The organism is Kribbella antiqua (assembly GCF_004345665.1).
Lineage (GTDB): Bacteria > Actinomycetota > Actinomycetes > Propionibacteriales > Kribbellaceae > Kribbella > Kribbella antiqua.
In genome coordinates, this window is record NZ_SLWR01000002.1 from 56,745 (window position 1) to 518,117 (window position 461,373).

The 461,373-nt window shown below is 67.9% G+C and carries 405 protein-coding genes, 2 tRNA genes, 4 pseudogenes and 1 riboswitch (2 of these 412 running past the window's edge); of the genes and pseudogenes, 166 read left to right on the forward strand and 245 right to left on the reverse strand.

The genetic code is table 11. The features are described from left to right. The 3 genes in view from EV646_RS06345 to cobT are tightly spaced (each overlapping or abutting the next) and all read right to left on the reverse strand, a layout consistent with a single transcriptional unit that may run on beyond the window. On the reverse strand, window positions 1-206 hold the start of the coding sequence (locus tag EV646_RS06345; protein WP_132144975.1) for a TrmH family RNA methyltransferase. Its footprint begins 601 nt before the window's first position; the window shows 206 of its 807 coding nt (coding positions 1-206); its start codon is at window positions 204-206; its stop codon lies beyond the left edge, outside the window. Beyond that, a complete protein-coding gene (gene cobA / locus EV646_RS06350) occupies window positions 203-1,414 on the reverse strand; it encodes a uroporphyrinogen-III C-methyltransferase (RefSeq protein WP_132144977.1) in 1,212 nt (403 codons plus the stop codon). Before cobA ends, EV646_RS06345 begins: the two co-directional genes overlap by 4 nt. Beyond that, complete coding sequence (gene cobT / locus EV646_RS06355; protein ID WP_199236845.1) at window positions 1,411-2,445, reverse strand: nicotinate-nucleotide--dimethylbenzimidazole phosphoribosyltransferase; 1,035 nt, start codon at window positions 2,443-2,445, stop codon at window positions 1,411-1,413. The genes cobA and cobT overlap by 4 nt, the downstream gene beginning before the upstream one ends. Before the next feature lie 145 nt (window positions 2,446-2,590). Between cobT and EV646_RS06360 the strand changes: the two genes are divergently transcribed. Both EV646_RS06360 and EV646_RS39210 read left to right on the forward strand, forming a co-directional pair. Beyond that, window positions 2,591-3,121 (forward strand): YbhB/YbcL family Raf kinase inhibitor-like protein, encoded by a 531-nt coding sequence (locus tag EV646_RS06360; RefSeq protein ID WP_132144981.1) that lies wholly within the window; start codon window positions 2,591-2,593, stop codon window positions 3,119-3,121. 161 nt (window positions 3,122-3,282) lie between these two features. Beyond that, entirely contained in the window at window positions 3,283-3,531 is a 249-nt protein-coding gene (locus EV646_RS39210) for a hypothetical protein (protein WP_199236846.1), read from the forward strand. Window positions 3,532-3,548: 17 nt separating this feature from the next. On the opposite strand, the gene EV646_RS06370 is transcribed toward EV646_RS39210, so the two are convergent. The 3 genes from EV646_RS06370 to zapE form a co-directional block, all read right to left on the reverse strand. Further along, window positions 3,549-4,403 (reverse strand): PPK2 family polyphosphate kinase, encoded by an 855-nt coding sequence (locus tag EV646_RS06370; RefSeq protein ID WP_132144983.1) that lies wholly within the window; start codon window positions 4,401-4,403, stop codon window positions 3,549-3,551. A gap of 30 nt (window positions 4,404-4,433) precedes the next feature. Next, window positions 4,434-4,673 (reverse strand): hypothetical protein, encoded by a 240-nt coding sequence (locus EV646_RS06375; RefSeq protein ID WP_132144985.1) that lies wholly within the window; start codon window positions 4,671-4,673, stop codon window positions 4,434-4,436. A gap of 79 nt (window positions 4,674-4,752) precedes the next feature. Next, a complete protein-coding gene (gene zapE, locus EV646_RS06380) occupies window positions 4,753-5,772 on the reverse strand; it encodes a cell division protein ZapE (RefSeq protein ID WP_132144987.1) in 1,020 nt (339 codons plus the stop codon). 328 nt (window positions 5,773-6,100) lie between these two features. Here zapE and EV646_RS06385 point away from each other — a divergent pair, with 328 nt between their 5' ends. Together EV646_RS06385 and EV646_RS06390 are read left to right on the forward strand one after the other, a co-directional pair. Further along, on the forward strand, window positions 6,101-7,033 hold the full coding sequence (locus tag EV646_RS06385) for an aldo/keto reductase (protein ID WP_132144989.1): 933 nt from the start codon (window positions 6,101-6,103) through the stop codon (window positions 7,031-7,033). 22 nt (window positions 7,034-7,055) lie between these two features. Then, the gene (locus EV646_RS06390) at window positions 7,056-8,405 is read left to right on the forward strand and encodes a GH1 family beta-glucosidase (RefSeq protein WP_132144991.1); all 1,350 of its coding nucleotides are present in this window, start codon (window positions 7,056-7,058) and stop codon (window positions 8,403-8,405) included. A gap of 42 nt (window positions 8,406-8,447) precedes the next feature. Here EV646_RS06390 and EV646_RS06395 read toward each other — a convergent pair whose 3' ends face one another. Continuing rightward, window positions 8,448-9,680, reverse strand: a complete 1,233-nt coding sequence (locus EV646_RS06395; protein ID WP_132144993.1) for an ROK family transcriptional regulator — start codon at window positions 9,678-9,680, stop codon at window positions 8,448-8,450. A gap of 105 nt (window positions 9,681-9,785) precedes the next feature. Here EV646_RS06395 and EV646_RS06400 point away from each other — a divergent pair. Continuing rightward, window positions 9,786-10,652, forward strand: a pseudogene (locus EV646_RS06400) (zinc-binding dehydrogenase); the annotation flags it as partial. 117 nt (window positions 10,653-10,769) lie between these two features. Here EV646_RS06400 and EV646_RS06405 read toward each other — a convergent pair. The 4 genes from EV646_RS06405 to EV646_RS06420 are packed head-to-tail and all read right to left on the reverse strand — an operon-like array spanning window position 10,770 to window position 12,450. Continuing rightward, window positions 10,770-11,105 carry a YnfA family protein gene (locus EV646_RS06405; RefSeq protein WP_132144995.1) on the reverse strand — a complete coding sequence of 112 codons (336 nt, stop codon included), beginning with the start codon at window positions 11,103-11,105 and terminating at the stop codon, window positions 10,770-10,772. Next, window positions 11,102-11,539 (reverse strand): MerR family transcriptional regulator, encoded by a 438-nt coding sequence (locus EV646_RS06410; protein WP_132144997.1) that lies wholly within the window; start codon window positions 11,537-11,539, stop codon window positions 11,102-11,104. The genes EV646_RS06405 and EV646_RS06410 overlap by 4 nt, the downstream gene beginning before the upstream one ends. Next, window positions 11,532-11,864, reverse strand: coding sequence for a hypothetical protein (locus tag EV646_RS06415; RefSeq protein WP_132144999.1), 333 nt, complete (start codon window positions 11,862-11,864; stop codon window positions 11,532-11,534). Before EV646_RS06415 ends, EV646_RS06410 begins: the two co-directional genes overlap by 8 nt. A 40-nt stretch (window positions 11,865-11,904) precedes the next feature. Next, entirely contained in the window at window positions 11,905-12,450 is a 546-nt protein-coding gene (locus EV646_RS06420; protein ID WP_132145001.1) for a DUF1707 and FHA domain-containing protein, read from the reverse strand. 210 nt (window positions 12,451-12,660) lie between these two features. Here EV646_RS06420 and EV646_RS06425 point away from each other — a divergent pair, with 210 nt between their 5' ends. The 3 genes from EV646_RS06425 (at window position 12,661) to EV646_RS06435 (ending at window position 14,983) form a co-directional block, all read left to right on the forward strand. Continuing rightward, a complete protein-coding gene (locus EV646_RS06425) occupies window positions 12,661-13,737 on the forward strand; it encodes an ATP-dependent DNA ligase (protein WP_132145003.1) in 1,077 nt (358 codons plus the stop codon). 3 nt (window positions 13,738-13,740) lie between these two features. Continuing rightward, window positions 13,741-14,352, forward strand: a complete 612-nt coding sequence (gene uppS, locus EV646_RS06430) for a polyprenyl diphosphate synthase (RefSeq protein WP_132145005.1) — start codon at window positions 13,741-13,743, stop codon at window positions 14,350-14,352. A gap of 88 nt (window positions 14,353-14,440) precedes the next feature. Continuing rightward, a complete protein-coding gene (locus tag EV646_RS06435) occupies window positions 14,441-14,983 on the forward strand; it encodes a hypothetical protein (protein ID WP_241995458.1) in 543 nt (180 codons plus the stop codon). Window positions 14,984-15,057: 74 nt separating this feature from the next. Here EV646_RS06435 and EV646_RS38770 read toward each other — a convergent pair whose 3' ends face one another. Both EV646_RS38770 and EV646_RS06440 read right to left on the reverse strand, forming a co-directional pair. After that, on the reverse strand, window positions 15,058-15,234 hold the full coding sequence (locus tag EV646_RS38770; RefSeq protein ID WP_158290908.1) for a hypothetical protein: 177 nt from the start codon (window positions 15,232-15,234) through the stop codon (window positions 15,058-15,060). A gap of 22 nt (window positions 15,235-15,256) precedes the next feature. Then, complete coding sequence (locus EV646_RS06440) at window positions 15,257-17,146, reverse strand: ABC transporter ATP-binding protein (RefSeq protein WP_132145007.1); 1,890 nt, start codon at window positions 17,144-17,146, stop codon at window positions 15,257-15,259. 161 nt (window positions 17,147-17,307) lie between these two features. Between EV646_RS06440 and EV646_RS06445 the strand changes: the two genes are divergently transcribed. From EV646_RS06445 to EV646_RS06455, 3 genes are read left to right on the forward strand one after another with little or no spacing between them, the layout of a single operon-like run. Then, window positions 17,308-17,748 (forward strand): SRPBCC family protein, encoded by a 441-nt coding sequence (locus tag EV646_RS06445; protein WP_241995461.1) that lies wholly within the window; start codon window positions 17,308-17,310, stop codon window positions 17,746-17,748. After that, a complete protein-coding gene (locus EV646_RS06450) occupies window positions 17,745-18,083 on the forward strand; it encodes an ArsR/SmtB family transcription factor (protein WP_241995471.1) in 339 nt (112 codons plus the stop codon). Before EV646_RS06445 ends, EV646_RS06450 begins: the two co-directional genes overlap by 4 nt. Before the next feature lie 17 nt (window positions 18,084-18,100). Further along, a complete protein-coding gene (locus EV646_RS06455; RefSeq protein ID WP_132145009.1) occupies window positions 18,101-18,547 on the forward strand; it encodes an SRPBCC family protein in 447 nt (148 codons plus the stop codon). On the opposite strand, the gene EV646_RS06460 is transcribed toward EV646_RS06455, so the two are convergent. Both EV646_RS06460 and abc-f read right to left on the reverse strand, forming a co-directional pair. Further along, window positions 18,544-19,314 carry an enoyl-CoA hydratase/isomerase family protein gene (locus EV646_RS06460; protein WP_241995473.1) on the reverse strand — a complete coding sequence of 257 codons (771 nt, stop codon included), beginning with the start codon at window positions 19,312-19,314 and terminating at the stop codon, window positions 18,544-18,546. The genes EV646_RS06455 and EV646_RS06460 overlap by 4 nt on opposite strands. Window positions 19,315-19,340: 26 nt before the next feature. After that, the gene (gene abc-f / locus EV646_RS06465) at window positions 19,341-20,939 is read right to left on the reverse strand and encodes a ribosomal protection-like ABC-F family protein (RefSeq protein WP_132145013.1); all 1,599 of its coding nucleotides are present in this window, start codon (window positions 20,937-20,939) and stop codon (window positions 19,341-19,343) included. Window positions 20,940-21,057: 118 nt separating this feature from the next. Between abc-f and ypfJ the strand changes: the two genes are divergently transcribed. Continuing rightward, on the forward strand, window positions 21,058-21,954 hold the full coding sequence (ypfJ, locus tag EV646_RS06470) for a KPN_02809 family neutral zinc metallopeptidase (protein ID WP_132145015.1): 897 nt from the start codon (window positions 21,058-21,060) through the stop codon (window positions 21,952-21,954). 162 nt (window positions 21,955-22,116) lie between these two features. On the opposite strand, the gene EV646_RS06475 is transcribed toward ypfJ, so the two are convergent. The 13 genes from EV646_RS06475 to EV646_RS06535 all read right to left on the reverse strand — a co-directional run bounded on the left by EV646_RS06475 (window position 22,117) and on the right by EV646_RS06535 (window position 33,926). Then, a complete protein-coding gene (locus EV646_RS06475; protein WP_241995484.1) occupies window positions 22,117-25,107 on the reverse strand; it encodes a LysM peptidoglycan-binding domain-containing protein in 2,991 nt (996 codons plus the stop codon). Between the two features lie 15 nt (window positions 25,108-25,122). Next, complete coding sequence (locus tag EV646_RS06480; protein WP_132145017.1) at window positions 25,123-26,067, reverse strand: hypothetical protein; 945 nt, start codon at window positions 26,065-26,067, stop codon at window positions 25,123-25,125. 107 nt (window positions 26,068-26,174) lie between these two features. Continuing rightward, window positions 26,175-26,807: a hypothetical protein gene (locus EV646_RS06485; protein ID WP_241995486.1), complete on the reverse strand. Its 633-nt coding sequence runs from the start codon at window positions 26,805-26,807 to the stop codon at window positions 26,175-26,177. An 11-nt stretch (window positions 26,808-26,818) separates the two neighbouring features. After that, window positions 26,819-27,565 (reverse strand): TadE/TadG family type IV pilus assembly protein, encoded by a 747-nt coding sequence (locus EV646_RS06490; protein ID WP_199236847.1) that lies wholly within the window; start codon window positions 27,563-27,565, stop codon window positions 26,819-26,821. Further along, on the reverse strand, window positions 27,555-27,977 hold the full coding sequence (locus EV646_RS06495) for a TadE/TadG family type IV pilus assembly protein (protein ID WP_132145019.1): 423 nt from the start codon (window positions 27,975-27,977) through the stop codon (window positions 27,555-27,557). The genes EV646_RS06490 and EV646_RS06495 overlap by 11 nt, the downstream gene beginning before the upstream one ends. Further along, window positions 27,974-28,423: a TadE family protein gene (locus EV646_RS06500; protein ID WP_132145021.1), complete on the reverse strand. Its 450-nt coding sequence runs from the start codon at window positions 28,421-28,423 to the stop codon at window positions 27,974-27,976. Before EV646_RS06500 ends, EV646_RS06495 begins: the two co-directional genes overlap by 4 nt. A 6-nt stretch (window positions 28,424-28,429) precedes the next feature. Continuing rightward, window positions 28,430-28,648, reverse strand: coding sequence for a hypothetical protein (locus EV646_RS06505; protein WP_132145023.1), 219 nt, complete (start codon window positions 28,646-28,648; stop codon window positions 28,430-28,432). An 83-nt stretch (window positions 28,649-28,731) separates the two neighbouring features. Further along, window positions 28,732-29,652, reverse strand: coding sequence for a type II secretion system F family protein (locus tag EV646_RS06510; RefSeq protein ID WP_132145025.1), 921 nt, complete (start codon window positions 29,650-29,652; stop codon window positions 28,732-28,734). Then, a complete protein-coding gene (locus EV646_RS06515) occupies window positions 29,649-30,548 on the reverse strand; it encodes a type II secretion system F family protein (RefSeq protein ID WP_132145027.1) in 900 nt (299 codons plus the stop codon). Before EV646_RS06515 ends, EV646_RS06510 begins: the two co-directional genes overlap by 4 nt. A 12-nt stretch (window positions 30,549-30,560) precedes the next feature. After that, window positions 30,561-31,871, reverse strand: coding sequence for a TadA family conjugal transfer-associated ATPase (locus tag EV646_RS06520; protein WP_132145029.1), 1,311 nt, complete (start codon window positions 31,869-31,871; stop codon window positions 30,561-30,563). Further along, window positions 31,868-32,674 (reverse strand): CpaE/TadZ family protein, encoded by an 807-nt coding sequence (locus EV646_RS06525; RefSeq protein WP_132145031.1) that lies wholly within the window; start codon window positions 32,672-32,674, stop codon window positions 31,868-31,870. Before EV646_RS06525 ends, EV646_RS06520 begins: the two co-directional genes overlap by 4 nt. Then, window positions 32,674-33,411 carry a CpaB family protein gene (locus EV646_RS06530; protein WP_132145033.1) on the reverse strand — a complete coding sequence of 246 codons (738 nt, stop codon included), beginning with the start codon at window positions 33,409-33,411 and terminating at the stop codon, window positions 32,674-32,676. Before EV646_RS06530 ends, EV646_RS06525 begins: the two co-directional genes overlap by 1 nt. Window positions 33,412-33,464: 53 nt before the next feature. Continuing rightward, window positions 33,465-33,926, reverse strand: a complete 462-nt coding sequence (locus EV646_RS06535; RefSeq protein WP_132145035.1) for a hypothetical protein — start codon at window positions 33,924-33,926, stop codon at window positions 33,465-33,467. 153 nt (window positions 33,927-34,079) lie between these two features. Between EV646_RS06535 and EV646_RS06540 the strand changes: the two genes are divergently transcribed. The 4 genes from EV646_RS06540 (at window position 34,080) to EV646_RS06555 (ending at window position 48,895) form a co-directional block, all read left to right on the forward strand. After that, the gene (locus EV646_RS06540) at window positions 34,080-41,099 is read left to right on the forward strand and encodes a hypothetical protein (protein ID WP_132145037.1); all 7,020 of its coding nucleotides are present in this window, start codon (window positions 34,080-34,082) and stop codon (window positions 41,097-41,099) included. Between the two features lie 157 nt (window positions 41,100-41,256). Further along, the gene (locus tag EV646_RS06545) at window positions 41,257-47,802 is read left to right on the forward strand and encodes a hypothetical protein (protein WP_132145039.1); all 6,546 of its coding nucleotides are present in this window, start codon (window positions 41,257-41,259) and stop codon (window positions 47,800-47,802) included. Further along, window positions 47,799-48,341 carry a hypothetical protein gene (locus EV646_RS38775; protein WP_158290909.1) on the forward strand — a complete coding sequence of 181 codons (543 nt, stop codon included), beginning with the start codon at window positions 47,799-47,801 and terminating at the stop codon, window positions 48,339-48,341. The genes EV646_RS06545 and EV646_RS38775 overlap by 4 nt, the downstream gene beginning before the upstream one ends. Then, complete coding sequence (locus EV646_RS06555; RefSeq protein WP_132145041.1) at window positions 48,341-48,895, forward strand: hypothetical protein; 555 nt, start codon at window positions 48,341-48,343, stop codon at window positions 48,893-48,895. The genes EV646_RS38775 and EV646_RS06555 overlap by 1 nt, the downstream gene beginning before the upstream one ends. Here EV646_RS06555 and EV646_RS06560 read toward each other — a convergent pair. The 9 genes from EV646_RS06560 to EV646_RS06600 are packed head-to-tail and all read right to left on the reverse strand — an operon-like array spanning window position 48,877 to window position 56,043. Next, window positions 48,877-49,500, reverse strand: coding sequence for an acVLRF1 family peptidyl-tRNA hydrolase (locus EV646_RS06560; RefSeq protein ID WP_158290910.1), 624 nt, complete (start codon window positions 49,498-49,500; stop codon window positions 48,877-48,879). The genes EV646_RS06555 and EV646_RS06560 overlap by 19 nt on opposite strands. Further along, a complete protein-coding gene (locus tag EV646_RS06565) occupies window positions 49,497-49,868 on the reverse strand; it encodes a metal-sulfur cluster assembly factor (protein ID WP_132145043.1) in 372 nt (123 codons plus the stop codon). Before EV646_RS06565 ends, EV646_RS06560 begins: the two co-directional genes overlap by 4 nt. Then, window positions 49,861-50,319 carry a Fe-S cluster assembly sulfur transfer protein SufU gene (gene sufU / locus EV646_RS06570; RefSeq protein ID WP_132145045.1) on the reverse strand — a complete coding sequence of 153 codons (459 nt, stop codon included), beginning with the start codon at window positions 50,317-50,319 and terminating at the stop codon, window positions 49,861-49,863. Before sufU ends, EV646_RS06565 begins: the two co-directional genes overlap by 8 nt. Before the next feature lie 6 nt (window positions 50,320-50,325). Next, on the reverse strand, window positions 50,326-51,585 hold the full coding sequence (locus EV646_RS06575) for a cysteine desulfurase (RefSeq protein ID WP_132145047.1): 1,260 nt from the start codon (window positions 51,583-51,585) through the stop codon (window positions 50,326-50,328). After that, window positions 51,582-52,343, reverse strand: coding sequence for a Fe-S cluster assembly ATPase SufC (gene sufC / locus EV646_RS06580; RefSeq protein WP_132145049.1), 762 nt, complete (start codon window positions 52,341-52,343; stop codon window positions 51,582-51,584). The genes EV646_RS06575 and sufC overlap by 4 nt, the downstream gene beginning before the upstream one ends. Before the next feature lie 25 nt (window positions 52,344-52,368). Beyond that, on the reverse strand, window positions 52,369-52,707 hold the full coding sequence (locus EV646_RS06585; protein ID WP_132145051.1) for a non-heme iron oxygenase ferredoxin subunit: 339 nt from the start codon (window positions 52,705-52,707) through the stop codon (window positions 52,369-52,371). Continuing rightward, the gene (sufD, locus tag EV646_RS06590; RefSeq protein WP_132145053.1) at window positions 52,704-53,906 is read right to left on the reverse strand and encodes a Fe-S cluster assembly protein SufD; all 1,203 of its coding nucleotides are present in this window, start codon (window positions 53,904-53,906) and stop codon (window positions 52,704-52,706) included. Before sufD ends, EV646_RS06585 begins: the two co-directional genes overlap by 4 nt. Next, on the reverse strand, window positions 53,906-55,318 hold the full coding sequence (gene sufB / locus EV646_RS06595) for a Fe-S cluster assembly protein SufB (protein WP_132145055.1): 1,413 nt from the start codon (window positions 55,316-55,318) through the stop codon (window positions 53,906-53,908). Before sufB ends, sufD begins: the two co-directional genes overlap by 1 nt. Further along, on the reverse strand, window positions 55,315-56,043 hold the full coding sequence (locus EV646_RS06600) for a helix-turn-helix transcriptional regulator (RefSeq protein ID WP_241995487.1): 729 nt from the start codon (window positions 56,041-56,043) through the stop codon (window positions 55,315-55,317). Before EV646_RS06600 ends, sufB begins: the two co-directional genes overlap by 4 nt. 163 nt (window positions 56,044-56,206) lie before the next feature. Here EV646_RS06600 and EV646_RS06605 point away from each other — a divergent pair, with 163 nt between their 5' ends. The 3 genes from EV646_RS06605 to EV646_RS06615 are packed head-to-tail and all read left to right on the forward strand — an operon-like array spanning window position 56,207 to window position 58,636. Beyond that, window positions 56,207-56,917, forward strand: a complete 711-nt coding sequence (locus EV646_RS06605; RefSeq protein WP_132146070.1) for an ABC transporter ATP-binding protein — start codon at window positions 56,207-56,209, stop codon at window positions 56,915-56,917. Then, window positions 56,914-57,690, forward strand: coding sequence for an ABC transporter permease (locus EV646_RS06610; RefSeq protein ID WP_132145057.1), 777 nt, complete (start codon window positions 56,914-56,916; stop codon window positions 57,688-57,690). The genes EV646_RS06605 and EV646_RS06610 overlap by 4 nt, the downstream gene beginning before the upstream one ends. Before the next feature lie 19 nt (window positions 57,691-57,709). Beyond that, window positions 57,710-58,636: a COX15/CtaA family protein gene (locus tag EV646_RS06615; RefSeq protein ID WP_132145059.1), complete on the forward strand. Its 927-nt coding sequence runs from the start codon at window positions 57,710-57,712 to the stop codon at window positions 58,634-58,636. A gap of 57 nt (window positions 58,637-58,693) precedes the next feature. On the opposite strand, the gene EV646_RS06620 is transcribed toward EV646_RS06615, so the two are convergent. Then, entirely contained in the window at window positions 58,694-59,803 is a 1,110-nt protein-coding gene (locus EV646_RS06620) for a ScyD/ScyE family protein (RefSeq protein WP_132145061.1), read from the reverse strand. 196 nt (window positions 59,804-59,999) lie between these two features. Beyond that, window positions 60,000-60,977 (reverse strand): heme o synthase, encoded by a 978-nt coding sequence (locus EV646_RS06625; RefSeq protein ID WP_132145063.1) that lies wholly within the window; start codon window positions 60,975-60,977, stop codon window positions 60,000-60,002. A gap of 297 nt (window positions 60,978-61,274) precedes the next feature. On the opposite strand from EV646_RS06625, the gene tkt reads away from it, so the two are divergent. The 8 genes from tkt to EV646_RS06665 all read left to right on the forward strand — a co-directional run bounded on the left by tkt (window position 61,275) and on the right by EV646_RS06665 (window position 71,217). After that, window positions 61,275-63,437, forward strand: a complete 2,163-nt coding sequence (gene tkt / locus EV646_RS06630; RefSeq protein ID WP_132145065.1) for a transketolase — start codon at window positions 61,275-61,277, stop codon at window positions 63,435-63,437. A 35-nt stretch (window positions 63,438-63,472) separates the two neighbouring features. After that, window positions 63,473-64,582, forward strand: a complete 1,110-nt coding sequence (gene tal / locus EV646_RS06635) for a transaldolase (protein ID WP_132145067.1) — start codon at window positions 63,473-63,475, stop codon at window positions 64,580-64,582. Further along, on the forward strand, window positions 64,579-66,168 hold the full coding sequence (locus EV646_RS06640) for a glucose-6-phosphate isomerase (RefSeq protein ID WP_132145069.1): 1,590 nt from the start codon (window positions 64,579-64,581) through the stop codon (window positions 66,166-66,168). Before tal ends, EV646_RS06640 begins: the two co-directional genes overlap by 4 nt. A 37-nt stretch (window positions 66,169-66,205) precedes the next feature. Beyond that, complete coding sequence (gene zwf / locus EV646_RS06645; RefSeq protein WP_132145071.1) at window positions 66,206-67,756, forward strand: glucose-6-phosphate dehydrogenase; 1,551 nt, start codon at window positions 66,206-66,208, stop codon at window positions 67,754-67,756. Further along, window positions 67,753-68,931: a glucose-6-phosphate dehydrogenase assembly protein OpcA gene (locus EV646_RS06650; RefSeq protein ID WP_132145073.1), complete on the forward strand. Its 1,179-nt coding sequence runs from the start codon at window positions 67,753-67,755 to the stop codon at window positions 68,929-68,931. Before zwf ends, EV646_RS06650 begins: the two co-directional genes overlap by 4 nt. After that, the gene (pgl, locus tag EV646_RS06655; RefSeq protein ID WP_132145075.1) at window positions 68,928-69,698 is read left to right on the forward strand and encodes a 6-phosphogluconolactonase; all 771 of its coding nucleotides are present in this window, start codon (window positions 68,928-68,930) and stop codon (window positions 69,696-69,698) included. Before EV646_RS06650 ends, pgl begins: the two co-directional genes overlap by 4 nt. A gap of 124 nt (window positions 69,699-69,822) precedes the next feature. Beyond that, window positions 69,823-70,632: an isocitrate lyase/PEP mutase family protein gene (locus EV646_RS06660; protein WP_132145077.1), complete on the forward strand. Its 810-nt coding sequence runs from the start codon at window positions 69,823-69,825 to the stop codon at window positions 70,630-70,632. A 9-nt stretch (window positions 70,633-70,641) separates the two neighbouring features. Further along, on the forward strand, window positions 70,642-71,217 hold the full coding sequence (locus tag EV646_RS06665; RefSeq protein ID WP_132145079.1) for a hypothetical protein: 576 nt from the start codon (window positions 70,642-70,644) through the stop codon (window positions 71,215-71,217). On the opposite strand, the gene EV646_RS06670 is transcribed toward EV646_RS06665, so the two are convergent. The 14 genes from EV646_RS06670 to uvrC form a co-directional block, all read right to left on the reverse strand. Beyond that, window positions 71,197-72,357 carry a hypothetical protein gene (locus EV646_RS06670; protein ID WP_132145081.1) on the reverse strand — a complete coding sequence of 387 codons (1,161 nt, stop codon included), beginning with the start codon at window positions 72,355-72,357 and terminating at the stop codon, window positions 71,197-71,199. The two genes, EV646_RS06665 and EV646_RS06670, sit on opposite strands and share 21 nt — an antisense overlap. A gap of 116 nt (window positions 72,358-72,473) precedes the next feature. Further along, a complete protein-coding gene (locus EV646_RS06675) occupies window positions 72,474-72,833 on the reverse strand; it encodes an RNA polymerase-binding protein RbpA (protein WP_132145083.1) in 360 nt (119 codons plus the stop codon). Between the two features lie 16 nt (window positions 72,834-72,849). Then, entirely contained in the window at window positions 72,850-73,083 is a 234-nt protein-coding gene (gene secG, locus EV646_RS06680) for a preprotein translocase subunit SecG (protein WP_132145086.1), read from the reverse strand. Further along, the gene (tpiA, locus tag EV646_RS06685; protein ID WP_132145088.1) at window positions 73,080-73,886 is read right to left on the reverse strand and encodes a triose-phosphate isomerase; all 807 of its coding nucleotides are present in this window, start codon (window positions 73,884-73,886) and stop codon (window positions 73,080-73,082) included. The genes secG and tpiA overlap by 4 nt, the downstream gene beginning before the upstream one ends. Before the next feature lie 5 nt (window positions 73,887-73,891). Then, window positions 73,892-75,094 (reverse strand): phosphoglycerate kinase, encoded by a 1,203-nt coding sequence (locus EV646_RS06690; protein ID WP_132145090.1) that lies wholly within the window; start codon window positions 75,092-75,094, stop codon window positions 73,892-73,894. A gap of 89 nt (window positions 75,095-75,183) precedes the next feature. After that, window positions 75,184-76,188 (reverse strand): type I glyceraldehyde-3-phosphate dehydrogenase, encoded by a 1,005-nt coding sequence (gene gap, locus EV646_RS06695; RefSeq protein ID WP_132145092.1) that lies wholly within the window; start codon window positions 76,186-76,188, stop codon window positions 75,184-75,186. A gap of 196 nt (window positions 76,189-76,384) precedes the next feature. Further along, a complete protein-coding gene (locus EV646_RS06700) occupies window positions 76,385-77,905 on the reverse strand; it encodes a M4 family metallopeptidase (protein WP_199236848.1) in 1,521 nt (506 codons plus the stop codon). 1,083 nt (window positions 77,906-78,988) lie between these two features. Then, complete coding sequence (locus tag EV646_RS06705) at window positions 78,989-79,276, reverse strand: hypothetical protein (protein WP_132145096.1); 288 nt, start codon at window positions 79,274-79,276, stop codon at window positions 78,989-78,991. A 29-nt stretch (window positions 79,277-79,305) separates the two neighbouring features. Next, on the reverse strand, window positions 79,306-79,722 hold the full coding sequence (locus EV646_RS06710; protein ID WP_132145098.1) for a hypothetical protein: 417 nt from the start codon (window positions 79,720-79,722) through the stop codon (window positions 79,306-79,308). A gap of 93 nt (window positions 79,723-79,815) precedes the next feature. Continuing rightward, a complete protein-coding gene (gene whiA, locus EV646_RS06715; protein ID WP_132145100.1) occupies window positions 79,816-80,799 on the reverse strand; it encodes a DNA-binding protein WhiA in 984 nt (327 codons plus the stop codon). A 241-nt stretch (window positions 80,800-81,040) separates the two neighbouring features. Continuing rightward, window positions 81,041-81,385 (reverse strand): hypothetical protein, encoded by a 345-nt coding sequence (locus tag EV646_RS06720; RefSeq protein WP_132145102.1) that lies wholly within the window; start codon window positions 81,383-81,385, stop codon window positions 81,041-81,043. Window positions 81,386-81,448: 63 nt separating this feature from the next. Then, complete coding sequence (locus EV646_RS06725; protein WP_241995489.1) at window positions 81,449-82,345, reverse strand: gluconeogenesis factor YvcK family protein; 897 nt, start codon at window positions 82,343-82,345, stop codon at window positions 81,449-81,451. A 125-nt stretch (window positions 82,346-82,470) separates the two neighbouring features. Then, complete coding sequence (gene rapZ, locus EV646_RS06730; protein ID WP_132145104.1) at window positions 82,471-83,337, reverse strand: RNase adapter RapZ; 867 nt, start codon at window positions 83,335-83,337, stop codon at window positions 82,471-82,473. Beyond that, on the reverse strand, window positions 83,337-85,367 hold the full coding sequence (uvrC, locus tag EV646_RS06735; RefSeq protein WP_132145106.1) for an excinuclease ABC subunit UvrC: 2,031 nt from the start codon (window positions 85,365-85,367) through the stop codon (window positions 83,337-83,339). The genes rapZ and uvrC overlap by 1 nt, the downstream gene beginning before the upstream one ends. Window positions 85,368-85,450: 83 nt before the next feature. Between uvrC and EV646_RS06740 the strand changes: the two genes are divergently transcribed. Both EV646_RS06740 and EV646_RS06745 read left to right on the forward strand, forming a co-directional pair. After that, a complete protein-coding gene (locus EV646_RS06740; protein ID WP_132145108.1) occupies window positions 85,451-85,909 on the forward strand; it encodes a DUF6194 family protein in 459 nt (152 codons plus the stop codon). Window positions 85,910-86,071: 162 nt separating this feature from the next. Next, window positions 86,072-87,292, forward strand: coding sequence for a S8 family peptidase (locus EV646_RS06745; protein ID WP_132145110.1), 1,221 nt, complete (start codon window positions 86,072-86,074; stop codon window positions 87,290-87,292). 60 nt (window positions 87,293-87,352) lie between these two features. Here the strand turns inward: EV646_RS06745 and EV646_RS06750 are convergent, their stop codons facing one another. The 6 genes from EV646_RS06750 to eccCa form a co-directional block, all read right to left on the reverse strand. Continuing rightward, window positions 87,353-87,889 (reverse strand): Rieske (2Fe-2S) protein, encoded by a 537-nt coding sequence (locus EV646_RS06750; RefSeq protein WP_132145112.1) that lies wholly within the window; start codon window positions 87,887-87,889, stop codon window positions 87,353-87,355. Between the two features lie 161 nt (window positions 87,890-88,050). Beyond that, window positions 88,051-89,589 carry a MinD/ParA family ATP-binding protein gene (locus EV646_RS06755; protein WP_132145114.1) on the reverse strand — a complete coding sequence of 513 codons (1,539 nt, stop codon included), beginning with the start codon at window positions 89,587-89,589 and terminating at the stop codon, window positions 88,051-88,053. A 9-nt stretch (window positions 89,590-89,598) separates the two neighbouring features. Further along, window positions 89,599-90,921, reverse strand: coding sequence for an EsaB/YukD family protein (locus EV646_RS06760; RefSeq protein WP_132145116.1), 1,323 nt, complete (start codon window positions 90,919-90,921; stop codon window positions 89,599-89,601). A 109-nt stretch (window positions 90,922-91,030) separates the two neighbouring features. After that, complete coding sequence (locus EV646_RS06765) at window positions 91,031-92,083, reverse strand: DUF6177 family protein (RefSeq protein WP_132145118.1); 1,053 nt, start codon at window positions 92,081-92,083, stop codon at window positions 91,031-91,033. Window position 92,084: 1 nt separating this feature from the next. After that, window positions 92,085-92,480 (reverse strand): hypothetical protein, encoded by a 396-nt coding sequence (locus EV646_RS06770; protein ID WP_132145120.1) that lies wholly within the window; start codon window positions 92,478-92,480, stop codon window positions 92,085-92,087. After that, window positions 92,477-96,532, reverse strand: a complete 4,056-nt coding sequence (gene eccCa, locus EV646_RS06775; RefSeq protein WP_132145122.1) for a type VII secretion protein EccCa — start codon at window positions 96,530-96,532, stop codon at window positions 92,477-92,479. Before eccCa ends, EV646_RS06770 begins: the two co-directional genes overlap by 4 nt. Window positions 96,533-96,631: 99 nt before the next feature. Between eccCa and EV646_RS06780 the strand changes: the two genes are divergently transcribed. After that, window positions 96,632-97,513 (forward strand): hypothetical protein, encoded by an 882-nt coding sequence (locus EV646_RS06780; RefSeq protein ID WP_132145124.1) that lies wholly within the window; start codon window positions 96,632-96,634, stop codon window positions 97,511-97,513. Here EV646_RS06780 and EV646_RS06785 read toward each other — a convergent pair whose 3' ends face one another. The 8 genes from EV646_RS06785 to uvrA form a co-directional block, all read right to left on the reverse strand. Next, the gene (locus EV646_RS06785) at window positions 97,514-97,789 is read right to left on the reverse strand and encodes a hypothetical protein (RefSeq protein ID WP_132145126.1); all 276 of its coding nucleotides are present in this window, start codon (window positions 97,787-97,789) and stop codon (window positions 97,514-97,516) included. After that, window positions 97,779-98,261 (reverse strand): hypothetical protein, encoded by a 483-nt coding sequence (locus EV646_RS06790; protein ID WP_132145128.1) that lies wholly within the window; start codon window positions 98,259-98,261, stop codon window positions 97,779-97,781. Before EV646_RS06790 ends, EV646_RS06785 begins: the two co-directional genes overlap by 11 nt. Next, the gene (locus tag EV646_RS38780) at window positions 98,261-104,575 is read right to left on the reverse strand and encodes a toxin glutamine deamidase domain-containing protein (protein WP_158290911.1); all 6,315 of its coding nucleotides are present in this window, start codon (window positions 104,573-104,575) and stop codon (window positions 98,261-98,263) included. The genes EV646_RS06790 and EV646_RS38780 overlap by 1 nt, the downstream gene beginning before the upstream one ends. A gap of 64 nt (window positions 104,576-104,639) precedes the next feature. Then, window positions 104,640-104,924, reverse strand: a complete 285-nt coding sequence (locus EV646_RS06800) for a hypothetical protein (protein ID WP_132145130.1) — start codon at window positions 104,922-104,924, stop codon at window positions 104,640-104,642. After that, window positions 104,921-105,289, reverse strand: coding sequence for a DUF6507 family protein (locus tag EV646_RS06805; RefSeq protein ID WP_132145132.1), 369 nt, complete (start codon window positions 105,287-105,289; stop codon window positions 104,921-104,923). The genes EV646_RS06800 and EV646_RS06805 overlap by 4 nt, the downstream gene beginning before the upstream one ends. A 31-nt stretch (window positions 105,290-105,320) precedes the next feature. Further along, window positions 105,321-105,623 carry a hypothetical protein gene (locus tag EV646_RS06810; protein WP_132145134.1) on the reverse strand — a complete coding sequence of 101 codons (303 nt, stop codon included), beginning with the start codon at window positions 105,621-105,623 and terminating at the stop codon, window positions 105,321-105,323. Window positions 105,624-105,637: 14 nt separating this feature from the next. Then, window positions 105,638-105,976, reverse strand: coding sequence for a hypothetical protein (locus EV646_RS06815; protein WP_241995491.1), 339 nt, complete (start codon window positions 105,974-105,976; stop codon window positions 105,638-105,640). Between the two features lie 245 nt (window positions 105,977-106,221). Next, window positions 106,222-109,266, reverse strand: coding sequence for an excinuclease ABC subunit UvrA (uvrA, locus tag EV646_RS06820; protein WP_132145136.1), 3,045 nt, complete (start codon window positions 109,264-109,266; stop codon window positions 106,222-106,224). A 193-nt stretch (window positions 109,267-109,459) separates the two neighbouring features. Between uvrA and EV646_RS06825 the strand changes: the two genes are divergently transcribed. Continuing rightward, window positions 109,460-110,119 carry an MBL fold metallo-hydrolase gene (locus EV646_RS06825; protein WP_132145138.1) on the forward strand — a complete coding sequence of 220 codons (660 nt, stop codon included), beginning with the start codon at window positions 109,460-109,462 and terminating at the stop codon, window positions 110,117-110,119. A gap of 65 nt (window positions 110,120-110,184) precedes the next feature. Here the strand turns inward: EV646_RS06825 and EV646_RS06830 are convergent, their stop codons facing one another. Both EV646_RS06830 and EV646_RS06835 read right to left on the reverse strand, forming a co-directional pair. Beyond that, window positions 110,185-110,379 (reverse strand): hypothetical protein, encoded by a 195-nt coding sequence (locus EV646_RS06830; protein ID WP_132145140.1) that lies wholly within the window; start codon window positions 110,377-110,379, stop codon window positions 110,185-110,187. Window positions 110,380-110,504: 125 nt separating this feature from the next. After that, the gene (locus tag EV646_RS06835; protein ID WP_132145142.1) at window positions 110,505-111,449 is read right to left on the reverse strand and encodes a S1C family serine protease; all 945 of its coding nucleotides are present in this window, start codon (window positions 111,447-111,449) and stop codon (window positions 110,505-110,507) included. A 109-nt stretch (window positions 111,450-111,558) separates the two neighbouring features. On the opposite strand from EV646_RS06835, the gene EV646_RS06840 reads away from it, so the two are divergent. After that, window positions 111,559-112,107, forward strand: a complete 549-nt coding sequence (locus tag EV646_RS06840; protein ID WP_132145144.1) for a TetR/AcrR family transcriptional regulator — start codon at window positions 111,559-111,561, stop codon at window positions 112,105-112,107. Between the two features lie 79 nt (window positions 112,108-112,186). Then, window positions 112,187-114,355, forward strand: coding sequence for an MMPL family transporter (locus EV646_RS06845; RefSeq protein WP_132145146.1), 2,169 nt, complete (start codon window positions 112,187-112,189; stop codon window positions 114,353-114,355). Window positions 114,356-114,391: 36 nt separating this feature from the next. Here the strand turns inward: EV646_RS06845 and EV646_RS06850 are convergent, their stop codons facing one another. The 13 genes from EV646_RS06850 to dop form a co-directional block, all read right to left on the reverse strand. Continuing rightward, the gene (locus EV646_RS06850) at window positions 114,392-114,961 is read right to left on the reverse strand and encodes a hypothetical protein (protein WP_132145148.1); all 570 of its coding nucleotides are present in this window, start codon (window positions 114,959-114,961) and stop codon (window positions 114,392-114,394) included. Window positions 114,962-115,011: 50 nt separating this feature from the next. After that, a tRNA-Pro gene (locus EV646_RS06855) sits at window positions 115,012-115,085 on the reverse strand. A gap of 71 nt (window positions 115,086-115,156) precedes the next feature. Further along, on the reverse strand, window positions 115,157-116,536 hold the full coding sequence (der, locus tag EV646_RS06860; RefSeq protein WP_132145150.1) for a ribosome biogenesis GTPase Der: 1,380 nt from the start codon (window positions 116,534-116,536) through the stop codon (window positions 115,157-115,159). Next, window positions 116,529-117,257: a lysophospholipid acyltransferase family protein gene (locus EV646_RS06865; protein ID WP_132145152.1), complete on the reverse strand. Its 729-nt coding sequence runs from the start codon at window positions 117,255-117,257 to the stop codon at window positions 116,529-116,531. Before EV646_RS06865 ends, der begins: the two co-directional genes overlap by 8 nt. Further along, on the reverse strand, window positions 117,254-117,943 hold the full coding sequence (cmk, locus tag EV646_RS06870; protein ID WP_132145154.1) for a (d)CMP kinase: 690 nt from the start codon (window positions 117,941-117,943) through the stop codon (window positions 117,254-117,256). The genes EV646_RS06865 and cmk overlap by 4 nt, the downstream gene beginning before the upstream one ends. A gap of 95 nt (window positions 117,944-118,038) precedes the next feature. After that, window positions 118,039-119,103, reverse strand: coding sequence for a prephenate dehydrogenase (locus EV646_RS06875; RefSeq protein WP_132145156.1), 1,065 nt, complete (start codon window positions 119,101-119,103; stop codon window positions 118,039-118,041). Continuing rightward, window positions 119,100-119,468 (reverse strand): chorismate mutase, encoded by a 369-nt coding sequence (gene aroH, locus EV646_RS06880; protein WP_132145158.1) that lies wholly within the window; start codon window positions 119,466-119,468, stop codon window positions 119,100-119,102. The genes EV646_RS06875 and aroH overlap by 4 nt, the downstream gene beginning before the upstream one ends. Window positions 119,469-119,499: 31 nt before the next feature. Next, the gene (locus EV646_RS06885) at window positions 119,500-120,369 is read right to left on the reverse strand and encodes a bifunctional 5,10-methylenetetrahydrofolate dehydrogenase/5,10-methenyltetrahydrofolate cyclohydrolase (protein ID WP_132145160.1); all 870 of its coding nucleotides are present in this window, start codon (window positions 120,367-120,369) and stop codon (window positions 119,500-119,502) included. 21 nt (window positions 120,370-120,390) lie between these two features. Beyond that, window positions 120,391-120,475: riboswitch (ZMP/ZTP riboswitch) on the reverse strand. A gap of 5 nt (window positions 120,476-120,480) precedes the next feature. Beyond that, entirely contained in the window at window positions 120,481-121,095 is a 615-nt protein-coding gene (locus EV646_RS06890) for an NUDIX hydrolase (RefSeq protein WP_132145162.1), read from the reverse strand. Next, complete coding sequence (prcA, locus tag EV646_RS06895; protein WP_132145164.1) at window positions 121,092-121,925, reverse strand: proteasome subunit alpha; 834 nt, start codon at window positions 121,923-121,925, stop codon at window positions 121,092-121,094. Before prcA ends, EV646_RS06890 begins: the two co-directional genes overlap by 4 nt. 31 nt (window positions 121,926-121,956) lie before the next feature. Continuing rightward, the gene (prcB, locus tag EV646_RS06900) at window positions 121,957-122,796 is read right to left on the reverse strand and encodes a proteasome subunit beta (RefSeq protein WP_132145166.1); all 840 of its coding nucleotides are present in this window, start codon (window positions 122,794-122,796) and stop codon (window positions 121,957-121,959) included. A gap of 8 nt (window positions 122,797-122,804) precedes the next feature. Then, a complete protein-coding gene (locus EV646_RS06905; RefSeq protein WP_132145168.1) occupies window positions 122,805-123,014 on the reverse strand; it encodes a ubiquitin-like protein Pup in 210 nt (69 codons plus the stop codon). Window positions 123,015-123,071: 57 nt separating this feature from the next. After that, window positions 123,072-124,592 (reverse strand): depupylase/deamidase Dop, encoded by a 1,521-nt coding sequence (gene dop, locus EV646_RS06910; RefSeq protein WP_132145170.1) that lies wholly within the window; start codon window positions 124,590-124,592, stop codon window positions 123,072-123,074. A 73-nt stretch (window positions 124,593-124,665) separates the two neighbouring features. Here dop and EV646_RS06915 point away from each other — a divergent pair, with 73 nt between their 5' ends. Then, a complete protein-coding gene (locus tag EV646_RS06915) occupies window positions 124,666-125,160 on the forward strand; it encodes an NUDIX hydrolase (protein ID WP_132145172.1) in 495 nt (164 codons plus the stop codon). 59 nt (window positions 125,161-125,219) lie between these two features. Here EV646_RS06915 and arc read toward each other — a convergent pair whose 3' ends face one another. The 4 genes from arc to EV646_RS06935 form a co-directional block, all read right to left on the reverse strand. Continuing rightward, entirely contained in the window at window positions 125,220-126,965 is a 1,746-nt protein-coding gene (arc, locus tag EV646_RS06920; RefSeq protein WP_132145174.1) for a proteasome ATPase, read from the reverse strand. A gap of 87 nt (window positions 126,966-127,052) precedes the next feature. Continuing rightward, window positions 127,053-127,991 (reverse strand): tRNA (adenine-N1)-methyltransferase, encoded by a 939-nt coding sequence (locus EV646_RS06925; protein WP_132145176.1) that lies wholly within the window; start codon window positions 127,989-127,991, stop codon window positions 127,053-127,055. 67 nt (window positions 127,992-128,058) lie between these two features. Next, window positions 128,059-129,213 (reverse strand): M50 family metallopeptidase, encoded by a 1,155-nt coding sequence (locus tag EV646_RS06930; protein ID WP_241995493.1) that lies wholly within the window; start codon window positions 129,211-129,213, stop codon window positions 128,059-128,061. Window positions 129,214-129,248: 35 nt separating this feature from the next. Next, window positions 129,249-130,085 (reverse strand): intradiol ring-cleavage dioxygenase, encoded by an 837-nt coding sequence (locus tag EV646_RS06935; protein ID WP_132145178.1) that lies wholly within the window; start codon window positions 130,083-130,085, stop codon window positions 129,249-129,251. Window positions 130,086-130,245: 160 nt separating this feature from the next. Between EV646_RS06935 and EV646_RS06940 the strand changes: the two genes are divergently transcribed. The 5 genes from EV646_RS06940 to glpK (EV646_RS06960) are packed head-to-tail and all read left to right on the forward strand — an operon-like array spanning window position 130,246 to window position 136,678. Then, window positions 130,246-131,133 (forward strand): RecB family exonuclease, encoded by an 888-nt coding sequence (locus EV646_RS06940; RefSeq protein ID WP_132145180.1) that lies wholly within the window; start codon window positions 130,246-130,248, stop codon window positions 131,131-131,133. 18 nt (window positions 131,134-131,151) lie between these two features. Continuing rightward, window positions 131,152-131,892, forward strand: coding sequence for an ABC transporter ATP-binding protein (locus EV646_RS06945; protein WP_132145182.1), 741 nt, complete (start codon window positions 131,152-131,154; stop codon window positions 131,890-131,892). Beyond that, window positions 131,892-134,390 (forward strand): ABC transporter permease, encoded by a 2,499-nt coding sequence (locus tag EV646_RS06950; RefSeq protein WP_132145184.1) that lies wholly within the window; start codon window positions 131,892-131,894, stop codon window positions 134,388-134,390. The genes EV646_RS06945 and EV646_RS06950 overlap by 1 nt, the downstream gene beginning before the upstream one ends. Window positions 134,391-134,411: 21 nt before the next feature. After that, window positions 134,412-135,170 carry an IclR family transcriptional regulator gene (locus EV646_RS06955; RefSeq protein WP_132145186.1) on the forward strand — a complete coding sequence of 253 codons (759 nt, stop codon included), beginning with the start codon at window positions 134,412-134,414 and terminating at the stop codon, window positions 135,168-135,170. Continuing rightward, the gene (glpK, locus tag EV646_RS06960) at window positions 135,170-136,678 is read left to right on the forward strand and encodes a glycerol kinase GlpK (RefSeq protein WP_132145188.1); all 1,509 of its coding nucleotides are present in this window, start codon (window positions 135,170-135,172) and stop codon (window positions 136,676-136,678) included. The genes EV646_RS06955 and glpK (EV646_RS06960) overlap by 1 nt, the downstream gene beginning before the upstream one ends. Here the strand turns inward: glpK (EV646_RS06960) and EV646_RS06965 are convergent, their stop codons facing one another. Continuing rightward, the gene (locus EV646_RS06965) at window positions 136,679-137,755 is read right to left on the reverse strand and encodes a hypothetical protein (protein WP_132145190.1); all 1,077 of its coding nucleotides are present in this window, start codon (window positions 137,753-137,755) and stop codon (window positions 136,679-136,681) included. 115 nt (window positions 137,756-137,870) lie between these two features. On the opposite strand from EV646_RS06965, the gene EV646_RS06970 reads away from it, so the two are divergent. The 3 genes from EV646_RS06970 to EV646_RS06980 all read left to right on the forward strand — a co-directional run bounded on the left by EV646_RS06970 (window position 137,871) and on the right by EV646_RS06980 (window position 143,287). Further along, window positions 137,871-138,884 carry a LacI family DNA-binding transcriptional regulator gene (locus EV646_RS06970; RefSeq protein WP_132145192.1) on the forward strand — a complete coding sequence of 338 codons (1,014 nt, stop codon included), beginning with the start codon at window positions 137,871-137,873 and terminating at the stop codon, window positions 138,882-138,884. Between the two features lie 41 nt (window positions 138,885-138,925). After that, window positions 138,926-140,311 (forward strand): glycoside hydrolase family 43 protein, encoded by a 1,386-nt coding sequence (locus tag EV646_RS06975; RefSeq protein WP_132145194.1) that lies wholly within the window; start codon window positions 138,926-138,928, stop codon window positions 140,309-140,311. Window positions 140,312-140,902: 591 nt separating this feature from the next. After that, entirely contained in the window at window positions 140,903-143,287 is a 2,385-nt protein-coding gene (locus EV646_RS06980) for a hypothetical protein (protein WP_132145196.1), read from the forward strand. Between the two features lie 5 nt (window positions 143,288-143,292). Here the strand turns inward: EV646_RS06980 and EV646_RS06985 are convergent, their stop codons facing one another. Further along, the gene (locus EV646_RS06985) at window positions 143,293-143,772 is read right to left on the reverse strand and encodes a nuclear transport factor 2 family protein (protein ID WP_241995495.1); all 480 of its coding nucleotides are present in this window, start codon (window positions 143,770-143,772) and stop codon (window positions 143,293-143,295) included. A 51-nt stretch (window positions 143,773-143,823) separates the two neighbouring features. Between EV646_RS06985 and EV646_RS06990 the strand changes: the two genes are divergently transcribed. Then, the gene (locus tag EV646_RS06990; protein WP_132145200.1) at window positions 143,824-144,312 is read left to right on the forward strand and encodes a winged helix-turn-helix transcriptional regulator; all 489 of its coding nucleotides are present in this window, start codon (window positions 143,824-143,826) and stop codon (window positions 144,310-144,312) included. Here EV646_RS06990 and EV646_RS06995 read toward each other — a convergent pair. The 6 genes from EV646_RS06995 to EV646_RS07020 all read right to left on the reverse strand — a co-directional run bounded on the left by EV646_RS06995 (window position 144,301) and on the right by EV646_RS07020 (window position 150,666). Further along, window positions 144,301-145,071, reverse strand: coding sequence for an LLM class F420-dependent oxidoreductase (locus EV646_RS06995; RefSeq protein ID WP_132145202.1), 771 nt, complete (start codon window positions 145,069-145,071; stop codon window positions 144,301-144,303). The two genes, EV646_RS06990 and EV646_RS06995, sit on opposite strands and share 12 nt — an antisense overlap. After that, window positions 145,068-145,727 carry a hypothetical protein gene (locus EV646_RS07000; RefSeq protein WP_132145204.1) on the reverse strand — a complete coding sequence of 220 codons (660 nt, stop codon included), beginning with the start codon at window positions 145,725-145,727 and terminating at the stop codon, window positions 145,068-145,070. Before EV646_RS07000 ends, EV646_RS06995 begins: the two co-directional genes overlap by 4 nt. A gap of 60 nt (window positions 145,728-145,787) precedes the next feature. Next, window positions 145,788-147,500: a glycerol-3-phosphate dehydrogenase/oxidase gene (locus tag EV646_RS07005; protein WP_241995496.1), complete on the reverse strand. Its 1,713-nt coding sequence runs from the start codon at window positions 147,498-147,500 to the stop codon at window positions 145,788-145,790. Window positions 147,501-147,530: 30 nt separating this feature from the next. Continuing rightward, on the reverse strand, window positions 147,531-149,048 hold the full coding sequence (gene glpK, locus EV646_RS07010) for a glycerol kinase GlpK (RefSeq protein WP_132145206.1): 1,518 nt from the start codon (window positions 149,046-149,048) through the stop codon (window positions 147,531-147,533). Window positions 149,049-149,075: 27 nt separating this feature from the next. Further along, on the reverse strand, window positions 149,076-149,906 hold the full coding sequence (locus tag EV646_RS07015) for an MIP/aquaporin family protein (protein WP_132145208.1): 831 nt from the start codon (window positions 149,904-149,906) through the stop codon (window positions 149,076-149,078). A 148-nt stretch (window positions 149,907-150,054) separates the two neighbouring features. After that, window positions 150,055-150,666: a VOC family protein gene (locus EV646_RS07020; protein WP_199236850.1), complete on the reverse strand. Its 612-nt coding sequence runs from the start codon at window positions 150,664-150,666 to the stop codon at window positions 150,055-150,057. An 82-nt stretch (window positions 150,667-150,748) separates the two neighbouring features. Between EV646_RS07020 and EV646_RS07025 the strand changes: the two genes are divergently transcribed. Next, on the forward strand, window positions 150,749-151,207 hold the full coding sequence (locus EV646_RS07025) for a hypothetical protein (RefSeq protein ID WP_132145212.1): 459 nt from the start codon (window positions 150,749-150,751) through the stop codon (window positions 151,205-151,207). A gap of 485 nt (window positions 151,208-151,692) precedes the next feature. Here EV646_RS07025 and EV646_RS07030 read toward each other — a convergent pair whose 3' ends face one another. From EV646_RS07030 to EV646_RS07065, 8 genes and pseudogenes are all read right to left on the reverse strand, one after another. Continuing rightward, window positions 151,693-152,778: an ABC transporter ATP-binding protein gene (locus EV646_RS07030; RefSeq protein WP_241995498.1), complete on the reverse strand. Its 1,086-nt coding sequence runs from the start codon at window positions 152,776-152,778 to the stop codon at window positions 151,693-151,695. Between the two features lie 13 nt (window positions 152,779-152,791). After that, on the reverse strand, window positions 152,792-153,808 hold the full coding sequence (locus EV646_RS07035; protein ID WP_132145216.1) for an ABC transporter ATP-binding protein: 1,017 nt from the start codon (window positions 153,806-153,808) through the stop codon (window positions 152,792-152,794). Further along, complete coding sequence (locus EV646_RS07040) at window positions 153,805-154,818, reverse strand: ABC transporter permease (RefSeq protein ID WP_132145218.1); 1,014 nt, start codon at window positions 154,816-154,818, stop codon at window positions 153,805-153,807. Before EV646_RS07040 ends, EV646_RS07035 begins: the two co-directional genes overlap by 4 nt. A gap of 87 nt (window positions 154,819-154,905) precedes the next feature. After that, window positions 154,906-156,657, reverse strand: a complete 1,752-nt coding sequence (locus tag EV646_RS07045) for an ABC transporter substrate-binding protein (RefSeq protein ID WP_132145220.1) — start codon at window positions 156,655-156,657, stop codon at window positions 154,906-154,908. Window positions 156,658-156,717: 60 nt separating this feature from the next. After that, complete coding sequence (locus EV646_RS07050) at window positions 156,718-157,710, reverse strand: ABC transporter permease (protein ID WP_241995500.1); 993 nt, start codon at window positions 157,708-157,710, stop codon at window positions 156,718-156,720. A 254-nt stretch (window positions 157,711-157,964) separates the two neighbouring features. Further along, a complete protein-coding gene (locus EV646_RS07055; RefSeq protein ID WP_132145224.1) occupies window positions 157,965-159,521 on the reverse strand; it encodes an ABC transporter substrate-binding protein in 1,557 nt (518 codons plus the stop codon). Between the two features lie 62 nt (window positions 159,522-159,583). Further along, window positions 159,584-160,234, reverse strand: a complete 651-nt coding sequence (locus tag EV646_RS07060; protein ID WP_132145226.1) for an HAD family hydrolase — start codon at window positions 160,232-160,234, stop codon at window positions 159,584-159,586. Beyond that, a pseudogene (locus EV646_RS07065) lies at window positions 160,231-160,419 on the reverse strand (vitamin B12 dependent-methionine synthase activation domain-containing protein); the annotation flags it as partial. The pseudogene EV646_RS07065 and the gene EV646_RS07060, both read right to left, overlap by 4 nt. A 133-nt stretch (window positions 160,420-160,552) precedes the next feature. Here EV646_RS07065 and EV646_RS07070 point away from each other — a divergent pair. From EV646_RS07070 to EV646_RS07080, 3 genes are all read left to right on the forward strand, one after another. Further along, window positions 160,553-161,398 carry a PAC2 family protein gene (locus tag EV646_RS07070; RefSeq protein WP_132145228.1) on the forward strand — a complete coding sequence of 282 codons (846 nt, stop codon included), beginning with the start codon at window positions 160,553-160,555 and terminating at the stop codon, window positions 161,396-161,398. An 82-nt stretch (window positions 161,399-161,480) separates the two neighbouring features. Continuing rightward, window positions 161,481-162,257, forward strand: coding sequence for a L,D-transpeptidase (locus EV646_RS07075; protein ID WP_132145230.1), 777 nt, complete (start codon window positions 161,481-161,483; stop codon window positions 162,255-162,257). An 11-nt stretch (window positions 162,258-162,268) separates the two neighbouring features. Beyond that, window positions 162,269-163,156, forward strand: a complete 888-nt coding sequence (locus tag EV646_RS07080; RefSeq protein ID WP_132145232.1) for a hypothetical protein — start codon at window positions 162,269-162,271, stop codon at window positions 163,154-163,156. A gap of 21 nt (window positions 163,157-163,177) precedes the next feature. Here the strand turns inward: EV646_RS07080 and mshC are convergent, their stop codons facing one another. Continuing rightward, window positions 163,178-164,398 carry a cysteine--1-D-myo-inosityl 2-amino-2-deoxy-alpha-D-glucopyranoside ligase gene (mshC, locus tag EV646_RS07085; RefSeq protein WP_132145234.1) on the reverse strand — a complete coding sequence of 407 codons (1,221 nt, stop codon included), beginning with the start codon at window positions 164,396-164,398 and terminating at the stop codon, window positions 163,178-163,180. A gap of 123 nt (window positions 164,399-164,521) precedes the next feature. Between mshC and EV646_RS07090 the strand changes: the two genes are divergently transcribed. Then, window positions 164,522-165,223, forward strand: a complete 702-nt coding sequence (locus tag EV646_RS07090) for a DUF6882 domain-containing protein (RefSeq protein ID WP_132145236.1) — start codon at window positions 164,522-164,524, stop codon at window positions 165,221-165,223. Here the strand turns inward: EV646_RS07090 and EV646_RS07095 are convergent. Genes EV646_RS07095 through EV646_RS07105 form a run of 3 tightly spaced genes read right to left on the reverse strand, consistent with a single transcriptional unit; the run spans window position 165,220 to window position 167,295 of the window. After that, entirely contained in the window at window positions 165,220-166,011 is a 792-nt protein-coding gene (locus tag EV646_RS07095) for an SCO1664 family protein (protein WP_132145238.1), read from the reverse strand. The genes EV646_RS07090 and EV646_RS07095 overlap by 4 nt on opposite strands. Continuing rightward, window positions 166,008-166,583: a DUF3090 family protein gene (locus EV646_RS07100; RefSeq protein ID WP_132145240.1), complete on the reverse strand. Its 576-nt coding sequence runs from the start codon at window positions 166,581-166,583 to the stop codon at window positions 166,008-166,010. Before EV646_RS07100 ends, EV646_RS07095 begins: the two co-directional genes overlap by 4 nt. Window positions 166,584-166,596: 13 nt before the next feature. After that, window positions 166,597-167,295, reverse strand: a complete 699-nt coding sequence (locus EV646_RS07105; RefSeq protein WP_132145242.1) for a histidine phosphatase family protein — start codon at window positions 167,293-167,295, stop codon at window positions 166,597-166,599. A gap of 47 nt (window positions 167,296-167,342) precedes the next feature. Between EV646_RS07105 and EV646_RS07110 the strand changes: the two genes are divergently transcribed. Further along, window positions 167,343-168,314 carry a magnesium and cobalt transport protein CorA gene (locus EV646_RS07110; protein WP_199236851.1) on the forward strand — a complete coding sequence of 324 codons (972 nt, stop codon included), beginning with the start codon at window positions 167,343-167,345 and terminating at the stop codon, window positions 168,312-168,314. Here EV646_RS07110 and EV646_RS07115 read toward each other — a convergent pair. After that, window positions 168,311-169,138, reverse strand: coding sequence for an undecaprenyl-diphosphate phosphatase (locus EV646_RS07115; protein WP_132145246.1), 828 nt, complete (start codon window positions 169,136-169,138; stop codon window positions 168,311-168,313). The two genes, EV646_RS07110 and EV646_RS07115, sit on opposite strands and share 4 nt — an antisense overlap. Further along, window positions 169,138-170,190, reverse strand: coding sequence for an LLM class F420-dependent oxidoreductase (locus EV646_RS07120; RefSeq protein ID WP_132145248.1), 1,053 nt, complete (start codon window positions 170,188-170,190; stop codon window positions 169,138-169,140). The genes EV646_RS07115 and EV646_RS07120 overlap by 1 nt, the downstream gene beginning before the upstream one ends. A 52-nt stretch (window positions 170,191-170,242) precedes the next feature. Between EV646_RS07120 and EV646_RS07125 the strand changes: the two genes are divergently transcribed. Together EV646_RS07125 and EV646_RS07130 are read left to right on the forward strand one after the other, a co-directional pair. Then, window positions 170,243-171,184 (forward strand): aldo/keto reductase, encoded by a 942-nt coding sequence (locus tag EV646_RS07125; RefSeq protein ID WP_132145250.1) that lies wholly within the window; start codon window positions 170,243-170,245, stop codon window positions 171,182-171,184. 19 nt (window positions 171,185-171,203) lie between these two features. Next, the gene (locus tag EV646_RS07130) at window positions 171,204-171,389 is read left to right on the forward strand and encodes a DUF5703 family protein (protein ID WP_130448421.1); all 186 of its coding nucleotides are present in this window, start codon (window positions 171,204-171,206) and stop codon (window positions 171,387-171,389) included. Here EV646_RS07130 and EV646_RS07135 read toward each other — a convergent pair. Further along, a complete protein-coding gene (locus tag EV646_RS07135; protein ID WP_132145252.1) occupies window positions 171,364-172,395 on the reverse strand; it encodes a LuxR C-terminal-related transcriptional regulator in 1,032 nt (343 codons plus the stop codon). The genes EV646_RS07130 and EV646_RS07135 overlap by 26 nt on opposite strands. 10 nt (window positions 172,396-172,405) lie before the next feature. After that, the gene (locus tag EV646_RS07140) at window positions 172,406-172,831 is read right to left on the reverse strand and encodes an ester cyclase (RefSeq protein ID WP_132145254.1); all 426 of its coding nucleotides are present in this window, start codon (window positions 172,829-172,831) and stop codon (window positions 172,406-172,408) included. Between the two features lie 96 nt (window positions 172,832-172,927). Here EV646_RS07140 and EV646_RS07145 point away from each other — a divergent pair, with 96 nt between their 5' ends. The 3 genes from EV646_RS07145 to EV646_RS07155 are packed head-to-tail and all read left to right on the forward strand — an operon-like array spanning window position 172,928 to window position 174,955. Next, window positions 172,928-173,362 (forward strand): MarR family winged helix-turn-helix transcriptional regulator, encoded by a 435-nt coding sequence (locus EV646_RS07145; RefSeq protein ID WP_132145256.1) that lies wholly within the window; start codon window positions 172,928-172,930, stop codon window positions 173,360-173,362. A 2-nt stretch (window positions 173,363-173,364) separates the two neighbouring features. Then, window positions 173,365-174,192, forward strand: coding sequence for an ABC transporter ATP-binding protein (locus tag EV646_RS07150; protein ID WP_132145258.1), 828 nt, complete (start codon window positions 173,365-173,367; stop codon window positions 174,190-174,192). After that, window positions 174,152-174,955, forward strand: coding sequence for an ABC transporter permease (locus tag EV646_RS07155; RefSeq protein ID WP_132145260.1), 804 nt, complete (start codon window positions 174,152-174,154; stop codon window positions 174,953-174,955). Before EV646_RS07150 ends, EV646_RS07155 begins: the two co-directional genes overlap by 41 nt. Here EV646_RS07155 and EV646_RS07160 read toward each other — a convergent pair. Both EV646_RS07160 and EV646_RS07165 read right to left on the reverse strand, forming a co-directional pair. Continuing rightward, entirely contained in the window at window positions 174,952-175,692 is a 741-nt protein-coding gene (locus tag EV646_RS07160; protein ID WP_132145262.1) for an N-acetyltransferase, read from the reverse strand. The genes EV646_RS07155 and EV646_RS07160 overlap by 4 nt on opposite strands. After that, window positions 175,652-176,866 (reverse strand): MFS transporter, encoded by a 1,215-nt coding sequence (locus EV646_RS07165; protein ID WP_132145264.1) that lies wholly within the window; start codon window positions 176,864-176,866, stop codon window positions 175,652-175,654. The genes EV646_RS07160 and EV646_RS07165 overlap by 41 nt, the downstream gene beginning before the upstream one ends. A 73-nt stretch (window positions 176,867-176,939) precedes the next feature. Between EV646_RS07165 and EV646_RS07170 the strand changes: the two genes are divergently transcribed. Then, window positions 176,940-177,800 carry a LysR family transcriptional regulator gene (locus tag EV646_RS07170; protein WP_132145266.1) on the forward strand — a complete coding sequence of 287 codons (861 nt, stop codon included), beginning with the start codon at window positions 176,940-176,942 and terminating at the stop codon, window positions 177,798-177,800. Window positions 177,801-177,868: 68 nt separating this feature from the next. Further along, the gene (locus EV646_RS07175; RefSeq protein ID WP_241995504.1) at window positions 177,869-178,138 is read left to right on the forward strand and encodes a DUF1876 domain-containing protein; all 270 of its coding nucleotides are present in this window, start codon (window positions 177,869-177,871) and stop codon (window positions 178,136-178,138) included. A 4-nt stretch (window positions 178,139-178,142) separates the two neighbouring features. Here EV646_RS07175 and EV646_RS07180 read toward each other — a convergent pair whose 3' ends face one another. After that, window positions 178,143-179,471 carry a M20/M25/M40 family metallo-hydrolase gene (locus EV646_RS07180; RefSeq protein WP_132145268.1) on the reverse strand — a complete coding sequence of 443 codons (1,329 nt, stop codon included), beginning with the start codon at window positions 179,469-179,471 and terminating at the stop codon, window positions 178,143-178,145. 25 nt (window positions 179,472-179,496) lie between these two features. Between EV646_RS07180 and EV646_RS07185 the strand changes: the two genes are divergently transcribed. Then, window positions 179,497-179,748 carry a hypothetical protein gene (locus tag EV646_RS07185; protein WP_132145270.1) on the forward strand — a complete coding sequence of 84 codons (252 nt, stop codon included), beginning with the start codon at window positions 179,497-179,499 and terminating at the stop codon, window positions 179,746-179,748. After that, complete coding sequence (locus EV646_RS07190; protein WP_132145272.1) at window positions 179,745-180,413, forward strand: endonuclease V; 669 nt, start codon at window positions 179,745-179,747, stop codon at window positions 180,411-180,413. The genes EV646_RS07185 and EV646_RS07190 overlap by 4 nt, the downstream gene beginning before the upstream one ends. Here the strand turns inward: EV646_RS07190 and EV646_RS07195 are convergent. Then, window positions 180,400-180,888 carry a VOC family protein gene (locus EV646_RS07195; RefSeq protein ID WP_132145274.1) on the reverse strand — a complete coding sequence of 163 codons (489 nt, stop codon included), beginning with the start codon at window positions 180,886-180,888 and terminating at the stop codon, window positions 180,400-180,402. The two genes, EV646_RS07190 and EV646_RS07195, sit on opposite strands and share 14 nt — an antisense overlap. A 10-nt stretch (window positions 180,889-180,898) precedes the next feature. Further along, on the reverse strand, window positions 180,899-181,297 hold the full coding sequence (locus EV646_RS07200; protein ID WP_132145276.1) for a maleylpyruvate isomerase mycothiol-dependent enzyme family protein: 399 nt from the start codon (window positions 181,295-181,297) through the stop codon (window positions 180,899-180,901). A 236-nt stretch (window positions 181,298-181,533) separates the two neighbouring features. Here EV646_RS07200 and EV646_RS07205 point away from each other — a divergent pair. After that, window positions 181,534-181,619, forward strand: a tRNA-Leu gene (locus tag EV646_RS07205). Between the two features lie 459 nt (window positions 181,620-182,078). Here the strand turns inward: EV646_RS07205 and EV646_RS39900 are convergent. From EV646_RS39900 to solA, 20 genes are all read right to left on the reverse strand, one after another. Then, complete coding sequence (locus EV646_RS39900; RefSeq protein ID WP_277875092.1) at window positions 182,079-182,495, reverse strand: class F sortase; 417 nt, start codon at window positions 182,493-182,495, stop codon at window positions 182,079-182,081. A 279-nt stretch (window positions 182,496-182,774) separates the two neighbouring features. Beyond that, a complete protein-coding gene (locus EV646_RS38785; protein WP_158290912.1) occupies window positions 182,775-183,500 on the reverse strand; it encodes a hypothetical protein in 726 nt (241 codons plus the stop codon). Between the two features lie 513 nt (window positions 183,501-184,013). Then, window positions 184,014-186,551, reverse strand: a complete 2,538-nt coding sequence (gene hrpB, locus EV646_RS07225) for an ATP-dependent helicase HrpB (protein ID WP_241995508.1) — start codon at window positions 186,549-186,551, stop codon at window positions 184,014-184,016. Window positions 186,552-187,323: 772 nt separating this feature from the next. Further along, window positions 187,324-188,433: a tartrate dehydrogenase gene (locus EV646_RS07230; protein WP_132145283.1), complete on the reverse strand. Its 1,110-nt coding sequence runs from the start codon at window positions 188,431-188,433 to the stop codon at window positions 187,324-187,326. Then, window positions 188,430-189,530: an alanine dehydrogenase gene (gene ald, locus EV646_RS07235; protein WP_132145285.1), complete on the reverse strand. Its 1,101-nt coding sequence runs from the start codon at window positions 189,528-189,530 to the stop codon at window positions 188,430-188,432. The genes EV646_RS07230 and ald overlap by 4 nt, the downstream gene beginning before the upstream one ends. A gap of 33 nt (window positions 189,531-189,563) precedes the next feature. Further along, a complete protein-coding gene (locus EV646_RS07240) occupies window positions 189,564-191,051 on the reverse strand; it encodes an NAD-dependent succinate-semialdehyde dehydrogenase (protein ID WP_132145287.1) in 1,488 nt (495 codons plus the stop codon). Between the two features lie 16 nt (window positions 191,052-191,067). Further along, a complete protein-coding gene (locus tag EV646_RS07245) occupies window positions 191,068-192,333 on the reverse strand; it encodes an aminotransferase family protein (RefSeq protein ID WP_132145289.1) in 1,266 nt (421 codons plus the stop codon). A gap of 91 nt (window positions 192,334-192,424) precedes the next feature. Continuing rightward, complete coding sequence (locus EV646_RS07250) at window positions 192,425-193,708, reverse strand: NAD(P)/FAD-dependent oxidoreductase (protein ID WP_132145291.1); 1,284 nt, start codon at window positions 193,706-193,708, stop codon at window positions 192,425-192,427. 15 nt (window positions 193,709-193,723) lie between these two features. Beyond that, complete coding sequence (locus tag EV646_RS07255; RefSeq protein ID WP_132145293.1) at window positions 193,724-194,389, reverse strand: haloacid dehalogenase type II; 666 nt, start codon at window positions 194,387-194,389, stop codon at window positions 193,724-193,726. A gap of 16 nt (window positions 194,390-194,405) precedes the next feature. After that, window positions 194,406-195,341: an aldo/keto reductase gene (locus EV646_RS07260; protein WP_132145295.1), complete on the reverse strand. Its 936-nt coding sequence runs from the start codon at window positions 195,339-195,341 to the stop codon at window positions 194,406-194,408. Further along, a complete protein-coding gene (locus tag EV646_RS07265; RefSeq protein WP_132145297.1) occupies window positions 195,338-196,792 on the reverse strand; it encodes an aldehyde dehydrogenase family protein in 1,455 nt (484 codons plus the stop codon). The genes EV646_RS07260 and EV646_RS07265 overlap by 4 nt, the downstream gene beginning before the upstream one ends. Continuing rightward, the gene (locus EV646_RS07270) at window positions 196,789-197,742 is read right to left on the reverse strand and encodes a succinylglutamate desuccinylase/aspartoacylase family protein (protein WP_132145299.1); all 954 of its coding nucleotides are present in this window, start codon (window positions 197,740-197,742) and stop codon (window positions 196,789-196,791) included. Before EV646_RS07270 ends, EV646_RS07265 begins: the two co-directional genes overlap by 4 nt. A gap of 24 nt (window positions 197,743-197,766) precedes the next feature. Next, window positions 197,767-199,119 carry an aminotransferase class III-fold pyridoxal phosphate-dependent enzyme gene (locus EV646_RS07275; RefSeq protein WP_132145301.1) on the reverse strand — a complete coding sequence of 451 codons (1,353 nt, stop codon included), beginning with the start codon at window positions 199,117-199,119 and terminating at the stop codon, window positions 197,767-197,769. Then, window positions 199,116-199,982: an ABC transporter permease gene (locus EV646_RS07280; RefSeq protein WP_132145303.1), complete on the reverse strand. Its 867-nt coding sequence runs from the start codon at window positions 199,980-199,982 to the stop codon at window positions 199,116-199,118. The genes EV646_RS07275 and EV646_RS07280 overlap by 4 nt, the downstream gene beginning before the upstream one ends. Further along, window positions 199,979-200,284: an ABC transporter permease subunit gene (locus EV646_RS39215; protein WP_199236852.1), complete on the reverse strand. Its 306-nt coding sequence runs from the start codon at window positions 200,282-200,284 to the stop codon at window positions 199,979-199,981. Before EV646_RS39215 ends, EV646_RS07280 begins: the two co-directional genes overlap by 4 nt. Next, entirely contained in the window at window positions 200,263-200,874 is a 612-nt protein-coding gene (locus EV646_RS07285; protein WP_199236853.1) for an ABC transporter permease, read from the reverse strand. The genes EV646_RS39215 and EV646_RS07285 overlap by 22 nt, the downstream gene beginning before the upstream one ends. 7 nt (window positions 200,875-200,881) lie before the next feature. Continuing rightward, window positions 200,882-202,015, reverse strand: a complete 1,134-nt coding sequence (locus EV646_RS07290; protein WP_199236854.1) for an ABC transporter ATP-binding protein — start codon at window positions 202,013-202,015, stop codon at window positions 200,882-200,884. Next, window positions 202,008-203,105, reverse strand: coding sequence for an ABC transporter substrate-binding protein (locus EV646_RS07295; protein WP_132145305.1), 1,098 nt, complete (start codon window positions 203,103-203,105; stop codon window positions 202,008-202,010). The genes EV646_RS07290 and EV646_RS07295 overlap by 8 nt, the downstream gene beginning before the upstream one ends. Then, on the reverse strand, window positions 203,102-204,148 hold the full coding sequence (locus tag EV646_RS07300; RefSeq protein WP_132145307.1) for a succinylglutamate desuccinylase/aspartoacylase family protein: 1,047 nt from the start codon (window positions 204,146-204,148) through the stop codon (window positions 203,102-203,104). The genes EV646_RS07295 and EV646_RS07300 overlap by 4 nt, the downstream gene beginning before the upstream one ends. Before the next feature lie 16 nt (window positions 204,149-204,164). Further along, window positions 204,165-205,298, reverse strand: a complete 1,134-nt coding sequence (solA, locus tag EV646_RS07305; protein WP_199236855.1) for an N-methyl-L-tryptophan oxidase — start codon at window positions 205,296-205,298, stop codon at window positions 204,165-204,167. 246 nt (window positions 205,299-205,544) lie between these two features. Here solA and EV646_RS07310 point away from each other — a divergent pair, with 246 nt between their 5' ends. Further along, window positions 205,545-206,291: an IclR family transcriptional regulator gene (locus EV646_RS07310; protein ID WP_132145311.1), complete on the forward strand. Its 747-nt coding sequence runs from the start codon at window positions 205,545-205,547 to the stop codon at window positions 206,289-206,291. 386 nt (window positions 206,292-206,677) lie between these two features. Further along, window positions 206,678-206,950: a hypothetical protein gene (locus tag EV646_RS07315; RefSeq protein ID WP_199236856.1), complete on the forward strand. Its 273-nt coding sequence runs from the start codon at window positions 206,678-206,680 to the stop codon at window positions 206,948-206,950. Window positions 206,951-207,023: 73 nt separating this feature from the next. Here EV646_RS07315 and EV646_RS07320 read toward each other — a convergent pair whose 3' ends face one another. The 3 genes from EV646_RS07320 to EV646_RS07330 are packed head-to-tail and all read right to left on the reverse strand — an operon-like array spanning window position 207,024 to window position 210,972. Next, on the reverse strand, window positions 207,024-207,680 hold the full coding sequence (locus EV646_RS07320; RefSeq protein ID WP_132145313.1) for a response regulator: 657 nt from the start codon (window positions 207,678-207,680) through the stop codon (window positions 207,024-207,026). Then, entirely contained in the window at window positions 207,677-208,891 is a 1,215-nt protein-coding gene (locus tag EV646_RS07325; RefSeq protein WP_132145315.1) for a sensor histidine kinase, read from the reverse strand. Before EV646_RS07325 ends, EV646_RS07320 begins: the two co-directional genes overlap by 4 nt. A gap of 5 nt (window positions 208,892-208,896) precedes the next feature. Then, window positions 208,897-210,972: an MMPL family transporter gene (locus EV646_RS07330; protein ID WP_241995510.1), complete on the reverse strand. Its 2,076-nt coding sequence runs from the start codon at window positions 210,970-210,972 to the stop codon at window positions 208,897-208,899. Between the two features lie 323 nt (window positions 210,973-211,295). Here EV646_RS07330 and EV646_RS07335 point away from each other — a divergent pair, with 323 nt between their 5' ends. The 4 genes from EV646_RS07335 (at window position 211,296) to recD (ending at window position 220,970) form a co-directional block, all read left to right on the forward strand. After that, a complete protein-coding gene (locus tag EV646_RS07335; protein WP_132145319.1) occupies window positions 211,296-212,456 on the forward strand; it encodes a TolB-like translocation protein in 1,161 nt (386 codons plus the stop codon). Between the two features lie 71 nt (window positions 212,457-212,527). After that, window positions 212,528-215,842, forward strand: coding sequence for an exodeoxyribonuclease V subunit gamma (recC, locus tag EV646_RS07340; protein WP_132145321.1), 3,315 nt, complete (start codon window positions 212,528-212,530; stop codon window positions 215,840-215,842). Then, window positions 215,842-219,138: a UvrD-helicase domain-containing protein gene (locus EV646_RS07345; RefSeq protein WP_132145324.1), complete on the forward strand. Its 3,297-nt coding sequence runs from the start codon at window positions 215,842-215,844 to the stop codon at window positions 219,136-219,138. The genes recC and EV646_RS07345 overlap by 1 nt, the downstream gene beginning before the upstream one ends. Further along, a complete protein-coding gene (recD, locus tag EV646_RS07350; protein ID WP_132145326.1) occupies window positions 219,135-220,970 on the forward strand; it encodes an exodeoxyribonuclease V subunit alpha in 1,836 nt (611 codons plus the stop codon). Before EV646_RS07345 ends, recD begins: the two co-directional genes overlap by 4 nt. A 25-nt stretch (window positions 220,971-220,995) precedes the next feature. Here recD and EV646_RS07355 read toward each other — a convergent pair whose 3' ends face one another. Genes EV646_RS07355 through EV646_RS07375 form a run of 5 tightly spaced genes read right to left on the reverse strand, consistent with a single transcriptional unit; the run spans window position 220,996 to window position 226,276 of the window. Then, window positions 220,996-222,060 carry a LacI family DNA-binding transcriptional regulator gene (locus EV646_RS07355; RefSeq protein WP_132145328.1) on the reverse strand — a complete coding sequence of 355 codons (1,065 nt, stop codon included), beginning with the start codon at window positions 222,058-222,060 and terminating at the stop codon, window positions 220,996-220,998. Window positions 222,061-222,070: 10 nt separating this feature from the next. Then, window positions 222,071-223,192 carry a glycoside hydrolase family 172 protein gene (locus EV646_RS07360; RefSeq protein ID WP_132145330.1) on the reverse strand — a complete coding sequence of 374 codons (1,122 nt, stop codon included), beginning with the start codon at window positions 223,190-223,192 and terminating at the stop codon, window positions 222,071-222,073. 24 nt (window positions 223,193-223,216) lie between these two features. Further along, window positions 223,217-224,056, reverse strand: coding sequence for a carbohydrate ABC transporter permease (locus EV646_RS07365; RefSeq protein WP_132145332.1), 840 nt, complete (start codon window positions 224,054-224,056; stop codon window positions 223,217-223,219). After that, window positions 224,053-224,943: a carbohydrate ABC transporter permease gene (locus EV646_RS07370; protein WP_132145334.1), complete on the reverse strand. Its 891-nt coding sequence runs from the start codon at window positions 224,941-224,943 to the stop codon at window positions 224,053-224,055. The genes EV646_RS07365 and EV646_RS07370 overlap by 4 nt, the downstream gene beginning before the upstream one ends. A 22-nt stretch (window positions 224,944-224,965) precedes the next feature. After that, a complete protein-coding gene (locus EV646_RS07375) occupies window positions 224,966-226,276 on the reverse strand; it encodes an ABC transporter substrate-binding protein (protein ID WP_132145336.1) in 1,311 nt (436 codons plus the stop codon). A gap of 218 nt (window positions 226,277-226,494) precedes the next feature. Between EV646_RS07375 and EV646_RS38790 the strand changes: the two genes are divergently transcribed. From EV646_RS38790 to EV646_RS07385, 3 genes are read left to right on the forward strand one after another with little or no spacing between them, the layout of a single operon-like run. Further along, entirely contained in the window at window positions 226,495-226,665 is a 171-nt protein-coding gene (locus EV646_RS38790; RefSeq protein ID WP_158290913.1) for a hypothetical protein, read from the forward strand. Window positions 226,666-226,698: 33 nt separating this feature from the next. Further along, window positions 226,699-227,910 (forward strand): NosD domain-containing protein, encoded by a 1,212-nt coding sequence (locus EV646_RS07380; RefSeq protein ID WP_132145338.1) that lies wholly within the window; start codon window positions 226,699-226,701, stop codon window positions 227,908-227,910. Further along, a complete protein-coding gene (locus EV646_RS07385; RefSeq protein ID WP_132145340.1) occupies window positions 227,907-230,156 on the forward strand; it encodes a ricin-type beta-trefoil lectin domain protein in 2,250 nt (749 codons plus the stop codon). The genes EV646_RS07380 and EV646_RS07385 overlap by 4 nt, the downstream gene beginning before the upstream one ends. A 58-nt stretch (window positions 230,157-230,214) precedes the next feature. Here the strand turns inward: EV646_RS07385 and EV646_RS07390 are convergent, their stop codons facing one another. Both EV646_RS07390 and EV646_RS07395 read right to left on the reverse strand, forming a co-directional pair. Next, window positions 230,215-231,267, reverse strand: a complete 1,053-nt coding sequence (locus EV646_RS07390; RefSeq protein ID WP_132145342.1) for a Gfo/Idh/MocA family protein — start codon at window positions 231,265-231,267, stop codon at window positions 230,215-230,217. A gap of 92 nt (window positions 231,268-231,359) precedes the next feature. Further along, the gene (locus EV646_RS07395; protein WP_241995512.1) at window positions 231,360-231,836 is read right to left on the reverse strand and encodes a ribonuclease H family protein; all 477 of its coding nucleotides are present in this window, start codon (window positions 231,834-231,836) and stop codon (window positions 231,360-231,362) included. 43 nt (window positions 231,837-231,879) lie between these two features. Between EV646_RS07395 and EV646_RS07400 the strand changes: the two genes are divergently transcribed. From EV646_RS07400 to EV646_RS07410, 3 genes are all read left to right on the forward strand, one after another. Beyond that, window positions 231,880-234,633, forward strand: a complete 2,754-nt coding sequence (locus tag EV646_RS07400; protein ID WP_132145346.1) for a winged helix-turn-helix domain-containing protein — start codon at window positions 231,880-231,882, stop codon at window positions 234,631-234,633. A 135-nt stretch (window positions 234,634-234,768) separates the two neighbouring features. Beyond that, window positions 234,769-235,446: a hypothetical protein gene (locus EV646_RS07405; RefSeq protein ID WP_132145348.1), complete on the forward strand. Its 678-nt coding sequence runs from the start codon at window positions 234,769-234,771 to the stop codon at window positions 235,444-235,446. Window positions 235,447-235,448: 2 nt separating this feature from the next. Next, on the forward strand, window positions 235,449-235,685 hold the full coding sequence (locus tag EV646_RS07410; RefSeq protein WP_199236857.1) for a hypothetical protein: 237 nt from the start codon (window positions 235,449-235,451) through the stop codon (window positions 235,683-235,685). Between the two features lie 105 nt (window positions 235,686-235,790). On the opposite strand, the gene EV646_RS07415 is transcribed toward EV646_RS07410, so the two are convergent. The 4 genes from EV646_RS07415 to EV646_RS07430 form a co-directional block, all read right to left on the reverse strand. Next, the gene (locus tag EV646_RS07415; RefSeq protein WP_132145350.1) at window positions 235,791-236,204 is read right to left on the reverse strand and encodes a hypothetical protein; all 414 of its coding nucleotides are present in this window, start codon (window positions 236,202-236,204) and stop codon (window positions 235,791-235,793) included. Then, window positions 236,204-238,501, reverse strand: coding sequence for a CehA/McbA family metallohydrolase (locus EV646_RS07420; RefSeq protein ID WP_132145352.1), 2,298 nt, complete (start codon window positions 238,499-238,501; stop codon window positions 236,204-236,206). Before EV646_RS07420 ends, EV646_RS07415 begins: the two co-directional genes overlap by 1 nt. A 77-nt stretch (window positions 238,502-238,578) precedes the next feature. Further along, complete coding sequence (locus tag EV646_RS07425; protein ID WP_132145354.1) at window positions 238,579-239,379, reverse strand: ABC transporter permease; 801 nt, start codon at window positions 239,377-239,379, stop codon at window positions 238,579-238,581. Continuing rightward, on the reverse strand, window positions 239,376-240,275 hold the full coding sequence (locus tag EV646_RS07430; RefSeq protein WP_132145356.1) for an ABC transporter ATP-binding protein: 900 nt from the start codon (window positions 240,273-240,275) through the stop codon (window positions 239,376-239,378). The genes EV646_RS07425 and EV646_RS07430 overlap by 4 nt, the downstream gene beginning before the upstream one ends. Window positions 240,276-240,426: 151 nt before the next feature. On the opposite strand from EV646_RS07430, the gene EV646_RS07435 reads away from it, so the two are divergent. Further along, on the forward strand, window positions 240,427-241,596 hold the full coding sequence (locus EV646_RS07435) for a sensor histidine kinase (protein WP_132145359.1): 1,170 nt from the start codon (window positions 240,427-240,429) through the stop codon (window positions 241,594-241,596). After that, on the forward strand, window positions 241,593-242,267 hold the full coding sequence (locus tag EV646_RS07440; RefSeq protein WP_132145361.1) for a response regulator transcription factor: 675 nt from the start codon (window positions 241,593-241,595) through the stop codon (window positions 242,265-242,267). Before EV646_RS07435 ends, EV646_RS07440 begins: the two co-directional genes overlap by 4 nt. 37 nt (window positions 242,268-242,304) lie before the next feature. Here EV646_RS07440 and EV646_RS07445 read toward each other — a convergent pair whose 3' ends face one another. The 9 genes from EV646_RS07445 to EV646_RS07485 all read right to left on the reverse strand — a co-directional run bounded on the left by EV646_RS07445 (window position 242,305) and on the right by EV646_RS07485 (window position 251,030). Beyond that, the gene (locus EV646_RS07445) at window positions 242,305-242,820 is read right to left on the reverse strand and encodes a hypothetical protein (protein ID WP_132145363.1); all 516 of its coding nucleotides are present in this window, start codon (window positions 242,818-242,820) and stop codon (window positions 242,305-242,307) included. 299 nt (window positions 242,821-243,119) lie between these two features. Next, entirely contained in the window at window positions 243,120-243,914 is a 795-nt protein-coding gene (locus tag EV646_RS07450; RefSeq protein ID WP_132145365.1) for a hypothetical protein, read from the reverse strand. A 13-nt stretch (window positions 243,915-243,927) separates the two neighbouring features. After that, window positions 243,928-244,278: an STAS domain-containing protein gene (locus tag EV646_RS07455; protein WP_132145367.1), complete on the reverse strand. Its 351-nt coding sequence runs from the start codon at window positions 244,276-244,278 to the stop codon at window positions 243,928-243,930. After that, the gene (locus tag EV646_RS07460) at window positions 244,271-244,636 is read right to left on the reverse strand and encodes an STAS domain-containing protein (RefSeq protein ID WP_132145369.1); all 366 of its coding nucleotides are present in this window, start codon (window positions 244,634-244,636) and stop codon (window positions 244,271-244,273) included. Before EV646_RS07460 ends, EV646_RS07455 begins: the two co-directional genes overlap by 8 nt. Beyond that, entirely contained in the window at window positions 244,623-246,257 is a 1,635-nt protein-coding gene (locus tag EV646_RS07465) for an ATP-binding SpoIIE family protein phosphatase (RefSeq protein ID WP_158290914.1), read from the reverse strand. Before EV646_RS07465 ends, EV646_RS07460 begins: the two co-directional genes overlap by 14 nt. Before the next feature lie 12 nt (window positions 246,258-246,269). Further along, window positions 246,270-247,475 (reverse strand): hypothetical protein, encoded by a 1,206-nt coding sequence (locus tag EV646_RS07470; protein WP_132145373.1) that lies wholly within the window; start codon window positions 247,473-247,475, stop codon window positions 246,270-246,272. Further along, the gene (locus EV646_RS07475) at window positions 247,472-248,641 is read right to left on the reverse strand and encodes a hypothetical protein (RefSeq protein WP_132145375.1); all 1,170 of its coding nucleotides are present in this window, start codon (window positions 248,639-248,641) and stop codon (window positions 247,472-247,474) included. Before EV646_RS07475 ends, EV646_RS07470 begins: the two co-directional genes overlap by 4 nt. Continuing rightward, complete coding sequence (locus EV646_RS07480) at window positions 248,638-249,837, reverse strand: hypothetical protein (protein ID WP_132145377.1); 1,200 nt, start codon at window positions 249,835-249,837, stop codon at window positions 248,638-248,640. Before EV646_RS07480 ends, EV646_RS07475 begins: the two co-directional genes overlap by 4 nt. Further along, window positions 249,834-251,030 carry a hypothetical protein gene (locus EV646_RS07485; protein WP_132145379.1) on the reverse strand — a complete coding sequence of 399 codons (1,197 nt, stop codon included), beginning with the start codon at window positions 251,028-251,030 and terminating at the stop codon, window positions 249,834-249,836. The genes EV646_RS07480 and EV646_RS07485 overlap by 4 nt, the downstream gene beginning before the upstream one ends. Before the next feature lie 145 nt (window positions 251,031-251,175). Here EV646_RS07485 and EV646_RS07490 point away from each other — a divergent pair, with 145 nt between their 5' ends. Both EV646_RS07490 and EV646_RS07495 read left to right on the forward strand, forming a co-directional pair. Continuing rightward, on the forward strand, window positions 251,176-253,935 hold the full coding sequence (locus tag EV646_RS07490) for an ATP-binding protein (RefSeq protein WP_132145381.1): 2,760 nt from the start codon (window positions 251,176-251,178) through the stop codon (window positions 253,933-253,935). A gap of 526 nt (window positions 253,936-254,461) precedes the next feature. Then, window positions 254,462-255,424: a GNAT family N-acetyltransferase gene (locus EV646_RS07495; RefSeq protein WP_132145383.1), complete on the forward strand. Its 963-nt coding sequence runs from the start codon at window positions 254,462-254,464 to the stop codon at window positions 255,422-255,424. A gap of 129 nt (window positions 255,425-255,553) precedes the next feature. Here the strand turns inward: EV646_RS07495 and EV646_RS07500 are convergent, their stop codons facing one another. Continuing rightward, window positions 255,554-256,165, reverse strand: a complete 612-nt coding sequence (locus EV646_RS07500; RefSeq protein ID WP_241995515.1) for an AMIN-like domain-containing (lipo)protein — start codon at window positions 256,163-256,165, stop codon at window positions 255,554-255,556. Between the two features lie 323 nt (window positions 256,166-256,488). On the opposite strand from EV646_RS07500, the gene EV646_RS07505 reads away from it, so the two are divergent. The 7 genes from EV646_RS07505 (at window position 256,489) to EV646_RS07535 (ending at window position 262,011) form a co-directional block, all read left to right on the forward strand. After that, entirely contained in the window at window positions 256,489-257,196 is a 708-nt protein-coding gene (locus EV646_RS07505) for a DUF4389 domain-containing protein (protein ID WP_132145385.1), read from the forward strand. Between the two features lie 44 nt (window positions 257,197-257,240). After that, entirely contained in the window at window positions 257,241-258,185 is a 945-nt protein-coding gene (locus EV646_RS07510) for an NAD-dependent epimerase/dehydratase family protein (RefSeq protein ID WP_132145387.1), read from the forward strand. Window positions 258,186-258,279: 94 nt separating this feature from the next. Then, window positions 258,280-259,083 (forward strand): helix-turn-helix domain-containing protein, encoded by an 804-nt coding sequence (locus EV646_RS07515; protein WP_132145389.1) that lies wholly within the window; start codon window positions 258,280-258,282, stop codon window positions 259,081-259,083. A 90-nt stretch (window positions 259,084-259,173) separates the two neighbouring features. Beyond that, on the forward strand, window positions 259,174-259,926 hold the full coding sequence (locus EV646_RS07520) for a maleate cis-trans isomerase family protein (RefSeq protein WP_132145391.1): 753 nt from the start codon (window positions 259,174-259,176) through the stop codon (window positions 259,924-259,926). Beyond that, window positions 259,923-260,549 carry a VOC family protein gene (locus EV646_RS07525; protein WP_132145393.1) on the forward strand — a complete coding sequence of 209 codons (627 nt, stop codon included), beginning with the start codon at window positions 259,923-259,925 and terminating at the stop codon, window positions 260,547-260,549. Before EV646_RS07520 ends, EV646_RS07525 begins: the two co-directional genes overlap by 4 nt. Continuing rightward, window positions 260,546-260,791, forward strand: coding sequence for a hypothetical protein (locus EV646_RS07530; protein WP_132145395.1), 246 nt, complete (start codon window positions 260,546-260,548; stop codon window positions 260,789-260,791). Before EV646_RS07525 ends, EV646_RS07530 begins: the two co-directional genes overlap by 4 nt. After that, the gene (locus EV646_RS07535; protein ID WP_132145397.1) at window positions 260,788-262,011 is read left to right on the forward strand and encodes an alpha/beta hydrolase; all 1,224 of its coding nucleotides are present in this window, start codon (window positions 260,788-260,790) and stop codon (window positions 262,009-262,011) included. Before EV646_RS07530 ends, EV646_RS07535 begins: the two co-directional genes overlap by 4 nt. On the opposite strand, the gene EV646_RS07540 is transcribed toward EV646_RS07535, so the two are convergent. The 6 genes from EV646_RS07540 to EV646_RS07565 all read right to left on the reverse strand — a co-directional run bounded on the left by EV646_RS07540 (window position 262,002) and on the right by EV646_RS07565 (window position 271,325). Next, window positions 262,002-262,730 carry a TetR/AcrR family transcriptional regulator gene (locus EV646_RS07540; RefSeq protein WP_132145399.1) on the reverse strand — a complete coding sequence of 243 codons (729 nt, stop codon included), beginning with the start codon at window positions 262,728-262,730 and terminating at the stop codon, window positions 262,002-262,004. The genes EV646_RS07535 and EV646_RS07540 overlap by 10 nt on opposite strands. 9 nt (window positions 262,731-262,739) lie before the next feature. Next, on the reverse strand, window positions 262,740-264,380 hold the full coding sequence (locus EV646_RS07545; protein ID WP_132145401.1) for an AMP-binding protein: 1,641 nt from the start codon (window positions 264,378-264,380) through the stop codon (window positions 262,740-262,742). Beyond that, window positions 264,377-265,909 (reverse strand): FAD-dependent monooxygenase, encoded by a 1,533-nt coding sequence (locus tag EV646_RS07550; protein WP_132145403.1) that lies wholly within the window; start codon window positions 265,907-265,909, stop codon window positions 264,377-264,379. Before EV646_RS07550 ends, EV646_RS07545 begins: the two co-directional genes overlap by 4 nt. Beyond that, window positions 265,906-268,221 (reverse strand): hydantoinase B/oxoprolinase family protein, encoded by a 2,316-nt coding sequence (locus EV646_RS07555; RefSeq protein WP_132145405.1) that lies wholly within the window; start codon window positions 268,219-268,221, stop codon window positions 265,906-265,908. The genes EV646_RS07550 and EV646_RS07555 overlap by 4 nt, the downstream gene beginning before the upstream one ends. A gap of 2 nt (window positions 268,222-268,223) precedes the next feature. After that, complete coding sequence (locus tag EV646_RS07560) at window positions 268,224-270,335, reverse strand: hydantoinase/oxoprolinase family protein (protein WP_132145407.1); 2,112 nt, start codon at window positions 270,333-270,335, stop codon at window positions 268,224-268,226. 141 nt (window positions 270,336-270,476) lie between these two features. Beyond that, entirely contained in the window at window positions 270,477-271,325 is an 849-nt protein-coding gene (locus tag EV646_RS07565; RefSeq protein ID WP_132145409.1) for a hypothetical protein, read from the reverse strand. A 197-nt stretch (window positions 271,326-271,522) separates the two neighbouring features. Between EV646_RS07565 and EV646_RS07570 the strand changes: the two genes are divergently transcribed. Genes EV646_RS07570 through EV646_RS07580 form a run of 3 tightly spaced genes read left to right on the forward strand, consistent with a single transcriptional unit; the run spans window position 271,523 to window position 275,118 of the window. Then, window positions 271,523-273,109, forward strand: coding sequence for a sugar ABC transporter ATP-binding protein (locus EV646_RS07570; protein ID WP_241995517.1), 1,587 nt, complete (start codon window positions 271,523-271,525; stop codon window positions 273,107-273,109). Between the two features lie 3 nt (window positions 273,110-273,112). Next, window positions 273,113-274,108 carry an ABC transporter permease gene (locus tag EV646_RS07575; RefSeq protein WP_132145411.1) on the forward strand — a complete coding sequence of 332 codons (996 nt, stop codon included), beginning with the start codon at window positions 273,113-273,115 and terminating at the stop codon, window positions 274,106-274,108. Window positions 274,109-274,149: 41 nt separating this feature from the next. Further along, on the forward strand, window positions 274,150-275,118 hold the full coding sequence (locus EV646_RS07580) for an ABC transporter substrate-binding protein (RefSeq protein ID WP_132145413.1): 969 nt from the start codon (window positions 274,150-274,152) through the stop codon (window positions 275,116-275,118). A 7-nt stretch (window positions 275,119-275,125) separates the two neighbouring features. Here EV646_RS07580 and EV646_RS07585 read toward each other — a convergent pair whose 3' ends face one another. The 4 genes from EV646_RS07585 to chvE all read right to left on the reverse strand — a co-directional run bounded on the left by EV646_RS07585 (window position 275,126) and on the right by chvE (window position 280,245). Then, complete coding sequence (locus EV646_RS07585; protein WP_132145415.1) at window positions 275,126-276,184, reverse strand: LacI family DNA-binding transcriptional regulator; 1,059 nt, start codon at window positions 276,182-276,184, stop codon at window positions 275,126-275,128. 12 nt (window positions 276,185-276,196) lie between these two features. After that, on the reverse strand, window positions 276,197-277,492 hold the full coding sequence (gene mmsB / locus EV646_RS07590; protein ID WP_132145417.1) for a multiple monosaccharide ABC transporter permease: 1,296 nt from the start codon (window positions 277,490-277,492) through the stop codon (window positions 276,197-276,199). Beyond that, on the reverse strand, window positions 277,489-279,027 hold the full coding sequence (gene mmsA / locus EV646_RS07595; RefSeq protein ID WP_132145419.1) for a multiple monosaccharide ABC transporter ATP-binding protein: 1,539 nt from the start codon (window positions 279,025-279,027) through the stop codon (window positions 277,489-277,491). Before mmsA ends, mmsB begins: the two co-directional genes overlap by 4 nt. Before the next feature lie 78 nt (window positions 279,028-279,105). After that, the gene (chvE, locus tag EV646_RS07600; RefSeq protein WP_132145421.1) at window positions 279,106-280,245 is read right to left on the reverse strand and encodes a multiple monosaccharide ABC transporter substrate-binding protein; all 1,140 of its coding nucleotides are present in this window, start codon (window positions 280,243-280,245) and stop codon (window positions 279,106-279,108) included. 431 nt (window positions 280,246-280,676) lie between these two features. On the opposite strand from chvE, the gene EV646_RS07605 reads away from it, so the two are divergent. Next, a complete protein-coding gene (locus EV646_RS07605) occupies window positions 280,677-286,796 on the forward strand; it encodes a DNRLRE domain-containing protein (RefSeq protein WP_132145423.1) in 6,120 nt (2,039 codons plus the stop codon). Between the two features lie 82 nt (window positions 286,797-286,878). Here EV646_RS07605 and EV646_RS07610 read toward each other — a convergent pair whose 3' ends face one another. Next, window positions 286,879-289,284 carry a X2-like carbohydrate binding domain-containing protein gene (locus EV646_RS07610; RefSeq protein ID WP_241995525.1) on the reverse strand — a complete coding sequence of 802 codons (2,406 nt, stop codon included), beginning with the start codon at window positions 289,282-289,284 and terminating at the stop codon, window positions 286,879-286,881. A 194-nt stretch (window positions 289,285-289,478) separates the two neighbouring features. Here EV646_RS07610 and EV646_RS07615 point away from each other — a divergent pair, with 194 nt between their 5' ends. Next, the gene (locus EV646_RS07615; RefSeq protein ID WP_132145427.1) at window positions 289,479-289,898 is read left to right on the forward strand and encodes a nitroreductase family deazaflavin-dependent oxidoreductase; all 420 of its coding nucleotides are present in this window, start codon (window positions 289,479-289,481) and stop codon (window positions 289,896-289,898) included. A gap of 1 nt (window position 289,899) precedes the next feature. Here EV646_RS07615 and EV646_RS07620 read toward each other — a convergent pair whose 3' ends face one another. Together EV646_RS07620 and EV646_RS07625 are read right to left on the reverse strand one after the other, a co-directional pair. Continuing rightward, entirely contained in the window at window positions 289,900-292,221 is a 2,322-nt protein-coding gene (locus EV646_RS07620) for a FlgD immunoglobulin-like domain containing protein (protein ID WP_132145429.1), read from the reverse strand. Window positions 292,222-292,292: 71 nt separating this feature from the next. Next, entirely contained in the window at window positions 292,293-292,895 is a 603-nt protein-coding gene (locus EV646_RS07625) for a TetR/AcrR family transcriptional regulator (RefSeq protein WP_132145431.1), read from the reverse strand. Between the two features lie 133 nt (window positions 292,896-293,028). Between EV646_RS07625 and EV646_RS07630 the strand changes: the two genes are divergently transcribed. The 7 genes from EV646_RS07630 to EV646_RS07660 all read left to right on the forward strand — a co-directional run bounded on the left by EV646_RS07630 (window position 293,029) and on the right by EV646_RS07660 (window position 299,627). Further along, entirely contained in the window at window positions 293,029-294,315 is a 1,287-nt protein-coding gene (locus EV646_RS07630; RefSeq protein ID WP_158290915.1) for a sugar ABC transporter substrate-binding protein, read from the forward strand. A gap of 2 nt (window positions 294,316-294,317) precedes the next feature. Then, window positions 294,318-295,262, forward strand: a complete 945-nt coding sequence (locus EV646_RS07635; RefSeq protein WP_132145435.1) for a carbohydrate ABC transporter permease — start codon at window positions 294,318-294,320, stop codon at window positions 295,260-295,262. A 1-nt stretch (window position 295,263) separates the two neighbouring features. Then, a complete protein-coding gene (locus EV646_RS07640; protein ID WP_132145437.1) occupies window positions 295,264-296,079 on the forward strand; it encodes a carbohydrate ABC transporter permease in 816 nt (271 codons plus the stop codon). Window positions 296,080-296,092: 13 nt separating this feature from the next. Further along, window positions 296,093-297,871, forward strand: a complete 1,779-nt coding sequence (gene uidA, locus EV646_RS07645) for a beta-glucuronidase (protein WP_132145439.1) — start codon at window positions 296,093-296,095, stop codon at window positions 297,869-297,871. 120 nt (window positions 297,872-297,991) lie between these two features. Next, window positions 297,992-298,423, forward strand: a complete 432-nt coding sequence (locus tag EV646_RS07650; protein ID WP_132145441.1) for a hypothetical protein — start codon at window positions 297,992-297,994, stop codon at window positions 298,421-298,423. Window positions 298,424-298,579: 156 nt separating this feature from the next. After that, on the forward strand, window positions 298,580-299,194 hold the full coding sequence (locus EV646_RS07655) for an RNA polymerase sigma factor (protein ID WP_132145443.1): 615 nt from the start codon (window positions 298,580-298,582) through the stop codon (window positions 299,192-299,194). Continuing rightward, the gene (locus EV646_RS07660) at window positions 299,172-299,627 is read left to right on the forward strand and encodes a hypothetical protein (RefSeq protein WP_132145445.1); all 456 of its coding nucleotides are present in this window, start codon (window positions 299,172-299,174) and stop codon (window positions 299,625-299,627) included. The genes EV646_RS07655 and EV646_RS07660 overlap by 23 nt, the downstream gene beginning before the upstream one ends. A 25-nt stretch (window positions 299,628-299,652) precedes the next feature. Here EV646_RS07660 and EV646_RS07665 read toward each other — a convergent pair whose 3' ends face one another. Further along, window positions 299,653-302,235, reverse strand: coding sequence for a CHAT domain-containing protein (locus EV646_RS07665; RefSeq protein ID WP_132145447.1), 2,583 nt, complete (start codon window positions 302,233-302,235; stop codon window positions 299,653-299,655). 77 nt (window positions 302,236-302,312) lie between these two features. Here EV646_RS07665 and EV646_RS07670 point away from each other — a divergent pair, with 77 nt between their 5' ends. The 7 genes from EV646_RS07670 (at window position 302,313) to EV646_RS07700 (ending at window position 311,797) form a co-directional block, all read left to right on the forward strand. Next, complete coding sequence (locus EV646_RS07670) at window positions 302,313-303,776, forward strand: S8 family peptidase (RefSeq protein WP_132145449.1); 1,464 nt, start codon at window positions 302,313-302,315, stop codon at window positions 303,774-303,776. Between the two features lie 3 nt (window positions 303,777-303,779). Next, window positions 303,780-303,974 carry a hypothetical protein gene (locus tag EV646_RS07675; protein WP_132145451.1) on the forward strand — a complete coding sequence of 65 codons (195 nt, stop codon included), beginning with the start codon at window positions 303,780-303,782 and terminating at the stop codon, window positions 303,972-303,974. 95 nt (window positions 303,975-304,069) lie between these two features. Next, window positions 304,070-305,668 (forward strand): DHA2 family efflux MFS transporter permease subunit, encoded by a 1,599-nt coding sequence (locus tag EV646_RS07680; protein WP_132145453.1) that lies wholly within the window; start codon window positions 304,070-304,072, stop codon window positions 305,666-305,668. A gap of 42 nt (window positions 305,669-305,710) precedes the next feature. Further along, on the forward strand, window positions 305,711-306,697 hold the full coding sequence (locus tag EV646_RS07685) for an NAD-dependent epimerase/dehydratase family protein (protein ID WP_132145455.1): 987 nt from the start codon (window positions 305,711-305,713) through the stop codon (window positions 306,695-306,697). A gap of 37 nt (window positions 306,698-306,734) precedes the next feature. After that, window positions 306,735-308,732 (forward strand): NAD-dependent DNA ligase LigA, encoded by a 1,998-nt coding sequence (gene ligA, locus EV646_RS07690; RefSeq protein WP_132145457.1) that lies wholly within the window; start codon window positions 306,735-306,737, stop codon window positions 308,730-308,732. Window positions 308,733-308,841: 109 nt separating this feature from the next. Then, window positions 308,842-309,159: a hypothetical protein gene (locus EV646_RS07695; protein ID WP_132145459.1), complete on the forward strand. Its 318-nt coding sequence runs from the start codon at window positions 308,842-308,844 to the stop codon at window positions 309,157-309,159. Further along, window positions 309,140-311,797: a class III lanthionine synthetase LanKC N-terminal domain-containing protein gene (locus EV646_RS07700; RefSeq protein WP_132145460.1), complete on the forward strand. Its 2,658-nt coding sequence runs from the start codon at window positions 309,140-309,142 to the stop codon at window positions 311,795-311,797. The genes EV646_RS07695 and EV646_RS07700 overlap by 20 nt, the downstream gene beginning before the upstream one ends. A 4-nt stretch (window positions 311,798-311,801) precedes the next feature. Here EV646_RS07700 and EV646_RS07705 read toward each other — a convergent pair whose 3' ends face one another. Then, the gene (locus EV646_RS07705) at window positions 311,802-315,233 is read right to left on the reverse strand and encodes a hypothetical protein (protein ID WP_132145462.1); all 3,432 of its coding nucleotides are present in this window, start codon (window positions 315,231-315,233) and stop codon (window positions 311,802-311,804) included. Then, window positions 315,230-315,481 (reverse strand): ABC transporter permease, encoded by a 252-nt coding sequence (locus EV646_RS07710; protein WP_132145464.1) that lies wholly within the window; start codon window positions 315,479-315,481, stop codon window positions 315,230-315,232. Before EV646_RS07710 ends, EV646_RS07705 begins: the two co-directional genes overlap by 4 nt. A 154-nt stretch (window positions 315,482-315,635) precedes the next feature. On the opposite strand from EV646_RS07710, the gene EV646_RS07715 reads away from it, so the two are divergent. Then, on the forward strand, window positions 315,636-316,265 hold the full coding sequence (locus EV646_RS07715) for a nitroreductase family protein (RefSeq protein WP_132145466.1): 630 nt from the start codon (window positions 315,636-315,638) through the stop codon (window positions 316,263-316,265). A gap of 27 nt (window positions 316,266-316,292) precedes the next feature. Here EV646_RS07715 and EV646_RS07720 read toward each other — a convergent pair whose 3' ends face one another. Then, window positions 316,293-316,970, reverse strand: a complete 678-nt coding sequence (locus EV646_RS07720; RefSeq protein ID WP_158290916.1) for a GAP family protein — start codon at window positions 316,968-316,970, stop codon at window positions 316,293-316,295. A gap of 2 nt (window positions 316,971-316,972) precedes the next feature. Then, window positions 316,973-317,194, reverse strand: a complete 222-nt coding sequence (locus EV646_RS38795) for a hypothetical protein (protein WP_158290917.1) — start codon at window positions 317,192-317,194, stop codon at window positions 316,973-316,975. 64 nt (window positions 317,195-317,258) lie between these two features. Between EV646_RS38795 and EV646_RS07725 the strand changes: the two genes are divergently transcribed. From EV646_RS07725 to EV646_RS07735, 3 genes are read left to right on the forward strand one after another with little or no spacing between them, the layout of a single operon-like run. Then, window positions 317,259-318,332 (forward strand): lysylphosphatidylglycerol synthase domain-containing protein, encoded by a 1,074-nt coding sequence (locus tag EV646_RS07725; RefSeq protein WP_158290918.1) that lies wholly within the window; start codon window positions 317,259-317,261, stop codon window positions 318,330-318,332. Next, window positions 318,299-320,305 (forward strand): hypothetical protein, encoded by a 2,007-nt coding sequence (locus EV646_RS07730; RefSeq protein ID WP_132145472.1) that lies wholly within the window; start codon window positions 318,299-318,301, stop codon window positions 320,303-320,305. The genes EV646_RS07725 and EV646_RS07730 overlap by 34 nt, the downstream gene beginning before the upstream one ends. Window positions 320,306-320,320: 15 nt before the next feature. Then, the gene (locus EV646_RS07735; RefSeq protein ID WP_132145474.1) at window positions 320,321-321,394 is read left to right on the forward strand and encodes a S1C family serine protease; all 1,074 of its coding nucleotides are present in this window, start codon (window positions 320,321-320,323) and stop codon (window positions 321,392-321,394) included. Here EV646_RS07735 and glsA read toward each other — a convergent pair. The 10 genes from glsA to lhgO all read right to left on the reverse strand — a co-directional run bounded on the left by glsA (window position 321,375) and on the right by lhgO (window position 334,219). Then, complete coding sequence (gene glsA, locus EV646_RS07740; RefSeq protein ID WP_132145476.1) at window positions 321,375-322,373, reverse strand: glutaminase A; 999 nt, start codon at window positions 322,371-322,373, stop codon at window positions 321,375-321,377. The genes EV646_RS07735 and glsA overlap by 20 nt on opposite strands. Window position 322,374: 1 nt before the next feature. Next, window positions 322,375-324,171 carry an SLC13 family permease gene (locus tag EV646_RS07745; protein WP_132145478.1) on the reverse strand — a complete coding sequence of 599 codons (1,797 nt, stop codon included), beginning with the start codon at window positions 324,169-324,171 and terminating at the stop codon, window positions 322,375-322,377. A gap of 6 nt (window positions 324,172-324,177) precedes the next feature. Then, window positions 324,178-325,845 carry an AbgT family transporter gene (locus tag EV646_RS07750; RefSeq protein ID WP_132145480.1) on the reverse strand — a complete coding sequence of 556 codons (1,668 nt, stop codon included), beginning with the start codon at window positions 325,843-325,845 and terminating at the stop codon, window positions 324,178-324,180. After that, window positions 325,842-327,341 carry a leucyl aminopeptidase family protein gene (locus EV646_RS07755; protein WP_199236859.1) on the reverse strand — a complete coding sequence of 500 codons (1,500 nt, stop codon included), beginning with the start codon at window positions 327,339-327,341 and terminating at the stop codon, window positions 325,842-325,844. Before EV646_RS07755 ends, EV646_RS07750 begins: the two co-directional genes overlap by 4 nt. A 30-nt stretch (window positions 327,342-327,371) precedes the next feature. Then, window positions 327,372-327,854, reverse strand: a complete 483-nt coding sequence (locus EV646_RS07760) for a DUF1269 domain-containing protein (RefSeq protein ID WP_132145482.1) — start codon at window positions 327,852-327,854, stop codon at window positions 327,372-327,374. Between the two features lie 76 nt (window positions 327,855-327,930). After that, window positions 327,931-330,588: a LuxR C-terminal-related transcriptional regulator gene (locus EV646_RS39690; RefSeq protein WP_132145484.1), complete on the reverse strand. Its 2,658-nt coding sequence runs from the start codon at window positions 330,586-330,588 to the stop codon at window positions 327,931-327,933. Between the two features lie 91 nt (window positions 330,589-330,679). After that, window positions 330,680-331,525, reverse strand: a complete 846-nt coding sequence (gene qcrC / locus EV646_RS07770) for a cytochrome bc1 complex diheme cytochrome c subunit (protein ID WP_132145486.1) — start codon at window positions 331,523-331,525, stop codon at window positions 330,680-330,682. Between the two features lie 88 nt (window positions 331,526-331,613). Beyond that, window positions 331,614-332,129 carry a hypothetical protein gene (locus tag EV646_RS07775; RefSeq protein ID WP_132145488.1) on the reverse strand — a complete coding sequence of 172 codons (516 nt, stop codon included), beginning with the start codon at window positions 332,127-332,129 and terminating at the stop codon, window positions 331,614-331,616. A 61-nt stretch (window positions 332,130-332,190) separates the two neighbouring features. Beyond that, the gene (locus tag EV646_RS07780) at window positions 332,191-332,952 is read right to left on the reverse strand and encodes a carbohydrate deacetylase (protein ID WP_132145490.1); all 762 of its coding nucleotides are present in this window, start codon (window positions 332,950-332,952) and stop codon (window positions 332,191-332,193) included. Between the two features lie 73 nt (window positions 332,953-333,025). Further along, a complete protein-coding gene (gene lhgO / locus EV646_RS07785; RefSeq protein WP_132145492.1) occupies window positions 333,026-334,219 on the reverse strand; it encodes an L-2-hydroxyglutarate oxidase in 1,194 nt (397 codons plus the stop codon). Between the two features lie 71 nt (window positions 334,220-334,290). Here lhgO and EV646_RS07790 point away from each other — a divergent pair, with 71 nt between their 5' ends. From EV646_RS07790 to EV646_RS07800, 3 genes are read left to right on the forward strand one after another with little or no spacing between them, the layout of a single operon-like run. Then, complete coding sequence (locus EV646_RS07790) at window positions 334,291-335,862, forward strand: DUF4139 domain-containing protein (RefSeq protein ID WP_132145494.1); 1,572 nt, start codon at window positions 334,291-334,293, stop codon at window positions 335,860-335,862. A 9-nt stretch (window positions 335,863-335,871) separates the two neighbouring features. Continuing rightward, entirely contained in the window at window positions 335,872-336,756 is an 885-nt protein-coding gene (locus EV646_RS07795; RefSeq protein ID WP_199236860.1) for an ABC transporter ATP-binding protein, read from the forward strand. Then, the gene (locus tag EV646_RS07800; protein WP_132145496.1) at window positions 336,753-337,514 is read left to right on the forward strand and encodes an ABC transporter permease; all 762 of its coding nucleotides are present in this window, start codon (window positions 336,753-336,755) and stop codon (window positions 337,512-337,514) included. Before EV646_RS07795 ends, EV646_RS07800 begins: the two co-directional genes overlap by 4 nt. Window positions 337,515-337,560: 46 nt before the next feature. Here EV646_RS07800 and EV646_RS07805 read toward each other — a convergent pair whose 3' ends face one another. Genes EV646_RS07805 through EV646_RS07815 form a run of 3 tightly spaced genes read right to left on the reverse strand, consistent with a single transcriptional unit; the run spans window position 337,561 to window position 340,380 of the window. Further along, entirely contained in the window at window positions 337,561-338,169 is a 609-nt protein-coding gene (locus EV646_RS07805; protein ID WP_199236861.1) for a DUF1684 domain-containing protein, read from the reverse strand. A 4-nt stretch (window positions 338,170-338,173) separates the two neighbouring features. Beyond that, entirely contained in the window at window positions 338,174-339,151 is a 978-nt protein-coding gene (locus tag EV646_RS07810; RefSeq protein WP_199236862.1) for a TolB family protein, read from the reverse strand. Continuing rightward, a complete protein-coding gene (locus EV646_RS07815; protein WP_132146107.1) occupies window positions 339,148-340,380 on the reverse strand; it encodes an MFS transporter in 1,233 nt (410 codons plus the stop codon). Before EV646_RS07815 ends, EV646_RS07810 begins: the two co-directional genes overlap by 4 nt. 202 nt (window positions 340,381-340,582) lie before the next feature. Between EV646_RS07815 and EV646_RS07820 the strand changes: the two genes are divergently transcribed. Next, window positions 340,583-341,974: a CBM96 family carbohydrate-binding protein gene (locus EV646_RS07820; RefSeq protein WP_132145500.1), complete on the forward strand. Its 1,392-nt coding sequence runs from the start codon at window positions 340,583-340,585 to the stop codon at window positions 341,972-341,974. A 118-nt stretch (window positions 341,975-342,092) separates the two neighbouring features. Here EV646_RS07820 and EV646_RS07825 read toward each other — a convergent pair whose 3' ends face one another. Then, window positions 342,093-343,745: a phospholipase D-like domain-containing protein gene (locus EV646_RS07825; RefSeq protein ID WP_132145502.1), complete on the reverse strand. Its 1,653-nt coding sequence runs from the start codon at window positions 343,743-343,745 to the stop codon at window positions 342,093-342,095. 153 nt (window positions 343,746-343,898) lie between these two features. Here EV646_RS07825 and EV646_RS07830 point away from each other — a divergent pair, with 153 nt between their 5' ends. The 4 genes from EV646_RS07830 to EV646_RS07845 all read left to right on the forward strand — a co-directional run bounded on the left by EV646_RS07830 (window position 343,899) and on the right by EV646_RS07845 (window position 347,186). Continuing rightward, complete coding sequence (locus EV646_RS07830; RefSeq protein ID WP_132145504.1) at window positions 343,899-344,474, forward strand: dihydrofolate reductase family protein; 576 nt, start codon at window positions 343,899-343,901, stop codon at window positions 344,472-344,474. Between the two features lie 113 nt (window positions 344,475-344,587). Continuing rightward, the gene (locus EV646_RS07835) at window positions 344,588-345,562 is read left to right on the forward strand and encodes a DUF1444 domain-containing protein (RefSeq protein ID WP_132145506.1); all 975 of its coding nucleotides are present in this window, start codon (window positions 344,588-344,590) and stop codon (window positions 345,560-345,562) included. A 100-nt stretch (window positions 345,563-345,662) separates the two neighbouring features. After that, window positions 345,663-346,088 (forward strand): nuclear transport factor 2 family protein, encoded by a 426-nt coding sequence (locus tag EV646_RS07840; protein ID WP_132145508.1) that lies wholly within the window; start codon window positions 345,663-345,665, stop codon window positions 346,086-346,088. Between the two features lie 180 nt (window positions 346,089-346,268). After that, window positions 346,269-347,186: a pseudouridine-5'-phosphate glycosidase gene (locus tag EV646_RS07845; protein WP_241995527.1), complete on the forward strand. Its 918-nt coding sequence runs from the start codon at window positions 346,269-346,271 to the stop codon at window positions 347,184-347,186. Here EV646_RS07845 and EV646_RS39905 read toward each other — a convergent pair. The 3 genes and pseudogenes from EV646_RS39905 to EV646_RS07855 form a co-directional block, all read right to left on the reverse strand. Continuing rightward, complete coding sequence (locus tag EV646_RS39905; protein ID WP_241995528.1) at window positions 347,179-347,496, reverse strand: alpha/beta hydrolase family protein; 318 nt, start codon at window positions 347,494-347,496, stop codon at window positions 347,179-347,181. The genes EV646_RS07845 and EV646_RS39905 overlap by 8 nt on opposite strands. 65 nt (window positions 347,497-347,561) lie before the next feature. After that, window positions 347,562-347,657: pseudogene (locus EV646_RS40920) on the reverse strand (hypothetical protein); the annotation flags it as partial. A gap of 95 nt (window positions 347,658-347,752) precedes the next feature. After that, on the reverse strand, window positions 347,753-349,153 hold the full coding sequence (locus EV646_RS07855) for a serine/threonine-protein kinase (protein WP_338419246.1): 1,401 nt from the start codon (window positions 349,151-349,153) through the stop codon (window positions 347,753-347,755). 45 nt (window positions 349,154-349,198) lie between these two features. On the opposite strand from EV646_RS07855, the gene EV646_RS07860 reads away from it, so the two are divergent. Beyond that, window positions 349,199-349,651, forward strand: a complete 453-nt coding sequence (locus tag EV646_RS07860) for a hypothetical protein (RefSeq protein ID WP_132145515.1) — start codon at window positions 349,199-349,201, stop codon at window positions 349,649-349,651. 53 nt (window positions 349,652-349,704) lie between these two features. Next, a complete protein-coding gene (locus EV646_RS07865) occupies window positions 349,705-351,186 on the forward strand; it encodes a sensor histidine kinase (protein WP_132145517.1) in 1,482 nt (493 codons plus the stop codon). A gap of 3 nt (window positions 351,187-351,189) precedes the next feature. On the opposite strand, the gene EV646_RS07870 is transcribed toward EV646_RS07865, so the two are convergent. Further along, on the reverse strand, window positions 351,190-351,462 hold the full coding sequence (locus EV646_RS07870; RefSeq protein ID WP_132145519.1) for a Rossmann-fold NAD(P)-binding domain-containing protein: 273 nt from the start codon (window positions 351,460-351,462) through the stop codon (window positions 351,190-351,192). A gap of 384 nt (window positions 351,463-351,846) precedes the next feature. On the opposite strand from EV646_RS07870, the gene EV646_RS07875 reads away from it, so the two are divergent. After that, complete coding sequence (locus tag EV646_RS07875) at window positions 351,847-352,257, forward strand: hypothetical protein (protein WP_132145521.1); 411 nt, start codon at window positions 351,847-351,849, stop codon at window positions 352,255-352,257. 1 nt (window position 352,258) lies between these two features. Beyond that, window positions 352,259-352,930, forward strand: a complete 672-nt coding sequence (locus EV646_RS07880; RefSeq protein WP_132145523.1) for a hypothetical protein — start codon at window positions 352,259-352,261, stop codon at window positions 352,928-352,930. 12 nt (window positions 352,931-352,942) lie between these two features. Here the strand turns inward: EV646_RS07880 and EV646_RS07885 are convergent, their stop codons facing one another. The 8 genes from EV646_RS07885 to pcaH are packed head-to-tail and all read right to left on the reverse strand — an operon-like array spanning window position 352,943 to window position 359,015. Beyond that, complete coding sequence (locus EV646_RS07885; protein ID WP_132145525.1) at window positions 352,943-354,118, reverse strand: 4-hydroxybenzoate 3-monooxygenase; 1,176 nt, start codon at window positions 354,116-354,118, stop codon at window positions 352,943-352,945. Continuing rightward, window positions 354,115-354,750 carry a 3-oxoacid CoA-transferase subunit B gene (locus EV646_RS07890; protein WP_132145527.1) on the reverse strand — a complete coding sequence of 212 codons (636 nt, stop codon included), beginning with the start codon at window positions 354,748-354,750 and terminating at the stop codon, window positions 354,115-354,117. Before EV646_RS07890 ends, EV646_RS07885 begins: the two co-directional genes overlap by 4 nt. Beyond that, the gene (locus EV646_RS07895; RefSeq protein WP_241995543.1) at window positions 354,747-355,409 is read right to left on the reverse strand and encodes a 3-oxoacid CoA-transferase subunit A; all 663 of its coding nucleotides are present in this window, start codon (window positions 355,407-355,409) and stop codon (window positions 354,747-354,749) included. Before EV646_RS07895 ends, EV646_RS07890 begins: the two co-directional genes overlap by 4 nt. Window positions 355,410-355,420: 11 nt before the next feature. After that, the gene (locus EV646_RS07900) at window positions 355,421-356,590 is read right to left on the reverse strand and encodes a thiolase family protein (protein ID WP_132145529.1); all 1,170 of its coding nucleotides are present in this window, start codon (window positions 356,588-356,590) and stop codon (window positions 355,421-355,423) included. After that, window positions 356,587-356,955: a 4-carboxymuconolactone decarboxylase gene (gene pcaC, locus EV646_RS07905; protein ID WP_132145531.1), complete on the reverse strand. Its 369-nt coding sequence runs from the start codon at window positions 356,953-356,955 to the stop codon at window positions 356,587-356,589. The genes EV646_RS07900 and pcaC overlap by 4 nt, the downstream gene beginning before the upstream one ends. Continuing rightward, window positions 356,952-357,707: an alpha/beta fold hydrolase gene (locus EV646_RS07910; RefSeq protein ID WP_132145533.1), complete on the reverse strand. Its 756-nt coding sequence runs from the start codon at window positions 357,705-357,707 to the stop codon at window positions 356,952-356,954. The genes pcaC and EV646_RS07910 overlap by 4 nt, the downstream gene beginning before the upstream one ends. After that, window positions 357,707-358,258, reverse strand: coding sequence for a protocatechuate 3,4-dioxygenase subunit alpha (gene pcaG, locus EV646_RS07915; RefSeq protein ID WP_132145535.1), 552 nt, complete (start codon window positions 358,256-358,258; stop codon window positions 357,707-357,709). Before pcaG ends, EV646_RS07910 begins: the two co-directional genes overlap by 1 nt. Further along, window positions 358,251-359,015 (reverse strand): protocatechuate 3,4-dioxygenase subunit beta, encoded by a 765-nt coding sequence (gene pcaH, locus EV646_RS07920; protein WP_199236865.1) that lies wholly within the window; start codon window positions 359,013-359,015, stop codon window positions 358,251-358,253. Before pcaH ends, pcaG begins: the two co-directional genes overlap by 8 nt. A gap of 66 nt (window positions 359,016-359,081) precedes the next feature. Here pcaH and EV646_RS07925 point away from each other — a divergent pair, with 66 nt between their 5' ends. Then, on the forward strand, window positions 359,082-359,873 hold the full coding sequence (locus tag EV646_RS07925; protein ID WP_132145537.1) for an IclR family transcriptional regulator: 792 nt from the start codon (window positions 359,082-359,084) through the stop codon (window positions 359,871-359,873). Here EV646_RS07925 and EV646_RS07930 read toward each other — a convergent pair. After that, window positions 359,842-360,432: a PadR family transcriptional regulator gene (locus EV646_RS07930; protein WP_132145539.1), complete on the reverse strand. Its 591-nt coding sequence runs from the start codon at window positions 360,430-360,432 to the stop codon at window positions 359,842-359,844. The two genes, EV646_RS07925 and EV646_RS07930, sit on opposite strands and share 32 nt — an antisense overlap. A gap of 77 nt (window positions 360,433-360,509) precedes the next feature. Here EV646_RS07930 and EV646_RS07935 point away from each other — a divergent pair, with 77 nt between their 5' ends. Beyond that, window positions 360,510-361,592: an aromatic ring-hydroxylating dioxygenase subunit alpha gene (locus EV646_RS07935; RefSeq protein WP_132145541.1), complete on the forward strand. Its 1,083-nt coding sequence runs from the start codon at window positions 360,510-360,512 to the stop codon at window positions 361,590-361,592. A 2-nt stretch (window positions 361,593-361,594) separates the two neighbouring features. After that, complete coding sequence (locus tag EV646_RS07940) at window positions 361,595-362,554, forward strand: PDR/VanB family oxidoreductase (protein WP_132145543.1); 960 nt, start codon at window positions 361,595-361,597, stop codon at window positions 362,552-362,554. Between the two features lie 550 nt (window positions 362,555-363,104). Here EV646_RS07940 and EV646_RS07945 read toward each other — a convergent pair. Genes EV646_RS07945 through EV646_RS07975 form a run of 7 tightly spaced genes read right to left on the reverse strand, consistent with a single transcriptional unit; the run spans window position 363,105 to window position 371,691 of the window. Further along, window positions 363,105-363,968 carry an amidohydrolase family protein gene (locus EV646_RS07945; protein ID WP_277875093.1) on the reverse strand — a complete coding sequence of 288 codons (864 nt, stop codon included), beginning with the start codon at window positions 363,966-363,968 and terminating at the stop codon, window positions 363,105-363,107. Window positions 363,969-363,997: 29 nt separating this feature from the next. Then, complete coding sequence (locus tag EV646_RS07950; protein WP_132145547.1) at window positions 363,998-364,918, reverse strand: 3-hydroxyacyl-CoA dehydrogenase NAD-binding domain-containing protein; 921 nt, start codon at window positions 364,916-364,918, stop codon at window positions 363,998-364,000. After that, on the reverse strand, window positions 364,915-366,861 hold the full coding sequence (locus tag EV646_RS07955; RefSeq protein WP_132145549.1) for an acetoacetate--CoA ligase: 1,947 nt from the start codon (window positions 366,859-366,861) through the stop codon (window positions 364,915-364,917). The genes EV646_RS07950 and EV646_RS07955 overlap by 4 nt, the downstream gene beginning before the upstream one ends. Beyond that, entirely contained in the window at window positions 366,858-367,637 is a 780-nt protein-coding gene (locus EV646_RS07960; RefSeq protein WP_132145551.1) for a crotonase/enoyl-CoA hydratase family protein, read from the reverse strand. Before EV646_RS07960 ends, EV646_RS07955 begins: the two co-directional genes overlap by 4 nt. Continuing rightward, window positions 367,634-369,109: an acyl-CoA synthetase gene (locus EV646_RS07965; protein WP_132145553.1), complete on the reverse strand. Its 1,476-nt coding sequence runs from the start codon at window positions 369,107-369,109 to the stop codon at window positions 367,634-367,636. Before EV646_RS07965 ends, EV646_RS07960 begins: the two co-directional genes overlap by 4 nt. Window positions 369,110-369,111: 2 nt before the next feature. Continuing rightward, complete coding sequence (locus EV646_RS07970) at window positions 369,112-370,215, reverse strand: NAD(P)-dependent alcohol dehydrogenase (protein ID WP_132145555.1); 1,104 nt, start codon at window positions 370,213-370,215, stop codon at window positions 369,112-369,114. A 24-nt stretch (window positions 370,216-370,239) separates the two neighbouring features. Then, entirely contained in the window at window positions 370,240-371,691 is a 1,452-nt protein-coding gene (locus EV646_RS07975; protein WP_132145557.1) for an aldehyde dehydrogenase family protein, read from the reverse strand. Window positions 371,692-371,789: 98 nt separating this feature from the next. Here EV646_RS07975 and EV646_RS07980 point away from each other — a divergent pair, with 98 nt between their 5' ends. Next, on the forward strand, window positions 371,790-372,218 hold the full coding sequence (locus tag EV646_RS07980; protein ID WP_132145559.1) for a MarR family winged helix-turn-helix transcriptional regulator: 429 nt from the start codon (window positions 371,790-371,792) through the stop codon (window positions 372,216-372,218). A gap of 1 nt (window position 372,219) precedes the next feature. On the opposite strand, the gene EV646_RS07985 is transcribed toward EV646_RS07980, so the two are convergent. Next, a complete protein-coding gene (locus EV646_RS07985; RefSeq protein ID WP_132145561.1) occupies window positions 372,220-372,924 on the reverse strand; it encodes a hypothetical protein in 705 nt (234 codons plus the stop codon). 191 nt (window positions 372,925-373,115) lie between these two features. Between EV646_RS07985 and EV646_RS07990 the strand changes: the two genes are divergently transcribed. Continuing rightward, window positions 373,116-375,353, forward strand: a complete 2,238-nt coding sequence (locus tag EV646_RS07990; RefSeq protein ID WP_132145563.1) for an arylsulfatase — start codon at window positions 373,116-373,118, stop codon at window positions 375,351-375,353. Here the strand turns inward: EV646_RS07990 and EV646_RS07995 are convergent. Together EV646_RS07995 and EV646_RS08000 are read right to left on the reverse strand one after the other, a co-directional pair. Further along, window positions 375,350-375,703 (reverse strand): VOC family protein, encoded by a 354-nt coding sequence (locus tag EV646_RS07995; protein WP_132145565.1) that lies wholly within the window; start codon window positions 375,701-375,703, stop codon window positions 375,350-375,352. The genes EV646_RS07990 and EV646_RS07995 overlap by 4 nt on opposite strands. Before the next feature lie 163 nt (window positions 375,704-375,866). Continuing rightward, window positions 375,867-377,063, reverse strand: a complete 1,197-nt coding sequence (locus tag EV646_RS08000; RefSeq protein WP_132145567.1) for an ROK family transcriptional regulator — start codon at window positions 377,061-377,063, stop codon at window positions 375,867-375,869. Between the two features lie 119 nt (window positions 377,064-377,182). On the opposite strand from EV646_RS08000, the gene EV646_RS08005 reads away from it, so the two are divergent. From EV646_RS08005 to EV646_RS08040, 8 genes are all read left to right on the forward strand, one after another. After that, window positions 377,183-378,121 carry an ROK family protein gene (locus EV646_RS08005; RefSeq protein ID WP_132145569.1) on the forward strand — a complete coding sequence of 313 codons (939 nt, stop codon included), beginning with the start codon at window positions 377,183-377,185 and terminating at the stop codon, window positions 378,119-378,121. A 47-nt stretch (window positions 378,122-378,168) separates the two neighbouring features. Then, the gene (locus tag EV646_RS08010) at window positions 378,169-379,884 is read left to right on the forward strand and encodes an ABC transporter substrate-binding protein (RefSeq protein ID WP_132145571.1); all 1,716 of its coding nucleotides are present in this window, start codon (window positions 378,169-378,171) and stop codon (window positions 379,882-379,884) included. A gap of 36 nt (window positions 379,885-379,920) precedes the next feature. Continuing rightward, complete coding sequence (locus tag EV646_RS08015) at window positions 379,921-380,919, forward strand: ABC transporter permease (protein ID WP_132145573.1); 999 nt, start codon at window positions 379,921-379,923, stop codon at window positions 380,917-380,919. Window positions 380,920-380,922: 3 nt separating this feature from the next. Continuing rightward, window positions 380,923-381,855, forward strand: coding sequence for an ABC transporter permease (locus EV646_RS08020; RefSeq protein WP_132145575.1), 933 nt, complete (start codon window positions 380,923-380,925; stop codon window positions 381,853-381,855). Further along, window positions 381,836-382,828, forward strand: coding sequence for an ABC transporter ATP-binding protein (locus EV646_RS08025; RefSeq protein ID WP_241995546.1), 993 nt, complete (start codon window positions 381,836-381,838; stop codon window positions 382,826-382,828). Before EV646_RS08020 ends, EV646_RS08025 begins: the two co-directional genes overlap by 20 nt. Further along, window positions 382,825-383,871, forward strand: a complete 1,047-nt coding sequence (locus tag EV646_RS08030) for an ABC transporter ATP-binding protein (protein ID WP_132145579.1) — start codon at window positions 382,825-382,827, stop codon at window positions 383,869-383,871. The genes EV646_RS08025 and EV646_RS08030 overlap by 4 nt, the downstream gene beginning before the upstream one ends. A 129-nt stretch (window positions 383,872-384,000) precedes the next feature. Continuing rightward, window positions 384,001-384,723, forward strand: coding sequence for a GAF and ANTAR domain-containing protein (locus EV646_RS08035; RefSeq protein ID WP_132145581.1), 723 nt, complete (start codon window positions 384,001-384,003; stop codon window positions 384,721-384,723). Between the two features lie 56 nt (window positions 384,724-384,779). After that, complete coding sequence (locus EV646_RS08040; protein WP_132145583.1) at window positions 384,780-385,496, forward strand: GAF and ANTAR domain-containing protein; 717 nt, start codon at window positions 384,780-384,782, stop codon at window positions 385,494-385,496. A gap of 8 nt (window positions 385,497-385,504) precedes the next feature. Here EV646_RS08040 and EV646_RS08045 read toward each other — a convergent pair whose 3' ends face one another. The 4 genes from EV646_RS08045 to EV646_RS08060 form a co-directional block, all read right to left on the reverse strand. After that, entirely contained in the window at window positions 385,505-386,776 is a 1,272-nt protein-coding gene (locus EV646_RS08045; protein ID WP_132145585.1) for a hypothetical protein, read from the reverse strand. A gap of 126 nt (window positions 386,777-386,902) precedes the next feature. Next, a complete protein-coding gene (locus EV646_RS08050; protein ID WP_132145587.1) occupies window positions 386,903-389,650 on the reverse strand; it encodes a bifunctional YncE/alkaline phosphatase family protein in 2,748 nt (915 codons plus the stop codon). 4 nt (window positions 389,651-389,654) lie between these two features. Then, window positions 389,655-391,001, reverse strand: a complete 1,347-nt coding sequence (locus EV646_RS08055) for an ABC transporter permease (RefSeq protein WP_132145589.1) — start codon at window positions 390,999-391,001, stop codon at window positions 389,655-389,657. Next, window positions 390,998-391,921, reverse strand: a complete 924-nt coding sequence (locus EV646_RS08060) for an ABC transporter ATP-binding protein (protein ID WP_132145591.1) — start codon at window positions 391,919-391,921, stop codon at window positions 390,998-391,000. The genes EV646_RS08055 and EV646_RS08060 overlap by 4 nt, the downstream gene beginning before the upstream one ends. A 329-nt stretch (window positions 391,922-392,250) precedes the next feature. On the opposite strand from EV646_RS08060, the gene lanKC reads away from it, so the two are divergent. The 5 genes from lanKC (at window position 392,251) to EV646_RS08085 (ending at window position 400,304) form a co-directional block, all read left to right on the forward strand. After that, window positions 392,251-394,791, forward strand: coding sequence for a class III lanthionine synthetase LanKC (gene lanKC, locus EV646_RS08065; RefSeq protein ID WP_132145592.1), 2,541 nt, complete (start codon window positions 392,251-392,253; stop codon window positions 394,789-394,791). Window positions 394,792-394,794: 3 nt separating this feature from the next. After that, window positions 394,795-394,929 carry a SapB/AmfS family lanthipeptide gene (locus EV646_RS08070; protein WP_132145594.1) on the forward strand — a complete coding sequence of 45 codons (135 nt, stop codon included), beginning with the start codon at window positions 394,795-394,797 and terminating at the stop codon, window positions 394,927-394,929. A 76-nt stretch (window positions 394,930-395,005) separates the two neighbouring features. Then, on the forward strand, window positions 395,006-396,964 hold the full coding sequence (locus tag EV646_RS08075) for a prolyl oligopeptidase family serine peptidase (RefSeq protein ID WP_132145596.1): 1,959 nt from the start codon (window positions 395,006-395,008) through the stop codon (window positions 396,962-396,964). Next, window positions 396,964-398,616 carry an ABC transporter ATP-binding protein gene (locus EV646_RS08080; RefSeq protein ID WP_132145598.1) on the forward strand — a complete coding sequence of 551 codons (1,653 nt, stop codon included), beginning with the start codon at window positions 396,964-396,966 and terminating at the stop codon, window positions 398,614-398,616. Before EV646_RS08075 ends, EV646_RS08080 begins: the two co-directional genes overlap by 1 nt. Continuing rightward, entirely contained in the window at window positions 398,613-400,304 is a 1,692-nt protein-coding gene (locus EV646_RS08085; protein ID WP_132145600.1) for an ATP-binding cassette domain-containing protein, read from the forward strand. Before EV646_RS08080 ends, EV646_RS08085 begins: the two co-directional genes overlap by 4 nt. On the opposite strand, the gene EV646_RS08090 is transcribed toward EV646_RS08085, so the two are convergent. The 3 genes from EV646_RS08090 to EV646_RS08100 all read right to left on the reverse strand — a co-directional run bounded on the left by EV646_RS08090 (window position 400,283) and on the right by EV646_RS08100 (window position 403,336). Continuing rightward, the gene (locus EV646_RS08090) at window positions 400,283-400,885 is read right to left on the reverse strand and encodes a response regulator transcription factor (RefSeq protein ID WP_132145602.1); all 603 of its coding nucleotides are present in this window, start codon (window positions 400,883-400,885) and stop codon (window positions 400,283-400,285) included. The two genes, EV646_RS08085 and EV646_RS08090, sit on opposite strands and share 22 nt — an antisense overlap. Window positions 400,886-401,029: 144 nt before the next feature. After that, window positions 401,030-401,452 (reverse strand): hypothetical protein, encoded by a 423-nt coding sequence (locus tag EV646_RS08095; protein ID WP_132145604.1) that lies wholly within the window; start codon window positions 401,450-401,452, stop codon window positions 401,030-401,032. A gap of 150 nt (window positions 401,453-401,602) precedes the next feature. Further along, window positions 401,603-403,336: an L-aspartate oxidase gene (locus tag EV646_RS08100; protein ID WP_132145606.1), complete on the reverse strand. Its 1,734-nt coding sequence runs from the start codon at window positions 403,334-403,336 to the stop codon at window positions 401,603-401,605. Between the two features lie 165 nt (window positions 403,337-403,501). Here EV646_RS08100 and EV646_RS08105 point away from each other — a divergent pair, with 165 nt between their 5' ends. The 4 genes from EV646_RS08105 to EV646_RS08120 all read left to right on the forward strand — a co-directional run bounded on the left by EV646_RS08105 (window position 403,502) and on the right by EV646_RS08120 (window position 408,707). After that, window positions 403,502-404,101, forward strand: coding sequence for a sigma-70 family RNA polymerase sigma factor (locus EV646_RS08105; protein WP_132145608.1), 600 nt, complete (start codon window positions 403,502-403,504; stop codon window positions 404,099-404,101). Window positions 404,102-404,184: 83 nt separating this feature from the next. Then, entirely contained in the window at window positions 404,185-406,926 is a 2,742-nt protein-coding gene (locus tag EV646_RS08110) for an ATP-binding protein (protein ID WP_132145611.1), read from the forward strand. A 223-nt stretch (window positions 406,927-407,149) separates the two neighbouring features. Continuing rightward, the gene (locus tag EV646_RS08115) at window positions 407,150-408,262 is read left to right on the forward strand and encodes a C1 family peptidase (RefSeq protein ID WP_132145613.1); all 1,113 of its coding nucleotides are present in this window, start codon (window positions 407,150-407,152) and stop codon (window positions 408,260-408,262) included. 10 nt (window positions 408,263-408,272) lie between these two features. Next, window positions 408,273-408,707 carry a hypothetical protein gene (locus tag EV646_RS08120; RefSeq protein WP_132145615.1) on the forward strand — a complete coding sequence of 145 codons (435 nt, stop codon included), beginning with the start codon at window positions 408,273-408,275 and terminating at the stop codon, window positions 408,705-408,707. Between the two features lie 64 nt (window positions 408,708-408,771). On the opposite strand, the gene EV646_RS08125 is transcribed toward EV646_RS08120, so the two are convergent. Both EV646_RS08125 and EV646_RS08130 read right to left on the reverse strand, forming a co-directional pair. After that, window positions 408,772-409,071: a protease inhibitor I42 family protein gene (locus EV646_RS08125; RefSeq protein WP_132145617.1), complete on the reverse strand. Its 300-nt coding sequence runs from the start codon at window positions 409,069-409,071 to the stop codon at window positions 408,772-408,774. Window positions 409,072-409,078: 7 nt separating this feature from the next. Beyond that, window positions 409,079-409,690 carry an Rv1733c family protein gene (locus EV646_RS08130; RefSeq protein WP_132145619.1) on the reverse strand — a complete coding sequence of 204 codons (612 nt, stop codon included), beginning with the start codon at window positions 409,688-409,690 and terminating at the stop codon, window positions 409,079-409,081. A gap of 216 nt (window positions 409,691-409,906) precedes the next feature. On the opposite strand from EV646_RS08130, the gene EV646_RS08135 reads away from it, so the two are divergent. Further along, on the forward strand, window positions 409,907-410,836 hold the full coding sequence (locus EV646_RS08135) for a nucleoside hydrolase (RefSeq protein ID WP_132145621.1): 930 nt from the start codon (window positions 409,907-409,909) through the stop codon (window positions 410,834-410,836). Here the strand turns inward: EV646_RS08135 and EV646_RS08140 are convergent. From EV646_RS08140 to EV646_RS08175, 8 genes are read right to left on the reverse strand one after another with little or no spacing between them, the layout of a single operon-like run. Beyond that, entirely contained in the window at window positions 410,826-413,612 is a 2,787-nt protein-coding gene (locus EV646_RS08140) for an FAD-binding and (Fe-S)-binding domain-containing protein (RefSeq protein ID WP_132145623.1), read from the reverse strand. The two genes, EV646_RS08135 and EV646_RS08140, sit on opposite strands and share 11 nt — an antisense overlap. A gap of 26 nt (window positions 413,613-413,638) precedes the next feature. Continuing rightward, window positions 413,639-414,664 (reverse strand): LacI family DNA-binding transcriptional regulator, encoded by a 1,026-nt coding sequence (locus tag EV646_RS08145; RefSeq protein ID WP_199236866.1) that lies wholly within the window; start codon window positions 414,662-414,664, stop codon window positions 413,639-413,641. A gap of 10 nt (window positions 414,665-414,674) precedes the next feature. Further along, entirely contained in the window at window positions 414,675-415,547 is an 873-nt protein-coding gene (locus EV646_RS08150; RefSeq protein ID WP_132145625.1) for a sugar phosphate isomerase/epimerase family protein, read from the reverse strand. Beyond that, the gene (locus EV646_RS08155; RefSeq protein WP_132145627.1) at window positions 415,544-416,518 is read right to left on the reverse strand and encodes a Gfo/Idh/MocA family protein; all 975 of its coding nucleotides are present in this window, start codon (window positions 416,516-416,518) and stop codon (window positions 415,544-415,546) included. The genes EV646_RS08150 and EV646_RS08155 overlap by 4 nt, the downstream gene beginning before the upstream one ends. 8 nt (window positions 416,519-416,526) lie before the next feature. Then, window positions 416,527-417,450: a TIM barrel protein gene (locus EV646_RS08160; RefSeq protein ID WP_241995548.1), complete on the reverse strand. Its 924-nt coding sequence runs from the start codon at window positions 417,448-417,450 to the stop codon at window positions 416,527-416,529. A 12-nt stretch (window positions 417,451-417,462) separates the two neighbouring features. Continuing rightward, window positions 417,463-418,236 carry an ATP-binding cassette domain-containing protein gene (locus tag EV646_RS08165; RefSeq protein WP_132145629.1) on the reverse strand — a complete coding sequence of 258 codons (774 nt, stop codon included), beginning with the start codon at window positions 418,234-418,236 and terminating at the stop codon, window positions 417,463-417,465. Beyond that, window positions 418,233-419,303, reverse strand: coding sequence for an ABC transporter permease (locus EV646_RS08170; protein WP_132145631.1), 1,071 nt, complete (start codon window positions 419,301-419,303; stop codon window positions 418,233-418,235). The genes EV646_RS08165 and EV646_RS08170 overlap by 4 nt, the downstream gene beginning before the upstream one ends. Before the next feature lie 8 nt (window positions 419,304-419,311). Beyond that, complete coding sequence (locus tag EV646_RS08175; RefSeq protein ID WP_132145633.1) at window positions 419,312-420,337, reverse strand: substrate-binding domain-containing protein; 1,026 nt, start codon at window positions 420,335-420,337, stop codon at window positions 419,312-419,314. Between the two features lie 296 nt (window positions 420,338-420,633). Between EV646_RS08175 and EV646_RS08180 the strand changes: the two genes are divergently transcribed. After that, the gene (locus EV646_RS08180; protein ID WP_132145635.1) at window positions 420,634-422,067 is read left to right on the forward strand and encodes a sugar porter family MFS transporter; all 1,434 of its coding nucleotides are present in this window, start codon (window positions 420,634-420,636) and stop codon (window positions 422,065-422,067) included. A gap of 5 nt (window positions 422,068-422,072) precedes the next feature. Beyond that, window positions 422,073-422,441, forward strand: coding sequence for a universal stress protein (locus EV646_RS08185; RefSeq protein WP_132145637.1), 369 nt, complete (start codon window positions 422,073-422,075; stop codon window positions 422,439-422,441). Here EV646_RS08185 and EV646_RS08190 read toward each other — a convergent pair. After that, window positions 422,435-423,442 (reverse strand): LacI family DNA-binding transcriptional regulator, encoded by a 1,008-nt coding sequence (locus EV646_RS08190; protein ID WP_241995557.1) that lies wholly within the window; start codon window positions 423,440-423,442, stop codon window positions 422,435-422,437. The genes EV646_RS08185 and EV646_RS08190 overlap by 7 nt on opposite strands. A 246-nt stretch (window positions 423,443-423,688) precedes the next feature. Between EV646_RS08190 and EV646_RS08195 the strand changes: the two genes are divergently transcribed. From EV646_RS08195 to EV646_RS08220, 6 genes are read left to right on the forward strand one after another with little or no spacing between them, the layout of a single operon-like run. Then, complete coding sequence (locus tag EV646_RS08195) at window positions 423,689-424,741, forward strand: sugar ABC transporter substrate-binding protein (RefSeq protein ID WP_199236867.1); 1,053 nt, start codon at window positions 423,689-423,691, stop codon at window positions 424,739-424,741. Continuing rightward, window positions 424,738-425,790: an ABC transporter permease gene (locus EV646_RS08200; protein ID WP_132145641.1), complete on the forward strand. Its 1,053-nt coding sequence runs from the start codon at window positions 424,738-424,740 to the stop codon at window positions 425,788-425,790. Before EV646_RS08195 ends, EV646_RS08200 begins: the two co-directional genes overlap by 4 nt. Before the next feature lie 2 nt (window positions 425,791-425,792). Continuing rightward, the gene (locus EV646_RS08205) at window positions 425,793-426,590 is read left to right on the forward strand and encodes an ATP-binding cassette domain-containing protein (RefSeq protein ID WP_132145643.1); all 798 of its coding nucleotides are present in this window, start codon (window positions 425,793-425,795) and stop codon (window positions 426,588-426,590) included. Then, window positions 426,587-427,753, forward strand: coding sequence for a Gfo/Idh/MocA family protein (locus EV646_RS08210; protein ID WP_132145645.1), 1,167 nt, complete (start codon window positions 426,587-426,589; stop codon window positions 427,751-427,753). Before EV646_RS08205 ends, EV646_RS08210 begins: the two co-directional genes overlap by 4 nt. Before the next feature lie 15 nt (window positions 427,754-427,768). Then, window positions 427,769-428,767, forward strand: a complete 999-nt coding sequence (locus EV646_RS08215; protein ID WP_132145646.1) for a sugar phosphate isomerase/epimerase family protein — start codon at window positions 427,769-427,771, stop codon at window positions 428,765-428,767. Further along, the gene (locus EV646_RS08220; protein ID WP_132145648.1) at window positions 428,764-429,627 is read left to right on the forward strand and encodes a sugar phosphate isomerase/epimerase family protein; all 864 of its coding nucleotides are present in this window, start codon (window positions 428,764-428,766) and stop codon (window positions 429,625-429,627) included. The genes EV646_RS08215 and EV646_RS08220 overlap by 4 nt, the downstream gene beginning before the upstream one ends. Here the strand turns inward: EV646_RS08220 and EV646_RS08225 are convergent. From EV646_RS08225 to EV646_RS08235, 3 genes are read right to left on the reverse strand one after another with little or no spacing between them, the layout of a single operon-like run. Beyond that, a complete protein-coding gene (locus EV646_RS08225; protein WP_132145650.1) occupies window positions 429,624-430,325 on the reverse strand; it encodes a CDGSH iron-sulfur domain-containing protein in 702 nt (233 codons plus the stop codon). The genes EV646_RS08220 and EV646_RS08225 overlap by 4 nt on opposite strands. Further along, window positions 430,322-431,317: a ferritin-like domain-containing protein gene (locus tag EV646_RS08230; protein WP_241995567.1), complete on the reverse strand. Its 996-nt coding sequence runs from the start codon at window positions 431,315-431,317 to the stop codon at window positions 430,322-430,324. The genes EV646_RS08225 and EV646_RS08230 overlap by 4 nt, the downstream gene beginning before the upstream one ends. Then, a complete protein-coding gene (locus EV646_RS08235) occupies window positions 431,314-432,060 on the reverse strand; it encodes an SDR family oxidoreductase (RefSeq protein WP_132145652.1) in 747 nt (248 codons plus the stop codon). The genes EV646_RS08230 and EV646_RS08235 overlap by 4 nt, the downstream gene beginning before the upstream one ends. A gap of 390 nt (window positions 432,061-432,450) precedes the next feature. Between EV646_RS08235 and EV646_RS39915 the strand changes: the two genes are divergently transcribed. Together EV646_RS39915 and EV646_RS39920 are read left to right on the forward strand one after the other, a co-directional pair. After that, a complete protein-coding gene (locus EV646_RS39915; RefSeq protein WP_199236868.1) occupies window positions 432,451-432,687 on the forward strand; it encodes a hypothetical protein in 237 nt (78 codons plus the stop codon). Between the two features lie 16 nt (window positions 432,688-432,703). After that, on the forward strand, window positions 432,704-432,985 hold the full coding sequence (locus EV646_RS39920; RefSeq protein WP_199236869.1) for an Rdx family protein: 282 nt from the start codon (window positions 432,704-432,706) through the stop codon (window positions 432,983-432,985). On the opposite strand, the gene EV646_RS08245 is transcribed toward EV646_RS39920, so the two are convergent. Continuing rightward, the gene (locus tag EV646_RS08245) at window positions 432,986-433,978 is read right to left on the reverse strand and encodes an aldo/keto reductase (protein ID WP_132145654.1); all 993 of its coding nucleotides are present in this window, start codon (window positions 433,976-433,978) and stop codon (window positions 432,986-432,988) included. Window positions 433,979-434,137: 159 nt separating this feature from the next. On the opposite strand from EV646_RS08245, the gene EV646_RS08250 reads away from it, so the two are divergent. From EV646_RS08250 to EV646_RS08275, 5 genes are all read left to right on the forward strand, one after another. Then, window positions 434,138-434,734: a hypothetical protein gene (locus tag EV646_RS08250; protein ID WP_132145656.1), complete on the forward strand. Its 597-nt coding sequence runs from the start codon at window positions 434,138-434,140 to the stop codon at window positions 434,732-434,734. Continuing rightward, window positions 434,731-435,882 (forward strand): ComEC/Rec2 family competence protein, encoded by a 1,152-nt coding sequence (locus tag EV646_RS08255; protein ID WP_158290919.1) that lies wholly within the window; start codon window positions 434,731-434,733, stop codon window positions 435,880-435,882. Before EV646_RS08250 ends, EV646_RS08255 begins: the two co-directional genes overlap by 4 nt. Window positions 435,883-435,938: 56 nt before the next feature. Continuing rightward, a complete protein-coding gene (locus EV646_RS08265) occupies window positions 435,939-436,829 on the forward strand; it encodes a hypothetical protein (RefSeq protein ID WP_199236870.1) in 891 nt (296 codons plus the stop codon). A gap of 73 nt (window positions 436,830-436,902) precedes the next feature. Beyond that, window positions 436,903-437,277, forward strand: a complete 375-nt coding sequence (locus EV646_RS08270; RefSeq protein WP_132145661.1) for a hypothetical protein — start codon at window positions 436,903-436,905, stop codon at window positions 437,275-437,277. A 96-nt stretch (window positions 437,278-437,373) separates the two neighbouring features. Beyond that, window positions 437,374-438,114, forward strand: coding sequence for an SGNH/GDSL hydrolase family protein (locus EV646_RS08275; protein WP_241995569.1), 741 nt, complete (start codon window positions 437,374-437,376; stop codon window positions 438,112-438,114). Here EV646_RS08275 and EV646_RS08280 read toward each other — a convergent pair. Both EV646_RS08280 and EV646_RS08285 read right to left on the reverse strand, forming a co-directional pair. Continuing rightward, entirely contained in the window at window positions 438,111-440,735 is a 2,625-nt protein-coding gene (locus EV646_RS08280) for a TIM barrel protein (protein ID WP_132145663.1), read from the reverse strand. The two genes, EV646_RS08275 and EV646_RS08280, sit on opposite strands and share 4 nt — an antisense overlap. Before the next feature lie 67 nt (window positions 440,736-440,802). Further along, window positions 440,803-441,708 (reverse strand): ThuA domain-containing protein, encoded by a 906-nt coding sequence (locus EV646_RS08285; protein ID WP_132145665.1) that lies wholly within the window; start codon window positions 441,706-441,708, stop codon window positions 440,803-440,805. Between the two features lie 156 nt (window positions 441,709-441,864). Between EV646_RS08285 and EV646_RS08290 the strand changes: the two genes are divergently transcribed. After that, window positions 441,865-443,901 (forward strand): outer membrane protein assembly factor BamB family protein, encoded by a 2,037-nt coding sequence (locus tag EV646_RS08290; RefSeq protein ID WP_132145667.1) that lies wholly within the window; start codon window positions 441,865-441,867, stop codon window positions 443,899-443,901. On the opposite strand, the gene EV646_RS08295 is transcribed toward EV646_RS08290, so the two are convergent. After that, the gene (locus tag EV646_RS08295) at window positions 443,898-444,659 is read right to left on the reverse strand and encodes an IclR family transcriptional regulator (RefSeq protein ID WP_132145669.1); all 762 of its coding nucleotides are present in this window, start codon (window positions 444,657-444,659) and stop codon (window positions 443,898-443,900) included. The two genes, EV646_RS08290 and EV646_RS08295, sit on opposite strands and share 4 nt — an antisense overlap. Window positions 444,660-444,784: 125 nt before the next feature. On the opposite strand from EV646_RS08295, the gene EV646_RS08300 reads away from it, so the two are divergent. The 8 genes from EV646_RS08300 to EV646_RS08335 all read left to right on the forward strand — a co-directional run bounded on the left by EV646_RS08300 (window position 444,785) and on the right by EV646_RS08335 (window position 455,369). Further along, window positions 444,785-446,224 (forward strand): aldehyde dehydrogenase family protein, encoded by a 1,440-nt coding sequence (locus EV646_RS08300; protein ID WP_132145671.1) that lies wholly within the window; start codon window positions 444,785-444,787, stop codon window positions 446,222-446,224. Further along, the gene (locus EV646_RS08305) at window positions 446,221-447,903 is read left to right on the forward strand and encodes a thiamine pyrophosphate-binding protein (protein ID WP_199236871.1); all 1,683 of its coding nucleotides are present in this window, start codon (window positions 446,221-446,223) and stop codon (window positions 447,901-447,903) included. Before EV646_RS08300 ends, EV646_RS08305 begins: the two co-directional genes overlap by 4 nt. A gap of 139 nt (window positions 447,904-448,042) precedes the next feature. Next, the gene (locus EV646_RS08310; protein WP_132145675.1) at window positions 448,043-449,176 is read left to right on the forward strand and encodes an ABC transporter substrate-binding protein; all 1,134 of its coding nucleotides are present in this window, start codon (window positions 448,043-448,045) and stop codon (window positions 449,174-449,176) included. Between the two features lies 1 nt (window position 449,177). Beyond that, window positions 449,178-450,047 carry a branched-chain amino acid ABC transporter permease gene (locus EV646_RS08315; protein WP_132145677.1) on the forward strand — a complete coding sequence of 290 codons (870 nt, stop codon included), beginning with the start codon at window positions 449,178-449,180 and terminating at the stop codon, window positions 450,045-450,047. Continuing rightward, entirely contained in the window at window positions 450,044-451,834 is a 1,791-nt protein-coding gene (locus EV646_RS08320; RefSeq protein WP_132145679.1) for a branched-chain amino acid ABC transporter ATP-binding protein/permease, read from the forward strand. Before EV646_RS08315 ends, EV646_RS08320 begins: the two co-directional genes overlap by 4 nt. Next, window positions 451,815-452,516, forward strand: a complete 702-nt coding sequence (locus tag EV646_RS08325; RefSeq protein ID WP_132145681.1) for an ABC transporter ATP-binding protein — start codon at window positions 451,815-451,817, stop codon at window positions 452,514-452,516. The genes EV646_RS08320 and EV646_RS08325 overlap by 20 nt, the downstream gene beginning before the upstream one ends. A gap of 9 nt (window positions 452,517-452,525) precedes the next feature. Further along, window positions 452,526-453,938: an alpha/beta hydrolase domain-containing protein gene (locus EV646_RS08330; RefSeq protein WP_277875090.1), complete on the forward strand. Its 1,413-nt coding sequence runs from the start codon at window positions 452,526-452,528 to the stop codon at window positions 453,936-453,938. A gap of 42 nt (window positions 453,939-453,980) precedes the next feature. Further along, window positions 453,981-455,369: an alpha/beta hydrolase domain-containing protein gene (locus EV646_RS08335; protein ID WP_132145685.1), complete on the forward strand. Its 1,389-nt coding sequence runs from the start codon at window positions 453,981-453,983 to the stop codon at window positions 455,367-455,369. Here the strand turns inward: EV646_RS08335 and EV646_RS08340 are convergent. After that, the gene (locus EV646_RS08340; protein ID WP_241995571.1) at window positions 455,362-456,012 is read right to left on the reverse strand and encodes a TetR/AcrR family transcriptional regulator; all 651 of its coding nucleotides are present in this window, start codon (window positions 456,010-456,012) and stop codon (window positions 455,362-455,364) included. The two genes, EV646_RS08335 and EV646_RS08340, sit on opposite strands and share 8 nt — an antisense overlap. A gap of 8 nt (window positions 456,013-456,020) precedes the next feature. Continuing rightward, a complete protein-coding gene (locus EV646_RS08345; RefSeq protein WP_132145689.1) occupies window positions 456,021-456,842 on the reverse strand; it encodes a shikimate dehydrogenase in 822 nt (273 codons plus the stop codon). Between the two features lie 119 nt (window positions 456,843-456,961). Here EV646_RS08345 and EV646_RS08350 point away from each other — a divergent pair, with 119 nt between their 5' ends. Together EV646_RS08350 and EV646_RS08355 are read left to right on the forward strand one after the other, a co-directional pair. Then, window positions 456,962-458,263, forward strand: coding sequence for an MFS transporter (locus tag EV646_RS08350; RefSeq protein WP_241995573.1), 1,302 nt, complete (start codon window positions 456,962-456,964; stop codon window positions 458,261-458,263). After that, entirely contained in the window at window positions 458,260-459,024 is a 765-nt protein-coding gene (locus EV646_RS08355) for an N-acyl homoserine lactonase family protein (RefSeq protein WP_199236872.1), read from the forward strand. The genes EV646_RS08350 and EV646_RS08355 overlap by 4 nt, the downstream gene beginning before the upstream one ends. Here the strand turns inward: EV646_RS08355 and EV646_RS08360 are convergent. From EV646_RS08360 to EV646_RS08370, 4 genes and pseudogenes are all read right to left on the reverse strand, one after another. After that, a complete protein-coding gene (locus EV646_RS08360; RefSeq protein WP_199236873.1) occupies window positions 458,996-459,511 on the reverse strand; it encodes a hypothetical protein in 516 nt (171 codons plus the stop codon). The two genes, EV646_RS08355 and EV646_RS08360, sit on opposite strands and share 29 nt — an antisense overlap. Window positions 459,512-459,561: 50 nt before the next feature. Further along, window positions 459,562-459,906 (reverse strand): alpha-L-fucosidase C-terminal domain-containing protein, encoded by a 345-nt coding sequence (locus EV646_RS40560; protein ID WP_277875094.1) that lies wholly within the window; start codon window positions 459,904-459,906, stop codon window positions 459,562-459,564. Further along, window positions 459,907-460,992, reverse strand: a pseudogene (locus EV646_RS08365) (alpha-L-fucosidase); the annotation flags it as partial. It lies immediately after the preceding gene. Between the two features lie 63 nt (window positions 460,993-461,055). Beyond that, window positions 461,056-461,373, reverse strand: partial view of a type 2 periplasmic-binding domain-containing protein gene (locus tag EV646_RS08370; RefSeq protein WP_132145695.1) — the 3' end only. 1,374 nt of this gene lie beyond the right edge of the window; the window shows 318 of its 1,692 coding nt (coding positions 1,375-1,692); its start codon lies beyond the right edge, outside the window — the gene reads right to left on this strand; the stop codon is at window positions 461,056-461,058.

Sequence of the window (461,373 nt, forward strand, 5' to 3'; positions counted from 1 at the left end):
TCGGCCAGCGACTCCAGCCACCGCGGCGCGAGCAGGAACGACCGCGGCTCGTATCCGGCGTCCGCCGCCCGGCGGATCACTTTGTCGCCCTCGGCAATGAACAGCCCGTGCTCCTCCTCCAGAAGCCGTCTTAGGTTGACCTCGCGCAGTTGGACGTAGTCGGCGAGCCGCTCGTCGCCGGGATCGTCCAGCGGGACGAGCGTCATCGGGCCTGCGCGGCCACGTCGACGACGTTGCCGATGACAACGATCGCGGGCGCGCCGACGCCGGCTTCCTGCATCGCGGCGGCGATTCCGGCCAGGTCGGAGCTCACCATCCGCTGACCGGGAAGGGTGCCGTCGGCAATCGCCGCGGCCGGCGTTTCAGCCACGCGACCACCCGCGATCAGGCGCTCGGTGATCGCGGGCAGGTTCTCGACCGCCATCAGCAGTACGAGCGTCCCGTTGAGCTGCGCCAGGGCGTCCCAATTGATCAGCGAGTCCGGATGCGACGGCGGGATGTGGCCGGACACGACGGTGAACTCGTGCGTGACACCCCGATGCGTGACCGGGATCCCGTTGACCGCCGGCACCGAGATCGAACTGCTGATGCCGGGCACCACCGTCCACGGAACGCCTGCCTCCGCACAGGCCAGCGCCTCCTCGAAGCCGCGGCCGAACACGTACGGGTCACCGCCCTTCAGCCGGACGACGACCTTCCCCTCCCGGCCGCGCTCGACCAGGATCCGGTTGATCTCCTCCTGCTGAGCCGCCCGGCCGCGCGGCAACTTGGCCGCGTCGATCAGCTCGACGTCCGGGTGCAGCTCATCGAGCAGCGGCTGCGGTGCGAGCCGGTCCGCGACGACCACATCGGCTTCAGCCAGCAGCCGACGGCCGCGAACCGTGATCAGGTCGGGATCACCCGGACCTCCGCCGACCAGGTAGACACCCGGATGCTTGTCGAGCGAGTCCCGCGCGCCGAGCTCGCCGGTGCGCAGACCCTCCAGGATCGCGTCCCGGACCGCTGCCGACCGCCGGTGATCGCCCGCGCCCAGGACGCCGATGGTGACGTGATCGTGCTGACCCGACGCCGGCGTCCACGCAGTGGCGCGGGCGCGATCGTCGGACCGGACGCAGAAGATCCGGCGCTCCTCCGCCTCGGCCGACACCTGTTCGTTGACCTCGGTGTCGTCCGTGGCGACGACGACATACCAGGCGCCGTCGAGGTCGCCGTTCTGATAACCGCGTTCGATCCAGTGCAGGGACGGGTTGGAGAGCAGGCCCTCGATGGTCGGGGTGATGGACGGTGAGATCAGGTCGATCTCGGCGCCGGACTCGATCAGCCGCGGCAGCCGTCGCTGGGCGACACCACCGCCGCCGACGACCACGACGCGGCGTCCGTCGAGCACCAGGCCGGACAGGTACTGACTGGTCACGAGCTGATCCCGGCCGACTCGAAGGTGGCCATCTCGCCGAGGGCGCGGACGGCGCAGGTGAGGATCGGATACGCGAGTACGGCGCCTGTGCCTTCGCCGAGGCGGAGGTCGAGGTCGACGAGCGGCTGGAGGCCGAGCGCCTTCAGGGCGACCGCGTGGCCCGGCTCGGCCGAGCGGTGTCCGGCGACGCAATAGTCGACCACCGCTGGGTGGAACGCCTGGGCCGCGAGCGCGGCGGCTCCTGCGATGACGCCGTCCAGGATCACGGGGACCTTGTTGGCGGCGGCGCCGAGGATGTAGCCGGCGAGGGCGGCGTGTTCCAGGCCGCCGTACGCGCTTAACGCCCCGAGCGGATCTGAAGCCTGGTGTAGCTTGAGCGCTCCTGCGACGACTGCTGTCTTGTGAGCGAGGGTGGCGTCGTCGATGCCGGTGCCGCGGCCGGTGACCGCCTCGGCCGTCGTACCGGTGAAGGTGGCGATGAGGGCCGCGGACGCGGTCGTGTTGGCGATGCCCATGTCGCCGGTGAGGAGGCAGCGGTAGCCGTCCTTGACGAGCTGATCCGCCAGGTCGAAGCCGACCTTGATCGCTTGGAGCACCTCGTCCTCGGTCAGCGCCGCTTCGGTCGAGAGGTCGCGAGTGCCAGGTCGGACCTTGGCGTGGACGATGTCCAGTTGGTCGACCGGGGTGGCGACGCCGACGTCGACGACCCGTACGTCGACGTTGTTGTTCTTGGCGAACGCGTTGACCGCGGCGCCGCCGGCGGCGAAGTTGGCCAGCATCGCGGCGGTGACTTCCTGCGGCCACGGCGACACGCTCTGCGCGTGGACGCCGTGGTCGGCCGCGAAGACGGTCACCACCGCGGGCGCCGGTACGGCAGGCGGGCAACTGCCGGTCATCCCCGCGACACGGACGGACAGCTCCTCCAGGACACCGAGGGAACCGGTCGGTTTCGTCAACGCGAGCTGGCGCTCCGCGGCGGCTCGCATCGCCGTCTCGTCCGCCGGGCCGATCCGGGCCAGGTAGTCCTCCACCGCACGTCCTCCACTCGTCCACGGCCGTCTGAACACGGCCCGCTCCGATCTTCGCATCCCTGCGGCCGTGCCCAGGGACGTGCCCGTGTGATGTGGACAGTAATGTCGGAATCACCACACCTCGCGAGATCCCGGAGGATCACAGATGTCGCTCGATCGCCCCGTCGCCCCGGACCCGTACGAGTTGCTGCCGAAGGCCGGCTCCTTCACCGTCACCAGTACCGACCTCGCTCAGGGTGAACCGCTGTCCGACGACCACGCGTTCGCCGGCGGGAACACCTCGCCGCAGCTGAGCTGGTCCGGATTCCCCGAAGAGACCAAGGGCTTCGTGGTCACCTGCTTCGACCCGGACGCGCCGATCCCCTCGGGCTTCTGGCACTGGGTCCTGGTCAACCTGCCCGCGACCGTCACCTCCCTGCCGACCGGCGCCGGCACCACCGAACGCCTCGACAACGGCGCGTTCCACGTCCGCAACGACTTCGGCACCAAGTCGTACGGCGGCGCCGCCCCACCCCCGGGCGACCAGGTCCACCGCTACTACTTCGTCGTACACGCCATCGACATCGAGGCCCTCGACGTAGACGACGAAGCCAGCCCCGCCGTCGTCGGCTTCAACCTCGCCTTTCACACCCTGGCCCGAGCCATCATCACCCCGACGTACCAAATCCCGGCGTAGTTCCCCACGGGCCGCTACGCCCACCCTTGGTGCGCGTGCTGTTGCCGTCGCCCGCGACGGCATGCCGGGCGCGCTTGCGCCGTTCGCCGCTGTAGCCGGCAGGCAACATTGCGCCACGGAAATGGGTTGCAGCCGAAAATCGTGACGCAGATGCTTCCGCCATGAAGATGCACGCCAACCAGTTGACGGTGTCACCTGAGACGGTGCGCAGGTTGGTCGAGCAGCAGTTTCCTGAGTGGCGGAGCCTGCCAGTCACGAGCGTCGACGACCTTGAATGGGAGCGAGGAAAGGCGTGGGCTTTCGCTCAAGCGATGGGCTTGGTCTGGTACTACGTCAAAAGCAACGCGGCCATGAGCCGGATGGGTCGCCGATCCTTGGAACGTATCCTGGCGGACAATTCGCTCGCGTGACTTGAAGCAACCGCCGCTCAGGTCGAAGCCAAGCGTTTCTTTTCGGTGGTGACGTCGAAGTCGGCGATGGGCCATTGGGGGTCGAGGGACCTGAGGGTCTCGAGGAGGATGGTGGTGACGGCCCAGTTGCGGTACCACTTGCGGTCGCTGGGGATGACGTACCAGGGCGCCTCGGGGCCGTTGCAGCGTTCGAGGGCCGCGTGGTAGGCCTCGACGTACGCCGGCCAGAGTTCACGCTCGTCGACGTCGCCCGGGTTGTACTTCCAGTGTTTCGTCGGGTCGTCGAGGCGCGCCTCGAGTCGGGTCTTCTGCTCCTCGGGTGAGATGTGCAGGAAGTACTTCAGCAGCGTGACGCCGTTCGCGGCGAGTTCGGCCTCGAAGTCGTTGATCTGTTCGTAGCGCCGGTTCCAGACCGGTGGCGCTACCAGGTTGCGGACCCGTGCGATCAGCACGTCCTCGTAGTGCGACCGGTCGAAGATCCCGATCATGCCCGGCCCGGGTAGCGCCTGCCGGATCCGCCACAGGAACCCGCGGCGCTTCTCGGCCGGCGTCGGCGCCTTGAACGACGTGATCCGCAACCCCTGCGGATCCATCAGCCCGGCGCCATGCCGGATCACGCCGCCCTTGCCGGACGTGTCCATCCCCTGCAGGACCAGCAGCACGCTGCGCTGACCGCCCTTGCGCCCCTCGGCGAACAGGCGCTCCTGCCAGTCCGACACCTCGGCGCCCAGCTCTTCCAGCGCGACCTTTCCCTCTTCCTTGGTCCCGCTGAAGCCAGGCGTTGCGCGCGTGTCGTACTTGGTCAGGTCGACCGGACCCGACGGCACCCGCAGCTGCCCGAGCAGCCCCTCGCTTTTCTTCTGCTTCGCCATCCGCCCATCCTGCCGCATGAACGGCCCCGATCAGCGCTTTGCCTCGCGCCGCCGGTGCAGGACGAGTTCGATCACCAGTACGGCGACCAGGCTGACGGGCAGCGCGATCACGCTCCAGACCAGGCCCTCCAACCCAGCGAAACCGCAGTCGCCCTTGCAGTCCGTCGCCTTGTAGTGGGCGGCTCCGAGACGGTTGGCGACGTACAGCAGAACGAGGGTTCCACAAAGGTAGATGACAGCGCGCGTCAGCCATGGGCCGCCTCTGCGCATGCTCGACACCATTCCAGCCAAGCACGCCTGCGCGGTCACGCAATGCCTGTTATCCGACCGGTGGGCTGTTGTAACAGGCCTAGACGTTCATGCCGGTGTTGGCGAGGGCGATCAGGCGGGAGATCGCGCGCAGGTACTTCTTGCGGTAGCCGCCCTTGAGCATGTCCGGGGAGAACATCTTGTCGAGCGGGATGCCGCCGGCCAACAGCGGCAGGTCGCGGTCGTACATGCGGTCGGCGAGTACGACCAGGCGGAGGGCGACGTTCTCGTCGGTGAGTTCGCGGATCTCGGTGATCGCGACCGCCTCGACGCCGTCGAGCAGAGCGCCGTACTTGCTCGGGTGCAGTTCGGCGAGGTGCCGGTGCAGGTCGACGAAGTGGTCGCAGGACGCGCCGGGGCGGTCGGCGGCGACCTTCTCGACCCGCTCCTCCGGCCAGGGCTCGGGCGCGACGGGCAGGCCGCGATGCCGGTAGTCCGGTCCGTCGATACGCCGTACGTCGAAGTGCGCGGCGAGCGCCTGGATCTCGCGGAGGAAGTCGATCGCCTGGAACCTGCCCTCACCGAGCTTGTCCGGCAGCGTGTTCGAGGTCGCGGCGAGCTCGACGCCGGCCGCGACCAGCTGACCGAGCAGGCGGGAGATCAGCATCGTGTCGCCCGGGTCGTCGAGCTCGAACTCGTCGACGCAGATCAGCCGGTACGACGACAGCGCGTCGACCGCGGCGCGGAGGCCCAGGGCGCCGACGAGGTTGGTGAGTTCGACGAAGGTGCAGTACATCTTCGGGCCGGCCGACTCGTGCCACAGGGACGCGAGCAGGTGGGTCTTCCCGACGCCGAAGCCGCCGTCGAGATAGACGCCGGGCTTGCCGGGAGGCGGGGTGCGGCCGCGCAGGCGGGACCAGAGCGTCGGGGCTTGGCGTGGCTTGGCGAGTTGCTGGGCTCTTTCGCTGAGGAAGTCCAGCGCTTGAGCTTGCGACGGCTCGTCGGGATCCGGGCGGTAGGTGGAGAACCGGACGTCGGCGAAGCGTGGCGGAGGTACGCACTCGGAAAGCAGCCGATCCGAACTCACCTCCGGCCACCGCTCACTCAGCCGAATCACCATGCGCCCAACCCTAAGCGCGCGTACCGCCGGCTTCGCCGGGAAACCTCGGGAAACTTGGGCAGCCGCTTGACGTGACCTTGACCACTTTCTTACTTTCAGTTAGGAAGTTGAGTGTGAGGCCGTGAGGTGCAGCGACGAGGAGTCGGTTATGGGCGAACGGCGAGACGCCGGGACTTTTACGCGGCGGACGGTACTGAAGGGCGCAGTGTGGCTTCGCCTACGCCGAGCTGATCGGCGACCCACCAGCTCTGGCGTCTGAAACCGCTCCCGACGGCAAGACTGTCTACGTCGATCCGGACGGATTCGGCTTCGCCGTAGGCTCCGAGGTATGAGAAGCGACTGGCTACGGCCCCTCGGATCCACCGGTCTGACCGTGTCCGCCGTCTGCGCCGGCGGCAGCGGCATCGCAGGCATGCCCGCGGTCTTCGGGTACGACGTCACCCGGCAGGAGGCGGTCGACCTCGTCCTGCGGGTGTTCGACAGCCCGATCAAGTGGATCGACACTTCCAACGGGTACGGCGACGGCGAGAGCGAACTGCGGATCGGCCAGGCTCTGCGCGAGTACGGCGGACTCCCCGACGGCTTCCTGGTCGCGACGAAAGTGGATGCGCGCGGCAAGGACTACTCGAGTGCACGGGTCCGCGCCAGCGTTGCCGAAAGCAAGGAGCGACTGGGGCTCGACGATCTGCCACTCGTCTACCTGCACGACCCGGAGTTCCACGACTTCGACACGATGCGTGATGCCGTCGACACGCTGATGCAACTACGCGCCGACGGTGAGATCGGCCATGTCGGTCTTGCCGGGGGCAACACTTCCGAGCTGGCGCGCTACCTCGACCTCGGCGGTTTCGAGGTCCTGCTGGTGCACAACCGCTGGAGCCTGGTCGACCACTCGGCCGGCGATCTGATCAGCCGCGCGGTCGCCGACGGCATTGCTGTCGTCAACGCCGCCATCTACGGCGGAGGCATCCTGGCCAACCCGCTGGGTTCGACGAAATACGCGTACCGCGAGGCTGAGGCCGCCGTACTCGAGGCTGTCAGCGAGATGGACAAGGCGTGCCGGGACCACGGGATCGACCTGGCCACGGCTGCGCTGCGGCACTCGGTCGACAATCCTGACATCGCCGGCACGGTCGTCGGGATCAGCAAACCGGCCCGCGTCGACGCCCTGGTCGCTGCCGTGGAAGCGGACCTCCCTGACGACCTCCTTAACCGGTTAGGTAGCCTCCTGCCGGAGCGCCAGTACTGGGTCGAGGGCTGACCCACTCGATGAAGGAGACACCTTGACCAACGGCTTCCCACCCGGGTTCACCTGGGGCGCGGCGACGGCGTCGTACCAGGTGGAGGGAGCGGTCTCCGAGGACGGCCGCGGTCCGAGCATCTGGGACACGTTCGCGCACACCCCCGGCCGGATTGTCGACGGCACCACCGGGGATGTCGCCGATGACCATTACCACCTGTTCGCCGAGGACATCCGGCTGCTGGCCGACCTCGGCCTGAAGGCGTACCGGTTCTCGATCGCGTGGCCGCGGATCGTCCCGACCGGTTCGGGTGCTGCGAATCCCGCCGGCCTCGACTTCTACCGGCGGCTGGCCGAGACGTGCCTGGAGTACGGCGTGACGCCGTACGCGACGCTGTATCACTGGGACCTGCCGCAGCCGCTCGAGGACGGCGGCGGCTGGCTGGTGCGGGACACGGCCGAGCGGTTCCGGGATTATGCGGCGATCACGCATTCGGGGTTGTCGGACGTGATCACCCATTGGATCACGCTCAATGAACCGTGGTGTTCGACGTTCCTCGGCTATGGGAACGGCGAGCACGCGCCCGGCCGTCCGTCGGGCGCCGACGCGCTGAAGGCGGCGCATCATCTCCTGCTTGGACACGGTCTGGCCTTGGAGGCAATTCGGTCGCCGGAGGGCTCGTACGGCATCGCTTTGAACCCGGCGCCGATCCATGCCGCTTCCGACTCTGAGGCGGATCGCGATGCCGCCCGCCGGATCGACGGGCTGCGGAACCGGCTGTTCCTGGAGCCGTTGCTGGTCGGGCAGTACCCGGCCGACGTACTCGAGGACACCGGAATGGCGTCGTGGTTCGCCGACTTCGCGGATGACTTGGCGGCGATCTCGGCGCCGCTGGACTTCATGGGTGTGAACTACTACTGCCCGACGACGGTTGCGGCACCTGATGGGCCGATCTCTTCGCCTGGTACGCCGAGCACTCAGCCGGGGAGCGAGAATGTCGTTGCCGTTGACACCGGTCTGCCGAAGACGCAGATGGGCTGGCCGATCGAGGCCAAGGGGCTGCGCGACATCCTGGTGACGATCAACAAGCTCGCGCCCGAGTTGCCGTTGTACGTGACGGAGAACGGGGCGGCGTACCCGGATGAGCTTGTTGACGGCGCAGTCGCGGACGTTGAGCGGCAGGCGTACCTGGAGCAGCACATCTCCGTTTGCCGCGAACTGGTCTCAGAGGGTCTTCCGCTGAAGGGCTACTTCGCCTGGTCGCTGATGGACAACTTCGAATGGGCCTTCGGCTTCAGCCGGCGCTTCGGTCTCGTGTACGTCGACTACGAGACACAGCAGCGCACGGTCAAGGACAGCGGCCGCTGGCTACAGCGCTTCCTGTCTGCATGACGTGACTGGCCTCTCGCTGGGGCGGTGGGAGGCCAGCCACTCTTAGATCGTGAGTGCGCGGCTGGACTTTTGGTGCGGGGTCAGCTGGCTGTGCAGGACCAGCGATGCAGCGCCGAGGGCGGCGGCGCTGGGGCCCAGCTTCGACAGCTCGACACGGGTCGGGTGCATCGCGCGTACGAACGACAACCGGTTGAGCTCGCTCGACGCGATCCGGACATAGATATCGCCGGCCTCGCTGAAGCCGGGGCCGGCGAGGATGATCTGATCCAGGTCCAGCAGGTTGGTGATCGACAGCAGCGCCTTCGCCAGGTACGTCGCCGACTCCTCGATCAGCTTGACGCAGCGCGGATCACCGGCCGCCGCCAGCCGGGCGATCTTCGCAAAGTCCGAGCGTACGGCGGTCCGCCGGCCGCGCAGGGCGAGTTCGTTCACCAGCGTCGGGTCTTCCTCGGCGCGTTTCACCACCCGCGCCGGGGCAGCCAGGCTCTCCAGGCAGCCGCGGCCACCGCACCAGCAGCTCGGGCCGTTGACGTCCAGGACCATGTGGCCGATCTCGCCGACGTTCGACGACGAGCCGCGGTACACATCGCCGTTCGTCACCAGGCCGAGGCCGAACCCGGCCGCCATGTAGACAGTCGCGAAGTCGTTCGCGGACGGGATGCGCCCGGCCCAGAACTCGCCGATCGCGGCACAGGTCGAGTCGTTCTCGACCACGATCGGATGGTCGATTGCCGCACGCAGTGTGTCCCGGACGGCGAACGGCTCCCAGGCGTACCGCGACGAGTTGCCCCGCAGCAGCCGCATCCCTCCCCCGCCCTGCCGACCGGCCAGCGCGACTCCGACACCGACCAGCGTCGACGGCTCGATGTTCGCCTTGACGATCAGGCCTTCGAGCTCGTCCGTGATGCGCTTGATCGCGGTCGCCGGCGTATCCCGGCCGATGCCGCGCGACGACAGCTGGTCGATCACGCGCCCACTCATGTCGGTGACGACGTACGTCGTACTGGGCGTGTCGATCGAGATGCCGACGGCATGCCGGGCTCGGGGGTTGAACTGCAGCAGGGTGGCGCGCTTGCCGCCGGTGGGGTCGCCCAGGCCGGTCTCGATGATGAGGCCGTCGGCGAGCAGCTGCTTCACGACGCGCGAGATCGACGCCCCGGTCAGCCCTGACCGGTCGGCCAGGTCGACCCGGGTGACGGTACCGCTGGACCGGATCAGGTCGAGGATCGCACTGTGCGTCTCCTGCGCGGTCGCGCCCTTCAAGATCTTCGCCACGTCACCATCCCTCCCTGACCACCTCTCTTGCGAACTTTAATACACAAGGTAAGGAAGTGGGGATTCTTGACCTCAACCATTGTTGAGCCCCTAGGTTCGCTGGTCATGAGAGCGATCAGGCTGCACGAGTTCGGCCCGGCAGAGAATCTGCGCTACGAGGAGGTACCGGATCCTGTCCCGGCGCCGGGACAGGTACTGATTCGGGTCCAGGCGGCAGGAGTCCATCTGGTCGACACCACGCTGCGCGCCGGCGCCGCCGGTGGACCGTTCGCACTGCCCGAATTGCCCACCATTCCCGGCCGCGAGGTCGCCGGACGCGTGGAGTCCGTCGGACCTTCCGTGGACGCGGCATGGATCGGCAAGCGGGTCGTCGTACACCTCGGGATGGTCCCCGGCGGGTACGCCGAACTCGCCGTCGCAAAGGTGGAGTCGCTGTACGAGCTTCCTTCTCAGGTCGACGCCGCTCAAGCCGTGGCGGCGATCGGCACCGGTCGTACGACGGCCGGGATCCTCTCCCAAGCCGGGCTGACCGCGGACGACGTCGCACTCGTGACTGCTGCGGCCGGCGGGATAGGCAGCTATCTCATCCAGTCAGCACGCAACGTGGGCGCGACTGTGATCGGCTTGGCGGGCGGCGCCGAGAAGGTGCAGCTGGTCCGCGAGCTTGGTGCGCAGTACGCCGTCGACTACAAAGACCCGGACTGGGCGGCCGCGCTGAAGGCAGACCTGGGTGAGCGCGCCATCACCGTTCTCTTCGACGGCGTCGGCGGGGTGGCCGGTCAGCAGGCGTTCGACCTGCTCGGCATCGGCGGCCGAGTCCTGATGTTCGGCTGGTCCGGCGGCGGCCCGATCCAGCTCACCACCGACGACCTGATGAGCCGCGGCCTCACCGCCACCTGGGCCATCGGCCCGAAGATGCTGCCCAAGCTCCGCCAATTCGAAGCCACCGCCCTCGAAGAAACCTTCGCCGGCCGTTGGAACGCCCAAACCACGCCCTTCCCGCTATCAGACGCCGCCCGCGCCCACCACGCCTCGAATCCCGCACCACCACAGGCAAGGTCGTCCTCATCCCCTGACCCAGCCCGGGCGCTACGGGGTGCGAGGGGCGTACATGATGATGGCGACGCCGACGAGGCAGATGGTGGCGCCGAGGAGGTCCCAGCGGTCGGGGCGGAAGTGGTCGACGAGCATCCCCCAAGCGAGGGAGCCGGCGACGAAGACACCGCCGTACGCGGCGAGGATCCGGCCGAAGTTCGGGTCGGGCTGGAAGGTCGCCACGAACCCGTAGGCGCCGAGCGCGATCACTCCGCCGGCGATCCACCACAGCCCGCGCTGCTCGCGCCACCCCTGCCACACCAGCCAAGCGCCCCCGATCTCCGCCACCGCGGCCAGTACGAACAACACCACCGACCGGAGAACTGTCACGAGCGCTCGCCCGACTCGGCGAGGACGGTGAAGGGCAGGGGGCAGTCACGGTCGCCGGCGCAGGTTTCCAGGTCGTCGCAGCCGGCGGCGATGCCTGCGCGCAGGGTTTCGGCGATGACGGTGAGGTCGTCGATCTTGGCTTCCACGGCGACCAGCTTCTCGCGGGCGCGGGCCTGGAGACCTGCTCCCTCGCCGCGACCGTGCCGATGCCGGGCGGTGTCGAGCAGGTCGGAGATCTCGGTGAGCGTGAATCCGAGCCGTTGCGCCGCCTTGATCACCCGGATCGTGGTGACAGCCTCCTCCGGATAGACGCGATGCCCGCCGAGCGTCCGTGTCGGCTCATCCAGCAGTCCGCGCCGTTCGTAGTACCGGAGCGTCTCCAGGTTCACGCCCGCCGCAGCCGCGACCTGCCCCGCTCGCAAGCTCTCAGTCACGGCTGGACTTCTCAAGTGCGCGCGCGGTCAACGCATCCAGTACGGCGGTCTGCGCAGGCGGTACGGAGATCCGCAGCCGGACGCGACCGCTGTCCGCCGGAGCCAGGTCGACGCGGAAGAACGAGCAGCACTTGGTCTCTCGCCTCGTCAGGTCGGCGGCGGTCGACTGCGCGTCGGCGTACAGGATCAGGTCGGCTGTCGTCGGGTCGAGGCGGGTGACGCTCTCCAGTTGCTCGGCGAAGAGCGTGTCGAACTCGGCCACACGTAGGGGTAGCTCCGCGGTGGGCAGTGCGCAGGCCTCGGGGGCCCAGTTCGTCGTACTCATGGTTCGACGGTAAACCCGTACCTAGGTACGGGATGCAAGGTCAGGGCTGGTCGGTCCAGGTGAGGACGTAGGAGACGGCACCGAAGCGGATGTGGTCGCCGGGGCGGACGCGGACCGGCGTGGTGATGCGCTGGCCGTTGAGTTGCGTGCCGTTCATCGAACCCAGGTCGCGGAGCATCCAGCCGTCGCCGACGTGGCGGAGCTCGGCGTGACAGCGCGAGACGGAGATGTCGGCCAGGCGGAGCGTCGCGCCGGGGCCGCGGCCGATCCGCACCGTCGGCGAGCCGGCCTTCGGGAGCGCGAGACCGGGCCGCGGGACCGGGGTCGCACGTGGAGTCAGAGTGAGGCGTGGGATGCGGGCGATGAGGTCGCGCAGCCAGGTGATGGCGCGAGGTTCGTCGCGCGGCAGGTCGCGGGTGGCGGCGGCCAGTTCGGCGCGGCTCTGGGCGCGGAGGACGAAGTTCATCCGGCGAATGAAGGTGTCGTGCGACAGCCGCCCCGAACCGGCCCCGTCCCGCAGAATCGCCAGCGCCCGATCGCGCTCCGCATCCGACGGACGCGCCCCCTCCACCGGCACCGATGTCATCCCCGCATTGTCAGCGCCACCCAGGTCCACTGTCCACCACCCTCAACCCACCCCGCTTTGTTCCCGGCTCACCCTGCTTGTTCTGGGAGGGTTTCTCCCGGATAGCGCCAGAAACCCTCCCTGGTTGTGCTCAAAAGCCTCCAGGAACCGGGCAGGGGGTGCGGGCGTGGGGTTCTGGTGGGGGGCGGGTGGGTGGGTGAGAATGGCGGGATGCGACTGCCGATTGTGCCGCCGGTCAAGCCCATGTTGGCCAAGCCGGTGAAGGAGATACCGCGTGGCGCGTTGAGTTATGAGCCGAAGTGGGACGGGTTCCGGTCGATCATCTTCCGGGATGGGGACGAGGTGGAGATCGGGAGCCGGAACGAGAAGCCGATGACGCGGTACTTTCCGGAGCTGGTCGAGGCGGTGAAGGCGAATCTGCCGGAGCGGTGTGCGATCGACGGCGAGATCATCGTGATCGGCGAGTCGGGCGACCGGCTCGATTTCGAGATGCTGCAGCAGCGGATTCACCCGGCCGCGAGCCGGGTCAACATGCTCTCGGAGAAGACGCCCGCCCGCTTCGTCGCGTTCGACCTGCTGGCGCTCGGCGATGACGACTACACCGAGCGTCGATTCTCGGAACGTCGTACGGCGCTCCTCGCGGCCCTCGAGAACGCGAAGTCGCCGGTGCACGTCACGCCGGCGACGACCGACCACGCCACGGCGCAACAGTGGTTCGAGCAGTTCGAGGGCGCCGGTCTGGACGGGCTGATCGCGAAGCCGCTCGACGGCATCTACCAGCCTGACAAGCGCGTCATGTTCAAGGTGAAGCCGGAGCGCACTGCCGACTGCGTCGTCGCCGGGTACCGCGTGCACAAGAGCGGGCCGGACCGGATCGGCTCGCTGCTCCTCGGGCTCTACAACGAGGACGGGACACTGGCCAGCGTCGGCGTGATCGGCGCCTTCCCGCTCGAGCGGCGCAAGGAACTCTTCGAGGAGATGCAACCGCTGGTCACGACGTTCGACGACCACCCGTGGGCGTGGGCGCGGCAGGAAGAAGGCACGCGTACGCCGCGCAACGCGGAAGGCAGCCGCTGGCAAGCCGGCAAGGACTTGTCGTTCGTGCCGCTGCGGCCGGAGCTCGTGGTCGAGGTCCGCTACGACCACATGGAAGGCGTTCGCTTCCGCCACACGGCGCAGTTCGTCCGCTGGCGCCCCGACCGTACGCCGGAATCCTGCACCTATGAGCAGCTCGAGGAGCCGGTGAAGTTCGACCTGGCCGACGTACTTACGAGCGCCACCAGTTGATGGATTTCCGCGCACCGGTCTACCGGCTCTACCTGCGCTCACTCCGTCGCCAGCTCGCCGACGGCGTGGGTGGCGTCGGCGGACAACATCCGGCGGCGCGACTCGGCCGAGGTCGACTACCTGATGCAGCTCACCGAGACCGTGATCGCCGATCACGTACGGCGTAACGACCGGTGGCGGCTGCACGTCGCGGGACAGCTGGATCTGTTGCCTGATTCAACGGCTCGCGCGCTGAAGGAGGCGGTCGAGGAGACCCGCGACCGAACTGACGCCGGTGACCTGACCATCGCGATCGGGTACAGCGGACGCGGCGAGGTCGTCGACGCGGTGCGCGGACTGCTGGACGAGGCAGCTGTGTCCGGCCGGTCGCTGTCCGATGTCGCGGAAGGGCTGGACGAGGACGCGATCAGGCGGCACCTCTACCTGCCCGATCTTCCCGATCCGGAGCTGGTGATCCGGACCAGCGGAGAACTCCGGATGTCCGACTTCCTGCTCTGGCAGACGACCCGGTCCGACATCGACTTCTGCGACCTCTACTGGCCCGCGTTCCGGCAGATCGACCTGATGCGGGCGCTGCGGACGTACGGGCGCCGCCAACTGAATCGATCCAGTTGAGCGCGGCGGACGGTTGCCTTCCACCGTGGGCAACAAGTCGGAAGGTGTCCGCCGCGGAGGGCGGTCTTTCGGCCCGCGGAGGGGCATCATGGAGGCATACCGACTGGTAGAGCCGGAGGTGTGCGAGATGTACGACGTCGTACTGCTCGTCGAGCAGGAGCTGTCCGAGCCGGACGCGAACCGCGTTGTCGAACTGCACCAGGACATGCCCGAGCCAGTGAAGTACCACGTGCTCGTGCCGTGCCACAACGCCGAGGCCGGCGTGGAGGCGTCTATCAGCGCGCTGGGGACCGCAGATCTGTACGGGCCGGGGCTGGCGACGCAACGGCAGGACCTGGCGGAGGCGCAGAAGGCGATCGACACCGAGGCGAAGGGCTGCACCGGGCGGAGCGTGCAGCGGCTGCGGGATCTCGGCCAGGAGGCCGACGGCGGTATCTCGCACGACCGGCCGATCGACGCGCTGATCGCGACCGTGGACAAGGTGAATGGGCAGGAGGTCATCATCCTGACCCGGCCACACGTGGTGGCCGAGTTCTTCCACCTCGACTGGACCAACTCAGCCCGACGGCATCTCGGTGTGCCGGTCCTGCACCTGCTGGAACACGACACGCAGAAGGCAGCTAGCTCTTAGGGGTGCCACGGCCGTGGTTGAAGCAAGCCGCCCGGATGCGGGCCGGCGGCCGGTGTCGGGCGGGCCGCCCAGGGTCAGTGTGGGAGGAGGGCGGCGTACGTCGTACCGGCGGTTAGGGCTGCGATGAGGAGGGCGAGGGTGGTTCGCAGGGTTCGGTCGCCGGATTGGCCGTAGTGGCGGCCGTCTTCGGAGTGGTAGGCGAATTTGAAGCCTGCGTAGCCGGCGGCCAGGACCATTGCCAGTTTGATCATCGTGCGCGCCTCCTCGCCGAGCTCAGACACCGGCCGCGGTGCCGGATTCGGTGAACTGGGTGTGGTAGAGGTCGGCGTACTCGCCGCCCTGGGCGAGGAGCTGCTCATGGGTGCCGCGTTCCACGATGTTGCCGTGGTCAACGACCAGGATGAGGTCGGCGTTGCGGACCGTCGAGAGCCGGTGCGCGATCACCAGCGACGTACGACCCTCGAGCGCCGTGTCCAGCGCTCGCTGTACGGCGACCTCCGACTCGGAGTCCAGATGCGCGGTGGCTTCGTCCAGTACGACGATCCTCGGTGCCTTCAGCAACAACCGGGCGATGGCCAACCGCTGGCGCTCTCCCCCGGACAGCCGGTGGCCACGATCGCCGACCACGGTGTCGAGTCCGTCTGGCAAACCAGACACCAGCTCCCAGATCTGCGCGGACTTCAGCGCGTCGATCATCTCGTCCTCGGTCGCGTCCGGCTTCGCGTAGACCAGGTTCGCCCGGATGGTGTCGTGGAACATGTGAGCGTCCTGCGTGACATACCCGATTGCATCATGCAACGACCGCAGCGTGACGTCCCGAACGTCCTGCCCACCAACCCGCACCGCTCCCCCAGTCACGTCGTACAGGCGGGCGACGAGGTTGGTGATCGTGGTCTTGCCGGCGCCGGATGGTCCGACCAACGCGACCATCTGCCCAGGCCGTACGACGAAGCTGACGTCCTCGAGCACCTGCGCGGAGACCCGCTTGTCCAGCACTGCAACGGATTCCAGGCTCGCCAGCGACACCTGATCCGCGGTCGGGTAGGAGAACGCGACGTGGTCGAACTCGACACTCGCCGCGTCCGCCGGCACGTCAGGAGCGTCCGGCGCGTCCTTGATCATCGGCTCCAGGTCGAGCACCTCGAAGACGCGCTCGAACGACACCAGCGCGGTCATCACATCGACCCGCACGTTGGAGAGCGCGGTCAGCGGGCCGTAGAGCCGCCCGAGCAGCGCGACCAGAGCGAGCAGCGTCCCGACTGTCAGCGTCTGACGGACCGCGAGATTGCCGCCCACGCCGTACACCAGAGCTGTCGCGAGCGCCGCGACCAGAGTCAGCGCGGTGAAGAACACGCGGCCGAGCATCGCGATCCGGATGCCCAGGTCGCGGACGCGGCCGGCGCGCTCGCCGAAGTCGCGGTTCTCGATCGAGGGTGTACCGAACAGCGTGACCAGCAGCGCTCCGCCGACGCTGAACCGCTCGGTCATCGACGTCGACATCTCGGCGTTGAGGTTCATCTGCTCCCGCGTCATCGCGGCCAGCCGACGGCCCAGAACCCGGGCCGGGATCAGGAAGATCGGCAACATCAGGATCGCCACCACGGTCAGCTGCCAGCTCAGCACCAGCATCGCGCCGACCACGAGGATCAGGCTGATGATGTTCGAGACCACGCCCGACAGCGTGGAGGTGAACGCCTGCTGGGCGCCGATCACGTCGTTGTTCAGCCGGGAGACCAGCGCACCCGTCTGGGTCCGGGTAAAGAACGCGACCGGCATCCGCTGGACGTGCGAGAACACCTTGGTGCGCAGGTCGAAGATCAGTCCCTCACCGATGCGCGCCGAGAACCAGCGCTGCATCAGACCGAGCACGGCCTCGACCACCGCGAGCAGCGCGACGACCAGGGCCAGCGCGGTCACCAGCCCCGCGTTCCCCTTGGTGATGCCGTCGTCGACGATCTTCTTGAACAGCAGCGGCGACGCGATCACCAGGAACGCCGAGACGATCACGAGTAGCAGGAACAGCGTGATGTGCCAACGGTAGGGCTTGGCGAACCGCGCGATCCGCGGCAGCGTCCCCTTTGCGAGCTTCTTCCCGAGGACTGACTCGTCCTGGCGTCGCCAGCCGGCCGCACCCATGCCGGGGCGCATCATCATTCCTGACATCCGGTCACCTCCCCAAGCCTTGTGGACCTTCACAACAGTTCACGTCACCGCAATCTTCCCGCACGGCACGGACAGCTTTCCTGCAACCGGTGGTTGCGCATACCGGCATCGTGCCCTACAGTCATAGCAACCAAAGGTTGCGAAAGGGAACGGTGACTGTGATGACTCGGAGCATCGAGCGGGAGATTCGGGTGGAGGCCTCGCCGGAGGTCGTCTACGGGGTGGTCAGCTCGCCCGAGCACATGCGTGAGTGGTGGCCGGACGACGCCGATCTCGACGCCGCGCCCGGCGCGACCGGGACGGTCACCTTCCGGCGCCAGGACGGGACGAAGGTCGTGCCGCTGACGGTGGTCGAGGCCGACCCGCCGCGACGGTTCTCCTTCCGCTGGGCGTACGACGACGAGCCCGCCACCCCGGAGAACTCGCTGCTGGTCACCTTCGACCTGATCCCGGTCGACGGCGGCACGCTGCTGCGCTTCGCCGAGACCGGGTACGACGAGGCCGCGAAGCCCGACGAGATGCTCGAGGACCACACCACCGGCTGGGACTACTTCCTCCCCCGGCTCACGCCGTACGTCGAGCGGTTGGTGCACAGGCCGTGATCGACGACGAGCTCTGGTCGGCGATCGGTGACCCGACCCGGCGGCGGATGCTCGATCTGCTGCTGGCGGGCGCCGGTGGTACGGCGACCAGCCTGAGCGACCAACTGCCTGTCACCCGGCAGGCGGTCGCGAAACACCTCGGCGTGCTCGACCGGGCCGGGCTGGTGCACTCCGCGCCGGCCGGACGCGAACGCCGATACACCGTGGACGAGGCGCAGCTCGAGCGCGCGATCGCCCAGATGACCGACGTCAGCGAGAGCTGGGACCGGCGACTCCAGCGCATCAAGCGCATCGCCGAAACGATCCAGCGCACCCGAGACAACCGAGACACCTGAGAAGAAAGGCAACTCCCATGGTCGACATCCTGCACCGCATCGGCATCAAGGCGTCCCCCGAGGACGTCACCAGAGCACTCACCACGATCCCCGGCCTGGCGGGCTGGTGGACCGACGACACGCAAGGCGACGAGTCGGTCGGCGGCGTGATCCGGTTCCACTTCCCCGTCGCCGGCGGTGGGTTCGGCATGAAGGTACTGGACCTCGAGCCGGGCAAGCTGGTCCGCTGGGAGGTCGTCGACGGCCCCGAGGAGTGGATCGGCACGCACGTCAGCTTCGAGCTGAGCACGGCCGACGAGTACACGATCGTCCTGTTCAAGCACGAGGGCTGGAAGGAGCCGGTCGAGTTCATGTATCACTGCAGCACCAAGTGGGGCTCGTACCTGCTGAGCCTGAAGAAGTACGTCGAGACCGGTCAGGGCGACCCCGCTCCGCGCGACCTGCAGATCAGCAACTGGCACTAGGGCAGGTTGGCCAGGAGCTCCTTCAACCGGCGCTCCTGGGCTTCCCGCTCAGCCTTGAGCTGGTCGTCGTACGAGCGATCCGCGGCACCGAGGAGCAAGGCCTTGGTCTCGCGGATCGCGCCGGGGAGCGGGCCGAGCAGAGCGTCAGAGAGATCCTTCACAGTTCCGGCCAGCTCCTCGGCCGGTACGACGATGTTCGCCAGACCGAGCTCCTTCGCCTCGGCCGCCTCGACCCAGCGCGAGGTCGCGCAGATCTCGAGGGCGCGGGAGTAGCCGACCAGCTGGACCAGCGGCTGGGTGCCGCCGAGGTCCGGAACGAGGCCGAGAGCGGGCTCGCGCATGCTGAAACGAGCATCCGGAGTGACGACGCGAAGATCGCAGGCCAGGGCCAGCTGGAAGCCGGCGCCGACCGCGTGTCCCTGGACCGCGGCGATGCTCACGATCTCCGGACGCCGCAACCAGGAGAACCCGGCCTGGAACTCGGCGATGAGCTCGTACACCTCGGCGGTCGGCTTCGCCCCGAGGGAGAGCAGCGGCTCCTCGCCGAGCTCGTTCTCGCCCATGATGAGCCGCCGGTCCAGTCCTGCCGAGAACGACGGCCCCTCCCCCGACACCACGACCACGCGGACCTCGGGCGGCAGCGCCGTACCGAACTCCGCCAAGGCCAGCCACATCGCCGGCGTCTGCGCGTTGCGCACCTCAGGCCGGTCCAGCACAACCCGAGCGACCGGCCCATCCACCGTCAACCGCAGTCCCAGATCCGTCATGGCACGGAACATTACTGCGGAGTAGGTCAGGCTAGCGAGACCAGGTCGGCGTAGTCGTTGGTCCAGAGGTCCTCGACGCCGTCGGGGAGGAGGAGAACTCGCTCGGGTTCGAGGGCCTCGACGGCTCCCTCGTCGTGGGTGACCAGCACGATCGCACCGGCGTACGAGCGGATCGCGTTCAGCACCTCGGCCCGGGACGCGGGATCCAGGTTGTTGGTCGGCTCGTCGAGCAGCAGCACGTTCGCCGCCGACACGACCAACGTCGCCAGTGCGAGCCGTGTCTTCTCACCACCGGACAGCACCCGCGCCGGCTTGTCGGCGTCGTCACCGGTGAACAAGAAGGAGCCGAGTACGCTCCGGGCCTGCGTCTCGTTCAGATCCGGTGCGGCGGACTTCATGTTCTCCAGCACGGTCCGGTTCACGTCGAGCGTCTCGTGCTCCTGCGCGTAGTACCCGAGCTTGAGCCCGTGCCCGTCGATCACCTCACCGGTGTCCGACTTCTCGATCCCGGACAGCACCCTCAGCAGCGTCGTCTTCCCAGCGCCATTCAGCCCCAGTACGACGACTCGCGAGCCCCGGTCGATCGCCAGGTCGACGTCCGTGAAGATCTCCAGAGATCCGTACGACTTCGACAGCTCGCGCGCCATCAACGGCGTCTTGCCACACGGCGCCGGGGTCGGGAACGCGATCTTGGCCACGCGGTCCGAAGCGCGCTCGTCCTCGAGCGAGGCCATCAGCTTCTCGGCCCGCTTCAGCATCTGCTGCGCCGCGGTCGCCTTGGTCGCCTTGGCGCGCATCTTGTTCGCCTGGTCGACCAGCTGCGACGCCTTCTTCTCCGCGTTCGCCCGCTCCCGCTTGCGCCGCCGCTCGTCGGTCTCGCGCTGGCTGAGGTAGGCCTTCCAGCCGACGTTGTAGATGTCGATCTCGGCCCGGTTCGCGTCCAGGTGGAAGACCCGGGTGACGGTCTCCTCGAGCAGGTTCACGTCGTGGCTGATCATGATCACGCCACCGCTGTACGCCTTCAGGAAGTCGCGCAACCAGACGATCGAGTCGGCGTCGAGGTGGTTGGTCGGCTCGTCCAGCAGCAGCGTCTCCGCCTGCGCGAACAGGATCCGGGCCAGCTCGACGCGGCGACGCTGACCACCGGACAGCGTGCTCAGCGGCTGCCCGAGAACCCGGTCCGGCAGCCCGAGGTTCGCCGCGATCCGGGCCGCCTCCGACTCGGCCGCGTAGCCCCCGGCCGCGTGCAGGTCTGCCTCGGCCCGCTCGTACCGCCGCATGCCCTTCGCGCGCGTCTTCTCGTCCGCGCTGGCCATCGACTTCTCCGCGCTCCGCAGCCGCCGTACGACTTCATCCAGACCGCGGGCGGACAGGATCCGGTCCCGCGCCAGTACGTCGAGATCGCCGGTGCGCGGGTCCTGCGGCAGATAGCCGATCTCGCCGGACGAACTCACCGAACCGCTGGCCGGGAGTCCTTCACCGGCGAGGATCTTGGTCAGCGTGGTCTTCCCGGCGCCGTTCCGCCCGACCAGGCCGACCTTGTCCCCCGCCCCGACCCGAAACGAAGCAGGCGCCAGCAACTGCCGGGCACCAACGCGGACCTCGAGATTGGAGACAGTGATCATCGCGGTGGCAGGTGTCCTCGAGGTTGTGGGTCAGGTCCGTGGCGGGTGGATCCGTGACGCGCTCGCAGCAGAGCGTCACAACAGGCCTATCCCCACCCAGCGGTCTAGTCTAAGGGCTGTGAAATTCAACCCGGATGCGGACCTGGACACCAGTGGTGTCGAGGATACCCGTGGGAGTGGCGGAGGGGGCGGGCTGCCCGGCGGGATGATCCCGGTTGGGGGTGGGATCGGGGGCATCATTCTGCTGGTCGTGATTGTGCTGCTGACCGGTGGTCTGCCTGGTGGTGGCGGCAGTGAGGAGCCGACGGTGCAGAACACCGGGGCCGGCAACCTGGGGTCGTGCAAGAAGGGGACGGACCTGCAGAGCAACGCGGATTGCCGGTTCGTGTTCTATCAGAACTCGATCGAAGGGTTCTGGGCCGCGGAGTTGCCGCGGCGGGGAAAGAAGTACACGCGGGCGCCGATGCGCGTCTTCGACGGCTCGGTCAGCACCGGGTGTGGACCGGCGACCAGCGCGGTTGGGCCGTTCTACTGTCCGCCGGACAAGCGGGTGTACCTGGACCTCGGGTTCTTCCAGACGCTCCAGACCGAGCTCGGGGCGAAGGGCGGCAACTTCGCCGAGGCGTACGTCGTCGCGCACGAGTACGGGCACCACATCCAGAACCTCTACGGCTACCTCGGCCGGATCAAGAGTCGCAACGGTCCGACCTCCGACGCGGTCCGGTCGGAGCTGCAGGCGGACTGCCTGGCCGGGATCTGGACCAACCACGCCACCACTGTGCCGGACAAGGACGGCGACACCTTCATCAGCGGTCTCACCGAGGACGACATCAGCCGCGGCCTCGACGCCGCAGCGGCTGTCGGCGACGACCGGATCCAGGAGAAGACCCAGGGCCAGGTCACCCCGGAGAGCTTCAGCCACGGCACCGCCGAGCAACGCATGCGCTGGTTCAAGACCGGCATGGACTCCGGCGACATGACCGCCTGCGACACCTGGTCCGCCGACTCCCTCTAGGTTGCCCACTGACGTGGAGGGTTGCCCCCTGAGTTTCTGAGGGGGCAACCCGGGGGCAACCCTCCAACTCGGGGGTTAACCACTGAGTTGGAGGGTTGTGCCCGTACGACGAAAACCGCCCGTGCCCGGTGGATCCGGAGAACGGGCGGTTTGCGAAAGCCGTCAGGCGACGCGGATCGGGCGGTGGTAGCCCGGGAGGAGCTCGTCGACCAGGGCATCGGTCTCGGACTCGGCGCCGCGAGGGCCGCCGTGCTTGGTCAGAGCGGCGTACATCTGGGTCGCCACGTTGGTGACGTCCGCCGTGGTCCCGAAGTGCGAGGCCAGTCGCAGCGTGGCTCGCCACAGCTCCTCAGAGGCCGGCGAGAAGCTCAGGCCGGTCTGAAGAGCGGTCCGGGCAAGGTTGCCGTCGTTGTGCTCGAGCGACGCCTCCGCCAGCTTCAAAGCGGCGTCGACCACGGCTTCGACCATCCGGCGCTCGATGCCGGACGCGGCCAGCCAGGAGTAGCGCCCGGCGGGCAGGTTCGTCCAAGCCGGGCCGTGGACCAGACTCAGCGCCGTCGACAGCGGGCGACGCGGGTCGTCCATCATCGAGGCCTGCTTGGCCAGCGTGCGGAACACGTCCCAGTCGACCCGCACGATGCTGCGGTTCAGCATCCAGCGACCGGACTCGTCGGAGTACATCGCGTCCACCCCGACCCAGCGGCGGGTGTGCTCCAGCGCGGCGTTGCGCAGTTCCTCGCTGATGCCGCGCGGCCAGATCGCGCCGGCCAGTACGTTCGGGTGGACGCCGTAGTCCTGGCTGGCCAGAAACGCGACGATCTCGGTCGCCAGCGTGATCCGGCCGTCCTCGATCGTGCCGCGGGCGTCGACCTCGACCGGCCCGAGCAGGTCGACCTCGACCGGCGCCGGCTGGCTGAGATCCGTGGTGGAGAACTCGTACGCCGGCATGTTCTGCTCCGCCCGGCGCTTGTCCAGTGCGTCGGTCTCGGCCGCTTCGAACAGCGCGACAAGATCCGCGAACTGGGCCGGATTGATGCTGTGGGCATCGACCTCGAGCCCGAGCAGCCGGCAGACCGCCTGGTTCTTCTCGTCCACGACGAACCGCCACGGCGAGCTGATCACGTCGCCGACCACAACCACGGCGATGCTGCGCTTGCTGTCCGCGGCGAGCCGGTTCAGCTGGTCCTGCTCCTCCGGCGACGGCGGCGCGGACACGAAGATGATCTCCGCACCCCACAGCGCCGCGTCTGGCTGAGCCATCCGCGCCTCGGCGACCGAGCCCAGGTTGCGCCGGCCGCAGGCCTGTACCTGAGCCTCGGTACGACGGCTGACCTCGGCGATCGCGTCGTCGAGCCGCACCCAGTAGCTCAGCCGGCTCGGCGCCAGCGACGAGAGGTCGTCACCGAAGCCGACCATGCTCACGTGCGCACCCTCGGACCACAGGTTGGTGGCGAGCTCGACCGCGAGCGAACCGACAACGTCACGCGAGGCGTTGTTGACGCCGCCGAAGCTGACGATGCCGTTCGCCGTGTCCAGGTCGACCAGCACGGTCGCACCGTCGGCGTTCCGCCCGATGGTCACCAGCGTCGGGTACGGCGCCGGTGCGGCGACGTCACCACTTGGCGCGTACGCCCGGCGGAGCGTCCACCGGCTGCCGTCGGCGATCCCCTGCCAAGGAGCAGGCGGCGCGGGCTGTGCGCCGTACGGGTCGAGCACGAGCGTCAGCGCGCGATCCGTCACCAGCGCGGCGACGACCTTCGGCATCGGCCTGCCCGCTTCGGTCATGTCCGCACCGAGCTGCCGCAGTGCATTGTCGACGAACTGGGCCGTCGGGATGTCGGACGCCAGCCGCAGACCGATCTCGGTCTGCCGGTGCCCGGCCGCCTTCGGGCCGGGACCCTGCGCCCATCCGCGACGCCGCTTCAGCGCCAGCGCTAGACCGGCCGCGAGCAGCGTGGCCCCGAAGCCGTAGATCCCTGCCTGAGTCGCATCGAAGCCGCTGTCCTCGGCAACCGGAACCACCTCGGGCACCTGCGTCCCGCCGGCAGCCGGGTCGCCCTTCTCGGACTCCGTCGCGCCTGGACCGTGTGGAGCGACCGAGATCTCCGGGTTGCCCGGCTTCACGTTCTTGGCGTTGGGGTCGTTGATCGCGCTGCCGATCCGGATCGGCGACCCGGCCTCGGTGCCCTGCTTCTCGAACCAGCGGCTCGGAGCGGGCGGAGTCTCGGTGGTCGTGTTGGTGCCGGGCTTCACGACCGTGGTCTTCTTGCCGGCCGGGGTGTTCGTGCTCGGCTTGACCGTCCGCGTCGTCGTGGTGGTGTGGTCGATCTTGACGCGCACCGTGTGCACACCCGGGCCCTTGGCGTCGGCGGGCAGCCGCACCTGCCAGCCCGGCATGATCAGATCAGGGTTGGTGAGGCGGCGACCGTCGGGCTGCAGCTTGTTCTTGTTGAGCTCGTAAATCTCCTTGTAGCGCCGGCCCTCCCCCAGGTACCGCTCGGCGATGTCCCAGAGACAGTCGTAGTTCCGGCCCTGCGGTGGGCGGACTTCGGTGTACTTGACGACCTGGCCCTTGTCGTCGCTGTTTGTCCGTACGCCAGTGTGCGTGTGGTTGCCGCTCAGCACAGTGCTGCGAGCCTCGGTCTGACGGAACGACGTACCAGCGCCCTGGTCGCCGCCCTGGGTCGCGGTGATCGCGGTCGGAACCGCGGCGCTCGTGGTGACCGCGCTGGCGACCGGCAGACTGACACTGGCCGCGCCGGCAATCAGTACGACGCTCGAGATCAGCCGCCGGGCCAGAGTCTGCGAGCCACCGCCCAGCGGGATGCGTGGTGACAAGCCATGGCCGCGGATCTCCGCGGCCGCCTCGGCGATCAGGCAGATGACGAAGTGCAGCCAGGCGACCCAGATGAAGAACGTGATGATGCCGAGCACCGTCTCGATGCCCAGCTGGTCGAACAGTACGTCGCGGCTCGGCAGCTCGTCCGGCCACGGCGTACCGAAGAACCGGAGCAGCACGTACGGCACGCCGCCGACGATCGCCAGGATCGCGAGCAGCGCGACGAAGCCTTTCAGCCGATCCGCTCCCGGGCTCGCGGACCGCTGCTGCGGCAGCCGCGCCGACCGCACGGGCTCATTCGTCCGTACCATCATTTTTCCTCCACCCCATCAGCCACCGATTGCCTGCACTTCCTGCACAGGCAGCCGCTGCACCGCATGTACGTCCGCGTCGCCGATCTTCACCCAGCCGTTCGCCTGGCCGACCCAGTACGCGACCTCCCAGGTGATGGTCAGCTTGACCGTGTACATGCCGTCCGGCTGGTTCGCACTGGACCGTTTGTAGATGTGCTTGCAGTTGCTCATCTGGTTGAACGGGTCTTTGGTCTCGTCGTAGCTGTCGTCGTCATCGACCGGTGTCAGGCCCATCAGGCAGGTGAACTGACCGGTGCCGTCGCCGGGATCGACCTTCAGCTTGGTCACCAGGCCACGCATGGTCAGGTTCTGCGTGCCGTCGTAGGAGCCGGCCAGCAGCTCGTCCGGCCGGTTGATGTCGTTCCGGAGGATGTAGGAGCTCTCCCTGGTCAGCGAGAAGTACGCCGGGATGTTCACCCGCGGCGTGTACGTCGGCTTCACCTGCAGCGCGGGATCCGGGTATGCCGTGTGGAACGGCCACCAGAACACGTCCATGTACCCGCGGTCCGGGCATTGCTCTCTGTCGTTCGGACCGACCGGGACGATCATCCGCTCCAGGTGCACGTGCGGGCCACCGTTGGTGTAGTCGAGGTCGTAGCCCTCGATGGTGATCCGGAGTCTCCACTCCTTGCCGTCCGGCGGTGCCGGCAGCGTGATCCCGTCCGGGATCGGGAAGTCGCGGCACGGAATGAACGGCTTGCCGTCGAGCCGCTGGCGCCACGTCTTCGGCGGCGCATCGCCACGCAGGTAGGACTTGCCGGAACTGCAGTAGGCACCGAAGCCGACCGAGTTCACGTACATGCTGCAGACATGGGCGCCGGCGTGAATCGTGTCCGCGCTCGCCGTCTGCGCAGGAACGGACATCAACAGGGCGAGTACGGTGCCCAGGGCAATCAGCCCACGCCCCACTCGGTTGCGCATCCTCACTCCCCAGACTCGTCCTAGGCGGCACATTAGCTTCGCCCTGGGGCATCATGCCCGTTGGTTTGTGTCTCGTCACCTATTCGGAACCTCGATCCTGTTCCGATCTAGGCCGGATAGTGCACGGCCCCGCAATTGATCCCGCTCGACGGCGCCACCCGGTACGGCAACCAGCCGAGGCCGGTCTGCACCATGTCGATCGCCTGCGGCGTGCCCTTCGGCGCGACCAGGGTCCAGCGCTTCGCCTTGGGGTCCCAGTACTGCGTGGTCTGCGAGCGGCAGGTCTTCACCCGGATGATTCCGTCGGGCTGGTTCGACACGCCCAGCACGACCACACTGCCCGGCGGGCGCATCACCCAGCCGTTGCGGTTGGCATCGACGATGACCTCGCTGACGTCGGCGTAGAAGAACGCCGGGAACTGCTTCTTCAGCACGGTGTCGTCCTTCGTCACCAGTGCCTTGAAGTACAAGGGGTAGCTGCGCACGAGCCCTTGGACGGCGGGATTGCCGCCGAAGTTCCCTGGTACGACGATGACTTGCGCCTTACCGGGAGCAGTCGTCGTGGCCGGCTTCGGCGACCCCGCCGTCGTCGGCTTCGTCGTCGTACCGGTGGTTGGCGTGCTGGACGTCGTACTGGAGTCGCCGCCGACGGGGACCGGGCGGCCGCCGTCGTTGGTGTCACCACCGCAGCCGGCCAGGAACAGGACGCCGGCCAGCGCGGCTGCGGAGAGGATTCGCACGGGTGAGTTCCTTAGCTCGTCGGCGGACTGGTCGGTTTCGTACTCGGACCTGGTGGCTCCGGTGGCTCGGACGACCCGGGTGGCGACGTCGGCGGCGTGACGTTCGGGCGGCAGGACGCCGGTATCGGCCACGGCAATGTCCAGACCGGGCTCGGTACTCCGATGGTCCAGCTCGGGCAGGGGAGGTCGACCGTCGGCGGCACCGCCGTGTCGGTGACCGGCACGCCAGGCCCACCACCGCTGGTCTGTACGGCGATCGGCGGGATGGTCGGGCTGTCGTCGGCCTTCTTCACGCCCTGTTCGGCGTGCGCCTGACCGGTGCCGCTCGCCTTCAGGCTTTGCTTGCCGATCATGGCGAGGAACGTCGTCTTGTTGTCGATGACCACCTGGATGTCGACCAGCTCGTCGGTGAGCTTGGTCGGCCCGCACGACGTGACCGCCTTGTCGTTCGAGGAGACCTGGGCGCAGAAGGCAGCGATCGCCGTCGCCGCCTTGGCCGTGTCGATCTTCGCCGCGGACGTGTTCAGCTGGATACTCGCGGCGCCGACGCGGGCCGCTTCCTGGGCATACCCGACCGCGCGGGACCGGGCGCCGAGCTGGCGGCCGCCGTCGATCACCAGACCGGCCAGGGTGAAGATCATCACCGCCAGGATCGCCACCGCCGGGCTCAGCGCACCGCGGCCCAACGGCAGCCGATGGTTGCCTGGGGCATCGATCCGGAAGAACTCGACGATCCGGGAGCTGCCGTCACGAGCCATCGCGGATCCCCCGGTACGGGTCGAGCGACGAGCTGAAGCGCTTGGTGATCGTGGTGTCGCCACCCAGGCCGAGCAGGCCGAGATCGCGGTAGTCGATGGTGCAGGTGACTTCGACCGACAGCGGCGAACCGGCTTCGAAGGCGGTGGTGATGCTGCCGGACGCGGTGGACTGGCAGGACTTGACCGCCTGGGCCATCGTGCGGCTGACGGCTTCGTCGACGCGCCCCTGGGCTTCGTTGAGCGAGCGGGCCTGGCTGGCGGAGCGCGCACCGTCGCGGGCCGCGCTCTCGAGTAGCGACGACGTCTGGAAGTAGCGGCCGCAGGCGAGCAGGAACATGAACAGCATCAGGAGAATCGGCGCCAGCACCGCCATCTCCAACGCCATCGTTCCGCGCTCTGTGCGTGCCCTCATTTGTCGTCGGCCTCGAACTGCTCGATCGGTCCTGTGGCAGAGCGCTCCACGTGCAGCTTCACGCCTGGTACGAGCGAGACCGTGTCACCGCTGACGGTGAAGGACACCATGCCCTCGGGACTGTTGTACGACGGCGAGTCGACCTTTGCGTTCTGCAACGTCGTACCGCCCAACTGCTCCGCGTACGCCTGGATGTCCGCGCGGACCGTCTCCCCCACTGCTGTCGTGTAGACCGGCGGCTGCACCAGCCGCAGCCGGGAAACCCCCTCCTGGGCAGCGTTCAGCGCCACCGACCGCCCGTACAGCCACAGGGCGGTCTGGATCGACAGGAAGACCAGCGCCAGAATCGATGGCGCGAGGATCGCCAGCTCCAGGGCGGTGGCGCCTCGCTCAGACCAGCGCGGGCGGCGGTGGCGGGCGCGGTAACGGGGGCGGCGGAACGGCACGAGGGCTCAGCCGTTCTCGATTTCGCCGGTGCGCTTGTCGATGACGCGGCGGACGACCAGGCCGATCGCGAGGGCGGCGGCGACCAGGATGGCCGAGATGATGGCCCACTCGAGTGCGGAAGCGCCGAGTTCGGTCTTGCCCTGCCGGGCCCGAGCGCGCTGGGCGTGCGCCCGTGCCACCGCGTAGCCGGCCATCGCCCGCCAGAACTGCAGTTCCGAGTTCATCCGTGTTGCCTTCCCAGTCGTGAGCTCGAGTCGAGCGTCAGTATGCCTTGTACGACGGACCATCCGGCCCGACGGATCCGTTACTAGTTCCCGAGAATCGCCACAGCCGCGGGGAAGGCGAGGAACAGGAAGAACGCGGCGATCATGACGAGCTGCGCGACCAGCATCGACTGGGACCGCTCACCCGCCTTGCCCTCCACGTCCGCGAGCTCCTTGCGCCGCAGCGACGCCGCACGCGCCAGCAGCGAGGCCCGGATCTTCGCGCCCTCGTCACCGGCCAGGGCCAGCGCCGACGCCAGGTCCCGCAGCTCCTCGACCCCGAGTTCCTCGCCCAGCCGGGCCATCGCGTCCCACGGGGTGATGCCGATCAGTCGCGCGTTCGCCAGCGCCTGCCTGATTCGCGCCATCGCCCAGTGCTCGCCGATCGTCGAGGCCGTCATCAGCGCCTCGGGCAGACCGCGGCCGCCGGCCAGGTTCATCGCGACCAGGTCGAGGAAGCTGCCGACCACGTGCCGGAAGTCGCGCCGCCGCGCCTCGGCCTCGGACCGCAACGCCAGGTCGGGCAGGAAGAACGCGAACGCCATCGCGGCCAGCGTCACGATCGCCGGCGCCGCGCCCGGCGCATTCAACCCGAGCATCGCGAACAGGAACAGCACGAACGGGATGAAGATCATTGCCCCGAGCGCGAAGAACACCTTGGTGGCCAGCATCGCCGCGAACGGCTGGTTCATGACCGCGAGGTCGCGGCGCAGCCGCCCGAACGCCCAGCCCCGCGCGTTCGCCTCCATTTCGAGCCGCCGGCCGAGCGACTCGCGCGCGCGATCCATTCCGCCGAGCACCCGCTCGCCGGCCGCACTCGCGGTCGCCGCACTGGTGTACCCGGTCCGGCCGGCGTCGATCCGCGCGATCGTGGACAGCACGTTCGCCCGCGGCTTCACGAACATCCTGACCAGGATGTACACGCCGAGGCCGACCAGGGCGCCGGTGACGAAAGCCCACGTCATCGGTTGACCACCTCCATCCGATCGTCGCCGGCTCGCTTGGCCCGGTGGTCGCCGCCGCCGACCAGGAACCGCTCCGGCACCTCGATCTTGGCCAGCTTCCGCAGCCACATCAGGCCGAGCGCGTAGAGCACGATCACGATGAACAACACGAACTGCCCGATGAAGGTCTTGTACGGCGCCATGTAGACCGGGTTGAACAGCACGAGTCCCGCCGCCATGATCAGCGTCACCGCGACGACCACCTGCACGCTTCGCCGGGTCGACCGTCGCTCCGCCGCCACTTTCCGCCGTACGTCGAGTTCCTCGCGGGCGGAGTCGGCCAGGGCGCTCAGCACTTCGCGCAGACCGGGACCGCGGAGCCGGGCGTTCAGCACCAGGGCGGCGACGATCAGGTCGGCGGACGGGTCGTTGAGGTCGTCGGCGAAGCGCATCAGTGCCGACGGCAACGGTTCACGGATCCGCAGCCGGTCGACCAGCAGGTTCAGCCCGGGCTTGATCGCCGGAGCCGCGTTCACGGCGGTGGCCGGGATCGCCTGCTCGAGGCCGACAGCGCCGGCGATGGTGTCGCGCAGCGCCTCGGTCCAGGTGGCCAGCGCGTCCAGGCGTTCGATCGCCCGGCGTTCCTCGCCCGTACCGCCGAAGAAGCGGTCGGCGAGCGCCGCGAGCAGACCGAGCGCAACCGCCAGCACCAGCCAGCGCGTCACCACCAGTACGACGAGTCCCACGCCGATGCCGGCACCGAGCCGGATCAGGTTCTTGCGGCTGTCGCCACTACGGTGGAACAGCGACGGCGTCGCCTCGCGCGGCTCGGTGCCACGAATCGCGATGATCAGCAGCAGGATCGCGCCACCGACGACCGCTCCGCACAGCAGTGACAGCAGGGTCCGGTCGCTCATCGCTGCCTCACCTCACGCCCAGGTTCCGTGCACGAGTGGCTGGTAACCGTAGTGCTCGAGCTCGTCCATGCAGGAGATCGGTGCGTGCGCGGCGGCGCGGCCGTCCGCTCCGGGTGCGAAGACCTCGCCGGACAGCACGCGGCCGTCCCAGCCGGTCACCTCGCGGATGCTCTCGACGTACCGGCTCAGACCGCCGCCCTGCTGGTACTCGTTGTGCTTGCGGACGAAGACAACGAAGTCGAGCGCGCCTGCGATCAGCATCTGGGTGGCATCCATCGGCAGCCGTTCGGTGGCCTGGATCGCGTAGGTGCTGATCCGGTTGAACACCTCCATCGAGCTGTTCGAGTGGATCGTCGACAGCGAGCCGTCGTTGCCCTGGCTCATCGCGTTCAGCATCGTGACGATCTCGTCGCCGAGCACCTCACCGACGATCACCCGGCTCGGGTTCATGCGCAGCGAACGCCGGACCAGGTCGGCCATGCTGACCTCGCCGACGCCCTCGGAGTTCGGCAGCCGTTCCTCGAACGCGACCACGTTCGGGTGCAGGTCCTTGAACTCGCCGAGGCCGAGCTCGAGCGAGCGCTCGACGGTGATCAGGCGCTCGTGCGGCGGGATCTCGTTGGCCAGCGCGCGCAGCAGCGTGGTCTTCCCGGAGTTCGTCGCGCCCGCGATCATGATGTTCTTCCGGGCTGCGACGGCCGCCCGCAGGAACGAGCCGACGTCGTCCGACATGGTGCCGTTGACAACCAAGTCGCGGAGGAACACCCGGCCGAGCCGGGCTCGCCGGATCGACACCGCCGGCCGCGCGGTGACGCCCATCACGGCGGACAACCGGGACCCGTCCGGCAGCCGGAGGTCCAGCTGCGGGTTGGCCGAGTCGAACGGCCGGCTGGTCAGTCCGGCGTGTGCCGCCAGCACCTGGATCAGCTCGACCAGCTCGTCGTCGGACTCCGCGACCGGACCCGGCGTCTCCTCGCGGCCGTCGCCGTACTGGACGAAGACCTGGTCGTAGCCGTTGATGTCGATGTTCTCGACCTCAGGGTCGTCGATCAGCGGCTGCAGCCGGCCGACACCGAACAGCGCCGAGTGGATCGCGCCGGCGATCTGCGCGTCGTCGTCGGGGGTCGGCGGCGTGCGGCCCTCGGCCAGCTCGTAGCGGGCGTGGTCCTCGAGCACCTGGACGATCAGGGAGCGCGCGTACTCGCGTTCGTCCTCGGCGCTCATCGGCGGTACGCCGTTCACCTGGTCGCGGCGGCGCTGCTCGTTCAGCCGCTCCGCGACCTGCACCCGCAGCTTTCGAACCAGCTCTTGATCAGCACTCACTGGCCCCACTCCTCATGCTGCGGGAACGCGGCCTGGGCCATGTCGAACTCGTGCTGCTCCGGTGTCGCGACGAGGGCGGCCATCTCCCCGACGATGTCGGTCGCGGACCGGATCAGCTGGGTCTTGTCCAGCCGCCCCTGACCGCGTCCGTCGAAGAACGCCGCACCGGCAGGGTCGAACGCGAGATGCCACCGGTGCCGCACCGTCACGGACATCGCGTCCAGGACAGACCACACCTGCTTGACCCCGTCACGACGACGAGGATCCGCCACCACGACCACACCGAGCTGTGCGTCGACGTGGTGCACCAGGGACGACAGCCGCTCCCGCAGATGCGCCACCGACGACCCAGTCGCCGTACAGACGAGCACGATAAGGCGAGCGGACTGTACGACGGGCAGCTGTGGAGAGGAGGCGCCGATGCGGCCGCAGTCAGCCAGTACGTCGCCATGCTGCATCTGGTTGAACGAGATGCCCAGCGGATGCCACAGGCCGCCCATACCGCCGACCTGCTCAGGTGAGCGGACGCCGAGCATCACATCGAGCCCACCGTCGAGCTGCTGGCTGTGCGCGAGGATCACCTCGTCGCCGAGGCCCTTGCGGCTGGCGGCGGCCAGGCTGACCAGACCACGGTCGGAGTTCAGTGGAGCGCCGCCGGGTCCGGTCATCCGGATGGCTACGTCGCTGCCGGCCGGGTCGCACTCGGCCAGCAGCACCTGCCGCGGCCAGAGCGCGCCGAAGACGAGACTGGCGGTCGTCACCCCGGGCGAGCCCTTCGCGCTCGCCAAAGCCACCAGTGCCATCAATTGTCTCCGTTGCGGGAGACCTCGGTGGTGGTCGACGGCGAGAGCTTCACCAGCACCAGCGTCTTGGCCGCGGCGGCCGCGGCGACGGAGGTCAGCTTCTCGGTGGGGACGAGCACGGTTACGTTGAGGGTGCTGTTCGCATTCGTCTTGTCGTCCGTGAGGGCGCCCGAGGTGCTGGTCACCTCGGCGGCCTTGACCAGCGTCTGCGGCGTCGCGGAGTCCTGGTTCGCGGTGGGGACGCGGATCACGGCAACGATGTCGCCGGGCAGGACGCCGTCCGACGGCGCCCGGCCGTTCTCCAGGCTCACGCCGACCAGTGCGCCACCCGACGGGATGAGCGGTTCCGTGCCCTTGGTGAAGTTGTCCGGCGTGACGAACTGGTCCTTGTAGAGCCAGGACGTCGTGTAGTGGTCGATGTACTGCTCCGCTTCCGACCACGGGATCAGACCACCGGTGGCGCCGGCGAGGTCACCACGCGACAGGTCCTTGCGCTCCAGCTTGTGGCCGGGCGGCAAGCTGTCGGCGGAGATCGCGACGTAGTCCTGGCGGTCGCCGCTCTGCAAAGCGATCAGAGCGGACCCGGCAGCGCCGAGCAGGATCAGGATGACCGCGAGCGCGGCCAAGGCGGGGCGGCGCTCCCGGCTGCTGGGGAGGCGGTTGGTACCACCTGCCGCCGATCTGCCCGCTCCGCGGGTGCCTGAGGAGGGGGTACGCGTGGAGGACGAGAGACTCACCCGCATACCGTAATGGCACGCAGGTACCAACTGGGTGCGCAGGTCGGAGGCCGTTACCGGCTCGCTACCCGCTGCCGCTCCGTTGAGGTCAGCAGTTCCGTGAAAGCACCCGGTCCGCCGTACAACTGGTCTAGATAGATATAGAGGCCTTGCAGTGCGTGCCCGAGCTCTCGCTGCCAACCGTCGGCGGACTCCAGCTCAGCCGCGAGCACCCTGCCTTCAGCCAACGTGACCGAAGCATTCACCGGCTGCACCAGCCGCTCGCCCTCCTCGTCCGGCGGGACGGCCTTACCGCGAATCCGTCGTACGGCGTCCGCGAGGGCCGACTGCTCGGTGGTGGGCAGCACCCGGTCGAATCCGTAGCCGCCATGGAGTTGGTCGAGGTAGTCACAAAGCGCCAGGAAGAGTTCGACTCCGTCGTACTCCTGCGTGGTCGTGGCGATGTGCCGTAACTGGGCCACCATGCTTCTTGCCTCGGGGACACTCCAGGACGACGAACCCAGCCGGTCATTCATGCCACGATCGTAGGAGCATCAGTGGGCGTAAATCGTTAACTCTTCGGGTGAGCCGAGTAGCTGGCGAGTAACCGAAAGTTTGCTAACGTCCGGACAGCACGCCTTGGTGACATCTGGTGAGCGCCAAGGCACCGACGGGGAGGCGGTGAGAGTTTGACGACTCCCGCGATCTCGGCCCGAGATCCGGTGCCACGCGCCAGATCGGCGCTCGCGTTGGCGCTCGGTGTGCTTGCCCCCGAAGCGATAGCGCTCAGCGATGGTGGAGTCCGGCTGCGGGACTCCCGGGACCTGGTGGCCCGGGAATCCCTGCAGAGGGTCGAGGAGCGGCTGGCACGGCGTGCTGCTGCCGCTCAGGTCGCCGACGAGCGACTCGTCGCGGAGGCCGTCGCGCTGCTGGGCGCCGAGCTCGACCTTTCCCGCGGCGGCGCGTCCCCGGTTGATGGTGCGACCCGGGCGCTCGACGACCTGCTCGACCTACCGGACCTTTCGGACTCGATGCGGACCGAGGCGCAGGCGATGCTGCGCACCGTCTTGGAAGGCAACCGGCTGACGACCGAGTCGGCCGTAGAGCGCCTCGTGTCGGAGCGGGCGAGAGAGCGCCGCGAGGCCCGGCCTCCGCTGGTCGCCGAGACGGTCGGTGCCGCGTACTCCATTGCCAGGCAGGCGGAGGCCACATTCCGGCCGCAGATGGCTCCGGCGACGCCACGCGGGCGCGGTCGCCATCGCCGTACGGTCGGCACGCGGCATCGCCGGGTCGGCATGCGCGACTTCACCGGTTCCGGTCTCGACCGCCCGGGACGCAGCCCCAGGCTCGGAGACCTCACGCCGGCCGACGCGGAGGTCACCGCTCTCAACGCACTGCTGCAGGTCCAGCCCCCAGGTGTCACGGAGCCGACACGTCTCATCGGCCGGCCACAGCTCGGTGTGGTCACCACGGTCCGAGGTCCGCAGCACTTCCGCGTCGAGATCGGGGAACCGCGGCGCGGTCACGCCGCCCAGGCAGGGATGCGCGCAGGCACTCTGGCCGATCCGCACGTCCTGCGCCTCTCCCCCAACCTCAGCATCGACCAATTGCCTCGCGTGTGGGCGAACCAGTGCAGCCGCGTCCTGCAGGACGTCGAAGCGCAGGCGACGGCACCGACCAGCCTGCTCGGACGTTTCCGGACCGCACTGGGCAGCCGGCAGGCGAACCGTGACCGCGCGGCTCAGGCGCAGTACGACGAGTTCCGCCAGCTCATCCGGGAATGGCGGGAGACCCGGCAGGGACGGGGCACCCGGGAGGTCGGCTTCGTCGAGCTGGACCTGGCGAACCTGGCCGCGTCCATCGGCCGGAGCGGTCAGCCGATGCCGGCCCTCCCCTGGGTCGGCGAGCAGGTCGTCGCGCCCGAACCCACGCCACCACAGCCGCCCACGGCGTTGGCACAGCTGCGCGAACAGGTGCTGCAGCAGATGGCCGGTCTCGAGCGGGCGGCGGCGGACCAGACCGAACGCGCCGAGACCCGGGCCAACAGTGGGGAAGCCGCCACCGAGGCCGCGGAGGCGGCGGTCGAGGACGCGATCAAGCGGGAGGGCCGCAATGACGACGCGGCCTCCGAGCAGGGCCGCAAGATTCGGGACGCCGCGGCCAAAACGGCTGCTCTGGCGCAGCGGCACAAAACGATCGCCACCGAATGCGCCGCGGCAGCACAACGAGCAGTCGAGGCACGCGACGCCTACCAGGCAGTGCTGACCCATCTGGACGCGCTCGAGGCCAACGGGCAGCAGCCAGGCCCTGAACTTGCTGCGCTGGTGCGGACCGCCAGCGACCGGGTCGACTTCTACGAGTCCGCGGTCGTCGCCACGCTGCCGTCCGAGGACATCTACCCCACAGCAACCACGTCAGGCCGGATGCCACACCTGACCAAGCTGTGTAGAGACCTCAACACTGCCCTGAAAGCGGAGCAGAACCCGCACCGCTACACACCTGAGCTGCTCCACCGCGAGCTCCGGGCTGAGACTCGCCGGCTGCTGTCGCCGGACGGCGTCGTACTGACCGTCGGGAACGATCCGACGGCTGATGTGAGCCAGCTGACGCAGTTCGAGCTCAAGCTCCAGCCTGGCGAGCTCCGCGAGGTCCTCGACCACCCGACCGCGTTCGACGAGGGTCAGCTCGGCACGCTGGTGCAGGGCGGTTACAACGTCGCGACCACCGCGACCGACACCATCAACTACAGCGGCGGCTTCAACCTGAAGACCGCGATGTGGCTGGTCCCGGGCGCGGTCCCGCTGCAGGCCGCAGCACAGGTCATAGCTCCTGGTCTCGAGTTCGCGATCGGCCGTAGTCACAACGTCACCAGCGGCGCGACCGAGTTCGGGCAGGCCGGCGCCGTCGAGGTGCTCAACGGCGAGACGCTGCGGTTCCGCTCCGAGACACCGCGCTGGGGCTGGCGGATGCGCACCTCGGCCGTCGGACCCTGGTCGCGCACCCACGTCGTCGCGAGCGGCGACCCGCAGGACGCGGACATCCTCGACCTGGGCATCGGCCACTCGTACACCGTCCCGCCGCCCACCGAGACGGTCAGCCTGGCGGACCTCGGGCTGGGCCACGAACGCCTGACCCAGCTGCCCGATCATGTCGCGTCCCGGGTCGACGGGCTGACCGAGATGGCCGACGAGGCCGTCGCCAAACTGCGGCAGCGACTCGGCTCACTCGACCGGGTCGGTCACGACGACCTGCGCAGCCTGCTGATCGAGGACGGGATGGCCCGCCTCGAGGACACCACCAGACCGGGTGGCGTCGGGCGGATCATCACCAACGGCGGCCGGGCCGTCGCCTACGCCCAGCTGGAGTCGGTCCCGGTCTTCGAGACCTTCGAGCTGCTCAGTGACAGCTCGCCCGAGCACAAGGTCGAGCGGCTGCGGGTCGGTTTCTCCGGCGCGTCCGGTGGCCAGACGTTCGCCGCGTCCGGCTCGTTCGCAGCCGGCCTCGGCACTCCGAATCCGCTGATGCCCGACCTGGGTACGACGAGCTGGGACTTCGGCCCGAGCATCAAGGGCGGCCGCACCACCGGCCGCGAGGACGGGATCAGCACCGCCGACCTGGCGATCCATCCGAGCGTCCAGCGGATGCATCCGACCGTCGGCGTGCGGGTCCGGATAGAGCACAAACTCACCGTCCACCGGCTCGACACCGAGGGCTCGTTCACCGTCGACGGCGCTGGCGACGCCGTCCTGCGGGTGCCGGAGAACGACTTCTTCCAGTACGGCGGCCCGGTGCCGCGGGACGCGCTCGTCCTCGGCGAGGACAACCTGCCCAAGCGCGGCCTGGACGGCCGGATCCTGCTCCGCGGCGACCCGCAGCCGACCGAGGAGAACATCTCGCCTCCGGTCTGGTGGGGCAACGCGCGCGGGCAGTTGCGCGGCGCCGGCCCGGCCCTGGTCGAGAACTTCGTCGGCGCTGACCCGGCCCTGAAGAAGTTCGCCGAGCGCCTCGTGGCACAGGGCTTGATCCCGCCGCTGGACTTCGACGCCGAGGGCCGGCCGGTGATCCGGGAACAGGCCCTCAGGGATCTGGCGGGCCAGGATGATGCGCTGGTCGCGAGCCAGCTGGAGAACTTCCAGCGGGTCTGCCAGCAGATCTCCAAGCACCGGCTCGAGACCGGCTACGACGTCGCCGCGCAGAGCGGCATCGTGTTCGAGCTGACCAAGCATCGAACCGGTCTGCCGCCAGAGGTGCACAGCTACCGCGTCCAGCTCGAACAGGACTACAAGAAGGCGAAGCTGCTCGGCCTGAGCACCGGGAAGAACGTCGTCAACCTCGACATCGGCTCGAACACCAGCGGCCGGTCCGGTGGCCGGTCGAAGAGCCTGCCGTGGTCGGCCAAGTTCGGGTTCGGCAACTCACCGGACCAGGGCCAGGCCGGAAGTACGCCGTCGATCGGCCCGAGCTATGGCCGCGCCTCGCTCGGCCGGCTCATCAGCTGGGCCACCGGCGGCACCGTCAACCGGGTCTCGCTCACCGAGAGCACGGCGAAGGTCGCGGTGTTCGAGGTACCGCACACGATCACGATCTCCGAGATCACCCGCGACGGCGATGTCGAGCTCGTCCGCCAGAGCGGCCAGGCCCGGATCGCCTGGGACAGCGAGCTGTGCAACCGTGGCCGGCAGCCGTCGCTGTCGGTGGGCGGCCGGGTCGATCCGGCCTTGTTGCAGTCGGCAACCTTCCAGCACGTCGACGTCGGCGACCCGGTGAGCCGGCTGGTCGCCGAAGTGCCCGAGCTCGCCCGTGGCGACAGCGCGGCGCTGCATCACGTCAGCGCGTTCCTCGGCGTACGCAATCTGACCGCACGGCCGGAGCTGCTCACCTCCGAGTACCGCACCAGCCTGATTGTCACCCCGGCGCCGTCCGATCCGCTGCAGGCGATCGCGCAGCGCGGTCTCACCCCACGCCAGGCGACGCTGAGCATCACCTCGCGGGTCGAGAACCTCAAGTACGTCGGTAGTGGTCACCCGATCAACGGCGACATCAACCTGACCCTGGGCAGCACCAGCAGCACGGTGGGCGTCTCCACCGGCAACACAGCCGGGATCGGCGGCGGCAGCGGGTCGGTCGCGGCCGACGGAAGCGGGATGACTGGCTCGGTCGGCGTCAACCGCTCCGGTGCCAGGTCAAGCTCCAGCACCCGTACGAACGTCAACGGTGTCGAGCGGCTGGCCATCCGGGACGGCCAGCACTACCAGTTCTGGGGCGACCTGATCCTCGAGGCGGAGATCCGCTCCGCCGGCGTCGAGCCGCGCAAGATCCCGCTGGAGAACGGCGCGGTCATGCTGACCATGCCGGAGCGGGACGCCTTGCAGCTGTACGGCCAGCGCAAGCTCGACCTGCCGCTGGAGAAGGTCTCCGACGCCGTCGAACGCGTCCTGGACGGCAACCTCAGCCTGCCGCGCCGGACCACCACCGCACTGATCCGGCGCTACCAGGGCGAGAAGGCCGGCGTCACCGAAGGTCTCGCCGCGACGCACACCAACGAACGCCTCGCGGACAAGCTCCGCCGCCTGGCGAATCTGCCGGAGGCGCCGGACCAGACGTTCGACGAGCTCGTCGCCGACGCCGAGGACGTCGTACGGCAACGTCGTGAGGTCCAGCTGCCCGAGCACTATGACGTCACGATGGGTGCGGGCCTGATCGACCGCGACTCGCTGCAGGACCTCGACGGCAACGACACCGACCTGCTGCGGGAGGTCTGCGCCGCCATCGAAGGGCACGCGCCGGGCGCCCTCGACGACGCCGTACTCGCGACGGCTCTGCGTGGCGATCTCGCCGGGGATCGCTGGCGTGGGCACATCGACGACATGCTCGACCCGCTGGGCTTCGAGAAGGAGTACCCGGTCGGTACGTCGGACTCGCCGCGCAACCTCAAGGTGCGGATCAAGGTCGTGTTCGACGGCCCGGTCACCGTCGACGAGCCGCTGGACGACAACGAGAACGAGAATGCGTTCAACATCGTCCAGGACTACGACTACTACGAGGAATCCGGCAGCGTCACCGGCACCACGTCGCACGGCGTCGAGGCCGGCGGCACGATGACCGACGGCCAGGTCGGTTCCGCCGGACTGAACACCGACGTCAGTACGTCGACCACCGCGACCACCAGCAAGCAGAACACCCGGATGAGCCGGGGGCTGTGGCTCAAGACCAAGCGGGTGGAGCGTGGCTACCGGGTGGTCGTCGAGGTCGAGGAAGCGCCGTCGGCCGGCGGCGCCACCAAGGGCAGACTGGTCCAGGCCGCAGACCTCCACCGCACGCCGGCACCGCCCACCCGGCGCGAGTCGACCGGCCAGATGACCCTGCTGGTCCCGGCGTCGGTGATCAACTCGACGCCGCCGAAGATCTATCCCGAGGTCACCGACCACCGGGCGTTCACCCTGCCGTCGAACTACTTCGTCGAGGGCACGCTGTCCTACCAGCGAGGCGACGAGCCGGAGAACAAGCTGTTCCAGGCGGTCTACAGCCGGCTCAGTCAGCGCGACATGCTGAACGCGGCCGGCGTCCAGCTGCACGAGACGACGCTGAAGAACATGCTGCGCCCGGCCGTCCGGAAGGCCGCGTTCGAGCAGATCGTCAGCCCAGCCGGGTACGACCTGACCCCGCTGCCCGTGCCGGGGCACGCTTCGCGTGCCGTCGCGGTCAACGTCCGCGCCGAGGTTTCGGGCCTGGAGCTGATCTCCGACCCGGACGACGACAGCACCGTCCAGCTGGGCGAGATCGATCGCGAGCAACGCGTCACGCAGCTCACCGCCAAGAGCAACAAGCTGCTGCCGACCAGCCAGAACCTCGGCGGAACCGATCCGGTCACCGGCATCAAGGCCGGCGTCGCCACCGGTGAGCAGGTGTCCGAGAAGGACACCAGCACGGCCGGCAACCGTAACGAGACCAGCAAGATGGAGTCCGGAAACGTCGTCACGGTCAAGGTGACCGTCGACTACCACCTCGACTTCGAGCGGCTCAAGCTCGATCGGCGCGGCCGGCCGAAGGCGGACCAGCGGGACACCATCCGCAAAGCCGCCACCGGCGAGGCGTACATCACCATGTTCCGGCACGAGTACGACGCGATGCGCGCCCGGATGGAGGCCGGAGTCGCACCGATGCGCGGCTGGGATCCGTCCAAGGGACCCAAACCGCCCAGGCTACGGACCGTGCGGGTCGCCGCCGACGAGGTGGTTGCCGGCGACAACGGCCAACCGGAGCATCACCCGTACCGTCCGATGGTCGAGGCGCTGGCGCAGGCCCGCCGCGAGGGCGTCATCGTCCGGCTCACCCTGCGCGCACAGGACGGCAGCAAGCAGGTGTACGACGCTTCGCCGGACGGAACGATGACAGGCCGGAACCGCGACGACGACGGGTTCGCCGCCGCCTTCGCGACGCTGCACCCCCGGCTCTCACTGCTGGCCGAAGGCCGGGTCGACCTGCGGCAGCTGTACCTGTCGGGAGCTCACAACGGGCGGCTCAGCGGAGCGGTCGTGGAAGCCCTGCAGCAGCAAGGGATCCCGGCCGCGGTGCTGGCCGAGCTCGACCACACCGTGAAGCGGAAGTCGCCGGAGGAAGAGGAAGCGGAGGTCGACGGTGCCGAGCAGCGGCGGCTGGCCCGCACCGCCGCCGGCAAGTCCGGCAGTGGCTTCTCGATCCACGGTTGAACAAGTCACGGTCGTGTGATGATCGCCACCGCAAAAGTTAACTCTTCAGGTGAGAAACGTGGCGAGCCAGTAACCAGTTGTTTGCTACCTTCCCGTACAGGAAAAGCCTGGTCACAGATCGTGACACCAGAGGGCTTGACGGGGAGGAGATACGGGTTTGACGACTCCCGCCATCTCCACCAGCGATCCACGCTTGCGCGCGCGGGCCGCGATCGGCCTCGCGCTCGGCATGATCGCCCCGGACGCGCTCGCGCTCAGTGACGGCCGGATCCTGCTGGCGAACTCCCGCGAGCAGCTCGACCAGGACGTCGTACGCCGGCTGGAGGAGAGGCTGGCGCGGCGGAGGGCCACCGACGAGGAGCTCGTCGTCGAGGCCGTCGCCCTGCTCGGTGCGGAGCTCGATCGAGGTGACTCCCCGGTCGACAGTGCGACGCAGGCGCTCGACACTCTGCTCGACGTGCCGGAGCTGTCCGACTCGATGCGGGCCGAAACCCAGCGGATGCTCCGGACGGTTCTGGAAGGCAACCAGCTCACCACCGAAACGTCCGTACGGCGACTGGCGGCCGAGCGCGCGGAGGAGCGGACCGAGGGCAGGACACCAGCGACCGAGCTGGTCGAGGCCGCGTTGTCCATCGGCCGCCAGGCGGAGACCGTGGCCCGGGCCCAGGCAGTCCCTGCGCCCGCACGTGCTCGGCGTCAGGTCGGGGGCCGGCACCGCAGGGGTAACGGCCAAGCCGGCTTGGCCGGCCGGCTCCAGTACGCGTTCGGCAGCCGCCACGAAGGTCGCAGCCGTCAAGTCGAGGCGCAGTACGACGAGTTCCGTGAGCTGAGCCGTGAATGGCAGCAGACGCGGCAGGGACAGGGCGCCAGGGAGATCGGCTTCGTCGAGCTGGATCTGGCCACTCTCGCTGAGAACATTCGCCGCAGCGGCCAGCCGATGCCGGTCCTGCCCTGGCTCGGCCGGCAGGTCGTCACGCCCGAGCTGCCGCCACAGACGCCGTACTCCGACCTGCGGGAGCAGATCCGCCGTCAGATCGCCGCGCTCGAGCGGGGAGCCGCCGACCAGACCACTCGCGCCGATACCCGGACCAACAGCGCAGCCAACGCCACTCAGGACGCTGCTGATGACCTGCGCGACGCCGACGAGCAGGAGCGCTTCAAGGACTCCGCCGCGCCTGAGCGGGCCCGCACGCTGCGCGTCCACGCCGCCAACAAGCTCGCGATGGCAGGGCGGCACACTGCGATCGCTGCGGCTTGCACTACGGCGGCGCAGCGCGCAGACGACGCTCGCGAGGCTTACCAGTCGCTGTTGACCGAGCTGGACGCGCTGGAGGCCAGTGGCCTCGCGCCTAGCCGGGAGTTCGCCGTACTGACGCAGTCGGCCAGAGAGCGGGTCGATGCGTACAAGACAGCTGTGGACGCAGCGCTGCCGTCGGAGGACGTGCGGCACAACCCGCTGCCGTCGGGACGGCTGCCACACCTGACTGAACTCTGCGAAGACCTCAACATCGCGCTGAAGAAGGAGGAGAACCCCTACGAGTTCACTCCGGACTTCCTGCATCGCACCCTCCGCGCGGAGCTCCGGCGGACGATGTCGCCGGGCGGGTTCGTGCTGACGATCGGGAACGACCCGTCGGCGAACGTCGACGAGCTGACGCAATTCGAGTTCAGTCTCGATGTGGGCGAGCTGCACGAGGTTCTCGACAGCCCGGTCAAGTTCGACGAGGGTCAGCTCGGCCAGGTGGTGCAGGGCGGGTACAACATCGCGACGACGGCGACGGACACGCTCGGCCTCAGCGGCGGCGGCAACCTCAAGACCGCGATGGCGGCGTTTCCCGACTCGAGCAAGCTCAAGGCTCTCTCCCACCTCGTCAACCCCGGCGTCGAGTTCGCGGTCGGGCGCAGTCACAGTGTCAACGGCGGCGCGACGGAGTTCGCCCAGACCGGCGCGGTCGAAGCGCTCCGCGGCGAGATCCTCCGGTACCGGTCGACGCGGCCGCGGTGGCGCTGGCGGATGCGGACGTCCGCGACCGGCCCGTGGTCCGAGACCAAGGTCGTCGCCCTGGGCGCGCCGCACGACGCGAGCACCCTCGACCTCGGCTACAGCCACAGCTACACCGTCGGCCCGCCGGCCGAGACTGTCAGCCTGGCCGACCTCGGCCTGATCGACGAGCGCAGTACCGACCTCCCCGAGCACATGGCCTCCCGGGTCGACGGGCTCGGCGATCTCGCTGATCAAGCGGTCGCGGGCCTGACGCAACGACTCGGCTCACTCGATCGGGTCGGCCACGACCAGCTCCGCGGTCTGATCGTCGAGGACGGGATGATCCGGCTGGACGAGTCGACCCGTCCGGGCGGCATCGGCCGGCTCATCACCAACGGCGGCCGCGCCGTCGCCTACGCCCAGCTGGAGTCGTTCCCGGTCTACGAAACGTTCGAACTGCTCAGCGACAGCTCTCCCGAGCACAAGCTGGAGTTGTGGCGCGTCGGTTACACCACCGCCTCCGGCGGCCAGACGTTCGCCACCTCCAACTCGGTCGCGGGCACCCTCAGCTACCCCGGTACGGCCCTGTCCGACGTCGGTACGTCGAGCTGGGACGTCGGTCCGGGAATCAGAGCCGGACGTAACACCGGCCGCGAGGACGGGATGGCCGCGGCCGACCAGGGCAGCCGCTGGAGCACCATGCGGCTGGCGCCCACGCTCGGCGTCAAGATGCGGATGGTGCACAAGCTCACCGTCCACCAGCTCGACGGTGACGACTCCTTCACGGTCGAGGGCAAAGGCGACGCGTTCCTGCGGATGCTGGAGCGGGACGCCTTCCGCTACGGCTGCCCGGTGCCGGCCGAGGCCCTCGTTCGGAAGGCCGACGGCAAGCCGCACCGCACGTCCGACGGCGAGCTGCTGCTGCGGAGCGACCCGCAGCCGACCCTGGAGAAAATCGGCCTGCCCGTCTGGATGGGCAACGGCACGGGCCAGCTGCGCGGTGCGGGACCGGCGCTGATCCGGGACTTCAAGGGCGCCGACAAAGCGCTGCGCAAGCTGCTCGTCCACCTCGCCGACCACGAGCTGATCCCGCCGATCGACCCCGAGACCGGCCGGCTACTGATGCACGAGTGGATCCGGGAGCGGCCCGGCCAGGATGATGCCCTGGTCGCCAGCCAGCTGGAGAACTACCAACGGGTCTGCCAGCAGGTCACCAAGCACCGGCTCGAGAGCGGGTACGACGCCGCAGCGCAGAGCGGGCTGCTGTTCAAGCTCACCAAGCACCGCACCGTCGAGCTTGCCGGGAACCGCCCCGGGATCGCGTCCGAGGCGCACACCTACCGGATCAAGGTCGACCAGCACCTCGACCAGGTGAAGCCGCCGCGGGTCACCAGCAGCGACATGGTCGTCAACGTCGACATCGGCTCGAACTCGTTCGGCCGGTCCGGCGGGCGGTCCAAGAGCCTGCCGTGGTCGACCAGGTTCGGGTTCAGCAACAGCCCCGGTGCGGGTCAGTCGGGCTCGACGCCGGACCTCGGCGCCAGCTACGGCCGCTCCTCGCTCGGCCGGTTCTTCAACTGGGCCACCGGCAGCTCGCTCTGGCGGATGTCGCTGTCGGAAAGCACCTCAGAGGTCGCCGAGTTCGAGATCCCGCACACGATCACCGTCACCGAGGTCACCGAGGCCGGCGACTCCGCCCCGATCGCGGTCGAGCACGGCAGCGCGAAGGTCGGCATCGAGAAGGAGTTCTGCGACCTGGGCGAGCAGCCGTCGCTGTCGATCGCCGGCCGGGTCGATCCGGAGTTGTTGCAGACGGCAACATTCCAGCACCTCGATCCCGGCGATCCGGTGAGCCGTCTGGTCGCCGAGGTGCCGGAGCTCGCTCGCGGCGACAGCTCGGCGCTGCATCACCTCAGCGCGTTCCTCGGCGTACGGAACCTCGTCACCCGGCCGGAGCTGCTCACCTCGGAGTACCGCACCAACGCGATCGTCAGTCCGGCGCCGTCCGACCCGCTGCAGGCGATCGCGCAGCGCGGTCTGGCCCCGCGACAGTCCGCCCTGAGCGTCTCCACCCGGGTCGAGAACCTCAAATACATCGGCAGCGCTCACCCGATCCTTGCCGACCTCAACATCGCCATCGGCAGCTCGAGCAGCACCTCAGGCGTCTCCACCGGCAACACGGCGGGCATCGACGGCGGCACCGGCGTCGCCGAGGCCGACGGCAGCTCGTTCAGTGGATCGGCCGGCGTGAGCCGCTCCGGCAGCAGGTCCGCCGCGAGTACCGAGACCAACATGGGTGCGGTCGAGCGGACGTTGATGCGGGACGGGCAGCACTACCAGTTCTGGGGCGACCTCGTGTTCGAGGCGGAGCTTCGGGCCAGTGGTGCCGAGCCGCGCAAGATCCCGCTGGAGAACGGCTCGATCGTCCTCACCCTGCCGGAGCGGGATGCATTGCGCTCGTACGGGCAGGAAAAGCTCGACCTGCCGCTGGCGAAGGTGTCCGATGCCGTCGAACGCCTCCTGGACGGGAATCTCAGCCTTCCCCGGCGTACGACGACCGCGCTGATCCGGCGCTATCAGGTCGAGAAGGCACTCGTCACCGAAGGCCTCGCGGCGACGCACACCGACGAGCGGCTCGCTGACTACCTGCGTGGTCTGGCGGATCTGCAGAAGGCCCCGAACGAGTCCTTCGACGAGGTCGTCCGCGCCGCCGAAGAGGTGACCCGGCAGCGCGTCGAGGTCGGGCTGCCGCGGCACTACGACACCACCATGGGTGCGGCCGTCATCGACCGTACGTGGTTGCAGGACCTCGACGGCAACGACACCGACATGCTGCGCGAAGTCCGGACCGCCATCGAGCAGCACTCCCCCGGCGCTCTGGACGACGCCGTACTCGATCAGGCCCTGCGCGGTGATCTCGCCGGGGCGCATTGGCGCGGTCACATGGAGGACATGCTCGACCCCAGTGGCTTCGTCCGGGAGTACCCGGTCGGCACGTCCCGCAATCTCAAGGTGCGGATCCGGGTCGTGTACGACGGCCCGGTCACGACCGAAGGCGGGACTCCGAGCGAGACCGAGAACGCCTACAACTTCGTGCAGATGTGGAAGTTCCGCGAGCAGAGCCGCAGCGCGACCGCCACCAGGTCGTACGGCGTCCAGGCCGGTGCGGCGGCCACGGAAACCGCGGGCGCGTCCGCCGGGCTGAACACGAACGTCAGTACGTCGACCACCGCGACCACCAGCGAGCAGAACACCCGGATCAACGAGGCGTTCTGGCTCAACACCCGACGGGTCGAGCGGGACTACCGGGTGATCGTCGAGATCGAGGAGGCACCGAGCGCGACCCGGGGCAAGGCGGCCCAGACCGTCGGCCGGCTGCGGTCGGCGCCGAAGCCGACGCGGCGCGAGTCGAACGGGCGGATGTCGATGCTCGTCCCGCGGTCGGTGATCAACGCGAGACCGCAGGAACTTCCTGGGGAGACCGACCACCGGGCGATCACGCTGCCCGCCAACTACATCGTGGAGGGCACCCAGCCGTACCTGACCGGCCAGCAGCCGGTCAACAACCTCTTCAACGCCGTCTACAGCCGCCTCAGCCGGCGCGACATGCTGACAGCGGCAGGGGTGCAGCTGCACCGGACCCAGCTGGAGAACATCCTCGGCGGCTCGACCCGTGCGACGGCGTTCGCGGAGATGGCCGGATCGGGTCATGAGCTGGTTCCGCTGGCGGTCCCTGGGCACTCCTCGCGAACCGTCGCGGTCCGCGTCCGCGCCGAGGTCTCCGGCCTCGAACTGATCTCGGACCCGGACGACGAGAGCACCGTCCAGATGGGCGAGAACACCCGCGAACTGCGGGCCACCATGCTGACCAGCAAGAGCAACCGGCTGCTCCCCACCAGCAACAGCGTCGGCGGCACCGACCCGGCGACCGGCATCAAGGCCGGCATGTCCACCGGCGAGCAGGTCACCGAGAAGGACACCGGCACGGTCGGGGCACGGCACGAGACCGGTGGCTACGAATCCGGTCAGGTGGTCACGGTCAAGGTGAACGTCGACTACCACCTCGACGTCGAGCGACGCGCAGTCGACCGGCGCGGCCGGCCCAAAGTCGAGCGCAGCGACACCGTGCACCGCGCCGCCACCGGCGAGGCGTATCTGACCATGTTCCGGCACGAGTACGACGCGATGCTCGCCCGGATGGAGGCCGGAGTGCCCCCGCTGCGCGACTGGGACCACACGAAGGCGCCCAAGCCTGCGAAGGTCCGGACCGTCAAGGTGAACGGCGTCCAGGACGACCAGCACCCGTACCGGCCGCTCGTCGAGGCACTGGCCCAGGCGCGCCACGACGGGGTCGAGGTGCGGCTCACCCTGCGCGGGCAGGACGGCAGCAAGCAGGTGTACATCGCCATCCCCGACGGCACCATGACCTGCCCCGGCAACGAGGGATTCGCCAAGGCCTTCGCAACCCTGCACCCGCGACTCGCCCTGCTGGCGGAGGGCCGGGTTGACCTACAGCAGCTCTACGACTCCGGCGTACGCAACGGCCGCTTCAGCGGCGCCGTCGTCGAAGCCCTCCAGCAACAGGGAATCCCAGCCGCCGTCCTGACCCACGCCGACTCCACCCTGAAGCACGCCACGGCCCAGCCCGAGTCCGACGGCGCCAAAGACCAGCGCGGTACCGCCGCCGGCATGTCCTCGGCTGGGATAGTTATTCAATGAACGAGGAGCCGTACGACCCGCCTTACGCGATTGCGCGGACTCGGGATGAGGTGTTGCTGTATTTGGAGCTCACGCCTTGCCCGGACTGCGGGACCGTCGAGACCTCGTGGGAGGACGGGCTCGCGCACGTTGAGGGATCGCTGGTGATCAGTTACGCCGGCGAGTGCCCGGGGTGTGGGGCTTCGCGGGAGTATCTGTTCGGGTTGCCGGAGCGGGAGACGCCGGGGCCGTTTCCGAACTTCGGGGGGCCTGAGGCGTCCGAATTGCTCGATGCCGGGCAGTGGCTGGCGGTGGCTGATCGGGCGGCCGGATCGGTGGGGGTGGATGACCGGTCCGAGGCGGCGCGGGCGGTGATGTCGGTGGCGCGGGCGGCGGTGGAGGAGGTCGTGAAGTTCATCCCGCCAGGCGCGGACGTCGTACCGGACGATGCCTTCTGGACCGGCGAGGGGCGTGCGACGCTGGACGCCGAACCGGGTAGGTTCCGGTTGGAGCGACTGCTCGTCGTCCGTGACAGCTATCGGGATACAGGAGCGAATTGATGCTGACCGCGAGGACTCTGGCCGAGGCGCAGACCTACCTGAGCCTGCTGGCCGCGGCAGATGACGCCCCGGACGCGGCCCGGCCCGGTCCGCCGGAGACGTCGCTGACCGAGGGCGAGGAAGCCTGGACGGTCCACTCCGAGCTCAGCGACCTCGCCGTACCGTATGCGTCCGAGCACGCGGCCCGGACTCTCGGCGTCATCTTCGGTCTCGGCGTCTCGCAGCTGGTCGACGCCGGGCAATGGATCCTGATCGCCGGCACCTATGCCCGGCGGGCGCTCGACGCGGACCTCGCCTACACCGGCGAGCCCGGCCAGGATCGGAGGACGGTCGAGCTGAACTGGCAGTTCGCGGCGGAGGCGGTCGGCGAGGCGATCAAGTTCCTGCCCGAGGACGCGGACCGGCTGCCGGACGACGCGTTCTGGTCGGATCTCGGCGTCCAGCTCCAGCGCGAGCAGCCGCAGCGCATCACCCGCGCACAACTCACCGACGACCACGAGTACTACACCGGCACCCTGGAGGACTTCCGCCTCCTCTACGGCGAATCTTCCTGAGTCACCGCGATCCGGATCGCGCGAGCATCGGCGCCGGCCTGCTCCAAAACCTTCTGCTTCGGATCCGGTACGCCGAGAAACGGCGGCCGCACAAGCCCGAGCAGATCCTTCAGCCGCGGATCCTCCAGCACCGTGTCGACGGCGCGACGGTCTCCCCCACAGACGAGCGCATCCAGCCGTGCCGGCGCCAGAATCCGTACGGCGACCTCGGTCGCAGCCGCGAAAGCCTCACGCGCCTGGTTGTCACGACGCCGCGCGTACCGCTGCTGCGACCAGCCGCCGGCCTTGGTCGTCCCCTGCACATGGCGAGAGCCGACCTTGGAGTCCGTGAGTTTCGCGCCTACGAACACGCCGGCACCGTAGCCGCCGCGACGTACCAGGAGGACGCCTAGGCGATGCTCAGCCAGGACGTGCTTGATGACGCCTTCCGGGGTCAGGTCAGTCAGCGGCGCGAACGGTATATCGACCACAGCCGTCGACCCGTCTTCGGCTGATGCGGTGAGCGTCGTCGGCGTGACGTCGTACTCGACCGAGCCATGGCGTTCGGCGAAGCCGGTCAGCCATTTGTCCAGCCGTTCCGGCGCTACCGAGACGACGCGTCTCACACGTTGAAGCCGAGAGCCCGCAGCTGGTCGCGGCCGTCGTCGGTGATCTTTTCCGGGCCCCACGGCGGCATCCAGACCCAGTTGATCCGGAAGTCGTTGACCAGGCCGTCCAGGGCCATCCGGGTCTGATCCTCGATCACGTCGGTCAGCGGGCAGGCCGCGGACGTCAGCGTCATGTCGATGATCGCCGTGCTGGTGTCGTCGACGGTGATGCCGTAGATCAGGCCCAGGTCGACCACGTTGATGCCGAGCTCGGGGTCGACGACGTCCTTCAGCGCCTCGGTCACATCCTCGACGTCAGCGGGAGTCGAGCCCGCCGCCAGGTCGACCTCGGGCAGCTCGATCTTCTCGTCGGTCTGGTCAGCCATTGCTCACTCCTCCTGTACGCGCGAGAGCCTGGGCGGTCGCGTCCCGCCAGGCCGACCAGCCCAGCAGCGCACACTTCACCCGGGCCGGGAACTGCGCGACGCCGGCAAACGCGACGCCGTCCTCCAGAACCTCTTCGTCCGGTTCGACATTCCCCCGGCCCTGCATCAGCTCGAGGAACTTCTCGTACGTCGCCATGCCTTCGGCGACCGGCTTGCCGATCACCAGATCCGTCATCACCGAGGTCGCGGCCTGACTGATCGAGCAGCCGACGCTCTCGTGCGTCACACCGGTGACGGTGTCGCCGTCGAGCTCGACCCGGAGCGTGACCTCGTCCCCGCAGGACGGGTTCACGTGGTGCACCTCCACGTCGTACGGCTCCGCGAGACCCGCGTGGTGCGGGCTGCGGTAGTGGTCCAGGATGATCTCCTGGTACAGCGAGTCAAGCTGCATGAGACGTCAGGCCACCTTGAAGAAAGAACGGACGAAGCCGAGACCGTCGACCAGCGCCTCGACCTCCTCCGGCGTCGTGTAGAGGTAGAAGGACGCCCGCGTCGAGGACTGTACGCCGAACCGCTCGTGCACCGGCCGCGCACAGTGATGCCCGGCGCGGACAGCGATCCCGCGGGTGTCCAGCACGGTCGCCACGTCGTGCGGGTGTACGCCATCCAGCTCGAAGCTGATCGCGCCGCCATGGTCAGCCGCCTCGGTCGGGCCGAGAATCGTCAACCCTGGAACGGTTTTCAGGCCCTCGAGCGCGTACTCGACGATCGCGTGCTCGTGCGCGGCGATCTTGTCCATCCCGATCCCGGACAGGTAGTCCACGGCCGCACCGAGCCCGACCGCTTGCGCGATCGGCGGCGTACCGGCTTCGAACCTGGCCGGCGGAGCGGCGTACGTCGAACCGGTCATCCGGACGACCTCGATCATCTCGCCGCCACCGAGGAACGGCGGCAGCTCGGCGAGCAGCTCGTACCGGCCCCAGAGCACACCGATGCCTGTCGGGCCGACCACCTTGTGGCCGGTGAACGCGAGCAGGTCCGCACCCAGCGTTGACACGTCGACCGGGAACTGCGGCACCGCCTGCGACGCGTCGACGACGACAGTCGCGCCGACCGCGTGGGCCTTGGCGGCGATGTCGGTGATCGGGTTGATCGTGCCGAGCGCGTTCGAGACCCAGGTCAGCGAGACGATCTTGGTGTTCTCGGTGATCAGCTCGTCGATGTTGCTCAGGTCGAGCCGGCCCTCTTCGGTCACGCCGAACCACTTCAGCTCCGCGCCGGTCCGCTCACAAGCCAGCTGCCACGGGACGATGTTGCTGTGGTGCTCCATCTCGGAGATCACCACGACATCGCCCGGCTTCAGCGACGCACCGAGCGTGTGCGCGGCGAGGTTGAGCGCCTCGGAGGCGTTCTTGGTGAAGACGATCTCGTCGCGACTCGGAGCACCGATGAAGGCGGCGACCTTGTCCCGGCCGCCCTCGTACGCCGCGGTCGCCTCGGCACCGAGCTGGTGCATGGCCCGGGCGACGTTCGCGTTGTGCTTCAGGTAGTGGTCCTCGAGCGCCTGGACCACGTGGCGCGGCTTCTGCGAGGAGTTGGCCGAGTCCAGGTAGACCAGCGGGAACCCGTTCGCGAGCTCGCGAGACAGGATGGGAAAGTCCGCCCGGACCGATTGCAGGTCCAGCGGACTGCTGAATGTGGTCCGGGCGTTGGTCACTTCGCGCCTGCCTTCAGGAACCGCTCGTAGCCGTTCGCCTCGAGCTCTTCGGCCAGCTCCGGTCCGCCCTCTTCGGCGACCCGGCCGTCCACGAACACGTGCACGAAGTCCGGCTTGATGTAGCGCAGGATCCGCGTGTAGTGGGTGATCAGCAGCACACCCTTGTCGCCCTGCGACGCGAACCGGTTGACGCCGGTCGACACGACCTTCAGCGCGTCGATGTCGAGGCCGGAGTCGGTCTCGTCGAGGATCGCGATCTTCGGCTTCAGCAGCTCCAGCTGGACGATCTCGTGCCGCTTCTTCTCACCACCGGAGAAGCCCTCGTTGACGTTGCGCTGGGCGAACTCGGGGTCCATCTCCAGGTCGGCCAGGGCGGTGTTCACGTCCTTGACCCAGGTGCGCAGCTTCGGCGCCTCGCCGTCGATCGCGGTCTTCGCCGTCCGGAGGAAGTTCGCCACCGACACGCCCGGCACCTCGACCGGGTACTGCATCGCCAGGAACAGGCCGGCCCTGGCGCGCTCGTCGACGGTCATGTCCAGCACGTCCTCGCCGTCGAGCGTGACGGTGCCACTGGTGATGTTGTACTTCGGGTGGCCGGCGATCGAGTACGCCAGCGTGGACTTGCCGGAACCGTTCGGGCCCATGATCGCGTGCGTCTGGCCACCGCTGATGGTCAGGTTGACGCCGCGCAGGATCTGCTTCGGGCCGTTCTCGGTGTCGACCGACACGTGCAGGTCGCGGATCTCGAGTGTCGCCATGAGGTTTCTTCTATCTCCGTCTGGTTTACAGGGATGCCTGGTTGAGAGGGTTCTTCACATCGACGAGTACGTCGTCGCCGTCCAGCCGGACCGGGTAGACCGGCACCGGGTCGTACGCGGGCAAGCTGGTCGGCTCGCCGGTGCGGAGGTCGAAGCGGGACCCGTGCAGCCAGCACTCGATCTCGCACTCGCCGACGTCACCCTCGGACAGCTGGATCTGCGCGTGCGAGCACTCGTCCCGCACCGCGAAGAACTGTCCCTCGCTCTTCACGACCGCGACCTCGACGCCGCCGACCTCGACCGGGACGACTCCTTCGTCCGGTACGTCGGTGACGGCGCAGGCGCGCTCGAACGTGTCGCTCACTGGCCGATGACCGCCTTGGCGGACGCGCTCAACTCCGCGGCCCGCGCGAGCTTCTCTTCGATCACCTCGTGCAGGTGCTCGGCCACCTCGGGCACGCCGATCTTGCCGATGATGTCGTTGAAGAAGCCGGACACCACCAGCCGCCGGGCCGCGTCCTCGGGGATGCCGCGGGCCTGCAGGTAGAACAGCTGCTCGTCGTCGAAGCGGCCGGTCGCGGACGCGTGACCGGCGCCCTCGATCTCGCCGGTCTCGATCTCCAGGTTCGGCACCGAGTCGGCGCGAGCGCCATCGGTCAGGACCAGGTTGCGGTTCAGTTCGAAGGTGTCGGTGCCTTCGGCCGCGGCCCGGATCAGCACATCGCCGATCCACACCGAGCGCGCGTTGTCGCCGGCCAGCGCACCCTTGTAGAGCACGTTGCTCTTGCAGTGCGTCGCCTCGTGGTCGACGAACAGCCGGTTCTCGTGGTGCTGGCCCGACTCGGCGAAGTAGACGCCGAGCAGTTCCGCATCGCCGCCAGGCCCGGCGTACCGGACGTTCGTGGCGATCCGGACGACCTTGCCGCCGAGCGTGACGACGACGTGGTGGAGCTTGGCGTCGCGGCCGACCAGCGCGTCATGCTGCGCGAGGTGGATCGACTCATGGTCGGCCTGCTGGATGCTGACCACCCGCAGCTCAGCGCCGTCGCCGGCGACGATCTCGACGTTGCTGCCGAGCTCACCGGCGCCGGTGTGGTCGATGATCACGGTGGCGCGGCTGTGCCGGCCGGCGTCGACGATCAGGTGGCTGAAGCCGCGGGCACCGAGGCTCGCGACATTCACGTGCACGGGCTCGATCAGCTCGGCCTCGACCGGGATCCGCACCGCCAGCGCCTCGGCCGCGTGGTTCCAGGCGACGGCCGCCGACCGGTCCTGCGGCTTGCCGACCTTCAGCGAGTCGGCCGCGACGGTCTCGAACACGACTCCGTCCGGGCCGGACGCGTCGATCTTCGGGGTCTCGGTGCCGGCCTCGTCGGCGAACAGCGCCTTGAGGGCCTTGACCGGGGTGAAGCGCCACTCCTCCTCGCGCCCGTTCGGCACCGCGAAGTCGGCCACGTCGTACGACGTCGGCCGCTCATTCCGGGCCTGGAGCGGGACCGGCGAACCCGGCCCGTGGGAGTGCGCCCGATTGCCGGTGGCAACCAGGGTTTCGCTCGCGGTCATCAGCCGACGGCCCCTTCCATCTGCAGCTCGATCAGTCGGTTCAGTTCCAGCGCGTACTCCATCGGGAGCTCGCGGGCGATCGGCTCGATGAAGCCGCGGACGATCATCGCCATCGCCTCGTCCTCGGCCATGCCCCGGCTCATCAGGTAGAAGAGCTGGTCGTCGCTGACCTTGGACACGGTCGCCTCGTGTCCCATCGCCACGTCGTCCTCGCGGACGTCGACGTACGGGTAGGTGTCGGAGCGGCTGATGGTGTCGACCAGCAGCGCGTCACAGCGCACCGTGGACTTGCTGTGGTGCGACCCCGGCGCCACCTCGACCAGACCCCGATACGACGTCCGGCCGCCACCGCGGGCGACGGACTTCGACACGATCGAGCTGGAGGTGTACGGCGCGTTGTGCACCATCTTGGAGCCGGCGTCCTGGTGCTGGCCCTCGCCGGCGAACGCGACCGACAGGGTCTCGCCCTTGGCGTGCTCGCCCATCAGGTAGACGGCCGGGTACTTCATCGTCACCTTGGAACCGATGTTGCCGTCGATCCACTCCATCGTCGCGCCGGCCTCGCAGGTGGCGCGCTTGGTGACCAGGTTGTAGACGTTGTTCGACCAGTTCTGGATCGTCGTGTAGCGGCAGCGGGCGCCCTTCTTCACGATGATCTCGACCACCGCTGAGTGCAGCGAGTCGGACTTGTAGATCGGCGCCGTACAACCCTCGACGTAGTGCACGTAGGCGTCCTCGTCGACGATGATCAGGGTCCGCTCGAACTGGCCCATGTTCTCGGTGTTGATCCGGAAGTACGCCTGCAGCGGGATGTCCACCTTGACGCCCTTGGGGACGTAGATGAACGAGCCGCCGGACCAGACCGCGGTGTTCAGCGAGGCGAACTTGTTGTCGCCGACCGGGATGACGGAGCCGAAGTACTCCTTGAAGAGCTCCGGGTGCTCCTTCAGGCCGGTGTCGGTGTCCAGGAAGATGACGCCCTGGGCCTCCAGGTCCTCGCGGATCTGGTGGTAGACGACCTCGGACTCGTACTGCGCCGCGACACCGGCGACCAGGCGCTGCTTCTCCGCCTCCGGGATGCCCAGCTTGTCGTAGGTGTTCTTGATGTCCGGCGGCAGCTCCTCCCAGGAGGTGGCCTGCTTCTCGGTGGACCGGACGAAGTACTTGATGTTGTCGAAGTCGATCCCGGACAGGTCCGCGCCCCACGACGGCATCGGCTTGCGGTCGAAGAGCTTCAGGCCCTTCAGCCGCAGGTCCAGCATCCACTCCGGCTCGTTCTTGAGGGTGGAGATTCCTCGCACCACGTCCTCACTCAGGCCGCGCTGAGCAACCGCGCCGGCGGCGTCGGAGTCGGCCCAGCCGTACTGGTAGTTGCCGAGGCCTTCCAGTTCGGGGTGAGCGGTTTGCGTCATCGTGCAGTCCTCGCAGATTCGCCGTCGGATACAGGGGCAGTAACCGGCTGGGGGCCGGGGATGTGCGTCGTACAGACACCGTCGCCGTGGGCGATGGTGGCCAGCCGCTGAACGTGCTTACCGAGGAGTCGCGCGAACACCTCGGTCTCCGCCTCGCACAGCTGGGGGAACTGCTCGGCCACGTGTGCGACCGGGCAGTGGTGCTGGCACAGCTGGGCGCCGTGCGCTGCCTGGGCCGTGGACGCGGCATAGCCGTCCGCGGTCAGGGCCTGGGCGAGCGCATCGGCCTTGTTGCTCTCGGGAGCGGCGTCGACCAGCTCCCGGTACCGCTGTTCCACCTCGGCGACGCGGCGGCGGGCGAACTCCGCGACCGCCTCCTCACCGCCGGCTTCGGCGATGAACCGCATCGCTGTGGCCGCCAGGTCGTCGTACGCCTGGTGGAACGCGTGCCGGCCGGTGTCGGTCAGCACGAAGACCTTCGCGGGGCGGCCGCGGCCACGTGGGCCGTAGACGCGCTCCTCACGGGCCTCGACCAGGCCCTCGTCGAGCAGGTGGTCGAGGTGCCGGCGGACCGCCGCCGGGGTCAGCTCCAAGCGCTCCGCGAGCACCGCGGCGCTGGACGGACCGTTGGTCAGGATCGAGCGGGCAACCCGGTCCCGAGTGGACTCGTCCCGCGTCACGGCAGCGCCCGCGGGCGCCGGTCCGTTCGTCGCAGGAGTTTTCACAACATCAGTGTCGCGTAATTCACCGGGGCCTTCAAATAAGGGTCCCCTAACCGGTTCGCGCGGTCACGCGGGGCGTGGGAGCCCTTCGTGACCAGCGTCACGCCGCCTGACCCCGGGGAAGAACGGGTAAGCCCGGTCCTAGACTTCTTCCGTGCCAGTCGCGGTGGAGATCGACAACCTCGTCGTGCGGTACGGCGAGAAGGCCGCGGTCGACGGTCTCAGTCTCACCGTAGCCGCCGGCACGGTGACGTCCGTGCTCGGCCCCAACGGTGCCGGCAAGACCACCACCGTGGAGAGCTGTGAGGGCTTCCGGCGACCCGACTCGGGCCGTGTCCGGGTGCTCGGGCTGGACCCGATCGCCGACCACGACGAGCTGATGCCGCGGATCGGCGTGATGCTCCAGGAGGGCGGCGCCTGGTCCGGCGTCCGCGCGATCGAGATGCTCCGGTACGTCGCCACCCTGCACACGCACCCCCTCGACATCCCGGCTCTGGTCGAGCGACTCGACCTCGGCAGCTGCGGCCGGACGCCGTACCGGCGGTTGTCGGGTGGTCAGAAGCAGCGGCTTTCGTTCGCGCTGGCAATCATCGGGCGGCCGGAGATCGCATTCCTGGACGAGCCGACGACCGGGCTCGACCCGCATGGCCGGCGCGAGATCTGGCAGTTGATCCGGGACCTGCGCGACGACGGCGTGACCGTCGTACTGACGACTCATGCGATGGACGAGGCGGAGCAGCTGTCCGATCAGGTCCACGTGGTGTCCGCGGGCAAGGTGATCGCCTCCGGCACCCCGGACTCCCTGACCGAGCATCACACGAAGTCGCTCGAGGACGTCTTCCTCGAGCTCACGGCACCGAAGCGGGAGGCCCGGTGAGCACCTATGCTCCACGGCCCGGGAGCGCGCCGTGGACCCGCAAGGTGCTGGCTCACTCGCGGATGGAGTTCCGGCTCCTCATCCGCAACGGCGAACAACTGCTCCTGGCCCTGGTCATCCCGCTCGGCCTCCTGCTGCTCCTGGGCGGCACCGGCCTGGGCAGCCGGCTTCCGCTCGGCGACGGTCCGGCCATCGATCAGGCCGTACCGCGGGTGCTCGCGCTCGCGATCCTCTCGTCCTCTTTCACGTCACTGGCGATCGCGACCGGTTTCGAGCGCCGCTACGGCGTGATCAAGCGGCTCGGCGCCTCTCCCCTGTCCCGGACCGGGCTGCTGGCCGGGAAGATCGGGGCGGTGCTGGTGGTCCAGGTCATCCAGCTCGCCGTACTGATCGGGACCGGGTTCGCCCTCGGCTGGAACCCGGCCGGTGGCGTCGACGCTGTCGTCGGCGTGGTGCTGGTGGTTCTGTGCGGTACGGCGGCCTTCGCCTCGCTCGGGCTGCTGATGGCCGGAGTACTGCGGGCTGAAGCAACACTCGCCGCAGCGAACCTGCTCTATCTGCTGCTGTTGGTGGGAGGCGCGGTCCTCACACCGGTCGACGAATACCCGGCCGGCATGCAAGGCGTCGTACGCGTGCTGCCGAGTGCCGCGCTGGCCAACGGACTCGCCAACTCGACCATCGAAGGCGTCATCCCCTGGGCCGCAGCGCTGTCACTGGCACTCTGGGCGGCGGTACTGGGCTACCTGGTCTCCCGAACGTTCCGATGGGACTGAGCTTTAGAGTGTCCCGGTGATGAGCACGGAGACCCCGCCCCAAGAGACTGAGCCAGTCACCGGATTCTGGCGACTGGTGCCCGAGCCGAGCCTGGACGTCGTACGGCGCTGGGGCTGGGCTTCGGTGGTGGCGAACATCGGCATCGTGGTGACCGGCGGACTGGTCCGGCTGACCGGCTCCGGCCTCGGCTGCCCGACCTGGCCCTCGTGCACGGACGAGTCGTACGTGCCGCACGCCGCGCTCGGTATCCACGGCGCGATCGAGTTCGGCAACCGGATGCTCGGGTTCGTGGTCGCGGTGATCGCGATCGGCACCTGGCTGATGGTGATGCGGTACCGGCCGGTGCGCAAGGACCTGCGCCGGCTCGCGACAGCGGCCGCACTCGGTGTCCCGCTGCAGGCGGTGATCGGCGGCATCAGCGTGCTGACCGGCCTGAACCCGTGGATCGTGTCGGCCCACTTCCTGGTGTCGCCGGTGATCATCACGCTGACCGTGTCGATGATGCGGCGCTCCCGGACCAGCCCCTACCCGCACACTCCCCCGGTGGTCCGCGCACTCGCGACCGCCTCTGTCGCTGCGGTCTGGCTGGCTGTCTTCCTCGGCACGTTGGTGACCGGAGCCGGGCCGCACTCGGGTGATCCCGACACCGGACGGAACGGGTTCGACGAGGAGCTGATCAGTCAGCTGCACGCGGACGTGGTGTTCGCGCTGCTGGGCATCTCGATCGCGCTGGTGATCGCGACCCGGGTCACGGCGACCTCACGGACCCTGCGGAAGCTGGCCGCGTGGTTGCTGGCGATGGAACTGCTCCAGGGTGCCGTCGGCTTCACGCAGTACTTTACCGGCCTGCCATGGGGCCTGGTGCTGATCCACATGTTCTTCGCCGCAGTGCTGATCGCCTTGGTCACAGCGGTGTACGGCGAACGCGGCACACCAGCGACCTAGATGGAGACCCGAGGCGCCCAGTCCGGTGAGTAGACCAGACGCCCCGGGTCGCTCTCGTCAGTACCTGACTCTGGACACGGAGCCCGGACCGAAGATCGGCCCGGCGACGTACACGACGCCGCTCTTGCTCACGCCGACACCACCCGGCAGGTGGAGTAGGCCCTTCGCGAGCTCACGCCGGTACCCGCCGCGCTGATGGCCGCCGCGGTACTGCACGAAGACGGCTCCCTCGGTCGCACCGTTCAGCTCGAACTGGAGCCAGCTCGCCTTGGCCAGCTCGACCACGTAGATCTTGTTGCCGGGCCCGGCTCCCAAGTCCACGATCGACGTCCAGCCGTCCGAGTACCGCTGGCAGGCGCCCGTGTACGGGTGCGCCGGGTCACATACGGCGTTGACAGAGCCCGGCTTGATGCGCCAGATCTCCGCCGTACCTGGCGTCGCGGGGAAACCGCGGAGCTCACCGACGTAGTAGTAGCCGTCCGACCCCACGGTCACGGAAGTGGCCACAGCCTCGGCCAGGATCGGTGTGCCGGCCGGTGGCAACGGGTTGCCTTCCGGATCTTTCGCCGGCAGTCCGGACGGAACCTTGACCACGCGCGGCTTGAGCCGCGCGACCGTCTTGATCTTCCCGTTCGGCCAGACCCTCAGCAGGTCGTTGCCCGCAGCATCGGACACGAGAACCGTGTGGTCGTTCAGCGCGGCCAGCCCGAACGGGTTGCTCTCCCCAGGCGGACCGTCCGTGTTGTCCGGGTCCGGGTCTGTCGCCTGGTAGGCCGCGATGTCTGCCACCGGCACCGCAGCCTTGCCGGGCCGCAGCCGGAACAGCGTCGCTCCACCCGGCGGAGCGTCCCCTTCCGGTCCGCCACCGCCGGTGAGTGCGTAGGTCACACCCCACTTACTGGTGTCGATCGCCGGTGGGAAGCCGCCCGGAACCTGGCCGAGCTTGGTGATGTTCTTGTTCAGACCGTCGGCTGACGCCGAGTACACCGAGCCGTCGGTCACGCTGTAGATGACTTTGCCGCCGTACGTCGCGACGCCGCGTGGACCGTCCAGACCGGTGACGACCGGCTTGAGGCTGCTGTGCCCCGCGTCGGCCGGCCCAGCGACCAGCGCGGACCCGGCGAGCGCCAGCGCTGCGACCGCGGCGATACGTGTTCGTGCCCCCATGAAACCCCCTGCGTTCTATGTCTCCCCAGGCGTGGAATCCCCCTCCACAGACCGCCTTATCGCAACATCAGATCACGATCAGGTCAACGGCAGGACTCCACGCACTTGATCGAATACGACGCGCGAACGTCGTACTGCAACCCACAGTGCCTAGCTCTGCACCCAGAGTGCACCTAACCGATGCCAAAGGCAACAGTCAGTGCAGCAGCGGGTCGATGGCCGCGGCGATGAAGAGCAGCGCCAGGTAGATGTTGGAGAAGTGGAACAGGCGCATCGGGCGCAGCGCGGCACCTTCGGCGCCGGTGTGGGCCCGGAGCAACAATGCGCGGGCCTCGCGGAGGAAGACGACGCCGAGCGCGATCGCGGCCAGCGGGTAGACGAAGCCGGTGTCAGCGACCGGCCAGAGCGCGATCGAGGTGGCCACCATGACCACGGAGTACGCCATGATCTGGCGCGCGGTGGCGACCGGGGTGGCGACGACCGGCAGCATCGGTACGTCGACCGACGCGTAGTCCTCGCGGTAGCGCATCGCCAGCGTCCAGGTGTGCGGCGGCGTCCAGAAGAAGACGACCAGGAACAGCACGACCGGCGTCCAGGCCAGCTCGTTGGTGACCGCGGTCCAGCCGATCAGGGTCGGGAAACAACCCGCGATTCCGCCCCAGACGATGTTCTGCACGGTACGGCGCTTGAGCACCATCGTGTAGCCGAACACGTAGAAGGCATTCGCGGCCAGTGCGAGCAGCGAGGACAGCCAGTTGACGAAGAAGCCGAGCTCGAGTGTCGCCAGGACCCCGAGCACGACGCCGAAGATGGTCGCCGACCGCGGGCTGACCGCGTGCCGCGGCAGCGGGCGGCGGCGGGTCCGGCGCATCTGCTCGTCGATGTCGCGGTCGAGCACGCAGTTGATCGTGTTCGCGCTGCCGGCGGCGAAGATGCCGCCGACCAGGGTGGCGGCGACCACGCCGAGGCCGGGCACTCCACCGGCGGCCAGGAACATCACCGGCACGGTGGTGATCAGCAGCAGCTCGATGATGCGTGGCTTGGTCAGACCGACGTACGCCTTGACCACATCGCGCACCGTCGGGCTCAGAACAGCTGGGTCGGCCGGCAGCGGCGGCGCTGCCGGGTACGACGTCGTCGCGGCTGGACGCGGGTCGACGGCCGTCACGAACACCTCGAAAACAGTGGGTTGACGCCGGGGACCGGCGCTGACGATTCGACAGTCTACGACGCCCCGTAGGAGGGTCTCGCCACCCCCCTGGGTGAGCCGTCCGTGTGATGTGCGAGACGTCGGGAACAAGAGGTGTGTGGTCCGGGTTTCGAGTCTATGGAAGGCGCCGGACACGCGGGCGAGTAGGCTCGCTCACGGTGATGCGCGGGGCCGCGATCGCGACCGGCCGGTAGGTCCGGAGCGATCCCTCGACGCCTACCAGATGTTGTTTTCGCAGCCATCGAGAGGAGCGCCGCCGGCGTGACGGAGAAGACCAGCCCCAAGCTTGAATGGACCGAGGCCGACCGGCGCGCAGTCGACACGGTGCGGGTCCTCGCGATGGACGCGGTGGAGAAGGTCGGGAACGGCCATCCTGGTACGGCGATGAGCCTGGCGCCGGCGGCGTACCTGCTCTTCCAGAAGGTGATGAAGCACAACCCGGCGGACCCGCACTGGCCGGCCCGCGACCGGTTCGTGCTGTCGGCCGGTCACTCCAGCCTCACTCTGTACATCCAGCTCTACCTGGCCGGCTTCGGCCTCGAGCTGGACGACCTCAAGTCCCTGCGCACCTGGGGCAGCAAGACCCCGGGCCACCCGGAGTACTCGCACACCCCGGGTGTCGAGACCACCACCGGCCCGCTCGGCCAGGGCGTCGGCAACGCCGTCGGCATGGCGATGGCGGCCCGCCGCGAGCGTGGCCTGTTCGAGCCCGAGGCCGCCGCCGGTGAGGGCGTGTTCGACCACCACATCTACGCGATCGCCTCCGACGGCGACCTGGAGGAGGGCGTCTCGTCCGAGGCCTCCTCGCTGGCCGCCCACCAGAAGCTCGGCAACCTCACGCTGATCTACGACGACAACAAGATCTCCATCGAGGACGACACCAACATCGCGTTCTCCGAGGACGTCGCGGCCCGCTACGCGGCGTACGGCTGGCACGTCCAGGACGTCGACTGGACCAACGGCGGCACCGGCTACGAGGAGAACGTCCAGGCCCTGTACGACGCCCTCGAGGCGGCCAACGCGGTCACCGACAAGCCCAGCTTCATCCGGCTGCGCACGATCATCGGCTGGCCGGCGCCGACCAAGCAGAACACCGGCAAGATCCACGGCTCCGCGATCGGCGCCGACGAGGTGGCGGCGACCAAGAAGGTCCTCGGCTTCGACCCGGAGAAGGACTTCGAGGTCGCCGACGAGATCATCGAGCACACCCGCAAGGCGCTGGAGCGCGGCAAGGCGCTGCAGGAGGAGTGGAACGTCAAGTACGGCGCCTGGCGGACGGCCGCACCCGAGCGCGCCGCGCTGTTCGACCGGCTGCAGACGCGTGAGCTGCCGGCCGGCTGGAAGGACGCGCTGCCGAGCTGGGACGCCGACGCCAAGGGTGTCGCCACCCGGGCCGCCTCCGGCGAGGTGCTGACCAAGCTGGCGCCCGAGCTGCCCGAGCTGTGGGGCGGTTCGGCCGACCTCGCGGGCTCGAACAACACCACCCCGAAGGGCGAGCCGTCGTTCATCCCGGCCGAGCACGCCACCAAGGAGTTCCAGGGCAACGAGTACGGCCGCGTCCTGCACTTCGGCATCCGCGAGCACGGCATGGGCTCGGTCCTCAACGGCATCGCCCTGCACGGCGGCACCCGCCCGTACGGCGGCACGTTCCTCGTCTTCAGCGACTACATGCGCCCCTCGGTCCGGCTGGCCGCGCTGATGAAGCTGCCGGTGACCTATGTGTGGACGCACGACTCGATCGGTCTCGGCGAGGACGGCCCGACGCACCAGCCGATCGAGCATCTGGCGGCGCTGCGGGCCATTCCGGGCCTGGACGTCGTACGGCCTGGTGACGCGAACGAGACCGCGGCCGCGTGGGCGGCGATCCTCGAGAACACCGACCGCCCGGCCGGTCTGGCGCTGACCCGGCAGAACGTACCGACCTTCCCGCGCGGCACCGACGGCTTCGCGACCACGGAGAACGTGAAGAAGGGCGGCTACACGCTGCTCGACACCGACGGCACGCCGGACGTGATCCTGATCGGCACCGGCTCCGAGCTGCAGCTGGCCGTCGAGGCCCGTAACACCCTGGCCGGCGAGGGCATCAACGCCCGGGTCGTGTCGATGGTGTCCCGCGAGTGGTTCGACGAGCAGGACGACGCGTACCGCAACTCGGTCATCCCGGCGAACGTCCGGGCCCGGGTCTCGGTCGAGGCCGGTGTCGGCCAGGGCTGGCGCGAGGTGGTCGGTGACGCCGGCCGGATCGTCAGCCTGGAGCACTTCGGCGCCTCGGCCGACTACAAGGTCCTGTACAAGGAGTTCGGCATCACCGCCGAAGCCGTCGTCCAGGCCGCCAAGGACAGCATCGCCGCGGCCGCCGAGCTCGGTGGCGCGGGCGTCCCGGCCGAACGGCACGCGGCCGGACCGATCGGCCCGGCTGACTGAAACACCCACAACAGAACATTCGGAAGGCTTCGGACATGAACGATCGCTTGAAAGCACTCGCCGACGCGGGTGTCTCCATCTGGCTCGACGACCTCTCCCGGGAGCGGCTGACCAGCGGCAGCCTGGCGACGCTGATCCACGACTCGTACGTCAGCGGCGTGACCACCAACCCGACGATCTTCGCCAAGGCCATCGCCGACGCCGACGCGTACGCCGAGCAGGTGGCCCGGCTCGCGGCCGAAGGGGTCTCCACCGACGAGGCCATCCGGGTGATCACCACCGACGACGTCCGTTCCGCCGCGGACCTGTTCAAGCCGGTGTACGACGACTCCGAGTCGGTCGACGGCCGGGTCTCGATCGAGGTCGAGCCCGGCCTGGCCCGGGACACCGAGAAGACGATCGCCCAGGCCAAGGAGCTGTGGGAGACCGTCGGCCGGGAGAACGTGTTCGTGAAGATCCCGGCCACCATGGAAGGCCTGCCGGCAATCACCGCGACCCTTGCCGCGGGCATCAGTGTGAACGTGACGCTGATCTTCTCGCTGGACCGCTACAAGGCCGTCGTGGACGCGTTCCTGACCGGCCTGGAGCAGGCGATCGAGAACGGTCACGACGTCAGCAAGCTGGGCAGCGTCGCCTCGTTCTTCGTCAGCCGGGTGGACACCGAGGTCGACAAGCGACTCGATGCCATCGGCACCGATGAGGCCAAGGCCCTGAAGGGCAAGGCCGCCATCGCCAACGCGCGGCTCGCGTTCCAGGCGTACGAGGAGATCTTCTCCTCCGACCGCTGGCGCGAGATCGAGACGGCCGGCGCGAAGCCGCAGCGCCCGCTCTGGGCCTCCACCGGCGTCAAGGACCCGGCCTACCCGCCGACCCTGTACGTCGACAACCTGGTCACCCGGGGCGTGGTCAACACGATGCCGGAGGCAACCATCAAGGCGGCCGCCGAGCACAGCGAGGTCACCGGCGACACGGTCCGCGGCGACTACGCCGCCGACCGCAAGGTGATCGACGACCTGGAGAAGCTGGGCATCTCGTACGACGAGGTCGTGCAGGTGCTGGAGGACGAGGGCGTGGCCAAGTTCGACGCGTCCTGGTCGGAGCTGCAGGACACCGTCACCGCCGCGCTGAAGGGTGCCGCCAAGTGACTGTCACCGCTTACGGCGAAGGCTGGCGCGAGGTCGTCGACCGGCTCGTCAGCGAGAAGATCGCCTCCCGGATCGCCGCCAAGGACGCCACCACCTGGGGTCCGGAAGCCGAGGCCGAGTCGTCGATCCGGCTCAGCTGGGTCGACCTGTACGAATCGTCGCGGCCGTTGCTGGCCGAGATCGAGGCATTGCAGGCCGACTTGCGGTCCGAGGGCCTGGACCGGATCGTGCTGTCCGGCATGGGCGGTTCCTCACTGGCTCCCGAGGTGATCACCCGGACCGCCGGGGTCGACCTCGTCGTACTGGACTCCACCGACCCGAGCGTGGTTTCCCGGGCGCTGGACGGTGACCTGCAGAAGACGGTCATCGTGGTGTCCAGCAAGTCCGGCGGCACGGTCGAGACCGACAGCCACCGGCGGGCGTTCATCAAGGCGTTCACCGACGCGGGCATCGACCCGGCTGGGCGCATCGTCGTGGTGACGGACCCGGGCTCGCCGTTCGAGAAGCTGGCGGCGGACGAGGGTTACCGGAAGACGTTCCTGGCCGACCCGCACGTCGGCGGCCGCTACAGCGCACTGACAGCCTTCGGTCTCGTCCCGTCGGCGCTTGCCGGCGCGGATGTGGCCGAGCTGCTGGACCAGGCCGCCGAGGTGGCGCCGACACTGCAGGCCGACGACCCGTCGAACCCTGCGCTCATCCTCGGCGCTGTCATCGCAGCCAGCCCGGGCCGCGACAAGGTCGTCATCGCCTCTGGTGGCTCGTCGATCGTCGGCTTCCCAGACTGGGCCGAGCAGCTCATCGCCGAGAGCACCGGCAAGAACGGCACCGGTGTCCTGCCGGTAGCGGTGGAGAGCCTCGAGGCGCCGGAGCTGCACAGCGGTGCGGGCGACCTGGTCCACGCATTGCTCGCGGCAGACACCAGCGCCGCCAGCGTTGCCTCCGGCACCCCGACCGTCGTGACGACCGGCTCTCTCGGTGCGCAGTTCCTGCTGTGGGAGATGGCGACAGCGGTGGCCGGATACCTGCTCGGGATCAACCCGTTCGACCAGCCGGACGTGGAGAGCGCGAAGAAGGCCGCTCGCGGTCTGCTCGACGCGCAGCCCGAGCCGGAGGCGGCAGCGTTCACCGACGGGGCTGTCGAGGTGCGTGGATCGGAAGGTCTGCTGGACGGCGTGGACTCGCTCAAGGGCGCGGTCGACGTACTGCTGGGCAAGCTCGACGAGCTCGGATACCTCTCGGTCCAGGCGTACCTGGACTCCGAGCGGGACGCTTCGCTCGCGGCCATTCGTCCCGCGATCGCGAAGCAGACTGGGCGGCCGGTGACCTTCGGCTGGGGTCCGCGGTTCCTGCACTCCACCGGTCAGTACCACAAGGGTGGTCACCCGGAGGGCGTGTTCCTGCAGATCACCGCGGCGCATCCGACGGACGTGGAGATCCCCGACCGTCCGTTCACGTTCGGCACGCTGATCTCGGCCCAGGCGGCCGGCGACGCGAATGTTCTCGCCGAGCGCGGCCGGCCGGTACTGCGACTCCACCTCACTGACCCGGCGGCCGGCGTACAACAACTCAAGTCCCTGTTCGAATAGTCCTGTTCGACAACCTGATCTCGGAGGAAAGCGGCTGATGACCGCTGAGCTCGACGAATCACCGGCCGGCCCGGTGAACCCGCTGCGGGATCCGCAGGACCGGCGGCTGCCGCGGATCGCCGGGCCGTGCAGCCTGGTGATCTTCGGCGTCACCGGTGACCTGGCCCGCAAGAAGCTGATGCCGGCGGTCTACGACCTGGCGAACCGGGGGCTGCTGCCGCCCGGATTCGCCCTCGTCGGGTTCGCCCGGCGTGACTACACCAACCAGGACTTCGCCCAGATCGTGCACGACTCGGTCAAGGAGCACGCGCGGACGCCGTTCCGCGAGGAGGTCTGGCAGCAGTTGGCCGAGGGCTTCCGGTTCGTGCCGGGCGACCTGACCGACGACGACGCGTTCAAGCGGCTGCGGGAGACCGTGGACGAGCTGGACGTCAACCGCGGTACCGGCGGCAACCACGCGTTCTACCTGTCCATCCCGCCCGGCCTGTTCCCGCAGGTAGTGCAGCAGCTGTCCGAGCACGGGCTCACCGACGAGGTGCCCGGCTCGTGGCGGCGGGTGGTGATCGAGAAGCCGTTCGGCCACGACCTGCAGAGCGCCCGGGAGCTGAACCAGGTGGTCGAGTCGGTCTTCCCGGCTGAGGCGGTGTTCCGGATCGACCACTACCTGGGCAAGGAGACCGTGCAGAACATGCTGGCGCTGCGGTTCGCCAACGCCATGTTCGAGCCGGTCTGGAACAGCCACTACGTCGACCACGTCCAGATCACCATGGCCGAGGACATCGGCATCGGCGGCCGGGCCGGGTACTACGACGGCATCGGCGCGGCCCGCGACGTGATCCAGAACCACCTGCTCCAGCTGCTCGCGCTGGTCGCGATGGAGGAGCCGGTCAGCTTCGACGCCTGGTCGCTGCGGCAGGAGAAGAAGAAAGTCCTGAACGCGGTCAAGCTGCCCGACCGCCTCGACCTGCACACCGCCCGCGGTCAGTACGAGGCCGGCTGGGCCGGTGGCTCGAAGGTCAAGGGCTACCTGCAGGAGGACGGCATTCCTCAGCACTCCGCGACCGAGACCTTCGCGGCGCTGCGCGTCGACGTCGACACGCGCCGCTGGGCGGGTGTGCCGTTCTACCTGCGCACCGGCAAGCGGCTCGGCCGCCGGGTGACCGAGGTCGCGGTGATGTTCAAGCGGGCGCCGCACCTGCCGTTCACCAAGACCGAGACCGAGGAACTCGGCCAGAACGCGCTCGTACTGCGGATCCAGCCGGACGAGGGCATCACCATGCGGTTCGGCGCCAAGGTACCGGGCACCGCGATGGAGATCCGCGACGTCAACATGGACTTCCAGTACGGCGGCTCGTTCACCGAGTCGTCTCCGGAGGCGTACGAGCGGCTGATCCTCGACGTACTGCTGGGTGATCCGCCACTGTTCCCGCAGCACACCGAGGTGGAGCTGGGCTGGAAGATCCTCGACCCGGTGATCGAGTACTGGGCCAAGCACGGCAAGCCGGAGCAGTACGCGTCCGGCGGCTGGGGCCCGGACTCCGCGCACGAGATGCTCGCCCGCGACGGACGCGCCTGGAGGCGGCCATGATCATCGACCTCACCGACACGACGTCGAGCGAGATCGCCTCGGCGCTGCTCCGGGCCCGCCGGAACGCGGGCTCGCCGGCCATGGGCATGGTCGGCACCATCGTGGTGGTCGTCGACGAGGCGTCCCACCACGACGCGATGAAGGCCGCGAACGAGGCCGGTCGCGAGCACCCGTCACGAGTCCTGGTCGCAATTCTGCGGCCGGGCCGGGGTGCGCCGGGCCTGGATGCCGAAGTCCGCGTGGGCGAAGGCATTCCGGGTGAGGCGGTGCTGCTGCGCCTCCACGGCGAGCTGGCCAAGGTGCCGGAATCCGTCATCACTCCCCTGCTGCTGCCCGACTCCCCCGTCATCGTGTGGTGGCCAGGCGGCGGGCCGAAGGTACCCGCGGACGACCCGCTCGGCCGCTTGGGTCGTCGCCGGGTCACGGATGCAGCTGCGACCCGTCGGGCATCGGTGGACTTCACGGCCCGAGCCGAGGGCTACGAGCCTGGCGACACGGACTTCGCTTGGACCAGGCTGACGCCGTGGCGTGCGCTGCTGGCGGCTGCTCTGGATCAGTACCCGACGAAGGTGACCGGCGCCGAAATCACGTCGGCCAAGGGCAATCCGAGTGCCGATCTGCTGGCGGCCTGGTTGCAGCACCGGCTGGGCGTCGCGGTGGAGCAGAAGACCTCGCGTGGCCCTGGCATCACGGCGGCACGCCTGTTCACGCCGTCCGGGCCGATCGCGCTGACGCGTCCCGATGGTGCGGTGGCGACCTTCAGCATTCCGGGTGCGCCGGACCGGCCGGTGGCCTTGAAGCGCCGTACGACGTCGGAGCTGCTGAGTGAGGAATTGCGGCGGCTCGACCCGGACGACGTGTACGCGCAAACGCTCGCGTGCATGGTCGAGCGGGAGAGCATGCCGGCCGACGCGAAGAAGGTCAGCGCGGTGAACCGGCACTCGGTGCAGACCGCGGTTTCCAAGGCCGCCGAGCGTACGGCGAGTGTCGAGGGCAAGGCAGCATCACCCGAGCTGTCGGCCACGGTCACCAAGAAGACGACCGCTGCGAAGTCGACCGCCAAGAAGACGGCTGCTGAGAAGACGACTGCGCGGAAGTCGCCGGCGCGGAAGTCCGCGGTCAAGAAGACCGCTGCGAAGAAGAGTGCGGGTAAGAGGGTGGCGGGGCGGTCATGACCGCCCCGGAGGTCCTGGTCAACCGCGACGCCGAGGGCCTGGCCCACGCCGTCGCGGCCCGCCTCATCACGCGGCTGGTCGACGTCCAGAGCAGCGGCAAGGTCGCTCAGGTCGTGCTGACCGGTGGACGCGTCGCGTCGGTCGTCTACCGGGCGGTGGCAGAGTCGCCTGCCCGGAGTGCGATCGACTGGCAGCGGGTCGAGTTCTGGTGGGGCGACGAGCGGTTCCTGCCTGACGGCGACCCGGACCGCAACGAGACCCAGGCCCGCGAAGCCTTGCTCGACCACGTGGATGTGGACCCCGCCCGAGTGCACCCCATGCCGGCTGACACCGGTCAAGGCGCTGAGGCGGCCGCGACGGCGTACGCGGCGGAGCTTTCAAAGGCGCTGAGTGCGGGCGACCGGGACGGCGTACCGACGTTCGACGTACTGCTGCTTGGTGTCGGGCCGGACGGTCATGTCGCGTCGCTCTTCCCGGAGCACCCGGGGCTGCACTCCGAGGACGTCGCCGCGATCGCGGTCCACGGCTCCCCCAAGCCGCCGCCGACCCGGATCTCGCTGACCTTCCCGGCGCTGAACCGTGCCCACGAGGTCTGGTTCGTCGTCTCCGGCGACGACAAGGCGAAGGCCGTCCGCCTGGCCCTCGCCGACACCGGCCGCCTGCAGATCCCAGCAGCCGGCGTCAAAGGCCTCAACCGAACCCTCTGGCTCCTCGACGAATCCTCCGCCCAGGAAATCCCCAGCTCCATCCGCGCCCCGCGCACCTAGGCCGAGTGCCGTCGGCAAGCGCTTGTCGGCGACACTCTGCTCACACTCGAGCCTCTCCGCCCGCCGCTGCACGCTAGTCGCGGTTCGGCGTACGCCGAACTGTTCAGCTGCGAGGATCACAGGTATGAGTTTTCGCGAGCTGCATAGCGGGTTCTTCGTCATGCCGAATGCGTGGGATGCCGGGAGTGCGGTGGTGCTGGCCGATGCGGGCTTCGAGGCGATTGCGACGACCAGTGCGGGGATCGCGTTCTCGCTGGGCAAGGGTGATCACACGTTGCCGGATGGTGCGCCGGCGTTGTCGCGGGACGACATGTTCGCGCGGGTTCGTGAGATCACGGCGGCGACCGCCGTACCGGTGAACGGGGACCTCGAGGACGGGTACGGCGCCTCACCGGAGGCTGTCGCCGAGACGATCACGTTGTCGCGCGAGGCCGGGCTCGCCGGCGGGAACATCGAGGACTTCAACGGCCGCGAGCTGTACGACGTCGAGCTCGCGGTCGAGCGCATCGTCGCCGCCCGCGAGGCAGCCGGGCCCGACTACGTCCTGACCGCGCGTACGGACGGCCAGTTGCTCAAGGCACCGACCAGCTTGGCCGACTCGATCGCCCGCGCGAACCGCTTCCGCGAAGCCGGTGCCGACTGTCTCTACGTCCCCGGCGTGAACGACCTCGACTCCATCCGCACTCTGGTCCGCGAGATCAACGGCCCGCTCAACGTCGTACTGGGCCTGGGCACGTCAACCCTCACCGTCGGCGACCTGCAGGCAACCGGCGCTACCCGAGTCAGCCTCGGCGGCAGCATCGCCCGAGCCGCTCTAGGCCTGGTACGACGTGCCGCGCAGGAGCTACTCACCAAGGGCACCATCGACTTCGCTGCCCGCCAAATCCCCCAAGCCGAGCTCAATCAGCTCTTCGCACGCCACCCGGCCGGATAGTCTCCAGTCGTGCGTCGAAGCCTGGGTGGGCTGGCGATCGTCCATGGGATCGTCGGTCTCGTCACCTGTTTGAGCCTCATCGTCTTCTACATCGTCGAAGGACCCTTCGGCGCGATCAATGACGTCGGCAACGCCGTGCTGGGAGTACTGAGCGCCGGTCTCGCGTGGATGTCGTGGCGCTCCGGCGCGCGGTGTCCGGCCGCCTTCGTCGGAATCGCTGCTGTCGGAGCCGCGATCACTGTCGTGGGCTCCTACCTCGTCCTGAGCGACGCCACCGGGTTCTTTCTCGCGGGGCTGGTGTCGAGCGTCGGGTTCGCCTTGATCGGAGTCTGGCTGATCGCGGTCAACCACTGGAGCGCCGCCGACTCCCCAGGACCACGGCGCCTGCGCACAGCCGGCCTGGTCGCGGGGGCCGTGATGGCGCTCGGCTTCATCAACGCGCCCGGCATCGCCATGGGCCTCGACGGCATGGACACGGCTCCCGCCTGGACCTTCCTCGGCGGCTTCAGCTGGGCCGGCACCTACCTGCTCTTCCCAATCTGGAGCCTCCGGCTCGCCCGCGCTCTACCACGACGGCAGGGGTAGCAACCCGACGAGCGGGACCACGGCCGCAGTCAGCAGCAGTTTCAGCGGCAGTACGACGAAGCCGGCGCCGACGCTGGTCAGCATGGCCGCGCCCCAGTTGTGCGTCCTGCGGCGCCGACCGATCAGGTGCGACAAGAAGATCGTCAGCGCAACGATCAGCGGCGGTCCGACCGCGACGGCGAAGACCGGGACGGGCCCTAGCGTCACCTCGGAGTTCGGCAGGCCGGTCACCGCGACGACGGCGGCCGCGAAGGCAAGGCTGAGGTCCACGAAGGGGAAGAGTGCCCGCGGAGTATCGGCAACGCTGTCCGCGATGTCGCGAAACTGGAAGCACGCGACGAGCAGGAGAACGGACATCACGATCAGCTCGACCCGGATCGCACCACCGATCGATGGAACTCCCTTCTCGTGGCCTTTGAAATAGCCGATGACGGGTACGGTCACGATGGCGAGGAAGATCCAGGCAGTGACCAAGAAGCCGACGACTTCTCTTGGCCTGCGCGCCCAGCGCGATCTCGTCTCTATGTCGCTGCCGTAAGTGGCGCGGTTCATCCAGGCGATCACGCCCTTTCGCCTCGCTATCCGCGCCTGCTCCGCCCTGAACTCAGGAGTCATCTGAGCGACCGCGAACAGGTACGCCAGGATGAGCGAACCGCCGAGACCTACCAAGGCCCAGCTCACATCGCTGCGCAGGATGCCGAGCAGCATGACGGTGTACAGCAGGATCTGCGCGTAGATCGCCAGGTACGCGAGGAATGGGATTCCTGCTTCGGCCAGCGATCGCCAGGACATGCCGAGGATGCGGCCGAAGACGATCCAGAACAGGCCAAGCAGCAGGAACTGCGTGGTGATCGCCACCGGCAGAACGGAACGGACTTCCTCCATCCCGAGGTCCTTCACGGCTTCCCAGAGGGTGCGGGTCTGCTCGTCGCCGTAGAACGCGTACGCGCACACCAGCAGCACGAAGGTGATCAGCGTGTTGACCTTGCCGGACTCACGCCAGAACTTGTTCTCGACATGCCGTTGGACGAAGTTGATCATCGACGACACCCAGCTGACCACTGGGATGACGGCGAGCAGCCAGACCCACCCGGGCACGTCGGACAGATCGATCGGTAGGTCGATGTCCCCCAGCCCCACACCTCATTTTAGGAAGACGGACCCTGCGCAGTCTTGCCCGATCGCGCAAAGTCGCGTCGGCTTCGGGAACGCCAACAGCCCGGACCACGTGGTGGTCCGGGCTGCTGACGTCGTCGTCAGAAGATGACTTCGCCGCGGGCGCGGCGGGCGCGGAGCTTTTCGAGGGCCTCTTCGAGGATCTCCTGAGCTTCCTGCTCGCTGCGCCGTTCCTTCACGTACGCCAGATGCGTCTTGTACGGCTCGATCTTCGGCGGCGGAGGCGGGTTGTTCACATCGGTGCTGGTCGGCAGACCGCACCGTGGACAGTCCCACGCCTCCGGAATCGCCGCCTCGACCGCGAACACCGTCGCGGTCTCGTGCCCGTTGGCACAGAAGAACACGATGCGCTGCCGGGGCGCGGTGTCGCCGCGCTCCGCCTCGCCCATCGGGCCGGCACCGACCCGGCTGCCACGAATAGCACTGCCACCACCAGCCACGGGATCTGCTCCCCTCTCAGCCGAGCTTGTACAGCAGGCCGAGCGCGACGATGGCGGCGAACCAGATCAGACCGACACCGATCGTGATCCGGTCCAGGTTCCGCTCGGCGACCGACGAGCCGCCCAGGCTGGACGACACACCGCCACCGAACAGGTCCGACAGACCGCCACCGCGGCCTTTGTGCAACAGCACGAGCAGCGTGAGGATGAGGCTGCAGACGATCACGACGATCGAGAAAGCGAGAATCACGAGGAGTAGCCTAACTGAAGGTCCAGGTAACGGCAGATGCCGGCGAACTCGTCCACCTGAAGGCTCGCACCTCCGACCAGGCAGCCGTCGACATCCGGTTGGGCCATGATGCCACCTGCGCTGCTCATCTTCACCGACCCCCCGTAAAGAATCCGTACCGAGTCGGCGACCGAGGGTGAAATCGTTTCCTCCAGCCGGCTCCGGATCGCCGCGCAGACCTCCTGCGCGTCCTCGGGGGTGGCGACCTCGCCGGTGCCGATCGCCCAGACCGGCTCGTACGCGATCACGACCTTGCGGATGTCGTCCTGCTTCAGCCCGGCCAGCGCGCCGTCCACCTGGGCCAGTGTGTACTCCACGTGCTCGCCGGCCTTGCGGATGTCGAGACCCTCGCCGACGCAGACGATCGGGACCAGCCCGGCCGCCAGCGCCTTGGTCGCCTTAGCGTTGACCAGCGCGTCGCCCTCGTCGTGGTACTGCCGGCGCTCGGAGTGACCCGCCAGCACGTAGCTGCAGCCGAGCTTGGTCAGCATCGCGGCCGAGATCTCACCGGTGTAGGCGCCCGAGTCGTGCACCGACACGTCCTGAGCGCCGTACTTGATCTTCATCCGGTCGCCGTCGACGAGCGTCTGCACACTGCGGATGTCGGTGAACGGCGGCAGCACCGCCACCTCGACCCGCTCGAAGTCGTGCTTCTTGTCCTGCAGCGTCCACGACAGCTTCTGCAGCAGGTGCACCGCCTCGACGTGGTTGAGGTTCATCTTCCAGTTGCCCGCCATCAACGGCGTACGGGCGCTGTCAGTCATCGGATTCAGTCCTCTTCGAGTACGGCGAGACCCGGGAGCTCCTTGCCCTCCAGGTATTCGAGCGACGCCCCACCGCCGGTGGAGATGTGACCGAACGCCTCGTCGGCGAAGCCTAGCTGGCGCACCGCCGCGGCCGAGTCACCGCCACCGACCACGCTGAGGCCGTCAACCTCGGTCAACGCCTGCGCGACCGCCTTGGTTCCGCCCGCGAACGCCTCCATCTCGAAGACACCCATCGGACCGTTCCAGAACACCGTCTTGGCACCGGCGACCTCGGCGGCGAACGCCTTGCCGGACTCCGGGCCGATGTCGAGGCCGAGCTGGTCGGCCGGGATCGAGTCCGCGGCGACGACCGTGGCCGGCGAATCGGCCTTGAACTCGGGCGCGACCACGATGTCGGTCGGCAGCACGATCTCGACGCCCTTGGACTTCGCGGTCTCCAGGTAGCCCTTGACCGTGTCCAGCTGGTCTTCCTCGAGCAGGCTCTTGCCGACCTCGTGGCCCTGCGCCTTGAGGAAGGTGAACACCATGCCGCCGCCGATCAGCAGCTTGTCGGCCTTGGCGATCAGGTTGTCGATCACCGCGAGCTTGTCCGACACCTTCGCGCCGCCGAGCACGACGACGTACGGGCGCTCGGGGCTCTCGGTCAGCTTCTTCAGTACGTCGACCTCGGCGAGCACCAGGCCGCCGGCGGCGTGCGGGAGCTTGCGGGCGACGTCGTACACGCTCGCCTGCTTGCGGTGCACCACGCCGAAGCCGTCGCTGACGAAGACGTCCGCGAGCGCAGCCAATTCGTCGGCCAGCGCACCCCGCTCGGCCTCGTCCTTGCTCTCCTCCCGCGCGTCGTACCGCACGTTCTCCAGCAGCAGGACCTCACCCTCGTCCAGCTCCTGTACGGCGGACTGCGCGGAGTCACCGGTGACGTCGCCGGCGAAATGCACCGTGATGCCCTCGGGCTGCAGCAGCTCGCCGAGCCGCTTGGCGACCGGGGCCAGCGTGAACTCCGGGTTCGGCTTGCCCTTGGGGCGGCCGAGGTGCGCGGTCACGATCACCTTCGCACCGGCCTTGGCCAGCTTCACCAGCGTCGGCAGGCTGGCGCGGATGCGGCCGTCGTCGCCGATTGTCTCGTCCTTGATCGGCACGTTCAGGTCGGAGCGGACCAGGACCCGCAGGCCGGCCACGTCCCCGAGGTCTTCGATGGTCTTCACAGTTTCAGCGGTCCTTCAGGCTCAGGGAATGAGCCTGCGTCCGGAGCCGACACCAGGCCGTCCGGACGCAGGCTGCGGATGTGAAGGTGTCAGAGCGAAGCGCCGACGTGGTTGACCAGGTCGACCAGGCGGTTGGAGTAGCCCCACTCGTTGTCGTACCAGCCGACGACCTTGACCTGGTTGCCGAGCACCTTGGTCAGGCCCGCGTCGAAGATGCAGGAGGCCGGGTCGGTGACGATGTCGGTGGAGACGATCTCGTCCTCGGTGTACTTCAGGTAGCCCTTCAGAGCACCCTCGGCGGCGGCCTTGACGGCGGCGTTGACCTCCTCGACCGAGGTCTCGCGGCCGACGTTCACGGTCAGGTCGGTGGCCGAGCCGGTCGGGGTCGGAACGCGCAGGGCGTAGCCGTCCAGCTTGCCCTTCAGCTCCGGCAGCACCAGGCCGATCGCCTTCGCCGCACCGGTCGAGGTCGGCACGATGTTCAGGGCGGCGGCGCGGGCGCGGCGCAGGTCCTTGTGCGGGCCGTCCTGCAGGTTCTGGTCCTGGGTGTACGCGTGGATCGTGGTCATCAGACCCTGCTCGATCGTGAACGCGTCGTGGATCGCCTTCGCCATCGGGGCCAGGCAGTTGGTGGTGCAGGACGCGTTCGAGATCACCGTGTGCTTCTCGGCGTCGTACAGCTCGTGATTCACGCCCATCACGATGGTCAGGTCCTCGTTCTTCGCCGGGGCGGAGATGATGACCTTCTTGGCGCCGTTGTCGGCGTGCGTCTTCGCCTTGGTGGCGTCGGTGAAGAAGCCGGTCGACTCGATCACCACGTCGGCGCCGACATCCGCCCACTTCAGGTTCGCGGGGTCGCGCTCGGCGAACGCCTTGATGCTGTGCCCGGCGACGGTGATGTCGTCCTCGGTGGCGGAGACCTCGCCCGGGAAGCGGCCCAGGATCGAGTCGTACTTCAGCAGGTGAGCGAGGGTCTGATTGTCGGTCAAGTCATTGACGGCGACGACCTCGATGTCGGCACCGGACGCCTGCACGGCGCGGAAGAAGTTACGGCCGATCCGGCCGAAGCCGTTGATACCTACGCGTACGGTCACGGGACTGCGTCTCCTCAAAAATAGCTGTCGAGCACTGCCGCTACAGCCCGAAGACTAGCCCAAGAGCCCACCTGATCAACTGGTAGCGTCCAGATGAGACCAGCGGCTGGCCGGCCACGGATTCAGACCAGACCACTTGCTGGTACGACGACGGCGGATTCCGGAAAGTCTCTCCGGAAACCGCCGTCGCGTTCGATCAGGCGACCACGTTCACCGCCGCCCAGGCCTTGTCGACCGCGGCCCGCTCGGCGCTGCTCGCGCCGTACAGGTCGGTGGCGGCTTGGAGGGTTGCGGTGCGCGCGCCGTGGTAGTCGGTGCGCGACGTCATGTACGTCGTCAGCGCCCGGTACCAGATCTTCTCGGCCTTGCTGATCCCGATGCCGGTGACGGTGATGCCGCCGACGGTCGGGCTGTTGTACGCGACGCCGTTGATGGTCTTGGCGCCGCTGCCCTCGGACAGCAGGTAGAAGAAGTGGTTGCCGACGCCGGACGAGTAGTGCACGTTCAGCCGGCCGACGCTCTTCGACCAAGAGTCCGCGCTGGCCCCGTCCAGCGACGGCTTGTCCAGCCGGCGGATGTAGTTGGTGGCCGGGTCGTAGTCGGCGTAGATCTCCTCGCCGAGCACGTAGTCAGGGGTGTCGGAACCGTTCGCGGCGTACCACTCGACCGCCGTACCGAAGATGTCCGAGGTCGACTCGTTCAGGCCGCCGGACTCGCCGCTGTAGCGCAGGCCGGCCGAGCGGCTGGTGACGCCGTGGCTCATCTCGTGACCGGCGATATCCAGCTCCACCAGCGGGCCGATGCCCTGGCTCGGGTCGCCGTCGCCGTACCGCATGCAGAAGCAGGAGTCGTTCCAGGACGCGTTCACGTAGGCGCCGTCGTGGACATACGACTTCGCGCCGTTGCCGTCGTTGGCGATGCCGTTCCGGCCGTGGACGTTCTTGTAGTAATCCCAGGTCTTGGCAATGCCGTAGTGCGCGTCCACACCGGCGGTCTGCGGGTTGGCGTTGCTGCCGGTCCCCCACACGTTGTCGGCGTCGGAGAACAGCGTGCCGGCGTTGTACGTCGCGTTGCCGCCGCGGACCGGGTCGACCATCGTCCAACTGGTGCCGGACTTGGTGGTGTCGAGGCCGACCGTGCCGACGTACAGACCGCTGCCACTGCCGAGGTCGTCGGCGACCGTGCTCCAGCTGTCGAGCACCTTGCCGGTCTGCGCGTCGACGTACGTCTCGGTGCCGGTCGGCTCACCGTTGGCCTTGCGGCCTTCACTGACGACCTTGTAGGCCAGCTTGGACTGTCCGGCGTTGGTGACGAAGACGACGAGCTGCTGCTTGGCGGTCTTCTGCTTGGCCGCGGCTCGGGCGGCGCCGGCAGTCACTGCGGGCTTGGTCGACAGGCTGAGCTTGCCGACACCACCAGACGACGACCGGGCCTTGCCGGCCTTGTCCTGGTGTACGACGACATCGCCGCCGACAACCGGAAGACCCTGGTACGTGCGGTCGAACCGGACGTGGCTGCTGCCGTCGCCGTCAACGACGATGTCGCGGACGACCAGGTCGCCGCCGTCACCGACACCGAGCTGCGCGGCATTGGCCCGCGCAGCGGCGATCGGCGACACGGCATCTGGCTGGGCGGCTTGCACGTTGACGGTGGTGGAAACGACGGCCACGGCGGCGATCGCCGCTGCGGCCAGACCTGCGCGATGAATGCGCTTCATGCGAACTCCCTTGGGCGGAAGACGCGTACAGGCGGGACATCCCGTACACGTTTGGGCAGGCACACCCTCCGCAAACATCGCCGCCTTGGGAACCGATCGACCCCGGAAACCCCCGAAATACCGGGAAATCCTTCAGCCACCCACCCCACCCCCGCAGCCGCCCTCCCCCGCACCACCGGCTCCACCCAACTCGCCAGACCGGCGCCGCCACACTCTCGTCACCAGCAGCGGCCCAATTTGATGGGCTGCCCGCTGAGCTGGTGGGTCGCCCGCAGAGCTGGTGAGTTGCCCACTGAGCTGATGGGTTGCCCGCAGAGCTAGTGGGTTGCCCGCAGAGCTAGTGGGTTGCCCACTGAGCTGGTTGGTTGCCCCCTCGACTTCTGGCCAGGCAGCCCACCATGTCAGCGGGCAACCCCCGTCCTGGTGTCCGCATCGTGGACTTCCAATGCGGCGGCGCAACGGCGGGCTTCGGGGTGCCCGGGCTGGTTCGGGCTGCCGGGGCGTGGTTTTGGGTGCCCGGGGCTGGCCGATGGCGGGTTATGTGGTGGCTGACGGCTTGTTTGACGCTAGTGGTGAAACAACCCGCTATCGGCCGGGCGAATGGGGTGGGTTGCCCGGGATGTGGCCCGGTTTTGTCCGGATGGCGGGATCCTAGGCCGGGGGCTGGGTGGTCGGCTGGGGCTGGACCAGGAAACTGGGACCTGGGACCTGGGACCTGCAATAACGTGTTTCAGCTCCCGGTTTGGTGTCCCAGGTTCCGGCTGCCGCCGGTGATCTGCCCGGATATCGGACCACCCGTTGCCTGAGGCAACCGAATCGGCGGGGGTCTGGGGTGGGGGCGAGAGTGTTGTCGTGGGGTGCAAGTTTCCGGTGTCGAGGCCGCGCCGGACCCTGCCGGGTGCCGGGACACGGACATCGGCTCGGCAGCGCGGTGAAACACCCGCCTGTCTTGGTGATGAACTTGCGCCGACGGCCGAGCTGCTCCACCGGACCCCGGCCGTCTGGTGGCTCCAACCACCCCACCAAGGCCAAGCGCAAGCGGCCCTGGCATTCATCCAGGGCCGCTGCTCCTGTACTCGACTCTCAGCGCGCGACGGTTCGAGCCGTACCGCGGCCGGTGGTCGCGCCACCGACCCGCTCCTTCGCGCCGTCCACACTGCCTGCCTGTTGCGGTGGACTGCCGGCCGGAGGACGTCCGTCATCGAGGATCCCAGCGAGGAGGGCGGTGTCCACGCTCGCGCCCTTCACGAGCGCGTCCTCGGCCGCCTTCTTCGTAGCCGCCTCATCGGCCTCAACCCGAGCCGCAAAGCCCTTCTGCCTGTCGACGAACTCGACGCGTGACCGGGCCCCGCGGCCTCGCTGTTCATCCAACGTGTCCTTTTCCTCTTTCGCGGTACCCATCAGATCCCGTAGGCCTGAGCTGTACCGCGGGTGTTCAGCGCGGCGCCGCGGTGCTCCTTCGCGCCGTCGATCTGAGTGCCTGCCTCGGCCGAAACAGCGCCGCCAGCCGGCGGCCGGCCATGGTGCAGGAGCCGGTGAGCGAACTCGGCGTCGGCGACTGGGCCGATACCCACCATTCCCTTGGCGGCGTCCCACCGACTGGGCGGCGCAGCCTGGTACCCGTCGTCCGGCCAATTCGGTGTCGCCGGCTCCGCGGCGACCATGTTGACCTCTCTCTTCGACGCTTCTTCGATCTGCTGCTGTTGTTCCCGGAGCTTCGCCAGCGCCTCCTGTTGCCGCCTGGTGTTCTCCTCGTTCTGCAGCCGCACGATCTCCAACTGTCGCTTCGCTAGCTCTTCCTCGTTCGCATCGCCCATTGGTCTCCCAATCGTTGGTGTGATGGAAGCCCCCGTGGGGGCATCCAACCAACGCGGCAAGCCGGGTTTGAGAGGCGTTGGATAACGATCTGGTCAGGCTGGGTCGAGCATGTCTGGGGTGAGGTTGGCTTCGGTGTTGGGGATGCCGAGTTCGGCGGCTCGCTTGTCGGCCATGGCGAGGAGGCGGCGGATGCGGCCGGCGACGGCGTCCTTGGTGAGGGCCGGTTCGTGCAGCTGGCCGAGCTCTTCGAGGCTCGCCTGCTTGTGCTCCAGCCGCAGCTTGCCCGCCACCTGCAGGTGGTCCGGTACGTCGTCTCCGAGGATCTCCAGCGCCCGCTCGACCCTTGCACCGGCGGCGACCGCGGCCCGCGCAGAGCGGCGCAGGTTCGCATCGTCGAAGTTGGCCAGCCGGTTCGCGGTCGCGCGTACTTCGCGGCGCATCCGCCGCTCTTCCCACGCGAGCACCGACTCGTGCGCACCGAGCCGGGTCAGCAACGCACCGATCGCGTCACCATCGCGGATGACCACGCGATCCACGTTGCGCACCTCGCGCGCCTTCGACCCGATCCCGAGCCGCCGGGCAGCACCCACCAGCGCGAGGGCGGCTTCCGGACCCGGGCACGTCACCTCGAGCGACGACGAGCGACCCGGCTCCGTCAGCGACCCGTGCGCGAGGAACGCTCCACGCCACGCCGCCACCGCATCACACGAGGCACCGGACACGACCGCCGGCGGCAGACCCCGGACCGGCCGGCCCCGGTTGTCCACCAGCCCGGTCTGCCGGGCCAGCGCGTCACCATCACGTACGACGCGGACGACGTACTTGGTCTGCTTACGGATACCGGACGGGGAGATCACCACCACGTCCGACGGGTGCCCGAAGATCTCGGCGATGTCCTTGCGCAGCCTGCGCGCCGCGGCGCCGCTGTCCAGCTCGGCCTCGACGACGATCCGGCCGGACACGAGATGCAGACCGCCGGCGAACCGGAGTACGGACGACACCTCGGCCTTGCGGCAACAGGGTTTCGTGACCTGAATGCTGGTCAACTCGGACTTCACCTGTGCTGTCATCGCCATGAAGGCATCCTCCCACCGCTGTCAAAGACCCTCCGCCTCCGGTCCGTTCCGATCAACCGTCCGCGCCAGGGCGCGGACAAGCAGAAGGACGAGGGAGAGCCGCACCCCCTCCAACTGAGACCACCCACCGCGTGTTACGTCCCGTTTGGTGGGTTCACCCATCCGAGTGGGGGTTCACCCACCGGATGCGGTGGGGGAACCCAGCAGCTGGTGGGTGAACCCATCAAATGGGGGCTGCGGATCAGGTGTCGGTCTGCAGGGTGGCGCAGCCCCACATGACGTACCCGCCGGTGCCGCCCGCGGCGTTCGGGAGGTACAGCCAGTAGCTGTTGGTCACGCCGCACGCGGTGTGGCTGCCGCCGGTCTGGCCGGTGCAGTACGCCGTCTGCGACGTGCCCTTCTTGAACGTGCCGAGCTTGGAGGTGTTCACGGTCTTGCCGTAGTAGATCGGCGTGTCCTGCTTGGCGACCGAGTAGCACGAGGCCGTCGTCGCATCCGCGACGGTGGTCGAGGCAAATGCCGTACCGCCCGTGGCCAGCACGGGGACAACGGCGAGCGAAGCCATTGCGGACATGGCTTTGCGCATAAGCGTTCTCTCCTTGAGGGAGTTGGGATTTACCTTGCGACCGCAGTAAATCAAACGCTCGGTTCAGCCGAAGATCTCGCGGAAGACCTTGGCCAGTTTGTCCGGGGCGTGGTGCAGCTGCCGGACGTCGTCGGCGATGTCGGCGATCACCAGGTCGGCGCCGAGAGATTGCGCCGTACGACGTAATGACGCAGGGTCGGGCACATGGCCTTGGTCGGCGAGCACCACGTCGATGCGCAGGTCAGGAGCGTGAGCGCCCAGCACCTCGAGGTGGGTCTCCGGTGAGAACCCGTCCGTCTCGCCCTTCTGCTCCCCCAGGTTCAGCGTCAGCACGCGCTGCGCACTGGTCTGCTCCAGCCCGCGGCACAGCGCCGGGACCAGCAGGTTCGGGATCACCGACGTGAACCATGAACCAGGACCGACGACGACCCAGTCGGCCTCCGCGATGGCCACCAGGGCTTCGGGGCAAGCCGGCGGGTCGGCCGGATCGAGCGCCACGTCGACGACATAGCCTTCGGTCGTCGCGACCTCGGCCTGGCCGCGGATCTCGGTGATCGCCTCCGGATGGTCAGGATCCAGGCCGAGCACGCGAGCCGTGATGTCCAGCGGTACGGCGGACATCGGCAGCACCCGGCCCTGCGCACCGAGCAACCGCGCCACCCAGTCCAGCCCGTCGACGGCCTCGCCCAACAGCTCCCACAACGCCACGATCAGCAGATTGCCGACCGCGTGATCATGCAACGCACCATCACTGCGGAACCGATGCTGCAGTACGTCGGCCCACGTCCGGCCCCACTCGTCGTCGCGGCACAACGCGGCCAGCGCCATCCGCAGATCTCCCGGCGGCAGCACCCCCAGCTCACGCCGAAGCCGACCCGACGAACCACCGTTGTCGGCGACCGTGACGACCGCGGTCAGCTGATCGGTGACGTGACGGAGTGCGGACAGAGAGGCTGCCAATCCATGCCCCCCGCCCAGTGCGACGACCCTGGGCGCTGAGCGGGGGTCGGGTCGCCCCCCAGATGACGCGCCGGAGCCCCCCGGTCCGTGCTCTCCGCGGGCAGGGCTGTCCCAGGGGCTCTGGCTCACTCCCGCCCCAGATCCCGGTGTACGACCAAGGTCGGTGACCCCTTCTCGCGCAGCCTCCGGGCGATCTCCTCGGCCATCGCGACGCTGCGGTGCTTACCCCCGGTGCAGCCGATCGCGACGGTGACGAAGCGCTTGCCCTCGTTCAGGTAGCCGGTCCGGAGTGTGTCCAGCACGTCCACGTAGTTCTGCAGGAACTGCTGGGCCAGCGGATGGCCGAGCACGAAGTCTGACACAGGGCGGTCCTGCCCGGTCATCGGACGCAGGTCGGGCTGCCAGTACGGGTTCGGGATGAACCGCATGTCGGCGACCACATCCGCGTCCACCGGGATGCCGTACTTGAATCCGAACGACACCACGGTCGCCCGCAGCTCCGCGTTCTCCTCGTCGCCGAAGGCGTTCACGATCTTCGCGGCGAGCTGGTGGATGTTCATGTTCGAGGTGTCGATGACCAGATCGGCACCGGCCCGGATGTCGCCGAGCAGCTCACGCTCGCGCTGGATGCCGGTCAGCAGCCGGCCCTCGCCCTGCAGCGGGTGTGGCCGGCGGACACTCTCCTGCCGCCGCACGATCACGTCGTCCGACGCCTCCAGGAACAGCGTCAGCGGCCGGTATCCCTTCAGCCGCAGGTCGTGCACGGCCGAGCTCAGCTCGTCGAAGAACATGCCGGTCCGCACGTCGACGACGACCGCGAGCCGTGGTGCCGCGCCGGTGCCGACGAGCTGCTCGACGATGGTGGTGAGGAACATCGGCGGCAGGTTGTCCACCACGAACCAGCCGAGGTCCTCCAGCACGTCCGCGACCGAGCTCCGCCCCGCGCCGGACATGCCCGACACGATGATGAGGTTGCCGCCCGACTCGTCCATCAGTTCTCAGTTCTCCCTGGATCCCCGTCAGGCGTCCCGGCCGGTGCCGGGACGTCCTCGTCCAGTATCTCGCCGGTGGCCATGTTGACCGCGGGCGCCTTGCCGGTTTCCGCCTTCGTTGCGGCAGCGTTCACCGCGAGTACGACGGACTCCGCCGTACGACGGCCGAATCCGGGCAGGCCGGCCACCTCGTCGATAGTGGCCTGACGCAACTTCTTCAGCGAGCCGAAATGCCTGAGCAGAGTCTTGCGGCGGACCTCACCGAGGCCCGGGACCTCGTCCAGAACGCTTTCCACCATCGACTTGGAGCGGCGGTTGCGGTGGTGGGTGATGGCGAATCGGTGGGCCTCGTCGCGCAACCGCTGCAGCAGGTAGAGGCCTTCCGACGTACGGGAGAAGATGACCGGGTCCTCCTCGTCCGGAAGCCAGACCTCCTCGAGGCGCTTGGCCAGGCCGCACACCGGGATGTCGCCGAGGCCGAGCTCGTCCAGCGCTTGCCGCGCGGCCGCCACTTGCGGCGGACCGCCGTCGACCACGACCAGGCCTGGCGCATACGAGAACTTCTTCGCGCGGCCGGTTTCCGGATCGATCAGACTGGCCGCCGGGTCCTCGTCGTCCTGCATGGTCGCGCGCTCGTCGAGGAGCCTCTTGAACCGCCGGGTCAGCACCTCGGCGATCGAGGCGACGTCGTTCTGCCCGTCGACGCCCTTGATCACGAACCGCCGGTATTCGCTCTTGCGCGGCAGGCCGTCCTCGAACACCACCATCGAGGCGACCACTTCGGTGCCCTGGAGGTTCGAGACGTCGTAGCACTCCAGCCGCAGCGGCGCCTCGGGCAGGTCGAGCGCGGCCTGGATCTCCTCCAGCGCCAGGTTGCGGGTGGTCAGATCGCTGGCCCGCTTGGTCTTGTGCATGGTGAGCGTCTGCAGCGCGTTCCGCTCGACGGTCTCCATCAGCGACTTCTTGTCGCCGCGCTGCGGAACCCGGATGAAGACCTTCGAACCCCGCAGCTCGGACAGCCACTCGGTCAGCGCGTTGGTGTCCTCCGGCTCGGTCGGCACCAGGATCTCGCGCGGGATCGCGTCGCCGGAGTCACCGGCGTACGTCTGCTGGATGAACCGCGAGACCAGGTCGCCGGTGGTCGCCGTACCGTCCGCCTTGTCGGCGATCCAGCCGCGCTCACCGCGGATCCGGCCGCCGCGGACGTAGAAGATCTGGACCGCGACCTCGAGCGGATCCTCGCTCAGCGCGATCACGTCGGTGTCGGTGCCGTCGCCGAGGACGACCGCATTCTTGGCCAGGGCCTTCTCCAGCGCGGCCAGGTCGTCCCGGATCTTCGCGGCCCGCTCGTACTCCAGCTCCGCCGCGGCGGCCCGCATCTCCTTCTCAAGCCGCCGGACGTATGTCGCGGTCTGGCCGGACAGGAACGCCGCGAAATCCTCGACGATCTTGCGGTGCTCCTCCTGGCTCACCTGGCCGGTGCAGGGCGCGGCGCACTTGCCGATGTAGCCGAGCAGGCAGGGCCGGCCGATCTGACGGTGCCGGTTGAAGACGCCTTTGCTGCAGGACCGCATCGGGAAAACGCGCAGCAGCAGGTCGACGGTCTCGCGGATCGCCCAGGCGTGACTGTAGGGGCCGAAGTACCGGATGCCCTTCTTTTTCTGGCCTCTCCCGACCATCACTCGCGGATACTCCTCGTTGAGGGTGATCGCGAGCCAGGGATAGGACTTGTCGTCGCGGTACTTCACGTTGAAGCGAGGGTCGTACTCCTTGATCCAGGAGTACTCCAGCTGCAGCGACTCGACCTCGGTGCGGACCACCGTCCACTCGACCTTGGCCGCCGTCGTCACCATCGCCTGGGTGCGCGGGTGCAGGTTCACCAGATCCTGGAAGTACGACGACAACCGGGCCCGCAGGTTCTTCGCCTTGCCGACGTAAATCACCCGCCCGGCGGCATCGCTGAAGCGATAGACACCAGGCGAGTCCGGGATCGACCCCGGAGCGGGACGGTAGGAGGACGGATCAGCCACGGAAACCACCCTAGTTCGCCGCGCCGACAAACCAGGAATTCCGCAAAAGTTTCTATTGCAGCTTCAATGACAGACTTGAAGGCATGAATCTCGGCGACATTGATCGGACCATCCGGCAGTACGACGGAGTGCGCGTACTCGAAGCACAGGAGGACCTGTTCTACCTCTACGACCCGGACGAGGACCTGCCACCGGAGCGGCAGCAGCCGTTCGCCACCATCGTCACCGGCGACCACTACGAGAAGGTGTCGCGGCTGGACGAGCCGGATGCGTGGCGGCTCAACCTCGGTCTGACGAAAGCGACGTACACCTCCTTGTTCGGCCCGGTGCCGACCGAGCGGGACGCGGACTGGGTGCTGGACTCCGGCCACGACTACGCCGTACGCGACGAACTGATGCCACACCCGTTCTACGCCTCGCAGCACTGGGTCGGCATCGTGTGCCCGTCGGACCTCGGTCGCCTCGAGCCTCTGCTGGCTGAGGCGTACGGCTTCGCCGTCCGCAAATACGTCAAGCACAAAGCACGGCACAGTGTCACTTAGGAGAAGGGGCTGAAGTTTGCGGTCGTGTTGCGGGTTACCTCATAAGGCCCGTTTGACCCCTGATTGGGATGAGTCAGGTCCGTAGCGTGTGACTCAGGGTAGATGTGCAGGACCTTTGCGTGAGGCAACCAGGCCTTGCGCTGACTCGAGGGAGATCCGCCCATGTCCCCAAAGATCACCAGACCGCGGGCCGTGCTGGGAGCGATCGCGGCATCCGCGCTCGCCGTCTCCGGCATCGTCGCCACCGCGGCCGGAAGCAATGCCGCACCGGAGCCGGGTGTCAGCATCCGCGGCGCCGGCAGCTCGACCGCGATCCCCGGTAGCTACATCGTCGTACTGGCCGGCCAGCGTTCGCAGGTCCAGACCCGGGCCACGAACCAGAGCCTGGCCAGCACATACGACGTGAAGGTGCGCGACCAGTACGACGCCTCGATCAAGGGCTTCTCGGCGAACATGAGCGAGGATCAGGCGAAGAAGCTGGCCGGTGACTCGCGGGTCGCATACATCCAGCAGAACCAGAAGATCACGGTCAGCCAGGACGACCCGCCGTGGGGCCTGGACCGCAGCGACCAGCGTGACCTACCGCTGGACAAGAAGTTCGAAGCGTCGACGACCGCCGAGAACGTGAACGTCTATGTGATCGACACCGGCATCTACGCCGCGCACAAGGACTTCGGCGGCCGGGCCTCGGTCGGCACCGACACCGTCGGCGACGGCCAGAACGGCGTCGACTGCATGGGCCACGGCAGCCACGTGGCCGGCACCATCGCCGGTACGACGTACGGGCTGGCCAAGGGCGCGAAGATCTTCGGCGTCCGGGTGCTCGACTGCAAGGGCTCCGGCTCGTCCGAGTCCGTCATCGCCGGCATCGATTGGGTCACCAAGAACGCGAAGAAGCCGGCCGTCGCGAACATGAGTCTCGGCGGTGTCGCCGACGACGCTCTGGACGCCGCGGTGAAGGCGTCGGTCGACTCCGGCGTCACCTACGCCGTTGCCGCTGGCAACGAAAGCTCGGACGCCTGCGCCAGCTCGCCGGCCCGGGAGCCGTCCGCGATCACCGTCGGCGCGACCGACGACCAGGACCAGAAGGCGACATTCTCGAACTGGGGCAAGTGCGTCGACCTGTTCGCTCCCGGCGTGGACGTGCTCTCGGTCGGCATCACCGACCCGGAGTCGACCGCCAAGATGAGCGGTACGTCGATGGCGACGCCGCACGTGGCCGGCGGGATCGCGCTCTACCTGGCCGACCACCCGGACGCCAAGCCGGCCGATGTGACGACCGCGCTGGTCGGCGCGGCCACCGCGGACAAGCTGGGCGACCCGGGCGCCGGCTCACCCAACAAGCTGCTGTACGTCGGCAAGGTCGACCCCACGCAGCGCTGAAGTAACAAGTCGAAGGACCCGGCCGCCCCGATGGCCGGGTCCTTCCCCCTATGGCCGCGGCTACGCTGATTGAACGATGTTGCTGCCCTGTACGGCGACCTTCACGGCCGGCAGAGCCGTCTGGGCCGGACCGCTGACCGGGCTGCCGTCGGTGATGCTGAAGTGGCTGTTGTGGAACGGGCAGACGATCTGACCGCCTTCCACCGAGCCGATCGGGTTGCCCTGGTGGGTGCAGACGGCCGAGAAGCCCTTGTACTGCCCCGCCGTCGGCTGGGTCACCACGACCTTGGCGTCGGTGAACACCTTCCCGCCGCCGACCGGAACGTCCGAGGTCGGGCCGAGCACCGTGCCGCCACCGGAGGTCGCGGAAGGCGTCGTACTGGTGCCGGTCGTCGGCGTGGTGCTTGCCGGGGCCGAGCTGGTTCCGGTGGTGCCGGTCGAACTCGAGCTGCCCGCGTCGTCACTGCCGCCGCAGGCGGCGAGCAGCGGCGCGCTCGCGCCGGCCAGGGCTACCATCGCCGCACAACGCAGAACGGACCGCCGGTCGCGCAGGGCGTCGACCTCCGGAGTGGACTGTGGTGCGGTGGTGTCGCTCATGAATCTGGACCTCCAGGAGCTGCATGAGTGTTGTGTGGTGTCCGCCCGGCGAACCGGGCGCACACCGACTCAAACGACGAGATCGCCCGAACGGTTCAGCGTTGCACCAGATTTCTTGGATTGAACCGCGATTTGAGGCTTTTCTGGGCGTTTGCTGGGTGTCAGCTGGTAGTCCGGGTCACTGTTTCGACCACCCGGGCGGCCAGATCCAGGAGCGCGCGGCGTGTCTCGGCCTGGAGTTCCTCACTGTGCAGCGGCCAGGCCTGGGCGATGTGGGCGTCGTACGGCAGGACGACCGGTTCCAGACCTCGCTGCCGGAAGGCCTGGACCAGCCAGGTGGCCGAACCCGGGTCGACGTTCTCCACCATCGTGATGACGATGACGCCGCGGGTGAGCAGGACGTCCTGCCCTTCCGGTGGTAGCTGGTCGAGCTCCTGCAGGCAGTAGTTCGCCATCTGCTGCGCCGACGGCACCACCAGCACCGCGGCGTGCGCGGACGTGGCCATCTCGCTGCCGACCTCGTCGAACATGCTGCCGGGGCAGTCGACCAAGGCCAGGCCGACGTCACGTGCTCCCTGGGTCTGCGCCTCGGCCAGAGTGGTTCGTACGGCGTCCGCCGTACCCTCGCTGCGGACCAGGGTGACACCCTCCAGCGGCCCGGCGCCGAGGGACATCTCCAGCCGCCTGGACAGCTCGGCGCCACCGGGGTCGCAGTCGACCGCGACGACCCGGTCGGAGCGCTGCGTGGCGAGCATGGTGCTCAGCAGTGCGGTGACTGTCGACGTACCGGCTTCGGTGACCGGGCTCAGCACGCCGACGCGTCGCATGATCGCGATCGGGCGGCGGATGGTCGCGATGTTGTCCACGTCGCGCTGCATCCGGCCGGACGCCCCGACCAGGTACGCCGCCTCGGACGCGAACCGGCGGAACCGGCGGAAGACCGAGTCCCCTTGGTCGTCCGGCATCGGCGTACCGATCTGGTCGGACTGCGGCGTGGGCGCCGGTCCCCAGCCACCGTCGACCGGAGGAGCTTCCTGGTAGGGCGGCGGAGGCTGCTCGTAGACCTGCCCAGGGTGCTGCTGGTGCGGCGGTGGGTAGGACTGGTCCGGGTACTGCGGCTGCGGTGGTTCCGGGTACTGAGGCTGGTACTGGGGTTCCGGGTACGGCGGCGGCTGGTACTGCGGCTGCTGCTCGTACGGCGGGTACGGCTGATACGGCGGCGGGTATTGCTCGTACGGCGCCGGCTGGTACGGCGCTACCTGGCCAGGCGGAGGCGACGGGTAGGCAGGCGGCGGCGGAAACTGCGGCTGCTGCTCATAGGCCGGTGGCGGTGGAGGCGGCACGTACTGCGGGTCATACGGCCCTGGCTGGTACGGCGGCGGTGGCGGCGGAGGCGGGTACCCCTGCTGCGGGTACTGCTCCTGCGCATAAGGCTGGTACTGCGGGTACTGCTGCTGGGGATACTCCGGCTGGTACGGCGGTGGAGGCGGACCCTGCGGCGGATACCCGGGCTGCTGATACTCCGCCGGCTGCTGCTGGTATCCCGGCCCCTGCGGCGGAGCTACCGGCTGCTCAGGAGCAGGCGGCACGGCAGGACCCGCTTCGGTGGGCGAGTCCTCCGGGTCAGCCGGTTGTTGGGCTGGTGCCTGCTCCGCCGCCATCCGGCGCAGCATGTCACCCTGCCAGTCAGATTCAGTCATTCCATCCGGTCAGAATGCGTTCAGCAGGTCGGTGTAGACGCCGAACACTCCCAGCGCCAGGGGAACGGTCACGAGGATCGCCCCGACCTCAAGATAGTCGAGCAGCTGAGTGAGCCGAGCCTTGACATGCTCCGCCGGTGCGAAACTGAGACCGAACACGCAGAACATCGCCACCAGCACCAGCAGGCCGAGTGCGATGAACGCGCCGCCCTGTCCGTTCGCCGCCGCGATCAGCACACACCCCGACACCACCGCGAACGCCGCCGCGAACAGTACGGCGACCTCGCTCACCAGCGGGTACAACCGCGACCGGGACGCGAGCAAGAACGCCAGCACCAACGCGAGCGCGATCGCCCACGCACTCCCCTGCCGCAGCAGCATGATCCCGGCCACCGCGGACGACACCGCGATCGGCACAGTAGCCAGCGCCAGACCCAGGTGCGCCGCGTTCAACGCACTCCGCACATCGCCGCGCATGATCTCCTGACCAGAGGCCCGGCGATCATCCAGACCGGACAGCCCGGACAACGCCAGCGCCATCCGCGGCAGCAAGCCGAGCAACAGCACCGCCAGCAACGCCGCGAGCGCACCGACGCGGTCGGCAGCCAGTCCACTGCCCACACCGATCATCCACACCGCGACGAAGAGGATCGACGTCGCACTCGCGACCACTCCACCACCGGCGACTCCGGCCGCGGCGAAGAACAACGGACCGAACGCCAGGCACAACGCGCCGACCGTGATCACGAGCCCGAGCTCCCAGCCCGCGTCCAGTGCCCAGAATCCGACGGTCAGCGCCAGTACGAGCGTCGCGACCGAGACCAACGGGATCGCGACCACCTTGTTGCCGGTGCGGCCGAGTGCGATGCCGATGAAGGCGCAGATCGCCGCGAGCACCAGCAGGATCACACCGGTCAGCGCGTTCGGCGCGGCCACCAGCAGCGAGATCGCACCCGCGATGAGCGAGAACACCAGCCCGGCGCCGGCCAGGATCCGCCGGTGCGAAGGCTTGAACGTCGTACCGCGGCGTTTGAGGTCCTCGACCGCTTCCTCGGTCACGTCGTACACGGTCGGAGGCGGCGGCAGCTCGCCCTCGGACGCCAGCCGCAGTACGGCGCCGTCGATGATCTGCGCCGACGCGAGCGTCCCCTCCGGCGGCACCAGTTGTCCGGCCGCGGTGGTCAGGAAGCGCCGCTGCGGCGTCTGCTGCAGTGGTTCGTCCAGCATCCGCAGCAGATCCGGGAGCAGTACGCCGAGCGGTTCGTCGGCGGGCAGCACGGCATCCAGCCGCTTCCGCTGCCCGATCACTGTGACCCGGCTGTAGGTGCTCATCCACGTCCTCGCTTCGCTCCGGGCGCGGATGAGACACGACACGCCCTGTCCTTGATGGTGAACTCGCTCCGCTCGTCCACGCCGCGCGTACTCCTGTTCTGGTCGTTCGTCATCGCCGGCCCGCCGGAGCAGCGCCGGCCGGAACGAGCTTCTTCATCAGCGCCGCGTACTTCTGCCAGTCCCGCGGGTTGCGCCCGTCGCCGATCGGGTACCAGATCGCGGGCGCGTGCGCGGGCCCGATCGCCAGGGCCCGGCTGATCCCCTCGACCTTCACCATCTCGTCGACGCTGGACGCCCGGACCGCCTCGTTCCCGGCAGCCATGCCGATCGGGCACGCCATCCCGACGAACCGCGGCTGGTACGTGCCGTCAGCTGCGCCGTACGCGCCCATCACCATCGCCGAGACCAGCTCGAAGTGGTCGGCGATCTCGTCGATCCACTCGCCGATCTTGTTCGCGTCCGGGAAGTCCATCGTCGGCTGGGCCACCGCCAGCGTCACCGTCTCGTCCAGCCCGGACGAAGTACGGCGCGCCTCCAGAGTGCCGACGGCCGGCTTGAACTCCGCACCCGGCTGCCCGGCCAGGACCAGCCAGGTGGGGTCCGGCGCCCGGTCACGGCAGTACTCGGTCATGGCTTCCGGACTCCACGGCTGCGTCACCGGCTCCGACGTCGACCAGCCGGCCGGGCCACTGCCGGTGGCAGCCGTGAACAGCCGCTCCGCGGTCCGCCCGAGCACCAGGCTCTCGACCGGCTTGTGCCGGACCCGCACGGTGAACTGCAGCTGGCCGAACGGCTCCTCCTGTACGACGTAGTCCGGGTGCAGGTCCGAGTTCGGCTCCCCCGGCTTGGCGGTGGACCGGGGCAGGAACTGCTCGCCGTTCCACTTCAGCCGGACGCCGTTCAGGCCGTCGAAGTACTCGCCGTCCTCGCCGGTGACGACCCACCGCGCGTTGAAACCGTTGAACAGCGTCGACCGGACCGGAAAGGTCAGCTTCGAGGTCTTCGGCGTGACCAGCTGCACGTCGAGCCCGGCCACCTTGGCCGAGGTCAACGCGTCGCTGAGCCACGCGGACATGCCGATCACCGGGCGATCCTGCATCACGACGGCGACCTTTTCGGTGATCAGGTCGACGCCAGGGCTGAAGATCAGGTCGTTCGGCATCTCAGTCGGTTCCCTCGCTCTTGGCCGTGGCTTGGGCTGTCTCGACACCGTCCGACGTCCACACCTTCCCGCCGAGCCGGTCGATCAGCGTGTGTGCGTACCGCTCCGCGAGCTCGCGGGCACCGTCCTGCGTGGTGGCGCGGATCTCCACCCACCACGCCGGTGTGTCCACCGAGCCGACCGCTTCGCCGAGCATCCGCTCGACCTCACCCGGCACCTGGATCAGCAGCGGCAGCTCGATCGAAACCAGCGGGTGGTCGTCGTCATCGCACAGTTGTACGACGGCGCCGCCACTCACGGCACGGACACCGAGCTCCTCCCCCGCGGCGGCAAGGCCCGCCAGCAGGTCGTCACTCGATGGGCGCCCGTCCACGAGTGCCACCAGGTCGTAGGTCATGTCGTTCCTCCGCTGCTCTGGGCGACGGTGCCCTCAGTGCTCTGGGTGACGGTGGCGGCCTCAGCCGGGTCGGCCAGTGCCGTCTGGACCAGCTGTGGTCCGTCGCCCCGTCGTACGAACAATCCGCGACCGGGCGGGTAGTCGCCCGGGTACGCGCCGGTGAAGAGCTGCCCCTCGCTGCGGTCACCGGACAGCACCAGACCGGCCGCTCCGGACTCGAGAACCGCGGACATGAACGGCTCGTACATCTGCCGCGACGCACCCGAGGCACGCCGGGTGACGATGAAGTGCAGCTTGATGTCCCGCCCGGCGCCGATGTACGGCAGGAACGGGTCCATCGGCGACTGCCCACCCGACGTCAGCAGGTCGTAGTCATCAGCCAGTACGACGATCCGCGGCCCACCCTGGCCGGCTTCGGGAATCGCGCCGGTGTCGTCGGGCATCCGCTTCGCCAGCTCCTGCGAGACCCCGGCGGCCAGCCCACTGGCGACCCGGCCGGTCGGCGCGTAACCACCGACGTACGACTCGGGTACGAACTCGCGCAGTCCGCGCCGGGGGTCCATCACCGCGAACACGAGCTGGTCGGACTTGTGCCGCTCGATCAGCTGCTGAACGATCAGCCGGACGATGTTGGTCTTGCCGGAGCCGCTGTCGCCGAACACCACCAGGTTGCTGTCCCGGCCGGCCAGGTCCAGGTAGACCGGCGCCAGCGCCCGCTCGTCCACACCGATCGGCAGGACGGCCGGCTGCCGGACCTCGTCGGCCACCTGAGCTCGCGGCAGCTGCAGCGGCAGGATCCGGATCTGCGGCGCGCTCGGTCCTTGCCAGGTCGACCGTACGGACACGGCCTGGCCTTCGAGCACCTCGGACAGGTTCTCGTCGGACAGGACGCCGTCCACCCGCGGCAGCGCGAACTGGGCGAACAGCTTGCTCCCCGGCACTACCATCCGGCCCGGACCTGCCTTGCGCAGGACCTCCTGCAGGCGCCGGTCGATGTTCGAGTCCGTCGGGTCGTTCAGCCGCAGCTCGAGCATCGTGCCGAACATCGCCTGGTTCTGCATCCGGACGTCGTTCCAGCGCATCATCGACGCCACCACATGGACGCCGTAGCTGCTGCCGCGCTGGAGGACGTCGGTGATCGGCTCGTCCAGCTCGTCGAAGGTGGTCTTGATCGCGCCGAAGTTGTCGATCACCAGCACGACGTCGGCCGACGGAAGCTCCGGGATCCGGCCGGCCGCGTGGTCCTGCCGGAGCGCCTCCATGGTGTCGATCGCATGGTTGCGGAACACCCGCTCGCGCTGGTCGATCATCGCCCGGATCTCCTCGACCGTGCGCCGGATCCGCTCCCGGTCGGTGCGCAGCGCGACGCCGCCGACATGAGGCAGTTCCGCCAGCGCCTGCATGCCACCACCAGCGAGGTCGAGCGCGTAGATCGCGACCTCCTGTGGCGTGTGGGTGTGGGCGAGCGAGGTGACCAGCGTCCGCAGTGCCGTCGTCTTGCCGGACTGCGGACCGCCCACGATCGCGGCGTGCCCACCGGCCCGGGTCAGGTCCAGCCGGAAGATGTCCTGGCGCTGGTTGCTCGGGTCGTCGATCACACCGACCGGCGGCCGCATCTGCGGCGTCGGCGCCGACAGCTGCAGACCACGGCCGTCAACGAAGTCGACGCGACCGGCCAGACCGTCCAGCGTGCAGGCGGTCGGCAGCGGCGGCAGCCAGATCTTCAGTACCGGCTTGGCCGCCCGGCGCACCTGGTCGACGAACACGTTCAGCACCGTCGGCCCCGTCGTACGCTCGGTCGCCTTGACTTCGTCCGGCTCCTGCTGAGCCTGCAGCTCCGCCTCGGTCGGCTGGTACGGCGGCAGCTCGTGCGGACGTACCTCCGCCCCTTCGTCCTCGACGACGTCGTCCGTCGGCGGGACGTAAGGCCCGGACACGTACGCCGCCTTGAACCGCTGATAGACGCTGGTGTCGACCTTGAGGTACCCGAAGCCGGGCAACGGCGGCAGGTGAAACGCGTCGGTCGTGTCCAGCACCGTGCGGCTCTCGTCCTCGGAGAACGTCCGCAGACCCAGCCGGTAGGACAGGTAGGTGTCCAGACCGCGCAGCGCACCGGACTCGATCCGCTGGCTGGACAGCAGCAGATGGACACCGATCGACCGGCCGATCCGGCCGATCGACAGGAACAGGTCGATGAAGTCCGGCCGCTCGGTCAGCAGCTCGCCGAACTCGTCGATGATCACGAACAGGTGCGGCAGCGGCGGGAGCTCCGGATTCTGCTCGCGCTGCAACCGGTAGTCGGTGATGTTGGCCTTGTTGCCGGCGTCCTTCAGCGCCTGCTGGCGGCGCTCGACCTCGCCTTCCAGGCTCTTGTACGCGCGCTCGATCAGGCTCGCGTCGTCGCGCAGGTTCGTGATGATGCCGGCCACGTGCGGCACACCCTCGAACGGCGCGAACGACGCACCACCCTTGAAGTCGACCAGCACGAACGCCAGGTCCTCAGGCGTGTGCGTGGCCAGCAGCGCCATCACCATCGTCCGCAGGACCTCGGACTTACCGGAACCGGTCGCGCCGATGCACAGACCGTGCGGGCCCATACCGAGCTGGGCCGATTCCTTCAGGTCGACGAGCACGACGTCGCCGTGGTCGTCGACGCCGAGCGGGACCCGGAGGAACGCACGATCGGGACGCCGCTGCCACAGGTGCCGGAAGTCGAGCTGGGCCGGATCGGTGATACCGATCAGCCCCATGAAGTCGACGTTGTCGCGCTGCGCGTCCTCGTCCAGCGACTCCGCGGACAGCCGCAGCGGCGCGAGCTCCCGGGCGATGCCTTCGGCGACCGCGGCGTCCATCCGGTCGACCTGGCCGCTGGCTGCCATCGGGTACTGGCCGCGGAGATCCTCGACACGGACGTCGTCGCCGTACACGGTGATCCGCATGGTCACCGAGCTCGGCTCCTGCACGCGGTCGGCGACCAGGTGCAGCACGGTGACGCCGAGTTCCCCCGGTACGAGTGAGTCGTCTGCCTGTGGGCGGACCTCGGCGGCGACGTCGCCGTACGTGTCGTGGAGGACGAGCAGGCGCTGGGTCAGCCGACGGCGGTCCTCGAAGTCCACCGAGCCGCGGCGTGACTCGGTCGCCCACTGGACACGCTCGGCCAGATCGTCCGCGAGCAGCTGCGACAGCTCCTCTGGGGTCTCCGCGATCCGGCGGAACGGAGTCGGGCCCTGCTTGCGCTCGGGGTCCTGAACGTGCGGCAGCCAGTTCATCCATTGCCAGTCCGGCATCGCGGCCCGCGGGAAGCACGCTGCCAGCTCGACATCCTCCGGCGCGTGGAACACCGCCGTCTGCACCAGGAGCGACCGAGCCACCCGTACGACGCCCTCGCGGTCGCCGACGATGCTGACGTTGCCGACGTGGTCCAGCGAGACGGTCAGCGGCATGTCCGGGATCAGCGTGAATCGCCGTACCAGGGCATTCGCCTCGGCCATCATGAACTGGTCCGGCGGCTCCATCGCGGAACCGGACTGGCCCACCACGGCCGGGACCACCGGCACCCGGCCGCTACCGCAGCGCGGCTGCAGGAAGTCGCTGTCGGTACGACGGCGCTCCCACAGCCGTGAGACATCGCCCACACAGTCCAGCAGCGCGTCCGGTGGCGGGTTCAGCTCGAGCGCCTCACTGCGGGCCTTGCGTTCCTGGACCGAGAAGTCGTCCCGCATCCGCTCGAGGTAGTCCAGGTAGCGGGTGCGCTGGTTCTTGCGATCCTTGCCACCCTTGCCGCGGGACGCGAGCATGCCGCCGACCGAGCCGACCAGGGTGAGCCCCAGCAGCCCGACGCCGACCATCACCATCGGGCCGGAGCGGCCCATCGTCATCATCGCGACGGAGCCGAGGCTGCCGACCATCGGCAACAGCATCTGCATCGCCCCGCCGCCGCTTGCGCCACCACCACCGCCGCCGAGCGTCGGTGCGGGCTCGATCACGCGCTGCTGCTGCACCCCGGGGGCAGGTGTGCGCCGCGCCGGGCGGTGCACGATCCGGCTTGCCACTAAGGTTTTCCTCCGCTGACCAGCCCGCGGATCCGCGGGGGACTTGTGTTTCGTACAGACGGACGTGCTGCACACTTTAGTGGTGGCGGAGGTCAAGGAATGACAGGCACCAGCGATTCGAACGTGGTCGAAATGATTGCGGATCTCGCTCCGATATGGTTGCCCGGCTGCGTTGTGGACGCCGGGCAGCGAACGGTCGAGGTCGGCTGGGGACGCGGCGCGTTGCAGATGTCGGCCGTGGTCGGCGTCGGCGAGATCGTCGAACGTTGCCTTCAGCTACCAAAGCAACTGTGGCCGGAGCAGATCGAGGCCTGGCTGCGCGCGGTCGTCGCCGAAGGCGAGCTCGCCACCGAGGAACACCGGTTCGGCGACGTCGCCGAACGCCAGCGTGCATTGCTCGTCCAGCGCGGCTGGTCGGCGCGCACGGCCGGTCCGGTCGCCGATGCCCTGCTGCCGTTCGGTGATCACTTCGAGGTGGTCGTGTTCATCAAGACCGGCGACGAGTTGCGCCGGCTGACCGTCGTACGGCGATCGATGCACGGGCTCGGGGATCCGGACGTGCCGTCGCCGGTGCAGCTCACGCTCGACGAGATCGCGGACCTGGTACCGCAGGAGCTGGACGGTTTCTCGGTGCTCAGCCGGGACGGCGATCCGCTGGTGTCGATGGCGATGGTCGACCGGGAGAACTTATTGCCCCAGGCATCTATTGGTGCGGGCGTGCTGATCGGCGTACCGCGGTTGAGCACTGTCGCCTACTGCCCCGCCGACGCCGGGCAGGCGCGCGCCGACGCGCTGGCTCAATGGGTCGCCGAGAGCTACCGCGGCGCATCCGACCAGTGCTCACCCGACCTGTACTGGCTGCAGGGCGACCTTCTGGTGCAGGTCCCTGTGACGCTGGCTACGCCGCCCAGCGCCGTACTGCCCGCTGCCCTCAAGCCGCAGCCTCGGCGGACCTGGCTGCGGCATCTGTTCGGGCGGTGACTATTTGCTGGGTGAAGGACTGACCGGTCCTGAGGTCGTTGCCGTCGGCGTCGGCTGCTGGTTCTGCTTCTCCTTGGCCATCGAGGTCTTGAAGTAGGAGTAGCCGGCGCAGCCCGCGCAGGCGATCGCGCCGATCATCATGCTGGCGAAGACCCTGCCGGTCTGCTCGTTCAGCGTGTTCTTCGCCCGCTCGGCGCCGAACAGCCACGCCTCCCGAAGCCGCCGGCGGCGAACCGCCACCGACTCGATCACCTGCGTCCCGTAGTTACCCGACATCAGGCAGCACCCAATCGCGCCATCGGTCGGCGTGCGGGGCGTCCACCGTCGTGCCGGCAGGGAATTCGTGCACACCCTGGCCCGGACGGTAGGCCGCGACCAGCAGATCCAGATCGTGGCAGAGCAGCATCGGCACATCCGGGCGCGCCTCGACCAGCCGGTCGAAAATCAGCCGCGCCTCCTGCAGTTGCGCAGCCTCGTCGCGGCCGAGCCAGATGTCGATCTCGATCGGATAGGTGTCGAACGCTTGCGCGGTCTCGGGGGTCGGGTCCGGCTCGACGTTGTCGTTCGGCTGGATCACGTAGCCCAGTACGCCGTCCACGGTCCGGGCCGGCCCACGCAGGCCGTGCTCGTCCGGCCCGGCTCCGGTGGTGTCCGGGATCGGCTCCAACTCGAGCAGCTCCCGGAGCAGCTTCGCCTCGTCCGCGGCCGCCGCGCCCGACTGCAGGAAGATGTTCTCCTGCGTGGACATCAGTTCTCCTTCGCGTAGAGCTTGTAGGTCACCATGCGGCCGTCGCCGAGGATCACGTGCGTCGTCGCGGCGACCGTGTCGCCGAACCTCTGCAGGCCGGCGAACGCCTCGGCAACGTTCTCCTCGGTGAGGCCGACCTTCCGGCCGTCGAGGACCACCTCGCCGTCGGGCGGGACCTGCTTGGCCGCCTTCTTGACGTTCCGCTTGACCGCACCCACCTCGCCGCTGTCCAGCGCCTTGAACTCGGTGATCAGACCCTCGTCGGCCGGGTTCTTGCGAACCATACATTCCGGATTCTTCAGGCGTTGCTTGGTGTGATCCTCCGGGCGACCGTCGACGCGCCAGCCCTCTTGCTCGAGGCGATCGGCCATCGCCCGCTCCTTGGCCTGGAAGGAACCGTCCGGGTCGTGCACACCAGGCGCGAACTGATCCTCGAGCGCCTTGTGATGGAACGCCGGATCAAACCCCTGCTTGGTGCTCACACCGAACTTGTCGTCCCCTGGGCGCCAATCCTGCCCGCCGGCAGGACTCGCCGCCGGCTGCTCGCCGTGGTCCGGCTGATGCTCAGCCGACCCGTACGACTGCGACTCATGCGGGGCCGCCCCATAAGCCTCCGGCTGCCCATACGGCCCTTGCCCCGGCTGCTGGTAAGGCTGCTGGTGCGGCGACTGCCCCGGGTGCTGATGCTGCGGCCCATACGGCGGCTGACCGGGCTGCTGGTGTGGCGGCCCATACGGCGGCCGCCCCGGCTGCTGGTACGGCTGCTGATGCGGCGGACCATACGGCGGCTGACCCGGCTGCTGGTACGGCGACTCAGGCCACGGCTGATGCGGCGGCTGCTGACCGGGGTACGGCGGCTGCTCCGACTGCCTGTTCCCCGGTCCATACGGAGGCTGCCCCGGCTGGTGCGGCGGCTGGCCCGGCTGCTGATGCGGCGGACCATACGGCGGTTGACCGGGTTGCTGATGCGGCGGACCGTACGGCGGCTGCCCCGGCTGCTGATGCGGCGGACCATACGGCGGCTGCCCCGGCTGCTGGTGCGGCGGACCGTACGGCGGCTGGCCGGGCTGCTGATGCGGCGGACCGTACGGAGGCTGCCCCGGCTGCTGGTGCGGCGGACCGTATGGCGGCTGGCCGGGCTGCTGGTAGGGCGGCTCCGGCTGGTGATGCGGCTGGCCCGGGCCGAACGGCTGGTTCGGTGCAGGCGGCTGCTGCCCCGGGTGCTGATGCGGCGGACCATACGGAGGCTGCCCCGGCTGGTGCGGCGCGTTCGACTGTCCCGGCCCGTACGGCTGATGCGGCTGACCTGGACCGAACGGCGGGTTGGGTGCAGGCGGCTGCCGACCCGGCCCGAACGGCTGCTGGGGAGGCTCGTGGCGGTAGCCAGGCGGCGGCCCGTAGTCCACCTCCGGCTGACCGGGACCATGCTGCTGCCCCGGGCCGAACGGCTGCTGCTCTGGCCGCTGGTACGCCGGGCGAGGCGCCTGCGGCTGACCCGGACCGAACGACTGCTGCGGCTGCCCTGGCGGCGGCGCCGACGGCTGGTCGGCCTGTCGGTAACCCGGCGGAGGCCCGTAGTCCGGCTGCTGGTGGGGTGCCTGCGCCGGCTGCCCTGGCGCGGTCGGCCGGTGCGAGTCCTCCGGCACCCCCGACGGGGTCGACGTGTCAGGCACATCTGGGGTCTCAGGTACGTGCCCACCTGGCAGCTGGCCGCCGGGCAGCGAGTCGTCGACGACGTGGATGACGACGTACGGCTCCTGTCCTCCCCGGCGTTCGAACGGGACGCCGTCACTGATGCCGACGATCCTGCCACTGAAGTCGCGCGGCAACGCGTACTCGCCCTCGTGTACCTCGTCGGTAATGGCCCGGTCGTGCATGACCTTGCCCATCGGGAGGCCTTGCGGAGAGCGGATCTCCACCACGACACCGAACTTGGCCCCGCCTTGGTGCGCGAAGTCCGCGGCCCGCTCCGGGTTCATCGTCGTCGACGTGTAGCCCGGGTTCTCGAACCGGTCGCCGCCGAAGGCCTCCTGCACCCAGCGCCGGAAGTCGGCTTCGGTCCGGACGTGCTGAGGTGCGGCGAGACCGCGCAGCAGCGTGCGTGGCTCGCTGGCCCTCGGCGCCCGCCGGATCAGATCGTCCACCCGGTCCATCCACTCCATCAGGTGCGGAGTCTGGTTCCGGATCGCCTGGATCCCCTGCCCGGGATTGCGCAGCATCCTGTTGACGAGGTTGGACGTCGACCCGCCGAACTGACTGAGGTCGTCGATGTCCCGACGGCTCCATCCCGCCGCGGCCTCCCGGATCTCGGCCAGGAACCGAGCCTCCGCCTCGGGCGACGCAGCCCGGCGTACCCGGTCCGGCGGGTCGAAGCCGTGATCAGCCGGCGTACGCGGCGCATCAGGCGAACGCGGTGCGTCCGGCTCTCGCAGACTGTCGAGGAACTTATTCCCCGGCGACCTCGCGTCACCAGCGTCCGGCGTGTGGGTCTCCGGCGTCGCTGGCGCGTGCGGGTCCGGGAGGTGGGGTTCCGAAGCGCGGGCCGCGGGTGGGTGCAGCTCTGTCAGGTGATCCCACTTGCTGCGACCGGTTCCATCCGCCCGCGGGGTCTCCGGCTGGCCCTGGTTTTCCGGTGCCCGCGGGTCGTTCTGCGGCGCGTTCGGATCGTTCTCGGGTGCGTTCGGATCGTTCTCGGGTGCGTTCGGATCGTTCTGCGGTGCCCGGGGGTCGTTCTCCGGGCCGTTCGGGTCGCGCAGTCGGGTTGACGGCTCGTCGATGCCGTCGAGTCGGTCGCGGATGCTCTGGCCCGGGTCGTACGGATCGTGCGGGCGCGACGGCGTGTCCGGCGTACCAAGAGCATCGCTGATCGACCGGTCCGGTACGTCGTTTCCGGCGTGCCGAGGCAGCGGCTGCTGAGCCGTCAACTGCGAAGCCGGCGGTGTGTTCGGGGTCCGCGGTACGCCGTCCCACTTGCCGCCGGGCTCACGGGTGGCGAACTTGATGTCCGTGATGTCGCCGGGGTACGGGTTCTTCGGGTACGCCCCTGTGTGACCCTCCGGGAACGCCTCCACGACCTTTCCACCCGGCGGCTGCCCGTCCAGGAACTTCACGTGGCCGAACTCGTCCACAAACGCGTTGAAGACGTGCCCACCGCCCGGGATCCCCGGCATCGGCGACTTCCACCGGACGAAGATGTTGGCGTGCGTACCCGGCGGCCGGCCGGTCAGCGCGTCGTACACCCGGCGATAAGCGGCGTTGGTGAAGTCAGCCGGGTTGTGCGGCCCGTTGGGGGCCGTCATCTTGTGCTCCGGCTTGAAGTCCTTCAGGTCCATCCATTCGAGCGTGCTTTCAGGGCCCTCCCCCGTGCCCATCCGGTTGCCGGCCGCCAGCCGCGGCGTGTCGCCGTTCAGGATGTCCGCGGCCTTGCGCGCGACGTCCGGGCAGTTCATCCGGTATTGCGGACTGAGGTGGTAGTCCGGGTTCAGCTTGCCGGACCACTCCTCCGGGTTCCGGTACGGCGGATCGCCGACCGAATCGTGCAGGTCACCGGCACGCACATCGCGCGGGTCTGCCGGGATGTGCTGGTGCGGGTCGACCAGTTCGCGCGGCTTGCCCGGCTCGGGCCGCAGGTGGCCCGGCTTCATCGCGTCGAGGTCGACCTGCCGTCGCTGCGGGTCGTCCCACTTCGGGTCGTTCGCGGCGTCGAGCGGTGTGTTCGGGTCACGCGGTGGACGCGGATGCGACGGCAGATCGTAGGGCTCATACTTCGTCGCCCGCGGGCCGAACTCCTCCCCGGGCATGTGCCCTGGATTCGGGTCGTGGGCCACCGGCCGGGTCGGGTCGTAGCCCGGCCGGAGCCACGGCGGGGTGTTCGGATCGTTCGAGCGGTCGTGCCACGGCGGGGTGGAGTCCGCCGAGCTCTTCGCGTGCGCGCCGACCCGGTCGGGGTCGCGGTAGTCCGGCGACTCCCAGCCCTCGTGGTCACGCCGGCCGGTCGGGTACAGCGGGTCGCTGCCGCGCGTGCGCGGAGCCTGCGGTTCCGGCGTACGCGGCGCGTTCGGCTGGTTCGGCGCGTCCGGCCGACCCGGGCTGTTCGGAGTATTCGGCGCGTTGGGCGTCCCGGCATGCCCCGGTACGCCGGCATGCATCGGCATCACGGGCGCGACCGCAGGATCAACGTTCCGCGCCGCCGCCGGCTCCGGCGTGCGCGGAGTCCCCTCCGGCACACGCGTCTCCGGCGCAATGGGCGTACGCGCGCTCTCCGGAGTACCCGGCGTCTCAGGCGTCCGCGGCGTCTCCGGCGCATGCGGCGTCTCCGGAGTACGCGCGGTCTCCGGCGTGTGCGGCGTCTCCGGTGTGTGCGGGGTCTCCGGCGTGTGCGGCGACTCCGGTGTGTGCGGGGTCTCGGGAGTGCGCGCGCTCTCCGGTGTGTGCGGCGAGTCTGGCGTGTGCGGCGTCTCCGGGGTGCGCGCGGTCTCCGGTGTACGTGCGGTCTCCGGCGTGTGCGACGTCTCGGGAGTGCGGGTGGTGTTCGGGGTGGTCTGCGCGTCCGGCGTCCGGGTGCCCGGTGTGGTCGGCGAGTCCGGCGTACGCGCGCTCGGAGTCGTCGCTGCATCCGGCGTGCGGGTGCTCGGCGTGCTCGCGTCGGGCGTGCGGGTGCCTGGCGTGGACGGCGCGTCCGGTGTGCGGGTTGCCGATGGTGTCGTCGTGGTGTCGGGAGTGCGCGTGCCCGGCGTCGTCGTGGTCGGGTCCGCGTGTGAGACCGGTGACGTCGTCGCCGGATCCGCATGAGTCACAGGCGACGTCGTCGTACCGGGATCCGCATGTGAGACCGGTGACGTCGTACCTGGATCCGCGTGGGACACGGGCGCAGACGGCGAGTCCACTGTCGGCGTGTGGGTGGCGGCAGGTGCGCTCACGTCCGGCGTGTCCACCGACGGGGTGTCGACGGATGGAGTGTTGACCGACGGGCTGTCGACCGAGACGTGAGGAGCGTCGACCGAGGCGTGCGCGTCGGGGAGGTTCGGCGTGTCCACCGACGGTACGTCGACCTTCGGCAGGCCCTGCATCTTGAAGGTGTCGCCGACGATCGGGATCTTCGACAATCCCTCGACCACACTGCCGACCTTCGGGATCTTCGTCACCGCGCCAAGGGCACCGTCATGCATGGCGACCCGCAGCCCTTGCAGCTTCTCGGCCACCCCGGCGACCCTCGCCACCGTCGCACTCATCGCGCCGAACCGGCCGGCCATCGCGGCGCCCCTGAGCGCACCGGCGGATCCGCCCGAGGCCACGGTCGCGACCACATTGGTGAGCGCGATGCCCAGTGCCTTACCCGGGTTCTTCGCCCACTCGTCCCAGGCGACGAAACCCTTCACCACCTGGGTGCCCATGTTGACACCCGTCTCGCCCCAGTCCTTGACCCACTGCGGCCGGGTGTCCAGGCCGGTGAGCTTGTCGAATCCCCACCAGGCAAGCTGATACGGAGCCGTCACTATCTGCCCGACAAAGGTGCCCAGCCCCACCCAGGCTTGCCCCGCGTCCTGCCACGTGGGCACGTCCCACTTGAAGACATCCTTCATCAGGTCGCGGAAACCGGGGATCTCGCCCAGCAGGGGCAGTACCGGGATCAGCGTCAGAACGCTCTCGAGCGTCTCGCCGACGACGGTGAGGACCCCGCCGACGAAGTTCACCGGGAACTCGAGACAGTCCTGCCACCACGGCTTGTCCCGTTCCTCCTCGGTACCCCACGCGGGCGGCGGCGGATCGCCCTCTTGCTCCTTCTGCGGCGGCGGCTGCTCACCTTCGCGGACACCGGTCTTCGGATCCCAGGGCTTACCGCCGTGCAGCTTGACGATGTCGTTGGCGGTGTTGATGCAGAGCTGCGGGAGCTCCTCCGTCATGATCCGGCTGACGTCTTTCACCATCCGGTTGTTCCAGTCGATCATGTACTGATCGTTCTGCCACTCCGGATTGCCGTTCTTCTTGCGATGCCACTCGTAGGCCTGGTCCCGGATCTTGGTCAGGCTGGAGATCTTGCCGCCCAGCTCGCTGGCCAGGTTGCTGAGGTACCGGGTCATCGCCGGCAGGCTCGGACCGAACTCGGTGAGGTTCGTCTGGACCTTCTTCGTCGAGTTGACCAGCACCTCCCGCTCGGGTGCGTGGTACACCGAGTTCAGCCCCTGGAACGTGTTGTGCACGTTGTTGCCCAGGTCGACGTACCCCTGCCCGAGGCCGCTCAGATCGGGAACGTTCTGGAGACCCTGGTACACCTTGGTCAGTTCCGCGATCGGGATGCCTTCAGGTTGGATCATGTCAGTTCAGTCCTCGGCTCACACGGGGTTCAACGATTGCTGCTGGTACGGCGGATGGACGCCGTCACGACTGCGGTCGCGCCGCCACCATCGCCTGCTCGAGCGTCTGCTCACTCGGCGCAAAGGAACTGATGCCGTGCTCGGCCACCAGGAAGATCAGGTTCGCGTACCCGGGCGGAACGAAGACCAAATACTCCGCCGCCTGGTACGCCGCCCAGTCCGCCAGCTCCTCCGGGGTCGCACCCAGCTCCGGGCTCGGCGCCTCGGCGGTCAGCCACTCGGCGAGCCGCACGCGGCCCGCATGGGCCACATCGTCCGGCACCGCCGCCGGCTCCTGCTGCTCGCTCATACCGCCCTGTTCCTTCCACCCGGCGGAGTGGAGCCCGGCGGCTGCGGTATCTCACCGCGCCCCGCGGCCCGCTGCGCGTTCAGGGCCATCTCTTCCTGCCCGTTCATGTAAGCCATCACCGCGTTCTGAGCGCCGGTCAGCGAAGCCCCGACCTGTTTCGCGGCCGCTTCCAGCGTCGGCGACCAGTGCTGGGCGTACTCACCGACTGCCGCCGCGACGACCGTGAACACGTCGTAGTTCAGGCCGTTCATGATGGCTTCCAGCTTCGCGCCGTACGCCTTCGTCAACGGGTCGAATTGCGCCGCCGCGGTCTGCGTGTCCGTCAAGACCTTGCTGACGCCCTCGACATCGATGTCCCAGTCCACTGTCGCTCCTCGGGTCTGCGGGCCGGCCCAGTCAGCCCATGCCGTCGACGGCGGACTGCGCCTTCTTCAGCGTCGCGGCGGCGGTCGCGTCGTTCTGGGCCAGGGTTTCCTTCAGTGACGCGATCACCGACAGGGTCGAGTCGGCCGCCTTGTTGAAGCGGTCCTCCACGGCGCGGTAGCTCTCGGTCACGCCGCTGGCCGACGCGTCCGACAGCGCCGCCTGCACGTTCTGCCGGTGCGTCGCGATCAGGCTCTGGATCTGCCCGGAGAGGCTGTTGATGGTCGACTGCACCTCGCCGGAGGCGGCGGTGTCGTAGCTGTTGCGGTTTGCCATCGTCTGTTCCTCTCTCAGCGCTTGCCGAACTTGGCGCCGTCGAAGTCGGCCGCGCCCTGGTTCTTCTTCGCGGTGTCGGCCATCTCGCTGTCACCGCTCCGGAAGGCCGAGTCCATCCCGGACTGGCCCTGGTTGATCGCCGCGAGCCCGGCGTTCAGGTCGCCGGCGATGCCGTCCACGTTGGCCTTGAAGGCGTCGAACATCTGCTTGCCGGCACCGTTCATCTTGCCTTCCAGCGGTTGGGCCGCGGCGACCAGCTGCTTCACCAGGCCACCGAGGTCCTGAGTTCCGGAGGTGGTCTTCTTGGCCAATTGGCTCAGGGTGTCCTGGCCCATGTCCCAGCGTCCGGTCACGTTCTCTCCTTCGAAGTTTGGTCACGCCGCACCGGCCACGATAGTCGCGACGACGGGTCATCAATGGCGCCGCCGCAGACCTTTCGACCAGGATCGAAAGGTGCCTGCAACACACCTGGAAAGTTCGTTGCCGAAGACAACTATCGGTGTGTGAGCAGGCAACAACAAACCGCGTCAGTTCGCCGCGCGGCGAGCTGACGCGGTCTCGGGCAGGCAGGCGAGCTGTCGCGGGTTGTCCGCGGCGCCTAGCTCGCCGCGCGCTTTCTGGTGGTCGCCGCCTTCTTGGCGGCTGTCTTCTTCGCGGGCGCCGCCTTCTTCACGGGCGCTGCCTTCACGGGCGCTGCCTTCTTGGCCGCGGTCTTCTTCGCCGGGGCCTTCTTGGCGACACCCTTCACCGCGGCTGCCTGCCCCGCCGCTGCTTGTTTCTTCGCGCTGGGCTTGGCGGCCCGGCCGTGCAGGATCTCGGCGAGGAACTCGCCGGTGTACGACGCCGGGTTCGCCGCCACCTCCTCCGGGGTGCCCTCGGCAACGAGTGTGCCGCCGCGGCGACCGCCGTCGGGGCCGAGGTCGATGATCCAGTCGGCGGTCTTGATCACGTCGAGGTTGTGCTCGATCACCAGCACCGAGTTGCCCTTGTCGACCAGACCGCCGAGCACGCCCAGCAGCTTGCGGATGTCCTCGAAGTGCAGACCTGTGGTCGGCTCGTCCAGCACGTACACCGTCCGGCCGGTCGAGCGCCGCTGCAGCTCGGACGCCAGCTTCACCCGCTGCGCCTCACCGCCGGACAGCGTCGGCGCCGGCTGCCCGAGCCGGACGTATCCGAGGCCGACCTCGACCAGCGTCTTCAGGTGCCGCGAGATCGCCGGGATCGCGGCGAAGAACTCGGACGCCTCCTCGATCGGCATGTCCAGGATGTCCGCGACCGTCTTGCTCTTGTAGTGCACCTCGAGCGTCTCCCGGTTGTACCGGGCGCCGTGGCACACCTCACACGGCACGTACACGTCCGGCAGGAAGTTCATCTCGATCTTCAGCGTGCCGTCACCCGAGCAGGCCTCGCACCGGCCGCCCTTGACGTTGAACGAGAACCGGCCCTGCTGGTACCCGCGGACCTTCGCCTCCGGCGTCTCCGCGAACAGCTTCCGGATGTGGTCCCAGACGCCGGTGTAGGTCGCCGGGTTCGACCGGGGCGTGCGCCCGATCGGCGACTGGTCGACGTGGATGACCTTGTCGACCAGCTCCATCCCGGAGATCTTGGTGTGCCGGCCGGGGACCGCACGGGCCCCGTAGATCTGCCGCGCCAGCGACGTGTAGAGGATGTCGTTGACCAGCGTCGACTTGCCCGAGCCGGACACGCCGGTGACCGCGACGAACACGCCGAGCGGGACCGTCACGTCGATGTCCTGCAGGTTGTGCTCGCGGGCGCCGTACACCTTCAGCTCGCGGCCTTCGGTGAGCGGGCGCCGGACCGCCGGGATCGGGATCTCCTTGCGGCCGGATATGTACGCGCCGGTGATCGAGTCCGGGTGGTTGCGCAAGTCCTCGACAGTGCCGGAGACGACCACCTGGCCGCCGTGCTCACCTGCGCCCGGACCGATGTCGACCACCCAGTCGGCGTGGTCGATGGTGTCCTCGTCGTGCTCGACGACGATCAGCGTGTTGCCCAGCTCCTTGAGCCGGAGCAGAGTCTCGATCAGCCGCCGGTTGTCCCGCTGGTGCAGACCGATCGACGGCTCGTCCAGCACATAAAGTACGCCGACCAGCCCGGACCCGATCTGGGTCGCCAGCCGGATCCGCTGCGCCTCGCCGCCGGACAGCGAACCCGCCGGCCGGCTCAGCGCCAGGTAGTCCAGGCCGACGTCGAGCAGGAACCGCAGCCGCTCGCCGATCTCCTTGATCACCCGCTCGGCGATCTGCTTCTCCCGCGGCGTCAGGTCCATCTGCTGGAGGAACCCGTGCACCTCGTCGATCGACATCGCGCTGATCTCGGCGATGTTCTTGCCGCCGAGGGTGACCGCCAGCGAGATCGGCTTCAGCCGGGCACCGTTGCAGGCCAGGCACGGCACCTCGCGCATGTACTCCTCGAAGCGCTCCCGGCTGGTGTCGCTCGACGCCTCCGCGTGCCGCCGCTCGACGTACGGGATGACGCCTTCGAAGGTGGTGTAGTACGAGCGCTCGCGGCCGTACCGGTTCTGGTAGGAGACGTGCACCTGCCGGTCGTGCCCGGTGAGCAGCGACTTCTTCGCCTTCGCCGGCAGCTCACCGAACGGCGTGCTGGTCTTGATCTTCAGGTCCTTGGCCAGCGCCGCGAGCAGCCGCTCGAAGTACTGCGAGACGTTCTGCCCGGACCACGGCTGGATGGCGCCCTCGTCGAGCGACTTCGACGGGTCCGGCACCAGCAGCTCCGGGTCGACCTCCATCCGGGTGCCGAGACCGCTGCACACCGGGCAGGCGCCGTACGGCGAGTTGAACGAGAACGACCGTGGCTCCAGCTCGTCGATCGCGAGCGGGTGGTCGTTCGGGCAGGCGAGCTTCTCGGAGAACCGGCGCTCGCGATGCGGATCGTTCTCCGGCAGGTCGACGAAGTCGAGCACCACCAGACCGCCGGCCAGGCCGAGCGCGGTCTCGATCGAGTCGGTCAGCCGCTGCTTGGCCGAGCCCTTCACCGCGAGCCGGTCGACGATCACGTCGATGCTGTGCTTCTTCTGCTTGTCCAGCTTCGGCGGCTCGGTCAGCTGGACCGTCTCGCCGTCCACCCGCGCCCGGGAGAAGCCCTGGCCGCTCAACTGGCGGAACAGGTCGACGTACTCACCCTTGCGGCCACGGACGACCGGCGCGAGCACCTGGAACCTGATGCCCTCCTCCAGCTCGAGCACGCGGTCGACGATCTGCTGTGGAGTCTGCCGCGCGATCGGCTCGCCGCACTCCGGGCAGTGCGGACGGCCGGCCCGGGCGAACAGCAGCCGGAGGTAGTCGTACACCTCGGTGATCGTGCCGACGGTGGAGCGCGGGTTCCGCGAGGTGGACTTCTGGTCGATCGAGACGGCCGGTGACAGGCCCTCGATGAAGTCGACGTCCGGCTTGTCCATCTGGCCGAGGAACTGGCGCGCGTACGCCGACAGCGACTCGACGTAGCGCCGCTGGCCTTCGGCGAAGATGGTGTCGAAGGCCAGGCTGGACTTTCCGGACCCGGACAGTCCGGTGAAGACGATCATGGCGTCCCGCGGCAGGTCGACCGAGACGTCCTTCAGGTTGTGCTCACGCGCTCCGCGCACGATCAGACGGTCAGACACAAGCTCACTCTCAGCCGTTCTCGAGGGGTTCCAGGGCCATGCCCGGTCATGCTAACGAGGCCCACCGACAAAAACTTCCAGCGCCGGATCAAGCGGCCGTTTCGAAAGTATATTCGATCCTCGCGGGTGGTTCGCGCAACCCGGCTGAGAGTGAAAGGATCGGCCGGAGGACCGCGACGTCTCGGGAGGACGCATGTCGGAGTACCACGGCAACGTGAAGGTCGGCGGACCCGTGCAGACGCACGAGCTGGCCGAGTTGATGATCACCAAGGTCGCCGTCGGGCCGATGGACAACAACGCGTACCTGCTGCGCTGCCGCCGGACCGACGAGCAGGTGCTGATCGACGCCGCCAACGACGCCCACACCCTGCTGAACCTGATCGGCGACGCCGGCCTCGCCCGCGTCATCACCACCCACCGGCACCAGGACCACTGGCAGGCCCTCGCCGAGGTGGTCGCCCGGACGAACGCGACCACGGTCGCCGGCCGGTACGACGCGGACCACATCCCCGTCCCGACCGACGAGCTCGTCGACGACGACGCCGGCATCCCGGTCGGGCGATCCACCCTCCGCGTCATCCACCTGGTCGGCCACACGCCCGGCTCGATCGCCCTCCTGTACGACGACCCGGCCGGCGCCCCGCACCTCTTCACCGGCGACTCGCTGTTCCCGGGTGGCGTGGGCAACACCCAGGGCGACGCCGAGCGGTTCACCTCGCTCATCAACGATGTCGAGACCAAGCTCTTCGCCAAGCTCCCCGACGAGACCTGGGTCTACCCAGGCCACGGCGCCGACACCACCCTCGGCGACGAACGCCCCAGCCTCCCGGAGTGGCGAGAACGCGGCTGGTAGCGGTCAGAAGATCAGCCCGTGCCGCTCGACGAGTGGCATCGTGCCAATCCCTCCGAGGCGGCCCGCTACAGACCTGACCGCGCTTCGGCGATCTGTTCGCTGATCTTCGCGGCACCGGCCGAGGCGGCCAGCTCGGCCGCCTCGTCAGCAAGGTTGCCGGCCATGTGGGCGGCGATGCCGAGGTGACGGAGGGCATAGGACAGAGTCAGATCGGCGGCGGTCTTCGTCGCCAGCTCGCGGGAGGTCGTGAGCGCCGACAATGCTGGCTCGGTGTCGTCCCGGACGACCTGGTGGAAGCAGCCGTCAGCGCTTCAACGTCACCGTTGAAGATCGCCCGCCCGAACAACTCCCCCGCCAGCCCACCCGCTCGTCCACGCGCCGGCGCCTAGCGGTCGGTTAGTTCGGCGGGGAAGGCTACGACGTCGACCAGGGCGCCGTTGCGGATCGCAGTGACCTCCGTACGGCGGCCGATCGCGTCCTCGAAGAGCTGGCGCTGGAGCGACTGCGCGTCGCGGAGCGGTACGCCGTCCACCGCAAGTACGAGGTCGCCCTCGCGGAGACCAGCCTGGGCGGCAGGGCTGCCGGAGATCACCTCGACGACCCGCAGGGCGTTGCGCTGGTCGAACCGCTCGGCAAGCTGTGGGCGCAGTGGCGCCGGCTTCGTCACCAGGCCGAGGTACGCACGCCGTACCCGGCCGTCGTGCAGCAGCGCGTAGATGATCCGCCGGGTGGTCGAATTCATCGGTACGGCGAGGCCGAGGCCGATGCCGGCCACGGCGGTGTTGATGCCGATCACCCGGCCGTTGCCATCGGCAAGCGCTCCACCGGAGTTGCCCGGATTCAGCGCGGCGTCGGTCTGGATCACGTCCTCGATCACGCGGGTCGCGTTCCCGGTCCGCACCGGCAGCGACCGCCCGAGCGCACTCACCACGCCGGCGGTCACACTCCCGGCCAGCCCGAGCGGGTTGCCGACAGCAACCACCAGATTGCCCACCTTCAGCTGATCGGCATCGCCGTACTCCGGTGGATCCGGGATCTCCCGATCAGTCCGCAGTACGGCGAGGTCGGACAGCCGGTCGACGCCGACCACCTGCGCCTGCGCCGCGGTCCCGTCCGCGAATTCCGCCGTCGCCGACTCACCGCCGCCGACCACGTGTGCGTTCGTGAGCAGGTGCCCGTCCCCGGTCAGCACCACGGCCGACCCCGACGAGTCACCTCGCCGGCTCGCGATCCGCAGGCTGGCGACCCGCGGGATCAAGTGCTCCGCCACTCCCGAGACCACCCGGGAGTAGGCATCCATTACGTCGTCCCCAGCAGTCTCTTCAGCCATCTCCGCCTCCCGATTACAGCATTACACCGCAATCAACCAGCGTGTGATCTGGCCCACAAACTGACCGACCGGTTGAAAACTGGCCGATCGGTCAGGAAGCTGGGGTGACATGGCAGTCACCACCCCCGCCCGGGAGCGGACCAGGCTCGAGATCGTCCGCCAGGCGATGCGCCTGTTCCAGGCCAAGGGCTACAACGCGGTGTCGCTGCAGGACATCGCGTCCGCGGCCGGCTGCTCGAAGGCGACGGTGCTGTACCACTTCAACGGCAAGCCCGCTGTCCTGGCCGCCGTACTCGAACCGGCCGCCGCCGACCTGGCCGAACTGATCAAGACGGCCCGGACGCTGTCGAGAGCCGAGGCGCAGGAGTTCGCGATTCAGCACTTCACCGACCTCGCCGTGGTGCACCGCGGCGTCGTCGACGTGATTCAGGACGTCATCCCGGTGATCGACGAGATGCCCGAGATCGCCGGCCTGGTCGCCGACGGCATGCAGATGACCAGGTACATGGCCGGATCCGACGATCCGCTCGAGCAGGACCTGGCCCAGTTCGCCGTCAACGGCCTGCTCGGCGCCTGCCGGCGCCCGGACGGACGCACCGACGAGGAACTCCGAAGACTCTGCGAGCACGCCCTGCGGCGACTCATCAGACCCGCCTGACCTCAGGCGCACCGGCTCGCCTTGCCCACCAAGGCGACCGCTCTCCCCTGCCCGCAACCCGGAACGGGCGCACTTCCCGATGGCCAATCTGCTGTACCGGCTCGGCCGGTTCTCCTACCAGCGCCGGCGGCTCGTCGCCGCCGTCTGGGCGGCTCTGCTCGTCCTGCTGGGCGTCGGCGCACTGACGCTCGGCGGCAAGACGACGAACACCTTCTCCATCCCCGGCACCGAGTCGCAGCGCGCGCTCGACGCCCTGAAGCAGGAGCTGCCGGCCGCCAGCGGCGCTTCGTCGACCGTGGTCGTGAAGGCACCCGACGGCAAGACGCTCACCGATCCGGCCGTGAAGGCCGCCGTCGGCGCGACCGTCGCCAAGGTCGCGAAGGTGCCCGAGGTGATCGCGGCGGTCGACCCGTTCACCAGCAAGGCGATCAGCCAGGACGGCACCACCGGCCTGATCAGCGTCCAGTTCGACAAGCCCGCCGACCAGCTCTCGAAGGAGAGCACCGAGGCGTACGACGGCCTCAGCAAGCTCAGCTCCGGTGACCTCCGGGTCGTGCCAGGTGGTGACGTCGTCGGCGGCGTACCCGAAGTCGGGGCAACCGAGGTGCTCGGGGTGGCGGTCGCGGCCGTCGTACTGGTCATCACCTTCGGTTCGCTCGTCGCTGCCGGAATGACCTTGCTCACCGCTCTGCTCGGCGTACTGGCTGGAATGGCCGGTCTGTTCCTCGTCACGGCGGTCACGGACGTCTCTTCGACCGCGCCGATCCTGGCCTTGATGCTGGGGCTCGCCGTCGGTATCGACTACTCGTTGTTCATCAGCTCGCGGCACCGCAGTCAGCTTGCCGAGGGCATGGATCCGGAGGAGTCGGTCGCGCGGGCCACGGCGACGGCGGGCTCGGCGGTCCTGTTCGCGGGGGCGACCGTCGTGATCGCCCTGGCTGGGCTGAGTGTGGTCGGCGTACCGTTCCTCACCGCGATGGGCTTCGCCGCCGCGGCTACGGTGCTGACCGCCGTACTGGTTGCGCTGACCTTGCTGCCGGCTCTGCTCGGGTTCGTCGGGAAGCGGGTACTGCCGCGGAAGCTGCGGAAGACCGCGGTAGCTGCGCCGACCGAGGGGTTCGGGTTCCGGTGGGGTCGGCTGGTGACTCGCTTCCGGGTTCCGATTGTTGCTCTCGGCATCATTGGGCTGGGGGTCCTGTCGATTCCGACCAAGGACATGCAGCTCGCGCTTCCGGATGGTGCTTCGGCGGCGGCCGGAACCAACAAGCGGGTCGCCTACGACCTCACCGCGGCCGCATTCGGTCCTGGCGCCAACGGTCCGCTCGTTGTGGTTGTGAAGAGCAACAACGCGGCCACGTCCGGCGCTGTTGCCGAGCAGATACTGGCGAAGACGCAGGGATTGAAGGATGTCGTCGCGGCGCAGCCCGCGGGTGCGAGCTCGGACGGCTCCACGCGGTTGCTGCAGGTGATTCCGTCCAGCGGCCCGGCGAGCGAGGAGACCGCGGACCTGGTCAAGAATCTGCGGGCCGCCATTCACCCGCTGGCGAACGGTGATACGTCGATCTCGGTGACCGGGAACACGGCCGTCGGGGTGGATGTGTCGAACAAGCTGTCCGACGCGTTGCCGATCTACTTGCTGGTCGTGATCGGGTTGTCGTTCCTGCTGTTGCTGCTGGCGTTCCGGTCGTTGCTGGTACCGCTGAAGGCGACGCTCGGGTTCGTGCTCACCATCGGCGCGACGTTCGGGATCACGGTCGCGGTGTTCCAGCTGGGCTGGGGTGCCTCGCTGCTCGGGGTGGACTCACCCGGCCCGCTGGTCAGCTTCCTGCCGATCATCATGATGGGCGTGCTGTTCGGGCTGGCGATGGACTATGAGGTGTTCATCGTCTCCCGGGTGCGCGAGGAGTTCGTGCACGGCAAGCACGCCACCGAGGCGACCATCGAAGGCCTGGGCCACGGCGCCCGGGTCGTCACCGCGGCCGCGCTCATCATGGCGTCGGTGTTCGCCGGCTTCATCATGGTCCACGACCCGATCATCAAGGCGATCGGCTTCGGCCTCACCATCGGCGTCCTGATCGACGCCTTCGTCGTCCGGATGACCCTGGTCCCCGCCGTCCTCAGCCTCCTAGGCGACCGAGCCTGGTGGTTCCCGAAGTGGCTGGACCGCATCACCCCGAAGGTGGACATCGAGGGCGAAACCCTCCGCGTCGAAAAGCCCGCCGAGAAGGAACTCGTCAGCATCGACTGACAACCCGAGGGGCATCGGTGTCAAAGCCGATGCCCCTCACTGCATCAGACTCGACGCATCACCAACTCGGTATGGTGCATAGGTCTCTGCATCGATGGCCACTCGGCCTGCCAGAACCGAACTGGGGATTACGTAGATGCTGCCGGCAGCGCAACCGCGCAAGCTGAACCACGCCATCGCCAACGCCGATGCCGCACATCGGAGCATCTCCGGCCGCATCGGCTGGTTGAACCTATCCTCCGGTGTCTCCGGTCGTTCCCGCTTCTTCAGATGTGTGCAGTCCAGACCGAGCCGGGCGGCATGTCCCTTGACCCGAACCCGGTTCTCGCCGTTGTCGATGACACCGAGACCGTCAAGCACCTCCGCCCAGCAAGTCGAACCGAGCAACACTCGGCGCAGCTGACCGTCCGACCACCGACGTTGGCCAGTGAAGTGCGTCGTGTCCAGCTCGAGACGTGCCGCATGGCGCTTGATCGTCCGGATCACGCCGGCAGACGTACCCTTCAATCCCAACGCGCGAGCGACAGCACTCCACGACGGGTTGTCCGCCACTGCTTGACGGAGTTGGTCATCGTTCCAGGTTCGCCTATCCCCCAGGGTCTTCATGGAGATAAACGTAAAGAGGGGCACCGACAAAATCGGTGCCCCTCTTTCGGTCGGGCTGCCGAGATTTGAACTCGGGATCTCCTGTCCCCCAGACAGGCGCCTTACCTGGCTAGGCCACAGCCCGAAAACCACTGCTACGAGACCAGCCGGAGTAAACCTTACCTCATCCGAACCAGTGCTCTGACCAGGGTCCCGTCAGCGTTTCTGCTTCTTTTGGCGGGCTCTGATTTGGACGTGGACGGGGCTGCCGACGAAGCCGAAGTCCTCTCGCAACCGGCGCTCGATGAAGCGTTGGTACGACGGTTCGATCTGGCCGGAGGTGAAGATCGCGAAGGTGGGGGGCATCGTCGTCGCCTGGGTGCCGAAGAGGATCTTCGGCTGCTTGCCGGAGCGGACCGGGTGCGGGTGGGCCGCGACCAGGCGGCCGAGGAAGGCGTTCAGCTGGCCGGTCGGGACGCGGGTCTGCCAGCCCTCCAGCGCCGCCTCGATGGCCGGGACCATCTTCTCCATGTGCCGGCCGGTCAGCGCGCTGATGTTGACCCGCGGCGCCCAGCGGAACTGGACCAGGTCGCGGTCGATCTCGCGCTCCAGGTAGTAGCGCCGGTCCTCGTCGACCAGGTCCCACTTGTTGTAGGCGATGACCAGCGCCTTGCCGGCTTCCTCGACCGCGTTCATGATCCGGATGTCCTGCTCGGTCATCGGCTCAGACGCGTCCACCACGACCACGACGACCTCGGCCCGCTCAATCGCGGCGTTCGTCCGCAGCGAGGCGTAGTACTCGTGCCCGGAGGCGTTCTTCACCTTCCGCCGGATGCCGGCCGTGTCGATGAACCGCCAGGTCTGGCCGCCGAGGGTGATCAGCTCGTCGACCGGGTCGACCGTCGTACCGGCGACGTCGCTGACGACGACGCGGTCCTCCTTGGCGACCTTGTTCAGCAGGGAGGACTTGCCCACGTTCGGCTTGCCGACGATCGCCACCCGGCGCGGTCCCCCGGACTCCGGGTCGCGCTCCGGCGGAGCCTCGGGCAGCGCCGCCAGTACGGCGTCCAGCATGTCGCCCGTACCGCGGCCGTGCATGGCCGACACCGGGAACGGCTCGCCGATGCCGAGGCTCCACAGGTTCATCGCCTCGGATTCGACCCGCTGGTCGTCGACCTTGTTCGCCGCGAGTACGACGGGCTTGCCGGACTTCCGCAGCACCCGGACGACGGCCTCGTCGGCATCGGTGATCCCGATCGTCGCGTCCACCACGAACAGCACCGCGTCGGCCGCGTTGATGGCGACCTCGGCCTGGGCGGCGACCAGCGCGGCCATGCCGACCGCGTCGGGGTCCCAGCCGCCGGTGTCGACGACGGTGAAGCCCCGGCCGGCCCAGTTGGCGTCGTACGAGACGCGGTCGCGGGTGACGCCAGGGGTGTCCTCGACGACGGCCTCGCGGCGGCCGATGATGCGGTTCACCAGTGTGGACTTGCCCACGTTCGGCCGCCCCACGATCGCGAGCACGGGCAGCGGTCCCGTGTCCTCACGCTCGTGCGTGGGCTCGGCAAAGTCGTAGCCGGTGGGCAGGTCACTCATCAGGATCCTTCTTGTCTGGCACGCCCGGAAGTGGGTGGCCGGTGGCTTCGACGGCCGCCCTGACATGGGCTCGCAGCACGTCGCCGATCTGGTCGGCAACCGCCCGTACGTCGGAATGCCTCCTGGGAAAGGGTACGCGGTCCACCGTGAAGGGCTTGCCATAGACCACATCGATCCGGCTCCCGGCGGGCGGGAACCCCTCGATGTCACCGTCCGGCAGCCGCGTCCCAAGCAGCGCCACCGGCAGGATCGGCGCCCCGGTCACCACGGCGAGATAGGCCACGCCGGTCCGCACGTGCCGGAAATCACCCGGCCCTCGCGTCCCCTCCGGATAGATGTTCAGCACCCGGCCGTCCCGCAGCACCTGGATGGACTGCCGTACGGCGCGGACGTCGTACGTCGACCGGTCGACCGGGATCTGGCCGAACAGCCGGAGCAGCCGGCCCTGCAGACCTCCGAACGCCTCGATCTTGCCGAGCTGGTGCAGCATCCGGGGCGCGATCGCCCCCAGCAACGGACCGTCGAGCAAGCTCAGGTGGTTCGGCGCCATCAGCACCGGACCGGTCCGCGGAAACCGCTCTTCGTGGTGCACGCTCAGCCGGTACTTCCGGTGGAAATACGGCTTGGCGAGCCTGCGGGCCGGTAGCGCAAGCCGATAAGGCAACCGGGGCAGGTCGTCGGTCCGGGGCAGCTCCAGGTGCCCGGTCAGTTCCGCGGTCATGACTCCCGGTCGCGGGGTGGAGCGGCCTCAGCCTCCTTCGCGAGGCGGGAGATCACGTCGATGACCTCCTCCAGGGACAGATGGGTCGAGTCGATCGTGACCGCGCCGTCCGAGGCGACCTGGAACTGGGAGACGGTGGCGTCGTCGGCGTCGCGGCGGACGATCTGGTCGCGGAGCTGCTCGGCGGTCACCGCGCCGGCCGCCAGCTCGGCGCCGCGGCGGGCCAGCCGGGCCTCCTGGTCGGCGGTCAGCAGCACCTTCAGCTCGGCGTCGGTCGCGACCACGGTGGCGATGTCGCGGCCCTCGACCACGATCCCGCCGGTCGGCTGGGCGTCGTCGATGATCGCGCGCTGCCGCTGGATCAGCTCCGCGCGCACGTCCAGGTTGGTGGCGATCTTGCTGACGCTCTCGCTGATCCGCGGCTCACGGATCGCGGCCGTCACGTCGACACCGTCGGCGATCACATACTGCCGCGTCGGGTCGGTGCTGATGTCCAGCGTCAGCTCACGGGCACGGTCGGCCACCGCCGCCGTGTCGTCCAGGTCGAGGCCGCGCTCGAGCGCCGACCAGGTCACGGCGCGGTAGGTCGCGCCGGTGTCCAGAAATCGCAGCCCCAGCCTGGTGGCCACCCCACGGGCCGTGCTCGACTTACCAGAGCCGCTCGGGCCGTCCACAGCGATGATCATGCCCAGAGGTTACCTGTGCGCGGGGACAATTCCGGCACCAGCTCCGAACACCGTACGACGACCAGCGATGAACGACGGGTGACGTCGTACGGCGACTAGCGGTGGACCACCCAGCCACGCTGAGTCAGCACCTCGACCAACTGGTCCACAGAGCCCGGCTTGACCGCCAGCTCGACCTCACCGACCGGACGCCCGGGGCTGTGGTCGATCCGCAGGTCTTCGACGTTCGCACCCGACTCGGCGGCATCCGCGAACAGCCGCGCCAGCTGGCCGGGACGGTCGGGGATGGTGACCAGGACGCTGACCAGGTCGATGTGCGGCGCACCGTGCTTGCCCGGCACCCGGACCGCGCCGGACACACCCTGGCCGAGGATCGAGGTCAGCTCGTCGGCCGCCTCTTCCTTGCCCAGGGCAACGAGTACCCGGTCGAGCTCGCCGCGGATCTGCTCAAGCAACCCGGTCAGTGCGGTCGAGTTCGCCGACACGATCTGGGTCCACAACGCCGGGTCGCCGGCCGCGATCCGGGTGACGTCGCGAACGCCCTGCCCGGACAGCTGCAGGTGCGAATCCGGCGCATCAGCCAGCGTCCCCGCGGCGAGCGCCGACATCAGGTGCGGCAGGTGGGACACCCGCGCGACCGCGAGGTCGTGGTCCTCGACGGACAGCTCGACCGTCCGTGCTCCAGCCGCCTCGGCCAACCGCCGTACGAGCTCGACCGCTACTGGTGAGCTGGTCTCGTGCGGGGTGATCGCCCAGGTCGCGCCGTCGAACAGGTCTGCCCGCCCGGCGAGCGGACCGTTGCGTTCGGAGCCCGCCATCGGGTGACTGCCGACGTACCGGCTGAGGTCGCCAGTGAGCCGGCGCGCATCGGCCAGCGGCTTGGACTTCACGCTCGCGGCGTCGGTGACGATCGCGTCGGTCTGCTCGAGCTGCTCGGCGACCACCGCACCGACGTGATCCGGCGGTACGGCGACTACGACCAACTGCGGCTCGATCTGGACCAGCCGGGAGCCGGCGCCGATCCGTTCCGCCATCAGCGCGTAGTCGGGATTGGCGTCGACCAGCTCGACCACCACACCCAGCCGGGCCAGCGCCAGGCCGATCGACGTACCGATCAGTCCGGTCCCGACGATCCGCACCGGACCACGCAGTTCGCTCACTGGGCGCCTGTCAGGTCCGGACGGAGGGCGACCGCGCCGTGCAGGTAGACGTGCTGGATCTTCTCCCGGGATCGCGCCGACTCCGCGTGCACCATCAGCCGGACCACCCGCGGCAGCGCGTGCGGCACGTCGATCTCCTGCATGCACATCAGCGGTACGTCGGTCAGCCCGATCTGCCGCCCGGCCACGGCGGGAAACTCCGAGTGCAGGTCCGGCGTGACGGTGAACAGGATGCTGATCAGGTCATCCCGGTCCAGATCGTTCGCCTCCAGGACCGCCTTCACCAGCTCGGCGGAGCGAGCGAGCAGGTGCTCGCGCTCGTCCACCTCGAGCTGGGTGGCACCCCGGATCGCCCGTACCGCCACGTGCCTGCCTCCTTAGTTGTCTACTCCAACCCTAGGGCAGGGTAACCACAGGGCGGACAGCCGTCTCGGATTGTGCCTCGGCGGCGTCGACCGCCTGCTCCAGCAGCAGCGCGATCGTCATCGGACCGACACCACCCGGGACCGGGGTGATCAAACTCGCGACCGATGCCGCCTCGTCGAAGTGGACGTCGCCGACGTTGCCTTCGTTGTACCCGGCATCGACCACCACCGCGCCCGGCTTCAGCCAGTCGCCGCGGACGAAGTTCGCCTTGCCGACCGCGGCCACCACGATGTCAGCGGTCCGGACGATCTCGGGCAGGTTCACGGTCCGCGAGTGGGTGTAGGTGACGGTGGCGTTCGATGCCAGCAGCAACATCCCGGCCGGCTTGCCGAGGATCGGGCTGCGGCCGATGACAACCGCGTGCGCCCCCGCGATCGGTACGTCGTACGCCTCCAGCAGCCGGAGGATCCCGCCCGGCGTGCAGGACCGGAAGCCGGGCTCCCCGAACGCCATCGCCGCGAACGCGTGCATGGTCACCCCGTCGACGTCCTTCGCCGGGTCGATCGCCTCGAAGGCCGCCCGCTCGTCGATGTGGCCCGGCACCGGGTGCTGCAGCAGGATCCCGTGCACCTCGGGGTCGTTCGAGAGCTTGTGAAGCTCGGCGACCAGTTCGCCGGTCGTCGTTTCGGCGGGCAGTACGACGCTCCGCGATCCGATTCCGGCCTTCTTCGAACGGTTCTGCTTCATCCGCACGTACGTCGCCGAGGCCGGATCGTCGCCGACCAGTACGGTCGCCAGACACGGCTGGACCCCGGTCTTCTCCTGTAACGCGGCGGCTCGTTCGGCTGCCTTCGCCACCATCTCGGCGGCCAGGTCGGTCCCGATCATCAACTTGGACATACGCACTCCTCTGGGCATCGAACAAAGTGCCCAGGCGCGCGGCGAAGCCGGATGGCAGACCGTTCCCCGGTGGTACCCCACCTCAACGCCAGTCGCGGTCCACCGACCAGTCTAGAGGAGACCCGCGTGGTCGAGGGCGAGGTACGAGGCGTCGATGCCGGTCATCGCGCCGGGAGTGCGCAGCTCGGTCCGGAATTCGTCGACGGTCAGCTCGACCGGTACACAGTCCTCGAACTCGTCCAGCGCCTGCTTCCCGTCCGGCCGGCAGCCGCGCGCGATCGCGACGTACTTGCGGTAGATCGAGGACGCCGACGACCACTGCCAACCGACCACCTCGAGCGACTCGCAGGTGTAGCCGGTCTCCTCCTCGAGCTCCCGGGCGCCCGCCACCGCCGGGTCCTCCCCCGCCTCCACCAACCCGCCTGGCAGGTTCGTGACGACGCGGTCCGGCCCGGCCCGGAACATCCGGATCGTGACGATCCGGCCTTCCGGCGTGATCGGCAGCACCGTGATCCCGGACGTGATCCCGTCCGCGGACTTCGGGCCGAACACGTCCCACTCGACCTCGCGCCCGTCCGGCAGCCGGTACCGGCGCAGGTTCACCGTCAGGAACCGGTTGAACCCCGGCTCCTCGTCGAGCAGGACCCAGGGTTCGGGGTCCCCCGGCCGAGACGACGCAGCCGCCGCAGAGTCTGCGGCGGCTGAGCCCACTACCGAATCGTTCACAGCGGCCGGTCGTCCTCCGGGTTTTCCGGCGGAGCCACCGGTACGTCGTCGTCCGACGACCGCGCGACCGGGGTGTCCTCGACCGCCTTCGGCTCGGCCTCCTCGGCCGGCGTGGACGGCGTCGTGTCCGGGCTGGACTCGGACAGGATCCGCGCGAGCGTCTCCTCCGAGATCCGCTTGAACTTGCGCACCTGGGTCCGGGTCCGGTCCAGTACGGCGACCTCGATCTGGTCCGGGGTGAGTTCGCGGACCTCGTTGCTGTCGTGCCCGAGCGCGTCCACTGCGAGCCGGAGCGCCCCGGCCAGCGAGATGCCCTCCTGGTAGTGCTCGCCGACGTAGTCCGCGACCTGCTCGGCCGGGCCACCCATCACGGCGTAACCGCGGACGTCCGCGATCGAGCCGTCGTAGGTGAGCCGGTAGATCTGGTCCTCGGCCGTGCTGGCGCCGATCTCGGCGACCAGGATCTCCACCTCGAGCGGCTTCTCACCGCCGGAGGAGAAGATCGCGCCGAGGGTCTGTGCGTACGCGTTGGCGAGCGCCCGGCCGGTGACGTCGCGCCGGTCGTAGGAGTACCCGCGCATGTCGGCCAGCCGGACGCCGGCGATCCGCAGGTTCTCGAACTCGTTGTACCGGCCGACCGCGGCGAACGCCATCCGGTCGTAGATCTCGGCCACCTTGTGCAGCGCGGGCGAGCGGTTCTCCGCGACGAACAGGATGCCGTCGGCGTACTGCAGGGCGATCGCGCTGCGGCCCTTGGAGATGCCCTTCCGGGCGAAGTCGGCCCGGTCCCGCATCAGCTGTTCGGGCGAGACGTAGAACGGAACGCTCATCGAAGGTGTCGTCCTCTATCAGTCGATGGGATCAGGTCAGGGTGGAGGCCGGGCCGTCGGGGCGGTTGTGCCGTTCGGCCCACACGCTGTCGACGATCGCGGCGACCTCGTCCTCGGGCAGCCGCTGGTAGCCGTCCGCGGTGACCACGCCGACCACCGGGAAGATCCGCCGCAGCATGTCCGGCCCGCCGGTCGCCGAGTCGTCGTCGGCCGCGTCGATCAGGGACTGGATCACCACCGTGACGCAGTCGGTCGCGGACAGGTCCTCGCGGTAGAGCTTCTTCAGCGCGCCGCGGGCGAACAGCGAACCCGAGCCGACGCTGTGGAAGTGGGTCTCCTCGTACCGCCCGCCGGTCGGATCGTAGGAGAAGATCCGGCCGCCCTTGATCTCCTCGTCGTAGCCCGCGAACAGCGGCACCACGGCCAGGCCCTGCATCGCCATCGCCAGGTTGCCCCGGATCAGCGCACTCAGCCGGTTGGACTTGCCGTCCAGGCTGAGCGTGGTGCCCTCGAGCTTCTCGTAGTGCTCCAGCTCCACCTGGAACAGCCGGACCATCTCGATCCCGAAGCCGGCCGAGCCGGCGAACGCGACCGCCGAATACTCGTCGGCCGGGAACACTTTCTCGATATCACGCTGGGCGATGATGTTGCCCATCGTGGCCCGCCGGTCGCCGGCCATCACGACGCCACCGGGGAAGGTGGCCGCGACGATCGTCGTACCGTGCGGGACGTCGGCGGAAAAGTCGGCCGACCCCAGGCTGCGCCGTCCCGGCAACAGGTCGGGCGCGTGCCCGGCCAGGAAGTCCATGAACGACGAGCCACCTGGGGTCAGGAAGGCTTCCGGCAACCGGCCGGAGGCATCGAATGTCATCGAGCGGTTCACTCCCCACCCTTTTGCACGAACCCGCGGACGAACTCCTCGGCGTTCTCCTCGAGCACCTCGTCGATCTCGTCCAGGATCGAGTCGACGTCCTCGTCGAGCCGCTCCTTGCGCTCCTGGACGTCCTCGGACGTCTCGACCTGCTCGACCTCTTCCTCGGTCGACGAACGCTTCGGCTGCTTGTGCTGCTGACCGCCGTCCTTCGCCATGACACACACCTCCTAGAACCGCTGGGAGGGCCGCCCAACCGACCCTCAATAGCGACCCTACCCGGCGGCGCCCCCAGTAATGGTGCGAACCAGGTCACTCGCGGTGTCGCACTGGTCCAAAAGTGCTCCGACGTGGGCTTTCGTGCCCCGCAGCGGGTCCAAAGTCGGGATCCGCTGGAGCGACTCCTTGCCGGGCAGATCGAAGATCACCGAGTCCCAGGACGCGGCCGCCACCTGCGGCGCGTACTGCTGCATGCAGCGGCCGCGGAAGTACGCGCGGGTGTCGGTCGGCGGATGTGAAACCGCCATCCGGATCTCCTCGTCGCTGACCAGGCGCTGCATCCGGCCGGACTTGACCAATTTGTAGTAAAGACCCTTGTCCGGGCGCAGGTCGGCGTACTGCAGGTCGATCAGGTGCAGCTTGGGGTCGTCCCACTGGAGGCCGTCGCGGTCACGGTAGGACTGCAGCAGCTTGAGCTTGGCCACCCAGTCGAGCTGGTCGGCCAGTTTCATCGGGTCGGTGGCAAGCTGGTCGAGCACCTGCTCCCAGCGGCGCAACACGTCCTTGGTCTGGCGGTCCGCGTCGTCGCCGTACTTGTCCTCGACGTACTTGCGGGCCTGCTCCAGGTACTCCACTTGCAGCTGGATGGCCGTCAGCTTGCGGCCGTCCTTCAGCGTCATCAGATGTGTACAGGTCGGGTCGTGGCTGATCTCGTGCAGCGCCGTGACCGGCCGGTCCACGCTCAGGTCGTCGGTCAGCCAGCCGTCCTCGATCATCGCCAGTACGAGCGACGTCGTACCGACCTTGAGGTACGTCGAGATCTCGGACAGGTTGGCGTCGCCGATGATGACGTGCAGGCGGCGGTAGCGGTCCGGGTTCGCGTGCGGCTCGTCGCGGGTGTTGATGATCGGGCGTTTCAGCGTCGTCTCCAGGCCGACCTCGACCTCGAAGTAGTCGGCCCGCTGGCTGATCTGGAAGCCGTGCGCGGTGCCGTCCTGGCCGATGCCGACCCGGCCGGCGCCGGTGACCACCTGGCGGCTGACGAAGAACGGGGTCAGGTGCCGCACGATCGACGCGAACGGCGTGGACCGGCGCATCAGATAGTTCTCGTGCGAGCCGTAGGAGGCGCCCTTGTTGTCGGTGTTGTTCTTGTAGAGGTTCAGCGGCGGAGCGCCGGGGATCTGCCGGGCCTGGCGGGCGCCCTCCATGATCACCAGCTCGCCGGCCTTGTCCCAGACCACCACGTCGCGTGGGTTGGTCGTCTCGGGCGCGGAGTACTCCGGGTGGGCGTGGTCGACATACAGCCGGGCGCCGTTGGTCAGGATCACGTTCGCCAGCCCGGTCTCCTCGTCGGTGAGCTGGCTCGAGTCGGCCACCTCCCGGCTCAGATCGAAGCCGCGCGCGTCCCGCAGTGGGTGCTCCTCGTCGAAGTCCCACCGGGTTTTGCGCGCGAGCGGCTGCGTCTGGGCATAGCCGTTCACCACCTGGCTCGAGGTCAGCATCGGGTTCGCCCCGGGCTGACCAGGCACCGAGATGCCGAACTCCGTCTCGGTCCCCATGATCCGCCGAACACTCATGCGAACGAGCCTACGCGGTGAAGCCGACTACCGCTGTTGCTGTGTCCACAGGGTTACGTGTGAAACTGCACTGATGGACGAAATCGTGGCGATCCTGGACGAAGACAACCATGTCATCGGCTCGGCGCCACGGTCGGTGATGCGCCGGGACAACCTGCGGCATGCGGCGACCGGCGTACTCGTCCGGAATCCGGCCGGTGACATCTACGTTCATCGCCGGACGGCGACCAAGGACGTCTTCCCGGCGTGTTACGACTTCTCCGCGGGTGGTGTCATAGCCGCCGGCGAGGACCCGTACGACGCCGTCGTACGGGAGCTGGCCGAGGAGCTCGGGATCAGCGGCGCCGACCTCGTCAAACTGCCCGAAGGCGACTACGCCGACGAGTCCACGAACTATCACGCCTACCTCTACACCTGCGTCTGGGACGGCCCGGTGACGCACCAGCCCGAGGAGGTCTCCTGGGGCGCCTGGATGTCCCCTGCAGAGCTCGTACGGCGCCTCGACGACTGGCCGTTCGTCCCCGACACGACCGCCCTGCTGGGCGCGTACGTCCGGAGCCTCGTCTAGCCCCCGAACGACAACCACCCCCGGACGGGAAGGTCCGGGGGTGGTTGGTTGGCCGGGTGTTACAGGTACTGACCCGTGTTGGTTGCCGTGTCGATGGAGCGGCCCGGCTCGGTGCCCTGCTTGCCGGAGATGAGGGTACGGATGTAGACGATCCGTTCGCCCTTCTTTCCGGAGATCCGGGCCCAGTCGTCCGGGTTCGTGGTGTTCGGCAGGTCCTCGTTCTCCTTGAACTCGTCCACGCACGCCTGCAGCAGGTGCTGCACCCGCAGACCCTTCTGGTTGTCGTCCAGGAAGGCCTTGATCGCCATCTTCTTGGCCCGGTCGACGATGTTCTGGATCATCGCGCCCGAGTTGAAGTCCTTGAAGTACAGGACCTCCTTGTCGCCGTTGGCGTAGGTGACCTCGAGGAACCGGTTCTCGTCGGCCTCGGTGTACATCCGCTCGACGGTCCGCTGGATCATCCCGTTCACGCACTCGCCCTTGTCGCCGCCGAACTCGTTCAGGTCGTCGGCGTGCAGCGGCAGGGTGGTGGTCAGGTACTTCGAGAAGATGTCCCGGGCCGCCTCGGCGTCGGGCCGCTCGATCTTGATCTTCACGTCCAGCCGGCCGGGTCGCAGGATTGCCGGGTCGATCATGTCCTCACGGTTCGAGGCACCGATGACCAGGACGTTCTCCAGACCCTCGACACCGTCGATCTCACTCAGCAGCTGCGGGACGATGGTGTTCTCCACGTCCGACGAGACGCCTGATCCGCGCGTACGGAACAGGGAGTCCATCTCGTCGAAGAACACGATCACCGGCATGCCCTCGGAGGCCTTCTCCCGGGCCCGCTGGAAGACCAGCCGGATGTGCCGCTCGGTCTCACCGACGTACTTGTTCAGCAGCTCCGGACCCTTGATGTTGAGGAAGAAGGATTTCTGCCCCTCCACCCCGGTCTTCTCGGCCACCTTCTTGGCCAGCGAGTTCGCCACCGCCTTGGCGATCAGCGTCTTGCCGCAGCCGGGCGGGCCGTAGAGCAACACGCCCTTCGGTGGCTTGAGCTCGTGCTCGAGGAACAGGTCCTTGTGCAGGTACGGCAGCTCGACAGCGTCCCGGATCTGCTCGATCTGGCCGCTCAGGCCGCCGATCTGGGTGTAGTCGATGTCCGGCACCTCTTCGAGGATCAGCTCCTCGACCTCGGACTTCGGGATCTTCTCGTAGACGTATCCGGACCGCGCCTCCAGCAGCAGCGAGTCACCGGCCCGCAGGGGGATGTCGAGCAGCGGCGACGCGAGCCGCACCACCCGTTCCTCGTCCGCCTGCGCGATCACCAGCGCCCGCTCGCCGTCGGCGAGCAGCTCCTTCAGCATCACCACGTCGCCGACGACCTCGAAGTCGCAGGCCTCGACCACGTTCAGCGCCTCGTTCAGCATCAGTTCCTGGCCGAGCTTGAGCGCGTCCAGGTCAACCGAGGGGCTCGCCGCGACCCGGAGCTTACGGCCCCCGGTGAACACGTCCAGCGTGTCGTCGTCGTTGCGGCCCAGGAAGGTACCGAAACCGGACGGCGGTTGGGCCAGCCGGTCGACTTCCTCCTTCAGGGCGATGATCTTCTCTCGCGCTTCCCGCAGCGTTTCGGCCAGCCGCTCGTTCTGAGCGGTGACACTCGCCAGGGAAGCCTGGGTTTCGGACAGTCTGCTCTCGAGCGACCGGCTGTCAGCCGGGTGCTCCAGCAGCCGACGCCGCAACGCTGCGACCTCGGCCTCCAGGTAACGGACCTGGTTGCGCAGCTCTGCCGCGGTAGGGCTCTCGTCTCCAGCCACGATCATCACCTCACCATGTGGGGCTCGACCCTATGGACCTTACCCAGAAAACCTCGCTGGGCAAGCTGAATCCCATCACGTGTCGGTTGCGGATCATTCGGTTGCTTTGGGCATGTCTTCCGAGGTATCAGCCCGTCGAGGTCCGCTGTAGTCGTCGCCGTAGGCACCAGGGGCCGGACGGCGCTTCTTCCGGGGTGCCTGGACGCCGTGCGCCATCCGCCGCGCGGTCACCAGAAATGCCGTATGGCCCTGCATCCGGTGGCCCGGCCGAACCGCGAGACCCTCGACGTGCCAGTCCCGTACGAGCGACTCCCAGGCCCGCGGCTCGGTGAACTCACCATGGGCCCTCAGCGTCTCCACAACACGGCTCAGCTGGGTCGTGGTGGCGACGTACGCGCAGAACACCCCTCCGGGCGACAGGGCCTCCGCAACAGCGTCCACGCACTCCCAGGGCGCCAGCATGTCCAATACGACGCGGTCGACGTCTCGCTCGTTCAACTTCTCGACAAGGTCGCCGACCTCGAGCCGCCAGGCCGGGTGCTCACCGCCGAAGAAGCCGGTCACGTTCTTCCGCGCAACCTCGGCGAAATCCTCGCGACGCTCGAACGAAATGACCTGGCCGTGGATGCCGACCGCCCGCAGCAGCGCAGTGGTCAGCGCACCCGAACCGGCACCTGCCTCGACCACCTTCGCACCGGGGAAGATGTCGGCCATGGTGACGATCTGCGCGGTGTCCTTCGGGTAGATCACGGCAGCGCCACGCGGCATGGAAACCGAGTAGTCGGCCATCAGGGGTCGGAGCGCCAGGTATTCGACGCCGCCCTTCGACTTGATCACCACCGCGTCCGGACCGTCGATCAGGTCGTCGTGCGCGATCCCGCCCTTGGTGGTGTGGAAGATCTTCCCGCGCTCCAGGAACACCGAGTGCCGGCGGCCCTTGGAGTCCTGCAGGGTGATCCACTCCCCTGCCTGCAACGGGCCGTGGTGGACCCCGGAGAACGCCTGGTCAGGAAAGTCACGCAGCTCAGCCATAAGGCGCTCACCTTAACTTTCCGTCACCCCGATTCCCGAATTCACCGTACGCCGTACGGCAGCCGGTTCAGCGGGAGCGGAAGGCGCGTTCGATATCGGCGGTCGCGAGTACGCCGTACACGGAGCCGCCGGCGTCGAGCACCAGGTACTCCGAGGCGGGGTGCTCGCGGAGGGTGGCCAGGATCTCCTCGCCGGTGTCGTTGACGCCGATGATGTGGCCCGCGCCGATCCGGGTGGAGACCTCGCTGACGCTGGTCCACGGCCGCTGGTTCGGCGCCACCGCGGCCACTGCGGACTCCGACACGAGCGCGTGTGGCTTGCCCTCGCCGTCGATCACCACGACCGCCCCGGCCTGGGATTCTCCAGCCAGCCGGACCGCTTCGGAGATCGGCGTACCGGAGTGAACCGCGATCGCCCGGCGCGACAGCGTGCGGACTTGGAGAGCCGGCAACTTGCGCCGCAGCCGGGCCTGCATCAGCGACGACGTCGATCCCATCCAGAGGAAGAACCCGACCGCCAGCGCGATGATGAAGTCGATCATCGTCGGCTGCCGATCGAACACCTCTTCCAGTACGACGGGAGCCGCCAGCACCGCGATCGCCAGCAGCCGGCCTGCCCAGGCGGCCACGATCGTGCCGGTGTGCATGTTGCCGGTGAGCTTCCACACGATTGCCCGCAGCACCCAACCGCCGTCCAGCGGCAGGCCGGGCAGCAGGTTGGTGACGCCGACGATCAGGTTCGCGATGCCGAGCTCCCACAGAGCGACGTACCCGACGCCCTCGTCGAACGCGCGGGAGCCCAGATAGGCGAGCCCGCCGACGATCAGCGAGGCGATCGGGCCGACCACCGAGACCGCGAATTCCTCGAGTGGTGACTTCCGCTCGCCCTCGATATGCGTGCCGGCCGCGAAGAACCCGAGGTTGATTTCGGTCACCCCGATGCCGAACCGCAAGGCCATCAGCGCGTGGGCCAGCTCGTGCAGCAGGATCGAGACCGTGAACGCGATGACGAACGCGAACGCGGCCGCGTAGCGCCAGCCGCCGAGGTCCGGGAACTGCTGCCCGATGATGGTGGCGAACCCGATCGCGAGCAGCATCGCCACCGGCAGCCAGGTGAACCGCATGGTCAGCCGGATCCCGCGGACACGACCGAGGACCCAGGTACCGGGCGGCGGTGGGCCGGCCGGCTGGGCGGGGCTCTGGGAATCACGCGGTTCTGGCATCGACCCAACGCTACTGGTCGGCCGGTAACAGCGTGCTACACACCCACGTCAAGAGTGGCGGCGTACCCACTCTTCACGTCTCCGGAGACGGTGGCCAGCTGATGTACGCCGTCGTCGTCGCCGAACACGTTGTCGTTCTCCAGCGAGGTCTGCTGCATGTTCTGCGCGCTGCCGTCGTACCCATCGGTGGCGTAGACGGTGTCGCAGACATCCTTCGGCAGAGCGAGCTGGGAGGTACGGCTGATCTTCCCGGCCGCGGTTGCCTCGGACAGGCTCGAGTAGACCTCGAAGTGGATGTGCGGCCAGCGGCCCATGTAGGCGGCCGGGAAGATCGTCGTGAACCTGACCTTGCCAGAGGAGTCCGCCGCCTGAACGCCGCGGAGGTAGTTCTCGTTCGTCACTCCGTCGGAGTACAGCGAGTAGCGGCCCTCGGCGTCGCAGTGCCAGAGATAGACGGCGGCGCCCGCGAGCGGGGTGTCCTTGGCGGCATCCAGGATCGTGAGCTCGACCGTCAGCGGTACGCCGGTGGCGACGCCGGACGCGGATCCGAACGACTTGGTGATGTCGCTACGGACGATCCCGGACTCCGTCAGCACGTTCGGGCCGTTGGAGCCGTCACCCGGATACGGCCCGCCCGTCTCCTGCGGGATCTGGTCGACATCGGTAGATCCCCTGGTTGCGCTCGTCGTCGGGGTGCTGGAGGTCGTGGTGGTCGACGTAGTACCGGTGGTGGTCTCGTCGGTAGCGCAGCCGGCCACCGCGGCCAGGCCGACGCCGGCGAAGAGGCCGAGGAACCTGCGCCGTTGCAGCGTGCCGAGGTCGTACTCCAGGCCCAGGTCGTGTTCGCGCGGTGGTTTCTGCGGAGGGGTCATCAGAGGCTCCTTGCCGGTATCTGTTGGCATAAGCCTGACAACGGGACCCGATGGTTTGCCGAAAGCCTGCTGGGAGTTTCCTGGGAAGGGCGATTGGGTTTTCCACAGGTCCGGGGTGGTGTGCACGCGAAGTGTCGGTGGCCTCGCCTAGTGTTCTGGCATGAGTGTTGCAGTCGAGGTCGACGTCCATGGACATCCGCGCGGGGCGTTGTCGCCGTCCCGGGCCGCGGATTTCATGAGCTGCCCACTCAAGTACCGCTTCCGGGTGATCGACCGGCTGCCGGAGAAACCGTCGGCCGCGGCTGTCCGTGGCACTGTCGTGCACGGCGTGCTGGAGCGGCTGTTCGACCTGCCGCGCGGGCAGCGGACGCTGGAGCATGCGGCAGAAATGCTGGAGCCGCAGTGGCAGCAGGTGCTGGCCGCGGAGCCCGAGGTCGCCGAGCTGTTTGCGGAGGACGCCACCGGCGAGGAGCTGGCGAGCTGGCTGGCCGAGGCGCACCAACTGCTGGGGAAGTACTTCACGCTCGAGGACCCGAACGCCCTGGAGCCCGCCGAGCGGGAGCTGTACGTCGAGACCGAACTGGACTCAGGCCTCGTACTACGCGGATACGTCGACCGCCTCGACGTCGCGCCGACCGGCGAGATCCGGGTGGTCGACTACAAGACGGGGAAGTCGCCGTCGGAGTTCTTCGAGGCCAAGGCGCTGTTCCAGATGAAGTTCTACGCGCTCGTGCTCTGGCGCCTGCGCGGCGTGGTCCCGGCGATGCTCCAACTGGTCTATCTCGGCAACGGCGAGATCGTCCGCTACGTCCCCGACGAGGCCGGCCTGCGCGCCTGCGAACGCAAGGTCTCGGCCCTCTGGATGGCGATCACCCGCGCGCTCGAATCCGGCGACTGGCGCCCGAGCCCAGGCCCACTCTGCGAGTGGTGCGACCACAAAGCCCTCTGCCCCGCCTGGGGCGGCACTCCCCCACCCCTGCCATCCCGGACGGTCGAGGAGGTCGTCGCGGAGTCCGCCGGAGTCGACCTCGTAGGCGTGGACGGCTGAGCGGATACGGTTCGTCGCATGAGTGTGGCGGCGGTGCGGGCTGTTGGACTGTGGAAGACGTACGGCGGCGGGCAGACGCAGGTCGACGCGCTGGCCGAGGTGAACGCCGAGTTCGGCAAGGGCCGCTTCACCGCGATCATGGGCCCGTCCGGGTCAGGTAAGTCGACCCTCCTGCACTGCCTGGCCGGGCTCGACAAGCCAACGGCAGGCCATGTGTACGTCGGCGACGTGGACCTCACGCGGCTCCCGGAGAAACAGCTGACGCAGCTCCGCCGGGACCGGATCGGCTTCGTGTTCCAGGCCTTCAACCTCGTGCCGACCCTCACAGCGCTGGAGAACATCACGCTGCCGCTGGACCTCGCCAGCCGGAAGCCCGACCCGGCCTGGCTCGAGACCGTGATCGAAACCATCGGCCTCCAGGACCGGCTCGGTCACAAACCGTCCGAGCTGTCCGGCGGCCAGCAGCAGCGCGTCGCCTGTGCCCGCGCGCTCGTCTCCCGGCCCGAGGTCGTGTTCGCCGACGAACCCACCGGCAACCTCGACTCCCGCTCCTCTGCTGACGTCCTCTCCTTTCTGCACACCTCCGTCCGCGACTTCGGCCAGAGCATCGTCATGGTCACCCACGACCCGACCGCCGCGTCGTACGCGGACCGCGTTCTGTTCCTCGCCGACGGGCGGATCCAGTCCGAGCTGCTCGACCCGACCGCTGAGACCGTGCTCGACGCGATGAAACAACTCGACCCGGCTGTGGCCGGCTGATGTTCAAGCTCGGCCTCCGGTCCGTCCTCGCGCACCGGCTGCGCTTCGTCCTGTGCACGGTCGCCGTACTGCTCGGCATCGCCTTCGTCAGCGGCGCGATGGTGTTCACCGACACCTTGTCGGCAGCCCTGAAGAAGAACTTCGCCGGCAGTACGGCGGACATCACCGTCACCCCGGTCGACCCGGTCAACGCCACCAACGGACAGCCGCCGACGCTCCCCTTCGAGCTGGCCGACCGTGTTGCCGCCGTACCAGGGGTTGCCAGTGCGGACCCGCAGCTGCTCGTCAGCGACGTACAGATCCTCGGTCCGGACGGCACGCCGACCAACACTCACGGGCTCGCCACGTTCGGGGCGTCGTGGCCTTACAGCGCTCGGACTGCGCCGTTCAAGCTGCTCGAGGGCACACCGCCGTGGGGACCGAACGAGCTCTCACTTGACACCGCGACGGCGGCTCGGGAGGGGTACGCCGTCGGCGACCAGGTCAAGGTGGTCACCGCAACCCGGGCCGTCAGCGCCAAGCTCACCGCGATCACCACCCCAGTCAGTGCCGGAAAGGCCGCCGGCGCGCCGCTGGTCACGTTCGACCCCGCGACCGCCCAACGGGTGCTGCTCGGCAAACCCGGCTGGACCTCCGTCGGAGTCGCTCTGACGGCCGGATCCGACCCCGGTGTCGTCAGCAAGGAGATCGCCAAGGTCGCCGGGAACGACGTCAAAGTCCGCACGGCCGCCGAGGTGTCCGCCGACGGCGAGAACGCGCTCGACGACACATTCGGCGGCTTCAGCACCGTACTCATGCTGTTCGCCGGCGTCGCCCTCTTCGTCGGAACGTTCCTGATCGTCAACACCTTCGCGATGCAGGTCGCCCAGCGGTCCCGCGAGCTCGCGATGCTCCGCGCGATCGGAGCCTCCCGCGGCCAGATCACCGGCACTGTTCTCGCCGAGGCGCTCGTGATCGGCGCGCTCGGTAGCACCCTCGGCCTCCTGGTCGGCATCGCTGTGGCAGCCGGCATCCAGCTCTTCTACCGCAGCCTCGACGTCGCCATCCCCAGCACCGCGCTCCAAGTAACCCCAGCCACGGTCATCGCCTCCTACTTCATCGGCATCGGTATCACCGTCGCCGCGGCCTTCCCGGCGGCTCGTCGCGCCGGCAAGCTCCCACCGATGGCTGCTCTTCGCGACGACGCCACACTGCCTGAACGATCCCTCCTCGCCCGTCTCGTCATCGGCACCTTCATGCTGCTGATGGCCGTGCTGTTCTATCTGATCGCCTTGCAGGCTCGCGGGCTGCCCGGCGCGGTCCTGATGGCGTTCGCCGCCGCGATCACCCTGCTCGGCGTGGTCATGACCAGCCCGCTCATCAGCCGGTACGCCGTACGCGCGTTGATGTGGCCGTTCGGTCGCCAGGCGCCGGTGACTCTGGGGCGCCGCAACGCCGAGCGCAATCCTCGCCGTACGTCGGCCACCGCGTCGGCGCTGATGATCTCGGTCGCGCTGATCAGCGGGCTGATCGTGATCGCCGCCTCGGCGAAAGCATCGGTCGACAAGGGCATCGCCGACGCGATCGGCACCTCCGAACTCGTCGTCAGCTCCGACGGGCCGGCGAGCTTCAGCCCGCAGGTCGCCGACCGGATCACGAAGGTCCCCGGCGTCCAGTCGGTCCACCGGGTCCGCCAGGAGCAAGCCAAGGTCGGCACCACGTCGGTCCAGGTCAGGGGTATCAGCGACGGCACCCTCGACGGCCCGATCACCGCCAAGCTCGACAGCGGCTCCCTGAACGGAGTCCTTCTCCCCCGCAACCTGGCGAAGACACTCGAGCTGTCCGTCGGCAAGACGTTCGACCTGACCACGTCCACCGGCAAACATCGCCTCACCGTCGCCGGCATCCTCACCCCGAACCGCCAGCTCAACGCGATCGTCCTTCCCATGGCGACGTACGACGCGATCGGCGGCCAGGCGACCGATTCACTGCTGTACGTCGACGTCAGCCAAGGAACGACGCAGGTCGCCCAGGCGATCCTCGGCGCGGTGAAGGACTATCCGTCGATCCGGGTCCGCGACCAGCAGGCGTACGCCAAGGAGGCCCGTGGGCCGATCAACGTCGTGTCCGGCGTGATCGGCATGCTGCTCGCGCTGGCGATCCTGATCGCGATCCTGGGCATCGTGAACACGCTGGCCCTCGGCGTGGTCGAACGGACCCGCGAGATCGGCCTGCTCCGGGCGATCGGGATGGACCGGCCGCAGCTGCGCCGGATGCTGCGGGTCGAGTCGATCGCGATCTCGCTGCTCGGCGCGTTGCTCGGACTGGCGATCGGTGTCCTCTTTGCCGCATCCGTGCAGTCCGTGATGGTCGACAACGGGCTGAGTGTTATCGACATCCCGGTGCTTCAGCTGCTGGTCGCCGTACTGGCTGCTGCGGTTGTCGGTGTACTGGCTGCAGTGTGGCCGTCACGTCGCGCGACGCGACTCGATGTGCTCCGAGCGATCGCCACAGAGTAGAGCCCCAGGTAGCCTGCCGGTGTGCCGGGCACTGTGCAGTCCATCGAGAGGGCTGCCGCTGTGCTGCGACTACTCGCCGCGGCACCGGACGGTCTGGGCGTCGCCGACCTCGGAAATGCACTCGGGCTGGCGAAAACGACAGTGCACGGGATCTTGCGGACGCTGCATCAAGTGGGGTTCGTCGAGCAGGACCACAGCGGCGCGCACTACCACCTGAGCGATGCGTTCGGCCGGCTCGGCGAGTCGTACCTCGACCCGAACGAGCTGCGCAGCCGCGCGATCAACTGGGCCGACTCGCTCGCCTCCCGCAGCGGCGAAGTCGTCCGCGTCGGCCGCCTGGTCGAAGGCAAGGTCGTCGTCGTACACCACGTTTTCCGGCCGGACGACAGCGACCAAGACCTCGACGTCGGTACGACGCTTCCGCCGCACGCATGCGCGTTGGGTAAAGCCGTCCTGGCGTTCGACACCAGCGGAGCCGCTCGGCCGCGCAAGCTGGAGGCGTTCACGACCAGAACGATCGTCGACCCCACCCGCCTCGCCGAGGAGTTGGCCTCGGTCCGCGCTCGCGAATGGGCGGCGGAGTTCGAGGAGCACACCGTAGAACTCGCCGGCATCGCCGCCCCGATCCGAGGCCTCGGCGGCCTGGTCGTCGGTGCCGTCGGCCTGACCGGAAGGATCGAGCGCATCTGCGACAGCCGCCTCCGCCATCGCCCCGACCTGGTCAGCATGGTTCGGGCCACCGCCGAGGCCATCGGTCGTGACCTCCGGGAGGACAACTGATGGCCGAGCGATATGTCGCGGCGGTGGACCAGGGGACCAACTCCAGCAGGTGCATCCTGTTCGACCGGCGGGGACGGCTGGTGTCGGTGGCGCAGCGCGAGCATCGGCAGCTGTTTCCGCGGCCGGGCTGGGTGGAGCACGACGCGGAAGAGATCTGGCGGAACGTGACCCGGGTGGTGCCGGCCGCGGTTCGGCAGATCGGCGCGGAGCCGTCGCAGATCGTTGCCATCGGCATCACCAATCAGCGGGAGACCAGTTTGCTCTGGGATCGCGCGACCGGCCGGCCGATCGGCAATGCCGTGGTCTGGCAGGACACCCGGACGGACCGGCTGGTGACCGAACTCGCCGGTGACGAGGGACCCGATCGGTTCCAGGACCTGTGCGGCTTGCCGTTGACGACGTACTTCTCGGCACCGCGACTGCGCTGGATGCTCGACCACACGCCGGGGCTGCGTCAGCGGGCCGAACGCGGCGAGGTCCTGTTCGGGACCATGGAGACCTGGCTGATCTGGAACTTCACCGGCGGCGCGAACGGCGGTCTGCACGTCACTGACGTGACGAACGCGAGCCGCACGATGCTGATGAACATCGAGACCCTCGAGTGGGACGACCAGTTGCTGGAGGCGTTCGACGTACCGCGGGCAGTGCTGCCCGAGATCCGGCCGTCTTCCGGGGTGTTCGCGACCGCGACCGAGGTGCTGCCCGGCGTACGCATCGGCGCCGCGCTCGGCGACCAGCAGGCCGCGCTGTTCGGGCAGACCTGCTTCAGCGCCGGTGAGGCGAAGTGCACGTACGGCACCGGATCGTTCCTGCTGCTGCACACCGGCCAGGAGATCGTTCGCTCGAAGCACGGGATGCTCACCACTGTCGCTTACCAGATCGGCGACGAGCCTGCGTCGTACGCGCTGGAAGGCTCGATGGCGGTGACCGGCTCGCTGGTGCAGTGGTTCCGTGACGGGCTCGGGCTGATCCACACCGCCGCCGAGATCGAGACGCTCGCCCGGACCGTCGAGGACAACGGTGGCGCCTACATCGTGCCGGCGTTCTCCGGCCTGTTCGCCCCGCATTGGCGCAGCGAGGCCCGTGGTGTGATCGCCGGCCTGACTGGCTACATCACCAAAGGCCACTTGGCTCGGGCGGTGCTGGAGGCGACCGGGTTCCAGACGCTCGAGGTGGTCGACGCGATGAATGCCGACTCCGGGATTGCGCTGACCGCATTGAAGGTCGACGGCGGAATGACGGCCAACAATTTGCTGATGCAATTCCTGGCCGATCTCCTCGACGTCCGGGTGGTACGCCCGATGGTCACCGAGACCGTCTCACTCGGTGCGGCGTACGCAGCAGGGCTGGCCGTCGGCTACTGGCCCGACCTTGAAGGACTCCGCAGCAACTGGCACCGCGCCGGCCAATGGCTGCCGCACATGGACCCGGCCCGCCGCGAGACGGAGTACGCCAACTGGAAAGCCGCGGTCCAACGCACCTTCAACTGGATCCGCCCGGACCAGTAATCACCCGATGCCCTGCGGCCCGCGGTCCTTCTTGGCAGTCGGGTGAGCACCCGAGGCAGCTCCGTCCCCACTCACGTGTGCCGTGGACGCGCTCCCGGGGCTCGCCATGCCTTGCCGGTAGTCGAAGATCTGAACCAACTGCACCGTCGGATCCGCGGGCGCCATATCCTCCTCGAGCTCTGCCAGCGCCGACAGGACCCTCTCAGTCGCGCGTCCGCTTACAGACGCCGGACTGTAACCCACGTCCTGCTGCCTCCGCCCCGCAGGCCACTGCAGGCTGGGCACCTGCCTGTCGATCGCCGTACTGAGCTTCTCGCGAGCTTCGCGACCCTTGTCCCCCGGAAGTTCCCGAAGGGGCGAGTTCCTCATCAGCGCGCCGGCAATCTGCCACGACTTCTGATTTCTCGGTGCGAGGTGAACCATCTCCACGAAGGCCACCGAGTCCATCCCGGCCTTCTCGCTCATGCGATCGAGGAAACCGTTGACGACCTGCTCGTTCTCCGTCAGCTTGCGCGGAGGCTGGTCCAGATCACTGGCGGTCCTGTCGTCTACGATCCCCGCGGTCTGCAGCCGGTTGACCAGGCGGCCGAAGTTTTCATTTACCCAGATCCGGTTGACCGTCTCGTGGAACTCCCACACAGGCTGCCTGTCGTCCTCCCGGCTGTATCGCAACCGGCTGCGTGGTGCGTTGTCCCGCAAGGGTGTTTCCGCTCCCTCCGCAACCGTGCTGACCAACCTGAACAGCGCATCGCGCTGCGCGTCGACCGCCGCCCGATCCTGCTCGCCCGAGCTCCGGGCGGTCAGCTCGCCCAGCAGCTCCAAATCGCGCCGCGGCATGGCTATGTGGCGGTTCGGCGTGGAGACAACGCGAGAATTCGACCTGATCGCGGTGAAGACGCTCGCCCGGATGTTGTCGTACCCCGGATCCTCGGCTCCGCTCAACTCCACCACTCGCGAGGCGATCTGCCCGGCCACCCCCAGCAGCCGATCGAGGCGCTCCTGCTGCCGCCGAGCCTTGTCGTCGGCCCGCTGCGCGGGTGTCCGGAGCAGTCGTCGCACCGGTCCGAGTTCTGACATCAGGTCTCCCGATCTCTCCGCATCCGGACTTGCGGCAGCATGCCACCGGCCGGGGTCAGGCAAGCTTTTCGAGGAGGACCGGCCATCACCGGTCCTCCCGCCTACACTGCACCCCATGGGACGACGGCCGACCGTGTACGACGTCGCCGCGCGAGCCGGCGTCTCGACGGCGACGGTGTCGTTCGCCTTCAGCCAGCCGGGCCGGGTGAAGCAGTCGACTCGTGAGCTGGTGCTGGCGACGGCTGCTGCGATTGGGTACGTCCCGAGTGCGAGTGCACGCGGGCTGGCCAAGGGGACCGCTGGGGCGATCGGGCTGTACTCGTTCGACTATCAGCTCGACCCCGGCGAGGCCGATCTACGACACTTCCCGCTGTACGTCGACGTAGTTCAGCGGGGCGTCCAGCTCGAGTGCCGCCGCCGCGGGTACGCGTTGATGCTCGGCGCCGGCCACAAGGACGGCGACCTGCCGGCGGTGATCGACATCGCCGGCCGCGTCGACGGGCTGATCGCATTCGCCGGTTCGGCTCCAAGCGAGGCGATCATCCAGGTGTCGAAGCGGATCCCGGTTGTCGAGCTCGGCAGCGGCATCGCCGGCGACGACGTCCACACTGTCGCGGTCGACAACCGCACCGGCATGACCGAGCTGACCGAACATCTCCTGCAGGTCCACGGTTTCCGCCGCTTCGTCTACCTCGGTCAGAGTCGCCTGCCGGAGTTCAGCTCCCGGTACGACGGTTTCGCGGCCGCACTCACCACGGCCGGCCTGCCCGTTCCGGAGCCGGCGCACAGCCAGCCGGGTGAAGACGCCGGTACGGAGAGCGTCGTACGCGGGTATCTCGACGAACTGCCGGACGTGTTCGTGTGCTCGACCGACCAGGAGGCACTGGTCGCGATCGACACATTGGTTGCCGCGGGCATCGACGTACCGGGGCAGGTCGCGGTCACCGGCTTCGACGGAATACTGGCCGGGCAGTTCGCCACGCCACGGCTGACCACGGTCCGGCAGCCGATGGAGGAGATCGGGCGCAGCGCCGTACGAATCCTGGCCGGCCTACTCGACGGCACCGCCCAGCCCGACCCGGCGCAGCTCCACGCGCCCTTCGTCCTGGGCACCAGCTGCGGCTGCTGAATTTCTTGATTGATCCGATGTTATGCGCTTAACTGCATCAGGTGACGACCACCACGCCCGTCATTGCCGGCTTCTATCCTGACCCGAGCATCTGCCGGGTCGGCGACGACTACTACCTCGCCACCTCGTCCTTCGAGTACTTCCCCGGCGTACCGCTGTTCCACAGCCGCGACCTGATCCACTGGGAGCAGCTCGGCAACATCCTCGACCGGCCGAGCCAACTGGAGATCGGCATCGGCGCCAGCCGGGGGATCTACGCCCCGACGCTGCGGTTCCACGACGGACGGTTCTGGCTGGTGACGACTAACGTGTCGCAGGCCAAGGGCCAGCTGATCGTGACCGCCGAGGATCCGCGCGGACCATGGACCGACCCGGTCTTCGTGGAAGATGCCGGCGGCATCGATCCCGATCTCGCCTGGGACCTGGACGGCCGCTGCTACCTCACCTGGACGACGTCCGCAGGCATCATGCAAGCGTCGGTTGACCCGGTCGCCGGGATCCTCCTCGAGGAGCCGAGGCGGATGTGGTCGGGCACGGGTCTCCAGTATCCGGAGGCGCCGCATCTGTATCACCGCGAGGGCTGGTGGTACCTGCTGATCGCGGAAGGCGGCACCGAACGCGGCCACAGCGTCTCCATCGCCCGCTCCCGCTCGATCACCGGCCCCTTCGAAGGGGCACCCGGCAACCCGATCTTCTCCCACCGCAGCACCCGCGAGCCGATCCAGAACGTCGGCCACTCCGACCTGGTCGAACTCCCCGACGGCACCTGGGCCGCTGTCTTCCTCGGCGTCCGCGCCCGCGGCGGTACGCCGCTCTTCCACACCAACGGCCGCGAGACCTTCCTGGCCGGGATCACCTGGTCCGACGGCTGGCCGACGTACGACGAATCTCGGTACGACGTAGCGGCCGTCGACCACTCCTTTACGGATGATCTCGCAGGGCTGCACCCACGGTGGATCTCGCCCGATGCGAACCCGTCGGAGCTCGTCAAAGACGGTCAGCTGTTGCCGGGCGGCCTGCTCGCCGTACGCGCCCGGGACGAGGCGTGGTCGTTCAGCGTGACAGTTGCCCCCAGCAACTTCCGGCAGGTGCTCCGGCTGGACGACCGGCACTGGTGCTCGCTCGACCTCTCCCCCGACCGCGTCGTCGCCCGCCTCCGAATCGGCCCACTCGAACAAGAACTCGCCTCTGCCCCGGTCACCGGTCCGGTGACGCTACGAATCACCGCGAAGGAGCCGACCTTCGGCGGCCCCGACGACATCGAACTCGGCTTCATCACTGGAACGACGTACAAAGAGCTGACCCGCTTCGACGGCCGCTACCTCTCCACCGAAGTAGCCGGCGGCTTCACCGGCCGCACCCTCGGCCTGCAATCCCTCGCCGAAGCTACGACCATCCACGAGGTGACTTACACGAGCCGCACATGATCTGCTGAAGGTGCATGACCCGCCGGGGGAAGAACCGGCGATCGTGAGCCCGACGACGTCTGCGGCGTACCTGCGGGCTGGTGAATCCATTGGGCTCGGCGTCGAGGCGGAGCACGCCACCTCCAAGTCGGCACCGTAGCGACGCGCCAGCTCGGCGCGACGCTGACCGGGCACTCCCCCGAGCGTGACGATCTGGGCGGCTAGTACCTCCAAGACCATGGTCCGCGGGTTGCTCGAGGACGATGGTTTGGCTTCGATCTCTTCCAGCCTTCATCCCGCATGGCAACCGGGGCGAGGGCGGTGGGGACCTGCGTGAGGCGGGAGCGCTGCCTGCAGGACGGCCGGCGCGCCCTGCCACCGCAGCCACAGCAGGCGGAGCGTCTTCTCACCGCCCCGCACCGCCGCTTGAGCCCCTCAACGGGCACCATGCTCACCCCGGGCTGACCGTGGATCCACTGATGGCACAGCAACCACCTCTCGCATATCCGTTTCGGCGGGGTCTTGGAGTGTGATGTTTCCCCTTGTGGATAAGGGATTCTGGGTAGATCGGCGACTTGGCAGGCACGATCCGGGTCGCGTAAGATCGAACACATGTTCGAAGGAGATCTGACCTCGCTGTCGACGGCCGACCTACTCGAGTCCGCCGCCGACCACCGCGCCGCGGCCAACCGGGTCGACGCGCGGCTCCTCGAACACGCCCAGCTCTACGCCGACCGCTTCCACCCCGACAAGTGCCCGACCCGCCCCGGACGCACATCCTCCGGCGGCCGCGAACGCGCGATCGTGCTCGGCGGCGACGGCTGCCCGGAGATCGCCGAGTTCGCCCCCGCCGAGTTCGGTGTGGTGGTCGGGGTGTCCACCGGTGTCGCGGCACGGCTGATCGGCGAGGCCCTCGCACTGCGGCACCGGTTCCCGTTCATCTGGGCCAAGGTCCGCTCGGGTGAGGCGACGCCGTGGAAGGCGCGGCAGATCGCCGCCGCCTGCCTGAAACTGTCCGAAGACGCCGCCCGCTACGTCGACCAACGCGTCGCCGGCATCGTGGACACGATCACGCCGTACCGGCTGGACAAGATCATCACCGCGGCCCGGTTCCACGCCGACGCCGCGGCCGCACGGGCGGAGGCCGAACAGAAGGCTCGTGAACGCGGCGTCTTCGTCGCCCGTGGCAGCGACCACGGCACCACCACCATCTACATCCGCACCTCCACCGGCAACGCGAAGCGCTACGACGCCACCATCGACGGCATCGCCGAGGCCCTAAAGGTCTTCGGCGACACCCGCTCCCTCAACGCACGCCGCGCCGAAGCCGTCGGCATCATCGCCGACCCCCGCTACACCGAACAACTCCTCCTCCAAGCCCAAGCCCACCACGCCCAATCCACCGCCCAGCCCGACGACGCCAGTGCGGAAGACGGCGACGCCCACGCCGAGGACGACACCGAGGCCACCCTCGACGCAGGGGACAACGCCGACGCGCCCACCGACACCGAGGATGACGCCGACGCGCCCACCGACACCGAGGATGACGCCAGCGCCTGCATCGGCACCGGCACCGACGTCGACGACGGCGCGATGCCGCAGCCCGCCACCGCCACCGCTCCTTCGGCTGATGCATCCCGCCCTGGGTCTCCGACGACCAACCCCGCAGAGCACGCCACCATGCTCGACGACACCCCCTGCGCCGGCGCATCCAACCCGGTGCCGCCGGCAACCAATCCCGGCGACTCAGACGCCACACCCGGCGGGTTTGGCGTTGCCCCGATCATCGCCCCGAGCAACTACCTCGGCGGACGACTGCGCCCGGCCGCGGATGCCGCCACCGCCGATGAGGAGCGACTGGATGGGTGGGAGACCCACTGGTGTGAGCCCGGCCCGGACGAGGAAGCCGACCGCGACGCACCCCACCCCAGCCAAACCGACCTGCCCGACCCCCTCGACACCCCCAGCCCCATCCCCGAACCCTGGGACAACCCAGACGGATCACACGCCGACGACGACGCCGGAGAGCCGATGGACTCGGCCGCATGGCGCGCGCTCCAGGCCCGGCTGGCCCAGATCAAGCACGACGCCCACGCCACCCCGCGTGCGGCTCACGCTAACAGCGACCGCCCTGGAGCCACCGGCACCATGCACGGCACTCCCATGCCCCCCGACCGGACACGTCTGCCCTCTGGTGGAGCCGTCGTGCCCTCCGGCGGGACACCCAGACTCTCCGACGGAACCTCCAGGCACGCCGACGGCACACCTGCCGCCTCCGGCGGGACACCCGTGCCCTCCGATGGAACCCGCACGCTCTCTGACGGACGCCTGATACCTGCCGACGGGACACCCAAGCGCTCCGGTCTGTCCGACGGGACACCCATGCCCACCGACGGGACATCTATGCCCTCTCGCGGAACACCCATGTCCGCTGACGGGACCGCGATGTCCTCAGGTACCCGTGGCACCGGCGGTCGCGCGGGTGGTGGTCGGTTGCGGCCGGGAAAGACCGAGATCTATGTGCACCTCACCGACCACACCCTCGCCACCGGCACCGGCGTCCTGCGCGTCGAGGAACTCGGCCCGCACCTCGCCGCCCAACTCACCGAACTCATCGGCCACGGACCCTACGTCGTCAAACCCGTCATCGACCTCAACCACCCCATCGCCGTCGACGCCTACGAAATCCCCGACCGCATCCGCGAACGCGTCAAACTCATCCACCCCGCCGAACAATTCCCCTACGGCACCACCGAGACCACCACCACCACCGACCTCGACCACATCCAGCCCTACAACCCCCAAGGCCCAACCGAGCAGACCAGCACCACCAACCTCGCACCGATCACCCGGTTCCACCACCGGCTCAAAACCCACGGCCGCTGGAAAGTACGCCGCCTCGACCCCACAACCCTCGAATGGACCACACCCCACGGCTTCGTCTTCCACGTCGACCCCACCGGGACGCATCGCGTCCCAGCACCCGACTCGACCTGACGACCTCAGCTGTCCGTGATGGGGGCCGCGTGGGCTTCCTCGAAGCCGGCGGCTGCGAGGCGGTCGAGGGTCTTCTCGAGTACGGCGGTGTCCTCGAGTGTCCGGACCTCGGTGATCTTGCCCCACTTCATCCGCAGGAACTGGTGTACGACGTTCTGGTAGCGGGAGCCGTCGACAACGCCGACGTCGACCGTCACGGCGGTGGCGACGCGGGTGTCCCACGGCCAGCCCGCGACGAGGACGTCCTGCACGTCGAAGCGGGTGTTCGGCAACAACCGGAAGCACCGCTCCCACCACCGCCGCAGCGCGTCGTGCGTGTGCCGCTCCCCCGCCAGCGCATGGTCGCCGTAGAAGCGGTAGGTGAACGACGGCGCCATCCCGGCGACCATCGCCTCCCAGTTGCCCTTGCTGATCTCGGCGAACGCCTTCCGCACCTGCGCCGCCACGAACCGGTGGTACATGAGTCCCCTCTCATCAGCAGTCACCACCACCCTAGGGATGGTGAGTTCAATGACGCAACTGACTACGATGGTGACATGCGGAACACCAGCTTCGCCTCGATGCACTGCTCACTCGCTCAGTCCCTGGAGGTCATCGGCGACTGGTGGACACCCCTTGTCCTGCGCGATCTGTACCTGGGCCTCGACCGGTTCGACCAGCTCGTCACCGACCTCGGAATCTCCCGCAACCTGCTCACCGATCGCCTCGGCACGCTGATGAACGGCGGCCTGGTCGCGCGTACGGCGTACCAGGAGAACCCGGTTCGCTACGCCTACAGCCTCACCGAGGCCGGCCGCGAGCTGATCCCCATCCTGCTGGCCCTCACCGCCTGGGGCGACCGCTGGGCCACACCACCAGCCGGCCAACCCCTCCGCTTCACCCACACCACCTGCGGCAAAACCACCACCCCAACCGTCTCCTGCTCAGAATGCGGCGAAGCCCTCACAGCAGCCGACGTCACCCCCACCCCAGGCCCAGGCGGCCGAACCGCCCCGGGAACCGCCCTGATTGCCTCAGTTTTGTGAGTCGCGCCAGGTGATCCATTGGCGGGCGGTGTCGAGGTTGTAGTCGGGGCCGCTGGTGGAGAGGGTGAAGAGGGTGGCGCCGGCGTCTAGCAACTCTGGTCCGGAGAGGCGTGGGTCGCCGCCTACGTGGACGGAGCGTTCGATTTCTAAGGGGTTCCGGCCGAGCTCGGCGCAGTACTGGTCGAGGAGCGCGGTTTTGCGGGCGAAGTCTTCGCCCTCGGCGAAGGTGTTCCAGATGTCGGCGTGGCGGGCGACCACGCGGAGCATCTTCTGCTCGCCGCCGCCGGCGATCAGGATCGGCAGCTTGCGGACCGGCGACGGGTTCAGTACGGCGAGCCGCGCCGAGATCCGCGGCAGCGCAGCGGCCAACTCGGCCACCCGCCGGCCGGCAGACGGGAACTCGTAGCCGTACTCGAGGAACTCCCGCTCCTTGAAGCCTGCGCCGATCCCGAACACGACCCGGCCGCCGCTGATGTGATCGACGGTCCGCGCCATGTCCGCGAGCAGATCGGGGTTGCGGTAGCTGTTGCAGCTCACCAGAACGCCGAGCTCGATCCGCGAAGTCTGCTCGGCCCAGGCACCGAGAATCGACCACCCCTCGAAGTGCTTGCCGTCAGCAACCTTGCCGAGCGGCAAGAAGTGGTCCCAGGTGAAGAGGATGTCCGCCCCGAGCGCCTCGACCTCGGCGGCGGCGCGCCGGATGTCGGCGTACGACGCCCGTTGTGGCGCCAACTGGACGCCGATCCGTACCGGTCTCACCGGGCGAGGATACGCCCCCGGATCAGCTGGATACTCAGTACGACGACCCAGACCCAGAAGAGCGAATACGGGATCAACCAGATCGGGGTGGTCCAGAACGCGCGGCCGGCGACGAAGCCGACAGCCGCGACAATCGCCAGCCAGCCGAGCCACTGCGGCAGAGACCGCGATTCGAGGGTGATCCAGCCGGCCGCGGTCAGAAACCCGGCCAGCGCGACCCAGCTGTTGGCGAAGCCCAGGTTGCCCATATCGAAGGCATAGCGGGCGATCTGCGGATCCACGCCGTCGTCGATCCGGTAGGCCGCGAGCTCCCAGCCCGGGCTCATCAGCAGCGCCACGAAGACGATCCCGAAGACGAGCGCGACGGCCGAACGCCAGGCCGGCCGGTCCTCGACCTCGCGCAGAACAGTCGATACGCCGGCCACGAAGAAGCCAAGCGCCACCACGGCGAGCAACCCCAGGACGGTGCCGATGGCATATAACGTCTCGTTGCGTGCCTCGAGGAAGCGCTGGATTTCTGCCGCCGGTGCGTCGAACTCCGGCTCGGCACCACCGACCTGAACCAGCGCCTGACTGACCGCCACCAGGACCAGGCCGGCCAGGCCCGCGATCCCCGTGGTGACGAACATCTGCCGACTTGTTGCTTCCAGCCCCATAATCACCCCTCCCGTGGCTCACCTCGAGTAAGCCACGGAAGGGCTGCGACAGTCCAGAGGTCAGGCCGGCGACACGATGTCCGGGGCCTCCAAGCGAACCTTGTCGGCGGACTCGTCGTCGGGCTGGTCCTGGGAGTCGCGTTCGGACTGGACCCGGCGCAGGTAGAACGACACCTCGCGCTCGATCGTCGCCTCGTCCCAGCCGAGGATCGGAGCCACCAACCGTGCCGCGGCTTCGGCGGCGCCCACGCCCCGGTCCCAGGCCTCGATCGAGATCCGGGTCCGGCGGGCCAGGATGTCGTCGAGATGCCGGGCACCCTCCGCCTTGGCGCCGTAGACGATCTCGGCCTTCAGGTAGTCCTGTGTGCCCGGCAGTTGCTCGCCGAGCGACGGGTCCTCCTCGACGAGTTCCAGCACCTCTTCGACCAGAGCGCCGTACCGGTTGAGCAGGTGCTCGATCCGGGCGACGTGCAGGCCGGAGCGCTGCGCGATCAGGTGCCGCTGGTTCCACAGCGCGTGGTAGCCGTCGGCGCCGACGAGTGGGATGTTCTTGGTGACGCACTTCGGCACTCGTCCGTCGAGTGCGTTGGCGACGGCGTCGATCGCGTCCTTGGCCATCACCCGGTACGTCGTGTATTTGCCGCCGGCAACCACTACCAGCCCCGGCGCGGCATGTGCGACGACGTGTTCGCGGGACAGCTTGGATGTGCTCTCCGACTCACCGGCGAGCAGCGGCCGCAGTCCGGCGTACACGCCCTCCACGTCCTCCCGGGTGAGCGGCGTGGTCAGGACGGCGTTGACGTGGTCGAGCAGGTACTCGATGTCTTTGCTGGTCGCCGCCGGGTGCGCCTTGTCGAGGTTCCAGTCGGTGTCGGTGGTGCCGATCAGCCAGTGCCGGCCCCACGGGATGATGAACAGCACCGACTTCTCGGTGCGCAGGATCATCCCGCTGCTGGACTGGATCCGGTCCTTCGGCACGACGAGATGGATCCCCTTCGAGGCACGGACGTGATACTGGCCGCGCTCCCCCACCATCGCCTGCGTGTCGTCGGTCCACACGCCCGTCGCGTTCACCACCTGCTTGGCCCGGACCTCGAACTCGCGACCGCTCTCCAGGTCCTTCGCCTGCACCCCGGTCACCCGCTCGCCCTGGCGCAGGAACCCGGTCACCTTCACCCGGTTCGCCACATGAGCGCCGTACGACGCCGCCGTACGAGCGAGCTCCATCGTGTGCCGGGCGTCGTCGACCTGGGCGTCGTAGTACTGCAAGGCGCCGACGAGCGCGGACTTCTTGAGCGATGGGACCAGCCGCATCGCGCCGCGCCGGGTCAGGTGCCGGTGGATCGGCAGCCCGGCGCCGAGGCCCGAGCTGACGGCCATGCCGTCGTACAGCGCAACACCGGCGCCGGCGTAGAACCGCTCCCACCACCGGTGCTGCAATGGGTAGAGGAACGGCACCGGCTTCACCAGATGTGGTGCCAGGCGTTGCAGGAGCAGGCCGCGCTCCTGCAACGCCTCGTGCACCAGACGGAAGTCGAGCATCTCCAGGTAGCGCAGCCCGCCGTGGATCAACTTGCTGGACCGGCTGGAGGTACCGCTCGCGAAGTCGCGGGCCTCCAGCAGTCCGGTGGTCAGGCCCCGGGTCGCGGCGTCGAGTGCCGAGCCTGTGCCGACCACCCCGCCACCGATCACCAGGACGTCCAGTTCCCGCCCGTCGGCCATCGCGTCGATGGCCGCGGCCCTCGTTTGCGGCGACAGAGCCACTACACCCACAGTGCTCAACCCTTCCTTCTACCTACGTGATCAGTCGACGTCGACCCAGTCGAGCGTGCGCTGGACGGCCTTCTGCCAGCCCGCGTACCCCTTGGCCCGCTGGTCGTCGTCCCACTGCGGCTCCCACCGCTTGTCCTCGTTCCAGTTCTGCACGAGTTCGTCCTTGTTCTTCCAGAACCCGACGGCCAGGCCGGCCGCGTACGCCGCCCCGAGTGCGGTCGTCTCCGCGACGACCGGCTTGCTCACCGAGACGCCGAGGATGTCGGCCTGCATCTGCATGCAGAGCTCGTTCGCGGTGACTCCACCGTCCACCTTGAGCACCTCGAGCTTCACGCCGGAGTCCTTCTCCATCGCGTCTGCCACGTCCTTGCTCTGGTAGCAGATCGCTTCCAGTGTTGCGCGGGCCAGGTGAGCGTTGGTGTTGAACCGCGACAGCCCGACGATCGCGCCGCGGGCGTCCGAACGCCAGTACGGCGCGAACAGGCCGGAGAAGGCGGGCACGAAGTACACGCCACCGTTGTCCGCGACCTGCCGGGCCAGCGTCTCGGTCTCACTCGCACCGGAGATGATGCCGAGCTGGTCGCGCAGCCACTGCACCGCGGACCCAGTCACCGCGATCGATCCCTCGAGGGCGTAGACCGGCGCTTCGTCGCCGAACTTGTAGCACATCGTGCTGAGCAGGCCGGCCTTCGAGCGGACCAGCTCTGTGCCGGTGTTCAGCAGCATGAAGTTGCCGGTGCCGTAGGTGTTCTTGGCCTCGCCCGGGTTGAAGCAGACCTGACCGACAGTCGCCGCCTGCTGGTCGCCGAGGTCGCCGGTCAGCGGCACGACCCCGCCGAGCGGGCCGTTGGCCAGCGTCTCGCCGTACTTGTTCGGATCCGACGACGGCCGGATCTCGGGCAGCATCGACCGCGGGATGTTGAAGAACGAGATCAGCTCGTCGTCCCAGTCGAGCGTCTCCAGGTTCATCAGCATGGTCCGGCTGGCATTCGTCACATCGGTGATGTGTACGCCGCCGTCCGTCCCGCCGGTGAGGTTCCACAGCAGCCAGGTGTCGGTGTTGCCGAAGACGGCGTCACCGGCCTCGGCGGCCTCGCGGACCCCGTCGACGTTCTCCAGGATCCACTGCACCTTGCCGGCCGAGAAGTACGTCGCGGGCGGCAGGCCGGCCTTCTGCCGGATCACGTCGCCCTTGCCCTCGCGTTCGAGCGCGGAGGCGATCCGGTCGGTCCGGGTGTCCTGCCAGACGATCGCGTTGTAGTACGGCCGGCCGGTCTTGCGGTTCCACACCACAGCGGTCTCGCGCTGGTTGGTGATGCCGAGCGCCGCCAGGTCGCTCGCCTGCAGTCCCTGCGCGTTCATCGCGGTCCGGATCACCGAGCTGGTGCGTTCCCAGATCTCCACCGGGTTGTGCTCGACCCAGCCGGCCTGCGGCAGGATCTGCTCGTGCTCCAGCTGGTGGATGCCCACCTCGTTGCCGGAATGGTCGAAGATCATGAAGCGGGTGCTCGTGGTGCCCTGGTCGACGGCACCGACGAAGTCAGCCATGGAAAGTCCTCTCCTCACAAACGATGCTCATGCCGCCCTCTCCTCCTCCGGGATCTGGCCGGGCTCTTCCTCGTCCGAGATCGGCAGGTTGCGGCCGACCAGCAGGTCGTACAGGAACGCGCCGACCAGGGCGCCGATGATCGGTGCCACGATCGGCACCCAGAAATAGAGATCCCCGAATTGATCTTTGAAGGCCCCTCCGTACCCGGTGAAGAAGGAGGCCAGCCGCGGGCCGAAGTCACGCGCGGGGTTGATCGCGTACCCCGCGTTGGTACCCCACGCCATTCCGATGCCGACCACCAGGAGGCCGACGACGAACGGCGCGATGTTCGCCGCGGGAGCCGTGTTGCGCAGGTCGGTGATCGCCAGGATGACGAACATCAGGATCGCCGTACCGATGATCTGGTCCCGGAAACCGCCCCACATGTGGACGCCGATATCCGCGCCGTTACCCGGCAGGGTGGAGAACACCCCCTGGCTCTTGACGGTGAGCCCGGGGTCGAACTTGTTCAGTGCCTCGGTGTAGTTCCAGCGAACCACGAGCGCCGCCAGGAACGCTCCGAGGAACTGTGCCACCGAGTACGGCAGCACCTTCTTCCAGCTGAACCCGCGGAACGCCGCCAGCGCGATCGTCACCGCCGGATTCAGATGCGCACCAGTCATCCGGCCCGCGGTGTAGATACCCAGCATCACACCGAGCCCCCACGCCCACGCGATCGAGTCGTGATCCCCGATCCCGCCCGCCACCACCTGGGCGACGACGCCGCAGCCGAACAGGATCAGGATGAACGTACCGGCCAGCTCGGCAGAACATTCCCTCAGTAGGGTTTTCTCCTTGACCGCTTCGGTCTCTGCCATGTCCCCGCTGCCTCCCTTCCCCTCTAGCGAGCCGTGACGACCACGGCTGGCTGGAATCTAAGAGCGTTAGCGGAGCGGCACAACGCCAGTCGTTCGACATTGTCGAACGACGCCCACCGGAGTGGCTGTTGCGACACTCAGTGAGCTCTCACCGCAACGTGCAGCTCCCTCCCGGCCCGGCCACCACGGCCCGCAACCCAGCCTCCCCAGCAGCCACCGGCAGGCTCACATCGAGCGCATCCAGTACGGCGCCGACGTCGCCAGGCCGCGGATACGTCGCGCTGAACTCGACCAGTTCGGCACTCGGCAGCCCAGACGCAGCCGGGTGCCGGCTCGAGCCCCAATCGATCACAAACGGCACAATCCCGTCGTACGGCGGAGGATCCGCCAACGCAAGCCGCCAGCTCAACAACTCGCCGGTTGGTGTCGCCCGGCTCATCGGCAGGACCGCCCCGAGGTCCACGCCGGCTTCCCTGGCCGCGATCACGGCTGCGTCGATGTCGTCCGGCCGGACCGCCCAGGTGACCAGCTTGTCGGCTGTCAGCTCGTCGATCCCGAACCACGCGGGCTGCGTCCCCGGCCGTTCGAGATCGGGCCCGATGATCTCGAGGTACGACGTAGGCCCGAGCCCGACGAGATAGTTCCGGGTCCCCCGGCCCTCATGCCGTCCCCCTTCGACCGGCTGAACCCCGGTGGCAACGGCGAATCGCTCCACGGCGGCAGAAAGGTCGCGAGTAGCGAACACAAGATGGTCCAGCATCGAAGCCATACGCCCAGAGGTACCACGTGGCAGGAACAGGTCATGCCGGCGGCATTTTCGGTGAGCTTTCGTCCGGGGTGGGTTGAGTTGGCCGGTTCGTACGGGCGCTGCGGCCCACTCGGAGATCGTCACGCCGTTGCGCGTGGACGGCTGGGGCGGAACCACACCGGCTGCGGCCCGGCGGTTCGTGTTCCTCTGGGACCCGTCGATTTCCCTGAACAACAAGGACTTCCCGACCTGCGCGAGCTCCGTCGTACGTGCGCAAGGCCCGGCAGCATGCCCAGCCGAATCGCACGTCGGCGGCGGTACGTCGACCAACCTGCAGGGCGAGACCACGCCGGTCTACCTACTCAACACCCGCTATGCCAACGGCGCCTACGGCCTGATCGTCTCCATCCCCGCGGCCGGCGTCGTACTCGACCAAACCCTCGAGAAGGCGGCCGCGCCGTACCGCCACACCTACAAGCTCGCCATGACGAGATCATCCCGCCGACCTCCACCCCACCCGAGCAGCGCACCGGCACCTCCCGCTTCCAACTAACCTTCGGCGCGACCCGCACCATCAACAACCCCGACGGCACCACCAAGACCGTCAGCCTGGTCGAAAGCAGCGCACCACGTCACAAGCCCCTGAACTTCGCCCTGTGGAGCCACTTCACCACCGGCCAGACCGCCCTGCCCTCCACGACCACGAAGATCTCCGGCTGACACCGGACCGCCAGCCCATCACAATGACCGCTCATTCCCGCCTTCCCGGTGGACGCAGGGCCCCGCCGCCCAATCGTGAGGGCCTGGCGGTCCGCACACGGAGGCGGGACCGAGCGATCGTCAGAAACGGTCGTCTCGATCGACCAACCCAAGGTGGATAGCCAACGCCTGCCGCAGAATCATCTGCTGAGATTGGCCGGTGCGGTCAGCTTCGGCTCGCAGCGCCGAGACGAGCACAAGGTCGCTGCGCAGCGCTGTGACGTCGATCCGTATGACGGTTTCGAGGAGCCGGGGAGCGGACGACATCGGCCGCCGACTTCAGCTGGGCTTGGTGTCTGAGCTGGGGGCCGGGGCTACGGGCTTGTCCTGCGGTTGGTTTTCGGGGAAGTGGCAGGCGGCCTGGTGGCCCGGAGCCAACTGCAGCAGCGGTGGCTCGGTGGTGCGGCAGATTTCCTGGGCTTTCCAGCAGCGGGTGTGGAAGCGGCAGGCTGCGGGTGGGTTGATGGGGCTGGGGACGTCGCCCTGGAGGCGGATGCGTTCCTGCTTGGTCTTGCGCTTGGTGTCCGGGACCGGGACGGCCGAGAGCAGCGCCACCGTGTACGGGTGCATCGGCTGCTCGTACAGGCTCTTCCGGTCCGCGAGCTCGACGATCTTGCCGAGGTACATCACCGCGACCCGGTCCGACACATGCCGTACGACGGACAGGTCGTGCGCGATCATCACGTACGTCAGGTCGAACTCGTCCTGCAGGTCCTCCAGCAGGTTGACCACCTGGGCCTGGATCGACACGTCCAGCGCGGACACCGGCTCGTCGGCGACGATCAGCTTCGGGCGGAGGGCGAGCGTACGGGCGATGCCGATGCGCTGCCGCTGACCGCCGGAGAACTCGTGCGGGTAGCGGTTGTAGTGCTCCGGGCTCAGGCCGACCAGCTCGAGCAGCCCCTGCACGGCCTTCTTCACGCCGTGCTCGGTCTTCACGTGCTGCAGCTTGAACGGCGCCCCGACGATCTTGCCGACCGTGTGCCGCGGGTTCAGCGAACCGTACGGGTCCTGGAAGATCATCTGCACGTCGCGACGCAGCGGACGCATCCGGCCCTCGGACAGATGACTGATGTCGCGGCCCTCGAAGATGATCTGGCCGGACGTGGGCTCCAGCAGCCGGGTCAGCAGCCGGCCGGTGGTGGTCTTGCCACACCCCGACTCCCCCACCAGCGACAGGGTCTCGCCGCGGGTGACGGTGAAGTTCAGGCCGTCGACAGCCTGAACCGCACCACTCTGCCGCTGCAGCACGCCCTTGCGGATCGGGAAGTGTTTCGTCAGGCCGGTGACCTTCAGCAACTCCTCACCGAGCCTGGGCTCGGTGGTGCCTGGGACGGCGGTGGGTTCGGTGTTCGCAGTCGTCACGATCGTCGTCCCGTCACAGCTTCGGCTTGATGTCGGTCTCCCAGGCATGCTGACGCTTGGCCGGGGTGAGGTGGCAGGCGACCATGTGGCCGTCGCCGGTGTCCAGCAGCTCGGGACGCTCGGTCTCGCTCGCGCCCTCGTTCATGCGCGCGTAGTTGCACCGCGGGTGGAACGCGCAGCCCGACGGCACGTTGATCAGACTCGGCGGCGTGCCCTTGATCGGGATCAGCCGCTCGAGGCGCTCCTGGTCGATCCTCGGCATCGAGCCAAGCAGTCCCCAGGTGTAGGGATGCTGCGGCCGGTCGAAGATGTCCTCGGCCGAGCTGTACTCGACTGCGCGACCGGCGTACATCACCTGGATGTCGTCGGCCAGCTCCGCGACCACACCGAGGTCGTGGGTGATGATGATGACAGCGGAGTTGAACTCGCGCTGCAGGTCCCGGATCAAGTCCAGGATCTGCGCCTGCACGGTCACGTCGAGCGCGGTCGTCGGCTCGTCCGCGATCAGCAGGTCCGGGTCGCAGGACAGCGCCATCGCGATCATCGCGCGCTGCCGCATACCGCCGGAGAACTGGTGCGGATAGGCATCCACCCGCTTCTCCGGCTGCGGGATGCCGACCCGGTCGAGCATCTCGATCGCGTGTTTACGCGCAACCTGCTTGCTCACGTGGTTGTGGACCCGGTAGGCCTCGATGATCTGGTTTCCGACCGTGTAGTACGGGTGCATCGCCGACAGCGGGTCCTGGAAGATCATCGCCATCCGCTTGCCCCGCAGGGCGCGCACCTCGGCCGGCGAGGCGGAGACGAGTTCCTCACCGTCCAGGTAGATCTCGCCGGAGATCCGCGCGGTGCCGACCTTGTGCAGGCCCATGATCGACAGGCTGGTCACGCTCTTGCCGGAGCCCGACTCACCCACGATGCCGAGCGTCTTGCCGCGCTCGAGGGAGAACGACAGACCGTCCACCGACTTGACCAGACCGTCGTCGGTCGGAAAGTGGACCCGCAGATCCTTTACCTCGAGAAAAGTCACTGCAGCCTCACTCTCGGGTCGACCGCGGCGTACAGCAGATCGACGACCAGGTTCGAGAGCACGATGAACCCGGCGGCCAGCAGCGTCACGCCCATGATCTTCGGCATGTCCTGGTCGGAGATGCCGATTACGGCGTACTTGCCCAGGCCGTTGAGGCTGAACACGTTCTCGGTCAGTACGGCGCCGCCGATGAGCAGGCCGAAGTCCAGACCGAAGATCGTCAGGATCGGCGTCAGCGCCGCCCGCAGGCCGTGCTTGACGACGACGTCACGCTCCACCAGGCCCTTCGCCCGCGCGGTCCGGATGTAGTCCTCGTTCATCGTCTCGAGCATGCCCGCCCGGGTGAGCCGCGCGTATTGCGCCGAGAAGAGGAAGGCCAGCGTGATCCACGGCAGCAGCAAGGCATACGCCCAGCGGGCCGGATTCTGGGTGAACGGCACGTAGGAGCCACCGCCGGGGAAGATGCCCCATCGGTAGCTGAGGAACGACAGCGCCATCAGGCCGGTCCAGAAGATCGGCATCGACACACCGGCCAGCGCCAGCGTCATCGCGGCCCGGTCGAAGAAGGTTCCACGCCGCAGCGCCGACAGGACGCCCACCGCCAAACCGCCGACCAGCCACAGCACCGCCGCGCCGATCGCCAGTGAGAAAGTCACCGGGAAACGGTCGAGCAGGTCGGGCCACACCGGCGTCCGGCTGATGAAGGAGTACCCCAGGCAGGGTGCCGGGCAATGCTCCACGCCGGTGCCCAGGTTGAAGTCCGAGCCGACGACGATGCCCTTCGCCCAGTGCCAGTACTGCACGGTGACCGGGTCGTAGAAGCCCAGTGCATTCGCCACCGCCTTCACGGTCTCCGGGGTGGCGGAACGGCCGACGTACCGGGTGGCGAGCGTCTCCGGCGTCGCACCCGCCAGCCGCGGGAACAGGTAGAAGATGCCGAAGGTGATCACGCTGACGACGAACAGCGTGCCGACAGCGGCGAACAGGCGCCTGATGATGTATGCGATCACGGAACTCTCGGCGTCGGCGGCCCGCCGGGGAGGTTGATCCCCAGCGGGCCACCAGCTGCCTTTACCTTCCTACTTGGTAGCGAAGCCTCACGGCTTGCCGAGCGAGAGGTAGTCGTACATACCGAACTGGTCGTTGACGAACACGTTGGTCAGGTTCTGGCCACGGACCATCAGGGTCTTCGCCCACAGGCCCGGGTAGATGACCGCCTGCTCCATCACCTTCTTGTCGACGTCGACCCAGATCTTCTCGCGCTTCGTCTTGTCCAGCTCCACCGTGCCCGCGTCGAGCAGCTTGTCGACCTCGGGAATCCGGACGCTGGTGTTCGACGAGCCACCGGTCTCCCGGATGACACGCGAGTCGGTGATCTGCGACAGGAAGCCGAAACCGTCGTTCCAGTCCGCGCCCCAGCTGTTCACGACCAGGCCGAGGTTGTGGCTGCGCACGTACGGCGGGTTGCCGGCGTAGGTACCGAAGTAGTCCTTCCGCGGGAAGTTCTTCGGGGTGATCTTGATGCCGATCTTCGCCAGCGACTGCTGGAACGCCTCGACGGTCGCCTTCTCCTTCGGCCGCTCGGTCCGGTAGGACATGTTGGTCTCGAAGCCGTTCGGGTAACCACACTTGGTCAGGGCTTCCTTGGCCTTGGCCACGTCACCCTTGGAGTCCGGCGTCGCCCACAGGTCGAACTTCTCCTGCCCCGGGATGACCGGCGGCATCAGGTTGCTGGCCAGCTCGCCACCGGCGAACGGACCGCCGTACGCCGTCTGGTACGCCGTCTTGTCCATGCCGTACATGACCGCCTTGCGGCACTCGATGTTGTCGAACGGCTTCACCGTCGGGTTGATCGAGATGTACTGGAACCGGCCGAGCGTCGGGTTGTCCGCGCGCGCCTTGAGGTTCGGGTCGGCGAGCACGCGGGCCTGGGTCGCCGGGGTGACACCCACACCGGTGACCGCGACGTCGAGGTCACCGGAGAGGATCCGGTTGTCGATGTCCTCGGCGTTGACGTTCATCGACATCTCGATCCGGTCCGGCAGCGCCTTACGGTTCGGGTCGGTCGCCTGGTCCCACTTCGGGTTCCGGACCAGGTTGTAGCCCTTGGCGTCCGAGTAGGACTCGAACATGTACGGGCCGGAGGAGACGACGTGTTCCTTGTACTTCGCGCCGGTGTCCTTGGCCTTCGGGACCGGAATGGTCTGCGGCGTCATCGCCAGGTAGTCCATACCGGCGAACGGCGTCTTGAGGTGGAACACGATGGTCTGGTCGTCCGGCGTCTCGATCGCCGAACTGGTGTCCATCCCCTTGGACAGGTAGGCGCCCTTCCAGCCCGCCGGCCAGGCGAGCATCGAGTCGAAGTACGCCGGACCGTCCGGGTGCACCTCCTTCGAGGTGGACCGCTCGACCGCGTACTTGACGTCCTTCGACGTGATCGGGGTGCCGTCCTCGAAGACGAGGCCCTTACGCAGCTTGTAGGTCCACGTCTTAGCGTTGTCACTCGGCTCGCCGAGCCCCTCGGCCAGGTCGCCGACCAGCTCGTTGCTGGCGTCACCCGGCGCGACCTTGAACATGGTCAGCGCGCGGCCCCACAGCCGGATCATGTCCCACTGGCTGCCGTAGTAGGTGTCTCCCGGGTCCACCGAGTCCGGGGCACTCTCGTCGGCGAACTTGACCGTGCCGCCCTTCTTGTCCGACGGGTTGAACACCTTGCCCAGGGCGGCGTTGAACTCCGCCTTGGTGGTGCTGCCACTGCCATTGGTGTTGTCCCCGCCACCGCCACATGCGGTCAGCACGAGGGCGAACGCCGCCATCGCGGCGATCCCCATCTTCCTTCTGGCGTTCATCGTTCTCCGCTCCACCCCTTCGTGTCAGGAGTAAGGTCCAGCCGGCGCGTCCGTCGCGCGCTAGCGGGCTCGTGGGTCCAGGGCGTCGCGCAGACCGTCCCCGAACAGGTTGAAGGCCAGCACCGTGACGAAGATCGCCACGCCCGGCCACAGCATGAAGTGCGGCATCGTGTAGAACGCGACCGCGTCCGACAGCATGCCGCCCCAGGTCGCCGTCGGCGGCCGGACACCGACACCCAGGAACGACAGCGCCGCCTCGAACAGGATGTTGGTCGGGATCAGCAGCGTCGCGTACACCAGGATCGGGCCGAGCAGGTTCGGCAGGATCTCGACGAACAGGATGTACCCACGCCGGGCGCCGAGACTGCGGGCGGCGTCGACGTACTCGCGTTCGCGCAGCGACAGGGTCTGGCCGCGGATGATCCGCCCGATGTACGGCCAGTTGAAGAAGCCGATGATGAAGACCAGCAGCGACACCCGCAGCGTGTTGCCCTGCAGCCCGAAGGCGGTGTCCGGCATCACTCCGGCGAGTGCGATCGCGAAGACCAGCAGCGGGAAGGCCAGGAACATGTCCATCAGCCGGCTGATCACCGCGTCCACCCAGCCGCCGAAGAAGCCGGCGATGATGCCCATCGTGGTGCCGATCGCGACCGACAGCAGGGTGGCGAAGAAGGCGATCAGCAGCGAGATCCGGGAGCCGTAGACGACCCGGCTGAAGATGTCCCGGCCGTTCACCGGCTCCAGCCCCAGCAGGTGGTGCCAGCTCATCCCGCCGAAGGTGCCGATCGGGGCGAGCGTGCCGCCCTGGGTGTCGATCAGGTCCTGGTGGAACTCGTTCGGCGGGTCGCCGAGGGCCTTCACGATCAACGGCGCGAAGAGCGCCATCAGGATCAGCAGCACGACCACCACCCCACCGGCCATCGCGATCTTGTCGCGCTTCAGCCGGGTCCAGGAGATCCGCCACAGCGAGCGGCCTTCGATCCGGGCGACGCCTTGCAGGATCGCTTCCGGTTCACCCGGTACGCCCGGCTCGACCTCGAGTGGTGTGGTCACGCGCCGGCTACCCCCTGTCATGTTTGTCGGTCACGAGCCGCAGGGACGTGCGGCTGCCGCCTTAACCTGCCGCCATTACACGCCGGAGTCAAACGCGGAAAGTGCTGCGTTGCCCGATCGTGATCGTCAGGAAATCGTCCCGTATCGTGGACATTCGGCAGTAAACCACGCAGCCGCACCCACCGTCGCGGATACTTCGCGAACCGTTACTGCCATGACATTTTTGTGTCACGGTGGGCAATCTGCCGATTTGGCTACTTCCGGAGTCCGGACAGGTACAGGAACGACAGCTGATTGAGCGCCGGCGCGACGTTCTCCAGGTCCTTGCCGGCCACGACGGTCAGGCGTCCCTGCCAGGTCGGGATCACCGGCACCTCCCGGGCGACCACACTCTGTAGCTGACCGATCAGCTTGTCGCGCTCGAGCCCGTTCTGCTCGGTCGTCTCCTGCTGCAACAGCGCGGACGCGGCGGCCGAGCGGTAGCCGTTCTGGAACACGGCACCGGTCCGGATGAACGGCGCCAGATAGTCGTCCGCGTCCGGATACAACGGGATCCATCCCGCGTGGTACAGGTCGTACGCCCCGGTCTTGGTCAGTTGCTGGTACTGCGGCCACTCCGCGCTCTTCGTCGTCACCTTGAACAGCCCGGACGCGTCCAGCTGCCGCTTCAGCTCGAGCACCTCCGCCTTCGCGCCAACGCCGTACTGGGATGGCGTCCAGCCGACCGTCAGCGGCACCGGTACGGCGATGCCCGCCTGCTTGAGGATCGCCGCGGCCGCGGCCCTGCTCGGCTCCTTGTACTCAGACCGGAAGGCGTCGACTTGCCCGCCGAACCCAGGCGGTACGACGGAGTACAGCGGCGTGACTGTTCCGTCGTACGCCTTCGTGACGATGGCGGGGCGATCGATCAGCTGCGCCACTGCCCGTCGTACGGCGAGTTTGCGGGAGGTCGGCGACTTCATCTGGAAGGCGAAGAAGCGGATCGAGGCGTAATCGCTCTCGACCACCTGGAGCTGATCGGACGCGCGCAGCTTCTCCAGCAGAGCCGGGCCGAGCCCGTGGTACGCCAGGTCGGCCTTCCCGGTCCTCATCGCCTGGTACAGCGCGTTCGGGTCCTTCTTCAGGAGGATCTCGACACCGTCGTTCTGCGCGCCGCGCGGTCCCTTGTACTTGGCGAACCGGGCCAGCGTGATCTCGCTACCCGGCTTGTACGCCGTCAACTGGTAGGGACCACTGCCGATCGCCTTGGTGTTGAGCAGCTTGTTCGCCGGGTAGACCTGCTCGTCCACGATCGACCCGGCGGTCGTGGTCAGCAGGTACGGCAGCCGCGCGTCGGGGGTCTTCAGGTTGAACACCAAGGTCAGGTCGTCCGGCGCACTCAGCGAGGTCAGTGAGGTGAACAGCGACGCCGCACTGTTCTTCAGCCGGAGCATCCGGTCGAAGCTGAACTTCACGTCCGACGAGGTCAGCTCGTGCCCGTTCGGAAACGTGAGCCCGTCCTTCAAGGTGCACGTGTACGTCGTCGGTGAGTCGAACTGGCAGTCGGCCGCGTCCGGGACCGGCGTCGGCTTGCCCGGCATGATCGTCAGCAGAGTCTGGTAAAGGTTCGCCTGCACGGTCCGCGAACCGATGTCGTACGGCCCGGCCGGGTCGAGCGAGCTGATCGTGTCCGTCGTCACAACCCGCAGCAGCGTCGCCTTCGGCGTAGTCGCCCCTTGATGCGGGGCATTGTCGTCCGGCTCACCACACGCAGCCAACGACAACACCAGCGCCGCCGTCACCGCGACCCGACGCCACGTCACGATCACCATCACCCTTCCCCTGCCCACACACCAAGACAACGGACACTAAGGCACCAGGTGACGTTACTTGGTCAACGGAGCAGGTTGCGCAGTGACTCCGGTGTGAGCGGTTCGAGCGAGTCGACCACGAGCCGGCGGGGCGCTTCCGGGATCGTCACCCACTGCGGTACGGCGACCACGTAGGCGCCGGCCGCCGTACCGGCTTCGACACCGGTGTTGGAGTCCTCGATGACGACACATTGAGTGGGATCCACCCCGAGCTGACGGGCCGCGGTCAGGTACGCCTCGGGATGCGGCTTGCCGTTCGTCACCTCGTCCCCGGCGACGATCACCTCGAACGGATCGGCCGGCAGATGGCCCAGCACCGCGTCGATCATCACCCGGTACGACGCCGACACCAGGGCGCAGGGCACCTCTTCCTTCCGCAGCGCCTGCAGCAGGTCGAGCGCACCAGGCCGGAACTCGACATCCTTCTTCAGCCCGCCGACCACCTCAGTGAACATCCGCCTGGCCAGCTCCTCCGCTGTGATCGCACCGGCCGGGATCCGCGCCATCCACACCTTCAGCGCGTCGCTCAGATGACTGCCGACCAACTGGACGCAGTCCTCCATGGTCCAGATCGCGCCGAGCGAGCCGAGCAGCTCGATCTGCACCTCCGCCCAGACCTTCTCCGAATCGACCAACGTCCCGTCCATGTCCCAAAGCACTGCCTCAAGACTCATGACGCGTTGAAGTACTTTGCCTTGGGGTGGTGGACCACCAGAGCGTCGGTGGACTGTTCGGGGTGCAACTGCAGCTCCTCAGATAGGTGAACGCCGATCCGTTCCGGCTCCAACAGCCGCACCAGTTTCTCGCGGTCCTCCAAGTCAGGACATGCCGGGTACCCAAACGAGTACCGCGAGCCCCGCTCGTAGTCGGCTCGCCGACACGTTCCGCTGGACGTGAAACCGGGCGCACCTGGACGCGGGACGACGTAGGCTGGCAGTCCGGTTTCCGGCGATCCCCGCCGGATGGCACAGAAGACGACAGGGGGCCTGCGAGTGGTTGATCTCGCGAACCTGAGGGACCCGGTCGTGATCGCCGCGTTCGAGGGCTGGAACGACGCGGCCGAGGCGGCCACCGGAGCGGTCGACCACCTGATCGACGAGTGGGACGCCGAACTCGTCACCGCGATCGACCCCGAGGACTACTACGACTTCCAGGTGAACCGCCCGCAGGTCGGCTTCGACGACGACGGCGTACGACGGCTCACCTGGCCGACCACGCGGCTCTTCCTGGCCCGGCCTGAGGACACCGGCCGGGACGTGCTGCTGATCCGCGGCATCGAGCCGAACATGCGCTGGCGCGGCTTCTGCCAGGAGCTGCTCGAGGTCGTCGACGAGTCGAACGCACAGCTCGTCGTCGTACTCGGCGCGTTGCTCGCCGACTCCCCACACACCCGGCCGATCCCGGTGTCGGCGACGTCGGCCGACCCCGAGCTGACCGCGTCCTGGAGCCTGGAGCCGTCGACGTACGAGGGCCCGACCGGGATCACCGGCGTCTTCGCCGACCTCTGCGGCACCCTCGGCGTACCGGCGGTGTCGATCTGGTCGGCGATCCCGCACTACATCGCCGGCACCCCCTGCCCGAAGGCGTCACTCGCCCTGCTGAACAAGATCGAGGCGCTGCTCGACCTGCAGATCCCCGAGGGCGAGCTGCCCGAGCTGGCCCGCGCCTGGCAGCGTGGCGCCGACGAGCTCAGCGAGGAAGACCCCGAGGTCGCCGAGTACGTCGCTTCCCTCGAGGAGCAGCGCGACACCGCCGACCTCCCGGAGGCCTCCGGTGACGCGATCGCAGCCGAGTTCGAGCGCTACCTGAAGCGGCGGAACAAGAGCCAGCCCGACTGATCCGGTCGTTACTCTACTCTGGCGTAACATCGCGGAACGTCCTATTGTCATCGGGCGAAAGGACGGCCGTGAGGGAGCGGGGATGCGCAGGTCTGGGGTGGACGAGCGGGGCGGCAGTTCCGTCCCGGCGCTCGCCGTACTGGCCTTGCTCGGTGTGGTCGCGGCCGTCGCGATCTTCGGTGATCGTGAGCCCCCGGTCGACCTGAGCACGCTGTCGAGTTCGTCGACGCAGACGACCATCAGCAGCGCGCCCCTGGACCCACAGCCGTACGCCGTGACGGACGGCGTGGTGGTCCACCCACGGGCTGAGTCCGCGCTGTACACCGCGCCGGACGCGGATGCCTTCGCCAAGATCGCACCGAAGCAGTTCGGGCCGACGTGGCTGCCCGTGGTCCAGCAGACCGACGGCTGGGTTCGGGTGCTGCTGCCTTCCAAGCCGAACCGCTCGACCGCCTGGATGCGCGACGAGGATCTGGACCGGGCCTCGTCGCCGTACCTGATCCGGGTCCACACGGGCTCGCGGACACTCGAGCTGTTCGAGCAGGGCAAGCGCCTGGGTGTGTGGAAGGCGGGTGTGGGTGCGCGGAAGACGCCGACGCCGCCCGGCCGGACCTTCCTGCTCGGCTCGATCATCGACAACAAGCGGTCGGCCTCGCCGATCGTCCTGCCGCTCGGCGCCCACAGCCCCACCCTCGACACCTTCGGCGGCGGCCCCGGCACGGTCGCGATCCACGGCTGGCCCCGGCCGGACGTCTTCGGCGCGGCCATCAGCGCCGGCTGTGTCCGCGTACCCAAGACCGCGCTGGCCCACCTTCAGAAAGTCCCCCTCGGGACACTCGTCCTGATCGACTCCAAGTGAGGATCCCGGAGATGCGACGACAATTCGCACCGACCATCTTGACCGCCGCGGCCGTGACCGGCGTGGTGGCGTTCAGCCTGGTCGCCAGTTCCCCGGTGGGCAACGCGGCCGCTCGGCCGTCTTCGGCGTACGCCGTGAGTGCGGAAGGGCAGGTCCCGGTCGACAAGACGCCGTACGTCGAGTCGCTCGACGGGAAGCGGCGGAGTTCCTCAGCGCTCGAGCTGCCGAAGAACCCGCTGCTGTCAGTACGGGCCGGGACCGTGACGGCCGGGAACGACGCGGCTTCGGTCGAGCTCTTCGATGTGACGGTCGGGCCGGACGTGCTCAGTCAGGTGAAGGTTCCGGCGGAGCTCAAGCAGACCTGTGCCAACCTGCCGGCGCAAGGCGCCGACGACCTGCCGATCCCCGACCTCCCGCTGCCCGACCTCGGACTTCCGCTGCCGACGCCGAGCACGAAGGACCTTCCGGCGAAGAACCTGCCGGAGCTCTGCAACCTGCTGCTCACACCGCCCAGCTCGCTGCTCGGCATCGACGCCGTGAACGTCTGGTGCTCCGGCGACGACGGCGGCGTCGACATCGGCTCGATCACCTTGCTCGGCCAGAAGATCGCCGTACCGACCACCAAGCAAAGCTTCACCATCCCGGCGGCACCGCTGGCCACGATCACCGTCAACGAACAGACCAAGCGAACGGACGGCTCGTTCACGATCACCGGCCTGACGATCAACCTCGGCGGCGGCGCTCAGGTGATCCGGTTGGCCTCGGCGACGTGCGCCAAGCCGGCGGCAAAGCCCACGCCCAAGCCGACGCAGCCTACGACCCCGCCCACCCACGTCGACCAGCCCCCGATAGCTCCCCCGCCGACCCCAGTCAAGACCCACCACCCCGTGACCGGCTAAAGCTCCTGGGCGACCAGCCAGCTAGAGCTTCACGCCGAGCAGCGCGTTGACGGCCTGAGCGACGAGGGCCGGCGCTTCGAGGTCGTCGCCGTTGGTCGAAGCCCAGGTGTCGATCGCGGACAATGCAGCGACGGTGTCGAGGTCGTTTGTGAGAGCAGCGCGTACGGCGTCGACCGCGGCGGCGCCGTCGGGACCCGAACCGCGGGTGATCGCGCCCCGCCAGACATCCAGCCGCTCCTGCGCGTCGAGCAGATCGGACGACGTCCAGAACCAGTCGGTGCGGTAGTGATGGGCGAGCAGCGCGAGCCGAATCGCCATCGGGTCGGAGCCGGCCTGGCGTTCCTTCGAGACCAGCACGAGGTTGCCCTTGGACTTCGACATCTTCTCGCCGTCCAGGCCGACCATCGCCTGGTGCACGTATGCCCGCGCGAACGGGTACTTCCCGGTCGCCACCTGCGCACCGCTGGCGGACATCTCGTGGTGCGGGAAGATCAGGTCGGAACCACCGCCCTGCACGTCGAACGTCATCCCAAGGTGCTCCAGCGCGATCGCCGAGCACTCGACGTGCCAGCCCGGACGGCCGCGGCCCAGCGGTGAGTCCCAGGCGGGTTCACCGGGACGCTCATGCCGCCACAGCAGACTGTCCAGCGGGTCCTGCTTGCCCTCGCGGTCGGGATCTCCACCCCGCTCGGCGAACAACGAGCGCATCGTCTCGCGGTCGTAGTTGGACACGCTACCGAAGGCCGGATCCGCCTTCACCGCGAAGTACAGGTCGCCGTCCACCGAGTAGACCGCCCCGGCGCGCTGCAGGTCCTCGACCGCGCCGGCGACCAGTTCGATCGACTCGACCACGCCGATGTAGTGCTGCGGCGGGATCACCCGCAGCGCGGTCATGTCCTCGCGGAACAGCTGGATCTCCTCCGCGGCCAGGTCCGTCCACTCCACGCCGGTCGCGGCCGCCCGTTCCAGCAGCGGGTCGTCGACGTCGGTGATGTTCTGCGTGTAGAGCACCTCGTGCCCCGCGTCCCGCCACAGCCGGTTGATCAGGTCGAACGTCACGTACGTCGCCGCGTGGCCCATGTGCGTGGCGTCGTACGGCGTGATCCCGCACACGTACATCCGCGCAGGGCCGTCACTGGCCGGCGGCACCTCGACCGGCCCGCCGGAGGCGGTGTCGTAGAGGCGCAACCGCCGCGCCGGACCCGGCACAACCGGGATGTCTGGTTCAGTCCACGCCTGCATATGCGGGAGCTTATGCCAGGCCGGAAATCGCCGGCACGACCCGGTTCCATTCCCCGGTCCCGGCTGCGGACCGGCCACGATTGCGGTATACGACGACCCCCTTGGCCGGTTAGCCTCGCGGCGATGAACGCATCGCAGGGCTTCAGCCCCGAGTTCCAGGCGTACGGCGCCTGGGTCGCCGCTGTCGCGATCCACCAGCAGGACCTGTTCAATGATGCGCTCGGCGACGGTCACCAGCACGCGAACCTCGACAGCCGCACGCTGACTGGCGACCGCGGCGTCCTCAGCGGTGTCACCCTGCTCGGCAGCTTCTCGCACAGCGACCACACTTGGCTGTGGGCCTGGGCGAACCAGCACTTCGGGCCACACGACCCCGCCTCGGCACCGACGCTCGCGATCCGCGACTTCGGCGAACGGCACGGAATCACCGAGTTCACCACCGACTCCCCGGACCTGAGCGGCTTCCCGGAGCCGGCCCAGGCCGCCGCCACCCTGGCGATCACCGCCGGGACGGTCCTGCGCGGCCGCGGCATCTACTCGACCGCCATCAACGACGGCCAGGGCCACGTCTACCTGCAGGTCGCCGACGAACAGTTGCCGCTGGCCCCCTTCGACCCGATCGTCACGCCGCGCCTCTTGCTCACTGCCATCGGCGTCTTTCCCGCCGACCACCGCCAGGTCGTCCGCGGCTACTTCCAGCACTTCGGGATGCAGTACGCCGAAACCGCCGACGCCCTCCGCGGCACCGCCCCGGACGGCAGCACCGTCGTCATCACCCTCGACGACCACAACCGCCTGAGCAACGTCAGTATCGAACCGGCCTAGAACGCGGGCCAGGGAATCGCCGGCCATTCGTCGCTCGGGAAGGGGTGAACCCCTGTCCGCAGCAGCGAAGCGCACCGCTCACGGGTCGCCGTCAGCTCGACAGCCGTGATCAGTTCACACAGCTGCGTCCCGAGCCCACCGGCCAGTTGATCGGCCAGTTTGCGTACGTCGTCCAGGATGTCGTCCGGGATCGGCTCACCAGCCCAACCCCACAACACGGTGCGCAGCTTGTCGTCGGCGTTGAAGGTGACGCCGTGGTCGACTCCGAAGACGCGTCCGTCGCCCGGGTTCAGTACGTGCCCGCCCTTGCGGTCGGCATTGTTGACCACGGCATCGAATACGGCCATCCGCCGTAACGCCGCGTTGTCCGCATGCACCAGCGTGACCGGGTTGTGCCGACCGTCCAGCGCATCGAGTACGCCGACCCAACCGCGCGGCACCCGACCCTGCGGAACGATGTCGACCAGCTCGGTCTCCCCCGGCTCGAGCTCCACCTCGTCGATCCACAACTGCACCATGCCCTCGCCGAGCGGCCCGTCCCGCAGCAGCGTCGGCGGCACGATCGACCACCCGAGCGCCTCCGATACGACGTACGCCGCGTACTCGCGCTGGGCCAACGTGCCGTCGGGGAAGTCCCACAGCGGCCGCTCACCTTGGACCGGCTTGTAGACCACGGTCGCCGTCTCGCCGTCCAGGCTCACCGAACCCTGGAAGGTGCCGTTCGACGCGGCCACCAGCCGGCCGTGCAGCGACAGCTCCCCCTGGGCCAGCAGGTCCAAGTCGATCATTCGGGCACGTGCCTGCGGTAACCGTTGGCGCGCGGGCAGATGTGGCCGTCGGGATCGATCGGCCGGCCGCAGAACGGGCAGCTCGGCCGGCCGGACGCCACCAGCGCGACCGCTCGGCGGGCGAAGGCGCGAGCCTGCTCCTCGCTGATCCGGACGATGAACACCTCGGCGTCCTCGGACTCCATCGCGGCCGTGACCGGGTCGGTCTCCTCCAGTTCGGCCTGCTCGCCCGTGACGACCGAGAACACCTCGATCACCACCCGCTCGGCGTCGGCCTCCCAGGCCAGCGTCATGGTGCCGGCCCGGAACTCCTCCTCGATCGGCTGCTCCAGCGGGTCGGTGTCGTCCAGCCCCACCGGCGCGACGGGATCCCGGTCGAACCGCCGGGCCACCTCGTCCAGCATCACGTCCAGCCGCTCCGCGAGCGCCATCACCTGTTCCTTCTCACAGGCCACCGAGGTCAGCCGGGCACCAGCCCGGGCCTGCAGGAAGAACGTCCGGGCACCGGGCTCACCAACAGTGCCGGCGACGAACCGGTCCGGGTCGTCGTAGGAATGAACAACTCGCGCCATGTAACAGACCCTATTACCGTCCGCCGACGACTGCGTCGGAAGACTGCTTCTTGGGCCGGCCCTTCTTGGCCGGCGGCTTCGGGACCAGTGAGGCGAGCTCGCTGCCGGAGTCGTTCAGCCGGACCAGGAACGGCCGGGTCGCGGTGTAGGTGATGATCGTGGTCGACGCCGTGTCCACCACGATCCGCTGGAACGTGTCCAGGTGCTGCGCCAGCGCATCCGCGACGATCGCCTTGATCACGTCCCCGTGCGACACCGCTACCCAGATCGCGCCGTCGCCATGGCTCTGCGCCAGTGCCGCGTCATGCGCCCGTACGGCGTCAACCGCCCGCTGCTGCATCGCCCGCATCGACTCGCCGTTCGGGAACGTCACGGCCGACGGGTGCTGCTGGACCACTGCCCACAGCGGGTCCTTCGCCAGTGTCGAGATCTTCTGCCCGGTCCAGTCGCCGTACCCGCACTCGGTCAGTCGCCGATCCGTTGCCGGACGCAACCCGTCGTGGTGCTTTGCGATCAGCGCGGCGGTCTGCTTGCAACGCTCCAGCGGCGACGTGACGATCGCGGCGAGCGGCAGCCCGGCCAGCCGCTGTGCCACCGCCTCCGCCTGCTGTACGCCGGTCTCGTCCAGCTTCACCCCGGGCGTACGGCCGGCCAACGTACCGGACGTGTTCGCAGCGCTACGGCCGTGCCTGACCAGAATCACCGTGGGCATGCAGTGCACGTTATCCGGTCAGGCAAACCCCGGTGCATGATGGTCATGTGATCGTGGACTGCGGCGTGTACGCCGAGGGTGAGCGGCAGGATCTGCCCAGGGATCCGGAAACCGTTGCCCAGGCCATCGACGACGACGGCCGCTGCTTCGGCTGGGTCGGCCTGCACGAGCCGTCGGCCGCCGAGATGCGCCGCGTGCAGAAGCTGTTCGACCTGCACGAGCTCGCCGTCGAGGACGCCCTCAAGGCCCACCAGCGACCGAAGGTGGAGCGCTTCGGCAACGCCTTCGTCGTGGTCCTGCGCACCCTTTGGTACGTCGACGAGGGCGACGCCGTGGAAACCGGGCAGCTGAGCGTGTTCATCGGCGACCGGTACGTCGTCACCGTCCGGCACGGCGAAGGCGGGGAACTGGCCACCGCACGCCAGCAACTGGAGGAACGCGCGTCGGTCCTCGGGCACGGGCCGGCCGCCGTACTGTGGGCGATCTGTGACTCGGTCGTGGACGGGTACGAGGACGTTGCCGAGCAGGTCGAGATCGACGTCGACGAGGTGGAGTCATCGGTGTTCTCGCCCGAACGCACCAGCGACGCGGAGCGGATCTACAAGCTCAAGCGCGAGGTGCTCGAGATGCGGCGCGCGGTCGGGCCACTGCGCGAACCGATGGAGCAGTTCGCGCACGGCATGCCGGGGATCAACCCGAAGGCCGGGCCGTTCTTCCGCGACGTCGCCGACCACGTCAGCCGGGTGTCCGAGCAGACCGAGGCCCTCGACGTCCTGCTGAGCTCCGCCCTCGCCGCCCACCTGGCCCGGGTCTCGGTGCAGCAGAACGACGACATGCGGCGGATCTCGGCCTGGGTCGCCATCGCCGCCGTACCGACGATGCTCGCCGGCATCTACGGCATGAACTTCGACAACATGCCCGAGCTCCGCTGGCACTACGGCTACTATGCCGTCCTGCTGCTGATGGCGACCGTCTGCTTCGTCATGTACCGCTTCTTCCGCAAGGTCGGCTGGCTCTAGGTCGCCGTAATCGTGCTCGTCATCAGCAGAATCACCAGCACAATGCCGAGCAGAACGCGATAGAAGGCGAACACCTCGATGGTGTGCTTGGCCACGAACCTCAGCAGCCACGCCACCGACGCGTAGGCGACGACGAAGCTCACCACCGTCCCAACAATCAACTGGACAGCGCCGACATCACCGTTCAAGGCATCTTTCAGCTCGTAGACGCCTGCTCCAACCAGTGCCGGAATGCCGAGCAGGAAGGCGATCCGGGTCGCTGCCACCCGGTCGAGTCCCATCAGCAAGCCCGCCGAGATCGTCGCACCCGAGCGCGAAACACCGGGAATCAGTGCGAGGCACTGCAGCAGGCCCATCACCAGCGCGTCCATCAGCGTGATCCGGGTCAGCGGCCGCGACTTACTGCTCAGCCGCTCTGCCGCGACCATCACGATCGACCAGCCGATCAGCGCCGCCGCCACCCACCACAGGCTGCGCAACGGACCGGAGATGAGGTCCCGAGCCAGGAACCCGACGATCACGATCGGCGTCGAGCCGACGATCACGTACCAGCCCATCCGGTGATCCAGCTCACCGCGATGCTCGGGCTTGATCAGACCGCGCACCCAGGCGACCGCGATCCGCCGGATGTCCTTCCAGAAATACAGGACCACCGCCGCGATGGCGCCGATCTGGATCACCGCGGTGTAGCCGGTGATGGACGGGTCGTCGATCCGCAGTCCGAGCATCTTCGACACGATCGTCAAGTGGCCGGTGCTCGAGACCGGCAGGAACTCGGTGAGCCCCTCGACGATGCCGAGGATGATGGAATCCCAAATCGTCATCAGTGGCCGACCCCGGAGAGTTCGAGGGCTTCGGCGACCGTGCGCAGATCGGCGATCCGCTGGTCGACCGTCGGCGCGAACGGGGTCAGTGCGACCGTTGTCGCCCCGGCCTCGGCGTACGCGGTGAGCTTCTCGGCCATCCGCTCCTTGCCACCGAGCAGCGAGATCGAGTCGATGAACCCCTGCGGTACGGCGGCCATCGCCTCGCGGTGCTTCTTGTCCAGGTACAGGTCCTGGATCTGCTTGGCCTCGTCGGCGTACCCCATCCGGACCGCGAGCGCGTTGTAGAAGTTCTTCTCCCGGCTGCCCATGCCGCCGATGTAGAGGGCGGCGTACCCGCGGATCGGGTCGGCCGCGGCGTTCAGGTCGGCACCGGTCATCACCGGTACGGACGCGACGACGTCGAAGCCGTCGAGTCCCTCTTGACGGGTTTGGCGGCCCGTCGCGATGTGTTTCAACTGCTCTCCCAGATAGGCGGGGTCGTTGAGGATACCGAGCCAGCCGTCGGCGATCTCACCGGCCAGTTCGAGGTTCTTGGGCCCGACCGCGGCCAGGTAGACCGGCACGTGATCGCGGATCGGCCGGATGGACAGCTTGAGCGCCTTGCCCGGGCCGTCGGGCAGCGGCAGCGTGAAGTGCTCGCCCTCGAACGCGACCGTCTCGCGGCGCATCGCGGCGTTGACGATGGCGACGTACTCGCGGGTGCGCGCCAGCGGCTTGTCGAAGCGCACACCATGCCAGCCCTCGGACACCTGCGGCCCGGAGACGCCGAGGCCGAGGCGGAACCGGCCGTTCGACAGCTTGTCCAGCGTCGCCGCGGTCATCGCCGTCATGGCCGGGGTCCGGGCCGGGATCTGGAACACGGCCGAGCCGACGTCGATGGTGGACGTCTGGGCCGCGATCCAGGACAGCAGGGTGGCCGCGTCGGAGCCGTAGGCCTCCGCGGCCCAGGTGACCGAGAAACCGAGCCGCTCGGCCTCCTTCACCAGCCTCAGATGATCCAGATGGTCGTCGCCACCGAAGACGAAGCCGATGTTGAGTCCGAGTCGCATGAATGGCGAGCCTATCGAGCCGTTGTCGGTGGCTCGCAATAGGCTCGGGTTCATGCAGCAGCGCTATCTCGGTCACAGTGGACTGGCGGTGAGCCGGCTCGGCCTCGGCACCATGTCCTGGGGGCGGGACACCGACGAGCACGAGGCGCGCGAGCAGCTCGCCGCGTTCGTCGCGGCAGGCGGGACCTTGATCGACACCGCGGCCGCGTACGGCGACGGCGACAGTGAGCGGCTGATCGGATCGCTGCTCGGCGACGTGGTGGAGCGGGACGACGTGGTGATCGCGACCAAGGCCGGGTTCAGCGTCCGGCGCGGTGAGCGGATCACCGACACCTCCCGCGGCGCTCTGCTCCGCGATCTCGAGGCCTCCCTGCGCCGGCTGAACGTCGATCACATCGACCTCTGGCAGCTGCACACCTGGTCGGACGACGTACCCCTGGAAGAGACGCTGTCAGCGCTCGATCACGCAGTGAACTCCGGCAAGGTCCGGTACGTCGGGGTGTCCAACTACGCCGGGTGGAAGTCCGCCCGGGCTGTGACTTGGCAGCAGGCGTGGCCGGGCCGCGCCGTACCAGTGTCGAACCAGGTGGAGTACTCGCTGCTCGCCCGGGACGCCGAGGCGGATGCCATCCGTGCGGCCGGCGGGTTGGGGATCGGGATCCTGGCGTGGTCGCCGCTTGGGCGCGGTGTGTTGACTGGAAAGTACCGAACCGGGATCCCGGCGGACTCCCGGGCGGCGTCTCAGCATCTGTCCAGATTCGTCGACCCCTATCTCGACGGCCGCGGTTCGGGCATCGTGGAAGCGGTCGCACGAGCCGCCGACGGGCTCGGCTGGACCCCGCTCGAGGTGGCGCTCACCTGGGTCAGGGACCGGCCGGGGGTGTCGGCGGCGATCGTCGGGGCCCGGACGGCGATGCAGCTGAAGTCGGTGCTGGGTGTGGAGGAACTCACGCTGCCGCCCGCGATCGTGGCGGCGCTGGAGGATGTTTCGTGAGGTAAGCAGGAGGTGCAGGTTGGCCGAATACGAGCTACAGCAGTTCGAGGTGTCCAGGACGGAGTCGCGCGGTGCCGTCCGCCGGTTGCTCACCGAGCACGCCGAGTACGGCGGCTGGGAACTGGCCCGGCTCCGCCGCTACCCCGATGGCACCCGCCGGGTCTGGCTCCGCCGCCGCATCATCCGGGTGATGCGGACCCTGTGAGCAAGGCCGTGACCAGTTCGCGGCGGCTGCCGACGCCCACCTTGTCGAACGCCGCTCGCACGTGTTCCTGCACGGTGTGCGGGGACAGGCACAACCGCTCGACGATCTGCCGCGTCGAGTAGCCCTTCAGCAGCAGCTCGGTGACACGCTGCTGCGCCGGGGTCAGCCCATGGAGATCGAGCAGGAACGACCCAAGCTGCGCGGCCGACGCCGACTCGATCACGACTGCGACCTGCTGTGTGGTGGGAAGCATCGAGGCATGCAGCGCGAGCCAGTGACCTCTTGGCGTCCGCACCTTCAGGTGTGGCGCCTTCGGCAGCTCGTGGACACGCTTCAGCTGAGCCGCCGCGGCCATGACTGCAGCCGGTAGTTCTGTCCGGCGCTCTGGATCGAGCTCCGCCATCCAATGCTCTGCCTCCGCACTCACCGACACCACGGCGAGAGCGGCGTCCAGGATGATCACCCCTGGAGCGCCCTCTGGCTGTGACGATCCACCGAGCAGACTCCGTCGGAGACCTTCGGCGAGATGCGGGCCAATGCGTCGTACCAGCTGAATCTCCTGCTCCGTGAAGCCTGTGGAGGCGTCCTCGCGGTGGAGGCAGATGACGCCCCAGCAGCGGCCGTTCGACATCAGCGCGGCGCGGAGTTCGTCGCCGAGGCCGAGCGGCCGCATCACGTCGACATACCGGGCACTGCTCGGCCAGTCCCCCTTCGTGGCGTGGCCGAGCGAGTTCACCGGGTCGGGCTCGGCGGCGAGGGCGGCGAACTTGTTCACGTCGTCCTGACCGAACTCGTTCGCGAGGAACAGCTCGGTGGACCGGCCGAGCGGCTCGTCCGCGCTCACCGAGGTGAACAGGATCGTGGCCGGATCGACCGTGGCGAAGAAGGCGGCGTCGATCGTCATCAGCTTCCTCAGCCGGACCAGCGTCTCGGACCGCAGCGCATCAGCGTCCAGCCCCGCGTAGCACCGCTGGATCAGCACTTCCAGGCGATCCGCCGCCCCCATGATCGTGATGCTACGGCCGATCCGGTACGACGCCCAGTTGGCGGAAGAAGCCGAGTTCGTCGAGGCGTCCCCAGCGTTCGACGACGCGGCCGTCGCGGAGCCGGAAGATGTTGATGCCGGCCAGGCTGACGGTCGTGCCGGTCGGCGGGACCCCCATCACGTCGCCTCGATGCGTACCGCTCGCGGTGAACCGCTCGACGACGATGTCGCCCTCGGCAACCAACTGGTGCAGCTCGCTGTGCCAGTCCGGGAACCCGGCGCGCAGATGGGCGCCGGCGGCCCGCATCCCATCGCGGTCGGGCGTGACCCCGAACGGCGGGTCGTGATTGATGAAGTCCTCGGCAAGGTAGGTGTCGACCGCGCCGAGGTCCCCTTTCGTGAACAGCCCGTCGATCAGGTCCCTGACCACGGCTTTGTTGCTCTCTGTCGCACTCATGCCACCGATGCTGCGAGCTTTTCGCGCTCTCGGGCACCCCAACTACTTGGGGTCTTTCACCCTGGAATATCTCTGAGACAGAGGTATTCTGAAGGAGTGGACACCACCGAAGGGCTGGCGGAGGAGTTGGTGGCCGCGATCGGGCTGGTGCGGCGGCATCTGCGCCGATCGGTCGGGCGGCCGTTCCAGCTGTCGGACTCGCAGGCAGAGCTGATCCGGACCGTGCGCCGCAATCCCGGCATCTCCGTCGCAGAGGCCGCGGCCGAGCTCGGCCTGGTCGCCAACACCGTGTCGACCCTGGTCGGGCAGCTCACCGAGCGCGGGCTCCTGGAGCGAACGCCAGACGAAGCGGACCGGCGCGTCGCCCGGCTCACCTTGACCGAGCCCGCCCGCGAGCAGGTCGAGGCCTGGCGGGACCGTCGTGGCGCACTCGTCACGCGGGCGCTCAATGACCTCGACCGCCCCGAACGTGACGCTTTGCGGGCGGCTTTGCCAGTTCTCGCGGCACTCGCCGACAACTTGAAGGAGTGAGCATGAGCGCGGATCCCACGCCCGAACCGGTCCCGGCCGTGCAGATCGCTGGACTGAGCCACCGATTCGGGGATCACCTGGCCGTCGACGCGCTGGACCTGACGGTCTCCCCCGGCGAGTGCTTCGGCCTGCTCGGCCCGAACGGCGCGGGCAAGACGACTACGCTGCGAGTGCTCAACACCCTCTATCCGCCGCAGTCCGGCACCGTCCAGGTCTTCGGACTGGACGTGCGTACCCAGGCGATGGTGGTACGACGCATGCTCGGCTACGTACCGCAGCAGCTGTCGATCGAGGGCGCGCTGACCGGGCGAGAGAACGTGTCCTGGTTCGCCCGGCTGTTCGACGTACCGCGTCGCGAACGAGCCGCCCGCGTCGCCGAGGTCCTCGAGATCGTCGATCTGACCGACGCCGCCGATCGGCTCGCGTCGACGTACTCCGGAGGCATGGTGCGCCGCCTCGAACTCGCCCAGGCACTGGTGAATCGGCCGGCCTTGCTCGTGCTGGACGAGCCGACGGTCGGCCTCGATCCGGTCGCGCGGGATTCCGTCTGGGCGCGGGTGCAGGACATGCAGGAGCGGTATGGGATGACCGTGCTGCTGACCACGCACTACATGGAAGAGGCGGACCTGTTGTGCGATCAGGTCGCGCTGATGCACCACGGCCGGCTGCGCGCCGTGGGTACGCCGGCTCATCTCAAGGCCGAGCTCGGCCCTCAGGCAAGTCTTGAAGACGTGTTCCGCCACCACACCGGCGAAAGCCTGGAAGGCGAAGCGAAGGGAGGATTGCGGGATGTCCGTGGCACCCGTCGTACCGCGCAGCGGATGGGCTGAGTCCCTCCGGCTGCTCTCGCGGATCGGCACGTTCTGCCTGGTCGAGCTCCAGAAGCTGAGGCACGACCGGACGGAGCTGATCACGCGGGCGATCCAGCCGATCCTGTGGCTGGTCATCTTCGGCGTGACGTTCAGCCGGATCCGGGCGATCCCGACCGGAAACGTGCCGTATCTGGACTATCTCGCGCCCGGCATCATCGCCCAGTCCGCATTGTTCGTCGCGATCTTCTACGGCATCCAGATCATCTGGGAACGCGACGCGGGCATCCTGACCAAGCTCCTCGTCACGCCGAGCCCGCGCTCCGCCTTGGTCGCCGGGAAGGCTTTCGCGGCCGGCGTACGGACGATCTCGCAGGCGATCGTCGTACTCATCGTGGCCGCGCTGCTGGGCGTCAGCATGACCTGGAACCCGTTGAAGCTGCTCGCCGTACTCGCGGTGGTCGTGCTCGGTGCGGCGTTCTTCTCCTGCCTGTCGATGACGATCGCCGGCCTGGTCCTGCGCCGCGACCGGCTGATGGGCATCGGCCAGGCCATCACCATGCCACTGTTCTTCGCGTCCAACGCCCTCTATCCAGTCAGCCTCATGCCCGACTGGCTACGAGTGCTGAGCCACGTCAATCCCCTCACCTACGAGGTCAGCGCGCTACGCGGCCTACTCATCGGCCAACCCACCAACTACTGGCTCGACTTCACAGTCCTCATCGTCGCCGCCGTAGCCGGCATCTGCGCCGCCGCTTCCCTCCTCAGCCGCCTAGCCCGCTAGAGGTCGTGCCGAACCCAGACGTTGGGTTCGACGTAGACCGCATGGTCGTGAGGTACGTCGACATGCACCGGGACAAGCGCCTTGGGGACGATCACGTCTCCGGATTCGTCGAACGGCAGACCCGTCCAGTCCCGCCACTCGGCGAGCGAACCGGCGATCACCATGGATCTGGGTGCGACCTGGACGATCTTGCCGCCGGCCTTCACATGCACCCGCAGCCAGGGGTCTGTCGGCAGGCCGTCGTCCCTTTGCTGCTTGATGTATTCGGTCATTGGCAGGTACGCGTCGGCCTTGCCGTTCGGGCGGACCGGGGCGAACAAGGTCGTGTGGCCTTTCGCCTTCACAGCTTGGCGCATCGCTCTGAGCATGTCGTGGGAAAGGCCCCGGCCGAGGTGGGAGGGCCTGATCAGGATCTCCAGGGCACTGGAGACGTTTGGTTTGCGGCCGTTGCGTAGGTCGGCGAAACCCCAGTGCAGCACGCGGTCCCAGCCGCCGGAGGGCAGCTCGGTGCGGTTCTCGTCGGGGAACACGAACGGGATGCTTCGGCCGTGCGCGACCAACTCGCCGTCCTCGGTCGCGACGAGGCACTGATCGGGAAAGTTGTCCGGCACCTGGCTCATGAACGCGTTGCCGATCGGGTCGTTGTGCATGAAGTCCGGCCACGCGTCGGCGAACTCGTACATCCGCTCCCGGTACTCAGGCCGCTCGGCCAGGGTGGTGATCACGATCTCCGGCATGGACCGCAGTCTGGCACTGCTTGGGTTTGGGTTTCACCAGGATTAGTACGGCGACCAGGGTGGTGAGGAGGCCGGCACCAACCAGGGTGTTTTCGGCTCCGGCGACCGCGATGATCGGGCCGCCGGCCAGCATCCCGGCCGAGCTGCCCGCGTTGACGACGACGCTCTGGCCGGACAACAGCGCTCGCCGCTCAGCTCCGGCGCTCGACCTGGTGATGAGGACGGAGATCGCCGCGATACCCAGTACGACGGTGACGCCGCTGAGTGCGCCCATCGCGGCAATCACCGGTGGTGTCGTCCAGAGGCCCATCGCCGCCCAGCAGACCCCCATGGTCGCCCAGGCAACCGCTGCGAGTGGTACTGGCCTTGTACGCCGTACGACGGCGAGGGAGATCGTCGTGCCTATGACTGAGCCGATGCCGTAGCCGGTCATGCCGGCTGCCAGGTAGAGGCCTGGCTGGTGTCTTTCGGCGCCGATCACGGAGAGGCCGAGGGTGAACGCGAACCAGGTCACGCAGCCGGTGCCGCGAGCTATCCAGCCGTAGAGCACGTCCGGGCGGCCTTTGAGGCTGGCGCGGATCGACGGGGTCGCAGTGGCTTCGGGAGCGCGCTCTGCCTGCACAGTGCAGGCGAGTAGACCTGCTGCGAGGACTGTGGCCGCTTCGACCCACAGGAGGCCGTTGGTGAAGCCTGTTGACACCGCAAGGGCGCCGATGGCTGGGCCGACCATCATGCCGATCCTGCGGAGCCCGTCCTGCCAGGTGAGCAGTAGGACGGCTTTGCCGTCACCCCAGCGGTCTCCGGTGTCGGCTAGGAGCGCTGAGCGGCCTGGATTCGACAGTGCGTCGCCGCAGCCGAGTAGCAGGCCGCTGACGACGAGCAGGGTTGGCGTGAGCGCGTTAAGGCCTGCTGCTGTGGGCACCACGGCCAGTGCGAGGGCAGAGATCGCGGCGACCACTGCAAGCCGCGGACCAGAGTCAACCCATTGCCGAGCCTTGCGAGCCCACCACGGCGACAGCAACACCGGCACTCCAGCAGCACCACCAACCAGGCCGGTCGCAGCCACCGACCCCGTCTCCTGCAAAATCACCAACGGCAACGCAACCTGAGCAACCCGAAACGCCAAGTCCCCAGCAGCACTCCCGGCCAGCAACGCCATCGCCTGGGCCCTCATACCCTTAGTTTTTTGGATTATGAGCCCGACCGGGTAGCCCGCAATGCCTTGGTGGTTGCCATAGGCTGGGGCTATGCCTTCATTACCAGCGGTTGAGGATCTGCGGCTTGTGCAGGCGATCAGCCGGAGTGGCGCGGTCGGCACCGCGGCCCGCGAGCTCCGCATTTCACAGCCGTCAGCCTCCCAGCGCCTCGCCCGCCTAGAACGCATGTGCGGCACCAAGCTGTTCGAGCGCGACACCCGCGGCGCCCGCCCGACCCCGGCCGGCGCCGAACTCATCCGTCGCGCCGACCACATCCTCGCTCACCTCGAGGAGGTGTACGCCGCCACCCGCGAGGCCGCGGCCGGTCACCGCCTCGTCATCGGCACCTTCGCGAGCCTGGCGCCGATCCTGTTCCCGATCCTCGACGCCGACCTCCCCGACCTCGACATCCAGCAGCAGGTCGACCACGGCCACATCCTGGTCGAACGCATCGCCGAGGGCACCATGGACGCCGCGTTCATCGCTATCGCCGACCAGATGACGCTGCCCCGCGGCACCATCGCCCGCCGCGTCGGCCGCGACGACCTCGTCCTCTTCCAACCACCCGGCGCCGACCCACCCGGCCGTGGAAAGCATCCACTCAAGGATCGCCAGATCCCGTTCTCCACCTACGACCGCGGCTTCGAGGAGATCCACGCCCGCCTGGTCTCCCACGGCGCCGTCCCCCGCCAAGGCGTCACCCTCAGCACGACCGTCGCGATGGCCCGCCGCAGTGGGCACCTGGCCCTCGTCCCCCGCAGCGCCCTCGCCACCGAACTCCGCCCCGGCGAAGCCCTCACCCCCGCCCCCTTCCGCTACCGCCTCACCCTCTCCCTCGTCACCACTCCTACCCCGCCGAAGCCCCTGATCCAGCTACTCCCCCACCTCCGAACGACCCTCAACCTGACGTAGGCACTGGCGCTTCGGAGTCCGTCGTACGACGCTCAGAGGTAGAGGTACTAGTTGGCGAGGTGAGACTGATGACGATGCGGCAATGGACGATCGACATCGAGATCGACGAGATGGAAGACGAGCGCACGACACACGCCGAAGCGCGGTTGCGCACCGACGGGGAACAGCTGACCGGCCGGGGTACGGCGTACCGGCACCCGAACGACGTCGAGGTCCCGCAGATCGGCGACGAACTGGCCACCGCCCGCGCCTTGTCCGAACTCGCCCACCGCCTGGTCCTGGCCGCCGCCGAAGACATCGAAGAGGTGACCCACCGCCCCACGCACCTCCGCGGCTGAGGGATCAGGCCTGGTCGAAGAAGCGGTCTAGGACTCGGGAGCCGAATTCGAGGGATGTGGTGGGGACGCGTTCGTCGATGCCGTGGAACATGCCCATGAAGTCGAGGTCCGGCGGCAGCTGCAGCGGCACGAAGCCGAAACAGCGGATGCCGAGCCGGCTCCACGACTTGGCGTCCGTACCGCCCGACATCAGCAGCGGCGCGGTCCGGCTCTGCGGGTCCTCGGCCGCCAGGCACGCCTTCATCGCCTCGACCAGCCCGCCGCTGAACTCGGTCTCGAGCGCGATGTCCTCGATCACCGTCTCCCGCCGTACCTTGTCACCTAGCAGCTCGTCGATGGTGGCGAAGAACTCGTCCTCGTACCCGGGCAGGAATCGCCCGTCGATATGCGCCTCGGCGTCACCCGGGATCACGTTCACCTTGTAGCCGGCGTTCAGCATCGTCGGGTTGGAGGTGTTGCGGATCGTCGCGCCGAACATCCGGCTGAAGCTGCCCAGCTTCAGCAGCGTCTCGCTCATGTCATCCGGGTCGAGCTCGACCTCGAGCACGTCCTCCAGCGTCTTCAGGAACTCCCGCACCGTCGGCGTCACCCGCAGCGGCCACTCGTGCGAACCGATCCGAGTCACCGCTTCGACCAGGTTGGTGACCGCGTTGTCGTTGTTCACCATCGACCCGTGACCCGCCGTACCGCGGGCTTTGAGCCGCATCCAGTTCATGCCCTTCTCGGCCGTCTCGATCAGGTACAGCCGCAGGTCGTCCTTCACCGTGATCGAGAATCCGCCCACCTCACCGATCCCCTCGGTGCAGTCCGCGACCGTGTCCGGGTGGTTCTGCGTCAGCCACACCGCGCCGTACGTCCCACCGGCTTCCTCGTCCGCGGTAAAGACCAGCCGCACCGGCCGACGCGGCTTGACCCCGGCCCGCTGCCGCGCCCGTACGACGGACAGCACCATCGCATCGAAGTCCTTCATGTCGACCGCGCCGCGCCCCCACACGCACCCGTCGAAGATCTCCCCGGCGAACGGGTCGACCTTCCAGTCCTTCGGATCCGCCGGTACGACGTCCAGGTGCCCGTGCACGAGCAGCGGATCCGCCGACTGGTCCTCACCCTCCCAGTGCGCGACCAGCGTCGCCCGGCCCGGCTCCGACTCGTAGATGGTGGATTCGATCCCCACCTCGTCCAGCTTGGCCGCGACGTACTCCGCCGCCACCCGCTCTCCGTTGCTCTTGCCGTTGCCGTAATTCGTGGTGTCGATCCGGATCAGCTCACTGCAGAGCTCCACGACCTCAGCGTCGGCGGCGTACGAACGTTCACTGGTCCCCGGAGAAGTCATAGGCCCCATCCTCCCCCATCCTCGAATGACATCCGATGGCGCCGGGTATGTGACCTGTGTGAAGGGCGACCGGGTGGAAATCGTCGTCGACACGGGCAACGGCGTCGCGACGTACGAGATCGCCGCGACCAGAGCCGGGCGCCGGGTCGAGATCACCACCAGCCGGAACCTGACCGAGGTCGCCGAGGTGACCCGCTCCGGTACGCCGATCCGCACCGCCCGCTTCCTCTCCGCCCGCGTGATCGCCCTGGTCGAACACCCAGCCGGCCAACCGTGACCTGGCCGTCCGACCCGGACGACCTCGTCGCACTGCAGAACGCACTGGCCGACGAGACTCCACCGCCTTGGGCTCCTCCGGAGCGCTCACTCGTCGCTGGGGTCTGGGTCTGCTTTCCGCGCGGGCTGTCGGGGCCGGGTGCGGCCGGGGACCCGGCCTGGGCCGCTGCAGTCGTGCTGTCCGGCCGCCGCGTGATCGAGCGGCGTGTGATGACCGGAGCAGCCTCGGCGCTGTACTCCCCCGGTCTGCTCGCGCTGCGTATCGGTCCGCTCCTCGAGGACGTCGTACGGCGGCTCGACCGCAAGCCCGACGTACTCCTCCTCGACGGCACCGGCCGCGACCATCCCCGCCGAGCCGGGCTGGCCCTGCACCTGGGCGCCGTACTAGACCTACCCACGGTCGGAGTCACACACCGCCCGCTGACCGCTTCCGGCGACTGGCCGGCCGACGTCGCGGGCGCGACCTCGGCGCTGACCATTAACGGTGAGCAGGTCGCGGCCTGGCTCCGGACCCGCCCCGGCACGCGACCGCTCGTCGTACACCCTGGTTGGCGAACCGACCTGACCACGGCCGTGCAGGTTGTGTCGGCTTGCTCGGCAGGCCGTCGTACGCCGGAGCCGCTGAGAGCTGCCCGGGAAGCTGCGCGCCGGGCTAGAGGACCTTGAGGCCGTACATCTCGCCGAGTGGGTCCGCGATGAGTTCGACCCTGGTGCCGTCGGGGTCGCGGAAGTAGATCGACGTGCCACTCTCCTCCAGGTACTCGACGCCGGCCTCGTCCAGGTTCTTCTTCAGCCGCTCCCACTTCTCCGGCTCCACGGAGATCGCCATGTGATGCAGTCCGCCGAGCACCTCGGCGTACGGACCGAGATCGAGACCGGGGAAGTCGAAGAACGCCAGCAGGTTGCCGTTGCCGATGTCGAAGAAGAAGTGGTTCGAGCCCTCGTAGTCCCGGTTCCCGACGATCTCGGTCAGCGGGAACTCGAGCACCTCCTGGTAGAACTTCACGGTCCGCTCGACGTCCGCGCACAGCACCGCCACATGATGCAGCCCGCGCGCCGACGACGTCGTACCTTGCCGGAGGTACGTCGTCCTGATGCGGTCACGCTCGGCCTCGATCGCGTGCAGGTCGATGTCGGTCATAGAGTCCCCCTCAGATCCGGAAGAACAGATTGAGATACCGGTCGGCCACGGCTCGCTCGCCGCGGAGCGTGCCGGAGTTGCTGCGCCCGAACGCGGTCAGCACAAAGCTGCCCGGGTCGAACTCGATCACAGTCTCGCCTTCGCCCGCCTCGTAGGTCATCCCGTCCGGGCCGACCACGACCCGCGTGTCGCCGGCATTCGGACCGCTGGTGATCCGGATGCCGAGGTCGCACGGCTCGTTGACCCTGGTCGTGTACTGCCAGAGCACGAACATGAACGGGACGAGCAGGTCGGCCGCCTCGCCGGTCAGCCCATGCGCCCGCCCGGTCCCCTGCCGGACGTCCGAGGAGTGAACGCCGTAGTCCATCAACTGGAAGGCCGGAAAGAAGAACGACGGCAGCGGCCCCATGTAGAAGTGCGGGACGTTCAGGCCGGTCCAGTCCCAGGATGGTGTCCTTACCCTCGAAGGTCATCGCGTTCCACGCGTTCATCCCACCCTCCTCCCAGGCGACCCTTGAATTTCAAACTACCCCCGGGAACCCGCGACGTCAGCCCACCACGACCCCCCAACGCCCCGATGTGAATTCCACCCATGGTCTTTGCTACTGTTCTCCGGTCAGCACCGCTCAGGCGGTCAGACCACTCGTCCGGGTGGCGGAATAGGCAGACGCGCTAGCTTGAGGTGCTAGTGCCCTTCGCGGGGCGTGGGGGTTCAAGTCCCCCCTCGGACACTGAAACGAATGTTTCATATGAAGGCGACACGAGAGGATCGTGTCGCCTTTGGCGTTTGCGGTGCTGGGGTGGGTCTGTGCTGCTCAGACGTGTTGCCGACAACAACCATCTGGCAGGGTCCTCTACAGCGGGAGGTGTCGGATCTCCGGAGCGCCGAACCCAGTGCAAAGGCGTTCGCGCCGTGTGGGGCGGAACTTCCGCCGACGAGCCGTTCTGACGGGGTGGGGACTGGTCAGCGGTGGGGTGGTCGCACGGCGATCGAGGACCTCGACGGTAGTCAGGTGCGGATGACCTCCAAGGCCTGGCGTGCGATCTGCCACTCTCGTTGGTGGGGAATTCCGACGTGACGTACGACGTCTATCCGGGCGATGTCGCAGTCAGTGCACCTGAAGTCAGCTTCTAGGTCCAGCCGCCAACGAGTGCGATGGTGCGCCTTGAGCGTGCGAGCCGCCGCGCACCTACCGGACTGGTTCGGCGAGGGCGACGGCGTTGCTGAGGTAGACCTTGCCGTTCCAGTCTTCGCAGGTGACGAGTACGAGGCGACCGCTGGTGGTCTGGTCGAAGAGTTCTGTGGCGTGCTTCGCGAGTGATTGTTTGGGGTAGTTCGTCATCGAGGTGACGACGTAGGTGATTCGGCCGGTGCTGGTGATGACGGTGACGAGAGCGCCTGGCCGGAGTTTGTCGAGGTCGTCGAAGGCGCCGCCGCCGGTGTGCACGGTGTGGGCCGTCATGACGGCCGAACCGATCCGGGCTCCGGGCTGGGCGCCGGCTGACCACCAGCCGACGGCGCGTGGGTTCGACGGCGGCGTGAGGATGCCGCCGTCTGCGGCTATCGGTATCACCTGCGCCGATACTGCGATCTGTGGGAGCAGGATTCGTTTCGGACTGCCCTGGCCTGCATTGTCGGATCGGGTAGGCGTAGGGGCCGCGCTCGGTACAACCGGGCTGGTCGTCGGTGACGTCTGGGGTCTTGTCGTCGGGGCGTTTGTCTTTGACGGTTGGGCGGCTTCATCGCCTGCTGGCTGGGCGAAAATCACCCATGCGGCTAGCAACGCGAGCGCGAAGCCGGCCGCAGCGATCACCTGGCCTCGAACTGAGGAGGTCAGGTGATCGCGGTGTACATGCCGGCTTCTACCCATGCGGGATGTTTCCTGTCAGCGCTGGTGCAGTCCGCGGCGACGGCGTACCAGCAGCGAGGCCAGGCCGATCATGATGGCGACGGCCAGCAGGCCGGTGCCGGCGATCGTCCAGCCGCGGTGGGAATCATCCTGCGCAACAGGGCCAGGAAGGCCGGCCTCCACCGCGGTTGGCACGGCTATCGGCGTCGACGGTAGGGCGGTCGGCGTCTCGGACGGCGGTGCGGTTGGCGTGCCCGATGGCGAAGCGGTCGGCGTACCAGTCGGCGGTGTGACCGTAGGCGGCGTGGTTGGCGTGCCAGTCGGCGGAGCGGTTGGGGTGGGAGTCGGCGGCTTGAAGGCGCACTTCACACGCACCCGGACAAGGGCGACGACGTCCCCGTCGGCATTCTGGGCCTGCAGCTCGTACGTGTCGTTGGTGTGAGCGCCGAACGCGACGTTCTCAGACCCGTGCGGGGCGAGATTCACCACGTAGTCGTCGTAGGCATCGCCCGCGTGGAACCCGACCATGTAAATCTGCTCCGTCGCGTTGGGGTTGCTCAGCTTGGCCAAGACCTCGGCGCCGACGTCGTGGCAGCTGACCCGTACGTTGCTGAAGACCGGCGGCCGGACCTTGCTGGTCTGGCTGGTGAGGTCTGTACTACCGGCGACAAGCTGGGCTGACGCCGACGTACTCCCCAACGGGAGCAGACCTGTCACAAGCGTGGCCATCAACAACCCGCCGACGAACGCCTGACGTTTCATCGCGACACCGCAAACCGCATGCAGAAGCATGGCGGCGAGTTCGAACAAACGGGGCGGATCGGTAGACGGAGGTGAACAGAACGAATGCTGTGAAAAGACTTCACGTTGCCCCCCTTAGGACACCTATTTGATGCACCAAGGGGACTCAAAGTTGTCGACCGGGGCGCTTGATTCTGTTAGGCGATGCCGACTGCTTCGAAGGCTGATTCCACGGCCGCGATCTTGCCGGTGCGTTGGGCTGCGGGTAGGGCCCGGAAGAGGCTTCGGGCGCTGGAGACGGCGAAGCGACGGCTGTCGGTGAACTGGGATGTGCGTGATCAGCCGCACCCGGTTTGCGCTGGAATCTGAGGCGAAACTGGACCAAGCCCGACCCGCTACCACCCACATTCCGCGAGTCGGTGCGCCTTCGGGACTTCGTCGACGTTGATGCCGTGGTCCAAAATTGTCGAGTCCCTCAACCGCGCAGACAGTACATACACACCGCCCAGGGCAGCTCGGTTCACTGGCGAGGTTTTAGTCGCTTGGTAGGGATGGCAGTGAGTGGATCTTCCGGCCACGGATGGCGGGGTAGCGCGCTCGCAGGTCGGCTCGGACCTGGGGATAGCCCTGCGTCCAGAAAGAGGCGAGGTCGCTCGTGATCGCGACCGGGCGCCGTGCGGGCGAAAGTAGGTGCAGAACGACTGGGACACGACCGTCCGCGACGGCTGGAGTGGCAGTCCAGCCGAATACCTCCTGCAGCTTCACGGCGAGGACCGGCGGCTCGGCACCGTTGTACGCGAGTCGCACCTCGGAGCCCGATGGGACCCGGAGCCGTTCCGCTGCGAGTTCGCCGAACCGGGTTGCTGCGGGCCATGGCAGCAGTCGCCGGAGCGCCGAAGCCACGTCGATGTGGGCGAGATCGCGCGAGCCTCGCACCGAGGCGAGTTCGGTACCCAGCCATTCGTCGAGATCGGCCAAGAGTGCTTGGTCATCGACCGCAGGCCATGGGTCTCCGAGGTGGGCGTGGCAGAACGCGAGCCGCTCTCGCAAGGCGAGGGCGGCCTCCGACCAGCTCAGTACGGACAGACCGCTGCGCCGGATACCGTCGCGGACGGCCGCTTGGACGAGCAGCCGGTCGGGCTTTGCCAGCGGGACGTCGTTGAGCACGATCGCGCCGAGTGCCTCGACGCGCCGCGTCACGATCCGGCCGTCGTCCCAGCGGATCTGGTCGGTGGTCGAGACGAGGTCGCCCGCGATGTCTCGCGCGGTCTGCTCATCGATCGGCGCCGCGGAACGGATCCTGGCGTCGGCGCGACCGGGTGCCCGGTCAGCGACCGCGATCGCCAGCCATGTCGTGGTCCGCAACGGCGATTGCGGATCCAGCGCAGCACCCGTACCACCAGACATCTGGTACGTCGCCGAGTCGCCCCCCCGGACCCGCGCAATCCGATCCGGATACGCCAGCCCCACCACAACCCCCACCGCAAGATCATCCGGTACTACGCGCGTCCCCCGACCAGTCGGCCCACCAACCGCCGGCCGCACTCCATCTCCACCCAACGGGTCGCCAGTCATCGTGCCTCGGCCGAGACGCTTTGTTTCTTCTCGCCAGCGGGCCGTGGCACCGCGGTCCTCGCCACGGCGGAGGGCTCGCCAGCGGGCCGGTAGATCATCGCCGAAGTCACGGCCGGAGTCGTCCGAGAGCATCGCGACGATCTCGCGTGCCCGGTCGGCGCCGACCCGCGGCGTCCCGTCCAGCAACGCACGAGCCAACCGAGGATGCGCCCCGATCGCCGCCATCCGCCGTCCCCGCTCGGTGATCCGGCCGCCGTCGTCAAGCGCATCGAGGCGGCGCAGCAATTCGGTGGCAGCGGTCATCGCCACCACCGGCGGCGCCTCGAGCAAGGTCAGACCGTCACCAGCAGGCGCACCCCACGCCGCGAGATCGAGGGCGAAGGCCGCCAGATCGGCGATCGCGATCTCCGGCGCCGCATGATCGTCGAGATGCGAGTGGTCGGTGGCAGACCAGCACCGATAGACCCGGCCAGGCGCCTCCCGCCCGGCACGACCCGCTCGCTGGTCCGCCGACGATCTCGAAACCCGGCAAGTAACCAACGCACCGAGGCCACGGGATTGATCGGTCCGCGGCTCCCGGGCAAGACCCGAGTCGACCACGACCCTGACCCCGGGCACAGTCAGCGAACTCTCCGCGACCGACGTCGTGACCACGATCCGACGAGTGCCGGCCGACGCCAACGCGCGGTCCTGTTCAGCCCTTGACTGGCGACCGAACAACGGCAGGACATTCTGACCGGCCAACCGGCGAGTCACACCGTTGATCTCGGCCTCCCCCGGGACGAACACGAGGATGTCGCCGTCGTGCTCGGTCAGTGCACGCTGGACGACGGCCGCGACGTGATCCAGTAGGCGCGGGTCGACCCGCCCACCGGGAAGCAGCGGCACAGGGACCGGTGGTGGGACCCACTCGATCGCCACGTCGAACAGCGCAGCAGACGCCGTGATCACGGGCGCCGGAACGTCCAAGCCCAATGCCTGACTCAGCCTGATCGTGTCCGCCGTGGCCGAGGTCGCGACGATCGCCAGGTCTTCCCGAAGATTCGCCCGGACGTCGACGCAGAACGCGAGCAGTAGATCGGCATCGAGGTGCCGCTCGTGGCACTCGTCGATCACAATCGCGGCGACACCCGGCAACTCCGGGTTCTGCTGCAGACGCCGTACGAGGAGCCCAGTCGTCACCACCTCGACACGGAGTCCCTGACCGCCGCTGCGTTCACCACGCATCGCGTAGCCGATCCGCTGCCCGAGCGGTTCGCCGACCAGCATCGCCAGCCGGACCGCAGCCGCGCGGGTTGCCATCCTTCGCGGCTCGGCGACGATGATCGTGCCCCCGAGCGCGTCGCCCAGCGCAAGCGGCAACAGCGAGGTCTTCCCCGATCCAGGCGGCGCAACCAACACCGCAGTACCGCGCGAACGCACCGCATCGACCGTGGCAGGCAGAACCGCCCGGACAGGCAGATCCGCCCCCGGCACCGACGACTCAGGCAGCAACACGCCTCGACGCTAGCCGACCACCACTACAGAACCCCTCGACAACCCGGTCCACAGGCCCATCAACAGACATGGACCCTGGTCCTCGCCAAAACCGACGGCCCACTCAAGAACCCGATCCAAGCAGGCGCCGACTCAGCTGCCGGCCGCAACGGCGGAGGCCTACCCGGCGTCGGCCTCGGAGACCACCTGCTGCTCCCATAAGCCGTCGACGGACTGCTCCCCGGTTGCCGCGACCGTCTATGGCGCGAGGTGACGATCACGGCGTCCGACATACCTCATGAGAGTTCAGCTCGAGGCGTGTGGCTAAGGTGCGTGTTCCTCCTCGGACACCAACGCTAACCACGCGCGGGGCAGGCTTGATGGAAACATCAGCCACCCGCGTTTGTAGTTGTTGGAGACTTCAAGCCCAAGGCGCCGTACAGATCGGCCAGATCACCTCGATCCGCCTGATCCAGCACTGCCTTCATCGCGCCCAGTTCCTTCACCATCGCGCGATGCCCGCAGCAATCAGCCGTTCGGCCCCCGGATCGCCTGGTCAGTGCTCGCTCCGGTGCGGTCCTCGATCCGGTAGATGGACCCGGTCCATCTCCACGATCAGGCTAGGACGACCACTGACCGCCGTCGATGGCGCAGGGCCCGGGGCACGGATGCACTCGACGTGGTCGATTGGTGCCACCGGCACGGGCCTCGCCGGTGGGTGGATATCCGCGGTCTGGTGCCATGCCATCCAGCTGATGTGCTGAACAGATCGGGACGGTGTGTTCCCGGTGCATCACCGACCGAGAGAGTGTTGCCGTCGAAGGCCGGCGGAGCACTCTGCCGGCCGGGAGCATACGAGTTGCTTGCGAATAGCTTCGGCGACTTCGCGGGTGCCGTCCTGACCTCCGAGGTCAGGGGTTCTCGGTCCGTCACGCAGTACGTCGTCGACCGCCTGGTTGATGTCCGCGGCTGCCTTGGTCTCGCCGAGGAAGTCGAGCATCAACGCCGCCGTGCTGATCTGCCCGACCGGATTGGCGATCCCCCGGCCCGCGATGTCCGGGGCCGATCCGTGCACCGGTTCGAACATCGACGGGTAGGTCCGTTCGGGGTTGAGGTTGGCGCTCGCCGCGACGCCGATCGAGCCGACGCACGCCGCGGCCAGGTCGGACAGGATGTCACCGAAGAGGTTCGACGCAACAATGACGTCGAACTGCTGCGGCCGCGACACCATTGCGGCGGCGAGCGCGTCGATCAACACGCTGCGCAGTTCCACGCCGGGCTGCTGGGCGACTGCCTCGGCCACGACCTCGTCCCAGAACGGCATCGAGTGGATGATGCCGTTGGACTTCGTTGCCGAGGTCAACTTCCCGGACCGCCGGGCGGCCAGCTCCGCCGCGTACGCCGCGACCCGCGCCGTCCCCTTCCTGGTGAACACCGCCTCCTGTACTGCGAGCTCGGCGTCCGTTCCCCGGCCGAACCGGCCGCCAACCTCGGAGTACTCGCCCTCGACGTTCTCGCGCACGATCATCAGATCGGTGCCATCGGGCTCGGCCAGCGGACTGCGCACACCCTTCACGTGCCGCGCCGGCCGCAGATTGACGTACTGCTGGAAACCGCGGCGAATCGGGATCAACAGGCCCCACAGAGTGATGTGGTCCGGAATGTCCGGGGCACCGACGGCCCCGAAGAACACCGCCTCGTGCTGCGCCAGCCGGTCGAGGCCGTCCGTGGGCATCATCGTCCCGTGCGTGCGGTAGTGCTCGGATCCCCACGGATACGGCGTCCAGTCGATGGAGAATCCGTGCCGGGAGCCCGCCGCGTCGACAATGTCCATCGCGGCCGGCACGACCTCGTGGCCGATGCCGTCGCCTGCGATGACGGCTACCGAATAGTGCGTGCTCACCGGACTCCTCCCGTGACGAGCTCGGGCCAGGCCGCCGCCACCCCGGCGTGGCGGATCTCGCCTGCGTCGACGTTGAGACCGGCGGCCAGGAGCTGATCGGCAGCCAGCGCCTCATGGACGCCGCCGGCCAGTCGCCGGATGTAGGGCAACGTCGCGTTCGTCAGCGCGCGCGTGGAGGTTCGCGGTACGGCGCCCGGCATGTTCGCGACGCAGTAGTGGGCGATCCCGTCGACCCGGTACGTCGGTGCGTCGTAGGTCGTCGGCCGGGACGTCTCGAAGCAACCACCCTGGTCGATCGAGACATCGACCAGTACGGCGTCCTGCTTGAGCTTCGCCAGGTGGTTGCGCCGCACGAGCTTGGGGGCGGCGGCCCCGGGCAGCAGGACGGCACCGATCACCACGTCCGCTCCGGCGAGTTCCTCCTCGAGTGCCAGCGGGTTCGACATGACGACGCGTGCGCGGCCGTCGAACAGCTCACTGAGCTGGCGGATACGGCGAGCCGACGCATCCAGGATGGTCACCTCGGCCTGCATCCCGACTGCCACCAAGGCCGCCTGGGTGCCGACCACTCCCCCGCCGACGACAACGACCCGCGCCGGCGGTACGCCCGGCACTCCGCCCATGAGGATGCCCGGACCGCCACTGGGATGTTGCAGTTGGTTGGCCGCCGCCTGTGCTGCCAGCCGACCGGCGACCTCGCTCATCGGTGCCAGGAGAGGTAGCTGGCCATCGGCGTCGCGGACAGTCTCGTAGGCGATGGCGGTGGTCTTCGCCGCCATCAGGGCCGCTGTCAACTCACGATCGGCCGCGAGGTGCAGGTAGGTGAAGACGGTCAGGTCGGGACGCAGGTACTCGTACTCGCGCGCGATCGGCTCCTTCACTTTGACGAGGAGTTCGGCCTCGCCCCACGCGCGTGCAGTGGACACGATCCGGGCTCCGGCGCGGGTGTAGTCCTCGTCGGCGAACCCTGCGCCGAGACCGGCGCTCTTCTCCACGATGACCTCGTGACCATCCGCCACCAGCGCGGCCGTCCCGGCCGGTGTCAGACCGACCCGCCGCTCGGCCGGCTTGATCTCCTTGACGACACTTACTCGCATGATTGACTCACTGCTCCGGACTTGTGGGGGTGATCAGGACTTGTTGACGGCCAGGTACTTCGTCTCGAGGTACTCCTCGATGCCCTCGTGGCCGCCTTCCCGGCCCAGCCCGGAGTGCTTGACGCCGCCGAACGGCGCGGCGACATTCGAGACGATCCCCTGATTGATGCCGACCATGCCGGTCTCGAGCGCGTCGGAGACCCGCAGCGCGCGGTCGAGATTCTCGGTGAAGACATAGGCAGCCAGTCCGAACGGAGTGGCGTTGGCGAGAGCCACGGCCTCCGCCTCAGGGCCGAAGCGCACGATCGGGGCCACCGGGCCGAAGATCTCCTCGTCGAGGATCCGGGCACCAGCCGGCACGTGGTCCAGGACGGTCGGTGGGTAGAAGTGGCCGGGCATCGGAAGCGGGTCGCCGCCGGCGACCAGCTTCGCTCCGCGGACGACCGCGTCAGTGACCAGCTCCGAGCACTTCTTGACCGCGCGATCGTCGATGAGCGGGCCGACCGCGACGCCGGCCTGAGTGCCCGGGCCGACCTCGACTGCGGCCATCGCCCGCTGGAAACGGGCTACGAACTCGTCCGCGATCCCTTCCTGCACGAGGATTCGGTTGGCGGCCACGCACGACTGGCCACCGTTGCGCAGCTTCGCGATCACGGCACCCCTGACCGCGCGCTCGAGGTCAGCGTCGTCGAAGATGATCAGGGGCGCGTTGCCACCTAGTTCCATCGAGGTGCGCACGAGTTGGCTCGCGCTCTGCTCCACGAGCCGCTGGCCGACCGCGGTCGATCCCGTGAACGACACCTTGCGCAGCCGGGCGTCGGCCATCAGCGGCGCGCTGACCGCGCCGGGGTTGGTGGTCGTGATGACGTTCAACACCCCTTCCGGTACGCCTGCGTCCAGCAGGATCTGCGCCATCAGCAGACTGGTCAGCGGTGTCAGGGCGGCCGGCTTGAGTACGACGGTGCACCCGGCCGCCAGCGCCGGAGCGATCTTGCGGGTCCCCATCGCGAGTGGGAAGTTCCACGGGGTGATCAGCAGGCACGGGCCGACAGGCTGCGGTGACGTGATGATGCGTGAGCCGCCGTCCGGACTCGCGGTGTGCCGTCCATCGAGGCGGACGGCCTCCTCGGCGTACCAGCGGACGAAGTCGGCCGCGTAAGCCACCTCTGTGCGGGACTCGTCCAGCGGCTTGCCCATCTCGAGAGTGATGAGCAGGGCGAGGTCCTCTGTCCGTGCCATCAGTGCTTCGTAGGCACGGCGTAGTACCTCACTGCGTTTCCGGGGAGAGGTGGCAGCCCAGGCCGGGGCCGCATCGACGGCTGCGTCGAGCGCGGCCAGGGCGTCTGCCGTGGTGCCGTCGGCGATCTGCAGGAGCTCCGCTCCGGTGGCCGGGTCGTGGACCGGAAAGGCGTCGCCGTGCTCAGCGGATCGCCAGGAGCCGATCAGGAGACCGGTAGGGACTTGCTCGAGTACGTCGGCACGTCGCTGGGCCGGGATGTCGTGAATATCGAGGATCGTCATCGAAGTCTTCCTTGGGTCAGGCGGTGAACTGGTCGAGCGCGACGCGGACGGTCTTGGCGATGAAGGAGACTTCGTCGTCGGTGACGACGAACGGTGGGCAGATGTGCAGGGTGTTGTTGTGGATCACGCGGGTCAGCAGTCCGGCGTCGAGGCAGGCGTCCACAACGGCTTCACCGGGTACGTCGGCCCGCAGTTGCACCCCGGCAAGGAAACCTGTCCCACTCCGCACCTCCGCGACGAGAGGATGGTCAGCCAGCGGCTGGATCGCGTTGTGCAGCACGCCTTCAAGCTCGGCCGATCGCTCGAGCAGGTGCTCCTGCTCGAGGATGTCGATGTTGGCGTGCGCGACAGCGCACGCGGTCGCGTGGCCGGAGTACGTGATGCCGTGCCGAAGGATTGGAGCGTCATCGGAGCTGAAGAACCGCGCCCAGACACGCGGGCTGATCAGAACGCCGCCCAGTGGTGCGTAGCCGGAGGTGATGCCCTTCGCCATCAGCACCATGTCCGGCTCGAGACCGAACCGCTCACAGGCGAACATCGTGCCGGTCCGGCCGAAGCCGGTGATCACCTCGTCGGCGATGAAGAGAATGTCGTGCTGCCGGGCGAGGCGCTGCAGACCTTCGAGGTAGCCGGGTGCCGGTGCGATGACGCCGCCGGTTCCGATCACCGGCTCGGCGACGACCGCCGCGATCCGCTCGGGACCGAGTTCGGCGATCACCGCCTCGGCCCCGGCCAGGTCGTTGGCTGGGATCCGGGCAGTCTCGGGGATCAGTGAGTCGGAGCCGTAGCCCTCTCGGTTGTACTCGAGGCCGGCGATGCTGGTGCCGAAGCCGTGCAGCCCGTGGTAGGCGTTGTTCCGGCTCAGGATGATCCGCTTGTCCGGTCGCCCCTCCAGTTGCCAGTGACGGCGGGCGAGCTTGCAGGCGAGATCGACCGAGTCGGAGCCGCCGCTGGTCCAGAACACCTTGGCGTCCGGGATCGGCCCCAGCGCGGTGACCCGGTCGGCGAGGGTGAGTGCGACGTCGTTCACGAAGCGACCGAACACGTGGTACGTCTCGAGTTTCAGCATCTGCTCGTAGGCCACCCTGGCAACAGCTTCCCGACCGTGGCCGACGTTCGCGTACCACAGACCAGCCGGCGCATCGAGCAACTCTGCTCCGTCCGCCGTGATCACCGTGGCACCGCGCCCTCCGACGATCGTGACCCTCTTCGCCAGGGCGGTCGGCATGTGAGCCTGTGCGTGCCAGAGCGAAGCTCCGGCCAGTGGCGTCGCGCTGGTCATGATCTCTCCATCCCATGTTGCAGACTTTAGGATTGTTGACAATCTGAGGGTAAGGCTAACCCTCGCAGGCGGAACCCATGGAGGTGCTACCTCAGCGGAAGCGGTCCTTGGCCTTGTAATAGGCGCCGGCGAACGGCAGGAACCAGGCGGTTCCGTTGTAGAACGGCACCGGAACCTTGGGGAAGTCGAGGCCGCGGAGCGGGTTGGCCTCAGGGTGTCCGTCCATCACCTCGGCCATCCGCTGGCCCATGTAGGTGGCCATCTGTACGCCGTGGCCGCAGTACCCCATCGAGTAGTAGAGGCCGTCGGCCTCCCCGGCGTGCGGGATCCGGTCGTAGCTGAAGCCGACGTTCCCGCCCCAGACGTAGTCGATCCGTACGTCGGACACCCGGGGAAAGATCGTGGCCAGTTCGCGCTTGAGCACGTCGCCGGACTTCAGGTCCGAGGCCGGGTTCGAGGGAGCGAAGCGAGCCCGGCCGCCGAAGGCGAGGCGGTTGTCCGGGGTGAGCCGAATGTAGTGGCCGATGTTCTTGGAGTCGACCACCAGGCGGCGGTTGGGGATGAGCTCGCGAGCGACGTCGTCGGCAAGCGGCTCGGTGACGATGATGAAGCTTCCGACGTTGATCAGCCGCTTGCGGAACCAGGGCAACGACTTGTCGGTATAGGCGTCGGTGGCGGCCATCACCTGCCGGGCATGGATGGTGCCGTGCATGGTCTCGACCAGGAAGCTGCCGTCGGCCTGGCGGGTGAGACCGGTCGCGGCATTGCGTTCGTGGATCTGGGCGCCGGCGCGCTCGGCGGCGTCGGCAAGACCGTGGACGTACTTGCCGACGTGCAGTCCGGCGCTGAGCGGGTCGAGCAGGGCCCCGTGGTAGTAGTCCGATCCGAGTTCGGCACGCAACTCGCTCTTGCTGAGCAGCGTCGTGGTGTGGCCGAAGTTTTCGGCCAGGTCGCGCTGCTTGGCACGCATTCCGTCGAAGTGCTGTGGCTTGTATGCGACCCCGAGCCGCCCGACGCGGTCGAAATCGCAGTCGATCCGCTCTTCCAGCGTCAATGCCTCGACCACGTCGACGGCCGTCCGGAAGGCGTCGTACAGCTCGCGGGCACGCTCCTGGCCGTAACGCCGCCGTGCCTCGTCGACGCCGATGGTGATGCCCTGCGTGCACATGCTGCCGTTGCGGCCCGAGGCGCCGGAGCCGATCTTGTCCTTCTCGACCAGGACGACGTGCGCACCTTTGCGGGCGGCGTGGTACGCGGTGGACAGGCCGGTGAGACCGCCGCCGATGACCACCACATCGGCGTGGTCCGGCAGCGGCTTCCCGCTTCGGTCCGGTAGCGGCGGTGCGGTGTCGAGCCAGTAAGGGATCTGCTTCATGACAAAGGCTCCTCGTCAGCAGCCGAGCAGGCCGGGCAAGCCGGACAGGTCGGGCAGCTCGTCGTACGGCTGGTAGTCGGTGCTGCCGGGACGGCCGTACCGGTTGATCCAGACCCGGCGCTTCAGGCCGAGATCGCGGGTTGGGATGAGGTCGTATTCCCAGCCTTGGGCGGTGTGGATGACCTGGGCCGGCTCGACGCCCATGGCCTTGAAGGCGTGCTCGAAGGTCTGGCGGTCCGGCTTGTAGGCGCCGGCCTGCTGGGCGGTGATGACGTAGTCGAACTCGACACCGATGTTCTCGACGTTCCGCGCGATCATCTTGTCGTCGGTGTTCGAGATGATGGCGATCTCGTACTTGGTCTTCAGCGCGCGCAGCGCCTCCGGGACCTCAGGCCACGGGCCGAAGGTGGGGACGGCCTCGACCAGGGCGTCGCCGTCAGACGTGCGGTACTCCAGGCCGTGCAGGCGCATCGCGTTGCGCAGGCTGGAGTGCAGGATCTCGTGGTACGGGCGGTAGGCCTCCAGGACTGCCTGGAACCGCATGACGCGGAAGTCGTCGAGGAACTCGTCGACGTCCAGGTTGTCCAGCTCCAGCCGGTCCCCGATGACCTTCAGGGTCGTGGGGCCGAGCTCGAAGTTGATCAGAGTTGCATAGGCGTCGAAGGTGACGATCTCTCGCATGGTGTCCAACCTCATTTCAGACCACCCGTTCGCCGGGGGGCACGATCGCGTCGAGTGCGGCCAGATCGGCCGCGGTGGGGATCCACTCGGCCGCCGCCGCGTTGGCGGTGACCTGTTCGGGGGTCATGGCGCCGCAGATCACGGAGCCGACGGCAGGGAGGGCGGCGAGTCCGCCGACGGCGACCTCGAGGAGGGTCAGGCCGCGCTCCGCGCCGTACGCGGTCAGCGCCTCGACCCGGTCGAGGGCGTCGTCGGTGAGCCAGCCCTGCCGCCAGGTGAGCCGACTGCCCGGTGGTGGTCGCTCGCCTCGCCGGTACTTGCCGGTGAGCAGGCCGTTGGCGAGTGGGTAGTACGGCAGCAGGCCGATACCCGCACGCCGGCAAGCGGGGACGAGTTCGGTCTCCGCGCTGCGGTCGAGCAGGTGGTAGCAGGCCTGCGTGCTGACGAAGGCGTCGGTCAGCTGATCGGCGGGCACGTTGGAGCAGCCGACGGACCGGATCTTGCCTTCGGCAACTAGCTCCTGCAGTACGGCGACGGTCTCGTCGAGCGGGGTGACACCATCGGGTTCGTGGTATTGGTAGAGGTCGATCCACTCGGTGCCGAGCCTGCGCAGCGACTGCTCCAGAGCGTGCCGGATGTACCGGCTCGAACCACGCGGGCCGTACGCATCGTCGTCGTACATCTCCATGCCGAACTTCGTGGCGAGGAAAACGCGATCGCGATCCGCCTTGAGGGCGGCGCCGAGCAGTCGTTCGCCGTCGCCACGTGAACCGCCCCGATCGCCGTACCCGCCGTAGATGTCGGCGGTGTCGAACAAGGTGATGCCGGCGTCCAAGGCGGCGTACACGACCGCCCGAGTGCCGTCCTCGTCGAGGCGGGAGCCGAAGTTGTTGCCGCCGAGGCCGACCACGGAGACGGCCGGCCCGCCGGCACCTAGACGCCGGTATCTCATGACCGGTTCCCGAAACCGATGCAGACGTTCTTGGTCTGGGTGTAGCTCGCCAGGGCGTCCAGGCCCTTCTCCCGGCCCCAACCGCTGTGTTTGTAGCCACCGAACGGCAGCTCCACGCCCGTACCGACGCCGGTGGCGTTGATGTAGACCTGTCCTGCCTTGATTCCTTCGGCGACACTCAGTGCCTTGTCGATGTCGCGGGTCCAGACGTACGACGACAGGCCGTACGGACTGTCGTTCGCGATGGCGACCGCATCCTCGAGATCGTCGAACTCCAGCACGGTCACGACCGGGCCGAAGATCTCCTCGCGGGCGGTGCGGGCTTCGTTGGTCAGACCCGTCAGCACGGTCGGCTGGATGAAGTAGCCATCGGCAAGCTCTGGATCCGCAGGAGCGCCGCCGCCCGCTCGGACCACCGCGCCCTCCTCGCGCGCCAGCTCGAGATAGCCCCGGACCCGGTCTCGCTGCCGCGCCGACACCAGCGGACCCACATCCGGGTCCGACGAGCCCGGACCGAGTCGCAGCGACCCGGCGTGTGCCGCCAGCTTGTCGAGGAACTCCTCGGCACCGCGCTGCACCAGCACCCGGGTACCGGCCGAGCAGGTCTGCCCGGCGTTGCCGAAGGCCGAGCCGGCGACCGCGGACAGCGCGAGATCGAAGTCGGCATCGGCGAACACCACCACGGGCGACTTGCCGCCGAGCTCGACCACCGAAGGCACCACGTTGGCGGCAGCAGCCTGGGCGACCTTGATGCCGGTGGCCACAGATCCGGTGAAGGTGACCTGGTCGATGCCTGGGTGCCCGGCGAGTGCGGCACCGGTATCGCCGTCGCCCGGTACGACGTTGAGCACTCCCGGCGGCAGCCCGCAGTCCAGCGCGATGGCGGCGATCTCCAGCGGTGTCAGCGGCGCCTCGGGCGACGGCTTGAGCACGACCGTGCAGCCCGCGGCGAGTGCCGGGGCACTCCCCCGGGCGGTGTTCTGCAGGGGGTAGTTGAACGGGATGATCTGACCCGACACGCCGATCGGCTCGCGGACCGTGTAATCGAGCAGGCCGGGTCCGAGTGGAATCGTCGTACCACCGAGCTTGTCGGTGATTCCGGCGTAGAACTCGAAGTAACGCGCCGCGGCCTCGACATCGGCCTTCGCCTGCTGCAGCGGCTTGCCGACGTCCAGGCTCTCCAGCCGGGCCAGCCGGTCGCTCTGTTCGCGGATCGCCATCGCGATCCGGTACAGCAGCCGGCCGCGGTCCGCCGTCCGCATCCGTCCCCACTCCGGCGCGGTGAGCGCAGCCCGAGCGGCCGCGACCGCGTGGTCGACATCCGCCGGCCCGGCCAAGGCGACCTCGGCGATCGGGCTGGCGTGGGCCGGGTCGACAACGGTGAAAGTGCGTCCGTCGGCGGCAGGCACCTGCTTGCCGTCGATGACGAGCAGCCGCGGTTCGCCGGTCATGGCCGGATCTCGCCTTCGACCGCGCCGAAGATCACGACCTCGTCGCCCGGGTGCACGGTCCGCATCCGCCGGACCCACAGCACGATGCCGTCCTGCGGTGCGCTGATCTCCTCCAGGGTGTGCCCGTAGTGGTCGACGACCTTGGCGATCGGGTCGCCGCCCTTGCAGGTCTCCCCCGGTTCGGCGTACGCGACGAAGAAACCACCCGACGCCGAGCGGGCGAAGGTCCCGGTCACAGCCGTGTAGCTGTCGCGCAGCCCAGGCTCGCCGTCGACCATGCCGAGCTGGCGCATGATGTTGCGGACGGCAACGACGTGCAGCTCGACGTTCTCCTCGCGGTAGGTGGCGCCGCCGACCTCGATGGTGACGGCGGGCTTGCCCGCCGCGAGAGTGGGGTGGCGCACGGTCCCACCCCACTTACCGCCCTTCCAGATCAGCTCGTGCCCAGCGGCCAGGCCGATCCCGGAGGCGAGGTCCTCGTATCCGGCCTGGACGATGGTGAGCGGGGCGATCTCGCCGAACGTGCCGCCGGTGTGCAGGTCAACCAACGCGTCGATGACGGGAACCACCTGCTCGACGAACGTCGCCGCCAGACGCAGGGAGTACGAACCTTCCGGGTCGCCCGGGAAGATCCGGTTCAGGTTGAGGTGGTCCAGGCCGCTGCTGCGAGCCGCGGCCTCGAACGCGGGGGTGTTCATGCAGGGAATCCCGACCAGCGTGCCGCGCAGGCTCGCGGGGTCGGTCTCGGCGACGACCCGGCGGACGGCTTCTTGCCCGTCGTACTCGTCGCCGTGCACGCCGGCGTCCACGCAGAGCACAGGGCCGGGCTGGGTGCCGTTGACGACGATCAGCGGAATGCCCAGCTCCACGCCGTAAGTGCTGGTGCCGACCGGGATCAGCCCTTCAGCTCGTTCACCGGGGGCACAGGTCAGCGGACCGATGGAATACATGTGTTCGTCCTTTCGATGGTGTGGTCAACGGGCGATTGCGTGCGAGGCTTCGTCGAGGGTCTCCGCGATGATGTCGGCGATCCGGTCGAGGAGCTCGCGATCGCTGACCAACGGGGGTGCGATCTGCAAGAGTGGTGCGGCTCGGTTGTAGACCCGGGCGAGCAGCCCGGCCTCGCGCAGCCGGCGCGGGATGAGGTCGCCCACCAGTGCGTTGCGGGCGGCGTCGCTGAAACCGCCGTCCTCGGCGTCGCCGACGAGCTCGAGTGCGTAGAAGAAGCCGGCACCACGAACGTCGCCCACGACCGGCAGCGGGCCGAGGTCCGCCATCCGTTTGCCCAGGTGGTCCTGCAGGTCGCGGACGTTGTCCAGGACCCGGTCGCGCTCCACGATATGCAGGCTGCGGAGGGCGAGCGCCGCGCTGAGCGGATGCCCGCTGAACGTGTAGCCGTGGTTGAGCACCGCGCCCGGCTGGTTGATCACCTCGGCAACCTGCGCGCCCACCAGGGTCGCGCCCATCGGGGCGTAGCCCGCGGTCAGGCCCTTGGCAACGGTCACGATATCTGGGCGGGCGTCGTACCGGTCGCCACCGAACCACTCCCCCAGCCGGCCGAAGGCGGTGATCACCTCGTCCGCGACCAGCAGGAAGCCGTACCGATCGGCAAGCACCCGCAGGCCCGGCCAGTAGCCGTCCGGCGGAGTGATGCAGCCGCCGCGATTCTGCACCGGCTCGACAATCAGCATCGCGATGGTTTCCGGGCCCTCGGCAACGATCGCCCCTTCGAGCTCTGCCAGCAGATGCCTGGTGAAGACCGCGTCATCGGCGAACTCGGACGGCTGTCCGGCGCGACTGGTATTCGACACGAACACCGTCTCGATCGCAGGCGGCCCGAACGGCTCCGTCAACGCGGGGTCGTCGGTCAGGGACAGCGCACCGATGGTCAGGCCGTGGTAGGCGCCACGCCGGGAGATCGCCTTGGTACGGCGTGGCTCGCCGCGCAGCGTGTGATACTTCCGGGCGATCTTCCACGCGGACTCGACCGCCTCCGCACCGCCGCTGGAGAAGAAGGTGTGCTCGACGTCCATCGGTGCGATCCCGGCCAGCCGCTCGGCCAGTTCGATCGCCGTCGGGTGCGCTGACGCGGACCACAACGGGCTGAAGCACAGCTCCCGCAACTGCTCGGCGGCTGCGGTTGCGAACTCCTCGGCATACGAGTAGCCGAGCTGGCAGCAGTACAAGCCGGACAGTCCGTCGATGTAGCGGTTGCCGTCCGCGTCCTCGACGTACGGACCCTCCCCGCGCCGTACGACGAACAGGTTCTCGCCATCGCGGCCGAGTGAGCCGTTGGCGGTCATGTTGAGCAGCAGGTTCCGCGTCATGCCGCGTCGCCTTCGGACTTGGCCAGACCGGTGGTCGTCTCGACCGACAACAGACCGCTTTGACGCCCGGACCCGAGCCACCGCATCAGCGCCACCAGCACGAGCGCCAGCACGGCGAAGGCAATGAGTACAGCGCTGATCGCGGTCACGGTCGGATCGATGTCGAACGCGAGCGAGTTGAACATCTGGACGGGCAGGGTCACGGTCGTCCCCGACGACAGGAACTGGGCGATGAAGAACTCGTCGAAGCTGGTGATGAACGCGAAGACCGCCGCGGCGACCATGCCTGGCGCGGCGAGCGGGAAAGTGATCCGCCGCGCGATGGTGAGCCGGCTGGCCCCCATACTCGCCGCCGCGTCCTCGAGGCGTTCGTCGATGCCGCGGAACGTCGCGATCAGGATCATCACGGCGATCGGCGAGGCCAGCACGGTGTGGCCGAGGGCGATCGCGATCGGGCTGCCCAGCATCGCGGCGGGTTCGAACAACAGGAACAGTCCGAGCGCGATGACCACCTGCGGGATCAGCAGGGGCGCGAGCACGAGCGCGTAGACGGCCGAGCGGAGGGGCAGCTCACTGCGGGTCAGCGCAGTCGCCGCCGTGATCGCCAGGATCAGTGAGAACACAGTGGTGATGGACGCGACCATCGCGCTCAGCGACAGCGCGGCGGGCCACCCACTGTCCTTGGCGAACACGGCCTGGTACCAGGTCAGGGTCCAGCCCTCCGGGGGGAACGCCCCGAAAGCATCCTTGCCGAACGACGTGACGATGATGACGACGATCGGCAACACGAGGAAGATCACGATCAGGGCCGCACTGATGCCGAGCGCGATCCTTCCGCTCCAGGTACTGCGCAGGCCGATCACGAGGCGCTCCTCTTCTTGGCATTGGCACCGAGTCGCCCGACGAGCTTCAGCAACAACAGCCCGGCGAAGGTGACGAGCAGCAGGACGACGCCTTGTGCTGCCGCACTGTTCCACTGGTTGTTCTTCATGACTTGCTGGTTGATCATCGCGGCGACCATGGTCTGCTTGGGACCACCCATCAGTGCCGGCGTGATGTAGTAGCCGAGCGCAAGGATGAAGCTCAGCAGCGCCGCGCTGGCCAGGCCGGGGGCGATCAGCGGCAGGTAGACCCGGCGGAAGATCACCAGCCGTCCGGCGCCCATGCTGGCGGCCGCGGCGAGCAGCGCCGGTCGACCCCGCGCATCGCGCCGTACAGGACGAGCACGGTGTAGGGAAGCATCACCGAACTGGTGCCGATGATCACGCCGAGCTCGTTGTAGAGCAGCTGGAACGGTGCCCCCGGCACCCAGAGGTCGGTCATCACCTGGTTCACCACACCGTGCTCACCGAGCAGGATGATCCAGCCGTACGTCCGCACCAGGGCACTGATGAAATGCGGGACGACGACCACCAGCATGATCAGTCCCGCCCACAGCGGGCGTAACCGGCATTCCGCGCTGGCCAGCACGAACCCGACCACGAGGCTGATCACCGCCGTCTCAGCCGAGACTCGCAACGTGGTGAGCAGCACGGCCAGGTTCGAGCCCGTGAGTGCGTCCACGTACCAGTGCAGGGTCAATGAGCCGTTCGCGGCCTTGAGGCTGAGGAGCAGCGTGCTGAGGATCGGGAACACGAACAACGCCAGCAGGTAGACGACGATCGGTGTCGCGTTCAGCAACCCGATGCGGGTCCGGCGGGTGCCCAAGAGGCGACGCTGCGGGGCTCGGGGCGCGGCGGCGATGGACGCAGTCATGGCTGACCTACCGCCCTTCGGTGCCGAAGAGGTTGACGTCCTGGGCGTCCGCCTTCACACCGATCCGCTCACCGGCGATCGGAGCCCATCCGGCCGGTGCCTCGATGCGCAGCAGCTTGTCGAGACCGGCGAGACGCAGGCCGACGCGGACGAGCGTGCCGACATATGTGACCGTCTCGACAGTGCCCGTACAGAAACCCTCGTCGGGCGTGCAGGCGCGGAGCCGGCCGGGCTGGATGGCCGCATCCACCGCGGCGCCCCGGGCAAAGGCGTGTGGCCGCGCCCTCAGCACGCCGCCGTGCTCCAGCCTGACCAGGGTGTGCTCGTCGGCGGTCTCCTCCACCTGACCAGGCAGGAAATTCGCCGCACCGAGGAAGTCGGCGACGAACGGTGTCTTCGGCCGCTCGAACAGCTCGCGTGGCGTGTCGAACTGGTCGATCAGCCCGTCGCGCATCACGGCGATCCGGTCGGACAGTACCAGCGCCTCCTCCTGGTCGTGCGTCACGTAGATCACGGTCAGGCCCAGCTCGCGCTGGATCGCCTTGATCTCGACCTGGAGCTGGTCGCGCAGCTTCTTGTCCAGCGCGCCCAGCGGCTCGTCCATCAGGACTACGGGCGGCCGGTACACCAGCGCGCGGCACAGCGCTACCCGCTGCTGCTGACCGCCGGACAACTCGCGCGGATAGCGGCCGCCGTACCCCGTCAGACCGACGATCTCGAGCGTCTCGCCGACCCGCCGGCGGGTGTCGGCCTTCGACACCCCACGCAACTGCAGCGGGAAGGCGATGTTCTCGCCGACGGTCATGTGGGGGAACAGCAGATACTGCTGGAAGACGAAGCCCAGATTCCGCTTCTGCGGCGCGAGCCGGGTCACATCACGGTCGCCGACCGTGATGGTGCCGGAATCCGGCTCCGCGAAGCCGGCGATCATCATCAACGTCGTCGTCTTGCCCGACCCGGACGCGCCGAGGAAGGTGACGAACTCGCCGGCGGCGATCTCCATCGATGCCTCGTCGACGGCGACCACGTCCCCGTAGGTCTTGCGCAACGAGACGACGGACAGCGGCTTGCCGATCCCGGCCTGCGCCGGTGAGCCGGCGCCGGTGACAGGCGACTCGAGAACAGTGCGGATGTCAGACACGAGCCCACTCCAGCCAGCGCTTGTTCACAGCGCCCTCGTTCTTCAGCCACCACTCGGTGTCCAGGTCGAACCCCTGGTCTCGGTACTCCGGCGCGGACGCCAGGTTGGCGCGCACGTCGTCCGGGAGGCTGTCGAACGCCGCCGCGGAGACCGGGTTCGTGGGGTAGATCTTCGCCAGGCCGGCCTGCGTCTCAGGGCGCAGCGAGAAGTCGATCAACTGGTACGCGGCGTCGAGGTTGGCGGCACCCTTGGGGATGGCATATCCCTGGCCCTGCCGGCGTGCGCCGGCGAACTGGTACGCCAACGGAACGCCCTGCTTGATCAGCGCACTGAGACGGCCGTGCCAGCAGGTGCCCAGCACCACTTCCTTGCGGCTGAGCAGCACGCCGGGAAGGTTGCCCGTGTCCCAGTACTTGCGCACGGACCCCTTGATCCGGTCCAGCGACTTGAACGCCCGTTCCACGTCGATCGGGTACAGCTTGTCCATCGGTACGCCGTCAGCGAGCAACGCGAACTCCAACTCGGGCAGGTCCGCGTCCGGGTGTTGCAGCGACCGGCTGCCGGGGAACGCCTTGGTGTCCCAGAAGTCCGGCCAGGAACTCGGCTTCTTGCCGCCGAACTCGTCGGTGCGGTACGCCATCACGCTGGCGTAGTACGCCTTACCGACGGCGTGCTCGGTGACCATGTTGCTCGGGATGTTCGCGGCCTTGAAGCTCTTCAGCCGGTCGAAGTCGAGCTTCTCGATCCCGTCGTCCCGGACGAACTTCAGGAAGTCCATCATCGAGTTGTCGATCACGTCGAACTGCGGTCGGCCCTGCTTGATCTGCGCGAGCATCTGGGCGTACTGGACGTTCACCACCTGGACCTGGATGCCGGTCTCCTTGGTGAATGGCTCGTAGACCCCCTCCTGCAGCGCTTCGCCGTACGCCCCACCGCTGTTGCGCACGGCCAGCGTCTTCGTCGAGGCGGCGGCGCCGTCGGCGCGGCTGGTGCCGGAGCCACAGGCTGTCAGGGCGGGTACGGCGGCCATCGCCGACAACCCTGCGACGCCCTGCAGGAACGACCGACGCCCGATCACGGAATCTTTCATGACAACACCTCAGGTTCTGATGGGGTTTGGAGGGATTCAGCGGTTCGGCCCGGCACTGCGGCCGACGCGATCGCCGCGAGTTCGGTGCCTGGGACAACGGTGAGCCCGCGCATCCCGTAGAAGACGTTTCCGGACGCCGGAGCGTGGACGACATGTTCTCGACCGTCGGCGGGGTCGACGATGCGACCGATGATCTGGCCAACGGTCACGTCGTCGCCGGCGGTGAACTCCGGGTACCAGAGGCCGGTGACGTCGGAGGCGACCTCTCCGGACCACACCCATTCACGGACGGCCGCAGGCTCAGACCCGTCCGATTCCAGGACGCCGAGACGTCGCAGGACCGCCTTCAGGCCGTCCACCAGCCCGCCGATCACGGCCGGGTCGCGCTCGCCGAGCTGGCTGGTCTCGACCAGGATGGCCGGGACGCCTTGGCGGACGGCGGCCGCGTGGCTGTTCCCACCCTCGGCGTTCTGGCCGAAGATGACGTCCTCGATACCGACAGCTCGTGCCATCGCGACAGTCGTCGCATCGACGTCCGCCTCACCGGTGAGACGGACGCCGACGAAGTGCCGGAGGGTCTGGTCGATTCCGCCGGAGTGCAGGTCGAGGTAGGCGTCCGCGCCAGCGATCAGCTGCGCGAAGATCCAGGCGGCCATCCGTTCGGTGGGACTACCCTGTGGGTCGCCGGGGAACACGCGGTTGATGTTCACTCCGTCGATCGAGGAAACGTTGAGGCGTCCCCGGTAGGCGGCCAGCGGGTTCGCGACGATGCAGATGAGCACCTGTCCGCGGACCTCCTCGGCGTCCAGCAGTGCCGCGAGCCGATGGGCGGCATCCACTCCGGTGAACTCACCGCCGTGCACGCCTCCGGTGATCACCACGCGAGGCCCCGGTCGCGCCCCGGCCACCAAGGCAAGCGGTACGTCTACGGTCAGGGTGCCGAGATCCGCGGGCACGATGCCGCGCACCGTGGTGCCCGGCTCGGCCCGCAGCGGGCCGAGGGCCAGCGGCCCCACCTGGTCGGCGTCTTTGGTCGTCGTCATGTCGTCCTCGTTGGTTTCAGGCCGCGGCGCGGTTGACCGTGGAGATGAAGTCGATCGGTTGTGGGCTCGTGCCGGTCAGGGCGAGGTCGGCGGCGATGTCACCCATGGCTGGGGAGAGCTTGAAGCCGTGACCGGAGAATCCGGCGAGCAGTACGACGTTGTCGTCGCCCTGCAGCGGACCGACAAGTGGACGGCTGCTGTCGGTGTAGCCCTCCATGAAGACCGACAGGCGAATCGGGTCTGGGTGCAGGTCGGGGAGATAGCGCCCGAGGAGGTCGGTGAAGATGTCCAGCTCTGCGGGGTCGACGGTGCGTTTCAGCTGATTGGGATCACCCACCGGCTGGTGCAATGCGCTGGACAGGCCGAGCTTGACCGAGACGCCGTCCGGCGATGGAAGGCCATAGCAGTGCGTGGGTGCGGTCCGGATGAACGCCGGCCGCTCCTTACCGTGCCACGCATCGGTGGTGGGTACGTACCAGGCGCTGATCACCCGGCGGATGTCCACTTCCCATGGCAGATCGGGCAGCAGGTCGTTGATCCACGGGCCAACCGTGACCACAGCCGCGTCGAAGCGCTCGCTACCCTCGTCCGTGTGGATCGCGACGCCGTCTCCGAACGGGACGATCTCGCGAACCGGCGTGTAGCGCTCGATCCGCGCGCCGAGTTGTTCGGCCCGCAGCGCCGCCGACTGGACGGTCAGCTCAGGCCGGATGAATCCAGCGTGACGGTCGAGCACCGCCGCGTCGCCGTCCTCGATCCGGAATTGGGGGAAGCGCCGTGCCAACTGTTCCGCGGCGAGAACCTCATGATCGAGCCCGTGCTCGGCGATGGAGTCCAGGACGGTCCGCATCTGCTGGTGCTCCGTCGGCCCCATCAGCAGGCAGCCGGTCAGCCTGCGGAGCTCACGACCACTCTCCTCCTGGAGCCTGTCCCACAAGGCATCCGCGTGCCGCAGCAGCGGAACATAGCGCGAGTCCTCGAAGTGAGCGCTGCGGAAAATTCTGCTCTCCCCGCCGGCGGCACTGCGGTCATGCCCGGGGGCGAAACGGTCGTACCCGACGACCTCGGCTCCACGGGCCGCGAGCCGCCAGGCGGCCTGGCTACCCATCGTTCCGACGCCGACGACGGCGACGCGCTTCTTCGCAGACACGGTTTTCCTCTCGTCGCGCCGGACGTACGACGGGTCCGGCGGGGGGATGCCTTGTTCGGGACGGGCCGTGTGATGACGACTCGTGGGACTCGCACCGCTGAGGATGTTGGCGGTGAGTCTTGCCGTATCCATGCCACATTGTGGTACGATGTGCTGGAATCTGGCACAACATTCGCAGGGCCTCGAGAGCGAGTCAAGGGTGTCGGCCAAGAAAACATCTGACGTAACAGGGGAAATCTGATGGAAATGAAGAGCGTGACCCGATCGCTGCGGATCCTCGAGGCGGTCGCTCAGCACCAACCGGTGACGGTCGGCGAACTGACCAAGCTCTTCGGGCTGCCCAAATCCACTGTGCAGCGCACCCTGATCACCCTCAGCGAGGCCGGCTGGCTGCGGGCCAACCGCAAAGACACCACCCGCTGGGAGATCGGCGTGCGCGTGCTCGCCGTGCGCCCCGCCGCCCTGCAGGGTTCGAGTCTGTTCGCGGCCGCACGGGAGCCGATGATCCGGCTCCGGGACAAGGTGAACGAGACCATCCACCTGTCAGTGCCTGACGCCCTTCAGTGCATGGTCGTCGTCGACCGGGTCGACTGCGACCACGCCGTACGGACGTATCACGAGATCGGCGACACCTCGCCGCTGCACGCCACTGCAACGGGACGGGCCGTCCTCGCCCACCTGCCCGCAGCCGATGTCGACGAGCTCATCGACCGAGGGCTGGACAGCTACAGCGAGTCGACGCTGACAGATCCGTCCGAGCTGCGCACAGAACTCAAGCGGGTGCGGACCAACGGGTACTCCGTGAACCGCAACCAGTACCGCCCGGACGTGTGCGCCATCGCCGCCCCCATCCTGGACACCGACGGCACCCCCCTGGCCGCTGTGGCCATCTCGATGCCCGACTCCCGCTACGACCCGGCCAAGGAGCCCGAACTCGGCCGACTCGTCACCGATACGGCAGCCGAGGTCACCGCCCGCCGCCTGGGCGCGTAGATCGTCGCTGCCGAGACCACGCTGACTCATCACGATGTTGCTGGAGGCAATAATCCGACCCGGCCGGCGACCCCATCGCCCACCATCCCCGTCCGCATCACTACACGACCGCACCGCGACCGCCCAACCCAGCTCTACCGACTAGCCTGCACCCCTTACTGAAGGCAGCGCCACAGCTAGCACGACGCCAGCCGCAGACGTGTGGTTAAGGTGCGTGTTCCTCCTCGGACACGCATGCTGAACCACACGCGGGGTAGGCCTGATGGAAACATCGGCCACCCGCGTTTTGTAGTTGTGGGGGACTTCAAGGCCCAAGGCGCCGTACAGATCGGCCAGGAGCCTCGGCCGGCTACGCCGTCGTCGCGGCCACCGCCCGCAACGGCGTCGTGTTCGAGTGGGACGCCAACGGCGACGGCTATCTGGACACCGATGCTCGCGCGAGCGTCGACAACTACCGTCCCGTGTGGGTGAAGCTCGCTCGATCCGGTACGTCGTTCAGCGCCTCGTACTCCTACGACGGTCAGAACTACATCCCGATCGGCGCGCCGGTAACCCTGACCTCGGCCGCAGCAACGCAGGACGCAGGAATCTTCTCCACCTCGCACGACGTGACCCGGTCGGCAATCAACCAGTTCGACTCGGTCGTGTTCGCCGGCTAGCAATCCGCAACCACTGGTGACCGCAGGCCTTCCACCCCAGGTGGAAGGCCTGCGGGCTGCCGGGGAGGTCTTGTCAGGGAGTGACGAGCCGGTTCTGGTAGGCGAGGACTACGAGCTGGGCTCGGTCCCGGGCACCGAGTTTGGTCATGGCGCGCTGGATGTGGGTGCGGACGGTGAGGACGCTCAGGTGGAGGGCCGCGGCGATCTCGGCGTTCGAGTGACCTTGGGCGGCCAGTTTCATGACTTCGAGTTCGCGGTTGGTCAGGTCGCGAAGGGCGGCGCTGGTCGGGGTCGGCGGAGAGGTGGCGAGAAACTGGGTGATGAGGGCCTTCGTGGCGCCGGCGGACAGCAGACTTTCGCCGGTGGCGGTCAAGCGGATGGCGTCGAGGAGAGCGTCGGTGGTGACGTACTTGCCCAGGAAGCCGCTGGCGCCGGCGCGGAGGGCGCGGGCGACGTGGTCATCGTTCTCGAACGTGGTGAGGACCAGGACGCGGGTGCCGGCGAGGTCGGTGTCGGCGCAGATCGTTTCGGTGGCGGTGAGCCCGTCGGTTCCCGGCATGCGCAAGTCCATCAGTACGACGTCGGGGCGGTGGAGCCGGGTGAGTTCGACGGCCTCGGCGCCGTCGGCTGCCTCGGCGACGACCTCGAGGTCCTCGCAGGAGTCGATGAGGATCCGGAAGGTCCCACGGAGGAGAGCCTGATCATCGGCGAGGAGCACTCGGATCGTCATGACGAAGTCGGGATGGTCGGGAGGCGGAGCGGAGCCGCGTGGGTCTGAAGAGGGAGGGTGGTGACGACCTCGAAGGTCCCGGGGTTCACGTCGTTGACGGTCAGGTGGCCGCCAACGGCTTGGGCGCGTTCCTGCATGCCGGTGAGGCCGAAGCCCACGGTCTTCGACCGCGGCGGGGCGCTCGGGCTTCTGCTGTTACCGATGGTGATCGTGAGTGCTCCGTTCCCGTAGTAGAGGTTGAGCTGGGCGCCGCCGGTCGAGCTGTGCTTGGTGGCGTTTGTGAGAGCCTCTTGAATGATGCGGTAGGCGCTCAGATCGATGCCCGACGGCAGCTCCTGCGGCTCGCCTTCCACTTCGCAGGCGACCTCTAGCCCTGCAGATCTGCAGGAGGTCAGCAGGTCCGGGAGCTTGGCCAGGCCGGGCGTCGGCTCCAGTGATTCGTCGTCCACGCCGCCTGTGCGCAGGACGCCGACGGTGTCCCGCAGGTCGAGCATGGCTTTGGTGGTGGTGGCTTGCAGGTCGGCGAGCATTGCCTTGGTGAGTTGGGGGTTGGTGTCGAGCAGGTGCGCTGCCGTGCCGGCGTGAGCGTGCGCGACGGCCATGTGGTGGGCCATGATGTCGTGAAGATCTCGAGCGATCCGCAGGCGTTCCTCGCTCACCCGCAATCTGGCCTCCTCCTCGCGGGTCCGTTCGGCGTACTCCGCTCGCGCATGGACGGCATCGACGTACGCGCGCCGCAGTCGCGAGCTGCTGCCGAGGGCCAGCGGCAAGAGCAGCCAGAGCGCAGGCCCCAGCGCCCGCAGTGCCACCATCTCGTCGAAGTTGTCGAGGCCGACCGCAGTCGCGACGACAGCAGCGGTCGCGATGCCGCCGAACGTCCAGCTGGTCCGTGGCGTGGTTGTTGCCGCCAGCCAATACAGCGCCACCATCACCGGGGCCAGCAGGAGCGGGGTGAGCAGGTAGCCGAGGCTGCCGGTGACGACTGCGCACAACGTCGTCACAACCACCGCTGTGCGGGCGTGGCCGCGCCCCCTCAAGATAGTCAGGCAGGCGAGCCCGGTCAGCAGCGCAGCGTCCCACACGTTGTCCGGGCGGCTCTCGCCCGGACCCACCAGGGTCAGGCCGAGTACCGCGCCCCCGGCGAGCGCGGTCACGATCACGGCGTCGGTCAGCCAGGGGTTGCGTTCGGCGTACCGCTCAAGATCGACCACGACCATCACCCCGTTCCGAGTCTGGTGCCCTCCACGTCAACAGTAGGCAGGACTTTGCCGAGCCGATGCGGAAGCCACCAGGCGCGCCGTCCGAGCAGCGCCAGGATGGCCGGAACGATCGCCATCCGTACGACGAACGCGTCGAACAGCACCGCAGCGGCCAGGCTGAAGCCGAGCATCTTGACAAAGGAGTCCTGCTCGGTGATGAACCCGCCGAAGACGGCCATCATGATCAGCGCAGCCGCGACCACGACCCGGGAACTCTGCGCCATCCCGGTCTCGATCGCTTGGTGAGCGGCCTGGCCGTGCAAATATGCCTCTCGCATCCGTGAGACCAGGAACACCTCGTAGTCCATCGCAAGCCCGAAGACGACCCCGATCATGAAAATCGGTACGGCGCTCATGATCGGCCCGGTGACCTCCACCCCCAGCAGATCGGCCGCGAACCCCTTCTGGAAGACGAGCACCACCGCCCCGAGCGCGGCGAGTACCGAGAGCAGGAAGCCCAGGGCTGCCTTGATGGGCACCAGGACCGACCTGAACATCACCAGGAGCAGCAAGGCGGCCAGGCTCACCACGGTTGCGAGGTAGGGAACCAAAGCGCGTTGGAGCTTGCCGGACAGGTCGATGTTGATCGCCGTGGTACCGGTCACCTTGAACGTCGCCCCGGTCCCACCCGTGATCTGCGTCCGGGCAGCACGCAGCCGCTGCACCAGGTCCGTGGTGGCCGCATCGGTCGGGCTCGTCGTCGGGACGGCCTCGAAGAGCGCCGTGTCACCCGCCTGGTTGAACTGGGCCGGCGACACCGAGGCGATACCGCGGGCGGCGGCCAACTTGGTGGAGATCGAGGTGGCAGCCGCCTTCGGATCAGGTGAGCCCTTGCCATCGACAACGATCATCAGCGGGCCGTTGAAGCCGGGACCGAACGCCCTGGCCAGTTCGTCGTACGCACGGCGCTGTGTCGTCGAGGCCGGCTTCGCCTCGTCGCCCAGCATCCCCAGCCGGAGTGCCATGGCCGGCACGGCGAGGGAACCAAGCAGGACCACACCGGTGGTGAGCACGGCGATGGGGTGCCGGAGTACGAACTGCGCCCACCGCCTGCCGCCCGTACGCTCGGACACCGGCTTCCCCTGGCGCTGAGCCCGGGAGAGCACCTTGGCGGGCACGAACCCGAGGATCGCCGGTACAAGCGTCAGCGCAGCGAGGACCGCGACCACCACCGCCGCTGCGGCCGCCAACCCCATCTTGGTCAGCATGGGCATCCCGACCACCGTGAGCCCGGCGAGCGCGATCACCACGGTCAGACCCGCGAACGCCACCGCCGAACCCGCCGTACCGACCGCCAGGCCGACGGCCTCGATCGGCGACCGCCCGCGGCTGCGCTCCTCCCGGTACCGGGCGACCACGAACAGGGCGTAGTCGATCCCCACGGCCAGGCCAAGCATCAGCGCCAGCGTGGTGGTCGTCGTCGAGAGGCCGAACACGTCGCTGAGCGCGAGCAGCGAGAGCAAGCTGACCGCAACCCCCAGCAGAGCTGTCAGCAACGGCAGCCCTGCTGCGACCAGGGAACCGAGGGTAGCCACCAGGATCACCGCGGCCAGGGAGATGGCAACAATCTCGGCCACGCCTGCCGGACCACCCGACTCCAGCGCATCGCCTCCCGCGTCGACCGTGAGTCCAGACCGTCTGGCTGCGTCGACCGCCGCCGTGAGCGCAGCGCGACTATCGGCCGTGACCTCGTTGGCGGGCACCTTGTACATGACACTGGCGTACGCCGCCGACCGATTCGTGCTGACCGCATCGGACTTGAACGGATCGGCGACGTACGCCACCTGTCCACCCGTGCCGAGTCGCCGAACAGCCGAACCGATCGCGGACTTGAACGGCTCCGCAGTGACGTTCCCACCGTTGGGCGCCACGAACACGACCGTCGCCCCACCCGCATCCGCGGTCAGGCCGGGGAACCGCTCCTGCATCAGGTCGAACGTCTGCTGCGACTCCGTCCCCGGCATCGAGAAATCGTCGGCGGGCGCCGAGGGTGCCGTCAGACCGGCGAAGACCGCCCCGGCCAAGATCGCCAACCACACAATGAGAACCGGACCTCGGCGCCTGAAGGCGAACCTGCCCAGCCGAGCGAGAAGCGTTGCCACAAGGAGTCTCCCGAACGAAGGAATCGGACGAACCCACGATCCCGGCACCGCCCTGGCCGAGTCGTCCTGCAGGAGACGGCAACCACCTACTGAGTTCGCAGCGGATTCGCCCCGCCGAGTACTGCAACTGCAGTACTCGACTCACTCCGAAGCGGTGATTTCATGGTGGTGTGGGGCACGATCAGGAAGAGGTTCTCGAAGTCGGGAAGGCTTCGAGACGTGGCCGCCGAAGGACCGGATGGATTCTGGTCCTGGTGGCGGTGCTGACCCTTGCCGTTCTCCGTGCCTCGACCGATCGTCCGCCCGATCAGGCGGTGCCGAGTACCACCCCGTCCGAGGCGATCAACGCGATCCCGGACGGGCGGACGGGGACGGCGTGGCCGACGGCGCCGGGCGCATGTGGAGCGGACACGCTGCTGCCTATCGTGTCGAGTGCGCCACCCGCGGAACACACCGGGATCCAGGTGCTGCTCGGCGGAGAGCGGCTGCGACTCGTCGACTTCGACAGCGGCCGCGCGAGGATCTTGCCTGACGCAGTCGTCCATCCGGGCGAGTACGCCGCTGTGCTGGCAGGTGATCCGATCACGGCGTACGCGACAACCGGGTCGTGCAACGAGACGGCTCCCTACGCGATGTTGCGCATCAGCGTCGATCACCGGGTCAGTGTCATCCGCCCACTCGCTCCCACCGAGTGGGCGCTGACCGATGGCAATCAGGTCTGGATCGCCTCCTTCGCCAGTGACATCGACAACCCTTACGGGACGATCATTCCGGTCGCCGGCGGGCAGCGGGTACGGCTTCCGCTCGGGTTCTATGCATCCGCAATCGTGGGCGACACGATCGTCGGGCTGATGCAGCCCGATCCGTCGATCTCACCGACGTGGCTCGCGCTCGTCGATGCACGTACCGGTCGGTTGCAGGTCAAGCTGGACCAACACGTGGCGCCGCTCGCGGCCGGCGCAGGCCAAGTTTTCTGGACCAGCGGCTGTCACGACGACGCGTCGCGGTGCACGCTCCACGGCCGGTTGATCGACGGCGGGGAGACCCGCGGATTCCCACTTCCAGGCCCCGCCTGCTGCGGCGTCGTCAGCCCTGACGGCACGAGGATTGCGTTCCTGATGGAACGAGCATCGCCAGACTCACGTTTCGACGGCCATCCGCTCCCGCCCATGGACCTCGCTATCATGCAGCTCGACACGGGCCGACTGGGCATCGTGCCAGGCATCGAACTGCCCGCCAAGTCGCAACCCGGGCTGGCCTTCGTCGGCCGTGGTGACTGGTTGGTGATAGCGCTTGACGCGGGATCCCATACCCGGCTCCTCGCCTGGCGGCCCGGACTGCGGCAGCCGTACGAGACGAACGCGCTTCCGGGCCTAGTCCATCACCCGCCGACGCTCGTTGTCACCAGCCACTGACCACCTCGTCGTCGTGGTCGCCGCGTGCCCGCGTTCGACGGGGCGGGGGTGCCACGTGGCATGCTGCGTCGGTGGCCCTGTACTTGCACCGTGCCGAGCGTACAGACGTGCTCGCCGACGGCCTGGGTGACTTGCTCGCCGCGCCTCTGGCCGATCCATTCGCCGAGGACCTGGTGGTGGTGCCGGCCAAGGGTGTCGAGCGCTGGCTCTCCCAGCGACTCGCACACCGTTTGGGTGCGGCGGCGGGGCGAGGTGACGGAGTGTGCGCCGGGGTTCGATTTACGACTCCGCGCTCGCTGGTGTCCGCAGTGCTGGGCCTCACAGATGACGACCCCTGGGCCGCGCAGGCTATGGCTTGGCCGCTGCTGGCCGTGCTCGACGATTCTCTCGACGAGGTCTGGTGCGAGCCTGTCGCGCGACACCTCGGCCACTTCGACACCGGAGCCGAGGCCGAGTTGCGCCAGGGACGCAGGTACGCCGTCGCAGCGCGGTTGGCCCGGCTCTTCGCGGCGTACGCCGTACAGCGGCCGGCTCTCCTGGCCGACTGGAGCGAAGGTCGCGACACCGACGGTCGCGGCGACGCCATCGCCGACGACCTGGCCTGGCAGCCCGACCTCTGGCGGCGACTGGTCAGCCGCATCGACGCACAGCCACCGAACACTCGCCACGCCGACACGCTCCGCCGGCTCGGGGATCAGCCAGAGTCCTTCGATCTACCGACACGTCTCTCACTGTTCGGACACACTCGACTGCCGCTCACGGAGATCGAACTGCTCTCCGCCCTGGCCGAGCACCGCGACGTACACCTCTGGCTCCCCCACCCCAGCGGCGCGCTCTGGGAACGGTTGAGCACAGCGGGTGCTGCCACGGGCGACCGGGCCACCGACACGAGCCATCAACAGGCCGACAACCCGTTGCTGGCCACCCTCGGGCGGGACAGTCGCGAGCTGCAGTTGGCCCTTGCTGTGGCGCCGACCGTTGACCGCCACCTGCCGTCACCACCACCGCCCGGCACACTCCTCGGCTGGCTGCAGCACGACCTGCGCGGCAACACGGTCGCCGCTGACGGCCGCCACATCGCCCCCGACGACCGCACCGTGCAGGTACACGCCTGCCACGGCACCGCCCGGCAGGTCGACGTACTGCGCGAGGTGCTGCTCGGGAAGCTTCAGGCAGACCCAACGCTCGAGCCACGCGACATTCTCGTCATGTGCCCCGACATCGAGACCTACGCACCGTTGATCAGCGCCCGCTTCGGCCTCGGAGAGGTCGACAACGACGGCCACCCGGCGCATCGGCTCCGCGTCCAACTGGCTGACCGGTCGCTCACCCAGACGAATCCGCTGCTCGGCGTCGCCGCTCAACTCCTCGACCTCGCCGGCAGCAGGGCAACGGCGAGCCAGGTGCTCGACCTCGCCGAGACCGAACCAGTACGCAGCCGCTTCCGGTTCACCGACGACGACATCGACATCGCCACCGCCTGGGTGCGCGAATCCGGCGTGCGGTGGGGGTTCGACCAGGACCACCGCGGCCCGTTCGGCTTGGCCGGGTACCCGCAGAACACCTGGCGCTTCGGCCTTGATCGAGTACTCGCGGGCGTGACGATGTCGGCCGACGCGCACGCGTGGATCGACACGACATTGCCGCTCGATGATGTGGGCAGCACCCGCATCGAGCTGGCCGGCCGGTTCGCCGAGTACGTCGATCGGTTGCTGGCGGCAACTGATCGGCTCAGCGGCACCAGGCCGCTCGCGGACTGGCTGGACGCGCTCCGCGACGGGATCGACCAGCTTACCCGCGTCGGTCGCGGCGACGGCTGGCAGGTCGGACAGGTGCATCGCGAGTTCGCCGAGATCGCGGCCGCAGCCGGTCCCCTGGCCGCGACCTCGCTGACATTGCCCGACGTCCGGGCCCTGTTGTCGACTCATCTGGCCGGGCGGCCGACCCGCGCGAACTTCCGGACAGGCACGCTGACCGTCTGCACAATGGTGCCGATGCGCTCGGTGCCGCACCGGGTGGTCTGCCTGCTGGGCCTCGACGACGGCGTGTTCCCGCGGTTCGGCCACGCTGACGGAGACGACGTACTGGCCAGGTCACCGGTCACCGGCGAGCGCGACGTCCGCAGCGAAGACCGCCAACTCATGCTCGACGCGATCCTCGCCGCCACCGAATCGCTGGTGATCACCTACACCGGCGCCAACGAGTACTCCGGTCAGCCACGGCCGCCGGCCGTACCGCTGGGTGAGCTCCTCGATGTCCTCGACCGCACCACCGAGTCGGAGGTTCGGCGGGCGGTCGTGATCAAGCATCCGCTCCAGCCCTTCGATCGGAAGAACCTGGAGGCTGGTCGACTTGGTACGCCGGGGCCCTTCACGTTCGATCCGACCGCACTGGTCGCGGCGCGGGCCGCGGCGGGTTCCCGGCCGCCACGCCCGGAGTTCCTCGCCGGGCAGTTGACACTGCCGGCCGATGACGATGTCGCGTTGTCGGATCTCCTGGCGTTCTTCCGTGATCCGGTGAAGGGGTTTTTCCGGGCACTCGACCTGACCCTGCCGTGGGAGGTCGATGGCGTCTCGGACGTGATGCCGGTGGAGATCGACAACCTCGAGAAGTGGTCGGTCGGCGACCGGATGCTCCGCGACATGCTCGCGGGCATCCATCCCGACGCGGCCCTCCAAGCAGAGTGGCGACGGGGCGTTCTCCCACCGGGACGTCTGGGCTGGCGGACCGCGACCGAGATCCGTGAGATCGCCCGAAGTCTCGCGATCAGTGCGTACCCGCATCGACAGGCGAGTCCACAGGCGTTCGATGTGGACGTCGACCTCGGCGCTGGCCGGCGCCTCACCGGGACAGTTCCAGGTGTGTACGCCTACCGGCTCGTCTCGGTGAGCTACTCCCGGCTCGACGCCAAGCAACTCTTGGCTTCCTGGATTCAGCTGCTCGCGCTGTCCGCCGATGACGAGGACCACAACTGGACGGGTCTGGCCATCGGCCGCCCGCGCAGCGGTCGCACCCCCGCGAGTCGGCTGTTCGGGCCGGTCGGGCCGCTTGCCCGCGACCTGCTCGCCGACCTGGTCGCGGTCTACGACGCCGGTCGTCGCGAACCGTTGCCGCTACCGCTGAAGACCTCCTTCGCCTGGTGCCAGGCGCGCCGCACGGACGACGACCCGATGCTCGCTGCCGAGCGTCGGTGGCGCCCCGCGAACTACGACGGCGAGAACTCTGATCCGGCCCACGTCCGCGTCTGGGGATCCAACACCCACCTCAAGGCTCTTCTCGAGCCGACTCGGCCCGGTGAGGAACGGCCGGGCGAACCGACCCGACTCGGCGCCTACGCGAACCGTGTCTGGGAACCGATGCTGCGCTTCGAGCAAGGGGCGCCGTGATGGAACCCTTCAACCTCCTAGGTCCACTGCCGACGGGCACCACTGTGCTGGAGGCGAGCGCCGGCACCGGCAAGACCTATGCCCTCGCCGGGCTGGTCACCCGCTATGTCGCCGAGGGCGCCGCCCGTCTGGACGAGATGCTGCTGATCACCTTCGGCCGGGCCGCCAGCCAGGAGCTTCGTGAACGCGTCCGCTCCCAACTACTGGAAGCCGAGCGCGCTCTTGCGGATCCCGACCGCTGGCGAGACGACCCAGGTCTGCTCGGTCACCTCGTCGACGGCAGCGCTGCCGACGTCGCCGTACGACACAGTCGTCTTCGGGACGCGTTGGCCAACTTCGACGCGGCCACCATCGCGACGACTCACCAGTTCTGCCAGCTCGTACTGCGTTCGCTCGGCGTCGCCGGTGACACCGACGCGGGCGTCACCTTGGTCGACGACCTCGGGGAGCTTGTCGCCGAGGTCGTCGACGATCTTTACCTCAATCGCTTCGGAGGTTCCGCGGAGCAACCGACCATCACCCGCTCGACCGCGCTGGAGCTCGCCCTCAAGATTGTCGGCAACCCGCATACCCGGCTGGTGCCCGAGCAGTACGACGAGTCGTCGCCGGAGGGCGTACGCGTCGAGTTCGCGAAGGCTGTCCTGGCCGAGCTGGAGCGCCGCAAACGCCGCCTCGGCATCCTCGGGTACGACGACCTGCTGACCCGGCTGGCCACCGCGCTGGAGGATCCCCACACCCCGGCCCGCCAGCGGATGCAGCGCCGCTGGTCGGTGGTGATGGTCGACGAGTTCCAGGACACCGATCCGGTGCAGTGGAAGGTGATCGACGCCGCCTTCAACGGTCACAGCACGCTGGTGCTGATCGGCGACCCCAAGCAGGCCATCTATGCCTTCCGCGGCGGCGACATCGCGACGTACCTCGCGGCGGCGGAAACCGCGGGTCAGCGGCGGACTCTCGGTACCAACTGGCGCAGCGACCAGCCGCTGGTCGACTGCCTTCAAGTGGTGCTCGGCGGCGCCCGGCTCGGCCATCCGGACATCGTCGTCCACAAGGTCAGTGCCCATCACCAGGGCAGCCGGCTCACCGGCGCACCATCCGACGCGCCAGTCCGGCTCAGGGTCGCGCGACGGGAGCGATTCGGATCGGCCAGGCGCAAGAGCATTCCCATGGACGACCTGCGCGACCACATCGCCCGTGACCTCGCCGCCGACATCGGTCAACTACTCGCCGCCAACGCGACGTACGACGAACGGCCGCTCCGGGCCGGTGACATCGCAGTGATCGTCGAGGCACACAAGGACGCTCGGGCCTGCCGCGAGGCGTTGGCCAAGGCCGGCATTCCCGCGGTCTACTCGGGCGACCTCGACATCTTCTCGTCGCAGGCCGCCCAGGACTGGCTCTGCCTGCTCGAAGCCTTCGAGCAACCGCACCGGTCCGGCTTGGTCCGGGCTGCCGCGACGACGATGTTCTTCGGGGAGACCGCGGCCACTCTGCACGCCGGCGGGGACGACCTCACCGACCGGATCGGGCAAACCCTGCGCGGGTGGGCCGACCACCTCCGCACCCGGGGTGTGGCCGCGGTGTTCGAAGCCGCCCAGGTGAAGGGGATGGCGCAACGAGTACTTGCCTGGCGGGGCGGCGAACGCGATATGACCGACCTCGCACACCTCGCCGAACTGCTGCACGAGACCGCGCACCGCGAGGGGTTCGGGCTGCCCGCGCTGCTCGACTGGCTGAGAGAAGAGTGCACCGGCAAGGGGCGTACGACGGAGCGAACCCGCCGGCTCGACAGCGACGCCGCGGCGGTGCAGATCATGACGGTGTGGGTGAGCAAGGGCTTGCAGTACCCCGTCGTCTACCTACCGTTCGGGTTCAACCGCCACATCTTCGACGATGACGACCTCCTTCTTTTCCACGAGAACGGCGTACGCAGCCTCGATATCGGCGGCAAGAACCGAGCCGGCTACACCGCCAACGAGAAACTCTGGCGGACCGAGGTCGCCGGAGACGACATCCGGCTCACGTACGTCGCGCTGACCCGCGCCCAGTCGCAGGTCGTGGCCTGGTGGGCGCCGTCCTGGGACGAGGTCAACGGCGGAATCTCCCGCCTGCTGCGCGGTCGCAAGCAGGGCGAACCGGTCGTACCCGACAGCCTGGACAGGGCGTCGTCCGACGACGAGGTGCTGATCTGGCTGCGCCGCTGGCAACAGGCCGGCGGCCCTGTCGTCGAGGAGTCCGTGATCGCCGAGCAGGTCGAGCCCGTGGGCGAGGAGTTGCCCGGCGGGCTCGCAATCGGGACCTTCTCCCGCGAGGTCGACCTCGCCTGGCGCCGTACGTCGTACTCCGGGCTGATCCGGGCGGCCGACCAGCAGGTGGGCGGTGTAGTCAGCGAACAAGAGGAAAGCCAACTCGAGGACGAGTCGGTGGATCCAGTACCGACACCGGAGAACGCGCCGGCCGACGCGCTGCCGTCTCCGATGGACGGACTGCCGGTCGGGGCCACGTTCGGGTCGCTGGTGCACGCAGTGCTCGAGGAGGCCGACCCGCACGCGCCCGATCTGCACGCCGAACTGGCCGCACAGGTCCGCGCCCAGTTGCGGCTCTGGCGCGTCGATGTGACACCCGATGCCCTGGCCACGGCGATGCTGCCGCTGCACAACACGCCGCTCGGTCCGCTCGTTCCTGGGCTGACCCTCGGCGACCTCGGCCGCGCCGACCGGCTCCGCGAACTCGACTTCGAGATCCCATTGGCCGGAGGCGATCACGCGGTGGCCGGCGACGTACGGCTGGCCGAGTTGGCGCCACTGCTACGCACCCATCTGCCGGCCGACGACCCGCTCCTTGCGTACGCCGACCGACTCGAACAACCGTTGCTCGGCCGACAGAGTTTGCGTGGATATCTGTCCGGATCGATCGACGTCGTCTTGCGTGTCCCCCACGGCGACAGCCACCGATTCGTCGTGGTCGACTACAAGACCAACCGACTCGGCGACCCCGAGCAGCCTGCCACGTCGGCGGAATACGGCCCGGATCAACTGAGCGCCGCGATGCTGCACTCCGACTATCCATTGCAGGCGATGCTCTATTCGGTCGTGCTGCACCGATACCTCCGCTGGCGGCTGGCGGCGTACGACCCTGAGGTGCATCTCGGTGGGGTCGTCTATCTCTACCTGCGCGGCATGTGCGGCCCGGAGACGCCTCTCGTTGCCGGGCATCCGGCCGGGGTGTTCAGCTGGCCATTGCCGGCGGCGCTCGTACTGGCCCTGTCCGACCTGCTCGATGGGAGGATGGCGTGACCACGACCGGCGACGAGTTCGACTCGGCCTTGGCGCTCGCCGCTACCGGGATCCTGCGCGATTTCAACCAGGCCGGCGTGATCCTCGCTGCCGACGTACATGTCGCGTCCCGGCTGACGACCATGCTGAACGAAGCCAACGAGTCGGTGGCACTCGCCTGTGCACTGGTAGCGCGGGCCGTCCGGGCCGGATCTATCTGCCTCGACCTCGCAGAGGTACGCAACGAAGTCGGCGACGACGGCGACGAGCTGTCCTGGCCCGTCCTGGACGAGTGGCTCGCGGCACTCGCAGCCAGCCCCCTGCTCGCCGCTCCCTATCCACTGCGCCTCGAGGACGCACGGCTGTACTTCGATCGCTACTGGCGCGAAGAGGAGCAGGTCGAGCTGGACCTTCGCCGCCGCGCCGCTCAGCCGGCGCCAGAAGTCGCCGACGAGGCCGCACTGCTGGCAGGGCTCGACCGGCTCTTCCCAGGTAGCTCGTACGACGAGCAGCGGACCGCTGCACAGACCGCAGCCCGGCAATGGACGACAGTTCTCACCGGTGGCCCTGGCACCGGCAAAACCACCACCGTCGCCGGCCTGCTGGCTCTGCTCGCAGAGCAGGCGGAGATCGCCGGGGAGCGCCGCCCGTGGATCGCGCTGACGGCACCAACCGGCAAGGCCGCGGCCCGGCTCGAAGAAGCGGTACGTCGCGAGCTGTCCGACCGCCTTTCCGAACAGGACACCGAGAGGCTGGGCGACTTCCACGCCCGCACCCTGCACATGCTGCTCGGCAGGCGCCCTGACTCGTCCACCCGGTTCCGCCATGACCGGGAGAACCGGCTGCCGCACGACATCATCGTCGTCGACGAGACCTCGATGGTTTCGCTGACGATGATGGCGCGGTTGCTGGAGGCAGTGCGACCCGAGGCCCGGCTCGTACTGGTTGGCGACCCCGACCAACTCGCCTCCATCGAAGCCGGCGCGGTACTCGCCGACCTCGTCGAGGGGCTGGTCGCCGGCGGGCACATCAAAGAAGCCGAACTGCGCACCTCGCACCGCTTCGGCAGCGAGATCGGTGAGCTGGCTTTGGCCGTGCGTGAAGACCGCCCCGAGGACGTCCTAGCCGTACTACGCAGCAGCGGCGAACGGGTCCACTTCGTCGAGGAGGACGACCCGCGCGAGGCTCTGCGGTCGGCGCTGCTTCCCGACGTACTCGCGATCCGGATCGCCGCCGAAGCCGGCGACCCCGACGCCGCACTGGCCGCACTCGACCGGCACCGCCTACTCTGCGCGCACCGGGAAGGGCCGTGGGGCGTCGATCACTGGAACCGAACCATCGAGCGTTGGATCACCGAAGAAACCGAGGACCCGCTCTGGGACACCTGGTACGTCGGCCGACCGGTTCTGGTGACCGCCAACGACTACGCCTTGGGCGTGTACAACGGCGACGTCGGGGTGACGATCCGCCGTCCCGACGGCTCCCTACGAGTCTGCATCGACAGCTCCCGTGGCCGTCTCGACTTCGCCCCCAGCAGACTCGGCAACATCGAAACGCTGCACGCAATGACCATCCACAAAGCACAGGGAAGCCAGGCCACCGAAGTCACGGTCCTGATGCCAGGCGAAGAGTCCCGACTACTCACCCGCGAACTCTTCTACACAGCAGTCACCCGCGCCCAAGACCGACTGCGCGTCGTCGGGAACGAAACCTCCGTACGTCTGGCCATGGGCCGCAGAGCGCTCCGCGCAACCGGCCTCCGACAACGCCTGACTCTCGAACAGCAGCCGTCAGGTCTGACGCTTCGTGAAGCTCGGCCAAATCGTTACGGTCCGCGCGGCCCGGTGGAGTGAAATCGCGGGTGTTGGGGAAGCGCCGTCAGCGGTTGTTCTGGGCGACCGAGTCGCGGATGACGACTGGGCAGGGTAGCAAGGTCGGGTGGGTTGAGCGGTACCACGACGTGCTGCTGCTCTGGATGAGCCGGGTCAAGGTGGCCACCGCCCAGGCACCCATCTCGTAGTGCGGCAGGGCGACGGTGGTGAGCGCCGGGTGGACACTGGCCGCGATGGGCGCCTGGTCGTCGAAGCCGACGATCGACACGTCGTCGGGAACTCGCAGGCCGAGCTCCTGGGCCGCGCGGTAAGCGCCCATCGCCATCCGGTCGTTGTAACAGAAGATCGCCGTCGGCCGATCGTCTCGGTCGAGCAGCTCGAGGCTGGTCGTGTATCCGCCGCCGGCCTCCGAGACACCCGAGGTGATCAGTCGGTCGTCACGCGGGATACCTGCCTGCTCGAGACCGCGGAGGTACCCGATCAGGCGGCCCTGGGTGGCCGGAACCTCGATGCTCGAGTCCGCGAACGCGATGCGCCGATGCCCTGCCTCGGCCAGCAGGGCAACGAGATCGGCCGCCCCACTGGCCTCGTCCGGGAGCACGGCGGGTACGACGCCTTGCCGGTCCAGGGCTCCTATCAACACCGCCGGCACCGCGCGCAACTCGCGCGGCACCGACACCTCGTGGTGGAAGACCGTGGCGTAGATGATGCCGTCCACCTGACGCTCGATCAGCGCCCGGGCGTCGGCGCGGCGGGCGTCCGCGCCGGCGTCGAGATGCGAGTTGATGATCGCGAGCGTGAGGTTGTGCCGACTCGCTTCCTCCTGCGCGCCCAGGATGATCCGGCCGGCGTGCGGGGTGGTCGCGATCTCCTCGGTGAGCAGCCCGATCATGTCCGACGCGCGGGTCCGCAGCCCGCGGGCGAGCCGGTTCGGGGTGTACCCGAGCTCCCGGGCGACCGATCGCACCCGATCCCGGGTCGCCTCACTCGTTCGCGTGTGCGGAGTCTCGTTGAGTACGTGCGAAACCGTCGTGACGGACACACCCGCGGCGCGCGCGACATCCCGGATGCCCACCTTCGGCGTGACCGCTTCCTCGCCTGCCCCGCTCATCGACCCGGCCTCACTCGTCCCAGAGGCCGTGCTCCGGCCATCGTCGCGGCAGCCGCTCCTCGACCGGTGGCAGCTCGGCATGCGGCGCGTGATCGCCCAACTGGTACCAGTAGGCGACGCTGGAGTAGTCGTTCCCCTGATCGTTGGCGTGTCCGTGCTCGATCGACACCCGCAGGCTCTTCTCGAACCGGACCGGGTCCTCGATGTGCCAGCGGAACATGCTCCACAGCCCGAAGTGCTCCTGCGGGCTCGCACCGAGCGTGATGCCGTGGTAAGGACCGGCGTACTCCCCACTGGGGAATCCCCAGGCGGCACCGAAGTAGTCCTCCGTGCCGGTCCCGTGCAAGGAGGGCGGCCAGACCTCCCCGTCGATGAAGAACATGTCGTCGCCCTCGCCCGGCCAGGTGAACACCTGGTTGGAGGCGTCGAAGTTGTCGATGCTGAGCACGCAGCCAACGTAATGCCCCGTGCCGGTCGCATCGAGGATCACGTAGTTGTCATCTCCGGTCAGGTTCGTCCCCGGCAGATCCCACGGCGCCGGGTTCTCGAGATCGCCTGCGTGACGTACGGCGGTCGTCGGCTTCTCCTGGCGGTAATACGCATGGAACCGCGCGACGTCGTCCGGGATCGGCTGCTCGCTGAGCTCGTAGTCGACGTAATAGAAGAGGTTCTCGATCGGCTGATCGCTCTCGTTGCGGATCTGGATCCTCGCGTGACTGCCGAACGGCATCGGGAAGTAGCTGTTCATCGCGGCCGCGAACGGCCCCTTGGGACCCCGCCGCGGACCGAACACGGCGTTCAGCGGAAGGGAGATGTAGTGCTTCGCGACCGCGTGCCCGACACCGAAGAAGTCGCCGAGCGGCGCTCGTACGCTCGGGTTCTCCTCCCCGTCCCAGAACATCTCGATGACGAGCTTGCGCAGGTACTTCTCCGAGTAGCACCGCGTGGTCAGCCAGATGTGCTCGATGCGTCCCGCCCCGCTGATGTCGGCGATCACGAAGGTCTCGCCCGCGGGCACCACCGCGAAGTCTCGGTTGCCGCCACTGCGGTCCCAGCTCGACTCGCGTCGCGACCGGCCGGACTTCACGTGGGCTAGGCCGCCGAGCGGGCTGTTGGGTGTCCAGAATTCCATATCTTCTCCGGTGGTTGTGTGGTGTCAGCCCTTGACGGCGCCGAGGGTCAGGCCGGCGACGATGTGCCGCTGGAGCGCGAGAGTGAGCAGAATGACGGGGACGGAGTAGACCGCCGAGAGCGCGGTCATTCCGCCCCAGTCGAGGCCGAACTGGGTCTGGAAGTTGGCGATCACGATCGGCGTGGTCTGGGCCCGCACCGACGTGAGCAGCAGTGCGAACAGGAACTCGTTCCAGGACGCCAGGAAGGCGAAGATGGCCGTGACCGCCAAGCCGCCTGAAACGACCGGCAGAACGACGTGCCGGAACGCCTGCAGCCGATCGCTGCCGTCGACCTTGGCGGCTTCTTCCAGCTCGACCGGGACCGCCTCGAAGAAGCTCGACATCAGCCAGATCGACAGCGGCAGCGAGATCGTGGTGTGGGCGATCGCCAAACCGATCGTGGTGTCCGAGATGCCGAGCCGCCGCATCGTCTCGACCAGCGGCGCCCCGACCGCGATCGTCGGCACCATCCGGGTGACCAGCGCCGCGATCACGAAGATGCGCCCGCTCGGCGTTCGGTAGCGGGTGATCGCGTACGCCGCCGGCACGCCGAGGGCGAGTGAGAACGCCGTACTGAGCACTGCGGTTGCGACGCTGTTGATCAGCGCCGGTACGACGCCTTCCTTGCTGAGTGCGGCGACGTAGTTGTCGAGCGTCCACTGCGACGGCAACACCTGGGGCGGTACGGCGATCGCGTCGAGCGGCGTCTTGAACGACGTCAGCAGAAGGTAGACGAACGGGAATCCGTACAGCACCAGTACGGCGGCCAGCGCGCCCCACAGAATGACGCGCGCCGGACGGCGACGGGTCTCGAGGCCGTTCATGCCTGATCACCCCCGGGCCGCCAGATGGCGAAGATCGCGACCGCGGCGACCACGAGCATCCCGATCAGATAGACGGTGCCCATCGCGCTGGCCAGGCCGGGATCGCCGTTGCGCGTCATCGTGCGGTAGATCAGCAGGCTCAGGGTCGTCGTACTGTCCTGTGGCCCGCCGCTGGTCTGGATCAGGATGATGTCGAACGCGCGGGCCGCATCGATGCCGCGAACGATCAGAGCCACGGCGATCACCGGTCGCAGCAGCGGCAGGATGATCCGGAACAGCAGCGTCGGGAACCGCACGCCGTCGATCCGAGCGGCCTCGATGACGTCACCCGGCACGTTCTGCAGTCCCGCGAAGAGGACGAGCGTGATGAACGAAGTCGTCAGCCAGATGTCCGGCAGCGCCACCGAGAACAGTGCGATCTTCGGATTGCTCAGCCAGGCGATCTGGTCCGTGCTGTGCAGCAGTCCGGCCCGGCGCAGCAGCTCGTTGAGGATGCCGAAGTTGTCGATGAGCAGGAATCGCCACAGCAGGCCGGCTACCACCGGGGCGACCATGAGCGGGTACATGAAGACAGTCCGGAACACCGCCGACCGGCTGCCGAGCGCTGCGAAGACCAACGCCACGGCAAGCCCGAAGGTGAATTCGAGCGCGACCACGATGACCGTGTAGACGATCGTCCGCAGCGCCGCGCCCTGGAATGCCGGCGCAGCGAACGCGGTCGCGAAGTTCTCGAAACCCACGAACCTCCGCGGGCCGCCGGCGATCGGCGAGATCTCGTAGAAAGCGTTCGACACGAATCTGAGCAGTGGCCACGCCACGAAGGCGGCAAGGAACAATGCGGCCGGCGCGATCAGTACGAGTGCGAACCGGCGGTCGGTGAGGCGCACGGGAGTGTCCTTCGGAGTCGGTCTACTTGACGATGGCCTGAATCTGACCCTTCGCCTGTTTCAGCAGTGCCGCGTTGTCCGCGCCCTTGGCGACCGCCTTCTGCAGCATCGGCGTCAGCACCGAGGTCACGATCTCCTGCCATTTCGGTGTGGCCGGCCGTGCGATCGTCGCGGGAGACTTCAGCGTCGTGAGGATGGCCGGGTAGTTCTCGTGCCCGGCGACGCCGGCTTGCGATTCGAACGCCGAGATCCGTGCGACCAGGCCCAGCGACGTCTTGATCGAGAGGTTGTTGTGCGCGTAGGCGAAGGCGATGAACTTCTTCGCCTCGGCCTGCTTGCCGGTTGCCTTGGGCACCGAGAGGTACCAGGCGCCCGGTACGCCGGCGATGCCGCCGGGCCCCGCGATCATCGGAGCGACACCGATCTTGCCTTTGACCGCGGCGTTGGCCGGGGTCTGGGTATAGGCATGTCCCCAGAAGCGCATCATCGCGAGCTTCCCCTGGTAGAAGAGGTTCTGCGCGCCGGCCCAGTCGAGCTGCGCCGCGCCGGGCGGCGCCGAAGGCAACAGGCTGGTGTAGAAGTTCAGCGCTGCCAGGTGATCGGCGTCGTCGATGGTGACGTCGCCGCTCTTCGGATCGAGAACCATCGTCTTCTCGCCGGTCTGCGAAACCGTGGCCAGCCACTCGGTCTCGACCGCACCCTTCACATCGGTGCCGTACAGATCGGTCTGGCCGTCGCCGTTCGTGTCGCGGGTGAAGAACTCGGCAACGTCCTTGTACTGCTTCCACGTGGTCGGCGGCACGAGCGCGTACCCGTACTTCGCCTGGAAGGCGGCCTTCTCCTTCGGGTCGCCGAACAGGTCGGTCCGGTAGTAGAGAATCTCGGAGTTCGTCCAGACCGGCATCCCGACGTACGACCCGCCGACCTGTGCCTCGGTCACCAGGCCCGGGAACAGATCGCGCTTCACATCGTCGGTGAAGAGCTCGTCGAGTGGCGACACACCGGCAGAGAAAGCGCTCAGCCAGATGGCGTCGAGCGCCGCGACGTCGAACGACGTCTTGCCCGAGCCGAGCTCGGTCTGGATCCGGTCGTAGAGACCGTCGTACGGCAGTTCGACCAGTTCGACCGTCGTACCGGTCTCCTTCTGGTAAAGATCGGCGATCGGCTGGAGCTCGGCCTTTCCGCCACCCTCCACCAGGACCGTGAGCTTGCCGGCGGCACCTTCCGAACTTCCACCGGCACCGCATCCGGCGACTGCCAGGATCACGCTCGTCGCAACGGCGATGCCGGCCATCGCGGTCCGGAGACGACCGCTCGTGCTGCGAAGCTTCATACTCCGACTCCGTTCCAGGCTTGTGATTAAACGTTTTGGCAAAACGTCTTGGCAGAAGTGTTTGCCCGCCGGGGCCGGTCGTCAACGCCAAACTTCCGCCAAACAGCTGCCAAAACTTTTGGCATCGGCGGCGATCTTGCCGCCGTCTGGCCGCAGTCCTACCTTCGGATCAATTCCGCCCTGCCAAAACCTTTTGGCAATCTCGAGAAGGAGCCGCCATGAACTCCTCCACCCCTCCGGACGCACGCCTGTCGCGCCGGGTCTTCCTGGCCGCCGCGGCCGCCGTGAGCGCCGCGGGCTGCCTCCGACTGCCGAGTACGCCGGCGGCTGCGGCGGTCGCCGCAGACCCGGCGCCGCGACCGCACAACACGCTCCTCGGCGTGCTCTGACCCACCGCAGCTCCCACCACGAAAGAGGAGACGATGCCCTCCACGATCTACGACGTCACCACCTGGACCATCCCCGGCAGCCCATCGACGACCGCCTACACCGACATCGGCGCAGTCGTGAACAGCATCATCGCCGACATCAAGACGAACCAGCCGGCCCAGGCCTCGAAGCCCGGAGCGGTCATCTACATCCCGCCGGGCGACTACTCGCTCAAGACCCGGATCGTCATCGACATCAGCTACCTGCAGCTCAAGGGATCCGGACACGGCTTCACGTCGTCGAGCATCCGCTACAACTCCGGCAACACCTCCGGCTGGCACGAGATCTGGCCGGGCGGCAGCCGGATCCGGGTCGAGAACACCGACGGGAACGCCGAGGCCATCCTGATCAGCCGCAGCGGCGACCCCCGGCTCAGCTCGATCGAACTGCTGGACTTCTGCCTGGACGGCGTCTCGTTCACACCGAACCAGAACAGCTACCTCAACGGCAAGATCGGCATCCGGTCGGCCACCGCCACCGACTCGCTGCGGATCCGGGGCCTGGGGATGGTCTACCTGCAGCGCGGGATCGTGATCACCGACGCCGACGCGCTGCACATCCAAGACAACTTCCTCTGCGAGAACGGCAACTGCATCGAGCTCGTCGGCTCCGGGCAGGCCTGCATGGTCAACGGCAACATGATCGGCGCCGGCTACGTCGGCTTCTCGATCTTCGCCGAGAACCACTTCGGCCTGATCGTCTCCGGGAACAACATCTTCCCCCGGGGCAAGAGCTCGGTGCACCTGAAGAATTGCACCAACAACACGATCAGCGCGAACCGCCTGCACGCCTTCTATCCGGGGATGATCCAGTGCGAAGGCGCCTGCCACAACAACCTGATCGGGTCGAACCACTTCCTCCGGGTCCCCGAATCGTTCCCCGCGATGACCGGCTACAACAACGGGCTCGACGATCTCTTCGGGCTGGTCCAGCTCAACGGCAGCGGCAACACCGTGGTCGGCAACCACTTCTCGTACGACGTCCCGGCCGCGAGCATCACGCCGTCCGGAGCGACCCCGACGATCGTCCTGGTGAAGTCGGGGAACAACAACTACGTCGCCACCAATCACACGGCCGCGAACGTCGCCGTACGCACCGTCGTACTGGACGGATCGACGGTCAACACCAAGGTCCTCGACTGTGGTACCACGGCAGAGTTCCAGGCACTGAGCGGAGCGACGTACGGGTTCCGGGCCACGCCATGATCCGGGTCGCGTCGTTCCTGGCCTGGGTCCTCGCACTCACCTGTATCCCGGCGGTCCCGGCCGCCGTGGCCGGCTCACCCACCGACTATCCGGAGTACCCGTACGCCGCCACCGACTACACCGAACCGTTCCGCGGTCAGTTCCACCTCAGCCCGCAGAACGGATTCATGAACGACATCAACGCTCCGTTGTACTACCGGGGCGTGTACCACCTGTTCTTCCAGCACAATCCCCACGGGCTCGGCTGGGACGCCGCGGTGCACTGGGGACACGCGACGAGCACGGACCTGGTGCATTGGACGCAGCAACCGATCGCCCTCGAACCGGGTGTGCAGAGCGGCAACCTCTGGTCGGGATCGGGCTGGGTCGACGTGAACAACGTGACCGGCCTGAAGGCCGGGTCCGACGACCCGATCCTGTTGTTCACCAACACCGACGGCGTCAGCATCGCGTACTCGACCGACGGGGCGAAGACCTTCCAGCTGTACAACGGCGGCGCGAAGGTGATCACCGATCCGGTCGAGAGCCGCGACCCCAAGGTGCAGTGGGACCCGCAGCACAACCGCTGGGAACTCGTCACGTTCCGGGCCGGGACCGGCGCCGCCTTCTACACCTCGACGAATCTGCTCGACTGGACCTATCGCGGCGCCTACTCGGCCAACTGGTTCGTCGAATGTCCCGACCTCTACCAGCTGCCGGTCGACGGGGACTCCAACGCCCAGAAGTGGGTTCTCCAGGATGCCAGCGGCGAGTACGTCGTCGGCTCACTCGACGCGAACGGCCTGTTCGTTTCGGACTGGGCGACCCCGCAGCGGATGGAATGGGGAGTCTCCGGCGCGGCCTTCCCCCCATCCACCTGGTACGCATCCCAGACCTTCAACCAGCTGCCGAACGGCCGCATCGTCCAACTGGGCTGGCAGCCGAGCAACGCCGGCGTGACCTGGACCGGCAATGCGTCCTTCCCGGTCGAGCTCGCCCTGAAGACCTATCCGGAGGGCATCCGCCTCACCCGCAATCCGGTCAGCGAGATCTCCACCATCCGTACGTCGACGCGGACCTGGGGAACGCGCACGATCACGACGGATCCGGCGACCGATCCACTCAGCGGCATCTCGGCCGACACGTACGAGATCAGCGCACAGTTCGACCTGACCGGCTCAGGAGCGTCGGAGTTCGGATTCCGCCTGCACGCGCGCTCGGACGGATCGAGCGATCGCACTGTCGCGTACACCGTCGTGGCGCAGACCCTGTACGGCGCTTCGATGCCACCGATCTCGAACCGCGTCACGATCAGGCTCCTCGTGGACCGCGGGCAACTGGAGGTCTTCGGCAATGACGGCAAGACCGTCGTGAGCGACAACGTCGCCTTCGACTCCTCTCCCGCGAGCCGCGGGCTTCGCCTCTACGCCGTCGGTGGTGCAGTCACCCTCACCTCGCTCAGCTTCTCCCCCATCGGCTCGACCTGGACGCCCGGTCCTGCGGGCTCGGCTCCCGCCGGCGCCATCGCGTCGACCACGCGCCAGGACCTGTGCGTCGACCGTGATGTTGCCAGCGGCAACGTGCAGCTGTGGTCCTGCCTGGCGAACTCCAACCAGACGTGGAGTCTCGACAGCTTCGGAGAGCTGAAAACAGGAGGCGTCTGCCTGGAGGTGCCGTCCGGCCAGACGGCGAACCTGACCTTGGTGCACGTCGCGGCCTGCTCAGGCGGCGGCAACCAGAAGTGGCGCCAAGGCAACTTCGGCTCACTCGTCAACCAGGCTTCCGGGCGGTGCCTGGACCTGCCCGAGGCCGACTTCACCAACGGCCGCCGGCTGCAGATCTACGACTGCGTCGGAACCCGCAACCAGAGCTGGGTCGGCCCCGGCTACACGACCGCCACCGGAGCACTCACCTGGGGTACGACGTCGTCGTGCGCGGATCGTGATGTCGCGACGAACAAGGTGCAGATCTGGACCTGCACCGGTCTGGCCAACCAGACCTGGACCCTGAACGCCAACGGAACCTTCACATCGGGCGGAACCTGCCTGCAACCCGCGGCGTCGGCGAACGGGGCCGGAGTGACGACAGCGCCGTGCACGGCCGGCAACCCGGGCCAGCAGTGGACCCGCTGGTCGAACGGACAACTGCGAAACGTCGCCGCGGACCGCTGCCTGGACCTCGACTCCGGCAACACCACCAACGGACGCCAGCTCATCATCTGGGACTGCGTCGGCGGCCCGAACCAAACCTGGACAGGCCCGTCCTGACCCACCCGAGACCCCGGGGTGGGCGCCCGGACCGGTGCCCACCCACCTCAATCACATCTCATTGCGCCGCGCCGCGGATGGTCGCCCGCTGCTGGGCTGTCAACGCCAGTCGCATGGTTTCGAAGGTGTGCTCCTGCGGCGCGGCCGAGGTCGTTCGTTCCCGTACGTCGCGAATCAGGTCGGAGTAGTAGGTGGTCTCGACCTGCGAGCAGTCGATGTACTGCGTACGTTGCTGATCGACCAGGAACAGGTGGTCGCCACCGTCGCGGCCCGCGATATCGACGTACTTGCGCAACTCGATGTAGCCGTCGGTGCCGAGGATCATCAGCCGGCCGTCGCCCCACGTCGGCAGGCCGTCCGGCGTGTACCAGTCGACCCGGATGTAGCCCTGGGCGTTGTCACTGCGCAGCAGGATCTCACCGAAATCCTGCAGGCCTGGCTCCTCGGGGTTGGCGAAGTTCCCGACCGTGCTGGTCACGACCTCGGCGGTCCGTGCGCCGGTGAACCAGAGGAACTGGTCGATCTGGTGGGAGGCGAGGTCGGTAAGGATGCCGCCGTACCGGTTCTTGTCGTAGAACCAGTCCGGGCGGCCGGCCCCACCGCCGAGGTGACCGCGGTCCCCGATGCGATGCGGTCCGATCCCGAGAGTCTGCACCACGGTCCCGATCCGGCCCTCGCGGACCAGCTCGCCGGCCTTGATCACGCTCGGCACCTCGAACCGCTCCGAGAACGTCACCGACCAGAACCGCCCGCTCTGGCCGACCGCCTTCTCGATCTCCTCCAGCTGATCGAAACTGACACAGCCGGGCTTGTCGGTCACGACGTCCTTGCCGGCACGCAAGGCCGCGACCGCGATCGGCCCGCGTCGATCCGGTACGGCGGCGGTCACGATCAAGTCGATCCCGTCCCGGCTAACCAGGTCGTCCGGGCGCTCGACCACCGGAACCTCCGGATACAGCTCCCGGACCCGGGTCGCGATCGCGGCGGACGGATCGTCGGTCGCCATCCCGACGAACTCCGCACCGGCCCCGACGAGGCCCGCGATCTGACCGAAGATATGCGCGTGATCAAGCCCGACAGCGGCGAACCTGACAGCCTGGGTGGCAGTCACCCGCACCCCTCCCAACTCGGCAACATCTCGACCACCTCACCCTACGCCGATCCGGCAAACGCTTGCCAACCTCCTGCGAGTCGCTCCTCCAATCAGTGTTGTGGGAAGCAGGCAGCGACGGCCAAGCCATCCACGAAGTCGTTCATGTCGTGGCCGGAATGGCCCTTTACCCACCGGAAGGCGACATCCCCGCGCTTGATCACCAACGCCACCAAGGGTTCCCACAGGTCCCTGTTGGCGACCGGCTTCTTTGCTGAGGTGAGCCAGCCTCGCTCGAGCCAGCCTGTGTGCCACCCGTCGCGGAAGCAGTTGACGACGTAGGTCGAATCCGAGACGACCAGCAACGGACCGTCGTTCGCCCGCACGGCCTCGAGGGCGGCACGGATCTCCATCCGCTGGTTCGTGGAGGCAGCCTCGTGACCGGCGGCATACTCGGTCGTCGACAGCGCCCAGGCCCAGCCTCCAGGTCCAGGGTTGCCTGAGCAGGCACCGTCGGTGAACACCGTGCGCGCGCCGATGGGGACTGGCATGTCGGCCGGACGAGGACGGCGGGCGCGGGCTGGAGGCATCAGAAGCGAAACACTACTCCGCCGGCGCTTCTATGATCGGTAGGTGTCGACTCCGGTGCTCGCCACCAAGCTGTTCCCGCCGACCAGGCGGTCCGAACTGGTTGCGCGCCCACGGCTTGCCGACCGGTTGGACAGCACCCTGAACCGCGGTCATCGGCTCACCCTTGTTTCCGCACCGGCCGGCTTCGGCAAGACTACGCTCCTCAGCGACTGGGCTACGAGCCAGGAGCGGGTTGGATGGCTGTCTCTCGACGAAGGCGACAACGCGCTGCCGCGTTTCTTGGCACACTTCCGGGCAGCGTTGTCCGGCGTCGGTCTCGACATGGATCCGGCGGCGCTGGACGCCTTGGCTGCCGGGTCCACGTCCGTCGTACTGGCAATGGTCGTCAACGAGCTCGTGCGGGCGGGGCGACAACGGCCCGACAGCCAATGGCTGCTCGTGCTCGATGACTACCACGTGATCGAGGCGCCTGAGGTGCACGAGGCCATGACCTTCCTGCTCGACCACGGGCCGGATCAGCTGCACCTACTGGTGGCGACGCGTTCGGATCCACCGCTCCCGCTGTCACGGCTGCGTAGTCGCGGGCAATTGACGGAGGTACGGGCCGCGGACCTGCGCTTCGAACCGGCCGAGGCGCGGGAGTTCCTCAACGAGATGATGGCCCTGCGCCTCACCGAGGGCGACGTACGGGCGCTGGAGGAACGGACCGAGGGCTGGATCGCCGGTCTCCAGTTGGCTGCGCTCTCGCTGCGCGATGCTTCCGATCGCGGGGACGTTGCCGAATTCATCGGAGCCTTCACCGGCAGCAACCGCTTCGTCATCGACTACCTGGTTGACGAGGTCCTTGCCCGCCAGGGTGCGGACGTGCGGGACTTCCTGCTTCGCACCGCGATCCTCGACCGGTTGACCGGTTCATTGTGCGACGCGGTCACCGGCGGGACGGACGGCGGTCAGGTCCTGGCGGACCTGGACCGCCGCAATGTGTTCATGGTCCCGCTGGACGCTGAGCGTTCCTGGTACCGGTACCACCACCTCTTCGGCGATGTCCTTCGCGCTCGTCTGATGGCGGAGAACCCAGAGCAGGTCCCGACGCTGCATCAGGCGGCAAGCGATTGGTTCGCATCGCACCAGCTCGCCGCGGACGCCGTACGACACTCACTCGCCGCAGGTGACTACGACCGCGCGGCCTATCTGATGGAAGAGGCGTTGCCCGAGATGCGCCGTACCCGGCAAGACAGTGTGATGCTGGGCTGGATGCGATCGCTGCCAGAGTCCGTGGTGAAGCGGAGTCCCGTCCTCAGCATCATGGCCGGATGGTCGCTGATGATGGCCGGCGACCTGGACGGGATGGAGCGCCGGCTCGATGACGTCGAGTCGGTCCTGGCTGCCGGCGCTCACGACCAGGCGCTCGCTGCGACGTGGGCTGACACCGAAGACCTGCGCACCGCACCGGCGACCTTGTGGATCTACCGGGCCGCGCTGGCGCAAGGGCGAGGCGACCTCCCGGCCATCGTGCGCCACGCCCGGCGAGCGCTGGAGCTCGCCGGCGCTGACGACCACTTTGTGCGGGGGGCCGCGGGCGGGTTCCTCGGCCTGGCTGGGTGGGCGGCTGGCGACGTCCAGGAAGCCTTGTCTACGTTCTCCGAGGCGGTTCGCAGTCTGCATGCGGCGGGGAACCTGGTCGACGAGCTGGACAGCACGGTAGTGCTCGGCGACATGTGGATCAGCGCGGGGCGCCCCCACCGGGCACGCCGCCTGTACGAGCGGGCCCTCGAGACGGCGACCGGGGCAGGCGAGCCGTACCCGCGGGCCACCGCCGACCTGCACGTAGGACTGGCCGAGCTTGACCGAGAGCTGGACGACCTCGTCAGTGCAGAGGAACACCTCGAGACCGCAAGGGTGCTCGGCGAGCGCGGCTCGATCACCGAGAACCGGCACCGCTGGTACGTCGCCATGGCACATGTGCGCGCCGCAACGGGCGACCACGCCTCCGCCCGGCAGCTGCTCGACCAGGCCGAGTCCCTGTACCGGCCCGGCTCCTACCCCGACCTCCGCCCTCTTGCCGCCATGAAAGCTCGCGTGCACATCGCAGAAGGAGACCTTGCCGCGGCCGAGGAGTGGGCGGACGAGCACGGTGTCACTGCGGCCGATGAGGCGTCGTTCCTGCGCGAGTACGACCACCTCACCCTCGTGCGGCTCCTGCTCGCCGGCCACGACCGCGACTCCGGGGCAGGCGCCGCCGCCGATCCGGCAGCACTGGGCGATGTGCTGGGGCTGCTGGACCGCCTCCACGCCGACGCTGACCGATCGCGCGCCGGGAGTCTGCTGGAGATCGGCATGCTGCGAGCCCTCACTCTTCAGGCGCGCGGTCACCGATCGGGGGCTCTCGCCGAGCTGAACCGAGCACTGGTCCAGGCACCGGAACCGGACGGCTACGTGCGCTTGTTCCTCGACGAAGGCGCTCCGATGCTTGCCCTGCTGCACGGCGCTTTGGGCCCGGAAGGCGGCGAGTACGACGTACTGCGCCAACACGCTCGCCGGCTCCTGGAGGCCGCCCCCAGCGCCCCGGCCGCCGTCCCTCTGGCTGGCCGCGGTTCCCTGGCCGACCCACTCAGCGACCGGGAGCTCGACGTACTGCGACTCCTCGCCAGCGAGCTCACCGGTCCCGAGATCGCCCGCCAGCTCTTCGTCTCCGTGAACACGCTGCGCACCCACACCAAGCGCATCTTCACCAAGCTCGACGTCAACACCCGCGCCGCTGCCGTCCGCCGCGGCCATGAGCTCGGCCTGCTGTAGCGCTCCAACCGGCTGTCACCGGGACGGTCACATCGTCAGTCACCACATGTTGTGACGCCGGCCCACCACATCGCGCCATACGTTCCGGACATACCGCGGCATTCGCCACGGATCCACCGGGACAAGGAGCCGGACATGACCATCACACCGACCACCCTCACCCGGGCCGCCGGCGCCGCCGCGGTCCTCGCTGGACTGATCTTCATCGGTGTCCAGATCAACCACCCACACCTGGACGCCACCTCGATCGGAACGACCGAGGTGGTACTGCGGAACTCCCTGAAGGTGCTGATGGCCGCGCTGACGCTGGCCGGCATCACCGGCATGTACCTGAGCCAGGTCCGCCGGAACGGATTGCTCGGACTCGTCGGCTATCTGGTGCTCGGCGTCGGCTACCTCACCATCATGAGCACCACCTTCGTCGCCGCGTTCGTCCTGCCTGCCATCGCTGAGACCAACCCCGGCTATGTGAACGACGTTGCCTCCGTTGCCACTGGCGGCAAGGCCATCGGTGACATCGGGGCGCTGCAGATCGCCGATCAGGTCCAGGGCATCGGCTACCTGGCCGGCGGCCTCATCTTCGGCATCGCGCTCTACCGGGCACGCGTTCTGACCCGCTGGGCGACCGTGCTTCTCGCTGTCGGTGGCGTCATCTCCGCCGCGCTGACCGTGATGCCGGATGCCTTCTATCGGCTGCTGGCCTTTCCGACCGGCATCGCCATGATCGCACTCGGATACTCGTTGTGGCGCACGGCCCGCACGACACAGCCCGCCGTGGTTCGCACCCCCCGAGTCGCGACGGCAGGCTCCTGACCATGCCGACCGATGCCCCCATGGGTTACGAACTCCGTATCGAGGGACACCTCGACCAACACTGGTCGACCTGGTTCGGCGGCCTCGCCGTCTCACTCGAGGGTGACGGCACCACCACCCTTCGCGGCGTCGTGACGGACCAGTCGGAGCTGCACGGCCTGCTCGCCAAGGTCCGCGACCTCGGCGTCACCCTCATCTCGGTCACGCCCATCGACGCCGCTGCCCAGCAACATCCATAGATCCCACAGTCACCACGCCCTCACTGGCAACCGGGTTCAGACGCTGACAACCAGGCGTGCGGTTCACGGCTTGAGCGGATGTAGAACCCCAGCCGGCAGGGCGCCTCACGCAATCGGGAGCGGAGCGGCGTGCGACCGGAGGATCAGGTGCAGGGAACTGTGGATGGCCAGCCCTCCGAGTGCGCCGAGGGCGCGGAACGTCAGCGCGACGTCCACGATCGTCGGTACGGCGAAGCGCACCCTGAAGCCACCCTCCTGACGCGGCTCGCCGGTCAGCTCGTGCACCGGGAGATCCAACTCGACCCCCGGCACCTGGGCGCCCTCGATGACCAGCGGACCCGTCACGTAACCGGTGTTGACGATCGGGAACTCGATCGTGTGCCAGTCACCGGTGGTCAGGCTCTCCACCCGGCTCCCGGTCCGGGCGACGTTCACCCGTGCCTCCGGATTGATCGTGACCGAGATCGGTGCCGTGGTGTCGACGGGGCCGCAACAGCCGGCCGGTTCGCCGTGAACCATCAGTCCACCTCACATTCGTCGCGCCGGACCCGGTAGCTGGCTTGCGCGGCGTCGTACGCTTCCCGCGCCGCCGATCGCTCGGTCTCGCGGATGAAGCCGGACTTCGCCTGCCACAGCGCGTCGACCGAGTCGTGCAGCCACTGTGCGCTGCGACGCGACGCCCGGATCGGCTGCCCGCCGATCTCGACGAAGATCGGCTGGGTGTGGACACTGCGCAGGATTCGCAGCGCGATCCAGGACGAACGCTCCAGGTCCAGGTCGAACTCGATGGCCTGCTCGTTGCCGTCCGCAAGCAATTCCTGAGATCCGGCCGGTACGCCGTTCACCAGGACCTCGACGAGCACATTGCGGGACCGGCCGATCCGCGAGCGCTCGAGATGCCAGCCGACAGGTGCGTTGTACACCGGGCGGCCCGGCCCTGGTGGCGCAGGTGGCTGTTCGGGCAACCAGGCCGCGATCGTCGCAGTCACCCGGACCGGTCCCGGCGCGTCGACCGCGAGCTCCCGGCCGGTGTCGCCGTCGACGGCGAAGTCGTACACGTGGCTGCGGCCGTCGCCGAAGTACGACGCACCCTCCTTCAGCCCGTCGAGCCACGCCTCCAACGCCTGCTCGCCCTGCGGCGGCTCAGGCAGCCGAACGTACGTGCGCCCGACGCCCGGACCGTCGTCGTAGATGCAGGGATAGTCGGTCTCGCCGAGCATCAGGGTGCGGTAGCCGACGTTCAGCAGGTGGTACCAGATGTTGAGCTCGGCGGCGGGAGCGAACTCGGCACCGCACTGGAAGTCGGCGGCGCCGAGCGGCACATCGACGATGATCTCGTTGGAGCCGATCGACTGGAACCCCGGGATGACGTAGTTCGGCAGCTCCTCCGTGCCGACCGACAGGCCGAGACCGCAGTGCGCGTACCCGACCAGCGCGTTCTGCGCATGGCCCCAGCGCATGACCGGCAGGTTCCACGACGGCCAGTCCTCGATCAGCTGGGTGCCGGGGTAGTCCTGGTCGGTGAGCCCGAGCAGGATGACGTGACCGGAATGGCTGGACGGGAAACCTGACACCTCGAGGTCGTACCGGAGCAGGCTCTGGCTGTCGCGGTCGGTGTCCTGCGGATCCCACGTCATGCCTTGGGCCCGCTGCATGGCGGGGTACTCCAGCTCGGCGCGCGGGCTGATCGACGAGCCGCTGAAGAACTGCTTCTGGTGGTAGTAGCACGGCCCCCAGGTGAGCACGCTGCCCATCCAGAGCCCTTCGCCGCGAACGTGCCGGATCATCGTCTCCGGAGTGACACCCTCGGACGGCACGCTGTAGTGCGAGCAGCCGCCGGCGTGGATGTGCGGGTCACCCGAGTAGTAGCCACGAGCGGCCGGATCGGCCCAGCGATCGAGCTCGATCGTCACCGCCTCGACGTCGGCCGACAGGTCGACCTCGACACGGACCTCGCGATACTCCGGTCCGCGGCGGGCGGAGATCTCGTACTGACCGGCCGGCAGCGTGATCACCTCGCCGGTCGCCCGGTAGACGTGTTCGTGGAAGAACATGTCCGGCGCCAGCCGCATCGCCTTCGACGGGTACGCCCGACGCTGGGAATCCAGGACGGTCAGCGCCGCCACGGTACTGCTGCCGTCGGGCTCCCGGACGTCGAACCGGATGTCGCGGGCGGGCAGACAATCGAAGTCGAATCGAGCGCCGTACTGACGGCTCTCGAAGTTCGTCCGCTGCCAGGCCTTCGCGCCCGAGGACCGGGTCAGGCTCTCCGTCGCCTCCTCCACCGCGAGGAGGAACGACAGCTCGCCGCTGCGGGTGCCGCCATCACGGCTGTACAGGCTGATGACCTTGTACTCGATATCCAGGCCGGACACGTCGGTGGGACCGGCGAGCTTCACCTGCAGCCAACTGCTCTCGATCCGCGGTACGACGGTCAACGTGTCATGCAGCGTAATCCGCGATGCGTGGCTGTGGTGGTCGACCAGCCCGAGCACATGGTTCGACGGCGCGGACAGCTCGCCGAGCAGCCGATGCGGGTTCGCGACCCGGACCAGAAAGCTTCGCCACCCGTGCTGAACCAGTCGGGGCGGCGCGGCACCCGGCGTAGTCGCAGTCAGGCCCTGCTCGTCGATCTGGACGTCGGCAAGGACGTAGGGGCGCAGGAGTTCTTCGACTTTGGCGGACCTGACGGCGTCGGTCTGGGTGTCGTCCGCCAGCTTTGCCAGCTGGCTGGTCAGGTCGTCAGGTAGGGGTTCACCGATGTCACGGAGCTTTTCAACGGCTCGAGTCGCGGATGCCAGTAGTGGCTGGAACACAGGACCTCCTCGTCGTGGACCATCTTCGAGCCTAGTTCCCCCAGCTACGCCTGGCTCCCGGTTTTCGTCGGTGGGGGTCAGGCGGATTTGACTTCGCGGTGGAGCAGCCGCAGGAGACCGAGGGCGAGTGGCAAGAGAACCCAGATCGTCCCGCTGACCGCGAGGTGCGCCCAGTCGCCGCCCTGGAACGTCTGCTGCTCGAAGGCGGGTGCCATGGCAGTGTTGACGTCGAGCCAGGGGGCGGCGCTCTCGAGCGAGCCGACCATCGAGAAGAGCACAGTCCACGCGATCGGGATCACGTAGTACAGCACGATGGCGGCGGCGGTGTTCATCAGCAGCATGCCGAAGGCGAAGCCCTGCACGATGCCGATCAGTTGCACGGCGAAGAAGTCGCGGACGTTGGCGGCTCCGACGTTCCAGCTGCCGGCGCCGTCCATGAACGCCATCCCGGCCAGGTTGCTGAGGGCTGCGACGCCGAGTGCCACGACGACGGCGAGCAGGCCGACCAGGGTGACGGCGACCAGCTTGGCGACGGCGATGCGGATCCGGCTCGGTTCGAGCGTGAAGGTGACCAGGCCGGTGCGCTGGCTCCATTCGGCGGTGACCGCGAGGATGCCGAGCACCGGGAGCAGGATGCTCTGTGGGGTCGCGGTGGCGCCGACGAAGTTCACGAAGGTCAACTGGTCCGGATCGGCGACGAACAGGAACACCACGATGACGGCAACCGTGATGAGGCCGATGGCGGTGAGCAGCCAGAAGCCGGCCCGGGTGTCGACGAGCTTGCGCAGCTCGACTCGCAGCAGACGACTGAAGGGGACAGGTGTCACGCTCGGATCCGGTGAGACCTGGATCGGTGCTTGGTGGGTCGCGGTACTCATGCGGTGACCTTCTCTCGTGCGTCTTCGGCGGTGAGCTGCAGGAACATGTCCTCGAGTCCGGCGCCGTCAGCGCCGCGCAACTCGGTGACGACGACGCCGTGCTGCGCGGTGGCCGTGGCGATCTGCTCGCGGGTGGCGTCTACGACGTACGCGCCGTCCGGGCTGGTCTGATAGGTGTAGCCGGAGACGTCGAGGCAGCGGGCCAAGGCGTCCGGGTCCAGGGCGCGGACCAGTGTGCCCGCAGCGTTCAGCAGTTCTGCCTTGCTGCCGTCGGCAACGATCACACCGCGGCCGATGACGACCAAGTGGTCGGCGATGACCTCGATCTCGTGCAGGAGATGCGAGGACAGCAGGACAGTCCCACCGCGATCGGCGAAGCTCTTGAGCAGCCCGCGCATCCAGTGAATGCCGGCCGGGTCCAGTCCGTTGGCGGGTTCGTCCAGGATCAGCACCTGCGGGTCGCCGAGGAGGGCGTGCGCGATGCCGAGCCGCTGCCGCATGCCCAGGGAGTAGTTGCCGACCCGGCGGTCGCCCTCGTCGCCGGACAGGCCGACGATCTGGAGCATCTCGTCCACCCGTTGGCGGCGAAGGCCCATGACGGTGGCGCCGAGGCGAAGGATCTCGCGCCCGGTCCGGCCGTTATGCTGCGCGGAGGCGTCGAGCAGGACCCCGACGTGCCGGCCCGGGTTCGGGAGTTCGGCGTACGGGACGCCGAGGATGGTGCTGCGACCCGCTGACGGCGGCGTCAGGCCGGTCATCATGCGCATCGTGGTCGACTTGCCTGCCCCGTTGGGGCCGAGGAAGCCGGTGACGGATCCGGGCTGCGCCTGGAAGGACACCCGGTCGACGGATTGGTGTGCGCCGTAGCGCTTACTGAGTTCTTCGACTGTGATCATGAGGTCGAGCCTGGCCCCGTTCGCAGTCCCGGCACATCGGCCGCAGTGCTAGGTCCCGAAACCCCGGGATAGACCTGCATAGCCCACGGTAGGGGGACCGCCGGCCCGCGGCCCCTGCCCTGAAGCAACTGCCTCCCGTACCGTGGGCTAGGTGGACGCCATCCAACCCGCGCCACCACCTCCGCTGAGCCACTGGCAGTCGACGTGGCGCTACCTCTTCGCCATCGTCTCCGGCGCTGGTTTCTGGGTGACGAGCTACTACAACACCTACGCCGGGGAGATCCACGCACTCTGGGCCATCGATCTCCTGCTCGGAGCCGTCGGCGTGGTTCTGATGCGCTGGAGACGCCGTCATCCACTGATCGTGGCCCTGATCGTCAACGTCCTCGGATCCTTTTCCACGGCCGCATCGGGGGCCGTGGTCGTCACCACCGTGTCCCTGGCCACTCGACGGCGGTGGCGCGAGATCGTGCCGGTCGCGGTGGTGGGCTTCGTCGCCTCTGTCGTCTTCTTCGAGACCCACCCCGGTGCCGAGGACTCGTTGCTCTTCTCGCTCTTGTTCACGGTCGTCTTCGTGAGCGCCGTGATCGCCCCCGGCATGTACATCGGCGCCCGCCGCGACCTGCTGGCCACGCTGCGGGAACGAGCGGACCGCGCCGAACGCGAGCAGAGCCTGCGGGTCGGACAGGCGCAGGCCACGGAGCGGGCCCGGATCGCCCGTGAAATGCACGACGCACTGGCACATCGCCTGTCGCTGGTGGCATTGCATGCGGGTGCACTGGAGTACTGCCGGAGTCTCAGCGACGCCGAGGTAGCCAAAGCCGCCGCGATCACCCGGCAGAGCGCCCACCTCGCTCTGCAGGACCTGCACCAGATCCTCGGCGTACTGCGCACACTCGAAACCGACGCACCACCAGAGCGTCCGCAACCGACGCTGGCCGACCTTCCGGCGCTGGTCCTGGAAGCCGTGGGATCAGGTACGAAAGTCCGGTTGCACAACCAGGTCGACAATCTGGCGGAGCCGCCCGACGCGGTCGGACGCGGCGCCTACCGGATGATCCAGGAGAGCCTGACGAATGCTCGCAAACACGCACCGGACACCGCTGTCGACGTCACGCTCAGCGGTCGGCCGGGCGGGCAGCTGATGCTCGAGGTACGGAACCCGCTGCGGCTCGGCTCCGCCGGGGTGAGCGCGACGCCCGGCTCGGGTCTCGGGCTGCTCGGACTGACCGAGCGCGCTGAGCTGATCGGTGGCCGCCTCGAGCACATGAGGTCCGACGGAGACTTCGTGGTCCGCGCCTGGCTGCCGTGGCCGGCATGAACGACGCTGCCGGTACGTCGATCCGGGTCGTGATCATCGACGACGACGCGTTGGTGCGCGCCGCACTCGCGATGATCCTGCGGGACGACGCCGCGATCGAGCTGGCCGGTGAAGCAGACGACGGCCAGGCCGGGCTCGATCTGGTCGCGCGGGTCGGGCCCGACGTCGTACTGATGGATATCCGGATGCCACGCCTGGACGGCCTCGAGGCCCTCGCACGGCTCATGGGTCAACCAGCACCGCCCAAAGTGATCGTGCTGACGACGTTCGACGCCGACGACTATGTGCTGCGGGCGCTCCGCGGTGGAGCCAGCGGGTTCCTCCTCAAACACACCCCGCCCGCGCAGATCGTCGAGGCGGTGCACAAAGTTGCCGCCGGCGACCACATGCTCTCCCCCAGCGTGACCGCCCAACTGATCGCCCAACTGGGTGACGACGAGCCGGAACCCCAGCGGGTCCTCCACGCGCAGTCGCTGACCGGGACCTTGACCGACCGCGAACGCGAAGTGGCCATCGCGGTCGGCGAAGGCAAGATCAACGCGCAGATCGCCGACGAGCTCTACCTGAGCATGGCCACCGTCAAGGCGCACGTCTCGCGCATCATGATGAAGCTGGAAGCCACCAACCGCGTGCAGATCGCGAACCGCGTCCACGACGCAGGCCTGCTCTGAGCTGTACGGTGCCTTCGCCGCGGCTCCTCGCTAGGCCTCAGGTGAATTTCAATCCGTTGAGCATCGTCTCGAACTCGGTGAAGAACGCCGCGACGTCACCGGCGCCTTTCTCCGCCCGTGCCCAGGCGAGCAGCGTCTTCCCGCCGACGTCGATCACCGCGATGCGCAGCGAGAGATCGGGCTGGAGTCCGAAGCACTCCTCTGCCGGGGTGTTGAGCTCCGCACACCCCAAGGCACCGTCGAGGGGGTCTGCGGCGCTGCCGGTCAACACGGTCGCGGGGTGGCCGTCAACGGTTGTCGCCACCTCGTCCGCATACGTCGCCCCGTACGCGGTCAGTCCCCGAAGGTAGGCCAGGTAGTCCTGGGGCGGGGCTACCGGCCTGAGTTGCTTCGGCTTGTACAGGTTGACGGGCAGCACGAATCGGACCTTGTTGTTCTCGGCGAGATTCGAGTCCCAGCTCAGCAGCGTGGCGTTGTCCGGATTCGCCGCGATCTTGAGGTCTTCCGGCAGCGTGACCGTCAGCGCTATCGAGAAGGCCTTGCTCGCATACATCCGTGCACCGACGGTGGTGGTCGGGGGCGGAGTCGTCGGCGAGTCGCCGCTGCAGGCTGAGGACGCGAGTACCAAGAGCGAAGTGGCAAGGATCGCAGCCCTCCGGCGGATTGAAGCGGGTGTGAATGCTGACATCTCGGCCCCCTAGCCAGGGGGAATCTGAACAAGCGATTGCCCGCCCCCTTGTGAATCCGCCCCGCCCTCGACCCTGCGCCCTCGATGCCCACATCGCAAGGTCGGGGCGTCACGCATTTCGCCAGCCCGGTCGGGGCAGTGAGGTGTACCTCGCCTTCGCTGCGTCAGTGAGCGGGTCGTTGGTGGTGGGTGAGGCCCCGGACGCCGCGGACGGGGGCCTCCAGCATGTAGATCGCGGAGCGGATCGCCGAAGAGTGCCACACGTTGCGCCACCTCGACCATTGGCGTCTCCTGTCCACGCAGACGACCTTGGTGTCGACAGCTGCTCCCGGATGACCGAAGTGTGCTGCGACGTTGCCGAGGGTCTGGCTCCAGAATCGGTCCTCCTGGCGATGGCCGCCCATCATCAGGGCCAGTTCGAAGATCGGGTCCGAGGCGCGCATCAGGACCTGCGTCTGTACGACGGTCGCGTCGTCCTGCCGCGATGCGCTGAACGTGATCCAGCCGGCGAACATGTGACCCTGTGGGGTCATCAACGTGAACGACTCCTCGTCGGCGTACAGCACCATCACACCGGTCGACAGCTTGGTGCCGCCGGGCATCCGCATGTTGAGGAGAGCGACGTCGCCAGGTTCGATGCCGGTGAGCGGTGCGTAGAAGTGGTTGCCCGGCGGCCAGAAGTCGCCGAAGTCCTTGCGCCAGGTGGCGATGAGATCGGCCGGCGCGACACGATCGGACGGTAGCCGCACCACGTAGGTCTTCTGCCACATCTTGCCGAACCCCTGGATCGGGCTGGTGAGCTGGCGACCGTCCACGTTGAGGTTCACGGCGCCCTCGGGCACCTGGGAGACCTTCAGCCGCGAGACCTTCTTCGCCCAGTTGGCCGCGTCGCGGGTGGCCGCGGCGGGCATGTCGTCGTTGCTGCCGGCGGGCGTGTCGTCGTTGCTGCCGTTGGTCATGGCGTGCGCTCCTCTATGCCGCGCCGGTCGCGGCCAGCGCATCCTGTTCGGTGTCGTGGATACCGATCGCCTCGTCGAGGCGGGTGAGCTCGAAGATCTGGCGGTAGTGCTCGGACAGGCCGTACGCCAGCAGCCGTTGCGAACGTCGCCTGGCGCGCACCAGCAGGGTGACCAGCAGCCCGATGCCACCGCTGTTCATGTACGACAGTCCGGTGAAGTTGAGGATCACCGCCGTGATGTCGCCGGTGCTCTCGTAGGCGTTCATGAGCACCTCCTCCGACCCTGCCGTGACGTCGCCCTGGATGTCGACGACGCCGGCCGTCCCCTTCCGGCGTACGTCGAAGGTCGCTGTTGCCTCAGCCATCTTTGTCCCCTCCTATGCCTTGTACGGCGCTGTCCTCGTCGTTCTCGATCGCCATGAAGTCGGCCAGCCGGGTGATCTCGAAGATCTTGCGGTAGTGGTCGGTGAGGCCGTACGCCCGGATCGGGATGCGGTGTGCCCGCGCACTGGCGAGCAGGCCGACCACGAGCGCGATGCCGGTCGAATTGATGTAGCCGCTGTTCTCGAAGCTGAGCACCACGGCATCGGGGCGCGTGTTCGTCGCGGCGGTCCAGGCCTCGTCCAGTGCTGACTCGGCCGCGGCGTTGAGATCACCGACCAGTTCGATGACCGCTACGCCGTCGCGCCGGCGTACGTGGGCGACCGCTTCACGTGTCGTCATCGTCGCCTCCTTCCTTCGACTCCGGTTCGAGGTGCATGACGAGCTCGACGGTGTGGCGTTCGCCGTCGCCGGTCTCGCGCGCCTCGTCGACCATGTTCTTGATCAGGAACAGTCCCCAGCCACGAGGCCGCTGCAGTCCTGCGAGCTTCGCCTCCAGGTCGGGCACCTCGGCCTGGCCGGGCGCCAGGCGGGCGCCACCGAGGTCGGCGACCTCGACGCGGATCCGGCCGGGTTCGGCGTACACGCGGACCGTGACCGGACGGTCGGCGCGGTACGAGTTGCCGTGCTCCATCGCGTTCATCGTGGCCTCGGCGACCGCGGTCTCGAGCCGGCGGAGCCGGGCCGGCGCGAGGCCGAGCGGGACGACCGTGGCGGCGACTCGTTCGAGAGCCATCCGCTCGTTGCCCTCGACACTCGGCACCTCGAACTCGACGAGCAGCTTCCCGATGACCTTGCCGTTGGGGCTGTCGCTCTGAGCGGGCTCCCGTTGCAGCACGACCATGGTGATGTCGTCCTCCTGCTCGGCGTCAGGTCCGGTGTGGGCGTGCAGATCCGCGAGTACCAGGTCGATCAGCTCGCCGCCGCCCGGGTAGCGCGCCACCAACTCCTTCAGGCGCGGGAAGCCGAACATCTGTCCCTGTGGATCGTGTGCCTCGACGATGCCGTCGGAATGCAGCAGCAGCGACTCGCCGGGCGCGAGAAGGGTCTCGCGTTCCTCGTACTTCATCCCGGTCATCAGACCCAGCGGCATGCCGCGGGCGCGCAACTCGACCGAGCCCTCGGCAGTCTTGACGTACGGCAGGTCGTGGCCGGCGTTGGCGAACCGGAAGTGACCGGTGGCCGGGTCGAGAACGCCATACAGGCAGGTGACGAACATCTTCGCCGGCATGTCCGGGCAGAGGTGTTCGTTGACCCGCTCGAGTACGGCGCCCGGGTCGATCAGTCGTTGGGCGGAAGCACGCAGCACGCTCCGGGTGGCGGCCATCACCAGCGCGGCCGGTACGCCCTTGTCGGTGACATCGCCGATGACGAAGCCGACTTGGCCGCCGGCCAGTGGGATGACGTCGTAGAAGTCGCCGCCCACCTCGCGGGCCGGTTGGTAGCAGGCCGCGACCTGCCAGCCGGACAATTCGGGAAGCGTCTTGGGCAGGAAGTTCTGCTGGATCAGCCGGGCGACCTCGAGCTCCTGCTCGAAGCGCTGGCGGGTGCGGGCCTCAGCCTGTTGCTGGCGGACCAACTGGCCGACCCGCAGGGCCGGCGCGGCCTGCGCGGCGAGGTTGTCGAGCAGCTTGCGGTCGTCGCTGGAGTACTCCTGCTCAGACCGGCGCGGCCCTAGGTGCAGTACGCCGATCAGCTCGCCCTGGCTCACCAGCGGCACAGCGAGCTTGACGCCCGCGGCCTTGAGCTCTGCCAAGGCGGGCGAGTCAAGCTCTAGCGCCTCCACGTCTACCGCGCCGCTGGCGCTTTGCAGGTAGGCCAGGAGCGGATCGTTGGGTGCGATGTCGACCGGAGTCGCCTCGTCGTCCGGCACCGGATGCGAGCGCTGCTCGGGCACCCGGTGGCCTGCTCCGGCGGCGGTTCGCCTGCGGAGGCGGCGGAAGGTGCTGCTCAATGCGACCATCACAAGCCCTTTCTACTGACCTGTCGTCCGGGAATCGTTACGGTCGTCGGTTCGCAGCCACAGCGACACATGGGTCGGCTGCATGGTGTCGTGTACGACGTTGCGCAGATCGGTGGCCAACGCCTGCAAGTCGAGTTCATGGCGCAGCCGCACGCCGAACGCAGCCAGCGTGCGGGCGGCGTCGTACCTGCGGCGGAAGAAGCGTCGGTCGACGACGGCCTGGATCCGCGAGCGCACGGGGCGGAACAGGGCCGCGACCGCGAGAGTCGACACCGCGACGGCCGGGCCCGAGCCGTGTGTCACCGGACGCAACAGCAGTTGGAGGATGAGCACGCTGCCCAGATATCCGGTGGCCAGCGTGACGGTCAGGGCGCCGTACACGATCGTGCGGTTGATCACCACGTCGACGTCGTAGAGGCGATGGCGCAGGATGCCGATGCCGGTCGCGACGGGCAGACCGAGAATGCTGAGCATGATCGCGGCGTTGGCCACGGCGGGCGTGAGGAGCTCGTAGCCGGCTGTGCCGATGGCGATCGTCGCGGCGGCCAACGCGCCCGCCCAGACCAGCCATTTGATCTGCTGGCGTTGCACATAGCCCGCTCTGCGGAACCGCAGAATCAGCGCCAGCGGCGAGGCGATGAGTACGCCGAGCACCACCAGCGCAGATACACCCTCACCTACCGTCCGGACGACGCTGTCGATCGCGAACGGGTTCGTGAGCCCGGGGAAGTCCTCGAGCGCACCCGGCTTCGTACCCGCCGTCACGAAGGATCCGGTGATTCCGAGCGCAGCGCACCACGCCACCAGACGCCAGCGATGGGAAGGTAGGCGGCCGTCAGGGAACAGCAGGGGCAGGTAGGCCGCCGGCACCAGGACGACCGGAATCCACGAGACCGTCGCATACCCAGCGGCTGCTTCGGCCAGGGAACCGGCGGAACCTGCCTCGACCTGCCCGTACTCGGCATAGCTGCTGGCCACGGCCCCGAGCCCGTTCACCACCGCGGAGGCGAGGAAGATCCAGCCGATCGGATTGTGCGGGTGCCGTCGCGCGATCAGGATCCCGACGGTGCAGAACACCAGCACCATCACAACAATCAGGTCTCCCCACCCCAACCCGATGGTCCCGGCGGCGGCAGTCAGACCGATCGCGATCGCGGTGAACGCCACGGCCACGCCGCCGAGCGTCCAGGCCAGGAGCGCTGCCGTACGGGCGCTCATCGCGGCCTCCGCAGCCACAACGACACGTGGGCCGGCTGCATGGTGTCGCGTACCACGGATTGCAGGTCGTTGCCCAGCGCATCGACATCCAGTTGGTCTCGCAGCCGGGCGCCGAAGGCCGCCAACGTTCGGGTGGCGTCGTACTTGCGCCGGAAGAACCGCCGGTCCACCACGGCCTGGATTCGCGACCGGACCGGCCGGAACAACGCCGCGACCGCGAGCGTCGACACTGCCACGGCCAGGCCGGAGTCCGAGGTCAGCGGGCGCAGCACCAGCTGCAGCAGCAGGACGCTGCCGACGTACGCCGCACCCAAGGACACCGTCAGACCGCCGTAGACGAGCGTCCGATTGACCACGACGTCGATGTCGAACAGCCGGTACCGCAGGATCGCGATCCCGGTCGCGACCGGCACGGTGGCAAGTGCAAAGGAGGGGATCAGTTCTCCGTAAGGCGCGGTCGCCGGTCCGCCCACCGTCTCCAATACGGCCACTGCGCAGAGGGCGACGGCGACGAGCATCCCGGCGTACATGAGCCACTGGATCTGCTGGCGCTCCACCGTCTGCGAGGTGCGGTAGCGGATCACCAACGACAGGATGGAGGCTGCCACTGCGATCAGCAGGGCGACTATTCCCGCCGCCCTCAGCGGAGTCCACAGGTCGATGCCGACGTGGACCCCGAACGGGTTGTCCGCCGCGACGTCCTCCATCGGTCCCGGTGCGAACGCGGTGGTGACGAACAGGGCCAGGAAGCCACCAATGGCGAGCCATGCGACCGGACGCCAGCGCCTGGACGGCAATCGGCCGGTCGGAAAGAGCAGCAGACCGAAGGTTGGCGCCAGCCACACCGGTAGCCAGGCCCAGGTCGAGAACCAACCGATCACCAGGGCGGGCTGGTCCATGCCCCGCCGGGTGAGCTCGTCGGCCGCGTAGCCGGCGGATCCCACCAGCACCGAACTCACTCCGGGCAACAGCAGAATCCAGCCGATCGGATGGCTGGGGCGCTGCGACACGATCAGCGCGCCGACCGAGACGAAGGCCAGGACGAACACCAACCAGCCGGCGGACGTCGGGATCCCGTCGCTGCTGGTGACCTCGTCCACCAAGTCAACCGCCGGGACGCTGACCGCGAGCAGCCAGAGCAGACTGATCGGTACCCACCGCTTCATCGCGAACCCCGCAACCACAGCGTCACCTGGGTGGGCTGCATGGTGTCGCGTACCACGGATTGCAGGTCGTTGCCTAGCGCATCGACATCCAGCTGGTCTCGCAGAAGGGCGCCGAACGCCTGCAGGGTACGGGCGGCGTCGTACCGGCGGCGGAAGAACCGCCGATCCACCAAGAGCTGGATCCGTCGTCGCGCCGGGCGGAACAACGCCGCCACCGCGAGCGTCGACATCGCGACCGCGAGGTCCGACCCCTGGGTCATCGGGTTCAGCACGAGTTGGAGGAGCAGCACGCTCCCGAGGTACGACGCACCCAGCGTCAGGGTCAGCGCGCCGTACACGAGGGTCCGGTTGATGACGACGTCGATGTCGTACAGGTGATGACGCAGGATCGCGACGCCGATGGCCAACGGCAGGCCGACCAGGACCAGCGCGACGAGCGACCACCAGGCGATCAGGGCAGCCACGTTCAGCCACGGTGGGAGATCGTCACCCGCGACCAGGCTAACCACCGCGAGAACGACGAATGGAACGAGCGCCAGCATGCAGACGTAGGCGAACCACGTGACCTGCCGACGCTCGCGACCGCGTGATCGCCGCAGTCGCAGGACCAAGGAGACGCCACCGAGTACGAGTGTGCCGGCCGCGAGGAGTTCGCCGGCGCCGGACAGCCAGGAGAGCGCGCCGCCAACGGGTCCTCCGACGCCGAGCGGGTTGTGGATCGGGCGGTCTGCGGGGATCTCGAGAACGCCGGGCGCGAAAGCGGTCCCGACCACGTTGGCCGCGACAGCACCGATGCCGAGCCCGACGACAGTCCGCCACCGTCGCGACAGCAACCTGCCGGCGGGGAAGACCAAGGTGAGGAACAGGGCTGGGAGATAGAGCCACACGAACAACAACCAACTGGTGAGCCACCCCGCCCACGCCGCGCCGGGGGACGACGCCCGACTGGCGTACACGGTCATGAAGGTGTCGAGCCCGAGGGCAACGGCGGCGACGAGCAGGAGCCATCCGGCGGCATTGGCGGGTTGCCGTGACGCGACCAACGCACCGACGAGCGCGAAGCCGATCCCGATCGCGACCAGCGCGTCGGACGCATTCCCGTGCCGAACCGCCACCAGCACAGGCGTTGCCAAGGCCAGGATCACGAAGAACCCGAAGAGGCTCCAGGCGAGCCACTTGGCGACACGGCCGCTCATCGGTCGGCCTTTCGCAGCCACAGCGTCACGTGGGCCGGCTGCATGGTGTCGCGCACCACGGCCTGGAGATCGGTGCCGAGGGCATCCAGATCCAGCTGCTCTCGCAACCGTGCACCGAACGCCTCCAGAGTCCGGGCCGCGTCGTACCGGCGCCGGAAGAACCGCCGGTCGACCATCGCCTGGATCCGCGACCGCACCGGGCGGAACAGGCCTGCCACCAAAAGTGTCGACACCGCCACCGCGAGGCCGGATCCCTGCGTCACCGGGCTCAGAACCAACTGAAGCAACAAGACACTGCCGACGTACGCCGCACCCAGTGTCACGGACAGAGCGCCGTACACCAGTGTCCGGTTGATGACGACGTCGATGTCGTACAGGCGATACCGCAGGATCGCGACACCGACGGCCCACGGGATGGCCAGAAGCAAAACCGCGAAGGCCAGCTCGGACACCGGGATGCCGCCGACGTGAAGGTCGGTGAATGACAGCGCCGTCGTGACGGGAATGGACCCGATCAGCAGGGCCCCGAGGTAGAACATCCAGGAGATCTGCAGCCGTTCCACTCCTCGCGACCGCCGGAAGCGAACCGCGAGAGCCACCAACCCGAGGATGAGCCCGACACTGAGGGCGGGTGCGGCAACGTCACCGACTCCCGACATGACGGAGCTCGATACCGGGAACGGGTTCGAGACCGGGAAATAGTGCAGCTCACCCGGCGCGAGTACCGTCCCGACGACGTACGCCGCCACGTCGAGCGCCACCGCCCACACGAGCCATCGCCATCTCCGCGACGGCACGTGCCCGGTCGGGAAGAGGACGAACACCAGGAGCGACGTCGCCGCGACGGCCGGCCAGATCACCGCATCGGCGATCAGAGCAGCCCAGGCGCCGCCGGGCAGAGTGCCCGGCGCGTGGAGCAGCGCGTAGGCGCCGTATTCGAGCAATGCCTGCGCGAGGGTGTTCCCGAGACCGGTGGCGAGGAACAGCCAGCCGATCGCGTTGTCTGGTTGCCGTGCGGTGATCACCGCACCGACGGTGGGAAAGCCGAGGATGGCCACGTCGACCACGGCATCCAGCGAGCCGTACGAACCCGCCGGCCGGGCATGTCCGTTGATCACGAAGAGTACGAGCGCGACTGCGGTGAGCACGACGCACAGTCCCCACACCGACCAGGCCAGACGGGCAGCACCCATTCGGACCACCACTGCGCCCCCTCCCCCTGCAGGCATGGAACCTCTGATTCCCCGATGAACGACACGTTCGCAGTCGACCGTGCAAGAATCGTTACGGTTTCGGTGCGCGGTCCGCCGCGCCGCCGGCGCACGGGGCGGGGGTGTGGTGATCGAGGTCAGTCTGTTGGGTCCGCCTCGGGTCGAGCGGGCCGGAATGCTTGTCGGGTTCGACACCCGCAAGGCGGTGGCGCTGCTCGCCCATCTGGCCCTGGCCGACCGGCCGCGCCCGCGGGACGCCCTGGCTGATCTGCTGTGGCCGGACAACGACATCGAGCACGCCCGCGGTGCGCTGCGGCGGACCCTGTCCACGCTGCGCACCGCGATCGGGGCCGAGTCTCTGGAGACCACCCGCGATCACGTCCGCCTGATCAAGGGCCAGGGCCTGTCCGTCGATGTCGACCGCTTCCGGGACCTGGTGACCGAGGGCGACCTGCACACGGCCATCGGCCTGTTCCGCGGCGACTTCCTGGAGGGTTTCGGTCTGCGGGACTCCCCCGGCTTCGAGGATTGGGCGCGTAACCAGGCCGACACTTTGCGCCGCGAACTGACGGGCGCTCTTGCACAACTGGCTGCCGCCTTGGAGGAGGCCGGCGATTATTCGGCCGCCCTTGTGCACGTACGCCGCTGGCTGGCGCTCGACCCCTTGCACGAGCCGGCGCATCGCGCGCTCATCCGGCTGCACGCGCTCACCGGGGATCGGGCCGCGGCGCTGGTCCAATACCGCCAGTGCGTCCGCACTCTCTCCCGCGAGCTGGGGGTTTCGCCGCTCCCCGAGACCACCGAGCTCTACGAGGCCGTCAACACAGGCAAGCTCTTCGTGTCGCCGCCAACTGCGGAGACCGCGGAGACTCCGGCGCAGGAGACCCAGACACCGTTCGTCGGGCGGCACGACGACATCCGTGCCGTCCGCGCGGTCTACGACGCGATCGATCATGACGGCCGGCTGGTCGTGGTCGAGGGCGAGGCCGGCATCGGCAAGACTCGTCTGGTCGAGGAGCTGCTCGTCGACCTCCGCAAGAACGGCGCCGCCGTACTGACCGGCCGGGCGTACGAGGACGAGGCAGCGCTGGCGTACGCGCCACTGGTCGACGCGCTGCGGGCCCGGTTGCGCGAGGACGCCCGCTGGGTCGACGACGTACCGGACCAGACGATCGCCGAGGTGTCCCGGCTCCTGCCAGAAATTGCCGACGCCCGGCCTGAGCCCCAGGCCGAGGGCCCGGGAGCCGAAGCCAGGTTCCTCGCCGCCGTATGGGACACCCTCGCCGCGGCGGTGTCCGGACCCGTCCCCGGCGTGATCCACATCGACAACGCGCACTGGCTCGACGAGGCGTCCTTGGTTCTGCTCAGGTACGGCCTTCGCCGACTCGCGGGCCGGCCGCTGCTCATCACGCTCACCTGGCGAACCCCCGCCGACCACCCGGTCAGCAGCGTCGTCGCGGAGGTTGCGCGAGGTGGTGGCGCCGTCCGCCGGCTCGGACGGCTGGACGTGGACGCGATAGGTGAGCTGCTGGCCGCCGCGCGCCCCTCGATGGACCGCGAACTGTTGCGCAGGTTGTACGACGAGACCGAGGGCGTGCCGCTGCTGGTCGTCGAATACCTCAACGCCCTCACAACCGGTGCCGACGAGAGCTGGCCGGTGCCGACCGGCGTCAACGACCTCCTGCGCGCACGCCTCGACAGGGTCAGCGACACCGGCATGCAGGTACTGGCCGCCGCGGCGGTCCTCGGGAGATCGTTCGACGTCGACACGGTCCGTGCGGTCAGCGGGCGTACTGACGAGGAGACCGTCGCCTCGCTGGAGGAACTGGTACGCCGCGGGCTGATCCGCGAAGGAGCCCTCGACTACGACTTCGTCCACGACCAACTGCGAAGACTCGTGTCCGACGACACCAGCCTTGCCCGGCGCCGACTGCTGCACGCCCGGGCGGCCCGCGCCGTTCACGGCCCGGCAGCAGTCGTTGCCCATCACCTCCAACTCGCCGGCCATGACCAGGAGGCCGCCCAGGCCTACGCTGCCGCCGCCGGCCAAGCCCGCAAGGTCTACGCCAACGCTGAGGCCCTCGAACACCTTCACGCAGCGCTGGCGCTCGGGCACGACAGTCCGTCCACGCTGCACGCCTCGATCGGAGACCTCGAGACGCTCGCCGGAAACTACACCGCCGCCGTGCGCAGCTACGAACTGGCAGCCGCCGACGCACCCGCCGCCGACCTGCCCGGGATCGAACACCGCCTGGGGCGCCTGCGTCACAGGCGCGGGGAATGGGCACTCGCGGAGGCACATTTCCGCGCTGCATTGGAAAACCTGCCGCCCGGACAACCTGCCGAGCAGGCTCGCATCACAGCCGACATGAGCCTCACCCGCCACAACGCCGGTGACGTGGCCGGTGCGACGGAACTCGCCCGCCAGGCACTCGCGTTCGCCACCGATTCAGGTGACCGACGAGCCCTCGGCCAGGCACACAACATGCTCGGCATGCTCGCGACCGCCGACGGCCGCATCGACGACGCCTTCCAGCATCTCAGGACCGGCCGCGACCTCGCTGAGCAGATCGGCGACCTGCCCGGCCGCGTCGCGGCGCTGAACAACCTCGCCCTCGCCCATCGTGCCCACGGAGAACTGGAACCCGCGCTCGAACTCGCCAACACCGCGCTCGCGCTTTGTACCGAGGAGGGCGACCGCCACCGCGAGGCCGCGTTGCACAACAACCTCGCCGACCTGCACCACGCCCTCGGCCACCACGACGAGACGATGCGACACCTGAAGTCAGCGGTGGCGATCTTCGCCGAGGTGGGCGCTCCGCACGGCACGAACATCGACCCCGCCGACGAACCCCGTCCAGAGCTATGGAAACTCGTCCGCTGGTAAACGGTCGAGCGCGCGGTTGACAATGGCGGCCCTCCGGAGGATGGTGAGCGACTTAGGGCGTTTGCGGTGCTGATCTCAGGCTTGTCCGTCGACGACAACAGTGGGAGCCGCCGTTCGGCGGGCTCCTCGCAGGGAGCTCAGCCACACGACGGGACTGCCCATCTACTGGCCTGCCTTGCAAGCTCCGCCGCCCTCGTTGTTCGACGCCTGCGGCCTGAGTGCCGACCGCGGAGCTCATCATCTTGCTGCGCCCCGCCCATGGAGGGAGTGGCGGGGCGCAGGAAGCACACCAAGCTCGCAGCCGCCGTATGACACCGACTCCGCCCGTTATGTGCCGCTAGTCGCGAGTGGATAGGTGGCCCACAGGTGGCCAGCCATGCATGCCCGGCACCCCTCCAGCTGGGCCGCCCCCAAGCGGGCTGGTCACCGTCACTGGCCTCTCGCGCAGGCCGCGCGACCGATCCCGGCGATGAAGCGGGTGGGGTCCAGGCCTGGACCATCTGACGGAGTGCGACCACTGTGAGGTGTGAATACCACCGCTGTACTACCGCACGACTGCACCGCCCGCCCACCTGAGCCAGCAGATGCCGAAGCATTGTTCGACATGCTCGCGGCTTACAACACAGCGTTGATCGGAGTCGCGGACGGCACGGTGGACGAGGTCGCCGACCGCATCGTCGAGCCCGGCTTCGACCGCGGGACCGACGGCTTCCTGGTCCTCGCCGGGGACGGTCTGCCGGTCGGCTACGGGACGACCTTCGGCAGGGGCGACCGTGAAGTCGTCGGAATCCAGGTGTGGTCGCAACAGGCGGCGGTCGCCGACTGGCTGTTCGAGCAGACGATGCATCGTGCCCGCGAGATGGGACGCGAACGCGGCCACGCCGAGATCACCGTCGACACCGAGGTGTACCGAGCCGACGAGTCACTGCGCACGCTGTTGTCCGATCACGATTTCACCGCGAGTACGACGTACCAGCGGATGCGGATCGATCACACCGGCCCGATCGCCACCCCGGAGGCGCCGGCCGGCGTCGTGGTCCGGCGCGGCGCCTTCGACGACGCCACCCGCTGGACTGCTCACCAGATCATCATCGAGTGCCTCCGTGGCCAGGTCGGCTTCGTCGCCCGGCCGCACGACGAGTGGATCGAGGCCCTCGACGGCACCTCCACCTTCGACTGGTCTCTGATCACCCTGCTCGAGATCGACGGGCGGGCGGTCGCGATACGCCTGTGCAGCGAGGAGTACGTCGAGACTGAGAAGTGCGGCCACATCGGCATGCTCGGCGTATTCGAGGAGTTCCGCGGGCGTGGTCTCGCGACGTTCCTGCTACGCGACGCCTTCGCCCGCGACGCGGCTGCCGGCCTCGCCGGCACCAACCTCAACGTCGACACCAACAACCCGACCCAGGCCCTCCGCCTCTACCAGGCGGTCGGAATGAACCCCACCCTCATCTCCGACGGCTGGCGCCGCGTCCTCCCCGTCATCTGAGAGAGCTGGGCCTGCCGCAGGGGCTGCGACAGGCCCAGCGCTCCTACCCGCGGTGAGCGACGACATTCGCGGGGTCGCGGAGCATGGGTCTGGACCTGCCGCGGGAACCGGCAGATCCAGACGTGAGCCTTACCAGCGGTGGGCGACGTCCACCACGATGCGGCTGGTGGAGTCTTGACCGGTGAGGGTGAAGACGCGGAACGGAAGACGGGCACGGACGCCGAGCCCGATCGTGGTCTCACCTTCGAAACTGCCGGCATCCGCGACCTGCCGGAAGGTCCGGTAGCCGCGTACGTTGGTCAGCTCGTTGTGGTTTGCCGGGTTGTAGGTGCTGTGGAAGTCGTCGTCGTACGACGGCACCGCGAGGACGATCTCCAGCTTGGCGCCTCCGCGCAGCGGCACGAGCTCCCCCTGTCCCACCGTGGAAACGTTGTTCACGTACTGCACCCGGAGCCAGGACGGCTTGCCCTTGACGTCGAACACGATGCGATCGAAGCAGGCGTGCCGGCCGGTCCGGACGTTCGTCAGCTGGCCGGCACCACGGATATTGCTTGCCTCGGGCAATGATCCCCAGCCGGTGGGGCACTTGCTGGTGGCGGCTGCCGTGACTACCGCCTTGGACGGGCCGGCCAGCGCCGGCACAGCGATCGCGCCCACCGGGACTGCGGCGACAGCCAGGATCGCGAATGCGGTGCGGATCGGTCGGTGGTTGGGCTTACGGATGGCGTGAATCAACTTCACAATGTCCCCCCTTTGAGACACCTGTTAGATGCCCCCATTGGGTCGGAAGTTGACCTGACGCCGCAGTGATTTCAGGTGCCCGAGCAGGCACCGGCAGCGATCGGTCTCAGGCATGGTTTGTGATCGGCGATCGATCGGTCTCGGGCCGTAGCGCATTCGTACTTTGTACGATAAGCTCCACCTTACTAAGTACTGCCTCTCTGCCGGCGCACTGAGAGCACTCCGCCTCAAGGCCCGCTCCTGCGCATCCAACTCAGCGATCCACGATGCTCTCTGGTTTCACTCTGCAAGACCGCTTGGAGATGGTGGTAGTGGCAACATCCATGACTTATCCGGTGCACGTGGACGCCGCGGTTGATCCGAGATCGTCCAGGTGGCTGTGGCTGGTCAAGTGGGTTCTCGTGATCCCGCATTACGTCGTACTGGTGCCTTTGTGGCTCGGCTTCATGGTCTCCTCTGTCGTCGCGTACTTCGCGATCCTCATCACCGGTCGCTACCCGCGTGCCATCTTCGACTACAACGTCGGCGTGCTCCGGTGGTCCTGGCGGGTCACCTACTACGCCTATGGAGCGCTCGGAACCGACCGGTATCCGCCGTTTACGCTGAAAGACGTCGAGGACTATCCGGCGCACCTGTCGGTCGACTACCCGGCACACCTGTCCCGTGGCCTGGCGCTGGTGAAGTGGTGGCTGCTCGCCATCCCGCACTACATCATTGTCAGCGTCTTCGTCGGCGGCGCAGTGTGGGGCTTCAATCGGTCCGACAGTTGGCAGTGGAGCCTCGGCGGCAGTGGCGGCCTCGTCGGCATCCTCGTGATCGTCGCCGCCGTCATCCTCGCAATCACCGGCGCCTATCCCCGGCCGTTGTACGACATCATTCTCGGGATGAACCGGTGGGCTCTACGGGTCGCGGGCTATGCAGCCCTGATGACCGACGTCTACTCGCCCTTCCGCCTCGACCTCGGCGGCAGCGACCCCGTCCTCGTCGTCCCGCCCAGCTCGGCCGAACGGGCTGACGACGCGCATGAGTGAGTTGAGCCCATGATCCGATCCGCAACACGGATCGCGGCCAAGGCATGACCACTACTCCCCCGCACGTCATCTTCGGCACCGGGGCGATCGGCCTGGCCGCCTTCGAGGCACTCCGCCGCCGCGGCGAGACCGTCCGGCTCGTCAACCGCTCCGGCCACGCCCCGGTGCCCGACGGCGTCGAGGTCTTCGGTGGTGACGCCCTCGATCCAACCTTCACCGCCGCCGTCGCCGAAGGCGCCCGGGTGATCTACCAGACGCTCAACCCGCCGTACCCCGAGTGGAGCGAACAGTTCCCCGTCCTCCAGGCCGGCGTGCTCGCCGCGGCCGAAGCCACCGGCGCGCGCCTGGTCAGCATGGAGAACGTCTACATGTACGGACGCCCCGCCGGCCGCCCGTTCACCGAGGACCGCCCCTACGACGCCCACACCAAGAAGGGGCAGCTCCGTGGGCGGATGGCCCGCGAACTCCTCGCAGCCCACGTGGCCGGACGTGTGCAGGTCGCGATCGGCCGGGCCTCGGACTACTTCGGACCACGCGGCGGCGCGCAATCCAATCTCGGCGACCGCGTCTTCTCCGCCGCCCTGGCCGGAAAGACCGCCACCGTGCTCGGCGACCCCGACCAACCACACACCTACACCTTCATCCCCGACATCGGTGAAGCCCTCGCAGTCCTCGGCGAACACCCTGACGCTCCAGGCCAGGTGTGGCACCTCCCGAACGACCCCGACACCCGCAGCACCCGGCAGCTCGTCGACATCGTCTACCAGCACGCTGGGCAACCCCGTGCCAAACTTCGCGCCATGCCGCCGCTGATGCTGCGCGCGCTCGGCCTGATCAACCCCACCGTGCGGGAACTCGGCGAAATCCAGTACCTGTTCGAGGAGCCGTTCATCGTCGACAGCAGCAAGATCGCGAACAAGCTCGGCGTCCAGCCCACTCCGGTCGACGTAGCCCTGAAGCAAACCCTCACGACGTACCGGCACGGATAACCCCGTCGCCTCATCGGCCGACGAGTGGTTGCTTGGGGCATCGATCTCGCCGGATGCGGTGGTCAGAGGCCGTCGGTCTTGGACTCTTGTCACCATGCCGAACTGGTCGATCTACTTCACTCCAAGCCAGAGTGAACGCCAACTTGGACTCTTCGGTCTCGGCGCCGGCGAACAGGAGAACCCCAAGGGACCAGCCCCGGAGCGCGCCCTCGGCTGTCATGCTCTCGTCTGGATCAGGGAAGGCCGCGGCCACCTTCTGCACGGCCCCGACCGCCAGCTCCACCCAGTCGAGGCCCCGGCGATGCTGTGGCTGTACCCCGGCGTCCTGCACGGCTACCGCCCCGCCACCCGCTGGCGACAGGCCTGGACACTCTTCAGCGGTCCTGCCACGGATGCGCTCACCACGCTGGGCCATCTCGACCCCACCCGGCAAGTACGCCGGTTCGCCGATCCCCGGCCCGTCGACAAAGCCTTCACCCGGCTCCTCCGCGTCGCCCGCGCACAGAACGGCGTACGGAACGGCGTGCAGACCATCGCGGCCCTGTACGACGTCATCGCCGAGGCAGCGCCGCCACCAGACGACGACATAGCAGCCCGGCTCGCCCGACTCGCCTGCGAACCCCTGTCCATCCGGGACTACGCAACAGAGCTCGGACTGACCCTCAGGGAGTTGCGCGACGCCATCAAGCGCACGACCGGCTCCACCCCACAGGAACTGGTCCTGACCACCAGGCTCAACACCGCCAAGGCGCTGCTCGCGGAGGAGGACCTGCCGGTGACGGCGATCGCCCGGGAGGTCGGGTACGACGACCCGGCGTACTTCAGCAGGCTGTTCACCGCCCGGGTCGGACAGTCACCGCGCGCCTTCCGGCGGTTCGGTTCGATGCCGCCCGAGTAGGCGGGCCTAGATGTTGACTGGGTGAATTGACGGTGGTGTTGACTTTTCGTCGGATCCGTCGAATCCTGGAAGGGAGACGAGAGGATCCGGATGAGTCACGTGCGTGTCGGGCTTGTTGTGCCCAGTTCGAATGTCACTGTCGAGACGGAGTTGCCGGCGGTGCTCGGCCGGCATCCGGCGGCGACGTTCTCCTTCCATGGCAGCCGGATGCGGATGGCCAAGGTCTCCCCCGCGCAGCTCGCCGCGATGAACGCGCAGCGGGAGCGGTGTGTGATGGAGCTCGGGGATGCCGATCCGGATGTGCTGCTCTACGCGTGTCTCGTCGCGTTGATGTCTGTCGGTCCTGGTGAGCACCAGCGCGTCGAAGGGTTGATCGCCGAGCAGCTCGCCACGGGCGGGTCCGCGGCGTTGGTCAGGTCAAGTGCCGGCGCGCTGACCGAGGCTCTTCGGGCTATCCCGGCTCAGCGGATCGCGATCGTCACGCCGTACCTCAAGCCACTTGCCGAGAAGGTCGTGGCGTACCTCGAGGCGGAGGGTTTCGAGGTGGTGGATTGGCGCGCGTTGGAGGTCGAGGACAACCGTCAGGTCGGCTGCATCCCCGGCGACCAGGTGATGGCCGCCGCCCGCTCGTTGGAGTTGGCTCGCGCGGATGCTCTGGTGATCTCGGCCTGTGTGCAGATGCCTTCGTTGCCGCTGGTCGAATCCGCCGAGCAGGAGTTCGGACTTCCGGTGCTTTCGGCCGCGACGGCGGGCGCCTACAGCATTCTCAAGGCAGCCGGTCTGCCGATCGATATTCCCGGGGCAGGTTCGCTGCTCCGGCGCGAAGGAGGACTGTCCCGATGAACGACCTCGCCGGACGGCATCTGGCCCGCGGTGTCGACCACGCCGCCTTTCCCACTTTCGATCCGGTCGGGACGGTCCGGTTCTACCGCGATGTTCTCGGCTTCCCGGTCGTGCACTCGATCTGCGCCGCCGGCTGGGGCCCGGACGATCACCCGGACTTCATCCACTTCTTCTTCGACATCGGCAACGACGACCGCCTCGCGTTCTTCTACTACTTCGGGCTGCCGCGGCCGACGTCGGACGGGAAGGGTGATGTCTACGCGCGCTTCGACGACAGTACGCCGGATTGGTTCGTGAGATCGCGTCATCTGGCGATCCATGTGGACTCCGAGGACGCCTTGACCGAGTACCGTCGCCGGCTCGACCTGAGTGAATGGCCGGTCGAGATGCAGATCCAGCACGAAACGATCGAGTCGATCTACACCCACGACCCGAACGGCTACATGGTCGAAATCACCCGGGCACTGCGTCCGGTGACTCCGCAGGAGGATCTGGACGCCAACCTCACCATCGACGCGCTCGTCGACATCGCGCAGCGCGAGGGCCACACGATGGACGACCTGCTGACGCGCAAGGCCGAGCTGATCGTGGAACGTGCTCCGTCGTGGGAGGTGCGCGTATGAGCCGGCTGTACGTACTCGACGTACCGGAGAACACGTCGGTGGCGAAGGTCGCCGGCCAGTCCGACGGCGTCCAGGTGGACAAGCTCGGTCCCTACTTCGTCATCGAGTACGACGGTCCGATCGTCATCGACCGTCGAGCTACCGGCTGTCGTCACGCGGTCTGGTACAGCTGTGTCGCCGGACTGGCCGGGGGCCGGATCGTCCAATGGGACAAGAACGCGCTGCGAGTGGACCCGCGATGACGGCGACACAACTGGGCGCCGGCCGCTACTCGTCCACGATCGAGGGCCCGCACGGTGTCGCGACCAGCGTGCATGAGCTCAATACCAGCGACGACGCCAAGGTCACCGGCGTCCTGCGCGTGCCGCGAGGAGCGACGAGCGTCGTCACGATCATGCATCCGCGGCAGGACGTCACACACCACCCGCTGATTCCGTACCTGCTGACCATGGGGTACGGCGTGTGGACTCAGAGCTCCCGATCACCGAACAACGACCTCAACCTCCTACATGAGCAGGCGATCATCGACTTCGCCGCCGGCCACGTTTTCCTGCGTGACAACGGCTTCGACGTCTATTCGCTCGGCCACTCAGGCGGTGGCACCCTCGCCGCCTTCTACTGCCAGCAGGCCGCTTTACCTCCTGGGCAACGTCTCACCACAACGCCGTCCGGCCGACCGGTTCCGTTGGCCGGCACCGCGATGCCGCTTCCCGACGGGTGCATCTTCCTCGCGCCGCACCCCGGCCAAGGTGCCCTCCTCCAGCGACTGATCGACCCATCGGTGATCGACGAATCCGATCCGCTCTCCATCGACCCCGACCTCGACCCGTTCAACCCCGCCAACGGATTCCGTCCGGCACCCGAGTCGAGCAACTACGACGACGCGTTCGTCACTCGCTACCGAGCCGCGCAAGCGGATCGCGTACGACGCCTGGACACGCAGGCTCGCGAGTACGTTGCGGATGCCCAGCAGGCGAACCGCGCTTTCAAGTCCGGCGGCGATCCGGCCGATCGGCGCCGCGCGATCGCGCCACGCCTGATGACCGTCTTCCGCACCGATGCCGATCTCCGCAACGTCGATCTCTCGCTCGATCGCAACGATCGCCCGTACGGCTCATTGTTCGGCCGGCGCCCCGACCTGACCAACTACGGCCTGGTCGGCTTCGGCCGCCTGTCGACCGCCGAGGCCTGGCTGTCCACCTGGTCGGCCCTGTCCACCAACGCCACCTTCCTCGACTGTGCTCCCGGCGTCACCGTCCCGACGCTGCTGCTGGAGTTCACCGGCGACCAAGCGTCGTACCCGACCGACATCAGCGCGATGACCGCCGCACTGGCCGCCGCGGACCTGACCGTGCAGTCCGTCCCCGGCACCCACTTCGGCGGCCCGATCACGAAGGGGGCCGCGACCGGCACGTCCTTGGCGGCACAGCGGATCGAGAGCTGGCTGAAGGCTCACGTCTGATCGGTGGTCAGGATCTTCTCGAGGTGCTCGACGTCCTGCTTGAGGCGTTCGATCGCCCGGGTCCGCGGGTCCACGCCCGGGTCTGCGTCGTCGGACGAGAGGACGGAGGCGACAGCCAGGTCGGCGATGGTCGTGGCGACCCGGCTGTTCTCCTCGGGCGTGCCGGGATGGTGCCACCAGGCGACCCAGTTGCATTGACCGATAACCGCGAGAGCAGCGATGCGCGGGTCGACCGGGCGGAACTCGCCGGACGCGACACCCGCCTCGATCACGGCGACGATCTCGTTGAGGACGTCGCGACGGCTCTGGTTGTACGGCCCGACGAGCTCCTCGGGGAGGTCTGCCTCGGAGCGGATCAGCAGCTGGAACTTGGCCGGTTCGCTCGCCTGTTGCAGCGCGATGGCGTGGGCGATCTCGCGTAGCTTCTGGGCCGCGCCGAGCTCGCTCTGCGCGCGGATGGCGCGCAGCGCACGCGCCGGTCCTTCGGCGAGCTCGCTGACCAGCTTGGCGAGGATCTCGTCCTTGTTCTTGACGTAGTGATAGAGCGCCGGCCGGGTCAGCCCGGTCGCGTCCGCGATATCCTTCAGGCTCGTCCCGGAGAACCCACGCTCCGCGAAGAGCCGGGTCGCCTCGGCGATGATCTGACTCTCGACGAGATCGCGGCGGGTACTGCTCCGCACCCGCTCGTCGGCATCGGCGGGCTTCTTCGCTGACGTCATGGGCCGACTCTAACCGCCGGCCCTGGCTTGCAGAGCCGCGGCGACGCGGTCGCGGAGCTGTGACTTGTCGATCTTGCCGACGTTCGTCCTCGGCAGATCGTCCAACTGCTCGACCCGCTCGGGCCACTTGAACTTCGCGACTCCCAGCGTTGCCATGTACTGCTGGACAGCCGGAAGGTCCACAGCCGCAGCGGCGACGACGTACGCGCACGACCGCTCTCCCAACCGCGCATCGGGCATCGCGACAACGGCCGCCTGCTGGATGTCCGGGTGCCTGAGCAGCAGCAGTTCGATCTCCTCGGCATTGATCTTCTCGCCACCACGGTTGATCACGTCCTTGATGCGCCCCTCGATCAGCAGCTGCGGCCTACCGTCGTACGTCCCCCAGCGCGCCAGATCACCGGTGCGGTAGAACCCGTCCGACGTGAAGGCGACCGCGTTGCGTTCACCGGCCGCGTAGTACCCGGGGATCGTGTACGGACCGCGGCAGCACAGTTCACCGATCTCGCCGTACGGCGCCTCGGCCTCGGTGCCCGGGACCAGGATGCGCACCTCGTCGTACTCGCTCAGCGGTGTGCCGACGGTCCGCAGCCGTGCCTCGCGGGGATCGTCGAGCCGGCTCATGACGAACAGGCCCTCGCCCATGCCGAACAGCTGCCCCGACCAGATCCCGCGACGCTCGAGCTCGTCGAACAACGTCTCCGGGACCTTCGTACCGGACAGGATGACCTGGCGCAGCGCCGGCAGTTGATCGAGGAAGCCGGGCTGCAGGAGAGCGCCGAAGTGTCCGTGCCCGATCAACGCGGAATCGACGCCGGCGCGGGCCAGCAGTGCTGCCGAGGCCGCGGCGTCTGGCGTGCCGAGCACTAGGGTCGCTCCGCAGCTGTGGGCGGCGTGGATCGCGCAGGTGATGCCGGCGTTGTGGATGACCGGGATGAGGTGACCGACGTTGGTCTCCGACGTCCAGCCGAGCCGACGAGCGTAGGCCGCGGCGTTGTACCAGTACTCCGCGTGCCGGCGTGGGATGAGCTTCGGTACGCCGGTCGTGCCACCCGAAAGCTGCAGAGCCGCCAGATCGTCAGGTCCGACGCCGCGTTGGGCCGCGTCGATCCGGGGCCGGATAGCGTTCTCGCTGAGATCGGCACCGAGCGTTTCGAGCGAGGACGCCGCGGCACCGATGGTGACGAGGTGGCGCAGGGTCGGATGATCTGTGGCGATGTCGTGGGCGAAAGCGACCAGGTCGAACGGCAGACCGGCCTCTACCAGGTGAGCCGTCGCCGAACACTGCCGGCTGATCTCGGCGATCTCGTGCGCCCGATGAGCGGCGAGCGTCGCGACAGGTACCAGAGCGGCCTTGAGGCAGGCGTACCACGCGACCACGGTCTCCAACCGGTTGGTCACCTGGAAGATCACCCGATCGCCCGGCTCGAGCCCGAGATCGAGCAGCCCGGCGCCGATCCGATCGGTCTGCTCGTCGAGTTCGGCGTACGTCAGACTCCCCTGCTCGGCCACCACAGCAATACCGTCCGGATGCCGCTGCGCGACCGCGGTGAACTCCCGGGCGATGGAACGATTCCCCCACAGCCCGGCTTCCCGGTAGCGGTCGGCCAACTCCGGCCGGAACGGCGGCACAAGCTCGTCCGTGATCATGCGGCACCGCCCAGATCGACCAGGTCGACGCGCTCGGTGACTAGAGCGCCGACGGCGAGGTCGGTCGCACTCGGGTCGAGCTGCGCCACGACCAGCATGTCCGTCTCGCGCCGGATCCGCTCCGCCACGTCGAGCATCGTCAACACCGATCCAGTATCTGCGGCAGTCGTCAGCAGTACGCCGGACGCAGCCTCGTCCGCCCCGATCTCCTTCACGAGCGTATCCGCCGCCGATCCCCACGGATCGCTCAAGCTCACGCGCACCGGACGCAGACCAGGGATCTCCGAAGCCCGCACGCGGCGCGACCCGAAGGACTTGCCGAGCGGTTGCCGCAACACCCACTCATTACGGTTGCCGTCATCAACCTCCGACACGTCACACCGCGCGTACTGAGCAAGAGCCGTGCGTACGACGTCCGCCGCCGAGGTAGCGAACCGGTCGACCGAGACCTTCCCCGCCCGGGTCATGTACGAGACGAGGAGTTGCTCCACCGGCAGATCGAGTCGCGTCGGGAACGAGTCCCACCAGCTCATACTCCGCGCCGCCGTCTCCTGAAGATGTTCGACGGCCGGCCGCCGTACCCGCTCGTACTCCGCCAGCGCCTCCTCGAGGTCGCTCGCGTCGGCGATTGCCGCGTCCAGCGCGATGCCGCCTTCCATCGCGAGCTTGGTGCCAGACCCGATCGAGTAGTGCGCGGTGTGGGCCGCGTCGCCGAGGAGAACGACGTTGCCGTCGTGCCAGCGTTCGCAGCTGACTGTGCGGAACCGGAGCCAACGGGTCCGGTTCCCGATCAGCCGATGCCCGTGCAGATGTTCGGCAAAGGCATCGCCGAGATACCCGAGTGCGTCCTCATCACTCGCATCGAACGGCAGCCGCTCGGTGGTCACGTCGAATCCCGCCCGCCGCCACGTCTCCTCGTCGGTCTCGATCAGGAACGTGCTCCGATCACTCGCATAGGGATAGGCATGCGCGACAAAGGTCCCGTACTCGGTCCGCACCGGCGCGAACACCGCCCTGGGCAGCGCGACATCCGCGCCGGCCCACAGATAAAGGCCTTTGTGGACGTCGATCCGAGCGCCAAACACCTCAGCACGGGCATCCCGAGTCCCACTGTTGACGCCATCGGCGGCGATCACGAGCTCGGCGTCGAGCTCGGCCGCGGCGACCCGCGAGTTGTAGCTGAACTCGACTCCGGCATCGGCCGCGTGGCTGCGCAGTACGTCGAGCAACGTGGACCGGCCGATCGCGATCAGGTTGTCCAGCGCCAGACTCACCTGCCGGCCGCCGACCGCCATCGACATCTCGTGCGACCAGGAATTGGCGACGATCGCCGCGAAGGTCTCCGGATCCGCCGCTTCCAGGTTCTGCTGCGTGCGAGTTGCCAGACCGACACCGAAGCCGAAGGTACTCGCGGGCTCCGCCTGCTCGAAGACCCGCACCCGGCTGTGGGGATGCCGGAGCTTGAGGAGCCGGGCGGCGTACAGACCGCCCGGTCCCCCGCCCAGGACGTCCACGGAACGGAGCTTCACTGCGACCCGCCTGCGAGCGCGAACCGGCCGACATCCGACACATGATCGGCGTGTTCCTTCGGCACGACCGCGGAGTAGACAGCCGTCCAGCAACCAGGACAGCAGAGCTGCCGGAACACGATCTCGTCGTCGACATACGTCGCCGGGTCGGACGTGATCTGCGGACCGGCCTCTGTCGACGGGCCCTCGAAGACCGCAAGCGCGAGCTGCGTGCCGGTAGCGAGGTCGGCGAGCTGGTGACCGCAGTGCGCGCAGCCAACCTTGTTGCCCGCGACAACCAGATTGTCGTCCAGCCGTCGCGCGCTCTCCAGAGCGATCCGCGCAGCACCGTTTGTCTCTGGCGCAACGGAACGTCGGCGTCGCTCGTCCCGCAACCGATCACGCAGTACGGCGGTTTCCTCGCCGTCGACCACCCCGTCGTACAGGACTACGCCGTACACCTGAAGCGCGGCCGCTGGTGAGACCTTCTGCTCCCGTACGTCGTCAGCCACGGCAGCCGGGTCGCGATGCAGCGGATCGCCGTACCCGCCGCCGCCCTGCCAGCTCATGTACAGCACTTCACCCGGTGCAAGATAGGACTGCGCGTAACAGTTGCCTAGTTCAACTCCACCGCCGAAGTCCTCCAGCGACTGTGGAACCTTGCCCTGCTTGAGAAGCGCATGTACGTCGGCACCACGCGCGACCGCGTCGAGACCAGTGTTGCCTGGATAACCGCCGGCGAGACCGTTGTTCTGCGAGACCGCCTTACCGGCCGATGCGAGCACCAGACCCGCCGGATTGTTCGATCCGTACAACGTCACCGCGACCGAGGCGCTGACGCCACCACGCTGGCGCCCGGGACCGCCCGAGTCGGGCTCCTCACGCCGCCACAGGGTGAGCAGTGGATAGAGGAACTCCGTCATCTCGACATCGGGGATGCGTCCCATCGGGATGCAGAACAGCCCGCCCGTATCCATGCCGTCCGCCTGCGGCCGGGCACCGAATCCGCCGGCCATCGGCTCCATCATCACGTTGAGGAACGGCATCGGGAACTCGCCACGTTCGTCGAGCCCGGCCACGACCGCCGTGTCCCAGGTACCGCAGCAGGCCGCCTGGACGCTCTTGCCGAGATCCACCGACTGATCGAGCAACTGTGACAGGCACTCCGCGACCAACGTGCCCGTGAGCCAGGCCGGGCCGATCGGACCACGACTGACGGCCGCGGGGAACGTCGCGTTGTTGATCGTCCCTTCCTCCGCCACCAGGTCGAAGCAGCGCATCAGACCGCCCGCCGACCAGGGGATGTCGTGGGCCAGGATCGGCAGCAACGCGAGCATCACGCCGCCACGCATGCCGGCGAAGGTGCAGTTGATGACGCCGCTCTGTGGATCGGTGCCGTGGAAGTCGAAGGTCAGGTGATCCTGTGTCTTCGTCATCGCGACGGTGATCTTGTGGACGCCGCGGTCGCCCTCGTGCGACTGGTCCTGGTACCCGGTCGCGCGCCAGGTTCCGTCGGGCAACGCGGTCAGCTTGCGCCGCAGCCGGCTCTCGGCGTCGGCCATCATCCGCTTCATGACCGCCTTGACCGTGTCCGCGCCGTACTGCTCGATGACATCGACGAGCCGTTTGCGGCCGACCGAGTTCGAGCCGATCTTCGCCCGGAGGTCGAGGTTGACCAGCATCGGCACGCGTGAGCGTCGTACCCAGGCATCGGCGACGTCGTTCTGCAGCTCGAAGTCGCGCACCACCTTGATCGGCGGCGTGGGCAGCGCTTCGGCGAACACGTCCTGCGCCGCTGGGGAGAACGAGCCCAGCCCGACGCCGCCGAGGTCCGGCTCGTGGCAGATCGCACTGGTCCAGGCGAACAGCTTGCCGTCGTGGAAGACCGGCTGGAACACGATCACGTCGCTCTGGTGCAGACCGCCGCCGACCCACGGGTCGTTGCACAGGAACATGTCGCCCTCGCGAATGCCGGGGTTGTCGGCCCGGTGTTGCAGCGTCCAGTAGATCGCGAGGTCGACGGCACCGACGAGCATCGTGTTGTAGAGACCGACCTGCACCTCCTGGCCGACCTCGTCGCAGATCGCGAAGTCGAAGTCGTTCGCGTCGGTGACGATCGGCGAGCCGGACATCCGCTTCAGCGCCTCGCCCATCTCCTCGGTGACCGACCACAGGCGGTGCCGGATCACCTCGTAGGTCAACGGATCGAGGTTGTCGATCTGCTCCTGCGTGACGGTGTGCACCGGCAGGGACGCGGGGAGCGCGGAGGCAAGCACCGCCGGGTCGACGGGACGGCTGGAGAAGTACTCCGAGCCGGGAATCTGCATCGACATGGTCAGGACCTCCGCTGGGTGTCGATCGTCAGGTTTCCGAGGTGGTCGACCACCCCGGTCATCTCCGGCGGTACGACGACAGTCGTGGTGGGCACCTCGATCACGGCGGGTCCGGTGATGACGTGGCCGGCCTTCAGCGCCCGATAGTCGTAGATCGGCGTCTCGACGTACCCGACCCGGGCATCGAGACAGACCTTCCTGGTCGAGTGCAACGCCGCGGACGGATCGGATCCGCCGGCGTCGGCGAGCTTCGGCAACGCGGGCGAGAACGGCAGCACCCCGGTTCCCCGGACGCGGAAGGTGATCGCCTGGATCCCAGCTGCGCTGAAGCCGGTGCCTTCGCCGTACAACTCGGCGTACCGCTTCTCGAACGCTGCGACGGTGTCGGCCATCATGGTCGCGTCGAGGGGCCCTTTCGGGACCTCGACCGACACCTCGGCCAATTGCGCGGTGTAGCGCAGATCCAGCGACCGCACGCACTCGATGCGCTCGAAGCTCAGTCCCTGCCGATCGAGGGCAGACCGTACCTGCTCCTCGAGTACGGCGAAGTTGTCCGCGGCCCGGACCGGATCGAACGGCATCGGCCCGGGATCGGACAACTCCGACGCCAGTACGACGTCCGACGACGCCAGGCCGTAAGCGGAGAACGCCGACGCGACCGGACCCAGCGGTACGACGACCTCCCGCACACCGACCTCGGCGGCGTACGACGCGCAGTACGCCGGGCCGGCACCACCGAACGCGTACAGCACGAACGACCTCGGGTCATGACCGGCCTCGACGACTGTCTTGCGCAACAGGTCGCCGGTCTGGGCGTTCTGGATCGCGTAGATCGCGGCCGCGGCGTCCTCGACGCTGAGGCCGAGCGGACCGGCGATCTTCTCGCGGATCGCCCGCCGCGCCGCCTCGACGTTGAGCGCCTTGCGACCACCCAGGAGCCCGGACTCCGGGAGGATGCCGAGCACCAGGTTGGCATCGGTGTTGGTGGGCTCGGTGCCTCCAGTGTCGTAGCAGGCAGGGCCGGGCACCGACTGGGCGCTGCGTGGCCCGACCTGAAGGTTGCCACCGGCATCGATCCAGGCGATCGCGCCGCCGCCCGAGCCGATCGCGTGCACTTTCAGTGTCGGCACGTTGACGGGATGGTGATTGATGATCGTGGTGCTGGCCCGAACCGGTTCGCCGTCCACGATCAGGCCGACCAGGAACGTCGTACCGCCGACGTCTGTGGTGATGATGTTGCGGTGGGCAAGTTGCCGGCCCAGCGACACGGCACCGACGACACCACCGGTGAGCACCGAGCCGACCGTGCTGATGGCGGTCGACGGCGCCTCGCTCGCGGCGATCGCACCGCCGTTGCTCTGCATCACCAGGAGCGGACCCGCAAGCCCCTGCTCACGCAGCCGGCCTTCGAGGACACCCAGGTACTCGCCCAGTCCAGGACCGATCTGCGAACTCATGATCGTCGTCGCGTTGCGGGCGAACTCGCGGATCCGCGGACTCACCTCCGAGCTCAAGGCGACGAACACACCGGGATCGATCCCATGGATCAGCTCCCGGATCCGCCGCTCGTGCACCGGATTCTTGAACGACCACAACAGCGACACCGCGATCGAGCGGATCCCTTCCGCGAGCAGGCTGTTCACCGCCGTACGCACGGAGTCCTCGTCGAGCGGTACGACGATGTTGCCGTCGCGGTCGATCCGCTCGACCACCTCCAGCGCGTGCCGCTTGGGGATCAGGCCGTGGTTCTTGCTCTGACCGAGCACGTTCTGCAGCTCGTCTGGTGACGACCCGAGATAGCGGCCCTCGACGTTCATGATGAAGATCGAGTCGCGGTGCCCGACCGTCGTGAGGAAACCGACCGGCGGCACGTTGCCCATCACCAGCGCGTTCAGCGACGACGTCGTACCGTGCGCGACGTGGTGCGTCTTGCCGAGCATCTCCGCCACCGGCTCGGCCAGCTGCTCGGCCAGTCCGGCGAGCGCCTCCATGACTCCGCGCGAGTAGTCGTCCGGCGTCGACGGCGCCTTGGCCGCGACAACCGTCCCCGCATCGTCATCCAACACCGCATCCGTGAACGTCCCACCGACATCCACTCCGATGACATAAGCCATGGCGCCCTCTCTTCCGCTGAGAACACCAACGTAGACACATCTGACACCCGCGTCAATACTTTGACACGGCTGTCAGCAGAGCGACCTACGTGTCGTAGAACTGGCCCGGGTTCTGGTACATCCAGGCGATGCCGGCGACGCTCACGGGGGTGTCGAACAGGCGCAGGCTGTCGACGTCGGCGACGGAGTCGTCCGGGTCGTCGCCACCGATGACGATCTGGGTCGGGACCCGGAGGGCGCCGGCCAGGCGATCGAGCCCCAGGCGCCGCCGCCGGTGCTGTTGCCGGTCGAGGTGGTGTTCTGAGCGGTGGAGCCGACCCGGATGCCGACGTACGTCGGATTCATCGAGATGTGGACGGGAGTGAATTTGCCGACCGTGAGAGCCGCCGAACTGGTGACGGACTTGGTGCCGTAGGCAATCGTCACCCAGGTCGCGGTGACTGTGCGGTTGGAGTTGACGACCACTCGGACCCGGCAGTTCCCGGAGGCGTCGTCGATCGCGAGGATCGGCGCCGCACTGCCCGGTGTGGCGTCGAGCCGGACCCAGCCGGTGATCGCCAGCCGGTCGCAGTCGGGCAGGTTGACGGCCCCAGACGCTGCGGCCTCGGTTGCGGTCGACACCAGCGCGCGACCGTACATGCCGTAGGCGTAACCCGCAGACCGAGCGGGGGTCAGATGGCGACCGTAGATGCCCCGATCGGAGGCGTCGTTGTCGAAGGGGTAAATCGCCAGTTGGAGGTCGACTTGCTCTTGCTGGACAACGGTTGCCCAGTACGACGATTCGATCGGGTCGTTCCACCAGCGGAAGTCGTCGACGACGCCATGGAGCGCCTCGTTCTCCTCGAGTACGTTCCGGCCGACGTCAGCGGTGACTTCGCCCGTGTACTCGAGGTTGGTGGTCAGCTCGTTCTCGGACAGCACCGCGACCCCGTCGACGACGATCTTCACCGTCTCGGCTCCGGGGCCAGAGGTCCGGTTGACCACGAGCATGAGGTGATGGGGGGCGCCGTCGCGGATGCTGGTGGTCGTGGCGTACGTCGTACCCGCGATCCGGGCCTCGACGTTCCCGGCCGCCTCCCTGCCGTTAGCTGGGCATCGTACCCACAGGTCGACCAGCGTGGTCAGAGTTCAGCGCAGACACTCGCCGAGGGTGGTGACAGACATCGGATCTGTGGTGCAGTGGAGACATGACGTCGATGGACGGCACTGAATCCCTGCTGAGAGCGACGGCGGTGAGCAAGAGCTTCCCCGGGGTCAAGGCGCTGTCCGACGTGCACCTCGAGCTGCGTCACAACGAGGTGCTGGCCCTGGTCGGTGAGAACGGCGCCGGGAAGTCCACCCTCATGAAGCTGCTGTCCGGCATCTACACCGCCGACGAGGGCGAGTTCTTCCTCAACGGTGAGCGCTTCGAGCCGGCCAGTCCGCGGCACGCGCAGGAGCTGGGCATCAGCATCATCCACCAGGAGTTCAACCTGATGCCCGACCTGACCGTCGCGCAGAACATCTTCATCGGCCGCGAACCCCGCGCCGGCGGCTTCTTCCTCAGCGAGCGCAAGCTCAACGCCCGCGCCGCGGACCTGATCGAGCGCCTGCAACTCCCGCTCGAGCCCTGGTCCCCCGTCGGCGGCCTCACCGTCGCCAAGCAGCAGATGGTCGAGATCGCCAAGGCGCTGTCGTACGACGCCCGCGTGCTGATCATGGACGAACCGACGGCCGCCCTGAACGAGGCCGAGGTCACCACGCTGCACGCTCTGATCCGGCGGTTCAAGAGCGCGGACACCGGCGTCATCTACATCTCGCATCGAATGGACGAACTCAAGAAGATCGCCGATCGGATCACGGTGCTGCGGGACGGCCAGTACGTCGACACCGTCGACACCGCCGCCACCTCCATGAAGGAGGTCATCAGCCTGATGGTCGGGCGCGCGCTGCGGACCGACGCCCAACCCGAGGGAGTGCGGGAGGATCGTGAGGTCCTGCTCTCCGTCGAGGGCCTCTCCACCAAGGCACTCCTCAAGAATGTGAGCTTCGAGCTACGTCAGGGCGAGATCCTCGGCTTCGCCGGCCTGATGGGAGCCGGTCGCACCGAGATGGCACGTGCTGTCGTCGGCGCCGACAAGGCCGACAGCGGGTCCATCAGAGTGCGCGGCCGGCCGGTCAGGATCCAGAGCCCGGCCGATGCCGCGAAGCACCGGATCGGCTACCTGTCGGAGGACCGCAAGCAGTTCGGCCTGATGCTCGAGCAGGACGTGAACGCCAACATCACGGTCAGCTCGCTGAGCGAGCTGTTCTCGTCGTTCGGGTTCATGAAGGACCGGGCCATGCGGGCGAAGTCCCGGCAGTACGTCGACTCGCTGCGGATCAAGACCCCGTCGATCTTGCAGACGGCGAAGTACCTGTCCGGTGGGAATCAGCAGAAGGTCGTGATCGCCAAGTGGCTGCTGAAGAACTGCGACATCCTCATCTTCGACGAGCCGACCCGCGGTATCGACGTCGGTGCCAAAGAGGAGATCTACCGGCTGCTCAACGACCTGGCGGCGCAGGGCAAGTCGATCATCATGATCTCGTCGGAGCTCGAAGAGGTGCTCCGGATGGCGCACCGGATCGTGGTGATGAGCGAGGGCCGCGTCACCGGAACGCTCAGCGCCGCCGAAGCGACGCAGGAGACAGTCATGCACTACGCGACTCTGCGGCCTGACGAGAATCCCGAAGACGCGGCAGAACTCGGACTGGAGCTCGACGATCCAGCCCGCACGGTTGACGGAAGCAGGTAGCCGATGACCACACCCACAGCAACAACAGAGACGCAGCCGGTTGCGGGCGGGGTGTCCCTCAGCCTGCGGGATCGCCTGCAGCAGTTCCTCGCGTTCGCCAGCCTGCTGGTCATCTTCGTCGTCTTCTCGATCGCCAACTCGAACTTCCTCACCTACGGCAACGTGCTGGCGATCCTTTACTCGACCGTGGTGATCGGCACCCTGGCGCTGGGTACGACGTTCGTCATCATCACCGGCGGCATCGACCTGAGCATCGGCACCGGGATGGCCCTGTGCGCGGTGATGTCCGGGGTGATGATCGTCAACCTCGGCGTCCCGCTGGCGCTCGGCGTACTCGGCACGATCCTGTTCGGCGGACTCCTCGGACTGATCAACGGCTTCAACGTCGCGATCCTGAAGATCCCGCCGTTCATCGCGACCCTGGCGATGATGCTGGTCGCCCAGGGGCTGGCGCTGGTGCTCTCGCACAGCACTCCGATCTACTTCAACGACGTACCGGCGTACTCGAAGATCTCTCGCGGCAACCTGATCCCTGACTTCCCGAACGCGGTGATCGTCCTCACCGCGATGGCGGTGATCGCGGCCGTGCTGCTGAACAAGACGATCCTCGGCCGGTACACGTACTCGATCGGCAGCAACGAGGAGGCGACCGGGCTGTCGGGGATCGACGTACGGAAGTGGAAGATCATCGTCTACACCTTCGCGGGCCTGTTCATCGGCCTCGCCGGGGTGATGATCTCGGCCCGGCTGGGATCCGCACAGCCGGCCACCGGGATGGGCTACGAGTTGCAGGCCATCGCGGCCGTCGTGATCGGCGGTACGTCGCTGGCCGGCGGCAAGGGGTCCGTCGTCGGCACCATGATCGGCGCGCTGATCATCTCCGTGCTGAACAACGGCCTGCAGATCATGTCCATCCCGCAGGAATGGCAGAACGTCATCCTCGGCTGCGTCATCCTGGTCGCGGTCTACGCCGACATGATGCGCAAGAAGCAAACCTGACGAATCCGCGAGCATCAACCGGAGATGGGAGCTGGATCGAAATGAACAGAAGGCAGTTCGGGGCGGCACTGGTGGCCGCCACGATGACGCTGGCGGCCGCGGCGTGCGGCGGCGACGAGGACGGTGCCGCCGGTGGCGGCGACCAGAAGTACATCGCGATCGTTTCGAAGGGTTTCCAGCACCAGTTCTGGCAGGCCGTGAAGAAGGGCGCCGAGCAGCAGGCCGCGAAGGAGGGCGCCCGGATCACCTTCGAGGGCCCGGCGACCGAGGCCGACATCGAGGCCCAGGTGACGATGCTGACCAACGCGATCGCCAAGAACCCGGACGCCATCGGCTTCGCCGCGCTGGACAGCAAGGCCGCCGCACCGTTGCTGGAGGACGCGAAGTCGAGGAACATCCCGGTGATCGCGTTCGACTCCGGCGTCGAGGGTGACATCCCGGTCACCACGGCTGCCACCGACAACAAGGCAGCGGCCGCCGAGGCGGCCAAGCACCTGTCCGAACTGCTCGGCGGCAAGGGCAAGGTGGCGCTGGTGGTGCACGACCAGACCAGCAAGACCGGCATCGACCGGCGGGACGGCTTCGTCGAGTGGATGAAGGCGAACGCGCCGGGCATCACCCTGCTACCACCGCAGTACGGCGGTGGCGACCAGGCCAAGTCGGCCGACATCACCAAGTCGATCATCGCGTCGAACCCGGATGTGGCCGGCATCTACGGCGCCAACGAAGGCTCGGCGATCGGCGTCGTCAAGGGCATCGAGGAAGCCGGCAAGAAGGGCATCAAGATCGTCGGCTTCGACTCCGGCAAGGCCCAGATCGACGCCATCAAGGACGGCACGATGGCCGGCGCGATCACCCAGAACCCGGTCGGCATCGGCGAGCAGACCGTCGCCGCGGCGATGAAGGTGATCCGTGGCGAGAGCGTGCCGAAGGTGATCGACACCGGCTTCTTCTGGTACGACAAGACCAACATCGACGACCCCAAGATCGCCGCCGTCCTCTACCAGTGATCGATCTCTACGACACGCGGGGTGGTGGGGCGGTCGTACGGCGGACCAGCAGGCGCGGTTGCACCGGCTCTGGCTGGATCGACGTGCCGCTGATTCGGGCGAGGACCGCCTGAACCACCCGCCGCCCCAGTTCGGCGAAGTCCTGCCGGACGGTCGTCAGCGGCGGTACGTAGTACGGCGCCTCGGGGACGTCGTCGAATCCGACCACGCTGATGTCGTCCGGCACCCGGATCCCGGCTTCGTCGAACGCGCTGAGCAGCCCCAGCGCCATCTGATCGTTGGCGACGAAGACGGCGGTGACTTCCTCTCCCCCACGACGGCGTGCGATGAGCTCGCGACCGGCCAAGTAGCCGGTCGGCGGCCACCAGTCACCGGGCAGTACGGGCGGAACGGGAGCGCCGGCCGACTCGAGCTCGAGCCGCCAGCGGCGTTCCCGGGCATCCGCCTCGAGCGCGTTGGCCGGGCCTCTCACATGATGAACAGTGCGGTGACCGAGGTCGAGCAGGTGCCGCGTGGCGAGCGCGGCGCCTGCCTCCTGGTCGACCCAGACCGCGAGGTCCTGCCCCCCACGCTCCGCCTGTACGGCGATCAGCGGCACCCTCGGACTGACGTCGGGCAACGCACGGACCGCACCCTCATAGGTGCTCAACGCAACGATGGCGTCGACGGACTGCGTCGCCAGCCGCTCGACGGCAACGATCAGGCTGCCGGCGGTGTCGTCGTCGAGCACCGACACGGTCAGGAAGTAGCCGGCCTCGCGGGCCGCGTGTTCCAGACCGAGCAGTGTCTGTGCGGGTCCGTACTGGCTGATGTTGGCGATCGCGAGCCCGATCGTGCGAGATGACCCGGTCACCAGGGCCCGTGCCGCGCTGTTAGGGCGGTAACCGAGCTCGGCGATCGCGTCCAGGACCTTCTTCCGGGTCGCCGCCGCCACGTTCGGTTGCTCGTTGATCACCCTCGACACCGTCTGGTGCGACACGCCGGCACGGGCGGCAACGTCCGACATACCGAGGGACCGGGTCGCCCCGGGAACTGCAGGTCCCGAAACCGTGACGGGGCGATCCATGAGGCTCCTTCGTCAGCGTGATGCGCCGGCGCGGCGCTTGTTGTAGATGTCGAAGGCAACGGCCAGCAGCAGCACCAGGCCCTTCACGACGGACTGCGTCGACTGGTCGACACCCATCAACTGCATTCCGTTGCTCATGACCGCCATGATCAGACCGCCGACCATCGCACCGACCACCGTGCCGACGCCGCCCGCGACGGCCGCGCCGCCGATGAACGCCGCCGCGATGGCGTCTAGCTCGAACATGTTACCGGCGGCAGGCTGGGCACCGTTGGACCGGGACGAGTAGATGACCCCGGCGATGCCGGCCAGGAACCCCATGTTGACGAAGATCCAGAAGTTGACCTTGCGGACCTTCACCCCGGACAGCATCGCGGCGGACAGGTTGCCGCCGATCGCGTACACCTGGCGACCGAAGACGGTGTTCTTCGTCATCAGCCCGTAGGCGATCACGAGGACAGCCAGAATGATCAGTACGATCGGCAGACCGCGGGCATGGGCGAGTTGCCAGGCGAAGTACATGACGACCGCTGCGACCAGCACCACCCGGGTGACGAACAGCGGGAACGACTCCACCGGCTGCTCGTAGCGGATCCGCGCCAGCCGGGTGCGGAACACGCTGACCGCGTACCCGGCGGCGGCGATCGCGGCGATGAGCAGGGTGAAGGCGTCGTACCCCTGCCCGCCGATCAGGCCGTTCAGGAAGCCGCTGGCGACCTTCTGGTACTCGCCCGGGAACGGGGACAGCGAGACGTTGTCCAGCACCTGCAAGGTCAGGCCCCGGAACAGCAACATGCCCGCCAGCGTCACGATGAACGCCGGCATACCGACGTAGGCGACCCAGAAACCATGCCAGGCGCCGACCGCGGTTCCCACTGCCACGGCCGCCACGATGCCGACCCACCAGGGTTGGTCATGCTGGATCACCAGTACGGCGGACACCGCACCGGTCAACGCGACGATCGACCCGACCGACAGGTCGATATGGCCGGCGATGATCAGGATCACCATGCCGATCGCGAGCACCAGGATGTACGAGTACTGGAGCACGATGTTGGTGATGTTGCCCGGGCTGAGCAGGACGCCGTCGGTCAGGGCGGCGAACAACGCCACGATCACCACGAAGGCGATGTAGATGCCGCTCTGCCGCAGGTTGCGCGTGATCAGCGCGAACGGATCGCTGGTGCCGACGTGCAGCGCGGCGGCTGAGGCGCTCTCTGCCGACTCGTTCTGGGCCGCCGCGTTCTGGGCCGATCCGCCGTCCGCCGGCGCATCCTGCGGCCGAGCGGTTGGTTTGGTGCTGGTCATCCGGCGAGCTCCTTCTCCATCGTCATGAGCGCCATGAGGTTTTCCTGAGTTGCCTCGCCGATCGGCAACTCGCCAGTGATCCGGCCGGCCGACAAGGTGTAGATCCGGTCGCAGATTCCCAGCAGTTCCGGGAGTTCGGAGGAGATCACGATGACCGCCTTCCCCTGGGCCACGAGCCGGTTGATGATCGTGTAGATCTCATACTTCGCTCCGACGTCGATACCGCGCGTGGGCTCGTCCAGGATGAGCACGTCCGGATCGGTGAAGAGCCATTTCGACAGCACGACCTTCTGCTGGTTGCCGCCGGACAAGGTGCCGACGGTGTCCAGCACGGTGCGCGTCTTGATGTTCATGTCGCGCCGTCCCTGCTCGGCGACCTTGATCTCCTCGTTGCCGTTGACCCAGCCGGCCCGCGCCAGCTTGCCGAGCGCGGCGGCGGAGACGTTGGCCCGGACGTCGGCGATCAGGTTGAGGCCGTACCGCTTGCGATCCTCGGTGGCGTAGGCGATGCCGTTGTCGATCGCCTCGGCGACGGTGCGCGCCCGGACCTCCTTGCCGTGCATGTACAGGCGGCCGCTGATGTTGCGTCCGTACGAGCGCCCGAAGACACTCATCGCGAGTTCGGTCCGTCCGGCGCCCATCAGCCCGGCGATGCCGACGACCTCACCGGCGCGCACGTTCAGCGCGGCATGGTCGACGACCTTGCGCGGCTGCACCGGATGCCAGACCGACCAGTCCTCGATCCGGAGCACTTCCGGCCCCGGCTCGGAGACCCGGTCGGGGTAGAAGCTGTCGAGGTCGCGTCCCACCATGCCGCGGATGATCCGCTCCTGGGTGACGTCTCCGGAGCTCATGTCGAGCGTCTCGACCGTGTGTCCGTCCCGGATCACCGTGGTGGAGTCGGCGATCGCGGTGATCTCGCTCAGCTTGTGGGAGATCATGATGCAGGTGATCCCGCGGTCCCGCAGCCGCCGGAGCAGGTCGAGCAGGTGTGCCGAGTCGACGTCGTTGAGTGCGGCGGTCGGCTCGTCCAGGATCAGCAACCGGACGTCCTTCGACAACGCCTTCGCGATCTCGACCAGCTGCTGCTTGCCGACACCGAGCTGGATCACCGGGGACACCGGGTTCTCGTCCAGTCCGACGGAGGTCAGCAGCTCGCGGGCCTCGGCGTTGGTCTTGTTCCAGTCGATCAGCCCGCCGCGGCCGCGGCGTTCGTTGCCGAGAAAGATGTTCTCCGCGATCGACAGGTAGGGCACCAGCGCCAGCTCCTGATGGATGATGACGACGCCGACGGCTTCGCTGTCGCGGATGCCGGCGAAGTGGACGGGCTTCCCGTCGAACCAGATCTCGCCGTCGTAACTACCGGTCGGATAGACACCGGACAGCACTTTCATCAGGGTCGACTTGCCGGCACCGTTCTCTCCACAGATCGCGTGGATCTCCCCTCGCTTGACGGCGAGCGTGACGTCCTCGAGAGCTTTGACACCGGGGAAAGTCTTCGTGATACCCCGCATCTCGAGCAGCACGTCGTTCATACATCCTCCTTCGCGATCAGACCGTCCATCAGCTCACGGCCGGGCCCGGCGGTCACTGCCGCCGGGCCCGGCCGGTTGTCACTTCGTCTGACCGGACGCGACCTCGGCGGTCGTGAAGTAGCCGGAGTCGACGAGTTCCTTCTGGATGTCTTCCTTGAAGACGGTCTGGATCGGCAGCAGGTACGCCGGGACGACCTTGACGCCGTTGTCGTACGACTTGGTGTCGTTGGCTTCCGGCTGCTTCTTCTGCAGGAACGCCTCCGCCGCGTTGACGGCCTGCTCGGCCAGCAGCCGGGTGTCCTTGAAGATCGTGGAGCTCTGCACACCGGTGTTGATGAGCTTGACCGACGCGATCTCGGCGTCCTGACCAGTGACCACCGGAATCGGGTTGGCCGCGGTGCCGTAGCCCGCGTTCTGCAACGCGGTGATGATGCCGCGCGAGATGCCGTCGTACGGCGAGAGGACGCCGGCGACCTTGGAGCCGTCGTTGTACGCCGCGGTCAGCACGTCCTCCATCCGCTTCTGCGCCGCCTCCTGCTGCCAGCGCAGGATCGCGACCTGCTCGAGGTTGGTCTGCTTCGACTTGACGACCAGCGAGCCGTTGTCGAGGTACGGCTTCAGGGTGTCCATGGCGCCCTGGAAGAAGAAGTGCGTGTTGTTGTCGTCCAGCGAGCCGGCGAAGACCTCGATGTTGAACGGCCCGGTCTTGGTGCCCTTCGAGCCGTCCTTGTTCTCCAGGCCGAGCCCACGCAGGAGTGCCTTGGCCTGGGCGACGCCGACCTTGTAGTTGTCGAAGCTGACGTAGAAGTCGACGTTCTTGCTGCCGCGGATCAGCCGGTCGTACGCGATCACCGGGATCTTCTGGTCGGCCGCCGTCTGCAGCTGGCTGCTCAGCGCGGTGCCGTCGATCGCGGCGATGATCAGTACGTCGGCGCCCTGGGTGATCATCTGATCCACCTGCTGCGACTGCGTCGGGATGTCGTCGTTCGCGTACTGCAGATCGACCTTGTAGCCCTTCGCCTCGAGCTTCTCCTTCACCGCCTTGCCGTCGGCGATCCAGCGCTCGGACGTCTGGGTCGGCATCGACACGCCGATGGTCAGATCCTTCGGGTCCTGACTGGCGGTGTCCGTGGTCGCGCCCGCTCCTTGCCCGCCGCACGCCGCGACGCCGAGCAGCAGCAGGGCTCCACTCAGAGTGGCCAGAAACCTCTTCTTCACAAGTATCCCCTCACAGGCCCCGATCGGTTGTTAGCGTTCACAGTGTTGGCGTTAACATGCGGACTGGTCAAGACATCAACCAGAGATCCTGGCGTCACATTCTCGTAACGACAGCCCGCCGGATCCTCTCGATGCGCCGGGCGGAAAGCCGTTACCTGGAAGGGATTTTCATCTCGCGGAGGGCTTCCCGGAGAGGTCTGGCAGCCGATCCGGGCGACCATCCTGGGTGGACTGTGGCAGATCCTCACCACCGCTGGACACGTTAACAACTGAAACATACTCACTGGGCCGAACGCGATCGTGCTGTGCCGTTGCCGTTACCCGGCCGATGGAGTGGCCAGTACTGGAAGTTGTCCACTACTGACCTGTCTGGGGGCCGCGGCGGGGTCTCACTCTGGAGCAAAGAAAGCCGCCCCAGGAGGTCACCGCCCATGACCCGTTATTGGAAGTCCCGATTACATCGTCCTTATCCAGGCCCCCGGTCAGCGCGCTTGATCGGCGTCACCGTCGGTCTGGCGCTGGTTGCCGCCGTACTTCAGATTCCCCAGGATTCCGACGCCGTACAGGCCGAGGATGTGGCCGCGGCCGCGGAAGTCCAGCTCGAACGTGCTGACGAGGCAGCGGCTCTTGTCACCGCCCGGATGACAGGCAAGCCGGTGCTGATCACCGGCAAGACCACCGAGACCACTGAGTACCGCGCGCTGCCATCGGGCCGGATCGAGGCGACCGTCGCCGCCGGTCCGGTCCGGATGCGCGACGAGGACGACGAGTGGATCGACGTCGACGTGACGCTGGAACGTCAGACCGACGGTTCGGTCGCTCCCAGAGCCCACCCATACGGGCTCAAGCTTGCTGGTGCCACCACCGGCAAGGGAAACCACGAATTGGTCGCCGTCGGGACAACCGGCGCGCGGTCCAGCCTCGGCTGGTCCGGACCGTTGCCGGCCCCCGAACTCGACGGCAACACCGCCACCTACCGCGAGGTGAAGCCCGGGGTGGACCTCGTCGTCGAGGCGACCCGGACGGGTTACCAACAGCACCTTCTGGTGAAGAACAAGGCGGCTGCTGCCCAGGTCAAGCAGCTCCGGATGCCGTGGAGGACCGACGGCATGACCACCAGGCTCGACGGCAAGGGTGGTCTGTCCGTCCGATCCACAAAGGGCGGGCCGAGTCGCGACGTACCGGCTCCGGTGATGTGGGACTCGACCGTCGACCAGGCCTCCGGTGAGCACACGCGCAGGGCTCCGGTCGGGCTCGGCCTGGCCAAGGACGCCCTGGTCCTGACGCCGGACACCGGCTTCCTCAGCGACCCGAAGACCGTCTACCCGGTGACGATCGACCCGTCGCAGAGCTCGGGTGCGAACTTCGACACGTTCGTCCAGAACACCTATACCAGCGACCAGTCCGCGGCGACCGAGCTCAAGCTCGGCACGTACGACGGCGGCACCAACAAGGCCAGGTCGTATCTGCGGTTCGACAACCAGGAATGGCTGTGGGACAAGCAGATCCAGGCCGCCACGCTGAACCTGTGGGAGAGCCACTCGTACTCCTGTGCGGCGGCGGGCTGGGAGGCGTGGCGCACCGCGGACGTCTCCAACACGGCGCGTTGGACCGTGCAGCCGGCAACCCTGGAGAAGGTCGGTACGTCGACCCAGACGAAGGGCTTCTCGGACTCCTGCGGGGACGGCTGGGTGACGATCCCGGTGACGGCCGCGTTCCAGTACACGGCAACAAACCACGCGACCAAGACGAATATCGGGATCAAGGCCGCCAGCGAGACCGACAGCACTGGCTGGAAGCGATTCGCCTCCCGGGAGGCCGCGGCCAATCCGCCATCGGTGACGATCACCTACCAGACCAAGACCGCCGTGATCGCCCAGGCGACCGCGCCGGAGACTGTCTGCGGAACCGGCGCCACACGTCCGTACATCTCCAGCCGCACGCCTCAGTTGCGGGCGCAGATCAGCGACGGTCTCGGCGCTCCGGTGTACGGAAACTTCGAGTGGCAGCCGATCGGCGGAGCCACCACCGCCGCCACCGAGGGCCCCGGCGCATCCGGCGCCTGGATGGGCACCGCCATCCCCAGCGGCGCTTTCGCCGAGGGCGGCAGCTACGCCTGGCGCGTGCAGGGCACCGACAGTACGACGCCCGGCGCGTGGTCGAACTGGTGTGAATTCACCGTCGACACCATCGCACCCTCAGCCGCACCGACTGTCTCGTCCACGACATACCCGGTCGGCCAGTGGTCAGGTGGAGCCGGTACGGCCGGGACTTTCACCTTCGGCGCCTCGGGTGTCGCCGATGTGGTGGCTTACGAGTACGGCGTCGACACCAACCCGCCGGACGAGGTGATCAACGCCGCCACTCCGGGGGCGACCACCAGCATCAGCATCACCCCGACCGCGGACGGACCGCACACGTTGTGGGTCCGGACCAGGGACCGGGCCGGTAACCGGTCGCCGCTGACGGCGTACGAGTTCGCTGTCGGTGGTGGTGCGGTGATCGCACCGAAGACCGGTGACATCAGCGCTGCCAAGACAGCGATCGTCGGCGTGGGCCGCAGTACCGCCACCGCCGTCACGTACCAGTGGCGTCGCGGTGACACCGACACGTGGGTGACGATCCCGGCTGCCCATGTCCAGGTCGCCGCCGGTGGTGGTGCGGTGACGTGGCCGCTGCCGAGCAGTGGCAACGGACAATTCCCGAAGCTGAACTGGAACCTGGAGGCCACGCTGGCCGCGATCGACGCCCAGTCGATCCCGCGCGACGGTCCGGTCCAGATCCGGGGCAACTTCACCGGTGGCACAGCCGCATCGTCGGGTGCGGTCAAGCTCACCTTCGACCGCAACCTCGCGACCGCGGCCACTGAAGAGATCGGTCCCGGTGAGGTGAACCTGCTGACCGGAAACGTCACCCTGTCCGACACCGATGTCTCGGTGGACTCCTACGGCAGCGATCTGACCGTCAACCGGACCTACAACACCCGTCAGTCGGCCAAGACCGACGACTCGGGCATGTTCGGACCGGGCTGGATCTCCGGTGCGGTCGTGGACGAGGCCCAGACGCCGTACACGTCCCTCGATGTCTTCGGCACCCTGATCCAGGTCGGAACACCCGATGGCGACACCGTCGGCTTCACAGCTCGGGACGGCGTCAACTTCGATCCCGAGGTGGGTCAGGCTTCGCTGAAGCTGACTTACGCGAGTACGACGGACACGTACAAACTCACCGACGAGCAGGGCTCGATCGTGACGTTCGGCCGGGTCACGGGAACGACTGCGGGCCAGTACTACCCGACGGCGACGACGCTGCCAGGCAGCAACCAGATCACGACGTACAACTGGGAGAAGGTGACGATCGGCGGTGTCGAGGTGGTACGGCCGATCCGCATGCTGGCGCCCGTTCCGGATGGTGTCAGTTGCGCGACGATGGCACGTGGCTGCCGGGCGCTGAACTTCACCTATGCCACAACGACGACGGCCACCGGAACCACTGAGGGCGACTACATCGGACGGGTGAAGGAGATCTCCTTCACTGCTTGGGATCCGGACCTTGCGACGCCGGCTCTGCGGACTGTGCCGGTCGCACGGTACAGCTACGACAATGCAGGCCGGCTGCGGTCGACCTGGGACCCACGGCTGGACTCCGGCACCACCCACATCGGAGACACCTACAGCTACCAGGCCGACGGTGTGCTCTCGACGATCAAGTCGGCCGGGCAGGAGCCTTGGCAGCTGACCTACACCACGCTGCCGAACGACCCCGCCATCGGCCGACTGCACAAGGTGTCCCGCTCCGCGCTGGCCGCAGGCACCGCTGTCGAAACCGTTGTCTACAAGGTTCCGGTGTCCGGAGCAGGTGCACCGAACGACCTGTCTCCTGGACAGACCAAGCGGTGGGGCCAGCCTGAGGCTCCGACTGACGCCGCGGCAGTCTTCCCGCCTGACCAGGTGCCCAGTGGCAACCCGGCAACCGGTGCGCTGCCGTCGAGCTACGAGCGGGCAACCGTCACCTACCTGGACGCCAACGGCCGGGAGGTCAACAAGGCGGCACCGGGCGGCAACATCAATGCCACCTGGTACGACGGTTTCAGCAACTCCGTTCGCTCATTGACGGCGGAGAACCGCAATCGGGCCCTGAACCAGTCGCAGTCGGACAACGACGCCGCGGAACAGAGCCTGGCGCAGGCCTACTCCACCGTGAACACCTACTCCCTGGACGGAGAACGGCTCGAGACCACACTGGAGCCTGAGACCGAGGTCCGGCTCAGCACCGGCGCCACCGCAAGGGGCAGGCAACTCACCCGCAACACCTACGACCAGGGCGCGCCCGCGTCAGGCGGTCCGTTCAATCTGGTCACCACCACGGAGACGCAGGTCCGGCTATGGGGTGCGGGCGGTACAGCGGTCGAGACAGATCGCCGGGTCACGACGACGTCGTACAACTGGTCGCTGCGGATGCCGACGGCAACGACCACCGACCCGGGCGGGCTCGGCCAGACCGTGCGTACGACGCTTGACCCTGTCACCGGTCTCGAAACCTCGACGACCCAGGTCGCCGGCGGTACGACGACCAACACCCCGGCCACGCAGAAGACGATCTACTACCGGGCCACCGCCGGATCGGGCTACAGCGAGTGCGATCTGCGGCCGGAGTGGGCGAACCTGGTCTGCCGGCTCCAGCCGGGCGGTCAGGCGGCCAGCGGGCCGGAGCTGCCGGTGAAGGTCCAGACGTACGACATGTTCAACCAGCAACGCCTACTGGTCGAGAAGACCAGCGCCGGCACGCTGCGGACCAGTACGACGAAGTACGACGCGGCCGGCCGGATCGTGGAGGTCTCCACCGTGGCGGCCGCGGGTCTCGGTACGGCGGTTCCGACCCTGCGCACCGTCTACGACCCGCTCAACGGCAACATCGTCAGGTCCCAGTCGGTGGTCGACGGTGTCGTCACGGCCGAGATCGTTCGCGGCTACGACACGCTCGGCCGGATCACGTCGTACAAGGATGCCGATGGCAACGTATCCACCACGACGTACGACCTGCTCGGCCGGGTGGCGACCAGTTCGGACGGCAAGGCCAACCGGACGTACGGCTACGACTACCGCGGTCTGCTCACCTCGGTGACCGACAGCCACACCGGCACCTACACCGGTAGCTACAACGCCGACGGGCACCTCGTCAGCGAGACCTGGCCGAACGGCATCAAGGTCGACACCCGGTACGACGAAGCCGGCGAGGAGGCCGGCATCACCTACACCAAGCCCGGGTGTTCCACAGGTGACTGCACGCTGTTCAGCGAATCGCAGACCGCGACAGCGCACGGCCAGACGGCCAGGCGGGTGTCCACGCTGTCCAGCCAGGTCTACCACCAGGATGCGGCCGGCCGGGTCACGTCGGTGGAGGAGACCAAGGGTGAGAAATGTGTGACCCGGACCTACGGGTTCAGCACTGCCACGGACAGGACGAGTGTCACCGAGTACGGTCCGGCTGCTGACGGCAGTTGCCAGACCACCACTCCGGCAAGCTCGCGGACGTGGACGTACGACACAGCCAACCGGGTGAACACGGCCGGCTACGTGTACGACGCTCTCGGCCGGACCACCACCGTGCCGGACATCGACACCGGCGCACCCGCGGCCGGGAACGTGACGGCGACCTACCACGCGGACGACCTGGTCGACACAGTCACTCAGGGCGGTCGTACGACGGACTACACCATCGATGTCACCGGCGAGCGGATCCGATCCTGGACCGACAACTCGACCGGTGAGGTGGTGACGAACGTCAACCACTACGACGAGGACACGGATTCGCCGGCCTGGACCCAGGAAGGCGAGAGCCGGTTCACCCGGGTCGTCGCCGGCCTGGCCGGAATGACCGCGATCATCGACAGCGACAGCGGCGTACCGGACTGGCAGATCGCAGATCTGTCCGGCGACATCGTGGCCACGGTCCACAGTGGTGACGAAGGGCTGTCCAGCACCAGCGAGTCCGACGAGTACGGCCAGGTCAGCGACCCCGAGGCCGTCGGAAAGCAGCGCTACGGCTGGCTCGGCACGCAACAGCGAGCCGCGGACGCACCGTCCGGGATCGTCCTGATGGGTGTCCGGCTCTACAACCCGACAACCGGGCGCTTCCTGCAGCTCGACCCCGTCTACGGCGCCAGCTGCAACGCGTACGAGTACACCTGCGCCGACCCGGTGGACAAGGTCGACCTGGACGGCAAGTGGCCGTGCTGGAGCAAGAAATGCTTGCTCAAAGCGGCCGCGAAGAAGTGGAAGGCACTCAAGAAGAAGATCAAGAAGAACAAGGTCGTGCGCTGGGTCTGGCGCAAGGTCGTCAAGAACCAGTACGTCAGAGCCTGCGCCAGGGGCGCCGGTCTGGGGATGTTGAGGAAGTCCTTCTGGGCCAAGTTCCACCGGGCCCCGTACAAGATCGGCCGCTGGGGCGCGCAAGGCTGCGCGGTCGGCGTCATCCAGAAGTACGTCTGGAAGAAGGTTCGGCAGTGGAGGCCGAAGTACCCCTTCCCGCATTGGGGCAGTTACGGATAAGCCGCCGCTGATCCGCTGATCCACCGCCCCGGGCGGCCCGCAACTGGGCCGCCCGGGGTCGGGTCAGTAGGGCGGCGAGGCGTCAGGGTTTGGTGATGGTGTAGCGGATTGTGTCGTTGCGGAGTACGTCGCCTGAGACCTTGACGATGCGCAGGGTGTGCTGGCCGTCCTTCAGGCCGGTGGCGGTGAAAGCCTGCCGGGCTGTGACCCGGGCATCGTTGTGGAGGTCCACGCGGCGTACGAGCTTGCCGTCGAGGTAGACATCGGCTTCGCCCTGGTCCGGGGCGAGGGCCGTGTCCCACTCGACGCCGTTGCCGGAGAAGGTGAAGTTGATCGCCGCGCCGTTGGCGGTCGCGTAGTGGACGTCGTCGCGGTAGTCGCCCCGGAACCGGAAGTCGAGCGCCGCGCTGCCGGCCGGCAGAGTGGACAGGTACGCCTTGCTGATCGTAACGGTCGAGCCGTCGACCGTGTAGTCGGTCCCCTTCACCAGGTCCTGGCCGCCCTTCGAGACGCCGGCCAGCTCGCCCGGGTCGCGACCGATCTGGACGCTCACATCGGCCGGAGCGGACTTGTCGAAGGTCGCCTTGTCCGGGGTGAGCAGGCTTTCCTGCCGGACGTTGAGCTTGTCGAGCAGCATGAACTGGCCGGACTTCTTCACGCCACGGATCGTGTGGTTCCCGTTCGGCAGGTCCGAGCTGCTGTAGACGACCTGCTGCGGTTTGTTGTGTCCCTGCGCCGGATCCAGGTACGTACTCACGGTCTGCTTGAACTGACCGTCGATGTAGATGTCCACGTCACCCTGACCACCGTCGGTCTCGGTCACGTAGTCGATCCCGGTGCCGACGAACGAGTACGAGAACGAGTCGCCGTTGGTCTCCGTCCACTGCACGTCGTCCTGGTAGTCGCCGAGACCACGTCCGCCGCTGTAGTTCCACGAGCCGGTGTAGACGATCTGCGAGTTGTTGTTGTTGATCTCGACGGTCCGGGTGCCGACATCAGCGGCTTGCGCGGCCGAATCCGTCACGGCGACGGTCAGGGCCTGCGACACGGCCGGGACCTCGTAGTTGTCGTTGCGCTGCCAGGTTCCGTCGTACGAGACCCGCAGGTCGTCGTCGTTGACGCGGATCGCCGAGTTCTTCTGCGGGGTCACCTTGAACAGCCGGGTGCCGTGGACCGGCACGTTCTGAGCGGTGTAGCCGGAGGTGAACTGGCCGAGGTCCTTGTGTGCCCACAGGTCGCGGACGCGAGCCGCGCCGTCCAGTCCGAGGTCCGCCCAGTTCACCGTCATGTCCGCGTCGGCCTGCCCGAGGTTGAAGAGGGCAACGGTGTACGTGCCGTCACCGTTGAGCGCGAACCAGGTCTGCCGGTTCGTCTTCATCGACAGCGGTTGCGCGGGCCGTCCGGCCTGGTCGACACCGATCGCCTCGCGGTTCGTGAGCAACTCGAGGCCGTACGAGTCGAGCCGGGTCAGGTCGTTGCCGACGTACATCGGAGCGGCCGAGATCGCCCACAGCGTTGCCGCTGTACGACGTTCGTCCTTGGTCAGCCCGTCCATCTGGCCGTTGCCCACATCCAGCGAGTCCAGGTCGTTCCAGCCGCCCGGCCCAGCGTGGCGCCACCAGTCCGCCAGCTTCGGGAACAGCCGGTTGATGTTCGGCCAGGCCGTGAGCGCCTGACCGGGGCAGTAGCACTCCACGTCCCACTCGATCCGCCAGCCGTTGGCGTACTGCTTCCAGTAGTCCGCGTAGTTGATGTCCAGAGCCCACGACAGTTCGAGCCAGATCTTGTGCCGAGCCAGTGCCTGCGACCACGCCTTGACGTCGCCGCGAGCGTCGAGCGAAAGATCGCTGATCCCCGATCCCGGCGTCACGCTGTCGAACTTGAGGAAGTCGACGCCCCAGGCGCCGTACAGATCGGCGATCGAGTCGATGTACTTCTGGGCGCACGGTTTCGAGAAGTCGATCCGGTAGCCGATACCCCAGTAGTCCGCCTTCTGCAGCGGTTGGACGGCGAGGTCGCCGGTCTTGCACTCGGGGGCGCCGTACACCGGAAGGTTGGCGTCGATCAGCGCCTTCGTGATGCCGGGGATGCCGTAGAGCCCGACCTTCTGGCCGTTGGCGTGGATGTGGTCGATCACCGCCTGCAGGCCGTTCGGGTACAGCGTCTTGCTCGGCACCGGCCGGCCGTACTCGTCGTTGCTGCCGTTCCACCCAGCGTCGATGTTGATGTGGTCGTAGCCGTACGGCTGGAGCTTCTGATGCATCGCGTCGGACTGCTCGATCAGCTTGGCCGCCGAGATCCAGCCCGGGCCGTCCCCGCTGTACACCTGCATGCTGTAACTGCTCCAGCCCATGTAGGGCTTGAGCGCCTGCTCCCCCGCCGGTCCGCCGGTAGCACTCGCCGCGGTGGCGATCGCGGCCGGCGCCGGTACGGCGGACGACGGCGCAGCCAAGCCGGCCGGAATCAGCCCGGCGACTGCGAGACCCACAAGCGCGCCTCGTAGAGCCCATCTGGTCATGAGCGGTGACCTCTCTGACGATCTGACCGCCGAGCCCCAAGGTTCCCGGCACGAACCCGAGAACTCGGATCCGATAGGATATTGGAACCTTTACTTAACCCTGTCAAGATATCAGCGAGATCCACCCTGGGCATATCGTCGGCCCTGGACGCGTTCTTGGTGACATGAGTGATTGGAATACGCAGACCATCACCGAGTTCCGGGCGAACGAGGGCCGGGTCGGTGGTCCCTTCGAAGGCGCACCGATGGTCTTGCTGCACCATCGCGGCCGCAAGAGTGGGCGGGAGTACGTCGCCCCGACCATGTACCTCCCACACGACACCGACCCCGATACCATCTACGTCTTCGCATCCAAGGGCGGAGCACCCACCAACCCGGACTGGTACGTCAATCTGACGGCCGCGGGCAAAGCCACCATCGAGCGTGGAACCGAGACGTACGACGTCATCGTCCACGAGCTGACCGGCGCCGAACGCGACCGCGTCTACGCCGAGCAGGCCCGCCGCTACCCGGGTTTCGCCAAGTACGAACGCCAGACCGCCGGCATCCGCACGATCCCGGTCCTCGAGCTTCGGCGCGGCTGATCTAGGCCACGGTCACCGTGCCGCGGATCGGGGTGGCTGAGCCGGTCCACCAGAGGAGGCTGCCGTCGGCGTCGGAGCCGGTGAGGGTCCAGGTGTAGCGGCCCTTGGGGACCAGGCGGCCGGCGGAATCCCTGCCGTTCCACGCGACCCGGGCGGCTCCGACAGTGGTCGCACACGACAACGTCCGCTTCACCGTCGCACCGCTGGTGATCGTGATCTTGCAGGTCGGCAGGGCCTTGCTGATCGCGAACTCCGGCGTCCACTGATCGCTCTTCCCGTCGCCGTTCGGGGTCAACGTGGCGGATCCGAGCGCGTTGCCGAGGTAGCGCGGTCTTGCCGTGAACGCCGCCACCGGCGTCAGCTTGGCGATCCTGTCGAGCCCGGACCAGGCGACGCTCTCGTCGAAGGCGTCGTACGGCGTATCGGTCGGGCCGATCGCCGTCACGGTCGACGTACCGAGTCGCCAGGCCCTGAGGACGCGCGGATCATCGAGCGTCTGCTGGGTGTCGTGGAACAGATAGCCGCTGGTGAGCCGGATCGATCCGGTGTGCTGGCTGGCCCGTTCCACCACCGCCGAGCCGGTCATGATGCGGTACCCGATCTTCGACGTGGCGCAGTTGCCGTAGTTGTCGTTGCCGGTACAGGTGGCCCAGCCGACGATCGAGCCGTTGACGTCCAGCCCGACGACCCGGGGGGTGCCCACGCCCTTCACCTGAACCACGGCGCCGCTGGAGAGATCCTTGCGGTAGATGCGATTCGATGAGTCGGCGTAGACCAGGTAACTACCCCACAGAGCGGCGGGCCGGTCACCTGCGAAAGCTCCCAGGTCTGTGTTCAAGCCGGTACGGACGTCGAAGAGCATCAACCGCAGGTTGTCGTAGGTGTCCCAGCAGATGCCGGGATCACAATTGACGCCGGTGTACAAGCCCTTGACCCACAGGAACCGGGACCCTGACAGCCGGAACGGCAGTGAGTTGAGTCGCTGGACCACCGCCACCTTCGCCTGCCCGTCGAACATCCTGGTCTTCACGCCGTCGTCGGTGATCAGCCATAGATCGCCACCCTTGTCCACATACGCCGTACGGCGGCCGTCGCGGGCGATCCGGCTGTCCCCGACCTCAGCGACGGTCTTCTGCGCAGCAAGGCTGAAGGCAGTGCCCGACTTGGTGAAAGTCCTTCTGCTCAAGGTCAGCCGCGGCGCTTCGCCGACCTGGCCCTGGTTGTCGACGTACGCGACAGTGGACGCACCGATCGCCACGTTCCGCGTCTCCGGGGGCAGCAGGCCCACGGTGGCGATGCGGGTCCGCGGCTGGCCGGACGCGACGACCTGCATCGCGTCGATGCCGGGCGAAGCGCCGTACGTGTCGACGAGGAACCGGCTGCCGTCGCTGGCCACGCTGACCGAGCCGTCGAGCGCACTGCCCGCGCCGATCGTTCCGGCGCGGCACTGGGTCCACATGTCGTCGCACCCGGCCCATCCGGTCGCGGCACCGGCGATGGCCGTCGTGTGGACCCGGAAGTCGTCCACCCGCGACACCGTCGCCGGCCCACCGGTCGTGGAGGAACGGACGACGTAGCTCGACTTGATACCGGGCTCGTCGTAGGCGAGCTGCGCCCAGGTGACCACGGCACCGGCAAGGTCGAAGCCCTGCGCGTAACGGCTCCGGCCGCCGGTCTGGATCACCTGCGGCTGGTCGGGAGCGGCGTACGAGCGGTACTCGAGGGTCAGGGAACCGTCGGATGCCTCGTTCGCAACCACGACGTACCCCGTCTGGTCCGCGGCGGCGAGGGTGTAGGTCCCAATGCCCGGTGCTTGGCCGATGACGCGGCAGCCCGTAGCGTCGGCCGCGACCCGCTGGCCGTCCTCCGACAGCCAACCGAACGACGTGAACGCCGCGCCCTGCGCCGATCGGAACGACGTCGCCGGTTGCGGCGCGTCGTCGCACCGGCGAACGGTCGTGCTGCCGACGGTCAGGTACCTGATCTTCCCGTCCGGGTTGAACGGCGCGTACGCCTTGTCACCCGCGAGGAAGCGGAAATCCGAGGACACCTCGTACGGCGCTCCCCCGGCCGGCTTCAGGTAGGTGAACTTGTAGGCCCCCTCGTACGGCGGCCGTTCCACCGAATACAGCATCCCCGCGGAGGAAGCCCCGAGAATCGTGATCCGCGGCATCAGCGACGGGATCCGGTTGACGCTCACCGTCCCCGCCGGATCCGCGAGCGTCTGCGCCTGCCCTGCCGGTGCGATGACGACCAACCCCACCGCCAACGCCACGACAACCCCCGCAGCCGCCCCCAGCCACCGCCTGCCTCTCCCAGCCATGCCCGCTCCTCACCCCTAGCCCTACCAACCCTGATGCAGACCGCACACCAAAAGTTGCGCAGCCCAGAACCCTAGGGTTCGAGCAGGTCTTTCAACGCGGCCGTCATGGCGGCGACGAGGTCGCGGTTCGGGTCGATGAGCCATTGGAGTTGGAGGCCGTCCCAGACGGCGACCAGGGACTCCGCGATGGAGTAGGGGTCTCGGGGGTTGGAGATGCGGCCCTGCTCCTGGTCTTGGCGGATGTCGTCGGCCAGCGTGGCGATCGTCAGTTCGTACCGACGCCGGAACCACTCGTGCGCCGGGTGATCCGATGCTGACGACTCCGCGGCCATGAGGGCGAGCAGTCTCAGCATTTCGGGCCGGTCGATGTTCCGGCGCACGAACTGCAAGACGGCGTAGGCGACGCCCTCGTTCCTCCGGTCGGTCTGGAACGAGTCGGCGTGGGCGGAATCGGCGCTCTCGAGGACAGCCACCAGGAGGTCGCTCTTGCTCGGGAAGTGATGGACGACGGCGGTCAGACTCAGGTCGAGCTGCTTCGCGATCTCCCGCAGCGACCCACCTCGGTAGCCGCGGGCCGAGAAGACGGAGGCCGCGGAAGCGACGATCTCGGCCTGGCGGCGCGCGCTCTTGGCGTACGGGCCGCGCCGCGGTCGACTCGCTGTCTGATCGCTCATGGTCGCAACCCTATGCGCCCGTCCGCCCGTTGCCGGTGAAATTCGTCCGAACCAAAATATGGCACTTGTACTGTTTTCGCGGTACCGTCCTGGTCACCCACTACCCGACGTACGGCGAGAGGACGGGACCTGGATGTTCACCTCAAACGTTGCGAAGACACTCGTCGGCGGTGTCGCCGTCGCACTACTCCTGGCCGGCTGCGGCCGGTCCGACGCCCCGGCGGCGCAGGCCGCGGCCGGCAATCCGATCGACTCCAACCCCGCGAGCGGCACCATCACGGTGTGGGCGATGGGTACCGAGGGCGAACTTTTGCCCAAGCTGGCCGCCCAGTTCAGCAAGGAGAATCCCGGCGCGAAGGTGCAGGTGACAGCGGTTCCCTGGCAGGACTACGCCAAGAAGGTGCAGACGGCGATCGCCTCTGGAGACACACCTGACGCCACCATGGTGGGTGCGGTCGACCTCGCGGCGTTCGCGTCCACCGGCGGACTGGACAAGGTCCCGTCCGGCCTCGTCGACACCAGCGCCTTCTACCCGGGCGCCGCTCAGAGCACCACGTTCGAGGGAGCGTCGTACGGCGTCCCGTGGTACGTCGAGACGCGCTCGCTCTTCTACCGCAAGGACCTGGCGCAGGCCGCCGGAGTCTCCGCACCCAAGACCTGGGACGAGTACGGCCCGTTCCTCCAGGCCCTGCAGAAGCAAGGAGCCAAGTGGGGGCTTTCGCTGCCCACCGGCGCCACGGGGACGTGGCAGGGCGTCGTGCCGTTCATGTGGCAGGCGGGAGCCGAAATCATGAGTGCGGACGGGAAGAAGTTCACCTTCGACACCCCCGAGGCGCGCAAGGGACTCGAGTTCTACCAGCAGTTCATCACCTCGAAGATCTCCAGCCCGAACGGCCCGGTGAGCCTCGGCGAGATCGAGCCGCAGTTCGTCGCCGGATCCACTGCCGCGCTCATCTCCGGTCCCTGGGAGGAAGGTCTGCTGAAGTCCGCCGGCGGCGCAGCTTTCGTCGACGACAAGGTGGGCATCGCTCCGCTTCCGTCGGGACCGAAGTCCAACGCCAGCTACATCGGCGGCGGCCAGTGGTCGGTGTTCAAGGACGCCAAGAACCGCGACGGCGCCTGGAAGTTCATCCGGTGGATGGCCGGTCCTGAGGTGCAGAAGACCTGGTACTCCCTGTCCGGAGACCTGCCGTCGGTCCAGTCGGCGTGGAACGAAGGAAAGCTGGCGACCGACCCGGCTCTCGGTGTCTTTCGCACCCAGCTCAAGACGGCGCAGCCCGGCCCCACCACGACGACCTGGCGGCAGGTGACGGCGGTGCTGGACGCCGAGTTCGAGAAGGTCGCGAAGGGCGTCTCGTCACCGGAAGCAGCCCTTCAGGAGATCCAGAAGAGGGCGGCTGCGATCGGCACCGGGGAGTAGGCATGACGACTCTTGCTCCCGCCAAAGCCGTACCGACTGCTGGACCGCCGCGAACGGAACCGCCACGGTCTCGGGGCCGCGCCCGGCGGACGTTGATCGCGTGGGCCTTCTGCGCACCCTTCATCGTGCTGTTCGGCACCTTCGGTGTGGAGCCGGTCTTCTCGTCGCTATCGATGAGCGTCACCGACATCACAGCCCGGGACATCAGGACGCCGTTCAGCGTCGACTTCGTCGGCCTGGCGCACTACACCGCGCTCTTCCAGGATCCGACGTTTCTGCGGGCGGCGGTCAACACGCTGTACTTCGTCGTGGTGGGAATCCCGCTGACGATGATCATCGCCCTGACGATCGCCGTCGCACTCAACTCGGGAATCCGGCGCGCGAAGGGACTCTTCCGGGTCGGGTACTTCGCTCCAGTGGTGACCAGCGTTGTGGCGGTCGCGGTGGTGTGGAGGTACCTCTACGAGCCGGACGGCATGATCAACTCAGTCCTGGCCGTCGCGGGGATCCACGGGCCGGACTGGTTGAACGACCCGAACTGGGCCATGCCCGCGCTCATCCTGATGGCGGTCTGGCGTCACTTCGGCATCCCGATGGTGATCTTCCTGGCCGGTCTGCAGTCCATTCCGGCGGACTTGCTCGAGGCGGCCCGCGTTGACGGCGCCACTCGCTGGCAAGCCTTCCGCAGTATCACCTTGCCGCTGCTCAGACCGACGACCCTGGTGGTCGCCGTACTGCTGAGCATCGGTTATCTGCAGTTCTTCGAGGAGCCGTTCGTGATGACGAGTGGTGGCCCGCTGGGCAGCACGACTTCGATCAGCTACTACGCCTACGAGCAGTTTGGCTTCGGCAACTACGGGATGGCCTCCGCCGCGTCGTACGTGCTGGTGGCTGCGATCGCACTGCTCAGCCTCCTGCAATTCCGTATCTTCCGAGCGAAGGCATGACATGAGGCCCGCCCGCGTACTCCTGTACGGCGCTCTGGCGCTAGGACTGCTCGCGACACTTGCGCCGTTCGCGTGGATGTTACTGGGATCGGTCAAGCCGACCGGCGAGATCGTCGCGAATCCCAGCGTCTGGCTGCCCCGCTCTCCGACCATCGGAAACTTCGAGCAGTTGCTGTCGAAGCAGAACTTCGCGCTGTACTTCGTCAACAGCACGGTGGTCGCCGTGACGTGTGTGCTGGGGAATCTGCTCTTCAGTTCGATGGCAGGCTATGCCTTTGCCAAGCTGGAGTTCGCCGGAAAGAAGCTCCTGTTCGGCCTCGTCCTCACGATGCTGATCATCCCCGGCGTCACCACCTTCGTGCCGCTGTTCGTCCTCGTCAGCAACATGGGACTGAGCAACTCCTATCTCGGGTTGATCCTGCCCTTCCTGGTGGCACCGCTCGGTGTGTTCCTCATGCGCCAGTTCATCCGGGACATTCCGGATTCGCTGCTCGAAGCTGCTCGCCTCGACGGCGCCGGCGACGCCCGCATCTTCCTCAGAGTCATCGTCCCGCTCTGCCGGCCCCCGCTGGCGACACTCGCGATCCTGACCTTCCTCGGCCAGTGGAACAACTTCCTCTGGCCATTGGTGATCGCACAGACCGAAGACCACTACACGTTGCCGGTCGCGCTCGCGCTCTTCTCGGTAGGTGCCAACGGCACCAATTACGGTCTGCTGCTCGCCGGTGCCGTCACCGTCGTCACACCGATCGTCCTGCTCTTCCTGGCCCTGCAGAGACAGTTCATCCAGGGCATCGCCAATACCGGCCTGAAATAAGGAGAAACCGAAGATGCTTCGTCCGCAGGACGGACCCACCCGCGAACGACGGTCACTGGCCGGCCTGTGGCGATTCCGGCTCGATGCCGAGGGAGCCGGCCGCACCGAAGGCTGGTGGCGCTCGACCCTCGCGGCCGCCGAGGACATGCCGGTGCCGGCCAGCTACAACGACATCTACCCCGACACGGCAGTCCGGGATCACGTCGGCGATGCCTGGTACCAGACGAGCGTGTGGGTGCCGGATCAGTGGGCAGACCAGCGCGTCGTACTGCGCTTCGATGCCGCAACCCACCGCGCGATCGTCTGGGTCAATGACACGGAGGTTGCCGAGCACGAAGGCGGTTACACCCCCTTCGAAGCAGATGTCACCGAGCACCTCCGACCAGGAGCTGAGAACCGGGTCACGGTCGTGATGAACAACGAACTGAGCTGGTCGACGATCCCGCCGGGCACCATCGAGGAGCGGCCAGATGGCCGGCGGGTGCAGCGCTACTTCCACGATTTCTTCAACTACGCGGGACTGCACCGGCCGGTCTGGCTCTACACCACTCCCCCGGCGTACATCAGCGACATCACCGTGACCACCAGCTTCGACGACACCACCGGCGTGATCGACTATCGGGTGGACAGTACCGGCGACGTCCGCGTGGTGCTGCGCGATGCTTCAGGCTCCGAAGTTGCCTCCGCCGACGGCTCGGCCGGCTTTCTGCGAGTGCCCGATGTACATCCCTGGGCCCCTGGCGACGGGTACCTCTACGAGCTCGAGGCCTCGCTGCTCAACCAGTCCGGGGAAGTCGTCGACAGTTACCGGCAGCCGGTCGGCGTACGCACGGTCGAGGTACGCGGAAAGCAGTTCCTGATCAACGGAACGCCCTTCTATTTCAAGGGATTCGGCAAGCATGAGGACGCGGCGGTCCGCGGCAAGGGGCACGACGACGTACTGATGGTGCATGACTTCGCGCTGCTCGATTGGATCGGCGCGAACTCCTTTCGTACGTCGCACTACCCGCACGCGGAGGACGTTCTCGACTACGCCGACCGGCACGGCGTGGTCGTCATCGGCGAGACGCCGGCCGTCGGCCTCAACCTCAACATCGGCGGCGGAGTCTTCAAGTCCGGCGAACGAGTGCCGACCTTCGCAGCGGACAGGGTCAGCGACGACACCCAGCACAATCATCTCCGGGCGATCCAGGAACTGGTCGCTCGCGACAAGAACCATCCCAGCGTCGTGCTGTGGTGCGTCGCCAACGAACCCGACAACGTCCAGCCAGAAGCGCGTGACTACTTTGCCCCGCTGGTGGCGGAAACCCGCCGCCTCGACCCGACTCGGCCAGTGGCCTACGCCAACGCACTGCTCGCACCGCCGGACCAGTGCGTGATCACCGACCTGTTCGACGTCGTCCTGCTCAACCGCTACTACGGCTGGTACTTCGGTCCCGGCGACCTGCAGACGGCCGAGACCTCCCTGGAGACCGAACTGCGCCAATGGGCCGAGCTGCACGGCAAGCCCATCATCATCACCGAGTACGGCGCGGACACCTATCCCGGCCTCCGTGACATCGTGCCCAGCCCGTGGACCGAGGAGTACCAGACCGAGCTGCTCGACGTGTATCACCGCGTCTTCGACCGGGTCGACGCAGTGGTCGGCGAACAGGTCTGGACCTTCGCCGATTTCGCCACAATGCCAGGCGTTTTCCGCGTCGACGGCAACAAGAAAGGCGTCTTCACTCGCGACCGCCGACCCAAATCCGCTGCCTTCCAGCTCCGCACCCGCTGGCTCGAATGCGAATGATTGCTTCAAGCGGTGAGTGTGGAGAAGTTCGGTAATTGGATGTATCTGGCGGTCTGCTCACGCGGTCTGTCCCAATGAGAGCCCTGAACAGGAGGGGCCCGAACTTGGGGGAAACCCAGCATGGCAGAGACTGATTTCGATGGCCTTCCGGGCCTCGACGGCGCAGTGACCGCGGTAGCGATCATCGATCATGACGGTAACCCGAACCGGGTTGTCGACGACCAGTTCCCGTTCGACGTGACCGTCAAGTGGAGCGTCACGCCGCCGGCCACGGCCGCGCTGCTCGATGGCAAGTGGACCATCAAGGTGTACGCGGAGTCGATGGGGCCCGGTCCCGAGAAGCTGATCGGCACCGCCACCGAGGCCGCCAACGGCGGGCCCGCGTACAGCACGAAGATCACCGTCCCGGTCAGCACGCTGCCGTCCGACGTACCGCCGGACTCGGGCGCCTACAAGCTCCTCGTGGTCATCACGTACCGGAACACGCTCGGCGTGCTGACCGAGATGGCCGCGTTCAGCGAGGGCCCGATGTTCCTGCTCCGCCGTCCCTGAGGACGCGGAGCCTGCAACGCGCGGATGCACGGCACCCGGAGGAGGGGTCGAGTGGGGTGCGTCGGCGCCGCCTGGCGGCGGCATGATCAGGGGGAGATGTCGCCGCCAGGTCACCAGCACAACGGGATGCACAGCGGACCCAACCCGGGAGCCGGAATGGAAGATGACGCCACACCGGTCACAGCGCTGGTGGTCGCCGCCACCGGTGGCGAACAGCAGGCGTGGCGCGAGCTCGTCGGCAGGTACGCACCGTTGCTCGTATCCGTCATCCGGCGGTTCCGGCTGACGCCGAGCGAAACCGAGGACGTCGCGCAGACCGTGTGGCTTCGGCTGGTCGAGCACCTGGGCAGCCTGCAGGAACCGCAGGCCATCGCGGGATGGATCATCACGACCGCACGTCGCGAGTCGATCCGGCACCTGTCCTCCAAACGCCCCAACGACCCGCTGGATCCCGAGCACAAGTCGATCGCGGCCGACAGTGGTGAACCGGAGGAACGCATCTTCCGGGCTGAGCGGCACGAGGTCCTCCTGGCCGGACTGGCCGAGCTGCCGAGCCGCCAGCGAGAGCTGCTGTTGCTGCTGATGGAAGATCCGCAGCCGTCGTACGTCGAGATCAGCCAAAGCACAGGTATTCCGGTCGGCAGCATCGGGCCGACCAGGTCGCGCGCACTCGAACGATTGCGCAGATCGCCGCCGGTCATGGCCTACATGGCGGCGGACCGCCCCGAACCGTCAGGAGGTGATCGGCATGACGCAGCGACGCTGGGATGACGACGAGCGCCTCTTCGACGATCTTTCCGAAGCCGTCCGCGACACCGCACCGTTGGCACGAACGATCGCCGAGCACGCCGCGGGCGCCCTGTCCTGGCAGACGATCGACGAGGACCTGCTGGCAACCCTGACCTTCGACTCCTCGCTCGAGCCGGCTCTCGCGAACCGGGCCGACCCCGATGACACCCGCGTGCTGGTGTTCAGCTCCACGCCGCTGTCGATGGAGCTGGAGGTGATGCACGACCAAGTGGTCGGCCAGATCTTGCCGCCCAGTGCGGGCGAGGTTCGCATCGAAGTCTCCGACGGCGCGGAGTACCGCGTCACCGTCAACGAATCGGGCTTCTTCGAACTGCCGGCGCTGCCCGCCGGTCCGGTTCGACTGCGCTGCGACACGGCGACCGGGCGAGTGGTCACCGACTGGGTGCGGCTGTGATCCGCGCTCAGGCTCCCAATGCCGCTCAAGCTCCCAGTGCGATGAAGGACTGCGCCGCCGTACGGGCCGATCGGCCGACGCCGGCGGATGCCCGGGCCTGGGCGAGCGCCTCGGCAAGATCGTCCCCGGCCCGCAGCCTGCCATGCAGGCCGAGCATCAGCGGCACCGTCGCCGGGTCGTTCACCGGTACGACGCTCGCCACCACCCCGGACGACCCGAGTGCGACCAACGCGCTGACCAGACCGAGCAGCTCGTCCGCACCGCTGGGTCCACCGAGCGCGGAGCTGCAACTCGACAGGACCACTCGGTGCGGCGCCCGTTCCAGCCGTTCGAGGTCGTACACAGTGAGTGGCCCGTCTCCCAGTTCGAGCGCCGAGAACAGCGGGCTGTCGGCGCGGAACCTGCCGTGGGCCGCGACATGCACCAACGACGCCCCGTCCATCGCTTCCAGCACGGCTTCCGCGGTCGCATCGGCATCAGTGAGCACGACCGCGTCCGGGTACAGCTCCGCGAGCCGCCGTACCTCCTCCAAACCGGTCGACAACTGGGGACCACCGATCAGCACCACCCGATCAGTGGCCGGCGGTACGGCGTTCTGTGCGCGCAGCCACGCCGCGGCCGATGGGGCCACCGAGGTCGGGCGGTGCCGTAACGAGGGCAGCAGGCTCCACGGGACCGCGTGTAGCCGGCCCGTCGGTACGACGACCACTGGGCCGTCGTCCAGGTGCTTGACCGCCTCGCCCAGCAGCGCGGTCTCGAGCCGGACTCCGATCTCATCGAGGTCGAGTTCGTGCGTGCCGCGGCCGGCCGCTTCGCGGCGCAGGGCGAACAGCGCGTGGGACAGCCGATGAGTCGCCTGCTGGGTCGGACCGACCGGCTTGAGGTGGACCCGGCCACGCGCCGCCACGATGGCGTACAGCTGGTCGTCGACGTCGGTGAGCTCGACCAGGCTGCGGTCCCCGAGGCGATCGAGCAGGTCTGCGCTGTGGAACCGGTCGGGCCGGCCACCAGCGGCCCCGGGCGTCAGCAGCACCCGACGGCGTACGACGGATTCGAGGCGGCGGCACTCGCGCTGCAGCGGGCCGGATCCGAGCCGCTGGTCGTAGCCGGCCTCCAGCCGATGGGTCAGGCTGCGCAGCGCGGCGAGGTCGGCGACCAGGTCATCGCCCGCCTGCGGCCGGACGGGTGGGATGGCGAGCACGGTGGCACGCCAGCGTTCGCTCCATTCGAGGACTTGGCGGGCGTTGCCGCGCTGGACGGCGTACCGGAGTGCGATCGCGGCGAGCTCGGCACCCTGGGCGGTGGCAAGCACGCGCAGTTCGGTGGCGCCGAGGGTTCGCATGTAGATCTCGATCAGGCTCAGTCCCTGGCGGCAGGCGGCCAGCATCGCGCGCGACCGGCCGTCCCCTCGGTGCAGCGCGGCTTGGGCGAGCCAGCCGGCACCGCGCGCCCGCAGGCCGCGGTTCCGGGCTCCGGCCGCGACCTTCAGGTGATGCCGGGCTTCCGTCGCGTCGGACCGCGCGAGCGCGAGCCAGCCGGTCAGCAGATGCGCCTCGGCCGCGAGGTCCGGGTCGAGGCCGTCGAGTTCGGCGCTGAGCCGTCGTCCGGTGCGCAGGAGACGAGCCGTCCGGTCGCCTCCTGCGTAGCGGGACTGGATCAGCGCAAGCTCCGCGCGTGCCGCCCACCAGGGACGCTGCTGGCGGCGGAACAACTTCATCGCGTCGCGACTTCGGCTCTCGGCCAGGTCCAGAGCGCCGGAGGCGTGCGCCGCCAGTCCGGCGCAATAAAGCAACTCGGCGCGTCGCACCGCCGAGCCACGCTGCTGCTCGATCCGCTCGAGCGCGCTGTTGATCTCCGTGAGTGCGTCACGCGCCAAGCCGGCCGCCAACAGGACCAGGCACTTGTTGGCGAACAGGTCCGGCTCGAGGACGCCGAGCTCGTCGACCAGCCGTTGTGCGTCGTCGAGGAACCGCATCGCCGTCGGCAGGTCACCACGCGCGAATGCTGCGGCACCACGCGCCTGCCGGGTGTCGGCGTACTCGACCTGCTGACCAGATTTCGCGAACAGCTCCTCGCTGCGGGCGTAGTCCTCGTCGGCGCGCTCGATCGCGCCCATCGCGAGCAACACCATCGCGCGGTGCGTCAGCGCCCGGGCCTCCCAGACCAGGTCACCGGTGTCGCTCAGGAACGCGACAGCCTGCTCGGCGTCGGCCAGCGCCTCGGCATAGTGACCGAGCAGCGCTCCCCGCACCCAGGCTCGGCGGATCAGGATGCGCCCGGCCAGCACACCGGTCCGGCCCGGCACGACCGAGTCGAGCGCGGCCAGCCCACGGTTGGTGTGACCTGCCATCACCAGGGCCACGCCGAGAGTCGCCAGGATCTCTGCCTCCCGGTCCGGATCGGCAGCCTTGCGAATGTGCCGGGACGCCGCCTTGAGCTCCGTCACCGCCTCGTGGATGTCACCGAAGTCGCGGAGGACGACGCCCGCCGCGTGGTGGGCCGCCGCCGCCTCGGCGTCCGACGGCGAGTTCGCGAGAACGTCGCGCGCGAGCCTGAGGGCGTCAGCGGGTCGCGAGAGCGCAAGCGCGTGCAGCTCGTCGGCATCCACAGCACAACCTGCCCTCCCCATACCCGGACGTTGTCCGATCGTAATACGCAATCAATCACCGTGGCGGAGGGGACGAAATGACAGCATTCCAACGCTTGAAAGACGCGCTACGCCTCATCCTGGCGGATTCCGAAGGTGACGGGCCACAGCGTTGGCACGGTACGACGGCCGCCTACCCACACAACTGGGAGGAACTGGAGTACGTCGAATACTTTTACCGCCGGGACACCATTCTCGTCCGCACCGGAGACGTCGACCTGGTGCTCTACGCACTGCGGAACGCGCCGCCGGGTGACGAAAGCGGGCCGATCATTCCCGAGGAAGTCGGGATCGATCTGCTACCCGTGATCGACGGTGTCACCGGCCTGGTGTGGCGCTACGGCCGAACCCTCGCGTCGGCGAAGTCGGGGCGGGCGAGGTATGGCGGCAAGGAGGTCGGCCGTGGGTACGGCGAACGACCCGACGATGACGATCCACTGTCGGCACCTAACGTTCTGCGTCGCCTGGACGAGCGAGTCGGCATCGGGACGGCGACTCCGAACCATGCGCTCCCGTTGTGCGGCAACGGGCATCCCTGTCCGGCGACGGAGCCGGCCGAGGTGCCGAGCAAGTCGGTGAGCCCGATGCCGCCGGTGAGCAGCGGGATCTGTTGCGGGAAGCACGGATGGGACGGCGACGGCGTGCTGGTCGGTGTCGTGGACGAGGGCCTGATCGAGGCTGCGCCGCTGATGTGGCCGTGGATGGCCGGCGTGCACGGTGACGCCGAGAACCCCTACGACGCAACGACCGGAGAGATCCGCCCGTATGCCTGCCACGGGACGTTCGTGGCCGGTTGTGTTCGCTGTACGGCGCCGAAGGCCGAGGTCTGCGTCAAGCGGGCAGAGCCCATTTACCTGCACGAGGACGCGGGGATGGCCTACGAGGACGAGATCATCCGGCGGATGAGCGACCTGCTCGACCTGGGCGCGGACGTCATCGTCTGCGAGTTCGACGGCAGCACCCGGCTCCATCTCCCGATGCTCACGTTCGACGCCTTCTACGACAAGCGTTTGCGCAACCTGAACGTCGTCGTGGTCGCACCGGCCGGAAATGACGACACCCGGCTGCCGACCTTCCCGGCGGCGTACTCGTGGGTGATCGGGGTCGGCGCCTTGTCCGCGGACGCCAACAGGCGCGCGTACTTCTCCAACTACGGCGGCTGGGTCGACGTCTACGCTCCCGGCGTGGACTTGGTCAACGCCTTCGCGGTCGGTGACTACACGTGTATCGAAGAGCCCCACGAGCACCGGCACTTCGAGGGAATCGCGAACTGGAGTGGTACGTCGTTCTCGACGCCGCTGGTGGCCGGGATGATCGCGGCACGGATGTCCGCGACGGGTGAAAACGCTCCGCAGGCGGCCCAGGCATTGCTGCGGCTCGCCCGCAGCCAGGCCTTGCCGGGGGTCGGCCCCGTGCTTTTGCCACACCAGGTGTGCGGCACTCCCCGCGAACCGTGCCATGCCGGGTGCGATTGCGCGTGCGGGTGCGCGGTGTTGTCATGACGTATGGCCAGAACGCATCGGATGGAGTGCACGGCCAGCCCTGCTGGTCTGCTGTTCGAGTGTCTTGACGGCTGCGGCCGCCGGATCGTGGTGGACGGGGCAAGCGGAGACCTCACCATCATCGACCACGGCGACCGCGCAGCCCTCCACCAAGCCTCCAACGGCGGAGTCGACCTCCACCCCACCACCATCGACTGACAGCTCACGGCAGGCGGTCAAAAATCTGCTCGTGTTCGGCGCGGATCGGCGCGTAATGTCGGCTGGGACGGGTTTCGTGCCGAGGGGGACCGATCGTGAGCCAGCCTGCTGCCCAGTCCGACTATCCCGACAACATCGACGCCGCCGTGCTGAAGATCGCCGGCGTGGTGGTGCTCGGGGCCATCATGTCGATTCTCGACATCACCGTGGTCAACGTCGCCTTGCCGACCTTCCAGGACGAGTTCGGTACGCCCGAGAGTCCGATCGCCTACTCCCATGTCGCCTGGACGGTCACGGCGTACACGCTCGCGCTCGCGACCGTGATTCCGTTGACCGGCTGGGCGGCCGACCGGTTCGGCACCAAGCGGCTCTATATGACCGCGATCTTCCTGTTCACCGCCGGATCGGCGCTGTGTGCGACCGCGTCGAGCATCGACATGCTGATCGGCTTCCGCGTCCTGCAGGGACTGGGCGGCGGCATGCTGATGCCGCTCGGCATGACCATCATGACCCGGGCCGCGGGACCACACCGGATGGGCCGGCTGATGGCCATCCTCGGCGTACCGATGCTGCTCGGCCCTATCCTGGGACCGATCCTGGGCGGCTGGCTGATCCAGGTGGCGAGCTGGCACTGGATCTTCCTGATCAACGTGCCGCTCGGCGCGATCGCGCTGGTCTACGCCTGGTTCGCGCTGGCCAAGGACAGCCCCGAGCCGTCGGAGTCGTTCGACTTCCTCGGCATGGCGCTGATGTCCCCCGGGCTCGCGCTGTTCCTCTTCGGCATCTCCTCGCTGCCCGCCGAGGGCGGCGACTTCGGCGCGCCGCGCGTGTGGGTCTCGACGCTGATCGGCGTACTACTGATGGCGACCTTCGTCTGGCACTCCTTCCGGCCGCAGCACCCGCTGCTCGACCTCCGGCTGTTCCGCGACCGGAATCTCACCGTGTCGATCGTGACGATGTTCTTGTTCGCCGCCGCGTTCTTCGGTGGGCTCCTGCTGGTGCCGACGTACTTCCAGCAGATCCGCGGTGAGTCGACACTGCACGCGGGTCTTCTGGTCGCGCCCCAAGGACTCGGGGCCATGGTGACCATGCCGATCGCGGGGAGGCTGGTCGACAAGTTCCCGGTGGGACGCATCGCGCCCTTCGGCATCGCGCTGATCGTCGTCGGCATGTTCGGGTTGACCCAGGTCACGGCCACCACGCCGTACCCGTTGCTGATCGGGATGCTGGTCGTGATGGGCTTCGGTATGGGCGCCACGATGATGCCGCTGTTCACCTCGGCCCTGCGGACCCTCTCCGGCGCCCAGGTCGCGCGCGGCTCGACGCTGCTCAACATCAGCCAGCAGATCGCCTCCTCGTGCGGTGTGGCGACGATGTCCGTCATCCTCACCAACCAGCTCAACGACTCACCGATCATCCCCGGCACGCAGAGCATCCCCGGGCTGGGCGACGGACTCCGCGAGACCCAGGCGGCGATCCTGTCCAACACCCGCCCGGAGAACCTTGCCCAGCTCCACATCGACCCGGCCGCCATCGCGCGCGGGCTGGTCGACGCCGCCTCGGCGTTCTCGCACACCTACTGGGTCGCGTGGGCACTGGTCGCGCTGACCTTGGTGCCGGCCCTGATGCTCCCCCGAAAACACGAGACGACACGCCTCGTCGGCAAGGACGTGCCGCCTGCCGTGGTCGACTGACCGTACGGCGTTCATGGCACTGCGATCAGGAGGACTTCTTCGATGACTGCCCTGCGTGTGCTCTTCCTCGGCGGGACCGGTGTGATCAGCTCGGCGTGCTCCTGGCGTGCCATCGAATCGGGGCTCGACCTGACGGTCGTCAACCGTGGCAAGACCTCGACCCGCCCACTCCCGGACGAGGCACGCCAACTCACCGCCGACATCAACGACCCAGTGGCCTTCGCGGCCGTCGCCGCCGAGGACTTCGATGTCGTCGTCGACTGGCTGGCGTTCACGCCGGACCAGGTGCGCGCTCGCACCAATGCGCTGCGCGGACACGTCGGCCAGTACGTGTTCATCAGCTCCGCCTCGGCGTACCAAACACCACCGACCCGCCTGCCGATCACCGAGTCCACCCCATTGCGGAACCCGTTCTGGCAGTACTCGCGGAACAAGATCGCGTGCGAGGACCTCCTCACCCGGCTGTACCGCGACGAGGGCTACCCGGTGACGATCGTGCGGCCGTCCCACACCTACGACCGCACGCTGATCCCGTTCAACGGCGGCTGGACGATCGTCGAGCGGATGCGCCGCGGCCGGCCCATCGTCGTACACGGCGACGGAAGCTCGCTGTGGACCTTGACGCACCATCGCGACTTCGCCCGCGGACTGGTCCCGCTGCTCGGCCACCCGCGCACCCTCGGTGACGCCTTCCAGATCACCTCCGACGACGTCCTCACCTGGGACCAGATCGCGAACGCGCTCGCCGCCGCGGCCGGGACGTCGGCACAGATCGTCCACGTCCCGTCGGACGCCATCGCCGCCGTCAACCCCGCGTGGGGCGACAGCCTCCTCGGCGACAAGACCCATTCCGCGGTCTTCGACAACACCAAGCTCCGGCAGGTGGTCCCGGACTTCGTTGCCACCATCCCGTTCGAAACGGGTGCCCGCGAGATCATCGCCTGGCACGACGAAGACCCGGCCCGGCGCCAGATCGACCACACCATCGACGAGGCAATGGACACCCTCATCGCCCGCTACCCGAGCTGACGCGGTTTGTCGGCGTACCCGGGTAGTGTCCTGGCCTGTGGACGTTGGGGAGCGCATTCAGGAACTTGCCGATCAGATCGTCGTACTGCGTGACGCCTACTACCGGGGTTCGCCGACGGTGGCGGACGCGGAGTACGACGCGATCGAGGACGAGCTGCGGGCACTGATCGATGCCAAGCCGGAGCTGGCGCCCGATCCGAACCCGCTGGACCAGGTGGGTGCGCCCGCGGTGCTGCACGCGCCCGTCCGGCACTCCCGGCCGATGCTGTCACTGGAGAAGGCGACCCGCCCCGAACAGGTCGAGGCCTTCTTCAGCCGCTTTCCCGGCCAGCCGGTGGTCGTCATGCCGAAGCTGGACGGCCTGTCCCTGGCCCTGGTCTACGAGAACGGGCGGCTGGCCCGAGCGGTCACCCGCGGCGACGGGACGACCGGCGACGACGTGACCCCGCTCGTGCGGGCGCTCACCGACGGAGTTCCCGACCGGCTCGACGTACAGGATCGCACCGAGGTCCGCGGTGAGGCGGTCATGTTGCGCTCCACCTTCGCCGCCTACAACGCCGCCCACCCCGACAAGCCGTTGATCAACCCGAGAAACGCCGCCGCCGGCACGCTGCGCGCCAAGGATCCGGCCACCGTCGCCGAGCGACGTCTGCAGTTCCTGGCCTTCGACCTGCTCAGCGACCGAGACGACGCCGACGCCGATCTCGAGCGCGCGCTGCAGACGATGGGATTCACCGTCGCCGGCATGCGGCACTGCAATGACGCCGCGGCGGCGCAGGCGGTGATCTCCACGATCGAGCAGGAACGCAACGAGCTCGACTACGACCTGGATGGCGCCGTGCTGCGGCTGGCCGATCGCAACGCCTTCGCCGCCGCGGGCACGCGCTCCAGCTCGCCGCGCGGCGCGTTGGCGTACAAGTTCGCCGCCGAGGAGAAGACGACCGTGCTGGCCGACGTGGTCTGGGACGTCGGCAAGACCGGCAAGATCGCGCCGGTCGCCTGGCTCGAGCCCGTCTTCGTCGGCGGTACGACGGTCACCCGCGCAACGCTGGCCAACCAGGAAGTGATCCGCGCCCGCGACATCAAGATCGGCGACACGGTCCTGGTACGCCGGGCTGGTGACGTGATCCCGTTCGTCGCGGGCGTCCTCGACGCGTCCAAGCGCACCGGAGCGGAGCGGGACATCGTGCCGCCGAGCGTGTGCCCGTCGTGCGAGCAGCCCCTGACCGAGCAAGGCAACAGCCGCGAACTGTTCTGCACCAACGTCTCCTGCCCCGCCCAGACCGTACGGCGGCTGATCCACTGGGCGTCCCGGGCAGCCGCCGACATCGACGCCATCGGCGGGGTCTGGATCGAACGACTGGCCGACGCCGGGATCCTCGAGAACCCGTCGGACTTCTACCAGCTGACCGCTGAAGAGCTGCTGAAGTTCGACCGCATCGGCGAGGTCTCGGCCGCCCGGATGATCGACTCGATCGACGCGAGCCGCCAGGTCGGCCTCCGCCGTGCTCTGATCGGCCTCGCGATCCCGATGGCGTCCGAAGGCACCGCGGCCAGGCTGTGCCGGGCCGGATTCGCCTCCCTCGAAGAGGTCGCCGACGCAGGCGTCGACGGACTCGTCGCCGTCGACGACATCGGCCAAAAGGTCGCCGCCTCATTGATCGAACACCTCGCCCGGCTACGACCCGAGCTCGAACGACTCCGCGCGGCCGGCGTCTCGCTCGACGTACGCGAGGAAGACCTGCCACCGGTCGTCGCGGCCGGTGCACCGCTGGCCGGGAAGACAGTGGTCGTCACCGGCGCCATCAGCGACCCACGCTCCGGCGAAAAGGTCGCCCGCCCGGCCTTCCAGCGACTCTGTGAGAGGGCCGGCGCGACCATCGCCTCGTCGGTCTCGGCCAGCACCGACCTGCTCATCACCGGCGCCGACGTCGGCGCCGCCAAACTCACCAAGGCCGAAAAACTCGGCGTCACCGTCGTCGACCAATCCGAGATCTGGCAACAACTCCAAGCCGCCGACCTACTCCCCCGCTGACCCCGAGCCCGGCGTTCTGTGGGCCAGGCAGCGCCGGTGCTGCATTGACGCGTGTGATCCAGATCACTACGGTGGGTATACGTATCTCGTTGCGGGGGGTGAAGTAGGCATGCCCGACGATGTAGTCACCGTCAGACTGCGCCTGGCGCAGCTCGTGGCCCAAGCTGAAACAGACGAAGAGTTCCGGCAGCGACTCGCTGACGATCCGGCGGCCGTCCTGGCCGAGAACGACATTCCCGATGGTGCGGTCGACGAGTATTCGCAGGCCATTCAGGGAGTGCGCTCGAGTGCCGAAAGCTTCGAGGCGGCGGACGACGACCCGACCAGCTGCATCCACACGGCCGGGTGCAACGACTTCACCTGCATCGCGACCATCTGCGGACCCACCTGCTTCGTGACGATCAAGATTGACGCACCTGACGCGTGAGGCAACCGACCGCTGGCTTCTGGACGCGGTAGCAAAGGCGGTCGGCGAGCGTACGAATCAGTGGCGGGTGACGCCGGCGGAAGACTCCCTGCACCCGTGGATCTTCGCGCTGCCCGCAGATACCGCGCTTCAGCAACAGGGCTGGAAGCTTCACGTCTCCAGTTATGTGTCGACGGCGGCGGAGACTCTTCGGCGCGTACTTCCTCCGCTCGTCGACGCGGGCGTCGCATTCAAGGTCGTCGGATCCGCGGCCTGGCTCGGCGGACTGAATCGAGGCTCTGCGGGGCTGTCGCAAGTCGGGAAGTTCATCACGGCCTATCCGCGCGACGACTCCTCCGCCGTGGATCTGGCGATCGCTCTGGATCAGGCCACCCGCGGCCTGCGCGGCCCGCGGATACCATCGGATCGTCCGGTGGCTGACGGCGGTGTCGTGTTCTACCGGTACGGCGGCTTCGGCGACCTGTGCATGCAGACCCGCCTCGGTGAAGTCGTACTCGCGGTAGTCGCCCCGGACGGCCGCCTGATCCCGGATCGACGCGGTACGGCGCCCACAGCGCCGTACTGGGTGAGCGACCCGTTTCAGGCCCGCGGCCTTGGCTCGACGTACTCGCTCGGGGCGACAGTCGCGGAACGCTATCGGCCGGTGTCGATACTGGCGCGGTCGCCGGACACCGTTGTCCAGTTGGGACTTGACCTGGTCACACCACGGGTGTGCGTCCTCAAACGCGCTCGGCGACGTCCCGCGGATCACGATGTCGCCGTCGAGGACGGGGGCATCCTGCTCCGTCGCGAGGTCGAGCTTCTGCAGCGCCTGACGGGCCAGGGAGTGACGGCGACCTTGTACGACGTGGTCGAGAGCGGCGATGAATTGATCCTCGTCACCGAGGACCTGGGCGGGGAGACTCTCGACCAGCACGTGCGCAAGCTGATGACCACGGGCTCGCTGCCGTCCACCGCGCGGGTCGTGGAGCTCGCCGTAGCGATTGCCGACGCCCTCGCCGCGATCCACGACCGCGGGCACATCCACGGCGATCTCAAGTCGGCGAATGTCGTGCTCGACTCCGACGGCCGGATCAAGCTCATCGACTTCGAGCTGGCCTATGCCATCGGTTCCGGCGAGCGACCCGCAGGCGCGGGGACGCGCGGCTACGTCTCGCCCGAATGCAGGGGCGGCGCGACCGCATCGGTCTCCGACGACATCTACGCGCTGGGAGCGGTCCTCTATCTGCTGATCACCGGCGCGGAACCGTCGCGCGCGCCGTACATCGAGAACCTGCTGGATCGACCACCCCTGCAGCTCAATCCGGAAGCCAGACGCCCGCTCATCGACGTGATGGCGCGATGTCTCAGCGCCGATCGCTACAGTTCCGCTCGCGACGTACGGCGGGCGTTGCTGGAGGCAACGGCCATGCCCGCCGACCCGCCAGGCGCGGTCACTGGGCGGCTGGTGGAGCCCGAGCGTGCCCTTGAACAGGCGCGCCGAGCAGGCGACCTCCTCTGTGCCGAGGCCGAAACCACCGACGCCGGACTGATCTGGCGCAGCAGGTACTTCGTCGGCAAGGGAATCGTCGGTCGTGACATCAACACCGGCATGGCGGGCACGATCCTCGCGCTGGCCGAGCTGGTCGACGAGTTCGGGGTGGAGACGCACCGGGACGTCCTTCGGGCCGGCGCGCGTACCCTTCAGGCCTTGCCGCCGATTCCGGGCGATCCGGCCTTCGGGCTCTATGTCGGAGACATGGGAGTCGTCGCGGCGCTTCTTCGCGCGGGCCAGGTCTTGCCGGACGACGAACTGGTCCGAGCCGCGGCCCACCGCGCGAGTCAGCACCCGGCCGCACAGCCCGATGACTCCCCCGACCTGTTCCACGGCATCGCCGGCCGCCTCTTGACCGAGCTCCTCCTCTGGGACGAAACTAGCGACGCCACGACCCTCGAGCGGGCCGTCGCGTACGGCGATGCACTCCTCGAGCGGCGCGAAGGCGGTCCCGGTGAGGCCTACTGGCGCATCCCACCCGGGTATGCCGACCTCAGCGGCAAGAGCTACCTCGGCTACGCCCACGGAGCCGCCGGCATCGCCGACGCCCTCCTCGATCTTGCGGAGGTTACGGGAGAGCAGAAGTACGCGCGTACGGCGACCATGGCGATGGCGTGGATCACTCGCCAGGCGGTGTCTTTTCACAGCGGACTCGCCTGGCCGGCGACCGAGGGACAGCGGCCATCCCCACCCTTCTGGTGTCACGGCGCGACCGGCATCGGTCGGCTGTTCCTACACGCTCTGCCCGAGACGGCTGAGAGCCTGCAAGCGATCTGCCGCTCCGTAGCTTCGGCGGCTAGATGGGCCGGGCCGACGCTGTGCCACGGGCTGGCCGGCAACGCCGAGTTCCTCCTGGACGCCGGCCGGGCCCTGGCCGATGACGAACTACTGGTGAAGGCCAACGAGCTGATGTCGCTCGTCGACGCGTATGGGGTCGACGCCGCGGAAGGCAGGGGGTGGATCTCCGAAGCGCCTCGGCAGATCAACCCGGACTACCTGGTTGGCTTCGCCGGCATACCGCTGGTCCTGTTAAGGCTGGCCAGGCCGGACCGCCGCTACCAACTCAGCCGTGCGGGCTTCAGGTACCGGTCGCGGCGGCCCTGACGAGTCAGCCTTGGGCTTGGTGGAAGATGAAGGTGCTTCCGCCGATGAGTTCTCCCTTGGTGGTCAGTTGCTGGATGACGTAGCGCGGTGCCGTCTCGGTCTGCTGGTCGGTGCCGGTTGCCAGCAGGAGGATCTGCTCCCGGCTGTTGGCTCTGATGGTCAGCGGCAGGTCGACGTATTCCGCCGTACGGCCGACGCGGTACTGGCGGGTCAGGTCGAACGTCTTGACCAGTTGATCCCAGGACTTCTCCGGACGCATCTCGTCCACGAGCCAGCGACTCTGCAACCGCTTCAGATCGGCGGCGGAGAACTTGGAGCTGGTCAGCCCGCGCACACCTTCGAGTTTCTGGACACGCTTGCTGAGCGCCTTGGAGAACAACATCGAAAGGCGTACGCCGGGATCGTCGAGCGAGGGCAGCCGCATCAGATGGCGCAGTTTCCGCGTGCTGGTCGCGTAGAAGTAGAACGGAATCGGGCGGAAGACACTCGGCAGCAGGTTGACGACGTGCAGGTTCTTGAGCCCGGCGCGTTTCTCGGCGGTGACCAGTTGGGCGATGTCGAACACCTTGGCCGCGGTGGGGATCGGGTCGGATGGGCTGTCGATGACCACCAGCATGCAGGTGTGGGTGTCCGCTCCGACCGGCGGCGTCCAGTTCCATTCGAGTACGGTCGGTCGCAGCGGCTCGAGCGTCGCGATCGTCTGGGGCGAACCGACGGCCGTCCAGTTGGCGTCGCCGGGACTGTTCGGCCAGGTGGTCCAGAAGTCGGCGGGCAGGTCGGGAAGTCCCGCTGATGCTCCCGCCACCATGATTTTCACGGTCACGTCGGCGGCGGCGACCGGTCCACGGTTGTGCACCTGCACGTAGACCCGGTTCTGGTTGCCGGCCTCGGGACTCTCGTGCACGAGTTTGGTCTCGAAGGTCAGGTAGTTCACCTCGGTGGGCTGCAACTGCCAGTTCGGTGGCGCGTCGGTCTTGATGTCGGCGCATTCCCACCAGTAGCACGCGTCGTCGAGGTCGACGTACCGCGTCGGATCCTTCCAGGCAGCGGTGGCGGTCCCGCTCGGAGCGCGGCCGCTGTCCATGACGTGGTCGCGCACGAACAGGTCGACCAGCGGCTGCGTGGTCAGATCGGTCCGGATCTCCCACAAGCCACGTCCATGCGTTGCCGCGCGCAACAGATTTCCACCCGTACGGCGGCGCAGGTCGTAGATGGCCGTGTTCGGCAACCCCTGCGAGTAGTTCACCCAGCTCGTCCCGCAGTTGGTCGTACGGAACACGCCGATGTCGGTGCCCACGAACCATTCGGTGGTGCTCGCCAGGCTCAGCGCGTACATCGGTACGTCGGGGAGGCCACCGCTGACCGCCGTCCAGGTCGCCGTACCCGAGGCGGGCACAGTGCCGCGCCAGACATGGTTGGCGAGGCCGAACCCGCTGAACGCGACCACGACGGTGTTGTCGTCGCCGGGAAGGCTGTGGACGTCCCAGATCCACTGAGCGGTGGGCAGCGGCGCGGCATGCAGTACGCGCGCCGTCCACGTCCCGCCGGACAGGTCGAGGCGATAGACCTGCCCACTGGTCGTCGCGCAGTAGATGAGCGAGTCGTTCGAGAACGACACCGCCGACACTCTCCCGATGATCCCGGGTAGCCCCACTCCGGAACCGGGCCAGCCGCCGTTGCCCATCGCGTCGTCGATGTTGATCACATTGGTTGCCCACGCCAACCGTTCCGAGTTCGGGCTGATCGCGGCCGGCGGATAGAACAGGCCGTTGCCGTTCAACCCGGTGGAGACCGGGACATAGGTTCCGAACTCACCGCCCGCCGTGCTCAGCCTGGGCGTGTTCGAGAAGAACGAGTGGGTCAGGTTGTTGCCGTTCACCTTGCTGATCACGCAGTAACCGCCGTCGCCGTCCGCGCTGTGATAGTGGACCGCGCTGTTGCGGTACTGCTGGGTGCCGTTGTCCTGCGTGCCGCACTGAACGAGCGCGTCCGACACCGGATGGTTGTCGATCGCCTCGTACTGCATGAGGCACAGGCCCTCGTTGGGCGTGTCGTCCCACGTCGTCCCGCCGTCGGAGCTGAGGAAGAACCCGCCGTCGTTGCCGCTGTAGATCCGCTGGTTCAGCGTTGGGTGGAAGCCGAACGTGTGGCTGTCGGGGTGGATGTCGCCCCCGATGTTGGCGACGCTCCAGGTGTTGGTGACCGTGTTGCGCTGGCACTTGTACAGCTCGACACCGCTGACGTAGACGACGTCGGGAGTGGTCGGATCGACGTTGACGTCGCTGGTGAATGCGCCGAACAGCTGGATGGTCGGGCTGTCGGTGCACAGCTGCCACGTCGTTCCTGCGGCCGAACTCGTTCGGTATACGCCCAGGAAGGTGTCGTCGTTCTTCGCGATCAGCGCGTACTTGTGGGCCGGGCTGCTGGCCGACTGCTTCAAGCTGATGCGGCTCGTGGATGACCCGGTCGGCAGACCGTTGGTCAGCTGCGTGAACGTGGGGTTGGCGGCTAGTGCGTTCGTACTGCGGTAGATGCCGCTACCGAAGAAGGCCGCGTACACAGTGTTTCCCGTGGCGTCACCAGTGTCGACCAGTACGTCGGTACACGCGATGACGGATGCCGAGATCGCCGGAAGACCGCCACCTGACAATGCTGTCCAGGTGACGCCGTCGAGCGTCCGGCACAGCCCACGACTCGTCGCTGCGAAGGCGTGGTTGGCGTCGGCGCGATCGACCGCGATCCGGTAGAAGCTGTGGTTGGCGAGCAGCGCCGTACCGTTGTTCACCCACGTCGTACCGCCGTCGCTGCTGCGCACGACGCCGATACCGAGGTAGACACCGGGGGCGGAGTTCAACGCGAAGGCTGTGCTGTAGAGCTGCACGTTGCCTTCGCCGGTGCCGGCGTAGAGAACCTGCGGGTTGTCGACGCCGATGGCCAGTGCGCCGATGGCGAGCGAGGGCTGGTCGTCGCCGAGGGCTGCCCAGGTTTGACCGCCGTCGTCCGTTCGCCACACGCCGCCGCGGCTGGTGCCGATGTAGATCGTGTCGCCGTTGGTGGGGTGTGGTGCGATCGCGGTCACGCGGCCGCTGATCAGCACGCGAGCGCCGCCGTACGTCTGTCCGTTCGGCACGGCCAGCGGGCCCAACGGGGTCCAGTTGGGCAGCGCCGCATTCACCGGCATGCCGAGCGGACCGGCGTCGACGGCCTCCGGTCCGACGGCGTCCCGCGCTTGCAGGGCTTGCAGCCTCAGCAGCGCGGGGTTCTCCTCCGGTGGCACGGCCGCCACGGCGGCAGCGCCCAACTCCTCGGACTCATCCACGTGCACCGCGGCGAAGTCGAGGGCGAAACGCCCCACCAGTTTCTTGGTGTCCTTCTTCGGCCGCCGGCGAGCGGCGGTTGCTTTCCTGGCTGCTGTCTTCTTCGTTGCGGGGCTCACGACCGTGGTCCCTTCTCAGCCGCGAGCCGACGTACGACGAAGTGCCTTCGCGACAAGAGCCCGCTCGTCAGCGCGACAACCCCCAGTACGGCGACGATCCCCCACTCCGCACTACCACTCCCCCCGTCAGGCTCGAGCCCGAGCTCCTCGATCCAACGCGGGAAGACGGCGGTAACCACCGCCGCCAATCCGAACAACCCAGCAAAGAATGCCTCGACTTTCCACCAGCCACTGCGAACCCGATTCATTTCTCCCCCTTGACGCGGCCGCGAAAAGGCCATCCCTCCCAAAGTGGCCCGCCCAACAGCACACGTCAACGGCTCGTCTGATCCAGCCGACCGCGAGATACGTCGTACCGTGAGACGGGCCTCGTGGTGGCGGGGATGGTGAAATACTGCGGCGGTGTCTTTACTCGAGTTGTCGCCCGACCAGTTGCTCACGACAACCAGGACCGTTCGGAAGCGGTTGGATCTCGAGCGGCCGGTTTCGCGGGAGTTGATTCGCGAGCTGATCGAGATCGCCGTACAGGCGCCGTCAGGAGGTAACGGGCAGACGTGGCACTGGCTGGTGATCACGGATCCGGAGAAGCGGGCCGTCATCGGTGAGTACTACCGGCGCTCGCTCCAGCAGTACTTCGCCGACCGCGACGCCATTGCAGGGACAAGCGCTGATGACGTGCAGGGGAGGGTGCGGAGCAGTTCGGCGTACCTCGGTGAGCACATGGGCGACGTGCCCGCTCTGGTCATCCCGTGCATCGAGGCCGCGAACCTGCCGGAGGGGAATCAGGCCGGGCTGTGGGGTTCGATCCTCCCAGCCGCCTGGAGCTACATGCTGGCCGCACGATCCCGCGGGTTGGGTACGGCGTGGACGACGTTGCACCTCAGATACGAGCGTGAGATCAGCGAACTACTCAAGCTCCCGGACAACCTCCGCCAGGCCGTCCTCATCCCCACCGCGTACTCGATCGGCACAAACTTCAAGCCGGCACCCCGCAAACCGCTCGACGACATCCTTCACTTCGACACCTGGTAATTGCCGATCAGTCTGTGCATCGACGTGTCAGCCGAAGAGGTCGAGGCCGTTGCCGATCACGACGGTGGCGAGGACCAGCAGGAGGACGACGGTGATCGTGTTCAGGTTGGTCAAGAGCCAGGTCTCGAGGATCTTCAGGCTCCGTGCGGACTTCTCCGGTCCGCTGATCGCGACCGCCAGCAGCGGCACGAGAACTGTCAGCGAGGCGGCGGAGACGAACACCGCCGCGGCACCGATCAATGGGGCGGGGCCGAGACCGGATCCTCCGATGTAGCTGCCGGCACTCAGGACGAGCGGAAGGTTCTTCAGGTTCGCGAGGGCAGCGGCGGCTCCAGTCACCACCAGGCCGGGTGCGGAGAGTGTCGCGATGCGATCGACGATTGCCGGCCGTGGCGGAGGTGCGCCAGGGGCCGGGCGCTTACGCCAGTACCGGACGGCAAGAGCTCCGAACAAGATGCCGACGGCCAACTGGAGCAGCGCGGTTCCGTCCCGCGCCGCCTCCTCGTGGTCGTCCGCGACCGCGTCGGTGAGCCAAGCGACGAGTCCGATGGCGATGGTCAGGGCGCCGAGCCACCCGCCGGCGAAGCAGAGTCCCGCTCGCACCGGCCGGCCGGACATCAGTACCAGCACGACGCAGACCATCGGGACCGGGCTCAAGGCAATCGCCATCGCCTGTGGAAGGACCGCACCAACGACGGGCCACATGGTCAGGGACTGTTCGGCGGCCGGGCCGGCGGGACTTGCATGACTTCGAGGATGTTGATCCCGAGCATGTCGAGGTGATTGAGAATGCCGGCCAGCGCCGCCTGGTCGGCGAGGTAGCCGTGCAGGACTGTCTGCGCGGGCTCTGGATCGGCGGTCAGCGAAGGGAACGCGTCGGTCAGATCGCGCGACAAGGCCCCCTGCACCCGGATGACGTAGTGGCCCATGGGACGCCCCTTTCGGCACGACTCTGCTGCCCCCGGCATCGGGAAGCATCACCCTTCCTGGGGGATGGTGACTTGGCTCCCGATCAGCAGGCTGGAAGCTGTGGCCGGGTCGACGCCAACCCACAGAGCAGCTCGGCGGAAGATCCCGAAGCCTTTGCTCCGGGTTGGCCGGCTCCTGCTCGTCGTCGTCGTGGGCTGGTTGCTCCTGCGGCTGCTTCGTGGTGTGGACTGGAGTGAGGTCGGCTACGCGCTCACTCACCTGAGCGTCTGGCAGATCGTGGTGCTGCTGGTCGCCATGCTGATCCGCCGCTCGGTCCTCGCCGCTCCGCTCGCTCTTCTCGTGGCCGGTCTGAGCTACCTGCGAGCGATGGTCAACGATGTCGCAGCAGCCGCCGTCGCCATGATCGCTCCATCCCCTGGTGATGTCGTCCTACGGCTCGCCATGTTGCGGTCCTGGGGCGTCGACACCACGGACGCGGCGTCCGGCTTGACCCTCAGCACGCTGATCTACTACGTGGCGCGGTTGGCTGCACCACTGCTGGGCTTCGCGATCTTCTGGGCTGCACGAGGTTTCTACGCCCCCTTTGCATGGTCCGCACTGCTCTTCGGTGCCGGTGCGGCGGCGCTGCTCGTCGGATTGCTGTACGCCGTACGCGCGGAGCGTACTGCGGCAACGATCGGCCGCCTCCTCGGACGATTGCTCCAGCGGGTGCGACCCGCGAGTCAGGGCCCGGCGAGCTGGGAGCAGAGACTGGTCTCGTTCCAGTCGCACAGTGCGGAGAGGATGCGGCGGCGTGGCTGGCTGGCCGTTCTCAGCCAGCTGTTGTTGGTGTTCGTGGAGGCCGGCGTCCTCGTCCTCTGCCTGGCTTTCGTCGGTGTGGAGCTGGACGGTCCCACGCTCGTCGTCATGGTCTGCAGTTTCATGGTCGTCTATCCGCTGACCGGTCTGCCGCTGATGGGCGCAGGGGTACTGGATGCGACCTATGCGGCCTTCGTATCGGACCACACCGCAGTCGAGGCGACGGATCTCGTGGCTGGGCTGCTCGTGTGGCGGGTCGCCGTACAACTGGTGCCGGTCATCGTCGGCCTGCTGACAGTTGTGTGGTGGCGACGGACAGCCGGGAGCGCGTCGGCATGAAGGGAATAGCGGCGCCCTTGGCCATGGTGATGTTCCTCTGCTTGGCCGATCCGGCCGACGCGGCTGGTCCTCCCGACGATGCCGCCGCGCAGACCTTGGCCATGCGCTACTCCCCTGTCGTCAGGTTGCAGGAGGACTCGTCGAATTGCGCGAACGGCGAGCAGTTCCAGCCCACCGACGTCGAAGCCGTCCTGGGCGATCAGCAGGTGGCGCTCCGCGGGCCCTGGCGACCGCCTGACCTGGTCAAGCCGCAGCCGGAAGGCAAGGACATCAGGCTCGGGTTCCCGGGCCATTTCCTGGACTTCCCCGGCGATCCGCTGCGCCCCGGCTGCACCTATGCCGAATGGTCGGCCCGCATCAACGCGGCGCACCCGGCAACCGTGTACGCCCATGTCGTCCGCGACCCCGCGTTCCCCGGCCAGATCTCGTTGGAGTACTGGTTCTTCTACGTCTTCAACGACTACAACAACACCCACGAAGGCGACTGGGAATCGATCCTGCTCGTCTTCGACGCGGCGACGCCGGCGGCGGCCCTGACCATGGATCCGACCGCCGTGGGATTCAGCCAGCACGGCGGAGCCGAGCGCGCACGATGGGGCGACCCCAAGCTCGAGATCGTCGACGGAACGCGTCCGGTCGTCTATCCGGCCGCGGGTTCGCACGCCAACAAGTACGGTCGGCGGCTCTACCTCGGTCGTGGTTCGGAGGGACTCGGCTGTGACGACACCACCAACCCAGGATCCGAACTCAGACCTCGCGTCGCCTACGTACCGATGACCCGCGCGGACTACGTGCAGCAGTACCCCTGGCTGGCTTTCGAGGGACGGTGGGGCGAGCGGCAGCGGTCCTTCTTCGACGGACCGACCGGGCCGAACATGAAGACCTCCTGGACCGCGCCGATCCAGGACGCCGAGGCGACCTGGCGCGACGACAGCAACACCGTGCCTGCCGGGACTTTGCTGGGCCCGAGCAGCACCAGCGCCTTCTGTGCGGCGGTCGCGACCGGATCGAATCTGGTCCGCGAGACCCTCGACCGGACCTGGCTGCTCGGCCTGCTGCTCGCCGCGCTCGTCGTACTGATCTGGTTCGCGGCCAGCCGGACGCGATGGGGTGGCGCGGATCCGCTACCGGCCCGGAGGCGGCGGGCCTGGGGCCAGGCGGTCGTTGCCGCGCTGCGGTTGTGCCGGCATCGACCGGGCCTGTTCGCAGGCTTCGCCACGGCCTTCGTCGTCCTGAGCCTGGTGACGGTCACGTTGGCCGATCTTCAGGCGGCCAGGCGGGACGCTCCCGTCGACCTCGGCGCTCCGACCGAGACCGCGACCGGGTTCTGGGCGTCTCTGCTTGCCCTGGCGGTTTCGCTCCTGACCATTTCGACGTACGTCGTCCTGCTGGCAGCCGTCACGACGACGCTCGACCAGCTGGACCGCGGCGCCCCAGTGACGGCCACGCTCGCCTTGCGCCAGGTGATGTCGAACTGGAGGCCGCTGACCCGGGCGGCCGTGCAGTACTTCGCTGTGATCGCAGCCCTCACGCTCTTCGTCGCCACCATCCCGTTGGCCGTCTACTACGCGGTCAGCCGTGCGTTCGCCGTACCTGTGGCCGCGGCGGAACACTGCCGAGGAAGTACGGCGCTGCGCCGCAGCCGCATGCTGGTCAGGGGCCGGTGGTGGCGAACCGCCGTACCGCTCGCAATCATCGTCGGGCTGGGCCTGATCGCCGGCCCGGTCGCCGGAATCACCTTGCTCCTCGGCACGGACCTTCCGGCCACCTTGATCAACGTCGTGTCGTCGCTGCTCTTCGCGCTGGCGATGCCGATCGCCTCAGCGGCCGTGGTGTACCTGTACTTCGACCGCGCAGTGTCTTTGCCGGGATCACCTGGATCGGGTGAGATGCCGGACGCCCGCCGAACCTATCCTCGGGATGGCGACGGGAGCGTCGAGCACGACCTGCCATCGGTGCGCTCCGACTCCTGAGCGGAGGAGGTCGAGATGGTCCAGATGCCGGCAGGCCTCACCCGCCAGCTGGCGGGTGCGATCGTGGCAGGTGCGATCCTCGGCGCGATCATCACCGCGCTGATCTTCGTCGTCGTACAGCGCGATGACGGCACAGCAGACGCTTCGCCGGCGGCCGGCCGGGCGGATCCGGGCACGGCGATGTGCGCCGCGATCCCGGTCGCGAACCAGGTCCTGCCATCGATCGTCAAGATTTCGGCGAGCCGCGGCGCCCAGGCCGGCACCGGGTCGGGGCAGATCGTCAGGGCGGGCGGCTACATCCTCACCAACGACCATGTCATCTCGGTCGCCGCGGGCGGCGGCAACGTGTCCGTCCAATACACCGACGGCCACAGCTCCGGCGCCGTCATCGTCGGCCGCGATCCCAGCACCGATCTGGCCGTGCTCAAGGCCTCCGACGCCGCGAAAGACTTTCCGGTGATCGGCCTCGGATCATCGGCCGCACTGCAGGTCGGTCAGCCGGTCGTCGCCCTCGGCGCTCCGCTCGGCCTGGCGAGCACGGTCACCTCCGGCATCGTCAGTGCTCTGGATCGGTACGTGCCGGTGCCAGGCGACGGCGTGACCCACCATCTGATCGGAGCCATCCAGACCGATGCGGCCATCAATCCCGGCAACAGCGGAGGCGCGTTGGTCGACTGCGCGGGTCGACTGGTCGGCGTCAACGCGGCGATCGCCACGGTTCCGAACGCCGCCGGCGTCAGCGGCGGCGGAAGTGTCGGCCTCGGCTTCGCGATCCCGGTCGACCTGGCGAAGCCCATCACCGACGACCTCATTCGAACCGGCCGGCCGGGGCATCCGACCACCGGCCTGCAGGTCCAGGAGATCTCTCCAACCGGACTCTTCGTACTCGCGGTCGACACCGCGGGACCGGCTGCCAAGGCCGGACTGAAGACCGGCGACATCATCACCAAGATCGGCAACGAACCGGCGGTCAGCAGCGAGCAGATCGTGGTTGCGACCCTGACCAAGAAGGTCGGCGACACCCTCGAGGTGACCTACGTACGAGCAGGTACGACAGCCACCACCACCCTCACCCTGGCGGCGCCTTAGCTGCTGGCGGGACCGGCTGCGAGGCGAGCAGGTCGAGGCCGAGGCGGCGGGCGAGGAACCGTGCGGCCAACTGACCTTTGACACTGTTGCCGGCCTCATCCAACCGCGGCCCGAAGGTGCCCAGCGCACCCTTGCCGGGTGAGACCGTCACGATGCCGCCGCCGATCCCGCTCTTGCCCGGCACCCCGACGTCGAGCAACCAGTCACCCGAGGTTTCGTACAGGCCGGCGATCGTCATCACCGCCAGCGTCACCCGGGCGATGTCCGGGTCGACCACCCGTTGCTGAGTCAACGGGCAGATCCCGCCGTCCGCCAGCGTCGCGCCCATCACCGCCAAATCCGTCGCCGCGACGCTCAGACAGCTCTGCCTGGTGTAGAGCCCGGTCGCCTCCTCGGGGTCACCGGCCAGACCGCCCACGCTCTTGAGGAGAGCGGCCAGCGCACGGTTGCGATGGTTCGTGTGCAGCGCCGACGCGAGTACGTCGTCATCCAGCCGGAGCTCACGTCCGGCGAATCGGGACAAACCGTCGACGATGAACTGCCAGCGATCTTCCAGCGAGCTGCCGGGTGTCAGGCTGGTCGTCGCGATCGCACCGGGATTCACCATCGGGTTGGTCCGTCCCGCCTGGGATCGTTCCACCGCCTGCACGGAGTTGAAGGCCAGTCCGGTCGCGTTCACGCCCACCAACGTGCGGACGGCATCGACTCCGACCGCCTGACAGGTCAGAGCGAACACGAACGGTTTCGCGACGCTCATGATCGTGAACGGGCGACGGGAGTCACCTGCCTCGAACAACCGGCCGTCGATCGCCGCAACGCAGATCCCGAAGCACTCCGGATCGACGCTCGCCAACGCGGGGTACACCTCCGACACGGCACCGTCGCCGATGTCGCGAAATCGCTCGTACGCCGCCTGAACCACGTCGGCCACGGCTGTCACCGAAGGCAGACCGCCGGTGGAGACGTACCTGTCTGTCATGTCAGAACGGCCAGACCAGTGGGACGATGACGATTGCCGTGAGCAACCACCAGGCCATCACGACGAGGCCGAGCTTCCAGTAGTCACCGAAGCGGTAGCCCGCCGGGCTCATGATCATCATGTTCGCCGGCGTGGAGATGGGCGTCAGCAGCGACGCCGCACCGGCAACGGCGATGAGCATCAGGACCGGCTTGACCGAGGTCCCGGTCCCCTGCGCCGCGGCCACCGCGATCGGCGCGACGATCAGGACCGTCGCGGTGTTGCTGACCATCTGCCCCAGGGCGGCGGTGAGCACGAAGAGTGCCAGCAGCAACAAATACGGCCGGCCCGGACCGACCGCATCGACGATCAGGTCGGCGATCTTGTCCGCGCCGCCGCTGGCCTGGATCGCGCCCGACAACGGGATCAACGCACCGATCAGTACGACGATCTGCCAGGAGATGGCGCGATAGGCCTGGCGCGGCCCGACCACCTTCGTCAGCACCATCGCCGTCGCCGCGAGCAGACCGGCCATTGCCGGCGGCACCGCACCGGTCGCGAGTAGCACGACCATCGCACCCAGGATGCCGACTGCGACCGATGCCTTCGGCCCCCACGGCACGGCTTGGCGCCGGACGAGCTCCGGAGAGTCCACCAGCAGGACGTCCCGATCCCTGGTGAGCTCGTCGAGGGCCGGCCACGGACCGTGCACGAGGATCGCGTCTCCCTCGGCCAACTGAGTGTGTCTGTTGCCCCGGTCCTTGCCCATCCGCTGGACGGCGATGATGACCAGCTCGCGTCCGCGGTGCATTCCCGGAAACACCGTCTCACCGACGAGTGACGACCTCGGCGGGATCACGACCTCGACCACACCGGCCTCACGGGTCATCAGGTTGTCGACCGGCGTCGGTGCCCTGCTGACCGCGAGCAACGAGTCGGCGGTCAGGCTGCTGACCTGCTCCGGCGGACCGGTCACCACCAGAACGTCACCGACATCGATCGCCGCGTCCTCCCGGGTCCGTCCCCGCCCGTCCTGGACACCGACGACTTCCACTCCCGGGTACGGCGTGAGGTCCAGCTCGCGGACCGCTTGTCCGAGCAAGGGCGAGAGTTCACGCACCCGCAGCCGGTAGAAGCCGTCCGTCAAGGCGTAGTGAACATCGAGCGTACGCGCGTGCACGGACAGATCGGCAGCCGGATGAGCCGGGCGGGCGGCGGGCAGCAGCCTGGGACCGAGGAGCACCGAGATGGCGATGGTGCCGATGACGAGCGGGACCCCGACCACAGCGAAGGAGAAGAACGGGAAGGCGCCCTCGCCGGCCTCACTGGCCGCGTCCGAGACGATGATGTTGACGGGCGTGCCGGTCAGCATCAGCAGGGAGCCGGCGCTGCCCGCGAAGGTCAGCGGCATCAGCATCCTCGACGGCGGTTGCCCGATGCGCATGGCCAGCATCACCACGAGTGGAAGCAGCGCCGCGACCGCTCCGTTCAGGGTGATCAGGGCCGACAGGACAGCACACAAGCCGGTGACGGCGATCAACAGCCGGGCCCGGGTGGTTCCGGCGTAACGGACGATCGTCTGGCCGGCCCAAGCGGTCACCCCGGTCGAATCGACGCCTTCGCTTACCACGAACAGCGTGGCGATGAAGATCACGACCGGGTCGCCGAAGCCCGCGAGTACGGCGGTGAAGCCCAGCACGCCGCTTGCCCACAGAGCCAGCGCGACAAGCACCGCGACGACATCGACGGGCAGCCTGTTCCACACGAACAGTACGACGGCCAGCCCGAGAATGATCAGGCTCAGCGTGCCGTCAGTCATGGCGGCCTAGCCGAGGTGGACCGGTGCGGACGGTCCCCACGGAATCCCGATCAGGTACCACGCGACGTAGAACAGGGTCCAGGCGACCAGGACGATGACGGTGTACGGCAGCATCATCGACACCACGGTGCCGATGCCCGCCTTCTTCCGGTACCGCTGGGAGACCAGCACGATGAACGGCAGGTAGACCATCAACGGGGTGATCACGTTGACCGGACCGTCGCCCACCCGGTACGCCGCGACGACGGTCTGCGGCGCGATGCCGAGCCGGTAGAACAGCGGCACGAAGATCGGCGCCAGGATCGCCCACTTCGGGATCACCCCGGGCATGATCAGGTCGATGACCACGACCAGCAGGATGAAGCCGATCAGCAGTGGCAGGGCACCGATGTCGGCCCGCTCCAGCAGGTCCGCCAGGCCGGTCGCCGCCAGCGTCGACATGTTGGTGTAGTTGAAGTAGGCAATGAACTGCGCGATCAGCAGCATCAGGAAGATCAGTCCGCCCAGCCCGTTGAACGTCTTCACGATCGCGTTGATGACATTCGTACTGCCGGTCAGGGACTTCGCACCCCGGCCGTATCCCAGCCCGGCGGCCAGGAACAGCATCGAGATGATGAACAGCAGACTGCTCATGAACGGCGACGACCCGAAGATCTCGCCGGTGTCGGGGTTGCGCAGCGGTGCGCCCGGGATGAAGGTCAGCGCCGACACGATGGCGACGGCGACCAGCAGGTAGTAGACCGACCACCGGAGCCCGCGGGACTCCAGCGCCGTCTCCTCCTCGCTCGGCTGGTGGTCGAGGGGCGCGTCGGCCGGCGCCTCCGAAGGGTCGTACTTGCCGAGCCTCGGCTCCAGGATGCGCTCGGTGATGACGGTCATCACGATTGCACAGAACAGCGTCGCCGCGATGCTGAAGTAGAAGTTGTGCGTGACGTTGAGGTGTACGTCGGGAGCGACCAGCGCAACCGTCTCGTTCGTGACCTCGGTGATGATGCCGTCGGCCGGGGTGATCAGGATGTTCACGAAAAAGGCCGCACTGACCCCGGCGTACGCCGCCGCGATACCGGCCAGCGGATGGCGGCCGAGCGACACGAAGGCCGCCGCGCCCAGCGGGATGAGGACCAGATAGCCGGCATCCGACGCCACGCTCGAGATGCCGCCGAGCAGGACGATGATGAAGGTGATCGCGCCCTTGGGCGCGACTTTCACCATCTTGCGGATGAGTGCCGCGATCAGGCCTGCTTCCTCCGCGACACCGACCCCGATCATGGCGACCAGGATGACGGCGACCACCCCGAAGTCGTTGAAGTTCTGGACGGCGGTGGTGAACATGAACCGGATTCCGTCGCCGTTCAGCAGGCTCTCGGCGGTGATCGTCTCCTGATGCACCTCGAAGTCGGGCACCGCCGGTGCCGGCGGTGCGTCGTTGCCGGGGACACTGCTGCCCTGGGGGTACTCGGGAGCGACCTCGACCGTCGCCGGTTCGGCGACCTCTGTCGTCACACTCGTACCTGCCCAGGACAGGATCTGGGAGGCGACGATCACGATGACGATGAGGCCCAGGAAGATCAGCGCCGGGTGCGGAACTTTGTTGCCGACTCGCTCGATCCCGTCGAGGACCCGTTGCATTCCGCCGGCCTTGGCGGGTTGGTCGCCAACCGCCTTGGCGTTCATGACGTGGCCGCGAACCGCAGGGCGAACTCGATCAGCAGCTTGGTGCCGAAGCCGGTCGCGCCCTTGTTCCGCCAGGTCCTCGGCGCCGGCAGCTGGGCGGTGCCCGCGATGTCGACGTGGGCCCAGGGCAAGCCGCCGACGAACTCCTCGAGGAACAGGGCGGCGGTGATGGATCCCGCATTGACGCCGCCCATGTTGGTGAGGTCGGCGATCGACGAGTCGAGCTGGGACCGGTAGGACCGGTGCAGCGGAAGCTCCCAGACAGGCTCGTCGACGACCTCACCCGCGCGCTTCAGCTGCTCCACCACAGCCTGGCTGTTCCCCATCACGCCGGCGATCTCGACGCCGAACGTCCGCAGGCAGGCACCGGTCAGCGTCGCGATGTCGACGATCGCATCGACGGGCTCCTCGGTCGCCAGCGCCAGCCCGTCGGCCATGACGAGGCGCCCTTCCGCATCGGTGTTCAGCACCTCGACCGTCGTACCGTTGCGCATTCTCAGTACGTCGCCGAGCTTCATGGCCGAGCCGGACGGCATGTTGTCGGTGCACATCAGATATCCGGTGACGGCCGTCGTACAGCCGAGGTCCTTCAGCGCTGTCATCGAGGCGAGCACCGCGGCGGCGCCGGTCATGTCGTTCTTCATCTGCGCATGCGACTCGTCGCTCGGCTTCAGGCTGATACCGCCGGAGTCGTACATGACGCCCTTGCCGATCAGGGCGATCCGGCCGGTCGGGTCCGCCGGCTCATAACGCAGCCGGATCATCCTGGGCGGCTCCACACTTCCCCGGTTGACGCCGAGCAGTCCGCCGCAGCCCAGCTCGATCAGCTCGTCCTTGCCGAAGACCTCGACCTCCAGGCCGGCCGCCGTACCGACGTCGACCGCGACCTCGGCCATCCGGACAGCAGACAGCGTGGTCGCCGGGCAGTTGGCCAGATCGCGGCCCAGAGAGCACGCCGCGGCGACGATCCGGCCGCGTTCGACGCCGAGTCCGGCAGCTTCGGCGTCCTCGTCGGATGCCACGACCAGAAGGGATTCGAGCGTAGGCCGGTCGGCATCGCGCCCGACGAAGTACCGCCAGCGAGCCAGCAGCACCCCTTCGGTCACGGCCTGGGCGAAGTCGCTCACGGAGACGCCGGCATCCTGGCTCGGGACCTCTACCGCGAGACGCCGGTGCCACGGCACCGCGCGGGCGAACTCCGCCGCCAGATCACGCACAAGCGTCACGTCGGTCTCGCCCGGGGCGCCGGTCCCGATCGCGACCCGCACCGGCCCGTCGGATCGTGGCTGTACGAGCGTCTGCCCACGGCGACCGGTGAAGCCGGCGGACGCCAAGGCAGCCGCGCCGATGCCGAGCTCGTCCGGCGGTTCCGCCTCGGCGGCAACCGGCACGGCCAGCGCATCCGCCTCGTCCTCGGCCTGCTTCAGCGATGCGACACCGACGTGAACCCGCTGCCGGGTCGAAGGAATCGCGTCGAAGTCTGTGGTCGTGTTCACGAAAGCTCCTTCGGCCGGAGCGCACGGGATTCAGCTCTGGAGAGCCTGGACGAGCTCGTCCTCGCGCTCCTTCGTCAGGTTGGTCTGGATGACCGTCGGCCCGAACGGCTTGAGGGCGTCGACCACGCGGTCGACCGTGGCCGACCGGGCGAGCAGGAACACCGCCGCCTTGCCGTCCTGCAGCTGCTGCCCGACCTCTTTGATCAGGTCGTCGTTGATGCCGACGTCGGTGAGCTTGCCGGCGATCGCGCCCGAGGCCGCACCGACGGCCAGGCCGGCGATCGGATTCATGAAGATCAGGCCGATCACCGTGCCCCACAGCGCGCCGCTCGCGGCAGCCGGCCCGGTCAGGCTCATCGTCTGCTGGATGCGGAGCTTGCCCTTGTCGTCCCGGTAGGCGTACGCCGCGTCCTCACGCTGCAACAGCTGCTGTTTCGCCAGCTCTTCGGTCAGCTGGATGACGCGCTCGGCGTCCTCGCGACTGTCCAGACCGAGCACCACCAAATGGGTCATGTCGGATTCCTCCAGGTTTGTCCTCCGATCAGGGTGAGGCGCAGACCGATTCCCTGGATCACCTGTTGCGGGTGAGCTACAGCAGGCCGACGGAACGGGCGACTCGGAGGGCGGCGGAACGCTTCTCGACGCCGAGCTTGCGGTACAGCGAGATCAGGTGCGTCTTGACCGTGTTCTCGGTGATGAACAGTGCCTGGGCGATCTCGGCGTACGAGCTGCCGAGCGCGAGCTGGTCGAGCACATCCGCCTCGCGCGCGGTCAGCCGGATCCGGGCTCCGCTGACGACAGCGTCGAGACGACGCGGCGGCCGGGTGTGCGCGTCCGGCCGGGTCCGGGCCAGCAGCGTCATCCCGCCGGCCTCGCCCCAGGCCGCCTGGTAGCCGGCCAGCTTCTCCAGTGCGACCGCGGCGAACGGATGGGGGTTCGGGCCGTTGACATGCCTGCGCAACAGCTCCAGGAAGGCAGGTTCGCGGCCGGCCGGGATGAGCGCGTGCAGCATGCGCTGCGGCGTGACGCGGTTCAGCGTGTCCACCAAGGCAGCTTCCGCGGCCGGCTCGTCTCCGGCCCGTCCCAGCAGGACGGTTCGGAACGAGGCCGCCGCAACGCCCAGCGGTGAATAGACGTCCGGTCGGTCGAGCACGCCGTCGATCAGCTTCAGGGTGGTCTGAGTGTCCCCGTGGACGATCGACGTCATCGCCCGGATCAGCTCGGCCTCAACTGTGTTGCCGGTCTGCTCGAGCACCTTCACCTGGGTCCCGGCGCCGGACTGGTCCCCGACCAGGATCGCCAGCCGGAACCGCAGCAAGGCCAGGTCCCGGGACAGGTACGACGGCATCGGACCGGCCGAGGCAGGATCGGTGGTGAGCTCGGTCAGTGCCTCGTCCAGACGCCCCACCTCGATCAGGAGGACGGATCGCAACATCGCACGCAGAGCTGCGACCACCGTGTCCGAGCCGGCGACGTCGGTCGCCGCGACGAGCTGGTGGTAGTGCCATGCGGTGTCCAGGTCGAGCTCACTCAGTGCCGCGAACCCCAGCACCACCTGGGCGCGGACGGCATACTCCTGCGGAAGTCCCCGGTCTCCCCCGGCGTCGAGAGCAGCCCGCGCCGATCGGGCTGCGTTCTGGACCTGGCCTCGTACATAGTGCACGACTGCCCGGTGTGCGAGTCCACCGGCGACGAGCCGGTGATGGCCCGCCACCCGCGCCGTGACAAGAGCCTCGTCCAGATGACCGAGCGCCGCGTCCAGTTCACCGGCCCAGGTCTCCGCAGCCGCGAGTTCGATCATCAACCAGGCCAGCCGCTCAGGTCCGAGCACGGCGCGAGGCCGCCCGTAGCCGTCCGTCGGTGCGAGTGCAAGCAAAGACCGTGCCCGCCCGATCGCCGCGTGTACGTCGTACCAGCCGTAGCGGGACTCCCAGAGGCGCAGCAGTACGGCGTCCGCGGTCAGCGCGTCGTCGTCGGGCGTCACCGGATCGGCCTCGGTTGCCTGGTCGTCGGCCGAAGCCGCGTCAAGAACCGCGCCGGCGACGTCCCCGGTGATTCGCCGCCACAGGCCGCGGACGCCGATCAGGTGCGGGTGCTGGTCGACGTAACCGGCCGGGAGTGCCTCGAAGGCGGCCGCGACGAGACCGGACTCACCGGCGGCCAGGATGGCCGGCCCGTGGCCGAGCAGGATTCGTTCGATCACGGCCGCGTCATCGGCCCCCAGGGCGCTGCGCAGCGCGGCCTCGCTGTCACCGCGGTTCTCGTAGTACAGGGCTGAGCGATGCTGCGCGGCGACGACCAGGCGCCGGTCCTCGTCGCTGACCGCGACCCGTCGCCGCAGCAGCTCCACGAGCAGGGGGTGGTATCGATAGAGCGGGTCACCGCCGGGGTCATCGGCGTACGCCGTCACCAGGAGCCCGTTGCCGGCCAGATCCGCGAGGATCGAGCCGGCCTCGGCGTCATCGCTCAGCATGGTGGCCAGGTGGCCGGTCAACGACGTGGCGCCGAAGGTGCTGAGCAGCATCGCCTGGACCCGCTCGTCGAGCGTACTCAACGTTTCACCGAGGAGGAGGTCCAGCACCGGCTGCTGATTGCTCAGGGGCCACACGGCATCACCGGATGCCTGCAGCGTCCGGGCGGCGAGGACCAGCGCGGCGGCCCAGCCGGCCGTCTTCTCCTGGAACAGCGTGATGTCGTCCGCCGTGGCGTGCTGGGCATGCGCCTGCACGAGTGCCGTGGCTTCCGCATCGTTGAACCGCAGATCCCGCGAGCGCAAGGTCAACGCCAGTCCCCTGAGCTCCAGCTCGGACACCGGCAGCGGGAGGTCGTACCGGGTGGCGAGTAGGAGCCGGACCGCCTGAGGCGACTGCTGCAGGACACGCGAGACCTGGGCAACGGTCGAGGCCGGGAGCAGATGAGCGTCATCGACGACGATCGGATCCGGCACCGTCCGTTCGTCGACGCCGTCCACCCGCTCGAGCACCCCGCCGAGCGAGCTGGGTGTCTGGCCAGGCACCCAGATCACCGGCTGCCCGGACCTCCGCCGACGCGCCACCCAGTCCGACAGCAGCACCGTCTTGCCGGTGCCGGCCGGCGCCACCACCATGGTCAGCGATGACCGAACGCCGAGGTCGAGAGCAGAATGGAGCCGCTCACGGGTCACCAGCGTGAGCGGCGGCCGCGGGATCCTCCCGCTGGCCGGACGCCGCAGTTCCTCGTGTGCTCCCTCTGGCGTCGGGGTGGTCACACCGTCGTCCCTCCCCTGGCCGACGCGTTTCTCCCAAATTTAAACGAGACTAACGCGTCCAGGACGGCAGCGGCAGGGTCACTCGCCTGCTTCAATCCTTCGTATGCGAGGGCTTGTGTGCGACCCGGGGCACCTTCGCACCGATCCATACCGCGACGGCGACCAGCGAGCCGATCCCGATCAGCCATCCCCAGAGGCCTTCGGAAACAGGCCCGAGCCGGCCGAGTCCGAAGCCACCCGGATCGTGCTGTTGCTGCAGGCTGACGATGTAGGCGATGACGGCACGCTTGTCCTCGGGCAGCAGCACAGCGTCCGAGAAGACGGGCATCTGCTGTGGGCCGGTGAGCATCGCCTGATACATGTTCCGCGGCGTCGTCCCCATCAGCGACGGCGCATAGCGACCGTTCGGTAGCGCACCACCTCGACCGGAGAAGTTGTGGCACGCGGTGCAGTTCGTCCGGAACAGTTCGCCCCCGCGAACGATCTCCTGCTGCGTCGCCTGACTGACGTCGTACGCCTGCTCCGCAGGTACCGCGGGTCCCGGCGCAAGGGATGCGATGTACGCCGCCAACGCGGCGATCTCCTGCTCCGAGTACACCGGAGGCTTCGGCGGCAGCTGGGCACCGGTCTGCGCGGCCGGCATCCGGCCTGTGCTGACCTGGAAGTCGACCGCGGCCGCGCCGACGCCGATGAGAGACGGTCCGGTCACCCGTCCTTCGCCGTTGGTCCCACCTTCGGCCTGCAGACCGTGGCAGCTGGAGCAGCCGACAGCGAACAGCCGCCTGCCTTCCTCGATCTGCTGCGACTGCGGTCCGTCCGCACCCACTGCGCCGCCCGGTAGCAGTACGGCGTACGCCAGACCGACCGTCAGCAGCGCCGCACCGATCACAAGCGCCTTGGCGGCCCTCCCCCGACGCAACGGCCGTGCATCGCGCATCTCCGCACCTCCCAGCCGGCTGGTGCGGGACAAGCTGGCACGACTACCTGGCGGTTGGGATCCCCCGGTTCGGGCGAGACCGGTTGGCTCAGCGTGCGTCGCGCTTCGCCTGGCGGCGTGCTCCAGCGGCCCGGGACGACGCGTCCTTCTTCAATCCGCCGGTGGTCTTCGTCGCCCGAGCCGCCCTGGTGCTCGCTTCCGGTTTCGTGCCGGCTTCCGGTTTCGGCGCATCGATGGGCCGCGATGGAGCACCGAGCTTCGCCGACCTCGCCGCTTCGATCCGCTCGGTGCGAAGCGCCATCGACGCGCGGTTCGCCGCCACGGCGACTTCCCGGCTCACCCTCGCCAGCGCCGACTCGAACAGCTCCGCCTTGTCGCGATCCCGCTGGTTCTTGGCGTAGGACATCCCCCGGCCACCCGCGGGTTCGACGGCGGCGCTCGCTGCCCGCCGGTAGTTCTTCACGTACTTGGTCCGAGCCCGCCGGATTCGCTGGTGCAGGTCGAGAAGCTCGTCTTCGTCCAGGCCCTTCAGCACGTCCCGTTCGGTCTCAGCCACCAGCACGCGCTCGGGATCCGTCAACGAGTTCAGCAAGCCTTGGTTCATCGCACTCTCCTGCCGCCAAACGCAGCCTACGTCTGCGCCCGAGGCCCGTCGAGACCCACGGTCAGTCCGTGAAGGCGTTGCGCATGGAGACCAGGTTGATGCCTTCGTTCTCGATTGTTTTGCGGATTTCGGGGTCGGTGACGATGGCTTGGTCGGAGAGGCGGTATTCCTCGGCCCAGCGGTAGGTCTCGGTGCCGGGGGCGGTCAGCGCGGCGAGTTCGGGCTCCGCGACGGCGCAGTGGGTGACCAGCAGATGCACGCCTGGCGTCAGGCCGGCGAGGTAGGCGAGCATCCAGGGCTTCTTGGTTGCCGCGTCCCGGTCGCTCAGGATCTCGATCGAGGCGAACCGCCGCGACTCCACCGGCCCGTAGATGTACGGCTTGCCGGCGGCGCTCGCGATCTCGTCGTACGCATCCGGCGCACTCTCGCCCATGTGGACGTCGAGGTAATGAATGTCGAGTCCCTCTGCGGCGAACTTAGCCACCTGGGCGGACAGTTCGCGTACGGCGTCCTGACGGGTGATCGAAGCCCGGGCCTCGGCCACCGTCCGGAAGAACGTTCCGTCTGCACCCACGAGCGAGGGTCCATCAGTCAGCGGCCGCCACCGCAGATAGTCCCATTCGCAGGTCAGCGTCTGATGGACGCCGAGCGGAATCCCCGACGAGCGCGCGAGCGCCGCGGCCTCGGTGAACCACGGACACGCTGCCATGGTGGAAGCCTGCGTCAGGATCCCCTCCTGGTACGCGCGCAGTGTGCCGACGTTGACGGCATGACACATGCCGAAGTCGTCACCTTGAACGATCAGACGAATGTCACCAGCCACGTGCACTCCCGTGATCAGCAAAGGAACGGAAGCCGACCGTACCTCACCTCGATGACGAGATCGTTGCGGCTGTTCAGGCGCGGTCGGCGGAGAGTTCCTCGGCGATGCGGTCGCCGATGACCAGGCAGGCGGTTGCGGCTGGGGACGGGGCGTTGAGGACGTGCAGGGTGCGGCCGTCGCGGAGGAACAGGAAGTCGTCGACGAGCTTGCCCTCGCGAGTTACCGCCTGCGCGCGCACTCCTGCGCCAGAGCGCCGTACGTCCGAGACTTGCAGCTCAGGCAGCATCCGCTGTGCTTCTCGTACGAGCGCCCGGCCGGTGAGCGAGCGCATGATCTCCTTGGCGCCGGTCTTGGCGTACCGCCGGGCGAGACGCCACGAACCGCGGTAGGCGAGTGACTCCCACAGGTCCCGAGCGACGATCTTCCGCCAGGAGTAGCCCTCCCGGGCCAGGGCCGGTACGGCGTTCGGCCCGATGTGGACGGTGCCGTCGATCCCGCGGGTGAGGTGGACGCCGAGGAACGGCAGGTCCGGGTCGGGCACGGGATAGACCAGGCCCTTCACCAGATAGTCGCGCTCGGGGACGATCTCGCTGAACTCGCCGCGGAAGGGCAGGATCCGGACACCGGGTTCGAGGCCCGAGGCCCGCGCAAGCCGGTCGCTGTGCAGGCCGGCGCAGGCGGCGACGCGTTCCGCCTCGATCACGCCCTCCGTCGTGTGTACGCGTACGACGGAGCCCGCGTTCTCGATCGACGTCACCGTCACCCCGGTGCGGATCTCGCCGCCGGCCGCGCGAACGTCATCGGCCAGGGCGGCCGCCACGGGCTTGAAGTCCACTCGTCCGGTGGAGTCGACCGCCAGGGCGCCTTTGACGCGCAGGTGCGGTTCGCGCTCCGCGACCTCGCCGAGGGTCAGCCGTCGTACCGGGACACCGTTCTCGCGGCCGATGCCGAACAGGCGGTCGAGCTGCGGCAACTCGGCTTCCGTCGTCGCAACGACGAGCTTCCCGGGCACGTCCACCGGGATGCCCTTCTCCTCGCAGTACTCCCGCAGCGCCGCTCCCCCGGCCACAGCCAGCCGTGCCTTCAGGGATCCTGGCTTGTAGTACAGCCCGGAGTGGATCACGCCCGAGTTGTGTCCGGTCTGGTGCGCCGCAACCGACGATTCCTTCTCCAGTACGACGACCGGCGTACCGGGATCGAGCCGCTGCAAACTCCTCGCCACGGCCAGACCCACGATGCCACCACCGACCACAACCGCAGATCCCATCGACCTCTCCCTGTACGAAGCTTGTCAAAGAGAGCCGGAACAGTGGCCAGAAATACAGTTACTGTCGGCACATGACCCAACTCGTGGTGGACGCTCCGATCGCCGCCGTCACGGTCTATCCGGACCGTGCGCGGGTCACTCGGCGCGGCAGGATCACCGTACCGGCGGGCGACCAGACGGTGTACGCCGAGCCGCTGCCGCTCGTGTTGCAGGAGGACTCGGTCCGGGTCGCCGGCCGCGGACCGGCCACCGTGCTGGGCGTGGACGTGGCGACGCGGTATCACCCGCAGGCGCCGGACGAGGCCGTGGCCGAGCTGGAGCGGCAACGCCGCGAGGTCGAGGTCGAGGTTGCGGAGCTGACCGACGCCGACGACGTCCAGGCTCAGCTCGACGCGTTCCTGGCCCAGCTTGGCCGGCGAGCGGGCGGTAGCTTCGCACGGACGCTGGCCTCCGGCGCCGGTGACGAGTTGGGCGGGTTCACCGAGTCGCTCGCGGCCCGGCTGTCCGCCGTACGGGCGAAGCGTCGTGAGCTGGCCACGCAGTTGCGTGAAGCCGAGGAACGCCTCGCAGCCGCCGACCGCCGCCTTGCCGCGATCGCGGAGCAACGCCCGCCCGACCGTCGTTCGGCCGCCATCGCGTTGGCGCTGGACTCCGAGGCGGAAGTGGAGATCGAGCTCTCGTACGTCGTCCCCGTCGCCGGCTGGAGGAGCTCGTACGACGTCCGGCTCAAGGGCGACCAGCTCACGCTCAACTGGTACGGCCTCATCACCCAGCACACCGGTGAGGACTGGCCCGAGTGCGACCTCACGCTGTCGACGGCCCGGCCCACGCTGACCGCGAAGGTGCCCGAGCTCGACCCCTGGTACCTGGACCGGTTCCACCCGCCGGTGCCGCTCGCGCCGGCCACCGTCCCGCTGAGTCTCGCCGCCAGCGAGGCCGCGTACGGCGCCGACAGCGCCCGCGCCGAGTTGGCCGCGGCGCCGGCGGCCGCGTTCGCCGACCTTGCTGCGACCGTCGAGCAGGGCGTCACCGCGGCGACCTACACTCCGCCGCGGCCGGTCGCCATACCCGCGGACGGCGCCTCGCACCGCGCGACGATCGCCGCGATCGACCTCGACGCCGAGCTGGACTACATCACGGCGCCGGTCCGCTCGACCGACGTCCACCTGCGGGCGACGGTCGTGAACTCGTCCACCCACACCTTGCCGGCCGGGAAAGCCGCGGTCTTCCACGAGGCGGACTTCGTCGGCTCGGCCGCGCTGCCGCTGTGGGCCCCCGGCGAGGACGTCGAACTCGCCCTCGGCCTGGACGATCGGATCCGTGTCGAGCGCAAGCTGGTACGCCGTACCGCGACCAAGGCCACGCTCGGATCGACGCGCCGCCGCGAGGTCGAATACGAAACCAAGATCGAGAACCACACCCCGCGCAGAGCCAAGGTCACGGTCCTCGACCAGCTGCCGGTAGCGCGCGACCACGAGATCACGGTCAAACCGGTCACTGCCGAGCCGGAGCCGGCCGAGACCACCGACCTCGGCGTCGTCACCTGGAAGCTCGAGCTGGCCGCCGGCGAGGAGATCAAGATCAAGCTCGGCTTCCGCGTCGACACCGGCAAGTCCGTCGAACTGACCGGCTGGCGCGAGTAGCGGCACGCCGTGATCACCGTCGAAGGGCTTCGGAAGACCTACGGGCAGCACGAGGCGGTGCGAGGCATCGACCTGGAGGTGCAGGCCGGAGAGATCTTCGCCTTCCTCGGCCCGAACGGCGCGGGCAAGACGACAACGGTCGAGATTCTCGAGGGGTACCGGCATCCGACCGCGGGAAAGGTCGAGGTGCTCGGGGCCGATCCTGCGCGGGCCGATCGGGCGTGGCGTGCCCGGATCGGGGTGATGCTGCAGAGCTGGCAGGTCGAGCCTGCGCTGACCGTTCGCGAGTCACTGCGGCAGTTCGCGGGCTACTACCCGCGGTCGCTCCCGGTCGAGGACGTCGTACGGCTCGTCGGTCTGGAAGAACAGGGCGATACGCGCGCCGGCCGTCTGTCCGGCGGCCAGCAGCGCCGGCTCGACCTGGGCATTGCGCTGGTCGGTGATCCTGAGCTGCTGTTCCTCGACGAGCCCACGACAGGATTCGATCCGGCCGCGCGACGCGTTGCGTGGCAGATCATTTCCACCCTGCGGGACGCCGGCAAGACAGTGCTCCTCACCACCCACTACCTGGACGAGGCGCAGGCGCTCGCGGACCGGGTCGCGATCCTCGTGGACGGCCGGATCAGGACCGAAGGCCCGCCGGAGTCACTGGTCGCCGGGCATGCGACCCGCATCACCTTCCGCCTCGCCGACAGCGTCGAGCTCCCTGCGCGGTTCGAGCCGACCGCGATGGCCGACGGCCGCGTCGAACTCCACTCTCACGAGCCGCTGCCAGTGGTCTATGCGCTGACCGCCTGGGCGGTGGAGAACGGTGTCGACCTCGCCGACTTGCAGGTACGGCGTCCCAGCCTCGAAGACGTCTACCTCGACCTCACCGCGGGGACCCACGGATGAGGCATCAGTTTCGCTACGACTGGAAGGTGTTCTGGCGCAGCCCGAGCAGCGTCTTCTTCGCGTTCGTGCTGCCGATCATGTTCCTGATCATCTTCGTCACCGTGTTCGGCAACCAGCGGATGGAACTCGCCGACGGAGAGCTGGTGCGGGGATCCACCTACTACCTGCCGGCGATCGTGACGCTGGGGCTGATCCAGTCGACCTTCGCCAACCAGGCCGTTTCGCTGACCGCTTCCCGTGAACGCGGCCTGCTCAAGCGCCTCCGCACCACTCCCCTGCCGACCTCGACCTTCATGGCCGGTCGCCTCATCACGTCCGCGGCCGCGGCGATCCTGCTCGTCGTCGTACTCACGGCGATCGGACGGTTCGTGTACGGCGTCGCCGTACCGACGACCACCATCGCGGCAGGCCTGCTCGCGCTCGTCGTCGGGACCTTCACCTTCTCCGCCCTCGCCTTCGCCGTCTCCACCGCGATCCCCTCCCAGGACGCGGCGGTGCCGATCACGAACGCCGTCACCCTGCCGCTGTACTTCATCTCCGGCGTCTTCATTCCCCAGGAACTCATCCCCTCCGGGGTGCGCGAGGTCGCGCAGGTCTTCCCGGTGAAGCGGCTCTACGACGCGTTCCTGACCGTCTTCGACCCGGCGACCAGTGGCGCCGGGCTCGAGCTCACCGACCTCGGCATCGTCGCCGCCTGGGGGCTCGCGGCAACCACCGTTGCCATCTCGACGTTCCGCTGGGCGCCCCGCACCGCCTGATTGTGAAGGTTCTGTCGCGGAGCCAACCTTCCTGAGACGGCGCCGGTCAGGCGGTCAGTTCGCCGACTGGAAGAGGTGCGGCGACCGTGTTGGTTGCCGGAGCGAGTGGGCAGGTCCACAGCGGGCTGTAGGCGCATGACGGGTTGTAGGCGAAGTTGAAGTCGACGACGAGCCAGCCTTCGCGAAAGTCGCCGCCCAGGTCCGCACCCTTGACCGTGTCCAGCAGATAGCGGCCGCCGCCGTACGTGCCTTTGCCGGCGAGGGTGTCTTTGACCGGCACGAAGACGCCACCGCCGTACGACTCGAGCCACCACACATCCAAGTCGCCGACCGCCGGGAGGTGCAGCACCCCGACCCGGGTGAAGGGAATGACGCCATCCGTTGCCGAAGGCACCTCCCAACGCACCGACTCCACCTCGGTGTCGACGGCAACCTCGAACCTCAACCGCGGCTGATACTCCCCGATCTCAACGCCGCGAAATGCATCCCGTTCCTCGACCGGCACCGGCGACGCAGGATGTGTTGCCAGCAACTCGTCCCGCCCAGCCCGCCACATCGCATGCCCCTCGACCGCGTCGCTTGCCGCGCGTACTTCGCCGTACAGCGCAAACACCCTCCGCCGCCAATCCGCCACGTCCAGAGCTGGTGAAGTCACCCAGTCAGCCTAGTGCGGCCGGGGAATCGGCGTCGGGGATCAGCAGGCGGGGTGCGCCGGACCCATCGGCGGGCACGGACCAGACATCGGGGTCGCCGCTGCTGTCTCGCACTGTGTAGGCGAGTGTGGTGTTGTCGAGCCACGCCGCTTGGTCGTCGATGCTGCGCCGCTCGGCCAGCGCCGTCACCCGCATCGAATCAAGAGCGAGCACGGACAGGCGCCAGCCACGAGTGGGGTCGGCGCCGATGGCCTCCTTGAACGCGATGCGCGTGCCGTCAGGTGACAACGACGGGCACTCGACGTTCTCCTTGAGCGTACGAACGGTTCTCGCGGCGAAGTCGCCCTCGACCAGATACCGCCGGCCGGCCGTCGCCATGGTCGCGTAGAACCGGTTGTCGTCGGCAGTGAAGGTGACGCCCCAGAAGTTCAGATCGGCCGCCTGGTAAGGACGGCCTTGCCGGGTCACCGCGAACTTCTCCAGCGTGGTGACAAGCGCGCCCGTACGGGTGTCGAGGACACCGGTGCGGGTGGAGAAACCACCGTGATTGTAGGAGTCGCCGCCGACGAAGCTGGTCCACGCCACCATGCGGCCGCTGGCCGAGACGCGGGCTCGGTTGGGCAGACCGCGTATGGCGATCGATCGCTTCTCGTGGAGCTCCTGGTCGAGGACGACCAGGTGGTAGGACCACGCCGAGTCGGGACGTATGCAGGCACCGGTACCTGCCGCGGCGTAGACGCGGACGCACTCCAGCGGGGCGGCCGTCCGCGGACCTCCCGGGTCATCTCGCGAAACCGTGGTGAGATGGCGGTTGCTGACCACCAGCAGTCGTGGCCCGGGAGAGAGCGTCACGCGGTCAGACGTGACTGCCTCAGCGGTATCACCGGTGGCCCGGTCAGCGGCCAATCGGATGTAGCCGATGGCAACAGCGGCGAGCACCACGGTGGTGGCGACGACGATCGCGATCCGGGATCTCCAGCTCAACTCTCTACCCCCGCTCGTCGAGCAAGCAGCATGGCTGTGGCGATGATCGCCAGTACGACGCCCGCGGCCGCCGCCCGGCTGGCAGCGGCCGGACCCCATGCCTGCCAAGCGATCCCGAACAAGACCGAGGAAGCCAGGTAGGCCAATGCCTGGCCGGTCTGGATAACAGCGATGCCGGTGGTGCGCAGCTGCTCAGGCAGCAGCGGGCCTGAGAGAGCCATCAGCACGCCGTCGGTAGCGGCGTAGAAGGCGCCGTACAGGCCAACTGTGAGCACGATCAGCAGCCAACCGTCGAGTGGCCCGAACAGCAACAGGTAGACGGCGACGAGCGTGCTGTAGCCGGCCAGCATCACGGGCAGTCGGCCGATTCGGTCGGCCAGAGCGCCTAGCGGAGCGGCAAGCAGCAGGTAGCTGAGGCTGGTGCCGACCGCCAGCAGCGGAAACCAGCCCGCGCTCAGCTCAACCCGGCGCTGCAGCAGCAGGTACACGAAGCCATCGCCGACGGTGGCCAACCCGAGCAAGCAGGCGGCGAGGACGAGGCGACGGACCGGCGCGGCCCGCAGTAGCGATACAGCGCTGCGAGGTGAGACTGGGACAGCCACGGGTTGCGGGTCGCGTCGATCGCGGACGAACAGCACGAGCAGCACCACACCCAGGACAGCGATGCAGAAGCTGGTGACGAACACCGCATCGAAGGACTGCCCGGCGGCGGCGAGCACTGCCAATGCCACCAGCGGGCCGAGGAAGGCGCCAAAGCTGTCCATCGCCCGATGTACGCCGAACGCCCTGCCCAGAGCGTCCGGTGGTGTCGACAGGGTGATCAGCGCGTCCCGGGGCGCCGTACGCAACCCCTTGCCGGTGCGATCGACAGCGATCACGAGACCGACCGCGCCCACCGACCGGCCTGCCGCGAGCAGACCGAGCTTGGCCACGGCCGAGAGCGCATAGCCGATGCCTGCGATCGTCTTGCGGCTGCGTACCCGGTCGGCGACGTACCCGCCGACAATCCGCAGCAACGCGGTGGCGCCGGTGTAGGTCCCGTCGATGACGCCGTACGCCGCCGGGCTCAGTTGGAGGCCGAGGACGAGGTAGAGGGGAAGAACCGCGGTGACCATCTCCGCGGAGACGTCGGTGACCAGGCTGACCGCGCCGAGGGCAAAGACGTTCGCGCTGACCGGCAGCCGGCGGAGGTCGGCAGCTTTGGGCCGGCCGATCGTGGACAAGTACACGACCAGCCATCCTTCGATGCCCGCGCCACGAGCACCACGCACCGTAGGTATGGAGTCGATGAACAGCCGGTTTCGTCAGGACAATCGAGCGGATCTCACCCACCGCACTCACAACGTTCACCTAAGTCATCTGTCGATGGCTCCGAACCGGTCCCTAGGTTCGCGGTGTCCCCCAAAGCCCTCACCTCACAAGGAGCACTTGATGGGCATCCGCCTTAGGACACCAGCGACGGCAGGAGGAGCGGTCGCGCTGACGACCGCTGCCGTCGCACTGTTGCTCACGAACGCCCCGACAGCCAGTGCGGCCGCGACCACGTTCACCGCGGTCGCCGACACCTACGTCCAAGACACCACCCCGTCGACCAACTACGGCACCTCGTCCCAGGTCGTCGTGGACAACTCGCCGGTGCGCCAGTCGTTCCTGAAGTCCACGGTCAGCGGCGTGACCCAGCCGGTGACCAGCGCCAAGCTGCGGATCCACACCGTCAGCGGCAACGGCGGCAGCAACAACGGCGGCACCTTCAAGTCGATGACCAGCACCACGTGGTCCGAGACCGGCACGACCTGGAACAACAAGCCGGCCATCAACGGAGCCACGCTGGGCACCATCGGCTCCGTCACCAAGAGCACCTGGTACGAGATCGACGTGACGTCGGTCGTGACCGGGAACGGAACCTTCAGCTTCGGCGCCACCTCGCCCAGCGCCGACGGTGCCTACTACGACTCCCGCGAGAGCGGCGCAAACGCGCCTCAGCTCGTGATCAACACGTCCACCTCGACGCCTCCGCCGACCACACCGCCGCCGTCGGGTGACCCTGTGCTCGTCGGCGCGGGCGACATCGCGAACTCCGGCTCCGGTGACACCGCCACCGCCGCGCTGCTCGACAACATCCCGGGCACCGTGTTCACGGCGGGCGACAACGCGTACGACAGCGGCACTCTGTCGGAGTACAACACGTACTACGAGCCGACGTGGGGCCGGCACAAGGCGCGGACCAAGCCGGCGCCGGGCAACCACGAATACAACACGTCCGGGGCGACCGGCTACTACAGCTACTTCGGCGCGGCCGCAGGTCCGTCCGGCCGGGGTTACTACTCCTACGACCTGGGCAACTGGCACGTCGTCTCGCTCAACTCCGAGGTCAGCATGTCCGCCGGCTCCGCGCAGGAGCAGTGGCTGCGGGCCGACCTCGCGGCCAGCAGCAAGCCGTGCACGGTTGCCTACTGGCACAAGCCGCTCTTCACCTCGGGCGCCAACCACGCGCCGGAGACCGCGACCAGGCCGCTCTTCCAGGCCCTGTACGACTTCAACGCCGACGTCGTCGTCACCGGCCACAACCACCAGTACGAGCGGTTCGCACCGCAGAACCCGGCCGGCGGACTCGACAACACCCGCGGTATCCGCGAGTTCGTCGCCGGCATGGGTGGTGCCAGCCACTACGGCTTCGGCACCATCCAGCCCAACAGCCAGGCCCGCAACAGCGACACGTACGGCGTACTCAAGCTGACCCTGCACGCCAACAGCTACGACTGGCAATTCGTCCCCGAAGCCGGCAAGACGTACGCCGACAGCGGCACGACCACCTGCCACTGACATAGCCGCTCCCCATCGGCCAACGGCCGATGGGGAGCCGGTGGTCACCCGCCACCCCAGCGCCGCGCGCGCCACCGTCCACGCTGCTCCGACTGGATTACGTGGTCAAGGCTTCGGCTCAGTTGCCGACCCAGAAGTCGATCTCCCGCAGCGATGGGCTGTCGGGTTTGAGGTAGCCGGTTTGCCAGGTGTCGTTGTCGACAAGGCCTTTCCAGCGTTGGGCGGGCGGTTGGAACCTGCGGCGGAAGCGCCAACGGTACTGGTTGTAGACGGCCATGATGTTCGTCGCATAGGCGTCGGCCAGCTCAGGGTTGTCGCGGATGATGAGGAGGTTCTCGTCGTTCGTCGAACTCGCCTTCGGGCCGAGGTTGTGGGATCCCGTCAGCACCACCGGGTGCGGGCCGAGCGGGTCGACCACGATCACCTTGCTGTGCACCATCGCGAACGCCTTGTCCAGCTTCCGCAGCTCTCGCCGGAAGAACTTGGTCGGCTCGTCGACGGCCGCCGGCAGTACGACGCCGTAGTCGGTCTTGTCCCGGTTCTGCTGGGAGAACAGCTCGACCGGGCTCTTCGTCGTACTCGGGTCTTGATTGACGACACCGCGAACGTAGAGCCGGTTGCCCGCATGCCCGGCCCTGGACAGCTCGATGATCGCGTTCAGCAACGTCTCGCGCGGCCCGGGATTGAACATCAGGAACAAGACCGCGCGCTCGGCGCCCATGACGATCTCCCGTGCGTCGGCAAGATCCACCCGGCCGGTCGTGGGCGTGAACCACAAGCGGCCGACCGCATGGTCACGAGACCGGCTGTTGCTGTCGCGCAGAGTCTGGGGCGTCGTGTCGCCCGCGTCACGCAGTAGATCCCATTGCTTGCGGTACTCCCCCGCCATCCCGGCGTCGTCGATCAGCACCGAGTTGTTGGCCTGCGTACACAACCCGGTCTTGGTCCAGTTCTGGCTGCCGGTCCACACCCACCGAGGCTTGTCGTCCTCATCGCACACGACCAGGAACTTGTTGTGACCCAGCGCCCGCGGCGAGAGCATCCGATGGTGCAGCTCGACCTTGCCATCGAGTTCGGCCCGCGCCTCGGCGTTCTGATCCAGCCCCTTCTTCTTCACACTTCCATTCGCCAGTACGACGTGCGCCCGGTCACCGAGCTTGATCAGGCCGGCGATCAGCTGTGGATCGTCCAGCTCGTACAAAACGGCGTACACGTGCTGCTTCCGGGCGGCCGCGGTGTCCAGCAGAGTGAAAAGACGCTCACCGAGCGGACCGGCCAAGTAGTCGCGGAACTTGTCGTCCGGGGTCGCGATGACCTCCGTCAGCCTGGCGTTCTGCAGATCGTGATCGGTCGTACCCAGCCGGCGTGACACCCACTGCGACGCCACGATTCCACGGTTGAAGACGACCTCGATCCCGCCGGTCATCGCATGGCTGAGCGTCACCTCGGGCGTCCACTCGCTGGCCGCCCCAGGGTCGGGCTTCAGGTTCGCCTTGTCCGGGCCGACCATCGCCAGCACCCGGTAGGCCAGCCGGTCGCCGGGGTTCGCCATGTAGTCGGTCCACTGGTACTTCTGGATCGGCCAGTTCGTCGACGCCCGCCGCTCACCGTCTTTGGCCGTGTCGTCCTCGAACCCGACCCACGTACTGACAACCTCTTCCACCCCGTTACGCCGCCGCAGCAGCGCGAACCCCCGGCACCCGGCGATGAACCCCTCCGGCTTCCACGCCACGAAAACATCGTCACCGTTGTGATGAACCCGAACCTTCATGATCCCGCCCCCTTACGCGAAACTATCCCTCCACTACAGAACGTTGCCAAGATCTCGATCGGCATCGAGAGTTTTCCGGGCAAGGTGTCGAGTGCGGCAGCTACCGTTCGACGCGTTCACGACAGCACGTCAAACCACAGCAAGGAGCATTCGATGCGTACTTTGATCGCCACCGCGTTCGTCTCCCTCGACGGCGTCGTCGAGGCACCCGGCGGGGAGCCGGGCTACCGCAACTCGGGCTGGACGTTCAAGGACATCGAGTTCGACGAGGCCGCCTACGAGCTCAAGGGCCGCGAGCAGGACGAGGCAGCGGCCATGATGATGGGCCGCGCCAGCTACGACGCCTTCTCGCCGGTCTGGCCGTCCATGACCGAGGAGTTCCCGCGGTACCGCACGATGCCGAAGTACGTCGTCTCGACCACCCTGAAGGACGAGGAACTGGTCTCCAATTGGGGCGACATCACCATCCTGCGCTCCCTGGACGACGTCGCCGCGCTCAAGGAGACCGACGGCGGGCCGATCATCATCCACGGCAGCGCGACCCTGAACCGCAACCTGTCCGACGCCGGCCTGATCGACCGCTACCACCTGCTCGTCTTCCCGGTCCTGCTCGGCGCCGGCAAGCGACTGTTCAGCGACACCGACAAGGACAAGCAGAAGCTCAACCTCCTCGAGAGCGAGTCCTACCCCAACGGAATCCAGAAACTGGTGTACGACGTCATCCACTGACCGCCTGCGCCCACCCAGCCACGCCGTTCGCTGCGGCGGTTATCCACAGGTTGCAAAGTCGTCCGTTCGGCGCGTCGGAAAGCCCATATGTTTCTGGGCAAAGGAGGTGCTCGATGAGTGCTGGGAATGACGGTCGTGCGAGTGGCCGTGGAGGCCGCCGGCGGCGCGATGACGTGGATGGGAAGCGGCCGCATCCGGTGTTGACACCGTTGACGATGACTCAGGCGGTCCGGCTCGTGCGTCTGGCCGAGGAGGCGGTCGCACAGCGAGGGCTGCCGATGCAGTACGACGGTGAAGGCGCACTGGTGCCGGTCGGAGACGACGGTGTTCCGGTGCGAGACGGCATGTTCGCCGGCCTGGCGAATCTCGCCAGGACAGTCGCCGAGCTACCGCGCCAACGGTGGCGCACGGCGGTGGCGGCGCATTTCGACCAAATGATCGCACTGGACGATCCGCCGTCTGTTCCGGACGATCTGGAGAGCGAGCTCTACCTTCGGTTGGTGTGCGCGTCGACAATCAGAGCTGACTGGGCCGAACGCGTGCCCGAGTTCGTCCCTGGCGTACTCACCGCTCCGGCCACGTACACCGGCCGCGCGGTGGCGATGCATTTCGACATCGACAGCCTCGGCGTGACCTGGGACGAAGCCGCCCGGCTCGGCCTGGCGAACCTACGCCGTCTTCACGACGAGGTTGAGCACGTGCACTACAACGGTGCCGAGGTCACCGTGTTGACCGGCAGCATGTTCACCGCCTCCCGGGCTCTGGTCCTCGACACCGTGCTCCGCGAGTCGATGCGGGTCGAGAATCCTCCGTTTGGCTGCCTCGTCGCAATGCCGGCACGAGACATGCTGCTCGTGCATGTGCTCCGCGACCACACCGTGGTCACCGCCCTGGACATGCTGCTCACACTCGCCACCACACTGTTCAGCAGCCGACCTGGCGCGGTCAGCCCGCACGTGTATTACGTGACCGACCACGAGTGGCACCAGGTGACCGATCACAGCACCGGCGAGGTCCGTGTACAAACCGTCGCCCCGCTCGCCGAAGCCATGCGACGCCTGGGCGTAGACCAAAGCAGCCGGCTGTGATCAGCCCCGCCGACGCACATCGGGCCGCGCCGTGGCCACTGAGGTGAGCCGGTCCGGCAGGATACGGTCGGACGACGTCTGTTTCTGGGAAGGGAGATCGATGGTGGCTGATCCGCTGGGTGACAAGGCTGAGCTTGATCGGTTGATGACTGCCTTTCTCGGGGCGTTCGACAACACCGGGGGCCGTCGGCCGAACGTCGATGTTGTGCGTGAGGTGTTCATTCCGGAAGGAATGATCATCAGTCAGGCCGGGGCCGGGCCCGTGGTCTACGATCTCGACGGGTTCGTCGTACCGCGGGAGAAGATCCTCACCGACGGGACGCTCACAGAGTTCTCCGAATGGGAGGTCGCCGAGCGGACCGAAATCCTGGGCTCGATCGCGCATCGCGTCAGCGACTACCGCAAGTCCGGCGTCAAGGACGGCGAACCCTTCGAAGGCTCCGGCCGCAAACTCACCCAGTTCGTCCGCACACCGGCCGGCTGGCGGATCAGCTCACTGGCGTGGGAGGACAACGAAGCGTCGTAGCGGTCTGTGGGGTGAACAGGTTGACGGAGGAGTCGGCGCGAGGCCGCCGGGTGCTTGTATGCGTGGGTGATCTGGTTAAGGACGTTGTCGTCGAGGCGGTGGAGGCCGGCCATCGCCTCGCTGCCAGGGTCCTGTGCGAACCGGGTGCCGCGTTGACCACTTACGAGAACGGAGCTGCGAGTGAGTGACAGTGCCGAGGAGCGACTCGTTCTGGGTGCGGATGTTTCGCGGGCTCTGGTTGAGGGGCGGGCTGTTGTTGCTTTGGAGTCGACGATTTTCTCGACGCTGGGGTTGCCTGCGCCTGCGAATGGTGAGGCGCTCGAGGCCTGCAAGCAGGCGGTTCTCGAGTACGGCGCTACGCCGGCCGTGACCGCGATACTCGATGGGCGGCCGCATGTCGGGCTTTCGGCGGATGAAGAAAAGCGGGTGCTGCAGGGCACGCGGAAGGTCGCCGAGCGGGACCTGTCGGTGGCTCAGGCGCAAGGATGGGATGTCGGGGTCACCACGGTGTCGGCGTCGGTTGCGCTGGCTCATGCAGCCGGCATCTCGGTGTTCGCGACTGGCGGTATCGGCGGCGTTCATCGTGGGTCCGAAGTCAGCGGTGACATCTCGGCCGACCTCGACGCCATCGCCAACCACCCGGTCATCACCGTGAGCGCCGGAGCCAAGGCGTTCCTCGACCTGCCGCGAACGCTCGAGTACCTCGAGACCGCCGGCGTACCGGTCCTGGGCTGGCAGCACGACTGGTTCCCAGCCTTCTACACCCGGTCAAGTGGCTTGCCAGTCCCCCACCGGGTCGAGGACGAGCGGGTGGTCTGTGACGTTCTTCGCTTCCGGACCCGGCCATCCACGGGCGTCCTCCTCACCGTCCCGATTCCCGTCGACGATGAGATCCCGCAGGAGCGGATCAACGCCGTACTCGCCACGGCCCTGGAATCGAGTGCACGCGCCGGAGTCACCGGCCCCGCGGTCACGCCGTACGTCCTCGCCAGGATCGAGAAGGAAACCGACGGCCACAGCATTCCGGCAAATCTCGCCTTGGCCCGGAACAACGCCGGCGTGGCTGCCCGGGTTGCCGTCGCCCTAACACTCAACTGATCCCCCAGAAGTGAGTGATGTGGGCGGCCGCGCACACGTTGACGTCGAGGATGTACGGCGCCGCGACGCCGCACTGCCCGGCTCCGGTACCAGGATCGATGGGCTGGCCGTGACCCATCCCCGGGATCGACCAGGTCTCGACCACCGGCGTGCCGGCGCTGTCCGAGTAGGTCTTGTGGGTGGCGCCGTTGACGGTCTCGGTGGCGTCCGCGACCTGATCCGCGGAGTGCACGTCGGTCCACTGCTCCATCGACTCCATAAGGTTGCGGTAGGCAACGGTGTAGTCGGCAGTGCCGTGCCAGATCGACACCTTCGGCCACCGACTGGCCGATCGACCATCTGCTTGATCGACAGTGCCTCCCCCGATCCCCGGGCCGTGTCCGCCGACTCGAACCAGTTGAAGCACTTGCTCCCGTTGTTGGCCGACTGCTGCTGCGGCAGTACGAGCGCAAAGCCCGCTCGCTGCGCCATCGCCACCCAGCCGGGCTCGTCGTCGTACGCCGTCGCCGACTGAGCACAACCCGGCCATGTCGTGGCAGGCCACAAACTCACGCCGTCGAATGTCGCTAGTCCGCTGCCGGGGGCGGTGTTGCGCTGGCCTGCGTACCTGTTGACGGAGTGGTTGTCACTGGAGGCTTCGTTGTGGCGGGGCTGGTTGGGCGAGTGCTCGACGGGGATGGTGTCGTCGACGGTGTTGCCCGTGTGGTCGGCGGAGTGCTGCTCTGCGTCGGCTCACTCGGCGACGTCGTGGGGGTCGACGTGGTAGTAGGAGGCGACGACGTGCGCGGCGTCGTTGACTGGGAAGGTTGAGTCGAAGTGGTCCTGGTCGTCCGGGCCTCAGTCGGGCCGGTTGTGGTTCTTGGTGTGGAAGGTTTCACGGCCGTACTCGGGCTGGGTCCAGGGTTGACGTCGGTTGTCGGGGGCAGTCGTGTTTCGTTGCCGTTGAGCAAGATCCCGGCCAGCACAGCCGCTGCCGTCGCGAGTACGGAGATCACTCCGGCCAGCAGCGTCTTGCTCCGCATCCAACTCGGCGCCCCGACAGGGCCGGCGTCGGCCTCGGCGTCCAAAGCCGCCGCAACGGGAACGGGAACGGCCGCGACCGGGCCGGGGTCATGAGCACGCAAAGCGCCCACCGCGATCTCGGCGGCGGACGGTCGATCAGCGGCGTCCTTGGCCAGCATCTGGAGCAGAACGTTCTCGAACGTCCCACCAAGCTCAGGGCGGTCCAGACTCGGAAGTACCGGAGCGGTGTCGACGTGCTGGTAGAGAATCGCCGCCGGATGTTCCGCCTGGAACGGCGGCTCACCGGTGACCAGCTGGTACAGCACGCAACCGAGCGAGTACACATCCGACGCCTTGCCGGCCTGCGCGCCCCTCGCCCGCTCCGGCGCAATGTAAAGCGTGCTGCCGATGAGCTGACCGGTCGCCGTCAGCGTGCTCGTCCCCTCACCGGGCAGGTGAGCGATACCGAAGTCCGCGACCTTGACGGTCCCATCCGCCGCCAGCAGCAGGTTGCCCGGTTTCACATCACGATGTACGACGTCCTCCCGGTGCGCCGCGGCGAGTCCGGCGGCGGCCTGCTCGATGATGTCGATCGCGCGATCTTTCGGCAGCGGTCCGTGCAGGGCGACTTCCTCGGCGACAGTCCGGCCTTCGACCAGTTCCATCACCAGGAAGAAGCCCTCACCGTGGTGACCGAAGTCGTACACAGAGACGACATGCGGATCACTCAACCGGGCGGCGGCTCGCGCCTCGCGATGGAATCGCTCGGCCGCTCTCGGATCCCGGTCGGACGGCAGCAGCAACTTGACCGCGACCGGCCGCCCGAGCTGTTCATCGGTGGCGCGGAACACCTCTCCCATCCCGCCGCGCCCAATCGAGGGACCCAACCTGTATCGCTTCGCAACCAGCACCCTGACACCCGTACCCAGTGTCACCGCGGGCCAACCCGCCTCCCGAAGTCTCACCGGGCCTGAAGGGCATGGGCCGGCAAAAGGGGGGAACCGGATCTCATGGCCAATCTGGATCCGGTCAAGCTGACCCCGGATCAACTGGCACCGATGCTGCGCTGCTGGGCAGCCGGCATGTACGGCGTCGAGGCCGCCGTCGAGATGCTGATCGTGCACGCAGCCTGGCTCGAGCGTGACGATTTCCGTCGGCGTTGTGTCACGGCCGACGATCACGCCTGGGCGCCCGACGGGACCATCTGCTCTATCGCCTCTATCGACTGGGGTGCGGCCATAGAGTTCGAACCCGATCAGCAGTCGTCCGATCACAGTGTGCTGCGAATCGCCTGCTCGATCGCCGACGGGCACAAGCACACCGTCGGACTTGGCGCCGAAATCCGGTATCTGGACGCCGCGGCCGTCGTACTCGTGGTTGAAGCGATCGCCCACGTAGCCGGCTGGCAGGACAAGGGAACGAGTGTCCGGATCACTGGTCGATTCGAAGACGTAGACCGCTGAAAGGTGCCGAAGTCTCCACCCGTTCGGTTAGCGTTCGATCAGGGAGTGGTGGGATGGCGCTGCGCCGGACGCGTTCACCGGGGATCCGCCGGCTGATGGGTCTGCTCGCAGCCGGCCTGCTGGTCGCTGCCGTGACCGGGGTGGTCAAGCTTGGCGAGCCGCACGTGCCGACCCTGAACCTGCTGGTGCTCTACCTGCTCGCCGTGCTGCCCATCGCCGTCTTCTGGGGTACGCCGCTGGCGGTCGTCACGGCCGTGCTGAGCGTCTGGACGTACGCATACCTCTTCGTTGCGCCGCTGCACTCCGTGTTGGTGGCCGACGCCGAGAACGCCATCGGGCTCGGCGTCTTTCTCGTCACCGCGGTGGTCGTGGGCGAGCTCGCATCTCGGCTACGGCGGGCGGCGCTGGTCGCCAAACGCTTGTCGGACGAGCAGTCGGCGCTGCGTCGGGTCGCGACCCAGGTGGCGCGAGGCGTGCCTCCTGCCGTCCTGTTCACTGCCGTGACCGAAGAGGTCGGCCGGCTCTGCGACGCGGATCTTGCCAGGATGGAGCGCTACGAACCGGACGGAATGGTGACCGGCGTCGCCGCGTGGAGCCGCGTCCCCGCCCACTTGGCCGTAGGAGAGCGGTTCGAGCTCGACGGACTGAGCGTCGCCCGTGATGTCCGGGACAGCGGCGGTCTGGTCCGGCTCGAGAGCTTCGCCGGTGCGTCCGGCGCCATCGCCCGGGAAGCGCAGGCGCTCGGGATCCGGTCGTCGATCGGGTGTCCGATCAAGGTCGGCGGACGGCTGTGGGGCGTCATCGCAGCCTCCACGACCAGCGACACCCCGTTCCCGGCCAACACCGAGGCACAGATTGCCGGCTTCACCGAGCTGGTCGCCACCGCGATCGAGAATGCCGAGGCCCGGGCCGAACTGATGGCGTCCCGCGCTCGCGTCGTGGTCACCGCCGACCGTACGCGCCGCCAGATCGAACGGAACCTGCACGATGGCGCCCAGCAACGGCTCGTCTCGCTCGCGATGCGGCTGCAGACGACTCAGGCGAAGGTTCCGTCGGAGCTGGTCGAGCTGAGCTCCGAACTCGATCAGCTCGCCGGCGGACTGACGGATGCGCTCGACGAACTCCGCGAGACCGCGCGCGGCATCCACCCCGCGATCCTCGCCGAGGGCGGCCTCAGCCCAGCCCTCAAAGCACTGGCCCGCCGGTCGGCGATTCCCGTCCAACTGGCCCTCCGCGCCGAGCCGCGGCTGTCCGAACGACTCGAGGTCAGTGCCTACTACTTCGTGTCCGAGGCGTTGACCAACGCGGCCAAGCACTCCCACGCCTCGCTGCTGACCGTGAGTACGAACATCGTCGGCGGCGTACTGCATGTCCAGATCCACGACGACGGACAGGGCGGCGCGGACTTCACCCGAGGCACCGGACTCCTCGGCCTCCGCGACCGCGTCGAAGCCCTCGGCGGCCGCGTAACCCTCGACAGCCCCCGTGGCCTGGGAACGACCCTGATGGCCGAATTCCCCCTCACCGACAGCTGATCGTCAGATGCGGTAGACCTGACCGGTCTCCATCGACTCGACCGAGCGTACGAACGCCTGTCCGACCACGGAACCGTCGACGGTGGGATAGCCGGGGAACGCGTCGGCGTACTTGTCGGCGGACTCGGTCAGGACAGTGGGGCTGACGGCGTTGATGCGATACCGGCCCCACAGCTCTCCGGCGCTGGCGACTACCCATGCTTCGAGCGCGCCATTGACCGCCGTGGCCACACTTCCCGTCCGGATCGGCTCGCGAGCCAGGATGCCGGTGATCACAGTGAACGAACCGCCCTCGCGCGGCTAAACCGTCGCCGACCTCTGGGGAGAGACCTCGTTCACATGACGACTTTCCGGACCATCGAGTCCCACACCGCCGGGAACCCGACCAGAACCGCGAAAGATGGATAAGCGTCGACGTATTGTGCGGCCGCAGATCAATTCGACGTCGCGTTGTGATTCCGGCGCGGAAACGACGGCGTATTCCATTTCCGGCCCCGAGCGCTATCCTTGCATTTACGCAATCCATCGGATATTGGAGGGTGGAACGTGGCGCGGCCCGAATCATCCGAGCGGAAGAGGCCCCCGCGGTGGGGGCCTTTGCGTGGCAGGTCCGGCTGGGCGGCTCGGGTGCATCATGAGGCCGAGCGACTGCGGGCCGACATGAACGCGGCGGTCACCGCGCAGCCGGACGTCCCCAGCGAGCAACTGACAATTGATGATTCGCGGACCAAAAGCATCAACCGTCATCTCGCCGAAGCCGACCAGGTCCTCGAAGAGCACTTCGCGCAGAGCTGGTGGCGCCGGCTCTTCGGGGCCAGCGGCGCCTATCAGGCAGCACTGGCGTCCGTCTACCGGGCCGGTGAGGATCTCATGCTCGTGCAGAGCGACGCTGCCCTGGCTGCTCGGCTCCCCGGTCTTCGCACTGCCGTGCGCTCCTACCTCAGTTCAGACGATCCCCGGCGAGAGATGTACCTGTTCCAGATCGATGCAGCGCTGACCGCGATCGGAGCCGAGCGGTTGGCGGCCGGGGCACAAGACCTCAACGGGCGCTCCGAAATGCCGGAGGCTTGACGTGCCACAGTTCACTGCTGCCGACCGGCAGGCCTTCCGAGCCGCTGCCCGGGCGGTCAACGACGCCCAGCTTTCGGTCCCGTCCAGTGCCCGCAGCTATCGCAACGCGCTGACCGTCGCGATCCTGGTGCTTGCCGTGGCCGCGCTGGTCTTTCCCCTCTTCGCGGCGAAGGCCGACTCGAAGCTGCTGGACCTGCATCCTGCAGTCTCCGGCGGGTCGTCTTCAACGCCCACCCCGGGCGCCGGCTCTTCGGCGACCCCGAACCAGACCGGGTCGGGCACCACGTCGACGTCAAGCGCGGCTTCGACCGCCGGCGCCGCGACCGGGTACGGCGAGATCGCGTCGATCGAGTTGTGGGGCGTGCTGGGCGGCCTGGTGGGGGCGGTGGCCGGATTGCGCAACCTGCGTGGCTCTTCGCAGCCGGTCGGCCTGCAGTTGGCACAGATCGCCTTGAAGATCCCCGCCGGCGCGCTGACCGCCGTCGTCGGCGTCGTTCTGCTCCAGGCTGCGCTCACCCCCACCACGCAGGCGGTGGCGGGCGGCAAGCTGGCCGCCCTCGCCATCATCTTCGGAGCGGCTCAGGAAGCGCTCACCACCTTCGTCGATCGGACCGCCGGCAACCTCCTTGACAAGGGAAAGACGCTCGGAGAGAAGACCACCCAGGCTGCGTGACGGGGCTTGGGGTCATGGGGTTGGCCAGCCGGTGTAGCACTCGGCCAGATAGCGGCTGGCGTGTTCCGAGTCGACCACCGCGGTCAGTTCGGCGAGTTGGCGGCGTACGTCGAAGTCCGAGGCGTCGGGGAGGGCGTGGAGCATCGTCGTCATCCAGTTGGAGAAGTACTGCGCCTTCCACACCCGGTCCAACGCACGTGCGGTGTAGCTGTCGAGCGCGGCCTTGTCGTTCTTGAGTACGGCGCTCTCCAGCACCTCGGCGAGCACGCGGACATCGGCGAGGGCGAGGTTGAGCCCCTTGGCGCCCGTCGGCGGGACCGTGTGGGCGGCGTCGCCGGCCAGCACAAGATTGCCGTACCGCAGCGGCTCGCAGACGTACGAGCGGAAGGGCAGGACCGTCTTGTCGAAGATCCGGCCCTCCTTCAACGTGAAGCCGTCCGCTCCGGCGAGCCGGGCCTGCAACTCGGCCCAGATCCGGTCCTCGGACCAGTCGTCGACCGACTCGTCCGGCGAGCACTGGAAATACATCCGCTGCACCGAATCCGTGCGCTGACTGATCAGCGCGAAGCCGCGCTCCGAGCGGGTGTAGATCAGCTCGGGCGCGCTCGGCGGCGCCTCACACAGGATGCCGAACCACGCGAACGGGTACTGCCGGAAGTAGTCCTTCCGATCGACCACCGTCGACCGGGTCATGCTGTGCGAACCGTCAGCGCCGACCAGGACATCACAGCGGACTTCCTGCCGTACGCCCTCCGCGTCCGTGAACAGCATTCCCGGCCGATCGCTGGTGACATCCACGACTGCCGTCTCGGTGACGCCGTACCGCACATCGCCGCCGTCCCGTTCCCGCGCGGAAGCCAAGTCGATGAACACATCGGTCTGCGGATACAGCCAGACCGAGGCGCCGACCAGTCCCTGGAAGTCGATCCGGTGGCTGACCCCGCCGAACCGGAGGTCGATCCCCTGGTGCTCGTGTCCCTCCCGCAGCACCCGATCGGACACACCCGACTCGACCAGCAACCGGACGCTGTCCCGCTCCAGGATGCCGGCACGGTGCGTCTGCTCGATCTCCTCCCGGCTACGGGTCTCGATCACGATCGAGTCGATGCCGGCCACCTGTAGCAAGTGGGACAACATCAATCCGGCCGGACCGCCGCCGACGATGCCGACCCTGGTCGAGCCGATCATGACTGCTCCAGAGGTACGTCGACAAGCTTCTGCAGCTCGTCGAAAGTGATACCGAACAGCTCGCGTACGACGACCCGCCCCGGCTCGATCAGGAACACCGCGAGATCGGTGTAGACGCGGGACACGCAGGCCACGCCGGTCAACGGATAGGTGCATTCGGCAACGAGCTTCGGCGAGCCGTCCCGGGACAGCAGGTTCATCATCACGAACGTCTGCTTGGCGCCCAGCGCCAGATCCATCGCACCGCCGACGGCCGGGATGTCGTCGGCGCGACCGGTGTGCCAGTTGGCCAGGTCGCCGTTCGCGGCGACCTGGTAGGCGCCGAGGACGCAGACGTCGAGATGACCGCCGCGCATCATCGCGAACGAGTCGGCCTGATGGAAGTACGACGCCCCGGGCAGCTCGGTGACAGGGATCTTTCCGGCGTTCACCAGGTCGGGATCGACCTGATCACCGGCAGCCTCCGGCCCCATGCCGAGCATGCCGTTCTCGGTGTGCAGCATCACGCCGCTGTCCGGCGTCAGGAAGTTGGCGACCCTGGTGGGCAGGCCGATGCCGAGGTTGACGAACGAGCCGGGTTCGATGTCGGCGGCAACGACCTTGGCCAGGGTGTCCCGATCGATACCGTTCATGCCGCCACCGTCCGCGGCACGGCGACGACGCGATCGACGTACAGGCAGGGCGTGATGACGTTCTCGGGATCGATCGCCCCGACCGGTACGACGCTGTCCACCTGCACCACGGTCGTCTTGGCCGCGGCCGCCATGATCGGGCCGAAGTTGCGTGCGGTCTTGCGGTAGACGAGGTTGCCCAGCTGGTCCGCCTGGTACGCCGCCACCAGCGCGACGTCACCGTGGATCGGGTACTCCAGCACGTGGCCGCGGCCGTCGATCATCCGCGTTTCTTTGCCTTCAGCAAGCGGTGTGCCGAAACCGGTCGGAGTGAAGAACGCGCCGATACCGGCCCCGGCCGCGCGGATGCGTTCGGCCAGGTTCCCTTGCGGCACGAGCTCCAGTTCTATGGAACCGGCGCGGTACTTGGCGTCGAAGTGCCAGGAGTCCGATTGCCGCGGGAACGAGCACACCATCTTCCGCACGCGGCCGTCCCGGATCAGCGCGGCCAGACCGCTGTCGCCGTTGCCGGCGTTGTTGCTGACCACGGTCAGCTCCCGCGCACCGCCGTCCAGCAATGCTTCGATCAGTTCGACCGGCTGTCCGGCCGACCCGAACCCGCCGATCAGGACCACCGCCCCATCAGGGACGCCGGCGACGGCCTCCGCCGTACTGGGCATGATGCAAACCATCACACGCTCACATTCTCGAGTACGACGGCGAGCCCTTGGCCGACGCCGATGCAGATCGCCGCCACACCCCACCGCTCACCCGACGCCACGAGAGTCTGTGCCAGCGTCCCCAGAACTCGGGTGCCCGAGGCACCTAACGGATGGCCGATGGCGATCGCACCGCCGTACCGATTCACGATCGCGGGATCGACGTCCCAGGCCTTGATGCACGCCAGGGACTGCGCGGCGAACGCCTCGTTGAGCTCGACCGCGCCGACCTCACCCCAGCCGATGCCGGCCCGCTTCAGCGCCAGGTTGGCTGCCTCGACCGGCGCGAAACCGAAGTACTGCGGCTCGTTGGCGGCAACCCCACGTCCCGCGATTCGCGCCATCGGCTGTAGCCCGGCGGCCGAGCTGCCCAGCAACACCGCGGATGCGCCGTCGTTGAGCGGCGATGCATTGCCAGCCGTCACCGTCCCTCCCGCTTCGCGGAACACCGGCTTCAGACCCGCTAACCGCTCTGCGGTCGTGTCGACCCGGATCGACTCGTCACGGGCGAGGTCGACCCCAGGCACAGGTACGACGAGATCGTCGTAGAACCCGCCGTCCCACGCAGCGGCGGCGTTCCGGTGGGACTGGAGCGCGAACTCGTCCTGCTCCTCGCGGGTGATCCCTTCACGCTCCCGCAGCTGCTCGGTCGCCTCGCCGAGCGACACCGTCCATTCCGCGGGCATCAACGGGTTCACCAGACGCCAACCGAGCGCGGTCGACACCAGCTCCGCGTTGCCGGCCGGGTATGCCTTCTCCGGTTTGGGCAGCACCCAGGGAGCCCTCGACATCGACTCCACTCCCCCGGCGACAATCACGTCCGCCTCACCAAGTGCGATCTGCCGGGAGGCAACGATCGCGGCTTCCAGGCTTGATCCGCAGAGCCGGTTGACGGTCAAAGCAGGCACAGACGTGGGCAGCCCGGCAAGAAGCCCGGCCATCCGGGCGACGTTGCGGTTGTCCTCCCCCGCGCCGTTGGCGTTGCCCAGCACGATCTCGTCCAGACCGAGCTCCGGCCTCCGCTCGACAATCGTGCGGACGACGTGAGCAGCAAGGTCGTCCGGCCGCGTCCCGGCCAGGGCTCCGCCGTACCGGCCGAACGGCGTACGCACGGCGTCGTACAGATAGACCTCGGTGGTCACTGATCCTCCTCGGTCAGTACGGCGTCCGCGACCGCGAAGGCGTGATTGGCCGCCGGCACACCGCAGTAGACGGCGGTCTGCAGGATTACCTCGGCGATCTCTTCGCGGGTCAGCCCATTGCGGAGCGCCGCACGGACATGCAGTTCGAGCTCGGACCAGTGACCGTGTGCGATGAGCGCGGTCAAGGTGATCATGCTGCGTGAACGCCGGTCGAGACCTGGGCGCGTCCAGACCTCGCCCCAGGCATAGCTGGTGATGAACGCCTGGAAGTCGCGGGTCAGCTCGGTCTTCGCCACCTCGGCCCGGTCGACGTGCGCGTCGCCCAGGACCTCACGTCGTACCTTCATGCCCTCGTCATAACTCATCGCGCACCTCTGAAGAATGTCCGGAGCAGGCTGGCTACCGCCCGCGGATCCTCAGCCGCGGGCAGGTGCCCACATCCGGTAAGCAGCACCACAGCCGCACCAGGTACGGCGGCCTGCTCGGCTGTGACGACCGGGTCATGCTCGCCCGCGGCGACAAGCAGCGGCACCTTGGCCTCTCCCATCATCTCCCCAAGGTCGTATCCGGCGAGGGCCTCGCAGGTGTAGGCATATGACGACGCGTCGGCGTCGACCAGCGAGGTGAGCAGAGCGCCGGCGATCTCGGGCCGCCGATCGGTGAACCCCGGCGCGAACCAGCGTTCAGCCGACCCGGCAACCATCACCGCAGTACCCGCCCGCCGCACCAAGTCCGCCCTCTCCTGCCATGCCTGCGCATCGCCGATTTTGGCCGCCGTGGCCAGCCCGGCAACCGCCCCGAACGGCCCCGGGTCGAGCGCGAGTTGCAGAGCCACAGCGCCGCCCACCGAAACACCGGCGTACCAGACGTGGCGATCTCCGGCCGCTTCCAGAGCCAGATCCCGTACGGCAGAAGCCAGCTCGTCGAGTGTGAAAGCGGCCGAGGCCGGTCGGCTTCGGCCGTGTCCGGGCAGATCCCAGCCCACCACCTCGAACTCGTCACCCAGCAAGACCGCGCACTCACCCCACAGCGCTTCGACAGACGTCCCGAGGGACGGACCCACGACCAGCAGATCGCCTTCCTGTCCGGCCAACCGAGTCGCGGCAAGCTCAACCATCAGGAGTGCCTTGGATACGTCAGGAAGACGGTCTCGCCAGGGCCCTGCAGGCGGACGTCGAAGCGCAGGCTCCCGTCCGCCTCCCGTACGGCGACCAGCGTCGTACGGTCGTCTTCGTCCAGCCCCGACAACAGCGGATCGGTGGTCAGGTCGCCAGGGAGGTAGATCCGCGTGAACAGCCGATCGAGCAGCCCGCGGGCGAACACCGTGACCGCGAAGAACGGCGCCGCATGTCCGACCGGCCCCGGCTCCACCGTGCTGAACCAGTAGTGGCCGGTCGGGTCCGTGCTGCTGCGTCCCCAACCTGTGAAGCCTGCGCCATCCCGCCGCACCGAGCCTTCGACCCGAGGCACGACTCCGTGGGCGTCGGCTTGGCGAATCTCCAGCAGCGCATCGGGTACGGCGTTGCCATTGCCGTCGTACACGTACCCGTGCAGCCACACCGAGCCCGGCGTGCCACGTCGTACCAGCTCGCGATCTCCCGGATAGGGCAGCGCGTAGTGGAAGAACGGCCCGACGGTCTGGCCGGGTGTCGCAGCGAGCTCAGGCATCGTCGTCCTCGCGTTCCATCAGCGTGGCGTGGCTACCGGTGAGCACGATGTCCCAGCGATAACCCAGCAGCCACTCGTGCTCCGACAGACTGTGCTCGTACGTCGCCACCAGCCGATCGCGAGCGCGCTGGTCGGTGATCGACTGGAAGATCGGGTCCAGCGCGAACAACGGGTCGCCCGGGAAGTACATCTGGGTGACCATGCGCTGGGTGAAATCCGTGCCGAACAGGGAGAAGTGGATGTGCGCCGGCCGCCAGGCGTTCTGGTGGTTGCGCCACGGGTAAGGCCCCGGCTTGATCGTGGTGAACGAGTACCACCCGTCGTCATCGGTCAGGCATCGTCCCACCCCGGTGAAGTTCGGGTCCACCGGAGCCGGATGCTGATCGCCCTTGTGCACGTACCGACCGGCGGCGTTGGCCTGCCAGATCTCCACCAGCTGCCGTCGTACCGGACGTCCGTCGCCGTCGACCACCCGACCGCGAACCAGAATGCGCTCGCCGATCGGTTCGCCGCCACGCTGGATCGTCAGATCGGACTCCAGTACGCCGACATCAGAGTGACCGAACACCGGCGCCACGAGCTCCGCGCCCTCGGGGTCGGCATGCCGCAGCTCCTTGGTCGGATGCCGCAGCAACGTGCTCCGGTACGGCGGAAAGTCGAGCCGCGGCTGGGCATCGCCCGGTCGCGCGTCCGCGTGGATCTTCTCGATCTCGTCGCTGATGACCTGCTGGGTGGTCACATCGGGGTCGGCTGTCACCCGATCAGGCTACGAGCCGTACCGCCCGACCAGGCCCGTAGACTTCCACTGGACGGAAGGACGTAGATGGCTGGCAGAGTCTCCAAGCCGGGTGCCACCGTGGTGTCGCGCACGGTCGCGCTGCTCAGCGCGTTCGACGAAGCCCACCCGCATCTCACCCTCACCGAGCTGGCCCGCCGCGCCGACCTGCCGCTGTCCACCGCCCACCGGCTGATCGCCGAGCTCACCAGACTCGGCGCCCTGGCCCGGACAGACTCCGGTGAGTACGTCGTCGGCCCGCGCATGTGGGACGTCGGCCTGCTCGCGCCGGTACAGACCGACGTACGCGAGGTGGCTTCGCCGTTCCTGCACGACTTGTACGCCGCCACGCTCGCGACGGTCCACCTCGCCGTACTCGATGGGACGCGCGCGCTCTACATCGACCGCATTTCGGGCAAGCGATCGGTGCCGGTGGTCAGCAAGATCGGGTCCCGGCTGCCGTGGCATGCCACCGGCGTCGGCAAGGTCCTGATGGCACACGCTCCGGAGGACGTCCGCAAACGTGCGCTCTCGTCGCCGCTGCGGCGGATCACGCCGTACACGATCACCCAGCCGTCGCGACTGCAGGACCAACTCGAGCGCATCCTCGTCGACGGATATGCGACCACGGTCGAGGAGATGAGCCTGGGCGCCTGCTCTGTGGCGGTGCCGATTCGCCGGCGCGACGAGGTGGTTGCCGCGCTCGGGATCGTCGTACCGAATCTGAGACGCGACAAGGGCCGGCTGGTCGCCGCGCTCAACGTGGCCGCTCATGGGATCGGGCGCAGCCTAGGCCATCAGACACGGCCTAGGTTGACTCGCCTTCCAGTTCGTCGATGAGAGCCAGGCCCTTGCGGGCCCAGCGGACTTCGGCCGAGGCGTTGTCGATCAGGCCGTCGTACGCGAAGACCTTGTAGCGGACGATCCGGTCGTGCTCCTCCTCGGGGAACTTCTTCAGCCGGTACTGCAGCGTCGGATGGGTGTGATCGATCAGCGACTGCCGAGACTCCTTGAGCAGCTGCAGGTGCCCTGACCAGTACTCGAGGTGCTGCCTCAGTTGCGCCCGGGCCGCGTCGGGATCGGCCCATTCGAGGTACGCCGATTTGAGGTAGGCCGGATCGCGTTGCCGGCGGATCACCAGCGGCTCGTTGATCCACTCCTGGAAGGCCGCCGTGCCCGCGTCGGTGATGCGGTACTCCTTCTTGGTCCCCTTGGGGCCCCACGGCACCGTCTCGCTGTCGACCAGGCCGTCGCGCTCCATCCGGTTGAGTTCCGGGTAGATCTGCGAGTCCGGCGCGTACCAGACGTGCGCGACCGACTGGCTGAAGTGCTTGGACAGGTCGTAGCCCGTCATCGGCCGTGACGTCAGCAGGGCCAGCAGGGCGTACCGCAGCGACATGTTCCGGAGTCTAGCCAATACCTATCCCGATAGGTATTGTGAGCGCACGTCACTACCTATGGAGATAGGGAGTCCCGATGGTGCTCGACATCGCCCAGCAGGCGTCCGTGACCAGCAAGATCTTCGCCTTCCCGCTGAACGCCTGGTACGTCGCCGCGTGGGACCACGAGGTCACCAACAAGGCGCCGCTCGCACGCACGGTCGCGGGTCGGCCGCTGGCGTTGTGGCGTGGGACAGACGGTCGGGTGTCGGCGTTGGCGGATGCCTGCTGGCATCGGCTGGCACCGCTGTCCAAGGGCGCGATCATCGGCGACGAACTCCAGTGCCCGTACCACGGTCTGCGCTACAACCGGGCCGGCCGCTGTACGGCGATGCCGGCTCAGCAGACGATCAACCCGAGCGCGACCGTTCCGTCGTACCCGGTCGTGGAGCGGCATCGCTACATCTGGGTGTGGCTGGGCGATCCCGATCTCGCCGATCCGGGACAGGTGCCGGACATGCACCAGATGGACTCGCCCGAGTGGGCCGGCGACGGCGAGACGATCCATGCCGGCTGCAACTACCAGCTCGTGCTGGACAACCTGATGGATCTCACGCACGAGGAGTTCGTGCATTCGTCGAGCATCGGCCAGGCGGAGCTGTCCGAGGCCGAGTTCGAGGTGACCCACGACGACAAGCACGTGACCGTGAGCCGGTGGATGCTCGGCATTGACCCGCCGCCGTTCTGGCGCAAGAACATGCGGGACAAGTTCCCGGGCTTCAGCGGGAAGGTGGATCGCTGGCAGATCATCCGGTACGAGGCGCCGTCGACGATCTGCATCGACGTCGGCGTCGCGCGCGCCGGCAGCGGCGCGCCCGAGGGCGACCGTTCGCAGGGCGTCAACGGCTATGTGATGAACACGATCACGCCGGAGTCCGACCGCTCGTCGCACTACTTTTGGGCGTTCATGCGAAACTACCGGCTGGACAGTCAGTCGATCACGACGCAACTCCGGCAGGGTGTCCACAACGTGTTCGGTGAGGACGAGGACATGCTGATCGCGCAGCAGAAGGCGATCGACGCCAACCCGGACTACGAGTTCTACAGCCTCAACATCGACGCCGGCGGGATGTGGGTCCGGCGCATCCTGGACCGCATGCTCCAGGCCGAGGGACGCTGACGATGGCCGCCCAGTCGACGCTTGTCTGGCAGACCGGCGAGATCGTCGAGGCGTCGGACGCCGCCGACGGGATCCGCCGCCTGGTCATCCGGCCCGAGCGGCCCGCTGTGGCTCCGCCCGGCAGCCATGTGGATGTCGAAGTGAATGGGCTGCGGCGCTCGTACTCGGTGGTGCGATGTGAGGACGGGCAGTGGACCTTGAGCGTCCGGCTCGCCGCGGACTCCCGAGGTGGTTCGCAAGCCATGCACGCTTTGCGAACCGGCGATCGCCTTCGCATCTCCGACCCGCTCCAGAATTTTCCACTCGGAGTGGGTGCCACGCGTTACGTCCTGCTCGCCGGGGGCATCGGCATCACCGCATTGCTGGCGATGGGTGCGACCCTCAAGCGTCGCGGCGAGGACTACACCTTCGTGTACGTCGGCCGGTCCCGTCCCGCGATGGCCTGGCTGCGCGAGCTCGAAGAAGACCATGGTGACCGCTTGAAAGTCCACGTCGACGACGAAGGAACCGGTCTCGACGTGGGCGCTGTTCTGAACGAGATCGGAGCGGACACCGAGCTGTACATGTGCGGCCCGATCAGGCTGATGGACGCCGTACGACGTGAATGGGTGCGGCGTGCCCTATCGCCGACGAGCCTTCGGTTCGAGACGTTCGGGAACAGTGGCGCATGGGCAGCCGAGGAATTCACGGTCTCGATTCCCGGCGACGGTCGCACGATCACCGTGCCGACGAACCTGTCGATGCTCGAGGCGCTCGAAGAGGCCGGCGTCGAGGTGATGTGGGACTGCCGCAAGGGCGAGTGCGGCCTGTGCGTCGTACGAGTCCACGAGTACGCCGGCCGGATCGACCACCGCGACGTCTTCCTCGGCGAGGCACAGAAAACGTCCCGGATCTGCCTGTGCGTCTCCCGAGTCGCATCGGACGGCGCCACCCACCCGCAACTCGTCATCGACCGTCCCTGACCCATTACGCCGACGGCGGGGGTCCCGCACGAGCACGAGCCAGTCGACGCTCCGCGGACCCCCAACCAACGCCCGGCCAGGCCACCCATTCAGGGGCGAACCCCTGAGTTGGAGGGTTGCCCGCTGAGATTCCGAGGGGGCAACCCTCTATCTGAGGGGTCAACTCCAATGCCGCTCGATGACTGAGAGGGTCGGATGGTCAACCCAATCGCGGGCAACGCCCCAGGATTGCGACCGCCACACTGGCTTCACTCGCAGCCGCTCACGTCCGGTGGTGGCGTCCACTGTGGGGAGATTGCTGCCGGCAACCGATTGCCGGCGACCTGGTGGCCACAGTCGATGGCACACTCCTCACACTCGCCCCGAAACCGCCCGGCCAAGGCGAGCAGGCAGCACAGTGGCTTCACTGTGCGGCGCATTCCGGCTGCTGGTGACTTTGTGCACCGCTTGACCATCGCGCGGCGGCGTGTCGTGGTCGAACCGTGCACAAAGTCGGGCGCTACCCCCTGACCAGGCACCGAAGCGTGTGTCAGGAGAGCCGGGCACGGGATCAGGTGAGGCCGAGTAGGCGGGCCGCGTTTTCCTTGTAAATGGGGAGTTTTGCCTCGTCGCGGACCGGCAGCGAGGCGAACGACTCCAGCCAGCGGTCCGGGGTGATGACCGGGAAGTCCGAGCCGAACAGCACCTTGGTGCGCAGCAGGCTGCTCAGCTGACGCACCAGCTGTTCCGGGAAGTACTTCGGCAACCAGCCGGACAGATCCATGAACACATTGGCCTTGTGCGTCGCGACCGAGATCGCAGCATCCGCCCACGGCACACCCGGATGAGCCATCACGATCCGCAGCTCCGGAAAGTCCGCGGCGACGTCGTCGAGCAGCATTGGATCCGACAACCGCAGCTTGATCCCGCGCCCACCCGGCAGTCCCGCACCGATCCCGGTCTGCCCGGTGTGGAACAGCGCAATCGCACCAAGCTCGCTGATCACCTCGTACAGCGGATAGAAGCGCTCGTCGTTCGGCCGGAACCCCTGCAGACTCGGATGAAACTTCAGCCCCCGTACGCCGTAGTCCTCGATCAGCCGCTCCGCCCGATCGACGGCATCAGGCGAGCGCGGATCGACCGAACCGAACGGAATCAGTACGTCGTTGTGCCGCGCGGCCCCGGCAGCGATCTCCTCACTCGAGATTGCCGGATGCCCGGTCGCGGTGGTCGCGTCGACGGTGAAAACCACCGCCGCCATCCGCCGGGCCCGGTAGTGCTCGGCGATGTCGTCGATGGTCGGCGTCCGCGGCTGTCCTGACTTGAAGTACGCCGCTGAGGCGTCCATCAGCTCCTGGTCGAGCGAGAAGTGCCCATGATCGTCCGCCTCGACATGGGTGTGGAAGTCGATGGCGTCGATCGAGTCCAGGTCGATCGCAGGTTCGTAACGCATCCAGCACCCCTCTACGGCAAGCTATCGGCTCGGCTCTTGGCCGTGAGCAACTGCACCAGCAACTCGTCGCGCTGCTGAGCCAGGCGGACCTGGTCGCGAGTGCCGAGCTCCTCGTCGACGCCGCGCACGAGCAGGTCCGCGAGCTCTGGCGTGAGGGTTGGCTCACCGAGGTCGTCCATGAGCAGTTGGGTCATCGGACCGAGATGCTCCAGGACGTGTGCGAGACCGCCGGCGCCGCCAGAGAGGTGCTGGTTGACCAACGGACCGAGCAATGCCCATCTCAACCCCGGGCCGTGAGCGATGGCCGCGTCGATGTCGGCGACCGTCGCGGCGCCACGCTCCACCAGGGAGTACGCCTCGCGCCAGAGGGCGGCCTGCAGGCGGTTGGCCAGATGGCCCGGGAGTTCGGCACGGAGGCGGACCGGCTTCTTGCCGACGCCCGTGTAGAACGACATCGCCTGGTCGATCAGGTCGGGATCGGTCACCGGCGCGCCGACGACTTCCACCAGCGGAATCAGGTAGACCGGGTTGAACGGGTGCCCGACGATCACGCGCTCCGGATGCTTCGAGCACATCGACGCCAGCCGGCTCGGCGGCAGAGTCGACGTACTGCTCGCAATCACCACACCCTCGGGGACCAGCGCGTCGAGCTCCCAGAGCAGCGCTTCCTTCTGGTGTGGATCTTCCGGCCCGTTCTCTTGCACGAAGCCGGCACCCTCGACCGCCTCCGCCAAGGTCGTTGCCACCGACAACCTTGCTTCCCATCCGGTCAGATCGCCGCCCAGTGCGGTCACGGCTTCCGCGGCTTCCTCCACCTTGCGACCGAGATCTGTCACCGACGGATCGAACACCCTGACGCTCTGCCCACGGCTGAGTAGTTGGACGACCCAGCCCGCGCCGATCACACCCGCACCAACCACCGCGACGCTCATAATCCACGACTCCTCGCGTACTCCACGAAGGCATCCAGCGAATCAGCGTCAGCCAGCACGTCCTTGCTCGCGACCTCATCCAGCGGCCGTCCCTGCAGGATGCGCTTCACCGGCAGCTCGAGCTTCTTCCCGGTCCGGTTCCGCGGGATCGCCCGCACCGCGACCACCGTGTCCGGCACATGCCGAGGCGACAACGCCTCCCGCAAGGCCCGAGCCGCCGTACGCTCGTCGAACTCGGCGCCCTCAGCGAGTACGACGAACAGCAGCAGCTCCCCGTTGCCACCCTGAGGATCCTCCAGATGTACGACGAGTGAGTCGTCGACCTCCGGCAGTTCCTCGAGCACGCGATAGAACTCCGCCGTACCGAGCCGAACTCCACCACGGTTCAACGTGGCATCGGCCCGGCCCGCGATCACACAACTGCCCGACTCGGCGAACCGGATCCAGTCACCATGCCGCCACACCCCCGGCCATCGATCGAAGTACGTCGACCGGTAGCGCTCGCCGGACTTGTCGCCCCAGAAGCCGATCGGCATGGACGGAACCGGCCGGGTGATCACCAACTCCCCCAGCTCACCGACGACCGGATGTCCTTCGTCGTCCCACGCCTGAGCGTCGAATCCGAGACTCGGCCCGGAGATCTCACCGGCGAGCACCGGCTGGATCGGACTGCCCTGCACGATGCCGCTACAGACATCCGTCCCACCAGAGCCGACGTTGAGGAGGACATCGGGCCCGAACTGCTCGTCCACCCACTCGTAGCCTTCAGCCGGCAACGGGCTTCCCGCAGCTCCGATCTGCCGGACGCGGGACAGATCGAACTCCTTCGCCGGCTGGAGACCGGCCTTGCGGGTGGCCATCAGGAAGCCCGGGCTGGCGCCCAGGAAGGTGGTTTCCGTCTCCTCGGCCAGCCGCCATTGGAAGTCGAGGCCGGGGTGCATCGGATTGCCGTCGATCATGACGATGCTCGCGTCCAGCAGCAGGGCGGACACCAGCGCGTTCCACATCATCCAGGCCGTCGTCGAGAACCACAGCAGCCGGTCGCCGGGACCGAGATCCCAGCTGAGGGCGTGGTTCTTGAGGTGTTCGAGGAGGATGCCGCCGTGACTGTGCACGATCGCCTTGGGCTGACCCGTCGTACCTGACGAGAAGAGCACGAACAACGGGTGATCGAATGGGACCGGCTCGAAGTCCATGCCGCTCTCGGCCTCATCGAGGAGGCTGGTCCAGGAGAGAGTGTTGGACAGCCGCTCGGGGCCGTACTCGACCTCGATGGTGTGCCAGAGTGACGGAAGGCCTGCACGGATGGCCTCGACCTCGGCTCGGCGTTCGACCGTCTTGGCGCCGTATACGTAGCCGGAGACCGTCAGCAGTACGGTCGGTTCGAGTTGGCGGAAACGCTCGAGGACGCTGCGGGCGCCGAACTCTGGAGCACAGCTCGCCCAGACCGCGCCCAGGCTGGCGGTGGCGAGGAAGGCGACCAGCGTCTCGGGGATGTTCGGCAGATACGCGACGACGCGGTCGCCACGTCGTACGCCCAACGCTGCAAGGGCATTGCGGGCTCGGGCGACCTGTTGGATGAGCTCCGCGAAGGTCAAGTCGAGCTGGGGGCGAGTCTGGGAGACGCCGATGACGGCCGTGTCCTCGGCGGTCACCCCGCGGAAGTCGAGGAGGTGCCTCGCGTAGTTGATCCGCGCACCTGGGAACCAGCACGCTCCAGGCATCGCGGCATCAGCCAGGACGGCGTCGTACCCGGTGTCACTCCGCACGTTGAAGTGGTCCCAGATGCTCGCCCAGAACTCGTCCGGCTCGTCGACCGACCATCGCCATAGCTCGTCGTAGTTCGCGAAAGTCCTTCCAGTGCCGGCTTCCGCAAGCTGCAGGAACTGCCCGATCCGGGTGATATCCCGCCAATCTGCCGGCGGCGTCCAGAGTGACGTCATTCGCGGGTCACCTTTCCGGCGCGGCCGTTGAGGAAAGCCCCCATCCGTTCCTTGGCGTCATCGCTGCCGGAGGCAACTGATGCCATCAGTGCCTCGAGCAAATAACCTTGGCTCGGGTCGGCCTCCGCGATCCGCGGAAGGGCCTGGAGTACGGCGAAGTTGGTGATCGGTGCGTTGCGCGCGATCCGCTCGGCGAGCTCGAGCGCCTTCGCCAATCCCTCGCCGTCCTCGACGAGGTAATGCGACAAACCGATCGTCTGGCCCTCGGCCGCGTCCACGACCCGCCCGGTCAGCATCATGTCGGCCATTCGATGTACGCCGATCAGCCGTGGAACGCGGACGGATCCGCCTCCCCCGACGAACAGACCGTGCTGTCCCTCAGGCAATGCGTAGAACGCCGACGGCTCGGCGACGCGAAGGTGAGTCGCCGACGCGAGTTCGAGACCGCCGCCGATCACCGCACCCCGCAGCACCGCCACCACCGGCAGCGAGCCCTGCTCGATGCGGGCAAAAGCGCGATGCCACATCCGCGAGTGCTCGAGTCCTTCAAACGTCGTCCGCTCGGTCAGTTCCGTCAGGTCCAGCCCCGCGGAGAAGTGCGCCCCCGCGGAGTCGAGTACGACGGCACGAGCCCAGGCGGGTGGCGTCGAGAAGAAGCGCTCGAGCCCGAGCACGGTCGCATCGTCGAGAGCGTTGCGCTTGGCCTCACGGCAGAGCCGGACGACAACCACCTCGCCATGCCGCTCCACTTGTAAGGAGTCCGGTAGCAGGGTCATGGAGCCTCTCGGTTGAGTTCGTCGCGGAGTCGCGCTCGGAGCACCTTGCCGGTGGCGTTTCGCGGGAGTTCGTCGACCAGGTGGATGTCGCGCGGCAGCTTGAACCGGGCGAGGTTGGCCTCCAGGTGCCGCCGGAGCGCCGGTACGTCGACCGTCACGCCGGGATGCAGCTCGACGAACGCGACGCCGACTTCCCCCCAGCGGTCGTCCGGCGCGGCGACCACAGCCGCGGACCGGACGCCATCGAAATCGACCAGCACGGCCTCCACCTCGGCCGGGGAGATGTTCTCGCCACCGGAGATGATCACGTCCTTCACCCGATCGACGACGTACGACCAACCGTCCGCACCGGTGCGTACGACGTCGCCGGTACGGAACCAGCCATCGTCGTCCCGGGGATGACTCCAGTACCCGGCAAACACATGCGGTCCCCGGATCAGCAGCTCGCGACCGGGACCGCCGTACTCGATCCCGATCGCCTGACCGTCCTCGGCGCGGTGTGCGACATCGGTGAAGAAGTGCGGCACGCCCATCGACGTCCGATGCTCGGCGGCGCCGTCGTGGATGGCCATGTAGACGCCCGGGCTGGCCTCGGTCATGCCGTACCCCTGGAGAATGCGGACACCACGGTTGAGCCATTCCTTGGCCACGCTCTCGTTGATGGTCGAGCCGCCGTAGATGACGTGCCGCAACGACGACAGGTCCGCCTCGGCCCACGCCGGATGCTCGGTCATCAGCTGCAGCATGGTCGGAACGCACGAGAAGCTGGTGATGCTCTCGTCGTCGATCAGCCGCAGGATCGTGCCGGCGTCGAACTTGGTGACGACCTCGACCCGGCCGCCTTTCAGCAGCGTCGGCAGCGTGATCTGACCCAGTCCGACGGCGTGGAAGAGCGGCGCGATGCACAGCGCCCGTTCGGACTCGGTCAGGTCGAAGTGAACCAGCTGGTTGAACGTGTTCCAGGTCAGGTTGCCATGCGTGAGCACCGCGCCCTTGGGCTTTCCGGTCGTTCCCGAGGTGTAGAGGATCAACGCCGGCTCGTCCAGGTGCACATCCGGCTCCTCGGCCAACGACGTACTCAGCTCGATCGAGCTCACCGGCACATGCTCACCAAGCTCCGGTACGACGTGATCCACGCCCGCGCCGGTGATCAGGATCGACGCACCGCAGTCGTCGAGCAGGTACCGGAGCTCGACCGCGGCCAGACGAGTGTTGAGCGGCACGAAGATCGCACCGAGCAGACCGGTGGCGAAGAACGCTTCGAAGGTCGCGATGTCGTTGGCGCCCAACCAGGCGACGCGGTCTCCCCGAGTGATCCCGAGGTCCTGCAGCGCCGAGGCCCACCGGTCGACTCGATCCGCCAACTGCCGGTAGGTGAGTCGTCGACTGCCCTGGGTGAGCGCCTCGGCGTCAGGCGAGATCCGGGCGCGGCGCCGCGGCCACGTCCCGAGTCCTTGGTTACCTTTGCTCACGCTCAGAACCTCAGCACCGGCTTGATCGTCGTACCACCGGTCATGTCCTCGACCGCCTTCTCGATATCGGCGAACGGGTACTCGGTGATCAGCCGCTCCACCGGGAGCCGGCCCTGCGCGACCAGCTCGGCCAGAACCGGGATGAGCCGCTGCGTCTCGCTGTCGCCGAGGGTCAGCCCGACCACCCGCTTACCTCCGAGCATGCCATTGACGTCCAGCGCGACCTCGGTGCCGAAGGGCGGTGCGCCGACGATGACCGCCGTACCTCTCGCTGCCAAGGCGTCGACGCCGGCGCGGAGCACTCCGACGTTGCCGGTGGTCTCGACGAGCCCGGAAGCGCCACCGCCGGTCGCTTCCTGGATCCGGGCGGTCAGGTCGTCCCCTGCCTCGATCACGTGGGTCGCGCCGAGCTCACGGGCAAGGTCGAGGCGGGACGAAACCTTGTCGACGGCAACGATCGTCGTCGCCGGGGTCAGAGCGGCAGCCATGACGGCGGAGAGGCCGACAGCACCGGCACCGAGGACCACCACGGAGTCGCCGGGGCGTGGCTGGAGAACATTCCAGACCGCGCCGACTCCGGTCTGTACGCCGCAGCCAAGCGGCGCGAGCTTCTCCAGGGGCGCGTCGTCGGCGAGCTTGACCACGCTGCGCTCGTCGACCAGCGCGAGTTCCGAGAACGAGGACTGACCGAAGAAGTGGCCGCCGAGCTGGGCGCCGTCCCGCGTGATCGTCGGACTCCCGTCTGCGCGAACGCCTCCCAGGAGATTGAGCGGCAGCCAGGTGGCGCAGTACGCCGGGTGTCCGTCGCGGCAGTTGGCGCAGTCGCCGCACGAGGTGAACGAGAGCAGCACGCGATCGCCCGGCGACACCCGGGTGACCGCGCTGCCGACGGCCTCGACAACGCCGGCACCTTCGTGTCCGAGCACGCCGGGCAGCGGAAACGGCAGACCGCCGGAGGCGACGCCGAGATCGGTGTGACAAAGCCCGGCGGCCGTCATCCGGACCAGCACCTCGTCGGCGCGCGGCTCGTCGAGCTCGATCGAGCTCAGCGTGAACGGGCTGCCGCCGGCCTCGACGACCGCGGCCTTGGTGGTGTAGTTGCTCATGGCTACCTTTTCTCAGTCGAAGCTTCAGTCGAGCGACACGATCACGGACTTCGTGCGGGTGTAGGCGTCGAGCGCCTCCGGGCCGTACTCGCGGCCGTAGCCGGACGCCTTGACGCCGCCGAACGGGACAGCCGGGTCGAGCATCGCCCAGTCGTTGACGAACACGATCCCCGCCTCGAGCCGGGCCGCCACGCGGTGCGCCCGGGCGAGGTTCGAGGTCTGGATCCCCGCGGCCAGCCCGTACGCCGTACTGTTCGCCAGCGCGATCGCTTCGGCCTCGTCGTCGAACGGCTGGACCGTTAGGACCGGGCCGAAGATCTCCTCCTGGACCACGCTGGACTCGTTGGGCAGATCGGCGATCACCGTCGGCTTGTAGTAGAAGCCGCCGTCCAGGTCGAGTCGCTCACCGCCGCACACCACCCGGCCGCCATCCGCCTTCGCCAAAGCCACGAACTCCTCGACCTTCCGCACGTGCCGGTCGGACGCCATCGGACCGATCACCGTCTTGGAATCCCGCGGATCACCGATCGGAACCGTCGGTACGGCGTCGGCCAGGATGCCGACGAACACGTCGTACAGCGGCCTCGCCACCAGGAGACGCGGGCCGGCCATGCAGAACTGGCCGGTGTTGAAAACGAAGCCCTTGATCGCGGCACCGACCGCCTTGTCCACGTCGGCGTCCTCGAAGACGATGTTCGCCGCGTTGCCGCCGAGCTCCATGGTGACCGGGACCAGCGAAGCCGCGGCCGCGCTCGCAGCGAGGCGACCAACCGCGGTGGATCCGGTGAAGGCGATCTTGTCCACGCCAGGGTGCCGGAGCAGTGCGTCTCCTGCGACGGCGCCGCTGCCGGTGACGACGTTGACGACACCATCCGGTACGCCGGCTTCAGCCAGCAACTCGGCCATCCGCAGCGCGGTCAGCGGTGTGTCGTCGGCCGGCTTGTGCACGATCGTGTTGCCGGCGGCGAGGGCGGGCGCGAGCTTGGAGTTCGAGAGGATCAGCGGGAAGTTGAACGGGGTGATCGCGCCGACGACGCCCAGCGGTTCGCGCCGCGTGTAGGCGAACGTCTTCAGCGGGGTCTCCCGGGTGGAACCGTCCAGCGTCTGCGCCAGGGCCGCGTAGTACTCGTACTGCTCGACGGTCGTCATGACGTCCACCGGCAGGCACAGGCCGATCGGCTTGCCGACGTCGAGGCTCTCCAGTTCGGCGAGCTCCTGCGCGTTCTTCCGCAGCAGTTCCGCGACCCGGTTGAGCACCCGGGCCCGCTCCCGGCCGCTCATCCGCGGCCACGGTCCGTCGTCGAACGCCGTACGCGCGGCGGACACCGCACGATCGATGTCGGCCGCGTCGCCGTCGGCCACGGTACCGATCACCGTGCCCGTGGACGGGTCGATCACATCCACGCGTGCGCCCGACTGCGCGGGCGTCCACCGGCCGCCGATGTAGAGCTCGCGCTCGATCTTGTCGATGGTCATGTGCGGTCCTCACTACGCCCGGATAATCATCAGGTTTCCTGTTGTTGATACCCTGATCAGCATCAGGTTTCCTGTCAATACCTGGGGCGTGACTTCCGTTGGAACCTTCACTGCTGTACGCGATCAAGCAGGTCGAGCTCGCCGTCCGCTCACACCTCGACGACATCCTCAAGGGATCGGGCGTCACCGCGGTGCAGTACACGGCGCTCACCGTGCTGCACCGGCGCGACGGACTCACCTCCGCCCAGCTCGCCCGCAACTCCTTCGTGAAGACCCAGTCGATGGCCGACATCGTCACCGCGCTCGAGAAGGCCCGACTGATCAGCCGCCGCCGCGATCCCGCGGACGTCCGCCGCATCCTGATCAGCCTCACCGACCACGGCCGCGATCTCATCGCCCAGTACGACGACCCCGTCCGCAAACTGGAGGCCCGGATGACCGACGGCCTGACCGCCACCCAGATCCGCGACCTCCGCCACTCCCTCAACCACTGCCGCGCCACCCTCAGCGACCACCCACCCCACTGAGCTACCTGTGGTTTGTCGCCGCCCAACCGCCGAGGATCGCTCCTACCAACGTGACGAGCAGGATCGCCACGAGCGCGGCCGCAGCGGCCAGTGCACGGTCGGCCTCGGCGATGGGCAGGGATGGCCAGTCGATCCTCGCAACAAGGTCGTGTTTGCGGTCCACCAGGTAACCCACCCCAGCGATGAGGCCGACAGCGTCCCAGCTGACGGTCCACACGGCGAGGCCTTCCCGTCCGCCCTGCGATGGCGCCAGTCGCCCACTCGTGTAGCCGCCCGCGAACGCACCGATTCCCATCGATAGCACGAGCACAATCCAGGCGCCGACGTACACCCAGCCAATCCCCGACCAGTCGGCAAGCTTGTCCCAGCCGATCAGACTGCCAACAGCAGCGGCTAACGCCAGCAGAAGTACGGCGGTCCCGCCGGCCACCAGCCAGCCGACGAACGCGGCGCCGAGCGACGCACCCGCCAGATCCTCTCGCCACTCGTCACTGACGCCCAACTGTTCACTGGCGGCCAGCTCCGCCGTGTCACTGACGCCGAGATCCGCATCGACACTGGTGCTCTCATCCGCCTCGTAACCGATGCCGTCCTCAGCTGCGACCGGGTCGGGCTCGTCCTCCCGATACTCCTCATCTGCGTCCAGCTCGGAGTCGTCCTGCACGCGGGCCCAGCCCAGCAGCTCGTCCAGTCCGACCTCGACCACTTGGCCGGACTCCCTGTCCCCGTGGACCGCGCCCCATCGACGCACCATGGACACCCTTCCGCTGCACCGCTCCCGGTACCCCGATCCACCCACGTCGATCACTTGACACCGAGGATCGGACGGAGAAATCCTGGCAGCTGCTAAGTGCACTGGTCTGACCAGTGCGCGGTCGCCGATCGGGCTGGAGGATCATGAGTGAGAGTCAGGGGTTCCACGGGCGCATCGGGCTGACACATCTGGATTCCGTGCCGCACTGGGCGCCCGTCCAGGCACCGCCAGCGTCGGCGCCGAACGTCGTCTATGTGGTCCTCGACGATGTCGGATTCGCGGATCTCGGCTGCTTCGGTTCCGAGATCGACACTCCGACCATCGACGGCCTCGCCGCCGAAGGCCTGCGCTACGTCAACTTCCACGCGACACCGTTGTGCTCGCCGACCCGCGCGTCCCTCCTGACCGGACGGAACCACCACTCCGTCGGCATGCGCCTGCTCTCCAACCTCGACACCGGCTACCCGAACGGGCGCGGTCACGTCACGAAGGCCGCGGCGACCTTGGCTGAAATGCTGGTCGACTCCGGCTACAACACGATGTGCGTCGGGAAGTGGCACCTGGCTCCGATGGAGCACACCACCGCATCCGGGCCGTACGACCAGTGGCCGCTCGGGCGGGGCTTCGAGCGGTACTACGGCTTCCTCGAGGCCGAGACCGACTGCTTTTATCCCGAGCTCTACACGGACAATCACGCGATCGAGGCGCCGGGACGGCCGGAGGACGGCTACCACCTGACCACCGACCTGGTCGACCAGGCGATCTCCCTCGTCCGGGCCCAGAGCTCGGTGACGCCGGAGAAGCCGTTCTTCCTCCACCTCGCGTTCGCCGCCGCGCACGCGCCGCATCAGGCTCCGCAGGAGTACCTCGACAAGTACCGCGGCCGGTACGACGAAGGCTGGGACGTCGTACGGGAGACACGGTTCAGGCGACAGAAGGAACTCGGCCTCATCCCGCCCGACACCCGGCTGCCACCGCGCAATGACGGGGTCGTCCCATGGGCGGACCTCACCGATGACGAGCATCGTCTGTTCGCTCGCCTGCAAGAGGCGTACGCCGCGATGCTCGACCACACCGACGCCGAACTGCGACGGTTCGTCGAGGCCTTGGCTGCCTTGGGCCGGCTCGACAACACGATGATCGTGCTCATGTCAGACAACGGCGCGAGCCAGGAGGGCGGCAAGCGCGGATCGCTCAACCCAGCGGCGTTCCAGAACGGCATCGAGCCGGACTTCGCCTGGAACCTGGAGCACCTCGACGAGATCGGCGGCCCACGCGGTCACTCGAACTACCCGTGGGGCTGGGCGCAGGCGGGCAACACACCGTTCCGTCGTTACAAGCAGAACACCCACGAGGGCGGCGTACGGGTGCCACTGATCGTGAGGTACCCCAACGCGATCGCCAACCCCGGCGAGATCCGCTCACAATTCCACCACGTCACCGACATCACGCCGACCGTGCTCGACATCGTCGGTGTGCAGGCGCCCGAGGTCTACCGCGGTGTGCCGCAACTCCCCCTGCACGGCACTCCCCTGACCTACACCTTCGGCGACGCCGCCGCGCCGACCCGTCATCGCACGCAGTACTTCGAGATGTTCGGTCACCGCGCCATCTGGCACGACGGGTGGAAAGCCGTCGCCTTCCATCAGCGTGGCACGCCGTACGAGGACGACCGGTGGGAGCTGTTCGACACCACAACCGACTGGTCGGAGTCCGACGACGTGGCCGAGCGTTACCCGGACAAGCTCGCGGAGCTCCAGCAGCGCTTCTGGGCCGAGGCAGGCAAGTACGACGTACTGCCGCTCGACGACCGCGGCTTCGCCGTACGGGCCAAGGTCGCCAGGCCGGGATCAGTCCGCGCGCGACGCCGATTCGTCTACTACCGCGGCATGCCACACCTGCCGGCCGCTGCCTGCCCGCCGACGATGAACCGCTCGCACCGCATCACCGCGTTCGTCGACCGAGCCGCGTCGGACGGCGACGGAGTGCTGGTGGCTCTCGGCGGCGTCGCCACCGGGTTCGCGTTGTTCGTCAAGGACGGCCAGTTGGTCTTCGACCACAACTACCTAGGCCGGCACACCGTCGTACGCTCGGAATCGCCCATCCCCGTGGGTACGACGGAACTCGCGGTCAACGTCGAGCAGACCGGCGACCGCACCGCATCCGTGCAACTCCTCGTCGGCGCGCAAGAGGTCGCCTCCACCAAGCTCGACGCCGTACTCCCCCACTTCCACGGCTGGGAAGGCCTGGACATCGGCCAGGACGGCGCCTCCCCGGTCTCGCCTGAGTACGACGACACCTTCCCCTATCAAGGCCGCCTCGACCGAGTCGAAATCACCCTCGAAGACGACGACACCCCACTCTTCGAAACCGTCGACTAATTGATGCAGAGGCAGAAGGGGTGGCCGGCTGGGTCGAGGAAGACGCGGAAGGTCGTGCCGGGCTGGTGCTCGTGCTTGGTCGCGCCGAGCTCGAGCACCGCTGCCTCGGCTGCGTCGAGGTCCTCGACCATCACGTCGAGGTGCATCTGCTGTGGCACCCCTTGCCCCGGCCACTCGGGCGCGGTGTAGTTCTCCACCTGCTGGAAGGAGATGCAGTTGTCTTCCGTGCGGATCTCGGCCCAGTTCGACGAGGCCTCCACCTTCCAGTCCAGCAGCGCACCGTAGAACGCCGCGAGTACGCCCGGGTCGGGACAGTCGATCACAAAACTCGGAAACCGTGCGATAGCCATACCCGCACCCTACCCACGATTCCGGACGACCTACGTCCGGATTGTCAGGATCGCGCACATCACGTAGCCGATGGCAATGAACTCGCGGTCCGCGATCGCGGTCACTTGCCAGTTGCGTGGTCCGCCGTCGTCGGCTGCCTTCAGCCACTCTTAAAGCAGCGATCTAGGTGGGAGGAGAGATTCGGCTGATGAGGTGTTGCCAGGCTTGGTCTAGGCCGGCGGCTAGGCAGCCGGCCACAACGGTGTCGGTGCCTAGTTCGGTGGCTTTGATGTCTGGCAGTACGGGCGCCAGGACGCGGACCTGGTCGATGACGGCTTCGAGGAAGCCTGGAGCTTGGCCGATGCCGCCGCCGAGGACGATCAGTTCGGGGTCGACGACCGTGATGACGGTGCAGACGACCTTGGCCACCATCAGGGCCTCTTCGGCGACGACGGCGGCTGCGATCGCGTCCCCGCGTGCCGCGGCCGCGAACACCTTCTCCGCCGTCGACGCACGTCGTACGCCGGCTCGTTTGGCAGCTCGGACGACGGCAGCGGCCGAGGCCGAGGCGTCGAAGTTCCCACGTTTACGGGCATCCCGTACGTCGCTGCCACTCCCCTCGGCGAACGGCAGGTAGCTGATCTCGCCGGCCACGCCGTGAGCGCCGTGCCGGAGCTTGCCGTCGAGCACAAGGCCCATGCCGATGCCGGTGCCGACGGACACGAAGGCGAAGCTGTCCACTTCCTGACCATGACCGTGCACCCGTTCGGCCAACGCAGCCGCGTCCACGTCGTTCTCGATCATCAGCGACGACCCGAATCGCTCCCGCAGGGCGGGCAACACAGCCGGCGAGTCCCAGCCGGACAGGCGCCCGGTCAACGTCAGGGTGTCGCGCTTCGGATCGTAGACGCCGGGGCTTCCAATCACGGTCTGGGTCAGCTGCGACGCCTCGATGCCGGCTTCAGTCAGCAGCTTCGCCGCAAGGTCGGCGAGTTCCTGGACCCGGCCCATCGCGTTCGCAGCCTTCGTACGCACGCTCAGTCGGCTGCGGGTGGTGCCGGCGAGATCCGCGACGGCGCCGCGGAGGAACTCGTGCCCGACATCCAGCGCGAGGACGAACCCAGCTTCTGGGCGTACGCCGTACAGGATCGCGGCCGGGCCGGGGACGCCGGTGCGCTGCCCGGTCGCATGGACCAGCCCGGCGCGCTCGATAGTGCCGAGGGCGGCGAAGACTGTCGGTTTCGACAGACCAGTGAGACTGGCGAGCTCGGTCCGCGACACCGGCCCGGACCGCCGGATGTGGTCCAGCAGGACCTGCTCGTTGATCGCGCGGATCAGCTGTGGGCGGGCCGCTGAGGCTCCTCCGGCGACAACCGTCACGTCGATCTCCCTCCGTCGCGAACTCTTAAAACTGCGGACACATTTGGGCCTTGCGCCGAAACAATTGTTAAGTTAGTTTCCTAACGATTCTATTGGTCGGCACGTGGAGGTGCCAGTCCATGACTCGTACGCCGGTCGTCCTCGGGCTCGACTTCGGCGGGACAAAGATCGCCGTCGCGGTCGGCGACCTGTCCGGCCGCCGCCTGGGCGTCGCGACAGTCGACAGCCTGGCCGAGGCCGGAGCCCAGGCCGCGATGGCCCGCGGCCTGACCGCGGCGCGCGACCTACTCGCGGACGTCGCCCCTGCGCACGAGCTGGTGGGCGTGGGCGCGGCCACCCTCGGCATCCCGTACGACGATCGGGTCGAGCTCGCGCCGACGTTTCCCGGCTGGGACGCGCTCCCCTTCGGGCAGCTGGTCCGGGACGCCTTCCCCGGCGTTCCCGTCCACCTCGGCACCGACGTGAAGGCGGCCGCCGCGGCCGAGCTGCGCTGGGGTGCGCTGGCCGGCTGTGATCCGGGCATCTACCTCAACCTCGGCACCGGCCTCGCCGCGGCGATCGTTGCCGGTGGCACCGTCATCACCGGGGCGCACGGCGCATCCGGCGAGATCGGCTACAACCTGCGCTCCGCGGCGGATGTCGGGATCGGCGCCGACGAGCGCACGATCCTGGAACACATCGTCAGTGGCCAGGCACTCGAGACGACCGGTAGCTCCCGGCTGGGGCGACCGGTCACGGCGGCCGACGTGTTCGCGCTGGCGCGGACCGAGCCGGACGCCGCCGTACTCACCGGCGAGTTCAACCGCGAGCTGGCGATGCATGTGGTCAACCTGGCCATCGCCGTCGACCCGGTCCGGATCGTCGCCGGTGGTGGACTGGCCCGCTCGTGGGACCAGATCGCACCTGAGCTGCGCCGGGCACTCGACGCAGCCGTCCCCTTCCCGCCGGAGCTGACCGTGGCCCGTTTCCCGTCCGACGCGCCGCTGGTGGGGGCGCTCGCCCTCGGCGCCGAGGCGGCGGGGGCCGAGCTCGGCGAAGGCGAAGAGGCATTCGCATGACCAATCAAGGAGTGGCAGCTCCAATCAGCAGTGAAAGGGCAGGGACGATGAGGGGCATCAAACGCACAGCGATCGCCGCGGTGGCGATCGGCCTACTGGCCGCCGGGTGTGGCGGCGGTGACAAGCCGATCGGGAACGCCGCGTCGAGCACTCCCCCGGCATCGACGAGCACCGGCGGCGCGGGCTCGGGCGCCTACAAGAAGGGCGGGACGGTCACGATCGCGAACGTGGGCGGCCAGACCTGGCCGTGCCAGTTCAACCCGTTCAACCCGTCGGTCAACCAGGCATCCAACGGCTTCGTCTACGAGCCGCTGACGTTCGTCAACGTGCTCAAGAACGGCGCCACCACGCCGATGCTCGCGACCGCCTTCACCTGGTCGGCGAACAAGGACTCGATCACCTTCACCATCCGCGACGGGGTGAAGTGGAGCGACGGACAGCCGTTCAGCGCCGACGACGTGGTCTACACGTTCAACCTGATGAAGCAGCAGCCCGCCCTCGACCTGTACTCGCTGTGGACCGGCGCGGGCCTGACCAGCGTCGCCGCCAGCGGCAACAAGGTCACGCTGAAGTTCAAGGCGCCGGCCGAGCCGTACTTCTTCAACTTCGCGAACCAGGTCATGATCGTGCCCAAGCACATCTGGTCGACCGGCGAAGCGGCGAGCAAGCCGGCCACCTGGGCGAACGCCAAGCCGATCGGCACCGGGCCGTTCACCATCGGGTCGTGCTCCGCCAACAACATCGAGTACCTTGCCAACGGCAACTACTGGCAGCCGGGCAAACCGTACCTCGCGAAGGTCGAATACCCGGCGTACCTCGACAACAACCCGGCCAACCTCGACCTGGCCAGCGGCAAGGCCCAGTGGGGTGGTCAGTACATCCCGAACATCGACAAGTTCTACAAGGCGAAGTCCCCGGAGAACAACTACTGGTTCCCGCCGACAGCGAACGTGGCGATCGTCCCGAACCTCGACCCGTCGCACAAGGCGAGCAGTAAGCTCGCCGTCCGGCAGGCGATCGCCTACGCGCTCGACCGCGAGCAGATCTCGAAGATCGGGGAGAGCGGCTACCAGCCGGCCGCGAACCAGACCGGCGTCGTCACGCCGACCTTCGACAAGTACTTCGACAAGGACGCGCTGACAGCCGCCGGCTACGACAAGCCGAACCAGGACAAGGCCAAGCAGCTGCTGCAGAGCGCGGGCTACTCGTCGTCCAACCCGCTCAAACTAAGCGTCATCACAGTGACCGGCTACACCGACTGGGATGCGTCCCTGGCCGTGGTCAAGCAGCAGCTCGCCGCTGTCGGCATCGAGCTGACCGTCCAGGACCTGCAGCAGCAGTCGTTCAACCAGAAGCTCTACACCGGTGACTTCGACCTGGCCTACTACAGCCAGCCCGGCGGACCCACGCCGTACTACGAGCTGCGGCAGCTGCTGTACTCGAAGAACTCCGCGCCGATCGGCAAGCAGGCGAGCAGCAACTACGAGCGGTACCTGAACCCCGAGGTGGACAAGCTGTTCGACCAGTACGCCAGCGCCGACCCGGACACCCAGGTCAAGCTGATCAAGCAGATCTCCGGGTACATGATCAAGGACGTACCGCTCATCCCGACCACCGAGTCGGTCGACTGGTACCAGTACAACACCAAGGACATCGACGGCTGGCCGACCCAGGACAACCCCTACGCCCAACCCGCGCCGTACAACATCCCCGACGTCGGGCAGGTGCTGGCCAACCTGTACTCGAAGTCGGCCCAGAAGTAAGGATCGGTTCGTGAGAGTGAGCGCGAGGAGCTGGTTGTGCGTTACCTGATCCGTCGTCTCGGGTTCTTCGCGCTCACTCTCTGGGCCGCGATGACGCTGAACTTCTTCATCCCGCGGATGATGCCCGGCAGTCCGGAACAGGCGCTGCGGGACCGGTTCAGCAAGGGCGGCAGCGTCGTGACCCCCGAACAGTTGCGGACGGTGCTGGCCGAGTTCGGGTTCGACCCGGGCAAGAACCTCATGTTGCAGTACGTCGAATACCTGAAGTCGATGGTCACCGCGCACTGGGGCGTGTCGATCGGCAGCAGCCTCGGTGTGCCGGTGACCCAGCTGATCGGTGACGCCCTGCCGTGGACTCTCGGCCTGGTCGGTATCTCGACCGTCCTTGCGTTCGCCCTCGGCACGCTGATCGGCACGATCGCCGGCTGGCGGCGCGGTGGGCTGATCGATGGCATCGTGCCACCGGTGTTCATCGTCACCTCGGCGCTGCCGTACTTCTGGGTGGCGCTGCTGCTGATCTCGTTGTTTGCGATCGGCAACAATCCGGTCCTGCCCAACGACTTCAACTACGACCAGGGACTGAGCCCGGGTTTCAACGGCGAGTTCATCGGCAGCGTGATCAAGCACGGCATCCTGCCGGCCGCCACGATCCTGATCACGGCGGTCGGCGGCTGGATCCTGACCATGCGGAACAACATGGTCACCACGCTCGCCGAGGACTACGTCCGGATGGCCCGGGCCAAAGGCATCCCGAACCGGAAGATCATGTTCGGCTACGCCGGCCGGAACGCGTTCCTGCCCAACTTGTCCGGCTTCGCCATGTCCCTCGGTTTCGTCATCTCCGGCACGATCCTGGTCGAGTACGTCTTCAACTATCCCGGCCTGGGTTACATGTTCTACAACGCCACCGTGAGTACTGACTATCCGTTGCTGCAGGCCCTCTTCCTGCTGGTCACGCTGGCCGTGCTGATCTGTGTCCTGCTCTGCGACTTCGCGGTGTTCCTGCTCGACCCGCGAGCCCGGACGAAGGGGTAAAAGATGAGCGCAGTAGTTGCCGGCGCGTCGGCACCCGTCTCGAGTGCGGCGCGCCGCCCGCGAGGAGGGCTGCTCCGGGCCATCCTGGGCAACCGCAAGGCCGTGGCCGGAGCGTCTCTGCTGCTCCTGTTCATCCTGCTCGCCGCGTTCCCGCATCTCTTTGTCCCGTGGCTGCACGGCGATCCCCGCGCGATCGGCGACGTACCGCTGGAGGGGCCGTCGGGTAAGCACTGGCTCGGCACCACGGGCCTCGGTCAGGACGTGTACGCCGAACTCATCTACAGCACCCGGGAATCACTGCTGATCGCCGTCGGCGCGGGCGCCGGCGCGACGATCCTGTCCGTCCTCATCGGCGTCTCGGCCGCGTACCTCGGCGGTCTGGCCGACGACGGGTTGTCGATGCTGACCGACATCTTCCTGGTGCTGCCGACGTTCCCGCTGATCATCGTGCTGGCGACGTACGCCGGTAAGGGCAATCTGACCGTGATCATCATCGTGCTGATCCTGACCGGCTGGTCGTACGGCGCCCGGCAGATGCGCGCGCAGGCGATGTCGTTGCGCAACCGGGACTTCCTCGAATCGGCCCGCGTCCGCGGTGAACGCCGGTCGTACATCATCGTGGTCGAGGTACTGCCGACGATGCTCTCGCTGATCGTCGCGAACTTCCTCGGCGCCGCGCTCTACTCGGTCCTCACCGCGGCCGGCCTGCAGTTCCTCGGGCTCGGCGACCCGAACTCGCTGAGCTGGGGCACGATGCTCTACTGGGCCCAGAACCAAGGTGCCCTGGTCAACGGTCTTCCCGCGTGGGCGCTGTCGCCGGGGCTGGCGGTCGCGCTGCTCGGTGTTTCGTTTGCCCTGCTCAACTATGCGTTCGACGAGATCAGCAACCCCGCGCTGCGGCCGGTTCGGAGGCGACGTGCCAAAGCCAATTCTTGAGGTCCGTGATCTCACCGTCGAGTACGACACCGGTGACCGTCCGGTCGTCGCCGTCGACGCGGTCGATCTCGACGTACATGCCGGTGAGTTCGTCGGTGTGGTCGGCGAGTCGGGCTGCGGCAAGTCGACGCTGCTGTTCGCCATCGCCCAACTGCTGAGCTCACCCGCTGCCATCACCGGTGGCAGCGTGCGGTTCCAAGGTCAGAACCTGGTCGCGATGAGTGAGACGAAGCTGGCCGCGTTGCGCTGGCGGGACTTCTCCGTGGTGATGCAGAGCGCGATGAACGCACTGAACCCGGTGAAGAGCATCGGCGGCCAGTTCAAGGACGCGATCATGGCGCACGACGAACCGGTCACCGACGATCGTCCGGCCGAGGTACTGCGGCTCGTCGGCATCGACCCGATCCATCTCAAGAGCTACCCGCACCAGCTCAGCGGCGGGATGCGGCAGCGCGCCATGATCGCGATGGCCCTGCTGTTCACGCCGGACCTCATCATCATGGACGAGCCGACGTCGGCGCTCGATGTGGTGGCGCAACGGTCGCTGATGGTGCAGATCAAGGACCTGCAGCAGAAGCTCGGCTTCGCGGTCGTCTTCGTCACCCATGACATGTCCCTGGTCAGCCACTTCTCCGACCGGCTCGTGGTGATGTACGCCGGTCAGGTCGTCGAACTCGGCGCCACCCGAGCCGTGTTCGACAATCCGGCCCATCCGTACAGCAAGGGTCTGCTCGACGCGTTCCCGTCGATCCGCGGCCCGAAGGTGCCGCTGACCGGGATTCCGGGGAGCCCGCCGAACCTCGCCCATCCTCCGAGCGGCTGCCGCTTCCATCCCCGCTGCCCAGTGGCCTTCGAAGACTGCCCCAAGATCGAGCCCGAGCTCTACCAGGTCGGCTCCGTCCAGGCCCGCTGCCTACTGCACGCACCCGGCCAGACCCACGCGGCCGACCCCATCCGGGAGGCAACCTCATGACCTCGGTGAACGTCGACCAGCTCAGCTCGACCGACTCGGACTCTGCGCCGCTCCTCGAGACGAAGAAGCTCACTCGTCACTTCCGGGTCGGCCGCGGGCTTTCCCGCAAGATGCTGCACGCGGTCGACGACGTCGATCTCACCATCGGCCGGCAGGAGATTGTCGCTCTGGCGGGAGAAAGCGGCAGCGGCAAGAGCACCATCGCCCGGCTGCTCGCGGGCGTCTACAAGCCGACGGACGGCGAGATCTACTACCAAGGCCAGGCCCTGTCGAGCATGCGCTCGCGCCGAGACCAGCTGGCCTACCGCAGCGACGTACCGATGGTGTTCCAGGATCCGTTCAGCTCCCTCAATCCCGCCTTCCGCGTCTCGCACGGAATCCTGCGCAGCCTCAAACTGCACCGCACCGACCTGACGCGTTCCCAGCGGTACGACGAAGCCGAGCGCGTCGTCGAGGCGGTCGGACTGGCCCCGGCCGGCGAGATCATGCACCGCTACCCCTACGAGCTCAGTGGTGGCCAACGGCAACGGATCGGGTTCGCCCAGGCCTTGGCGCACAAGCCCAAGCTGATCCTGGCCGACGAACCGGTCTCGATGCTCGACGTGTCGATCCGCATCGGCCTGCTCAACCTGATGGCGGAGCTGCGCCGGTCGGAAGGTGTGTCCTTCCTCTACATCACCCACGACATCGCCAGCGCCCGGTACGTCGCCGACCGCCTCGTCATCATGTACGCCGGTCACATCGTCGAGTCCGGCCCGACCGAGTCCGTACTGGCGAATCCCAAGCACCCCTACACCGACCTGCTCCTCGGCGCGGTGCCCGATCCACGAGCTCCGCTCACTGCCGCCGTCGAGGGCGACACCGGCGAACCACCGAAGGTCATCGACCCGACTCCCGGGTGCCGCTTCCGCTGGCGTTGCCCCCTGGTGGTCGACGAGTGCCACCACATCACCCCCACCCGCCGCCGCCTCGGCGACAACCACGACGCAGCCTGTCACGTGGCGCAACCGGACCCCGGCGAAGAGAACCTCGCGGCGAGGTAGGCCATGGCACCCCGGTGCGTCCGGTGGACATCGCTCCGTCCAGCAGGCAGGCTGAAACAGTGACGTCATGACCGGGCCTGCCGGTCGGGTGAGCAAGGCGCACGCAGGAGGTTCGAGGTGAGCTGATCCGTGGCATCACCCCGAGTGCGCCAGATCCTCCTCGAGGTCCTCACCGACCCTCCTGGCCACACGAGCACCGCCGAGCAGGTGCTGGATCGGCTGTGCGCAGCGCTGATCGGCGCAATTCCAATCGACGGTGCAGGCGTGGCGTTGATGACCTCGGCGGGCCACGCAGGTCTGCTGGTCGCCAGCGATGCGCCGGCAGCCGCGCTGGAGAACCTGCAGCAAACCCTCGGCGAAGGCCCCTGTCTGGACGCATCACGAGAGGGCAGGCCGGTCCTGCTGCCAGATCTGGCCCGGACCGGTTCGACATGGTCGCCGGGCTTCGCCGCGTCGGCGGCCGACGCCGGCGTCGCAGCGATCTTCGCGTTTCCGCTCCAGGTGGGCGCGATCCGGCTCGGTGTGCTCGACCTCTACCGCCGCACCACCGGAGCGCTGGACAGCCTCGAGCTCGCCGAGGCGCTCGACTTCGCGTCCGCCGCCACCACCATCCTGCTCGACCTGCAACATGGCGCCCCGCCCGGCGAGTTGCACCCCCTGCTCGCCGAGGTCGCCGACGGGCACCGCGAAATCCATCAAGCCACCGGGATGGTCTCGGTCCAGGCCGCCGTCGGACTGACCGAGGCGTTGCTCCTGATCCGGGCCCACGCCTACGCGACCGAGCGATCACTGTTCGACATCGCCAAGGATGTCGTGCACCGGCGGCTCAACTTCTCCTCCGACGGAGCATGATGAATAGGCAGGGCGATGCGCAGAAGCGACCAACCGGCCGGGAAAGGAACCAGGTCATGACCAGGGAGCAACGCCTCGGGCGAGTCTTTGTCGAGCTCGCCGATACCCTCGTCGACGATTTCGACGTGATCGACCTCCTGCACCTGCTGTGTGAACGGAGCGTCGAACTCCTCGATGCCGATGCCGCGGGGCTGATCCTGGCCGATCAGCGCGGCCGATTGCAGGTGATGGCCTCCACGACCGAGGAAGCCAGACTGCTCGAGTTGTTCGTCCTGCAGAACGACGAAGGGCCCTGTCTGGACTGCTACACCACGGGTCAGCAGGTGGCGAACGTCAACCTCGACGAGTTCAGCCATCGCTGGCCACGGTTCCAGGCTGCTGCCACCGCCGCGGGCTACGCGTCGACCCACGCACTACCGCTCCGGCTGCGCGGACAGGTGATCGGCACCCTCGGTCTCTTCTGCTCCCAGCGCTCTACGCTGAGCGAGGACGACCTCGATCTCGGACAGGCGCTGTGCGACATCGCCACCGTTGCCCTGCTGCACGAGCGCGCGATCCGGTCCAGTGAGCTCCTGGCCGAGCAGCTCCAGAGCGCCCTGAACAGCCGGATCGTGATCGAGCAGGCGAAGGGCGTCCTGGCCGCGAGCGCGGACATCGCCCTCAGCGCCGCCTTCACGCTGATGCGCGATCACGCCCGCCGCAACCACCTGCGCCTCAGCACAATCGCGACAGACATCACCAACGGCACCCTCACCGCCGCCGACCTGGAGTAGGTGACCAGTTATTCGCCGTGATCCGGCACTGGAGTTCGGTCCTGGGGTGGGTACGGCGTGTCCGGGAGGCCGAGGTTTCGCCAGGCGAAGCGCGGGATGCGGGACAGGAAGCCGCGCAGGAAGTGCGAGCTGTGGGCGATCGCCGGCTGATTGTGTACGCCGGTTGAAAACCAGGCCCAGTCGTCGACGATCCGGAACGGCGCGGGTGGGTTCGCCATCAGGTATTCCATCTGGCGCGGGTGGATGACGTCGTACGCGAACTTGGGGTCCTGCGCGGTGACGGAGAACTGCTTGTTGAAGGCCTCGCTCTCGAAGGTGATCCCGCGGCCGCGGTTGGCGACTTGGAGCCACGGCATCCGGATCGGCAGCTGGAAACCGAGGATCGGCTCGCTGTGGTTCTCGACCACGGTCCGGGTCTGGGACCGGCCTTCGCTGTCGGTGTAGGTCTCGGTGCGGGTGGTCTTCCAGTGGTGGGTGAAGGCGACAAACGGCGGACCGTCGCCATCGCGGCCGCGGATCACCTCGCTGGTGCTGTGATCGTGGCCGGACTGCGTCACCGGCGTGGTCTGCAGCAGGCTGTCGTCGACGCCGATCCACTGCCAGTCCGGGTGATGGTAGAAGGTCATACCCCACGGCTTCACCGGCTGGATCCAGTGATCCAGCGGCGTGTCGTCGATCACCGCGGCCACGGTGGCGAGCACTTCCAGCCAGTAGGCGAGAAGCTCGACCTCCTTGCGCGGCGGGTCCAGCATCACCAGCTGATCCCCGTCGATGCTCAGGTTCACACCGGGCCCGCCCGCGGCCATCACGTTCAGCTGCTCACACACCTGCGGGGTCAGCACCGCCGCGGCAAACGCCGGGTCGAGCGCACCGACCTGCCAGCCGGGCCCGAGCTGGGACGGCACCATCACCGCCTCCACGCCGTACCGCGGCTGGGTCTCACCGCCGGTGATCCACAACTCCGGAAGCCGTCGGGACAGCGTGACCATCCCGACCCACCCCGACCAGTGCTCGGAGCTGTACTCGATCACCTGGAACGGCCTGCCGAGGCTGGTCAGGCCGGCGATCTGATCGTCGGGCCGGCGGCGGAAGCCGAGCCCGAACGGCGGGTTGCCGAGCCGCTCCACGGCGTCGAAGGCCGGGCTGTTCACGAAGATCCAGCCGCGGTCCCGCAACGACTTGATGTACTGCTGCCGTCGTACGAGCGCAACGATGCCCCACGTGATCCCAGCCGCGCCCAGCAGGATGACGATCAGTACGGCGATCGCCGCTTCGTCCACGTGCGCCTCCTCGGTCCACAGCTGTTTCCACGCCGGACAATAGACGCACAGAGGGCAAAGCACGTTCCGAAGCACGGAAGGTCCCCGGCCGGCTGCCAGGGACCTTCCGTGGTTCGGCGATCTAGGTCAGCCGTCGTTCTCCGCTGACGGGATGACCGCACCGGGTACGTCGTTCGGTGCCAGGATCTTGGCCTCGCCGGGGTACGGCGTGGTCCAGTCGTGCGCCTGGTACCAGTCGAAGTGGTTCATCTGCGCCGGGTTGGCGAAGTCGGCCTTCGCGTTCGGACCGGTGGTCCGCTGCTGGGCTTTCCATGCCTCCCACTGCGCCGCCATCGCCTGCTGATCCGCGGGCACCGTCGCCTTGGGCGCCGGCGCGGCGTTCGGGTTCTGCGCTGCGGGCACGTCCGCGCCACAGGTCGGAACCGTGCTCAGACCCGCCGTCAGCGAGGTCCGGTTCGGCACCGACTTGAACGGAGTGAAGTCCGGCCGCTGTGTGAACGCCCCGAACATCGGGGTGGCCGCGGTGTCCTTCTGGTTCATCGGCTTGATCCCGAGGATCTGCTCGATCGTGCGGATCATCGTGATCTGGGTGTAGTAGTGGTTGTCCACCACACCGTGCTGGGCGTACGGGCTGATGATCTGGATCGGCGCCCGGTGGCCGTCGACGTGGTCGAGACCGGCCTGGGAGTCGTCCTCGACGACGAAGATCGCCGAGTCCTTCCAGTACTTGCTGTGCGAGATCTCGTCCACGATCTGGCCGGTGGCGAGGTCGTTGTCGGCGACCTGGGCGGCACCGTTCGGCGGGCCACCGGTGTGGTCGTTCGACAGCCAGAACATGTTGAAGTTGGCCGGCCCGAACTTCGCGAAGTCCTTCTTCCAGATCTGGGCCTTGTAGATGTCCGGAACACTGGTGTCGAAGAGCGGGAAGCCGGGCACCGAGACCGCGTTCAGCGACGGGATCGCCGAACCGGTCTTGATCGGGTAGGCGGTGTCCTGCCCGGTGGCGACCATGTTCTTGGTGTCGCAGTACAGGTTCTGCCAGGTCGCACCGGCCGGCTTCTGCTCGAACGACTGGAACTCGCCGTAGTCCTTGACGGTCTTGCCGGCCGCCTGGGCACCGGTCCAGATGAAGCCGCTCTTCTGGTGGCCGAGCGCGTCGTCCTCGGTGTCGTAGCTTCGGGTGTACTCACCAGCGGAGGACTCGGTGTACTCCGGGTTGTCCGCCTGCATCAGCCAGTTGTGACCCTCGGCCGAGTTCGTGCCGATGTCGTAGGTGTTGTCGTACAGCCCGAACTGCTTGGCCATCGCGTGCTGGTTCGGCGTCACGTTCTCGCCGTACTGCGTCAGCGCCGGGTCGCCGTTGCCCTCCGGGATGTCGCCGTACACCTGGTCGTAGGTCCGGTTCTCCTTGACGATCAAGAAGACGTGCTTGATCGTCGACGGGTCACCGAGCCGCAGCGGGACCGGCACCGGCTGCGCGCCCTTGCCGGAGGTCACCTGGGCCGAGCCGGGGGTCCAGCCGTTCTGCTGGAAGACCTGTGCGGTGAGGCCGTGGATCGACTGGTCGTTCGGCAGCGTGAACCGGGTCAGGCTCGACGTCGTGTCGTGGGTGCCGTGCCCGGCGGCGGTCGTGGTCCGACGGGCGTCGACACCGCGGGTGTTCGAGACGACGATCTGATTGCCGACCTGCGCGAGCTCGGCCGGGAAGTAGTCCGTCGGGAGCAGGCCGACGTAGCTGACCGGCTCGAGCGGGTTCTTGTACTTGTAGACCGCGACCGCGTTCGCGCGGCCGAGCGACACCAGCAGGTGGCCGTCGTCGGTGAGCGTGACGCCATCCGGCTCGTATCCGACCGATGCCTCCGGCCACGGCTGGGTGGCGATGGTCTGGACGACCTTGTCGCGCTTGGTGTCGATCACGGACACGTTGTTGGTGGCAACGTTCGTGACGAACAGCGCGCCGTTCTTGGCGTACAGTGCGGTCGGGTGCAGACCGACGTCGATGCTCGCGGGCGCGGCCGCCGGGTTCGACAGGTCGATCACACTGACTGTGCCGGTCGTGGTCGCCGCGGTGACCTGGGAGGCCACCACCTGGGTGCCGTACGAGTTGATCGTCGGGTCACCGGGCTTGGCGGGCCGGCCACCCTCGTTGCTCACGTACAGCTTGTTGCCGACCATGGCCAGGTCGCGCGGCGCGTTGCCGACGGCCCAGCTCTGCTTGATGGTGCCGGTCGCGGTGTCGATGGCGACCACGCGGTTCTGGCCGTTGACCGCGGAGTACACGGTGGAGCTGTCCGGCGAGAAGACGGCTTCGCCGACCAGCGCGTGCTTGGTGCCGTCCGCCGCGATCGTCACGAACGTCGGGTTCGCGAGCGAGCCATCCGGGTTCACCGTGAACCGGCGGTAGCCGTCCGACTGGCCCAGCCACAGCTGCTTGCCGTCCGGCGAGTACGTCGGACCCTCCTGGCCGATGTCGTTGCCCGGGATCTTCAGGTCCGCGGCGGCGTTGTTGCCGACGTACTGCTGGACCTTCCAGTTCTTCAGGTCGACGATCGCCAGGGCCATCCCGCCGTCGGTCACCGAGGCGGCCAGGTGGCTGCCGTCCGGGCTGACCGTCGACGACATGATCTTGCCCTTTTGGAGAACAAGGCGGTCGCCGATCGGCTTGATGTACTGATCGGCGGAGACGACCTGGCCCTTGTCCGTGACCTGACCGACCTGGTCGGTCCCGAACTGGTGGGTCGAGGCGACTGCGGTTCCCGCGATGGCCACGGCGACCGCGGTGGTGCCCGCGGTGACCAGCGTCGTCCGGCGGCCTAACCGCCGGCTGAGGAGGCCTTTGTCCTCACGCCGAAGACGGCGGCGTGTTACCTGCATTGAGTTATCCCTTCGGGGAGGCGGACAGCAGCTCGACGTTGCCGTCGAACTGCCAGAGCGGGTTCGGTGCATCCCCGGTAGGGGTGCGCACCTGGAAGTACCCGTTGACTTCCTTCGGACCGTCGCCGTCGGCGGAATACCTGCCGTCGGCGGAGACGTCGAGCTGGTAGATGGCCGTGCCGGCGGCCGCGACATCGGGCAGATGCCAGGTCACCACGCACCGCCAGTCGTTGCCTGGGCCAACGGTCGCGTCCTGGCCGCCGCCCTTGGTGCACTCCGCCGTCGTGTTCAGCTGGGCCTCGGTGACGTCGGGCCGGTTGAGCTGCTTGGTCTGCAGGCGGTAGAGATGCGCGAACTCGATGGCCAGCGACTGCTGCACCTTCGTCTGCGTGATCCCGGCATCGGAACCGATCGCGGGCGTGACGGCTGCGATGGTGATGCCGAACAGTACGACGAGTGGCAGCAAACCGGCCGTGATCGCACGCCGGCCCGAGCCGTCGCTGGTCGAGTTCGTGAAGTCCCGCCGTACGAAGAGCAGGTAGGCCAGGGTTGTTGCGAGGGCGGCCCACACCAGACTGACCGCAATACCGATGAGCAGCGGGCCGAGCTGGGCCGGGCTGGTGAACAGACCGTTCCAGGCGATGAACGCATAGCCCGGCAGGGCCAGGCGTACGGCGACCGGAAGCGGCAGCTGTTGCGCGAGCTGCATCGCGAGCGCGACGAGCGCGGGCAGCAGCAGACCGATCGGAGACCGCCCCAGTACGACGGACCCGAGCAACCCGATCGCGGCGAGCGCAAGAGTTGGGGCGAGGGCACAGAGCCAGGCGAGCAGGACCTTGCCCGCGGCGTCACCGCCCGTCAGCAGGTGACCGTCCAGGCCGATGAGCGGCTGGTTGCCGACAGCAACGAGACCGCCGACGGCACTGGAGAGGGCCAGACCGGCTACGAGCAGCAGAATGACGGTCAGGCTGGCCAATGCCTTCGATACGAAGATCCGGCGGGGTGACCGGACCGCCACCAGAAGATGGCGCCAGGTGCCGAGCCGGTCTTCGGCAGCGAACACATCGCCCGCGACCAGCGAAGTCAGCAGCGGCAGCGCCCACATTCCGGCGAAGCCGAGCATCACCAGTGCTCCGGCCCACCCCGTGGCGTGCATCCAGCGGCCGAACAGCGTGTCCGCCGGAAGCGAGCTCTGCTGACTCACCACGGCGACGAAGGCCGCGGGCGCGAGCCAGCAGGCCACGACGATCACCCGGATCCGCCATTGCGACACGAGTTTGACCAGCTCGAAGCGATAGCCCCGCGCGACTGAAACCCGCCGGGCGACGGCTGGAGCGACAATGGCGGTCATTGGTTGAGCTCCTGCTGCTCGGTGAGGGCTAGGAACGCGGCTTCGAGTGGCGATACGACCGGGGCGAGCTCTCGCACCGCGATGCCCGCTTGCACGACCCGCACCACGAGTTCGTCGAGCGCGGACACTAGCCCGCGCACCACGAGGAGCTCAGCGGCGATCCCGTCGACGATGTGGATGCCGTCCGTTTCGCCGGCCAGTCGGCGGGTGGTCTCCGGGTCCGAGGTGAGCAGCCGGTAGTCGAGTTCGCCGTTCTCGGCCGCCAGTTTGCTCAATGGGCCGGAGAAGACGACGCGCCCGGTCGCAAGGATCGTGACCTCCGAGCAGAGCGCCTCGACATCGTCCATCCGGTGGCTCGAGAGCACCACGGAGGTTCCGTCGGCCACCAGCCGGTTGAGTACGCCGTACACGTGCTTCTTGCCGGCGGGGTCGAGGCCGTTGGACGGCTCGTCGAGCACCAGCAGCCGGGGCTTGGTAAGCAGCGCGGCGGCGAGGCCGAGGCGCTGCCGCATGCCGAGCGAGAAGCCCCGGACCCGGTCGTCGGCGACATCGGTGAGCCCGACCTGATCGAGCGCATCGCCGATCCCGGTCGTCGGCTCACCGCGAAGGGCGAGCAGCGCGGCGAGATTCTGCCTGGCGGTCAACGAGGGGTAGAGGCCGGGCCCGTCGACGAAACCCGCCACGCCGTCGGGGACGGAGAGCGCGCGTCCGACCGGCGTACCGAGGATCTCGAGGCCACCGCTGTCGGCGACGGCCAGTCCCAGCAACAGGCCGAGCAAGGTCGTCTTTCCGGCGCCGTTCGGCCCGACCAACCCGTGGATCTGCCCGTCCGCCACATCGAGATCGATACCGTCGAGTGCGATCACCTCGCCGAACGACTTGGTGATCCCACGAGCCCGGACTGCGAGCGGTCTGTCCATGGTGCCCTTCTCCGCGGTGCCTGACGGAAAAACATTAGAGACGAATACATATCCAGCCAAGGCTCGGAGTTGAACGTTCTGAGAACGACAGGCAACCGGGCGTGATCGCGGTCTAGCCCGCTCCTACGAGTTCAGCAACTCTGAGGGACCGCGCCCGTCACACCGGATGACGATGGTGACGGCCCGTCGCCAGCAGCGGACCTGTCGTGACATTCGCGTTGGTACGGCGATGCGTTCTTCACGGCCGAGTGATGACGCCATTCACTACGCGGCGCGCGCATGTGGTGGACACGATGTCACCGAGGCGTCTGACGAATCGGGGGGCGGCAATGGAGCAATACGAGCTCTACTGTCTCGCCGACCGGCAGTTCTACGACACCCCGGCGAACCGCGGCATCGAGGACGCGGACTTCGCCCTGTGCTCCCGGCCGGTGCCGGACGGCTGGGAGCACGACGCCGGTGAGATCTGGATGCACTACGCACCCCACAACCCCGGTTTGCCCTTGCAGGGCTGGAAGATCCACGTCTCGTCCTGCCTCGGAGACGCCGAACGCGCGCTCGCCGCGGTGTGGGACTACTGCGTCCCGCGCGGTCTCGCGTTCAAGGTCCTGCGCAGCGAATCCGTCGCGATCATGATGAACTCCAAGGCCGCCTTCCGCGGCTCGAGCGGCAAGCTCGTCACCATCTATCCGCCCGACGAGGACCACCTCGAGCTCATCCTCAAAGAGCTCGGCGAGATCCTCGACGGCGTCAGCGGTCCATACATCCTCAGCGACCTCAGGTACGGCGAAGGCCCACTCTTCGTCCGGTACGGCGCCTTCGCCCCGCAGTACTGCCTGTCGAACACCGGCGAGCGGGTACTCGCGCTCGCGGACTCCGACGGCCGGCTGGTCCCGGATGTGCGCGGTCCGGTCTTCTCGACGCCGGCCTGGGTGCAGCTCCCCTCGTTCCTGGAACCGCACCTGGCCGCGCGCAACGCCGTCACCACCAACGAGCTGGATTACGCGATCGAGAGCGTCATCCAGTTCTCCAACGGCGGCGGGGTCTACCTCGGTCATCACCGCGAAACGAATGAACGCGTTGTCCTCAAGGAAGGACGCCCCTTCGCGGGGCTCGACGAGGCGCGCCGGGACGCAGTCGCCCGCATGCAGCACGAGCGGGACATCCTGGACCGGCTGGCCGGACTGGACGTCGTACCGGAGGTCCGGGACTACTTCGTCCTTGGCGGGCATCACTTCCTGGTGCAGGAGTTCATCGACGCCAGCCCACTTCAGCGCCTGGTGGTCGGGCGCTACCCGCTGACTCGGCCGGAGCCGTCGTCCGATGCGCTCGGCAGCTACACGGACTGGGCGCTCGAGATGCACGCCAAAGTCGAGGCGGCGGTCCGGGCCCTGCACGAGCGCGGCGTCGTCTTCGGCGATCTCCACCCGGACAACATCCTGATCGACGCAACGGACCGGCTCGTCCTGATCGACTTCGAGGTGGCCACGCTCGCCGAGCAGCGAGCCCGGTCGGTCCTGGCGCACCCGGGCTATGTAGCACCCGCCGGCCGCCAGGGCGTCGACGTCGACCTCTACGCATTGGCGTGCCTTTGTCTCGGCCTCTTCGCGCCGCAGACGACGATGCTGTTGCAGCTGTGCCCCGAGAAAGTCCACCATCTCGGTCAGCTGATCACCGAGACGTTCCCGGTGCCCAAGGCAACCATCAGCAAGGCCGTCGGCACCATCGCCGGTGACAAGGCGATGGCGGCGCTGCCGATGCCTGGCCGCGACAGTTGGGAGCAGGTCCGCGCTGCGATCACCCGGGCGATCGTGGCCAGCGCCACGCCGGAGCGCGACGACCGGCTCTTCCCCGGCGACATCGCTCAGTTCCAGCCCGGCGGCGGGACCAGCGTCGCGTACGGCGCGGCCGGCGTACTGTATGCCCTCCACCGGACGGGTGCCGGCAGATTCCCGGAGTACGACGACTGGCTCCGCAAGCACGCCCTCGATCCGGCGACCGGGCCCGGCCTGTACGACGGCTTGCACGGCGTCGCGCACGTCCTCGACCAACTCGGCTACCGGCAGGACGCACTCGACGTACTGGATCGTTGCCTGACCCAGCCGCTCGAGTCACGCGAACTCGGGCTGCACTCCGGCTTGGCCGGCATCGGCCTGAACCTGCAGCACTTCGGGCTGCGGACAGAAGCGACTCAGGTGATCGATCTGGTGGCCGATCGGCTCGGCGGCGTGGACGACGTACCGGAGATCAGTGGTGAAGGGAATCCGCGCGCCGGCTTGATGTTCGGCTCGTCGGGACCCGCGCTGCTCTTCCTGACGGCGTACGAGCGGAGCGGGGACACCGGCCTCCTCGACCTGGCCGAGACGGCGCTGCGGCAGGATCTGCGCCGGTGCGTCCGCGACGAGTACGGGACGCTTCAGGTCAACCAGGGCTGGCGGACCTTGCCCTATCTCGAGGAAGGTTCGGCAGGCATCGCGCTCGTCCTCGACCGCTATCTGCGGCACCGGCCGGACGACGAGCTCGCCGAGGCCTTGGTCGCTCTCCGACGCGTCAACGAGGCCGGGTACTTCGTCCAGTCCGGGCTGTTCATGGGCCGCGCAGGCCTGATCGCCTCGGCCGCGATGCAAGCAGAAGCCTCCGACTCGCTCATTCGTGGACTTGCCTGGCACGCCTTGCCGTACGGCGGTGGACTCGCATTCCCCGGCAACCAGTTGCTCCGTCTCTCGATGGACCTGGCTACCGGCTCGGCCGGCGTACTGCTGGCTCTGGGCGCGGCGCTGCACGACCAGCCCGTCGCCCTTCCGTTCCTCGGCCCGAACCGCGGCGGGTCGTCGTCCGAACCCCTACGAGATGACTGGAAGGAGGTGTAGACCATGGCACTTCTCGACCTTCAAGGGCTCGAGGCTCCCGGCGGCCACGGCGGTGGTGGGGGTGGCGGTAGCACCCTGACCGTTCTCACCTGCGGTTCGCAGCGCCCAAGCAACCTCAGCGTGGTTCTTTGTCACTGACAAGCAGGCCGGTTCACGTCCTGGGCGGGATGATGGGGTCCCGCTCAGGACCCCGGCCGCGGGAAGGAGAGCCTGGGTGCAGAGGCTCGGCATCAGGTATCCCGAGGCCACCCGCCAGCCGGTCGTCGACCGGCTCCACGGCCACGCGGTGGCTGATCCGTACCGCTGGCTGGAGAACGCGGTCGATCCGCAGACCCTGAGCTGGCAGGCGGCACAGGACCGGCTGTGGCTGAACCATGCCGCCGAACTGCCCGGCCGCTACCGGCTCCGGGCCCGGGTCGCGGAGTTCAGCGGGGTCGGCGTGGTGAGCCCGCCGATGTGGCGCGGCGGACGCCAGTTCTACCTGCGCCGGACGGCCCATCAGGACCATCCGATTCTCTACGCCGGCGATCAGGCGCTCATCGATCCGATGCAGCTCGATCCGACCGGCGGAACCACGCTCGATGCCTGGCAACCGTCGCCGGACGGCCGCCGGCTGGCCTTCCAGCTCTCGCGTGGCGGCACCGAGGAATCCATTCTGTATGTCATGGACGCCGACACCGGCCAGGTGCTGGACGGTCCGATCGACCGTTGCCGGTACTCCCCTGTCGCCTGGCTCCCCGACGGGCAGAGCTTCTACTTCGTCCGCTCCCGGCAGGTTCGACTGCATCGAGTGGGTCAAGCCGACGACGTACCGCTGCTGACCGACGAGGCGTCGTACGGGCTGGAAATCAGTGCCGACGGGCGCTGGCTGACGATCTCCGCCGCGCACGGGTCGGCGAACGATCTCTGGCTGGCCGAGGTCTCCGATCACCCGCGGCTGACCGTTGTGCAACAGGGAGTGGACGCACGCAGCGCGGCGATCGTGGGCCGGGACGGGCGTCTGTACGTCGTCACCACCCTGGGGGCGCCGGCGGGAAGGATCTGCATCGGAGATCGGCCCGGCCAGTGGGAAACCCTGATCCCCGAGGATCCCGAGGCGCCGCTGAGCGAGATCGCCTTCCTCGACGGATTGCTCCTGGTGGCACGGACCCGGCACGCGCTCGGCGAGATCGCCGTACACGATCTCCAGACCGGCAAGAAGGTCGGCGAGGTGCCGCTGCCCGGGCTCGGCTCGATCGGGTCGCTGACCGCCCGGCCCGAGGGTGGGCACGAGGCCTGGTTCAGTTACACCGACAGCTTGACTCCGGCAACGGTCTATCGGTACGACGCCCGTACCGGCAAGACCACGGTGTGGGCGAAGCCGCCCGGCACTATCGACGTCCCGAAGGCGACCGCGCGGCAGGTTGTCTACCGCTCGGCCGACGGCACCCCGGTCCGGATGCTCGTCGTCGCCAAGCCGGGCCGGCATGGTCCGCGTCCGACGATCCTCTACGGGTACGGCGGATTCGGGCAACCGCTGACCCCGACGTACTCCTCCTTCACCCTCGCCTGGGTCGAAGCCGGCGGCGTGTTCGTCACCACGAACCTGCGCGGTGGCGGCGAAGAAGGTGAGGACTGGCACCGGGCCGGACGGCTGCACAACAAGCAGAACGTCTTCGACGATTTCATCGCCGCGGCCGAGACGCTGATCGCGGACGGCTGGACGACGCCGGAGCAGCTCGGCATCTGCGGCGAATCCAACGGGGGCCTGCTGGTGGGTGCTGTGCTCACCCAGCGGCCGGAACTGTTCGCCGCGGCCGTCTGCTCGGCGCCGGTGCTGGACATGGTGCGCTACCAGCGCTTCGGTCTCGGCGAGTCATGGGTGCCGGAGTACGGGTCGAGCGACGATCCGAATCAGCTCGCCAGTCTGCTGGCCTACTCGCCGTACCACCAGGTTGCCGAGGGCATCGACTATCCCGCGGTCCTGTTCACCGTCTTCGGCGGTGACACCCGGGTCGATCCGATGCATGCTCGGAAGATGTGCGCCGCGCTTCAGCATGCGACGGCCGGATCGCGGCCGATCCTGCTCCGGCTCGAGCAGGACACTGGACACGGCGTCGCGGCGGTGAGCCGCGGCGTCGGCCTGACGGCGGACATGCTCGCCTTCCTGGGCGCTCACACGGGGTTGACGTGATGACATCCTTCGGCGCTGTCGTTCGGCACGGCCGCGGCTGGCTCCCGCTCATCGGGCTGGCGGCCTTGCTCGACAGCGCCGTCACGCTGGCGTTGCCGACCGTACTCGGCCGATCCGTGGATGCTATTGCTTCTGGCAACGACCTGACCCGCTGGCTCTGGCTGGCCTCGGGGTTGATCATGCTCGGCATCACCTGCGCGCTGGTTGACTCGTTCGCCGGTACGGCGTGTGTCGCGGGGACGACGGCCTGGTTGCGCCACCGGCTGGTTCGGCAAGTCGTTGCGGCAGGCCCCGAAGGGACACGCCGGTTCGACACGGGTGATCTCGTCAGCCGGGTGTCCGGCAGCGCGAGCGATGCCGCCCAGGCTGGTCCGGCCTCGGTGACGGCTGTCGCCGCAGCTCTCCCCCCACTCGGGAGCCTGGTCTTGCTGGCGCTCATCGATCCCTGGCTCGCGGTCGGCTTCCTCGGCGGAGTCGTGCTGGTGATCGCGGTGTTGTGGGTGTTCGCCCGTCGTACGACGGAGATCAGCCTCGCCTATCAGGAGACGCAGGGACGGATCGCCGCTCTGCTGACCGAGGCCCTCGGCGGGATCCGGACGATCGCGGCTGCCGGCACGGCCGACCGGGAGGAACGTCGCGTGCTCGGTCTGCTGCCCGAGCTGCACCGGCACGGACTGCTGACGTGGCGCGTCCTCGCCCGCTCCGGCGCTCAAGCCGCCCTGATCGGGCCGCTCGTCCTGGTCGCCGTACTGGCGATCGGCGGTCTGCAACTCGTCGACGGCCGCATCACCGCGGGCGAGCTGTTCGCTGCCGCACAGTACGCCGTGATCGGAGCCGGACTCGGCAGCCTGACCGGCATCCTCGGCGAACTGGCCCGAGCCCGGGCCGGCATCCACCGCAGCGCCGAGGTCATGGCGGTCGAACCCGTTGCCTACGGCTCCCTCCCGTTGCCGCCCGGGCCTGGCCGGCTCGTGTACGACGACGTCAGTGTGAGCGCGGACGACGTACTCCTGCTCGATCACGTCAACCTCGATCTGCCGGGTGGCGCGACCATCGCTGTGGTCGGGCCAAGCGGTGCTGGGAAGTCGGTGCTGGCCGCGCTGGCTGCTCGGCTGCGTGATCCCGACTCCGGGCTCGTGCTGCTCGACGGCGTACCACTGAAGGCCGTACGGCGAGCTTCGTTGCGCCAGGCTGTCGGCTGTGCTTTTGAGCGGCCCGTGCTGGTCGGCAGGACGGTGAGCGAGTCGATTTCGGCCGGGCAGGTCACACCGGTGCAACTGCTGGCGGCCGCGCGGGCGACGCATGCGCACGACTTCGCCAGCCGACTCCCCCAGGGCTATCACACACCGTTGCCCGAGGCACCGATGTCCGGAGGCGAGGCACAGCGGCTCGGACTGGCCCGGGCGTGGCACGCCGGCCGGCTGCTGGTGCTGGACGACGCCACTTCGAGTCTGGACACGGCCACCGAGAGGCAGATCAGCCGGACTCTGACTGAGGACCGGCACCACCGGACCCGGCTGATCGTGACGCATCGGGCGTCCACGGCGGCGCGGGCTGATCTCGTGGTCTGGCTCGATCGCGGCCGGGTTCGTGCGGTCGGACCGCATCAGCGGTTGTGGCAGGACCCGTCGTACCGGGAGATCTTCGGATGAGGCGCGAACTGGGCTTCGGTGCGGCGGCGCTGCGGCGTCGGTCGACGCTGGAGTTCGCTGCGTGGTCGGTGCCGGAGATCTTGCCTACGGCCGTTTACGGGCTTGCGGTTGCCCACGCGACGGATGCGTTCCTGGCCGGCCGGGCTGGGACGGGCCTTGCCTGGTTGGGTGGTCTCGTCGCGGCCGCTGGTGTCGGTGCGGTCGGTGCTCGGCAGGCTTACCGGCGACTCGGCGAGTTGGTTGAACCGTTCCGCGACGTACTGGTGCGCCGGGTGGTGAATGGTGCGCTGCGCAACAATGCTGCGGGGGCCGTGTCCAGGCTGAACCGGCAGGTCGAGATCGTCCGGGACACCTTTGCGGGACTGATCGTCGTGACCCGGAGCTTTGCCATCACCGTGGTGGGCGTGGTGACTGGTCTGTTGTCGCTCGACCCTGTGATCGCGGCGCTCGTCGTACCGCCGTTCCTGCTCGGTTTCGCTGTCTCGCTGGGGATTCTCGGGGTGGCGGCCGATCGGGTGAAGGCGTCCTTGTTCGCCGATGAGCAGCTCACCACCTCAGCGGGATCGGCTTTCGCCGGGGTTCGCGACATCACCGCGACGGGGGCTGAGGACTTCGCCGCGGAGCTGGTCGGCGAGCCGATCGAGGCGCATGCGGCGGCCGAGCGCGCGCTGGCCAGGGTTGCCGCGCTGCGAACGCTCTGCTTCGCCATCGGTGGTTGGCTGCCATTGCTGATCCTGCTGGCCGCCGGCCCTTGGCTGATCGGCCGGGGTGTCAGCACCGGAACGTTGCTGGGCGGGCTGACCTACGTGTTGCTCGGCCTGCAGCCCACGCTGAGCACCGTGATGTCCGCCCTCGGAGACAGTGGGTTGCGGTACGTCGTCACACTTGGCCGCATCCTTGACAGCAGTGCTGTGGCCGAGACGCCGAAGTCCACGGGATCGCCTCGCGGCCATCAGGTGCGGCTGCACAAGGTGTCGTTCGCCTATGGGCCGCAGGCGGAGCCGGTGCTGCACGATCTGGATCTCGTCGTACCGGAAGGCGATCACCTGACCGTTGTCGGGCCGAGCGGCATCGGCAAGTCGACGCTCGCTGCTCTGATCTGCGGCATGCTCCCGCCAACCGGTGGACGGTTGGTCGTCGGGCGCGTCCCGCCGAGCGAGCTGTCTGCCGCCGAGTTGGCGAAGACGCGCGTACTGATTCCGCAGGAGGCTTACGTCTTCTCCGGCACGGTGCTCGAGAACCTGATGTATCTCGCACCCGCCGCGACAACGAATCAGGTCAACCGGGCGATCGAGGTGGTCGGCGCCGAGGCACTTGTCTCGCGACTGGGCGGTCCGGCCGCAGCGATTCGGCCTTCTCAACTGTCGGCGGGCGAACGGCAGCTGATCGCGCTGGTCCGGTCCTACCTGTCGCCGGCACCGCTCGCCGTACTGGACGAGGCGACCTGCCACCTGGATCCAGAGGCCGAGAGGCAGGCCGAGGAGGCGTTTGCGGCTCGGGGCGGCACGCTCATCGTGGTGGCGCACCGGATCAGTTCGGCGCTGCGGGCCCACCGGATCCTGGTGCTCGACGGCAACCAGGCGATGGTTGCCCGGCACAACACCTTGCTCCGGCAGTCGCCGCTGTACCAGGATCTTCTGGGCCATTGGCAAGCACCGCAACCCGATCAGATCCAGCCGGCCTCCTGAGCCTTCCGGACGGCCTCGATCCGGCTGCGGGCGGAGGTCTTGGTGAGGATGTGCGACAGGTAGTTGCGCACCGTTCCCGGGGTCAGGTTGAGCTTCCGCGCGATCTCCTGCGCCGTCGCCCCCGTGGTCACCAGCCGGAGCACCTCGGCCTCCCGATCGGTGAGCGGATTCTCCGTTGCCCGCAGTGCAGCCACGGCCACGGCCGCATCCATCACCGCCGCGCCTTGGGCAAGCTGCCGCACGGCCTCGGCCAGATCGGCAGGCGACGCATCGGTGGCGATGAACCCGACCCGCGGCGCCAGCCGAACGAGCGCCAGGCTGACCCCATTCAGCAGATCCCGGTCGATCAGGATGAGGATGCCGGGCTCCCGCAGCTGCAGGCACAGCTCTTCGATCCTGATGTCCCCGTCCAGCATCGGATCGAGAACGACGACGTGCGGCCGCGTCCTGGCCACCGCCGGGAGGACGTCGTCGGCCCGTTCGACCTCGGCCAGTACGTCCAGATCAGCTTCTTGTGACAGCACCGCGGCAAGCGCTCCTCGAACCAACGCCCCGTGGTGCCCGAGTACGACTCGGATCACGCTCCTGCCCCCCAGGTATCGCAAGACCTCTTCCGTGACACCCCAGTCACGAAGAGTACCGAGAACCCCAGATCGGTGACGCTAAGTGTGAATGGTCCAGGCCGCATTGTCACGCCCTCGACTCCGCTGCGGCCCCGGGCTGAGTCAGGCGGTGGTTTCGTCCAGGCGGAGGCGGAGGAGGTCTTTGAGGGGCATGGATTCGCCGTCGCGGGCGCCGAGGCCGACGATGAGGGGTGGGTCGGACGGGAGGAGCTGGACACCCAGGAGGCGAGCCTTCAGGGTGGCGGGGACGGCGAGGATGTAGAAGTTGCCGTCGGCGTCCGCACCGAGGGTGCGGTTGCGGCGCAGGTACCAGCCGGTGACGTTGGTCCGGTAGCTCGCCCCGGATCCAGCGACCGTCGCCCGAAGCGGCTGGGGCTCGATGCCGCGGGCCTTCATCTCCTGGACGAACTCCGCCAACAGCTCGCGGGCCTTGGCGGTCTCGCCTGCCTTGCGCTGTTCAAGCGCGGCTGCTTGAGCAGCGGCAGCCTCCCGGCGCTTCTCCCGCCAACTCGGCTCGTTCTCCACCTCTTCACCCTAGTCGCGGCGGTGAAGGATGACGGTCGGTGGGTTGAGTGGACCGGAATCCGGGACGTCGGCCGCGTGCTCGAGGTCCTGCAGGTCGAAGCGGTGACCGTACTGCCTCACCGCGCAGTCAACGCCCCTGACCACTACCGGTCACTCGACCAGCTTTCCTTCGGTGGAGATGTCGTCGCGCATGAGCTTGCGGAACTCCTCCGGGATCGGCGGGATCGCCTCACGCAGCACCTGCCCAGGGCCAGACCATACGAGGTTCACCTGGAGGGACTCGTCGAGGTCGGGGAAGTCCGAGCGATTGTGGCAGCCGCGGGTCTCGCGCCGTTCCAGCGCCGCGTCGAGCGTCGCCCTGGCGGCCAGAGCGGACGACTTCAGGTCGAACGCGTGGGCGAGGTCCTGGAACCCGGCGATGTCAGGGTGTACGCCGATCCGCGTCATCCGATCCTCGATCTCCGCAAGCTCCGACAGCCCGGCCAGCAGTCCGGCTTCGTCGCGGACCACTCCGGCGCGGGCGGTCATCGTGTCGCGGATCGCCCGCTGCAGAGCCCGGACGTTCTCCTGACCGTCGCTCGCAAGCAGGGCGTCGACCTCGGTCCGTGCTTCGGCGACGGCGTCGGCGGACCGGTGTTGCGACTGCCGGTCGATCGAGTACTTCGCTGCCTCCTCGGCCACTATCCGGCCGAACACGAGGAGCTCGATCAGGGAGTTGCCGCCCAGGCGGTTGGCGCCGTGCAAGCCGCTGGCCGCCTCGCCGATCGCGTACAGCCCGTCGACATCGGTCCCGTGATCCTCGGGACGGACCCACACCCCGCCCATCGAATAGTGCGCGGTCGGCGCGATCTCGATCGGCAGCTTGGTGATGTCGAGCATCTGCAGTTCGAGCAGCGTCTGATAGACCCGCGGCAGCCGGCGCATGATCGTCTCCCGGGGCAGGTGGGACACGTCCAGCCAGACACCGCCGTTCGGCGTACCGCGGCCCTCCATGATCTCGGTGTACTCCGCGAGTGCGACCCGGTCCCGCGTGGACAGCTCCATCCGGTCGGCGTCGTACCGGGTCATGAACCGCTCCCCCAGCGCATTGCGCAACTGGCCGCCTTCGCCACGAGCCGCTTCGGAGACCAGGGTTCCGGCGGCGTTCTCGGGCTCGATCAGGCCGGACGGGTGGAACTGGACCATCTCGGGGTCACGGATCCGGCCGCCGGCCAGGACCGCCAGCCGGAACGAGTCGCCGGTGTTCTCATCCCGCCTGGACGACGTACGCCGCCAGATCCGGGTGTGGCCGCCGGCGGCGAGGATGACCGCGTCCGCGTGGATGACGTAGCGCCGCCCGGTGGTGAGGTCGAACCCGTAGGCGCCGAAGACGGCGTTGTCCCGGACCAGGATGCGGGTCACGTAGACGGTGTCCAGGATCGGGACGCCTAGCTGGACCGCCCGGTTGACGAGGGTCCGCTGGATCTCCAGCCCGGTGTAGTCCCCCGCGAAGGCGGTCCGGCGATACGTGTGGGCGCCGAAGAACCGCTGCGAGATCCTGCCGTCGGCCTCGCGGGCGAACGGCATGCCGTAGCGCTCCAGGTCGGCGATGCCCCGGGCCGCTCCCTCCGTGACGATGCGGACCGTGACCGGGTTCGCCAGCAGGTAGCTCTCCTGCAAGGTGTCGGCGGCATGCTGCTGCCAGGTGTCATCCGGATCCATCGTCGCGAGCGCCGCGTTGATCCCGCCCGCCGCGAGCGAAGTGTGCGCGTCGGCGCGGGGACGCTTGCCCAGCACAAGCACCTCGACGCCTTGCTCGGCCAGCTCGATCGCGGCCCGCAGCCCGGCACCCCCGGTCCCGATCACCAGGACGGACGTAGCGATCTGCTGCTCGGTGACACTCATCGACTCTCCTTCGGCAACTGGTCTCACCACAAGGACCACGCAAGCCGCCGATCTGTGACTGTCACGGTCATCACACCACGGGGTGGACTACGGACTTCCAGGGCGCGGTGGCCACGGTACGGCGGCGAAGGTGGAAGCAGCCCCCTCGCTAAGGAGCCCTCCACCATGAGTACGTCGGATTTCCTCCGGGTTCGCCCACGCCTGTTCGGGATCGCCTACCGCATCGTCGGCAACGTCCAGGAGGCCGAAGACGTCGTCCAGGAGGTCTGGCTCCGCTGGCAGCGCACCGACCGGGCCTCGGTCGTCGATCCCGCGGCCTTCCTCGCGACCATCACCTCCCGGCTCGCGATCAACGTCGTACAGTCCGCTCGCCGGCGGCATGAGACGTACGTCGCTTCCTGGCCGCGCGAGGAGAGCACGCCCGGCGGTGTCGATCCGCAGGAACGGGCCGAACAGCAGGAGTCCATCGATCACGTCGTACGGCTGCTGCTCGAACGACTGTCGCCGGCCGAGCGGGCGACGTACGTACTGCGTGAAGGGTTCGAATACCCGTATCTGCGGATCGCGGAGACGCTGCGGATCGGTGCGCCCACCGCGCGGCAGCTGGTGAAACGGGCCCGGGACCGGCTCTCCTCCGATCGCTGCAGTCCGTACAGCCCTGCCGCGCACAGCCGCCTCCTGGGCGCGTTGACCTCAGCCGCACGCGCCGGCGAGTTGACCGGACTCGAGGAGGTTCTCACCGCGGGGCTCGCCGAGGCCAACTGACCAGGCAGGCACCGTTCCGGTCCGCGAGCATCGGCTGTCGTGCACCGGCGGATGGCTCTAACCTCTGGTGAGGTGGTGGAGCCATGACGAGCGAGCTTCGCGGTCGGCGTAAGGAATGCGCACGCCTGGACCAGGTTGTCGCCGAGGTGCGGTCGGGCCGGGGCCAGGTCCTGATCGTTCGTGGTGAGGCAGGGATCGGCAAGACCGCGCTGCTCGACCACCTGGCCTCGCGCGCCGACGGGAGCCGAGTCGCTCGAGCGTCCGGCGTCGAGTCCGAGATGGAGCTCCCGTACGCCGGTCTGCACCAGCTCTGCGCACCGATGCTCGAACTGGCCGAGCGGCTGCCGCCTCCACAGCGACAGGCGCTGGCTGTGGCGTTCGGCATGGAGTTCGGAGGGCCGCCGGACAGGTTCCTGGTGGGCGCCGCCGTGTTGAGCTTGCTGTCGGAGGCCTCCGACAGCAAGCCACTGTTGTGCGTCGTCGACGATGCGCATTGGCTGGACCAGGCCTCGGCGCAGGCGCTGAGCTTCGTCGGCCGGCGTCTGCTCGCGGACCACATCGGGCTGGTGTTCGGCGTCCGGGATCCCGCGACCGCGCCCGAGTGGCGTGGTTTCCCGGAGCTGACCGTCGGCGGCCTGGCGGATGCGGACGCCGGGGCCCTGCTGGAGTCCGTCGTACCTGGGCGGCTGGACGAACCCGTGCGGGATCGGATCGTGGCCGAGACCAGGGGGAATCCGCTCGCTCTGCTGGAGCTCCCGCGCGGCTTGACCGCGGCCGAACTGGCCGGTGGCTTCGAACGGCCGGATGCCCGGCCACTCGCGAGTCAGATCGAGCAGAACTTCGCTCAACGGGTCGGACTGCTGCCACCAGAGACACAACAGCTGCTCCTGACCGCCGCAGCCGAGCCGGTCGGTGACGTCCCGCTGCTGTTCCGCGCTCTTGCGGTCCTTGGCGTCCCGATGAGTGCGGCGGCGAGTGCCCAAGCAGCCGGTCTGATCGAGCTCGGCGCCCGAGTCCGCTTCCGGCACCCGCTGGTGCGATCGGCCGCGTACCGGGCCGCGACCGCGACTGACCGCCGGGCAGCACATCAGGCCCTGGCCGAGGCGATCGACCCGGGCCTCGATCCCGACCGGCGCGCCTGGCACCACGCCCAGGCAGCCGACGGGCCCACTGAGGACGTGGCCGCTGAGCTGGTCGCCTCCGCCGACCGGGCGCAGCGCCGCGGCGGTCTTGCCGCCACGGCGGCGTTTCTCCAGCGAGCGATGGAACTGACCCCTGACCCGGCCACCCGCGCCGGCCGTGCGCTTGCGGCTGCTCAAGCCACCCTTCGCGCCGGTGCCTTCGAGAACGCACTGAAGCTGCTGGTCAGCGCCGACGACGGACCCGTGGACGACCTGCGCCAGGCCACGGTGAACCTTCTCCGCGCGCAGATCACCTTCGCCTCCGGTCACGGCGCGGAAGCCGCTCCACTGCTCCTGGACGCCGCCCGCCGATTCGAGCCGCTCGACCAGGACCTCGCCCGCGACACCTATCTGGATGCCTTCACGGCAGCGATGTTCGCCGGGCGTCTCGCTCCCGGTTCCCCGCAGACCGAAGTAGCGCGAGCCGCGCGCGCAGCGCCCAAGCCTGTGACCCGGCGCAAGCCCGATCTGCTGCTCGAGACCCTGGCGGTCACCTTCACCGACGGGTATCCGGCGGCGATCCCACTGGCCAGGACGGCGCTCGCAGCGTTCGCGGACGAGGCAGATCTGGGTGACCTGCGCTGGCTTTGGCTGGCATCGCGCACCGCCGTCGACCTGTGGGACGACGAACACTGGGACGTGCTCACCGACCGGCATGTGCGGATGGCGCGCGAACTGGGCGATCTCACCGAGCTCCCGCTGGTGCTGAACTCGAGGCTCGTCCTGCACCTGTTCGCCGGAGAGCTCCCGGCGGCCGCCTCGCTGCTCGCCGAGATCCGGACGATCGCCGAAGCGACCGGGATCGGCTTGGCACCGTACGGCGCGGTCGGCGCGGCCGTCCTACGCGGCCACCTGGACGAGGCCACGCCACTGATCGCGACCGGCATGGACGACGTGCTGGCCCGGGGCGAAGGCGGCGGATTGTCCTTCCTGCACTGGGCGAACGCCGTACTGATGAATGGAAACGGCAGATACCAGGAGGCGCTGGTCTCGGCTCAGGCAGCGATCGAGGATCCGAATGACCGCGGCGTCGCCAGCTGGTCCCTGCCCGAGCTGGTCGAGGCGGCGACCCGGACCGGGCAGCCCGAACTGGCGTCCGACGCCTTCGACCGGCTGACCGAGATGACCCGGGCCAGCGGCACGGACTGGGCGCTCGGCCTGCTCGCTCGATCGACAGCGTTGCTGACGACCGCCGGCCAGGCCGAGTCCTGCTATCAGGAGGCCATCGAACGGCTCGGGCGAACGCGCATCCGCCTGGATCTGGCCAGGACTCATCTGCTGTACGGCGAATGGCTCCGCCGGGAGGGACGTCGCCGAGATGCCCGGGCCCAGCTGCGCACAGCGCACGAGCTGCTCGTCGCGGCCGGCGCCGGTGCGTTCGCCGATCGCGCCCGGCGCGAGCTCGCGGCGACCGGCGAAGCTGTCGACGAAGGGGTCAGCGGCGGAACCGACACCTTGACCGCGCAGGAGGCGCACATCGCCGAGCTGGCCGCCGCCGGACTGACCAACGCCGAGATCGGCGCCCAGCTGTTCCTCAGCCGGCACACGATCGAGTGGCACCTGCGCAAGGTCTTCACCAAGCTCGGCATCACCTCGCGCCGCCAACTGCGCACCCGGACCGGCGATCCCGAGCCGGCCGGCTGACAACAAGTTCTGCAAGCAACGCTGCCTCGGTCAGATATTAGCGTATTCCGCTTTAATCAATCGACCTATTCTGGAATATGCCACCAAAACCCGGCTCGTGGCATTTTACCGGATTACCCTGAGTGCTATTGCCGTTCTTTTGCGATAGGCATACGTTGCTGAACAGGGTGTGCGCCGCGGGGGCCAGTTCGCGGTGCCACCGCGAGCAGCAGGGGGAAATCGTATGGCTGACAACGCGCAGCAGTCTCCACAGCCACTGGATCTCACGACCTTGTCGGAGGCCCTGGCAGCAGCAGGTCATCCGTGGGAGATGGCCTACACCTCGATCACCGCGCTGACGGAACAAGAACGGCGTATCCGGCTCGGTGTACCACCACGCCCAGAATTGGAGGAAACCGCCGAGGCCGATGCCTCCGCGGCGATGGCAGCAAAAGCAGAGAATGTCGGTGCGCCGGCCGCGTTCGATGTCCGCAATGTCGGTGGGGTCAGTTACGACTCGCCGGTGAAGGACCAGGGCGGCTGTGGTTCGTGTGTGGCCTTCGGCTCGGCCGCGGCGACCGAAGTCGTCTTCAAGTACTCGCGCCGTACCACGATGCCGCTGGATCTGTCCGAGGCGCAGCTGTTCTACGTGTACGCGCGGTCCGAAGGGCGCAACTGCGGTAACGGCTGGTGGCCCGAGCGCGCGCTCACGCACGCCAAAGCCACCGGGGTCACGTTCGAGGACTACTACCCCTACACCGCGGGCGACCAGGACGGGAACACCAAGATCAACGCCGACTGGCCCAACCGGGTCGCCAAGGTCGTCGACTTCGCCACCATCTCGGGCAACGCACTGCAGATGAAGGCGGACATTTCGACGTACGGCGCGGTGACGGCCTGCTTCAACGTGTACGGCGACTTCTTCAGCTACCGCAGCGGCGTCTACCGGCACGTCACCGGCAACCTGGCCGGCGGCCACTGCGTCGTCCTGATCGGGTACGACGATGCCCAGTCGTGCTGGATCGCCAGGAACAGCTGGGGAGTCGGCTGGGGTGACTCCGGCTACTTCCGGATCGCCTACGGCGAATGCGGCATCGAGTCGTTCCAGACCTGCGCGGTCCGCGGCGTCAACCTGCTGGCCTGGCTGCCGAACCAGCAAGTCGTCGGCCTCTGGTCCAACGAGTACGACGCGAACATCTGGGTGTACGGGAGCCAGCGCGGCTGGCTGCACCTGGACGGCGCGTCACCGGTCACCAACCACGCCATGATGTCCGAGCTCGCCGCCGCCAAGGCCCTCGGCCGCCCGGTCGGCCTGTACGAGGACCAGGGCAACGTCAAGCAGATCTACGCCTGGTAAGGAGCCGACCATGGCAAGCACCAATGGGAAGACCGGCGGCCCGACGATGGCCCCGCCGGCGGAGACCAGCAGCACCGCCACCGACACCGCGGGCGTCACCGCTCCGAGCCAGACCGAGGAACAGTTCGCCTCCGTGATCCAGTCGCTGGACACGGGCTCCGCACCGACGCTCGCCCCACCGACGGCGGGCGAGCTGGCGGCGGCCGGCGAAGCGGCCGCGGCGACCTGGCACACCAACAAGCGGATCGACGCGCTCTGGTCCATCGACCAGCCGCGCAACGCCTTCATTCATGTCGTGGATCTCGGCTGGCGAAAGCTCTACAACGGCCGTGACGGCGCCTTCCAGGCGCTCTGTTCGCTGGCCAGTCAGGCCCGCCAGACCAACCGGATCTGCCACCTCAGAGAAGAAGCCGACGGGATGATCTACGAGATCTATCTCTGGTAGACAGACCTCCCTCCAGACGGCCCGGCGCACGCCGGGCCGTCGCTCGTCCGCCGTCGTCCTTGAGTCAGCCGGCCCGCACGGTGATCCGGCGCTCGTCCAGTGGCTGCGACTCCCATTCCCGGGCCAGCCGCAGTCCCACCGCCCAATCGCCCGTACGATCGGCCCTCAACTCGAACACGTGGTCGGCTCCCCCACCCGGCGCGGTTTCGCCGGCCGACTCGTACCGATCCCCCAGCAACACCAATCCGGCCCCGAGTTCGGACACCGACCAGACGTGACCCGAGGTCACCTCCGGCAGCCGCACCACCACGGTGTCTCCGACCGACACCGCAACGTCGCCCGAGCCGACCTCTACCTCAGCCATTTCCGCCTCAGCTCTCGTGATGCCGCCAGCGTGGCGCGACCTCTTCCCATTCACGGTCGAGGTCCCGGAAGCGATGCCGATCGAACCCGCGCAGGGCGAGCCGGGTCAGCCCGTTGAGCACCGTCCACAAGATCAGCGCCGCCATCATCCCCGCCACGCCACCGACCGCGTCGCTCTCGTCCGGCTGACTCGGCGGCCGCACGATCGCGCCCGAACGATCAAGCCAGATCGTCACTTCATTGCCGCTCTTGGTCCCCAGCGTCACGAGCGCCCAGCCTTCATGCGGTACGCCGTCCGTGCCCGTCCAGCCGACCCTTGCCGACGCCAGACCCTGGCCCGGGACCGCGCCGCTGAAGCTCTCCGCATCCGCCAGCATGCGCGCCGTAGTCTCGGTCAGTTGCGCCCGGCGCTGAGCCGCGGCGTCCAGGCTGGCCTCGCGGGCCGCCGCACCGACGGCGACGGCAGCCGGAATCACCAGTACGGCGATCAGCGCGGCCACCACGAGGGTCGCCGACTCGAACCGGTCCACCCGGCGGCACAACGGATTCCGGCCGAACCCGAGCCGCCGTGTCAGGCGCCGTACGTGCGAAGTCCCGTCCATGGTCACCACCGACTTCATTCTCACTCCGGAGTGCCCCGAGAGCACCAGCCGAAACGCCGAAATAAGAGGTCGCGCCAATAGGTGGCACCGTCGCGAGCGTCGTCCCGCGGATGCTGGGCAAGGCGGAGGAGGGAGGCGGGACGGAGTCCCGTCGACCGACGACAACGCCGCCCAGCGCCCGTGGGGCGGCGCGCAGCAGGTGGCACCTATTGGCGGGACCTCTAACATGTGCCGATGGCGATTCCGCTCGTACTCGACTGCGATCCCGGGCATGACGACGCGATGGCGCTGCTGCTGGCGGTCGCCGATCCGGCGGTCGAACTGCTGGGGGTGACGACGGTCCACGGCAATCAGACGGTCGAGAAGTGCACGCTCAACGCTCGCCGGGTGCTGTCGCTCGCGCGCGTCTCCGAAGTCCCGGTCGCCCGCGGTGCTGATCGCCCGTTGGTCCGCCCGCTGCGGATCGCCGACGACGTGCACGGTGAGACTGGGCTGGACGGCCCGCTGTTCACCGACGAGCCAAGGGTGCCTGAGGCAACAACCAGTGCGCATGAGCTGCTGATCGACGTACTGACGCGACAGCCGGCGACGATCGTGGCCACCGGAGCGTTGACGAACATCGCCCGGCTGCTCGCGGATCGCCCGGACCTGGCCGGCCGGATCGACCAGCTTGTCTGGATGGGTGGATCCACCGAGCGCGGCAACGTGACGCCGTACGCGGAGGCCAACTGCTTCGTCGATCCCGAGGCGGCCGACCAGGTGCTGCAGTCGGGCATCCCGTTCACCATGTGCGGGCTCAACGTCACCCATCAGGCTCTGGTGACAGAGGACGTGCTCAAAGCCTTCGGTCAGATCGGCACGCCGCTGGCACACATCTGCATCGAATGGATGACCTTCTTCGCCTCTACCTATCGCCGGCTCTGGGGATTCACCGCGCCGCCGCTCCACGATCCGGTCGCGGTGGCCCGGGTCATCGACCCGTCGATAGTCGGCTGCGTCGAAGCCAACGTCGTCATCGAAACCGCCGGCGAGTGGACCGCCGGCGCGACCGCGGTCGACCTGCATCACTACACCGGACGCGCACCCAATGCCCGCGTCGCGGTGGAACTCGACCGTACGGCGTTCTGGGCCAAGCTGGTCGACGCGGTGAAACTCATCGGCTAGCGAGCAGCTCCGCGAGATGCATCGCCGGAATGCCGGCCAGGTCGTCGAGCTGCACCCGACACGACATCCCGTCGGCGAGCACGACCGCGTCCGGGTGGGAGCGGACCGCTGGCAGCAGGTGGGTCTCGGCAACCGCGACCGATACCTCGTAATGCCCTTCCTCGACGCCGAAGTTGCCCGCGAGCCCACAACAACCGGGCACGCGGGTAACGCTTGCGCCGGCCGCCTTCAGCAGCGCTTCGTCCGCCTCCCACCCGAGTACGGCGTGATGGTGGCAGTGCGGCTGCGCGACGACCTCGACTCCGGTGAGATCCGGCAGCGGCAGCTCCAGCCGCGTCACCAGCTCCGCGAACGTGAGCACGCCCTCGGCGACGGTTCGCGCCTCTGGCAGGTCGGTCAGCTCCAGCAGGTCCGAGCGCAGCGTCGCAGTGCACGATGGCTCCAGCCCGACAACCGGGACGCCGCTGGCGACGTACGGCGCGAGAGTCCGGGCCGTCCGGGTCATGATCGCGGTCGCCTGGTCGAGTTGGCCTGTGGTCACCCAGGTCAGCCCGCAGCACGCGTGGTCCGAGATGACCCGCACGGTGAGCCCATGCCTCTCCAGGAAGGCAATGGCCGCCTGGCCCGATTGGGTGAAGAAGTGGTCGGTGAAGGAGTCCGCCCAGATCCAGACATCCGGGATCTCCTGACCGAGCTTCGCCGTGGCGGCGGACCGCTTCAACGTCTTCGCGGCGAGCCTCGGGATGGATCGCCGCTGATCCATGCCGACAGTCTTCTTCGCCAGCTTCTCGAGCGGTTTCACCCGCAGGGAGGCGTTCGCCAGCGGCCCATAGGCGAACCGAACCCACTTCGGCAGCTGGCCAAGGAACCGGTGCGACCTCGGCCGCCGCGCGGTCGCACCAGGAGCGTCGTACTTCTGGTAAAGCGCTTCGGATTTGTACGTCGCCATGTCGACGCCGGTCGGGCAGTCGGACGCGCAGCCCTTACATGCAAGGCAAAGATCGAGAGCGTCGTGTACGGCGTCATCGCCCAGCCCGTGCACCACCGAGCCGTCGAGCGCCTCCTGCAGCACCCGGGCCCGGCCACGAGTGCTGTCCTTCTCGTCGCGGGTGGCCAGGTACGACGGGCACATCACGCCGGTGGTTCTGGGAGCAACGCATCGGCCAACGCCGGTGCAGCGGTGGACAGCGGCGCCCAGGTCGCCCTTGTCGTGGATGAGCCGCAGGCCAGGTTTCTTCGGCGCTGTGACCGGCCGGACCGGACCGAGGTCGTCGGTGATCGACGCCGGGTTCACGATGTTGCCCGGGTTCATCAGGTTGTCGGGGTCGCAGATCTGCTTCGCCTTGGTGAACAGCGCGATCGAGTCCGCGTCGTACATCAACGGGAGCAGTTCGGAACGGACTCGGCCGTCTCCGTGCTCGCCGGACAGTGAGCCGCCGTACTCGGCCAGCTTGATGGCGCAGGCGGTCATGAACTCGCGGAACACGCGCGAGCTGGCTGGGTCGCCGTGCTGGAACGGGAAGTCGATGCGGCAGTGGATGCAGCCGTCGCCGAAGTGGCCGTACGGGTACCCGCGCAGGTCGTACGCCACCAGGAGTTCCTCGAAGTCGCGCAGCCACCTGCCGAGCTGCTCCGGCGGAACCGCCGCGTCCTCCCAGCCCGAGTGGGCCGGCGTGGGCAGCGAGCGACCGGCCAGCGCGGCGCCGTCCTCGCGGATACGCCACAGCGCCGCGGCCGCTCGCGGGTCGTCGACGAGCACGCTGTCGAGCGCGCCGCCGGCCACGCGCAACTGCTCGACAAGCTCGGGAGCGTCGACACCAGCCACCTCGACCAGCAGCCAGCCGCCACCCTTAGGAAGGGCCGGGACGGGCTTGCCCTTACCCCGCACGAGGTCGACGATCCGGGCGTCCATCCCCTCGCAGGCGATCAGCCGGCCGGGCGCGGCCGCGAGCAGAGTGGGTACGGCGTCGGCGGCCTCGGCCATGGTCTCGTAGCCGAGCACCACCAGCAGCCGGCCTGGCTCATCCTCCACCAGCCGGACCGTTGCCTCCAGCACCGTTGCCAGCGTCCCTTCGCTGCCGACCAGGAACCTGTCGATCCGGCGCCCGTTCTCCGGCAGCAAATGCTCCAGGCTGTAACCCGAGATCTGCCGCCCGAACCGCCCGAACGTCCGACGCACATGCGCCAGATGATCATCCGCCAACGCCGTCAACCTGGCCGCCGTCCCAGCGCCCGCCGTCGCGTCGCGGCCGAACGTGGCGGTCTCACCGTTGCCGAACAGGACCGTCAGGCCCTCGACATTGTCCGCGGTCCGCCCATACCCCAGCGCCCTCGACCCGCACGCGTTGTTGCCGATCATCCCGCCGATCGTGCACCGCGTGTGAGTCGACGGGTCCGGCCCGAACCGCAGCCCGTACGGCGCCGCCGCCCGCTGCAACTCCGCATGCACCACCCCTGGATCAACCGTCGCCGTCCGGCTATCCGGGTCGATCGAGATCCGCCGCAGCCCACGGGTATCGACCACGATCCCAGGCCCGACCGCGTTGCCGGCGATCGACGTACCCGCGCCGCGCATCGTCACCGGGACACCGAGTTCACGCGACACCTGCTGCACCAACGCCAGCTCATCGGTGTGCCGGGCGCGCACGACCACCTGCGGCACAACGCGATACAAGCTCGCATCGGCGGAGTACAGGGCACGCGCCAGCGTCGAATCGTCCACCCGACTGACGCCGACCCGTCGCAGCGCAGCAGCGACCTCTTCAGCCTGTGTCATCGCCTCCACCCTAACGGCGGATGGCTCTAGCCGCGCTTCCTCGGTGCCGCGGTGCTGCTGCGGACGACGAGAGACGTCTCGACGACGGTCTCCCGCGGTCGCATCTCCTGGCCCTCGACCCGACGTACGGCGGCCTCGACCGCGGACACACCCATGAGGCCGGGATCCTGTCTCACGCTGGTCAGGTCCACGGATGACAACCGTGCGATCAGCGCGTCGTCGAAGCCGGCCACGGACACATCGTCCGGGATCCGGACGCCGTTGCGGATCAGCGTATGGAGAAGGCCGACCGCCGCGTGGTCGTTCGGGGCGACGACAGCGGTCGGCAACTCACGGCGCTCGAGGAGCGTGCGCGCCGCCGCCGCGCCCACTTCCTCGAAGTAGTTGCCTTCGGTGTAGTCGCCTGGCATGGACACGATGTCCCCGGCCAACTCGAGGCGCTTGACAGCACGCTCGTAACCGCGGCGACGGAGGGGACCGGGCGGCATCGAGGCGGGATCGACGTACGTGATCTGCCGGTGTCCCAGCTCGGCGAGATAGTCGACGAGCTCCTCGATCCCTCTGTCGCCGGACGACCGTACGACGTCGTAGAACTGGTTGCGCCGGCCGTACCCCACGTCCACCACCGGAACCAGGCTTCGCTCGGCGACAGCTCTCAAGCCGGTGTGCTTGAGGTCGGAGCCGATGACGATCAGTGCGGCGCAGCGGTGGCCGAGCAGCTCCTCGACCGCCTGGTCGGTGCTCCGGGTCGCCGTCTGCGCGCTGAGCATGACGTCGTACCCACGCTCCGCGGCTGCCGGGTAGATCGCCTCGACGATCTCGGGCTCGGTCGAGTGGGCCGGGGCGAAGATGACACCGAGGTCTTTGCTGCGGGCGCGGCGCAGCGACCGCGCGGCGACATGCGGGCTGAAGCCGAGCTCCCGGGCTGCCTCGCGCACCCGGCGCCGGGTCTCGTCGCTCGCTCCCGGCGCATCCCGCAGTACCAGCGAGACGAGCTGCCGGGAGACGCCGACGTGAGCCGCGAGGTCAGCCATCGTCGGCGGACGGGGCACTGAATCTCCTTCAGCCACTGATGAAGGCTAACCCCTTGTCGATCTCTGCCCGCATGAACGTGGCCGAGTCGCGGGCACGGTCCTCCCAAGCGAACACACACGAGGTCATGATCGTTTCCTCGCGATCAGCGAAGCCCAACTCGCCGAGCGTGGCGAAGAGCAGGTCCCAGTCCACCTCACCCTGTCCGATGTCGAGGTGCTGGTGGACCCGGGCGGTCGATCCCGGTGGATTCACGATGTAGCGCAGGCCGGACGAGGCGCGGTGGTCGAACGAGTCGGCCAGATGGAGGTGAGTCAGCAGCGGGCCGGCGTACTTCATGATCTCGGCCATGTTCCCGCCCATGTGGAAGGTGTGTGGGGCGCAATACAGGAAAGAGACGTACGGCGAGTTGATGCCGCGGATCATGTCGATCGCGACGAGACCGTCCTCGACGAAATCGTCCGGGTGCGGCTCGAGCCGCAGCTGCACGCCCTCGCGCTCGAAGACCGGGAGCAGCTCTTCCATCGACTTCCAGAACATCGCTTCACTCCGGCTCGACTGCTCGGGTCGGCCGTTGAACTCCGAGTTCATGACGCTGCAGTCGAGGTCGACGGTGAGCTGGATCGCGCGCTTCCAATACCGCACTGCCGCTTGCCGATCGTCCTCGTCAGGGCCCGACCAGCGATACAAAGGCAGGTGCGAGGCGATCTGCACGCCGGCCGCGTCGAGCGCCTTCTTGAAGGACTTCACGGTGTCGTCGCCGGCGCGGGCGTGCAGGAAGAACGGGGTGAAGTCCTCGCGGGGGGACAACTCGATGTATTCGTAGCCCAGCTCGGCGACCAGACAAGGCAGCTCGAGCAGAGGCGTCGTACGGAACATGTAGGGGTCGAGCGCAACCTTCATTCGGGTGTCCCTTCGTAGAGCGCCGGCTTGTCGCCAAGCACGACTGCGACGCGTTCGCCGGTTTCGAGAGATCGCACGCCCGCGTCGCAGACCACGGTGGCGGCGTAGCCGTCCCACGCACTCGGACCGATCGGCTGCGACGCCGTGTCAATCCATTCCTGGAATTCGGTGTCGAAGGCGGCGGAGAAGCGCTCCCGCCAATCAGCCAGAGCCGGGCTGGAGGCTGCCAGCGCGGCGGCACCGGACTCCCCCACGACCTCGCCGCGGATGTCGTAGCCGTAGCGGATGTTGACGCTTGTCTCGACATTGACCAGTACGCCGCTCTCGGTCTCAACGACCATCAGCAGTGGATCCCGGAGACCGCCTCCGAGGCTGTTCTGCTTGGCCGGTACGACGCGGATCGCGGTGAACTCCTCACCCAGCAACCAGCGGGTCACATCGAAGTCGTGGACGGCCGTGTCCACGATCGCCATCTCGCTGGTGTAGCTCTCTCCGACCGAAGGATTGCGATGCGCCGAGTAGCAGATCAGCGGAGCTCCCACCTCGCCGGAGTCGATCCTCGCCTTGAGCTCTCGGTAAGAGGCGTCGTACCGGCGCATGAAACCGACCTGAACGAGCCGGCGACCGGCCGCAACCTCGGCGGCGATGATCCGCCGGCACGCCTCGGCCGTCGTCGCCAGCGGCTTCTCGCAGAACACCGGCTTGCCGGCCGCGATCGACGCCAGCACGAACTCTTCGTGCGTCGGTCCCCACGAGGTGACGAGTACGGCGTCCACCCGGCCGGAGCGGATCAGCTCCTGACCGCTGTCGAACACCTCGGCGTCCGGCAGGTCCCCGGCGACCTGCTTGGCCGCGTCGAGGTTGACGTCGGTGACGGCCGTGATCTCGGCCCCCGACAGCACCTGGCTGATCCGGCGGATGTGCTCCGTCCCGATCATCCCGGTGCCGATGACTCCGATGCTCAACGTCATGTCTTCTCCTAGTAGGGCCAGCGACGGACGGGACCGAGTCCACAGCCGGTGTAGTAGCCGGCCGTGCGTGCGCCGATGGGAAGCGGTATGTGTGGTTCGACCGGGTAGAGGTCTTGCTCGATGACGCAGAAGATGTCCCGATCCAGCTGGCCGAGCGCCTCGATCAGCGGCGGCATGTCGGGCTCGCCGTACGGCGGTTCACACATCACCCCGAGCTTCACCGCCTCCGACAGCGGCAGCTTCTCGGCCACCGCCCTCGCCCGTACGGCGGGATCGACCGACTTGAGGTGGACATACGTGATCCGCTCGGGAAAGCGCTGGACCAGCGACAGGTTGTCGCCTTCGCAGTACGCGATGTGGCCCGTGTCCAGGCAGAGGTTGACCAGGTCCGGGTCAGTGTCTTCGAGGAACCGCTCGATGCGCTGCTGGGTGTCGACGTGCGTGTCGACATGCGGGTGGAAGACGAGCTTCACGCCATACGACTCGAAGAGATACCTGGCCAGCTCGTCGGTGCCGGTGACCAGGTTCTTCCATTGCTCCGGGTCGATGTCGGCTTCCTGAGTCGCCTCGCCGGTGTGCATATCCGTGTACTGCTCCGGCAGGTGCACCAGGTACTCGGCGCCGAGCGCGGCCAGCAGCTTGGCCTCCCGACCGAAGGCGTCTTTCGCCTTCTGCAGCGCGGCGGCTCCTTCGTGCAGCCCGGCGAAGACCGTGCCACCGCAGACGGACAGCCCGCGCTTGGCCAACTCGTCCTTCAAGCGCGAAGGGTCCTGCGGCATGAAGCCCTGCGGGCCGAGCTCGGTATGGACGTAGCCCACCGCGGCGATCTCGTCGAGGTAGACGTCCCAGGTCACCTGGTGCGGATCGCTGGCAAACCACACTCCCCAGGAGTCGGGGGCGGTACCGAGACGAAGCTTGGACAGGTCGGTCACAGTTTTCCTTTCTCAGGCGAGGGGCTTGCCTTGGCGGAACCGCTTGACACCTTCGGCGCCTTCGACGACCGCGGCCGTCAGCTCCTCGACGCTGGTGTCCTCGCGGGTGGTGTCGAGAATCTTGCGGCCGTGGTTCATCACGATGTGGCGATCGCACACCTTGTACGCGTGGTGCAGGTTGTGCGTGACCAGGACCGACGAGACGCCTTCGCTCTTGAGCTGGACCAAGTAGTTGAGCAGCGCCTCCGTCGCCCGTACGGCGAGCGCACTGGTCGGCTCGTCGAGGATCAGCAGCGAGCGCTTGAAGTGCACCGCGCGGGCGATGGCCACCGCCTGCGCCTGTCCACCGGACAGCGAACTCACCAACTGCTTGGCGCTCCTGATGCCCTCGATCGCGACGACGCTGTCGAGGATCTCGGTCGTGATCGCGTCCATCGCCCGCAGCTTCAGGAAGCCGAACCGGTTGGTGATCTCGCGGCCGGCGAAGATGTTCCGGGTGATCGACATGGTCGGGACCAGCGCGGAGTCCTGGAAGATCGTCTCGACACCCCGCCGCTCGGTCTCGGGACGGGAGACCCGATTCACCTCCTCGCCGTCCCACACGTAGCGACCGCTGCTCATCGACACGACGCCGGACATGATCTTGACCAGCGTGGACTTGCCGGCGCCGTTGTCGCCGAGGAGACCGACGACTTCGCCCTTGCCGATCTGGAACGACACATCCTTCAGCACCGTGTTCGGGCCGTAGTTCTTCGAGACGCCTTCCAGGCCGAGCAGCGTGCTCATGTCGCCTTGCCTTCCATGAACTTGTTGAAGACCGCGGCGATGACGATCGCGACGCCGAGGAACAGCTGGACGTAGAAGCCCGGAGCGTTGCCCAGGACCAGACCGTTCTCGATCGTCAGGATCAGAGCGCCGCCGACGACCATCCCGGTGACCGAGCCGCGCCCGCCGGTGAGCGAGCAACCACCGACGACGGCGGCCGCGATGGCGAGCAGCGTGTAGCTCTCCGTCGTACCGGGCTGCATCCCGGACGTACGGGCGACGTACAAGGACGAGGCGATGCCGACCATCACGCCGAGGAAGGCGAAGGCCTGCAGCCGCACGGCTTTCGGCTTGATCGAGACGGCGGCCGCTGCGGCCGCGTTACCGCCGACCGCGAATACCTTGTTCCCGGCGCGATGCCGGTGCAGCAGGAACCAGGCCGCGATGCCGACGACCACCAGCCAGACCAGCTGCGAGCGGAAGTAGCCGTAGTTGCCGGCCATCAGATTGACCATGGTGTCGGTACGCACGCCGGGGAAGAACGTCGCCGGGGTGTTTCCGTTGACATAGATGCTGACACCGGTCCAGAAGAACGACATCCCGAGCGTCGCGATGAACGACGGGATCTTCGTGCTGACCACGATCAGTCCGTTGATCACCGCCACCGCGATGCCGACCGCGACGGTGGCGGCGAACGCGACCGGCCAGCCGGCGCTGTTCGCCGTACGGATGAAGACCACGCCGCAGAGCCCGATGGTCGCACCGATGGAGAGGTCGAATTCACCGGCGATCATCAGCACGCCCGCGCCGATGGCGAGGATCGCGAGGACCGGAATGTTCTGTGACAGTACGCCGGACAGGTTGTTGGAGTTGAGGAAGGCGAACCCGGCCGGGTTGACCAGCGAGGTGACGACGAAGCCGATCACGATCGCCAGATAGACACCGCTGATCTCCAGGGCGCCGCGGCCGCGCAGGTAATACAGGTTGTCTTTGAGTCGGTCGACGGTGGTCGCCGGCTGGCTGTCTGCCAGCCGGCGCCGTTCCGGAGCCGGCTCCTCCAACACCACGGGAGGTTCCTTGACGCTCATCGGTTCTCCTACCAGCGGACGCCCTGGAGCGCCTTGTCCTCGAGGTTGGTCACGGTGGACTTGTCGATCAGCGAGTTGCCGCCGGAGTTGACGTTGGCCGGCGAGAGCCCGAAGTCGAGGAAGAGCGCCGCCTCCATCACGGGCTGGAAGCCCTGCACATAGCCCTGCTGGTCGGCGGTGGCGATGATCCGGCCGGACTTGATCCCGGAGATGACCTGCGGCGAGGTGTCGAAGCCGACGATCGGGACCTTGACCCCGGCCGCGTCCTCGGCCTGTACGGCGTTGCGGTGCGGCGTACCGCCGAGCGGGACGATCGCCTTGACGTCCTTGTTGGCGGTGAGCCAGGCCTGCATCTTGTCCAGCGCCGGCGCATCCTCACCAGAGGTGCGCAGGTAGGTGCACTTGACGCCCTTGGCCTTGAGCACCGACTCGACGCCGCCACCGCGCTGGATCGCGTACTGCTGTGACGGTTCCTCGGCCGGGCAGAGCACCTTGTCACCGGCGGAAAGCTCGACACTCTCGACCAGCTTCTGGCCGACCAGCTTGCCGACCTCGACGAAGTCCTGGCCGACGAAGGCCTTCACACAATCCTTCGCCGGTCCGGTCGGCGGGACGTTGTAGGCGAACACCGCGACACCGGCCTTGCTCGCCTCGCAGGCGGCGTTCTCCCACGCCGGGTCGTTGAACGGGATGACCAACGCGGCCGGTTTGCTGGCCGCGCTGGCGTTGATGAGGTCGGTCATCTTGCCGGTCTCGCCGGCCGCGGTCTCGGCCTTCAGGGTGAGCTGCGAGACCTGGGCCGCGTCGTCGGCGCCCTGTTTGATCTGGTTCCAGAACGCGTCCTGGGACGGGTCGTAGTAGGTGATGAACTCGACGTTCCGATTCGTCGCGCGACCGCCGAAGCCGTCCTTGAGCGCTGCCGGGGAAGAGGCGTTCGCCGAGTCGGAGGAGTCGCAGGCGGTCAGTGCTCCCAGCGGCACGATCGCGACGGCAGCCAGCGCCGCCAGGCGCAGCTTGAACGAGGGAATGGACACCTTGGGTGAGCCTTTCTAGGGCGTCCGCCGCCGCAGCCCGGGGTCTGCGGAAGATGGCGATACGAGATGCCCGGCGCCGGCCGCCAGGGCTGTGACTGGTGTCACGGGCTCATGGAACTGGCACGTGCTAGTCGCTGTCAAGATCTCGCATCCCCAGAATCACTAGCACGTGCCAATTCCTTTGTGCGTTCGGTCTTGACGCGGCCACACCCCGGCTCTACGGTCCTGGACCAACGCGAAGTCTGGCACGTGCCAGTCAATCACCCGAGGAGAGCTCGAGCGGAAGGTTTTCGACCATGACCCACGCACCCGGCACGACGGGGGCGCAGCATCCGGCCTTACCCGCCGACAGCCCTGGCCCGCACTCCAGACGTCTGGGACTCATCGCCGTCGTCGCGACGTTCGGCGGTCTGCTCTTCGGCTACGACACCGGCGTCATCAACGGCGCCCTGGCACCGATGAAGGACGACCTCGGACTGACCGCCTTCACCGAAGGTTTCGTGGTCAGCATCCTGATCTTCGGTGCGGCCATCGGCGCACTCGTCGGCGGCCGGCTCTCCGACCGCTACGGCCGGCGGCACAACATCCTGATGCTGGCCGCGATCTTCGCACTGGGCACGATCGGCTGTGTCCTCGCACCGAGCTGGCAAGTACTCGCGCTCTTCCGGTTCATCCTCGGCCTCGCGGTCGGCGGCGCCTCGGCGACCGTCCCGGTGTACCTGGCCGAAGTCTCGCCGTACGAGCGTCGCGGCAGTCTGGTCACGCGCAACGAGGTGATGATCGTGTCCGGGCAGTTCGCCGCGTTCGTGATCAACGCGATCATCTTCCAGCTCTGGGGTGAGCACGACTCGGTCTGGCGGTTCATGCTGCTGGTCGCCGTCGCCCCGGCGATCCTGCTGTTCGTCGGCATGTTGCGGATGCCGGAGAGCCCGCGCTGGCTGTCGTCGCAGGACCGGGAGTCGGAGGCGCTCGCCGTACTCAAGCAGGTGCGTTCACCCGAGCGCGCGGAGGCCGAGATGGCCGAGGTACGGGCGCTGGCCGAAGAAGAGAAGCTGGCTCAGACCGGCGGCTGGGCCGACCTCGCGGTGCCCTGGATTCGGCGGCTGCTGCTGATCGGCATCGGGCTCGGCGTGTTCCAGCAGTTCACCGGGATCAACTCGATCATGTACTACGGGAGCCAGCTCCTCGAGGACGCCGGATTCTCCGCCGAGGCCGCGATCCTCGGGAACACCTTGTTCGGTCTGGCCAGTGTCCTGGGCATCTCGGTCGGCATCCTGGTGATGAACAGAGTCAACCGCCGGACGATGCTGCTGGGTGGCTTCGGGCTCACCACCAGCTTCCACCTGCTTGTCGGGCTTGCCGCCCTGTTGATGCCGGACAACTCCGTCAAACCGCATGCGCTGCTGGTGTTCGCCGTACTGTTCGTGTTCTCGATGCAGGGCACGATCGGGCCGCTCGTCTGGCTGCTGCTCGCGGAGATCTTCCCGCTGAAGATCCGCAGTTTCGCGATGGGTGTGTGCGTCTTCTGCCTCTGGATGGCCAACGCCGGCGTCGCGTTCGGCTTCCCGCCCGTAGTCTCGTCCGTCGGCATCGCACCGACCTTCTTCATCTTCGCCGGCCTCGGTGTGTTCGCCCTCATCTTCATCGCCACGTCGGTCCCGGAGACCCGCGGCGTCACGCTCGAACAGTTCGAAGACACCTTCAAGGCCGCGCACGCGGAGAAAGGCTGACCCCGATGACTGTGCTGGTCGCCGTACCTGACAGCCCCGAGGGCGTGGCCGCCCTGGCCGCCGCCGTCGCCGAAGCCGAGCTCCTCGACACCGACCTCGTCGCCGTTAACCTGGCTCTCAAGCCGCTGGACACCTCCACCATCCCCTCGACTGTCGAACTCACCGTGCTCGAACGCCACGGCAAGTCCGACCGCGATCCCGCCGACGCCGTCCTGGCCGACATCCAGGAACACCGCGCCCAACGCCTGGTCATCGGCGTCAAACGCCGCTCCCCCGTCGGCAAAGCCCTCCTCGGCAGCATCAGCCAACGCCTGTTGCTGGAGTCCCCCATCCCCGTCCTCGCCGTCAAAATCAACGAGGACCGCGACTACTGACGACGTGCCGGGCCGGTGGTGGAACGGAGGATCAGGTCAGGCTCGAGGACCAGTTCACGGTCGGGTACGGCGGTCTCCGTCGTACGGGCGATGATGCGGTCCAGGGCTAGGTGGGCCATGGCATGGGGAATTTGCTGGATGCTGGTGAGGTCGAAGGCGCGGGCGATGGCACTGTCGTCGAAGCCGATGACGGACACGTCGCCGGGGACGTCGAGGCCGTGCTGGGTGAGGACGCTCATGGCGGCCGCGGCGATGTCGTCGTTGAAGGCGACGATGCCGGTGGGCAGCTTGTCCTTCAGCAACTCCCGGGCGGCGAGCTGCCCGTCGAGTTGGTCCTCACCGTCGCAGCGCACGATCCGGATCTCGCCGTCGAGGCCGTGTGACCGCATCGCCTTGACGTAGGCGTCGCGGCGCGAGACTGCCACCAGCCCGGTCCCGCCTTGAAGATGGGTGATCCGGCGATGGCCCAGGTCGACGAGGTGCTGCACGGCCTGGGCCATGCCGTGTTCGTCCGACGTACGCACGATGTCGACGCCCGGGTGGGGGACGTGCCATCCCATCACGACGAGGGGCACACTGCCGGCGAGTAGTGGTTCGGCGACGGGTGGGCCAAGCATGATCAACGCGTCGAAGCGGAAGTCGTGCAAGGACGCCAGCGCCCGCTTCTCGTCCCGGCTGGTGGTGAGGGCGCTCAGGACAAGATCCCACCCGCGCTCTTCCGCCGCGGCGTACAGGCCGTCGATGAGCTCGAGGTGGAACCGGCCGGCCCGTCCGAACAGTACGCCGATGACGTGCGCCTTGAGGCTCGCCAAGGACCGGGCCCGGACGTCCGGGCGGTAGCCGAGCTGCTTCGCGACCGCCAGGATTCGCTCCCGGCTCTGCGGGCTCGCCCCCGGCGCGTCGCGCATCACGATCGAGACCAGGGCCGGGGAGACTCCCGCACGCTTCGCGACGTCCGCGAGGGTGACCCGCCGCCGCGGCCACGGTTGCTCGTCCGCCACGTCCCCGACCACCTCTCTGGCTCCCCACGACCGGCTCACCGTAGCGCACCAGGCCGGTCGAGCAGACCGACTATAGCGCTCCAAGGCTCTCCTGAAAAGACCATCTAGAGCGCTCTAGCACTTGACAGCGAAATCAGTTCTAGAGCGCTCTAAAATGTCGTAACAAAGTATTGACACGAGCGAAACGTGTCGCTTCCCTGGTGACTGGCGCCACTCCGGCGCGGCCTCATGAAGGGAGCGACTCCCGTGTCACTCAAGCCCGCTTTACGCCCTCGATGGGCTCTGGCCACCGTGGCGGTCCTGCTGCTCACGACCGCCTGCAACAGCGGCAAGCCATCCGCCGACAGCAGCAGCTCCAGCGACGGCACACCGGCCGCCGCCGCCAACGCGGCATCCGGCGGTACGGCGATCTTCGTCATCGGCGGCAAGTCGGACGACCCGTTCTGGTCGAAGGTGAAGCGCGGGGTCGACGACGCGGCCAAGGTCGTCCAGGCACAGGGCGGGTCGGTCACCTTCCTCGGTCCGCAGACCTACGACAACCTCGGCCCGGACGCCGCCAAGCTGGTCGACTCCGCCGTCAGCCAGGGCGCGGCCGCGGTGATCGGCCCCGACTGGGTGCCGGAGGCGGAGGACGCGGCGTTCAAACGCGTTGTCCAGAAGGGCATTCCGCTGTTCATCTACAACGCCGGTGGGATCGAGGCCGCGAACAAGCTGGGCGCGCTCAACTACATCGGCAGCGACGAGTACACGGCCGGCAAAGCCGGCGGCGAGTTCTTCGGCAAGCAAGGCGCGAAGAACGTGCTGTGCGTCAACACCGTCCCGGGCGCCTCGAATACCGAGGCCCGCTGCCGCGGTATCGCCGACGGCGTCAAGGCCACCGGCGGTACGTCGAAGCAGCTGCCGATGCCCTCGTCCAACTTCGGCAACCCAACCGCCGTTGCCCAGGGCATCAAGGCGTCACTGCTCAAGGACGACACCATCGACGGCGTCGTCACCATCAGCACCCAGGACGCCGACAGCGCCGCCAGCGGCATCCAGCAGGCCAGTGCCGGCGACAAGGTCAAGCTCGGCACGTTCGACCTCGACGAGTCGCAGCTCAACCGGATCAAGGACGGCAAGCAGCTGTTCGCGATCGACCAGCAGCCCTACATGCAGGGCTACCTGTCGGTGTCCATGGCCCAGGGTTACCTCAAGTACGGGCTGGAGCTGCCGCAGAAGCCGCTGCTGACCGGCCCGGCCGTGATCAGCAAGGACAACATCGACTCGGCGATCGCCGGCGCGAAGGCAGGTGTCCGATGACGACCACCCACGTTGCCGCACCGCCCAAACCACGGGTCGCCGCGCCGTCCGGAATGTCGATCGGTGACCTCGCCCGCCGGCCGGAGACCGGGGCACTCATCGGCACCATCAGCGTCTTCGTCTTCTTCGCGATCTTCGGCGGCGGGCAGTTCCTCTCCGCCGGCGGCGCGGCCAGCTGGCTGAACGTCGCCGCCGAGCTCGGCATCATCGCCATCCCGGTCGGCCTGCTGATGATCGCGGGTGAACTGGATCTGTCCGTCGGCTCGGTCCTGGCGTCGAGTTCGATGACGGTCGCGATCGTGTCGGGCTACTGGGGCGCGCCGGTCATCGTCGGCATCGTCGCCGCACTCCTGCTGGGTCTCGTGGTCGGATTCCTCAACGGCCTGCTGGTCACCCGCACAGGAGTCCCGTCCTTCATCGTCACCCTCGCAACCCTGTTCGGGCTGTCCGGCCTCACGCTCGGTCTGTCCAGGGTCATCACCGGTACGACGAGTGTCGCGCTGGACCCAGGCCCGCAAGCCAAGCAACTGCTGGGCACGCTGGTCGCCGGCAAGTTCGAGGTGGCGATCTTCTGGTGGATCGCCGCGATCGTCGTGATCGGCTGGCTGCTGCACTTCAGCCCGTGGGGCAACTGGGTCTTCGCGGTCGGCGGCGACAAGGAGAGCGCCCGTACGACGGGCATCCCGGTGCAAGGCGTGAAGATCGCGCTATTCACGGCGTCCGCCTTCGGCGCCGCGGTTGTGGGTGTCATCCAGAGCATCCTCTACAACAGCGCCCAGGTTGCGAACGGCCAGTCGTTCGTCTTCAACTCGATCATCGCCGTCGTCATCGGGGGCGTGCTGCTGACCGGCGGCTACGGCTCGGTGGTCGGTGTCGTGCTCGGCACGCTGACGTTCTCGATCGTCAGCCAGGGGATCTACTACACCGGCTGGAACTCCGACTGGGCGGCTCTCATCCTCGGTGTGCTGATCCTGGCCGCCGTACTGATGAACAACACGTTCCGGCGGATGGCGTTGTCCTACGCGCCGCGGATGAAGAAGAAGGGCTGACCATGGTGACACCACTGCTCGAGTTGCGCGACGTCTGCAAGTCGTTCGGCGCCACCGACGTACTGACCGACATCTCACTGCGTGTCCACCCGGGTGAAGTGCTCTGCCTGCTGGGTGACAACGGGGCGGGCAAGTCGACCTTGATCAAGATCCTCTCCGGAGTGCATCAGCCGACGACGGGAAGGATCGAGGCGAACGGTGAGGCGGTCGTCTTCCGCAGCCCGCGCGATGCGAGTACGCACGGCATCGCGACCGTGCACCAATTCGGCGGGACGTTCCCGCTGATGACGATCGGGCGCTCGTTCTTCGTCGGCGCCGAGCCGACCAAGTGGCGTGGTCCGTTCCGGCGGTTCGACCGGAAGTTCGCCGGCGGGATCGCCGTACAGGAGATGCAGAGCCTCGGGATCACCCGGGTCACGGACGGGGACCGGCTGGTGGGCGGTCTGTCCGGTGGTGAGCGGCAGGCGCTGGCAATCGCGCGCGCCGTCTATTTCGGGGCGAAGCTGCTCATCCTCGACGAGCCGACGGCGGCGCTCGGTGTGAAGGAAGCCGCGCATGTACTGCGCATCATCATGCAGGCCCGGCAGAAGGGCATCGCGGTCGTCCTGGTCACCCACCACGTGACGCACGCGATGACGGTCGGCGACCACTTCGCCGTACTGATCCGCGGTGCGCTCGCGGCCGACTTCCGCAAGGGCGAACGGTCGCGGGAGGAGATCACCGACCTGATGGCCGGCGGAGAGGCCATGGCCGAACTCGAAGCCGAGATCGAGTCCTACACCAAGGAAGGTCAGCTGTGAGTCGACTGGGAGTAGCGGTGATCGGGGCCGGGATGGTCGGCCGGGCTCATGCCGCGGGTTATCGGACCGCCCCGCAGCTCTACGACCTGGACCTGCCCGACATTCGCCTGGTGGCGATCGCTGACGCGCATGAACCGTTCGCGGTCGACGGTGCTCGACGCTTTGGGTACGAGCGAGCGGAGACGTCGTGGCAGGCCATCGTGGAAGCGCCGGACATCGACGTCGTTTCCGTTGCCATCGCCAACGTGTTGCACCGGCCCGTGGTCGAGGCGTTGCTTGCCGCCGGCAAACATGTGTTGTGCGAGAAGCCGCTGGCTCCTTCAGTCGATGATGCCAAGGCCATGGTCGCCGCGGCCGAAGCTGCTGACACCCAGTCCGGGGTCGGCTTCTCGTTCCGTCGTACGCCGGGAATCAACGCCATCCGTGAACAACTTGGAGCTATTGGGCCGGTGCGGCATTTCAACGGCCACTACTGGTGCGACTACGCGCAGAACTCCGGCAACCCGATGAGCTGGCGCTACAAGGGCGGAGCGGGTACGGGCGCTCTGGCCGACATCGGCAGTCACCTGATCGACCTGGGCGAGTACCTGTGCGGCCCGATCGCGAGTGTCAGCGGCGCTGTCTTCCAGACCTTCACCACCGAGCGTCCGGTGCCGCTCGGAGCAACCGTCGGACACGCGGCCGGTGCCGTGGGCGACACAGCAGAGCCGGTGGAGAACGAGGACATCGCGACCTTCACGGCCACCTTCGCGAATGGTGCCGTCGGCACCTTCTCGATCAGCCGGGTCGCGCACGGCCTGCCGAACGGGCTCGGCTTTGAGATCTTCGCGGCCGACGGCGCCGCGGCGTTCGACCTGAATCGTCCGGGCGAGTTCAGCTTCGCCGATCACGGTCCCGACGGGAAGACGAACGGCTTCCGGTCGGTGCTGATCGGCCCGCAGCACCCGGGGATCGACAAAGGCATCCCGATGGACTTCCCGTCCGTCGGCCACGGCCAGAACGACCTGTTCGCCTGGCAGGCCCGCGCGTTCCTGGACCAGGTTGCCGGGCTCGCCAAGCTCCCGCTGGTGCCGTCGCTGGCCGACGGTCTGCACAACCTGGAAATCCTCGCGGCCGTCACCCAGTCCGCACTCAACAACGGGCAAGCCGTCTCGCTGATCTGAAAGGAAACGCCACCTATGAAGCTCGGCGCCTACACCGCCTGCCTGCACGACAAGACCCTCGAGGAGGCACTGGAGATCCTCCGCGACCTCGACCTCACCAGCGTCGAGATCAACGCCGGCGGTTTCATCGGTACGCCGCATCTGCCGGTCCCGGAGTTGCTGGCGAACCCCGACGCACGGAAGGAGTACCTCGCGATCTTCGACCAGTACGGCATCGAGCTGACCGCGCTGAACTGCAACGGCAACCCGCTGCACCCCGATCCCGAAGTCACCCACGGCGAGGATCTGAAGCGGACCATCAAGCTGGCCGGCCTGCTCGGTATCAAGACCGTCATCACGATGTCCGGCCTCCCGGCGACCGAGGCCGGCGGCACCCGGCCGTCCTGGACCGTCATCCCCTGGGACAGCGTCTACAAGGAGACGCTGGACTACCAATGGGACGAGGTCGCGGTGCCGTTCTGGACCGAGATCGAGGCATTGGCCGCACAGTACGACGTACGCGTCGCGATCGAGATGCACCCGCACAACCTGGTCTTCAACCCGGCCACCCTGAAACGGCTGGTCGAGCGGACGAACGCGACGCACATCGGGGCCGAAATGGATCCCAGCCACCTGTTCTGGCAGCACATCGATCCGATCCAGGCGGTCGAGGATCTGGGCGAGCTGGTGTTCTTCGCGGCGGCGAAAGACACGCTGATCCACGAGACCGCGGCGATCAACGGCGTCCTGGACGACCGGTTCGAGTGGATCCCGGCTTCGGAGAAGCCGCTCGGTCTCGGTGGGCACTACACGGTCACCCGGTGGCCTGCGGTTCCCGGCTGGTCATTCGTCGCGGTCGGGCGTGGCCACGATGTCGACTTCTGGGCCCGCTTCCTGACCGCATTGCACAAGGTCAACCCGCAACTCCCGGTGAACATCGAACACGAGGACGCGTCGTTCGGGCAGATCGAGGGTCTGAAGTTCGCCGCCGACAACCTGATCGCCGCGGCCGACCAGGCCGGAGTACTCGCATGAAGGTCGCTCTGGATCCGTACATGTTCCGTACGACGCCTCTGCTCGAGCTACCGGCATTGGTCGGCGAGTTGGGCTACGACTACATCGAACTCTCACCTCGCGAAGACTTCACCCCGTTCTTCCTGCACGCCCGCGCCGGCGACGACACCGTCAAGGAATTCAAGAAAGCCCTCGACGCAGCCGGCGTACAAATCGCCTCCCACCTCCCGCTCTACCGCTGGTCCGGACCCGACGAGGAAGAACGCCAAGCCGCGGTCCGCTACTGGAAACGCGCAATCCAGCTCACCGTCGATCTCGACTGCAACATCATGAACTCCGAATTCAACGGCCGACCGGAACAGCCCAGCCGCAGCGAAGCCATGTTCTGGAAGTCCATGGAAGAGCTCTTGCCCGTCTTCGAACGCGAGGGAGTGCACCTCAGGCTGGAGCCCCACCCGGACGACTTCGTCGAAGACGGCCTCGTGGCAGTGGACATGATCCGCGGGATCAACAGTCCACTGATCTCCTTCCTGTACTGCGCCCCACACACCTTCCACATGGGCGGCAACCTGGTCGAAATCATGAAGTACGCCGGCCCGCTGCTGACTCACGTACATCTGGCCGACTCCTTCGACCACCGCGCCTCCTCCGGCCTGCGCTACATCGTCAACCCACCCGGCTCCACCGCCCGCGTCCACCAGCACCTCGACATCGGACAAGGCGAAGTCGACTGGGACCTGCTCTTCGCCACGCTGGCCGAGCTCGGCTTCGCTGATCGCGAGGAGACCGTCATGACCGCCTGCGTCTTCGCGTGGGAGGACCGCGCCCGCGACTCGGCGACGTACATGCGAGAGACCGTCGACAAGTACGTCGCCACCTAGAAGGTCTTGTCGTCGTGGAAGTCTTCGGCCTTGCGGTGGGTGCCGTCGCAGAGCGGTTTGTTGGAGGAGTGGCCGCAGCGGCAGAGGGTTATGCGGTTGCGGGTCTCGAGCGGCTGCCCATCCGCACGGACGACGGGGATGTCGCCGGTGACCCACAACGCGCTGGCCAAGCCGGCTTCCTCCTCCAGCACCGAGATCGCCTGTGGAAGGTCCGGCTCGATCGTGTCTCCGCCGCGGTGGAGGGCGTAGCTGTACGAGCCGGACGGGCAGTGGTCGATCCGGCCCATGATGTTGGACCGGACGTCGCTGTCCGCGGTGTCGGCGAGCATCTCGGCGATCGGCCTGGCGCGGCCGATGCAGAAGGCGGCGTGGATGCACAGCTCGCCGACCCGCTGGGCGGAGATGCCGATGCCGTCGTGGACATGTTGCAGTTCCTCGTACGGGCGTACGTCCGCGGACTCGGTGCCGTCGAACCCGATTACGGCGTGTGTGCCGTCGCAGAACGGTTTCGACTTCGAGTGTCCACAGCGGCAGAGCGCGTAGGTGTCCGCGGTCGGGATGGTCTCGCCGGTCTCCCAGGTCAGTGAGTCGTTGTGCTCTGACACCACCTTGCGTTTGCGTCGTAGCGGGATGCGTCCGATCACGACGTACGGTCCATTCTCGAGTACGACGATTCGGCGGCGCTCGTCGCGGCTCATCGGCGGAGCTCCGGCTCCACGTAGTCGAAGGTCGGGCCGGCTTGCAGCTTCATCAGGGCCTGCGCCTGGGCCTTGAGCGCGTACATCGTGCCGGTCGCCGGGCCGAGCATCTTCGGATTGCCGTTGAGCGCTTGCTCCAGCAGTTGCAGCACCGCGCAGTACGTGTGGTTGAAGTCTTCCTGGGCGTCGCGGACGGGACCGGCATCGTCCAGTCGCGGGTTGGGCGGCATCGGGTAGACGCCGTCGGGGTCGACAGTGATCGCTTCGCCGGTGGGGCCGGATTGCGGGCTGTCACCGCGCTGGAATCGCCTGCCCAGCTTGAGTTCCTGGAACCGGTAGTAATGCGCGACCTCCTCCCGGTCGGGGTGGAAGATGTCCTGGTCGCCGTCCCAGACCTCGCCACGCGCCGTACCTTCGCCCTGCTCGACGATTTCCTCCAGCGCCGCGAGTGCCGAGCCGAGATCCTTCACAGCGGTGAGTCGCCCGCCGCTGTGTCGGAACGGCCCTGCCGTGACTTGACGAGCCGGGTCGCTGGTGAAGACCGCGGACTCGCCGAGCTCGGTACACAGCCGGCGCAGTCCTTCTTCGATCGCGTCGTAGAACTGCGCGATCGTCTCGTAGTCGTCACCCTCGGGCGGCGCACCAGGCGGCGCCGGCTGTTCGAGCCGGAGGAACATCTCCAGCGCCTCCGGCCCGAATGGAACCAGCGACAACTCGAGCTCACCGTGCGGCAGGCGCCGCGGATAGCGCTGCATCATCCGTGGCGTATCCAGCTCAGGCCGCCCGCCGAGGGCATTGAGCAGATTCGCGGCGAGCGCCAGATGGATCATCTCTTCGACGAACACACTGCTCACCACCTGAACGGCCTCAGGATTCCGCTCGGGGTCGAGCGAGTAGAGCGCGCAGAGGTACGGCGGCAACGTCGCGTGCTCCAACTCGATCGCCCACTGCAGGTGCTCGCGCAGACTGTCGAGCGTGTCGATGGGTTTCACTTTGCCGTCTTGGTCCAGTCGTCGAAGTGGAGGTCGCCGAGGGTTGCGTCGCCGTCCGGGACCAGGGCGCCCTCGGTCGGGGAGATGCCGAAGTAGACGGCCTTGGGGTCGGTGACGACCTGGCGGTGGTCGTTGCTGTCGGCAAAGACCTTGCGGAAGAAGTCGTCCATCCGGTAGCGGTCCGGGCCGGCTACCTCGACCTGGCCCTTGAGCGGCGTACCGACGGCGACCCGGCCGACCGCCGCTGCCACGTCGTCGCCGGCCATGGGCTGGAAGAACACATGCGCCAGGTGCACCTCGTTGCCGTCGGTGGCCGCGTCCGCGATCCGCGGGACGAACTCGAAGAACTGAGTCGCGCGCACGATCGAGTACGGAACCGGCCCGGCCTCGATCAGCTTCTCCTGCGCCAGCTTCGCCCGGAAGTACCCGCTCTCGAGCAGCTTGTCGGTGCCGACCACCGACAGGGCCACATGGTGACCAACGCCGGCTTCGGCCTCGGCCGCGAGTACGTTGCGGGTCGAGGTCTCGAAGAAGTCCAGTACGGCGGCGTCCTCCCACACCGGCGCGTTCGACACGTCGACAACCACGGAGGCCCCGGTCAGAACCTCGGCCAATCCCTCGCCGGTCAGCGTGTTCACCCCGGTGTTCGGCGCGGCCGCGATCGCCTCATGACCGTGCTCACCAAGCTTCGCCACCAGTTTCGAACCGATCAGACCTGTACCGCCGATTACCACGATCTTCATCGCACACCTTCCCGTCCGCCGGGGCCTCCACAGCCATCCGGTCACCAGCTAAGACAGGACAGCCCTCCAGCCTGTGACAGGACTACGAGCTGCTGAGGGTGGAGAGGTCGGTCAGGGTGGCGCGGATCACGTCGGCGAAGCGGCGGGTTGCCGGGGCTGGTTTCGGCGGCCGGATCTGGCCTGATAGCGGGTTATGTGACCGCTAGCCCTTTACTTGGGGTTAGCGGTCACATAACCCGCCAGCGGCCCGGGCCACCGGCAGGTGGGCCGGGATGTGGGCGGTTTTGTCCGGATGGCGGGATTCCCGGGCCGGGACCGGGCGATCGGCTGGGCTTGGGACAGGAAATGGGGACCGGCGACCTGCCATAACCTGTTCCAGATCCCGGTTTGGTGTCCGAGGTTCTGGCCGATGCCCGTGATCTGCCCGGATACCGGACCACTCGTTGCCCATGGCAACCGAACCCTCCGACGTGCCCGGATGGTGCACGGTCTGCCGAAGGCGGCCCGCACCGGGCGAACGCCGCCTTCGCCTTCCACATCCTCGAGTCGCTCGCCGCCATCGACGCCGCGTCCGGCCAGAGCGTCTCGATCACCAGCACCTGCGACCGCCCGGCGCCGCTGCCGTGAAGCCATACTTGTCCGTGTGACCAGAGAGCCCCGCTTGGAAGTGGAGTACTGCACGCAGTGCCGGTGGTTGCTGCGGGCAGCGTGGACGGCGCAGGAGTTGCTGACAACGTTCACCACCGACCTCGGTGAGGTCGCGCTCGTTCCGGGAACCGGAGGCGTCTTCGAAGTCCGCCTGGACGGCGAAACCCTCTGGTCCCGGAAAGAACAGAACGGCTTCCCCGAAATCGCCGCCCTCAAGCGCCTGGTCCGCGACCGCATCGACCCAGACCGCGACCTCGGCCACTCCGACCGGCGCTGATCAGACTCCGGCGGAGTCCAGTTCGGCCAACTGGTCTGCGGTCAGGGTGATGTCGAGGGCCGGTACGGCGGCCTCGTAGTACTCGAGCAAACGCGGACCGATGAGTGGGATCACCTTCGGCGAGGCTTGGTGCAGCAGCCAGGCGAGCACGAGCTGGTTCGGTGTCACACCGAGCTCTGCGGCGATCTTGTCGAGCACTGCGAAGCGGGCCTCGGTGTCGGCACCGGCGTACATCTCCATCACCGGGTGGCCTTGCCGCTTCTCCGCGCTGTCGTAGAGGCCTTTGAGCATCGGTGAGTACGCCACCAGCGTGAGGTCGTCGTGTGCACGCAGATAGTCGAGCTGCTCCGGGCCGACGATGGACACGGGATCGACGCCGGGCTTCATCCGCAGGTAGCTGTGCTGCTGCTGAAGCGCGACCGGCGCCGGCCAGTTGTGCTGGGCAGCGAGCTGCCGGATCCGCTCGAGCCGCCAGGTCCGGACGTTCGACCAGCCGATGTACCGCGCCTTGCCGGCTTGCACGATCCCGGCGAGCGCTTCGAGCGTCTCTTCCAGCGGAGTCGCGTAGTCGTCGACGTGGACGTAGTACAAGTCGATGTAGTCGGTCCCTAGCCGGCGCAGACTGTCGTCGATGTCCTGGCGCAGCGTGTCGCCGCCGGCACCTTCGAAGTACGGCGTCATATCAGGCCGGCCGCGGGCCTCATCGGGTTTCGACACCCACGCCGAGCCCTTGGTCGAGAGGAACACCTGATCGCGCTTGCCGGTCCGGGCGAACCACCGCCCGAGCAGCGACTCGCTCTCCCCGCCGACATCCCCCGGCCGCGGCCACCAGGCATAGCAATTCGCGGTGTCGATGAACGATCCGCCCAGCGCGGTGTACCGATCCAGGATCTCGAACGACTCCTCCTCGCCGGTCAGCGTCCCCATCAACATCGCCCCCAGCGCCAACGCACTGACCCGCTCACCGGTCCGCCCCAACTCCACAGTCCTCATACCCCGACCCTAGGCACCACCAAATCAATACGTCCAATGCCGATTTCTCGCGAACTTCATGCACCGCCGGCATCAACTTCAGGCCTGTTCGACGGGTGACTTTGAGAGCACACTGGGGTTCGAGTCGTCGGGGAGGGCGGCTCGGCTGGGGAGGGGACGATGGGGGCGCGGGGAACTGGCGATGTGCATTGGTTGCGGGCGCGGGTCGAGTCCAGGAGCGGGCGGACGGCAAGTCAGCCGGCGCCGCTCGGGACGCCGTGGATTCCGGATTCGCTGACCGGGTTCGATCCGGACGTCGTATCAGCTTTGACGTACGTCGTCATCGACGAACAGGATGCGCCTCCGCCGCGGGGTGCGCTGCTCTTTCTGCTGTCCGGGTGGCCGCGACTGGATGAGTTGGGTCGCGTGCGACATGCCGACCGGCGTCTCGTCCAGGTGGCGGTGCCCTCAGCCACGTGGCAGGAACTGGCCCACGCACGGCGAATTCCGGCGGTCCTGCAAGATCGGCCGCCCAAGATCGGCGACACCTTCGCGATGATGCTGCCCGCGCGTGAGCGCAAATACCTGCTCGATCCGATCGGGCCGATCGCGGACATCACCGCCGACGCACGGAAAGCCGCGAAGGCCGCGTTCTACGGCGCCGTCGCCTCGTCCCTCGACGAAGCACTCGTCGAAAGCGTCGGAGTCACCGAACAGACGGACTCATTGGCCGAGCCCGCCGAATGGCGTGCGTACGTGCGGGAGAGCGCCCGATGACCGCCGGTCCGGTCGAGGCACTGGCCGCCTCGGCCTTCGACGCGTCGAAACCGTTCATCGCGTCGATCGGCACATCAGATCTCGTGTATTTCCTGCTGAACGTCGGAGACGGCGACACCCAGCTGATCCTGCTGCCCGAGACACCCGACGGCCGGCGGCGAGCCGTCGTCGTCGACTGCGCCACCACGAGGAAGCTGCCCGCACTCGTCGCCTCCCTCGGCGAAGCAGGACTACTGCCGGAGCCGCCGCCGGGCCGGCCGCTGTTCGAACTCGTCGTGGCGACGCACCCGCACCAGGACCACATCGGCGGAATGCCCGAATTCCTGGACACCTTCGGCGACCACATCGGCGAGTTCTGGGAACCCGGCTATTTTCACACCGGGTCGTCGTACATCGAGATGATGCGTACGCTCGAGGACCTGGAGAACGCGGGCCACGACATCCGGCATTCCCAGCCCACCAGCGGCTACACCCGCTACCTCGGCACCGTGCAGGTGATGGCGCTGTCACCGGCCATCTCGTTGCGGAATCGCTATGACACCTACGGCATCGAGATCAACAACTCGTCGATCACGATGCGGCTCGAGTTCCCGGCCGGCCGGGTGGTGCAGCGCTTCGAGAACCGGGAATTCGTGAAGCCGGAGACGCGGCGGCTCCTGCTCGGCGCGGATGCCCAAACGGTCTCGTGGGCCCATGTGCTCGCCGACTTCCCCGAACTCAAACCGGAACAGACGCCGGCCGCCGAAGCGCTGCGGATCGCGCTCGGATCCGATCCACTCAAAGCCGACGTCTTCAAAGTGCCGCACCACCTGTCCAAGCACGGCCTGAGCCTCGAACTCGTGGAGCAGATCGCGCCGTCCCTCAGCCTGGTCTCGTCAGTCGCGGGCGGCGGCAAGTTCAACTTCCCGCACACCGTGTCGCAGGACGCCCTGCGCGAGGCCCGGCAAGCGGTCAGCTCAGGCAAGGTCAAGCGGAAGGCCGATCACCAGCTGGGCATCCATTACACCGGCGCCAAGGACACCGCCGGCCAGGAGCTCGGCACCATCGGAGTCGTCATCCCGCCCCAGGGCAAACCAAAGCTCTGGCGCTTCGGAGACCGCCCCCGCGACCTGGTCGACCTCGCAGGCGCCCGCCGCTGGAAACTCTGACCAACTAAACCGGTGCTTCCGCTGTCTAATGAGAGTAGTGGGGGAGGCTGGGTCGGATGGCGGAGAAACCTGAAGGACGGACGCGACGGCTGGCCGCGATCGTTGGCGCGGCCGCGGCGGTCTTCGTTGTGTCGGCTTTGCTGGTCGGCCTCGGGGTCCTGTTCCTCGGCGGTGGACCTGCTTCCGCGCCTGGGCAAGGCGCGCTGCCTCTCCCGGGCGCCAGTACTACGCCGACCCGGGCAAGCACCCCGCCCACGACACCGCCCCGGACAAGCAGCACACCCTCGACGTCGCCCACGCCAACCCGGGCGCCGACGACCACCCGCTCATCCACCCCGGTGACGACCAAGCCCTTCGCTTATCAGCCGCTGTGGCCGTTCGCGTCGGTGACGGCGGCCGAGGAGTGGCAGCGGAAGTACCGAGACGGCGGACAGCAGCCCTGGCACTTGGACGCAGACCAGACCGCCCTCTCGTTCACGACCGGATTCCTCGGCTTCACCGAGCTCGATACCGTCGTTTCCCGCTCGATCAAGGGCGACGACGCGCGGATCTCCGTGGGATCCGGGTCCAGGGTCGCGGCCGTGCTGCACCTGGTCCGGATCGGCCAGGGCACGGACGCGCCCTGGGAGGTCGTCGGCACCAGCGACACGACGCTCACCGTCGAACGTCCCCGGTACGGCGCGAGCGCGACCTCACCGATCACCGTCGGCGGCCGCATCACCGGCGTCGACGAATCCATCCGGATCGACGTTCGGCAACCGTCATCCGAAAGTCCGCTCGGATCCTTCTGCTGCATCCAGGCTGGTGGCGAGCGGCAGCCATGGTCGGCGCAGGTCAGTTTCCGCGGCGCCACCGACCCGGCCTTGACGGTCGTCGCATCGACCGGCGGTCACGTCCAGTCCGTCGAGCGCTTCGCCGTCACCGCGATCCGGGCCGGCAACAGCTGATTCGCTCTGGCGACAGCTGATTCGTGATCTTTGCTTGCCCGAGTTGCGATCGTTGCGGATCTAGCCTGGGTACATGGGTGATGTGGGCCTGCAAGCACTCTTGGACAGTTCGCCGGCGCCGCGGGCACGGATGTCCATCGCCGCCGAGACGGCGCTCGTGTCCGGGCTCGGAGCGATGCTCACGGCAACGTTCTCGATCCTGTTCGGCGTGTCTCTCGCCCTCGGGACGCTGGCCGTCCTGAGCTCCTTCGTCGGCCTGGTCTCGACCCACCGGCCGGACGTGGCCGGCAGCGCGCTCAACGTCTTCGGCCTCATCCTCGGCCTGCTCGCCCTCGCCGTCGTCGGCGTCCGCTATCTCGGCCTCGACACCGCCGTCGGCGACCCGCACATCCCCTGGCTCGCCGACCAGCTGCACTACTGGAACGCCAAACTTCCGCAACCACGGTAGGGGTACATCCGAGAAGCCGGCACCGGCGTTACACATTCTGCAGGTTGCTGCAGAAACCCTTGCCCTGGAAAGAAAATCCCCGCACAGTTACCGCCCGTGAAGGGAATCCGATCCGCCCGTCCCAACCGGCGGCAAATACTCGTGGCCGGCGCCGTCGCCGCAGCGGCCACCACAGTTGGGGGAACACAGCAGGCCTTCGCCAGTGGCTACGGCTCCGGCGATCTGGGCGACTGGCAGTCGCAGGGAAAGGCGATCGCCAGCGACGCCACGATCAGGTCCGTGCGGGACAGCGACGGCGTCTTCATGTTCGGCGACAGCATCGGCGTACAGGACGGCTACTCGTTGGCGGTCCGGCTGGGCGACCGCACCGGTGACTTGCTCGCGGTGAACAACTGGTCCGGCCGGCCGACCGAGCCGGCGGTCGACGCACTCCAGTCATGGGCCACGAACTTCGGCATGCCGCGCCGGATCCTGATGGCCACCGGGACGAACGACATCTTCACTCCGCCGGACTTCGGCCCGCAGGTCGACCGGGTGATGCAGATCGCCGGGCCCACCCGCACGGTCATCTGGGTCAACGTTCAGGTCTCCCGCTGGAGTCAGACCACGGCAACGCAGCTCGCCGACCAGCGCAACGGCGCCTGGATCAACCTGATGCTGGCTGATCGGCAGAAGACCTACCCGAACCTGAAGATCGTTCACTGGGCCGAGTTCCTGGCCGCGATGCCGTCACGCCTGACCATGTACCTACGCGACGGCGTACACACCTCGGTCCCCGACGGCCAGAACGCTCGCAACGAACTCATCGTCCAGGCCCTGGCCGCGGCGAAGGTCTAGGCAGCTCGTTTGAAAGCGGCGTCAAGGTGGCGACGCGCGGCGGTGATCGCCAGCCGCGCGTGCTCCTTGGCGCCGATCGAGGCGACCCGGGTGGCGTGCGGAATCTCCAACGCGTAAGGGATTCCGGGCGGCAGCGCGGCCAGGATGCCGTGCAGGTCGATGCCACCCTCGCCAGGGAACAGGCGCTCGTACCGAGCGGTGTGGATGAGTCCGGCCACGGTGTCCGGCACCTCGCCGGGCGCGTCGCAGACGTGAGCGAAGCGGAACCATTCCGCCGGCAGCTCCCGCAGCTCGGCCACGCTCGACGCGGATCGGGCGAAGTGCAGCAGGTCGACGAGGATGCCCGCGTTCGGCTGGGCGGCACCACGCAGTACGCGCGTCGCTTCGGCAAGGTCGGGCGTCTCGGTCCAGGACGGGAACTCCAGATCGACTGTCAGGCCAAGCGGGGCTGCCATCGCGCACAACTCGGCGAACCGGTCGGTCTTCCGCGTGAATTCGCCATCGGGCAGCTGGGTGATGACGTGCCGCGCCCCCAGCTCGGCACCGGCCTCGAGGAAGCGCAGGTAGTCACGCGGGTTGCCATCCGGTCCGATCCGAGCCAGCTCGACATCCAGTACGTCGACTCCCGTCGCGGCCAGGCGGCTCTTCGTCGTACGCATCAAAGCGGGGTCGGTGGCCAGCGGGTAGTGCGGCTCTTCCGGGGTGACTCGGGTCATGCGGAGGCCGACGTACCGGTAGCCGGCTTCGGCGGCGGCTTCGACCAGTTCCGGTGGCGACAGGCTGAGCGCGGTCAGGTGGGCGAGTGAGTACTCGCGCTCAGGTGCGTGCTCTCGCCGGCTGCGGCGGTGGGCGGCCATGCAGATCGCGGCGCTGCTCGAGGCGCCGTACCCGGCGTACTCGCCGATGCGCTGGACGACTTCGAAGAAGATCCGGCCGCCGATGATCTCGGTGGAGAAGTGCAGGTATTCGCCGTGGGCGTCGCGGTCGTACAGGATCGAGTGCTCGCGCATCGAAGCCAGCAGCTCGGCCGGCAGCGCGAGTCGCGCGTCGAGGTCGTCGTAGTAGTTCTCGGGGATCTTCAGCAGCGGCGCGCCCAGCTCGCGCATCGCCGCCGCCGCAGCCACCGCATCGCCGGTGACGAAGGCGACGTGCTGCGGGCTCTCGACCGATGGTGACCAGTCGCCTCGGCGGAGCGGCGCTGTGTTCAGGTTGATCCGGACGCGATGGTTCGGGTCGGTGGCAGTACGCCGGTGGATCAAGCCGAACGGCGCGGGCAGCTCCGCGATCTGGTCCGACTCCATCCCGAGCACCGAGCGATAGAACAGTACGGCGTGGTCGAAGTCGTCCACGGATTCGGTCAGCGAGACGTGGTCGGTTCCAGTCAGCAGTCCAGCGGCCGGGGCGTCACCAGTCGGGAGGAAGTCGTCGAGCCAGTCCGTCCGGCAGAAGAAGACCGCGGTGCCGTCGGGAGCAGCTACTGAGGTCAGGTCTGCCTCATCGGGCCGGAAGCTGCGGGGCAGGACCGGAGCCAGCAGCCGTTCCGCACGCCGGGCAGAGACCTGCGGATCCGCGCTGTCCACGGCCAGCGCGCAGATCGAGGCAGTCGCCGGATGAACGGCCCGCTCGGGCGCGAAGTTCAGCAGTACTCGCGCACTCCCCTGCTGCCACAACTCCACCGGCTTCGACCGGTGCTGCCCGGTGTGAGCGAAACCCAACGCAGCCAGGGTTTGCGCCACTGCCAGGCCCGACGCCTCGTCGACAGCGAGCTCGGTGAAAGCGTGTCCGGCCAGTGGCGGCGCAGCCGGCGCGGCTTCCTCCAGCGTGAGCAGCGACCGCATCGCGTCCACCGCCGCATGCCGCGGATCTCCCTGCCGGTAGACGTCGTTGAACACCTCCAGCGAAAGCGGCCCGGAGTAGCCGGTCGACAGGACCTGGTCGAGGAAGCCGGCGACGTCGAACACACCCTGCCCGGGGAACAGCCGATGATGCCGGCTCCACTCGACCGCCTCCATGCTCAACCGCGGCGCATCGGCCAACTGGACATGGAAGATCGCCGACCCCGGTACGTCGGGCAGCTCCTCACCACGAGCGAACAGATGGAAGCTGTCGAGGCACAGTCCAAGCGCCGGATGACCCGCCTCCCGAACGATCCGCCACGCATGCTCGGCCGTGTTCACAAACCGTCCCCACGCCATCGCCTCATAAGCGATCCGCAGCCCACGCCGCGCCGCACGCTCAGCCAGCGTCGTCAGCTGCTCAGCCGCGAGTACGTCGTCATCGACAGCGGCCGACTCCGACGAGCAGACCAGCAGCGTGGTGCAGCCGAGTTGCTCCATCAGGTCGAACTTCCGCTCGGCCCGGCGCAGATTCGCCTCGAACGGCTCGGCCGGCACCGCCTCGAAGTCCCGGAACGGCTGGTACAGGTCGATCGACAGCCCGAGGGCCGCGCACTCGTCCCGCACCCGCCGCGGCGACCACGGCGACATGATCAGGTCGTCCTCGAAGACCTCGACACCGGTGAAGCCCGCCGCCGCGGCGGCCGCGAGCTTGTCCTCCAGCGTGCCGGACAGACAGGCCGTGGCAATCACGGGGCGGAGGGTCTGGCGTTCGGCGGTGAGCATCGCACCTCACTAATGAACGAACTGGTTAATTAGTTATACGCTCACCAGCGGGTCCTTGCCAACCGGATCAGCGGCAGAACGGTGCCATTCCCAGCGCGGACCTGATCCCGCCGAGCAGGTGCTGGGTGAAGAACTGGTCGCCTTCCAGCGGTTCGTCCGTCCATGCCTTCACGTCATGGCCGAGTGTCGTCACCCACGCCTTGCCGCCGTCGTAGTACTGACACCAACTGACCGGGTGATGCTTGCCATGACCGGGATGCCCGAGGCTCCCCCGCACACCCCGCGGGAGGGTGGTCTCGTCGACCTCCAGGAGCACCCGGACGCGGGTCGGAAAGGGTACGAGGTTGTACCACTCGTCGCTGAAGTTCCACCGCTGCTGCAATCCGCGGGTGGAGACGTCGCGAGTGTTCACGGTCTCGACGACACCGGGCTGATGGGCGCTGTGGTCGTAGAAGTTCGCGTTCCCCAACAGCCCTTCGTACCAGGGCCAGTTGTACTCGGTGCCGAAGGCGTTGTGTACGCCGATGAACGCGCCGCCGGCCCGGATGTACTGGCGCAGCGCGGTCTGCGCGGGATCGTCGAGCGTGTCGCGCGTGGTGCTGAGGAACATCACCGCGTTGTACGACAGCAGCCGCCCGGCCGACGCGAGCTGCGTGACGTCTTCGGTGTAGTCGACCGCGAAGCCGTTCTCCTGGCCCAGCTCGACGACTGCCTTCACCGCGACGTTGTTGTCGTTCAAGGGCGGGTTGAGGCCAGGGCCGAGCGGTGTTCCCAGGTGTGCGTGCCGCGGTCCCGCCGTACGGGAATAGACCAGGAGGCGGTAGCCGTCGGCCGGATCGAAGTTGCCCCAGTCGTGGTAGCAGCGGGCGTCGGTGCCGCGGCAGACGCCGTAATCGGGGTCGCCGAGATTCTCCGCAACCAGCGGCGGCGACAGGACCAGGCCGACGAGAAGGGTGACGAGAGCGATGCGCATGCTGACTCCCTGATTTCGGTGCGGTCCGTACAGTGGACCGGCAGAACCGAATAGCGGTTCGAAGCTAACCGTTGACCCGAGCTCCGGCAAGACCTAGGGTGCGTCCATCCATCGGTTCCGTCAGTCCGCCTAGCGGACCATTGGAGAGGGTCGCTCATGCTCCGTCGCAGGGAACTCCTCAAGGTCGCCGTCGCCGCACCAGTCCTCGCTCAAGCCACCACTGCAGTCGCCTCAGCCGGAGTCGCGCCCGATCTGCCCGGGCGCGACTTCCCCAAGGTCGGCGGCAACCTCGGCAATCAGAACTACAGCACGCTGCGCGCCATCAATCGCGACACCATCCAGCGGTTGAAGGGCGCGTGGGTCAACAACATCGAGGGCGGCGCGATGGCCGGCAACAGCCAGAGCACCGCCGTCGCCGTGAACGGCGTGCTCTACATCGAGTCCGCACTCGGCAACGTCACCGCGGTCGACGGCCGTACCGGCGAAACGAAGTGGAAGTACCTCCAGACCCGCGGACCGCTCACCCGGCGCGGCGTCGCCGTCGGCGCGGGCAAAGTCTTCACGTGCGCCAACGGCAACTGGCTGATCGCCTTGGACCAGCAGACCGGCCAAGTCGTCTGGGAACGCCAGCACAAGGACTACGGCAACCTCGAGAAGGTCGCGATCGTCTACCACGACGGCCGGCTGCACTGCGGCACGAACGACGGCCCACGCGGCGCGGCCCTCTGCTTCGACGCCGAGACCGGCGATCACCTCTGGCACTTCTGGGGTACGGCGGCGCCCGGTGAACTCGGCGGCGAGACCTGGGAAGGACAGTCCGCACTCACCGGCGGCGCCACCCCCTGGATGCACTGCGCCCTCGATCCGCAACTCGGCTTGGTCTATTGGACTTTCGGCAACGCGAGAGGCAGCCAGTCCTCCCAGGACGGCTCGCAGCGCGGCGGTCAGAATCTGTTCGCCAACTCGATCGTGGCCCTGGACCTGAAGACCGGCGCGTACCGCTGGCACTTCCAGTCGATCCACCACGACATCTGGGACATGGACAACGTGATGGCGCCGGTCCTGGTCGACACCCCGAACCGCAAGCTGGTCGTCTACGGCAGCAAGACCGGCATGTACTACATCCTCGACCGCACCAACGGCTCCGCACCGCTGGGTATCGACGAGCGGCCCGTCCCCCAGGAGCCACGCCAGAAGACCTGGCCGACCCAGCCCTTCCCCCGGCAGGGCGGGTGGACGGAGCAGGTCCCGGTCCGCCAGCCGATGGGTACGGCGATCCCGGGCAACCCGAATCGAGCCGTGCCGAACTTCAAGGTCGGCAAGTTGTACACGCCGCACTGGGACGAGCCCATCCTCACCATCCCTGGACACGGCGGCGGTGCCGACTGGAATCACCAGTCCTACAGTCACCAGACGGGCCTGGTTTACACCGGCTTCGGCTACGTCGCGGCGGCCCACTCACTCACCGAAGCCTCCAACGGCCTGCGCCCACCCGGCGAGTACATGACCGGCGGCATCGTTGCCGTGGACCCCCGGACCAACAAGGTCGCCTGGAAGAAGCGGATGCCGTATTCGCTTGCTCACGGCAACGGCATCCTCACCACCGCGGCCGGCCTGCTCTTCATCGGCCAGCCCGACGGCAACCTGCTCTGCCTCGACGCGCGGGACGGCCGCGAACTCTGGCGCTGGCAGACCGGCGCCGCGGTGAGCAGCAGCCCGATCGCCTACGAGATCGACGGCGAGCAGTACATCGCTGTCTACGCAGGCGGAACCAGCATCCCCTACGGCAACTCCGCGCCCCGCGGCGACCATCTGTGGGCCTTCAAGCTGGACGGCGTACAACCGCCGGCCGCGACACCGTCGGCGCCGGTGATCAGGCGGCCCGTCTCCGGTAGCCCGGTCGAAGGCAGCACGGTGAACAACACCGTCGTACTCGGGCGCATCGCCGGCCAAGCACAGGAGTCCGACGCGGTGAACGCCGTCAGCCCGACACACCTGCGGGTGCCGGCCGGCACCACGGTGACCTTCGTCAACCCGGCCGGCAACACGAAGGTCCATCGAGCCACACAGTTCTTCGAGGGACTCTTCGACGTCGCACTGAAGCCCGGCGAGTCGTTCACCTACACCTTCACCAAGCCCGGCGAGTTCTTCTTCAACGACGGCCGCCCGGCGGGAAAGGTCGAGGTGTATTAGCGCAACGGGTGGTCGAAACCGCGGTCCGTCATCCGCTTCGCCGCTTCGCGGAGATCGGCGACGAAACCTTCGATCTTGTCGTCGGTGAAGCGGACCGTCGGACCGCTCAACGTCAGCGCCGCGAGAATCGCGCCAGACCCACTGGTGACCGGCATCGCCACCGCGGAAGTCCCCGGCTCCCGCTCACCATGGCTGACCGCGTAGCCGTCCTCCGCGGCCTGGACGACCCACTGCCGCAGCGTCTCCACATGTTCCTTTCCGTACGGCGAATTGGCCGCCACCCGCTTCAGCACAGTCTCCGGCACATCGCGCAGCAGGATCTTCGCCGACGCACCACCCCACAGCGGCAACTCGTCGCCGACCCGGACGACGTGCCGCAAGGACTGCGGGCTCTCCTGCTGCGCGATGCAGACCCGATGGATGCCCTTGGCAACATAGAGGTTGACCGTCTCCCGCTGCCGCGCGGCCAGCTCGCGCATCAGCTGCATGATCTCCGGCGGCAGCTCCCACGCCGACTTGGCCAGATGCGCCCAGCGCCACAACGCCGGGCCCGCCGTGTAGCCCTTGGACGTCGCCCACAACAGCCCCATCTGCTCCAGCGTCTGCAACAGCCGCAGGGCCGTCGTCTTCGCCAGGCCGGTCTCCTCGACCACTTCGCGAACGGTCAGCGTACGGCGACCTTCGGCGAGCAGCGACAAGATGTCGAAAGCCCGCTGAACACTGCGCACGCCGGTCTCGCCGGAATTCTCCGAAGGCACAGGCCGACAGTACTCGCGGTCCGCTCTGCGGATCAACCGAACCACGCGACGGACCCTTGCCAGTCGCGCTAATGAACCATACGGTTAGTTAATCGAGGACCGCCTCCCAGAGCGAGTGGAGCGCCATGGATGGAATCTACGCCGCCGGATGCCTGGTCGCGGGCAACTGGCTGACCGAAGGCCCGTCGACGGATCGCACCGGTCCCTACCTCAGACGCACCGTCAGCCGAGCCCGTACGGCGCAGCCCGCCGACATCACGGCAGCGCTCGACCATGCCCGAAGCGAGGCCAAGGTGATCGCCGCACTGGCACCCGCCACCCGGGCCGAGATCCTCGAGCGAGCCGCGGCCCGGGTCACCGAACGCCGTGACGACTTCGCCCGGCTCCTGGCCCTCGAACTCGGCAAACCGCTCAAGGACAGCCGCGGTGAGATGCTCCGCGTGGCCGACACCTTCGCCGTCGCCGCCGCGGAGGCTCGCGCGATCAGCGGCGAGAACCTCCCGGTCGCGGGCTGGGCTCGCGGAGTGGGCAACACCGCCTTCACCTATCGCGCGCCGGCCGGCCCGGTGCTGGCCATCACGCCGTTCAACGCGCCCGCCAACTTGCTCGCTCACAAACTCGCCGCGAGCTTTGCCGCCGGCAACACCACGATCGTCAAGCCTCCCCCGCAAGCGCCGGCCGTCTCGACCGAACTGGTCAAACTCCTGCTCGAGGTCGGCATGCCAGCAGAAGCAGTCCAAGTACTTCATGGAAGCGGCGACGTCGGCGCCGCCCTCTGCGGCGCACCGGAGATCGCCGTCGTCAGCTTCACCGGGAGCGCCAAAGCCGGCGCCGCGGTCGCCCACGCGGCCGGCCCCAAGCGAGCGCTGCTCGAACTCGGCGGCAACGCGGCCACCATCGTCTGCGAGGACGCCGATATCGAGCAGGCCGCAGCGATCTGCGCCCGTACCGGCTACAGCAACTCCGGTCAGAGCTGCATCTCCGTGCAACGCGTCTACGTCCAGCGCGAACGCTTCGACGAGTTCGTCGAGACCTTCACCGGGCAGGTGAAGAGCCTCGTCGTCGGCGACCCGCTCGACGAGAACACCGACGTCGGCTCGATGGTCGACGACGACGCGGCCGAACGGGTCGTGCGCTGGACCGCCGAGTCGGGCGGCACGGTCACCATCGGCGGCACCCGGGACGGCGCCGTCTGCGCGCCCACGGTCGTCGCCGCCCCGGCGCCCGACGCGACGCTGATCAAGGAGGAGGTCTTCGGCGCCTGCGTCGCGGTCCTCCCCTACGACACGTTCGAGAACGTGATCCAGACCTGCAACCAGAGCAGCTACGGCCTCCAGGCCGGCCTGTTCACGTACGACGTACGCCGCGTCCTCACCGCCTGGCGCGCACTGGAGGTCGGCGGGCTGGTCGTCAACGGCTCGTCCAACTTCCGGCTCGACCACGTTCCGTTCGGCGGGGTCAAGGACTCCGGCATCGGCCGCGAGTCGCCCCGCTGGATGATCGAGGACTTCACCGTCACCAAAACCCTGCTGCTACGGGGAATGTCGATTTGGGGAGAACAGTGAGCACAGCCGCCGAAGCACTGGTCGAGCAGCTCGAGGAGCTGGGAGTCGAAGTCGTCTTCGGCACCTGCGGGCACACCAATATCGCCGTACTCGATGCACTTGGGCGGAGCCCTGTCCGGTTCGTCATCGCCCGGCACGAACAGGCTGCGGCTCATGCGGCTGACGGGTACGCGCGGGCGTCGGGCAAGCCGGGTGTGGTCCTGGTGCACGTCGGGCCTGGGCTGACCAATGCGGTCACCGGGGTGATGACCGCGGCGCTGGATTCCGTTCCGCTGGTGGTGATCGCGGGCGACATCCCGTCGTACTATCGCGGACGCCATCCGCATCAGGAGATCAACCTGCACGCCGACGCCGACCAGGCGGCGATCGTCCGGCCGTTCACCAAGCGCGTGTGGGATGTGCAGCATCCGGATGAGCTCGGCCGGGCTGTCGAGCGGGCGTTCTGGACGGCTACCACCGGACGACCTGGTGCGGTCCTGGTGAACGTGCCGATGGATGTGTTCAGCAGGCCGGCGGCGCCGTACCCACGGGCGAGTCACGCGGACCGTCCGGACCTGCCCACCAACACGGCCGAGCGGATCGCGGCAGAGTTGGCGGCAGCAAAGCAGCCCTTGATCTACGTGGGCGGCGGGCTGCGCGAGTCCCGCGAAGAGCTGATCGGGCTGGCCGAACACTTCGACATCCCGATCGCGCATTCGCTGATGGCCAAGGGCACCATTCCCGACAGCCATCCGCTGGTGCTCGGCATGACCGGCTTCTGGGGACTCGAGCTGACCAACGATTACGCCCGTACGGCGGACGTCGTACTCGCGCTGGCGACCCGCTTCGCAGAGACCGACGCCAGCTCGTGGGATCCCCGCTATACCTGGGACTTCACCGACAGCAAGCTGATCCAGATCGACATCGACCCGGACGAACTCGGCCGCAGCTATCCGGTCACGATCGGCGCGGTCGCGGATGTCGGTCTCGCCGTCCGGGCGATCGGGGAAGCGGCCAAGTCACATCCGTCGGCCGAGCGACCCGAGTTGCGCGAGCAGATCAGGCAGACGCGTACGGCGTCCTTCGTGCGTGACTCGAGTGACGCGTTCCCGCTCCGGCCGCAGCGGATCCTGACCGATCTGCGTGCAGCCCTGCCGCCCGACGCCGTACTCGTCACCGACGTCGGCTGGAACAAGAACGGTGTTGCCCAGTGCTACGAACTGCCCGACACCGGCCGCTTCATCACCCCGGGCGGCGCTTCCACGATGGGCTTCGGACCAGCGGCGGCGGTCGGCGTCCAGCTCGCCCAACCTGATCGGACCGTCGTCGCGCTGATCGGCGACGGCGGCATGAGCGCTCAGCTGCCCGCCCTATCGATGGCGGTCGAGCAGGGCGCACCGGTGATCTTCGTCGTGATGAACAACCAGTCGCACGGCACGATCTCCGACCTGCAGACCTCCGCCTTCGGAAAGAGCTACGGCTGCGACTTCGCCGCCACCCCTGACTTCGCCCCGCTGGGCAGAGCGTGCGGTGCGGACGGGTACGACGTCTCTGCTCCGGACGACCTCAGCACCGCATTACATCAGGCTGTCGCCAACCGGCGCCCGGCCGTCATCGACGTACCGATGGTGAACGAACCGGTGCCCACTCCGGGCCACTGGAACATCAAAGACATCTACCAAGGCGACTTCGTCACCTGAAAGGGAACGGCGACTTCGTCGCCGGGAGCGTGATACGGCGAATTCTTCGTCTGATGGGGCGTTCGAGGTATTTCCTCGGGCGACTCGCGCCGCTATAACTAACGTACTAGTTCGTGAATTATTCGCCCAGAGGTGAACCGTGAGACTCACGATCGTCGCTGTCGTCCTGGCAGCTCTGACCGCCTGTGCCCCGCCCGGAGAGAACTCCGGATCCTCCGGCGAGGCCACCGGACCCATCAAGATCGCCAACGTGAACGCCCAGAGCGGCCAGCTCAGCTCGCTCGGCAAGTGGGAGAACAAGGGCGTCAAGCTGGCCGTCGACGAGGCCAACAAGGCCGGCGGAGTGAACGGCCGGCAGCTTCAGCTCGACCTGTTCGACGACCAGGGCGACCCGACGGTCGGCACCAACCTGGCCCGCAAGATCTCCTCCGACGGCTACGTCGCGATGCTCGGCACCGCCGAGAGCGCGGTGACGCTGGCGATGGCGCCGATCCTCAAGGACGCCAAGATCCCGAACATCACCTCGGGACAGTCGCCCAAGCTGGCCGAGCTGAAGAGCCCGTTCCTGTTCCTGAACGCCCCGACCAGCGTCACCTTCGACGAGACCCTGGCCAAGTACCTGGTCGACGAGAAGGGCTACCAGAAGATCGCGCTGATCAGCAACAACGGTGCCTACGGCAGCGGCGAGCACGACGCGTTCTCCAAGTCGCTCAAGGCCCGCAACGTCACGCCGGTCGCCGACGAGGTGGTCACGCCGGAGCAGAAGGACTTCAACTCCAACCTGGCCAAGATCCGGCAGCAGAACCCGGACGTGCTGTTCATCGGCGCCGAGGAGGTCCAGTCCGGGCTGATCGCCAAGCAGGCCCGCGAGCTCGGCCTGAAGGCGATCTTCGCCGGCGGCGCCCCAATGGGTACGGACGTCTACGCCACCACCGCCGGCCTGGCGAACGCGGAGGGCTCGGTCGTCAGCTCGCCGTACCTCAGCAACGAGGCCAGCCCGGCGATCAAGGAGTTCGCCGCGAAGTACAAGGCCGCGTACGGCGAAGATGCCCGGCTGCACGTGGCCAAGGCGTACGACGGAGCCTCGATCCTGATCGAGGCGCTGAAGAAGACCGGCGGAAAGGGCGGCCAGGAACTCGCCGACGCGATCCGCGGTGTCAAGCGCGACGGCTTGCTCGGCCAGTACAACTACGACGAGTTCGGCGTCGGCATCCACGAGACCAAGATCGGCCTGATCAAGCAGGGCCAGGCCGTCCCGGCGACCGCGAGCTGACGTGCAGGTCTTCCTTCAGACCCTGATCGGCGGGATCACGTTCGGGGCGGTGTACGCACTGGTCGCGATGGGCTTCTCGATCGTCTACCGGACGATGGGGCTGGTCAATTTCGCGCACGGCAGCGTGGTGATGATCGGCGCGTACGCCGCCTCGACGTTCTACATGGCCAGCAAGGTCCCGTTCGCGGTCGCCATCGTGGTCGCGATCGTGGTCACCGGCCTGATCGGCCTGATCATCGAGCGCTTCCTGCGGCCGTTGGAGAACAAGGACTTCACGCTGATGCTGATCGGCACGATCGGCTTCGGCGCGGTCCTGGAGGCGCTGGCCATCCTGATCTGGGGCGCGACCGGGCACGCGGTACCGAGCCCGGTGGCCACCGAGCCGTTGAACCTCGGCGGTGTCCGCATTCCGACGTACAGCCTGCTGGTGATCGGGGTCGCGGCGCTGGCCACCACGATGCTGGCCTTCTTCCTGCGCCGGACCAAGCTCGGCGCGGCGATGCAGGCGGTCGCGATGGATCACGAGGCAGCGACCGCGTGCGGCATCCATGTCGGCCGCAGCAACGCGATGGCGTTCGGGATCGGCGCCTGCCTGGCCGCGGTCGCGGGCAGCCTGATCGGGCCGATGCTCTACGTCAATCCGACCATGGGCGGCACGCTCGGCATCAAGGGCTTCGCCGCGGCGATGCTCGGCGGCTTCGGCAGTATGCCGGGCGCGATCGTCGGCGGGATCGCCTTCGGCCTGCTGGATGCCTTTGCCGCCGGCAACTTCCAGGCGTACTCCGAACTGGTCACGTTCGTGGTGTTCGCGCTGGCCGTGATGATCCGGCCGACCGGCATCTTCGGGGAGGCGACGGTGAACCGGGCGTGAGACGACGACTGTTGCTGCTGGCACCGATCGCGGTCGCCGCCTGGCTGCTCCCCTACGGGCTCGGCGGCTACACCATGCACGTGGTCGACGTCGCCGTCATCTTCGCCGTGCTGGCCATCGGCCTCGGCCTGACCATGGGCGTGGCCGGGCAGATCAACCTGGCGCAGGTCGCGTTCTTCGGGATCGGCGCCTACACGGTGGCGATCCTCACCAGCCGGACCGGCCTCGGTTTCTGGCCGGCCGCCGTACTCGCGATCCTGGCGTCGATCGCAGCGGGGCTGCTGGTCGGCATCCCGGCGTTGCGGATGCAGTCGCACTACCTCGGCATCGTCACCCTCGGCCTCGCGCTGGGCTTCATCAACTGGGTCACGAATGCCGGGATCGCCGGACGGGCCGAGGGCATCAGCGACATCCCGGTGCCGCCCTTGTTCGGCATCGACCTGTCCAGCGGCTACCTCTACTACTACCTCGAGCTGGCCGTCTTCGCGCTCGTACTGGTCTTCGCCCTGTTCGTCACCCGCTCACCACTCGGCCGCCGCCTGCGTGCGATGCGCGACGACGACCTCGCCGCCGGTGCGCTCGGCGCCGAGATCCCGCTGCTGCGGATGACTGCGTTCGTACTTTCCGGGCTGTACGGCGGGGTGGCCGGCGTGCTGTATGCCGGATTGATCCGGTTCGTCGCGCCGGAGACCTTCAACATCGGCAACATGTTCCTGCTGCTCGCGATGGTGATCATCGGCGGCCGCGCGAGCATCGTCGGCTGTGTCATCGGCGCACTCGGCCTGGCCTTTGTCCGCGAGGCGCTGCTCGACGTGTCGGCCTTCGCCCAGCTCGGCTACGGCATCGTCGTCGTACTCGTCGTCGTCTTCTTCCCCAAGGGCCTGGCCGGGCTGCCTGCTCAAGTCTTCCGCCGCAAGACCGGCGAGCGTCCCCGCCTCTCCCCCTTTGTCCCGTACGACGAAGTCCCGCCGGCCGACGCGCGGAGTGTGCTCGAGATCGACCAGGTCACCAAGCGGTTCAAGGGACTTGTCGCACTGCAGGACGTCTCGCTGTCGGTGCCCGCCCGCCAGATCCGGGGCATCGTCGGTCCGAACGGCTCGGGGAAGACGACGCTCTTCAATGTGATCAGCGGGTTCTACACGGCCACCGCGGGCCGGGTTCGTCTCGACGGCGCTTCGGTCGGCGGCTTGGCGCCGTACCGGCTGTCGTTGAAGGGCGTCGCGCGTACTTTTCAGAATCTGCGGCTGTTCGAGGACCTGACTGTGCGGGACAACATTCTGGTCGCGCTGGACCGCACTCGGACGTCATGGATCTGGCGCTATCTTGCGCTGCCGTGGGCTGTGTCGCGGTATGAGCGGTCGTTGCGCGGCCGAGCCGATGAGGTGTTGCACCGGTTCGGGTTGACCGAGTTCGCCGATGCCATCCCGCGGTCGTTGCCGTACGGGATCCAGCGGCGGGTCGAGATCGCGCGGGCGATGGCGTCATTGCCGTCGTTGCTGTTGCTCGACGAGCCGGCCGCGGGTCTGAACGGCGACGAGGTCGGCCGGCTCGCGGAGATCGTCCGCTCGATCCGCGACTCCGGTGTCACGGTCGTGGTGATCGAGCACAACATGGGCCTGGTCATGTCCCTGTGCGACCACGTCACCGTGCTGTCCGGCGGACGTGTCATCGCCGACGGTCCACCGGACGAGGTCGCGGTCGATCCGCGCGTGGTCGAGGCCTACCTGGGCGACTCCATGGCAGCGCCCACCGAAAGGGAGGCGGAGCATGAGCACGCTGACCGTTGAAGGCCTCTCGGTCCGGTACGGCGGGGTCCGTGCGGCACAAGACGTCACGTTCACCGTCGAGCCGGGCCAATCCCTCGGCATCATCGGCGCCAACGGTGCCGGCAAAACCTCCACTCTCAAGGCCATCATGGGCCTCGCACCACGCCAGGCCCGCACTATTCGCTTCGGTGACGACGACCTGCTCCGGGCCGCACCACACACGCTGGTCCGGCGTGGCATCGGCTACGTCCCCGAGGGCCGGCACGTCTTCCCCGGACTGCCGGTGGAGAAGAACCTCCTGCTCGGCGCCTACTGCCGCACCTGGAAAAAGACCCCGATCGACGAGGTCTACGACCTGTTCCCCGTCCTGGGCGACATGCGCCACCGGCTGGCCGGGACGCTGTCCGGCGGTCAGCAGCAGATGCTCGCCGTCGGTCGCGCGCTGATGTGCCGGCCGAAGGTGATGCTGCTGGACGAACCGTCGATGGGCCTGTCCCCCATCCTGGTCGCCGAGATCGCCACCGTCCTGAAACGGCTCAACGCCGACGGCCTCGGCATCGTCCTGGTCGAACAGAACGCCAAGCTCACCTTCGAGGTCACCACCACCTGCCTGGTGATGGAGAACGGTGAGATCGCCGCCACCGGCACCTCCCACGACCTCCGCCACGACCCCCAAGTGAGGCGCATCTACCTGGGCCTCTGAGGAGCACCCATGATCCTGCGAGCTCTTACCGCCCTGGCATTACTGACTTCAGGCCTGACACCCACGTCCACACCCCTTGAAGAACCGCCCGCCCCCAACCCTCCCCCGACCGTCATCGGTCCCATCCCGGTCACCTCCTCGCCCGGCGATCCCAGTCACGGTTACCCCTTCATGTCCACCGACCGCGACCTGCGCCGGTACGGTTATCTCGAGGAGGAGTACTTCCTCGACGGCACCGCCAGCAACTACACCACCCCCGACCAGGCCACCGGCGAAGTCATCAGCTCTGGTCACCCCTATCGCACTCGTCTCGTCGTACGACGTCCTGCGTCCACCGCGAAGTCGAACGGCACCGTCGTCGTCGAGTGGTACAACGTCACCAACAACTTCGACGTCGAAGTGATGTGGAACCGCTCCTGGGAGCATCTCGTTGCCTCCGGCTACACCTGGGTCGGAGTCAGCGCCCAGCGCAACGGTGTCAACTCCCCCACCGGACTGCGCGCCTGGAGCCCGAGCCGATACGGCACCCTCGACCTCACCGCGGGCGGAACCGTCACCGACGACTCGCTCAGCTACGACGTCTTCAGCCAGGCCGCGCAAGCCTTGAAGAGCGGCGCTATCGCGCACTGGCGACCGCGGACCGTGATCGCCACCGGCCAGTCGCAATCCGCCGGCCGACTGGCGATCTACGCCAACTCGGTCCATCCGACCGCACCGGTGTACGACGCCATCACGATCATCGACGGTGGCGTCGCCATCCGCCCCGACCTGACCACCAAGATCTTCAAGACCGCATCCGAGTACGACGTGCTCAACGGCCAGGGCAATCGTCGGCAGTCGGACACGCCTATTTTCCGGTTCTGGGAGATCGCGGGCGCGTCGCATTCCGATCGACAGGCGTTCCTGACCAACAGCGCCGTACGACTGCGTGATGCGGGCGTCACTGGTCCACTGCCCGGGCCCAAGGCACCGTGTGTGTCGCCGGCTCGGAGCAATGCGCCGTACCACTACGTCCTCAACGCGATGTTCGACCACGTCGTCCGCTGGGTGCGGCAGGGTGTCGCGCCACCGTCGGCGCCTCAATTGGAGATCACCGACTTCACTACCACTCCGCTGACCCTCGCCAGGGATCAGTATCAGTTGGCTCGCGGTGGCATCCGGCTGGCTGCGGTCGACGTACCCATCGAACGCAATACCGGCTGGAACATCGGCCTGACGCCTGCGACCGACAGTGCGTGCCGGCAGAGCGGCAGCTGGATTCCCTTTGACAGCACGACTTTGAGCGAGCTGTATCCGACGCATCGGGCGTACGTTTCCGCCGTACGCGCGACCACCGCACAGAACCTCCGCGACGGCTTCATCACCGCACGAGACGCCGCCGCGACCATCAAAGCAGCCGAACACGCCCCGATCGGCAGGTGAACCATGTCCCGAATTCTCAAGTTGATCTGTGCTGTCCTCCTGGTGGGCACTGCACTGTACGTTCCCAGCGCTGCGGCGCATACACCCATCCCGTCGCTGTCCGGTCCGCTGCCGGTGACCGGGAAGTCCCATCCATTCAACATGTCGACGGTCGACCTGAAAGCCTACGGTTATGTCGAGGAGGAGTACCTCGTCAGCGGCCGGGCCAATGTCTACGACTACGACGCGTCCGGTCAGGTCGTGGTGGTCCGGGCGGCAGTGCCCTACACCAATCGGATCCTGGTCCGGCGTCCCGCGGACCGCAACGAGTTCAGCGGGACGGTGGTTGCCGACATCAACAACATGACCAACGGCTGGGATCTCGACCGGATGTGGCTGACCTCCCACGACGAGTACCTCCGCCGCGGCGACGCCTACGTCGCTGTCACGAGCGCACCCAATGCCGTCGCGTCGCTGCGGAAGTTCGATCCGGCCAGATACGGCAAGCTGTCCTGGCCCGACCAGCGCGGCTGCGCGGGTACGGCGCTCAACTCCGCCGCGACCACCGAAGGCGGACTGGTCTGGGACATCTTCAGCCAGGTCGGAGCCGCCCTGAAGAGCAACAAGCTGCTGCGAGGCGTCGAGAAGGTCTACGCAACCGGATACTCACAGTCCGGCTCCTACCTGATCCGCTACATCAACGCCATCCACCCACGCGCCAAGGTGTACGACGGTTTCCTCATCGCCGCGGCAGCCGGTGGTCCACGGCCACTCAACAAATGCTCGGCCGCGATCCCGGCCGACGACCCGCGCAACGTCATCCGGCCGACCGCCGTACCGGTGATCAAGATGCAGACGCAGACCGACTTCTACATGGACGGCGGCGCGTCCCGGCGTGACGACTCCGACAAACCGAACGACAAGTACCGGCTCTACGAGGTGCCCGGCTCGGGACACGCCCACTCCTACACCTCGGGCTTCGCACCGTCGCCTGAGGACCTGGCCCGGCTCGGCGTGATCTACAACTACTACAACTGCGACGGCGTCGGTACGACGTTCCCGATGCACTACCTCTACAACGCCGCCCACGTGAACCTCGACCGCTGGGCTCGCAAGAACATCGCCCCACCACGGGCGGACCGGATCCAGGTCGACGCGGCCGGACAAACGGTGCTCGACCAACACGGCAACGCTGTCGGAGGCGTCCGTACGCCGTGGGTCGACCTACCGACCGCCACCTACTACCCGACGAGCACAGGAGCCAACTGCGCTCTCTTCGGCCACATGGCACCGTTCAGCCAGAGCAAGCTGCTGGAGCTCTATCCAAACCACGGCGCCTACAGCCGGGCAGTGATCAGTCAGGTCGACAAGCTCGTCGCCGACCGCTGGCTCACCCGCGCCGACGGCGCCGCAACCATCAACGAGGCGGCGGGAGCTCCGGTGCCTAAGTGACGTCCGCTGCGCCGGCTCCGCGGAGGTAGGCGACTACCATTTCGCCGACCATCTTGCGGAGCCGGGCGCGGTTCTCCGGTGCGGTCATGTCGCGGCCGAACAGCGCGCCGAAAGTGTGGGCGTTGGAGACCCGGAAGAAGCAGAACGAGCTGATGATCATGTGGACGTCGACGGCGTCCGCCTCGGTGACGAAGTCGCCGCTCGCCTTGCCGGCCGCCAGGATGCGCTCGATCAGGTCGAGGACCGGCGTACCGAGGTTGGCGAGCACCGGCGACTTGCTGATGTGCTCGGCCTGGTGGATGTTCTCGATCGCGACCAGCTTGATGAAGTCCCGGTGCGCGTCGTGGTGGTCGAAGGTGAGCTCGGCCAGCGTCCGGATCGCCTCGACCGGAGCGAGGTGGGCGACGTCGACCTTCTGCTCCACCGCCCGGACCTCGGAGTACGCCTTCTCCAGTACGGCGATGAACAGCTGCTCCTTGCTGCTGAAGTAGTAGTAGATCATCCGCTTGGTGGTCCGCATGAGCTCGGCGATCTCGTCGACCCGGGCTCCCGCGTAGCCCTTCCGGGCGAATTCGCGCTGCGCGACCTGCAGGATCTCCGCCTTGGTGCGCTCAGCATCCCGCCGGCGCTCCGTGGTAGTCATGCCCCTCATCATAGGTAGGCCAGCTCTTTCAGCTGCGCAAGCATCCGGCCGTGGTCCGGCGTACGACCGGTGAACAGCCGCAACGCGTGGGCAGCCTGTAGCACAGCCATGCCGCCGCCGTCGAGGGTCCGGCAGCCCAGCGCGCGGGCTTGTTTGAGCAGCTCGGTCTCGAGCGGTCGATAGACGATGTCGGCCACCCACAACCGCGGCCGGAGCCTTGCGACTGGCAGCGGCAGGCCCGGGTTGTGCGCCATGCCTACCGGTGTGGTGTTGACCAGTCCATCGGCGTTCGCCAGGTCCGGCTGATCAGAGCTGTGCGCCCGCGGATCGCCAAGCCGCTCGACCAGCGCTTCGGCGCGGCCCGGCTTGGGGTCGACAATCGTCAGACAGCCGGCGCCCAACCCCAGCAGCGCGTCGGCGACCGCCGCGCCCGCTCCGCCCGCGCCGAGTTGCACGATCCGGTCCATCGGCGCACCCGGCAAGCCCTGGCTGAAGGATGCGGCGAAGCCGGTCCGATCGGTGTTGTGGCCGATCGTCCTGCCGTCGCGGAACAACACGGTGTTGACCGCACCCAACCTGGATGCCTCGTCCGACAGCTCGTCCAGGTGCGGGATGACCGCCTGCTTGCAAGGGTGCGTGATGTTGAGTCCGTCGTACCCGAGGAGCCGTGTCTCTTCGAGCAGCTCGCCCACGTCCCGCTGCAGTACGTCGATGTCGAGCAGGCGGTAGACGTAGCGCAGCCCGAGTTGGGCGGCCTCGGTCTCGTGCAGCGCCGGACTGAGCGACGCCCCGATGCCGGAACCGATCAACCCGATGAGGTAGGACTTCATGGATCAGGTCTCCCTCCAGCAGGGCGGTGCGGGGCTGGCTCCACTGTACTCTTGTAATGTACGAACTGGTACGTTAGTTTCCTCGCCACGGGGTCCAGCCTTCTCCTTGAGGAGTGACCGTGACGACGCAGGGCAAACCACGCAAGGCCGCTGTCGCCGCCTGGATTGGCAGCGCGCTGGAGTACTACGACTTCTTCATCTACGGCACCGCCGCAGCGCTGGTGTTCGGCAAGATCTTCTTCCCCTCCTCCTCGCCGGCCACCGGCACGCTGCTCGCGCTGGCCACCTTCGGCGTCGGGTACCTGGCCCGGCCGGTCGGCGCGTTCGTGCTCGGGCATATCGGCGACAAGTTCGGGCGCAAGCAGGTGCTGGTCGCCACGCTGGTGATGATGGGCGCGTCGACCTTCCTGGTCGGTTGCCTGCCGACGTACGACGACGTCGGCGTACTGGCGCCGATCCTGCTCGTGCTGCTTCGGCTGCTGCAGGGGTTCTCCGTCTCCGGTGAGCAGGCGGGCGCGAACTCGATGACGCTCGAACATGCGCCGCCAGATCGACGCGGCTACTACACGAGCTTCACCCTCAACGGAACACAGGCTGGGCAGATCATCGCAACCGCCGTGTTTCTGCCTATCGCGGCTTTGCCGGAAGAGGACTTGCTGAGCTGGGGCTGGCGGGTGCCGTTCTGGTGCAGCATCGTGGTCGCGGCCGTCGGACTGGTGATCCGGCGGACGCTCGAGGAGACGCCGCATTTCGAGCAGGAGGTCGCTTCCGACTCCGTGGCCAAGCTGCCGCTCGCCGTACTGTTCCAGGACCACTGGCGTGCGGTGGTCCGCGTGATCGCCGCCGCGGTGATCGCCTCGGTGAGCACGATCTTCACCGTCCACGCGCTGTCGTACGCCGTCAACACGATGGACCTGAATCGCAGCGCGATGTTGTGGGTCGGCGTACTCGCGAACGTCGCCGGCGTGATCACGATCCCGCTGTGGGCGACGCTGTCGGACCGGATCGGCCGCAAGCCGGTGTTCATCGGCGGGTCGATCGGGAGCGCAGTGCTGATGTTCGCCTACCTGTGGGCCATCTCGACCGGCTCGTATCCACTGATCTTTGCTCTCGGCATCATCACCTTCGGGGTGGTGTATTGCGCCACCGGCGCGGTCTGGCCGTCGTTCTACGGCGAGATGTTCCCGACGCGGGTGCGGCTGTCCGGGATGGCGATCGGCACCCAGATCGGCTTCGCCATCGGCGGTTTCGCCCCGATGATCGCCACCGCGGTCGCCGGGGCCGGCAAGGGCAGCTGGTTCGGCGTGTCGGTGGTCACCGCGATCTTCTGCCTGATCAACATCGCGGCCGTGGCGACCGCCAAGGAGACCTACAAGGTCCGCACCGAGCACCTGGGCCGACGCGCCGAGGTTCGGGTGTGAGTGATTTCAGCGTCTACGCCATCCGCTTCGCCGAGCGGGACGCCATGCGCGGCGAGCACTTCCACGGGTACGACGCCCGCGTCGGCGAACCGCATCCGACGGCGTACTACGTCTGGTTGGCGACCTCAGCCGAGCACACCGTGCTCATCGACACCGGAATCGCCCCGGCCCGTGCGGACACGATCGCGGGGCTGCGCTACCACGGCTCCCCCGCGTCCGCCCTGGCCGCGCTCGACGTCACCCCGGCCGACATCGATCACGTCGTACTGACGCATCTGCATTACGACCACACCGGTACGGCGCATGAGTTCGGCGATGCTCGCTATGTCTTGCAGCAGGCCGAGCTCGAGTACTGGACCGGGCCGTGGGCCAAGCGGATCGCCCGGGAGCGCTGGCTGGTGGACGAGACCGACCTCGCCCACCTGACCAGCGCGCACCAGCAGGGTCGGGTGCTCCGCGCGGATGGCGACACGACCGTCGTACCCGGACTGAGCGTACATCTGGTCGGCGGCCACACCGCGGGCATGCAGGTGGTCCGAGTCCAGACCGCTCGCGGCAACGTCGTCCTCGCCTCAGACGCTTCGCACTTCTACGAGAACCTCGAGGACGACCGCCCGTTCCCGATCCTGACCAGCATGACCGGCATGTACGGCGCCTTCGACCGCATCAAGGAGCTCGGCGACGACGCCGTACCCGGTCACGATCCCCTGGTCCTGGAGCGCTACCCGCTGCTCACACCGGACATCGCCCAGATCGCCTAGGCGCCTGGATGAAGGCCGAGCCAGCCGGGGCTCGGGGCACCTTGGACCTCGCCGAAGTAGAGCGAGAAGGTCTGCTTCCAGCGTTCGACCTCGGCGCGGTCGGCCATGAACCGCGGGAAGCCGTCGAGGTGTACAGCTGGGAGAATCCGGCCGGCTTGTAGGGCAGGAGCTTCCCCTGCTTCTTCCACCGGGTGAAGTCCTGCAGGGTCTGCAGCTGGACCACGTGCGGGACCAGTGTGCCGGTGGCAAGCTGGTTGTCGACGCGGACGTCGTGGAACTTGCTGTAGTCAACGACCGTGGTCAGCTTCATCTTCGGGAACCTGGTCAGGAACGCCTGCTTGGTGAAATCCTTCTGAGTCGCTGTGTCACCGCCGGCATAGAAGACCAGCTCCCCGCCCTCGGCCAGGGCATCGGCGTACAGCTCCTCGAGCGACTTGGTCTCCTCCCCCACTCGGCTCACCACGGCCGCCTCGCTCCGCTCCGGCACGATCGTGCTACCTCATGACACAAGAGCGGTCGTGCGGTGAGGGCGAAGTGTCAGTCGGCCTGGAGGTCGACCGCGAGGCAATTCGCGACATCAAGCGGAGGAGTCGCGGGCAACTGGACGACGAGGATGCCGTGGGCTTGCTCGAAGGGTACGGGGCCGTAGCCCAGCAGACGGACGGTACGCACGGCGTCACCCGTGAGGCTGCGAATCACGGCGCGCCCGTCGTCCGGCCACGCCATCTGGAAGGCGTACAGGGTGTTGGCGCGGGTGGTGAAGCGGAAGTCGGAACTCGTCCAGCTCACGCGGTCTTCGGTGAAGCCGTCGATGGTCACGCTCGACGGCCCTTCGCCGAACACCCGGAACGGTCTCGTGCCGTAGATGCCTTCGCCGCACACGCTCGTCCAGGCACCGAGGTCGTCGAGGAGTTGCGTGCACTCGGCGTCGAGCGTGCCGTCCGGCAGCTGCGGAATGTTGAGCAGGAGGTTGCCGTTCTTCGACACGATGTCGACCAGCATCTCGATCACGTGGCGGGCGGTCTTGTAGACGTCGCGGACGTTGTAGAACCAGTCCCCGACCGAGGTGTCCGTCTGCCAAGGCGAGGGGTGGATGCCGGGCGTCTGACTCCGCTCGATGTCCATCACACCGACGGCGCTCACCTCCGGCCGACGGTCCTTCTGCTGGTAGACGGCACGGTTCGTGCCGTGGATCCGCGCACTGGTGTTGTACAGCTGGGACACCGCGCGGAGACCCGGTGTGTAGTCGGCCTCACCGAACGGCAGCGGCCCGTCGGAGTACAGCAGATCGGGCTGGTACCGATCGATCATTTCGGTCACGGCCTCGAGCCAGTGACGGTGCCATTCGGGATCGTCGCAGTACCACGGGTCCGGCACCTCGGTGTCTTGCTGGTAGCGGCTGTTGTCGAGGTACAAGTCCCGATTCGCCGGATCGGTTCCGTCGTACGGCACACCGGCGTACGGACCCTGCTTGTCGCTGCCCTTGTTGACCGCCATCCACCCCAGGGCGGCGCCGAGGTGCTCGGTGATTCCGAACGGCAGCCCGCGCTCGGTCGCGGCCGCCTTCCAGAGCGCGAGAATGTCTTTGCCCGGTCCGACCTTCACCGAGTTCCAGCGATTGACGGTCGACTCGTAGTTGAAGAAGTTGTCGTGGTGCACGGCCTGTGCCACGAAGTACCGGGCACCGGCCGCCACAAACCGATCCATCAGGTCATACGGGTCGAACCTTTCGGCCTTCCACAGCTGTACGACGTCCTTGTAGCCGAACTCCGACGGGTGCCCGTACGTCCGCAGGTGGTAACGGTACTGGTCACTGCCCTCCCGGTACATGTTGCGCGCGTACCAATCGCCGTACCGTGGCACCGACTGAGGTCCCCAGTGCGACCAGATGCCGAGCTTTGCATCCCGGAACCAGTCAGGGCATTCGAACGTGGTCAGGGACTCGAAGGTTGCATCGAACGGCACTGATTGCTCCTCGTCAGTGGTGGGAGTGTGGACCGGCCGGGGTCCTCCGGCCGGTCCAGGGTCGACCTACTTGTTGGGCACCTTGTCGTAGGCGGTCTGCTGGATCTCCAGGTAGCGCTTCAGACCGAGACCGTCCAGCCCCTTGACGTAGCTGTCCCAGTCGGTGTCGATGTTCTTCGAGCCGGTGATGAACTGCAGGGAGTTCTGCTGGATGTAGTTCTCGAGGTTGGTCTGCAGAGTCGCGACCTCGTTGGCGAGCGACGGGTCGATCCACACCTTCCAGAACGGGTAGATCTGCGCCTTGTCCTCGTGGCCGGCGTACAGCTTGGTGGCCTCGAACAGCTTGCGTTCGTACCCCGCCTGCGAGTGGATGTCGGTGTCGAT

Coding starts and splice junctions, on each gene's coding strand:
- EV646_RS06945 (WP_132145182.1), top strand. CDS start 131,152: ATGAGTGTGGCGGCGGTGCGGGCTGTTGGACTGTGGAAGACGTACGGC.
- EV646_RS06720 (WP_132145102.1), bottom strand. CDS start 81,385: ATGCGCAAAGCCATGTCCGCAATGGCTTCGCTCGCCGTTGTCCCCGTG.
- EV646_RS07585 (WP_132145415.1), bottom strand. CDS start 276,184: ATGGATCGCCCCGTCACGGTTTCGGGACCTGCAGTTCCCGGGGCGACC.
- EV646_RS07520 (WP_132145391.1), top strand. CDS start 259,174: ATGAGTCACGTGCGTGTCGGGCTTGTTGTGCCCAGTTCGAATGTCACT.
- EV646_RS07115 (WP_132145246.1), bottom strand. CDS start 169,138: ATGACGATTTGGGATTCCATCATCCTCGGCATCGTCGAGGGGCTCACC.
- EV646_RS06505 (WP_132145023.1), bottom strand. CDS start 28,648: ATGAACTCGGAACTGCAGTTCTGGCGGGCGATGGCCGGCTACGCGGTG.
- EV646_RS08325 (WP_132145681.1), top strand. CDS start 451,815: ATGAGCACGCTGACCGTTGAAGGCCTCTCGGTCCGGTACGGCGGGGTC.
- EV646_RS08120 (WP_132145615.1), top strand. CDS start 408,273: ATGGCAAGCACCAATGGGAAGACCGGCGGCCCGACGATGGCCCCGCCG.
- sufC (WP_132145049.1), bottom strand. CDS start 52,343: ATGGCGACACTCGAGATCCGCGACCTGCACGTGTCGGTCGACACCGAG.
- EV646_RS07295 (WP_132145305.1), bottom strand. CDS start 203,105: ATGAAAGATTCCGTGATCGGGCGTCGGTCGTTCCTGCAGGGCGTCGCA.
- EV646_RS07360 (WP_132145330.1), bottom strand. CDS start 223,192: ATGGAATTCTGGACACCCAACAGCCCGCTCGGCGGCCTAGCCCACGTG.
- EV646_RS07045 (WP_132145220.1), bottom strand. CDS start 156,657: ATGAACGCCAGAAGGAAGATGGGGATCGCCGCGATGGCGGCGTTCGCC.
- EV646_RS07385 (WP_132145340.1), top strand. CDS start 227,907: ATGATCCGGGTCGCGTCGTTCCTGGCCTGGGTCCTCGCACTCACCTGT.
- prcA (WP_132145164.1), bottom strand. CDS start 121,925: ATGAGCGTTCCGTTCTACGTCTCGCCCGAACAGCTGATGCGGGACCGG.
- EV646_RS06460 (WP_241995473.1), bottom strand. CDS start 19,314: ATGACGGATCTGGGACTGCGGTTGACGGTGGATGGGCCGGTCGCTCGG.
- EV646_RS07960 (WP_132145551.1), bottom strand. CDS start 367,637: ATGACCCTGCTACCGGACTCCTTACAAGTGGAGCGGCATGGCGAGGTG.
- EV646_RS07995 (WP_132145565.1), bottom strand. CDS start 375,703: ATGGCTATCGCACGGTTTCCGAGTTTTGTGATCGACTGTCCCGACCCG.
- EV646_RS08170 (WP_132145631.1), bottom strand. CDS start 419,303: ATGAGCGTCAAGGAACCTCCCGTGGTGTTGGAGGAGCCGGCTCCGGAA.
- EV646_RS07120 (WP_132145248.1), bottom strand. CDS start 170,190: ATGCGACTCGGACTCAACATCGGCTTCGTCTTCGGTGGCGACGACCAT.
- EV646_RS06370 (WP_132144983.1), bottom strand. CDS start 4,403: ATGGCGAAGCAGAAGAAAAGCGAGGGGCTGCTCGGGCAGCTGCGGGTG.
- EV646_RS07950 (WP_132145547.1), bottom strand. CDS start 364,918: ATGAGCGTCGCGGTGGTTGGTGCGGGTGTGATCGGCGCGGGCTGGGTC.
- EV646_RS07095 (WP_132145238.1), bottom strand. CDS start 166,011: ATGATCGACTTGGACCTGCTGGCCCAGGGGGAGCTGTCGCTGCACGGC.
- EV646_RS07720 (WP_158290916.1), bottom strand. CDS start 316,970: ATGTGGCCCGTCGTTGGTGCGGTCCTTCCACAGGCGATGGCGATTGCC.
- EV646_RS06930 (WP_241995493.1), bottom strand. CDS start 129,213: ATGCCAGAACCGCGTGATTCCCAGAGCCCCGCCCAGCCGGCCGGCCCA.
- EV646_RS07820 (WP_132145500.1), top strand. CDS start 340,583: ATGGGCATCCGCCTTAGGACACCAGCGACGGCAGGAGGAGCGGTCGCG.
- EV646_RS07440 (WP_132145361.1), top strand. CDS start 241,593: ATGAACGACGCTGCCGGTACGTCGATCCGGGTCGTGATCATCGACGAC.
- mshC (WP_132145234.1), bottom strand. CDS start 164,398: ATGCAGGCGTGGACTGAACCAGACATCCCGGTTGTGCCGGGTCCGGCG.
- EV646_RS08205 (WP_132145643.1), top strand. CDS start 425,793: ATGGTGACACCACTGCTCGAGTTGCGCGACGTCTGCAAGTCGTTCGGC.
- EV646_RS07860 (WP_132145515.1), top strand. CDS start 349,199: ATGGCCAATCTGGATCCGGTCAAGCTGACCCCGGATCAACTGGCACCG.
- EV646_RS06915 (WP_132145172.1), top strand. CDS start 124,666: ATGGACGAAATCGTGGCGATCCTGGACGAAGACAACCATGTCATCGGC.
- EV646_RS07245 (WP_132145289.1), bottom strand. CDS start 192,333: ATGACCAGCGCGACGCCACTGGCCGGAGCTTCGCTCTGGCACGCACAG.
- EV646_RS08290 (WP_132145667.1), top strand. CDS start 441,865: ATGCTCCGTCGCAGGGAACTCCTCAAGGTCGCCGTCGCCGCACCAGTC.
- EV646_RS07975 (WP_132145557.1), bottom strand. CDS start 371,691: ATGACCATCGACAAGATCGAGCGCGAGCTCTACATCGGCGGCCGGTGG.
- EV646_RS06885 (WP_132145160.1), bottom strand. CDS start 120,369: ATGTCCAAGTTGATGATCGGGACCGACCTGGCCGCCGAGATGGTGGCG.
- EV646_RS06425 (WP_132145003.1), top strand. CDS start 12,661: ATGCGACTGCCGATTGTGCCGCCGGTCAAGCCCATGTTGGCCAAGCCG.
- EV646_RS06445 (WP_241995461.1), top strand. CDS start 17,308: ATGACTCGGAGCATCGAGCGGGAGATTCGGGTGGAGGCCTCGCCGGAG.
- EV646_RS07575 (WP_132145411.1), top strand. CDS start 273,113: ATGACCACACCCACAGCAACAACAGAGACGCAGCCGGTTGCGGGCGGG.
- EV646_RS07910 (WP_132145533.1), bottom strand. CDS start 357,707: ATGGTTGAGCTTGCCGCGACTCGGTTGGCCGGACAGGAAGGCGATCTG.
- lanKC (WP_132145592.1), top strand. CDS start 392,251: ATGGAGCAATACGAGCTCTACTGTCTCGCCGACCGGCAGTTCTACGAC.
- EV646_RS08140 (WP_132145623.1), bottom strand. CDS start 413,612: ATGACACAGGCTGAAGAGGTCGCTGCTGCGCTGCGACGGGTCGGCGTC.
- EV646_RS07560 (WP_132145407.1), bottom strand. CDS start 270,335: ATGGCTTATGTCATCGGAGTGGATGTCGGTGGGACGTTCACGGATGCG.
- pgl (WP_132145075.1), top strand. CDS start 68,928: ATGACCGCCCCGGAGGTCCTGGTCAACCGCGACGCCGAGGGCCTGGCC.
- EV646_RS07060 (WP_132145226.1), bottom strand. CDS start 160,234: ATGAGTCTTGAGGCAGTGCTTTGGGACATGGACGGGACGTTGGTCGAT.
- EV646_RS06965 (WP_132145190.1), bottom strand. CDS start 137,755: ATGTCAGAACTCGGACCGGTGCGACGACTGCTCCGGACACCCGCGCAG.
- EV646_RS07875 (WP_132145521.1), top strand. CDS start 351,847: ATGAACGCGGCGGTCACCGCGCAGCCGGACGTCCCCAGCGAGCAACTG.
- EV646_RS08100 (WP_132145606.1), bottom strand. CDS start 403,336: ATGAGTGTCACCGAGCAGCAGATCGCTACGTCCGTCCTGGTGATCGGG.
- EV646_RS08220 (WP_132145648.1), top strand. CDS start 428,764: ATGAAGGTCGCTCTGGATCCGTACATGTTCCGTACGACGCCTCTGCTC.
- EV646_RS07485 (WP_132145379.1), bottom strand. CDS start 251,030: ATGGGTGCTGCCCGTCTGGCCTGGTCGGTGTGGGGACTGTGCGTCGTG.
- EV646_RS07355 (WP_132145328.1), bottom strand. CDS start 222,060: ATGAGCGGGGCAGGCGAGGAAGCGGTCACGCCGAAGGTGGGCATCCGG.
- EV646_RS08300 (WP_132145671.1), top strand. CDS start 444,785: ATGGATGGAATCTACGCCGCCGGATGCCTGGTCGCGGGCAACTGGCTG.
- EV646_RS07395 (WP_241995512.1), bottom strand. CDS start 231,836: ATGCCTCCAGCCCGCGCCCGCCGTCCTCGTCCGGCCGACATGCCAGTC.
- EV646_RS08185 (WP_132145637.1), top strand. CDS start 422,073: ATGACTGTGCTGGTCGCCGTACCTGACAGCCCCGAGGGCGTGGCCGCC.
- EV646_RS07075 (WP_132145230.1), top strand. CDS start 161,481: ATGCGCAGGTCTGGGGTGGACGAGCGGGGCGGCAGTTCCGTCCCGGCG.
- EV646_RS07650 (WP_132145441.1), top strand. CDS start 297,992: ATGGCAGAGACTGATTTCGATGGCCTTCCGGGCCTCGACGGCGCAGTG.
- EV646_RS08270 (WP_132145661.1), top strand. CDS start 436,903: ATGGGTGATGTGGGCCTGCAAGCACTCTTGGACAGTTCGCCGGCGCCG.
- EV646_RS07020 (WP_199236850.1), bottom strand. CDS start 150,666: ATGCTGGACCATCTTGTGTTCGCTACTCGCGACCTTTCTGCCGCCGTG.
- EV646_RS07525 (WP_132145393.1), top strand. CDS start 259,923: ATGAACGACCTCGCCGGACGGCATCTGGCCCGCGGTGTCGACCACGCC.
- sufB (WP_132145055.1), bottom strand. CDS start 55,318: ATGACGCAAACCGCTCACCCCGAACTGGAAGGCCTCGGCAACTACCAG.
- EV646_RS08050 (WP_132145587.1), bottom strand. CDS start 389,650: ATGCAGGTAACACGCCGCCGTCTTCGGCGTGAGGACAAAGGCCTCCTC.
- EV646_RS06615 (WP_132145059.1), top strand. CDS start 57,710: ATGAGCACGGAGACCCCGCCCCAAGAGACTGAGCCAGTCACCGGATTC.
- pcaG (WP_132145535.1), bottom strand. CDS start 358,258: ATGCCTGAGCTCGCTGCGACACCCGGCCAGACCGTCGGGCCGTTCTTC.
- EV646_RS07465 (WP_158290914.1), bottom strand. CDS start 246,257: ATGGTCGCATTGAGCAGCACCTTCCGCCGCCTCCGCAGGCGAACCGCC.
- EV646_RS08280 (WP_132145663.1), bottom strand. CDS start 440,735: ATGCTCACCGCCGAACGCCAGACCCTCCGCCCCGTGATTGCCACGGCC.
- EV646_RS07725 (WP_158290918.1), top strand. CDS start 317,259: ATGGTGACTTGGCTCCCGATCAGCAGGCTGGAAGCTGTGGCCGGGTCG.
- EV646_RS07285 (WP_199236853.1), bottom strand. CDS start 200,874: ATGACTGCGTCCATCGCCGCCGCGCCCCGAGCCCCGCAGCGTCGCCTC.
- EV646_RS06525 (WP_132145031.1), bottom strand. CDS start 32,674: ATGGCACTGGTGGCTTTGGCGAGCGCGAAGGGCTCGCCCGGGGTGACG.
- EV646_RS06360 (WP_132144981.1), top strand. CDS start 2,591: ATGTCGCTCGATCGCCCCGTCGCCCCGGACCCGTACGAGTTGCTGCCG.
- EV646_RS07655 (WP_132145443.1), top strand. CDS start 298,580: ATGGAAGATGACGCCACACCGGTCACAGCGCTGGTGGTCGCCGCCACC.
- EV646_RS07615 (WP_132145427.1), top strand. CDS start 289,479: ATGAGTGATTGGAATACGCAGACCATCACCGAGTTCCGGGCGAACGAG.
- EV646_RS06935 (WP_132145178.1), bottom strand. CDS start 130,085: ATGACCCCTCCGCAGAAACCACCGCGCGAACACGACCTGGGCCTGGAG.
- EV646_RS07895 (WP_241995543.1), bottom strand. CDS start 355,409: ATGCCCAGTACGGCGGAGGCCGTCGCCGGCGTCCCTGATGGGGCGGTG.
- EV646_RS07530 (WP_132145395.1), top strand. CDS start 260,546: ATGAGCCGGCTGTACGTACTCGACGTACCGGAGAACACGTCGGTGGCG.
- EV646_RS08180 (WP_132145635.1), top strand. CDS start 420,634: ATGACCCACGCACCCGGCACGACGGGGGCGCAGCATCCGGCCTTACCC.
- EV646_RS07670 (WP_132145449.1), top strand. CDS start 302,313: ATGACAGCATTCCAACGCTTGAAAGACGCGCTACGCCTCATCCTGGCG.
- EV646_RS07775 (WP_132145488.1), bottom strand. CDS start 332,129: ATGAACCAAGGCTTGCTGAACTCGTTGACGGATCCCGAGCGCGTGCTG.
- EV646_RS07540 (WP_132145399.1), bottom strand. CDS start 262,730: ATGACGTCAGCGAAGAAGCCCGCCGATGCCGACGAGCGGGTGCGGAGC.
- EV646_RS06495 (WP_132145019.1), bottom strand. CDS start 27,977: ATGAGGGCACGCACAGAGCGCGGAACGATGGCGTTGGAGATGGCGGTG.
- EV646_RS08030 (WP_132145579.1), top strand. CDS start 382,825: ATGACCTCGGTGAACGTCGACCAGCTCAGCTCGACCGACTCGGACTCT.
- EV646_RS07320 (WP_132145313.1), bottom strand. CDS start 207,680: ATGACGATCCGAGTGCTCCTCGCCGATGATCAGGCTCTCCTCCGTGGG.
- EV646_RS07470 (WP_132145373.1), bottom strand. CDS start 247,475: ATGAGCGCCCGTACGGCAGCGCTCCTGGCCTGGACGCTCGGCGGCGTG.
- EV646_RS08155 (WP_132145627.1), bottom strand. CDS start 416,518: ATGACGTTGAGCATCGGAGTCATCGGCACCGGGATGATCGGGACGGAG.
- EV646_RS07160 (WP_132145262.1), bottom strand. CDS start 175,692: ATGCCGGAGATCGTGATCACCACCCTGGCCGAGCGGCCTGAGTACCGG.
- EV646_RS07250 (WP_132145291.1), bottom strand. CDS start 193,708: ATGAAGCAGATCCCTTACTGGCTCGACACCGCACCGCCGCTACCGGAC.
- EV646_RS07865 (WP_132145517.1), top strand. CDS start 349,705: ATGGCGCTGCGCCGGACGCGTTCACCGGGGATCCGCCGGCTGATGGGT.
- EV646_RS07150 (WP_132145258.1), top strand. CDS start 173,365: ATGAGCGCGGATCCCACGCCCGAACCGGTCCCGGCCGTGCAGATCGCT.
- EV646_RS07430 (WP_132145356.1), bottom strand. CDS start 240,275: ATGATCACAGTCGAAGAACTCAGTAAGCGCTACGGCGCACACCAATCC.
- EV646_RS08010 (WP_132145571.1), top strand. CDS start 378,169: ATGAGGGGCATCAAACGCACAGCGATCGCCGCGGTGGCGATCGGCCTA.
- EV646_RS07365 (WP_132145332.1), bottom strand. CDS start 224,056: ATGAACGGCCTCGAGACCCGTCGCCGTCCGGCGCGCGTCATTCTGTGG.
- dop (WP_132145170.1), bottom strand. CDS start 124,592: ATGAGTGTTCGGCGGATCATGGGGACCGAGACGGAGTTCGGCATCTCG.
- EV646_RS07265 (WP_132145297.1), bottom strand. CDS start 196,792: ATGACCGGCGAACCGCGGCTGCTCGTCATCGACGGCAAGCAGGTGCCT.
- EV646_RS07510 (WP_132145387.1), top strand. CDS start 257,241: ATGACCACTACTCCCCCGCACGTCATCTTCGGCACCGGGGCGATCGGC.
- EV646_RS06415 (WP_132144999.1), bottom strand. CDS start 11,864: ATGAGTACGACGAACTGGGCCCCCGAGGCCTGCGCACTGCCCACCGCG.
- EV646_RS07890 (WP_132145527.1), bottom strand. CDS start 354,750: ATGAACGGTATCGATCGGGACACCCTGGCCAAGGTCGTTGCCGCCGAC.
- EV646_RS06620 (WP_132145061.1), bottom strand. CDS start 59,803: ATGGGGGCACGAACACGTATCGCCGCGGTCGCAGCGCTGGCGCTCGCC.
- EV646_RS07425 (WP_132145354.1), bottom strand. CDS start 239,379: ATGAGTACCGCGACCCACCAAGCACCGATCCAGGTCTCACCGGATCCG.
- EV646_RS07100 (WP_132145240.1), bottom strand. CDS start 166,583: ATGGCGCGAGTTGTTCATTCCTACGACGACCCGGACCGGTTCGTCGCC.
- EV646_RS06435 (WP_241995458.1), top strand. CDS start 14,441: ATGGAGGCATACCGACTGGTAGAGCCGGAGGTGTGCGAGATGTACGAC.
- EV646_RS07135 (WP_132145252.1), bottom strand. CDS start 172,395: ATGGGGGCGGCGGATCGCCTGGAAGTGCTGATCCAGCGGTGCTACGCG.
- EV646_RS06745 (WP_132145110.1), top strand. CDS start 86,072: ATGTCCCCAAAGATCACCAGACCGCGGGCCGTGCTGGGAGCGATCGCG.
- EV646_RS07625 (WP_132145431.1), bottom strand. CDS start 292,895: ATGAGCGATCAGACAGCGAGTCGACCGCGGCGCGGCCCGTACGCCAAG.
- zapE (WP_132144987.1), bottom strand. CDS start 5,772: ATGGTGATTCGGCTGAGTGAGCGGTGGCCGGAGGTGAGTTCGGATCGG.
- EV646_RS07970 (WP_132145555.1), bottom strand. CDS start 370,215: ATGAGCAACTACACCACCAAGGCCGCGGTCGTCGAGGCCGGCGGCAGC.
- EV646_RS06970 (WP_132145192.1), top strand. CDS start 137,871: ATGGGACGACGGCCGACCGTGTACGACGTCGCCGCGCGAGCCGGCGTC.
- ald (WP_132145285.1), bottom strand. CDS start 189,530: ATGCGAGTAAGTGTCGTCAAGGAGATCAAGCCGGCCGAGCGGCGGGTC.
- EV646_RS07990 (WP_132145563.1), top strand. CDS start 373,116: ATGAGTGAGAGTCAGGGGTTCCACGGGCGCATCGGGCTGACACATCTG.
- EV646_RS07790 (WP_132145494.1), top strand. CDS start 334,291: ATGACCCAACTCGTGGTGGACGCTCCGATCGCCGCCGTCACGGTCTAT.
- EV646_RS08265 (WP_199236870.1), top strand. CDS start 435,939: ATGGCGGAGAAACCTGAAGGACGGACGCGACGGCTGGCCGCGATCGTT.
- glpK (WP_132145188.1), top strand. CDS start 135,170: ATGGCCGAGCGATATGTCGCGGCGGTGGACCAGGGGACCAACTCCAGC.
- EV646_RS06375 (WP_132144985.1), bottom strand. CDS start 4,673: ATGCGCAGAGGCGGCCCATGGCTGACGCGCGCTGTCATCTACCTTTGT.
- qcrC (WP_132145486.1), bottom strand. CDS start 331,525: ATGCGCGATGCACGGCCGTTGCGTCGGGGGAGGGCCGCCAAGGCGCTT.
- EV646_RS07175 (WP_241995504.1), top strand. CDS start 177,869: ATGACGATGCGGCAATGGACGATCGACATCGAGATCGACGAGATGGAA.
- tal (WP_132145067.1), top strand. CDS start 63,473: ATGAACGATCGCTTGAAAGCACTCGCCGACGCGGGTGTCTCCATCTGG.
- EV646_RS08070 (WP_132145594.1), top strand. CDS start 394,795: ATGGCACTTCTCGACCTTCAAGGGCTCGAGGCTCCCGGCGGCCACGGC.
- EV646_RS07195 (WP_132145274.1), bottom strand. CDS start 180,888: ATGACCGACATCGACCTGCACGCGATCGAGGCCGAGCGTGACCGCATC.
- EV646_RS06980 (WP_132145196.1), top strand. CDS start 140,903: ATGTTCGAAGGAGATCTGACCTCGCTGTCGACGGCCGACCTACTCGAG.
- EV646_RS06440 (WP_132145007.1), bottom strand. CDS start 17,146: ATGTCAGGAATGATGATGCGCCCCGGCATGGGTGCGGCCGGCTGGCGA.
- sufD (WP_132145053.1), bottom strand. CDS start 53,906: ATGACCGCGAGCGAAACCCTGGTTGCCACCGGCAATCGGGCGCACTCC.
- EV646_RS07735 (WP_132145474.1), top strand. CDS start 320,321: ATGGTCCAGATGCCGGCAGGCCTCACCCGCCAGCTGGCGGGTGCGATC.
- EV646_RS07000 (WP_132145204.1), bottom strand. CDS start 145,727: ATGGGGCTGGAAGCAACAAGTCGGCAGATGTTCGTCACCACGGGGATC.
- EV646_RS06780 (WP_132145124.1), top strand. CDS start 96,632: ATGACAGGCACCAGCGATTCGAACGTGGTCGAAATGATTGCGGATCTC.
- EV646_RS39215 (WP_199236852.1), bottom strand. CDS start 200,284: ATGGGCGCCGGACGGCTGGTGATCTTCCGCCGGGTCTACCTGCCGCTG.
- EV646_RS08115 (WP_132145613.1), top strand. CDS start 407,150: ATGGCTGACAACGCGCAGCAGTCTCCACAGCCACTGGATCTCACGACC.
- EV646_RS07180 (WP_132145268.1), bottom strand. CDS start 179,471: ATGACTTCTCCGGGGACCAGTGAACGTTCGTACGCCGCCGACGCTGAG.
- EV646_RS07630 (WP_158290915.1), top strand. CDS start 293,029: ATGTTCACCTCAAACGTTGCGAAGACACTCGTCGGCGGTGTCGCCGTC.
- EV646_RS07940 (WP_132145543.1), top strand. CDS start 361,595: ATGGCCGCCCAGTCGACGCTTGTCTGGCAGACCGGCGAGATCGTCGAG.
- EV646_RS07760 (WP_132145482.1), bottom strand. CDS start 327,854: ATGACCCATTTGGTGGTGCTCGGTCTGGACAGTCGCGAGGACGCCGAG.
- der (WP_132145150.1), bottom strand. CDS start 116,536: ATGAGTGACCTGCCCACCGGCTACGACTTTGCCGAGCCCACGCACGAG.
- zwf (WP_132145071.1), top strand. CDS start 66,206: ATGACCGCTGAGCTCGACGAATCACCGGCCGGCCCGGTGAACCCGCTG.
- EV646_RS06475 (WP_241995484.1), bottom strand. CDS start 25,107: ATGATGGTACGGACGAATGAGCCCGTGCGGTCGGCGCGGCTGCCGCAG.
- EV646_RS08040 (WP_132145583.1), top strand. CDS start 384,780: ATGACCAGGGAGCAACGCCTCGGGCGAGTCTTTGTCGAGCTCGCCGAT.
- EV646_RS07515 (WP_132145389.1), top strand. CDS start 258,280: ATGCCGAACTGGTCGATCTACTTCACTCCAAGCCAGAGTGAACGCCAA.
- EV646_RS07255 (WP_132145293.1), bottom strand. CDS start 194,389: ATGCGAGAGATCGTCACCTTCGACGCCTATGCAACTCTGATCAACTTC.
- EV646_RS07640 (WP_132145437.1), top strand. CDS start 295,264: ATGAGGCCCGCCCGCGTACTCCTGTACGGCGCTCTGGCGCTAGGACTG.
- EV646_RS06700 (WP_199236848.1), bottom strand. CDS start 77,905: ATGAAGCGCATTCATCGCGCAGGTCTGGCCGCAGCGGCGATCGCCGCC.
- EV646_RS07055 (WP_132145224.1), bottom strand. CDS start 159,521: ATGGTGATCGTGACGTGGCGTCGGGTCGCGGTGACGGCGGCGCTGGTG.
- EV646_RS06660 (WP_132145077.1), top strand. CDS start 69,823: ATGAGTTTTCGCGAGCTGCATAGCGGGTTCTTCGTCATGCCGAATGCG.
- EV646_RS06535 (WP_132145035.1), bottom strand. CDS start 33,926: ATGAATGACCGGCTGGGTTCGTCGTCCTGGAGTGTCCCCGAGGCAAGA.
- EV646_RS08005 (WP_132145569.1), top strand. CDS start 377,183: ATGACTCGTACGCCGGTCGTCCTCGGGCTCGACTTCGGCGGGACAAAG.
- prcB (WP_132145166.1), bottom strand. CDS start 122,796: ATGACATTCGATGCCTCCGGCCGGTTGCCGGAAGCCTTCCTGACCCCA.
- EV646_RS08285 (WP_132145665.1), bottom strand. CDS start 441,708: ATGCGCATCGCTCTCGTCACCCTTCTCGTCGGCCTGGTCCTGTCGCCG.
- EV646_RS07840 (WP_132145508.1), top strand. CDS start 345,663: ATGGTGGCTGATCCGCTGGGTGACAAGGCTGAGCTTGATCGGTTGATG.
- EV646_RS08225 (WP_132145650.1), bottom strand. CDS start 430,325: ATGAGCCGCGACGAGCGCCGCCGAATCGTCGTACTCGAGAATGGACCG.
- EV646_RS07620 (WP_132145429.1), bottom strand. CDS start 292,221: ATGGCTGGGAGAGGCAGGCGGTGGCTGGGGGCGGCTGCGGGGGTTGTC.
- EV646_RS07605 (WP_132145423.1), top strand. CDS start 280,677: ATGACCCGTTATTGGAAGTCCCGATTACATCGTCCTTATCCAGGCCCC.
- glsA (WP_132145476.1), bottom strand. CDS start 322,373: ATGACAGACAGGTACGTCTCCACCGGCGGTCTGCCTTCGGTGACAGCC.
- EV646_RS07475 (WP_132145375.1), bottom strand. CDS start 248,641: ATGAAGCGGTGGGTACCGATCAGTCTGCTCTGGCTGCTCGCGGTCAGC.
- EV646_RS07415 (WP_132145350.1), bottom strand. CDS start 236,204: ATGGTTCACGGCGAACCGGCCGGCTGTTGCGGCCCCGTCGACACCACG.
- EV646_RS07565 (WP_132145409.1), bottom strand. CDS start 271,325: ATGCTCGTGGTCAACCGGACCTCTGGCCCCGGAGCCGAGACGGTGAAG.
- EV646_RS07460 (WP_132145369.1), bottom strand. CDS start 244,636: ATGACGACACGTGAAGCGGTCGCCCACGTACGCCGGCGCGACGGCGTA.
- EV646_RS38785 (WP_158290912.1), bottom strand. CDS start 183,500: ATGAAACGTCAGGCGTTCGTCGGCGGGTTGTTGATGGCCACGCTTGTG.
- EV646_RS08055 (WP_132145589.1), bottom strand. CDS start 391,001: ATGACCGCCATTGTCGCTCCAGCCGTCGCCCGGCGGGTTTCAGTCGCG.
- EV646_RS07445 (WP_132145363.1), bottom strand. CDS start 242,820: ATGTATGCGAGCAAGGCCTTCTCGATAGCGCTGACGGTCACGCTGCCG.
- EV646_RS06800 (WP_132145130.1), bottom strand. CDS start 104,924: ATGAGCGAGCAGCAGGAGCCGGCGGCGGTGCCGGACGATGTGGCCCAT.
- EV646_RS07240 (WP_132145287.1), bottom strand. CDS start 191,051: ATGACGATCCTCGATATTCACGACATCCCGGCCCAGCGACGTGCCGAC.
- EV646_RS08105 (WP_132145608.1), top strand. CDS start 403,502: ATGAGTACGTCGGATTTCCTCCGGGTTCGCCCACGCCTGTTCGGGATC.
- EV646_RS06940 (WP_132145180.1), top strand. CDS start 130,246: ATGAGTGTTGCAGTCGAGGTCGACGTCCATGGACATCCGCGCGGGGCG.
- EV646_RS06490 (WP_199236847.1), bottom strand. CDS start 27,565: ATGGCTCGTGACGGCAGCTCCCGGATCGTCGAGTTCTTCCGGATCGAT.
- EV646_RS07825 (WP_132145502.1), bottom strand. CDS start 343,745: ATGAAGGTTCGGGTTCATCACAACGGTGACGATGTTTTCGTGGCGTGG.
- EV646_RS07155 (WP_132145260.1), top strand. CDS start 174,152: ATGTCCGTGGCACCCGTCGTACCGCGCAGCGGATGGGCTGAGTCCCTC.
- glpK (WP_132145206.1), bottom strand. CDS start 149,048: ATGGCTGACTTCGTCGGTGCCGTCGACCAGGGCACCACGAGCACCCGC.
- EV646_RS07925 (WP_132145537.1), top strand. CDS start 359,082: ATGGCTGGCAGAGTCTCCAAGCCGGGTGCCACCGTGGTGTCGCGCACG.
- EV646_RS06755 (WP_132145114.1), bottom strand. CDS start 89,589: ATGACTGAATCTGACTGGCAGGGTGACATGCTGCGCCGGATGGCGGCG.
- EV646_RS08080 (WP_132145598.1), top strand. CDS start 396,964: ATGACATCCTTCGGCGCTGTCGTTCGGCACGGCCGCGGCTGGCTCCCG.
- EV646_RS07660 (WP_132145445.1), top strand. CDS start 299,172: ATGACGCAGCGACGCTGGGATGACGACGAGCGCCTCTTCGACGATCTT.
- EV646_RS07750 (WP_132145480.1), bottom strand. CDS start 325,845: ATGAACGCCAAGGCGGTTGGCGACCAACCCGCCAAGGCCGGCGGAATG.
- EV646_RS07830 (WP_132145504.1), top strand. CDS start 343,899: ATGCGTACTTTGATCGCCACCGCGTTCGTCTCCCTCGACGGCGTCGTC.
- EV646_RS06905 (WP_132145168.1), bottom strand. CDS start 123,014: ATGGCGAAGGACGGCGGTCAGCAGCACAAGCAGCCGAAGCGTTCGTCG.
- EV646_RS38775 (WP_158290909.1), top strand. CDS start 47,799: ATGAACGAGGAGCCGTACGACCCGCCTTACGCGATTGCGCGGACTCGG.
- EV646_RS08135 (WP_132145621.1), top strand. CDS start 409,907: ATGGCGATTCCGCTCGTACTCGACTGCGATCCCGGGCATGACGACGCG.
- mmsA (WP_132145419.1), bottom strand. CDS start 279,027: ATGAACGACGTGCTGCTCGAGATGCGGGGTATCACGAAGACTTTCCCC.
- mmsB (WP_132145417.1), bottom strand. CDS start 277,492: ATGACCAGCACCAAACCAACCGCTCGGCCGCAGGATGCGCCGGCGGAC.
- EV646_RS07140 (WP_132145254.1), bottom strand. CDS start 172,831: ATGAGTGCGACAGAGAGCAACAAAGCCGTGGTCAGGGACCTGATCGAC.
- EV646_RS07635 (WP_132145435.1), top strand. CDS start 294,318: ATGACGACTCTTGCTCCCGCCAAAGCCGTACCGACTGCTGGACCGCCG.
- EV646_RS06785 (WP_132145126.1), bottom strand. CDS start 97,789: ATGTCGGGTAACTACGGGACGCAGGTGATCGAGTCGGTGGCGGTTCGC.
- EV646_RS06510 (WP_132145025.1), bottom strand. CDS start 29,652: ATGACGTGGGCTTTCGTCACCGGCGCCCTGGTCGGCCTCGGCGTGTAC.
- EV646_RS07685 (WP_132145455.1), top strand. CDS start 305,711: ATGACTGCCCTGCGTGTGCTCTTCCTCGGCGGGACCGGTGTGATCAGC.
- EV646_RS07275 (WP_132145301.1), bottom strand. CDS start 199,119: ATGACGCGGAACCTGCTGCTCAACATGACCGCCAACGGCTCACTCGGC.
- EV646_RS06740 (WP_132145108.1), top strand. CDS start 85,451: ATGAATCTCGGCGACATTGATCGGACCATCCGGCAGTACGACGGAGTG.
- EV646_RS06810 (WP_132145134.1), bottom strand. CDS start 105,623: ATGGCAAACCGCAACAGCTACGACACCGCCGCCTCCGGCGAGGTGCAG.
- sufU (WP_132145045.1), bottom strand. CDS start 50,319: ATGCAGCTTGACTCGCTGTACCAGGAGATCATCCTGGACCACTACCGC.
- EV646_RS07105 (WP_132145242.1), bottom strand. CDS start 167,295: ATGCCCACGGTGATTCTGGTCAGGCACGGCCGTAGCGCTGCGAACACG.
- EV646_RS07015 (WP_132145208.1), bottom strand. CDS start 149,906: ATGGCAGAGACCGAAGCGGTCAAGGAGAAAACCCTACTGAGGGAATGT.
- EV646_RS07310 (WP_132145311.1), top strand. CDS start 205,545: ATGAAGAGCGTGACCCGATCGCTGCGGATCCTCGAGGCGGTCGCTCAG.
- EV646_RS06790 (WP_132145128.1), bottom strand. CDS start 98,261: ATGTCCACGCAGGAGAACATCTTCCTGCAGTCGGGCGCGGCGGCCGCG.
- EV646_RS38795 (WP_158290917.1), bottom strand. CDS start 317,194: ATGGGCCACTACGTCATCCGGGTGCAGGGGGCCTTGTCGCGCGATCTG.
- EV646_RS06420 (WP_132145001.1), bottom strand. CDS start 12,450: ATGACATCGGTGCCGGTGGAGGGGGCGCGTCCGTCGGATGCGGAGCGC.
- EV646_RS06455 (WP_132145009.1), top strand. CDS start 18,101: ATGGTCGACATCCTGCACCGCATCGGCATCAAGGCGTCCCCCGAGGAC.
- EV646_RS08125 (WP_132145617.1), bottom strand. CDS start 409,071: ATGGCTGAGGTAGAGGTCGGCTCGGGCGACGTTGCGGTGTCGGTCGGA.
- EV646_RS07480 (WP_132145377.1), bottom strand. CDS start 249,837: ATGAGCGGCCGTGTCGCCAAGTGGCTCGCCTGGAGCCTCTTCGGGTTC.
- EV646_RS08215 (WP_132145646.1), top strand. CDS start 427,769: ATGAAGCTCGGCGCCTACACCGCCTGCCTGCACGACAAGACCCTCGAG.
- EV646_RS08245 (WP_132145654.1), bottom strand. CDS start 433,978: ATGAGGACTGTGGAGTTGGGGCGGACCGGTGAGCGGGTCAGTGCGTTG.
- EV646_RS06760 (WP_132145116.1), bottom strand. CDS start 90,921: ATGAGCACCTACAGCCGGGTCACAGTGATCGGGCAGCGGAAGCGGCTG.
- rapZ (WP_132145104.1), bottom strand. CDS start 83,337: ATGGACGAGTCGGGCGGCAACCTCATCATCGTGTCGGGCATGTCCGGC.
- lhgO (WP_132145492.1), bottom strand. CDS start 334,219: ATGGGATCTGCGGTTGTGGTCGGTGGTGGCATCGTGGGTCTGGCCGTG.
- EV646_RS06845 (WP_132145146.1), top strand. CDS start 112,187: ATGGCCAATCTGCTGTACCGGCTCGGCCGGTTCTCCTACCAGCGCCGG.
- EV646_RS08150 (WP_132145625.1), bottom strand. CDS start 415,547: ATGAAGGTTGCGCTCGACCCCTACATGTTCCGTACGACGCCTCTGCTC.
- EV646_RS07745 (WP_132145478.1), bottom strand. CDS start 324,171: ATGACTGACGGCACGCTGAGCCTGATCATTCTCGGGCTGGCCGTCGTA.
- arc (WP_132145174.1), bottom strand. CDS start 126,965: ATGATCGTGGCTGGAGACGAGAGCCCTACCGCGGCAGAGCTGCGCAAC.
- EV646_RS08200 (WP_132145641.1), top strand. CDS start 424,738: ATGACGACCACCCACGTTGCCGCACCGCCCAAACCACGGGTCGCCGCG.
- EV646_RS08255 (WP_158290919.1), top strand. CDS start 434,731: ATGACCGCCGGTCCGGTCGAGGCACTGGCCGCCTCGGCCTTCGACGCG.
- EV646_RS07380 (WP_132145338.1), top strand. CDS start 226,699: ATGCCCTCCACGATCTACGACGTCACCACCTGGACCATCCCCGGCAGC.
- EV646_RS06770 (WP_132145120.1), bottom strand. CDS start 92,480: ATGACCTACGACCTGGTGGCACTCGTGGACGGGCGCCCATCGAGTGAC.
- EV646_RS08110 (WP_132145611.1), top strand. CDS start 404,185: ATGACGAGCGAGCTTCGCGGTCGGCGTAAGGAATGCGCACGCCTGGAC.
- EV646_RS06480 (WP_132145017.1), bottom strand. CDS start 26,067: ATGCGCAACCGAGTGGGGCGTGGGCTGATTGCCCTGGGCACCGTACTC.
- uidA (WP_132145439.1), top strand. CDS start 296,093: ATGCTTCGTCCGCAGGACGGACCCACCCGCGAACGACGGTCACTGGCC.
- EV646_RS08345 (WP_132145689.1), bottom strand. CDS start 456,842: ATGAAGTCCTACCTCATCGGGTTGATCGGTTCCGGCATCGGGGCGTCG.
- EV646_RS06710 (WP_132145098.1), bottom strand. CDS start 79,722: ATGGGCGATGCGAACGAGGAAGAGCTAGCGAAGCGACAGTTGGAGATC.
- EV646_RS06565 (WP_132145043.1), bottom strand. CDS start 49,868: ATGGCTGACCAGACCGACGAGAAGATCGAGCTGCCCGAGGTCGACCTG.
- EV646_RS07450 (WP_132145365.1), bottom strand. CDS start 243,914: ATGACCAACGGCAGCAACGACGACACGCCCGCCGGCAGCAACGACGAC.
- EV646_RS07270 (WP_132145299.1), bottom strand. CDS start 197,742: ATGTATTCCATCGGTCCGCTGACCTGTGCCCCCGGTGAACGAGCTGAA.
- EV646_RS07125 (WP_132145250.1), top strand. CDS start 170,243: ATGCAGCAGCGCTATCTCGGTCACAGTGGACTGGCGGTGAGCCGGCTC.
- EV646_RS06850 (WP_132145148.1), bottom strand. CDS start 114,961: ATGAAGACCCTGGGGGATAGGCGAACCTGGAACGATGACCAACTCCGT.
- EV646_RS07455 (WP_132145367.1), bottom strand. CDS start 244,278: ATGGCTGAGGCAACAGCGACCTTCGACGTACGCCGGAAGGGGACGGCC.
- EV646_RS06385 (WP_132144989.1), top strand. CDS start 6,101: ATGAGAAGCGACTGGCTACGGCCCCTCGGATCCACCGGTCTGACCGTG.
- EV646_RS07200 (WP_132145276.1), bottom strand. CDS start 181,297: ATGGGGCCGCTGCCGTCGTTCTTCTTTCCGGCCTTCCAGTTGATGGAC.
- EV646_RS38780 (WP_158290911.1), bottom strand. CDS start 104,575: ATGATCCAACCTGAAGGCATCCCGATCGCGGAACTGACCAAGGTGTAC.
- EV646_RS07695 (WP_132145459.1), top strand. CDS start 308,842: ATGCCCGACGATGTAGTCACCGTCAGACTGCGCCTGGCGCAGCTCGTG.
- EV646_RS07545 (WP_132145401.1), bottom strand. CDS start 264,380: ATGATCACGGACGAGCTTGTGCCGCCGTTCCGGCCGGAGTTGGCCGAC.
- EV646_RS07300 (WP_132145307.1), bottom strand. CDS start 204,148: ATGACGACGACCAAAGACGCCGACCAGGTGGGGCCGCTGGCCCTCGGC.
- EV646_RS07260 (WP_132145295.1), bottom strand. CDS start 195,341: ATGAGATACCGGCGTCTAGGTGCCGGCGGGCCGGCCGTCTCCGTGGTC.
- EV646_RS07675 (WP_132145451.1), top strand. CDS start 303,780: ATGGCCAGAACGCATCGGATGGAGTGCACGGCCAGCCCTGCTGGTCTG.
- EV646_RS07930 (WP_132145539.1), bottom strand. CDS start 360,432: ATGTCGCTGCGGTACGCCCTGCTGGCCCTGCTGACGTCACGGCCGATG.
- EV646_RS07800 (WP_132145496.1), top strand. CDS start 336,753: ATGAGGCATCAGTTTCGCTACGACTGGAAGGTGTTCTGGCGCAGCCCG.
- EV646_RS06865 (WP_132145152.1), bottom strand. CDS start 117,257: ATGACCGCGGAACTGACCGGGCACCTGGAGCTGCCCCGGACCGACGAC.
- EV646_RS06950 (WP_132145184.1), top strand. CDS start 131,892: ATGTTCAAGCTCGGCCTCCGGTCCGTCCTCGCGCACCGGCTGCGCTTC.
- EV646_RS06555 (WP_132145041.1), top strand. CDS start 48,341: ATGCTGACCGCGAGGACTCTGGCCGAGGCGCAGACCTACCTGAGCCTG.
- EV646_RS07345 (WP_132145324.1), top strand. CDS start 215,842: ATGGAACCCTTCAACCTCCTAGGTCCACTGCCGACGGGCACCACTGTG.
- EV646_RS07885 (WP_132145525.1), bottom strand. CDS start 354,118: ATGATCGGCTCGACCAGGGTCGGCATCGTCGGCGGCGGTCCGGCCGGA.
- EV646_RS07570 (WP_241995517.1), top strand. CDS start 271,523: ATGACGTCGATGGACGGCACTGAATCCCTGCTGAGAGCGACGGCGGTG.
- cmk (WP_132145154.1), bottom strand. CDS start 117,943: ATGATCATCGCTGTGGACGGCCCGAGCGGCTCTGGTAAGTCGAGCACG.
- EV646_RS07935 (WP_132145541.1), top strand. CDS start 360,510: ATGGTGCTCGACATCGCCCAGCAGGCGTCCGTGACCAGCAAGATCTTC.
- EV646_RS08130 (WP_132145619.1), bottom strand. CDS start 409,690: ATGAAGTCGGTGGTGACCATGGACGGGACTTCGCACGTACGGCGCCTG.
- EV646_RS08020 (WP_132145575.1), top strand. CDS start 380,923: ATGAGCGCAGTAGTTGCCGGCGCGTCGGCACCCGTCTCGAGTGCGGCG.
- EV646_RS07580 (WP_132145413.1), top strand. CDS start 274,150: ATGAACAGAAGGCAGTTCGGGGCGGCACTGGTGGCCGCCACGATGACG.
- EV646_RS07710 (WP_132145464.1), bottom strand. CDS start 315,481: ATGAATCGGGTTCGCAGTGGCTGGTGGAAAGTCGAGGCATTCTTTGCT.
- EV646_RS08060 (WP_132145591.1), bottom strand. CDS start 391,921: ATGGACAGACCGCTCGCAGTCCGGGCTCGTGGGATCACCAAGTCGTTC.
- EV646_RS07505 (WP_132145385.1), top strand. CDS start 256,489: ATGACTTATCCGGTGCACGTGGACGCCGCGGTTGATCCGAGATCGTCC.
- EV646_RS07555 (WP_132145405.1), bottom strand. CDS start 268,221: ATGTCGATGCAGATTCCCGGCTCGGAGTACTTCTCCAGCCGTCCCGTC.
- EV646_RS07170 (WP_132145266.1), top strand. CDS start 176,940: ATGCCTTCATTACCAGCGGTTGAGGATCTGCGGCTTGTGCAGGCGATC.
- EV646_RS07080 (WP_132145232.1), top strand. CDS start 162,269: ATGCGACGACAATTCGCACCGACCATCTTGACCGCCGCGGCCGTGACC.
- EV646_RS07955 (WP_132145549.1), bottom strand. CDS start 366,861: ATGACGTCACTCTGGACGCCGCCGGCAGATTGGCGGGATATCACCCGG.
- EV646_RS06990 (WP_132145200.1), top strand. CDS start 143,824: ATGCGGAACACCAGCTTCGCCTCGATGCACTGCTCACTCGCTCAGTCC.
- whiA (WP_132145100.1), bottom strand. CDS start 80,799: ATGGCGATGACAGCACAGGTGAAGTCCGAGTTGACCAGCATTCAGGTC.
- EV646_RS08250 (WP_132145656.1), top strand. CDS start 434,138: ATGGGGGCGCGGGGAACTGGCGATGTGCATTGGTTGCGGGCGCGGGTC.
- pcaC (WP_132145531.1), bottom strand. CDS start 356,955: ATGAGTTATGACGAGGGCATGAAGGTACGACGTGAGGTCCTGGGCGAC.
- EV646_RS06925 (WP_132145176.1), bottom strand. CDS start 127,991: ATGGCTGAGCTGCGTGACTTTCCTGACCAGGCGTTCTCCGGGGTCCAC.
- EV646_RS38770 (WP_158290908.1), bottom strand. CDS start 15,234: ATGATCAAACTGGCAATGGTCCTGGCCGCCGGCTACGCAGGCTTCAAA.
- EV646_RS06840 (WP_132145144.1), top strand. CDS start 111,559: ATGGCAGTCACCACCCCCGCCCGGGAGCGGACCAGGCTCGAGATCGTC.
- EV646_RS08235 (WP_132145652.1), bottom strand. CDS start 432,060: ATGAAGATCGTGGTAATCGGCGGTACAGGTCTGATCGGTTCGAAACTG.
- EV646_RS39210 (WP_199236846.1), top strand. CDS start 3,283: ATGAAGATGCACGCCAACCAGTTGACGGTGTCACCTGAGACGGTGCGC.
- EV646_RS07090 (WP_132145236.1), top strand. CDS start 164,522: ATGAACGCATCGCAGGGCTTCAGCCCCGAGTTCCAGGCGTACGGCGCC.
- EV646_RS07535 (WP_132145397.1), top strand. CDS start 260,788: ATGACGGCGACACAACTGGGCGCCGGCCGCTACTCGTCCACGATCGAG.
- EV646_RS08330 (WP_277875090.1), top strand. CDS start 452,526: ATGATCCTGCGAGCTCTTACCGCCCTGGCATTACTGACTTCAGGCCTG.
- EV646_RS08165 (WP_132145629.1), bottom strand. CDS start 418,236: ATGAGCACGCTGCTCGGCCTGGAAGGCGTCTCGAAGAACTACGGCCCG.
- EV646_RS08340 (WP_241995571.1), bottom strand. CDS start 456,012: ATGACTACCACGGAGCGCCGGCGGGATGCTGAGCGCACCAAGGCGGAG.
- EV646_RS08085 (WP_132145600.1), top strand. CDS start 398,613: ATGAGGCGCGAACTGGGCTTCGGTGCGGCGGCGCTGCGGCGTCGGTCG.
- EV646_RS07410 (WP_199236857.1), top strand. CDS start 235,449: ATGCCGACCGATGCCCCCATGGGTTACGAACTCCGTATCGAGGGACAC.
- EV646_RS07405 (WP_132145348.1), top strand. CDS start 234,769: ATGACCATCACACCGACCACCCTCACCCGGGCCGCCGGCGCCGCCGCG.
- EV646_RS06750 (WP_132145112.1), bottom strand. CDS start 87,889: ATGAGCGACACCACCGCACCACAGTCCACTCCGGAGGTCGACGCCCTG.
- EV646_RS07165 (WP_132145264.1), bottom strand. CDS start 176,866: ATGAGGGCCCAGGCGATGGCGTTGCTGGCCGGGAGTGCTGCTGGGGAC.
- EV646_RS07835 (WP_132145506.1), top strand. CDS start 344,588: ATGAGTGCTGGGAATGACGGTCGTGCGAGTGGCCGTGGAGGCCGCCGG.
- EV646_RS38790 (WP_158290913.1), top strand. CDS start 226,495: ATGAACTCCTCCACCCCTCCGGACGCACGCCTGTCGCGCCGGGTCTTC.
- tpiA (WP_132145088.1), bottom strand. CDS start 73,886: ATGACTGACAGCGCCCGTACGCCGTTGATGGCGGGCAACTGGAAGATG.
- EV646_RS07375 (WP_132145336.1), bottom strand. CDS start 226,276: ATGAAGCTTCGCAGCACGAGCGGTCGTCTCCGGACCGCGATGGCCGGC.
- EV646_RS07185 (WP_132145270.1), top strand. CDS start 179,497: ATGACATCCGATGGCGCCGGGTATGTGACCTGTGTGAAGGGCGACCGG.
- EV646_RS06515 (WP_132145027.1), bottom strand. CDS start 30,548: ATGAGCGACCGGACCCTGCTGTCACTGCTGTGCGGAGCGGTCGTCGGT.
- EV646_RS06765 (WP_132145118.1), bottom strand. CDS start 92,083: ATGCCGAACGACCTGATCTTCAGCCCTGGCGTCGACCTGATCACCGAA.
- EV646_RS06835 (WP_132145142.1), bottom strand. CDS start 111,449: ATGGCTGAAGAGACTGCTGGGGACGACGTAATGGATGCCTACTCCCGG.
- abc-f (WP_132145013.1), bottom strand. CDS start 20,939: ATGATCACTGTCTCCAATCTCGAGGTCCGCGTTGGTGCCCGGCAGTTG.
- EV646_RS06650 (WP_132145073.1), top strand. CDS start 67,753: ATGATCATCGACCTCACCGACACGACGTCGAGCGAGATCGCCTCGGCG.
- EV646_RS06825 (WP_132145138.1), top strand. CDS start 109,460: ATGTCGGAGTACCACGGCAACGTGAAGGTCGGCGGACCCGTGCAGACG.